Origin of the sequence: Sphingomonas sp. SORGH_AS_0879 (assembly GCF_030819175.1) — a bacterium.
GTDB lineage: Bacteria > Pseudomonadota > Alphaproteobacteria > Sphingomonadales > Sphingomonadaceae > Sphingomonas.
Map to the genome: position 1 here is coordinate 574,879 of NZ_JAUTBJ010000002.1, position 458,110 is coordinate 1,032,988.

The following is a 458,110-nucleotide window of genomic DNA, read 5'->3' on the forward strand; positions in this document are numbered from 1 at the left end:
CGACCGCGCCCGATGGCGCGCGCTTCCGGTTGGCCCGCGACGTCCAGCATGGCTGGATGCTGCTGCGCAACGGTCATCCGGGGCATACCGATGGCCGCTCGACGGGTGACGGGTGGGAGCCGCAATATAGCTTCACCACGGATCAGGTCTGGGACGCGGATCTGAGCATGGGCAATCACTGGACCGCGACCGCCGAGGACAGCCGGTTCCGCCAGGCCAATATCGTCAGTATCATCCTGCCGCACGGCTTCGCCTCGCTGACCGACCGGCATTATCGCCGCCGGGTCGGCCAGGACGAGACCAGCGCGACGCTGAGCGACCCGCGCGTCTATCGGATGCGGATGAGCCTGATGTTCGGCATCGACCTGACCGCCGACGAGACGGCCAGCCTGTTCGCGGACTGACCCAAGCGGCCCGTTATCTTCGCCATGTCTGCGGCGAAGCGGGCCGCCTTCCCCCGATCGATCAGAATCGGAAGCGCACCCCCGCCGACAACAGGCTCGCCTCCCAGCGGATGTCTCGCGGATAGCGCGGGTCCTTCACATAGCTGTGGTACGGCGTGCGCAGCAAATTCGTCGCGTCCACCGTCAGCGTGATATTGTCGTTCAGATTGTAGCTGGCCGACAGGTCCAGCCGCCCGACCCCGCCCGAATAGACGGTGGTGTAGACGCCCGGCGCACCGAAGCCGTCCACATTGGCGCTGCGGTAGTTATAGGCCAGCCGCACGCTCGTCGGCCCCAGTTCGTACAGGCCGATGACGTTGAAGCTGTACTTGGACACGCCGGGCAGGGTGTTGCGCCCGCCGGCGAAATTGGCGGCGGAGGGCAGGACCTGCTCACCGTCGATATAGGTGAAGTTGGCCTGAGCCCCGAGCCCACGCAATGCGCCGGGCAGGAAGTCGAAGAAGGTGGTGCCCGCCACCTCGATCCCCTTGATCGTGCCCGACCCCGCATTGGACGGGCGATAGACCAGGATGTCGCCGAACGGCGCGACATTGACGATCTGCGGCAGAGAATTGATGAAGCCGTTGATCTTGCGATAGAATCCCGCGACCGACACCGATCCCGTCCGCGAGAAATAATATTCCAGCGAGGCGTCGTAATTGTCCGACCGGATCGGTTGCAGGTTCGGGTTGCCGCCATTGCCGGTGTAGGAAATGTTACCCCCGACGGTGCCCTGCGACACGGTCAGCGTCGGGTTGATCTGGTTGAAACCGGGCCGCGACAGCGCCTGGGTCCGCGACAGGCGCAGCTTCAGCCGGTCGGTGAAGTGCAACTGCGCGCTGATATTGGGCAGGATGTCGGTATATTGCGTCGAGGAGTTGATCGGGACCAGCACGGTGCCGCCATCGGCGGTCGGCAACTGGTTGGTACCGTTCAGCTTGTTGCGCGTCAGGATCACCCGCGCGCCGATCACGCCGTCGACCGGGATGCCGATGTTGAAGGCGTAATTGACCTGCGCATAGGTGGTATAGACCTGCTCGCGTGCCTGGAAGGCGTTGAGCGGGTTGAGATTGGGCAGTTCGGGGGCCCAGGCGGCGCGCGTGCCCGCATCCGCCCCGGCCCGGACCAGCGCGTCGCGGATATAGCCCCGCACATCGTTCAACCGGTCATTGAACAGGAAGGCGTTGGGCGCGTACCAGGACCGGAACTGCTGCACGTCATCCCCGTGGAAGCCCGGCTCGACCAGCCCACCCTGCGACACGGTCGGCACCCGGTTGATCGGGTCCCTCAGGCTGGCCAGCGAGGCATAGCGATCGCCATAGACCGAGCTGGCGTTGCGATCGCCGTAACGCAGGCCGAACAGGAATTTGGGAAAGATCGACGAACCGGTATCGAGCGCGACATTACCCTGCCACTGCCACTGGCTGCCCACCGCGCGGCTGCGATTCTCGATCAGGCCGCGCATGTAGAAGCTGTCGGGATTGGTGAAGTCGACGCCGCTGGGCGTGAAGTTCACGCTGCCCTGATCGTTCAGCTTGACCGCCAGTGACAGCGGCGTCGCGACCTGGGTCTGGAACTGGCCCCAATTGTTGTTCGTGGTCGAGCGCGTATAGGCGAGGTCGGTGGTGAAGACGGCGTTGCCGGTTTCCCACTTGGCGCCCAGCGCGCCCTGATAGGTGTCGGTGCGGCTGGTGCCGAATTCCTTGCTGGGCCCGTTGACCAGCCCCAGGTCCACGTCGAACGATTCGAGCGTCGTGCCGTCCTGGGTCAGCACCGCGTTGCGGATCGTCGGCGGGTTGCCGCCATTGGGGTTGGACTGGATGGGCACGCCGAAAAAGTCGTTGGCGTTGCGGTTGCGATAGCCCTGATACAGGCCGTCGGCATAGATCATCAAATTGTCGGCGGGCTTCCACTGAAGTGAGCCGTTGACCGAGGGCCGCTGGCGGGTGCCGCGTCCGTAGAACAGGCCGATATCCTGCGGGAAAGTGAAGTTGCGGCCGACCGAGGCGGGCAGGACCGCTTGCGCGGCGGGGACATTGTCCTGAAAGCCCTGATAGCGGACCGAGTTCAGGAAGCGGGTCTGGGTGAAGGAGGCGTTGATGAGCGCGCCGATCTCCCCAATCCCGGTCTGCCACCGGTCGCTGACCAGCAGGCTGCCGATCGGGTCCACTTTGCGCGATTCCGAATTATAGACACCGCGCGCCGCGCCCGCGAGCTGGAAGCCCTTGAAGTCGAAGGGGCGGCGCAGGCCCACGTCGATCAGGCCCGCGATGCCGCCTTCCAGATTGTCGGCGGTCGTCGCCTTATAGACCTCGACCCGCGACAGCGCCTGGGCGGGGAAGTCCTGGATCGACACCGAGCGACCATCGGCGGTGAAGATCTCACGCCCCTGCACCGTCGTCTGCACATTGGGCAGGCCGCGGATCAGCACGCCATTAGCCTCGTCGGCATAGCGGGTGACCTGCACGCCGGTGACGCGCGCGATCGCCTCGGCGGCGTTGTTGTCGGGGAATTTGCCGATATCCTCGGCGACCAGTGCATCGACGATCGCGTCCGAGTTGCGCTTGATGTTCTGCGCGTTGCTCAGACTCTGGCGAATGCCCGTGACGATGATGTCGGCGCTGCCCGGTGCCGTCTGCTCGGCGGGCTGCGCCTGATCCTGCGCGGGTTCGGCCTGGGGCGCTTGGCTTTGGGCGGTCGCGGGGGTGGCCAGCGCCAGGGTGGCGAGAATGGATGCCGAGGCCAAAAGGCCACCGATCGATGCGTGCTTCATAAACCCCTCCTTTGATCTTTTCTGACGGAAACGTTTTCGGTCGTGGTCGGATTCAGGGTGCGCCGTGTTCGGCTTCACCTCGAATCGGGGCGTTCAGGGCATGGGCGAGACAGTGATCCGGTCGATATTCGGCGCGAAGCGCGATCGGAGCAGGACGCCGGGCCAGGTCTTGGACGCATAGGTGCGGCCGTCCCAATCGGGCTGTTCCTCGCCCGCGATGCGGATGCTGTTGGTCCCGGCGCGCAGGGTGACGGGCACCGTCATCTCCCACCAGTTGTTGGCGTGGAAGCTGTTGGGGAAGGTCGCCAGGATCGGTTTGGCCCCGTTGATCGAGATGCGCGCGATCCGGGCGAGCGGGTCGGGATTGTAATGCGTCGCCTTGGACTGTTCGTCATTGGAGAATCGGACGGTCAGTGCATAGCTGCCCGCCTTGTCGGCGACGACATTGGGGAAGGTCAGGGTGTTGCGGTTGCCCGGCGCGCCGCCGATGTCGAACACCGCACGTCCACCGCTGGCCAGCGATGCCGCGCCGATCCGTGCGGTTCCGGCGACTTGCGCGGCCTCCGCCTCATAGCGACGGGGGGCGTCGGGGGCGGTGTCGCGGGTGACGTCCAGGCCGCGCAGACGTGCCGCGCCGGTCACTTCGACCTTGTTGATCCCGCCGAGCAGGAACGCCTCGCCCCCGGTCAGAGGCCGGTCGTTGACGCGGATCTGCACGGCGCCGCTGGCGTCAGCGGTGAGTTTCGCCACTTCGTCCTGCGCGCCGTAAACCCAGAAGGTCGCGGTATCGCCGGCCACCATCGCGTCGCGTACATCGTAGCGGACCGTGGCGGCGGCGGGATCGGCGGCGGTCAGGGTGATGCGGTCGACCAGTGCGTTGCCCCGCGTGGCGCGCGTGCCGCCCAGGCTACGCGTCGCCAGTGTCAGGACATGTTTGCCGCGCGTCAGGGTGACCACCGTATCGACATGGTCGAGCACCGAGGGCTTGTAGCCCAGCGGCAGGAACAGCTCGGTCTCGCCCGTCTTCTGCCCGTCGATCCGCAGGAAGACGTTGGTCGCCCCCTGATCGGTGACGAGCGGGTCCTTGTTGAAGGTGCTCGCGAGCACGCGCAAATCGTACCGCCCGGTGCGCGGAACCTCGACCGCGAAGTCGAGCGCGGCGTCGGCGCCGGTCTTGAACCCCTCGACCGAATAGCCGCCCGAGGTGTGGAAGCGGTCGACATGATCCGGCGAGCCCTCCGGTCCGCGTACCGCCAGGCCCTGGCCCCGCCGCGTCGCCTTCTCCGCTTCGTAATCCTGTCGCCAGGGCAGGGCGACGGCGGGGGCCTGCGTCCCTTCCGCCGGGGTGAGCAGCAGCTCATAGGCCGCTTCTTCGCGCAGCGGGGGCAGATTGTCCTGGCCGAAGGTCAGCGCGATCTGGCCGTCCTTCACCGGCAATACCCGCTCCACCATCGTGACCGGCGGAGCGGAATCGCCCAACTGTCCGGTCCAGCCGATCTCGCGCACGCGCACCCGGACCTCGGGGCCGAACGCGGCGGGAACGCGGGCGAGCGCGATCGTCGCGTCGCCGCTCTTGCCGCCGAACAACAGGCGCATCTGCCGCCGCCTGGGGTCGAGCGTCGCCACTCCTTGCAGCGTATAGCTCTGGTCGGGATGCGGCGGGGTGACGGCCAGCGTATGGCCGCTCATCGTCGCATAGGCGTTGAGCAGCCACCATTGCCCGTTGCCGCGATTGGCCTGCACGGCGGAGTCGCTGAGATTCCCGTCGATATTCCAATAGGCGATGTCGGCATCGACCTTGGAATCCTCGATCGCCGCCACCCACTGCACCATCTGGCCGGGGACCGAAGTGTGGTAGTTATAGGCATATTCGTTGATGTTGATGGGCAGGTGGCGGCCCTGCCATTTGGTGCCAGCGAACAGCCGATCCTCCCACTCGCGATACTTGCGCACGCTGGTCCGCACCGCCGCCGGGTTGCTGAGTTCGTGCCAGGTCACCACGTCGGGCATGGTGTCCGCCGCGATGGCGTGGCGCAGAAAGCCTTCGACCTCCGGAAACAGGATGCTGGTGTTCGGCCCCGCGATCCGCGCGCCGGGCAGTTCCTGGCGGATCATCCGCACCGCCCGGTCCCAGGCGTCGTTGAAGGCGGTCGGGTCCTTCTGCCACTTCACGCCGTTGCAGCTCTTGGGACCGTCGGCGAACATGTTGCCGTCGGGCTCGTTATAGGGGACGAAGACGATCCGGTCGCGATAGCGCTTGGCCATGCCCTTCACCTGGCGGACCTGGGCGCGCAACTGCTCGATGTAGTGCGCGACCGATTGCGCGCAGTCGCCGGTCTTCCAGTTGTACGGGAATTCGCGGTTGATATCGGTCATGTAGATATAGGTGTCGCCGCCCGACGCATCGGTCAGCAGGGTCGAGACCTCCAGCGCGTCGGCGCCGGGATGCTGCGGCCCGTCCTGCGCCTTGGTCGAGACGGTGCGAAGCCCGATCCCCTCGACCAGATTGGGATGCGGCAGCCGCGCATCGTACAGGCCATAGAGCGTCCCCGACGCGCCGCCATGGAACGCGCCCGTATCGCTGGCCAGATCGACGGTCAGCCGCTCCTGTGCGGAGGCGGCGATGGCGGTGGAACCGAGCAGCGTGGCGAACAACAGGCGAAGGGGCGAGGACATGGGGCGGGCTTTCGGCTGGAAGGTCATGCGGGGCGCTCGGCGGTCATGCGCGCGATCGTGGCGCGGTTCAGGATCAGGCGGGCGGCGGTTGCGGCGAGTGCGAGGTGCATCAGGCCGGGGATGATCGTCGACAGCGCGCGGATGCCGGTCAGCGACAGTGGCGTCTGGTTGCCCGCCCCCGCCTTGTACGACACGATGACCAGCACGCCGCTGATCAACACCCCCGCCAGCGCCCAGGCGAGTTTGACGAAGAACTGGTTGAAGGCGAAGCTCATGCCCGAGGAGCGCATCCCCAGCTTCCACTCGCCATATTGGTCGGCCAACTGGATCAGGGTGAAGTGCAGCGGCAGGGTGCAGCCCAGCACGATGCAGCACAGGCCGACCAGCACCAGCCAGAGCATCGGATAGCCGCCCGGCACGAAGAAGGCGGCGAAATGCCCCGCAACCAGGATCAGGTTCACCCAGACATAGACGGTCTTCACGTCGAACCGCCGAGTGAAGAAGGGCACGATCACCGAACCCATGAACCCGCCCGCCGTCGCGATGCCGAAGAACAGCGCCTGATAGGTGGTGTCGCCGCCCAGCACATAGGTGATGAAATAGAGCGCCGCGCCGCCCTTGGTATTGAAGATGCCGATCAGCAGCAGCGTCATGACGAAGGTCAGGCGCAACTGGTCGTTCTTCAACGTGGTGGCGATGGCGACCTTCAACGGTACTTCGGCACTGTCGGCGGCGACCACCCGCTCACGCACGAACAGGAAGCAGATCAGGAACATCACCACGGCGGCCAGGCTGAGGATCGCCACTCCGTCGCGATAGCCGCGCGCGATGTCGGTGCCCCCCAACTGGCGGACCATGATCGGCAGTCCGACCGAAACGCAGAAGGAGGCGATGGCGACCAGCGCGAAACGCACCGACTGGCACGCCACGCCCTCGCGCGCGCTGTCGGTCATGCGGGTGATCAGCGCGCAATAGGGGACGTTGTTGAGCGAGTAGGAGAAGGCGAGCAGGAAATAGGTGACGGCCGCATAGGCGACCTTGCCGTCATAGCCGAGGTCGGGGGACTGGAAGGTCAGGAAACAGGCCAGGCCCACGGGGATCGCGGTCCACAGCAGATAGGGGCGGAACCGGCCCCAGCGGGTCGAGGTGCGGTCGGCCATGATGCCGATCAGGGGATCGGACACCGCGTCGAAGATGCGCAGCGACAGGAACAGGATGCCGACGATCCCCGGCGCCAGGCCGAAGACGTCGGTATAATAGAAGGTCAGGAAATTGGCGATCAGCCCGGTGACGATCGTGCCCCCCGCATCGCCGAGGCCGTAGCAGAGCTTTTCGACGAACGGGATCGACGCCGCCTGACCGTCGGTCGGCTGCGGTTCCATCGCCCTTATGGCGTGGTCGGCGATCGATGCTGCCATTATCCTGTCCCTTATTCCCGGTTCGCCTTTTGACGATCCCGTCTTGTCATGTCCCGCGATCAGTTCCGCGCGTCGAAAGCATCCGCCACACCCGCACCGTCGCGCAGGAAGACGGGTATTCGCTCGACCGGGGCGGTGCAGGCGATGTCGACGCCGCCCTCGATCCGCTCACCGGTCCAGGCGTCGCGCCAGAGGCCGTGGGGCAGATAGACGCTCCGTTCCGTCACGCCCGCCGCGGTCACCGGCGCGACCAGAATGTCGGGGCCGAACATATATTGATCGTCCACCGCCCAGGCGCGCGGATCGTCGGGATAGTCATAGAATATCGGCCGCATCAGCGGATCGCCGCTCTCATGCGCCGCCCGCATCAGCGACGCGACATAGGGTCGCAACCGCTCGCGCAGGGCGGCATAGTCGCGCAGGATCGCGAACACCGGCTCGCCGAAGCTCCATAGCTCGTTGCCCGCGCCCGTGTCGCACTGGGCGACGCCGTCGCGGAACGGCTCGGCGGGCGGGGTGATCGGATCGCGGTGACCGTGCATCCGCAGGATCGGCGTGAACACCGCCCATTGGAACCAGCGGATCATCAGCTCGTGGAAGGCGGGATCCCCGACATTGCCGCCATGGAAGCCGCCGATATCGGTGGTCCACCAGGGAATCCCCGCCATTGCCATGTTGAGCCCGGCGCTCAGCTGGTTGCGCATCGCCTCGAACGAGGAATGGATGTCCCCCGACCAGACCAGCGCGCCGTAACGCTGGCTGCCCGCCCAGGCGCAGCGGACCAGGCTGACGATCTCCGTCTCGCCCTCGGCGCGGAGCCCGTCGTGAAAAGCCTGGGCGTAATGGAGCGGATAGGCGTTGCCGACCTCTAGCACACTGCCCGCATGATAACGGTAATTGTCGAAATCATAGGCGCTGTATTCGGGCTCGGCCTCGTCCAGCCAGAACAGCGCGACGCCCTTGTCGCGGTAGTTGCGCTTCGTGGTCTGCCACAGGAAATCGCGCGCGCCGGGATGGGTCACGTCGATGAAACGGGTATTGCCGAGGAATTCCTGCTGCACGTCGAGCCCGCGCATCGCGCGCACCAGATAGCCCTTCTCCGCCATCGTGGCATAGTTTTCCGAACGGTGATCGACCGTTGGCCAGACCGAGACGAGCAACTCGGTCCCCATCGCCTTCAACTCGGCGGTCATCGCGGCGGGATCGGGCCATTCGCGCTCGTCGAAGCGCCAGTCGCCCTGCACCGGCCAGTGGAAGAAGTCGGCGACGATCACCGCCAGCGGAATGCCGCGCGCATGATAGTCGCGCGCGACCGCCAGCAATTCGTCCTGCGTGCGGTAGCGCAGCTTGCTCTGCCACAGGCCCAGCGCATAGTCGGGCATCATCGGCACGGTGCCGGTGACGGCGGCATAGTTGCGCAGGATCTCGGCCGGAGCGTCGGCGGCGGTGATCCAGTAATCCACCTCGCGCGCCGCCCGCGCGGTCCAAGTCGCGCCATTGGCGGCGAAATGCACCTCGCCCACGGCGGGGATGTTCCACAACAGGCCATAGCCATGGCTCGACACGACGAAGGGCACGCTCGCCTGCGAATTGCGCTGCGCCAGTTCCAGGGTGCAGCCCGCCAGATCCAGATTGGGCTGCTGGTACTGGCCCATGCCGTACAGCCGCTCGCCCGGCTTCGCCTCGAACCGGACGGTGATCCGCGCCTCGTCGCCGGGCAGCGATTTGAACTCGCGCCCCGACAGGCCGAGCGCGCTGATCGTGCGGACCTCCTTTGTGCCGACCGTCCAATATTGGCTGATCGTGTCGCGCTGCCGCCACTTTTCCTCCAGCAGCACCTCGCCCCGTGCATTCAGGAAGCGGACACGGCCCTGAAGATCGACTTCGGCGGTGATGCGGCCATGGGTGATGCGGGCGGTGCCGCCATCGCGAGTGACGACCGGCGCGGACGGCGTCGTATCCCTGGGGGCGTCGAGCAGTGCGCCGGCCCGCGCACCCCGATCGGGAAAGGACGATGCCCGCAGCCTCAGGCCATCGGGGCCATGTGCCTCGATGCGCAGCCAGTTGCCGTCATAGGCCCAGCCGATGGCACGAGTCTCCAGAACGAGCGTGTCCAAGCCCTATTTCCTCTCAACGCCATTCTGCGATGGCCGTAAACGTTTACGGATAATCGCTCCGACAAATGGCGCTGTCAATGCCCCTGTGCGAGTGGGCTTGAAACTCGCTCTTCTGCAAGTGTGCAAACGGCCTCCCAGATCAATGCCTCTTGTGCCGATCGCGCCACACCGCGATCACGGGCGCATGGACATACGCGAGCTCGCCCATCATCTCGGCCTGTCGATCGGCACGGTGTCGCGCGCATTGAACGACCGCAAGGACGTCAGCCCCGCGACGCGGCAGCGGGTGGTCGAGGCCGCGCGGGCCTTCGGCTATATCCCCAACCAGTCGGGCCGGACGTTGCGCAGCGGGCGGACGGGGACGGTCGGTTTCATGCTGACGCTGGAGCATGACAGCGCGATTCACGGCGACCCGTTCTTCATGGCGCTGCTGGAGGGGTTGCAGAACGGGCTGGGCGAACATGACCTCGATCTGGTCGTGCTGCTGGCGCGCAAGGGGGAGGACGGGCTGACCTTCCTGCGGCGGCATGTGTCGCGTCGCACGGTCGATGGCTGGGTGCTGTCGGGAACGCAGCATGACGATCCCCGGATCGCCTTCCTGCTGGACCAGGCCATCCCCTTCGTCGCGCTGGGGCGGACCGACACCGCGCGCGATTACGCCTGGATCGACCTGGATTTCGAAGGGGTGGTGAGCGAGGCGATGGCGCTGCTGATCGGGGCGGGGCATCGCCGCATCGGGCTGGTCGCGCCGCCCGCGACGATCAACAACAGCCATATCGTCGTGCAGCGCTATCGCGACGCGCTGGCGCAGGCGGGGATCGGCTTCGACCCCGCGCTGGTCCATCATGGCGAGACGGATGAGAGCGACGGCGAAGCGACCGCCAGAGAGTTGATGGCGCTCGCCGACCGCCCGACCGCACTGCTGCTGATGGGCGAGACCGCGCCGGTCGGGGCGTATCGCGCGTTGCGTCGGCTGGGGCTGGAGCCGGGGCGCGACGTGGCGGTGATCGGTCTGCGCGACAATCCCGCCTGCCGCGCGCTGTCGCCGGACCTGACCTGCTTCTCGCTGGAACTGGGCGATCTGGGCCTGGCGCTGGCCCAGGCGCTGGTCGCGATGCTGCCGGAACATCGGGGCGTCGATGACCCGCCCGTCCGGATGCTGTGGAAGATGGCACTCCGCCTGGGGCAAAGCCACCTGACGCGTGGCCAAGCGCCGATCCCGATAGCCTGACGGGGAAAGAGACTGTCCGACAAATAAATCCTGCTTCGCAAGGGACGGCCGGGGGCTCATATCGGCGGTTTTGCTATCCTCCACCGTGCTGAAGTCTTGAACGGGGAGGATCGGAACCGGTTTTTGGCCACCGGCAAATATATGTTGCGCCCGCCACCCGAGCATGGCTACCCATGGGAAAAATAGAATTAGTCGGAGAAGATCGATGCGCCCATGCTGCCATGCCCCGTCGCGTCGCGACGTCCTTGCGACTGCCAGCATCGGCGCGCTGGCGACTGGATGGGGGGCGGTGATGCCCGCCGTCGCCTGGGCGCAGGCCAAGGCGATCAGCGCCGCACCCGCCACGATGGTCCAGCCCTTCGACATGGCCGATGTGACGCTGGCGGACAGTCCCTTCCTCCATGCGCAGAAGATGACCGAGGCGTATCTGATGCGCCTGCAACCCGATCGGCTGCTCGCCAATTTCCGCACCAATGCCGGTCTGAAGCCCAAGGCGCCCGTCTATGGCGGCTGGGAATCGGAGCCGATGTGGGACGAGATCAACTGCCATGGCCATACGCTGGGCCATTATCTGTCCGCCTGCGCGCTGGCTTACCGCGCGACCAAGGACAAGCGCTATCGCCAGCGGATCGACTATATCGCGAATGAACTGGCCGCGTGCCAGAAGGCGGCGGGTACCGGCCTGGTCTGCGCCTTCCCCAAGGGCCCCGCGCTGGTCGCCGCGCATCTGCGGGGTGAGCCGATCACCGGTGTGCCCTGGTATACGCTGCACAAGGTCTATGCGGGGCTCCGCGACTCGGTACTGCTGGCGGATAGCGCGCCGTCGCGCGCGGTGCTGATCCGGCTGGCCGATTGGGGCGTGGTGGCGACTCGGCCGCTGTCGGACGAACAGTTCGAGGCGATGCTGCAAACCGAATATGGCGGCATGAACGAGGTCTATGCCGACCTGTATTTCATGACCGGCAACGAGGATTATCGGGCGCTGTCCCGGCGTTTCTCGCAAAAGGCGGTGATGAACCCGCTGGTCAAGGGGCAGGATCATCTCGACGGGATGCACGCCAACACGCAAATCCCCAAGATCATCGGTTTCCAGCGTGTGTTCGAGGCGACCGGCGACGACCAGTATCGGAATGCGGCGGCGTTCTTCTGGCGGACGGTGGCGCATACCCGCGCCTTCGCGACCGGCGGCCATGGCGATGGCGAGCATTTCTTCGCCATGGCCGATTTCGACAAGCATGTGTTCTCGGCCAAGGGCTCGGAAACCTGCTGCCAGCACAACATGCTGAAGCTGACCCGCGCCTTGTTCCTGCACGATCCGCGCGCCGAATATGCCGATTATTACGAACGCACGCTCTACAACGGCATCCTCGCCTCGCAGGACCCGGATTCGGGGATGGCGACCTATTTCCAGGGCGCGCGGCCGGGGTACATGAAGCTCTATCACACCCCCGAAGACAGTTTCTGGTGCTGCACCGGCACGGGGATGGAAAATCATGTGAAGTATCGCGACTCGATCTACTTCCATGACGATCGCGCGCTCTATGTGAACCTGTTCATCCCCTCCAGCGTGACCTGGGCCGACAAGGGCGCTGTGCTGACCCAGGCGACCCGTTTTCCGGAGGCGGGGAACACCGAGTTCCGCTGGAAGCTGCGCCAGCCGACCGAGCTGACGCTGAAACTGCGCCACCCGAAATGGAGCCGGGCCGCGACCCTGCTGGTCAACGGGGCCGAGGTCCAGCGCTCGGACAAACCGGGCAGCTATGCCGAGGTGACCCGGACGTGGAAGAGCGGCGACACGGTCGAATGGCGGATGGTCATGGAACCCGGTGTCGAAAGCGCCCCGGCCGCGCCGGACATCGTCGCCTTCACCTATGGCCCGCTGGTGCTGGCGGGCGCGCTGGGCCGTGAAGGGCTGGCGCCGGGCGCGGACATCATCGTCAACGAGCGCAAATATGGCGAATATAACGACACGCCCTTCCAGGCGCCGACCCTGTCGGGTGAGCCAGAGCAACTGACGAAGACGATCACGGCGACGGGCAAGCCATTGGAGTTCACCATCCCGGCGGCGGACGGACAGCCGGTGCGGCTGATCCCGTACCACCGGATCGCGCATGAACGCTATGCGACCTATTGGAAGCTCGCCTGATCGTCCGCACCGTCGCCCCGGCGAAAGCTGGGGCCTCTGGCGAGTGGAAGACCGATAGCGGCGAAAAATCCCAGCCTTCGCTGGGATGACGGTTGATAGGACAAGCCGCCCCGATCTTCGCCGGGGTGGTGCGGTTGAGTTGACGTCGGAGCATGGTGGGCGATGACGGGCTCGAACCGCCGACATTCTCGGTGTAAACGAGACGCTCTACCAACTGAGCTAATCGCCCCCTTGGGGTAAGCCCCGCCTAATGCCGATGCGTTTTGCGTCTGGCAAGCCGCTTTTGCTGTCCAAACCCATTTGGTTCGTTTGTTGGATACAAACCCGCCTGCCATCGGTACATAACGGGAACATCGAGGGCGGGTACGACCGGGGGAGCGGTCGGGACCGGCTCGATGCTTCGAGGGGAGCGGGGATGGCCGGAACGGGGGAGGGCGCGCGGTGGACGCAGGCGCGGCGACGGCAATTCCTGGAGGCGCTGGCGGTCAGCGCCGATGCGGGGGTGGCGGCTCGGGCGGTGGGAGAGACGCTCGGGGCCGTCCTTTCGCTCAGGCGGCGCGACCGGGCCTTTGGCGAGGCCTGGGACCAGGCGATCGGGGCGGCCCATGCGCTGGTCGAGGAGGGGCTGCTGCGCCGGATGCTCGCCCTGTTGGCGGCCGGGGACGGGGAGGGAGGCGGAGAGGCCGGTGCGGGGACCACCGGCCTCTCCATCACCCCGCCGCTCCACGCGACCGAGGTGCAACTCTATTTGAAGCTGCTCGCACGCCGCGATGCGCTGGCCCAGGCGGGTGACTCGGGCAACGAGGCGGCGCGGGCGAGCGCGGCGGAAACCGATGCGGCGCTGGAACGCGCGCTTGATGGACTGGCGCGGCGGCGGTTGAAGGGGATGGCGTGATGGCGAGGGAGGATGCGGCGACGCGGCTCGCCACGCTGGCGATGCTGGAACCGGCGGCGCGCGAACAGGCGCTGGCCGCTTTGACCCCGGCGCAGAAGCGCGAGCTGGTCGAGCGATGGGAATTATGGGCGCATGACGGACAGGTCGCGCCGCCGGGCGACTGGCGCGTGTGGCTGATCCGGGCGGGGCGCGGGTTCGGCAAGACCCGCGCCGGAGCGGAATGGGTGAGCGCGCTGGCCCGCGAGAATCCGGGGGCGCGGATCGCACTGATGGGCGCGACCCTGCGCGATGTCGAGCGGGTGATGGTGCGCGGCGAGAGCGGGCTGCTGGCGGTGGCGCGCAAAGGGGAGACGCCCAAATGGATCGGCAGTCTGGGGCAGGTGCATTTCGCGTCGGGTGCGATCGGCTTCGCCTATTCGGCGGCGGCGCCCGAGGCGTTGCGAGGCCCGCAGCATCATGCCGCCTGGTGCGACGAATTGGGCAAGTGGAAGGGGGAGGCCGGGTGGGACAATCTGATGATGACGCTCCGGCTGGGGGACTTCCCCCGCGTGCTGGTCACGACCACGCCGCGCGCGACGCCCTTGATGCGCAAGGTCATGGCGCTGCCCGATTGCGTCGAGACGATCGGACGGACCAGCGACAATGCGCATCTGCCCGACAGCTTCCAGGAGGCGATGCTGGCGCAATATGGCGACACGCGGCTGGGGCGGCAGGAACTGGACGGCGAGATGGTCGACGACCGCGAGGGGGCCTTGTGGACCCGCGCGCTGCTCGACCGGCAGCGGGCCAAGACGGTGCCCGCGCTCGACCGGGTGGTGGTCGGCGTCGATCCGCCCGCGACCAGCAGCGGCGATGCCTGCGGGATCGTCGCGGTCGGCCTGGGGCGCGACGGCCATGGCTATGTGCTGGAGGATGCCAGCGAGGCGGGGCTGTCGCCCGAGGGCTGGGCGGCGCGGGTGGCGGGGTGTGCCAGGCGCAACCGCGCGGACCGGGTGGTGGCCGAGCGCAACCAGGGCGGCGACATGGTGGAAAGCGTGCTGCGGCTCGCCGATCCGACCCTGCCGGTGCATCTGGTCTATGCCTCGATCGGCAAGGCGGCGCGGGCGGAGCCGGTGTCGTTCCTCTATGCACAAGGGCGGGTGTGGCATTCGCGCGGCTTCCCGGCGCTGGAGGACGAACTGTGCGGGCTGGGCGTGGCGGGGGCCTATGAGGGGCCGGGCCGTTCGCCCGACCGGGCGGATGCCTTGGTCTGGGCGCTGACCGAACTGATGCTGTCGGGGCGGGGGCCGCCGGGGATACGGAATTTGTGAGGGCAATCCTCCCCGGCACGGGGAGGGGGACCGCCGCAGAGCGGTGGTGGAGGGGGATCGCCGCTGGGGACGTCCTGTGTGGAAGCCCCCCTCCGTCAGCGCTGCGCGCTGCCACCTCCCCGTGCCGGGGAGGAGCATAGAGGAGATTCGATCATGAGGATGTTCGGTCGCAAGACCGGGCGGGGGGCCGCGCGTCCTTTGCTCGGGCTGGGTTTGGCGCGTTCGGGGGTGCCGCTGACGGGGGCGGCGCAGTCCTATGAAAGCCAGGTGCGCGAGGGCTATCTGCGCAACCCCGTGGCGCAACGCGCGGTGCGCATGGTCGCGGGCGGACTGGCGGAAGCACCGCTCAGCGCCTCGCATCCCGAACTGGTCGCGCTGGTCGCGGCACGGAGCGAAGGGCAGGCGCTGCTGGAGACGGTGGCGACGCATCTGCTGCTGCACGGCAATGCCTATGTGCAAATCCTGCGCGATGCGGAGGGGGAGGTCGCCGAACTATTCGCGCTGCGGCCCGAGCGGGTGACGATGGAACTGGACGCGAGCGGCTGGCCCGCCGCCTTCCTCTACCGCGCGGGCGGACGGGTGACGACATTGCCGGTCGATCCGGTGCGCCCGCAGGTCGTGCACCTGAAAAGCTGCCATCCGCTCGACGATCATTATGGGCTGGGCTGTCTGGGCGCGGCGGCGGGGGCGATCGCGATCCACAATGCGGCGGCGGCGTGGAACCGGGCGCTGCTCGACAATGCGGCGCGGCCTTCGGGGGCGCTGGTCTATGATCCGGGTGACGGCTCGACCCTGACCCCCGACCAGTTCGAGCGTTTGCGCGCTGAGATGGAGGGTTTTGCCGGAAGCGGCAATGCCGGCCGTCCGCTGCTGCTCGAAGGCGGGCTCAAGTGGCAGGCGATGAGCCTGACCCCGGCGGAACTGGACTTCATCGCCGCCAAATCCTCGGCGGCGCGGGAGATCGCATTGGCCTTTGGGGTGCCGCCGATGCTGCTCGGCCTGCCGGGTGACAATACCTATGCCAATTACCGTGAAGCGAACCGCGCGCTGTGGCGACAGGCGATCCTGCCGCTGGCCGGCGCGATCCTGAGCGGCCTTTCGCAGGGGCTGGCGGGCTGGTTCGAGGGGGCGAGCCTGTCGGTCGATGTGAACCGCGTCACCGCGCTGGCCGAGGAGCGCCAGATGCTGTGGCAGATGGCGGCGGGGGCCGACTTCCTCGATCCGGCGGAGAAGCGCCAGATGGTCGGCTTGTCATGAGCGGCGACGTTCTGGCGCGGCTGCTGGCGCAGGCGGCGGATAGTGGTGCCGATCTCGTGACCTTGCGCGCGGTGGCGGAGGAAGCGGGGGAACTCGGTGCGACGCGCGCGCTGACCCGGCTGGGCCTGTCGGACGCGGATGCGGCGGGCGATGTCGCGGAATTGCGCGAACTGCTTTCGGCATGGCGCGAGGCCAAGTCGTCGGTGTGGAAGAGCGCGGTCGGCTGGGTGACCCGGTTGCTGGGCGCATTGCTGCTGGCGGGGATCGCGATGCGGCTGGGGATGGAGGACTGGCTGAAATGAGCCTGAGCTTCACCGGCTATGCCGCGATCTGGGACCGGATGGACCGGGCGGGCGACGTCATGCGGCGCGGGGCCTTTGCGGGTGCGCCTCTGGTGCCGCTGCTCTGGCAGCACCGGGGGGAGCCGATGGGCCGCATCACCACACTGGCCGAGGACGATAGCGGCCTCGCGGTCGAGGGGGTGGTCGAGGACCCGGCGCTCGCCGCTTTGGTCCGCTCGGGCGCGGTGGCGGGGCTGTCGGTCGGATACCGGCCGCGCGTCGTCCATCAGGGGGCCGCCCGCGCGATCCTGTCGGCCGAGCTTCTCGAAATCAGCCTGGTGACGGTGCCGATGCAGCCGCTCGCCCGCGTGATTCACATTTTGACCAAGGGGGATTGATATGGACGTGATCGTAAGACCCGTGCTGGACGGCGCGGCGAGCAAGACCGATGGCGCGTTCGGCGGCTATGTGCGCAGCGGCACGACCGTCGAGTTGAAGGCCTTTACCGGCACCACCGGCGACAGCGGCGGCTTCGCCGTCCCGCGTGAGATCGACGCGACCATCGCCTCGGTGCTGAGGAACGTCTCGCCGATCCGCGGCATCGCCAATGTGGTGAGCGTGGGGTCGGCGGGCTATCGCAAGCTGGTGACCACCGGCGGCACGCCCTCGGGCTGGGCGAGCGAGACGGCGGCGCGGCCCGAAACGGCGACGCCCAGCTTCGTCGAACTCGCGCCGCCGATGGGCGAACTCTACGCCAATCCGTCGGCCAGCCAGGCGATGCTGGACGATGCGGCCTTCGATGTGGAGGGCTGGCTCGCGGGTGAGATCGCGACCGAATTCGCGCGGGCCGAGGGGCAGGCCTTCGTCAATGGGTCGGGCGTCAACCGGCCCAAGGGGTTCCTGGCCAACGCCATCTCGACCGCCAAGGACGGCGCGCGCCCGTTCGGCACGCTGCAATATCTGGCGACCGGCGCGACGGGGGCGTTCGGGGCGAAGCCGGAGGAGCGGCTGCTCGATTTGGTCCAGAGTCTGCGCGCGCCGTATCGCCAGGGCGCGTGCTTCGTGATGAATGCGGCGACGTCGGCCAGCATCCGCAAGATGAAGACGACGGACGGCCAGTTCCTCTGGGCACCCGGCCTGGCGGCGGGGCAGCCCGCCAACCTGCTCGGCTATCCGGTGATCGAGGCGGAGGACATGCCCGACATCGCGGACAATGCCTGCGCCATCGCCTTCGGCAATTTCCAGGCGGGCTATCTGATCACCGAGCGCGCGGAAACCGCGATCCTGCGCGATCCGTACAGCAACAAGCCGTTCGTGACCTTCTACGCCACGCGGCGAGTCGGCGGCTGTGTCAGCGACTCGGAGGCGATCAAGCTGATGAAGTTCGCGACGAACTAAATCGCTGAAAAATCGGGGCAGCCGGCAGGAGGCTGCCCCGTAGTTCAGGGAGGATGCCGAACCCGGCCGGGGGAAGGACCGGGCCGACATCGCCGATGCCCAAGGGGGAGGCGGGCAGCGGCTGGCCGAGTCTCTGCTCCTCAACTGTGACGCCCGTGTGTCGGACCTGTCGCAACTTGTATCGGTGAAGGAGAATTCATGATGAGCGGGACGATGGACCCCATGCCCGCAGCGACGGTCACGGCGGCGGCGGGTGCGGCCCGTGCGCTGTTGCGGCTGGAGGAGGGCAATGAGGCCGCGCTGCTCGAACGGATCGCGGGCGTGGCGCTTGGGCTGGCCGAATCCTTTTGCGGGCAGGTGCTGATTCAGCGGATCGTCGAGGAACGCTTGCCGGGTGCGCCGGAGTGGCAGTCGCTGTCGGCGACACCGGTGGTCGCGATCCTGTCCGGCGGCGAAGGCGAGATCGACCGCGACGGACGCGGCTGGATCCGGGCGGGGGAGGCCGTGGTGGTGCGCTATCGCGCCGGGCTCGCCGTCGGCTGGGCGGCGCTGCCTCCGGAGATCGCGCACGGGGTGGTGATCATGAGCGCGCATCTGTTCGACAATCGCGATGCCGCCGCCGTGCCGCCCGCCGCTGTGGCCGCGCTGTGGCGACCCTGGCGGCGGATGCGGCTCGACAGCCCGAGGCGGGCATGACCGCGCGGGAGGCCTTTCGGGCCGGGCTGATGAGCGCCCTGCACCCGGTGTTGCAACCGCTGGCGGTGAGCCTGTTCGACGCCGTGCCCGTCCGGGCCAGCGTGCCGCAGGCGGTGCTGGGCGAGCCGACCGACACCGACTGGAGCGCGGCGGGGATCGAGGGGCACGAACTCCGCGTCACCCTGACCCTGGTCGATGAGGGCGAGCGGCCTCTTCGACTGCGCAGGGCGATGCAGGCGGTGGAAGGATGCGTGCTTTCGGATGCGCTGGCCGATGGCTGGCGGGTGGCGAGGTGGACCGTGATGGCGACCCGCATGGCGAAGACGGGCGCGCGCTGGACGGCGAGCGTCGAGTGGCGCGCCCGGCTGTGGCGCGTGGGGCAATAGGGAGCAAACGGACATGGCAATCGAAAAGGGAAGCGCCTTTCTGCTCAAGATCGGCGACGGGGCGGAGCCGCCCGCCTTCGCCACGATGGCGGGGCTGCGCACGACGCAACTGTCGATCAATGGCGAGACGGTGGTGGTGACCAACAAGGATTCGGGCGGCTGGCGCGAATTGCTGTCGGGCGCGGGCGTGCGGCATGTCAGCGTCGCTGGCGCGGGCGTCTTCACCGGATCGGCGGCGGAGGCACGGATGCGCGGCCATGCGCTGGCGGGGACGATCGAGAGCTATCGGTTGAGCTTCGAGAGCGGCGGGTCGATGACCGGGCGGTTCCTGGTGTCGCGGCTGGATTACAGCGGCGATTTCGGGGGCGAGCGGACCTATACGCTGGCCCTGGAAAGTTCCGGCCCGGTGGTGGCGGCATGAGCGTGGGCGCGAACCCGGTGCGGGGCGAGGCTCCGTTGCGCGTCGGCGGTGCGGAACTGGTCGTGCGACCCAGCTTCCAGGCGCTGGTCGCGGCGGAGGGCGAACTGGGCCCGCTGTTCGAACTGGTCGAGCGGGCGGGCGAGGGCAAGCTGTCGCTGGGCGAGGCGGCGACGCTGATCTGGCATTGCCTGCGCGAGGTGCCCGATGTAGCCGGTCAAAAATTTCGGCCAATAAATCGGCAAATCGGCCAATAATTCACCGGGCGGCGGCTTGAACCTGTTCGTGGAGCCGGTCGCTCTGCTCGATCGCGGCGGTTCGCAGGCGCTGTAATTCGGCCCGGTCCGCGTCGCTGACCAGCGCCTTGAAACCCTCGTACAACTTCATTGCAGCGGGCGTTGCAGCGCCCACGATCTCGATCGCCTTGAGGATCGTCGCGAGGTCCATGGTCAGCATCCCTCCCGGTTGAGCAGCACGCGAATTGCGCCCCGCGCGGTGGCGACGTCGCTGGCCACCGTCGCATCCCGCCGGTCCGCAGCGGCCCGCGCCACCGTGACCGCGCGGTGCGCCTTGTCGTCCAGGACAGCGATGCAACGGCGCTGGGCGGCGTCGAGCTGGCCGGAATGGAGCGCGGTCAGCGCGCCGATCGCGACCGCCTGATAGGCCAGCTCGACCGACAGCGCGGCCTGTTCGGCCAGCCGGTGGTCGTCCCGGTCGGTCGCGCAGCCGGGAAGCATCCCGATCGCCGCGACCGCGCCGATCGCCACCACGCCCGGCACGAGGAACGACAGCCTTTCGACCGCGCCCTTCACCGGACACCCCGCAAGCGCTCGACCGACTTCGCCAGTCCATAGCCCGACGCCAGCGTCCCGATCAGCACGACGATGTCGGTCGGGATGCCCGCCAGAAAGGCGGTGGAGGCGGCGACCATCGCGGCGGCGGCGCGGGGCGATACCATCGCGACCAGCCCCACCGACGCGGCCCCGGCGGTGGGGATCGCCATCAACGCGCCGACGCACAGCGGACGGATGGAGCGGGCCAGCGCCGTCATCCAGGCGGGTGCGCCGGGGCCCAGGTCGAGCATGTCCAGCCCGCCCGGCACCTCGACCCCCAGGCGAAGGCCATCGGCCATGGCCGGGTCGAACGCGATCGCGGGCGGCAGGCCCGCCGCATCGTGGGTGCCCGTCTCGAACGGCGAAGGGGAGCCATTGTCGCGCAGCGGCGGGGTCATGCGGCTTTCCTGAAAGGGGCGAGGATGGGGAACCAGACGCGCCGGGCCCAGCCCAGCACGAAATCTTCATTGGCGGCGCGCAACTCGGCCAGTTCGATGTAGCGCGCGCCCTGAAGCGCGTTGAGATAGGCCAGCGTCGCATCGCGCCCCACCACGCCCCGGCGGGCGATCAGCGCGCGCAACGCCGACGCGGTGGCGGGCCCGGCGCTGCCGTCGACCTTCAGGTCGGGATAATCCCGCCCTTGCCGGTTCAGGGCGTTCAGCACGCGCTGGAGGAAGGTCACCGCGACGCCGACGCCCATGTTGACGGCGGTGTCGAACAGCTCGGCGGCGATCGCCCGGTCGACCGCCGCGATCCAGTCCAGGCCGATGCGATCCCAGTAGAGGCGGCGATAGATGGACAGCGCCCGCGCCTTGGGCAGGTCGGCCATCGCGCCGGTATAGCCATCGGCCCGCGCCACCGCCTCGGTGATGCCCCATTGGGTCGCGCCGCCCCGGTCGGAGGGGTGGTCGCTGAAACCGCCCTCGATGCCCAGCGTGTGGGCGGCGGCCTCTTCAAAGGGGGAAAGGACGGTCATCGCTGATCCCTTGCCACGACCGCGCGGCGCGGACTGGGGGCGCTGGCGCATCAGGCCCAGTCGCCGATCGCCATGGGCAGCTTGGAGGTGCCGTCCGCCTGGCGCTCGAACGTCTCCAGCTTGGGGAAGCGCCCCCAATGGATGCGCTCGTTCAGGCCCTCGGTCCCCGCCTCGTCCTCGATCGCGAGGAAATCGCCGGTCGTGCCCAGGTCGAGTTGCATCGCATAGAGCCGGTCGCGCATCGGATCGGGCAGGTCCACCATCGTCCAGGCAAAGCCGCCCGCCACCGCGCCGGGCTCGCCGCCGAAGCCGCCGGACGACAGCCGCTCCGACCGGCCCGTATCGACCAGCGGGCGACCGGAGCCGTGCTCGAACGCCGTCCGCATCGCCAGCCCGACGACCGCGATCCCCGCGCGGATCGGGGCGGCGGCGGCGACCTTGAGCTGGAGATAGCGGGTCGTGACCGGAGCGGGCAGGACGCACAGGCCATGCCGCAGGACCGGCGCGCGGCGATAGCTGTGCGCGAAGACGCCCGCGACAGCCGCTCCGTCCAGGCCCGGCACGACCGAGAAGCCGTCCGTCGCCGCCGCCGTGGTGAAGCCCAGCACGATCCGGTCGACGGCCTGCGCGCTGCCCAGGTCCAGGACGATGGTCGCCTGTGCGGCGGCGGCGGCAAAGGCTTCGCGCGGCGACGGGGTGGCGAGGTTGCCCAGCCCGGCCCCGCCGGACGACCGGCCCTGGTCGACCGTGAAGGCCAGCGGTTGAACGATCGACAGCATCAGGCCCCCAGGCGTTTCAGGACGGTCAGCGCCGTCGTGTTGTTGTCCAGTTCGCGCGCCTCGATCACGAAGACGAGGTCGCCGGGCTTATAGTCGAGCCGGGTGCAGTCGGCGGCGATGCAGCGCCCTTGCAGGTCGGCCCGCGCGCCGGTCACGATCGCGACGTCCTCGACCATCGGAAAGGCATAGAAGGCCGCCAGCCGCGCGCCCTCCGCCTGCGCGCCCGCCTCGGTGGCGAAGGGGCTGGCCGACGTGATCGTCCGCCCCTTGGGCCAGCGGGCGGCGGAGGCGGTCGCCACCGGCAATTCGCGCTGTTCGGCCTTGAGCTGGGCGGCATAGCCCGCCGCTACGTCGGTCATCGTCGGTCTCCGGTCATGCCGCCTGGCTCACAAAGGCCCGCGTCGTGCGCAACTCCGTCTCGCCGGGCGGCAAGGCGGCGGTGCGAATGTCGAGCAACTGGGCGACGCCGCTTGCCCGGTTGAACTGCACCCGCCCACTGGTCGGGCGGTCGACGAAGATGGCGACGTCCGCGTTGCGAATGTCGTTGTCGTTGGCGACGAAGTCCTTGCGATATTGCTGCCGGGCGATGCGTCCGTCGAGCGTCAGGGTCGTAGTGCCGTTGCCCGACGAAGAGATGCCGCGACGGCACCCGACGATGGTGTTGCCGTAAATGTGCAGGCTGACGACGTCATTATCTTCGCCCGGCCCGATGCCCCAGCTATAGGGATAGAGGTCGGCCTGCTCGCAGTAGTTCCACCTCACGAGCCCGCTCGCCATGACGGCGATGCAGAAATTGTGCCCCCGGACCCGGTTGCCCTCGATCAGGCACGTCTCCGAGCGCACCACGATAGCGCCCTTACCGCCGCCGGTATAGGCCGCGACGCGGTTGGCGCGGACAATCGCATGGGCAGGGTTGCGCACATAGAGATGGGTGTTGCGGCCGATCTGGATACAGTCGGCTTGCGCACCCTCGGGCGGGGGGATGTCGCAGCCGATGACGGCGACGATCCCGCCGATGCCCTCGATATAGATGGCGTCGCCCGCCGCCTTGCCGATATTGTCGTGGACATAACAACGCTCGATCCACACGTCGTCGGCGTTGGCGGCGGTGGGGAACGCGATTTCGCTGAAGGGCTTGTTGCGGATTTCGACCACGTCACCGACGCTCGCGGTGCCGGTCAACGTGAACGATATGCCGTTCTGGCTGAAGGCCACGCCGCCGCTCGCCGTCCCGGCCAGCAACGTGCCGTCAGGCCGCCGCACCCGCCAGCGCGTCGCCGATCCTGTCCCGCCGGTCGTGCATTCGATCCGAACGATGCCGGTCAGCACCGCCTCGCTGATCGCGTAGGACTGTACCTCCACGCCGGACGGCGCTGACACCAGCACCGACTCCGCCTTGCGGGTATTGCCGCGTATCGCGATGCCGATCGAATTATTGTCGGTGCGGGAGCCGTTGCCCGACACCTCGCAGTCGACCAGCATGATGCCGTAGCCGCCATAGGCGTTGACGCCGCGCTGCGTCGCGCCGGTCAGGTGCAGCCCCATGACCCGCCAGTCGCTCGCGCCGTTCTCATCCACGGCGAACAACTGGCCGATGCCGACCTTGGGCGCGGCTCCGTTGCCATATGCGCGGTATGTGCAGCGGTTGCCGGGCCGCAGCGTCTCCGACCACGATCCGCCCCGTTCCAGGAAGAAATGGGTGCCCGGCCAGAACTGCGTTCCGTCGGCCGTCTTGGCGAGCGTCTTCCAGGCGGTTTGCGGCGTCCGCCCGTCGTTGCTGTCGTCGCCCCTCGGGCTGACGTAGCGGCGGGTTTCGCCCAGGAAAGCGTCGTTGTCGTTCGCGACCAGCGCCTCAAGATCGTCGTCGCCGACCTCTTCGATGATCTCGATCGACCGTATCCACCCGGACATGGGCAGCGACCCGTCCAGCCGCGCGCCCACCGCCAAGCGATCGAGGCGGGACGGCGGCTCAAGGAACGGCGCATGGGCGGCAAGGCCCGCCGCCGCGATCGTCTGGCCGCGCGTGCCGATCCGGTGCGCGATGCGGACCTTGCCGGGGCCGAAAAGCCGGGGCACGCAGGGCTTCTTGAAGCTGTTCCATTGCGATCCGGTCAGCGCGTGGTCGGTGGTGCGCGCCACCGTCATCACTTCGCCATTCGGGTTGCCGAGCTGCATGAACGTGCGCTCGATATTGTTCTGCGCCGCGATCTCCGCCTCGACGACGATCGTATGCGGCCGATCGAACAGGTTGCGCCCGCGCACCTCCAGAAAGTCGTCGCCACGCGCGGCGGGCTGGCCGAGCGTGATGATGGGGCTGGTGATGACGTCCGTTTCGACTTGGGCGAGAATGACGCGGACCCGGCCGCCCGCCCGCACCACAAGGCGGCCCTGTCCACCCGTGGCGGTGGCCGTATGCACGCGGCCTATCCGGGTCCATGATCCGCCGAAGAAGTCGGGCGTCGAACCGCCGCCGCCCGTGACGGTCAGATAGCAGGCCCCGGTGATGCATTTGGCGTAGACGCTCGATGCCACCTGCGCGCCCGCCCCCGCGCTGAAGAACGGAATGGCAAAGTCGGTCGTCGTGCTGGGATTGTAGAACTCGACGACATTGCCGTTCATGTCGCCGCTATCCAGCAACGCCTTGAAAATATACTCGCTGCCGTCAGGCGTGCGGGCAAACCGGAGGCTGTCGGTATCGTCGACAAGGGCCGCTGACGCGCCACTCGGTCGGCTGTTGAGCAGCGTCCACCCGCTAATGTCGATCGGCGCGGCGTTGCGCATGGACACCATGTTCCTGGCCGCCGGTTCGCGCAGGAAACCGAAGCCGGGGATGATCCGGGGTTGCCCGGCGGCGGCGACATATAACGCGCCGGACAGTGCCGCCGACACGCCGCCCGGCCCCGAAATTGCGATTTCCTTCATCGACATGACGGACGTGAACGAGGCGTTGTTCGCCTGATAGTCGCCCGTGACGAAGTTGGCGCGCAGCGGGATGCGCGCCTTTCGGTTCTGAAGGATCATTCGTAATGCCCCTTGAGATAGCCCTTCAGGCCCTGTGCGCCCGAGCCCTCCAACTCGACATCCCAGGTCACCAGCGCGTCGTCGGGGATCCGTGGCGTCGCGATGACGGGTTGCGGGGTGCCCTCCGCCTTGCTCGATAGCTGGCCGGGCAGGATGCGCACCGGCGACGACAGAATGGACGCGCCATTGACCCGGACGTTCATCCGCAGGCCATAGGTCTGCGACGGGGACACATCCGCCGCGTCCACGGACACCCGGATTTCCGACAGGATCAGGGCACGCGGCGCGCGCTGCGGCGACAGGCCCGTGGCGACCCGGACCATCTCACGGGTGGCGTAGCACTCGAATAGCCAGTCGAACGGCTGGCCGGTCGGCATCCGCGCCGCGACGCCCGCCGGTGACAAGGCAAGGTTGGACTGCCCCGACAGATTGCGGATCGGGTAGAGGCCGTCCTCGCCCGGCCCGCCGGTCGCCGTGCCGGTCGACCAGTCGTGCACGTCCTGGAGCGTGTCGTTCGCCCGCGCGATGAAGCTGACGATCTGGGCCGAAAGTTCGGGCTCCATCACTCCGGCTCCGTCATGCCGAAGCCGTCGACCAGCGGGTCCACCTCTTCATAGGTCTCACCGGGGGCAAGCTGGGCCGCGATATCCTCGCGGGGGCACAGGACCTTGCGCAGGCGCGCGCCGTCCGGGCCGAAGATCACGATCAGGACCATCATGCTTTTATCTCTTCGACGTAGAAATTGGACCCGGCTTCCATGAAGCCCTGGTCGTTGCCGCCGCCATAGGCGACGAAATCAATCCAGAAGCTGTGCGCGCCGACCGGTAGACCGGCAAAGGCGCGGCCATAGTAAAAGGGGCTCCGCACGGAACGGAAACCGTTGATGACGCAGGACGCGACCCAATACCATTTGGTGTCCATGACGGTGTCCACGCCATCGGTGGTCCGCCCGAAGACGAAATAGCCCGCATAGTCCCGGCCTGGTCGGGGTGCCATGTTGCACTCCAGGCGGATGCTGCTGTCGGCGCGCTGCTTGGTGACGCCCAGCGTCAGATTATCGCACCCGCCCGCCATCATTGGCGGGGAGCGCCACGTTGCTCGCCAGCTCGGCGGTGTAGCCGCGTCGGATCGCATAGTCGGCCAGCGCTGGCGTATCGATCGACTTGGCCTTCAGCGTGTCGACCTCGACGTCGTACATGCGGAGCTTGCCGTCCCCATATCGGAAGACCTCGATCGGCTGGCCGCCGCCATTGCGGTCCCAGAGGACGAAGACATCGCTGTAGATGCCGACGACGCTGCCCGCCGGTCCCGCAAGCTGGGAAATCGCACTGACAACGCCGTTCGCCCCCACCGACCACATCGCCAAGGCCGTGCCGGTGGCGGGATCGAGGCGCTGGAGGTTCTTGATGAACAGGTCGTTCTGTTCGGTCTTGATGCCGATCTGCTCGACCATCTCGACCAGCGAACTGCCGTCCGGCGCGCGCGCCAGCCCGTCGATCAACAATTTGTACGCGCCGATATTCCCGGCCAGGTCCGCCGTGTTTCCGGCATTGGTCAGTATGTCGGTGAGGACCTGCTTCGCCAGCTTGCCCCCGACATAACTGCCGTCCGGCTGGCGGACGCCGCCGATCGTCGTCCCCGCCGGGGCCCCGGCGGTCGCGCCGGGTTCCGCCGGTTTCAGCGCCTCGCCCGTCGTCCCGTCCGCATAGACGAGGTCGGACGCCAGCACCGCCGCGCTGATTTCCGCATCGCTGTGGACGCGGTGGTTCTTCTGCCAGCCGACCTTGACGTTCGCGATCGGGGCGTAGCTGGCGCGGCGCTCGACGTCCTCGAACCGGACCGTCTCGACCGGATCGGCAAAGGCGATGGGCCGCAGCCGGATCAGCCGGTCGCCGCCCACGCTCCAGGCCAACGAGGCGCGAAGGGTCAGCCGGTCGAGCATCTTGGCGGGCGTCTCCCCCGCTTCCGAGACGTGCAGCCCGGCGGGGTGCGGGCGGATCGCGATCGCATCGGCCAGCCCGGCGATCGCGGGGCCCTCCGCCGCCGCCGCGATCCGCGCAGCGATTTCCGGCACCGTCTCGACATAGCCGTCGCCGATCTCGCCGCGCAGGTCGGCGGTCAGGGTGGAGGGCTGGGTCCAGAATTTCACGCACGCGATGGAGGGGGCGACGACGCACCCGCCGTCCGGCACGCTGGCCGCCTTCAGCGCGTCGAGCGTGGCGGCGATCGACCCGGCCCAGGCGACCTCCACGCGCACCACCCCGCGCCCCTTTTCCTTGACCACGTCGAACGCCGCCAGCGGACGGGCGGGGTCGCCGAACTCGTAGATGTTCCAGGCGGCGAGCAGCAGCCGCCCCTCGACATTCCAGCACCGGCCCCAGCTCCGCCGCTTGATCCGGCCCTTCGCCGCCGCGTCGCCCTCGATGCCGCCGGTCCCGGCGAAGCTGTCCTTCGCCAGCGGCTCGCCCAGGCGGCCCGCCATGTCCGACAGGGTAAAGACGAACCGCCCGTTGCCGTAGGAATAGCCCGCGACCGTGCCGACCAGCATCGGCGTCCAGACGGGCTCGCCCGCGCCGTCGTCGCCCACCGACACGGTGATCGGCGCATCGGCCCAGACCAGCCCGGCGATCAGCGCACGGGTCGACGCCATGGCGGGCGCGAAGCCGACCGCCGAGCCTTGCGCGATCGCGCCGCCGGTAAAGCCGTCCTTGTCGAAGCCCAGCGCCGACTGGATGCGCGGCGGGCTGACCACGCCCGCGCGCCAGTCGGCCAGCCCCTTGAAAAGATAATGCGACCGCCCGCCGCCCGCGAGGCGGACGTCCACCGGGGCTCCGGTCGCGTCGGTCGGGCGGGCCTCGACGATGACCGTCTTCATCAGCGATAATCCCGTTCGAGCAGCGACAGGTCGGGCTCGACCGAGCGCGATCCGTCCTTGCCCTGGGCGATCAGGACGCGGAGCAGGGCGTTGGTCTCCTCGGTCGCGGCGACGACCTGCCCGGTCAGCGCGTTGCCGGTCTGGATCGCGGCGGTCTGCGCGGCCTGGACGCCCGCCGCGCTGTTCACGCGGTTGGTCTCCACCGCGATCAGCGAGCGCGCCGCCTCGTCCGCCGCGTTCCTGTCCGCCGCCAGCTCCGCCCCGCTGCCGAAGCTGTCCTTCGTCGTCGCCAGCAACTGGCGGTAAAGCTGCGCGACCCGGTCCGCCGCGCCGTCCTTGCCCGCCTCGGCATCGGCGCGCGCGGCGGCGATATCCTTGAGCAGCGCGTCGCGGCGATCGACTGCCGATCCCTCGAACAGGTCGCCGGAGGTCAGGCTTTCCAGCAGGTCCTTCAGGCTGCCGACCCGCGATTTCAGCGTGTCTTCGAGCAGCTTGGACCGTTCCTCGGCGTTCAGCTTCTCGACCTGGAGCAGGTCGAGACCATAGGCCTTGGCGATGCGCACCCGGTCCGCCGCCGTCCGGTCGAAACTGTCGAACACCGATTTGAGCTGGCCGGTCAGCCCGCCCAGCCGCTTCTCCAGGTCGGTGACCTTCACCGCCTCGGCGACCGCGCGGTCGAGCGTGCCGGGGCGTTGCAACGCCTTTGCAACCGCCGGGGACACGCCCTGGATCGCACCGTCCGCCAGCGCGTCGCGGATCGCGATCTCGATCGCCGCCGACTCGTCCGTGCCGTTGTAGAGCAGGCCGGAGCCGGGATGCTTGGCATCGACGCGCGAGCTGCCCGATCCGTCGACGCGGTAATAATCCTCGCGCTTGCCGATCGAGACGTTGAAGCTGCCCACGTCCGCGCCCAGGGCGTCGGCGATCCGCTGGATACCGGACTGAACGTTCTTGGCGGTGCCCGACAGCGCGTCGCGGATCTTCTCGTCGCCGCCCAGCTCGGCCGAGCCGTCGACCGAGCGGATCGTGGCGCGCCCGGACTTCACGCCCTCGAACAGCTTGCCGATGATCCCGCCCGCCACGCCCAGCACGGCCCCGGCACCCGGAATGCCGGTCAGCCCGCCGATCGCGCCCCCGATCGCGCTGCCGGTCGCGTTGGTCTTGATCCCGACGAGGTTGGCGAAGGACGAGGCGGCCTGCCCCTCGAACGCGCCCGCCAGCCCCTTGCCCGCGAACTTGCCCAGCGACTTGCCGATCTTCGACGCGGTGTCGTCATTGGTGAACAGCCCGGTGATCTTCGTCGCGACCCCGCCGATCGCGCCCTCGAACAATTCCTGCGGGCTGGAGGTGCGGCGGCGCGGCGCGGTGACCGTCACGTCGCCGCTGCCCCCGGCGGGCTGGTCGGCGGGCGCCTTGGCCCCCGGCTGGGGCGCGCCCTTCTGCACCGCCCCCGCCGCGCCGTTGGCGGCACGGGTCAGCGTCTCCAGCGCGGTGCTGGCCTGCCCGGTTCGCGCGGTGACGATATCGACCGCGTCCGCCATGCGCACGGACGCGTCCTCGACCACGCGGGTCCCGGTCGCCTGATCCTCCAGCGACTGGAACATGTCGCCGAACCAGTCATCGACCAGCTTTTCCGCCGAGACGCGGGCGAAGGATTGCAGGATGCGCTCGGGCAGCTTGTCCAGCCCGGAGTCGCCCGAAATCGTCGCGGTCAGCAGGCCTCGGATATCGGCGATCCCGGCCAGATAGATGCGCTGGCGCTGGAGCATCCGGTCGAGCTGGCGTTCCTGCGCGGTCAGCGCCTGGGTGGCGGCGAGGACCGCTTCCTTCTGCTCCTCGTTCAGCGGGCCGCGCTGGCGTTCCAGTTGCTGGATCACGCGCAGCGCCTCGGCCTGGTCGTGGTGGCCCGACAGCAATTCCTGGCCGACCTCGAACGCCTGGCGCTGCCCCTCGACGAAATCGGCGATCGGGCGGTTCAGCCCCTCCGCGACGACCAGCCTGGCTTCCTTGGCCTGGGCGATCGTCGTCTCGAACTGGGGCGGCTTCTTTCGCTCCAGGTCGTCCATGATATCGTCGAGCTGGCGGAGCGCGGCATTGGCCTGCCGGACGGCGGGCGGCGTCCGGTCGAACTGGTCCATGATTCCGGCGACCCGCGCGGCGGCGTCGCGCCCGAACTCGTCGCGCGCCTCGGTCGACTTGGGCTTCTCCGGCTTCTTGTCGCGCCCCTCGCGCCGCAGCGCGCCCGCCAGTTGCTTGTCGTCCAGCGACTTGTCGATCAGGTCGGCGATCTGCTCCTTCGCGGTCGACGACGTGCGGTCGATGATCGCCTTCTGGAATTCCTCGCGCGATACCTTCAGGCCGGTGAAGTCGAGTTTTTCCGTCGCGCGAAGCACCGCTTCCGGCGTGACCCGCCCGGCATCGAGGTCGGAGACGACCGAGCGCAGGTTGCGGGCATTCTGCTGCGCGCGATCCGAGCCGACAATGGCCCCCGCGACATGCCCGGCGGGCCCGTTGCCCTCCAGCGCGCCGCGCAGCCGACCCTCCGCCGAAATGCCATCGACATTGCCGAACGCCTCGCGCGCGCTGGCCCGCGCCTGCGCCGCCTCGCCGCGCAGGTTGATCGCGGTCAGCCGGGCGTTGAGGATCAGCAGCTCGTTCTGTTTCTTCAGCTTGCCGGTGGTCAGGTCGAACATGCCGCCCAGCACGCTCTGCGCCTCGGCCAGTCCGTCCGCGCCCAGCTTGGCGGCCTCGGCGGCCTCCTCCGCCTTGAACAGCTCGGCGACGAAGGGCAGCAGCACCGCCGTCGCGACGGTGATGCCGATGCCCCAGGGCCCGGTCAGGAACGCGCCGACCTTGCCCGCCGTGCCGCCCATTTCGGACATGGCATAGCCGAGCTGGCCGATCTGCTGGCTGAAGGCGGTGATCGGATTGGCACCGCTGGCGATCTGCAACCCGAAGTCGCCGACCTGCTGGCCCGCATTCCGCAGGCCGAAGGCATGGCGGCGAGTCTCCGCTTCGGCTTCCGCCGTGCGGCGGGCGGCTTCGCGCTGGGCCTGGGCGAGCTTGATCGCGGCGATCGCGGCGGCGGCTTCCTCGCGCTCGGTTTCGTTGGTCGCGCCCGCCAGCCGGGCTTCCGCCGCCGCCAGCTCGGTCGCCTCGCGCCCGGCCTGGGCGCGCGACTGGGTCTGGCGACCGGTCGCGGCGGTCTGGCTGTCGGTCGCGTCGGTCAGGGTTTCGGCGGCGCTGGCCTGCTGGCGGGTGGCGTCGGACGCGTCGGCGGCGCTGTCCGCCTGGGCGCGCGTCGCCCGGGCGGTGGCGGTCGCCTCCGACGACACCCGCTCGAGCGCCTGGGCAAGCTGACCGGTGTCCGCCGCGCCCGCCTGCGACTGGGTCGCCAGCGCGGTCGTGGCGGTGTGCGCAGCGGTCGATGCCTGGGTGCTGTCGCGAAGGCTTTGCGCATAAGCCGCTTCCGCCGCCTGGGCACGCTGGCGCGCCTGGGCCAGCTCGGCGGTGGCGGTCGCCAGTTCGCGGTCGTTGCCCGCGCTACCACCGCCGCCCGGCGACAGGGTGATCGTCGGATTGTCCGGGGTCAGCTCGATCCGTCCGCGCGCCTTGCCGACGCGGGTTTCCGCCGCCGCCACCGCCTCGCGCGCGGCGTCGCGCTCCGCCCGCGCCAGCTCGACGGTCGCACGCGCGGCGTCCGCCGCCTGGGACGCGGTCCTGGCCTGGGCGCGGGTGACGCGGTCCGCCGCCGCCGCCAGTTCGTCCGCGCCCGATGCCGCCGCGCGCGAGCGGTCGGTCAACTGGCCCAGCGCCGCCGCCGCCTGGCGCGCCGAGCCGCCCGCGCTGGTCGAGGACCGGGCGGTCGCCTCCAGCGCCGCCGAAGCCTCCCGGCCCGTCGATCCGATCCCGGCGGCGCGCGACGCCTCGCCGATGGCGGTGACCAGCGCGCGGGCCTGCACCGCCGCACCCTCCGCCGCCGTGCCGATCCCGGCGATCGCGGCGGCGCTTTCCCTGGCGGTGCCGACAAGGCCGGAGCCATCGGCCTTCAGCCGGACAGAGACGATCAGGTCGCGATTCATTTACGCCAGCGCGGTCAGGGCCGCGCGCTCCATCATTTGCAGGTCAAGGAACAGGTCGGGCGAGACGGCGATCGACAGCATGTCGGCGGTCGGGCGGACGGCGGCGTAATCCAGCCCCAGCCGCCCGCCCATCGCATGGAAGCGCCACTGGCTGGTCAGCGCCATGAACAGCGTGACCACATCCACCTCGTCCGGGCCGATTTCGACCGTGTCGTCGCGCCGACCGGCGGCACGGCGCGCCTCGATCGCGGCGATCGCGGCGGCGGCGCTGCTGGTTGCCGCATCGTCCGCCGGTTTCCCGCCGCCGCGACCCCTGGCCCACAGGCTCGCGACGGCCTTCAGTTTCCCGCGCGGGCCTTGGGCTGACCGGCGAGGCAGGCACGGAAGGCGTCGAAGATGTGGATGAACATGCCGCCCTCGTTCATCAGGCTGCGCAGGTTGGGCGCGACCAGCGGCTTGCGCTTGCCCTCCCCGTCCAGGTCGGTCGCCCAGCCTTCGGGCACGTCGAAGGGAAGCGGGTCGCCATTCTCGGCATGGACGCCGCGCCAGTCGGTCGCGATCTGGGCGACCAGTTCGGTGTAAAGCTGCGCCTGGTCGACGCCCGGTTCGTCCTCCAGGCCCCGGACGCGGACGACCTCGGCGACGAAGGCGGCGGCGGCATCGACCTTGAGCAGGCGGAACCGCATCTCGATCGAGAATTCGACGACCGAGCCGTCCTCCATCACGCAGGGGAAGGTGACGGGCGACCATGCGCGGGGCTGCTTGACGATGCGATAGATGGGCTGGGTCATGTCACTTCGCCGTGATGATGAGGTCGTCGGGCGTGGTGCCGACATTCATGCGGCCCGTGATCGCGATCATCAGGACGTTGTTCTCGTCCGACAGCTCGATATCGGTGATCTGGAGGTGATCCGACTTGAACTGGATGATGTTGCCCGCGACGAGGCCGTGATCGAGCTGCACGGGGATTTCATCGCCCTTGCGCAGGCGACCGAAATAATCCTTGGCGCCGATCGTCGGGCACTCGGCCAGCACGCGGCAGGTCAGGCCGTGATTGCCCCGGTTGATGTAGTTCACGCCGACGAGGTTGCGCGGGGTGATCTCCGCATTCGCCTCGCCCGTGAAGCTGCGCAGGTTGACCGCATAGCTGTCGAGCAGGAAGTCGGTGTTCGCGGTGTTGATCTCGACCGGGTCCTTCCACTGGTCGAACGCCACGGTGCCGGGGGCCGCGTCGACGATCGCGTTCGCCGCCGGGAGCAGCGCGGTCATGTCGAGCTTGATGAACGGATAGGCCCCGGCGGTGAAATCCCAGCCGAAGGTCCCGCGTCCGCCCAGGCCGACGCGCTTCTGGTTGCCGTGCCAGTGATAGGCCGTCGCCGACGACAGGACCGCGCCGATCGGGGCGAACCGCTGCACCGCGCTGGTGTTGGCGGTCAGGACGGGGGCGGCCATGCCGCACGCCTCCAGATGCTCCATCCAGGCGGGGGCGGTCCCCGCCGCGCCGGAGCCCGCCAGCTCCAGCTCATAGCTGTAGGTCTGGCGTTCGTTGGACGGCGCATCCTTGGAGCTGCCGCGCACCGGGCGATCCAGGTTGCGCTGGATACGGTCGACGACGACCGGCTTGGCGGCGAAGTTGCGGGTCAGCGCCGCGTTGACCGCACCCGTGGGCGCGGCATCGGTGCCGTAGGTGGCCTCTTTCTTGAAGAAGAGGACTTTGGTGGCGTCGACCATGGTCAGCCCTTCGCGGTGTCGGGGTTGGCGTCGGCGGACCCGGCATCGCCCTGGGCGGCGGGTTCGGCGGCAGGCTGGTCGGCGGACTCGGCGAGCGCGGGATCGGGCTTGCCGTCCAGCGCGGCGAGGCGTGCGGGCCCCGACAGGGGCAGGCCCCACCGGTCGAGCGTCCGCCCGGCCTCATCGACCGGGCGGGGTTGGGTGGCTTTCGCCTGGGAGGATTTCGGCGCGGCGGCCATCGGTCAGCGATCCTTGCGAGATTGTGCCGATGACCAAACCGGATTTCACGCGCGCGCGCGGCTTGCGTTGGTGCCCCCGTATGTAAAAGTCTATTTGACCGAAAGCGCTATGGTCTCCCTCAGGCCTGACCGCCCTGCTTCATGAGAAAAAACTTGAAGTAAGCGGTAATGTACTTGGCGGAGAAAGCCTCCTGTCGGCAGCTTTCGCAAACAGATTCAGCCAACGATCCTGAAAATTTCCTTCATCCTCGCTGTCGATTACGATAGGCCCATGAGCGACCTGATGCTTCCCCATTACCTGTGAGATCGCTAAACTGAAATCCCTTTCAAAAGGATTCAAATAGAACGGCTGATCTGAATGGCCGCGGTGCGAAAATATTTCATGGAATGAAATTTCACGCCAGCGGTATTCCGCATCCGTGTCAGTCTTGCAGTAAACCAAGCTTACACTGAAGACGTACAGTCCAGGATCATAGTTAGTGGCAAAGCCTCGGTCGGCTCGCAGAGTGAGGTATGCGTTTGTGACGATATCCCAACCATGGCCGTAGGTGTCGACCGGCGGGGGGGCTGCAACACCGAAATGAGGGCGAGGCGCTTCAAAAGATAATGTGGCAGGCCCCAGGGTGATATAACTCGACCCTCGCTTCACCGTATCCGCTTCAATCTCGATCGTGTCGAAAAGCCTCTTGATAATCGCCGAAATTTCTCCTTGCGCTTCCGTCAACATGCTCGTTCGAGCTTCGATCGCGGCTTGTCTCGCCGTACGGTCTGCCTCCGCAGCCGCTTCCTCCAGAGATACGGCATGACCGGCGGCAGCAAGTGCGGCCCTTGAAGCGGACGGTGCGGCAGATTGCACAGACGTGATTACGCTAGCGCATCTTTCAAGGGATGGCCTAGATCCAGGGGATTTTCGCAACATCGTCGCTACGAAGCCCGCTAGTCTAGTGTCGTTTCCAGGTATCGTCGGCGCGGCACGATTCAGATGGGCTTCTTGGACGTCGTCTCTGTCCCCTATGAAGGGAGGTTGCCCCGCGAGCATCGCATAAATGATACAACCAAGGGCGTATATATCAGTAGAGTTTGTCGGCCTCTCGCCTCTGAATTGCTCAGGGGCCGCATAAGCTGGTGTCAGCGATGTACGAAGACTCTCTAGCGACGTTGCATCTTCCACGAATTTTGCGATGCCAAAATCCGCAATCTTCCACCGACCGTTATGCCAAAGGACATTCCCTGGCTTCAGATCCCGATGAACGATATGTTTAACCTCCAACAAGCCAGATATTATATCATGGGCAGCGCGCTTAACTTCATCGAGTTCGAGGGGTCCGTCCCTTTGGAGTTTTTGCTGTAGACTGAGCTCACAGATTGGCATGACCAAAAAGTATCGATCACTGTCCGCATCTTGGCCAAAATCTAAAATTGGAACGATATGATCGTGAGACTTCCCTGCTAAATCTGCTCCGATCTTTAGTTCGCGATGAGAAGCTGCACCCGCTGATAGCTTCAATCGCTTCACTGCGACGTCTTGGCCGCCGCCATTGCCGCGAAACACCTCGCCGAATCCCCCAGGTGGGCCTAGCGGGTCTGTGTCATCGAATGTCCACTCACCATGCTCAAGGCGGATAGTCTGCATCATCAACCCCTTAACCTAGAAGGCAGATGTAAGATGCAATTTAAGCTTTGCGCAACCGATACGCACACCGCAATCGAATCTCCCACGTCACGCTGCCAGCGCTGACATTCGCCAGTCGCCCGCCGACATAGTCGACCGGGCCGGACGCGTCGGGATGGGTCCAGCCGACGACCAACTCGATCACGCGGTCCTCCGCCGTCTTCAGCTCGTCGGAGACCTGTCCCTGGCCGATCCGGGCCGCGACGGTGACGAGGACGGAGAAGTCGAACGTCACCCGCTGGTCGCGCTTGCCGGACAGGCTATTCGGTTCGGCGGCGTCGCTGGCGGGTACGACGAACAGGGCGGGGAGCGCGCGGGGCAGGTCCGACTGGGCGGGCGCCTCCAGCACGCCCTCCACCGATTTGAACCCCGTGCGTAGCGCCGCGACGATGGGATTGAGGGTCAGCATCAGGCGGCTCCGAAGCCCAGGTGACGCGCCAGCGCGCCGATCGTGTAATCCGCGTTCACATCGTTGAAACCGAGATACGAACGCCGGGGGATGATGACCTTCGCAACGATGCGGCCACCGAAGGACAGGGCCTTCTTCTCGCGCGGGCGGATCTCGCCGCCGGTCTGGTGGATCAGCGCGTACACGCCCGCACCCCCCGATCGCTCCGGCCCGGCGGCGGCGAAGTCGGGGCCCCAGTCCTCGGCGATCGAATTGCCCAGGTCGCCGGACAGGGTCAGTGTCTTGCCGCCATGCTCGATCACGCGGCGCGACGGCGTCCACTTCCTGCCGGTCGGGTCGGTCTCGGTCTCGAACCGTTCGCGCGTGGTGTCGGCGAGGTGCCCGGCAATGTCCTTCATGGCGATGGTCATGTCCGCGCCCGCCGCCGCCATCCGGTTCATCGCGGCGGTGACGTCCTCCCGGATCGTGAAGGCGATATCCACCATCAATAGCCGTCCAGGCCGTCCGGATAGGCGCGGCGACCGGGGGCGATGACGATCGGCGTGTCGCTGGCCGTCTCGATCGGCGCGGCGGCGGCGGGAAGGCCGAGCGTCGCCTTGCCGTCCTGGATGCGGACGAGAAGCGCCATCGCCGCCTTGGCCTGGTCCGCGATCCCCTCCGGCGCGCCGCGCGGGTAGAGCCGGGCACGGGCGAGGTCGCCCACCGCCATTTCGAGGATGCGCGGCACCGTCGCCAGCGGCAGGGCGTAGCGGCTGGCGATATGCGACTCGGCGATCGCCTGGGCATCGACCAGCGCGCCGACCAGCAGGTCGCGATCGATCCGGCCGGAACCGTCCAGGTCGGTCATCCGCACCACCTCGTCCAGGGTGAAGCGCTTGACGAACGCCGCGATCGGCAACCAGCCCGCGCCGCCGTCCGGCGTCGCCCAGCTCGATTCGAGGACGACGACCTCGATCTCGCTCTCCAGCGTCTGGCCGCCCAGGTCGTCGGCGCGGACCGTGACGGCATAGCGTTCGCCGTCGCCGCCGCCCGACAGCGCCAGCGTGACCACCCCGCCGGAGACGGTGGCGCTGGCGACGAGCGCGGGCGCGCCGGGCACGAGGCCCCGTGCGGTAACGGTCACGGCGCGGATCGCGGCGATCGAAGCGTTGCCGGAAAAGGCGACAGCCGGGCGAAGTGTCTCGCCCGGCTGCTTGGTGATCGTGGCGATCATGCCGCCGCACGCTTCGCCTCGATGGCGGCGATGATCTGCTGGACGGTCGGATCCTGCGGCAGCTCGACCTGTTCCTTCTCCGCCAGTTCGAGCAGTTCGGGCTTGCGCAGCTTGGACAGGGGGACCGTCTGGGCGTCGTCGGCGGGCGGCGGGTTCTGCGAACCGCCGCTGGCCGTGGCGGCGGCCTGTTCGCGAAGCTGGATCGTCTCGGCGAAGACCGGATCGTCCAGGATCGCCTCGCTGGCGAGCAGGCCGTCGAACGCCTCTTCCTCGTCGCGATCGTCCATGTCGAAGCGGATCGGCGTGTCGGGCGCGTATTCCTCGCCCTTGAAGATGACGGTCCGCGCGACTTTGTAGGGGTAGCTCATGATGGTTCCGGGGTTGGGCGCGGGCGGACGCGGTGCCGCCCGCGCCGGGGGATCAGTTCGCCGAGAAGGCGTTCTCGAAGAAATAGCCCGCCTGGGCGGCGATCACGCGTTCCTTGACGCTCTCGCCGACCAGAACCGCGGTGCCGCCGCGCAGGCCCATTTCGCCCGGCTTCAGCTCGCGCTGCGACGCCACGCGGTCGCCCCAGGTGAAGGTGCCCGCAAAGGTCGGCGTCTCGCGCGACAGCACCGGCGCCTTGTAGGTCAGCGCCAGATGGTTGCCCCACAGCCGCGAAATCTGCGCGGCCTGGCCCTTGCGCGCCTGGTTGCCGAACGCCTGGCCGACGACCACCTCGTTGACCTCGAACAGCTCGGCGACTTCCTGGCGGGTGACGAGGCCGCCGCCGTTCGTGCCGCGAATGGCCTTGATGACGCCCGCGTTGCGGCGGAACTTGGTCCAGCCGCGCTGGCCGAAGGTCATCTGGTTGGGGCGGAGCAGCGGCTTGTCGAGCGCGTCCGAAATCAGCGTGACCGCATCCGTGTTCGGATTGTCCAGCGCGTCGGTCGTCGCCAGCGTGACGCGCAGGTTCGGGTCATAGGTCGCCGGGTTGAAGATGATCGACGCCGCGCGGATCTCGCGCCGGATCTCGATCAGTTCGGAGGTCAGCGCCGATGCGTTGCCCAGCGGGTCGTACCGCTCGTCCGCGTTGTTGACGTCGGCCTGGGGAACGGGCGACTCCAGGCCGTGATCCTCGGTCACGTCGGGGATTTCGACGCCGTCCATCGTGACCTGGTTCGCCTGGCTGCGGCGACCGATCAGGGTTTCGGGCGTGTTGAAGAACGTGTCGATGCCATACTGCATGAACGTGAAGTTCTGTTTCCCCACGGTGATGCGGGGCAGCACGATATCGGCGATGTAGCTCTGGTTCTTGTAGGCGATGGCGATCGCGGTGAGGTCGGGATCGATCGGATAGGGCGACTGGGCCATGGGTAAGCGTCCTGAAAGCGTCGTGAAGGCGGGTTGAAAGGGGCGGGATCAGCCGGTGATGAAGCCGGGCGCGGGGCGATAGGCGACCACGTCGCCCAGCACGCCGGTCGCCAGCGAGAAGCCGATGATGCGGACGCGCACCCCGGCGGCGGGCGCGGCCTCGACCGCGCGGCCCTGGGCATCGGACGTGATCGGTCGACCGCGCCCGACATTGCCGCCCAGCCGCACCTCGGGCAGTCCGCCCAGCGCCGCGTCGAACCGCTCGCCCTGGACGGCGGCCAGTTCGGTGCTGGTCGCGATCAGGTCGTCGGTGGGACCGGCGGCGGGGAGCAACGTCTGGTCGTCGGCCCCGAATTTGAGGATGAGATACGGGGCGATGGCCGCTCCGGCGCGAAAATTCTTGGTCAGTCCGTCCGTGCGGCCAGCCATGGTCGTTAGCTCCTGTCGTTAAGTCGGGATGGGTCCGCGCGGTCAGGCGTCGGGATGGGCTTTGACGTGACGCACCGCCGCCTGGATGGTGATCGGCTTGCCCGCCTTGGCCTGGGCATCGGCATAGGCGCGGGCGCGGCGGGCGATCTCGTCGGGCCTGGCCGCGTCGGCGGGCTTGCGATCGCGGGGCGCGGCCTCGCCCAGGGCGATGACCGGCTGCGCGCCGTCGAACAGCGACATGAAGGCGGCGACCGGGGTCATCTGGTTGGCGTCGCCCTCGCCGAACGACACGGGCTGGCTGGCGTCGAGCAGGTCGAGCAGGCCGACCACCTTGTCGCGACCGGCGGGGGCCAGCTTCACGTCGGCGATCAGCCCCTCGGCAAAGGCGACATGGGTGGCGTGGCGATCGGCCCTTTCGCGCTGGGCCCGTTCGGCCTCGCGCTGGGCCTGCTCCTCCTCGCGGGCCCTGATCGCATTCTCGCGATCGTCCAGCGCGGCGGCGCGCTCGGCGAAGGCGACCGCCTCCGTCGTGGTGTCAGTCATGGTGTCCTCGTCGTCGATGGAAAGGGTCACGACGCCCGCCGGAGCGTCGGAAAAGGCGACCGTCCCCAGGCCCTTGATCGCCGGGGCCGCGCCGCCCAGGAAACCCACATGCTGGAGATACCAGCGGCCCGGCTTGGGATTGGCGGGGCTCGACGGCGGATAGAGCTGGGGGGAAATCTTGCGGTAATGCCCGGCCTGGACGGCCTCGGCGAAGGCGGGCGCGACTTCGGACGGGTGGGCGACCAGAACGCCGTCCTCCATCGCCAGCCTGCCGACCCAGCCAAAGGCGGGCGCATCGATCTTCGGATGCCCGACGACCAGCGGCGCGGGATCGCTCTGCGCGTCATAGGAGGCGATCAGCTCGTCCAGGTCGGACTGGGCGAAGGTGACCTTCGTACCGTGGATATCGGTGAAGGTGCCGGGACGCAGGATCTTGATCGGGGGCGGTGCCATGCCCGCCGACATAAGCGGCGCGCGGTGCCGGGGCGGCTTGCGCCAGCGCCCCCCGAACCACGTATTTCTCTAGAGGATTGTCGGCTGCCGCTGGGGCACGAGGGGATCAGCCGTTCGCGGCTTCAGTGAGGCCGGGCCGGTGCACCACTATGCACGGCCCGGCCTGGGATCAATCCTGAAGTCGCTGGAGCGACACCTGCAACCTGACGCCTGGGGCCTGGGGCGCTGTGCCGGTGAGTGTCGCATTGTCGCCACTCACCGAGCCTTCGAGGTGAATATCAACCTCGTCCACCCCAAACACCGAAGCCATTCCCGGCACCGACGTATGCTTATAGGAACGTACATCGGCGGTTATGCGACCATTGCTCTCATGATAGGTGCCGACATAGGCCATCATGCTGTCGCCGCCGCGCAATTGTCCATTATGGAAATACCCCACTCCAGCACCCCCACCAAACGGCGTGACAAATCGAATTGCGTACAAACCAGATTCAAATGCCATGAATTCCTCCCGTTCAGGTGGCTCGTCGATGCTGCGAGCCAGCGGAATCTAATTGGGCAAAATCGCCTTACAACCGGCCCTGAAAGATACTATCGATTGCAGTAGAGAGTTCTTCGGCCGGCCAATATTCCCATTTTGGGAAACTTACTCGATAAATTGATGTGAGCGCTTCGACCGTGCTTTCCATTGGTCATATCGGTGCGGCGGGTCGCGCTGGATCGCCGCCGCCGCGTCCAGGTAGATGAGCCGGTCGTCCGGGCATCGGCGCGCGTTCCGGCTCATGATCGCATCGCGCAGCGCCTCGCGCCGGGTCGCCCGCCATGGCCAGCAATTGTCGAAGACCCGCAAACGCCAGCGGGGATTCTCGTCGGTCGGGTAGAGCAGAGGATCGAGGGCCACCTCCCCCAAGGCCGCCCGCGCGCTCATGCCCGGCCCCATTCCAGGGCGGCGGTCTCCAGCATGTCGATCGCGTCGGCGTCGGCACCCTTCGTCTTCAGATAGGCCCGCACGCCCGCCGGATCGGCCTCCAGCGGGAAAGCACGATCCCGGCGCGCCTGAAATGCAAACAGCCCCACCCAGTCCTCGCGTTGATGCTGGGCGACCAGCCACAGTCCGAAATTCTGTTTCAATGTTCCGACTCCCATAAGAACAGAACATGAACATGGATCAAGTCGGGTCGGGTTGTCCAGATGGCGGATGCGTCCCGCGACGACATATGCCGTGTACAGGCTGTACAGGCCCCTACAGCCGCGATCCGGCCTGGGCGCGACCCATGGAAGGGGCGAAGCGTCGAGCGCCCCTCCTGCCGGTCATATTCGGAAGCGGTGCAGCGACCTGGGCAGGCCGGGTCAGAGCAGGCCGAGCCAGCGGGCCAGCGCCAGCGCCGGACGGGTCGCCCAGGCGAACACCAGCACGGCCAGCGACAGGATGATCCACAGCCGTTCGAGCTTCACCGACATAGCCGCTCCACCATGCCACCATCGTCCCAGTCGCGTCGATAGCGCGCCTGCCTGGCCTGCAACTGCCAGCACGACAAATCGCCGCGAGCCCCCGCCACCGTCGCCAGCGTCCGACCGTAGCGATCCAGCCCGACGCGCCGGATGCGGAACGGTGGCCGCAATGCCTCGGACAGCGACGCCTTGGAGGCGAAGGGATTGCCCCGGACGCAGCGCCGTCCCTTGCGGCAATGCCCCGGCATTTCCGGCGCGTCGATCGCGAGCAGCCGAATCCGCTCCCGCCCGCATCGCAGCGTGTCGCCATCGACGGCGATCGGCGTGCAGGTGAGCGCCTGGGCCGCCATCGCGGCGATCAGAGACAGCATGAATATTTCGGGCGGGACTGCCGGGGCCGCTTCTGAAGGTCGGCCAGCGTGTCCAGCGCCTTGCCCGTGACGGTCGTCGCCTGCTCATGCAGTGCCTTCGCGCTTTCCAATTTGCCTTCGACCAGGCGGAAGGCGCAAATCTGCTGGCGCGGCGGCGTCTCGCCCGCGAGCTGATAGGTCAGCACCATCCGCCGCAGGGCGAGCTTGCCCGCCTCCGCCTTCATGTCGTCGAGCAGGTCCCGCAACCGCTCCGCCTCGCCCAGGCCATGGACCGACGCCGAAGCCCCGGCCTGCTCCCGATACGCCGCCGGGGTCAGCGCGGGGGTGTCTTCCCGCGTGACGTCCAGGCGGCGGAAGTCCTGCCCGGCGGGAAGGTTGGCGCGGACATGGGCTTCGCAGGCGGCGAGGTCGGGTTGCTCATCAAAGAACAACGTCGACGAAGCTATCGCGGCGCCCCCACCGATCACCATACTTGCCAGCAAGGCGGTAAGCTTGCCGTTCATCCGCCTTTGCCCGCGACGATCGCGGCGACGATCGATGCCATCGACGTGGCAGGGGGGCCGTCATCGTTTGCAGACTGCGACGAGATTGGTTGGAACAGCGCGCCCAGCACGATCGGACGCTCCGCGTCCGATGCAGCCCCTTCCTTAATAAGACCTAGATACGTCGAGGTCATGGCCGAACGCCCGCTAGCATCGGTCGCAAGCCGCTGCTCGGATGAGTATCGGCGGACAAGTATACGCATGAGCCAGAAAAACATCGTCAGCCAAAAGAGCGTAGTTGCTCCGGCGAATATCAACTCGAAATGCAGCGTGGGTCTGATACCCGCCTGCGCAAGAGCCGAAGCTTTTTCTGCGCTTCCCGGAACGGCATCCGCCAGCATGGATCGCGCGCTACCGAACGCGTAGTGAGATACAAAGGGTGTCGCGATTGTTCCGGCTATTCCGAGGGCAATGGAAGCAATTGCATATCCCTTAGCAGATTTCTCATGAAGCAACTTTCGCTCACCCCAAAGCTCTGCGGGCTGCGCAATCCTGATATATTCCATCTGTGATTTTCGCCAATCGTCGAGAGCCTGGCTTGCATCCTGTACGATGGTGTTCGCCTTTGAGGATAAGGCATCCAGAGATTCAGTCGACGTGTTAAAATGATCTCCCAAACTTGCTTGCAATTCAATCTTATGGGCATTCACGTCAGCAGTCGCGGAATCGATCGTCGCGGACAATGTTTTGACCGCGCTCGCGGATGTAGCCAAACCAGACGCGGCAGCGGCGCTTAGCTTTTCCAGTTCACCCATTGCCGAGGCAAATCGTTGACGCAATCCGTCAAGCTGGCTCTGAATGTCCTTCACATCATTTCTGACGGCCATCGGAACAGGGTTGAACGAAGTCATCCTCTGTCGATAAATTTCTATTCCGACGATCACATCGAGTTTGCCCCAGTTCAAATCCTGAACGGGAATGTCTGCGGCGTATGCGGCCCCTTCCAACGCGTCGACGCCATGCTCAAGGAAGATGTGGTAGAGCGCCTCTCCAGATGGAGACCCCATCGTTACTATCCCTGCCTCGGCATGAAGATCACCAGGCAGACCCTGAGCTAATAGAGCATTGTTTCCAACGACGCTCGCCAATCTGTCCCAAGCGTCACGGATCGCCCTTATCGCTGAAGATGCAGTCGCTTCGCCATGCCCGCTTAGCATGACATCGATCGCATCCCGTTCCCGATAAACCCAAGCAATAGCTTCGACCTGGTCAACAAATGACTGAATGCCGCCCTTTTCCAAAGCGATATGGACTTTGAACATCGACCCCCCAAGCACATCAGTTAGATGGTTCCCCGAACCGATCTTATTGATGCTTACAACATCTTACTCGCCCACACCGCACGTCCGACCACCTCGAACCGCTCGTCGATCCCCGGTTCGTGCAGGTCGATTTCGACCGGATCATATAGCGGGTTCCGGCTCATCAGCCGGACGATGCGGCCATCGACCTGGATGTGCTTGATGACCAGCAGGTCATCCAGGCGAACGACGAACAGCCCTTCGCGCAGCCGTGACTGGTCGAGGTCGACCGCGACGAGGTCGCCGTCCGATAGCTCCGGTTCCTGGCTGGAGCCCGACACCTCGACCATGACGAGCTGGCCGACGCCCTTCAGGTTCGCCTCCATCCAGTCCCGCGAGAATGTCCAATGATAGATGGGCGGCGGTAGTCGATCGATCAGCCGTCCCGCACCGGCGGCGACCTGGACGTCATGCACCGGCACCTGGACGAAGCCCTCCGAGGCCTTGGCCGTGACGGTCGCGACCGTCTGCGCGATCTTCGGCTGGGCAAAGGACGTGCCCCCGAACGCCGACGCCAGCAATTTGGGCAACCCGTCAGCGGGCAGAAGCCCGGCCAGCCTCTCCAGCTCCGAAATCGTCGGCTCCCGCGCGCCTGCGACGGTCCTCTGCCACGTGGCGATCGACACGCCCGCCGCCTCCGCTGCCTCCTGCTGGCTGCGCCCCTTCAGCATCTCAAGGAGCATCTGCGCCGCTGCCTCAGACCAGGGCATGGGCGCACCTATCAATTATGATGTCTGTTGACATCAAATATGATGGATTTAATGGTGTGTTCACACCAAATCTGAGGTCGTCGCACGTCAAATGCTGCAAGACTGGCATCCTGAAGACATCAAAGCTGCTGTACGGCGGCGTGGTCGCACGCTGTCGTCAGTGGCTCGTGATGCGGGGATCAAGGAGGACGCCTTGCGGCGGGCGCTCGTCGTGCCACGTCGCGCCGCAGAAGCGGCGATTGCGGCGGAACTCGACGAACACCCCAAGGTCATTTGGCCCACCCGATACAATGAGGACGGCTCACGCAAACGGCCGCAACCTGTCGATAACTACCGGACGGAAGCCCGCTTTCGCAAGCCGCACGGCATGTCCCGGACCGAGACCCGCGCATGACGTTGCTGGGTCGCGAATATTTGTCCGCGCAGGAGATCGCGTCGCTGGAGCTGGAGGGGCTGCCGACCAACCGGACGGCGGTCGCCAACCGGGCCAGCCGGGGCGAGTGGCGCTGGATCAGTCGGCAGGGCGTCGGCGGCGGTCGCCTGTTCGCCGTCGCCGACCTGCCCGAGGCGGCGCGGCGCGATTATGCCGACCGCACCGCCGCCCAGCCGGTCGCCGGGCAGCGCGGACGGCCCAAGGGCTCGGACTTCTTCACCCGCAACCCCGACGCCGCCGATGCGGTCGAGGCATGGATCGCCGAGCGCGACCTGTCGGCGACCGGGGTCCTGGAGCTGCTGACCGCGCGGTTCGATCCGGTGCCGTCGATCCGCACCGTCCGCCGCTTCATATCCAAGCTGGAGGCGACCAAGCCCGCGTTGCTGGCCAGCGTCCGCGATCCCGACCTGTACAAGAGCAAGTACCGCATCGCCCTGGGCCGCGCCGATGCCAGCGTGTCCTACGCCCATCAGATTTGGGAGATCGACACCACCAAGGCGGACGTCATGACCAAGGAGGGCCGCAAGTCGATCCTGGGCATCGTCGACGTCTGGTCGCGCCGCACCTTCTATCTGGTCGTCGACAGCGAATCCGCCCAGTCGGTCCGCCGGACGCTGGTCGCCGCGATGACCGCCTGGGGCGTCATGCCCGAAGTGCTGCGGACCGATCAGGGCTCCGGCTACATCAACGCCACCATCCGCTCGGCCTGCGAACTGATCGGCATCGTCCATGATCCGGTCCCGCCCGCATCGGGTGACAAGAAGCCGTTCGTCGAGCGCATGTTCGGCACCTTCACCCGCGAGCGCGCCGAACTGCTGGGCGGCTATATCGGCCACAATGTCGCCGAGGCCCAGCGGCTGCGCGCCCGTGCCCGCAAGGAAACCAAGCGTCCGGTCATCGTCCCCGAACTGACGGCGGACGAGTTGCAGGCGATCATCAACAACTGGCTGGACGGCGTCTATCACGTCCGGACGCATTCCAGCCTGGGCGCGTCGCCGATGGCGCGGTGGACCAACTCGCCGCGATCGGCGCGGGGAGCCCCCGACGAAGGCGCGCTCAAGCTGCTGCTGTCGGCGCTGGTCGGGACCGCGCAGGTCACGAAACGCGGCATCACCTGGAAGAAGGGCCGCTACTGGACGCCGCCGCTCGCCGCGCATGTCGGCCGCACGGTGACGATCCGCCGGGACGAGGACGATCTGGGCGCGCTGTTCGTGTTCGACGAGGACAACCGGTATATCGGGACCGCCGTCAATGCCGAGCGGTCCGGCCTGTCCGAACGCGACTTCGCGGTCGAGGCGCGGCGCGATCAGGCCAAGCTCATCAACGCCCAGCGCGCCGAGCTGCGCGAGAAGCGGCGGCGATTCTCGTTCGAGAATGCGCGCAACGCGGTGCTTCGCCGCGACGCCGAGCAGGCGGGCAAGCTGGTCGCGTTGCCGGTCCGGACGGTCGAGCATCAGACGCCGACCCTCGCCAGCATCGCCGATGCGCCCGCCGTCCTGCCCAGCAGCAGCGCCATCGATGCCGCCGAGATGCGCTATCCCGGCCCCGCCGCCCGGCCCCCGCGCAGTTTCGAGGATCGCATGGCCGAGGCCGACCGCGTCCTGGCCGACCACGATGCCGGTCAGGCGGTCGATCCGGACGCCCTCTCGCGCGCCCGCATCTTCACCCAGTCCACCGAATACCGCGCTCACAAATTGCTGACCGCCGACTTCACCGCGCGGCGCAATCCGCCCGCCGCATCATCCCTCAAGGAGAGTTCGCTTTGACCAACATCCATGAACCCGCCCAGCTCACCAACATGCGCCTGGGCCTTGCGACCATGATGCGCTGTCAGGAGGCGCCGCAGGGGAGTCCGCGCCTGGGGCTGCTGTACGGCCCGTCCGGCTATGGCAAGTCGGTCGCCGCCGCGACGATCGCCGCCCGGTTCAACGCGGCCTATGTCGTCGCCCGCTCGACCTGGACGCAAAAGTCGATGCTGCGCGCGATCGCCCAGGATCTGGGCATCACGCGGCTGGGCCGCACCGCCGACGAACTGCTGGATCAGGTGATCGAGCAGCTTCTGGTCGCACCGCAGCCGGTCATCGTCGACGAAACCGACTATGTCGTTCACCGCAAGAACGTCGAGATCATCCGCGACATTCACGACCATGGCGGAGTGCCCGTCATGCTGATCGGGGAGGAAGCGCTCCCCGCCAAGCTCAAGGACTGGGAGCGGTTCGACAATCGCGTCCTGGTCGCCACGCCCCGCCCAGCCGTCCAGCCTCGCCGACGCCTGCCTGCTGCGCGACTATTACTGCCCGCGCGTCCAGGTGGCGGACGACCTGGTCGACGCGATCGTCCGCGCGACCAAGGGCGTGACGCGCCGGATCGTGACCAACCTCCAGGAGGTCCAGTCCCAGGCCATGTCCAACGGCATGACCGCGATCGACCGCGCGACCTGGGGCCACCGTCCGTTCTCGACCGGCGACATTCCCATCCGGAAGGCGTCGTGAAGCTGCTGACCACGAAGGGCACGCCCCGGGTCCGATTGCAGGTTGCCGGTCCGCTCTGGTCCGCCCTGCGATCCGCGATCACGCCGCCCAGCATCCCCGAGCTGCTGGCCGCGTGCCCCGGCTCCTACGACACGGTCCATACGGCTTTGAAGCGCTGGCAGGATCGCGGCGCGATCATCCGGTGTGCGGACAAGCCGCTGCGCTTTCGGCTCAAGGACCGATCCCTCGACACGCCCCCGGATGGACGGAGCGAAATGGCGAAGACCAATATCCGCGAACGCAGCGCCCGCCAGCGCATCTGGACCGCGATGCGCGTCCTGAAGACGTTCGACGCGCCTACCCTGCAAATGACGACGAATGCCTCGCCACGGGCCGTCGCCACCTTCATCGACCAGCTTCAGCGGGCCAAGTACGTCCAGATGGTGGAACGCGGCTTCCGCCAGACGGGACGGACCAGCGTGTATCGCCTCGCCCGCAACACGGGGCCCAAATGCCCGACCACCACCCGCCCGGACGGCAAGATGGTCATCCTCGACAACAACAATGGTCGCCGGGTCGATATTTCGCCGGGGGCCGTCTCGCTCCGGAAAAAGTCGACGACCGTCAATTCGGGCGGGGGGGTAGGGTAACCATGTTCGTTAACCACTCCAACCGCGACAAGGCGCTCGCCGCCTGGACGCCGGAGCCGCCCGCCTGGGTGGTGGTCCTGGCGGACGCCTGCGACCGGACCAACCAGCGCGACGTCGCCGCCCAGCTCGGCAAGTCCGCCGGTTATGTCAGCCGCCTCATCAACCGCAGCTATGCCGGATCGTATCCGGAGGCCGAACAGCTCGTCCGCGCGACGCTGTCCGCCGAGGAAGTGATCTGCCCGCTTTACGGCCAGATGCCGCTGAAGACGTGCCTGCGAAATCGCCGCCGGGAACGGTCCGCCAACTGGCTCCACGTCCAGTTCGCCCGGACCTGCCCGACCTGCCCCAACAACACCGACCATCCCCACGCACAGGAGGATTGAATGACGCTTGCAACCGACCTGCAAAACCTCGTTTCCGATGTGTCCGCCGCGATCGCCGCGAACAAGCCGCTGGGCCGCGCCGATCTGGAGATCATGCGCCGCAACCTGTCCGCCCTGGCGGACGAGGCGCGCCGCACCGACACGTCCCAGACCGTCGCCGGGCTGGTCCTGCGCGACCTGTTCGAGGGGATCGAGAAGAAAGCCGCCGACCTGGGCAGGCTCGCCACGCATCAGCGCCACCGCCTGACCGGCGAAGTCGCCCGCATGGTGGAGGAACACGCATGAGCGTCCTTCACCGCCGCATCGACGCGCCGATGGCGGGAAGCCCGATCATCGTCGCGCCCGTCGCCGTCTCGCCCGATCCCCAGGACACGACCGGGATCGGCGTCCGCATCGTGACCATGCCGGGCGTCGGGCTAGTCATCGGCGTCACCGTCGTCTGCCCCACGGGCACGATGATGGTCACGCTGGACGAAGACCACGCCACCGCCTTTGCGATGGAGCTGACCGTTGCCCAGCTTCTCCACGCGCAGGCGCTCGACCGGGGGGCGGAGCGATCCCATGGATAGGACCATCCGCATGGTGCCGATGCGCGGCTTCACCGCCGCCATCGCCCAGGACCGGGCCGCGCCCCAGGCCGGGCAGGTCGGGGGGATCGCGGTCGGCTTCGACGGGGTCGGCGACGAGGCGATCGTCTCGCTGTCGCTGCGGCATAGCGACGGGACGATGCTGGTCGCCTCGCTGTCGGTCGCCGGGGTGAACCGGCTGCTGGGGCTGGTCGCCGACGCGATGAGCGCGCCCGATCCCCGGGCGGTTCGGGGGACGCTGCAATGACCGCCGCGCCGGATCGCCAGCTCGGCGAGATCCTCGCCGCCGCCGCGATCGCCACGGGGCACAGCGTCGACGACATGCTGCGCCAGTGCCGCACCAAGCCGCTGGTCCTGGCGCGGCAGGCGGCCATCCTGGCGATGCGCGAGGCGACGGGCGCATCGCTACCCGCGATCGGGCGGGTCATGCGGCGCGGCCATCCCGCCATCCACACCGCGCTGCGCCGGGCCGAGGCGCGGTGCGAACTCCATCCCGACTTTCGCGCGCTGGTCGACCGGCTGCGCGCCTTCGGAGACACGTCCGATGACTGACCCGCTGGGCCGCGTCACGCTGGCCGAATGTCCGCCGGGCCCGTTCCTGTTCGACGGGACGCTGGGCTTCAAGACCGAATACCGCGCGATGGTGGCGGACACCTCGCCCGGCGGCTCCAAGCCGGGGGTGCGGTTCACCACCAGCCGCTGGCCCGACGCCTATTGCCTGTCCACCGGCGAGGCGTTCTGGGGCGGCACCACCCGGCACCGCGACCGCGCCGCGCTGCTCGTCCTGCCCGTCACGCTGGCCGATGACGCGGTGCGACCGGCCCGTGGCGGGGTGGTGCTGTACCATGGTCCCGCGACCATCTGTCCGGGGTGCGGCGGCACGTCCTGGCTGGTCGGGCGCTGCTCGGCGGAATGCGGGCGCTGCCGGACCGCGCTCGATCTGGCGTCCCCCGGTCATGCCGAGGTGCGCGCATGACCGTCGATCCGATGACCGCGCGTCGCCGCGCCATCTTCGCCGCCGCCCGCGACGCCGGGCTGGACGAGGACGATCGCCGCGCGGTGCAGCTCCGCGTCACCGGCAAGCCGTCGCTGACCGGCATGACCCTGACCGACATGGACAAGGTGCTGACCGCGATCCGGGGCAACGGCGCGGCGCGCTCGGCGCGCCCGGTCGGCTCGACCCGCGCGCATGTCGGCAAGATCTGGGCACTGTGGTGGTCGCTCTACTGGCTGCGCGCGGTCGAATGCCCCGAGGAAAAGGCGCTCAACGCCTGGGTGAAGCGCCAGACCGGGGTGGATGCGGTCCGCTTCCTCGACCACAAGGCGGCGATCGCGGTGATCGAGGCGATGAAGGCGTGGGCCGCGCGCGAAGGCGTCGAATGGAGTTCGCCGCCCTGCGCCCAGGCGGACCGCCGCGCCGTCCTCGACGCGATCTGGGCCAAGCTGCTGGTCGTCAACCGGGTGGAGGGCCGGACCGCCGACGCTTTCCTGCGCCAGCGGCTGAACCTGCCCGCCGCCCGCTGGACCGACCGCCAGACCGACGAGGCGATCAAGCTGCTGGGCCGGATGCTGCGCGGGGGGGACGGCAATGGCTGACGATCTGCCCCGGCTGGACGACCTGCCCATCCCGGACGACGCCAAGCCGGGTCGCGGGTGGACGCCCTTCATGCTGGAAATGGCCGCGCATATCGGCGCGACCAACACGCTGCGGCTCGTCGACCATTTCGGCGGGCAGAAAATCTATGTCCCGATCGCGGTGGAGAAGAGCCCCTTCGCGGACGTGCTGCCGACCGAGACGGTCGAGACGCTGGCACGGGTCTATGGCCGGGAAAAGGTGGAGTTTCCGACCGCGCGCGAAGCGCTGTTCCGGGCGCGCGGCGCGCCGGTCATCGCGGCGGTCCGCGAGAAGCGGCTGGCGCGCAACGATGCGGCGCGCATCCTGCGCACATCGGCCCGCTATATTTCGCAGCTCGCCAATGATACGGACGACGAACCCGACGGTCGCGTCTTCGTGCTGCGACGTCCGGTCGACACGCGGCAACTGGAGATGTTTCCGGACCCTGCTGCGCCAGCGCCCCCCGACTGAAAACCCCGATTGTGTCACGCCGTCCCCGATTACGCCAACGGGGACCGACGCGTGTTTTGGATGGAATATGTCAGGGTCATTTGGCCCATCGCGTCGACGCTGACGCCAATCTTGATCGGACTGGCCGTCTTCTGGCTGCGCAACCAGTTCGCGCTGAAGACCGAATTGAGCCAGTTGGGGGCGCGGCTCGACGCCAAATGCGCGCTGATCGACGGCAAGCTGATCGATCATGCGCAACGACTGACGCTGGTCGAACTCGAATGCAAATCGCCGCCGACGCGCCATGAATTGCAGACCGAACTGGCGTCGATGCGCGAGCGCATGGGCAGCCTGGAGGGCGGGATCGGCTCGATCCAGCGCCAGCTCGGCACCACCAACGACTATCTCCAGGCGCTGCTGGAGCAGGGGCTGCGCAAATGATGACGCCACCCCGCGCCGCCGTCGTCCGCCGTGCCATCCTCGACCTGCTGGAGGAGATCGGCGGCGAGCATAACGACGACGAACTCCACCTGCTGCTCATCGGCCTGGGCCATCGCATCGCCCGTGCCGACGTCGCCGACTCGCTGACCTGGCTTGCCGCCGCCGAACTCGTCCGGGCCGAGCGGCTGGGGCCGTTCGTCGTCGCGCGCATCCTGTCCGCCGGGCGCGACGTCGCCAGCGGCCTGAGCGTGGTCGAGGGCATCCACCGCCACAAAACGGGTGAGTGATGGCTGGCCGCTCCTCCCTCAAGAGCCTGCCGCCGAGCGTCCTGGATGCCGTGCACGACGCGATCGGGCGCGGCCAGACGATCGACGATATCTGCGAGCTGCTGCGCGATCTGGGAACCGAGCGGTCGCGCTCGGCGGTGGGGCGCTATGCCAAGGATTTCGCCGAGCTGGCGAAGCAGCAACGCCGCCTCCAGACCATTTCCCAGGCGTTCGGCAAGGAGTTCGGATCGTCCGACGACCATCAGGTCCGGATGATGAACCAGCTCATGACCAGCGTCATGATGCGCGCGATCCTGCCGATCGCCAGCGCCGACGAGGACGCGCCCGCCGAGGATGACGAGGACGGCGGCAAGCCGGATATCCTGGCGCTGTCGCGGCTGGCGAAGGCGGTCAAGGACGTGACCAGCTCGTCCAAGATCGACATCGAGCGCGAGTCGAAGATTCGCGAGGAGGAGGCGCGCCGGACCCGCGAACGCGCGGCGGCGGAGGCGACCGAGGCGGGCCGCGCGGCGGGCGCCAGCGAGGCGACCCTGGCCGCGATCCGCACCCGCATCCTTGGGTTCGCGGCGTGACGACCGCCGTCCTGCTGCCCTATCAGGTCGAAGCGATCGAACTCAGCCGTGCGAACCCGCTGTTCGCGTCGGAAAAGTCGCGACGCACCGGCCTGACCTATGGCTTCGCCGCCGACGCGGTGCTGACCGCATCGCCTGCCGAGCGGCCCCAGAACGTCTATTACCTGGCCTACAACAAGGACATGACGCGCGAATTCATCGGCTATTGCGCCGATTTCGCCAAGGCGTTCAACGAGGCCGCGACCCAGTCGGACGAGTTTCTGTTCGACGACGGGTCGGAACGCGGCATCCTGTCGCTGCGCATCGATTTCCCGTCCGGCAAGTCGATTGTCGCGCTGTCCTCCAAGCCGCGCTCGCTGCGCGGTATGCAGGGCGTCGTCATCATCGACGAAGCCGCGTTCCACGACGATTTCTGGGGCGTGCTGAAGGCCGCGCTCGCGCTGCTCATGTGGGGCGGGCGGGTGATCGTCATCTCGACGCACGACGGCGCGGACAATCCCTTCAACGAACTGATCGAACAGATCAACGCTGGGAAACGCGCAGGCGTCGTGCAGCGGGTCACGCTCGCCCGCGCCCTGGCGGAGGGGCTGTACAAGCGCATCTGCCAGCGGACCGGCAAGACGTGGAGTCCGGAGGCCGAGGCCGCCTGGGAAGCCGAGCTGCGCAAGACCTATCAGGACGGCGCGGACGAGGAACTGGACGTCATCCCGGCCAAGGGGTCGGGCATCTACCTGCCCGCCGCGACGATCGACGCGTGCATGACGCCCGAACACCGCGTCGTCCGCCTGACCCTGGGCAAGGAATGGGACACGGCGGGCGGGCTGCTGGTCGCCGCCGACAGCGCCGATGCGCCGATCGGCGACAATCTGCGCGCCGAGGTCCGCGCCTGGCGCGAAGCCTGGCTGGCGGAATGGATCGAGCGCGAACTCGCGCCGGTCGTCGCGCTGTTCGATCCGCATCGCCCCAGCTTCTGGGGGCAGGACTTCGCCCGGACCAACGACCTTTCGACCATCGCGGCGGGGCAGGAGGATGCGGCCTGCGTCCTCCAGAACCGGCTGGGGCTGGAGATGCGCAACGTGCCGTTCTGGGCCCAGTTCGCCATCCTCTGCTGGCTTTGCGACGCGCTGCCGCTCTGGGCGGCGGGCAAGATGGACGCGCGCGGCAACGGCCAGCAACTTGCCGAGGACATGCAGGAGAAGTTCGGCGCGGACCGGATCGAGGCGGTCATGGCGACCGAGGCGGTCTATCTCGCCCGGATGCCGCGCATGAAGGCGCGGTTCGAGGACCGGACGATCGCGATCCCGCGCGACGAGGGCGTCAAGGACGACCTGCGGCAGGTCAAGATGGTGCGCGGCGTGCCCCGGATCGTCGACCGCGTCGCCAGCAAGGAGGACGGCGCGAAGGGCAAGCGCCACGGCGACTATGCGATCGCGGTCATGAATCTGGTCGGCGCGGCGGACGAGGACGTCCAGCCGGTCGACACCCATGCCGCAGGCCAGCCCCGGTCGATGGGCGGCGATTACGAGAACACGGAAACCGGCTTCGGCACGGTCCGGCGACGCGACGACTTCGGTCGGGCGGGGGATTGGTGATGGCGAAGAAGAACAAGCGCGGCGGCGGCAAGGCGGTCGCCCTTCCGGCGGACCTGTCGATGGAAATCGCCTCGACCGGCGACGGGCGCGATATCACGCGGCCATTCGTCCAGGAACTGCAACAGCCGCGCGACCCCAAGCTGTGGGGTGCGACCGACTGGGGCGTGTACGAGCGCATCCGCAAGGACGATCAGGTCAAGTCCTGCATGGAACAGCGCATCCGTGCCGTGGTCAGCCGGGAATGGGACGTGCTGCCCGGCGACGAGGAGGATGCGCGCTCGGTCGAGGCCGCCCAGGCGTTCAAGGAGACGCTGGAGCGGGTCGGCTGGGACCTCGTCACCGAAAAGATGCTGTGGGCCAGCTTCTACGGCATCTCGGTCGCCGAGCTGAACTGGGGTGCGCTGGACGGCCTGCTGGATTGGGTGCCGGGCGAGAAATGCCGCGCCATCCATGTCCGCCATGCCCGCCGGTTCCGGTTCGACAGGAACGACCGGTTGCGCCTGCTGACCCGCGCCGCGCCGCAGGGCGAGCCGGTGCCCGACCGCAAATTCTGGGTCGTCCGCGCGGGCGGCACCGACGACGATCAGGTTTATGGCGAGGGGCTGGCGGAATGGCTCTACTGGCCGACGCTGTTCAAGCGGAACGGCGTCCGCTTCTGGAATATCTTCCTCGACAAATTCTCGGTGCCGACCGCCAAGGGCACCTATCCGCGCGGGTCGACCGCCAAGGACATCGACAAGCTGCTGGCGGCGATCCAGGCGATCGCCAACGACAGCGGCTTCGCGATCCCGGCGGGGATGGACGTCGAGCTGCTGACGCTCGCCCAGTCGGGCGCGGATTTCGCCGCCGTCTGCCGGTACATGGACGGCTGCATCGCCAAGATCATCCTGTCCCAGACGATGACCACCGACAACGGATCGAGCCGCGCCCAGGGCGAGGTTCATGCCGACGTCAAGCTGGAGGTGGTGAAGGCCGACGCGGACATGCTGTCGGACAGCTTCAACGCGGGCCCTGCGCGCTGGTGGACCGACCTGAATTACGGGCCCGACGTCGCCAGCCCGATGCTGGTCCGCATCGTCGCCGAGGAAGACGACCTGAAGGCGGCGGCGGACACCGACAAGACGCTGGCCGAGCTGGGCTGGGTCCGCACCGACGAGTCGTTCAAGGACCGCTATGGCGATGGCTATGTCCGCAAGGCGGAGACCGCGCCGGTCGACCGGGGTGGGACGGCTCCCGTACCCGGCGCGCCCCCCGCCGCCAATGACGACGCGGTGCCCGTCGACCCGGCGGTCGCCCTGGCCGAACCCGCCATTCGCGCCGATCGCGACGATATCGACGATGCGGTCGACGCGATCATGGCGGACGAGGGCTGGACCGGCGACGCCGCTGCGATGATCGCGCCGCTGGTCGCGCGGCTCCGGGCGGCGGGCTCGGTCGAGGACGCGATCGCGATGCTGGAAAGCGCCGCCGCCGACCGCGCCGCCGAGCGCCTGGCCGAACGGGTCGCCCGCGCCAGCTTCGCCGCGCGCGTCCAGGCGCTGACCGGTTCGGAGGCGCATTGATGGCCGACGAGATGGACATCGCCGTCGCGGTGGGGACGCGCGAACTCGAACGCCTGATCGCCAATGCGCGCCAGCCGGTGCCGGTCGGCGTGGCTGGGGAATGCCGCGAATGCGGGTGGACCTCGCCCCGACTGGTCGGCGGTCGGTGCGCGCCGTGCCGGGACGGGCGCTGACCATGGCCGCCCGCTGGGATCGCGACGTGCTGCCGCACATTCCGCCCAAGGACCGCTGCCCGTGCGAGGCGTGCGCGGCGAAGCGGCGGGCCCGCTGGGCGCGGCTGTCCGACGCCCAGCGCCGCGCGTTGCTGGCCGTCCACCCGACCTCGCCCCGGCACGTCCCCGACGTGCTGCGGACGGGGGTGCGCTGGCGGACCATTGCAACGCTGTTGCAACGGCATCGCGACCGGCCTGCCCTGATCGAGCAACTGGGCCTGAAGACTTGGTCGCTCAACGCCGAGTCGATGCCCTTCCTGCGCCTGTCGCAGGCGGGGGCGGACCTGCTGGATACGGTGCAGCCGTGACGCGCCGTCCAGCGCCCCGCCGCCAGCGCCAGCCGGACGACGGTGAAATCGCAGCCGCCTGGGTCCGGCGCGGCATGAGGGATTTGGACGACACCTATCCGTCCGAGGAACGCCGCCCCCTGGGTTGGATCGCTCCCAGCCGCGACCGGCCGCCGCCCGAATGCCCGCGCGCCATGGTCCGGTACTGGCTGACCGGCTGGGACCTGCGCGCCGCCGTGCGCCAGCGCTGGGACGACCAGCTCGACCAGATGAAGGTCCAGCTCGACAAGGCGAAGGCCTTTCTGGACCGGGATTGGAAGCCGGGAACGCTCAAGCGGTCGGATGCGCTGGCGCTGCGCTTCTACTCGCTGGCGACCGACGATGTCGGCCCCGATTACGCCTGGCGCTGGTTCCAGGACCGCCTCGCCGACGCCCGCGACGAGTATCGCGAAGCCCAGGCCGAGGGCCGGTTGTGAAGCGCAACCCCGGCTTCTGCCCATCCGAGGCGATCGGAAAACGCGTCACCGGCACGCTGCGCAACGGCGAGCGCTTCGGCCACCCCGGCGGCTGGGCGGCGGATGGCCGCGCCGGTTGCCGCTGGTCGCTGACCGGCCAGCCTCACGACATCGAATTTTATGAGGTTTTGGCGTGAAGATTTCGAAGTTTCCGAAGATCCACACAAAGCTGATCTCCTATAGATATGACATCATCGGGCAATGTCGCCAATTGGTGAACTATAAACGCGAGATTGATGACGAAATGCTTGAAATCGCGCTCACTGCGTTCAACATTTTTTCTTACTGCAATGATACTTGGTCGTTTTGGCGGATAGAAGCTGTAAACGTCTTTGAAGACCTGGGAGCTTGTCAAAAATTCACGTCGGTTATCGTCTGTGAGGCCGTTTATGCTAATCAGCCTCTTTACGGAGCCGATATGGGTGTCAATCGCATCCAGCACCGGTTGCTGCTCTTCCAAGGCAGATATGCGACGCTTTCTTCCTTCAACATAAAGTGCGCCCCAAACCGCACCGGCTGCACCGACGAGAGCACCTTCAAAGCTCAAGATGTCGCCCGCTTCGACATTGCCCAGAAAGATGGCAACCGAGATCGACACGGCGCTCAGGATAGCCAGTGCCGTAACGCCAATAATTCCGTCGCGCAGCGTAATCATCCATTTTCTCTCGCTTTGAGCCTGTCTGTATGACGGGCGTGCCACCGCTCCGCGCCACCATCAACCTGCCCGCCGACGACACCGTCGCGGCGTTCGAGGCGCGGGACACGCTGCGCCCGACCGTACACTGGACGGAGATGTGGCAGGCCGATCACGCCCGCGCCTTCACCGTCGCCAAGGTGGCGAACCTCGACCTGCTGGCGACCATCCGCCAGTCGCTGGACACCGTCATGCGCGACGGCGGCACGCTGGAGCAATGGAAGGCGGGCCTCATCCCCGAGCTGAAGAAGGCCGGGTGGTGGGGGATGGTCGAGGACAAGGCCGTCACCGGCACCGACGATCCCGTCTTCGTCGGCGGGCGTCGCCTGCGCACCATCTACGACACGAACCTGCGGGTCAGCCGCGCGGCTGGGCGATGGAAGCGCATCCAGGAGATGAAGGATGTCCGACCGTACCTCATGTACGTGTCGATCGGCGACAACCGGACGCGCCCGCTGCATCGGCGCTGGGGCGGCAACGATCCGGCCTTTCCAGTCCGCATCATCCTGCCCGTCGACCATCCCGCCTGGGCGATCTTCTATCCGCCCAACGACTGGCGATGCCGCTGCTCGGTCCGCCAGCTTTCGCAGGCCGACATGGACCGGCTGGGCTACCGCGTCACCACCGAGGCCGAGCTGGTCCGCATCGGGTGGATGACCGCCGATGGGCAGGTCGGGGGGCGGCTGCGCACCTTCTGGCGCAAGGGGGCCGACAAGCCGGAGGCCGTGCCGGTCGGGATCGGGCCCGGCTTTGCCTACAACCCCGGCGCGTTCGGGATGCAGGCCGTCGCCGAAAAGGCGACCCGGTCGCTGGAGGCGATGGCCCCGATCGATCCGAAGGCGGCACGCGCGGTACTGACCGACCTGGTCAAAAGCGACGCCTTTCTGGAGACGCTGTCGGAGCCGGGCGGCGTCTTTCCAGTCATGGTCCTGGACGACGCGGCCCGCGCGGTGCTGGGGGCGAAGAACCATGTCGTGGTGCTGTCGAGCGACAGCTACGCCAAGCAGCTCGGCCAGACGGCGCGCAGTGCCGGGCACACCGACCTGGTCGTGGTCGATTACCGCAAGCTGCCCGAAATCGGCTCCGCGCCGGACCATGTGATACATGATCGGGATCAGCATGTCGTTCTGTGGAAGCTGGACGACGACCGATATTTGCGCGCCGTGGTGAAGGTCACGTCGTCGCGCGACGAAATGTATCTTCAGAGTTTCCGCATCGGCGACGCCAAGCACCTGGCGCGCGAGATTGGCGCGGGGACCCGCATCGGCGGTGCCGCCATCGTCGACGACAAGCCGGTGGCAAGCGGCCCCGAAATGGCCGCGACCACGGCGCTGGCCCGGCTGGGCCCCGATGCCACGCGCAAGGACGGTCGCTCGGCGATCCAGGCGTTGATCGAGGCGGCCAAGGCCGACCTGCCCGCCACCCAGGCCGCGCTCGAAGCGTTCGTCACGTCCGACCGTTTCGCGGCGGTGGTCGAGCGGATGGGCGAAGCGCCCGCGCTGGCGCTGGCGGACGATCTGCGGCGTCTACTCGGGGCGCAGCAGGGGATCGTTCGTATTTCCCGCGATCATCTGCCAGCGATCGTCGGCGATATCGGGGATTTGAGCCTTTTCGCGGATACGCCCGACCGAATCCTGCGCGACGGAGACGACGCGTTGCTGGTCCGCACGGTCGGGGATCGGACCGTTGTTCTGCGGCTTCGCCCGAAGACCAGCCTGCTCCAGATTATCGCGCTGCGCGTGTTGCAGGGCGAGGAACTGGCCGCAATTCTGGACCTGCCGATATGGTAGGGAGGGTGCGTCGCGCGGCGAGGTCTGACATTCCCTCGCAAGCGATCCCGGATTGCTCCGGTCCTACGGCCGCCAGTTTCACCGTGTCACGCGCGACGCTCCTCCTATTTAGGCGCGCCAGCGCCCCCCGACAAGTCGCCGCGATGCGCCCATCATCGCCGCCGTCACCACGCCAAGGAGCTGTTCCCATGTCACCCCGTCGCATCGGCGTCCTGCTGGCCGCCATGCTCCTCCCGCCGACCGCCGTCCTCGCCCAGTCGACCAAACCGATCGCCGCGCCCGGTGCCTCGACGCCGCAAACGGCCATCGCCTTCGGCGGGATCGGTGAGAAGGCGATGCCGGTCACGCCCGCGACACCGCTCCCCGTTGGCGGGGTGCGCGAGGCGTTCCAGCTTGTCAGCGCGAACACCCCCAGCATCCCGGTCAAGCTCTATGGCGGCGATTACATCCTGTCGCAGCTCTGCGGCACCTACGGCACGTTCAAGCTGGAGGTGCTGGGCGCGGACGGGCTGACCTGGCTGCCGCTCGTCACCAAGACGGCATCGGATAGTGGATCGGGCACGGGCGTCGCGCTCGGCTCGTTCGCGATGGTCCGTGGTTCGGTCAATGGAACCAGCGGCTGCTACGCCAGCCTGTCGCGGGTGCCCGCGTAATGGTGCGCTTCCTCGATCGCATCGCGCTGGGCCCTGGACAGGTGCCGGGCTTCGTACCGCCGCAACCGGTCGTCCGTCCGGCCAGTTATCCCAAGGCTGGCGACCTGGTGTTCGGCCTGTCGCCCTATCGAACGGTTGGAAACAGCACCACGACACTGGCCTATGCGCCAGCATCGGGCGCGCTGAATGAGGTTTCCGACAACTTCATGACCGCCCAGCCCGCCGGGCATCGCTTCGTCTATCTGAACTTCGGGTTCAATTCGGCAGACAGCGGGGGGCCGACCGCATTGGAAACCCCGCCGGGCAATTCCAACACGATCGATGGGTCCGTGACGTTCACGGCGGCCAATGGCGGCGGGACGCGCGTGGCGGGGACGTTCGGCGGGGCGGCCTCGATCGTCATGCCGGACGGCGGCTTCGCCATCGAGGACGCCCGCCCCGCATTCGGCGGCGGCTGGCACCGGGTCAGCCTGACCACTCCGGGCGGGCGGCAAGCGTCCGACCGGTTGGAACGCCGATGCGAACTTTGGCGAGTATCGACGGCGCGGCACTGCCTATGCGGCCAGCAACATGGCCGGGGGCCAGATAACGGGCAGTACGCCCGATAGCAGTCGGGGCTACAAGCCGCATGGGGTGTTGGTGCCGTTCAACGGCTCGATGCCATCCGTGCTCCTGATCGGCGATTCGATCACCCAGCAAAACGACATACGGCCCGACGCGCGCCAGCTTGTCGGGGGCATCGTCAAGGGACTGGGCGATCCCTCCGGGCCGGGATCGTTCGGCGTCGCGAACTTCGGCCACCACGGCGCATCCATGGAAGATTTCATGGACGTGACGCCGGGCAGCAACCGCTTCAGCCAGCGCTATGCCCTGTTCGCCGCCATCCGCGATATGAACGGCGGGCGCTGGCCGTTCACGCACATCTGGTCGCAGGGCCTGCGGAACGACTTTTCGGGTATCCCCAGCCCGACCAACCCCGCCGATGCCTTGGTGCTTATGAAGGCGCGGGCACAGGCGTGGTGGGATTTCCTGGCGGCGACCTTCCCCGGTATTCCCATTATCCAATCCACGGTCAGCGCGCGGGTCACGTCATCGAGCGCGACCAATTACGCGACCTTGGACGGGCAGGAGCCGCGACCGTACACGGCGGGCGTCGCGCTGGAGGATTTCAACGAGTGGTTGGTGACGACCGTGCCCGCGCCGCTGGCGATGGTGGTCGACCTGCGCGAAGGCCAGCGCGAGCTGCGCCCCGATGTGCAGTTCGCCGGGCAGGCTCCGGTATGGGCGCGGCTCGCGTTCGTGAAGGCGGGCGGCGGCAAGCTGGCGACCGCGCTGGCGGCGGGTGTGGCCACCTCGACCGTCAAGATTACCGCCACTACGCCCCCGGCGGTAGGCAGCATGGCCTATTTCGAGCCGGGCACGTCCGCTGTCGAGATGAAGGGCAATATCTCGACCGTGACAGACAACGGCGATGGCACGTTTACCCTGACGCTTTCGCCGAGCATCACGCCCAGTTCGACTCATGCGGTCGGATCGGCCTTCGCCACGTCGCCGACAGCCGATGGCACCCACCCCGAAAGCGTGGTGCACGATATCTGGGCCGCGATGATCCGACCGCTCAAGCCGCTGATCGCAGCCCTGTGAGGGGGTTTTTGCCAGAAGAAGGAACTGTCACATTGGGCCATTCATAAGGGTTGAACGGTCGTTTCAAGCCCTTTCAGGCCCGAAAACTGTCACGCCCGTGACACTTCGGCTCCGAACCCCTCGAAAGCCCAGATTTCAGCCATTCTCATCCCAAATTATCCCAGGATGGCCCGCCCAATCCCACCATTCCAAGATGTGACAGTTCCTGATCCCCTACACCCGAGGGGCTGAGCCGCGAGCAGTTGGGCGAGGCGCTGGTCGAATTGGGGCTGGCGGCGCTGGCGCCGGTGCTGCGGCAATTGCTGCGCCAGATATTGGGCGGGCGGTGACCTTCGCCGAGGAGGCGGGGCGGCTGGCGGGGATGGCGGGGGCAGTGCTGGGCTGGTCGCCCGACCGCTTCTGGCGCGCCACCCCGGCCGAGATCCACGGCGTCGTGACGGCGATGGCGGGGCGGCCCGAGGGCGATCCGCCTTCGCCCGCCACGCTCGCCCGGTTGCGGGAGATGTATCCGGATGGATGAACAGGAAATCGCACCCCGCATCGACATGCGGGGCTTCGCCGCCGATATGGCCGCGATGCGCGGCGAATTGTCGCAAGGGCTGGGCGACGCCGCCGAACGGGGGGCGCGCAGCGTCGAGGGGGCGCTGCTCCGTGCCGCCCGGACCGGCAGGTTCGGCTTCGAGGAATTGAAGGCGACCGCGCTGACGGCACTGGATTCGATCGCGCGCGCCGCCTTGCGGGAGGGCGTGGCGGCGGCCGGTGGCGGGGAAGGGCTGGTGCGGCTGATCGGCGGATTGCTGGCGGGATCGCCGGGGCGTGCGACCGGCGGGCCGGTATCGCCCGACCGCCCCTATCTGGTCGGCGAACGCGGGCCGGAATTGTTCGTGCCCACCAGTAGCGGGCGGGTGGAGACGCTGAGCCCCGGTGGGGCCCCACGCGACGTGCGGGTGGCGATCACGATCAACGCCGCGCCGGGCGAGGCGGGGGGCGTGCTGCAACGCTCCAGCCGACAGGTGGCGCGGGCGGTCCGGGCGGCGCTGGCGGAGGACTGAGGGCGGGGATGCCCCTCCACCACGCCCTTCGGGCGCGGTCCCCCTCCCCATCGGAGATGGGGAGGATTTGGAAACGCCATTCCGCCCCAAGCTCGGCTTGGGGAGGGGAACCGCCGGGCGTCAGGCCGGTGGTGGAGGGGCAGGAGCCTCGACATCTGGGAGACGAACTCCATGCAATATTGCCTGCACAGCGAACGCCGGGACCAGCGGAGCGATACGCTGTCGCGCTTCGACCCGCGTTACTGGACGGTCGATTTTCCGCGCCCGATGATGGCGGCGGTGGTGGCGACCGCGCCCGATGCCTTGCGGGTCGATACGGTTTTCTACCGGACCGACGATCTGGCGGGCCTCATCTGGGAATCGGCGGACCGGCACGACCACCCATTGCTCCGCTATGAGACGGGGCGCGACTATCGCGAGTGCCGGTTGCGGTTCCGCTGGCGCTCGGGCGGGATGAAGCCGCTGGATGCGGTGCACGGCCCGACGCTGACCATCGAGGGGCGAGATGCGGACGGCAAGGCGCGCGCCTGGTATGTCCGGCTGTGGAATTATGCGACCGGGACGCCCGAGGATGCGGAGATCGTCATCGACTTCGCGAATCTGACGGGCGGGTTCAACTTCCCCGAGGATCGCGATCCGGTCTGGGCGGGGGATGTCGACCGGATGTTCGTTTCGCTGGTTGCGCCCGGCTATGACGCGCATGCGGGATTTCTGGCCCAGCCGCAGGAAGGCTGGGTCGAGATGACCGGCATCGCCTGCGACGGACCGGGATCGGTGATCGGCGTCGGGGCGGCGGTGTTGCCCGAACAGGGGTTCGCAATCGCGAGCGGCTATGACGACAGCTATCACCTGACGCCGCAGCGTTTGCTGCGCAACATGCTGCACCTCGGCTATCGCGGAGACATCATCCATTATGTCGGCATGAGCCATTATTTCCGGCTCGAGCGACTGGGTGACGGCCTGTATGTCAGCCTGGCGGGCGGGGTGATGAACGCGGCATGCGCGGCATGGCATCGCGGCTTTGCGGCGGAGGCCAAGGCGCTGGGCCAAGACCTGATCTGGTCGCTCTCCTACGAGCTGTTCGATGCGCATTGCTGGAACGACTGGAAACAGCGTTCGGCGGACGGCGGCCCCGCGCTGACCGGCTGGTCGCCGCCTTCGACGCTGCTCAGCCCGGCGCATGCGGGCGCGATGGCCTATCTGCGGGCGGTGGCGCAGGCGTTTCTGGCGATCGGTCAGGCGGCGGGGCTGGCGCCGAAATTCCAGGTCGGGGAGCCCTGGTGGTGGGTGCGGCCGTCGGATGGTGCGCCGTGCCTGTACGATGCGGCGGCGGTGGCGGCCTTCGCGCCGGTGCCGATGGCAAGCATGACGGGGCCGAAAAGCCAGGCGCAGCGCGACACGCTCGACCGGGCGGGGGCGTGTCTGGCGGCCTCGACGGCGGCGCTTTGTGCGGCGGCGAAAGCGGCGGCACCGGGCTGCGTCACCCATTTGCTCACCTATCTGCCGACCGTGCTCGACCCGCTCGCGCCCGAGGCTAGCCGCGCCAACATGCCGGTCGGCTGGGCGAGCCCGGCCTTCGATGTGTTGCAGCTGGAGGATTATGACTGGGTGACGGCGGGCGACACCGCCTCGACCCGCAAGGGCGTGGCGCTGGCCGAGGCGCGGCTCGGCTATCCGCCGGGGCGGCAGCATTATCTGTCGGGCTTCGTGTTGCGTGCCGACCAGCGGGCGCAATGGGGCCGGATCGCCGAAGCCGCGCGGACGGCGCGTGACCGGGGCGTCGCCGCGACCTTCCTGTGGGCGATCCCCCAGGTGATGCGCGACGGCTTCGTCTGTTGGGAAGGGGAGGATGATATGCAGGCTTTCGACGATGTGCTCTTTCCCCTGGCACTGGGGCGCGAGGCGGAGGTGACGCCCGGTTTCTCCACCGCGATCCTGACCGGCGCGGGCGGGCGAGAGGCGCGCAATGCCTCATGGGCGGAGGCGCGGACGACCTATGATGTCGGACCCGGCATCCGTTCGGCGGAGGACGTCGCCCGGCTGCTGGCCTTCTTCCGGGCGCGAATGGGACCGGCACGGGGCTTTCGCCTGCGCGATCCGTTCGACAGCACCGGCACCGAGGAGCGCGTCGGCACCGGCGACGGCACCACGCGCCGGTTCGCGCTGGTCCGTCACTATGACGATCAGGTGCGGCGGATCACCCGCCCGCTGGCGGGTAGCGTCTCGGTGAAGGTGGCGGGTGCGGGTGTGACGGATTTCGTCGTCGAGCCGGGCGGCTGGCTGCTGCTCGACACCGCGCCCGCGCCAGGCACGGCGATCACCGCCAGCTTCACCTTCGACGTGCCCGTCCGCTTTGCCGAGGATCGGTTGAGCGCGACGCTGGCCGGGTTCCGGGCGGGGGCGGTGCCCTCGGTCCCGCTGGTCGAGGTGCGGGAGGCATGAGCGCCGACACGGTCACGACATGGGTGCTGTGCTGGCGGATCGACCGGCGCGACGGGGTGACGATCGGGCTGACCGGGCATGACCATGACCTGTGGATCGATGAACTCCGCTACCGCGCCGCGCCCGGCCTGGTGCCGAGTGCGATCCTGCGCGGCGATGGGCTGGACCCCGATCTGATGGACGCCTCGGGCGCGCTGACCAGTGCCGCGATCGCCGAGCGCGACCTGCTGGCCGGTCGCTGGGACGGGGCGAGCGTGGCGGCGTTCGCGGTCGACTGGACCGGCGAGGCCGCACCCGTGCCGCTGGGGCAGGGCGTGATCGGCGCGGTGCAACTGGGCGAGGGGGGCTTCACCGCCGAACTGCGCGGCATGGGCGCGCTGCTCGACCAGCCGGTGGCGGAGGAAACCTCGCCCGACTGCCGCGCCTCGCTGGGCGACCGGCGGTGCCGGGTGGCGATGGCGGGGCGGCGGCGCTTCGCGCGCGTCGCGGCCTGGGATGGCGAGGTGATGCTGACCCTCGACACCGCCGAGCCGGTCGCCAATGCCTATGGCCAGGGACGGCTGATCTGGCTCGGCGGAGCCAATACCGGGCTGGAGAGCGCAGTCGCGCGGTCGGAGGGGAACCGGCTGTGGCTCTCCGCCACGCCCGCCTTCGCCATCGAGGGCACGCCGCTGATCGAACTGGTCGAGGGGTGCGACAAGCGGCTGGAGACCTGTTTGTCGCGCTTTGCCAATGCTGTGAATTTCCGGGGCGAGCCGTTCCTGCCCGGCATCGACCTGCTTACCCGCTATCCCGGCGCATGAGTGGCGTGGAGGCGGCGGCGCGGGCGCTGGTCGGCGTGCGGTTCCGGCTGCACGGGCGCGATCCGGTGCATGGCCTCGACTGTGTCGGGCTGGTCGCGGCGGCGACCGGGCGGGATGCGCCGACCGGCTATGGCTGGCGGAGCGGTGACGCGGGGCCGGTGTCGGCGCTGCTCGATGCGCAGTTCCCGCGGGGAGAGGACGCGCCGGGCGCGGTGATGCTGCTGCGTGCCGGGCCGGGACAACTGCACTTGGCGATCCGGGTGAGCGACGGGATCGTCCATGCCGATGCCGGGCTTCGCCGCGTCGCCTGGCGACCGGGCGCGCCGCCCTGGCCGGTGCTGGGATATTGGAAGGGGGAGGGGTAATGGCGACCTTGGTGTTGGGCACGGTGGGCCGTGCGCTGCTGGGGCCGGTGGGCGGCGCGATCGGCGCGCTGATCGGCAACCGGGTGGATCATGCCGTGCTGGGCTCGCCCCGGCGACAGGGGCCGCGCCTGGCCGAGCTGTCGGTGCAGACCTCCAGCTATGGCACGCAGGTGCCCGCCATCTTCGGCACGATGCGCGTGGCGGGCCCCGTCATCTGGGCGACCGATCTGGTCGAGTCGCGCGGCATCTCCGGTGGGGGCAAGGGGCGGCCGAGCACGGAAAGCTACAGCTATTCCGCCAATTTCGCGGTCGCTTTGTCGGGGCGGACGATCCGGCGCGTCGGGCGCATCTGGGCCGATGGACGCCTGCTGCGCGGGGAAGCGGGCGACTTCAAGGTCGCGACCGGCTTTCGCCTCCACACGGGTACCGAGGACCAGCCGGTCGATCCGCTGATCGCCTCGGTCGAGGGCGCGCGTGCCTCGGCCTTTCGGGGGATCGCCTATGCGGTGTTCGAGGGGCTGGCGCTGGCCGAGTTCGGCAACCGGATCCCCCAACTCACCTTCGAGGTGGAGGCGGATGCGGCGTCCCTGTCCTGCGGCACGATCGCGCAGGCCCTCTCGCCATGGGTGCGGGCGGGCGATGACGGCACGATGGTCGGCGGCTTTGCGGCGAGCGGGGGGAAGCGTGCGCGCGGTGCTGGCGATGCTCGCCGATATGAGCGGCGGTCAGTGGGTGGCGGAAGGGCGCGGCCTGCGCCTCGCGGTGCCCGACCCCGCCGCCGTCCCGACCCTCATCCAAGATGAGGGGATGGGCGCCGACGGACCGGGCCGCCGCGGCCAGCGCGAGGTGGCGGCGGAGGCGATCCTCCCGGCGAGCGTCACCGTCGCCCATTATGATCCGGCGCGCGACTATCAGATCGGGATGCAGCGCGCGCGCCGCCCCGGCGGGGTGCGCGACGAGCGACTGGATCTGGCCGCCGTGCTCGATGCCGCCACGGCGCGGACGCTGGCCGAGGATCGGCTGGCACGCAAACGGGCCGAGCGGGTGCGGCGGACCGTCACGCTCGGCCCCGATGCGCTGGCCATCGCGCCCGGCGGTCTCGTCACCATCGTGGGAGAGGCGGGACGCTGGCGCGTGGTCGAGGCGGCGTGGGAGGCCATGGCCGTGCGGCTGACCTGCGTGCCGGTGGGGCATGTCGGGCCGATGCTGGCGGCGTCGCCGGGGCGGATCGCGCGGGCGACGGACCTGACCATCGGGGCGACGCGGCTGATCGCCTTTGAAGCGCCGCCGCTGACCGACGACCTGCTGTCCGCCCCGCGCCTGACCGTCATCGCGGCGGGCGGGCCGGGATGGCGGCAGGCGAACCTGGCCTATAGCCTGGACGACGGGGCAAGCTGGACCGCGATCGGCACCACCGCGCTGCCGGGCGTGATCGGAAGCGTGACGGCGGTGACGCCGGGCGGTGGCACCACATCGTTGATCGACCGGCGCGGGGCGTTCGTGGTCACGGTGGCGGAGGATCTGGCCGATGCCGATGCGGCGGCGATCGAGGCGGGGGCCAATCTCGCCTGGATCGGCGGCGAGCTGATCCAGTTCGCGCGGGCCGAGCCGCTGGGCGACCGGCGCTGGCGATTGCGCGAGTTGCGGCGTGGCCTGCGCGGGACCGAGGCGATGATCGGGCAGGCGGTGGCGGGAATGCCCTTCGCGCTGATCGCGGCGGAGGCGGTACGGACCATCGACGTGCCGATGACCGCGCTGGGCGGTCGTGTCCGCTTCCTGGCCCATGGCGTGGCGGACGGCACCGAGGGTGTGCAGGCGGTGGCGGAGGTCACTGGTCGTTCGATCCTGCCGCCCGCCCCCATCGGATTATGGAGCCGCCGGAATGCGGACGGCCACGTCACCCTGGGCTGGACCCGGCGAAGTCGGCTCGGCTGGCGCTGGCTCGACCGGGTCGATGCGCCGCTGGGCGAGGAGGCGGAGCGCTATCGCGTGACCCTGGGCGACCGGGAGGCGATCGTGACCGCCCCCGGCTGGACCGGCATGGCGAGCGTGGGGGAGCGGGTGACGGTGCGGCAATTGGGGACCTGGGGCGCGTCGGCGCCGCTGGTCGGATTCGTGGGAGAGAATTGAAATGACCGGAGAAACACCGCGCTGGACGCTGCCGCTGCTGACCGCGGGGCAGGCGCAGAAGGAAATCACCCATAACGAGGCGCTGACCCTGCTGGACATGGTGGTGCAACCCTGTGTCGAGGCGGTGGGCCTCGACACCCCGCCCGACGCGCCCGTGCCGGGCCAGGCCTGGGTGGTCGGCGACCAGCCGGTGGCGGCGTGGAAGGACCGTGCCGCGATGCTGGCCGGATGGACCGAGGGCGGGTGGCGATTTCTCCCGCCGCGCCAGGGGCTTTCGGTGTGGAACAAGGCCGAACAATGCCGATCCGATTGGGACGGGACGGCATGGCGGACGGGGCGCGTCGTCGCGCGCGAATTGACCGTGAACGGTAAAAAAGTTTTGGGCGCGCAACAATCCGCCATCGTCCAACCGGATGGAGGGCAAGTCATTGATATAGAGGCACGTTATGCGCTGAACGCGGTCATCTCGGCGCTGCGGAGCCATGGATTGATCGCCTCGGACTGACGAAATTCCTGTGCCTTTAATGCCACAGTGCCGGGCTTTTGTTTGCTTGCGTGGAAACCAACACGTCGATAGTGGGTTTGCGCTGTCCGTAGTGACAACCAAGAAAGGGGACTATGATGCGGAAGCTTGCCATTGTTCTGGCACTCGCCTCCACCGCTCTGGCTTCGCCTGCCCTCGCCCGCGACAAGTCGTGGTACGTCGGCATCGAAGGCGGCGGGATGATCGTCGAGGACATCGATTATGATGTCACCGGCACGCGCACCGGTGTGGCCACCGTCGACCATGACTATGGTTATGATGTTGACGCCGTGATGGGTTACGACTTCGGTGGTTTCCGTCTGGAAACCGAAGTCGGCTATCGCCGCGCGACCGTCGACGGCTTCAGCTCGACCACGCTGACCAACACCGGCATCGGTGCGGGCACGGTTGCGGCTGGTAACTACGACTATGCCGGTGGTTCCACCTCGGCGCTCAGCTTCATGCTGAACGGCTTGCTGGACTTCGGTGCCGATGACGGCATCCAGGGCTTCGTCGGTGGCGGCGTCGGCGTCGCGCGCGTCAAGGCGAACTACGCCCTGAACAACCGCGCCGACTTCCTGAACGACTCGGACACCGTGTTCGCGTGGCAGGCTCTGGCGGGCATCCGTGCGCCGCTGACCGACCACATCGACGCGACGCTGAAGTATCGCTTCTTCAACGCCGAGAACGTCAAGCTGGTCGACGTCGCGAACAACACGTTCGACGGCCGTTTCCGTTCGCACTCGATCCTGGGTGGCGTGGCGTACAACTTCGGCGAACCGGCAGCTCCGCCGCCCCCGCCGCCGCCCCCGCCGCCCCCGCCGCCTCCTCCCCCGCCGCCCCCGCCGCCGGCTCCGGAGCCCGTGCAGTGCTCGCCGGGTCCGTTCATCGTGTTCTTCGAATGGGACAAGTCGGACGTCACCCCGGAAGCAGCGTCGATCCTCGACAATGCGATCACCCAGTACCAGAGCTGCGGCAATGCCCGCGTGATGGTTGCGGGCTACACCGACACGTCGGGTACGCCGCGCTACAACCAGGGTCTGTCGCAGCGTCGTGCCGACGCGGTGAAGGCGTACATGACGTCGCGTTCGATCCCGGACGGCACGATCACGACCGAGGCGTTCGGCGAGCAGCGCGACAAGCTGCGCGTTCAGACCGCGGACGGCGTCCGCGAGGTCCAGAACCGTCGCGTCGAAATCACCTACGGTCCGGGCGCTGGCCAATAAGCCACGCTCAGCCAAGGCTGATGACGAAAGAGGGAGGTCGGCGAAAGCCGGCCTCCCTTTTTTCTTTGGGGCCATATGTGGTGGTCACCCGTCATGCGGCGCTACGCCCGCATGCTTGATCGGTTTCGATAGCGTTGCAGGAACCCATGCCGAATTCGGCGAGGTCGGTCCTGCGCAAACCTTCCGCAAGATCGTTCGCCCGCCGCAACGAGCCGTTATCCCCGCCGCCCTGACGCCAATACCCGCTCAATAGCGACGGATTCACACTTTCTTGGTATCTGTCCACTATGGACAGGGATTGGATGTGAAAGGAATCTCATGGCGCGGGCGGGCCCGGATTATAAAAGCCGGGAGGCGCGCCGACAGGTTCTGATCCCCTGCCGCATCAAGTCCGTGCGGGGCTGGGGCGATGCGTGCATTCACAATGTCTCGTCGCGCGGCATGATGCTGGCGAGCGACGACCCCTTGCAGGCGGGCGAATATGTCGACATCCGTCGCGGCCGTCAGGTCGTGATCGGCCGCGTCATCTGGCGGCGGGACCGCTTCTCCGGCATCCGGACCCAGGATAGGATCAGCGCCGACGCGCTGGTCAACGAACCGCGTCTGGAGGGCAAGCCCGCCGCGCTCGCATCCGGCGGCGATCGTCGCGACGCACCGCATCGCATGGTCAGCGAAATCGACGCCGCGCGCCGTATGGAGCGAAGCCGCTCCATATCCAGCGCGCTGCAATTCGGCGCGCTCTGCCTGTTCGGTCTGGCCGCCGCCGCGACGATTGCGGTCCAGGTCGGGCATATGCTCGCCGCGCCCAGCGTCCGGATTCAGCAGGCGCTGGCCGACGCAGCGAATCTTCCCCGCTGACCCCCGGGTTCAGCCCTGATCCGGTTCCGCGAGCGCGGCGACCAGCCAATCGGGGCGCAAGGCGTCACCCAGCGACTCGACCCGGCGATGCTCGACCATCAACCCCAGCGCGGGATAGGTGGCGCGGGTCCGGTCTCCACTTTCTCCCAGTGGCGCGACGACCAGCCGCCGATTGACCTTCGACCGATGGTGCATCCGCGCCGTATTCTCCTGCCCGACATAGCAGCCCTTGGTGAAGCTGACGCCGTTCAGCTCGCGCGCATTGCACTCCAGCCATAGCGTCTCGCCCGAGCCCAGTTCGCCCACGCCTTCCGTCACGCCCAGCGACAGGCGATGCGCGGTCCACCCGCTCGCCGCCTCGCCCGCCGGGGCCAGCCAGCGCTTGCCCAGCGCCGCCAGCCGGGGGTCGGCGGGGCGGCCGGGGGCATCCAGGCTCCAATGCACCGCCAGATCGTGGACCGGCGTGATGGTGATCGCCCGTCGCAACCGATAGATGGTCAGCCGCCGGGCAAGGGCGTCGGCCTGATCGGCTTCCGCATCGATCAGTACCGCCTCGCCATCGGCCCAGAGGAAGAAGTCGAACAACGCCTTGCCCTGCGGTGTCAGCAGTCCGGCCCAACGGGGAGCATCCGGCTCCAGCCCCAGCACATCCTGGGTCAGCAGCCCTTGCAGAAATCCACGCACATCCTCGCCGCCTACGCGGATCAGGCGGCGGTCGGCCAGGGTCGTGCCGGGCGTGCTTCCGGAGGCGGTCGTCGGGGTGGTATCGCTCATGCGGGCAAGGTAGGAAGGCGCGACCATTCGCGAAAGGCCCGTTCGTCATGACCTTCGATCTGCTTCTCTCCGGCGGCACCGTTCACACGCCCGGCGGCCCGGTCCGCGCCGATGTCGGCGTTCGCGACGGCCGGATCGTGGAGATCGGCGCGTTCGGGGGTGCCCATGGCGGCGATGCGGGTCGGGTGATCGACTGTACCGGGCTGGACATCCTGCCCGGCGTGATCGACAGCCAGGTTCACTTCCGCGAACCCGGCCTGATGCACAAGGAAGACCTGGCCAGCGGCAGCCGCGCGGCGGTGATGGGTGGCGTCACCGCCGTCTTCGAAATGCCCAATACCAAGCCGAACACGGACTCGGCCGACGCGATCACCGACAAGCTGACCCGCGCCAGGACCATGTATTGCGACCATGCCTTTTATGTCGGCGCGACCAACCACAATGCCCGCGACCTGGCCGAACTGGAGCGGATGCCCGGCACGGCGGGGGTGAAGATCTTCATGGGCGCGTCGACCGGCGACCTCTTGGTGTCGGAGGATGCGCGGCTGGCCGAGGTGCTCGCCTCGGGCCATCGCCGCGTCGCGATCCATGCCGAGGACGAGGACCGGATGAACGCGCGCACGGGTGAGCGGGTGGAGGGCGATCCCTCCTCGCATCCCGTCTGGCGCGATGACGAGAGTGCGTTGCTCGCCACTCGCCGCATCCTGCGCCTGGCGCGCGAGGCCAAGCGCCGCATCCACATCCTGCACGTCACCACCCCGGCCGAACTGGAATATATCGCGCAGCACAAGGACATCGCGACCTGCGAGGTGACGCCGCAGCATCTGACCCTGGCGGGCGAGGAGGCCTATCCGCGTCTCGGCACGCTGGCGCAGATGAACCCGCCGATCCGATCGGGCGCGCATCGCGACGGGCTGTGGCATTGGCTCAACCAGGGCGTGCCCGACGTGATCGGCTCGGATCACGCGCCGCACACGCTGGAGGAAAAGGCCAAGCCCTATCCGGGCAGCCCCAGCGGCATGCCGGGCGTGCAGACCCTGCTGCCGCTGCTGCTCGATCATGCCGCCCATGGCCGACTGTCGCTCCAGCGGGTGATCGAGCTGACCAGCGCGGGGGCGCAGCGCATCTTTGGCATCGTCGGCAAGGGGCGGATCGTGGCGGGCTATGACGCCGACTTCACCATCGTCGACCTGAAGAAGCGCTGGACGATCGAGGACCGGTGGCTTCAGTCGAAGTGCGGCTGGTCGCCCTTCACCGGCATGGAACTGACCGGCAAGCCGATCGGCACCATCGTGCGCGGCCAGGTGGCGATGTGGGAAGACCAGTTGGCCGACGCGCCGACCGGTCAGCCGATCCGCTTCGAAGCGGTCGACTTCGGATGACGGCCCTGCGGTGGGTGCGGGATATCCGGGTCTATTGCCCGGTCGCGCCCGCCCCGCTCTCTGCGCTGATGGCGGGCGATCCGGGTGCGGTGGAGCGGGACGAAACCGCCGCCGCGCTGCTGACGATCCTGCGCACGCCGCCGCTCGGCGATTTCGGGCGGTATCGCGAGGTGGTGGAACTGGCGCTGGGTTATGAGGGCTTCCGGCCGGGCGAGGGCGCGGTGCCTGCACTTGGGGCGGTGGGTGAGGCGAGTTGGTCGCCCACCGTCATCCTGACCGCGATGTACGATGCGGCGGCCGATGTGGATGCGCTGGCGGAGCAGCTACTGGCCGCGCATCCCTGGGACGTGCCGGTGATCGCGGTGGGTGAGCCTTATCGGTTACTGGTACGGGGATAGGGCAGGGTGTAGGCTTCGACTTCGCTCAGCCTGAACGGCTGTGGGAGAGGTCGAGCGCGCAACCCCACCCCCGTTCAGCCTGAGCGAAGTCGAAGGCCAAGGGAAACCCTCATCCCTAGGCCGAAATCAGAACGGCAACCACCGCGCCTTATGGGTGAAGTTCATATACCCCACATTCACCCCCGCGCGCCAGCCGACGCCCAGTCGCACCGGGATCAGCACGACATTGCCGCGCCGCAAATAGGTCGCGGCGAACCCGCCGACGAAATAGAGCCGCCCCTCGGCCGCCGGAAAGCGGTGGAACAGTTCCTCGGTGTCGTAGAGATTATAGACCAGCACGAACACCTTGTTCGCATCGCCGCCGATGTCGAAACCCAGGGACGGTCCGGTCCAATAGACCGGCATCTGCCCTTCGACCTTGTGGGTCATGATCCCCGAGCCGTAGCGCAGCCCGACCACGAACGCGCCCGACGCCTCGCGCCCGGCGATATAGGCGTTGGGGCGACCCTGTTCGCGCAGGATCCGCTCGATCATCCCCGCCAGCCCTTCCGCACCCTTGCCGAACACGCCTTCACCCGCCGCGAGCAGATCGTCGCGCTCGAACGTGTCGGCGGCCTGGGTCGTCTGCGTCGCGCGGGTTTCCGGCGTGGTCGCGGGCGGCGTGGCGGTGACGGGGGGCTGCTGCTGCACCGGTGGAGCGGACGGGGCGGGCGCGTCGTCCTGCGTGGGCGTACTGCGCGGGGCGGGGCGCGAGGGCTGGGTGCCGAGGTCGCTGTCGATGCCCTGATTCGGGTCGATGGTGCGGACCTGTGCGGCGACGGGCGCGGCGGTGACCATGGATAGGCCGCCCAGCACCGACAGACCCAGACAGACGAAACGCATGACTTCAAACTCCCCCGGCGAACCGATGAGCCAGGTTAACCAGCCCGCGCCTTGCAGTGCAATGAATGACGGAAAGGCCTCTAGTCGATTTTCCTGATAAAATCCCCTCCAGACCCGGTTGATTGCCTCCCCCGGCCCCGCTATAGCCGCACCTCGCCGCAACCGGAGACGTGGGTGAGTGGCTGAAACCAACGCTTTGCTAAAGCGTCGTACGGGAAACCGTACCGAGGGTTCGAATCCCTCCGTCTCCGCCAGCCGCTGTTTTTTCGAGCGCCCCTAAGCGCCTTCTACGCGCAGCTTTCCACAGCATTTCAGAGCGTTAGCCAACTCGATCCGCTTTCTAGCGCCTTCGAGAACCTTCGTCATATTTGTCGACTTTGAGCCAAATCAGGGGTTAAAACAGGGGTCGAACAAAGCATGAACAAGGGCGTCGAACAGCAATGGGAAAGCTCAGCGCGAAGCGGATCAAAGGTCTGACCGAAAAGGGGCGGTACGGGGACGGGGACAACTTGTACCTCTGTGTTGGGAGTGGCGGGCGCAAGTCTTGGGCGTTGCTCTACACGATCTCCGGTCAGAACCGTCAGATGGGCCTTGGCCCGCTCGATGACGAATTTGGACTTACGGAGGCGCGCGACCGCGCCGCTGAACTCCGCCGGATGATCCGCCGGGGCGTCGATCCACTGGCCGAGAAGCATGCAGAGCGGGCGAAGGCAGCGCCGACCGTCGTTACCTTCCGCGAGGTCGCTGAGGACTGCATCGCGGCCCTCCTGCCGGGGTGGACGAACGGTAAGAGCGAAGGCCAATGGCGGCAGTCGCTGACGGCATACGCCTATCCCGTCATGGGCAATATGGACGTAGCCGCGATCACGACCGACGAAGTGTATCGGGTGTTGGAGCCGATTTGGGCAACAAAACCGGAGACGGCGGGCCGGGTGCGCGCTCGCATCGAGAAGGTGTTGGATCGGGCAACCGCTCGCAAGCTCCGCACCGGCGACAATCCCGCCCGTCTTAAGGGCAACCTCGACCACCTGTTGGATTCCTCTGCGAAACGGCTGGCAATGAGGATGGTTGAGTGATTCACTGTGCGGGCAGGAGGGCATGGTGATGGTCGAGCAGCGATCGCTGGTGGAAGCGTTGATGGATCCGCGCTTGGGATCGAATGCGAAGCTGTCGGGGATCGAGCGGCTGATCGACTGGAGCCGGCTGGAGCCGCTGGTGTCGCCGCTGCGGCAGGGTCGGACGGGTCGACCGCCCTATGCGCCGCTGGCGATGGTCAAGGCGCTGTATCTGCAGGCGTTGTATGATCTGTCGGACCCCGGGCTGGAGGAGGCGCTGCTCGACCGGCTGTCGTTCCGGCGGTTCTGCGGCTTTGCGCTGGATGGCGGCACGCCGGACGAGACGACGCTGTGCCGGTTTCGCGCGGCTGCGGCGGCGGGGGACGTGCTGGAGCGCTGCTTTGCCGAGATCAACCGGCAGCTGGATGCGCAGGGGCTGGTGCTGCGGCGGGGGACGATCCTTGATGCCTCGGTGGTCAAGGCGACCCGCAAGCCCCCGCGCGGGGACGGGATCGCGCCGGGTGATCCGCACCCCCAGGAGCCGGGTGCCGACTGGACGCGCAAGGACGGCAAGCCGGTGTTCGGCTACCGCTTCCATATCGGCATGGACGAGGGCTCGGGCCTGATCCGCAAGCTGGCCTTCACCTCGGCCAGGGTCCAGGATGTCGAACGGGCCGACGCGCTGGTCTGCGGCGACGAAGGCGCGGTCTATGCCGACCGGGCCTATGAGGGCCAGGCGCGTCGCAAGGCCCTGAAGGCGGCCGGGATCAAGGATCGCATCATGCATCGCCGGCACCGCTACATGCCAAAGCTGCCGCGCTGGCAGGCCCGGCGCAACCACCTCATCGCCAGACGGCGCGCCCCTGTCGAGGCGGTCTTCAGCGCCATGAAGCGCCTCTACGGCAAGGCGCGCACCAGATGCCTGTCGATCGAGCGGAACGCCGCAGACTTCCTCGCCTTTGCCACCATCTACAATCTCAGACGCGCCGCCATCCTTGCCGCTGGCTGAGCCGGAGCGATCCTGCCCCTCCAAACCGGCCAGCCAAAGCTGACCAAGGCCCGTACCGGATCCCTGCAGCGAAAGCCTCGCCCAGATCCTCTGTCACAAATGAGCCGTTTCGCAGAGGAATCCTGTTGGCGAAGCAATCGAAGGTGAAGCGGGTGAAGTCGCACGCCGCGCTGCCATATGCCGAAGTGTCGAGCTTCATGGCCGAGGTGCGGAAGCGGGAGGGTGTCGCCGCCCGTGCTTTTGAGTTCGCCATCCTGACCGCCGCCCGCACGAACGAGGCGCTGGGCGCGACGTGGAGCGAAATTGACCTCGACGCCGCTGTGTGGACGATCCCCGCCGACCGTATGAAGGCCCGCCGCGACCATCGAGTGCCGTTGAGCGATGCGGCGGTTGCGCTCCTGCGCTCGATGCCGCGCGATCAGGGCAGCGACTTCGTGTTCATCAGTCCGATGGCGAAGGGCAAGCCGCTCAGCAACATGGCCTTGCTCGCCACCCTCAAGCGCATGGATCGCACCGACCTGACCGCCCACGGCTTTCGGTCCACGTTCCGCGACTGGGCGGCTGAGACGACGGCATACCCCGACGCCGTGGTTGAGATGGCCCTCGCCCACGCGATCAGCAATGCAGTGGAGGCGGCATACCGACGGGGCGACTTGTTCGAGAAGCGCAAGCGGTTGATGGCCGATTGGGCTGGGTACTGCGAATCAGGCAGCCAGCGAACGGCGGAAGTGGTGCCGATCCGCGCTTGAAAGCGCAGCCGTCCTCACGGGAAAAATGATAAGCCGCTGTAATTGCACAAAAGAAAAATAACTAACTGTAGGAAAGCCGACGCACACCCTTATCGTTCGGGATGAGCTTCTAGAGGCTTCCCGGACCTCCAAGGGAGGTTTCGACTGATGACTGCCAAGTACGTTTTGTCCCCCGCCGAACTGCGCGAGCAGCTTGGCCTATCGCGCAATGCCATTGAACGGCTGATCGAGAACGGCGACTTGAAGCCGCCCATTCTTCTGTCGCCCCGCCGCAAAGCGCACCTGACGAGCGACGTGGAAGCGTTCCTCGCTTCCCGCGCCGCTCTGCGCGACGCCAGCGACAATCCCGCCCACCCCTGCGCCTGAGCGCAGACGATGGACGATGATTTTGACTTCGGCCCGCCGGGGCCGGTCGTCGTGCTCGACCGCGCCGCCGACACATGGGCCGTATTCTTCGATCCGCCCATGCCGGACGGGGAACGGCGGGTCACGTTCGCAGACAAGAACACCGCTTGGGGCGAAGCGATGACCCGTTGCGCCGAACATCGGTTCGGTTTTCGCGATGATGCAAACCCCGCGACAGGCAATCGGAATGCCGCTCTCAAGTAATCGGTCGAATTATTACTTTCGACTGAAGGGAGTGCACTCGAAGAATAAGCCTCGAAACGAGGAGGTATATATGCAGACCCAGTTCACCAGCCCTTACGTCCACAAGAAGATTATTCCCGCTCTCAATCGCGACTGGGATCGCAAGCAGGCGCAGGATGACAAGTCCACCAAGGCGCTGGGCTTCGCTCCTACCGCCGATCATCCACGCTGGTCTTTCGATCAGATCGCGGCGGCGGAGTTCTATCTCAGCCAACGCGACAAGGGCCACAAGCGCGAAATGGCGGGCCGATTGGCGACCCGGCTGCATCACGCGATGCAGGAACACCCGACCGCCGACCAGTTCACCGTCGTCACGCTCGCCAACGGCTCCACCTCGATCCACCCGACCGCCGACCTCGACCTCTCCACCGGCTTCGTGTCGGGCGGCTGCGTCGAGACGGCACTGATGATCGAGGTGCGGGGTCTGCGGGAAAAGGTGGCGCGGGCAATTGAGGAAGCCGCATCCGTCGTCGGCACCGAAGAATGAACGCGCTCGCGATGCTGCTCGCGACGGTCGGGCTGGCGGTGAGTCTCGCTGCCCTCGACCGCGCGCGATTGCCGGAGGGCCGCGATGCTCGTCCCTGAAAACGAAGCGACCCCCGCCGACCGAACGGCGGGGGCCACCCCAGAGGTAACTATGAAGCCCGATTCTTCTGCCGAAGATGCACGTCAGACGAAAGCTGACGGCTCTTGGTCAGCCGACGATCCTGACCGGCCATTCTATGATCGCACGACCAAGGTGGTCGACATTTTCGACTACCACCATGAAGGCGGTCGATACTCCTGCTCCAAGATTAAGGGGCTGCGAAGTGACGGTGAGAAGGTCTTTCTCACCGGTCGGCTTCGCGGCGGCAATGATCTTCAAATCGAGAAGCAGGAATGGCCCGATCAGTTTTATCGTTTCGAGGGCCTGACCGATTACATGAAGGGCAAGGGTGATGAACCCGACTTGCCGTTCCGGTTGCATGATCTGACTCGCGAGAAAGCGGCGCGCCCGGATGAGCCGATCATCGTGCTCGAAGGCGAGAAGGACGCGAACACAGCGTGGGCGCAGGGGTTCATAGCCACTTCTAATCCAGACGGCGCGATGAAGTGGCGCGATCATTTCAACACGCATTTTGAGGGCCGTCACGTCGTTGTCGTCGCAGACAATGACGAAAAGGGACGGAAGCACGCCACCGCCGTTGCGCGATCTTTGGTGCCGGTCGCGGCCTCTGTGAAGATCATCGACCTTCCAGGCTTAGGGAGAAATGGCGACTTCACCGACTGGATCGAAGCAGGCAACGACCGTGACAAATTCCAAGCCCTGATCGCCGCGACGCGGGCGGAGCGTGACTTTGCGCGGGATGACGACCGCAAGCCGCTCAATATTCCCAGCAACGTGCGTCTGTCGCTCAAGCTGATGGGAACCGCCGTCCGGTACAATAACTTCGCTGACAGGTATGAAGTTGAGGGGCTGGCTGGTTTCGGTTCGCTACTAGACGACGCCGCACTCAACCGGATGCGACTGCAAGCGGAGGAACGCTACCGGCTCGCTGTAGGCAAAGATCGCTGGCACGACATCGTGACCGATACCGCCCGCCGCCGGTCTTATCACCCCGTGCGCGACATGCTCGACGGCTTGATATGGGACGGCGTTGACCGGCTCGATGAGTGGCTGGTGACGTATGCCGGGGCCGAGGACAGCGAGTATGTGCGGGCTGTTGGCGCTATCTGCCTCATCGCGGGCGTCCGCCGGGTCCGCGTGCCGGGGTGCAAGTTCGATGAGATGCTGGTCCTTGAAGGCGAGCAGGGCGGAAACAAAAGCAGCGGCCTAGCCACGCTGGCGGGCCGCGAGGACTGGTTTGCCGACGACCTCCCGCTGGACGCCGATAGCAAGGTGTTGATGGAGCGAACGGCGGGCCGGTGGATCGTTGAGCTTGCCGAGTTGAAGGGCTTGAGACGCGGTGCTGTCGAGCACGTCAAGTCGATGCTTAGCCGCCAAGTCGATAAGGCGCGTCTCGCTTACGGGCGCATGACGACGGAACAGCCGCGCCAGTGCGTGTTCTTCGGCACCACCAACGACGGCCAGTATCTCCGCGACATGACCGGCAATCGGCGGTTCTGGCCTGTAGCGGTCAAGCGGTTCGATCTGGCGGCGCTGCGCCGGGATCGAGACCAACTTTGGGCGGAGGCAGCGGCGAGGGAAGCCGCTGGTGCGAGCATTCGCCTGCCGGAAGAATTGTGGGCGGTGGCCGGGGCGCATCAAGCAGGCCGTGAGATCGGTGACCCATTCCACGATCTTCTGTCCGAACGTCTAGACGGCTGGGAGGGCAAGGTTCGCGCCAACGACGTGTGGGAAGCCTTGGGCTTGGGGGAGGTCGGGCGCCGGACGCAGGACGATAATGTGCGCCTCAGCGCCGCCATGCAGAAGCTCGGTTGGCGGCGTCCCAAATCGAAGGTTCGCTTCGATGGGCGTCCGCAACTCGCATGGGTGAAGGGCGGCGATTGTGATGGTGTCGGGGCTTTCGATGAGGTGCCGCGCGCAGTGGTGCTTGGTCTGGACGCGCATGGCGACGACGGGAGGCCGATGTGACGGGCTTCCGAACCTCCCCGAACCCCGCCCGAACCTCCCAGGGGGGGGCGCCGTATCCTCAGCTTTTCTGTGGGTTTCGTTGGGGCGAACCCCCCGAACCCCCTCTTTCTCTAGAAGTAGAAACGAGAGGGGAAGCGGACGGGGAAAGACGGCCCCCGCGACCCCTCTACCGGAAAACCCCGGTTCGGGGAGGTTCGGGGGGTTCGCCCCAAAGGAACCCCGCAGAAAAGCTGGGGAAATCGCGAACCCCCTCCCTCCCGCGACAGGGGTTCGCCCCGCCCCTCCAGGGGGTTCGCCTTCCCCGCCTGAACCGAACGGACGGAATATCATGAGTGAACAGCAGTATATCCGCGACGCCTCGACCAACTATCTCCCGGCGCTGGTCGAACCGACCCATAGCTCCCGCCGTGAGCAGGTGCGCTGGCGCGTTCGCCACCTCAACCTGTCCGCCCTCGACCGCGAGACGCGGCAGGATGCGGCGGCAGACCCCGGCATCGAGTGGGACCCGACCGAGCGCCAGTACCGCATACGGCGGCGCGGGAAGGCCGGAGCGCAGTGCGCCAGCGCCGTCCAGTCCGACCCTAGCGCCATCCCCGCCGCCAGCCCTCCTGCATCGTCCCCGGCGGGCGTCGGGAGCGCCCTGGCGGGAGGGGGCCAGAAAAGTTCGGACGCCTCCAGCCTTACGACCGGCGCCAACCAGTAACGCATATACTAACACCCAAAGTGGAGGACACCCGATGAGTATCAATGTGAAGAACCCACGGCGTCAACGTGCTGATAGCGCAGAAGCGGCAGTTAAAGACATGCTTAATGGCGAGCGTATCATCACGCCGCCTGCCGATTACTTCCTGACCAGCCCCGAACTCACCATCTTCAATGAGGTGATTGCCGAGTTGCCGAAGGGCGAATGGACCGATCACATGATCCGCATCGCCGCTGACCTAACGCGCATGATTGCCGACGCGCGGGCCGAAGCCGATGCGATCCGCCGTGAGGGCAGCGTTGTGGAAGGTGCCAGCGGCGGGCCGATCCGCAATCCCCGGTGCGCGGAACTTGCGTCGCTGCGGGCCTGCATCGCGACCACCCGCCGCTCCCTCGCCATCCACAGCCGCGCCAAGGACGGCATGGACACTGGCGGCCTCGCCCGTCGTCGCGAGCTACAGCGCGGCAACGAGGCATTCCCGCTCGATGACGACGACGAAGGCCTGCTGGCGCGCCCGCCCGCTGACTTCGACTTCAATGGGGTGCATTGATATGACCAGGAGCGAAACCGCCAGCATCGACAAGATCGAACGCTGCCGCCGGGTGAACCGGCTCGCCGCCTCTAAGTACGCCGAGCAAGGCGTTGCCCCCGACGACATCGCCATAGCTGCCGCCTACAGCGCCGTGGACCTCGCTCAGCACAACGTGGGCGACCCCGCCGCCGCTATCGCCTGGGTGCGTCGCGCCCTCGACGTAATGGAAGCGGGCCTCCCCCTCACCGTGGAGACGATGCAATGATCGACCACCCTGCCTATGCCGCCGCAACGCCCGAAGTGCGCGCCGCCGCGCTCGCGCTGTTGGACGAAATCAGCGAACCACTTCACCCTCACGCTCTGGAGCGCCGATTTCAGGACGAAGGGCTGACGCGCGGACAAGCCCGGAAGGCGAAGCACGCACTAGGCCGCGTCAATGTAATTGCGCTGGTCCCCCGGTGAGTGGCGGGCGACCAAGGCGACCGGCGCTAGAGGCGCGGCTGGTTCGCGAGGCGGTGGCGGACATGGATCCATCCGCGCCTCGCGAACCGTTGGCCCGCGATCTGGCCGCCCGCGTCGTGCAGCACCTTCGTAATCACGCTGCCGCTGCCTCTGAACCGGCAATGGCTGCGATGGGCGAGTTGGGCCGTGCCGTACTTCTGTCCCCTGCGCTCGCGCTCGCCACGGACCCGACCATCGACACACTCGCCCTGTTCACCGATGCGCGCGTCAAGTCCCTCCGCGACAGGAACGGCTGGCCGCGAACCGCCGACCAAGAAACGCGAGACGTGGAAGCTGCCTTCACGCAGGTAGAAGGCAAGCTGTTCGCCCGCTATCTCAAAATCATGCGCGCCTAATTATTTCCGGTCACTGGACCTTATCCAGTACTTTCCAAACCGGCTGGCCGAAAGTCCCTCCGTTATCAGGAGGAACTATTATGCGAACCAACAACCTTCCCATCGCGATGATCCGCACCGGCGGTCGCGTCATGGCCAGCGCGCTTCCGACCCGCATCCCGGTCGCGATGCTCCGTGTCAGCGGCAGCGGCATGGGCGTCCGCGCCGATGGCAACCGCAGCCCGGAAGCGATCTTCGCGGACATTCAGGCGACGCTTCGCGACGGCTTCACCCAGCGCGATCAGCAGATCACCAATCTGGCCGACGCAATGTCCTCGATCCAGAACCAGATCAACGCTGGCGGCCACATCGTGTTCGGCGGCTCGCAGTCGTCGTGGGGCGATCAGGTCGTCAACTCGGAAGCCCTGAGCGGCCTTCGCAACGCGGCGGGCAAGGCTCGCGCGCAGATCGACCTCACGCCCTCGAACGCAATCACCAGCGTCCCCGGCAGCGGCGGCGCGCTGATCGCGCCGGATCGGGCGGACGCGGTGGCGATGCCCCGCCGCCGCCTCACCATCCGCGACCTGCTGGGGCGCGGCACGACCGGCTCGAACATGATTGAGTATCCGCGTCAGGTGGTTCGCGAGATCAACGCGGCCACGGTCGCGGAAATGGCGCTCAAGCCGGAAAGCCAGTTCGGCTGGGAACTCGCGCAGGCGAAGGTCCAGACGATCGCGCATTGGGTGGGCGCGTCGCGGCAGGTGCTGGACGACGGCGGGCAGCTTCGCACCCTGATCGACGGTGAACTGCGCTATGGGCTGGCGCTGCGCGAGGAAATGCAGCTGCTGCTCGGTGACGGTGCGGGGACGAACCTGCTGGGCCTGATCCCGCAGGCGACCGCTTACGACGCGACCGGGGAAGCCGCTGGAGCCTCCAAGTTCGATGTCGTCCTCAACGCTATCGCCCAGGCGGAGCGGGCCGACCTCCCGGCGACCGGCATCGTCGTCAACTCAACCGACTGGCTCCGCTTGCAGGGGCTGAAGGGCAGCGAGGGCCGCTACATCGGCTCCGGTCCGATGGGCACGGCGATGGCGACCGCGTGGGGCCTCGATGTTGCCCCCTCCGCTTCGATGCCGGCGGGCAAGTTCCTTGTCGGCAACTTCGCCAACAGCGCGACCGTGTACGACCGGATGACGCCGGTGGTCCTGCTCTCGACGGAGGACCGGGACAACTTCGTCCGCAACGCCGTCACCATTCTCGCTGAGGAGCGGATTGCGCTGGCCGTGCGCCAGCCGCGCGCCCTGATCTACGGCGATTATTCGGGGGCGCAGGGCTGATGGGCGAGAAGGTCACAACCGCCGTCGTGACCGGTGAGCCGGTGCCGGAAAGCGCATATGACGTCGCGCTTCTCGGCACCCCCTCGCTCGTCACCCTCAAGCACGACACGGAAGGCGAACGGATGAAGCTCCGCATCCTCCGGGCTTGCGGGCAGTGGGTCGAAGGCGACGAACCAGAGGTCAATGCCGAGTACGGGCGGCAACTGATCGGCAACGGCTTGGCTGAGGAGGTCAAACCGAAGGCTGGAAAGCCTGCACCCGCGCCTACGGGCAATGGGCAGGCGTGACGGATACCATCATCTTTCTCACCCATAAGCTACCCCGGCGCGAAGGTCTCACCCCCTCCGCGCCGGGGCCGACGATCAACATTCGTATCGTTCGGGAGTGTGGGCGCTGGCGAGCCGGTCAGACCGGCGCGATCAATGCCGACTATGGCCGTCAACTCATCCGCAACGGCTTGGCCGAGGAGGTCGGGCCGAAGGTCGGGAAGCCCGCACCGACCGGACAACGGGTCCGCGCGAGCGTGTAAGGGCAGGCGTTCGCGCGGTGGGCGGCGGGGTTGAGCGAGGCTCCTCCGTCGCCCCTTCCATTCGCAGAGTCGGCGGGTTAACAATATCACAAACGCGATGTGGGAAGCCACCACGCGCATTGATGGGGCGATAGGTGGCCGAGAAGCCGGACGACATTCAGCTAAAATTCGACGGCGAGCCAGTGAAGCGGCTTGACGGCGCTCCTGCTGACGCGGTCATCGCCTCGCTGCAAGCCCTCCAACGCATGGTTTACATTATTGGAATGCGCTCGGAAGGGCGAAACCTAAGTGAGCGGCTTAAGCCGACGGCGAAGGTAAAGCGCGATTACGCGATCGTTTGTCGCGCACCGAAGTATGGCAGTCACATCCAGCCCTTCAATGTCGCTTCCCAAGCTGGCGCATTCACTCCTGCCGCCGTCGCCGCACGTGAGAAACTGCTGAAGACACTAAAGGCGTTCGACAGCGGAGAAGAGGAAAAGGTCGAACTTGCGCTTCCGAATGCGCGCGAGCGTTGGTTTATGGCGAAAGCGGCGCTCGGATTATTGCCGCCCGAAGACAGCGGCCTTGAGGTCACTGTTCGTGCTGGATCACGAGGACCATTCAACTTTAAAGCTGATCGCGCGCGTGCCCTGCTTGCGAAGTATGATACAGCCGAGCCACCGGAGGTGGACGAAGAAGTTGTGGCGGGCAAGTTGCAGGCGATCGACTTCGCGCGAACCATTCTGACGGTCAAGCCGAGCCACGATCCTGCTATTCGCCTGGACTACCCGCTGCCGCTTGAAGATTGGTTGAAAGCGAATGTAAGGAAGCGCCTCCGTTTCACGGGGTGCCCGAAGATCAATCAGAAGGGCGATGTAAGCTCTTTCAAGCAGATTGATACGGTTACAGAGCTTGAGCCCAGCCTGCCTCCTATCGAGGAGTTCAAGGCGGATGACTATGTAATCAGGGCCAACCGCCCACTCTCTATACCGGTCACGGTCGAGTGGGATGAGCGTCTCTTCATATTCCAAGATCGATCGATTGGCGTGGATGCTTTTGCCACCTCTTACGGTGATCTTCGGAAAAGTGTTCTTGATGAACTGAACGTCTTATGGCGCAATTACGCGCTTGCTGAAGATGATGAGCTTGATGATGAGGCTCGCGCAGTGAAGGCGAATTTGCTGACTCGCTTTAAGGTAGCCGCCGGGTGACGAGGGATCGCGACGTCATTGATGCTGCGCTACAGCGCAAGGGCTTCCAAAAAGATAATGGTGACCACAATTATTATATATATTGGAACTTGGCGGGCAAAAAGACCATGAAGAAGACAAAAATGAGTCATGGTTCGTCGCATAAAACAATTGGTGACCCGCTGCTCGGTAAAATGGCAAAGCAGGTTGGGCTGACGAAGAAGTCTTTTCTGGAGTTGGTCGATTGCACTTTAGATCAGGCGGGGTATGAAAAAGTTGCGATCGCCAATCCATAGCTCGATGAACGCATAATCTTTGCATTTAGGCGGAGCATAGCCATAAGCGGTTATCGGCAGGGTGGGTTTCAGGAAATGGGTTAGCCTTGCCTTCGGCGGGGTGACTGCTGTTGCTTTCATCATTTTTACGAAGGCTGTTGAAGAGTTTGCAGCGGCTAGGGGCTGGGACAAGTTCTTGGTATCCGGCTGGGGGATAGTGTCGCGCCTAGGGTTATCCGACGTGGTTGCCTTCTCGTTCTTCGGGTTGGGAGGAGCTACCCTAGCCTTATGGACAGAATTTTGGTTCAGAGGGCGCAGAGAAGCCCGCGATGCGCTAGACAAGATCGCCTTATTTTCGAGAGCAGACCTGACATTTCCAAGAGTGCTGATGGCGAATTGTCTGTCTCGCTAGGTGAATCCTCAGAAAACGTCGCCTACTACGCCTGGTATGTGAATAACGGCGGGACGATGCGGAATGAGGCTGTCCTTGTCTTCATCGAGTTTGAAAAGCAGATACCCGCACCTCAAGTTCTAGCACATTCAAAACTAGAGGGGCAGTGGAGCGAGTTCGCAACCACCGATCGCTTTACATTCGTCCAGCTGAAAGGTTGGCCAGAGGGCGAGGTCGTCGTACAGTCAGTTGACTCGAAGGCTCTTGGCTTGGACCACCGCTATGAGCTTCAGGTATGGCGCTCATACTCACCGGCAGATTAAAGCTCGTCTATATCAGGGGTCGAAACAGGGGTCGCGCCCGCCGCACTCCCTAGAACCCCAACTTTTCTGTGCCCGTTAGATACCCTCCGTCTCCGCCATTGCCGTGCTGCAAAATTAGCCACCGGCATCCCGCCTCCGCGGCGGCCTTCCTGGACATCGCCAAAGCCCGGCAAGCGCCGCCCGCTGGCCTTCACACCCCCGTGGCTCGCGGCGCCGTGCACGGCACATTGTCGGCGGTCCAGTCGATTTCGTCGGGCGTGGGGACTTTCTCGCCCTTGCCGATGTCCGCTTTTTTTCCGGTCGGGGTGTAGGTGATATAGCCCTTGCTGTTGTCGAAGGCGGCGATGCGGGCATTGTCGCGTTCGGCGGTGGCGACGTCGATTTCCGTCTGTTCGGTGCGCGAGCCGCGGATCATGCGGATCGTGCCGTCGCGCATCTCCCAGGCGCGGTAATAATCATGGCCGAACAGCCGCTGGTCGAAGCTGGCCGTCGCCGACCATTGCCGGGCCTCCGTCCCGCCGGGCAGGCGGATGCTGGTGGCGTAGCAGTCATAGCTGGGCTTGGTGTAGAAGGGCACGTCCTTGCGCGCATCGGCGCCCCGACTGCGCCGGTCGGGCGGGCTGAAGCCGCCGCCGGGCAGCGCCAGCGATCTGGTCCCGTCCGTGCCATTTTCCCAATCGACGTTGCCGGTGCCCTTGATGGTCAGGATGCTCGCCTGGGCCTTCTGGTCGTAGTGCCATGTGACGCTGTCGATCGCCTGCCAGAATTCGCCGACCGCGTTCTGGCGCAGCGTGTCGAGCAGTTGTGCCGGGGTGATGGCGGAGAATTGCATCTGCTGCTGCAATCCCTCCACCCCGCGCGTGATGGTGGTGGAGGTCAGCGTGGCGGGCTTGTCGAACCCGGCGCGCGCGTCGATCTCGGTCAGCGTGATCTCGTCAGGCACCTTGGCCATATGCCGGTCCAGCTTCTCCAGGCCATGGCCCGTGGCCGTCAGCGGCAGCACCCATTGTACCGGAAAGACCGGCCGCGCGGCGGGCGTCGCCACGGCGGGCAAGGTGCCGTCCAGCCAATAGCTCTGGCCGTCGATATGCGCACGGACCAGCACATGGTCGAACAGGCCGGGATTGGGCAGATGCTGGTCGAAGCCGTCGTCGCCGCCGCTGGAATTGACGATCACCGGCTCCGCCTCGATCCCCATGTCGCGGAGCAGGGCGAGCAGCAGCGCCGTCTTGCCCTTGCAGTCGCCATAGCGGCGCTGCCACGTCTCGTCGGCGCCGGCCGGGGTCAGGTTGCCGCCGTTCAGCCCGACATAGATGTAGCGAACATTCTGCTGGACCAGCTTCAGCGCGGCCGCCGCCCGGTCGAGCGGCTTGGGATTTGCGGCGGCGATACGGGCGACCTCGGCCTTGAGCGGGGAGGCGGCGGGCAGGGTCGATGCCTTGACGTAGAGCGGCGCGAAATGGCGCGACACCGACTCCCAGTCGGCGAAGTCGCTATATTCCGCGATCCGTTGCCACTGGTAGCGCGGCGGCGCGTCCTTGGGCGGGGTCAGGGTCGGCGGATTGTCGAAGCGGAGGTCGAGGGCCGTGTCGCTCCATTGGGCCGCCGAGGCCAGGTCGGGCGTCATCCTGACGTTGGGCTTGTGCCCGGCGTCCCAGCTCAGGCCGACATGATAGCGGCCCGGTGCCGGGCTGGCGGCCAGCGCCAGCAGCCCGGAGGCCTTGTTGCCCATCACCGGGTCCTTGGAAAAGCTGGTCCATTCGATCTCCAGCTCGTCGCCGACGCGCAGGTCGGGGACGCGCAGCACGGCGGTCAGCATGCCGTCGAGCTTGGCCTCCTCCAGCTTGTCCTCGCGGCGCAGGATTTCGAACGCGGCGGTCTTGAGCACGTCGATGGTCTGGCCGTCGCGGATGACGGTGATGCCATGGACGATCGGCGGCCCGGCGGCCGGATCCCAGGCCAGCGAGACATTGCCGATCTGAAGCGCATTGGATTGCAGGATCTTGACGCGGTAGCCCAGATATTGGGCCTGCCCCTTGTCGTCGAGATGCGCCTCGACATCCTGGCGGCGGATGAAGACCGGGCCGCCGGCATCCGCGGGGACGGCCAGGGGTTCGGACCGGGTGGCCCAGGCGGGCAGGGGCCCGCGCCGGACCCGGTCGGCCTGTCCTTGCGCCGTTCCGACCGCCAGCATCGACACCAGCGCCATCGCCATCATCCGCACCGTCATCCCCCCCCAATCCCGTCATCGGCCCCGGGCGGCATAGTGACAGAAGCTTCGCCCGGTTCAAGCCGGGGCCGGTGCTTGCCCGGTCGCGGCGGAACGTGCATCGACGGACGCATTGCCGCAGAGCGACCGACCATGAGGAGTCCCGATGCCCGTCACCGATATCGCCACCCGCGTCTATAATCACGGCTGGCGGCTGGACCCGGTCGTGCGCAGCCTGCTCGACACCGATTTCTACAAGCTGCTGATGCTTCAGATGATCCGGCAGCTTCATCCGGAGGTCCATGCGACCTTCTCGCTGATCAACCGCAGCACGTCGGTCCGGCTGGCCGAGGTGATCGACGAGCGGGAATTGCGCGAGCAACTGGACCACGCCCGCACGCTCCGCTTCACCAAGAAGGAGCTGATCTGGCTGGCGGGCAACAGCTTTTACGGCAAGCAGCGGATGTTCAAGCCCGAGTTCATCGACTGGCTGGCCCGCTTCCAACTGCCCGATTACGAGCTGCGCACGGTCGACGGCCAGTTCGAGCTGCATTTCGACGGCCCTTGGGCACAGACGACGATGTGGGAAATTCCCGCGCTCGCCATCGTCAACGAGCTCCGCTCGCGCGCCGCGCTGAAGGGCAAGGGGCGGTTCGAGCTCGACATCCTCTATGCCCGCGCCAAGGCCAAGCTGTGGGACAAGGTGGAACGGTTGCGCGAATTGCCCGACCTTGTCCTCTCCGACTTCGGGACGCGGCGGCGGCACGGTTTCCTGTGGCAGCGCTGGTGCGTCGAGGCACTGAAGGAAGGGCTGGGCGATCGCTTCATCGGCTCGTCCAACGTGCTGCTGGCGATGGACAACGACCTGGAGGCGATCGGCACCAACGCGCATGAACTGCCCATGGTGATGGCCGCGCTGGCCCCCGACGATGCCGGGGTGGCGGCGGCGCCTTACCGCGTGCTGGAGGAGTGGCAGGCGCTGTATGACGGCAATCTGCGCATCGCCCTGCCCGATGCGTTCGGGACCAGCGCCTTCCTGCGCAACGCCCCCGACTGGCTGGCGGACTGGACCGGCTTCCGCCCCGATTCGATGCCGCCGATCGAAGGGGGCGAGCAGATCATCGCCTGGTGGAAGCAGCTTGGCCGCGACCCGAAGACCAAGCTGCTGATCTTTTCCGACGGCATGGATGTGGACAGCATCGAGGCGACCTATCGCCATTTCCATGGCCGGGTGCGGATGAGCTTCGGCTGGGGCACCAACCTGACCAACGACTTCCGGGGATGCGATCCGGCGGGCGAGGCGGGGCTGGAGCCGATCTCGCTGGTCGCCAAGGTCATCAGCGCGGACGGGCGACCGGCGGTCAAACTGTCCGACAACCCCGCCAAGGCGACCGGCCGGCCGGACGAGATCGAACGCTATCTGCGGATATTCGGGCAGGAAGGGCGCCACGCGTCTGCGGTCACCGTGTAGGCCGATACGATCCTCCCCGGCACGGGGAGGGGGACCGCCGCGAAGCGGTGGTGGAGGGCGCGCGCCGCTAGGGACATCTTATGAGGAAACCCCTCCGGCAGGGCTACACCCTGCCCCTTCCCTGTGCTGGGGAGGATCGTATCGACTTTGGTCTATGATGGTGGTGCCCCGTGGCGGCGCATGGTAACTTCATGAAATGGCGGGACGACATCGCCTGGCCGGATCAAGGGAGAAGACCATGCGCAACGCCGATCGTCGGACCATCATCGCGGGGTTGGGAGCGGGGCTCGCTTTGGCGGCGGGCAATGCCTGTGCCGCGCCGCGCGGACGCAAGATCGGTTATGCGATCGTCGGGCTGGGCAGCTATGCCGAACTGATCATGTCCAAATTCGCGGAATGCGATCAATCGCGGCTGGTCGCGCTGGTCAGCGGGACGCCCGAAAAGCTGAAGCGCTTCGGCGAGAAATACGGCATCCCCGAAAGCCATCGCTACAGCTATCAGACGTTCGACCGCATCCGCGACAATCCGGATATCGACGTCGTCTATGTGATCCTGCCCAATTCCCTGCACGCGGAATATACGGTGCGCGCCGCGCAGGCTGGCAAGCATGTGATGTGCGAAAAGCCGATGGCGGTGTCGGTGGCCGAGTGCCGCACGATGATCGAGGCGTGCCGCAAGGCAGGGCGCAAGCTGATGATCGGCTATCGCTCGCGGTTCGAGCCGCACAACCGGTTGGCGATCGATCTGGCGCAGAAGGGTTTCGTCGGGCCGACGCGGATCATCACCGCCGACCACGGCTTCAACGCGCGGCCCAACCAGTGGCGGCTCGACCGGGCGCTGTCGGGCGGCGGGTCGCTGATGGATATCGGCATCTACAGCCTCAACGCCGTCCGCTATCTGACCGGAGAGGAACCGGTGGAGGTCAGCGCGATCGAGGCGACCGACCGCAACGACCCGCGCTTCCGCACCGTCGAGGACCGGATCAGCTTCCTGCTGCGCTTCCCCTCGGGGATCGAGACGACCTGCGTGTCGAGCTACAGCTCCAACCACAATATGTACCGCGTGACCGGGACCGAGGGCTGGATCGAACTGGAGCCCGCCACCTCCTACGAGGGGCAGAAGATGTGGATTCGTCGCGACGGTCGTACCGAGGAGCGACAGGTCCCGGCAGGCAAGGGCCAGCATGCCGGGCAACTCGATCACCTGGCCGAGTGCATCCTGAACGACACCAAGCCCCTGGTGGCGGGCGAGGAAGGGCTGGCGGACATGAAGGTGATCGAGGCGATCTACCGCTCCGCGCGGGAGGGGCGGCGGATCGCCATCGCCTGATCCCGGTCATGCCTCCAGGGGGCGCCCCGATGAACCACCATGTCGTCGCCATCGTCCCCGCCGACGATCTGGATGCCAGCACCGCCTTTTACCGGCTGCTGGGTTTCGAGGTGGCGGCCGATTTCGGCGGCTATCGCATCCTGGAGGACGGGCAGGGCTGGCACCTGCATCTGAACCACATGCCGGGCTGGCCGCCACGGGTGGAGGACAACCCCTTCGGCCTCTATCTCTATGTCGAGGATGTCGATGCGGTCGCCGACCGGGTGCGCGACCGCATCATCGAGCGGGGTGCCCCGCACGCCAAACCCTGAGGCACCTATGAATTCGCGGTGAGCGATCCCAGCGGGGTGCTGGTGCGGATCGGCCACATCATCCGCTGACGCCGCCGGGAGGCTGTTCGGATACGCGCCCGCAGCGCGCTCGCAAACGGCCCCTCAGTGCAGCTTGGCGATCGACAGCCCGTCTTCCTTCGCGCGCGCCTTTACCGACTCCTCGCTCCGGGTCAGCGCCTTGGCGATCGCCTTCAGCGCCATGCCCTTCTTGGCAAGCGTATGGAGTTTCTGAATTTCGTCGGTCCGCCAGGGCTGGCGGTGTCTTTCAAAACGTTCGGCCATCTCGCTGATATAGGCCGATGCCGCCCCGCTTACCATGACCCATGGAGGGCCTGAGCGGCGCATGATGACTCGCTTACAAATGCGTCATGCGGTGCGACTCCGCTTGCCTTCGTATCGCGGTGCAGCGAAGCAGGACGTCACCGGGAGACTATATATCATGCGAGTATGTCCATGCGTCTTTATGCCCTGCTCTGCTGTGTCGCCTCGTCCGCAATAGCCGTTCCGGCGCTCGCCCAGACGCGCGGCGTCCCCACGCCCGATACCGACCAGACGCAGGCGAGCGGTGACACCAGCGATATCGTCGTCACCGCCAAGCGGCTCGACAATGCCCGCGCGCATATCCAGCCGAGCCTGGGCGCGTCGAATTACGAGATCACCAGCGACACGATCAAGGCGCTGCCCGGCGGCGAGAACCAGCAGTTCAACCAGATCCTGCTTCAGGCCCCCGGCGTGGTGCAGGACGGCTTTGGCCAGTTCCATGTCCGCGACGACCATAACGGCCTGCAATATCGCATCAATGGCACCATCCTGCCCGAAGGGCTGGCGGTGTTCGGCCAGACCCTGTCGCCGCGCCTGGTAGACAAGGTCAACATCCTGACCGGCGCGCTTCCCGCCCAATATGGCCTTCGCACGGCGGGGGTGATCGACATCACCACCAAGAGCGGGCTGTTCGACAATGGCGGCACCGCGTCCCTCTATGGCGGCAGCCATAACACCATCCAGCCCAGCCTGACCTATGGCGGCTCGACGGGCAGCACCAACTATTTCGTTTCGGGCGATTACCGGCATAGCGGGCTGGGCATCGAGAGCGTCGATGGCCGCTCCAACCCGGTGCATGACGATACTGACCAGTATCAGGCCTTCACCTATATCGACCATATCCTGGACGATCAGAACCGGGTGTCGTTCGTCGGCGGTTATTCCAACCAGTGGTTCCAGATCCCCAACCCGGTCGGCCAGCAGCCCAGCGGCACCTGGACCGTCGGCGGGCAGAGCGCCTTTCCCAGCGAGACGCTGAACGAGACGCAGTTAGAGAAGACGGGCTTCGGCCAGATCGCCTTCCTCCACGATGCCGAACCGCTGACCGTGCAGGCGTCGCTGTTCGCGCGCTATTCCTCTCTGCGCTACCGCCCCGACGTGCTGGGCGAGTTGCTGTATAATGGCCAGGCGCAACAGGCGTACAAGCAGGACTTCGCGATCGGCGGACAGGTCGATGCGGTCTATCATGTCGGCGCCGCCCATACGTTGCGCGGCGGCTTGCTGGTGACGCGGGACCGTTCGACCAGCGATACCACGACCAGCGTCTTGCCCGTCGATGCGAACGGCAACCAGGCGGGCGAGCCGATCGCGATCGTCGACAATGGCGGCAAGACCGCGACCAGCTTCAGCGCCTATCTTCAGGACGAATGGAAGCTGCTGCCCCGGCTGACGCTCAACTATGGCGCGCGCTACGATCTCTATAACGGCTATCGGCGCGAGGGGCAGTTGTCGCCGCGCGTCAATCTCGTTTGGCAGCCCGGCGATACCTATACGCTGCATGCGGGCTATTCGCGCTATTTCGTGCCGCCGCCCTTCGAACTGGTCGGCAGCACCAGCATCGCCAAGTTCGTCGGCACCAGCGCCTATCCGGCCGTCACCGACAACACCGTGCCTTTCGCCGAGCGGCAGGATTATTTCGACGCCGGGTTCCAGGCGAAGCTCAGCCGTTACTTCACCTATGGCATCGACGCCTATTATCGCATCTCGAAGAACCTGATCGATGAAGGGCAGTTCGGCGCGCCGATCATCCTGACCCCGTTCAACTATTCCCAGGGACGCATCGGCGGGATCGAGGCGAATATGAGCTATGCGCGCGGCGGCCTGCTCGCCTATGCCAATTTCGCGGCGGCCAAGGCCAAGGGGCGCAACATCGTCTCCAGCCAGTTCAGCTTCGGCCAGGACGATCTCGACTATATCGCACGGCATTATATCTATCTGGATCACGACCAGACATTCACCGGATCGGCGGGCCTGTCCTATGCCTTTGCGGAAGGGACAAAGCTGGGCGGCAGCATGATCTATGGCTCGGGCTTGCGGCGGGACGACGACGTCAATTCCATCCCCAACGGCGCGAAGCTGTCACCCTATGCGCAATTCAACCTGACCGCGAGCCAGCATCTGGCGGGGCCGAATCTCGATATCCGCTTCGACGTGATCAACCTGCTGGACCATAAGTACGAAATCCGCGACGGAACCGGCGTGGGTGTCGGTGCGCCGCAATTCGGACCGCGTCGCGGCTTTTTCGTCGGCCTGTCCAAGGCGTTCTGATGAGGTGAAGTTCTCCCCTGTGGGGGTGTTGCTAAAGTCGGCCTTTCACGCCCCCTTCATGCCCCACCCCGGCGAAAGCCGGGGCCGGTTGGGACAGGATGGGAGCGGCCATTGCCACGGCTTGCGCCTCTCGCCTATCGGGCGACGGACGACGGGGCCGGTGCGGCCCGCAGGGGAATGATTAGCCGATGGTGACGCTGGCAACGGGCACGACCTGGGCGATTGCGGGGCTGTCCACCGCGGGCGTCATCGCGCGGCCGATGCGCTGGCCCGAATGGATCTGGGCGGTGGCGGGGGCGGTGGTGCTGATCGTCCTCGGCCTGATGCCCTGGCAAGAGGCCGGGCAGGCGGTCGGCAAGGGGCTCGACGTCTATCTCTTTCTGATCGGCATGATGCTGCTGAGCGAGACGGCGCGCGAGCATGGCGCGTTCGACTGGATCGCCGCCACCGCCGTCAACATGGCGGGGCGGTCACGGGCCCGGCTGTTCGCGCTGGTCTATGCGACCGGCGTGATCGTCACGGCCTTCATGTCCAACGACGCGACCGCCGTGGTGCTGACTCCCGCCGTGTTCGTCGCGGCGAAAAAGGCCAAGGCCGATCCGCTGCCCCTGCTCTTCGCCTGTGCCCTGATCGCCAATGCGGCGAGCTTCGTGCTGCCCATTTCCAACCCGGCGAACCTGGTCCTGTACGGGGGGCATATGCCGCCATTGGGGGCGTGGATGAAGGCGTTCGCGCTGCCCTCCATCGCGTCGATCGTCGTGACCTATGCGGTGCTGCGTTTCACCCAGCGTGAGCGGATCGCGGGGACGTGCGAGGCCGATGTGGTCCGCGATACGCTGACCACCGGCGGCAGGCTGGCGATCGCGGGGATCGTGCTGACCGCACTGCTGCTCCTCGTCGTGTCGGCGCTCGACGCCGAACTGGGCCTGCCGACCGCGCTGGCGGGGATCGCGACGGCGGTGATCGTATCGCTGCTGGCGGGACGGTCGCCGCTCGGGCTCGCGCGGCATGTGTCCTGGGGCGTGCTGCCGCTGGTCGCGGGGCTGTTCGTGCTGGTCGAGGCGCTCGACCGGACCGGCGTGATCGCCTGGGTGGCGCGCGGGCTGCGGGACATGCTGATCGATCCGACGCGCGCGGCGGCGGTGTCGGGGACGGTGCTGGCCTTTGTTAGCAACGCGATGAACAACCTGCCCGCCGGGCTGATCGCCAGCAGCGCGATTGCGCAGGCGCAGCCGCCGCAGATCGTCACCGACGCGCTGCTGATCGGGGTGGACCTGGGGCCCAACCTGTCGGTGACGGGCTCGCTGGCGACGATATTGTGGCTCCAGGCGATCCGGCGCGAGGGCGAGGATGTGAGCTTCCTCGCCTTCCTGAAGGTGGGGGCGGTGGCAATGCCGCTGGCATTGCTGGCGGCGCTGGGGATGCGGTTGGCGATCGGGTGAATTAATCCCAACCTCCGTTCGCACTGAGCGACGTCGAAGTGCACGCGGGACGCTTTCCCTTGGCCTTCGACTTCGCTCAGGTTGAACGGCGGTGGGGCATTACAGCGCCGCCAGATCGATCGCCCCGTCCTTGTCCAGCCACTGCCCCGCTTCCGGCATCGGATATTTCAGCCCGGTGGCGCAGTTGAACAGCACCACCCGCTCATCCTCATCGACCAGATTGTCGCGCACCGCCTGGTTATACGCCGCCAGCGTCGCCCCGCCCTCGGGACAGAGCAGCAGCCCGTCGCGCCGGGCGCAATCGTCCACCGCCTTCAGGATGGCGGGGTCGCCCACCGCCAGCGCGGCGCCTCCCGACTCCCGCACTGCGCGCAGGATCAGGAAGTCGCCGACCGCTTTCGGCACCCGAATCCCCGCCGCCACGGTCGCGGCATCTTCCCAGCGTTCGGCATGCTCCTCGCCCGCCTCATAGGCGCGGACGATGGGCGCGCAGCCGCTCGCCTGCACCGCATACATGCGCGGGCGCTTGGGACCGATCCAGCCGAGCCGCTCCATCTCGTCGAAAGCCTTCCACATGCCGATCAGGCCGGTGCCCCCGCCGGTGGGATAGAAGATCGCATCGGGCAGTTCCCATCCCAGTTGCGCGGCCAGTTCGAGGCCCATCGTCTTCTTCCCCTCGATCCGATAGGGCTCCTTCAGCGTCGAGAAGTCGAACCAGCGCCCCTCGACCGCACCGCGCCCGACGATCGCGCCGCATTCGTCGATCTGGCCGTTGACCCGCCAGACGCGCGCGCCTTGCGCGGCGATCTCGCGGACATTCACTTCCGGGGTTTCCTCCGGGCAGAGGATCACCGTCTCGATCCCGCAGCGGGCGGCATAGGCGGCCAGCGCCGCGCCCGCATTGCCGTTGGTCGGCATGGCGATCCGGGTGACGCCCAGTTCGCGCGCCATCGCGACCGCCATGACCAGCCCGCGCGCCTTGAACGAGCCCGTGGGCAGTCGCCCCTCATCCTTGACCAGCACCGATGCGCCGCCGGACCGCGGAATCGGGATCAGCGGCGTCTCGATCTCGCCCAGCGATACGATGCTTGTCGTGTGCCGCACGGGCAGGAGTTCGCGCCAGCGCCACAGGTCCGTCTCACGCGCGGCGATGGCCTCGCGCGACACCGCCCGACCCAGCGCCTCCAGGTCGTAGCGGACAAGCAGCGGTCGCCCCGCGCGGGACAGGCCGTGGAGTTGGTCCGCCTCGTACCGTTTGCCGGTCAGCGAGCATTCCAGATGGGTCACGAAGGTCGGGCGGTCTTCGGTCAGGTTGCGATTCATGACCCCAGCCTATCGGCCGAAACCGCCCGACGCCAGACGCTTAGCCCGGTGTCGCCGCAGACCCGGCGAGCAGCCCTCCGTCGATGGTGAATTCCGAGCCGGTGATGTACGTCGCCTCGTCCGAGGCCAGCATGACCGCGATGGCCGCGACCTCGTCCGGTTCGCCGAAGCGCTTGAGCGGCGTGTCGGCGACCAGCGCCGCCATCTTCGCCGCCCGGTCGGGGCCGCCGCCCAGCATGGGTTCCCATATCGGGGTCAGGATCGCCGCCGGGTGGATCGAGTTGCAACGGATCTTCCACCCCTGTTGCGCGGCATAGAGCGCGACCGTCTTGCTATGGTTGCGGATCGCCGCCTTGGACGAGGCATAGGCCGCTGCCCCCGGTATCCCGACCAGCCCCGAGCGCGACGAGATGTTGATGATCGAACCCGTGCCCGCCGCCTTCATCGCGCCGATGGCATAGCGACAGCCGAGGAACGTGCCGTCGAGATTGACCCGGTGCACCGCGCGCCAATCCGCCAGGCTGGCATGTTCGGGGTCGTGGGGGACGAAGCCATACTCGAACCCGGTGATCCCGGCATTGTTGACCACCACATCGGCGGTGGGCACGGCCCCGGCCAGTCGTGCCCAGTCGGCTTCCTCCGCGACGTCGAGCGGCTCGAAGCGGCAGCCGAGCGTATCGGCGGCGGCCTGTCCGGCTTGTCGATCGCGGTCGGTCAGGATGACGGTCGCGCCTTCCGCATGAACGCGCCGGGCGATGGCGTGGCCGATCCCACGCGCGGCGCCGGTGACGACGCACGTCTTGTTTGGCAAGCGTGGCATGAATTCTCTCGAAATGAAGGGCAGGGGGGCGGGTCTTGCCGCCTCGTTGAAACCTGTGCCGCCTTAGCGGTGCCGCTGGATCATTTCGAAAACTCCCGATATTGGGCTGGGGGCTTTTACCATGGCTCGGTCCTTCGATCACCCTTTTTTGTTCGCGCGGAGGCGCGGAGACGCGGAGGTGTCTCGCCCAGCCGCAGGCTGCCTCCATTCACAACAGATCGGCTTTGTCTTCCGATCGAGAGGATGGGGGACGGCGCGGCACGTCCAGACACCTCCGCGTCTGCGCGTCTCCGCGCGAAACTTACCTTGCCGCCATCCCCGCCATCTGCCGGTCATGCGCCCGCGACAGGGTCAGCACCGCCGTCACCGCCCCGATCAGGCACATCAGCATGTCCCATTGCGTGTCCCACGGATCGCCCTGCGTCCCCAGAAACTCGTCCGCCCCCTGGCCCAGCGCCATGGCCGCGCCGAACTCGATCAGTTCATAGGTCGCGCTGACCGCCAGGCAGCAGGCAACGACCAAGGCGGTCAGCAAGCCGCCCCGGACCAGTCCCCCGCGCCGGATCAGCGCTTCACGAAACACGATGGCGGGTACGAAGCCTTGCGCGAAATGGCCCAGCCGGTCGTAGGGGTTGCGCGCCAGATGCAGCCAGTCCTGTACCCAATATCCGGCGGGCACCCGCGCATAGCTATATGCTCCGCCCAGCATCAGGATCAGCCCGTGCGCCCCGATCAGCAACAGCGCCAGCCCGGTCAGCGGAAAGCGCCGCCGCGCTGCCCATAACAACGGCAGCAGGATCAGCACCGGCGCGACCTCCATCCACCAGGTCGCCCGGTCGAAGGGGCGCAGGCCCGATACGACCAGTCCGGCCATCCAGATCGCGCTCAACAGCGCCAGTCGCATCGTTCCCCGCTCCATGCCGCCAGGATAACGACGGCCCGCCCCCTCGCAAGCCGATTGCCGCCGCCGCGCCGGAATGCGAAGGACGGCGCGCAGCAGAGAAAGGCCCGCCATGATCATACGCAGCGACGAGTGTCAGGATGTCGAAGTGCCCGGATCGGGCACGATGCGCATGCACCTGTTCCGCCCCGCGATCGAGGGGCGCTTTCCCGGCATCCTGCTGTTTTCCGAAATCTATCAGGTGACGGCCCCGATCCGGCGGCTGGCGGCGATGTTGGCGGGGCAGGGTTATGTCGTCGCGGTGCCCGAGGTCTATCATGAATATGAACCGGCGGGAACGGTGCTCGCCTATGACAAGCCGGGGACGGACCGGGGCAACGACCTGAAATTCACCAAGCCGGTGGCGGCCTATGACGCGGATGCGGCGGCGGGGCTGGGCGCGCTGGCGGCGCATCCGGCGTCCAACGGGCGGCTGGGGACGTTCGGCGTGTGCCTGGGCGGGCATCTCGCCTATCGCGCCGCGCTCGACCCGCGCGTGTCGGCGGCGGCCTGCTTCTACGCCACCGATATCCATTCGGGCACGCTGGGCGAGGGACGTGACGACGACAGCCTGGCCCGGATGGACGAGTTGAAGGCGGAGGCGATGTTCGTCTGGGGGCGGCAGGACCCGCATGTCCCCTATGCCGGGCGAGAGGCGATCCGCGCGCGGCTGGAGGAAGTCGGGGCCTCCTATGAATGGCATGAGGTGGCGGGCCAGCACGCCTTTCTGCGCGACGAGGGGCCGCGATACGATCCCGCGCTGTTCCTTCAGGCGATGAACTGGACATTGGCCTTGTACGCCCGCGCGCTGCGATAGGGTCCGGCCTCCGGCGGGCGGCCCGCCGGATTCTTGACGCAAGCTAAGATGTTTGCCGAAGTTTAACGAATCCTGGCCATAATGGGCAGGAAAGAAACTTGCCCGGCCATGCCTTTTCTCCCCTTACCGCGCCGCCGTTTAGGCCACCGAACGTCGATCCTTGCCGATCGACGGGGGGCGGCGATCGTCGAATTCGCGCTGGTCGCGACCCCGTTCATCGCGCTGTTGCTGGCGATCCTCCAGACCAGCCTGGCCTATCTGGCGCAGGAAACGCTGGAAAGCGCGGTCGAGGTGGCGGCGCGCGGTGTCGTCACCGGCCAGACCCAGGCCAGCGATATCCAGGGCAGCGGCACGGGCATGACCAAGGCGCAGCTTGCCGAGCGTTTCCGCAAGAACGGATGCGCCGCGCTGCCCTCATTCATGTCGTGCTCGCGGCTGTATGTCGATGTGAGGAGCGCGACGACCGGCGCCGGGCTGGGTAGCAATGCCATGACCCTGACCTTCGATGCCAAGGGAAAGCCGACCAACAGCTTTTCCTATGACCTGGGCGCGCAAGGGTCGCTGGTGATGATCCGTTTCATCTATCTCTGGCCGATGCAGATTGCCCCGACCGCCGACCTGAAGGCGCGGGGGACGGGCCAGACGGTCCTGATGGCGACCTCTGTCTCCAAGTCGGAGGCCTATACGTGATCCGCCGGGGGGTGCGATGCGTTGCCGCGCTGGGCGACAGGCAGGGGGTCGCGATGATCGAATTCGCGCTGACCCTGCCGGTGATGCTGATCCTCTATCTGGGCGGAGTTCAGCTTCAGGACGGCATCGCCTGCAACCGCAAGGTGACGATCGCCACCCGTGCGGCCGGCGACCTGATCTCGCAGAACACCACCGGCACGATCTCGGCGAGCGAAGTGGACGACGACCTGCAACTGGCGACCCAGGTGCTGCTGCCCTATGCCGCCAGCGCGGCGACGATCCGCGTGACGGAGATCGCCATCGCCAACGGCCAGGCGACGGTGAAATGGAGCAGGGGGCTCAACACCACCCGCTACAATCCCGGCAGCCGGATCACCGTGCCGAACGAAATGCTCGCTTATTCCTCATCCTATCTGCTTTTCGCCGAAGTCACCTATGCCTACACCCCGCCCAGTTCCTTCGGGGCGATCGGGCCGCTGACACTGAAGGATTCGCTCTACATGATCCCGCGCAACACCGACCAGATCGACTGCACGGATTGTCAGTGACGCTCACCCATCTCCGCTCGCGCCGGGCGCTGCTGCGCCATCGGGGTGGCAACGTCATGATGATGTTCGCGCTGGCCTTGCCGATCCTGACATGCTCGATCGGGATGGGCGTCGATTATGCCCGTGCGATGAAGGCGCAGACCAAGCTCAACGCCATCGCCGACGCCGCTGCGCTTCTGGCCGTCAGCAACAGTGCGATGCGGGCGGATGACAGCTATGCCGCCAATATCGCCCGCAATTTCTTCAACCTGCAAGCCGCTGACCTGATAAAGTCGAGCGGCATCACCCTGTCCAATGTGACGATCCAGGCCCCGACCGACGCCAATGGACGCCGTACCGCGACGGTCAGCTATAGCGGGGTGTCGAACAACGTCTTCGCCCGCATATTGGGTATCGACGGCCTGACCGTTACGGGCAAGTCGGCGACGACCAACGCCGTTGCGCCCGATATCGATTTCTACATGCTGCTCGACGTGTCGGGCTCGATGGCGCTGCCGACGACGAGCGCCGGTCTGGCGAAGGTCGCGGCAAGCAACGGCAGGGGCTGCAAGTTCGCCTGCCATTCGACCAATGACCTGACCGGCATCGATGCCAATGGGAAGATGACCGACCTGTATGGCGTCGCCAAATCCTATGGATTGTCGCTGCGCATCGACGACGAAGGAACGGCTGTTTCCAAGCTGACGACGAATGCGACCAACACGTCCAGCAAGAACGGCGCGAACTATCGCATCACGATCGCATCCTTCCGGGGGCGCGGCGGATATTCGATCCTACAGCCCAAGACCGGGAATATGAAACTGGCCGCGACCAAGACGGCCAATCTCATGCCATCGCTTTTCTACAGCAACCTTTGTCCGACACAGGCCTGCCAATCGACCGAAGTCGGTTTCAACGACCAGGATACGGGCAGCAGCGATGCGATGGATCGGATGAATGCGACCATCGATGATCCGGGCAACGGCATCGGAAAGGACGCGCCTCAGGCCGTGCTGTTGAATGCGGGACGAACAGCGACCCGATGATCCGGGCAACGGCATCGGAAAGGACGCGCCTCAGGCCGTGCTGTTCATCATCACCGATGGAATGCGGGACGAACAGCGACCCGGGGGCGCTCCCGAGGTCGCTTTCGATACCGCCAAATGCGACATGATCAAGAATCGCAATGTACGGATCGCGATCCTCTATACCGAATATCTGCCGGACTCCATGGACGGGGACAGGTGGTCGCAGGACAATGTGAAGCCGCGCCTGTACAAGGTCGAACCCGCGCTGAAGGCCTGCGCCTCGTCGGGCCTCTACACCAAGGTCACGACCGATCAGGACATCTACACCGCGCTCGATGCGCTGTTCCAGAACGCCGTGGCGACCGCGCGCATCACCGGATGACGCGCGGCGCGCGGGGGATCAGCCCGCCAGCGCCTCCACCTGTTCGGCCAGTTCCAGCCAGCGCATCTCGGCCGCGTCCTTTTCTTGCCGCGCCTTTTCGATCGCCTTCATCAGCCGGTCGAAGCCCGCCGGGTCCTTGGCATAGAGATCGGGGTCGGCCAGCTTCGCCTCGTCGCGCGCGATTCCCGCCTCCAGTTCCTCGATCCGCTTGGGCAGCAGCTCGTAATCGCGCTGGTCCTTGTAGCTGAGCTTGGTCCTGGCCTGTGCGGGGGCGGGGGGCGTCGGGGCGGTCCTGGCCGGGGCCTTCTTCGCCTCGGACGGCTGCTTGCGCTTCGCGACCCAGTCGGCATAGCCACCCGCCACCACATCCACCGTGCCCGACCCGTCGAGCCCCAAAGTCACCGTTACCGTGCGGTCGAGGAAGTCGCGGTCGTGGCTGACGATCAGCACGGTGCCGTCATAATCGCCGATCACCTCCTGAAGCAGATCGAGCGTCTCCAGGTCGAGATCGTTGGTCGGCTCGTCCAGCACCAACAGGTTGGATTCGCGCGCGAATTCCCGTGCCAGCAACAACCGCGACCGCTCGCCGCCCGACAATGTCCCGATCTTCGCCTCGGCCAGCGAGGGGTCGAACAGGAACTCCTTGAGATAGCCATGGATATGCTTGCGCGTGCCCCGCACGTCGATCCAGTCGCCGCCATCCGCCAGCACCTCGCGCACCCGCTTTTCGGGGGCCATCAATTTGCGCTGCTGGTCGATGATGACGCCGTCCAGCGTCTTGGCGAGGAAGACGCTGCCCTCGTCGGGCTGGATCTCGCCGGTCAGCAGCTTGAGCAACGTCGTCTTGCCCGCCCCGTTCGCACCGACCAGTCCGATCCGGTCGCCGCGCGTGACCTTCAGGCTCAGATCCTTGATGATCGTCCGGTCGCCGTAACGCTTGGTGACATGCTCGGCCTTGATGACCTCCTTGGTCTTCACATCGTCCGAGGCGATGCCGAGTTTGGCGGCCCCCTGCGGACCGATCATCGCGGCGCGGCTGGCGCGCATCTGGTGCAGCTTTTCCAGCCGTCCCTGGTTGCGCTTGCGCCGCGCGGTGACGCCGCGGTGGAGCCAATGCTCCTCGATCTTGAGCTTCGCGTCGAGCTTTTCGGCGGCGCGCTGTTCCTCGGCATAGACCTGCTCGGTCCAGGCGTCGAAGCCGCCGAACCCGACCTCGTTGCGCCGCATCTGTCCGCGATCAAGCCACAAGGTCGATTTGGTCAGCCGGGTCAGGAAGGTCCGGTCATGGCTGATGACGACGAACGCGCCGGTGAAGCGCTTCAACCAGTCCTCCAGCCATTCGATGGCGGCGAGGTCCAGATGGTTGGTCGGCTCGTCGAGCAGCAGCACGTCGGGGTTCATGGCGAGGGCGCGGACGATCGCGGCGCGCCTTTTCTCGCCGCCGCTGGCGGTCGAAGCATCGCGGGTCAGGTCGATGCCCAACTGTCCGGCGATGGCCTCCGCCTCGTAACTTTCCGGCGCGCCCTCGCCCGACAGGACATAGTCCATCAGGGTGGCACAGCCGGTCAGGTCGGGGTCCTGTTCCAGATAGACGACATGCGTGCCCGGCACGATCATCCGTCGCCCCTCGTCGGAATCGATGATCCCGGCGATCAGCTTGAGCAGGGTCGACTTGCCCGCCCCGTTGCGCCCGATCAGCGCCAGCCGGTCGCGCGGACCGATATGGATGTCGAGATGCCGGAAGAGCCAGCCCGAGCCTTGTACGAGGCCCAGGTCTTCATAGGAAAGAACGGGTGCTGCCATGATGATATGGCAGTTAGGGGCGGATGGGGAACCCGGCAAGCGGTCCATGCGCTGTCCGGGGCCTGCATGATCCATTCAGAGGCTGTTCAACGGTTGACCGCTATGCCAATTTCATGTCGATGACCGTCCTTCTGGCTCTGCTTGCCGTACCGATGGGTTCGCCGCCGATGATCGAGCCCCCGATGGGAATGGCCCCCGATCAGCGTCGCGGCGACCAGATGCGTGCGTTCCAGGCGCGCAAGGAAGGCAATCTGTCGCTGCGGGAAATCGAACAGCGCGTCGTGCCCACCATGCGCGATTCGCAATATATCGGTTTCGACTATGATGCGGGGGCACAGATTTACACGCTGAAGTTCCTGCGCAATGGGACGGTCATCTGGGTGGAAGTGGATGGCCGCACCGGCAAGATCATCGGGCGGACCGATGGCTGAACGCCGCCGCTTTCGTCGAAGGGGAATAGGAGTTTTGCGATGCGCGTTCTGATCGTCGAGGACGAGCCCAATCTCGGCCAGCAGTTGAAGGCCACGCTGGAGGGCGCGGGCTATGCCATCGACCTGGCCACCGATGGCGAGGAGGGGCATTTCCTGGGCTCGACCGAAAGCTATGACGCGATCGTCCTCGACCTCGGCCTGCCCGAGATCGACGGGCTGACCGTACTCGACCGCTGGCGCAAGGAGGGCAAGACCACGCCCGTCCTGGTCCTGACCGCGCGCGATAGCTGGTCGGACAAGGTGGCGGGGCTGGACGCGGGCGCGGACGATTATGTCGCCAAGCCGTTCCAGACCGAGGAACTGATCGCCCGCCTGCGCGCGCTGATCCGGCGCGCGAGCGGCAACGCCTCGTCCGAACTGACCGCCGGTGACGTGCGGCTCGACACCCGTTCGGGCAAGGTCACGCGCGCCGGGGAGCCGGTGAAGCTGACCGCGCAGGAATATAAGCTGCTCAGCTATCTGCTCCATCACAAGGGCAAGGTGGTCAGCCGGACCGAGTTGATCGAGCATATCTACGACCAGGATTTCGACCGCGATTCGAACACGATCGAGGTGTTCGTGACGCGCATCCGCAAGAAGCTGGGCCAGGATGTGATCACCACCATCCGGGGCCTGGGCTATAGCCTGGACGATCCGGCGGCGGGCGCCGCGGCGGAACCGGCGGCCTGATCCGGATAACATCGTGAAGGAAGGCCAGACCACGCGCCCGACGCTGCGCACGGGGTCGCTGTCGCGTCGCATGATCCTGATCGCCGCGGGGTGGATCATGGTCCTGCTGGCGGGCGGCGGCTTCGCGCTCGACCGGGTGCTGGTGTCGGCGGTCACCCAGAATTTCGACGACCGCCAGGCCTATGTGCTGAAGTCGCTGCTGGTGTCCGCCGGAATCGATTCGCAGGGCGAGGTATGGTTCAACCGGGAGCCCGCCGATCAGGGGTTTCTGGAGCCTGGCTCCGGCATCTACTGGCAGGTGTCCGGCAAGGGCTATGATCCCTTCCCGTCGCGGTCGCTCTGGGACCGGCGGCTCGCTTATGGCCCGGCGCGCAACGACGACGACATCCACGTCTATACCAGCACCCAGTTTCCGGAAGAAAAGCTGCGCATCGTCGAACGCGACGTCAAGCTGCCCGGATCGGATGTCCGCTGGCGCTTTCAGGTGGCACAGCGGACGACCGAATTGGACGCCCAGGTCGGGGCGCTGCGCCGCATCCTGATCCGCAGCTTCGCGCTGCTGGGCGTCGGCCTGCTCCTGATGGCGGCGATGCAGACATTCTACGGCCTCTACCCCTTGCGCCGGGTGCGCGAGGAGATCGCGGCGATGCGCGCCGGGCGGGCGAACCGCATTTCCGACGCCATGCCCAATGAAGTCGCGCCGATGGTCGAGGAGTTGAACGCGCTCATCGAGCATAATGAGAAACAGGCCGAGGAGGCGCGGCGCCATGCGGGCAACCTCGCCCATGCGCTCAAGACCCCGCTGACCGTCATCATGAACGCCGCGACCGCGCGCGCCGACGACCTGTCCGAGACCGTCATCCGCGAGGCGCGGACGATGCGGCGGCAGGTCGACCATCATCTCGCCCGTGCCCGCGCGGTCGGGCGGCGTGGGTCCGCGCACAGCCGGGCGGAGGTCTGGCCCAGCCTGGAATCGGTCGAGCGCGCGGTGGGCCGCCTCTATCGCCATGTCCGCATCGACATCGACGGCCCCAAGGACCTGGCGGTTCATGTCGAGCGGCAGGATCTGGACGAGATGCTGGGCAATCTGGTCGAGAACGCGGCCAAATATGGCGGCGGCAGCGTCTTCGTGACGGTCGGCGCGCAGGCCGGGTTCGTCGAAATCCTGGTTGAGGACGACGGCACCGGCATCCCGGAGAGCGAACGGGTGCGCATCTTCGATCGCGGCGTGCGGCTCGACACCGGCAAGCCGGGTACCGGCCTGGGCCTCGCCATCGTGCGCGACGTGGCGGAGATTTACGGCGGTACGGTTTCGCTGGAGGAGAGCGAGGATCTGGGCGGGCTCCTGGTGCGGCTCCGGCTACCAGCGGCGGTGGGGTAGGGGTTTTCCGGCTTTTTGGTTCACGCGAAGCCGCGATGACGCGAAGAGAGAAGAAGAAGGATGGTTCGCGCGGAGGCGCGGAGAACGCGGAGGTGTCGTACCCGGTGGCACCGCCACCCCTTCATCCTCACCGGCTTGCAAGGCAGGTTTGAGCGTGCCGCTCGGCACACCCCCTCCGCGTTCTCCGCGCCTCCGCGCGAACAAATTTCCTTCGCGTCATCGCGGCTTCGCGCGAAATTCCAAGATCAAGCCACCACCCTCTCCAGCGCATCCATCGCCTGCGCCGCGATCCCGATCGACCGCTTGCGCGCCGCATGGTCGAAGATCGCACTCACCACCATCACCTCATCGACCTTGGTCCGCTCGACAAAGGCGGCCACTTGGCGCTCCACCGTCTCGGGCGAGCCGATCGCCGAGCAGGACAGGACGGACCCGAGGATCGCCGAACCCTGCACGCCCAGGCTTTCGCGATAGCCGGGGACGGGTGGGGGCAGCTTGCCGGGGCGGCCGGTGCGTAAGCCGACGAAGGCCTGCTGCTGCGAACTCGCCAGCAATTCCGCCTCTTCGTCCGTGTCGGCGGCGAAGACGTTGAAGCCCGCCATCGCATAGGGCTTGTCCAGCACCGCCGAGGGGCGGAAGTCGCGGCGATAGATGGCCAGCGCGTCGTCGAGCGCATCGGGCGCGAAGTGCGAGGCGAAGGCATAGGGCAGGCCCAGCGCGGCGGCGAGTTGTGCGCCATACAGGCTCGACCCCAATATCCACATCTGGGGCTTCGCGCCTGCACCCGGCGTCGCGACGATGCCGGTCTGGCCGTCATCGGCGAAATAGCTTTGCAACTCCATCACGTCGCGGGGAAAGGCGTTGGGATCGCTGTCGAGCGTCCGACGCATGGCGCGCGCGACGCGCTGATCCGATCCCGGCGCGCGGCCCAGCCCCAAATCGATCCGGCCCGGAAACAACGCGTCGAGCGTCCCGAACTGCTCGGCGATGGTCAGCGGCGCGTGGTTGGGCAGCATGATGCCACCCGCGCCGATGCGGATCCTGCTCGTCGCCGCGCCGACATGCGCCAGCACCACGGCGGTCGCGGCGGAGGCGATGCCCGCCATGCCGTGATGCTCGGCGGTCCAATAGCGGTGGAAGCCGACCGCCTCCGCATGGGCCGCGAGGTCGGCGGCGTTGGCCAGCGCCTGCGCCACGGTGCCGCCCTCGACGACGGGCACCAGATCGAGCAAGGAATAACGTGTCATTCGGGCAAGATGGGGATGGCGGACCCTCCCCGCCAGCCAAGTCCGCATATCAGAAGGTCAAGCCATACTTCATCGCCATCCCCCGCTCGGGCGGCAGCGCGGCGATATGGCCGGGATCGCGTCGCCAGAAGAGATGCGTCGACACTTGCCCCGCGCCCAGCGGCACCGCATGCCGCGCCTCGACCAGCAATTCGCGCCCCGTCGGGGCCAGCGACAGGCGGTTGGTGGTCCAGCCATCGACCTGCCCCCCGGCATAATCCCAATGCGACGGCAACCGCAGGTCCAGCCCGCCCGCCATCACCCGCAAGGGCTGGGACAGGCGAAGGTCGATCCGGTCGCCGCCGAACAGTCCCCGCTTGCCCGCCTCGACCGACCAGGAGCGGCTGGCGAGCATTCCGCCGCCCAGCCCGCCCTCCGCGCGGGTCCAGCCGCCGCGCCAGCGGGTGGCGAGCGTCCAGCCGCCTTCGTCGCTCCACCGCGCGGCGGCGTCGGCGAACCAACTGACCCCGTGTGCCTGTCCCAGCGCGCCACCGAACCAGCCGCCCAGCACGGTCGAGCGCTCCGCCAGCCGGGTCATGCCCAGCATCATCGCGACCGGGCCGACAGGGCGGTCGATCGAGAGACTCGTCTGGTCGTAACCGGGCGGGGCCATAGCGGGCGCGGGGGCGGCGAAGCGACCATTTTCCGCCATCATGCTGATGCCCCATGCGCCCAGCCGATGATGCAGCGCCGCCGACGCGCGCGGCGCCCGGTCGATGCCGAAGCCGGGATCGGTCAGCAGAAAGGCCGCACCCGACTGCCCCGCCCAGCCGGAAACCAGCGCCTCGCCGCTGCTGGCGAGGCCGAACCCGATCATGGTGCGCGGGCCGAGCGTCTGCGTCACGCTGCCCGCGACGATCCGGCGCACCGGGCCGGTCGCGTCGGCGGGGACGATGGCGCGCAACCGGGCCTCGCCGGGCATCGTGATCGCACTGGTCATGGCGATCGACCGGGCGCCGTCGCTGACCGCCGCCCCCTCGATCCGGCCGAGCAGGGCGGGGGCGAGCAGCGCGCGCGGGCTGGCCTGTGCGACGGTGGCGGACAGATCGACCCGATAGGCGCGGGCATAACCGTCCAGCGCGACGAGGTTCAGCCCCTGCACCCGCGCATCGCCCATGGCGGGGGACAGGCGCGCATTGACGCTCATCGACACGGCGGCGGTGCCGCCCGCCACGCTCATTCCGCCGACCGGCTGGAAGGCGGCGGTCAGGTCCAGCGTGCCGCGACCATAGATGCCGTCGGTCCCGCTGCCCCCCGCCTCGCGCGCGGTGCGGAGCAGCAGGTCGGCGATCTGCGCGCCGGTCAGGTTGGGAAAGGCCTGCGCCAGCAGCGCCGCCGCCCCGGTGATCTGCGGCGCGGCGAAGGAGGTGCCCGACCAGAGCAGCCGCGTGCCGGTGGCATCCGGGGCTTCCACCCGCTCGCCCAGCGCGGTCAGGTAATGCGCCGCCGATTGGCCGGCCCGGTTGCTGAAGGAGGAGATGGTGCCGCTCTGTCCGACCGAACCGGCGATGATGATCTGGCCGCGCGCCACCGCCGCATTGTTGGCGATCTGTGCCAGCAGGGTCGGGTCGGACTCGCCGTCATTTCCGGCGGCGATGACGATCACCATCCCGGCGGCGGTCGCCCGCCCGATCGCCTCGAGCAGGGCCGAGGGCGGCGTCTCGTTGGAGCCGAGCGAGATGTTGACCACCCGCGCCCCCGCCGTCCGCGCGACGTCCAGCCCGCGCGCGATCGAGGTGGAGGAGAAGGAGCATTTGCCGCCCAGCCCGCCATCGGTGCCGGTGCTCGTCCCGCAACTGCCCGGTTCATCGGCGCGCAGGACCAGGATGGTGGAATCGAACGCCACGCCCTGTGCCCGGTCGCCGCCGCGTCCCCCGGCGGCGGTGAAGGTGACGGCGGTGCCATGCCCGTCCTCGTCCCCGGTCCCTCGCGTCCCCGCCAGATCGGTGGAGGCGGCGGCGACACGCCCCGCGAACAGTCCGGTGCGCGTATCCAGCCCCGAATCGATCACGCCCAGCGTCACGCCCGCGCCGGTCGCGCCGCGCTGATAGGCGGCGAGCGCGTTCATCGACACCGCGCCATTGGTCGCGCGATAGCCCGCCGTGTCGTAATTCTGCGTTGGTGCGGGCGCCGGAGTCGTGGTGGGTGTCGGTGTGGGCGGGACGGTCGGCGGCGGCGGCGGGGTCGATTGCACGCCACCGCCGCCGCCGCACGCCGACAGCATCGCCCCCATGGCGCAGGCCATGCCCCCTATCGCCACGCCGCGCGCCGCACCGATCCTCGACATGATCCCCCTCGGCTTCGCGCCTTTGGCTTATTCTCGTTGTCATAAAGCGGGTTGCGCCAGGCGCGAAGGAGAAGTTTGCGTGTCGATCGCAGAATGATCGTCGCCGTTCGCCACCCACGGCTTGCGACCCCGCGGCCTCGCGCCTAAACGCTGGCCGATGCTGCCAGCCCTTGCCCATATCGACGCTTGGATCTTCGATCTGGACAATACGCTCTATCCGGCGAGCGCCAATCTGTTCCAGCATATCGACCGGCGGATGACCGCCTTTGTCGGCGACCTGCTGGGGTTGGAGCCTGCCGAGGCGTTTCGCGTGCAGAAGGACTATTTCCACGCGCATGGCACCACGCTGGCGGGGCTGATGGCCGAGCATGACGTCGATCCCGCCGCCTTTCTGGACTATGTCCACGATATCGAGATGGACGTGCTGGAGGCGGACGCCCCGCTCGCCGCCGCGATCGCCAGGCTGCCGGGGCGCAAGCTGGTCTTCACCAATGGCGACAAGCCCTATGCGCTCAAGGTGCTCGACCGGCTGGGGCTGGGCGGGCAGTTCGAGGCGGTGCATGACATTCACGCCATGGGCCTGATCCCCAAGCCGCAGCCCTCGGCCTATGCGGGCCTGTGCGCGGCGTTCGACATCGATCCCACCCGCGCCATCTTCTTCGAGGATATGGCGCGCAACCTGATCCCCGCCAAGGCGATCGGGATGACGACCGTGTGGGTCGACAACGGGTCTGAACAGGGGGGCTCTGAACAGGGGTCCGGGGCCCCCCGCGAGCATATCGATTACACCGTCCACGCGCTGACGCCGTGGCTGACCAGCATATTGGAGGAATGACCATGAGCCAGGACCTGGCCGCCACCATCGACGCCGCCTGGGAGAACCGGGCCGAACTGGACTTCGCGACGCAGGGCGAGGCGCGCATCGCCGTCGATCGCGCGCTGGCGCTGCTCGACCGGGGCGAGGCGCGGGTGGCCGAGCCCGACGGGAATGGCGGCTGGACCGTCAACCAGTGGCTGAAAAAGGCGGTGCTGCTGTCTTTCCGGCTGAACGACAATGTGCTGATCGACAATGGTCCGGGCGCGGGGCACTGGTTCGACAAGGTGCCGTCGAAGTTCAGCGGCTGGTCGGAGGCGGACTTCCGCGCCGCCGGGTTCCGCGCGGTGCCGGGCTCGGTCGTGCGGCGCGGCGCGCATGTCGCGAAGGGCGCGATCCTGATGCCCAGCTTCGTGAATATCGGCGCCTATGTCGGTGAGGGCACGATGGTCGATACCTGGGCGACCGTGGGCAGTTGCGCGCAGATCGGCAAGAACGTGCACCTCTCCGGCGGCGCGGGCATCGGCGGCGTGCTGGAGCCGTTGCAGGCGGGGCCCGTCATCATCGAGGACGGCGCGTTCATTGGCGCACGCGCCGAAGTCGCCGAGGGCGTGCGCGTCGGCGAGGGCGCGGTGCTGTCCATGGGTGTCTATCTGGGCGCGTCGACCAAGATCATCGACCGCGAGACGGGCGAGGTCTTCCGGGGCCATGTGCCGCCCTATTCGGTGGTGGTGCCCGGCACGACCCCGTCGGTGGACGGCAAGCCGGGGCTGTATTGCGCGGTGATCGTCAAGCGCGTGGATGCGCAGACGCGGTCGAAGACCAGCATCAACGACCTGTTGCGGGATTGATCCTTGGCACGCCCCTCCCGCAGGCGAGTTTCAGGTCGGTCATGCCCCCGGCATGACCTAAACGATGCGGGGCATCGTTTACCTGAAACTGGGATGGGGGAGGGCAAGCCACGGGCGATAGGCTCGGTGAGACACCCTGCCCTCCCCAAACCCCTCCCGTTTACGGGAGGGGCTTAAGGTTCACGCGAAGCCGCGAAGTCGCGAAGAAGAATGAGGTTCGCGCGGAGGCGCGGAGAACGCAGAGGTGTCGTACCCGGCGGCAGCCGTAATCCTGCCCCCCGGCCTATAGAAAAAATAGGACGTTTGCCAAACGCGATACCCCTCCGCGTCCTCCGCGCCTCCGCGCGAACAAAAATCTCTTCTGCTTCGCGACTTCGCGGCTTCGCGTGAACCAAAACTACAACCCCACCCGTTTGGCCAGCCACCGCGCCGCCGTCTCCGGGCTTTCCTTCGCCGCATCGTCGCGATCGACCCGGTAGTTCGCCTCACGCATCGCCTCTACGGGAATGCGGTTCAGCATCGGCCGCAACGCCTCCACGAACCCCGCATCCCCTGCCCGGTCCTTCGCCACCAGCAGCACCGCGTCATAGCCCGGAATGGCCCGTTTCGGATCGCTCAGCACCGTTAGCCGATCCGCCGCGATCCGCCCGTCCGAGGAAAAGGCCGAGATCACCCCCGCCCGCCCGCTCGACAGCGCGCGGTACATGAAGGTCGGGCTATACGGCGTCATGCTCGCGAACCGCAGGCCATAGGCATCGCGCACCGCGGCCCATTCGGGTCGGTCGAGAAACTCCAGGTCGCTGCCCAGCTTCAGCCCCGGCGCAACCCTCGCCAGATCAGCCAGCGACCGCACGCCCAGCCGCCGCGCCGATGGGGCCTTCATCGCAAAGGCATAGGCATTCTCGAATCCCAGCGGCCCCAGCATCGCCACGTCGCGCGTCGCCGCCCAGTCCTTCAGCGCGTTCAGCATCGCCCCGCGCGGCGGCGAATCATGCCGGTGCATCGCGGTGGTCCACAGCGTGCCCGCATAATCGATATAGACATCGACCCGGCCCGCCGCCGTCGCCTCGAACGCCACCGCCGAGCCCAGCCCGTCGCGATAGCTGACCGCATAACCCGCCCGCGTCAGCCGGTCGCCGATCAGACGCGCCAGGATATATTGCTCGGAAAAACTCTTCGCCCCGATCACCACCTCGCGTCGCGGCTCGCCCCCGCGCGGCCAGAGCGGCTGGGTCGCCAGCGCGCAGCCCAGCACCAGCGCGACCAGCCCACCGATCCACAGGGCTTTCTGCCGCCTCGCCAGTCCGCGCTCGATCAGCCCGATCAGCGCATCGACCGCCAGCGCCAGGGCGGCCGCCGCGATGCATCCGGCCAGCACCAGCGCCCAGGCCTGGGTCTGGAGCCCGGCGAAGATCAGATCCCCCAATGACGGTTGCCCCACCGTGGTCGACAGCGTGGCGGCTCCGATCGTCCAGACGGCGGCGGTACGGATGCCCGCCGCCAGCATGGGGGCGACCAGGGGAGCCTCGACCAGCCGCAGCTTCTGCCCGCGCGTCATCCCTACCGCGTCGGCCGCCTGCAACACCGCCGGGTCCAGGCCGAGCAGCCCCGTCACCCCGTTCCGCAGGATCGGCAGCAGCGCATAGAGGGTCAGCGCCAGCAGCGAAGGCAGGAAGCCCAGCGTCGGTATCCCCCCGCCGACCAGTCCCGACAGGCTGAGCAGCACCGGATAGAAGAGCGCGAGCAGCGCCAGCGCGGGAATGGTCTGAACCAGGCTTGCCAGCCCCAGCGCGATTCGTGACAGGCCGGGCCGCCGCGCGCAGGCGAAGGCCAGCGGCACCGCGATCAGGATCCCCAGCAGCAGCGCCACCATGCTGACCAGCACATGCTGGGCGAGCAGCGGCGGCACGCGGGTGAGGGCGTCGGAAAAGGCGCTCATCGGGCCAGCGCCGCCAGCCGTTCGGCCTGATGCCGGGGAACCGCCATCAGCGCCTGCGCGGCCTCGCCGACTTCCCCCGCGACCAGTTGCGCCGGGCTGGCATCGGCGACGATCCGCCCCCGCTCCATCACCAGCACCCGGTCCGCGGTCAGCAGCGCCTCCGCCATGTCATGGGTGACCAGCAAGGTCGTCAGCCCCAATCGCTGGTGAAGCGCCACCAGCCGCCCCGCCACCGCGTCGCGCGTCACCGGATCGAGCGCGCCCAGCGCTTCGTCGAGCAGCAGGATCGGCGGCTCGGTCGCCAGTGCGCGGGCGATGGCGACCCGCTGACGCTGGCCGCCGGACAGTGCGTCGGGCATGCGATCGGCCAGATCGCGGGGCAGTTCGACCAGATCGAGTACCTCCCCCACCCGGTCGCCGACCGCACGCCCGGCCAGCCGCAGTCCGATCGCGACATTGGCCGCCACCGTCATATGCGGGAACAGGCCATGGTGTTGAAAGACATAGCCGATCCGGCGACGCCATTCGTGCGGCGACTCGGCGGTGACGTCGCGACCATCGACACGTACCCGGCCGCTGTCGGGCGTCTCCAGCCGGTTGATCGTGCGGAGCAGCGTCGACTTGCCCGAGCCCGATGCGCCGACCAGCGCGACGAACGATCCGCGCGCGATGGTCAGCGATACGCCGTCGACCGCCGCGACCGTGCCATAGCGGCGGGACAGGTTCTCCAGCGCGATCATCGGGTCGGGCATGGCGGGCGATCATGGGGATGCAACATGAATCGGTCAAACGCCGCAGTCGGCCTTTCCGCCGCAAGCGCCGGCGCTTTCGGGCTATTCCTGCGTCACGCGGCGCGGTAAGGCGTGTAAAACATGTTCAACGCACAAGTCCGCGTCAGGAGACTTATGAGCCAGATCGATCAGCAGAGCGCCAGCCATGTCCTCGACCGAGTCCTCGTCCTCGAAATGGTGCGGGTGACCGAGGCGGCGGCGATCGCGGCCTCGACGCTGGTCGGGCGCGGGGACGAGAAGGCGGCGGATGCGGCGGCGGTCGAGGCAATGCGTGCCGCGCTCAACGAACTCGACATGGACGGCACCGTGGTCATCGGAGAGGGCGAGCGCGACGAGGCGCCGATGCTGTTCATCGGCGAGAAGGTCGGCACCGGCCAGGGCCCGGAGATCGACATCGCGCTCGACCCGCTGGAGGGCACGACCATCTGCGCCAAGGCGGGGCCGAACAGCCTGGCGGTGCTGGCGATCGCGGAGAAGGGGCATCTGCTCAACGCGCCCGACGTCTATATGGACAAGATCGCGGTCGGCCCCGGCTATCCGGCGGGCGTGATCGACCTCGACCGCAGCCCCAGCGACAATATCCGCGCCATCGCCGAGGCCAAGGGCGTGAAGCCGGGCGACGTCACGGTGTGCGTGCTCGACCGGCCCCGGCATGAGGGGCTGATCGCCGAATTGCGCTCGCTGGGTTGCGGCGTGGTGCTGATCGGTGACGGCGACGTGGCGGGGGTGATCGCGACCACCGATCCGGAGACGACGATCGACGCCTATATGGGATCGGGCGGTGCGCCCGAGGGCGTGCTGGCCTGCGCCGCGCTGCGTTGCGTCGGCGGGCAGTTCAAGGGGCGGCTGCTGTTCCGCAACGACGCGGAGCGGTCGCGGGCCTATAAATGGGGCGTGACCGACCTCGACAAGCAATATGACCTGACCGAACTGGCGCGCGGCGACTGCATCTTCGCGGCGACCGGGGTGACCGACGGCTCGCTGCTGGCGGGAGTGAAGCGCCATGCGAAGGTGATGACGACCGAGAGCGTCGTCATGCGTGCCTCGTCGGGCACGGTCCGCTGGGTGAAGGGACAGCATCGCCTTTGATCGTTGGCAGGCGATGGTCTTTTCGAGGAACGGACCGGGTAAGGCGGAATCTGCCTTTGGATGAGAGATCTCCGCCATGCCTCCTGCTCTAGCTGCCGCCCTGTTGCTTCTCGCCGCACTGGCCGGGATATGGTGGTTCCAGAAAGGCGATCTGGGCGAATATCGGCGGTTCAAGGCGCTGGGCGACGGCCATTCGCGGCGGATGCGGTTCCGGTTGTGGCTGGCGCGGGCGGCGCTGGCCTTTTTGGTGCCGGTGCCGGCCGGGCTGGCGCTGCTCGGACGGATCGATGCGTTGGTGGTGATGCCCGGTGAATTCGTGGGGCTGGCGGGGGCGATGCCGCCGATCTTCGACGGCGATGCGATGCGCCCGATGCTGATCGGCGGTGCGGTCGGCGGGCTGGTGGCGGGTGCGGTGCTGGCGCGGATGCGCAAGCGGCGGCCGCTGGGCGATGTCTCCGCGCTGTTGCCGCGCGACCGGCGCGAGTTGAAATATACCGCAGCGCTCAGCGTCATGGCGGGGGTGAGCGAGGAGGCGTTCTTTCGCCTCTATCTGCCCTTGCTGATCGCACTCGTGACGGGGCAGGTTTGGATCGGCTTCGCCGCGTCGCTGGTGCTGTTCGGGGCGATGCACCGCTATCAGGGCTGGACGGGGATCATCGCGACGACGGCGCTGGGGGCGGTGATGACCGGGCTGTATCTGATGACCGGAAGCTTGTGGGTGGCGATGCTGGTCCATGGGCTGGTGGACCTGAACGGGCTGGTCGTGACGCCGCTATTGGGTGGGACGTTAGGCAAAAGTCCTCCCCGTTAACGGGGAGGGGGACCAGCCGCAGGCTGGTGGAGGGGGATCGCCGTTGGCCTATCCCGTGTGGAAGCCCCCCTCCGTCAGGGCTTCGCCCTGCCACCTCCCCGTGCCGGGGAGGATCGTCAGTTCTTCAGCCGCCACCCGGTGCGGAAGATCCATCCGATCCACGCCAGACACACCAGCAGGAACAACCCCGTCACCCCCAGGCTGACCCCCGGAGCCACGTCCGATGTCCCGAAAAAGGTCCAGCGGAAGCCGTTGATCAGATACACGACCGGGTTGAACAGCGTCACCGTCCGCCACGGCTCGGGCAGGATTTTGACCGAATAGAACGCCCCGCCCAGAAAGGTCAGCGGCGTGACGATCAGGAGCGGGATGACCTGCAACTGCTCGAATCCGCGCGCCCAGATGCCGATGGCGAAGCCGAACAGCGAGAAGGTCGCCGCCACCAGCAGCAGGTAGAAGAGCATCGCGACCGGGTGCAGGATGCTGAGGTCCACGAACAGATAGGCGGTGGCCAGGATCACCAGCCCGATCACCATCGACTTGCTCGCCGCCGCACCGACATAGCCGAGTACCGTCTCGATCGGCGACAAGGGCGCGGACAGGATCTCGTACATGGTCCCGGTGAATTTGGGCATGTAGATGCCGAGGCTCGCATTCAGGATGCTCTCCGAGAAAATGGAGAGCAGCATCAGCCCCGGCACGATGAACGCGCCGTACGGCACGCCCGACACCTGGTTCATCGCCGATCCGATCGCGGTGCCGAACACCACGAAATAGAGCGTCGTGGTGATGACCGGCACCATCAGGCTGGTCCACACGGTCCGCCGGAACCGCGCCATTTCGAAGCGATAGATCGCCCATATGCCATGCAGGTTCATGCCCGAGTCCCCTCGACCAGATCGACGAAGATATCCTCCAGCGAGGATTTATAGGTTTCCAGATCGTGGAAGCCGATCCCCAACTCGCCCAGCTTGCGCAACAGCGAGGGGATGCCGGTATGCTCGGCGCGGGCATCGAAGATGTAGCGCAGCCTTTTGCCCTCATCCTCCAGCGCCAGGTTCCATTCGGCCAGTTCCGCCGGGATCACCGCCATCGGCTCGGCGAGGGTCAGCACCATTTCGCGCTTGCCAAGCTTCTTCATCATCTCCGCCTTCTCCTCGACCAGGAGGAGTTGGCCCTTGGCGATCACGCCCACCCGGTCGGCCATTTCCTCGGCCTCCTCGATATAATGGGTGGTCAGGATGATGGTGACGCCGCGCTCCCGCAAGCGGTGGACCAGCTTCCACATGTCGCGGCGCAATTCGACATCGACGCCCGCCGTCGGTTCGTCGAGGAAGAGCAAATCGGGTTCGTGGGCCAGCGCCTTGGCGATCAGCACCCGGCGCTTCATGCCGCCGGACAATTCCATCAGCTTGGCATGGCGCTTGTCCCATAGCGACAGGTCGCGCAGCACCTGTTCGACATAGGCCGGATCGGGCGCGCGGCCGAACAGGCCCCGGCTGAAATTCACCGTGTCGATGACCCGCTCGAACATGTCGACCGACAGTTCCTGCGGCACCAGCCCGATCTTTCGCCGCGCGCCCTTATAGTCGCGCAGGGCGTCATGGCCATCGACCCGGATCGCGCCCGCCGACGGGGTCACGATCCCGCAGACGATCGAGATGAGCGTCGTCTTGCCCGCCCCATTGGGGCCGAGCAGCGCGAAAATCTCGCCGCGCCGGATGGTCAGGTCGACCGGCTGGAGCGCGGTGACCCCGCTCTTATAGGTCTTGGTCACGCCCTCGACGGACAGGATCGGGTCGGTCATGCGGCAGTTCCCCGTTGGAAGACCGCCGCCTTATCAAGTGTTTCGTGCAGCGGCGATGGCCTTTTGCAACTCTTCGACCGGCAGCGCGCCCGACAATATGCGATTGCCGACGATCCAACTCGGCGTGCCGGTCAGGCCCAGCCGCCCCGCGGCTTCCAGATTGCGCGCGATCTCGGCATCCGCCTGGGGCTGGAACGCCGCCATCCGGCTCGCATCGACCCCGGCCTTGGCGGCGGCGGCGGCGATGGTCGCGTCACTGACCGGCCCGCCCGCATAAAGGGCATCGTGGAAGGCGGCGAACTTGCCCTGCGATGCGGCGAGCAGGCTCATCCGCGCCGCCGCCTTGCTCGACGGGGCGAGGATCGGCAGTTCGCGATAGACGATGCGCAGCTTCGGGTCGGCCTGGGTCAGTTGCTTGAGCAAAGGCAGGCTGGCCCGGCAATAGCCGCAATTATAGTCGTAGAACTCGACCAGCGTGACATCGCCTTTCGGATTGCCGGTAAAGGCATTGCCGAACGGCTTGGTCAGGTCGCCGCCGATCGCCGCCACCGCCTTGCCTTGCTCGCGGTCCTGAAGCCGCTGCATCGCCTCCGGGATCACTTCCGGATGGTCGAGCAGATAGGCGCGGACGCTGTCGCCCGATGCGCCGCCATGCGCGATCAGCGGCGCCAGGGCCAGCGCGGTGCCGCCGCCGACCAGACCACCCACGACCGCGACGGCGGCCAAAGTCTTCACGCTCATCGGCGACGCTTCTTCTTGGTGCTGGCGGCGGCGTCGGCAGAGGTCATGGCGATATCCTGCGCCCGAATCCATTCGGACGTGTTGGGGGTGAGATTGGCGAGCGCATAGCGGGCGCTCTGGATGGCGGTGCGCGTGTCACCCATCATGCTCGCCCGTTCGGCGGTGGCGAGCGCGGCGCGCGGCGTGTCGCCCATCTGTTCATAGGCAGTGCCCAACTGCACCCAGGCGAAGGGATTGTCCTCGTCGCGCTGGACCGCGACCTTCAGCACCTTCACCGCCTCGGGCAGGTTGCGCTTGTCCTCGGTCGCGATCAGCGCATGGCCGAAGGTGGTGGCGATCAGCGCGTTCTGGCCCGATCCCATGGTCGCGGCGCGCAAGGGGGCCAGCGCCTCTTGCGGCTTGCCCGATTCCAGCAGGATCTGCCCCTGGATTTCCTGGAAATAGGGGTCATGGGGATCCTTGGCGATCAGCGCATCGGCCTCCGCCTCGGCTTTGTCGGGATAGGCGGCCTTGTGATAGGCATAGGCGCGGGCGTAATGGGCATAGACCGACTGGTCGCTGTCGGGATATTTCTGAAGCGTCGTCTCGGGCGGCGAGACATAGCCGAACAGCTTGGCCTTCACCCGCAGGAAGCGTTCCTGCAATTTGGGATCGACCGGCGTGTTCCAGGCGGGCGAGGCCTTCAGATCGTCGGTCAGCGCCTGGATACGGGTGGACGACAGCGGGTGGGTCTGCGCGAAGGGATCGATGTTGACGTAACCATAGCGATATTGCTGGTTCTGCAACTTCTTGAAGAAGCTGAGCATCCCCTTGCCGGTCACGCCCGATGTGGTGAGGTAGCGGGCGCCCGCCGCGTCCGCCGCCGATTCCTGGTTGCGGCTGAACGCCAGCACCTGGCCCATCGCGGCCTGCTGCCCCGCCGCCATGACGCCCATGCCTGCCGCGCCCCCGCCCATCGCGACCGCGGCCAGGCCCAGCACCATCGACAGAAGCTGCATCTTCATCGCGGGCTTCATCGCCTGTTCGCTCAGGATCACATGGCCGTCGGCGATATGGCCCAGCTCGTGCGCGACGACGCCCTGCACCTCGTTCACATTGTCCGCCGCCTGAAGCAGCCCCGAATGGACATAGACGATCTGCCCGCCCGCCACGAAGGCGTTGATCGAATCGTCGTTGATCAAGACGATCTTCACGTCGCGCGGGGAAAGGCCGGCGGCCTTGATCATCGGCGCGGACATGTCGGCGAACAGTGATTCGGTCTCGGCATCGCGAAGGATCGACTGCGCGGCGGCGGGTTGCGCCCAGAGCAGGATCGTGGCGGTGAAGGCGGCGATCAGTCGCTTCATGCTTCCTCTATCGCCGGGTCGGCTTCGGGACACAACCGGCTTTGCAGCCTGGGATGCGATGGACCGGCCTTGCCATTGGCTGGCTGAACGCGCGGCGAACGAAAGGGTGGCGGGGCGAAGGCGGGACTTTCCTTCAACAAAGGAAAGTACCCCCGCCCATCCCAGAGCTAATCGACATTCCTGCCATTTCCTCTTCCCTCGCCCCTGGATAGGGGAGAGGGTTAGCGGAGCTTGCCAGCCTGCTGGCTAGCGCAGCTTGGGTGAGGGGTCGAGTGAGCCAAAGGCTCGCGCGCTCTTCGAGCGCAGCGCCCGCACCCAGCTCCGACTAAGCCTTTGCTTTCGCAAAGACCAAGTCCTCTCCCCCTCTATGTGGGGCGAGGGAGAAGAAGGGCGTATCTGAATGCCGATCCGGCCCAACGAAAAACGCCCTCCTTCCGCTGGGGAAGGAGGGCGTTTCGCGTTGACGCTATGGGCGATCAGGCGCCGAAGGTGCGCTGCCACCAGCCGCGGCGCGGGGCTTCGCTGGTGGAGCCTTCTGCCTCCGCCGGTTCGGCCGCCGGAGCGGGTTCCGCCTCGACCGTGGGCGCTTCTTCCGTCATCGGCTCGGCGACTGCCTTGGGCGCGGGCTTCTTGCGGACGCGCTTGGGCTTGGCCGGGGCTTCCGCTTCGGCTTCGGCCACGGGTGCGGCTTCTTCGGCGACCGGCTCGGCGGCTGCCTTGGGCGCGGCCTTCTTGCGGACGCGCTTGGGCTTGGCGGGGGCTTCCGCCTCGGCCTCGACCAGCGGCGCGGCTGGCTCGGCCACCGGAGCTTCCACCGGCGTCTCGACCGCCTCGGTCACGACCGGAGCGGCCTTGCGAGCGCGCGGGCGGCGGCGGGTCTTGGGAGCGTCGGTCGCTTCCGCCTCGGCCACCGCGAGCGGCGTCGTCACCGGCGCGGCATCGCCCGCCTCGATCGGCTCCTCGATGGACAGCGGGGCTTCGACGGCGTCATCGTCGCCATCCACCTCGGTCGAAGCCTCACCGGCTTCCACCGCACCACCGTCCTGGCGGCGACCGCCACGACGACCGCGACGGCCACGGCGACGGCGGCCACCTTCGCGGGGTTCGCCCGCTTCGGCCTCACTCGCCTCGACCGGCTCGGCGGCGTCTTCCTCGCCTTCGTCTGTCTCGTCGGGTTCGGCGTCCTCGCCGCTCTCGGCCTCCTCGCCCTCTACGGCGTCCTCGGCCCCGCCACGGTTGCGACGACCACGACGACGGCGACGGCGCTTGCGGCCACCGCCTTCGCCCTCTTCACGCGGCTCGCGAGGCGCGGCGGCTTCGGTCGATTCCTCCTCGACCTCTTCCTCTTCTTCCTCCTCGACCTCGTCGATCAGATCGTCCTCATCCTCCTCGACGGGCAGGAGCGTGTCGATCTTGGGCGCATAGGCAGGCGGCGGGCCCGAGGCCTCGACCGTCATGCGCGCCCCCTCTTCCTCGCGGTCCGGGAGGATTTCGACCGTCACGCCATAGCGATCCTCGATCTCGGCGATATCGGCGCGCTTGCGGTTGAGGACATAGATGGCCGCTTCCTGGCTGGCACGCAGCGTCAGGATCGAGCCGCGACCGCGCGCGGCCTCGTCCTCGATCAGACGCAGCGCCGACAGGCCCGACGACGAGGCGGTGCGGACCAGGCCGGTGCCCTCGCAATGCGGGCAGGGGCGGGTGCTCGCCTCCAGCACGCCGGTGCGCAGCCGCTGGCGGCTCATTTCCATCAGCCCGAAGGACGAGATACGGCCGACCTGGATGCGGGCGCGATCGTTCTTCAACGCCTCCTTCATCGCCTTCTCGACCTTCCGGACATTGGAGTTGTTGTCCATGTCGATGAAGTCGATGACGACGAGGCCCGCCATGTCGCGCAGACGCAACTGGCGCGCGATCTCCTGCGCGGCTTCCAGATTGGTCGCGGTCGCCGTCTGCTCGATATTATGCTCGCGGGTCGACCTCCCCGAGTTGATGTCGATCGACACCAGAGCCTCGGTCGGGTTGATGACGAGGTAGCCGCCCGACTTCAACTGCACGACCGGATTGTACATCGCGGCAAGCTGGTCCTCGACATGCGCGCGCTGGAACAGCGGGACCGCATCGGCATATTGCTTCACCCGGCGGGCATGGGCGGGCATGAGCAGCCGCATGAAGTCCTTCGCCTGGCGATAGCCTTCCTCGCCCTCGACGATCACTTCCTCGATCTCGCGATTATAGATGTCGCGGATCGCGCGCTTGATCAGATCGCTGTCGCCATAGATCAGTGCGGGGGCCGAGGAGTGCAGCGTCTTTTCGCGAATCCCGTCCCACAGGCGCGCCAGATAGTCGAAGTCGCGCTTGATCTCGGTCTTGGTGCGCTGAAGGCCCGCCGTGCGGACGATGCAGCCCATGGTCGAGGGCAAGGCCATGTCCGCCATGATCGACTTCAACCGCTTGCGATCGGCGGCGTTGGAAATCTTCCGGCTGATCCCGCCGCCATGCGACGTGTTGGGCATCAGTACGCAGTAACGGCCGGCCAGCGACAGGTACGTGGTCAGCGCCGCGCCCTTGTTGCCGCGCTCTTCCTTGACGATCTGGACCAGCAGCACCTGGCGGCGATGGATGACGTCCTGGATCTTGTAGCGACGGCGCAGATTCTGGCGACGCTGGCGCAGAGCCTCGACCTGGTCGTCGTTGACGGTCGACTTCTTCGGGCGCGGGGCGGCGTCGCCATCCTCGTCGTCGTGATGGTCGTCGGCGTGGTCGTCATAGCCTTCGCCGTCATGATCCTCGTCATCCTCGGCGTCGAGTTCGGCGCGCAGCGCGGCCTCTTCGGCGGCATGCTCGGCCTCTTCGCGGAGCAGGGCCTCGCGATCCTCCTTGGGGATCTGGTAATAGTCGGGGTGGATTTCCGAAAAGGCCAGGAAGCCGTGACGGTTGCCGCCGTAATCGACGAACGCCGCCTGCAACGACGGTTCGACCCGGGTCACCTTGGCGAGGTAGATATTGCCCTTGAGCTGCTTGCGCTCGGCCGATTCGAAGTCGAATTCCTCGATCCGGTTACCCTTGACGACGGCCACGCGGGTTTCTTCCCGGTGGCGTGCGTCGATCAGCATACGCGTGGTCATTATGAAGTCTCCACGCGCGCGTCGGGCCCTGTGGCAGCCGTCGCGCGCGGTAAATAGGGGCGGCGGCGCGGGGCGCCGGTCCGCTGGAAAGAACGGATGTCGTGTCGGCCACAGCCGCAGCACCGGCAACGGGGCCGGTGCGGACCCACGACACCGCGATCCCACCGGCAAAGGCCGGTCGGTCTGCGGGGTGGATCATATGCGTCATGCGAGCGTCAACCTGGTTGGTCCGGGCGCGAAAAACTCTCGCCGTCCCGAGCCTTTGGGAGATGGCCCCGTCCCGATCGTTTGGGAGAGGTGATCGAGGCCGGGGTCCGCCGGATAGCTAGCATCATCGGAACGTTTGCGCAACAGGCGGAAATCTGCCGATTTCGGCGGCAGAAAAATGCCGAATTGCCGGTTAACCAATAGTTGAAAGGCCCTCGACAGGGGCCGTCGCCTAGACCCGCCATGTCGATCCCCGGATCGCCAAAAAGGGTTTGAGGTGATGGCTTTTCGCTGGACCAGCGGCAGGCGGGCGCGGCATGTACGCCGGGTCGTGTTGATGCTGTTCGCTTTTCTGTTCGGGCTCCTCGCGCCTGGCGGCGCCTGGGCCGCCACGGTTCAGAAGATCATCGTGCGCGGCGCGCAGGTGATCATCCGATTCGATTCGCCGGTGAAGCGCGCGCGCAGTGTCATGCTGGGCGAGCAGCGTCGCGTGGCGATCGACGTGACCGGCGCGACGCCCGGCGCGGCGACGATCCGCGACGGCGCGGTGCGCAGCCTGAGCCAGCGCCGAATCGCACCCGGCATCACCCGCCTGACCTTCGAACTGGCGCAGGATGCGGTGATCTTCGACGGCGGGTTCGACGATGACGGACGGCAATTGTCGCTGACGCTCAAGCCGCTGAACAAGGGCTTCACCCAGGCGAGTTTCGCGGGCGGGCTCGACTTCTTCCCGTTCCATTTCCAGCGCAAGCCCGCCTACACCCTGACCGTCCCGGTGCCGAGCCCGTCGCGCAACCTGCCCCTGCCGCGCGTGCGGGGCGCGGACAATCGCCCGCTGGTGGTGATCGATGCGGGGCATGGCGGGGTCGATCCCGGCGCGATCAACCCGCAGACCGGCCTGCGCGAAAAGGACCTGACGCTCGCCATCGCCAAGGCGATTCGCGACACGCTGGTCGCCAGCGGGCGGGTCCGCGCCGCGCTGACCCGCGAGGACGACCGCTATATTCTCCACCGCGAGCGTTACGGCATCGCGCGGCGGCTCCATGCCGACCTGTTCATCTCGATCCATTGCGACAGCGCGGGCGCGGGCGAGGCGCGCGGGGCCACCGCCTATACCCTGTCCGACGTCGCCTCCGACAAGGAAGCCGCGCGGCTGGCCGCGCGCGAGAACAAGGCGGACGTGATCGCGGGCGTCGACCTGGGCGGGAACAGCGACGTCTCCTCGATCCTGATCGACCTGACCCAGCGCGAGACGATGAACGCCTCGGCCAGCTTCGCCCGTCTGCTGGGCCGTGAGGCGAAGCCGCTGATCCCGGTCAAGCCGACCTTCCACCGCATGGCCTCGCTGATGGTGCTGAAGGCCCCCGACATGCCGTCGATCCTGTTCGAGACGGGCTATATCTCGAACATGCAGGACGCGGCGTTCCTCGACAGCAAGGACGGACAGGACCGGATAGCCAAGGCGGTATTGCAGGCCGTGGAGGTGCACTTCGCGCGGCGGATGGCGGCGCGGTAGGGTGGGGGCGACCTCTCCCGTTTCTGCGTCTCCATTGGGGAGCGAGAAGGTGCAATCGGGAACGGATTTCGGGAAAGTCGCGCTGCGATCGGCTTGCGGAGTGACCTGCAAAGTTCAATCCTTCCACTGAGCCTTTCCAATCGGGAACAGGCGGCGGTGTAGCGCCTGATCTAATCTCTCTCGACCATTCCAAACGGCAGACGTACTGTGGGCCGACTATTAGAGAGAAGGGGGCCGTCTGTGGGGGCATGGGGCGCGTTGATTATGAGCTTCTTCGGAGCGGTTTTCGCTTCGTTGACGCTATATTGGCAGTGGCACTTGTCCGGGGTCGCTCTGGCGCTGCCCTTCTTGGTGTTCATCCTGATCGGTTTCGCCGCAAGCTATGTGATCCGTACCCCCGGCGAGGGCATCAAGCCGTCGCCAAAGGAAGAACGAGCCATCATGTGGAGTAGCATCGGCGAAGGCGTCGGCCTTTTCCTTGCCGCCAACATCGTCATGAACCTAGATCGGCCTGATCTTCTGTTGCCATCGATGGCGCTGGTCGTTGGCCTGCATTTTCTGCCAATCGCTTTCGCTGCTGGCTTTCGCCCGTTCTATGTTCTTGGGACGGCGCTGGTTGTTGCAGCGATTATGGGCTTCTTCGTGGGAGCCCCTACAGGCGGTGAGGTGGCCGGGTTTATGGCTGCTGGTGCGCTCTGGCTTGCGTCCGGTATCGCAGTTCGACGCGACTGGGTGGCAAAGGGGCGAACGGCAGCGACAATCTGACCATTTCCTGCTTTACCATCCTCTTGGGACCGGCCCAGTATCGTGGAGTGCCGGAAGGGCAACGCATCTGGTCCCCTCCGCCCGATCGGCGTAAAGGCATGTCGATGATCCGCGTCTGTGCCCTTTACCGTTTCGCGCCTTTCCCCGACCCCGTCGCGCTCCGCGAACCGCTTCTCACCGTCGCCGAGGCGAACGGCATTCGTGGGACACTCCTTCTCGCGGGCGAGGGGATCAACGGGACGATCGCGGGGAGCCATGACGGGGTCGAGGCGGTACTGGACCATATTCGCACGCTGCCCGGTTGCGCCGATCTCGACTATAAGGACTCGACCGCCGAGACGATGCCCTTCCACCGGATGAAAGTGCGGGTAAAGCGGGAGATCGTGTCGATGGGCGTGGAGGGCATCGATCCGACCCGCGAGGTCGGCACCTATGTCTCGGGCGAGGAATGGAACGCGCTGATCGCCGACCCGGATACGCTGTTGATCGACACGCGCAACGATTATGAGGTGGCGATCGGCACGTTCGACGGGGCGGTCGATCCGGGGACGAAGAGTTTCCGCGACTTCCCCGCCTGGTTCCGCGAACATCGCGACGAACTGATGGCGGGCAAGTCGAAGGTCGCGATGTTCTGCACCGGCGGCATACGCTGCGAAAAGGCGACCGCGTTCCTGAAGGCCGAGGGGGTGGAGGATGTCTTCCACCTCGACGGCGGCATATTGAAATATCTGGAGACGATGCCCGAGGCGGAGAGCCGCTGGAACGGCGAGTGCTTCGTCTTCGATGCGCGTGTCGCGGTCGGGCATGGGCTGGCGCAGGGCAGTCACGGGCTGTGCCATGGCTGCCGGATGCCGGTCGGGCCCGAGGACATGGCCTCGCCGCTCTATGTCGAGGGGGTGAGTTGCCCCGCCTGCCACGGCACGCGCGACGCGGAGCGGCTGGCGGCCTATGCCGAGCGGCACCGGCAGGAGGCGCTGGCGGCGGCGCGCGGGGTCGCGCATGTCGGCGCGCGTTATGACACGCCGGGCGCGCCGGGCGACGAACCGCTCCGCCCCTGACGGCAAGCGGGTGGCAAGCGTGGCCGAACCTGCTACACGAGCCCGCGCAAAGCCATGGCCGTCGACTCCTCCCCCCCCACCGATCCGTCCGAAGGTCCGCGCCGACGCCTGTGGAGCCGTTGGTGGGTGAAGGCGCTCGCCGCGCTGGCGCTGCTGGCGGCGATCGGGGCGGGCGTGTTCTGGTTCGTGTTCATGCGCGACCTTCCCTCGGTCGATGCGCTCAAGGCCTATGAGCCGCCGCTGCCCACCCATGTCCGGGGGATCGATGGTGCGCCGATCCAGTCCTATGCCCGCGAACGCCGGGTGGAATTGTCGTTCAACGAATATCCGCCGCTGCTGATCCGCTCTTTCCTGGCGGCGGAGGACAAGAGCTTCTTCGAGCATGGCGGCGTCGATTATCCGGGGCTGGCGGGCGCGGTCATCGACTATGCCAGGAAATGGGGCACCGGGCGGCGTGCGCGGGGCGGGTCGACCATCACGCAGCAGGTCGCCAAGAACCTGTTGATCGGCAATGCCTATTCCCCGACGCGCAAGGTGCGCGAGGCGATCCTGGCCTATAAGATCGAGGATACGCTGACCAAGCCGCAGATCCTCGAACTCTATCTCAACCAGATCGCGCTCGGGCGGAACGCCTTTGGGGTAGAGGCGGCGGCGCATGCCTATTTCGACAAGGAATTGAACGATCTGACCTTGGGTCAGATGGCCTATCTGGCGGTGCTGCCCAAGGGGCCGTCCAATTACGATCCGGTCCGCCATCCCGACCGGGCGCTGGAACGGCGCGCCTATGTCCTGCGCGAGATGCTGCGCAACAATTTCATCACCCGCGCGCAATATCAGGCGGCCATGGTCGAGCCCCTGGGCACGGTGCTGCGCCGCACCCCCAAATATGCGCAGGTCGGCGGCTATTTCGTGGAAGAAGTCCGCCGTCAGTTGATCAAACTCTACGGCGAAAAGGCGGAGAGCGGGCCGCATAGCGTCTATGACGGCGGCCTGTGGGTGCGGACCTCGCTCGACACGCGGCTCCAGGACCTGGCGACCGAGGCGCTGCGCGACGGGCTGGTCCGGTTCGAGGGCGGGCGTGGCTGGTCCGGGCCGATCCGGCACGAGGATATCGGCGGCGACAATTGGCAGCAGGCGCTGCTCAACACCAATATCGGGCTCGACTATCGCGACTGGCGGGCGGGGATCGTCACCGCCAAGGATTCGGGTGAGGCCATGATCGGCTTCGCCAATGGCCGCACCGGCACGCTTCCGCGCTCGGGCGCGCAGATGCCGCGCCGGGGCAGCGCCGCGACCGCGTTCAGCGCGCTCAAGGTCGGCGATATCGTCGCGGTCGCGCCGGAAGGCAGCGGCTTCGGCCTGCGTTCGGTGCCGCGCATCTCTGGCGGGTTCGTGGTCGAGGAACCGGCGACCGGCCGCGTGCTGGCGATGCAGGGCGGGTTCGACGCGCGGCTCCAGGCGTTCAACCGCGCCACCCAGGCCCAGCGCCAGCCGGGCTCGACGATCAAGCCGATCGTCTATTCCGCCGCGCTCGACCATGGCATGACCCCCGCCTCGATCATCGTCGATGGGCCGTTCTGCGTCGACCAGGGGGCGGGGCTGGGCACCAAATGCTTCCGCAACTTCGGCAATTCGGCGGGCGCCGGGCCGCACACCATGCGCTGGGGCATCGAGCAGTCGCGCAACCTGATGACCGTGCGGACGGCGTCGACCGTCGGCATGAAGAATGTCGTGGCGACGATCAAGCAGATGGGGATCGGCGATTTTCCGCCCTATCTCGCCTATGCGCTGGGCGCGGGCGAGACGACGGTGGCGCAGATGGTCAACGCCTATGCCATCCTCGCCAATAACGGGCGCGGCGGCGATCCCACGCTGATCGACTTCGTGCAGGACCGGCACGGCAAGGTGATCCTGCCGGAGAATTGGCGCGCCTGCGACCGGTGCAACGCGGCGGACTATGACGGCAAGCCGATGCCGCGCCCGATCTCGCGCCAGCGCCAGGTGCTCGACGCGATGACCGCCTATCAGATGGTGCATATCACCGAGGGCGTGATCCAGCGCGGCACCGCGACGGCCTTGCGCGACCTGAACCGCCCGATGTTCGGCAAGACCGGCACCAACAACGGCCCGACCGATGTGTGGTTCGTCGGCGGCACCCCGCAGTTCGTCGGCGGGCTCTATATCGGCTATGACCATCCGCGCTCGCTGGGCGGCTATGCCCAGGGTGGCACGATCGCGGTGCCGATCTTCCGCCAGTTCGCCGAAAAGGCCTATGAGGGGTTGGAGAAGCTGCCCTTCCGCGCGTCGCCGGGCATTCGCATGGTCCGCATCGACCGGGCGAGCGGACGACCGGTCTATGGCACCTTCCCGACCGGTGACGATCCCAAGCCCGCCGTGATCTGGGAGGCGTTCAAACCCGAGAGCGAGCCGCGCCGCCGCGCCCGCCGCAATGCCGAGGCGGCGAGCCAGGCCCCCGCGACCCCCGCCGGTCCGGCGACCCCCGCGCCGCCGCGCGACAGCGATTTCTTGCAAAGGGAAGGCGGAATCTACTAGCCCGCTTCCCATATTCGCCTTTTCCCGTTCCCCTGGGCGCGGGAGAGGCGACCGATTCGGAGAATATTCATGCGCGCTGAAGCGCAGGCTCATGTCGATACGATCAATGACGCTCTGGCGCTGCTGCGCCGCTTCCTCGACTGGGACCGCGCGCTGCGCCGCCTGGACGAGTTGAACGCGCGCGTCGAGGACCAGGCGCTGTGGAACGACCCCAAACAGGCGCAGGCGGTGATGCGCGAGCGTCGTCGCCTGGACGAAGCCATCACCGCCACCCGCGCCATCGAGAACGAACTTTCGGGCACGGTCGAGCTGATCGAGCTGGCGGAGATGGAGGGCGACGAGGAACTGGAGACGGAAGCCGTCACCAGCCTGGGCGAACTCGCCAAGCGGGCCGAGGCCGACAAGGTCAAGGCGCTGCTGGCGGGTGAAGCCGACGCCAATGACAGCTATATCGAGATCAACGCGGGCGCGGGCGGCACCGAGAGCCAGGACTGGGCCGGGATGCTCCAGCGCATGTATACGCGCTGGGCCGAGCGGCACGGCATGAAGGTCGAACTGATCGACTTCCATGCGGGCGAACAGGCCGGGATCAAGTCGGCGACTCTGCTGGTCAAGGGCGAGAACGCCTATGGTTATGCCAAGACCGAGTCGGGCGTGCACCGGCTGGTGCGGATCAGCCCGTACGACTCCGCCGCGCGCCGCCACACCAGCTTTTCGAGCGTGTGGGTCTATCCGGTGATCGACGACAATATCGAGGTCGAGATCAACGAGAGCGAGTTGCGCATCGACACCTACCGCGCGTCGGGCGCGGGTGGTCAGCACATCAACACGACCGACTCGGCGGTGCGCATCACCCACTTGCCGACCGGCATCGTCGTGCAGTGCCAGAACCAGCGCTCGCAGCACAAGAACAAGGCCGAGGCCTATAACCAGCTTCGCGCCCGCCTGTACGAACGCGAATTGGCCGAGCGCGAGGCGGTGGCCAATGCGCAGAACGCGACCAAGACCGATATCGGTTGGGGCCACCAGATCCGGTCCTACGTGCTTCAGCCCTATCAGCTGGTGAAGGATCTTCGGACAGGGGTCACCTCGACCGCGCCGGGCGACGTGCTCGACGGCGATCTCGATTCCTTCATGGCGGCGGCACTGTCGCAGCGGGTGACTGGTGAAGCCGTCGCCGTGGAAGACGTCGAGTAAGATGTCGAAGCGGGGGTCCATGCTGGCGGCGGCGCTGCTCATCGCGCTGGGGGGCGCGGTGACGGCGTGCGATGGCTCCAAGCCGCTCATTCCGCACAAGGACGAGGAGGAACGGCCCGGCCCCTTCCCGGCGGCGGATCGCCCGGTGGCCGATGTCGTGTCGTCGCGCTGGTCGAACGAGGACGCCCGCGATCGCTTGCGCGAGGCGGATCAGGTCATGGACCGGGCGAAGATCCGCCCTGGCATGACGGTGGCCGATATCGGCGCGGGCGAGGGCTATTACACCGTCCGCCTGGCGCAGCGCGTCGGCAAGACCGGCCGCGTGCTGGCGGAGGACATCGTCGCCGCCTGGCGCGACCAGCTGGCCGAGCGCGTTTCGCGCGAGCGGCTGGACAATGTCAGCGTCCGGCTGGGCGAACCCGCCGATCCCAAGCTGCCGCCCAACAGCTTCGACCGCGTGATGATGGTCCATATGTATCACGAGATCGAACAGCCCTATGAATTCCTGTGGCGGCTGTTCCCGGCGCTGAAGCGCGACGGTCTGGTGGTGGTCGTCGATGCCAATCGCCGCACCAAGGCGCACGGCACCCCGCCCGCGCTGCTCAAATGCGAGTTCGAGGCGGTGGGCTTCACCCAGGTCTCGATCGAAAACATGCCCTCGGCGGGCGGCTATCTGGCGACCTTCCGGGCGACCGGACCCCGGCCGGAACCCGGCGCGATCCGCCCCTGTCGCATGCAGGGCGACTGACGCCGTCAAAACGTCGTCGTCAGGGTGACAGATTTGCAACCTGACAGCTTTGTCATGCATTGATCCGGTATCGGAACCGCAGGGTGCCGATAGGCCACCGGCCAGCATGGGTCGGGGCTCCGTAGAAGGAGATGATGATGAACACGCTTATGATCGCCGGACTGCTACTCGGTGGGGTGGCGGCGTCCGACGGCGCGCTCGAACACCGGGTGCGGATCGACCATCATTCGGGGCCGGTCGCGGTCCGTTACAGCGCCGATGTCGGCGTGACCCATAAGCAGATCGGTGCGGTGACCACCGGCGGGCGTCCCTCGACGTTGCGGTGCCAGTGGAGCGCGAACGTGACCGTCCACCGCGAGGCGCGGGCGGATAGCGGCGCGACCCTGATGCGCAGCGCGAGCCGTGATGGTGTGATCGAGGGCAGCCGTCCCGGCTGGTGCAGCGCCAACCGCACCGCGATTGCGCAGGAAGTGGCCAGGCGGCAGGAATCGGTCCGCGATCACCTTCAGGCGGTCGCACAGGAGGACCATGGCTTGCTGCGCGCCGAGATGGACCGCCTCCATGCCGAGACGCGCGCTGGATGACGATCGACATGAAGACCATATGGGCCGCCATCGTCACGGTGGCTCCGGTGCTGGCCGCGACGCCCGCCATCGCACAACAACGCTCCAGCATCGGGGTGGAGTTGAACAGCGACGAGAATCGTCGCGGCCTGAGTTGGAGCGGGGGGCGGGTTTCGCCCTCCGCCGATATCTTCGCGACCAGCGGCCCGTTCGAGGCGAGCGGGCGGATCGTGTCTTTGCGCGAATCGGATCGGCATGGCGGCGCGGGCGTGGTCGGGGACCTGATGCTGGGCGCCAGTACGACGCTGGGCCTGGTCACGGTACGCGGGCGGGTGACCGGTCATCTGTTCGGCGGAGCGGGCTTCGACGCCGATTATGTCGAGATGGGTGGATCGGCGGCCTATACGCTGGGTCCGCTGAACGTCGAGGCGGGCGCGGACTATGCGCCGTCACAGGACGCGATCGGCGGCGACAATCTCTATCTCCATGCCGGGGCGCAGGCGGGGATTCCCGGCACGCCCTGGACCCTGCTGGCGGGAATCGGGCATTCCTCGGGCAGCACCGACAACGGTTTCCGCGCCGCCCGGCTGCGTCCCGGTGGCGATTATAGCGACTGGCGCCTGGGCGTCGAGCATGTGACGGGGCCGGTGACCTTGGGCCTGGATTATGTCGGCACCGACGTGTCGGAGCGGACCTCTTCCGCCTTTTCCCCTGGCCGATGCGCGGCATTCGGGCGATCGGATCGTCGGTCGGGTACGGTTGGGTTTTTAGGACGGATCGAAGCTCCATTCGGTTCCTTGTCCCCCCCTCTTCCCTTGAAGAGGGGCAAGAGGATTGTCCTGATTGGCGCGACGGCGTCACACCAGTCCCTGTTCGCGCAGGCTGACGATCCCGGCGCGGGTGACGATCAGGTGATCGAGCAGCGCCACGTCCAGTGCGGCCAGCCCCTGGGACAGGCGGCGGGTCATCGCCAGGTCGGCGGCGCTGGGGCGGGCATCGCCATCGGGATGGTTGTGCGCGATCAGCACCGCCCGCGCCGCCAGCAACAGGACGTCGCGCGTGATCCGGGCGATGGGCATCGTCACCCGGTCTTCCCGGCCCCAGGCATGACGCAATCCCAATATGGTTCGTTGCGGACATAAAAAGGCGACTCCGATCGCCTCCTGCCGACCGACAGCCAGGCCGGCGAACAGTTGAAACGCATCCTCAAGGGTTTGAATTCGACGCGGACGGGTGGGAACGAGCGGCATGGGTCGGTCTGCCTCGCGGCGCGCGTCCGGGCATCTTCGTCCCGCTCCGATCCGGTGCGGCTTGGCGGCGGGGCCCTGTGGCGCTAGGCCGGGACCATGCGGCAATATCTCGACCTCATGGACCGGGTGCTGACCCAGGGCGTCCGGCAGATGGACCGGACCGGCACGGGCACCCTTTCGGTTTTCGGACACCAGATGCGGTTCGATCTGGCCAGGGGCTTTCCCGTCCTGACCACCAAGAAGCTCCATCTGCGCTCGATCATCGTCGAGCTGCTGTGGTTCCTGCGCGGGGACACCAATGTCCGCTGGTTGCAGGAGCGTAAGGTCAGCATCTGGGACGAATGGGCCGACGAGGCGGGCGATCTGGGGCCCGTCTATGGCAAGCAGTGGCGCGACTGGGCGACGTCGGACGGTCGCCATATCGACCAGATCGCCGAGCTGGTGGAGCAGATCCGCACCCAGCCCGCCTCGCGCCGTCAGATCGTGTCGGCCTGGAACCCCGGCGACCTGCACGCCATGGCGCTGGCCCCCTGTCATTGCCTGTTCCAGACCCATGTCGCGAATGGCCGATTGTCGCTGCAACTCTATCAGCGGTCGGCGGATATCTTCCTTGGGGTGCCATTCAATATCGCGTCCTATGCCTTGCTGACGCATATGCTTGCACAACAATGCAATTTGGAGGCTGGCGAGTTCATCTGGACCGGCGGCGACTGCCATCTCTACCTGAACCATCTGGACCAGGCGCGGACGCAGCTGGCGCGCGAACCCGGCGCGCTGCCCCGGCTGGAAATCCTGCGCCGCCCCGACGCGATCGACGGCTATGAGCCCGAGGATTTCGTGCTCCACGATTATGTCGCGCAGCCGCATATCAAGGCGGCGGTGGCGATATGATCACGCTGGTCCTGGCGCGCGCGCGCAACGGCGTGATCGGGCGCGACGGCCACTTGCCCTGGCACCTCCCCGCCGACCTCAAGCGGTTCAAGGCGCTGACCATGGGCCAGCCGATGATCATGGGCCGCAAGACCTTCGAGAGCTTTCCGTCCCCGCTGCCGGGGCGGCGTCACATCGTGCTGACCCGCGACCCGAACTGGTCGGCGACGGGGGCGGAGGTCGCGCACGGGGTCGCGGAGGCGTTGGCGCTGGCGGGCGAGGGTGCGGTCTCGGTGATCGGCGGTGCGGAAATTTTCGAACTGTTCCGCGACCTTGCCGATCGGGTCGAGTTGACCGAGATAGATATGGATGCCGAAGGCGAGACGATCGTCGCACCCTTCATCGGTTGGCGCGAAGTTAACAGAAAGCATTATCCTGCCTTGGACGGTCGCCCGGCTTATTCCTTTGTGACGCTGGCCAAGTGACAGAAGAAATGGTCGGTAAAGATCGGTTAATAACATTGTGAAAATTTTGTTCGCCGCCCATCTTCATTTGCGATCGGAAGGCTCGTAAAGGTCGGGCTTGAGAGAAGGATTGCGACTGCGATGGCGCGGTGCGGTCGAAGCGAAGGTGGGGCGCCACGCGATGATCATGGATTGGGAGAGCGAAGGTCAGAACCGGCCCGATATCGATCCTCCCGGATTGTTCGACGCCAGCCGCGAGGCGTTGCTGTTCCTCGATCACCATCGGCTGACCCGCACGACGAACAGCTATGCGCTGGCGCTTCAGACCGTGCTGCATCCCTATGGCCCGTTGGGACAGGACGTGGCGCGCCGCACCGATGGCGGCGTCCGCCTGACCGAGGAGGATGTCGGCGAACTCATGCCGCTGGTCCGCGAGCATGAGGCGATCGGACCGGCGGCCGATCGTGCGCAACTGGAACGCGACCTCAGCGACCATGCCGAGGCGCTCGACTCGCTGACCAGCGACGCGCGCCAGATCACCAGCGACTTCACCAGCGACGTCGCCGCCCTGTCGCACGCCCATCGGCACGGCAGGACCCTGGGCAACGACCTGGGCCCCGATTCGGGCGCGATCGCGCTGCTGCTCGAACAGTTGATCGCACGTATCTCGAAGACCGAACGCGACCTGGAGGAATTGTCGGGCAGCATCGCCGCCTTGCGCAGCCGGATCGAATCGGTGCCGCAGAATGACGATATCGACCAGCTGACCGGGGTGATGAGCCGGACCGGCGCGCGCACCCTGATCGACGGGCTGGCCAGCGATTCGCATGGCTATGTCGTCGCGGCGTGCAGCCTGGACGATCTGGAGGGGATCAACGAACGCTATGGTCGGTCGGTCGCCGACAATGTCCTGCGCGCCTTCGTCGCGACGCTTCGCCAGGTGGCGGAAGGGGCGGAGATCATCCGCTGGCAGGGCAATTTGTTCGTCGTCGTGCTGCGCGGTCGCCCGCTGTCGATGGTGGCGGGGATGATGGAGGACGCGCGCGCGGCGATGCAGGCGCGGACCCTGCGCCTGCGGGGATCGGGCGAGCCGATCGGCGTGGTGACCATGTCCGCCGGGGTCGCGGTCGGGATCGGCGTGCCGATGCAGGAGGCGTTCGACCGGGCCGACGCGTTGCGCATGGTGGCGAGCGAGGGCATCGGCAATCGCGTGATGTCGCGCGCCTAGCCAATTCGGTGCGGCCTGTTATAGCGCCCGCCCATGCAGCGAGTTGATGGCGCGGGTCCGATCCCGGCGCATCTGGCGGGCGGGATCGTCGCGCTGGGCAATTTCGACGGATTTCACCTCGGTCATCAGGCGGTGGTCGGTGCCGCGGTCGCGCGTGCGCGAGCGGAGGGACGGCCCGCGCTGGTCGCGACCTTCGATCCGCATCCGATCCGCTATTTCCGGCCCGACGCGGCGCCCTTTCGCCTGACCACGCTCGACCAGCGCGAGCGGCTGTTCGCGGCGGCGGGTGTCGATGCGATGCTGGTGTTCCGCTTCGACCCCGAACTGGCGGCGCTGTCGGCGGAGGATTTCGTCGAGCAGCGGCTGCTCGCCGCATTGCGTGTCGGCGGGGTGGTGACGGGCGAGGACTTCACCTTCGGCCAGGCGCGGAGCGGCGACGTGAACGCCTTGCGCGCCTGGGGCATCGCACGCGGCTTTTCCACCGATGCCGTCGCGCCGGTCATGCTGGACGGGGAGACGATATCCTCGAGTCGCATCCGCACCGCGCTGGTCGCCGGACAGCCGCGCGAGGCTGCGCGCCTGCTGACCCGGCCCTTCACCATCGAGGGGGTGGTCCAGCATGGCGACAAGCTGGGCCGCACCATCGGCTATCCGACCGCCAATCTGGACATGGGACAGTATCTGCGCCCCGCTTACGGCATCTATGCGGTGCGCGGGCGGCTGGCCGATGGGCGGGTGCTGAACGGTGCCGCCAATCTGGGCATCCGGCCCAGCTTCGATCCGCCCAAGGAATTGCTGGAGCCGTATTTCTTCGACTTCACCGGTGACCTGTACGGTCAGGGCCTATCGGTCGAGCTGATCGAATATCTGCGGCCCGAGGCGAAGTTCGATTCGCTCGACGCGCTGGTCGCGCAGATGGATGCGGATTGCGCCCGCGCGCGCGCTCTGCTCGCCACGCATAATCCGGCATGACGCGGTAATTCAAACCCGCTAAGGGCGTGTCCCTTATGACCGACGCGCCCGATTACCGCGACACCGTCTTCCTGCCGAAGACCGATTTCCCCATGAAGGCGGGGCTTGCCGCCAAGGAACCGGCGATTCTGGATCGCTGGGCCCGGATGGGGCTGTACGACCGCCTCCGCCGCGAGCGGGCCGGGCGCGAGCGGTTCATTCTGCATGACGGCCCTCCTTACGCGAATGGCGACATTCATATGGGCCATGCCCTCAACAAGGTGCTGAAGGACATCATCGTCCGTTCGCAGACCCTGTTGGGCAAGGACGCGCCCTATGTCCCCGGCTGGGACTGTCACGGCCTGCCGATCGAGTGGAAGGTCGAGGAGGCGTATCGCGCCAAGAAGCTGAACAAGGACGAGGTGCCCGTCGCGCAGTTCCGCGCCGAGTGCCGTGCCTATGCCGACACCTGGGTCGGCACGCAAAAGGCGCAGTTCGAGCGGCTGGGCGTGATGGGCGACTGGGCCAATCCGTACCTGACCATGACCTATGACGCCGAGGCGGTGATCGCGGGCGAACTGCTCAAGTTCGCCGAGTCGGGCCAGCTCTATCGCGGGGCCAAGCCGGTCATGTGGTCGCCGGTCGAAAAGACCGCGCTGGCCGAGGCGGAGGTCGAATATGAGGACATCGTCTCCACCCAGATCGATGTCGGGTTCGAGGTGGCAAGCTGCCCCGAATATCCCGATCTGGTCGGCGCGCTGGCGGTCATCTGGACCACGACGCCCTGGACGATTCCGGTCAACCAGGCGCTGAGCTATGGCGAGGCGATCGACTATCTGCATTTCGAAAGCGCGGGGCGTCGCTATCTGGTCGCCGAGCCGCTGCTGCCCGCCTTCGCCAAGCGGACCGGCATCGCGGTGGAGACTTCCATCGGTCTGGTGAAGGGCCCGGCGCTGGAGGGCGCGACCGCCAGACATCCGATGCACGCGCTGGGCGGCTTCTTCGCCAAGCCCCGGCCCTTCCTGGCGGGCGACTTCGTCACGACCGAGGCGGGTACGGGTCTGGTCCATATGGCCCCCGATCATGGCGAGGACGACTTCCTGCTGTGCAAGGCCAACGGCATCGACCCGGTCTTCGCGGTGCAGGGCGACGGCACCTATCGCCCCGACTGGGCGTGGCTGGGCGGCCAGGGGAGCGTCATCAACAAGAAGTTCGTGTCCGCCGAGGGGCCGATCTGTTCGGACCTGCGGGGCGTCGGCGCTTTGCTGTCCGCCTCGGACGATTTCCAGCACAGCTATCCGCATAGCTGGCGGTCGAAGGCGAAGGTCATCTTCCGCGCCACGCCGCAATGGTTCATCCCGATGGACCGTGCCGATGCGACGCTGGTGCCCGACATGGCTATGGCGACCGTCGACCCGATCTCGGGCGTGACACCGCTCCTCACCGTGCCGCTGGGCAATGGCGCGACGCTGCGCCAGACCGCACTCGACGCGATCGAGCGGACCCGCTGGGTGCCCGAGCGTAGCCGCAACCGTATCCGTTCGATGGTCGAGGGGCGTCCCGACTGGGTCATCAGCCGCCAGCGCGCCTGGGGCGTGCCGATCGCGCTCTATGTGAACCGCCAGACCGGCGAATATCTGAACGACAAGGCGGTCAACGCCCGCATCCTCGACGCCTTCCGGGCGGGCGGGGCGGATGCGTGGTTCACCGCCGATCATCAGGCGCTGCTGGGTGCCGACTATAATCTGGCCGATTACGAGCCGGTCAACGACATTCTCGACGTGTGGTTCGACTCCGGCTCGACCCATGCCTTCGTGATCGAGGCGCGCTATGGCGAAGGCACGCGCGCGAACCTGTATCTCGAGGGCTCGGACCAGCATCGCGGCTGGTTCCAGTCGTCGCTGCTCGAATCCTGCGGCACGCGGGGCCGGGCACCCTATGATGCCGTCCTGACCCACGGCTTCGCGCTCGACGGCCAGGGGCGCAAAATGTCCAAGTCGCTGGGCAATGTCGTCGATCCGCTCAAGATCATCGGCGAGTCGGGGGCGGATATCCTGCGCATCTGGACCGCCTCGACCGATTATTTCGAGGATGTCCGCATCGGCAAGGAGGTGCTGGCCACCGCCTCGGACAGCTATCGCAAGCTGCGCAACACCTTCCGCTATCTGCTCGGCGCGCTCGACGGGTTCGCGGAAGAGGAGCGTATCTCGTTCGACGCGATGCCCGAACTGGAGCGCTACGTGCTGGCGCGCCTGACCGCGCTCGACACCGAGTTGCGCCGCGCGGCGGATGCGTATGAGTTCAACCGCTATCTGCGCGCGCTGACCGATTTCGCGAATGAGGATCTGTCGGCCTTCTTCTTCGATATCCGCAAGGACTCGCTCTATTGCGACGCCGCGACCGATCCCAAGCGTCGCAGCTATCGCACCGTGCTCGACATCCTGTTCCACGCGCTGGTTCGTTACGCGGCGCCGATCCTGTGCTTCACCGCCGAGGAAGTGTGGCAGTCGCGCTTCCCCTCGGAGGATGGCTCGGTCCATCTGCTCGAATGGCCGGAACTGCCGCAGCTTGGCGAGGACGAGGCGCTGATGGCGCGCTGGACCGAGATCCGGGGCCTTCGCGCCCAAGTGACCGAGGCGATCGAGCCGTTGCGCCGCGAAAAGACCGTGCGCTCGTCCAACGAGGCCGAGGTGACGGTGCCGTCGCTGCCGCTCGAACCCCATGCGCTGGCCGAGGCGTTCATCGTCGCGGACGTGAGCTTGGCGGACACGGTCGCCGTGACGCGGACCCGGCATCACAAATGCGGTCGCTGCTGGCGGCATCTGCCCGATGTGGCGGTGGATGGCGAATTGTGCGGGCGTTGCGCCGAGGTGGTCGCGCATGGGTAAGTTCCCCCGGCTGGGGCTGGTGACGGCGTTCGCGCTGTTCCTGCTCGATCAGGTCATCAAATGGGCGATCACCGGGCCGCTGGCCTTGCGCACGCTGGGCGATGTCCGTGAGATCGTGAGCATCTTCAACCTGCGCTTCGTGCCCAATTACGGCATTTCGCTCGGCCTGCTGACCGCCGATAGCAATGCCTCGCGCTGGGCCTTGGTCGCGATGACCGGGGCGATCGCGCTGGCGGTCGGCTTCTGGATGACGCGCGAGCGCAATCCGGTGGATCAGGTCGCGCTGGGCTGTGTGCTCGGCGGGGCGCTGGGCAATATCATCGATCGGGTGCGGTTCGGTTATGTCGTCGACTTCGCCGATCTGCACTTCGGCGAGTGGCGGCCCTTTTTGGTCTTCAATGTCGCCGATGCAGCGATTACGATAGGCGTTCTGGTTCTGCTGGCGCGCGCGCTTCTCGTGCGCGACCGGCCCGCTCCCGTGGAGAAGAGCAATGCGTAAGTTGGTGCCCGTCATCGCAGGTCTGTCCTGCGCCGCGTTGCTGACGGGATGTGGGGGCCGGGCGTGGCCTGGACCGGGCGCGGCCCGACGAATTCGCCGTCGCGCGCCAGCCCTCGCTGATCATCCCGCCCGACTTCGCACTGGTCCCGCCCCAGCCGGGTGCCGCCCCCGTCCAGGCGCGCAGCGGCCAGCAGCAGACGCTCGACGCGCTGTTCGGCGGTCAGGCGGCGCGCAGCCAGTCGGAATATGGGCTGGTGCAGAATGCCGGTGCGGATACGGCCGATGCCGGCATCCGCTCCTCGGTCGGCGACCCCGGCACCAATGTCGTCGACAAGGGCGCGACCACCCGCGACATCGTCGCCGCGCCCGAAGGCGACGGCCAGGACGCGCGCGCCGCGACCAACTGATCCCGATCGAATTTGGAAAAGGGGCCGGGGCGCACAGGCTTCCCGGCCCCTTTTTCATGGTCAATAGGCGGGCGGTGCCGTGCCGTCGGCATCGCCGGGGGGCATATTCTCCGGCCCCATCACGAACTTTACCCGGTCGACACAGCCGACATGGCCCTGGGGTGAGGGGGCGAAGCGGGCGCTACGCAGCACCGCCATCGCCTGATCGCCGAATTCGCTCGAGGGTTCGGCGGCGACCACCTTCATATTGCCCAACTCGCCCCAGGTCGCGACGTCGTAGCTGACGACCGCCCAACCCTCGATCGAGCGCCGCCGCCACGGCTCGGGGAAGCGCAACTGGGGCGGATTGGCCCAGCCATGCTGGTCGGGACAGGTGCTCCCATCGACCTTCGCGTCATGCAACGCTGGCGGCATGGCGGGGGCCTCCATCTTTATCGGCGCTCGGTGGAAGGGATAGAAGCAACCGGTCCGCGCGCCCTTGGTGAAGCGCGACGCGCGGATGGCGGCCAGCGACGCCTTGTCGAGCGCGGCATTGCCCGTGCCGCTGAAAACACGGGGGCGGAGGGGCTTGCCGCGTGCATCCAGGTCATAGGCGATCATCGACCAGCTCTGGACGCCGGGTGTCGCAGGAAGCGCCCGGAAATCGGGCAAGTGACGGATCAGCGGCTGGGGATAGGGCATGTCGAAGCAACTGCCCGCCGCGCTCCGTATCCGGTCCCACCCCTCTTTGGGCAACGGGCCGCTGGTCGAATGGATGGTATAGGACATGAGTTCGACCACATCCGCCTGGCCCAGCTTGCTGCCCCACCGGGCGAAGGTGACGGTGCAACCCTGTTGCGGCGCGCCGGAGGCGAAGCGACTGGCCGCCAAGGCGGGGGCGGTATCCTCGGCAAAGGCGACGAAGCCCGGCGCATCACGGGTGATCGATACCGGCCGCCCCGTCGCATCGATGGCGAATCGATAGGTGACCCGGTCCGGCGAGGTCGGCGTTCCCCAGCTCAGCACATTCCAGGGGCGGCGGATCGGCTGTCCGGGGACCGGATCGGCTCCGCAGCGAACCTCACCGGGCGTCCAGCCGATGAGAGAGCGATCGGTCGGCGGGGGCGGGACCGTGGCCTGGCCGGGAAGGGCCGACAGCGTGGCGGCGATCATCGCGGCGATGGCGGGGACGGTTACGATCGGGCCTGTGGTTCGGGGCATGGCGGGTGCTTCACTCCCTCGACGATCCGCCGATCTCCGGTCCGGGCGATCCCTCGCGCCCCAGTTCGGGTCGGGCTCGCGCAGCTTATGGAGGAAATCGCCCCACAGCCAGTCCCATATGGAAAAGGGCGGCACCGTTGCCGGCGCCACCCTTTCACCCCCCGATGGATTTTCGGATCAGAAGGCCGCGGTCAGCGAGAAGACCACCGTCGCATCCGAGATCGAGGCGCCCCCCGGCGTCTGATATTGCGAGAAGTTCGGCTGGATATAGGCCGCCTTCGACTTGGTGATGTCGGTGTCGATGTACGAGACGTTGAAGGTCAGGTTCTTGTACGCGGCGACATCGGCACCCAGCGACCAGTCCCAATAGCTGCCGGTGGGCGACAGGCTGGTGCCGTTGGGGCCCAGGCCCGGATTGCCCTTGGAATAGCCGATATGCGCCTTGGCGGTGATCGGCGTGCTGGGAATGCCGACCGCGCCGTCGCCGGTCAGATAGACGTTATCCCAGCGCTGGCCCCGGCTGTACGAGGTGTTGGAGAAGTTGCCGAGCGAGGTCTGCTTGGGCGCGTAATAGGCGCCGGCGGTCAGTGTCGCGGGACCCGCGGTGCCCGACAGGCGGCCGAAGAATTCGACCACGTCGGTTTCCGACGCGCCGCCCGGATAGGTGTACCAGGTCACGCCCGCGTCGACGGTCGCGGTGCCGTAGCTGTGCTTGTACCCGGCAATGCCGTCCAGCTCCATATTGGCGCCGCCGAACGTGCCCCAGCCCGCCAGATTGGAGGCGAAGGTGCCGATATAGAAGCCGCTTTCATGCGCGATGGTCAGCGCGGCCTGGACGGAGGCGTTCTTGTTGGTCTGCGACACGCCGCGAAGGCGATAGTCGGTCAGGATCGCGGCGCTGCCGCTGACCGTGATGGGCGAGGGCGGTGCGGTTTCGGTGCCGCTGTCCTGCGCCAAGGCGGGCGTCGCGGCAACCAGCGAGAGGCCGCCAAGGAGGATCGTGGAGAAGCGCATCGTTTCCCTTTCAAACGGAAATTCGATGTTCTCACCTGCAAGCTCGCATCGGTGCGGCCTCTGTATGTCGGGCGAACCCGGCGGACCGTCTGCCGTAGCGATGTCTGAAATATTGGCAGGCGGTGGTGCACCGCACAAGCATAATCTATCGCATGGCGACATTCATCGCACAGGATGTTGCGCAAATAACACAGATTAAGAGCCTAAATTTTCGTGCCGTTCGCCCATCGGCAAGGATCGGATATGAATGTCGCGCTGTGGATAAGGCAGGCCGACGCCATGTTCTTTAAACAGGAACCACAGGCGGTTGAGGACATCGGAGCGAACATTGCCGACGCCGCTTTCGGGGTCGCTGATCCAGGCCAGGATTTCATGCTGGAGCGCATGATCGCCGAAGCCCATCAACCAGACGCTGGGCTTGGGGCTTTTGAGCACGCGCGGCGATTCGTGCGCGGCGCGCAGCATCAGTTCCTGCGCCAGTTTCAGGTCGCTGTCATAGGCGATGGACACGGGGATCCGGACGCGGACGTTGCGGTCGGAATAGGACCAGTTCTCCACCTCCTGCGTCATCAGATTTTCGTTCGGGATCAGATGCTCCTTGCCGTCGCGGGTGATGATCGAGACGGCGCGCACCCCGATCTTGTTGACCCAGCCGATCTCGTTCTGGAGCGCGATCACGTCGCCCGGCTTGATCGATCGGTCCATCAACAGGATGATCCCGGCGATCAGATTGCCGATCGTCTTCTGCAACCCGAAACCGATCGCCAGGCCGAAGCCGCCCGAGAACAGCGCCAGGCTGGTCAGGTCGATTTCCAGCAGGTCGGTCGCGAAGAAAAAGGCGATGACGACGATGCCGATGCTGGCGAGCTTCTGCGCCAGCAGCTTCTGGGTCGGGTCCAACCCGCGCGCATGGCCGATCCACTGCTCGGTGATGCGCGTGACGGCGCGGGTGACGGCCAGGATCGCGACGATGGTGACCAGCATCGTCACCAGCAGCATTACCGAGAAGCGCCGCGACCCGACGGTGAAGCCGATCTGCTCGGCCAACCGCGTCACCGGCTCCAGCCCGCCGATTTCGCGGCTGAACAGCGCGACGAAACAGACGATGGCGAAGACCCAGGCCAGCCAGCGCGGCAGGTTGAGCCCGCGCAGCAACTGGAACCCCGCCCGCGCCACCGACGCGCCCAGCGCCAGCCCGATCGGCACCCCCGCCAAAGACCCCCAGGGCCAGATCGCGCCCAGCGTCATCAGCAGGAAGGCGGCGGCGACATGCCGGGTGATCGCGCAGATACGGGCCTGGATCGCCTCGCCATGGGCGATGGCGAAGCGCTGGATCAGCGCGGCGACATGTGGTCCGACCTTGCGCCCCGCCACCACGCCGCCCGCCAGCATCGCCAGCGTCAGGGCGGCGGCGACCCCGGCCTCGATGGCCTCGGCGCGGGTCGGCAGTTCGATGCCGCTCGCCTGAAGCCATTCGAACAGCGTCATCCGCGCGCCGCCCGGAAGCGGTCCAGGCCCCGGTCGAGATCGGCGATCAGGTCGTCCACATCCTCCAGCCCGATCTGCAACCGGATCAGCGGCCCGGCGAAGTCGCGCCTGGTGACGCTGCGATAACGATGCGGATCGGCGGGGATGGCGAGGCTCTCATAGCCGCCCCAACTGAACCCCAGCCCGAAATGGGCGAGCCCGTCGAGCATCGCGGTGCGCGCCGCATCATTGCCGCCGTCGAGGACGAAGGCGAACAGCCCGCTCGAGCCCAGGAAATCGCGCGCGAACACGTCATGGCCGGGGCAGGAGGGCAAAGCGGGGTGAAGCACCTGCGCCACGCCCGGTTGTTCGGCGAGCCACCGGGCGATGGTCAGCGCGCTCGCCTGATGCTGGGCCAGCCGCACGCCCATGGTGCGCAGGCCCCGGCTGCCCAGATAGGCGTCGTCGGGGCTGGCGACCTGCCCAAGCTGGAAACTGGTATCCCGAAGCGCCGCCCAATGCGACGGCGCGGCGGTGACGGACCCCAGCATCGCGTCCGAATGGCCGACCACATATTTGGTGCAGGCCAGCACGGTCAGGTCGATGCCCTTTTCGATCGCCGGGAAGAACAGCGGCGTCGCCCAGGTATTGTCGAGGATCGTCGTGATTCCGCGCGCCTTGGCCACCGCGACGATGGCGGGAACGTCCTGCACCTCGAAGCTGAGCGAGCCGGGGCTTTCGAGGAAGATCGCGCGTGTGGCCGGGCCGATCAGCTCGGCGATCCTGGCGCCGACCAGCGGGTCGTAGAATCGCGTCGTGATCCCCATCCGCGCCAGCAACCCGGTGGCGAGCCCGCGGGTCGGGTCATAGGCGCTGTCGACCAGCAGCAGTTCGTCCCCCGGCGACAGGACCGACAGCAAGGCCGCCGCGATCGCCGCGACACCCGAGGGGTAGAGGAAGGTCGCCTCCGCCCCCGGCTCCAGACTGGTCAGCGCATCGGCGAGCGACCATTGGGTGGGGAGACCCTTGCGGCCATAGAACAGCTTTTCATGCAGGTTGCCCGCGCCGGTGGCGCGCATATGCGCGACATTGTCGTAGAGCACCGTCGAGCCGCGCCAGACGGGGACGTTGACCACGCCCTTGGTCCATTCGGCGCGGCGGCCCGCCTGGACCAGACGGGTGGCGGGCTTGATGGGCAGATCGTCGTCGGTCATCGCGTTCAAACGTCTTTCGCCTTGGGGGTGCTGGGGTCGGAGCCCCATTCGGTCCAGCTTCCGTCATAGACGGGCATCATCCCGCCGATCCGCTCCGCGCCAAAGGCGAGGACGCAGGCGGTGATGCCGGAGCCGCAGGTGGCGACCATCGGCCTGGTCGGGTCGACCCCGGCGGCGGCGAAGGCCTGCGCGATGGCGGCGGGGCTTTTCCAGCGACCGTCACCCTCGAACAGTCTGGAATAGGGCAGGTTGCGGGCACCGGGGATATGGCCGGGCTCGACGCCGGGGCGTGGTTCGGGCTCGGACCCGGCGAAACGGCCGGGGGAGCGGGCGTCGACGATCTGCGCATCGCCCGCCTCGACCTGGCTACGCACTTCGCGAAGGCTGCGGACGCGGGCAAGGTCGGCATGGGCGACGAACAGGCCTGGTGTTTCGGTCGCGCCAGCGGGGCCGACCATGACGGGATGCCCCGCCGCCGTCCAAGCCTCCAGCCCGCCGTCGAGCAGCGCCACCGACTTCGCGCCGAACAGGCTCAGCAGCCACCAGACGCGTGCGGAACTGTGCAGAGGGGAGCGATCATACAGGACGATCCGGTCGGCATGGCCGACGCCCGCTTCGCTCATCGCATGGGCGAAGGCGTCCGGCTGGGGCAGGGTCATCGGCAGGTCGCTGTCGGGATCGGCGAGTTTGCCCAGTGCCAGGAAGCGCGCACCGGGAATATGCCCGTCCTCATATCCCCGCCGGGCTTTCGCGTCGCCGGGATCGTCCAGGAAATAGGTGACGTCGAGGATGCGCACATCGGCTTCGCCTGCGATGGCGGCAAGGTCTTGCGGGGTTAGGAGTGGCGGCATCGGGGCTCCCCTTGATCGATCGCCCGTACCTAGGCGCGTTCAGGGCAGGGTCGCAAGCATGGGCGCGGTAAGCCGCTCCCGCAGGCGGGAGGGGAGCGGCTAGGGGCGAAGTCGAAGGCCAAGGGGATCACTATCCCCGATCCAACGCCTCCAAAAACCCCGCCGCCTGCACCCGGATCGCCTGCCGGTCCTCCTCCGCCATCCGGTTCCAGTTCCGATAGGGCATCGCCATTCGGGGATTCTCGCCGAACCGCTCCTCATGCCGCGCCAGGAAATCCCAATAGAGCGCGTTGAACGGACAGGCGTCCTCGCCCACCCGCTGCTTCACGTCATATCGGCAAGCCCCGCAATAATCCGACATGCGGTTGATGTACGCGCCGGACGACACATAGGGCTTGGACGCGATGATGCCGCCATCGGCGAACTGGCTCATGCCGATGACATTGGGCAGCTCGACCCATTCATAGGCGTCGATATAGATTTCCAGATACCAGCGATGCACCTCCGCCGGGTCGGCACCGATCAGGATGGCGAAGTTGCCGGTCACCATCAGCCGCTGGATATGATGTGCGTGCGCGGTGTCGAGCGTCTGGCCCAAGGCCTCGGCCATGCAGTGCATGTCGGTCTCTCCGGTCCAGTAGAAGCCGGGCAGCGGCCGCTTCGCGCGCAGGACATTGCGGTCCACATAATCCGGCCCGACATGCCAGTAGAGCCCACGCACATATTCGCGCCAGCCGATGATCTGGCGGATATAGCCCTCGACCGAATTGAGGCTGGCGTTGCCGTCCTCATATTCCGCCTCGGCCATGCGACAAAGGTCCAGCGGATCGAGCAGCCCCGAATTGATATAGGGCGACAGGACCGAGTGCCATAGCTGGTGCTGCCCGGTCAGCATCGCATCCTGATAGTCGCCGAATTGGGGCAGGGCATGCGCCATGAACGCCTCGGCCTGTGCCTGCGCCTCCTTGGCGGTGACGGCATAGGCGAAGCCGTCGAGCGAGCCGGGGTGATTGTCGAACCGCGCGGCAACGAGCGTCAGCACGTCGCGGGTGATCCGGTCGGGCGCGAACGTCAGCGGCTCAGGCGGTGTTTCCTTCTTCGGCGCGGGCTTGCGATTGTCGGCGTCGTAATTCCATTTGCCGCCCTCGGGCTTGTCGCCCTTCATCAACAGCCCGGTCTTGCGCCGCATCAGGCGGTAGAAATACTCCATGCGCAGTTCGTTGCGGTCCTTCGCCCAATTCTCGAACTCGGCCTGGGACGCGATGAAGCGGGTGTCGGGGCGGATATCGACGGGGATGCCGAACATCGTTTCCCATGCGTCCAGCATGGCGGCGACGCGCCATTCGCCGGCCTGGGTAACGACGATGCGTTCGGGGTCGTGGCGTTCGACCGCACGCGCGACTTCGCCGGTGAAGCTGCCCGCATTGTCCGGATCGTCCAGCGTGACATAGTCGACCTGCCAGCCCGCCTTTTTCAGCGCCTCGGCATGGTGGCGCATGGCCGACAGGATATAGGCGATCTTGGCCTTGTGATGGCGCACGTACGATGTCTCGTCCGCCACCTCCATCATCAGCAGCACGGTGCGTTTGGGGTCCGCGCCCTCCAGGCTGGACAGATTCATCGACAATTGGTCGCCCAGAATCGGGATCAGCGTTGGCGCTTTGGGCATGGCTGTCCTACATGGCCTTTCATGAAGCATCTCGGCCAGACCAGCGCGCTGCCCGCTTCCCCGGAAGAGGCGGTGCTCGATTATGTTCCCAACCCCCGTCCGGGGCGTACCTATCTGATCCGGTTCGCGGCACCCGAGTTCACCTCGCTCTGCCCGGTGACCGGCCAGCCCGACTTCGCGCATCTGGTGATCGACTATGTGCCCGGCGAGACGATCGTCGAGTCGAAGTCGCTGAAGCTGTTCCTGGGCAGCTTCCGCAATCATGCGGGGTTCCATGAGGATTGCACGGTGGGCATCGGCGAGCGTCTGTTCGAGGAGATGAAGCCGGTCTGGTTGCGCATCGGCGGATATTGGTATCCGCGCGGCGGCATTCCGATCGACGTGTTCTGGCAATCCTCCGCCCCGCCCGCCGATCTGTGGCTGCCCGACCAGGGTGTGGCGGGGTATCGCGGCCGGGGTTGAGCAAGTCCCGCCGAGATGTCCCGTCAATCCCGGTTTGAAACATCGACAATATTTGAAGCACTGTCTCGCGTCCTGTAACTATGCCCGGCAATTGGCATCGATCCGATGATCGATGGAGGCGGGGCAGTGAAGAAGATATTCAAGTATTTCACAGTCTTGGTGTCTGTGTTGATCGGGTTGGGGGCTGCGGGTGCGGCCAATGCCAACCCCACCATTCTCATCAATGACTCGAACGGCAACCTCATCTCCTATGACACGGTGACGAAGGGCAGCACGGTGATCAGCAACACCGGTCGCGTGATGTTCGATATCGCGTTGAGTTCCGGCGGCGATCTGCTCGGCGTGAATGGCGGGACGCTCTTCAAGATTTCGCCGACTTCCGGCGCGACCACGGTGCTGGGTTCGCTCGGCGGCTTCGTGAACGGCCTGGTTTTCGGCGCCGACGGGACGCTGTTCGGCTCGGGCAGCGACGCTCTCTACAAGATCGATCCGACCAACGGCCAGACGAGCCTTGTCGGCGCGATGGGCATCCAATCGGCGGGCGATCTCGCCTTCTTCAAGGGTCAATTGTACCTCGCCAGCAATCTCGGGCTTGCGACGGTCGATACGATCACCGGCGCGGCCCGCCTGATCGGCGGGACCACGGACGTGTTCGGATTGGCGTCCACGGCCGACGGGTTGTTCGGCGTGAAGGACAATAATATCCTCAGCATCGATCCGACCACGGGCGTCGGCGTCAGTGTCGCGACGTTCGCGGGCGGCACCGGCTATGGCGCTGGCTCCGTGCCCGTCTCGAACCCGACCGCCGTGCCGGAACCTGCGACCTGGGCGATGCTGCTGCTGGGCCTGGCGCTGGTCGGCTATGTCCTGCGTCGGCGCGGCGGTGCGCCGACCATGACGATCGCCTGAGCCTCCCATCCGCCGCATTGGGGCGGTGGCAGCGAATGGGCCGGCCGCGCATCGTGCGGCCGGTCGTTTTTTTGGGTTTTTCGAGATTCCGACCCGCAAGCACATGGCAACGGCTTCCCGGATAGGGAAGGCGGGCCGGAATCTCGGCTCGATGACCTCCGCACGGTCGGAGGCGATAGGAAGAACGGAGTCGGTGCGCGTGAGACATCTGCTTTTGAAGGCCGCGGCTCTGGCGATGGTGGCGTTGTCAGGTTGCCAATCCAAGCCCGAGGGCCAGACGGTGGCCAAGGTCGACGGACAGGGCATTACCACCCAGGCGCTGGACGCCGAACTGACGGATGCGCCGCCGAACGTCGACCGGCTGCGCGTATCGCAAGACGATCCTCCCACAACTGGTCGATCGCGCCCTGCTGGCGGAGTCCGCGCGGGAAATGGGCCTCGACAAGTCCCCCGAATTCGCAGCGCAGCGGGAGCGTCAGGAGCAGAAGCTGCTGGTCGAGATGCTGGCGAAAAAGCTTGCCGACACCGTGGCGGCGCCGACCGTCCGGGCGACCGACCGCTATATCGCCGCCCATCCCTTCGAATTCGCGCAGCGTCAGAAATTCTACGTCGACCAGATCCGCTTCGCGCAACCGGCCAGCACCCAGGCGTTATTGTCGCTTGGTCAGTTCAGGACGCTGGATGCGCTGGCCGATGGGCTGAGCCGGAGCGCGATACCCTTTACCCGCGATCACGTCCTGATCGACACCGCCTTTCTGGATCCGGCCATCGCGAGCCAGGTCGCCAAACAGCCTTTGGTCGATCCTATCTTGTTGCCCTATAAGAGATTCTATACCGCGAACGCCATTATCCAGCGTCTGCCGACGCCGGTGAGTGGCGATGTGGCGCGTGGGCTTGCGGCGGAGATTCTGCGGCGCAAGTCGATTGCCGACGCCATGGGACAGACGCTGCAAAAGGCCCGCAAGGACGCCGCCATCACTTATCAGCCGGGCTATACGCCGGACGGCAGGTCCTCCACTGCCAGCAAGGCGATCCAGGATGCGACCGAGCATAGGTCCGACGCAGCAACCGCAACCTCTGGCGTGCCCCACTGACCCCCGGAGCGCCGAGTGGAGGCACGATGTTGTTCGGACCCGGATACGGGGTCATCGGGCATCGTGCCGACCATTTCAGACCCGGCGACTCCACCACCGGCCCCGCCCTGGCGTCGACCGGTCCCGTTCCAAAGTTGCAGTGCAGCGAAAATGTAACACGCGCTGCAACCATCGTGCCGACCGCGTGTTAACCGTGTACGAGAGGGGAAGTGCGGGTCGCCGCCAACCCTCGCGCCTGCAAGGACAAGCGAAATGGTGGATGCGAACGGAACCGTGATCGAACGATTGGCGCTGATCGGAAACTTTCTGCCCCGGCAATGTGGGCTCGCCACCTTCACCACCGACGTCTATTCCGCGCTTCGCGACCGATTTCCCGAACTCTCGGTCGATGTCTATGCGATGGACGACCACCCCGGACGCTATGCCTATCCCCCTGCGGTGACCGCCGCCATCCCTCAGAACGATCGCGGCGCCTATATCGACATGGCACGCCGCATCGATGCCAGCGGGGCGCAGGCCATCTGGGTCCAGCATGAATATGGCATCTATGGTGGCGCGGCGGGCGAGCATCTGTTGGCGCTGCTCGATCGCACCACCCTGCCGGTGATCGCGACGCTGCATACCATTCTCGAAAAGCCTTCCGCCGACGAGCGCCGGGTGATGGAGGGGCTGCTCCGTCGCTGTGCCAAGATCATCGTCATGGCTGACAAGGGCCGTGATATCCTCCAGCGCGTCTATGGCGCGGATCCGCGACAGATCGCGATGATCCCGCACGGCGTGCCCGACCGCGCCCTGATGTCGCCCGAGGCGCTGAAGCCGCGTTTCGGCTGGGAAGGGCGCAAGGTCGTGCTGACCTTCGGCCTGCTCGCGCCCAACAAGGGGATCGAGACGATTATCGAGGCGTTGCCCGCCGTCGCCGCGCATCACCCGGAACTGCTCTATGTCGTGCTGGGCGCGACCCATCCCAACCTGATCGCGCATGAGGGCGAGGCGTATCGCGACCGGCTGAAGGCGCTGGCCGCAGCGCGGGGCGTGTCGGACAATGTCGCGTTCGTCGATGCGTTCGTCGAGCATGACGAACTACTCGATTACCTTCAGGCGGCGGATATCTACGCCACCCCCTATTCCAACCCCGCCCAGATCACGAGCGGGACGCTGTCCTATGCGATCGGCGTGGGCAAGGCGGTGATCTCCACCCCTTATGTCCATGCGACCGAGATCCTGGCCGACGAGCATGGCGTGCTGGTGCCCTTCGGCGATGTCGGTGCCTTCGCCCGCGAAATCGACCGGTTGCTGAGCGACCAGGCGGCGCGCGATCATCTGTCGAGCCGCGCCTATGCGCGCGGCCGCACGATGATCTGGCCGCGTCTGGCGGAAGGCGCGATCAAGCTGATCGGCACCGCGATCACCACCCGCCCGCGGCGGATCGCGACGGGCACGTCGGGCGCGTCCAGCGCGATCAAGCCACTTGCCCCCGATCTGTCCGCTGTGGAGCGGATGAGTGATTCGACCGGCATGTTGCAGCACGCCATCTATTCGGTGCCCGACCGTCGCCACGGATATTGCATCGACGACAATGCCCGCGCGCTGATCTTCATGACGCAGGCGCCGGATATAGATCCTGTCACGCGTGACAAGTGGACGACCATCTACGCCTCGTTCCTGCAATATGCCTGGAACCCGGAGGCGCGGCGCTATCGCAACTTCATGCGCTTCGACCGGAGCTGGTGCGAGGATGTGGGATCGGAGGACTCCAACGGTCGCACCCTTTGGGCGCTGGGCGTGACCGCGCGCGACGCGCAACCGCCCAAGCATCGCGATTGGGCGCAGATGTGGTTCGACGCCACCGCATCGCTGGCGCTGGACCTGGGTTCGTTGCGCGCGCAGGCCTTTGCGATGCTCGGGGCCGCCGCGATGCTGGAGGCGCGACCGGGGCACCAGTTGGCGCGCTCGATCCTGGAGAAGATGCCCGACCTGCACCTCGCCCTGCTCGAAGAGGCGCGGCGGCCCGAATGGCAGTGGTTCGAGATCGTGCTCGCCTATGACAATGCCCGCGTGCCCCAGGCGCTGATCGAGGCGGGGCGTGCGCTGGGGCGGCAGGACCTGATCGATTGCGGCATTTCCACGCTCGACTGGATCGTCGGCAAGCAGACCTCGCCCGAGGGCCGCTTCCGCGCGGTGGGCAGCGAGAGTTTCGGCCGTCCCTATGCAGAGCCGCTGCAATTCGATCAGCAGCCGCTGGAGGCGCAGGCGACGGTGGAGGCGTGCCATTCGGCCTATCTCGCGACCCACGACCCGCGGTGGATCGCGGAGGGCGAGCGGGCCTATGGCTGGTTCCTGGGCATGAACGACCTCGACCTGCCGCTGGCCACCGCAAGTGACGGTGGTTGTTTCGACGGACTGATGCCGACCGGGCTCAACCGCAACCAGGGCGCCGAATCGATCCTGGCGCTGCAACTGGCCAATTGCGCTATCGCAAGCCTTTGCCAATCCGCCTCATCCATGGCAGGAGCCGATCGTCACATCGCCTGATGCGCTGTCGCATGGGGGGATGGGATGAGCGTTTTTTGTAAGATGGCGAGACGGTAGCGCGATGGATCTGTTCAACCACCGGCTGCGGCTTCATGCCGATCCTTCGCGCGTCGTGGTGCGGCCCTTCCATATCGCATGGGGCGGCGGCAACGGCGCACCGCCCAGCCGGACCGAACGGCTGGTCGGCGAAGTGCTGGCGATGACGCCGCAGGAGGCGCGCGACCAGTTGGAAACCGTGCTGAAGGATTTCGAAGCACGGCACTGGCAGACGCGACGCGTCTTCATGACCCGCTACGACCAGATCGAGGATCTGTTGAAGCTCGACGGGGCGAAGATCAGCGACGAGAAGCGGCAGTTGATCGGCGCCTATTTCTGCCACGAATACAGCTATGCCGCCGCCGCGCTGATGAACCCCTCGGCGGTGCCGCATTTCGACCAGACCGGCATCCAGCCGGGGTCGCAGCGTATCCTGATGTCGATGCGCGCGGTGGGTGAGGGGCATATTTCCTCGGTCGCCTTCCGCGAAGGCATCATCAACGACCAGAACCAGCTTCGCCTCGCGCCCGAGCCGCCCTTCGCCACCGCCACCGACGTGCATGGCTGGGGCGAGGAACATGCGCCGAGCGGCCCGATCACCGTCCACCGCCACCGCGATTCGACCCTGTCGGGCACGGTCATCTTCCCGATCACCCGCGCCCAGTCCAAGGGGCTGGAGGATATGCGCATCGTCCAGTTCACGCATGACGACGGCGCGGTGGAATGGATCGGCACCTACACCGCCTATGACGGCTCGGGCATCCAGTCGGAACTGATGCGCACCCGCGACTTCCGCGCGTTCGACCTGGTGCCGATGACGGGCTCGGCCGCGCGCAACAAGGGCATGGCGCTGTTCCCGCGCAAGGTCGGCGGGCAGTATATGATGATCGGGCGGCAGGACGGCGAGAATCTGTTCCTGCTCAAGTCGGACTCGCTGACGCACTGGGACGAAGGGGCGAAGATCCTGACCCCCGTCTATCCGTGGGAGCTGGTGCAGATCGGCAATTGCGGCCCGCCCATCGAGACGGACGAGGGCTGGCTGCTGCTGACGCACGGTGTCGGCGCGATGCGCAAATATTCGATCGGCGCCGCGCTGCTCGACAAGGACGATCCGTCCAAGGTGCTCGGTCGGACGAAGCAGCCGATCCTGGCCGCCAAGGATCAGGATCGCGAAGGCTATGTGCCCAATGTCGTCTATTCCTGCGGCGCGATCCGCCACGGCGATTCGCTGTTCCTGCCTTACGGCATCGCGGACAGCTCGATCGGCTTCGCCTTCGTGAAGATCAGCGAGTTGCTGGCGGCAATGTGATCACCTGGCGGCGCGTGTTGCGATACAGCGCCGCCACGATCCCCAGGAACACCAGCGTCCCCCCGACCAGCGCCGGGGTCGCGAACCCGTCTCCGACCAGCGCCAGCGGCGCGTCCGAGTTGGTCAGGTAGACGATCCCCGCAAAGCCCACGCCCCACAGGCTTTCGCCCACGATCATGCCGGTCGCCGCCAGCACGCCCAGCCGCTCGGCGGCTTCGGGATTGCCGCTGCGGCGGGCCCAGCGGTCATAGACATGGCCGATCGCCGCCCCCAGCACGACCGGCAGGGTCGCCGTCATCGGCAGATAGATACCCAGCCCCACGCCCAGCGGCGGCAGGCGAATCCAGCCGAGCTTGCCCAGCACCTCGTCCGCCACGATCACGCCGACACCGACCAGCGCCCCGATGCCGATCATCCCCCAGTTGAGGTCGCCACCCAGCACCCCCTTGGCCAGCGCCGAGATCAACGCCGCCTGCGGGGCGGACAGGGCGTTCGGGCCAGCCCCCGGCGTGCCGGCGAAACCCAGCGTCGCGTTGAGCAGGTCGAGCACCGGCGGGATCACCAGGCTGCCGAAGACGACGCCGATGACCAAAGCCACCTGCTGCTTCCACGGCGTCGCGCCGACCAGTTCGCCGGTCTTCAGATCCTGCAGATTGTCGTTGGAGATGGTCGCCACGCCGAACACGATGCCGGTGACGATCAGGGCATAGGCGACCAGCGCCTGCGCCGTATCGGGCGAGGTGCCGCGCCCGAACAGTCCGACCAGCAACAGCGCGGCGGCGAGGACGGACAGGATGCCGATCCCGGACACCGGGCTGTTCGACGCGCCGATCAACCCCGCCATGTAACCGCAGACGGCGGCGATCACGAGGCCGATGAGCAGGATGAACAACAGCGCTCCGCCGATCAACGCGAAGCCCGACGCCGCCAGCGGCCCACCCGCGATCACCGACCAGAGCAGCCCGGCGATCGGCACCAGCGTCGCCAGCGCGACCGCCGCGACGATCCCGATCGGCAGGTCACGCTCGCCCACCGCCAGCACCGCGCCGTCCCGCTTGGCCGAGGCGGCGGCGAGCGAAGAGCGGATGCCGCCGATCACCGGCCCGATGATCTTGAGGAGCGTCCAGATCGCCGCCACGCCGATCACGCCCGCGCCCAGGAAGCGTACGTCGCGACTGAACACGCCGCCCGCCCATTCGGCGACCGGCCCCGCCACGGGGGCCATCGCGGTCAGGATGGGCAGCGCCACCCACCAGCCGATCGCGATCCCGACCAGCATGGCGAGGCCGACCGACAGGCCGACCAGATGCCCGACCCCGACCAGGGCGAAGGACAGCCCGCCGGCAATCCCCGTCGCCCCCGCGCCGGTTCGGAAGAAGATCGCCGCTTCCGATACGGCCAGCTTGGTCTGGGTGAGCACCGCAAAGCCCGCCGAGGCGAGCGCGTTGACGACGATCAGGCGCAGGCCGGTCGCGCTCTCCGCCTCGCCCTCACGGCTGCCTGCACCGACCTTCAACACCTCGGCGGCGGCGCGCCCTTCGGGATAGGGGAGGTCGGTGTCGACCACCAGTGCGCGGCGCAGCGGCACCGAGAACATCACCCCCAATATGCCCCCGGTCGCGGTGATCCCGGCGGTCAGCAGATAGGGGAAACCCTGCCACCAGCCGATCATGACCAGGCCGGGCAGCACGAAGATGATCGCCGCCAGCGTCCCCGCCGCCGAGGCGACGGTCTGGACGATGTTGTTCTCCAGCACCGAACTGTTGGGCAGATAGCGCAGGATCGCCATCGAGATGACCGCCGCCGGGATCGACGTGGCGAAGGTCAGCCCGACCTTGAGCCCCAGATAGACGTTGGCAGCGGTGAACAACAGGGTGATGATCCCGCCCAGTGCGATCCCGCGAAGGGTGAGTTCGGCGATCGGCGGGGTGGTGGCGGTCGGAGTACGGCTCATGCCCGCAGATGTGGCAGAGTGCGGCGCGCTCGCCTAGCGTTTCCGTATGCGGGTGAGCGGGGAACGTGCGCTTCGACTTCGCTCAGCGCGAACGGGCAAGGTATCTTCCTCCCCCACCTCCGTTCGGCCTGAGCGAAGTCGAAGGCCACGGGATCTGTCTGCCTCCATCACGCCACCCCGTCGAAGGCCGGGGCCCCGTTGCAGTGCATTATCGATGGCGGGATACCGAAGCCACGCGCTCATCTTACCGCATTCTTCCAACTTGGTGGCACTTGGATCCCGGTTTTCGCCAAGCGCGCGCGATGGCTTGGAAAAACCCAATCCCGTGGCCTTGGACTTTGCTCAGGCTGAACGGAGGAGGGAAATTACCCCCGGAACAGGTTCCCCAGCACCCCCCGCACCACGGCGCCGACGATCCCGCCGCCAGCGCCGTTCGACCGCCGCCGCGAGCCGCCGCCGAATACCTGCTTGCCGATCTCGTTCGCCACCTGTCGCCCGATCGAGGAACTGGCCGATCGCGCCGCGCTGGTCGCCATCTTGGCCCAGGGCGAGTTCGCCGCCTCGCGCTGTTTCGCGATCCGCGCGCGTTCGGCGTCCTTCGCCGCCCTGGCATCGGCCTTGGCTTGTTGCGCCGCCTGTTTGTCCGCTTCGGTCGCCGCCTTGGCTTCGGCCGCAGCGGCGGCGGCTTCCTGCGTCTTGGCGGCGAGCAGTTCCTCCGCCGACTCGCGGTCGATCGCCTGATCGTATTTCGCGCCGACCGCATCGGTTTCGACCAGGACCTTGCGCTCCTCCGGCGTCGCAGGCCCGACCCGGCTGCGGGGTGGCGCGATCATCGTGCGCTCGACCGGCGAGGGGGAACCGTCGGGCTGGAGCAGCGAGACCAAAGCCTCGCCGACCTTCAACTCGGTGATCGCGCTCGCCACGTCGACGCCGGGATTGGCCCGGAAGGTTTCCGCCGCCGAGCGCACCGCCGCCTGATCGCGCGGGGTGAAGGCGCGCAGGGCGTGCTGCACCCGGTTGCCCAGTTGCCCGGCGATCTTGTCGGGCACGTCGATCGGGTTCTGGGTGATGAAATAGACGCCGACGCCCTTGGACCGGATCAGCCGCACGACGCGCTCGATCGTGTCGACCAGCGCGGGTGCGGCATCGTCGAACAGCAGATGCGCTTCATCGAAGAAGAAGACGAGCTTCGGCTTGTCCGGGTCGCCGATCTCGGGAAGTTGCTCGAACAGTTCGGACAACAGCCAGAGGAGGAAGGTGGCGTAGAGCTTGGGGCTCGCCATCAACTGGTCGGCGGCCAGGATGTTGACGACGCCGCGCCCCGAATCATCGGTGGCGATCAGGTCGGCCAGTTCGAGCGCGGGTTCGCCGAAGAAATGCACGGCACCTTGCGTGCGCAACTGGAGCAACGCGCGCTGGATCGCGCCGACCGACTGTTTGGACACATTGCCATAGGTGGTGGTGAGTTCCTCGGCCCGCGCGGCGCATTCGGCCAGCATCGCCTGGAGATCGTCCAGGTCGAGGAGCAGCAATCCTTCCTTGTCCGCGAGATGGAAGGCGATGGTCAGCACCCCCTCCTGCGTCTCGTTCAGCCCCATCATCCGCGCGAGGAGCAGCGGCCCCATCTCTGACACGGTGGCGCGGACCGGATGGCCTTGCGTTCCGAACAGGTCCCAATATTGCACCGGTGCGGCCTCATAGGCCCAGTCAGTCAGCCCCAGTTCAGCGGCACGCGCGGCGAAGGCGGCATGGGTCTTGCCCAGCGCCGATCCGGCCATGCCCAGCCCGGACAGGTCGCCCTTCACGTCCGCGACGAAGCTGGGCACCCCGGCGCGAGAGAAACCCTCGACCATCGTCTGGAGCGTCACCGTCTTGCCGGTGCCGGTCGCGCCCGCGATCAGGCCGTGCCGGTTTGCGCGCTTGAGGTCGATCGTCTGCGGCTTGCCGCCGCCCATGCCGATGAAGATGCCGTCCATGCCCGCATCTTATCGCGGTGTTGGGCGACGGGAATAGGAAAAGGCCGCCGCATCATCGAGATGCGACGGCCTTTTCTTCCGTCTTCCCCTGGTGAGGGAGGAAAAAGACGGGTGTTACTTGATGCGCAGCGGGATCAGGGCGCCCGCGATGCGACCGCGCGTGATCTGGGCCAGCACCTGCGGACGACCCGCCGACTTGGCCTCGGTCACGATCCGCTGGATGTCGGCGGCGCTGCGGATGGCGGTGCCGTTGATCGCGGTGATGACATCACCGCGCTTCAGCTTGGACGCCGCATCGCTCGACGGATCGACCGCCGCGATCACCACGCCTTGAGTCGTCGGATCGACGTTGATCGCGCGGGCGATCGCGGGGGTCAGCGCCTGCACCGACAGGCCCAGCCCGCCGCCCGCCGTGGGGGCGGCCTGCGCGTCGTCGTCATTGTCGGGGAAGGCGTCCGAACCATCGCCCATCGTCGCGCGCAGTTCGTCGTTCGACGGACGGGTCGCGGCGGTCGCGGTCAGCGACATCGGCTTGCCACCGCGCAACACGTCGAGCTGGACACGACCACCCGGCGGGACATTGGCGATCAGATAGGACAGGGTCTGCTCGGGCGTCACCGCCTGGCCGTTGACCTTGGTGACCACGTCGAAGGCCTTCAGGCCGGCCTTGGCGGCGGGACCGTCCGGCTCGACCTTGGCGATGATCTCGCCCTGGCCCTTGGGCACGCCCAGCGAGGCCGCGACATCGTCATTGACCGGGCCGCCGATCTGCACGCCCAGATAGCCGCGCTCGATCTTCTGGCCCTTCATCAGCCGGTCGATGATCGGCTTGGCGTCCTCCGCCGGGATGGCGAAGCCGATGCCGATATTGCCGCCCGACTGCGAATAGATCTGGCTGTTGATGCCGATGACGTTGCCGTTCATGTCGAACATCGGGCCGCCCGAATTGCCCTGGTTGATCGCGGCGTCGGTCTGGATGAAGCGGTCGTTCGCGCCGCCCTGGCCGGTCACGCGGTGCACGGCCGAGACGATACCGGCGGTCACGGTGCTCGACAGGCCGAAGGGCTGGCCGATCGCCAGCACCCAGTCGCCGGGCCGCGCCCGCGACGAATCGCCGAAGCGAACGAAGGGCAGGTTCTTGCCGTCGATCTTCAGGACCGCGAGGTCCGAGGTTTCATCGCGACCCACGACCTTGGCGGTATATTCCTTGCGGTCGTTGAGCGTAACGGTGATCGAATCGACCGACGCCCCCGCCGCGCCCGGCGCGATCACATGGTTGTTGGTGACGATGTACCCGTCGGGCGAGATCAGGAAGCCCGAACCCAGCGACGCGCCCTCGCGCTTCTGCGGCTGCGGTCCGCCCTGGCCGCCGAACTGGCCGAAAAAGCCCTCGAACGGCGTACCGGCGAACGGGTTCGCCTGCTGCTTCACGGTGATCGACTGTTTGGTGGAGATGTTGACGACGGCGGGCTGGAGCTTGGCGACCATGTCGGCAAAGCTCATCGGCGCACCGGCGCGGGGCGCGACGGCCTGGATCGCGCCCGGCTCGTTCTGCGCGACCTGCGCGGTGCCCGGCTGGAGGGCCAGGGTCGCGGTCGCACCACCGAGGAGGAGCGCACTGGTAATGGCGTAGGCGTAGCGCACTGGGCTAAGGTCCTCTCAATGAAGAAAATTCAGTTTGACCGTGGCCTATATGTCACGATTTTGCTGAACAACGCTTGAATATGAACAGGTCGAAAGGTGTATAAATCCTTATCGACCCGGCGCGGTGAATTCCTTCAGATAGCTGTTCTCGGGCGACAGAATGATCTGGGTGTTGCCATGTTCCTGCGTGCTGCCGTCCGCGCCGAAGGTATGGCGATAGGACTGCATGGCGCGGTAGAAATCATAGAAACCCGCATCCTTGCCAAAGGCTTGGGCATAGATTTGCGCGGCCTGCGCATCGGCGTCGGCGCGGACGATCTGCGCCTGCTTTTGCCCCTGCGCGGCGATGGTGATCGCCTCCTGCTGACGCGCGGTCTGCATCCGGGCGAGCGCGCTTTCCAGCGGGGTGCCCGGTGGCAATTCGGCCTCCTTGATCCGGACATCGACGATCTGCACGCCATACTGCCGGGCGATTCGGTCGAGTCGCACCTGGATCGCGTCCATCACCTGGCCGCGCTCCGGGCTGAGCAATTCGGTCGAGCGGCGCTTGCCCAGTTCGTTGCGCAGCGCCGAGCCGAAGATCGGGCGAAGCTGGTTGACGACGCCGTCGACGGTGCCCGCCGTCGCCAGCATCCGGCGCGGATCGACCACGCGGAAGCGTGCGAAGGCATCGACATTCATACGCAGCTGGTCGGTCGACAGGACCTGGGTCTTTTCCAGATCGAGATCGAGCACGCGCTTGTCGACCCAGACGATCCGGTCGACGAACGGAATGCGTGCGATCAGTCCAGCACCGCTCGCCCCCAGTTCCTCGTTTGGGCGATAGCCGTTGACGATCCGCCGCGGCTGTTCGAAGCGATAGATGACCGCCTGCTTGGTTTCGGGCACGATGGCGAAGGTCGCCGCCGCGACGATCACCGCGACCAGCAGGGCGACACCCAGCACGATCGGGTTGCGAAGGGTCAGGCCGTTCACTGGCCACCTCCCTGGGTGGTGGGGGTGGGCGTCGCGACTTCGGGCGGCGGCGGTGTCGGCCGCGCTTTGGACAGCGGCAGATAGGGGACGACGCCCGGTGCCTCGACGATGGTCTTGTCGGACTTGGCCAGCACGGCCTCCATGGTCTCGTAATACATGCGGCGGCGGGTCACTTCGGGGGCGAGGCGATATTGCTCGTACATCTTGTCGAACTGCGCCGCCTCACCCTGGGCGCGCGCGATCACCTGCTGCGCATAGGAGCGGGCCTGGTTCACATCGGCAACCGCACGCTGCTGCGCCGCCGTCACCTTGTTGAAGTCGTCGACGATCTGCTGCGGCGGGGCGGCCTGCTTGATCGCCACGCCCTGGATACGAACGCCCGAGCGATACTCGTTCAGGATCGCCTGGGTCATCTCCTGCACCCGCTGCTCGATATTGGTACGCCCCGAACCCAGCGCTTGGTCCAGCGTCGTCTCCGCGATCACCGCGCGCATCGCGCTTTCGGCGGCGGCGCGGACGGTTTCCTGCGGCTGGGCGAGGCGGAAGGCGTAGTCGCGCGGATTGGCGATGTCCCAACGCACCGAATAGGTCAGGTCGATGATGTTCTGGTCCCCGGTCAGGACCAGATTCGCGTCCGAGCCTTCGGGGAAATTCTCGGTACGGATTTTCTGCACGTCCAGCACGCGGACGCTGGCGATGGGAGCGGGGGCCGTGAACTGGATGCCCGGTTCCAATATGCCGGTATAGCGGCCGAAATAGGTGACGACGCCGCGTTGCTGCGGGCCGATCGGGTGGATCGAGGTATAGAGCACCCAGATGCCGAACAGGATCGCCGCGCCGATCGCCCAGAGCGTCCGGCCACCGGGCGCGCCCGGAATGCCGCCGAAGCCGCCCCCCGTGCCGCCGGGGCCTTCGCCCGGACCACCACCGCCGGCGCCGCGCGCCTTGCGGATGAATTCATCCAGCGCGGTGGGCTTGCCCGGTGCCTTGCGGCCACCCGGCGGCACCGCCCAGGGGTTGCGGGGGCCACCATCGGAGTCCTCGCCGGACCCGCCCCAGGGGCCCTTCGGCGTTTCGGCGGCTAGATTGGGGGGGCGTTGAAACCGGCCCGTCAGCTTTCTCATGCTCATCGTTATAGGAACGGTTCGCCGACAAAAACAGTGCCAAGCCGCGTATCGCATCCTATCTGGCGGCCATGAGCATCATCGAGACGGTAAAGGCGGCGGTGGCCGCGGTGGCGGGCAAGCGCGCGAATGTGCGGATGGAGGGCGCGCGGGCGGGCGTCGTCCTCGACACCACGGGGCTCGACGGCGCGGGCCGACAGGCGCTGGAGGAAGAGGTGAAGGCCGCCGCGATCCAGTCGGGGGCCGAGGACGTCCGCGTCGTCCTGACCGCCGAGAAGCGTGAGCGCCGGATCATCGCGGTCGCCAGCGGCAAGGGCGGGGTGGGCAAGTCCACCCTGTCCGCCAATCTCGCCATCGCGCTGGCGCGGGGGGGGATCAGGACCGGGCTGGTCGATGCCGATATCTATGGTCCGTCGCAGCCGCGCCTGATGGCCGCCGAGGGGGTGAAGCCGGTCGCGCAGGACGGCAAGCTGCAACCCGTGCCCACGCCCTATGGCGTGTCGTTGCTCTCGATGGGGCAGCTGGTCGAGCCGGACAAGGCGATCGCCTGGCGCGGGCCGATGGCGGCGGGGGCGCTCAGCCAGCTGGTCGATGGCGACTGGGGCGCGACCGAATTGCTGGTGCTCGACCTGCCGCCCGGCACCGGCGACGTGCAGCTGACCATGGTGCAGAAGCATCGCCCGGCGGGCGCGGTGATCGTCTCGACCCCGCAGGACCTGGCGCTGATCGACGCGCGCCGGGCGATCGACCTGTTCACCAAGGCGGGCGTGCCGATCATCGGGCTGGTCGAGAATATGGCGGGTTATTGCTGCCCCCATTGCGGCGAATATTCCGACCCGTTCGGATCGGGCGGGGCCGAGGCGGCGGCGGCGGAGCTGGGGATTCCGTTCCTGGGCCGGGTGCCGCTGACCATCGCGATTCGCATGGCGTCCGATGCGGGACAGCCGCCGGCGGCGGGGGAGGGGGACATGACCTTCGCACCATTGGCGAAGTCGGTGGCGGACTGGCTCTCGCGCGGATGAAACCGGCGGATCGTCGGGGCGTTGGAGCGGGATAGACCGCCCGCACCCCGTCGATCCGACAGGCCGAAGGGGCGGTCCGCCAAGGGGACCGTCCATGCCGCTCACCGATGATGAGGATATCCGCGCTCTGTTGCAGGAGGCGCGTACCATCGCGCTGGTCGGCGCCTCGGATCGCCCCGACCGGCCCTCTTACGGCGTGATGAAGCGCCTTCAGGATCACGGATATCGCGTGATCCCGGTCAACCCGCAGATCACCGGCGAGCATGTGCATGGCGAGTTCGTCTTCCGCGACCTGGGCCAATTGGGCGACCCCATCGACATCGTCGACATCTTCCGCCGCTCCGACGCGGTCGGGCCCATCGTGGACGAGGCGATCGCGGTCGGGGCCAAGGCGGTCTGGATGCAGCTTGGCGTCGTCAACGAGGAGGCCGCCGCGCGGGCGGAAGCCGCCGGGCTGAAGGTCGTGATGAACCGCTGCCCCGCGATCGAACTGCCCCGGCTGGGTGTGGAGCCGGTCGGCCAGGACTGAAACCATAACAAAGGGGAGAATGGCGATGGTGCCGATCCTATTGATGCTGGCCGGTCCGCAAGGACATGCCGGCCATGCGATGACCCTGCCCCGACTGACGCCCGCCTGCGCCACGGGGGCCTGTCCGGGCACGGCGAAGCCTTCACCCTATCGCCTGGCGCAGGATCACGGCACGCCGATCGATTCCAAGGCGCGGGCCTTCGCCAATGACGGCACGTACTGTGCCGTGGTCGGCGACAAATATTGCCGCAGCAAGCCGCGCACGCTGTTCCGCACCCAGATCGACTGACGCCCTAAAAATGACATAAGCGTAACGATGCTGACGGGCGTATCGTGGAACCGGGCATGATGCCCCGCGCCTGATCGAGATGGTCCGGGCGAACGCGATGCCGGGAGGTGTCATGGTGGCGATGACGATGGCGATGCTGGTGATGGCGGCGCCGGTTCAGGATGGAGCGCCACCGGCGGTCCCGTCGGTCGAGGCGATCATGGCGAAGACGCGCGAAGCGAGCGGGGTCCAGAAGCGCTGCGTCTACGACCCTAACGGGACCGACATCACCGTCTGCGGTCGCCGTAATGCCGATCGCTTCCGCATGCCCTTCGAAATCCCGCCGGAGCCCGGCGATCCGCGCCATGAAGGGGTGATGGATGAACGGACCAGGCTGCTCGCGCGCTCCAATTCGGTCAAGAGTATGTCGCCCTTTCTGGTCGGCGGTGGTCATGTCGGGGTCACGCTGGATACGAACCCCCGTGGCGGCGGCGGGCCGACGCTGCGCAAGCCTGCGCCATGACGCGAAGGAGGAACGGCCGATGATCGCCTTGTTGCTGATTGCCCTTCAGGCGAGCCAGGCCGCCCCGCCGCCGGTCGCCCCGGGCACGGAGCGTTTTTCGATCCTGGCGCGCGATCCCTGCCCGCCTTCGGCAGGCACCAGGGAGGATGTGATCGTCTGCGGGCGGCGGCAGGCCGACGACCGTATCCCAGACGTGCCGGGTGAGATACCGGCCGGCCCCATCCCCTCCAATCCGGAACGGACCGGGATCGGTGCGTTGCGGGCGTCGGGCACGCCCTGCGCGGCCAGCCAATGGGGATGTCAGACCGGGGTGAACATCCTGGGTCCCGCGATGCTGCTCGCCAACGAGGCGCGGATCGGGATCAGCAAGCTGGTCGACAAATCCCGCAACAAGAGCAACCGCGTTCCCATCGCGCTCGATGGACCGGGGCCGCAGGGGCATCTGGAACCCTGATATCGCGTCCCCATTCCTCCCCGGCACGGGGAGGTGGCAGGCCGAAGGCCTGGCGGAAGGGGGGCTTCCCCACAGGACATGGCTGGCCGCACGCCCCCTCCACCATGCTTCGCATGGTCCCCCTCCCCGTGCCGGGGAGGAGCGAGAAGCACTCTATTCCTCCCCAAGCTCGGTTGGGGAGGGGAGGATCGGGTGGTCAGGCCCCGGCCTGTCGCCGCGCGCGTGCCCGCGCCGAGGGCGGCGGGGTGAACCAGTCGGTCAGGGTCAGGCCAGTCTGCGCCATCGCTCGCAATACGACCTGCCCCGCCGCGCGCGCATCGCTCAGCGCGTCATGGTGGCGATGCTCCAGGTCCAAGAAACTCGCCAGCGTGTTGAGCTTGTGGTTCGGCAATTCGGGCCAGGCCCGCCGCGCGATCGTCACGCTGTCCAGCCAGCGCGCGGCGATCGGGGGCAGGGCGTCGCGCTCGCACGCGCGGCCCAGTGCGCCCTTGTCGAACCCCGAATGCGCCACCGTCACCCGCCCGCCCAGATGCGCGGCCAGTTCGGGATGGAGATGCGCGAAGGTCGGCTTGCCCAGCACATGCTCCGCCGTGATGCCGTGGATGCCGATGTTGAAATGGCTGAACTCGTCGCACGGGTCGACCAGCGTTTCATAGGCCAGCACCTCGACGCCCGCCGCATAGCCGACGATGCCGATCTGGCAGATGCTGCTGGTACGCTGGCACGCGGTTTCGACGTCGATGACCACGAAATCGGGGGAGATCATCCCGCCACTTTAGCGCCCTATCGCCATTCGAGCAATAAAAGGTCGCCCCATGGCTCGACAGCGACCGTTTCTATCCGCTACCCGCCGGGGCTCTACGAACGCTCGGGATACAGGAAGACGATATGGGCGACGCATTGCGGGTGGCTGTGGCGGGACTCGGCACGGTGGGGGGCGGCGTCATTCGCCTGCTCGACGCGAACCGTGACCTGATTACCCGGCGCGCCGGTCGCCCGATCGAGATCGTCGCCGTGTCCGCGCGTGACCGGACCAAGGACCGGGGCGTGGACTTGTCGCGCTTCGAATGGGTCGACGATACCGCCGCGCTCGCCTCGCACCCCGATGCCGATGTGGTGGTCGAACTGATCGGCGGATCGGACGGCCCCGCGCTGACGCTCGCGCGGACCGCGCTCGATGCCGGGCGCGGGTTCGTCACCGCCAACAAGGCGATGCTGGCGCATCACGGCCTGGAACTGGCGCGGAAGGCGGAAGCGTCCAGCGCGGCGCTGAAGTTCGAGGCGGCGGTGGCGGGCGGCATCCCGGTCATCAAGGGGCTTCGCGAAGGTGCGGCGGCCAACGCGATCGCGCGGGTCTATGGCATCCTCAACGGCACCTGCAATTTCATCCTGTCCAAGATGGAAGCGGAAGGCCGCGACTTCGCCGAGGTGCTCGCCGAGGCCCAGGCGCTGGGTTATGCCGAGGCGGACCCCAGCTTCGACATCGACGGGGTGGACGCGGCGCACAAGCTGTCCATCCTGGCCGCCATCGCCTTCGGGACGCAGCCCGCCTTCGATGACGTCGCGATCGGCGGCGTGCGGCATGTGCTGGCCGCCGACATCGCGCAGGCGGCGTCGCTCGGCTATCGCGTGCGTCTGGTCGGCGTGGCGGAGGAGGGGGCGAACGGCCTGTTCCAGCGGGTGCATCCGCATCTGGTGCCGCTCGACCACCCGCTGGCGCATGTCACCGGATCGACCAATGCCGTGGTGGCGGAGGGCAATTTCGTCGGCCGCTTGCTGTTCCAGGGCGCGGGGGCGGGCGACGGCCCGACCGCCAGCGCGGTGGTCGCCGACCTGATCGACATCGCGCGCGGCGAATATGGCGCGTCCTTCGCCATGCCCGCGCACGAACTGACCCCCGCCGCCAAGGCCGATAGCGGCGAGCGGCGCGGGCGGGCTTATTTGCGCTTCACCGTGCAGGACAAGGTCGGCGTCCTGGCCGAGATCGCCGCCGCGATGCGCGATGCGGGGGTTTCGATCGAGAGCCTGATCCAGCGCGGCGAAGCGGCCGATGGTGGGGTGATGATCGCGATCGTGACGCATGAAGGGCCGGAGCGCGCGGTGGCCCAGGCGCTGGAGCGGTTGCGCGGGAGCCAGAGCCTGGTCGGGCAGCCGCTGTTGATGCATATTCTGGGGTGATATCCCCGAACCGTCGCCCCAGCGCAGGCTGGGGCCTTTGGCGATGACGGCATTTCCTCGCCAGAGATCCCGGCCTGCGCCGGGATGACGGTGTGAAGGCTATTTCTTGATCAACCCGATCTCCACCAGCCGCTCGAACAGATAGTCATGCGCGGTGATCGGCTCCGGATAGCGATCCGGGTGCCCCTCGCTCACCGTCCCGGGCAGCGTCTCGATCAGGAAATCGGGGGCCGGGTGCAGGAAGAAGGGCATCGAGTAACGCGAAAAGCCGCGCCGCTCGACCGGCGGGTTGACCACGCGGTGGGTGGTCGAGGGCAGGACATGGTTGGTCAGCCGCTGGAGCATGTCGCCGACATTGACCACCATCGCCCCCTCGGGCGGGCGGATCGCCAGCCACTCGCCCGAATCGCGGTCGAGCAGTTCCAGCCCCGCCTCCTCGGCACCGAGCAACAGGGTGATGAGGTTGATATCCTCATGCGCGCCAGCCCGGACGCCCTCCGCATCCGCCGGGATCGGCGGATAATGGAGCAGGCGCAGCACCGAATTGCCGTCCTTCACCGCCGGGTCGAACCAGTGCGGGTCGAGTTTCAGATGGCGCGCGATGGCGGAGAGCAGCCGGTCCCCCGCCTTGTCGAACGCCGAGAAGAGCGCGATGAAATCCTCGCGGAACCCCTCAGGGCGTTCGGGCCAGATATTGGCGGGCATCCGGTCGGCATAGGCATGCCCCTCGGGCAGTTCGCGGCCGACATGCCAGAATTCCTTCAGGTCGACGACCTTGGCGTCCTTGGCGATCTCGGTCTTGAACGGGGTATAGCCGCGCGCGCCGCCGCCGCCGGGGACGTGATAGCCGCGCTTCTCCGCTTCGGGCAGCTCGAACAGCGCCTTGGTCTGCGCCCAGGCGCGGTCGATCAGGTCGGCGGGCACGCCGTGATCCGCGACGATAGCGAAACCGAACCGCTCGAACGAGCCGCCCAGCGCGGCGGCAAAGCCCTCGGGATCGCGGTCCTGATCGACGAGGCTGAGCGTCGGAACCTCGGCGGAGCGGGTGTCGGTCATCGTGATATGTCCAGAAAATCTAACAGGCTGGCATCACTATAACGCGCCCGAGCCGTCCGAACAGGCCGAGTTATCCGCCCAGCGTGATCGTCCCGGTCGATCGGTCGCCGCCCGCCGGACGCAGGTCGAGGCGGAAGGGCTTTTCCTCCGCCGTCTTGCCGACCAGCGCGCCGCCCTGATCGGTGAGCGTGAAGTCGGCGTCGCCCATCTTCTCCTGGAACCAGCCGCGCACGGTCGCCGGGTCGGCGGGGCTGTCGAAGGTCATGGTGAACGCCTTGTCACGGCCATTGCCGACATCGACGTTGCGGATCGTCGATCCCGGATAGAGGTGGACGCCGTTCAGCTCGAAATTATCCGCCTCCAGCGAGACCTTGGGCAGCTTGAACGCGCCCTGAAAGCCCGGCAGCGCCAGCTTCACCTCGCCCGACTTGCCATCGACCGAGGCCAGTGTCTCGCCATCCGAGCTGTTCACGGTGATCGACGTGCCCTGACTCGGTCGATCGCATGCCGACAGGGCCAGTGCCGCGACAAGCGGGAGCGACACGGTAATGCGGTACGGGGTGATCATGGCGGCAAACTCCCTTGCGTGCCCTGTTGATCCAATACAGCGAGTTGTACCCTGTGGGGTCCACAAGCTGTCGACGTGCTGAACGTCGCAGGGCGTGTGATGACAGCCACCGGGCCTCGGGCCGCTTTCCCGGTTTCCCTTCGGACCAATTCCCCCTAAGGGACAGCCATCATGTCCGAACCCCGTTCCGCTGCTCCGGCGGCGTCCGTCGTGGCCGAGCCGCCCGGCGCGCCGATCGGCTTTGTCGAATTCGTCCTCCTGATCGCGGCGCTGATGGCGCTGACCGCGCTCGGCATCGATTCGATGCTGCCGGCGCTGCCCGCCATGGGCGAGAGCCTGAATGCGTCGCCCGCCGCCCGCCCGTTCGTCGTCACCGCCTTCCTGATCGGGTTCGGCGTGGCGCAACTGGTGCACGGACCGCTCGCCGATCGCTATGGGCGGCGGCGGGTGCTGATCGTCGCGCTGGTCATCTATGTCATCGCCAATGGCGCGGCGGCGGTGGCGGGCAGCTTCACGCTGTTGCTGGTCGCGCGCGTCTGTGCGGGCGCGGCGATCGCGGCGACGCGGGTCGCGACGGTGGCGCTGGTCCGCGACTGCTATCATGGCCGCGCCATGGCGCAGGTCATGTCGATCGCCTTCATGGTGTTCATGATCGTCCCGATCCTCGCGCCTGCCTTCGGCGAACTGGTGCTGCTGTTCGGCAATTGGCGGCTGATCTTCTGGACGATCGCGGGGCTGGCGGGGCTGGTGCTGGCCTGGTTCTCCATCCGGATGCCCGAGACGCTGGCGCCCGAGGCGCGGCAGCCCATCTCGTTACCGCGCATCCTGGGCGGCTGGCGTGAGACGCTGAGCGACCGGCTGTCGCTGGGCTATACGCTGGCGGCGACCGCGCTGATGGCGGCGCTCTATGGCTATCTCAACTCGGTCCAGCCGATCATGGCGGTGACGTTCGGGCGGGAAAAGCTGCTCGCGCTGATCTTCGCCACCACCTCGGTCACGATGGCGGCGGCGAACCTGCTCAACTCGCGCATCGTCATGCGGCTGGGCACGCGGGTCATCAGCCACAGCGCGGTGACGATCCTGATCCTCGTGTCGGCGATCCATCTGGGCATCGCGCAATTCTGGGGTGAGTCGCTGATCGTCTTCGCCGTGCTCCAGGCGATTACCATGGCGTGTTTCGGTCTGGCGACCTCCAACTTCTCCTCCATGGCGATGGAGAATATGGGGCGGATCGCCGGAACCGCGTCCAGCGTGCAGGGCTTCACCAGCGTCACGATCGGTTCGCTGATCGGCGCGGGGATCGGCCAGGCGTTCGATACGACAACCCGCCCGCTGATCCTGGGCTTTCTGATCGCCGGATGCGTGGCCTTCGCGATGGTGTTCCTGACCGAGCGCGGGCGCATGTTCCGCCCCACCTGAACCCGCTCCGCTCGGGAACCGCCCGGCCCACCGCACCGTTCCTCATCTGAAACCAAGCAGAGGAGGCGAGCATGGGCGGACATCAGGTTCCCAGCCAGGGACCCGGCGACGATGGCTGGGACGAGGAAGGCTATGACGAGAGCCAGCGTGCCGAAATCCTGGAGGCGACGCGCAACGGCCCGACGGACGGCGTGCTGCTGACCGATATCGCACCCGATCTGGGCGACGATACGGTGGAGGACGAACCGATCGACGAAATCGACATGGATTCGGAGGAGGTCGGCGAAAGCGACGCCTCGGTCGACATGGATGCCGAGGATATCGACGAAGACGATCTCCAGGAGGATTTCGAGGACGAGACCGTCGCCGACGGCGATATCGACGAGGCCGACGACGCCGCGCTTCGGCCATGACGCGGTTGCCCGTGGCGCTGGCGGCGGGCGGGATCGTGCTGGTCGGCTGCTCGACCATGCCCGATCCCCGCGCCGCGATGCCGCCGATGATCTCCACCACCTTTCAGTGCGAGAATGGCAGCCGCTTCTGGGCGCGGTTCGATAACCGCGACGACAGCGCGTTGTTGCGTCTCGACGGCGATCTGGAGGTGCGGATGGCCGGACAGCCGGTCGCATCCGGCATCCATTATGCGGGCTTCGGCCATGACCTTCGCGGCAAGGGGGGTGAGGTTGTTTTGACACGGCCCACCGGTGACTCCCTGCGCTGCACCGCGTTTCGCTGAAGCGGGGGCGACAAAAGAGGCGGAAAAATGGCGGAAAACCGCGATCGCCCCATTCCGCCCCCATTTGGTTCATCTAAGTGACAGGAACTGTGACTTTCATGGCACAGCTTGTCGGAAGGCGACTGAAATTCGCGTTTCCCGTGCAACTCCTGGCGCAATTGCCGGTTAAGCGGGCCTGGGCTGAGCGGTTCGATCCGCCGCCCCACATAGAATAAGAGAAGGGTATCTCGTATGCGTAAGCTTTCCCTCGTCGCCGCTGCGGCGGCTGCGTTCGTCGCCGTGCCTGCCATGGCGCAGGACATGAACACCACCAGCGACACGTCGGCACCGGCCGCCGACACCGCGACCGCTCCCGACGGCACCCGCGCCTTCGGTATCGAGCCGTACGTCGCGATCATGGGTGGTTGGGAGCAGTTCGATCGCCAGTCGGTCGCCGGCATCCCCGCGCAGCCCAAGGGCTATAACCTGGACGGCGCGCTGGTCGAGGGCATCGTCGGTGCCAACATCCCGCTGGGCCCCGTGTTCGTCGGTGCCGAGGGCTCGGTCGCCAAGGGCGTGTCGGGTGACATCGACTGGCAGTATGGCGCCTATGGCCGCGCGGGCTTCCGCGCCGGTGAGAGCGGCCTGTTCTACGGCAAGGTCGGTTATCGCTGGAACAACTTCCACAACTTCGCGCCGGGCGTCGCTGGCGACCTGAAGCGCGACTATCACGGCACCGTGTATGGCGTCGGCGCGGAAGTCGGCCCCAAGGATATCGGTCTGGGCGGCCTGACCGGCAATTCGGGTCTGCGCCTCCGCATGGAAGTTTCGACCTTCGACGACGCGCATTCGTTCCGCCCGATGGCGGGTGTCGTCGCACACTTCTGATCCCTCTCGGATCCAGTTGGCTTAAGGGGACGGGGTTCGGCAGCGATGCCGAGCCCCGTTTTCCTGTGCGCGATGGCTCCCCATATCCATGGGGATGGTCGGACGGGTGAAGCGAAAGGCGGGGCTGATGGCCGCCGCGGAACGGGTCGAGGCGCTCGCGGTGCCGGTCTGCGCGCTGTGCGAAAGGCCTTTGGGGGTGAAGGTGGAATGGCACCACCCCGTGCCCAAGAGCGAGGGCGGGCGAGAGACGGTGCCGGTGCATCCCATCTGTCACCGCACGATCCATGCGACGCTGTCCAACGCGGAACTGGCACGGGCTTATGCGGACTTCGCGGTGCTGCGGGCGCATCCGGACATGGTGCGGTTTCTGAAGTGGATTGCGGGGAAACCGGCGGACTTCCATGCGCCGACGCGGGCGGCGCGGTGATTTTGTTTCACGCGAAGCCGCGATGACGCGAAGATTTTTGTTCGCGCGGAGGCGTGGAGGCTTTTGGGTTCGCGCAGAGGCGCGGAGGGCGCGGAGCAGACGCGCGGCTGGCCTTCACCCGCATCCACCCCTTCCGTTCAGCCTGAGCGCAGTCGAAGGCCAAGGGCATCCCCTTGCCCCAAGGCATTTTCGGGCCAGAGGCCCAAGCAGTTACTTGAAAGCGCTTCGCGCTCGGGGATGCGTTTATCAGAGGTCATCGCGTGGCCTTCGACTACGCTCAGGCTGAACGGCGCGGGGGAATGCACCCGCCATGATCTACTTCTCTGCGGCCTCTGCGCGAACCCGGAAATCTCCGCGTCTCCGCGCCTCCGCGCGAACAAAAAAGGGCGGACCGAAGCCCGCCCTCTCGCGGATCACTCCGCCGCGACGCCCGCGGCGGAGAACATGTCGCCGGTCTCGGTCGGCTCCTCGTTCGCCGCCTTGGCGGTCTTGGCCTTCTGGCGGGTGTCGAAGGCGTCCCACACGTCGTTCCACTGGCCGCGCGTCGCCGCCTTGGAATATTCGGTCGCCCGCGTCTCGAAGAAGTTGGCATGCTCCACGCCGTTGAGCAGCGGGGTCAGCCAGGGCAGGGGATGCTCGTCGATCATGTAGATCGGCTTCAGCCCCAACTGGCCCAGACGCCAGTCGGCGATGTAGCGGATATACTTCTTGATCTCCTTGGGCTTCATGCCCTCGACCGGGCCCATTTCAAAGGCGAGGTCGATGAAATTGTCCTCCAGGCGGATCGTTGTCTGGCACACATCGGCGATGTCGTCCTTGACCGCCTTGGTCAGGCACTGGCGCTCCTTGCAGAAGGCGTGGAACATGCGGATGATGCCCTCGCAGTGCAGGCTCTCGTCGCGCACCGACCAGCTGACGATCTGGCCCATGCCCTTCATCTTGTTGAAGCGCGGGAAGTTCATCAGCATCGCGAAGCTGGCGAACAACTGAACGCCCTCGGTGAAGCCGCCGAACATGGCCAGCGTGCGGGCAATGTCCTCGTCGCTGTCGACGCCGAAATTCTGCATGTAATCATGCTTGTCCTTCATCTCGGCATATTCGAGGAAGGCGCCATATTCGCTCTCGGGCATGCCGATCGTGTCGAGCAGATGGCTGTACGCCGCGATATGCACCGTCTCCATGTTGGAGAAGGCGGTCAGCATCATCTTGATCTCGGTCGGCTTGAACACCCGACCATATTTCTCGTGATAGCAGTCCTGCACCTCGACGTCCGCCTGGGTGAAGAAGCGGAAGATCTGGGTCAGCAGGTTGCGCTCGTGATCGGTCAGCTTCTGCGCCCAGTCGCGGCAGTCCTCGCCCAGCGGCACCTCTTCGGGCAGCCAGTGGAGCTGTTGCTGGCGCTTCCAGAACTCGAATGCCCAGGGATATTCGAAGGGCTTATACTGCTTGGAGGCTTGGAGAAGAGGCATCGGGGTTACTCCGGATACGAATGAGGTGAAGAGGGTGAAGGCCGGTTCAGCCGCTGCTCGCCCAAGAGCGCAGAGCGGTCGCGAAACCCGCGAGAATGATCCCGCCCATGGCGAACATGGTGCCCGCGATCAGCCGGGCATAGCGACCCTGGTCCGACCGGGGGCGGCGGAGTTGCAGCAGCAGCGTTGCGCCGATCCCGCCCAGTGCCGCCGCCACCGCGTACATGATGAACGCCGATGTCATGCGACCAATTCCGGCTTGGCGCGTTCCGAAACCGAACCCAACACAGGAGACTCAAGATGGTCGATGTCAGCCAGATCAAGGAACATGCGGAAGTCATCGGTGCGGACGGCGTCCATGTCGGCACCGTCGACCATGTCGATGGCGACCGCATCAAGCTGACCAAGAACGACAGCCCCCAGACGGAAGGCGGGCAGGGCGCCAAGCATCATTACCTGCCGATCGGCCTGGTCGCCGAGATCGAGGGCGACAAGGTCCGCCTGTCGGCCACCGCACAGAACGCCGTCGACCAGTTCGAAGAGGCGGAGTGATTTCCCAATCCCTCTCCCCTTGTGGGAGAGGGAGGGGCCCGCGGCCATAGGCCGTGGGAGGGTGAGGGGGCCGTCCATCACGGGCGGCCCTTTTGCTTGTGCGCGGCCCATGTGCCGATCGCCGCCACGACGCCGTCGAGCTTGTCCATCACATCGGCATTGGCGAAGCGGATCACGTCATAGCCTTCGTGTTCGAGGAAGCGGGTGCGCTCGGCATCGCGCTCCAGCTTCGTGGCATGCTCGTCGCCGTCGATCTCGATGATCAGTCGTGCTGCGTGCGAGCAGAAATCGACGTGGTACGGACCCATGGGAACCTGTCGGCGAAACTTCATGGACGGCAACGCTTCGCGCAACGCGCGCCATAGTCGGCGTTCGGGTTCGCCGGCATTCTGGCGCAATTCACGCGAGCGGGTGACGGTAGCAGCGGGAAGGCGTTGTCGCTTGGTCAGGCCTTGGGCGTTGCCCCTCACCCTTCCCACGACCTTCGGCCGTGGGCCCCTTCCCTCTCCCACAAGGGGAGAGGGACGTTTGGGGGCGTGAGAGTCCATGACTTCACCTTCCCGTCAGGCTGTTACCTCACTGACACGCCAGGCATTCGTCATAATCGGTGGTCTCACCGATCTCGAACTTGGGCGCGCTGATCGTGTTGTCGGCTTCGACCCCGCCGCTCCCTGCGAAACCGGCGCGCTGCACCGACTTCGACCGGAGATAATAGAGCGACTTGATGCCCAGTTCCCAGGCGCGGAAGTGGAGCATCAGCAGGTCCCACTTTTCCACATCCGCCGGGATGAACAGGTTCAGCGACTGCGCCTGGTCGATATAGGGCGTCCGGTCCCCCGCCAGTTCGAGCAGCCAGCGCTGGTCGATCTCGAACGAGGTCTTGAACGTGTCCTTCTCTTCCGGGCTCAGGAAGTCGAGATGCTGGACCGAGCCGCCATGCTCCAGGATCGAGTTCCAGACCGCGTCCGAATTCTTCGCCTTCTCGATCAGCAGCTTTTCGAGATAGGGGTTCTTGACGACGAACGACCCCGACAGCGTCTTGTGGGTATAGATGTTCGCCGGGATCGGCTCAATGCACGCGCTGGTGCCGCCGCAGATGATGCTGATCGACGCGGTCGGCGCGATCGCCATCTTGCAGCTGAAACGCTCCATCACGCCGACATCCGCCGCATCGGGGCAGGGCCCGCGCTCGACGGCCAGGGTCATTGACGCCTGGTTCACCTGCGCGTTGATGTGCTTGAACATGCGCAGGTTCCAGGATTTGGCCATCGCACCCTCGAAGGGGATGCCGCGCGCCTGGAGGAAGCTGTGGAAGCCCATGACGCCCAGGCCGACCGAACGCTCGCGACCCGCCGAATAGGCGGCACGCTCCATGCCCGGCTCGTGGCGGTCGATATAGTCCTGGAGGACATTGTCGAGGAAGCGCATCACGTCCTCGATAAAGCCCTTGTCGTCCTTCCACTCGTCCCAGGTTTCCAGGTTGAGCGACGACAGGCAGCACACCGCCGTGCGGTCCTTGCCCTTATGGTCCATGCCGGTCGGCAGGGTGATTTCCGAACACAGGTTCGAGGTCGAAACCTTCAGGCCCAGCTCGCGGTGATGCTTGGGCATGTTCCTGTTCACATGGTCGGCGAAGACGATGTACGGCTCGCCGGTCGCCAGGCGGGTCTCGACCAGCTTCTGGAACAGCGCGCGCGCATCCACCGTGGCGCGGACCTCGCCGGTTTTCGGGCTCTTGAGATGCCATTCGGCGCCGTCGCGCACCGCTTCCATGAAGGCGTCGGGGATCAGCACGCCGTGATGGAGGTTCAGCGCCTTGCGGTTGAAGTCGCCGCTGGGTTTCCGGATTTCCAGGAACTCCTCGATCTCGGGGTGCGAGATGTCGAGATAGCAGGCCGCCGAACCGCGACGCAGGCTACCCTGGCTGATCGCCAGCGTCAGCGAGTCCATCACGCGGACGAAGGGGATGATGCCGCTGGTCTTGCCGTTCAGGCCGACCGGCTCGCCGATGCCGCGCACCTGGCCCCAATAGGTGCCGATGCCGCCGCCGCGCGACGCCAGCCAGACATTCTCGTTCCAGGTGGTGACGATGCCGTCCAGGCTGTCGGGCACCGAGTTGAGATAGCAGGAAATCGGCAGGCCGCGACCCGTGCCGCCGTTCGACAGCACCGGCGTGGCGGGCATGAACCACAGCTTCGAGATATAGTCGTACAGCCGCTGCGCATGTTCGGCATTGTCGGCATAGGCAGAGGCCACGCGCACGAACAGGTCCTGATAGCTTTCACCGGGCAGGAGGTAGCGGTCGTTGAGCGTTTCCTTGCCGAAATCGGTCAGCCGCGCGTCGCGGGCATGATCGACCTCGACCGGATAGGGTTGCGGGCGCACCGACTTGGTATCGGCGGGCGTCGGGGCGGGGGTGCTGGCCTGAGCCGTGTCCGCCGCCATTTTTTCGAGCATATCAGTCGTCATGTCGCTATCCCGGCTATCCCTGAAATCCATCATCGATGCCGCTCCCTTGTTCTGGTCCCGTTCGGGTCGTCGGCATGGCCCCGGCACGACGCGCAGGCGTCGCGGCAGCATGGGCAGGACGGTTCCCAAGGTCCCGATTCCGGGCTTGGTTTCCATTCCTCGTCATGCCTGTCGGGCATGACCCCTACTACCAGTGCTTGGGGCCGTTCCCGGCCTCTTCCACAATCCATAGTGGAAAATCCCGGCGAGCACCGCAAGAGGTTAAAGCCTGGCGAGGGGGTTGGTTGCGACGAATGGCGGTGCGGATCGGCAGCGCGAAAGCCGCGACGCATGGATTGCTGCGGGGTTCGCGAAGCGCAAGCCCCCAAAAAAATTTTTCGGCGTTCGGGATCAGCCGAGCGACAGCAGGAACATCGCGATCAGGCCGATCAGCGCGACCATCATTTGCGGGGGGCGCAGCCGCGCGAAATGAAGCGGCGCCCCGCCCCAGCGCGCGATCCAGGGATCGGTCAGCGCGATCGAGGCATAGCCCAGGATCAACAGTGCGAACCCCGTCGGCGGCCCCGCGATCAGCGCGACCAACCCCAGCGAGAATCGCAGAATCATCGTCAACATCTGCGAGAGATGCGGGCCACCGGGCGTGAAGAAGCTGAGCCCGCGCACGACCCCCGCCAGGAAGACGAGGATCGCCGCTCCCCAGATCTGCCCGATCAGCAGCGCCAGCGGCACCCGCGTCCAAGCGGCCAGCGCGGCGATCGGCAGGACCAGCGCCGGGCCATAGCCGAAGATCAGGCTGAGCGCGGGCGTGCGGGGCGAGGCGGCTTCGGGTGTCGGCGCGGGCGACATGGGTGACGTCATGGGGCGCGAACGTACGGGGGGATGTTCCTATCCCGCTTATCCCCGACCGATCCTCAGCGCGTCCGGCATCGCATCGGCTCCTTTACGCCATATGGCGATGTGGTTCCTCGGCTTCGGGGGGTTCCAGCCAGGGGTGATCCTCGGGCAGGGGGGATGCGAAGGCGATACCGACCCGGCCTTCGCGTTCCCAGCGGATATAGCCCCGCAAGGGCTTGTCCGTGCCCAGGCGCACTCCTACCGCCGCTCCGCCCACGATATAGGCGGGGGGAAGCCCCTCGACCATCGTACCGGTGGTCGACAGGTCGCGGATCCGAACGTCGATCGTCGCGCTGCCCGACAGGATCTGGGCGGTCCGCAGGATCTTGATACGCGGGGAGCGATTGGACTTGAGCCCGACCGGCTCGGCGCGACCGCCCCGTTCCCCCAGCATCCGGTGAACCTCGGACACGGTGGTGGGCCTGCCATAGACATAGCCCTGGATATGGCTGCACCCCAGGTCGCGGATCAACGCGATCTCGTCCTGAATCTCGACCCCCTCGGCGGTCGTCTCCATGCCCAGCGTGTCGGCCAGGGTCACGATCGCCCGGATGATCGCCGCATTGCGGCTGCCGGTCCGGATCGCGCCGCGCACGAAGGACTGGTCGATCTTGATCTTGTCGAACGGCGCATGGCGCAGATAGCCGAGCGAGGAATAGCCCGTGCCGAAATCGTCGAGCGCCAGCCGGATGCCCAGCGCCTTGAGCGCGGCAAACTGGCGTTGCGACTCCTGGTCGTCGTTCAGGAACACGCTCTCGGTGATCTCCAGCTCCAGCCGCGACGGCGTGAGCCCCGACTGCGCCAGCGCCTGGGCGACGAGCGCCGGCAGATGCGGCTTGGCGAACTGGATCGACGAGACGTTGACCGCGACCCGCGCCGGCAGCGGCCAGCCCGCCGCCTCGGTACAGGCGGTGCGCAACACCCATTCGCCGATCTGCTCGATCAGCCCGCATTCCTCCGCCACGGGCACGAATTGCACGGGCGAGATGTCGCCTTGCGTCGGGTGGTTCCAGCGCAGCAGCGCCTCATAGCCGACGATCTGCGAATCGCGGGTCGACACGATGGGCTGATAGGCGAGTTGGAACTGGCCCTGCGAGATGGCGATGCGCAGGTCCTCCTCCATCCGCTTGCGGCTGCGTGCGCCCTCCAGCATCGCTTCGGCATAGAAGCGATGGACGCCGCGCCCGTCGCCCTTGGCGGCGTAGAGCCCCAGATCGGCGTTGCGGATCAGCGTCTGCGAATCCGCGCCGTCATGGGGGGCGATCGCGATGCCGATCGAACAGCCGATCGTCACCTCGTTGCCCTGGATCTCATAGGGGTGGGAGAGGGTCGCGATGATCTCGCTGGCGAGCGAGGCCAGGCGGTCGCGTGCATCGATGCCGGGCAGCAGGATCTGGAACTCGTCGCCGCCCAGCCGTCCGACCAGCCCGACATCGCCGACCACCTGCTCCAGCCGCCGCGCGACCTGTTGCAGCAACAGGTCGCCCGCCTGATGGCCCAGCGTGTCGTTGACCGCCTTGAAGCGGTCCAGGTCCATCAGGAACAGCGCGGTCGGGCGATAGGGGCTGAGCGATTGCTTCAGCGTCTTGTCGAGCGACAGCTTCATCCGCTGGCGATTGGCCAGCCCGGTCAGGCTGTCGAACAGGGCGAGGCGGGTGATTTCCGCCTCCGACCGGCGCTTCTCTGTCAGGTCGGAGCCCGAGCCGATGAAACCCCGGAACCGCCCGATGCCGTCGATGATCGGACGGCCCGAGATCGACCACCAGCGTTCGGCCTCGGGGCCGTCGGCCACCGTGCAGACCGTATAGTCGGAAAAGCTGGTGCGCGACGCCATGTGGAACGACAGGGTCCGCTCGGTCCCCGGTGCGGAGGGGTCCATCTGGAAGATCTCGGTCAGCATCCGCCCCGTGGAATCCAGACCCGATGCGCGCAGATCCTCGGCGACTTTCCGGGACAGATAGGTCAGCCGTCCCCGCCGATCGGTTTCCCAGAACCAGCCGGTGCCATGTTCCTCGAACTCGGCGATCATCTTGACCGCCTGTTTCCCCTGGCCGAATTCCTGCGCCCTGACGCTGGCGGTATCATAATCCAGCCGGCCCATGCGCCACGCCTTGACGACGAGCAGCAACATGGCCGGCCCGACCCCCGCCAGGACCGGCAGGACCGATATGCCCCAGGCGATCGCCGCGACCGGCGCCAGGAAGGCGAAGCCGAAGGAATAGCCGAGCATCGCCGCCCGCACCGGATGCAGCATCGCCGCCGTCACCCACATCGTGCAGGCGAGCGCCAGCGCCGAGCCCCATCCGCTGGGCCCATGATGCGCCCGCGCGACGATGAAGAGCAGCGGGCCGGTCGCCAAGGCGAGGACCAGGCTCAACAGGCCGAGCCACCGCTTCATCTGGTAAAGCGGCTTTTGTCGTGAAACGCCGTGATAAAGAAAAATCCCGATCGCCAGCGCGACGAACAAGATAACGCCGCACGCCGCCGTCTTCTCGATCAACAACGCGCGCGAATCACCCAGAGAACTGAAGCCGAGTATCACGGCCATCGCGATCAGATTCTGCAGAATGGCCAATGGCCATGTCCGGCACAAAGTCTTCAACCGATTGATATGCGACGCGATCAGCAGCTCGTCATTGTCCTCGACAAGACCGATCAGGGCCAGCAGCGGTATTCGGTCGGTGGTCACGGACGACATGCGCGGTTTGCGATCCCAGGGATTTGGGACCGCTCCTGCCATGATTGACGTTAAGAATGATTGAAGCCGCCCTCAGCGGGCGTGCCGGACCTCATGTCGACATTGCACAGCGCGTCCGGCTGTCGCAAAAGGCGGCGCATGACGACCCTGATCCGCGACACCGACCTGATCGAGAGCGTGGCCGACGCGCTCCAGTTCATCAGCTATTACCACCCGATGGATTATATCCGCGCGCTCGGGCAAGCCTATGAGGCCGAGAAGAGCCCGGCGGCGAAGGACGCGATTGCGCAGATCCTGACCAACAGCCGGATGTGCGCGGAGGGGCATCGCCCGATCTGCCAGGATACCGGCATCGTCACCGTCTTCGTCAAATGGGGCCAGGATTGCCGCCTGTCGGGCGACCGTTCGCTGCAGGAAGTCGTCGATGAGGGCGTGCGCCGCGCCTATCTCCACCCCGAAAACAAGCTGCGCGCCTCGATCCTCGCCGACCCCGCCTTCACCCGCCGCAATACCAAGGACAACACGCCGTCGGTCCTGCATGTCGAGATGGTGCCGGGTAACAAGGTCACCGTCGACGTCGCGGCCAAGGGCGGCGGGTCGGAGAACAAGTCCAAGTTCAAGATGATGAACCCGTCCGACTCGATCGTCGATTGGGTGCTGGAGATGGTGCCGCAAATGGGTGCCGGCTGGTGCCCGCCGGGGATGCTCGGCATCGGCATCGGCGGCACGGCGGAGAAGGCGGTGCTGCTCGCCAAGGAATCGCTGATGGGCGCGATCGACATGGGGCAGTTGAAGGAACGCGGACCCCGCAACGATATCGAGGCATTGCGCATCGAGCTGTTCGACAAGGTCAATGCGTTGGGCATCGGCGCGCAGGGGCTGGGTGGGCTGTCCACCATCCTCGACGTCAAGATCCTCGACTGGCCGACCCACGCCGCGTCTAAGCCGGTCGCGATGATCCCCAATTGCGCCGCGACCCGTCACGCACACTTCACGCTGGACGGCTCCGGCCCGGTCTATCTGGAAGCGCCCAAGCTGGAGGAATGGCCCAAGGTCGACTGGAAGCCGGACTTGCAGGCGGCCAAGCGGGTCGACCTCAACACGCTGACGCCTGAAGAGGTGAAGAGCTGGAAGCATGGCGACCGGCTGCTCCTCAACGGCAAGATGCTGACCGGCCGTGACGCCGCGCACAAGCGGATCAAGGACATGCTCGACCGCGGCGAAGAGCTGCCGGTGGAGTTCAAGGGGCGGGTGATCTATTATGTCGGCCCGGTCGATCCGGTCGGCGAGGAAGTGGTCGGCCCGGCGGGCCCCACCACCGCGACCCGCATGGACAAGTTCACCCGCATGATGCTCGACCAGGGCCTGCTGGCGATGGTCGGCAAAGCCGAGCGCGGACCCGCCGCCACGGACGCGATCCGCGAACACCAGTCCGCCTATCTGATGGCCGTCGGCGGCGCGGCGTACCTCGTCGCGCGCGCGATCAAGGGATCGAAGGTCGTCGGTTTCGAGGATCTGGGCATGGAGGCGATCTACGAATTCGACGTGGAGAATTTCCCCGTCACCGTCGCGGTCGATGCCGAGGGCCAGAACGTCCACACCCTGGCCCCGCTGGTGTGGCGCGAGAAGATCGCCAAGGAAGGCCTGCTGACCCCGGCCTGAGGTCAAAATCCTCCCCATCTCCGATGGGGAGGGGGACCATGCGAAGCATGGTGGAGGGGCAGACCTTGCGGTCAGTCGATCGGGTCTTCATCCCTGACCCACCGCACCGTCCAACTGGCATGGGCGGTGGGCATCGCCGAGAAGACGGTCATCAATAGAAACCCGGTCCCCACCATCGCCTCCGACAGCCTGGCCATGTCCCAGCGCGCCCAATTCGCCACTGCCGCAAGCAGGATCAGGCTGAGGGGCGCGGTCGCGGATACCAGCATATAGGTGAACGCGATCGATCCAGCCCGTGCCGCTTGGTCCCATTCGTCGACCCGCTCCATCGCGCCGAAGGGCTTGAGGGGCCCGAGCAGTCTCATAAAATTGCCGATCGAGAGCCCGACAATGAGAATGATCAGGCCGAGCGCAGCGCGTCGCGGTGATCCGAGTACCATGATATAGCCCGCCAGCGCCAGGATCAGCGAGAATGTGGCGGGACCGCGCAAAGGCCGACGTCGGGGCCTGCCCTCTGCGAAGGCGGGAATGCCGGTCCAGCGGGCCATCGCGTCAAGCCGTTCGAAAAGCCGTTGGTTCGTCACAGCACCTCGTCCTCCCGATCGGGCATGGGAACCATGAACTCGGCGAAGGTGGCGGGCAGGCTGATGCCGATGACCAGCAGCGTGATGAGCCACCCGGTCCATTGCATCGGTTCGGTCGGCACCGGCCAGCCGAGGCCGGGGGCGGTGATCATCCAGCTTATGAGCAAGGCGATCAGGCCGATATAGGTGGCGAAGGCGCGCGCGGTGGCGCGCAGCAGCGCGGCATGCTCGAACTCGTCATAGACGGTCAGCCCTCGTCCGCTCGCCCAACTGTCGCGCGCAAAGGGCGAGAAGGAGATGAAGAAGCCGGGAAGCGCCATCAGGAAGAAAGGCGGGTGATCGCCCCGCGCGAGTATCACGCTCGCCAGTGCGATCACCGTCGATCCCGCCAGTCCCCACCGCACCCAATAGCGTCGCGGTCGCTGCTTCATGCTGGCGGCATACCATTTGCGAAAGTCGTATCCGTCGCGATAGCCGGTCATGCAGCGTCCTCCTGATCGGGGAAGGGAATGGCGAATTCGGCGAGCATCGCCGGCAGGTTGCTGGCGACGATCAGAAGCGCCGCGACCCATGTCGCCCAGTCCCAGAATCCATCCGGCATCGGCCAGTGATAGCGGCTCGCCACGGCGCACCATGCCATGGCCAGAACCGCAAGGGTGCTGATCGCGGCATAGGCACGGCGATGCGCCTGCATCAGCGCTTGCCTTTCGAACTCGTCATAGTCGCGACCGCGACCTCTTGCGAAGGGTGAGCGACCGGAGGCCACGCTGAGGCCGGCAACGAACATCGGTGCGATGCCTTCGCCTATATCGAACCGGACCTGGACGATGGCCAGGGCGAGCGTAAGGGCGATGATCGCCAGCAGTGTCCAGCGCAGCGAATGGCTGCGATAAGGTCTGCTCCATCCGGGCGGCGCTTCCCCCGGCGCGTAGCGGCCGGTCCAGCGACGGCTGTCATAATCCATCAGGCGTCTCCATCCCGGCGCAGTGCGTCGGTGAGCGAGGGAAAGGGCGAGAGCGAGAAGACCAGTTCGACCGGCGCGTCGAAATAGGCGGCGATCTTCAGGCCCAGTTCCAGGCTGGGTTTATAGTCGCCGCGTTCGAGATAGCCGATCGTCTGCGGATTGACGCCGACCGCCTCCGCCAGCTCGCGCCGCGACACGCTGCGGTCGTTGCGGAACAGGGCGATCCGATTGTGCATATAGGTACGCTATACGAGATGTTGTGTTTACACAACGATTCGTTTTTTGGGATGTGTGCTTGTGGGAAATCATCCCTCCCCATCTCCGATGGGAAGGAGGACCATACGAAGCATGGTGGAGGGGCGGGCAACGTCAGCGACGGGACCATGCCCCTCCACCACCGGGCTGGCACCCGGCGGTCCCGCTCCCCAAGCTCGCTTGGGGAGGAATGGGTTAGTTTTTGTAGAGGGCGTTCAGGCGCTCGCCGTACACCTCGCGTAATACGTGGCGGCGGATTTTCAGCGACGGGGTCAGTTGCTGGTTCTCGATCGCGAAGGGTTCGTCGGCGATGATGAAGCGGCGGATGCGTTCGCTCACCGACAGGTCGCGATTGACCCGGTCGATCGCCGCCGAGATGGCCCCGCGGAAATCGAGATCGTCGTCCAGCGCGGCGCGGTTGCAGCCGGTGCCGGATTTGGCGCACCATTCGGCGGTCCATTCCGCGTCGGGCACGATCAGCGCGACCATATAGGGCCGCCGGTCGCCCGCGATCATCGCCTGGCCGATCTCGGGCTGGAGGGTCAGCATCCCCTCGACCTTCTGGGGGGCGACATTCTCGCCCTTGTCGTTGATGATCAGGTCCTTCTTGCGGTCGGTGATGCGCAGGCGTCCCGCCGCGTCGAACTCGCCGATATCGCCGGTGTGCAGCCAGCCGTCCTTCAACACCCGGTCGGTCTCGACCGGATTGCGCCAATAGCCGTGCATGACCAGCTCGCCGCGCACCAGGATTTCGCCGTCCTCGGCGATCCGCACCTCGGTATCCGCCAGCGGCGGGCCGACCGTCTCCATCCGCACGCCCGCGCGGGGGCGGTTGCAGGCGATGACGGGGGCGGCCTCGGTCTGGCCATAGCCTTGCAGCAGGGTCAGGCCGATCGAGTGGAAGAACAGCCCGATCTCGGGATTGAGCGGCGCGCCGCCCGACACCATCGCCTTCAACCGGCCGCCGAAGCGCTTGGCGATCTTGGGCTTGAACAGCATGTTGACCGCCAGTTGTGCCGGACGATCGATCAGCCGGAGCTTGCCGTCATAGCTGCGTGCGCCCAGCGCCAGCGCCTGGTCGAGCAGCCGCGCGCCCAGGCCGCCTTTCTTCTCGATCGCCTTGGCGATGCGGGTGTGCAGCACCTCGAACAGGCGGGGCACGACGAACATGATCGTCGGGCGCACCTCCTCGATATTGGCGGCGAGCTTGTCGAGCCCCTCGGCATAGTAGATCTGCCCGCCCAGCGAGATGGGGAAATGCTGCCCCCCGGTATGCTCATAAGCGTGGGAGAGGGGGAGGAAGGACAGGAACACCTCATCGTCCCAGCCGAAATCCTCGGCGATGACGGCGCTGCACCCGGCGCAATTGTGCAGGATCGCGCCGTGATGCTGCATCACCCCGCGCGGCGCGCCGCCGGTGCCCGAGGTATAGATGATGCAGGCCAGATCCTCGCGGGTGAAGTCGGCCCGCGCGGCGGCCTCCGCCGGATCGGTCGGATGCTCGGCGATCATCGCATCATATTGGCGGCAGTCGATCTGGCTCGGCCCCAGGCGAAGCGCCTCGAGGCCGATCACCGTCTGGACATGGTTGGAGCGTAGCGCGGCGGGCATCAGCGTCGTCGCCAGCTTCTGAGTCGAGACGATGATCGCGCGCGCGCCCGAATTCTCGATGATATGCGCGTGATCGCGCTCGGTATTGGTGGTGTAGGTCGGCACCGTGACACAGCCCGCCGCCATGATGGCGAGGTCGGCGATGCACCATTCGGGGCGGTTCTCCGACACCAGCATCACCCGGTCCCCGTGTTGCAGGCCCGTCGCCTTCAGCGCCATCGACAGGCTGGCGACCTGCCGAGCCGTCTCCGCCCAACTGATCGAGCGCCATTCGCCCGCGTCCTTGCGCCACAGGAAGGGCGCGTCGCCCTTCTCGGCGGCGCGGGTGAAGAACATGGTGACGAGATTGGGGAAATATTCCAGCGTGCGCATATGCCTCTCCCACCGGCCCGTATCGCGTCCGTAAACGCGCGATCGGGCTCTTTGTATGCTTGTCGGGTTCGTGTGCTTATTCCGGCGGGCGACCGGGTTTGTCGCCGACCCGCTGGATCTCGGTCGTGCGGCCGGTCACGTCGATCGCGACGCCTTCGCTGCGCGGATCGGCGGCCCCGACCCAGCGGCCGTCGACGCGCTCGATCGCATTGGCCTTGAGGCCCAGCGGCGCGACCGTGACCGTCTCGCCCAGCGCTTGCAGGCCGGGCACCAGTGCCTCCAGCGCGGTGCCCTTTTCGACCGTCGCGACCTTATAGGGTGCGAAGAGCAACCCTTGCGCGATCGCGTCCTGCGCGCTCAGCTTCCAGTCGATGACGCCGATGATCGCCTTGGCGACCTGCGCGATGATGGTCGAGCCGCCCGCCGCGCCGATCGCGAGGCGGACCTGGCCGTCGGGGCCATAGACGATGGTCGGCGACATGGAACTGCGCGGACGCTTGCCGCCCTCGACCCGGTTGGCGACCAGATCGCCGTCCTTGACCGGCACGATGTCGAAATCGGTCAGCTCGTTGTTGAGCATCGTGCCGTCGACCGACAGGCCGGAGCCGAACGACCCTTCGACCGTGGTCGTGACCTCGACGACATTGCCCGCATCGTCCACGGTCACCAGATCGGTGGTGCCCGGCACCTCGCTGACCGGGGCGCGGACGCGCGGCGGCGCGCCGGGGGGCGTTCCGGGCGAAACCGACGCCATGGTCCGGTCGGGCGAGATCAAGGCGGACCGGCTGGCGATATAGGCCGGGTCGAACAGACCCTTCAGCGGCACTCGGACATAATCGGGATCGCCCAGATACATGTCGCGGTCCGCATAGGCGAGGCGCGAAGCCTCGGCGAACAGATGCCAGGCGACGGGCGAATCCTTGCCCAGCTTGCCCATGTCGAAGCGTTCGAGCAGTTTCAGGATCGACAACATGGTCGATCCGCCGCCCGAGGACGGGGCCATGCTGCAAATCCGATAGCCGCGATAGCTGGCACAGAGCGGCGGACGCGGCTTGGCGGCATAGGAGGCCAGGTCGCCGGTGGTCATCTTCGACGGATTGCGCGCCGCCGTGTTGACCGTAGTGACCAGCTTCTGCGCCTGCGGTCCGACATAGAAATAATCGGGGCCGAGCCTGGCGATCCGCTCCAGCAGCGCGGCCTGTTCCGGGTTGCGGACGATGCTGCCGAGCGGAAGTACCTGGCCGTCCGGTCCGGTCAGCCGTGCGCGGCTGGGGGCGTCGACATGGTCGCCATAGCGGGTCAGCGCGGTCTGGAGGCGCGGGGTCAGCGCGAAACCGTCGCGGGCCAGCCGGATCGCGGGCTGAAACAGCCGGGCCCAGGGCAGCTTGCCGCCCTTGGCATGCGCCAGCGCCATGCCCCGCAACGCGCCGGGCACGCCGACGCTGCGCCCGCCGGGCACGGCCTCGGAATGGCTGAGCGGGCGGCCGTCCGGGCCGTAGAACCATTGCGGCGTGGCGGCCATCGGCGCGGCTTCGCGCGCGTCGATGGTGGTGGTGCCGCGCGCGTCATGGCGGACCCAATAGCTGCCGCCGCCGATGCCGGAGCTTTGCGGCTCGACCACGTTCAGCGCCAGCATGGTCGCGATCGCGGCGTCGGTGGCGCTGCCCCCGGCGCGCAATATCTCCACCCCGGCGGCGGCGGCGCGGGGGTCGGCGGCGCTGACCATCCCTGTGGCCGGGGCTTTCGGGGCGGGCTGGCGCGCCTCGACGGGCGTGGCGAAGGGCAGCGCGAGCGCCGCGACGGACAGGAGCCAGTGCTTCATGGCCGCGATCCTAGCGGCAAGGCCCGCCCCGCGCCAAGCCGTAACGTCAGGCTCCGACCGCCTCCGCCACGTTCGCGAATCCGTCGCGGGCGAGCAGCGTGTCGAGATCGGCCAGGATGCGCGCCGCCAGACCGGGCCCTTCATAGACCAGCGCCGAATAGAGTTGCACCAGGCTCGCCCCCGTCCGGATGCGGGCATAGGCCTCCGCCCCGCTATCGATCCCGCCCGCCGCGATCAGCGTCATGGCAGCCCCGGTGGCTTGTCGGAAATCGGCCAGCCGGGCTCGGGCGAGCCGGGCGAGGGGGCGACCCGACAGTCCGCCGGTTTCGGCGGCGTTGGCGCTTCTCACATCGGGGCGGGTGATGGTGGTGTTGCCGATGATGATCGCATCCAGCCGATGGTCGATCGCGGCGCGCGAAATCTCATCGATCTGAGCGGGTTCGAGGTCGGGCGCGACCTTCAGGAACAGCGGCACCGAGCCCGCCGCCTCCCGCGACGCCGCCAGCAACTCGGTCAGCGCCGGGCCATGTTGCAGATCGCGCAGGCCCGGCGTGTTGGGGCTGGAAATGTTGATCGTGACATAATCGGCGATCGGCGCGGCGTGGGTCACGCCGTGGCGATAGTCGGCGATCCGGTCGGCGGCGTCCTTGTTCGCACCGACATTGATGCCCAGCACACCTTTACGCTTCGCCGCCTTCGCCCGCGCCAGCCCCGCGTCCAGCCCGCCATTGTTGAAGCCATAGCGGTTGACGACGCCCTTGTCCTCGACCAGCCGGAACAGGCGGGGCTTGGGATTGCCGGGCTGGGGTTTGGGGGTCAGCGTGCCGATCTCGACCATGCCGAAGCCCAGGCCGAAAAAGCCGTCGATCGCCTCGCCATTCTTGTCCACGCCCGCCGCCAGCCCCAGCGGATTGGCGAAGTCGATCCCCGCCACGCGTGTCGCCAGACGCGGATAGCGCGCCGGATCGACCCCCAGCGGCGCCCCCAGCGACCCCCAGCGCGACAGCATCGCCACCGTCAGACCATGGGCGCGTTCGGCATCGAGGGCGAAGAGGAGCGGGTGGTAAAAGGCCATGTCGGGCCGGTTAGCGGATTGCGCGGGGAGGGGAAAGGTGTGGGAGCGGCCCGCTTCTTACTCCCCTCCCATCTTCACTACTCCCCCTCCCGCAGGCGGGAGGGGGTTGGGGGGAGGGGAGGGTGTCTCACCGAGACTGTCGCCCGTGGCGTTCCCTCCCCCATCCCCTCCCGCTTGCGGGAGGGGAGTGCCCGGATCGGCTGGCGTGCACCTTTTCACCCGAATTTCTCCAAGGAACGCTATGACATAACATGGGTTTGTGGAGGCCTATAGGGAGAGCCCCGATGAAGACCCCCGTGCCATTCACCCCGCAGATCGAAGACGTGAAGCCAGAGGAAGGCGAAACCGTCGAGCAGATTAAGCAGTCCTTCGCGCATATCCTTGACACCACGTCGAAGGATTATGGCCACGGCGTCCGCGCGGTCCATGCCAAGGCGCACGGCATCATCCGGGGCACGCTGACCGTTCATGACGGCCTTCCGCCCGAACTGGCGCAGGGGCTGTTCGCGCGGGGCGGCGACTATGAGGCGGTGGCGCGCATCTCGACCAATCCGGGCGACATATTGGACGACGCGATCGGCCTGCCGCGCGGGCTGGCGCTCAAGGTCATCGGGGTCGAGGGCGAGCGGCTGCCCGGCTCGGAGGGCGATGCGACCCAGGATTTCGTGATGGCCAACGCGCCGGTCTTCACCGCGCCGACCGCCGACGCCTTCGCCAAGAATCTGAAGATGCTGGCCACCACCACCGACAAGGCGGAAGGGGGCAAGAAGCTGCTCTCGGGCATCCTTCGCGGGATCGAGGCGACGCTGGAGACGGTCGGGATCGAGAGCCCGACGCTCCAGACGCTGGGCGGGGCGAAGCAGGTCCATCCGCTGGGCGAGACCTATTACAGCCAGACGCCGTTCCGCTATGGCGACCATGTCGCCAAATTCGCCCTCTTCCCCGTCAGCCCCGCCCTGACCCAGTTAACCGGCGACACGGTGGACACCCACGACCGGCCCGATGCGCTGCGCGAGGTGGTGCGCGAAGTGATGATCGAGCAGGGCGGCCAGTGGGAACTCCGCGTCCAGCTCAACCGCGATCTGGAATCCATGCCGATCGAGGACGCCACCGCCGAATGGAGCGAGGAGGACAGTCCCTATGTCACCGTCGCGACCTTCGCCGCCGAACCGCAGATCAGTTGGCAGAATGGCGAGACCAAGGCGATCGACGACGCACTGTCCTACAGCATCTGGCACGGCCTCGCCGCGCATCAGCCGCTGGGCAATGTCAACCGGGCGCGCAAGGACACCTATCGCTTCTCGGCGGACTATCGCGGTCGGGTGAATGGCTGTCCGATGCATGAGCCGCGCGAACTGGCCGAGTTGCCGTGATGATGGCCCAAGGGCTAGGACTGGCGGCATGATCCGTCTGTTTCATGTCAGCGACGTGCATTTCGGTGCCGAAGACCCCGCCGCCCTCGCCTGGTTCGCCGAGCGGGTGGCGGAGGAAAAGCCCGATGCGGTCATCATGACCGGCGACCTGACCATGCGCGCGACCAAGCGCGAGTTTCAGGCGGGCGGGGAATGGCTGCGATCGCTGGGCGTGCCGGTGACGGTCGAGGTCGGCAATCACGACATCCCCTATTATTGGGACCCGTTCCGGCGGTTCTTCGCGCCCTATCAGCGCTATGCGGCGGTCGAGCGGATGATCGAGAAACCGCTCGACCTGCCCGGCGTGACGGTGGTGCCGCTCAAGACCACCGCACGCGCCCAGTGGCGGTGGAACTGGTCCAAGGGGCGGGTCAGCCTCGGTTCGCTCCGCCGTGCGCTCGCGCTGATCGAGCAGGCGCCCAAGGATCATTTGATCCTGGTCGCCGCGCACCACCCGCTGATCGAGGGCGGGACCAAGGGCACGGCCAAGACCCGCAACGGCGACGAAGCGCTGACCCAACTCGCGGCGGCGGGTGCCCATGCGGTGCTGAGCGGGCATGTCCATGACCCGTTCGATGTGCCGGTCGATCGCAATGGCTGGATCATCCGGATGATCGGTGCGGGCACCCTGTCCAAGCGCACCCGCAAGACCCCGCCCGCCTTCAACGAGATCCGTGTCGAGGGGCTGGCGTTCGAGACGCTGGTCCGCCGCTTCGGCGAAACCGCGCCGCATGTCATCACCGAGGATATGCGGACGGGGTGATCGGTTTGGGTTTGGTTTGGGCGGGGTGCGGCCTTCGACTTCGCTCAGGCTGAACGGGGTTTGGTATAGTTCTCAGCGACTATGTCCGGGTTCAGAAGGCACCGGCTCTACCGGCGTTGACGTAATCGCTTCCCAACCTCCGTTCAGCCTGAGCGAAGTCGAAGGCCACGACCACGCGCATCGTGTGGATCATAAAGATGTTCGCGCGGAGGCGCGGAGAACGCGGAGGTGTCGGGCTGGTGGCGCGGTCACCCTACCGATCACAGGTCGATAGCAACAGGACATAGATGCGGCGTGCAAGACAGTTCCGCGTCCTCCACGCCTCCGCGCCAACCATCCTGAGTTTCGCCGACCGCCTTCCGAAACCGGGCTCCGCCTCGGGTCCGCTTACCCCTTCATCACATGCGGGCGCGCGGCGACCTGGTCGAACATCCGGCCCGGCTGGTCGAGCCAGATCGGCGACAACTTGGTCGAGTCGACGCGCTCCAGCCCGACCGCATAGGCGCAGCGTGAGACGCCCCAGTCGGTATGCGCCGCGGCGGCGAGGACGGGGACGAACATCGGGCGACCGGCGGCGTCGATCACATGGATCGCCTCGCGCGGCAACGCCGTGACGCCGCGCACGGTACGGCTCTCGCCCGCCCCCAGCGCGAAGGGCGGGACGATCGGGCGCCCCTGGGGCTGACGGGCCAGTTCGATCAGTTGCGCGTCGAGCCCGGCATGGGCGCTCAGCAGCCGAAGATCGACCGCGACCCGCCCGATCGGGGTCGCGCCGGTATTATGCACCGTCACTTCCGCCTCGATCGTCGCCGACAGCATGTTCAGCCCGACGCGCAAGGGACGCGCCTCGACCGCCAGGAAGCTCGGCTCGGGCGGCAGGGCGGGAGCGGCGGCGGGTTGGGCCGGGGCCGGTTGAGGCGCGCGAGGGACGGCGGGGCGTTCGTCCACCGGCTCGGCGGGCGGCGGCACCGGGGCGATGGTCGGCGCGGGCAGCGCCTGCGGGCGACGGCTGCGACGACCCAGCCACAGGCCAATGGCGAGCGCGGCGAGCCCCGTACCGATCAGCAGCGGCCAGAAGGGCAGGTCGCGCTCCGCCTCGCCGCTTTCCGGTGCGGCGGTGCCGGGGGCGGCGATCGCCGGGCTTGTCGTCTGGGCGTTGGTGATCGTCATCCCCTCGGCACCCGCATCGGGCCGGTTGGCCATCGTCGCATCGGGCGAGGTTTCGGGATCGGGCAGGCGGGTCGCGGGCGGCTCGGGCGACGGGGTGGGGGCGGGCGTCTCGACCGGGAGTGGCGTGGCGGCGGGGGCCGGGGTCGCGCGCGGCGTGGGCCGGGGGGTGGGCGTGGCACGCGGGGTCGGCGTCGGCGTGGCTTCGAGCGCGCGCTGGCTCGGCAGGACGAGGCGCGGCGTCGCCGGGGTCGGAACCGGCGTTGGCACGGCTTGTGGGGTGGTCGTGCGCGGGCTCAGGCTGAACCCGTCCAGGCCGCTCGTCGAGGGGCGGGGAGCGGCATCACCATCCTGGGGCGCGGTCTGGGCGAGGGCGGGCCCGGCCAGCATCGGAGCGAGCACCGGCGCCAGCGTCAGGGCAAGGAGGCGCGCGATGCGACGCGGCCCGGACGATGTCATGAAAGGCATTCCTCGTGGTAACTATAATCTTCACCGACCGTTCGGGCCACCGGCCCGACCGCTAAGCCGTGCCCGGTAGGACCGGCGGATGCAACCCCTTGTGTACCGGCATATGCGGCCAATATATGGCAGAGCGGGTTGGCGCGGGAACTTTCCCCGCAGGGCTGCGTGTCCCGGTTTGACACCGGGGGGTATCGCCCCTATATCGCGACCATCCACCACAATCTTCGGGAAATGATGCGCCTTCGCGCAGCGTGTCGGTCGAATGGGAGATTGCTGGTTTAGCAGACGCCGGATGCCGCCGCACATCGATGCGAGCGGCCTTTCGGCGTCTGTCGTTGCGTCTCGCCCGGAGGCATCCGGGCAGTGATTTACGGCTGACGAGGCAGACAGACCCATGGCAACCAAGGCGATCGACAGCGGCTCCGCCCCCCGCAAGGGCGATGGCGGCACCGCCAAGCGGCGTATCCGCAAGGTGTTCGGCGACATCCACGAAGTGGTGCAGATGCCGAACCTGATCGAGGTTCAGCGCGAAAGCTACGAACAGTTCCTGCGCTCCGACAAGTCCACGGGCCATGTCTCGGGCCTGGAAAAGACGCTGCGCAGCGTCTTCCCGATCCAGGATTTCGCCGGCACCGCCTATCTCGACTTCGACGATTACGTCCTCGAGGACCCGAAGTTCGACGTGGAAGAATGCCGCCAGCGGGGCATCACCTATGCCGCGCCGATGCGCGTCACGCTGCGCCTGACCGCGTTCGAGGTCGATCCCGATACCGAAGCCAAGTCGGTCATCGATATCAAGGAGCAGGACGTCTACATGGGCGACATGCCCCTGATGACGGAGAACGGCACCTTCTTCATCAACGGCACCGAGCGCGTCATCGTCAGCCAGATGCACCGTTCGCCGGGCGTGTTGTTCGACCATGATCGCGGCAAGACCCATGCCTCGGGCAAATATCTCTTCGCCGCGCGCGTGATCCCCTATCGCGGCTCGTGGCTGGACTTCGAGTTCGACGCCAAGGACATCGTCAACGTCCGTATCGACCGCAAGCGCAAGCTGCCGGTGACGGCGCTGCTCTATGCGCTGGGCATGAACTCGGAAGAGATCCTCAACTATTTCTACAACCGCCTGACCTTCGTTCGCGGCGACGGCGGCTGGAAGATCCCGTTCCAGGCCGAGAACTGGCGCGGCGCCAAGCCGATGTTCGACATCGTCGATGCGAACTCGGGCGAGGTCGTGTTCCCCGCCGGTCAGAAGATTTCGCCCCGCGCCGCCAACAAGGCGGCCAAGGACGGCCTGACCCAGCTGCTGATCCCGACCGAGGAAATCTTCGGCCGTTACTCGGCCTATGACCTGATCAACGAGCAGACCGGCGAGATCTATGTCGAGGCCGGTGACGAGATCAGCGCCGAGAATCTCGAAGCGCTGGACAAGGCGGGCGTCGACACGATCGAGCTGCTCGACATCGACCATGTCGCCACGGGTCCGTGGATCCGCAACACGCTGAAGGCCGACAAGGCCGAAGAGCGCGAGCAGGCGCTGTCCGACATCTATCGCGTCATGCGCCCCGGCGAGCCGCCGACGCTGGAGACGGCGGAAGCGCTGTTCGCAGGGCTGTTCTTCGATCCCGATCGCTACGACCTGTCGGCCGTTGGTCGCGTCAAGCTGAACATGCGTCTCGACCTTGACTGCCCGGACACGGTGACGACGCTGCGCACCGAGGACATCCTGGCGGTGGTCAAGACGCTGGTCGACCTGAAGGACGGCAAGGGCGAGATCGACGATATCGACAATCTCGGCAACCGCCGCGTGCGTTCGGTGGGCGAGCTGCTGGAGAACCAGTATCGCGTCGGCCTGCTGCGCATGGAGCGTGCGGTCAAGGAGCGCATGTCGTCGGTCGACGTGTCGACGGTGATGCCGAACGACCTGATCAACGCCAAGCCTGCGGTCGCCGCGGTGCGTGAGTTCTTCGGTTCGTCGCAGCTGTCGCAGTTCATGGACCAGACCAACCCGCTGTCCGAAGTGACGCACAAGCGTCGCGTCTCGGCGCTCGGGCCGGGCGGTCTGACGCGTGAGCGTGCGGGCTTCGAAGTCCGCGACGTTCACCCGACGCACTATGGCCGCATCTGCCCGATCGAAACGCCGGAAGGCCCGAACATCGGTCTGATCAACTCGCTGTCGACCTTCGCCCGCGTCAACAAGTATGGCTTCATCGAGACGCCGTACCGCAAGGTGATCGACGGCCGCGTGACCGACGAGGTCGTGTACCTGTCGGCGATGGAGGAGCAGAAGCACACCGTCGCCCAGGCTTCGGCCGCGACGGATGCGGACAACCGCTTCACCGAGGATCTGGTCTCGGCGCGTCAGGCGGGCGAGTTCCTGATGGCGCTGCCCGATCAGATCACCCTGATGGACGTGTCGCCGAAGCAGCTCGTCTCGGTCGCCGCCTCGCTCATTCCGTTCCTGGAAAACGACGACGCCAACCGCGCGCTCATGGGCTCGAACATGCAGCGCCAGGCCGTGCCGCTGGTGAAGGCGGAAGCGCCTTTCGTCGGCACCGGCATGGAAGAGACGGTGGCCCGCGACTCGGGTGCGGCGATCGCGGCGAAGCGCGCCGGTATCGTCGACCAGGTCGATGCGTCGCGCATCGTGGTGCGCGCGACCGGAGAGGTCGATGCGGGCAAGTCGGGCGTCGACATCTACACGCTGATGAAGTTCCAGCGCTCGAACCAGTCGACCTGCATCAACCAGCGTCCGCTGGTGAAGGTGGGCGACGTCGTGCGGGCGGGCGACGTGATCGCCGACGGCCCCTCGACCGAGTTCGGCGAGCTGGCGCTGGGCCGCAACGCGCTCGTCGCGTTCATGCCCTGGAACGGCTACAACTATGAGGACTCGATCCTCATCTCCGAGCGGATCGTGAAGGACGACGTGTTCACGTCGATCCATATCGACGAGTTCGAAGTCATGGCGCGCGACACCAAGCTCGGGCCGGAAGACATCACCCGCGACATTCCGAACGTGGGTGAAGAGGCGCTGCGCAACCTCGACGAGGCGGGCATCGTCTATGTCGGGGCCGAGGTGGAGCCGGGCGACATCCTGGTCGGCAAGATCACGCCCAAGGGCGAATCGCCGATGACGCCGGAGGAAAAGCTTCTCCGCGCGATCTTCGGCGAAAAGGCCAGCGACGTGCGCGACACCTCGCTGCGCCTGCCGCCGGGCGTGGCCGGTACGATCGTCGATGTGCGCGTCTTCAATCGTCACGGCATCGACAAGGACGAGCGCGCGATGGCGATCGAGCGCGAGGAGATCGAGCGTCTGAAGAAGGACGCCGACGACGAGCGCACGATCCTCAACCGGGCGACCTGGAGCCGCCTGCGCGAGATGCTGCTCGACCAGACCGCCACCGCCGCGCCCAAGGGCGTGAAGAAGGGCATCGTCATCGACGCCGAGGTGCTGGAATCGGTCGATCGTCATGAATGGTGGAAGTTCGCCGTCGCCGACGACGCGCGCCAGAGCGATCTGGAAGCGGTCAAGGCGCAGTATGACGAAGCCGCCAAGCGGATCACGGACAAGTTCCATGACCGTCGCGACAAGCTGGAGCGTGGTGACGAGCTGCCGCCGGGCGTGCTGAAGATGGTCAAGGTCTTCGTGGCGGTGAAGCGCAAGCTGCAGCCGGGCGACAAGATGGCCGGCCGTCACGGCAACAAGGGCGTGATCAGCCGCATCCTGCCGCAGGAGGACATGCCCTTCCTCGCGGACGGTACGCCGGTCGATCTCGTGCTGAACCCGCTGGGCGTGCCGTCGCGCATGAACGTCGGTCAGATCTTCGAGACCCACCTGGGCTGGGCGGCGCGCAACCTGGGTATGCAGGTCGCGGCGCAGCTGGAGGATTGGCGCGAAGCCAATCCCGACGCCAAGGCGGGCGCGGTGCCGGAAGCGGTGAAGGCACGGCTCGTGGAAATCTACGGCGATCACTATGCCGAAGACATCCAGAACCGTGACGACGAGGAAGTGGCCGAGCTGGTCCAGAACATCCGCACCGGCGTGCCGATGGGGACCCCGGTGTTCGACGGCGCGCGCGAGAGCGACGTGTCGGAGATGCTGGAGCTGGCGGGCCTGCACACCTCGGGCCAGTCGGACCTGTTCGACGGGCGCACCGGCGATCAGTTCGACCGCAAGGTGACCGTGGGCATCATCTACATGCTGAAGCTGCACCACCTGGTCGACGACAAGATCCACGCGCGTTCGATCGGGCCGTACAGCCTCGTCACCCAGCAGCCGCTGGGTGGTAAGGCGCAGTTCGGTGGCCAGCGCTTCGGTGAGATGGAAGTGTGGGCGCTGCAAGCTTATGGCGCGGCGTACACGCTCCAGGAAATGCTGACGGTGAAGTCGGACGACGTGGTCGGCCGCACCAAGGTCTACGAAGCGATCGTCAAGGGCGACGACACCTTCGAGGCGGGCATTCCGGAGAGCTTCAACGTGCTGGTCAAAGAAATGCGCTCGCTGGGTCTCAACGTCGACCTCAAGTCGATGGAAGACGCCCAGGACGACGGTCTGGCCGAGGCGGCGGAGTAAGAAACGGAGCCGGTGGGGCCACCCGCCCCGCCGGCGCCTTCTCGCTCGCCCGATGAATTTTCCCTCCCTGTGAGGAAAGCAAAATGAACGAACTGACCAACTTCGCCAATCCGGTGGCCAAGCCGGAAACCTTCGACCAGATTCAGATCGGCATCGCGTCGCCCGACAAGATCCGTTCCTGGTCGTTCGGCGAGATCAAGAAGCCCGAGACGATCAACTATCGCACGTTCAAGCCGGAACGTGACGGCCTGTTCTGCGCGCGCATCTTCGGTCCGATCAAGGATTACGAATGCTTGTGCGGCAAGTACAAGCGCATGAAGTACAAGGGCATCGTCTGCGAAAAGTGCGGTGTCGAAGTCACGGTGTCGAAGGTCCGCCGCGAGCGGATGGGCCATATCGAACTGGCCGCCCCCGTCGCGCATATCTGGTTCCTGAAATCGCTGCCGTCGCGCATCGGTCTGCTCCTCGACATGCAGCTCAAGCAGCTCGAGCGCGTGCTGTACTTCGAAGCCTATATCGTCATCGAGCCGGGCCTGACCCCGCTGGAGAAGTATCAGCTTCTCACCGAGGACGAACTGCTCGACGCGCAGGATGAATATGGCGAGGACGCCTTCTCCGCCGGTATCGGCGCCGAGGCGGTCCGCATCATGCTCGAGAGCCTCGACCTCGAGGGCGAGCGCGTGCAGCTTCTGGAAGAGCTGGCGACGACCAAGTCGGAGCTGAAGCCCAAGAAGATCATCAAGCGCCTGAAGGTCGTCGAGAGCTTCATCGAATCGGGCAACCGTCCCGAATGGATGATCCTCGAAGTCATCCCGGTCATCCCGCCCGAGCTGCGCCCGCTGGTGCCGCTGGACGGTGGCCGCTTCGCGACCTCGGACCTGAACGACCTGTATCGCCGCGTCATCAACCGCAACAACCGCCTGAAGCGCCTGATGGAGCTGCGTGCGCCGGACATCATCGTCCGCAACGAAAAGCGCATGTTGCAGGAAGCGGTCGACGCGCTGTTCGACAACGGCCGTCGCGGCCGCACGATCACGGGCGCCAACAAGCGTCCGCTGAAGTCGCTGTCCGACATGCTGAAGGGCAAGCAGGGCCGCTTCCGTCAGAACCTGCTCGGCAAGCGCGTCGATTATTCGGGCCGTTCGGTCATCGTGACCGGTCCGGAGCTGAAGCTGCACCAGTGCGGCCTGCCGAAGAAGATGGCGCTCGAGCTGTTCAAGCCGTTCATCTATGCCCGTCTGGACGCCAAGGGTCTGTCGATGACCCTGAAGCAGGCCAAGAAGTGGGTCGAGAAGGAGCGCAAGGAAGTCTGGGACATCCTGGACGAGGTGATCCGCGAGCACCCGGTCATGCTGAACCGCGCGCCGACGCTTCACCGTCTGGGCATCCAGGCGTTCGAGCCGGTGCTGATCGAGGGCAAGGCGATCCAGCTTCACCCGCTGGTCTGCTCGGCGTTCAACGCCGACTTCGACGGCGACCAGATGGCCGTTCACGTTCCGCTGTCGCTGGAAGCGCAGTTGGAAGCGCGCGTCCTGATGATGTCGACCAACAACATCCTGTCGCCCGCGAACGGCAAGCCGATCATCGTGCCGTCGCAGGACATGGTGCTGGGCCTCTATTACCTCTCGCTCGAAAAGCAGAAGGAACCGGGCGAGGGCATGATGCTGGCGGACATGGAGGAGGTCCATCAGGCCCTCTTCGCCGGTGCCGTCACGCTGCACACCAAGATCATCAGCCGCGTTCCGCAGACCGACGAGCAGGGCAACCAGTATCTCAAGCGCTATGAGACCACGCCAGGTCGCATGCTGCTGGGCGAGTGCCTGCCGAAGAGCCACAAGGTGCCCTTCGACATCGTCAACCGCGTCCTGACCAAGAAGGACGTCGGCGAGGTGATCGACGAGGTCTATCGTCACACCGGCCAGAAGGAGACCGTGCTGTTCGCCGACGCGATCATGGCGCTGGGCTTCCGTCACGCGTTCCGCGCGGGCATCTCGTTCGGCAAGGACGACATGATCATCGCGCCGGACAAGGATCGCCTGGTCGACGAGACGCGCGAGCAGGTGAAGGACTTCGAGCAGCAATATCAGGACGGCCTGATCACGCAGCAGGAGAAGTATAACAAGGTGATCGACGCCTGGAGCCGTTGCGGCGATCAGGTCGCGAACTCGATGATGAACGAGATCAAGGCGGTCCGGCATTACGAGGACGGCCCGATGGAAGGCCGTGAAAAGCCGATCAACTCGATCTACATGATGGCCCACTCGGGCGCCCGTGGTAGCCCCGCGCAGATCAAGCAGCTTGCGGGTATGCGCGGCCTGATGGCCAAGCCGTCGGGCGAGATCATCGAGACGCCGATCATCTCGAACTTCAAGGAAGGTCTGACCGTTCTTGAATATTTCAACTCGACCCACGGCGCGCGTAAGGGCCTGGCCGACACGGCATTGAAGACGGCGAACTCGGGGTATCTGACCCGCCGTCTGGTGGACGTGTCGCAGGACTGCGTCATCATCGAAGAGGATTGCGGCACGACCCGCGCCCTGGAGATGAAGGCGATCGTGCAGGGCGGCTCGACCATCGCGTCGCTCGGCGAGCGTATCCTGGGCCGCACCACGGCGGAGGACATCGTCAACGCCAAGACCGGCGAAGTCATCATCGCATCGGGCGTGCTGCTCGACGAGCCGATGGTGGCAAAGATCGAGGCGGCGAACACCCAGTCGGTCAAGATCCGCAGCCCGCTGGTCTGCGAATCGAAGATCGGCGTCTGCGGCAAATGCTATGGCCGTGACCTCGCCCGCGGTACGCCGGTGAACATCGGCGAAGCGGTCGGCGTCATCGCGGCGCAGTCGATCGGTGAGCCGGGCACCCAGTTGACCATGCGTACCTTCCACATCGGTGGCGCGGCGCAGTTGAACGAGCAGTCGAACCTGGAAGCGGCGGTGGACGGTGTCGTCCAGTTCCGCGACCTTCGCCTGATCACCGACCAGCGTGGCCGTCGCGTGGTGCTGAGCCGTTCGGGCGAAATCGCGATCGTCGACATGGACGGCCGCGAACTGTCGGTCGACCGTATCCCCTATGGTGCCTATGTCCTGTTCGACGATGGTCACATCGTGTCGAAGGGCGACCGGATGGCCGAGTGGGATCCGTTCACCATGCCGGTGATCACCGAAAACCCCGGTACGGTGAAGTTCCAGGACCTCATCGAGGGTAAGACCCTGACCGAGCAGGTCGACGAAGCCACGGGTATCGCCCAGCGCGTCGTGACCGAATATCGCGCCTCGACCAAGTCGAAGGAGGATCTGCGTCCGCGCATGACCCTGCTCGACGACAATTCGGGCGAAGCCGGTCGCTACATGCTGGCGCCGGGCGCGACGCTCTCGGTCGAGGACGGGGCGCAGGTCCAAGGCGGTGACGTTCTGGCCCGTGTTGCCCGCGAGTCGGCCAAGACCCGCGACATCACCGGCGGTCTGCCGCGCGTCGCCGAACTGTTCGAGGCGCGCGTTCCCAAGGACTCGGCGATCATCGCCAAGGTTTCGGGCCGCGTCGTGTTCGGCAAGGACTACAAGGCGAAGCGCAAGATCGGCATCCAGCCTGAGGATGGCGGCGAGGTCGTCGAGTATCTGGTCCCGAAGTCGAAGGTGATCGACGTTCAGGAAGGCGATTACGTCAAGCGTGGCGACAACCTGATCGGCGGCTCGCCCGATCCGCACGACATTCTGGAAACGATGGGCGTGGAGCCGCTGGCCGAATATCTGGTCAGCGAAATCCAGGAAGTCTATCGACTCCAGGGCGTGAAGATCAACGACAAGCACATCGAGACGATCGTTCGTCAGATGCTGCAAAAGGTCGAGATCACCGACGGCGGCGACACCACGCTGCTGAAGGGCGAGCAGGTCGATCGCGAGGAAATGGACGCGATCAACGACAAGCTCGAGCCGAACCAGGCGCGTGCGCAGGGCAAGCCCGTCCTGCTCGGCATCACCAAGGCGTCGCTGCAAACCCGCAGCTTCATCTCGGCGGCGTCGTTCCAGGAAACCACCCGCGTCCTCACCGAGGCGGCGGTCCAGGGCAAGCAGGACACGCTGATGGGCCTGAAGGAGAATGTCATCGTCGGCCGCCTGATCCCGGCGGGCACCGGTGCGGGCATGAACCGCCTGCGCGTGGCGGCCTCCAGCCGCGATGCGGCGCTCCGGGCGCAGCAGCGCAAGCTGGCCGAGGCGATCATCGCCCCGGTCAGCGCCGCCGAAGAGCGGGCCGCCGAACAGGCGCGTTCGGCGCGTGACGCGGGCGGCACCGGCAACGATCCGCTGGCCGAGGTCGCCCCCTCGGGCCACGGCACGGACGCCGATGCCGGTGAGTATCTGAACGACTGATCCGGCTAACGGATTGAAATCGAAAGGGCCGCCGTCCGGGCAACCGGGCGGCGGCTTTTTACTGGCACCGATCAACGCTTGAGGATTGACGCCGCCGGTCCCGCATGGCGGAGAAAGTGTTGCGACGAAAACGACGGATTTGCGCCGAATGGAGGGTGCGTGAGGCCGTTGCGCGGGAACCGAAACGCCCTCCCAACCATATACGAATATTGGAGAAGATCCCGGACGCGCGCGGGTTATTGGCGTGCCGATGGGACCCCGGAGACCTGAAATGACGTCCCCCGAGATTGACGAAGACTATTTCTACCAACGTGCTGAAACAGAACTAGAATTGGCCCAGAAGGCGACCCATCCGGCAGCGGTCCGGGCGCATTACATCATCGCCAACCATTATCTGGACCGGGCGTATAGCCAGCCCGATGCGGGCGCGGCGGTCGAGGCGGCGGAGTAGCCGAACGGGCGCCAGGCCCGACCCGATGGGAGAATATCGCAGCCGCCTCGGCCATCATGGCCGGGGCGGTTCGTCATGTCGGGTGGGTGGAGCCGGAAGGGCTTCCTCCCCTTCTTCCCTGTAGGGGGAGTGGCTCACACGGACTCGGTCGAAGCTGACCGGGCGCTGGCCGGAAGGGATGGCAGTTCGAGGGGCAGGCGATAGGCCCGGATCGGAATGACCGCTCGACAGGGAGGTGAGGCGGATTTACGCGGCACCGATGCACCGTGAACGATCCGCTCTCCCGTCCGCGACCTGTCCGGCTTCCTATCCCGCCGGACAAAGCCCGGGCGGTCGTGGACGGGCCATCGCGGCGCTGTGGCTGGTCTATGTCGTCGCCATGGCCATCGTCTTCCGCGTGCCGATCGCCAGTGGTTTCGACCTGGGTTTCGGCGACCGGGCGGACGGGCTGATCGAGATGACCATCCTCGAACATTGGCGCAATGTCTGGTCGGGCGTGTCGCCGTGGAACGGCGGATTCTACTTCCATCCCTATGGCGGGACACTGGGCTATAACGATGGCTATTTCCTCTATGGCCTATCCTATTCCTTCTGGCGGCTGTTCGCCGATCCCTTTCATGCCGACACGCTGAACATCCTGACCTTCAAGACGGTCGGATTTTTCGGGGCCTATGCGCTGGTAACGCGGTCGCTGGGCTGGGGCCGTGGGGCGGGGCTGTTCGTCGCGCTGTCCTTCACCATCGCGAGCAACATCGCGCTTCAGGCGGTCCATGCGCAGTTACAGAGCGTCGCCTTGCTGCCGATCGCGATGATGCTGGCCATCGCATGCGTTCGGGCCGAGGCGATGGGGCGGCACACCCGCGCGCGCCTGTCGGCGGTGGCGCTGGCCGCGCTGATCGCGGCGTGGCTGATGACATCCTATTATATGGCTTGGTTCACGATCTTCTCGGCCTGTCTGTTCCTGCTGTGCCGGGCGGTGCTGGGGGATCAGGCACAGCCCACCGCGACGATCGCGCTGGTCCGTCGTCATGCCGGGACCATCGCCTGCGGCCTCGGCAGCTTCGCGGTGCTGATCCTGCCCTTCCTGACCGTCTATCTGCCCAAGCTGCGCGAGACGGGGGGCGAGGGCTATTTCGAGATGCTGGGCTATCTCATCACGCCGGTCATCGACATGGTGAATGTCGGGCCGGACAATTACCTTTGGGGTTGGATGTTTCGTCCGTTGCTGGCGCTGGTGCATCAAGTGCTGCCCGACGATCCGGCGCTGCCGGGGCGGGTGCTGCGCGGCGAGCATGAGGTCGGGTTCCCGCCGATCTTCTGCATCCTGTTGATCGTCACGGCATGGCGTATCCTGCGTCGCCGTCCGGTCGGGGAGGGGGCGACCGTGTCGGTCGAATGGCGCGCCTTCACGCTGGCGATGATCGTCGGCTGGGCGCTGACGCTGCAATTCTGGATCTTCTCGCCGTGGAACCTGGTCTTCTATCTGGTGCCGGGGGCCAAGGGTTTGCGGGTCGTGTCGCGCTATCAGCTTTGGCTGACCCTGCCGTTCCTGCTGATCGTCGTCTATGCTTGGCGTGCGCGGATGGCGGCCTTGCTGCGAAGCAAGCCCTGGTGGGGCGTCGCGATCGTCACGCTGCTACTGGCCGAGAATCTGAGCGCGGAAACCGCCGCGCCGCTCAGCCGTCGCGAACAGCGCGCCGCGCTGGACGCGATTCCGCCGCCGCCTGCGGACTGCCGCGTCTTCTATGTGGTGGCATCGCGCGCGGGGGAGCCGCTCTACGTCAATGCCGAACTGAATGCCCTCTATCCGCACAATGTCGATGCGATGTTCCTGGCCGAACAATGGCGGGTGCCGACGATCAACGGCTTTTCGACCTTCAACCCGCCCGACTGGCATTTCGCCGATCCGCTGGCGGGGGATTATGAGGCACGGGTGAAGCGCTATGTCGCGCGGCACGGACTGCGTCAGGTCTGCCGCCTCGACATGCGGCAGGCCCGGCCCTGGTCACGCTAGGGCGGGGCGATCAGCCGACCGGTCGCGCGCCTTCGTCCGGTGCGGCGCGGCCCCGATGGATCGAGGGAAGCTCGGCCAGTGTCAATCGCCGGTCATGGTTCAGGTCCAGCAGCGCAAAGCGCTTGTCCGCCGCCGCGACGAATTCCTGTGCAGACACACCGCGATTGAAGTTGCTGTCCGCCGAAGCGACCGGTTCGGGTATGCCGAGATAGCTGAAGCGCCCGGCGCCCTGGCGACCCAACAAGCTGGCCGCCGCGCGCCCGTCGGGCTGATCGCCGCCGCCGCCGCGTCCGCTGCCCATGCCGCCGCCGCCTCGGCGTCCGCCGCCCACTCCGCCGCGTCCGCCGCCGCCACGGCCACCGGCCATGCGCGCAACCCCGCCGCCCGGCCCGGCCACGCGCAGTTCGGGAAACAGCTCGGTCTCATACCATTGCAGATCGTCGGAATCGATTTCGCCGTCCTTGCCGCGATCCAGTACCGCGAAGAAGCGCAGGGCATCCGCCTCGAACTCGGCGGGGGTCAGCGCGCCGTCGCCATTCGTATCGGCACCGGCGAACCAGCGCCGCTCGCCATCGGGGCCATGAAAGGGCTCGCCCATCGGGCTGGCGAACAGCGGGCCGCGACTGCCGGGGTGCCCTCCGCCGGGAAAGCCGCCATGGCGTCCATCGTCCGGCGGGCCCCTGTGCGGCCGATCGGCGGCGCATCCGGCCAGGACGCAACATGGGGCGAGGATCGCTGCACGCATGATCGAGGGCTTTCCGATGCTGTTCGGCCGGTCGGTGAGCCGGGCAAGCGCGTCGCCCGGGCCGGAGGGATCAGCGACGGACCCAGCGGCAGATCTTGACGCGCTTACCGTGCTTCTTTTCGATCTTGCAGACGTGCTTCTTGCCGTGATGCGGGCCGCGCTGCGCCGCGACGGGAGCCGAAACCAGCATGGCGGCGGCTAGCGCGGCCGCGATCGAGGCGATCGTTCTGGAACGGGTCATATCGCTATCCTGACATGGCTGTGGGAGGGGAGGAGAGGCATCCCTAGCCGTCAGGTATCTGAAAAGTTTGATCGAGTTGTCGCGAAGTGTCGCAACCGCGACCATGGCGCACGCGCAAAAGAAAAGGGCGACCCCCGCGAAGGGGCCGCCCTTATCCTTGGCTCGACAAGCGAACGGGTGCGGCAGGTTGCCCTGCCGCAGTCCGATTACTTGAGCTCGACGGTCGCGCCGGCTTCTTCGAGCTGCTTCTTGATCTTCTCGGCCTCGTCCTTGGCAATGCCTTCCTTGACGGGCTTCGGAGCGCCTTCGACCAGCGCCTTGGCTTCGGTCAGGCCCAGGCCGGTGATCGCGCGGACTTCCTTGATGACGTTGATCTTCTTGCCACCGTCGCCGGTGAGGATCACGTCGAATTCGGTCTTCTCTTCAGCGGCCGGAGCGGCAGCGCCGCCAGCGGCAGGAGCCGCGGCAACGGCAGCGGCGGCCGAGACGCCCCACTTCTCTTCGAGCAGCTTCGAAAGCTCAGCGGCTTCGAGGACGGTCAGCTCGCTCAGCTGGTCAACCAGCGCGTTCAGGTCTGCCATGTTCTTATCTCCAATACGGGCCGGGTAAAATGGCCCGAGTGTGTCAGTTCAAATCGTCGTGTACGCCCGAAGATCAGGCGGCTTCCTTGTCCTTGTCGGCATAAGCCGCGAGGACGCGGGCGATCTGCGCCGCGGGAGCCTGGGTGATGGTGGCCAGCTTCGTCGCCGGAGCGACGATGAGACCAACCAGCTTCGCCCGGAGCTCGTCCAGCGAGGGCAGAGTCGCCAGCGCCTGCACGCCTGCGACATCAAGGACGTTCGCACCCATCGATCCGCCGACGATCTCGAACTTGTCGGTCGTCTTGGCGAATTCCACGGCCACCTTGGCGGCGGCCACGGGATCGATCGAGCTGGCGATGCCGACGGGACCCGTCAGCATGTCAGCGACACCGGCATAGTCGGTGCCCTGGGCTGCGATCTTGGCAAGCCGGTTCTTCGAGACCTTGTAGGACGCGCCGGCTTCCCGCATCTTCGTGCGCAGGGCCGTCGACTGGGCGACGGTCATGCCGAGGTTGCGGGTGATGACCACCACGCCGACCTCGTTGAAGTTACGGTTCAGTTCGGCGACGGCCTGGGTCTTTTGATCGCGATCCATGCCATTCTCCATGGTTGGAACGACCGCGAACGGTCATCCCGGTTGCTTGACCGGGGGGTGTGACCACCCCTCGGGGTGTCCAGCGATGGGGAATGGGCAACCGACGCGTGAGAAACGCGGGGCAGACCGGGCGGGACCAGCAAGCTGGAGCGACCGGCAAAATCCTTTTCCCCGTCTCGGCAGGAGATTAAGCCAGGGCATATTCCCCGGCACCTGCTGTCTTGGACGGAATCCGAACAGGCGAACCTGTCTGGATGCGGGGGTGCGCTTAGGCGGATCGGCGCGGGGAGTCAAGCGATGCGACGGGATGAAGGTGATGTCATCCTTGAGTCATCCCTGCGTCACCGACATGACGCGGAAATGAAGCCGGGATGACTTGGATGGTCGGCAAACGGCGGCGCGTGAGACCGCGCCTTCCCCGCGCGGTGCCCCGGGGGATCTGCCATGTCGGATATGAACAGCCTGGTCGCCTATGACGATGGCGACATCGATACCAACCGTTCGACCAACACCCATATGAGCGACCTGATCGCCACCCGCCTGTCGCGTCGCCAGACGTTGCGCCACGGCGTGTCGGCGATGACGACCGCGCTGTTCGGCGGCGCGTTGCTGGCGGGTTGCGACGACGAGAATCCGCAAGCGGTCACCGCCACGGCGGCGGGCAGCACCGCCAGCGTTGCGGCGGGCCGCCCCGTCACGCTGACCGGCACGGTGGGCAGCGGGAAGGTGGCGAACGTCAACTGGAGCCAGACGGCGGGGCCGTCGGTCACGCTGACCAACGCCAACCAGCTGGTCGCCTCGTTCCGCGCGCCCGCCGTGGCGACCGCGACGCAGCTCGCCTTCAAGCTGGAAATCACGAGCCGCGACGGGCTGGTCACGAACAACAGCGTGACGGTCACCGTGACGCCGATCACGCTCGACTTCACCGCCGTACCGCACAGCCTGGCCGATGTGGTGACGGTACCGTCCGGCTATAGCGTGACCGTGCTGTACCGGCTGGGCGATCCGATCGCCTCGGGCGTGGCGGCCGCCGCCAATAACGGTACCGACACCAATTTCGCACAGCGCGCGGGCGACCATCATGACGGCATGAGCTATTTCGGGCTTGCCGCCAGCGGTTCGACCCCCGATCCGACGAACAGCACGCGCGGTCTCCTCGTCCTGAACCACGAGAACATCACCCAGCTTTACCTCCACGCCAACGGCCCAACGCCCGCTCCGCGCCCCGAAGCCGAGGCGATCAAGGAGATCGAGTGCCACGGCGTCTCGGTGATTGAGGTCACCCGCACGAACGGCACCTGGTCCTACGTCCAGGGCTCGGCGCTCAACCGTCGCATCACCCCCAACACGCCCATGGCGTTCAGCGGCCCGGTCAAGGGCAATACGTGGTTGAAGACCGCCTATTCGACCAATGGCACCGGCGGGCGGGGCACGATCAACAACTGCGCCAACGGCACCATGGCGTGGAACACATACCTGACCAACGAGGAGAATTGGGCGGGCTATTTCCGTCGTCTCAGCGGGGACGCGGCGGTGCGGGCCACCACCAATCCCAAGCAGAATGTCTCGCTGGCCCGCTATGGCATCAGCGAGCCGCGTAACGGCAACTACAACTGGGCGACCGCGACCCCGTCCGATGCGTCGAGCACCGTCTTCCGCCGCTGGAACGCGACCGCCGATGCGGCGCTCGCCGCCGATGGCACGGCGGACTTCCGCCATGAGCCGTTCCAGTTCGGCTGGGTGGTCGAGATCGACCCGTTCAATCCCGCCTCGACCCCGCGCAAGCGCACCGCGCTGGGCCGCATGAATCATGAGGGTTGCCAGAGCGGCCGGATGATCGCGGGTGTCCGCCCCGCCTTCTATATGGGTGACGATGCGCAGAACGAATATATCTACAAATTCGTCTCGGCGACGCCGTGGAGCGCCGCGGACGCGACCGCCAGCGACCGTCTGGCGGTGGGCGACAAATATCTCGATACCGGCACGCTCTATGTCGCCAGGTTCAACGCGGACGGCACCGGCCAGTGGATGCCGCTGGTGTTCGGGCAGAACGGGCTGACCTCGGCCAACGCGACCTATCCCTTCGCCGATCAGGCCGATGTCCTGATCAATACCCGCCTCGCCGCCGACGCGCTGGGCGCGACCAAGATGGACCGGCCCGAATGGACCGCCGTCAATCCGGCGACCGGCGAGATGTATTGCACGTTGACCAACAACGCCTCGCGCAAGCCGGTCGCCTCGGGCAGCCAGAGCGGCGTCGATGCGGCCAATCCGCGCGCCTATGTCGATGCGCCCTCCACCTCGGTCGGCAACCGCAACGGCCATATCGTGCGCCTCCGCGAGACGGGCGACACGACCGAGGCGACCAGCTTCACCTGGGACGTCTATGCCTTCGGTGCGGGTGCGGACCTCGACCCGACGAACATCAACCTGTCGGGGCTGGACGCGACCAACGACTTCTCCTCGCCCGACGGCCTGTGGTTCAGCCTGCCGAGCAATGTCGCCGGGCAGCAGACGCCGGTGATGTGGATCCAGACCGACGACGGCGCCTTTACCGACGTCACCAACTGCATGATGCTGGCGGCAATTCCGGGCCGGGTCGGCGATGGCGGCACGCGCTCGGTGACGAGCAGTGCGGGCGGCGCTTCGGCGACCGTCACCACCCGGATCGGCAAGGCGCCCGGCGTGACGCTGAAGCGCTTCCTGGTCGGGCCGAAGCAGTGCGAGATCACCGGCATCCACTCGACCCCGGACGGCACCTCGGTCTTCGTCAACATCCAGCATCCGGGCGAGGACGCGACCAATCCAAGCGCGCCGACCAGCAACTGGCCCGACAGCCAGACGGGTTCGGCGGCGGCGACGATCCGCCCGCGCTCGGCCACCATCGTCATCACCAAGAATGACGGCGGCGTGGTCGCGATCTGATCGACTGGCCGCATATCGAGCCCATCGGGGGCGGGAAGGCGATTGCCTTCCCGCCCCCTTTGTCGTTTGAAGGGCCCGCGAAAGAGGGGACAGGCATGACGACCACACGGCGCGAGATCATGGTCGGGGCGGCGGCGATCGGGCTGGGGAGTGCTATCGGACCCGCACTGGCGCAGGGGCCGGGCAGCGACCGGCTGATCGCGGGCACCTATGCCAATGAGGGCGGCAAGGGGCTGTACCCGATCGCGAATGGTCGGGTGGGGCAGCCGGTGGTGGGGATCGTCAACGCCTCTTTCGGCGTCGGCAACGGCCCGGGCGGCGCCTTCTACGTCTTGCGCGAACAGGCCGAGGGGCAGGTTGCCGCTTATGGTCCCGGCTGGCGCTTGCGGGGCGGGGCGTCCACCGGCGGCGCGGACCCCTGTCATGCCGCGCTCGACCGCAGATCGGCCTGTCTGGCGGTCGCCAATTATTCCAGCGGTTCGGTCGCCTTCTACCGGCTCGACCGGCGGACCGGCGCGCCGGGCGAGCCGCAGCTTTTCCAGCATCATGGGAACGGCCCCAATACCGACCGCCAGGCGGGCCCGCACGCGCATTGGGTGGGGTTCAGCCCCGACCGCCACTGGCTGCATTCGGTCGATCTGGGGGCGGATGCGATCTTCGCCTATCGCTTCGATCCCGCCGCGCGCACGCTGGCCGAGCCGGTCCTCGCCTGGCAGGCCCCGGCGGGGGCGGGGCCGCGCCATATGGTCCGCCACCCGACCTTGCCGCGTGCCTATGTCGCCTGCGAGTTGCAGACCAGGTTGTTCGTGCTCGACGTTCAGGAGGATGGCCGGTTCCGCACGGCGGGCGAACGGGCGCTCGTGCCCGAAGGGGGGCCTGCCTCCTATGCCGCGCATATCGCGATCGATCGGGCGGGGCGGACGCTGTACGTCTCCAATCGCGGGGCCAACAGCATCACCGTCTTCGCGTTGGATGCAAGGGGAGAGCCCAAGGCGGTGCAGCATGTCCCGACCGGAGGCGACTGGCCGCGCTTCTTCCTGCTGCGCGAGGGGCGGGGGGAGATGCTGGTCGCGAACGAGCGGTCGGGAACGGTCGTGGCGTTCCGGATCGGGTCGGACGGTCGTCTGACCGCGACAGGGCGGAGCATCGCCATTCCCGGCGTGGTGTTCCTGGCCGAGGTTTGATCAGGCAACGCCGTCATCTTGCCGCTCCCCGCCCGCAGGCGGTAGGGGATGGGGGAGGGCGGGACGTCTCGCCAAGGCCATCGCTCGTGGCATAGCCCCCACCCCAACACCCCTGCCGCGAGGAGGGGCTCAAGACCAAGTTCGTCTGCTGCAACCGCAAGCCATTGTCCGTGGAGATCGGGCAAGCTGCTCGCTAAAGCGCGTTTTCCTTTCCCCAACCCCAAAAGCCACCATGCACCTCTTCCAACCCCTGCTTGCCGGAGCCACCTTGCCCGGTCGTCTCATCGCCTGTGTCGGGGCGATGATCGGCATCGCGCTGACCATCATCGTGTGCCGTGGACTGCCGCCGCTGGGCCCCGACCTGCCGATCATCGTCGCGCCGCTGGGGGCGTCCGCCGTGCTGGTCTTCGCCGTGCCCGCCAGTCCACTGGCGCAGCCCTGGTCGGTGGTCGGCGGCAATGTCCTGTCGACACTGGTCGGGGTGGCGATGTTCCAGGCCATCTCCTCGCTGCCGCTGGCGGCGGGGTGTGCGGTCGGGGGCGCGATCCTGGTCATGTCGCTGGCGCGCTGCCTGCATCCGCCCGGCGGGGCGGCGGCGCTGACCGCGGTGATCGGCAGCCAGGGAATCCATGCGGCGGGCTTCGCCTTCGCCTTTGCGCCGGTGGCGATCAACTCGATCGCGCTGGTGGCGCTGGGCATGTTCTTCCACCGCGCGACCGGACGCAGCTATCCGCATGAACCGGCGGTGATCCCGCCCACGCCTGTCGCCTTGATCCAGCCCGAGGATGTCGACGCCGCGCTGGAGGACATGCACGACAGTTTCGATATCGCGCGCGAAGATCTCGACATGCTCTTCGCCCATGCCGAGCGTCATGCGCGGGCCAGGGTTGGGAGCGCGCGGGGCGGGTGAGGGGCGTGGCCTTCGACTTCGCTCAGGCTGAACGGAGTGAGGAGCTATATCCCATCCCCCGCCCCCACCCTCCGTTCACGCTGAGCGAAGTCGAAGCGCACGCCCCCACAGTGATCAGGCATAAGAAAAAGGCCCGCCCCTCACGCCGAGGGACGGGCCTTTCCCATCAACCGGTCACACCGATCAGCGATACTTGCCGCTGAACGAGATGCCGATGATGCGCGGTTCGTTGAAGACCGCCGCCATATAGTTCTCGATCACGCCCTTCAGGTTCTTCTCGTTCGTGATGTTGCGGGCGAAGACCGACAGGCTCCAGTCGTCGTTCGGCGCGGAATAGCCGATGCTCAGGCCGCCCTCGAAATTGCCGTTCGAGGTGAACTCCTTGGTCCGGTACAGGACGAAGTTCGTATAGCCCTGGATATTCCAGTCGGTCGAAATGAACGCCTTGCCCTGGTTCGCCAGCGGGATGTCGTACTTGGCGGCGACGTTGACGTTATATTCCGGCGCGTTGGGCAGCGGGTTGCCGTTGATCTGCGCGAAATAGGCGTTGGCCCCGAACACCGTGCGGGTGACGAACGGGTCGAGCACGGTGCACACCTGCACCCCGTTCAGGCCGCAGGTCTGGGCGAAGACACGCTTGTCGCGGATTTCCGAATGCAACAGGCTGACGCCCGCCGACAGCGCCAGGTTGCGCACCGGCAGCCACTGCGCATCGGCCTCCAGGCCGTAGGCGACCGCCTTGTCGGCGTTGAACAGCACGCCGTTGCCGTCCGAGTCGTTGCCGTTCAACTGGATACCCTTCACGCGATAGGCGAAGGCGGCGGCGTTCAGGCGCAGCGTGTTGTCGAACAGCTTCGACTTGAAGCCGGTCTCGAACGACAGGTTGGTTTCCGAATTGGCGGTGGTGAAGTCCGAGTTGAACACCGCCGAGCGGCCCTGGATGGTCGGGCCACGGAAGCCCTGCGCGGCGCGGACATAGACGTTCAGGTTCGGATTGACCTCATAGAGCGCGGACAGATCCCAACTGGGCTGGGTGTCGGACAGGCGCACGTCGCGGCGACCACGATAGGTCGAGACACCGGCGGCGCTGTCGGCGGTGCGCAGCAGCCGGGTCCGCTTGGTGTCCTCGCTGATGCGGCCACCGGCGGTCAGGGTCAGGCGATCGGTCGCCTGATAGCTGACCTGACCGAACACGCCCCACGAGGTGTTGACGTCGTGCAGGCGGACCCAGTTGTTCGGGTTGGCCCCGATCAGGAAGGCACGCTGGTAGAAGTCGGTGATGTCGCGGCTGTCGAAATAGATGCCGCCGACCTGCCACTTGAACGGGCCGCTGCCGGTCGAGGCGAGGCGGACTTCCTGCGTCCACTGGTCGAGCCCGCGCACCTGACCCTGGCTGAGTCCATAGCCGTTGGGCACGCGGTTCACCGGGAAATTCGCCGCCGCGCCGCCATCGGTGTCGCCCTTGCTGAACCCGGCGGTGGTTTCATAGGCGGTGATCGAGGTCAGTTCGGCAGGCCCCAGATCCCAGGCGGCGCGCAGGGAGGTGCCTTGCGTGTCGTACGACTGGGGATTGTTCCGGCCTTCGTCATAGGCCACCCGGTCGCGCGGCTCGGCCGACACGTCGCGCGAACCCTTCTGGATCGCCCCGCGATGGAACAGCGTCGAGGTGCCGTCATACCAGCGGGCATGGCCCGACAGGTTGAACGACAGCGTGTCGGTCGGCGTGAAGAGAAGCTGGAGCCGCACGTCGCGCTCGGTAAAGCCGCCCATGGCGTCCTTCTTCGGGGTCAGCGTGCCGTCCAGGCTGGTACCCGAATAGACATTGTCCACCCAGTTGTCGCGATGCTGCACCAAGGCCGACAGGCGGAAGGCCAGCACGTCGCGGATCAGCGGACCGCCGACACCGGCGTCCATGCTGATCGTGTTGTAGCTGCCGATCGAGGCGGTGGCGCGGCTCTGGAAGCTCTGCGTCGGCTTGATCGTGTCGAACTTGATGATGCCCGCGGTCGTGTTGCGACCGAACAGCGAGCCCTGAGGGCCCCGCAGCACTTCGACCTGATCGACGTCGAACACCGGGTTCGACTTCAGCACGACATGCTCCAGCACGACATCGTCCTGGATGATCGACACCGGCTGCGACGCGCCGAGATAGAAGTCGATATTGCCCAGGCCGCGAATATAGAAGCGCGGGAAGATGCGGCCCGTCGTCGTCTCGGCATAAAGGCCGGGCACGCGGCCCGACAGAGCGAGGATGTCCTCGCCGCCCTGCTGGAAGGCGCGGATGTCCTGGCCGCTGACCACGCCGACCGACACCGGCACGCGGTTCAGATTTTCCGAACGACGCTCGGCGGTGACGACGATCTCGCCCAGGCCTTCCTGCGGTGCCGCCTGATCCCCGGTCGCGGCGGCGGTGCCCGCGCCCTGATCGGCGGCCTGTGCGATGGCCGGTACGGCCGCCAGCGTTCCCCACGCGGCGCCCAGCAGCGCCGCGGTCTTGATAACCGACTTCATAATATTCCCCAGCTCCGGCAGGCGGTACGTGCCGCCCGACTAATTGCTAATCTCCCGGTAAGGCGGGCGGTTAGAGGCGCATTATGGCGCTTGCGTGACAGAGGTGATGCACCAAAGGCACAATCGACCGGGAAAACTGGCCTGACGGGAAACGGTCCGCCGACGATGCGAGGTGAAACGGAGATCCGTCATGCCCCCGCCGTTCCGAGGCGAACCCGGTCGCGAACGAAGCCGGACGGAAATCACGCGACATGCTCGCGGGATAGGATCTCCTGATACCGATCGTCGATCGCACTGCCCCGCCACGCGACCGTTCTGCCGTGACGGGACTGTCACATTGTTGTAACCCGGTTTTGCTTGACGTGGGGTCCGGGTCTGGTCAGGGGGGCGGCGTTCGTGCAGTCTTCGGTTCATGGCCTTTTTCACGGTCCGGCGCGCTGCCGTGGCCCCAAAAGGCCATGGGTGAAGAACGCGCGGTATCGGATCACTATCGGGGTTTGCCGACTGATGTTCGCCTGGTTCCAACGCCTCCTGCCGAAGACGGGAAATTTCTTCGAACTGTTCGAGGCGCAAGCCGCGACGATCCTGGCGGGGGCCGAGGCCACCGTTCGGCTGTTCGACGCGGCGGGCAGCACCGCCGACGAGATCGCCGTGATCGCCGCGCGCGAGCATGACGCCGATGAGATCACGCGCGACGTGCTGACCTCGGTCCGTTCGACCTTCCTGACGCCCTTCGACCGTGCCTCGATCACCTCGCTGATCGGGTCGATGGACGACACGATCGACGAGATGAATGCGGCGGCCACCGCGATCGGCCTGTACCGGCTGACCAGCTTCGCGCCCGAAATGCGCGAAATGGCGGCGGTTGCGGTCGAGGCGGCCAAGCTGACCGTCGAGGCGATGCCGCTGATGCGCGATGTCGCGCGCAACGGCGACCGGCTCCACGCGCTGACCGAGGAACTGGTCCGGCTGGAGGGCCGCGCCGACGATATCCATGCGGCGGGCCTGAAGCGCACGCTGGACGAATGCGGCGAGCGCGACACGCTGCGCTTCGTCATCCATAAGGAAGTGTACAAGCATCTGGAGCGCATCCTCGACGCGTTCGAGGATGTCGCCGACGAGATCGACGGCATCGTCATCGATCACGCCTGAGGCGCGGATCATGCACGAACTCGCCTTTCCGCTGCTGGTCGGCCTGATCCTGGTCGCGCTGGCCTTCGATTATCTCAACGGGCTGCATGACGCGGCCAATTCGATCGCGACGGTGGTGGCGACCCGGCTGTTGTCGCCGGTCGCGGCGGTCCTGTTCGCGGCCTTCTTCAATTTCGCCGCCTATTTCCTGACCGTCGCCTTTCCCAGCCTGCACAAGGTGGCGGAGACGATCGGCAAGGGCCTGATCGACCAGAGCATCGTGACCCCCGCCGTCATCTTCGGCGCGCTGGGCGGGGCGATGGCGTGGAACGTCATCACCTGGCTGCGCGGCATCCCCTCCTCGAGCAGCCATGCGCTGGTCGGCGGGCTGGTCGGCGCGGGCGTGGCGCATGCGGGCATGGGCGCGGTGCAATGGGCGGGGCTGAACAAGACGCTGCTCGCCATCGTGCTGTCGCCGATGCTGGGCATGATGCTGGCCATGCTGGTCATGCTGCTGAGCAGTTGGGCGATGCGCCGGTCGACCGCGGGGCAGGCGGAGCGCAGTTTCCGCGCGATGCACCTCGTCTCTTCGGCGGCCTATTCGCTCAGCCACGGCCTGAACGATGCGCAGAAGACGATGGGGATCATCACCGTCCTCCTCTATTCGACCGGCCGCCTGTCGGGCCCGTTCGAGGTGCCGCACTGGGTCGCCATCTGTTGCTACATTGCGATCGCGCTGGGCACGATGACCGGCGGCTGGCGGATCATCGAGACGATGGGCACCCGCATCACCAAGCTGTCGCAGCATCAGGGATTCAGCGCCTCGACGGCGGGCTCGATCGTCATCTTCTGCGCCTCGGCCCTGGGGATCCCGGTATCGACCACGCACACCATCACCGGCTCGATCATCGGCGCGGGCGTGGCGCGGCGTGCGTCCGCCGTGCGCTGGGGCGTGGCGGGGAATGTGGTGATCGCCTGGATCATCACCATCCCGGCCTCCGCCGTGATGGGGGCCGGGTTCTATATGCTGACCCGGTTGTTCTGATCGAAGAGGGGAGGGCGAGGGCTCTCCCCTTTTTCGTTGGAGCTTTCCCCCTCCGCTAAGGATAGGCTTCGCCGCTCGAAGGCCCGATTCTTCATGGTCCACCCCGGCGGAGGCCGGGGTCCAGTTGCGGTGCGCTGTCTAGAGCGGGCTGCCTATGCCTCCCACGCATCGGCGTACCACGCCGCCAAAGACGTGGCATTGGGGCCCCGGCCTCCGCCGGGGTGGGTGGGGCGAAACGAGAAGACAACCGTCTCCCACGCTCCCTGCGAACCGAAATCCCTTGGCCTTCGACTTCGCTCAGGCGGAACGGAGGGCGGGGCGGGCCTTATACTGACCTACCCCGCAACCCTCACGACCCCGTGACCGGCCCTCCGGCCGCCTGGAACAGCGCCACCGTATCCGTCATCCGCGCCGCCTTGGCCTGGATCAACTGCGACCGGGCCTGCGCGTCCGTCGCGGTCGCGTTGAGCAGTTGCAGCGTGCCCACATCGCCCAGCGCCAGTTGCCGCCGCGCGAAGGTCAGCGCCTGGCCCGCCGCGTTGCTCGCCCGCTGGGCCGCATCCAGGGCCTGCGCATCGGTGGACAGGCCGGTCAGCGAGTCCGCGACATTGCCGAACGCCTGGAGCACCGCCGATCGATACTGGGCCTTGGCCCCCTCCAGCGCGGCCTCCGCCGCCTTTTGCTGGTGACGCAGCGCATTGGCGTGGAACAGCGGCTGGGTGATCCCGCCAAGCAGGGCCCAGAAGGGATTGCCGCTCTTGAACATGTCGCCGAAATTCTGTGCCGACCCGCCCGCATTGGCCGAAAGCTGGATGCTGGGCAGCCGCGCCGCGATGGCGGCCCCGACATCGGCCCCGGCGCCCTGCAACTGGGCTTCGGCCGCCAGTATGTCGGGACGGCGATGGACCAGTTCCGACGGCACGATGGCGGGCAATTCCGTCGGCAGGGTCAGTTGCGACAATTCGGGAAGCGGTGGCAGGGCCGATCCCGCCGGACGCCCGATCAGCGTGGCGATGACGGTGCGCTGCGCCGCTTCGGCCCGGACCAGCGGGGGCAGGGCCCCTTCGGCGGTGGCGAGTGCCGCCTGTTGCGTCGACACGTCCGACGCGCCGACCGCACCGAGCCGCTGACGCTGTTGCAGCGCGGACAGGATGTCGCGGTTGACCTGAACCGCCGTTTGGGCGGCGGCGACCTGTTCGGCCAGGCTCGCCCGTTCGATCAGCGCGGTGACGAGGTTCGCCGCCACCGTCATCCGGGCCGCGTCAAGCTGGTGCCGCTCCACCTCGGCGCGCGCGACGGCGGAACGGACCTGCGCCCGGTTGCCGCCGAACGCATCGACGTCATAGGAGACGCTGACCTGCGCGGTGTGCAGCGTGTAAAGCTGCTGGTTGGCATCGGCGACGGCGGGGGACAGCGCGTTGGACACGCGGGTCCGCTGCGCCTGATAGCTCAGCCCGCCCTGGGGGAAGAGCAGCGAGCCGCGCGTCGCCCGCGCCTGCTCCCGCGCCTGACGCAGCGAGGCTTCCGCCACTGCCACGTCGTTATTGTGCGCCAATGCCTCCGCCACCAGCGCGTCGAGTTGCGCATTGCCGAAGGCGTGCCACCATTCGGGCGCGACCTGCGCCGACACCGTCTGCGCCGGGCCGGCCGCGGGGGCGATCACTGGCGCCGGGTTCATCGGCGGCAGGCCGGCATGGGCATCGAGGTCGTGCGGGCCGACCGCACAGGCGGAGACGCACGCCAGCAGCGGCAGGGTCAGGAAACGCTTCATGCCGTGGCTCCCGTTTCGGCCTGGTCGTCGTGGAAATGGTCGGCCTTCTTCTTGCGCTGCGACAGCGGCACACGGACCGAATAGCGGCTGATCAGCACCGGCAGGACCAGCAGGATCAGCACCGGGGCCAGCGTCATGCCGCCGACCACGACCAGCGCCAGCGGCTTCTGCACCTGGCTGCCGATCCCGTGCGACAGGGCGGCGGGCAGCAGGCCGATCGCGGCGACCAGACAGGTCATGACCACGGGGCGCAGGCTGTTCTTGACGGTGGTGGCCAGCGCATTCTCACGCGGCGCGCCTTCGTCGATGGCGTTGTTGAAGGTGGTGACGACCAGGATCCCGTCCATCACCGCAATGCCGAACAAGGCCACGAAGCCGATCGCCGCCGAGATGCTGAACGCCGTGCCGGTCAGGGCCAGCGCCAGCACGCCGCCCACGATCGCCATCGGGATCGCGGAGAAGGCGAGCAGGCTGTCCCGCATCGAGCCGAAATTGGCATAGAGCAGCAGCAGGATGAGCACGAGGCTGATCGGAACCACGATCTCCAGCCGGGCGATGGCGTTCTTCAGATTGTCCAGTTCGCCCGCCCATTCCAGATGATAGCCTGGCGGCAGATGGACATTCTGGTTGATCCGCGACCGCGCCTCCTCGACCGCGCTGCCCAGATCGCGCCCACGCACCGAGAATTTGATCGGCACGTAACGTTCCTGGTGCTCGCGATAGATGAAGGACGCACCGGTGGTCAGCTTGACGTTCGCCACCTCGGACAGCGGCACCTGGATGGTCCCGTTGCCGTCGGGCGAGGGCGCGCCGATCGTGATGTTGCGCACCGATTCCAGCGAGTCGCGCTGGGTCGGCTGCAACCGCACGATGATCGGGAAGTGGCGGTCCGTGCCCGGCTCGTACAGGTCGGCGGGCGACTGGCCACCGATGGCGGCGGCGACGGTCGCGTTGATGTCGTCGGGCGTCAGGCCATAGCGCGCGGCCCTGGCGCGATCGACATCGATCCGGACGGTCGGCTGGCCCAGGATTTCGAACACGCCGAGATCCTCGATGCCCTTCACCTTGGCCATCTGCGCCTTGATCTGGTTGGCCAGCTTTTCCAGCGTGACGAGGTCGGGGCCGAACAGCTTGATCGAATTGGCGCCCTTCACGCCCGAGGCGGCTTCCTCGACATTGTCCTCGATGATCTGCGAAAAAGAGAAGTCTACGCCCGGATATTGCTTGGCGAGTTTGCCCGACAACTCCTCGATCAGCTTCTCCTTGGTCATGCCGCTCGGCCAGGTGTCGAACGGCTTCAGCGGCACGAAGAACTCGATGTTGAAGAAGCCGGTCGCGTCGGTGCCGTCGTCCGGGCGGCCATGGGCGGAGAGGACCGCGTTGGTTTCCGGGTAGGTGGCGATGATCTTGCGCACCTCGTTGGTCACCTTCTCGCCCGCCTCCAGGCTGATCGAGGAGGGGAGGGTGGCGCGGATGTACATGTTTCCTTCTTCGAGATGCGGCAGGAACTCGATACCGAGCGACCGCACGCCCACGAATGCCAGGCCCAGCATCAACACCGCGCCGCCGATCGTCACGATCTTGTTGCGCAGCGCGAAGGATGCGGCGGGTTCATAGACGCGGCGCAGCTTGCCGACGATGAAGGTCTCGGTCTCGGCCAGCTTGTCCGGCAGCAGCAGCGTCGACAGCACCGGCGCGACGGTGAAGGTCGCGAGCAGGCCGCCGCTGATCGCATAGGCATAGGTCTTGGCCATCGGGCCAAAGATATGCCCCTCCACCCCGGTCAGGGTGAACAGCGGCAGGAAGCTGGCGATGATGATCGCGGCGGCGAAGAAGATGCCGCGGCTGACCTCGGACGACGCGCCCAGCACCGCGCCGAAGCGGCTGGCCATGGTATAGCGCCCCTGGCCGTTCTCCACCGCCGCCGAACGCTCGACCATGTGGCGGAAGATATTCTCCACCATGATGACGCAGGCATCGACCACCAGGCCGAAGTCGAGCGCACCGACCGACAACAGGTTCGCACTCTCCCCCTGCAACACCAGGATCAGGATCGCGAAGGCCAGCGCGAAGGGGATGGTCGCCGCCACGATGATCGCCGAGCGCAGATTGCCGAGGAACAGCCATTGCAGCGCGAAGATCAGCAGGATGCCGACCACCATGTTTTCCATGACGGTGTGGATGGTCAGGTTGATCAGGTCGGAACGGTCATAGATCCGCTCCAGATGGACGCCGGGGGGCAGGACGCCGCTGTCGTTGATATTGGCGACCTCGGCCTGGACGGCCTTGATCGTCGGCATGGACTGGGCGCCGCGCTGCATCAGGACGATGCCCTGCACGATGTCGTCGTCATTGTTGTAGCCGGCGATGCCCATGCGCGGCGCGTTGCCGACCTTCACGGTCGCGACGTCCTTGATGAGCACGGGCGCGCCGCCCGCCTCGCCGACCAGCACGTTCTGAATGGCGTCGGGCGACTGGATCAGGCCGATCCCGCGCACGATCGCGGCCTGTTCGCCGAAGTTGATCGTCTGGCCGCCGACATTGCCGTCGCTCTTGGACAAGGCCGCCAGCACCTGTGCCACCGTCACGCCGTGGGCGTTCAGCCGGTTCTGGTCGATGACCACGTCATAGGCGCGCAAGCGACCGCCCCAGCCGGTCACGTCGATCACGCCCGGAATCCGCTTGAACCGGCGCTGGAGCACCCAGTCCTGCAGCGTCTTCAGGTCCATCACCGAATAGCCCTTGGGCGCGGCGATGCGATAGCGATAGATCTCGCCCACCGGCGAGGTCGGCGACAGCGTTGGCTGCGCGCCACCGGCCAGCGGCGGCAGCTGCGACAGGCGGTTGATGACCTGCTGGCGCGCCTGTTCGTTGGTATAGTCGTAGGTGAACTGGATCTTGATGTCCGACAGGCCGAACAGGCTGATCGCGCGGATCGCGGTCAGGTGCGGGATGCCCGCCATCTGGACCTCGATCGGGATGGTGACGTTACGCTCCATCTCCTCGGCCGACAGGCCTTGGGTCTGGGTGATGACCTCGACCATCGGTGGAACCGGGTCGGGATAGGCCTCGATGTTGAGGTTGATGAAGCCGATGACGCCAGCGACGATCATCGCGATGAACAGGCCGACGATCAGCAATCGCTGACGCAGCGCGAAGTCGACGATGCGGTTCATTATTCGCCGATCCCCGCTTCGTTGACGAAGAGCGCGCCCGAGGTGACGATCTTCTCGCCCGGCTTCAGGCCCGATGTGATGGTGACCAGGCCATTGGAGGATTCCCCGGTCGTCACGTCGCGCGCGACCAGCAGGCCGTCGGGGCGCATGATCCAGACGCGCGCAGCGTCGCCTTCATGGATGACGGCGGCGGCGGGGACGCGGATCGCTTCGCCCGCATTCCGATGCTTGATCGCGAAGCTGGCGAACATTTGGGGCTTCAGCGCCTTGTCGGGGTTGGGGATCGAGGCGCGCACCGGCAGGCGATGGGTCTGCGGATCGAGCGCGGCGCCGACCAGATCGATCGTCGCGTGGAAGACGCGGCCCGGCAGCGCGGGCGTCGTCACCTCGACGGGATCGCCGACGCGGACATTCTCGGCATCGCTCTCGGCCACCTGCGCGACCAGCCAGACGCGCGAGGGGTCGGTGATGGTCATCACCGGCTTGTCGCCGCCCTGCGAGACATATTGCCCGGCCGCGACATCGCGCGAGGCGATGACGCCGCTGATCGGCGCGTGCAGCGTGGTGATGTCGTGGATGCCGGAGACTTCGCCGACATTCTCCAGCCGGTTGATCTCACCCTGCGACTTGCCGAGGATCGCCAGCTTGTCGCGCGCGGCGCCGAGCGAGGCGGCGGCGGTGCGGGCGCTCGCCTGCGCGGCGGCGAGGTCGGCCCTGGCCTGCTGATAATCCTTCAGCGCGCCGCCGGCGGTTTCATAGATCTGCTGCTGGCGGTCGGCATTGCGCTGCGCCGCGACGAGTTGCGCCTGCGCGTTCTGATAGGCGGCACGGGCCGAGAACAGGCCCGACCGCGCATCGACGAAATCGCTGGTCTTGATGAGGAGCAGCGGCTGGCCCTGGCGCACCACCTGACCCGCATCGGCCAGCACGCGCACCACCTGCCCCGCATAGGGCATCAGCACCGGGGTCGAGCGGGTGCCATCGACGGTGATCGCCCCCGTCGCCATCGTCTGGTCGCCCGACGCGCCCAGCCCGACGCGCATGGTCGGCATCGCGTCCAACTGGTCTTTCGACAGGCGCAGCGTGCCCGGCGGCGGCGGGGGCGGCGGCATCTCTTCCTTATGGGTCAGCTTGCCGATGACCGTAATCAGGATCAGCACGCCCACCAGCACGGCGGCGGCGATCCCCACCCAGCGCCATTGCTGCGCGGAGGAAAGTCGACGGGTTTCGGGTAGCGTTTCGTCGGCAGGGTTGGCGTGCATCGGCTTCTTTCGGCGCGAGAGGCTGGGATATTGGCGCCGGGCGATAGGGGGTGTGCCCTGACGCACCCCTTACGGAAATCTTACGAGACGTTCATGAATGGTGGTGCCGATCCGGGCATGTCCGGCGGGATGGACATGATCCGCAGGGGGAATGGAACCGCGAAACGCGATGACCATGTTGTCATCGAAGGGGAACAAGTCACCCCGTTCGTCGTTGAAATGCAACGCTTCAACAGGAGGGGGATCATCATGGCCAGTCATATGCCGCCACCGCGGATTTCGGACCTTCCGCGCGAAGAGCGCCTGGACGCCCTTTATCGCCGCTTCGCCGACGATCGGGCCCGTTACATGGAAATGCGCACGCGTCGTCCCGGTCTGTTGCACCGGTTGCTGCACATGATCTGATCCCCTGGCGAGCCCGGCGCGAACGGGCTCCCAATGCCTCGCCTCAGCGCGGGAAGGGGCGCTTTCCGACCATGGCCTTGCGCAAGCGTATCGCCTTGGGGCGGAACCGACGTTCCAGGCGCATGTCGCTATAGCCGATCGCCAGGGACAGGATGACCAGCGACGACAGCGCCGATATGGTCAACCAGATTTCCACGAGCGCCCCGGCCATGCTTTCTTCCCAGACTGGAGCCGTCCCAACGCCGTGACGGGGAATCCGATCCGGCGCACCCTGGACTTTCCCGGACGACGATGGGAGTGGCGGCAGCAATTCCGGCTGCTATGACGTGAAACCATGATCCGATCCGACCGACGCTTCTGGCCCCTCGCCACCGGTCTGGCGTTGCTGGCGGGTTATGTGGACGCGATCGGTTTCCAGCATCTGGGCGGCTATTTCGTTTCCTTCATGAGCGGGAACGGCACCATGCTGGCCGTGCACATCGTGTCGGCGGAGGGGCGGCCTTCGGGGGCCGTCTCAATCCTTGCCCTGCTGCTCGGCCTGTTCGTCGGTGGCGTGATGATCGGCACGCTGATCCGGCTGGCCTCGCCCCGTTATGGGCAGGTCGCGGTCCTGATGTTGGTCGCGATGCTTCTGGCGGTGGCGGCAGGGGGCGGGGGATGGCCCGCGCTGGCGATGGTCGTGGCGATGGGGGCGCTCAACGCGACGTTCGAGCGTGATGGAGAGGTCAGCATCGGCGTCACCTATATGACAGGAACGCTGGTCAAGATCGGGCAGCATCTGGCGCGGATGATCGCGGGGCGCGGTCGTTGGGCGTGGGTGCCCTATCTGGCGCTATGGGCCGGGTTCCTGCTGGGGGCGGGACTGGGGGCGTGGCTGTTTCCCTGGTGCGGCATGGTCGCCCTGGCGGCGGCTTCGGGCGCGGCGCTGATCGGTGCGGGGGCATCATGGTGGCTCCACAGGGCACCCTGACGCGGGAGCGGAGGCTTGGCCGCTTTTGTTCGGACGCGACTTGGATTTCACGCGAGAGCAATATAATTACAAGCCCAAGAGTCGGGCATCAGACCCGCGACAGGAGAGTGTATGCGCGTGATCGACCATGTGGTCGCCGGTGGACAGCCCGCGACCGATAGTGCCACCGCCCGGCCCGAGGGTCGTCTGGGCGACGTCTTCGACCCCAATAGCGGCCAGGTGCAGGCCCGCGTGCTGCTGGGCGATGCCGCGTTGCTGGAGCGTGCCGTCGCCGCCGCGCAAGCCGCGCAGCCCGGCTGGGCCGCGACCAATCCGCAGCGCCGGGCGCGCGTCATGTTCCGCTTCAAGGAACTGGTCGAGCAGAATATGGACGCACTCGCGCATCTGCTCTCCTCCGAACATGGCAAGGTGATCGCCGACGCGAAGGGCGACATCCAGCGCGGGCTGGAGGTGATCGAGTTCGCCTGCGGTATCCCCCACGCATTGAAGGGCGAATATACGCAAGGGGCGGGGCCGGGCATCGACGTCTATTCGATGCGCATGCCGCTGGGCATCGGGGCGGGGATCACGCCGTTCAACTTCCCGGCGATGATCCCGATGTGGATGTTCGGTGTCGCCATCGCCTGCGGCAACGCCTTCATCCTGAAGCCGTCGGAACGTGATCCCTCGGTGCCGGTGCGCCTCGCCGAACTGATGCGCGAGGCGGGGGCGCCCGAGGGCATCCTCCAGGTCGTCCACGGCGACAAGGCGATGGTCGATGCGATCCTCGACCATCCGGCGATCAGCGCGGTCAGCTTCGTCGGGTCTTCCGACATCGCGCATTATGTCTATCGGCGCGGAGTCGAGGCGGGCAAGCGCGTCCAGGCGATGGGCGGGGCCAAGAATCACGGCATCGTCATGCCCGATGCCGATCTGGATCAGGTGGTCGCCGACCTGTCGGGCGCGGCCTTCGGCTCGGCGGGGGAGCGGTGCATGGCGCTGCCCGTGGTGGTGCCGGTGGGGGACAAGACGGCGGACGCCTTGCGCGAGAAGCTGATCCCCGCGATCGACGCTTTGCGGGTCGGCGTGTCGACCGATGCGCAGGCGCATTACGGCCCCGTGGTCAACGCCGCGCACAAACGCCGCGTGGAGGACTGGATCCAGACCGGCGTCGACGAGGGCGCGGAACTGGTCGTGGACGGGCGCGGCTTCCAGTTGCAGGGTTATGAGGACGGCTTCTTCATCGGCCCGTCGCTGTTCGATCGGGTGACGCCCGCCATGCAAAGCTATCGGGAGGAAATCTTCGGCCCCGTCCTGCAAATCGTCCGCGCTCCCGATTTCGAGACGGCCGTGCGCCTGCCCAGCGAGCACCAATATGGCAACGGCGTCGCGATCTTTACCCGTAACGGCCATGCCGCGCGGGAGTTCGCTGCAAGGGTCGAGGTGGGGATGGTCGGCATCAACGTGCCGATCCCGGTGCCGGTGGCCTATCATACGTTCGGCGGCTGGAAGCGTTCGGCCTTTGGTGACGTGAACCAGCACGGCATGGAGGGCGTCCGCTTCTGGACCAAGGTGAAGACGGTGACGCAGCGCTGGCCCGATGGCTCGGCCGATGGCGGGAACGCGTTCGTAATCCCGACCATGGCGTAACAGCACGCCCCTCCCGAAATCGGGAGGGGATGGGGGAGGGCAGGCCACAAGCGATGGTCTCGATGAGACTCCATGCCCTCCCCAAACCCCTCCCGCCTGCGGGAGGGGCTTAAAGAAGCGAGAGATTTCGATGACCCAATTCGACCTGACCGACGAACAGCGCGAAATCCAGGATCTGGCGCGCCGCTTCACCGCCGACCGCATCACCCCCTTCGCGGCGGAGTGGGACGAGAAGCACATCTTCCCCCGCGACACGATCAAGGAAGCGGCGGACCTCGGCTTCGCCGCCATCTACGTCTCGGAGGAATCGGGCGGCATCGCGCTCGGGCGGCTGGAGGCGGCGCTGATCATGGAGGCGATGGCCTATGGCTGTCCCTCGACCAGCGCGTTCATCTCGATCCACAATATGGCGTCGTGGATGATCGACCGCTTCGGCGACGCGGACGTGAAGGGCCGCTATCTGCCCGACCTCGTGACCATGGAACGGATGGCGAGCTATTGCCTGACCGAGCCGGGTTCGGGGTCCGACGCGGCCGCGCTCAAGACCCGTGCGGTCCTCGATGGCGACCATTATGTCGTCTCCGGCTCCAAGCAGTTCATCTCGGGCGGCGGCGAGAATGAGGTGTACGTCACCATGGTCCGCACCGGCGAGGAGGGGCCGAAGGGCATTTCCTGCCTGGTGATCGACAAGGACATGCCCGGCGTCTCCTTCGGTGCGAACGAGCGCAAGCTGGGCTGGCACTCGCAGCCGACGCGGCAGGTGATGTTCGATCAGGTTCGCGTTCCGGTCGCCAACCGGCTGGGCGCGGAGGGCGAGGGATTCCGTATCGCGATGATGGGGCTGGACGGCGGGCGGCTGAACATCGGGGCCTGCTCGCTGGGCGGTGCGCAGCGCTGTCTGGACGAGGCGGTCGCTTATGTGAAGGACCGCCGCCAGTTCGGCAAGGCGATCGCCGAATTCCAGAACACCCAGTTCACCCTGGCCGACATGGCGACCGAATTGGAGGCGGCGCGCGCTTTGCTCTACCTTGCCGCCGCCAAGGTGACCGACAATGCGCCCGACAAGACCCGCTTCGCCGCCATGGCGAAAAGGCTCGCGACCGATACCGGATCGTCGGTGGTCGACCGGGCGCTGCAACTCCATGGGGGGTATGGCTATCTGATGGACTATCCCATCGAGCGCTTCTGGCGCGACCTGCGGGTCCATTCGATCCTGGAGGGGACGAACCAGGTGATGCGGATGATCGTTGGGCGCGATTTGTTGAAAGCGTGAATCCGTCGCCCCAGCGCAGGCTGGGGCCTTTCTCCACAGGCGTCGCGTTCTTGAGAGAGATCCCAGCCTCCGCTGGGATGACGGTAGGGAAGAAGAAGGTAAAAGGATCGCATGACCCAGGATCTGATCGTCACCCGCCAAGGCCCGGTCGGGCGACTGCGGCTCAACCGGCCCAAGGCGATCCATGCGCTGACCCGCGACATGTGCGAGGGCGTGCTCATCGCGCTGGAGGACTGGCGCGCAGACCTTTCGGTCGAGGCGATCATCATCGACCATGCCGAGGGGCGCGGCTTTTGCGCGGGCGGCGATATCCGCCTGCTGGCGACAAGCGGTGCGGGCGATGGCGAGGCGGCACGGGGCTTCTTCCATGCCGAATACCGGATGAACCACCGTCTGTTCACCTATGCCAGGCCGATCGTCGCCTTCATGGACGGCATCACCATGGGCGGCGGCGTCGGCATTGCCGCTCCCGCCCGCTTCCGCGTCGCCACCGAGAATACCCGCTTCGCCATGCCGGAGACGGGCATCGGCCTGTTCCCCGATGTCGGCGGCGGCCGGTATCTTTCGCGGCTGCCGGGGCGGATGGGCGAGTTTCTGGCGCTGACCGGGCACCGTCTCGATGGGGCGGAGGCGCACGCGCTGGGCCTTGCCAGCCATTATCTCCCATCGTCCGCGCTGGAGGAGGCCAAGGTCGCGATCGTCGCCGCGCCGCAAGAGATCGCCGCCGCGCTCGATCGGCTCTCCACGCCTGCGCCGACCGCGAAGATCATGGCCCATGCCGCGGAGATCGACCGGCTCTTCGCCGCCGACACGCTGGAGGAGATACTGGCCGCGCTGGCGGCTGACGGCGGCGAATGGGCGACGCAGCAACTGGGGGTCCTTCGCACCAAGTCGCCGCAGGCCTGCAAGGTTTCGCTCCGACTGCTGCGCGAGGGCAGGCTGACCACCGACTTCGCCGAGGAGATGGCTCGCGAATATGGCGTCGCCTCCCATGTCGTGCAGCGGCCCGATTTCGTCGAGGGTGTCCGCGCGCTGATAGTCGACAAGGACAATGCGCCCCGCTGGAACCCGGCGACCCCGGAAGGCGTCACCGACACGATGATCGACCATATCTTCGCCCCCCTCCCCGATGGGCAGGCCTGGACACCCGACGACCGCTGAGAAGGACGCAGCATGACCGACCATAACACCCTGATCGTCGAGCGCCGCGAGGCGGTGACCCTGGTGACGCTCAACCGGCCCCAGGCGCTGAACGCGCTCAATGCCGAATTGCTGTCCGAACTGCTGGACGTGATGCGCGCCTATGACGCCGATCCGGACCAGCGCTGCGCCGTCATCACCGGCAGCCCCAAGGCGTTCGCGGCGGGCGCGGACATCAAGGAAATGCAGGAGATGGACTTCGCCGCCATGTACGGGCGAAATCACTTCTCCGGCTGGGACGAGTTCACCCGTACCCGCAAGCCGATCATCGCGGCGGTCGCGGGCTATGCGCTGGGCGGCGGGTGCGAACTGGCGATGATGTGCGACTTCATCCTCGCCGCCGACACCGCCAGGTTCGGCCAGCCCGAGATCAAGCTGGGCGTGACGCCGGGCATGGGCGGATCGCAGCGGCTCGCCCATGCGGTCGGCAAGGCCAAGGCGATGGAGATGTGCCTGACCGGCCGGATGATGGACGCCGAGTGAAGCCGAGCGCGCCGGGCTGGTGGCGCGCATCGTCCCCGCTGCCGATCTGGTCGAGGAAGCGCTCAAGACCGCGGCGACCATCGCGGGGCTCGCCCCGATCGCGGTCCGCGCGAACAAGGAAATGGTCAACGCCGCCTTCGACATGGGGCTGGCCCAGGGCGTGCAGTTCGAGCGGCGGCTGTTCCACGGCCTGTTCGGCTCGGCCGATCAAAAGGAAGGCATGGCGGCATTCGTGGAGAAGCGCAGCCCCAACTGGACAGGGCAGTGAGTCCCACGCCCCTCCCGTAAACGAGTTTCAGGTCGGTCATGCCCCCGGCATGACCTAAACGATGCGGGGCATCGTTTACCTGAAACTGGGATGGGGGAGAGCAGGAAGTCTCACCGAGACCATCGCCTGTGGCCTTGCCCTCCCCCAGCCCCTCCCGCCTGGGGGAGGGGGGAAGAAAAAGAAAATGTAGGAGAGAGCATCATGGCGCGGATCGCCTTTATCGGCCTGGGCAATATGGGCGGCGGGATGGCCGCCAATCTGGCGAAGGCGGGGCATGACGTCCGCGCCTTCGACCTGTCGGCGGACGCGCTGGCGGCGGCGGAAGCGGCAGGGTGCCTGGCCGTCGACAGCGCCGTCGCGGCTATGGAAGGCGTGGAGGCGGTCGTCACCATGCTGCCCGCCGGAACCCATGTCGAGCGCGTCTATGCCGATGCCGTCTTCACCGCCGCGCCGCCCTCCGCGATCCTGATCGACTGCTCGACCATCGACGTCGCCACCGCGCGCCGGGTGGCGGAGGCGGCGCAGGCCAAGGGCATGATGGCGGTCGACGCCCCCGTCTCGGGCGGGATCGCGGCGGCCCGGGCGGGCTCGCTGACCTTCATGGTCGGTGGCGCCAGGCAAGCGTTCGACCGCGCCGAGCCTTTCCTGTCGGCCATGGGCCAGGCGGTGATCCATGCCGGAGGCAATGGCGCGGGGCAGGCGGCCAAGATCTGCAACAACATGCTGCTCGGCGCGACGATGATCGCCACTTGCGAGGCGTTCGTGCTGGCCGAGAAGCTGGGGCTGGAGGCGCAGACCTTCTACGACATCGCCTCGGTATCCTCGGGGCAGAGTTGGTCGATGACCAAATATTGCCCGGTCCCCGGTGTCGGGCCGGAGACGCCCGCCGATCACGACTATCAGGGCGGCTTCGCGGCGGCACTGATGCTGAAGGATCTGAAGCTGGCGATGGAGGCCGCACGCGATGCGGGCGCAACTACGCCGATGGGCGCGCGCGCGGCGGAACTCTATGCGGCGTTCGTGGGCGAGGGGCAGCCACAGGTCGATTTCTCGGGCATCATCCGCACCCTGCGATAACCCAACCCCCGTTCGGCCTGAGCGAAGTCGAAGGCCACGCTATGCCCTCGCCACAAGCCTGTGGCGCGGGGATTCCCTTGGCCTTCGACTTCGCTCAGGCTGAACGGAGGGGGGGATGATGGGAAAAACCCGACCCGCCTTTTCCCGCCCCGCAATGCGGCCTAAAGCCCGGCGGGTGATGGACATAGCCGCTCCCCTCCGCCTGCGTGTCGACCGTGACGCGCTTCGATCCAACTGGCAGGCGCTCGACCGTTGGAGCGGTGCGGCGGCATGCGGTGCGGCGGTGAAGGCCAATGGCTATGGCCTGGGGGCATCGCTGGTCGCCGAGACGCTGGCGGGCGCGGGGTGTCGCGATTTCTTCGTCGCCAACTGGGCCGAGGCGCTGGCGCTGGCGCCGCTGGGGCTGACCGTGTCGGTCCTCCATGGCCTGCGGGCCGAGGATGTGGCGGCGGCGCGTGCGGGCGTGGCGCGGCCCGTGCTCAACAGTCCCGAACAGGTCGCGCGCTGGCGCGAGAGTGGCGGTGGCCCGTGCGACGTGATGGTCGATACCGGCATCAACCGCCTCGGCGTTTCGATGGAGGCGGTGCGCGACGGTCTGCTCGACAGGCTGGAGATCGAGACACTGCTCAGCCATCTGGCCTGCGCCGACGAAGATGTGGCGATGAACGCGCGGCAGCAGGGTGCGTTCGCCAGCCTGAGGGGCCGCACTCCCGCGCGACGCATGAGCCTCGCCAATTCGGCGGGAATCGGGCTGGGGGCCGACTATCATTTCGATCTGACCCGCCCCGGCCTGGCGCTTTACGGCGGCATACCCCGTCCCGACATGGCGGGGCCCCTGCGGCAGGTGGGCTTTCCGGAAGCGCAGATCCTGCAACGCCGCCGCGTGCCCGCCGGGGAGACGGTCGGCTACAACGCCACCTGGACCGCACCCGCCGATACCGAGGTCGCGATCCTGAACCTGGGCTATGCCGATGGCTATCGCCGCGCGCTGTCGGGCGTGGGGGCCGCGATGGTCGACGGCGCGACCCTGCCCGTGCTGGGCCGGGTGTCGATGGATCTGCTCGCTGTCGATGTCAGCGCCCGCCCCGACCTGCGCGAGGGCGACTGGCTGGCCATGGCCTATGACCTGGCCCAGGCGTCCGCCGTGTCGGGCGTGTCGCAATATGAGTTGCTGACCGGCCTGGGACAGCGTTTCGCGCGAGGGTAAGAAAAAGGGGCCGCCTTTTCATGAGGCGACCCCAAGTTGGTGGGTAATTGCTGCGTATCTTAGAAGCGGGCTTCCACGCCCGCGTACAGGAAGCGACCGATGTTCGGATAGATCGCGTCGTTGCCGGTGGGGGTGTTGGCGATGCCCGTCAGTTCATAGGGCGGCAGTTGGTTGGTGATGTTGTCCACGCCCAGATAAAGGCGGAACTTTTCCGTCGCGTTCACCCCGATCCGCGCGTCATGATAGACGATCGGGCTGTAATAGACGAAGGGGCGGGCATCCGGGTTGAGTGCTGGGCGACCCTGAGACGCGAAGAAGGTCTCGTAGACCAGCCCCGACACGATCTGCCGACCGACATAGCGTGCGGTATAGCCGAAATCGATCAGGCCGACCTTGCCGTTCAGGTTGAAACGGGCCTGCCACTTAGGATCGCCCAGCATGCTGTCCTGACGGTCATACCGATCCGGCTCGGCGATATAGACATAGTTCAGGCGGTTGAAGATGTAGCTGACCGTCAGATTGGCGTTCAGCGAGGCGTTCTCGCTGAACCGCTTGGCATATTGCACGTCGACGTCCAGCCCGTTGGTCTTCAGCGCGGCGAAGTTGAACGGCTGGTTGATGAAGCTGACGCCGTTGCCGGACCGGTCGAAGATGAACTGCGACTGGTCGATGGTCCGCCCGGTCTGGCCCAGGAAGGTGTTGTTCTGGACCGGATCGCTCGACTGGCGACGGAAGACCGCCGCGCAGAACGGGTTGTCGATGCCGTTGGTGTCGTCATAGCAGCGGTTGACGATCTGCTGGCCGGTCAGGCCCGAGATCACGTTCTTCACCCGGATGTTATAGTAATCGACCTTGAGGGTCAGACCCGGCACCTGCTGGGGCTGATAGACCATGCCTACAGTGAAGCTGTTGCCGACTTCCGGGGTCAGGCCGATATTGCCCTGGTTGATACCCGGAATGTTCGAGGGCGACTGGTTGGTCCAGGGGCGGACCAGCTGGGCGCCCGTCGTCGGGTCGGTGAAGCTGATCGTCGTGGGAATGCCCGCCGCGGCGCAGTTGCGGGCGCGGTTGGGGTTCGACGTGATGTTGTTGCCGGCATTGGTGCCGCCCGGCTGATCGCAGGGATCGTTGATCGTCGCGAAGGTCTGGGAGGACGACGCATAGAGATTGCTCAGATTCGGTGCCCGCACCGAGCGGGAGAAGCTGCCCCGGAAGCGCAGGTCGCGGACAGGCGACCAGATCAGACCCGCATTCCATGCCCAGACCGAACCGGTGGTGCCGCCATAGTCGGACACGCGACCCGCACCCTCGACCGTCAGTTCCTGAAGGAACGGGATGTTGGCCAGCAGGGGCAGGCGGAGTTCGCCATAGGCTTCCTTGATGTTGACGGCGGGCGGATCGAACGTCGCCGCCGGATTCAGGAAGGTCGCGCCCGAAGCGGTGATCGCGTCCTGGCCGGAGAAGGCATCTTCGCGGCGATATTCACCGCCGAACGAGAAATAGACCGGACCGCCCGGCAGGTTGAAGAACGAACCCGTATTGCCCGAGATGAAGGCCGTCGCGTTGATCTGCTCCGCCCATTGATTGCGGGTGGAGGTGTGCATGATGTAGTCGATCGCACGCGGGTCGGCCGCGTTCTGGCCGAACAGGTTCAACGGTACGCAGCCCGGCGCGGCGTTGCTGTTGGTGGCGTTGACGGCGCAGATCACCCGGGCACCCTGCGCATTCAGGACATAGTTGGAACCCGCATAACCGGCGGGCGCCACCACTGCGTTGACCGCGTTGCGATAATTGTCCAGCAGGACGTTACCGCCGGTGCGGTAGAAGTTTTCGGTCCGACCATAATTGCCGGCGACTTCGTAGTACAGGTCGCCCGACGAGGTGATGTCGCCGCGTACGCCGATGACGCCGCGATAGGTGCGGCGGGTGTGGAATTCGGCGCGCGTGCCCAGATCGTTGTTGAAGCGGTTGAGCGTGAAGCTCGTCGCGCCGGGGGCCAGGATCGTTCCCAGCGTCGCGCGCGCGGCGGGCGTCAGGAAGGGATTGCTGATGCTGAACGTGCTGCTCAGCGTGCCGCCGGTGAAGCTGGGCTGGGTCGACTGTTGCGTTGCCTTGACGTTGGCAAAGCTGAACTCGACGAAGGGCTTGAACGCGGGCGAGATATCGCCGTTGAGCAGGATGTTGGCCAGGAAGCGGTCGAGGCCGGGCATCAGCATCGCGCCTTCCAGGCCCGAGGCGGTCCCACCGAACAGGACGCCGCCGCCGATCGCACGATTGTCGACCAGGCCCGTGGTGGACGGCGAATCGCGAAGCAGCGAGCCGTCGGGCTGGAACAGATAGTTATAGGCGATCGGGCTGCCGGTCGGGGAATTCTGACCGGTGCAGATGGCGGCACGCTGCGCCGCATTGGCGGCCGTCGCCGTGCCGGGGCAGGTGGTCACGACCGTGCCGCCGATCGAGCGATTGCCGAATACGCTGCCGCGCGGAACGAATGTCGTGTTGGGGATGCCGTCGAAATTGCGGTTCGGCGCCGTCGTGATCTGCGAATTGATGAAGGCGGGCGTGCCGCCATAGGCGCCGAGATAGGGACGCTGGGCGAAGAAGACGGGGTTGCTCTTCGAATATTCCGCCGAAACCGTCAGGTTGAAGCGCCCTTCGGCGAAGTTCGCGCCGGTGATGCCGCTGACCAGATAGGTACCCCGGTCGCCATAGCTGGTGACGCCGCCCTGTGCGCGAAGGCGGGTGCCCTCGAAGTCGCGCTTCAACTTGAAGTTGACGACACCCGAAATCGCGTCCGAGCCATAAACGGCCGACTGACCGCCGGTGACGATATCGACGCCTTCCAGCAGGTCGAACGGAATGGTGTTGATGTCGGGCGTATAGGAGCCGGGGACGGCGGTCACGACGCGACGGCCGTTGACCAGCGTCAGCGTGCGCGCCGTACCCAGACCGCGCAGATCGAGCAGGTTGATGCCCGCCGTGCCGATCGACCCGGTCGAATTCGCCTGGCTGAAGGTGCTGCGGAGCTGTGGCAACTGGCTGATCGCGTCACCCAGCGAGATGTCGCCGCGCGTGCCGAGCAATTCCGCCGCGTTGATCGATTCGACCGGAATGGCGGCGTCGAACTTGTTGGTCAGGCGGATACGCGATCCGGTGACGACGACATCGCCGCCGCCCGAGCGGTTGCCCGGCGTCGCGGCGTCGGACGTGGTGTCGGCATCCTCTTCCTGAACCTCCGGCGCGGTGGTCGAGGTGGTGCTGGTCTGCGCGAGCGCCGCCACTGGGAAAAGCACCAGGGTGCTGGCGAGCGCGGACGCTCCCAGCAGGGTACGCATCTTCATTCTGTTTTACCCCTTAAGTGCGGATCATTCCGTCCGCTGCCCTCAGGGAAAGAAATTATTCGATCAAAAACAAGGTCATAGCTGCGAGCGGGTGACTATTGTGAATATCATGTGACATGTATGTGACAGGTTTGTCACTTATGTTCGGAAAGCCGGTAAGTCACGAAATTATCATGAACTTTTCAAGCCGAATACGCACCGTGGCATTTTTGCGGTCGACGGTGGATTGAGGCGCGTCGGTGCATCCTTCGACACGATGCGAAAACAGGGGAATCGGATCGACGGAATCGGCGATCCGTGTCGTTACCGAGGGGATATGAAAAAGGGGGCGTGACGGCTCCGTCACACCCCCTGCATGGGCTTTGGTTGGGAAAAGGTCCGGGTCAGCGCTCGACGCACATGGCGATGCCCATGCCGCCGCCGATGCACAGCGTCGCCAGGCCCTTCTTTGCGTCGCGCTTCTCCATTTCGTAGATCAGAGTCGTCAGAACCCGCGCACCGCTGGCGCCGATCGGGTGGCCCAGCGCGATCGCGCCGCCATTGACGTTGACCTTGTCGGGGTCGAAGCCCAGTTCCTTGCCGACCGACAGCGCCTGCGCCGCAAAGGCCTCGTTCGCCTCGATCAGGTCGAGGTCGCCGACGGTCCAGCCCGCCTTTTCCAACGCACGCTTGGTGGCGGGGACCGGGCCGATGCCCATCACCGACGGATCGACGCCTGCCGAGGCCCAGCTCTTGATCGTGGCGAGGATGGGGGTGCCGCGCTTCTCGGCTTCCTCGCGGCTCATCAGGACGAGCGCGGCGGCACCGTCGTTCAGGCCGGAGGCGTTGGCGGCGGTCACCGTGCCGTCCTTCTTGAAGGCCGGGCGGACGCCCGACACGCTCTCGATGGTCGCCCCGGCGCGGATATATTCGTCGTCGGCGACCACTGTCTCGCCCTTGCGGGTCTTGAGGGTGACGGGCGCGATCTCGTCCTTGAAGCGGCCTTCGCCCCGCGCCTTCTCGGCCAGGTTCTGCGAGCGGACCGCGAACCGGTCCTGGTCTTCGCGGGTCACCTGATATTGCTCGGCGAGATTCTCGGCGGTGATGCCCATGTGATAGCCCGCAAAGGCGTCGGTCAGGCCGTCATTCACCATGGTGTCGACCATGGTCAGCGGACCCATCTTGGTGCCGCCGCGCATCGTCTGGGCATGGGGCGACAGCGACATGGACTCCTGCCCGCCCGCGACCACGATGGTCGCATCGCCATTGGCGATCGCCTGAAGCCCCAGCGCCACGGCGCGCAGGCCCGATCCGCAGACCTGGTTGACGCCGTAAGCGGGGACTTCCTTGGGGATGCCCGCCGCCATCGACGCCTGACGCGCGGGGTTTTGCCCCTGCGCGGCGGTCAGCACCTGGCCGAGGATCACCTCGGACACGTCCTCGCCCTTGATACCCGCCTGTTCGAGCGCGGCGGTGATCGCCACCCGGCCCAGTTCATGCGCGGGGGTGGCGGCGAATGCGCCCAGGAAGCTGCCCACGGGGGTGCGCTTGGCGGCGGTAATGACGATCTCGGTCATGAAGGCTCCTCTCGACTTTCTCTCTATCTAGGCGCGGGCAGCGCGGCGATCCAGTCGGCCAATGGCTGCCATAGCTGTTCTTCCGCGCGTCCCCCGACGACCATGCCGACATGGCCCGTGCCGCCGGCCCGTCGGTCGGCCAGTCCGATCGCGGTGGCGGCGGGGACGATCCGGTCGCCGGTGGCGACGAATTCGACGCTAGGGGCGTCGCATTGCGATGGTGTGACGATATCGCCCGCCACGCGCCATTGTCCCTGGCCGGGACGATCCAGCGCGATCAATTCCTCGAACAATTCGCGCCCAAAGGCGTGGGGCAGGGGGGCGCCCTGATTGGCCCAATCCTCCAGCCGGATGAAGCGGCGCGCCGCCTCGCTGCGCGGATCGAGATCGGCGAAGGCCGCATATTTGGCGATGGTCCGCGCGGGATCGAGTTGCCAGAAGCCCGCCTGCAACGCCTCCATGGGAACGAGGCCCAGAGCCTCGGAGGTCGGCTTGATCGCGGCCCATATCGCGGTCATCGCGGCGCGTGCCTCCTCGCCATAGCCGGTGAAATGCCAGGGCGCGGCGATGGCGGCCAGTCCCGCCACCTCGCTCCGCGCCGCCGCCGCCATGGCGAGCGTGCCGCCCAGGCAATAGCCGACCAGCACCGGCGGTTCGGGGAAGGTGGCGATCAGCGGCAGCAGGAAATGCTCGACATGGCCCGCCACATCGACGTCGCGATCCTTCGCGCCGGGCGTGCCCCAGTCGATCAGCCAGGGGTGGAAGCCCCGTCCGCGAAGCCAGCGGATCAGCGAGCGGTCGCGAGACAGGTCGAGGATCGATGGCGGGTTGATCAGCGAGGGGATGAACAGGACAGGACGGCCTTCTCCGCCCGCATCCCGCAATTTCACCCGCCCGCGCCGTCGCCGCACCGGCAGGGCGCGCATCGGTCGCTCGCGCTTCGCCGCCTGGAATCGCCGCAAGCCCTCCATGGCGCGTTGCACCAATTCCGGGTTCGCCGTGGCCTCGCTGCGCAACATCGCCAGGAACAGGGGCAAAGGGCGCGGTCCGTGTTGCGATGCGAAATCCATGGCGTTAGGCTGCACCAAAATCATGACAGGAAAGGCGGGGGTCGATGAAGAAGCAGGCGGCGGACGGCATTGTGATCGTCAAGAAATATGCGAACCGGCGGCTCTACAACACCGAAACCTCCTCCTACATCACGCTTGATCATCTGGCGGCGATGATCCGGGCGGGGCGCGACTTCAAGGTGGTCGATGCCAAGACCGACGAAGACATCACCCATAATGTCCTCACGCAAATCATCATGGAAGAGGAAAGCCGCGGTGAGACGATGCTGCCGGTCAATTTCCTGCGCCAGTTGATCTCGATGTACGGCGACTCGATGCAGGCGATGGTGCCCGGCTATCTGGAGGCGTCGATGGACAGCTTCCGCCGCAACCAGGAACAGTTCAAGTCGGCGGTCGAGGGGGCCTTCGCCAACACGCCCTTCGCCGATCTCGCCAAGCGCAACCTGGCGATGTTCGAGGCGGCGACCCAGGGGTTCAAGCCCGGTGCGGCGGGGCCGGCTCCCGCTGCGGCTCCTGCGGCGGGCAAGGATGCGGAGATGGCCGCGCTGAAGGCCGAACTCGCGGCGCTCAAGGACAAGATCGAGAAGCTGGGCGAGTAATCGATCCTCCCCGGCACGGGGAGGGGGACCGTCGCGAAGCGGCGGTGGAGGGGGCTTGCCGCGAGGAAGGTCCTGTGTGGAAGCCCCCCTCCGTCAGGGCTTGCGCCCTGCCACCTCCCCGTGCCGGGGAGGATCGTGAGCCGCAATGGTCGAGCGCGGCCTCCGACTTCGCTCAGGCCGAACGGCCGCAACAGGTCTCCATTGAACCCGCGCACCCCCACCTCCATATCGCCGCGCATGAGCGGGAATGAACACGCCATGCCGACCTGGCATGGCACGACGATTTGCTCGGTCCGTCGCGGCGGCCGGGTGGTGGTGGCCGGGGACGGTCAGGTTTCGATGGGCCAGACGGTCATGAAGCCCAATGCGCGCAAAGTCCGGCGGCTGGGCGACGGCTCGGTCATCGGCGGCTTTGCAGGCGCGACGGCGGATGCCTTCACCCTGTTCGAGCGGCTGGAGGCCAAGCTGGAGCGGCATAACGGCCAGTTGCTGCGCGCGGCGGTCGAACTCGCCAAGGACTGGCGGACCGACAAGTTCCTCCGCAACCTGGAGGCGATGATGATCGTCGCCGACAAGGACGTGACGCTGATCCTGACCGGGAATGGCGACGTGCTGGAGCCGGAGAACGGCATCTGTGCGATCGGCTCGGGCGGCAATTACGCGCTCGCGGCGGCGCGGGCACTGGTCGATTACGAACAGGATGCCGAGACGATCGCGCGCAAGGCGATGGCGATCGCCGCCGATGTCTGTGTCTACACCAATGATCGCGTCACGCTCGAAGCCGTCGACGGCGCGCAGTAACTTCCCAGAAATCCGAAAGCTCCCATGAACGACCAGCTGACCCCGAAGGCGATCGTCGCCGCGCTCGACGCGCATATCATCGGCCAGGCCGACGCCAAGCGCGCCGTGGCCGTCGCGATGCGCAACCGCTGGCGTCGCCAGCGTCTCGGCGCGGATTTGCGCGACGAGGTGACGCCCAAGAACATCCTGATGATCGGCCCCACCGGCTGCGGCAAGACCGAGATCAGCCGCCGTCTGGCCAAGCTGGCCGATGCGCCCTTCGTCAAGGTGGAGGCGACCAAGTTCACCGAGGTCGGCTATGTCGGCCGCGATGTCGAGCAGATCGCGCGCGACCTGGTCGAAGAGGCGATCCGGCTGGAGAAGGAACGCCGCCGCGTCGCGGTGAAGGACAAGGCGGAAGAGGCGGCGATGAACCGCCTGCTCGACGCACTTGTGGGCAAGGATTCGAGCCAGGCGACGCGCGAGGCCTTTCGCCAGCGCTTCCGTGACGGCCATCTCGACCAGACCGAGATCGAGATCGAACTGGAACAGGCTCCGGCCATGCCGTTCGAGATCCCCGGTGCCGCGCCGCAGATGATCAACCTGTCGGAAATGATGGGCAAGGCGTTCGGCGGCGGCCAGCCGCTCAAGCGCCGCAAGCTGACCGTCTCGGCCGCCTGGACCAAGCTGGTCGAGGAGGAGGCGGACAAGCGGCTCGACCAGGACGAGGTCAGCCGCGCGGCGCTGGCCGATGCCGAGGCGAATGGGATCGTCTTCCTCGACGAGATCGACAAGATCGCGGTGTCGGACGTGCGCGGCGGCTCGGTCAGCCGAGAGGGTGTGCAGCGAGACCTGTTGCCGCTGATCGAGGGCACGACGGTTTCGACGAAGTATGGCCCGATGAAGACCGACCATATCCTGTTCATCGCATCCGGCGCCTTCCATGTCGCCAAGCCGTCAGACCTGTTGCCCGAACTTCAGGGGCGTCTGCCGATCCGGGTCGAATTGAAGGCGCTGACCGAGGCGGATTTCGTCGCCATCCTGTCCGACACCAAGGCGTCGTTGCCCGCCCAGTATAAGGCGCTGATCGGCACCGAGGGCGTCGACATTTCCTTCACCGAGGACGGCATCGCCGCCATCGCCCGCATCGCCGCCGAGGTGAACGGGCAGGTCGAGAATATCGGCGCGCGGCGGCTCCAGACGGTGATGGAGAAACTGCTGGAGGAGGTCAGCTTCGAGGCGGAGGATCGCCAGGGCACGACGCTGACCGTGGATGCGGCCTATGTGGACAAGCAATTGTCGGCGGTGGCGCGGAATACGGACTTGAGTCGGTTCGTCTTGTGATCGGGGTGGGGGCTCGGTGAGACCCCCGAGCCCTCCCCCATCCCCTCCCGCCTGCGGGAGGGGCGTGCCCCGTTCGAGACGGCGGAATTGAAGCGTAACCGTTGGTCCTTGCCGCTCCCCTCCCGCGGGCGGGAGGGGATGGGGGAGGGAAGGCCCCAAGCCACGCGGCTTGAGACACCCCCCTATTTCCTCCCCCGCTCATAGGGCACGAACCCGTCGAAGAAGCACCATTGCGACGGAATCGACATCCCCTGTTGCAGCACCTGGAACCGGTCGTTGCGACAGATCTGCGATCCCCAGCGCTCGACGATCAGCGTGTTGAAGGGGCGCAAGCCCGGGCACTGGCCGCGCACCTTGGCCTTCCACATGCGCTTTCCGCCCGGATTGATGACGATGCTGTTGTCGTCATAGATGGACGGCCCCGTCATGGTGACGCTGGTGTCGACGCATTGCGCGGGCGGTCCGGCGGTTCGTCCGGCAAAGGGGTCCGACTTGGCCGCCGTCAGGCCGAGCGCCAGTACCGCGACGGTGGCGAAACGCGCGCGCATCACCGCTCCTTTCGATAGGGGACGAACGCCCCGAAGCTGCAACTGCCGGTGAAGAAGCCCGAGGTGCGGTCCACCGTCTGGGCGATGTCACCCGAGCAGAGTTGTCCCGTGGTCGTCCGCGTGACGAGGATGTCGTTGCGTGACCGCTGTCCGATCCCCTCGCAACCGCCAGCCGTCTGGCTGACGAATTTCAGGCGCGGGCTGATCGTATAGACGATGGTCGGGCCATAGGCGTTGACCTGGCGCGTGGTATATTGGCCGATGCATTGGGTCGGCTTGCCGGGCGTCAGGCCGCGCAAGGCGGCGGCGAGATCGGCCCGGTTGGTCGCGGCGGCCTGTTCGATCCGCGCCTGTTGCGCCGGGGTGGGCGTGCACCCGGCGATTGCCGCGGCCATGGTCGTCAGGGGGAGCAGGGTTCGGAAACGCATCTTTCAGCCTCCATCACAAAAACCCCCGTAGCAATGACTTAACCCTTGAACGCGTCCTTGGCTGCACGCCGCTCGGCCAGTTCGGCGGCATCGACCGAACGGAGGAAGGGGTTGGTCGCCCGCTCCAGCGCGATGGTCGTCGGAATGGTCGGCTCGCCCTGTTCGCGCATCGCCGTCACCTCGACCAGCCGTTCGGCAACGGCATCGTTGTCGGGTTCCGCCACCGCCGCGAACCGGGCGTTGGACAGGGTATATTCGTGGCCGCAATAGACTCGCGTGTCGCCGGGCAGCGCGGCGAAGCGGCGCATATTGGCATGCATCTGCTCCGCCGTCCCCTCGAACAGCCGACCGCAGCCCATGGCGAACAGCGTGTCGCCGGTGAAGATCACCGCCCGGTCGTCGAAGTGAAAGGCGATATGCCCTGCCGTATGCCCCGGCACCGACCAGATGGTCGCGCGCGCGTCACCGATGGCGATGTCGTCTCCCTCGGCCAGCAGCGTGTCGAGCCCGGCGATCTTCGCCGCCTCCGCCGCCGGGCCCGCCACCCGCGCGCCCTGCGCCTGCAACGCCTGCGCCCCGCCGACATGATCGGGGTGCCAATGGGTCAGCCAGACCTGCTCGATGGTCCAGCCGCGCGCCGACGCGGCGGCGGCGACCGGCGCGGCCTCGCCCGGATCGAGCGCGACGATGCGGCCCGCATCGTGGATCAGCCAGGCGTAATTGTCGCTGAGGACGGGGACTCGGACGATTTCCATGGAAGCTCTCTTACCAGCTTCCGACGTTCGGCATCGAGGCCCAAGGTTCGGCGGAGGGCAGGGCACCGTCCTGCAACAGTTCGATCGAGATGCCGTCGGGCGTCTTGACGAAGGCCATATGCCCGTCGCGTGGCGGCCGGTTGATCGTCACGCCCGCGTCCATCAGGCGCTGGCACGTCTCGTAGATATTGTCGACGCGGTAGGCGAGATGGCCGAAATTCCGCCCGCCGGTATAGATTTCCGGGTCCCAATTATGGGTCAGCTCGACCTCGGCACGGCCCTCGTCCCCCGGCGCGGCCAGGAAGATCAGCGAGAAGCGCCCCGCCTCGTTATCGATGCGGCGCACCTCCTTCAGGCCCAGCAGTTCGAAGAAGCGGATGCTGGCGTCGAGGTCGCTGACGCGGATCATGGTGTGAAGGTAACGCATGGAAGCTCCTGCCTGTGACGCGATGGTCATTCTAATCCGTCGGGGGCCGGGCGGCTTTGACGTGCGATAAGGATCAGCGTGACGGAAATTGCGACAGCGCCTTGGCGGTTTCGGCGCGGATCGGACTGTCCGGCGGGGCGAGCCGGGCGGCCTCGCTCCACGCCTTGCGCGCGGTCGCTTCGTCCCCAGCGGTGGCGGCGATATTGCCCGCCTCCAACTGGACATTGGGGTCGTCGGCGGAGCGGGCCAGCGCCTGGGCGATGTCCTTCTGCGCGCGCGGCAGATCCTTCATCCGCCGCGCCAGCGTCGCCGACAACAGCCAGGCGAGCGGATCGGCGGGGGCGTTGACCAGCGCCGCGTCCAGATCGACCCGCGCCGCCACGGGCTGTCCCGCTGCGACCAGCGCCCGCGCACGGTCGAGCTGTGCCTCACCCCGCGCGAAGCCGGTCAGGTCGCCCGAGGCGAGCGCCGCATCCAGCGCGGCGCGGGCCTTCGCCGCATCGCCCGCCGCCAGAAAGGCGTTGCCCGCCTGCGACCAGTAATTGGCGGCGCGTATGTCATGCGCGGTTTCGGCGGCGCGCGCCGCCTGTTCGAAGGCGCTGGCCGCCGCCGCCCATTGCCGCTCGGTCGTGTAGGCGAGGCCCAGGCATTGCTGCGCGAAATAGCCGCCGCCCGCCAGCGTCCAACTGCTCGCCTCCATCCGCGCGGTGGCAGGGCTCCGCTCGGCCATGACGACGCAGTGCTGATAGCGCGCCTCGCGCGGGTCGGCGGGCAGCGCGGCGGATGGCGGCGGCGGTGTCTTGGCGGCGGGCTTGGGGGACGCCTGAACGGCGGCGGCGAGTGCGAGGGGGAACAGGATCATAGCGGGCTCGACACTTCTTCGACGGCGCGGATCAGCAGCGCGATGTCGCCGTCGCGCGACAGGCGGTGGTCGCCATCCTTGATCAACAGAGTCTGCACGTCGGCTGAACGGAAAAGCTGCGCCAGATGGGTGGTGCGGTGCCACGGCACATCGGGGTCGGCCATGCCCTGGAGCAGCCGGACCGGCCCGTCGAAGGCGATCGGGCCGAAGGTCAGGCGGTTGGCCTCCCCCGACGACCAGAAACGGCGGGTATAGACGGTGGGGGCGGGACCATAAGGATTGGGACGCTCCAGCCGACCGTTCTGGAGCAGCGTCATCTTCTCCTCTGTCGAAAAGCCCCAGTCGGTGAAGTCGGGTGCGGGCGCGATCCCGACCAGCGCCTTGACCTGGTCGGGCCGCGCCTTGGCGCCGAGCAGCATCAGCCAGCCGCCCATCGACGATCCGACCAGCACGGCGGGGCCCTTCACCACATCGTCGAGCATGGCGAGGACATCGTCGCGCCAGTCGGCCAGCGCCTGATCCTCGAACGCCCCCTCCGACTGGCCGCACCCGCCATAATCGAAGCGCAGGAACGCGCGGCCCTGTGCGCGTGCCCATGCCTCCAGCGCCAATGCCTTCGACCCCTGCATGTCCGAGGCATAGCCGGGCAGGAAGACGATCGCGGGGCCGGTGCCCTCGCTCCAGTGATAGGCGAGATTGGGGCGGGGGGCGGTAGCGGTGTCGGTCATGCGGAGGATTTAGGGTCTGGGCGGGAGGATGGAAAGCGCCACTCCTAACCTCCGTTCAGCCTGAGCGAAGTCGAAGGCCAAGGGGAGCGCGTTGGAAAAGGGGATTTGGGCGGAGGTCCGGGGCGTGGCCTTCGACTTCGCTCAGGCCGAACGGACGGTGGATGCGTCGCGCGGCGAGGACTGCCAGTCCCTCGCAAGCGATCCCGAATTTCTCCGGTCCTACGGCCGCCAGTTTCACCGTGTCACGCGCGACGCGCAACTATGGTAGGTTCGTTCCACACGCGCCGCAAGTGAGTAACCGGGCATGGCCTTGGTGGCGGGAGATAGGGGCGCGGATCGAGGCAAATTCCTCCCCAAGCTCGCTTGGGGAGGGGGACCGCTCGCGCCAGCGAGTGGTGGAGGGGCATTCCCCCTCAGATCACATATTCCACGCTCTTCGTCTGCGCCTGCGCCGCCTGAACCTTGCGCCGCTTGGCGACCATCTCGGCGTGGAGCCGCGCCACCGTATCGCTGCCGGTCGTGGTGCACAGCCCCGGCACGACCGCGTGGACCAGCGCGCCCAGCCCGCCGATGATCATGATCCCACCGAACCGCGCGGCGACGCCGAAATGCTGGAGATAGCTTTCGCCGACGCTTTCGGGGTGTTCGGTAAACAGGCGGCGGAACATGATCGACGATCTCCTATGGCCGTTCGCATCGATCCTATCATGACGATGGGGATTGGCCAAATCAGCCTCGCGACGGGCTGACGAAAATCTCCTCGATCGGGCGTTCGAACAGTTCGGCGATCTTGAAGGCGAGGGGCAGCGAAGGGTCGTAGCGGCCCGTCTCGATCGCGTTGACGCTCTGGCGGCTGACCTCCAGCCGCTCGGCCAGGTCCTGCTGGCTCCAGCCGCGCTCGGCGCGCAAGGTGCGAAGATGGTTGTTCATTCCGTGCGGCCCTCGACGAACCGGTTGACGCAACTGCCCAGGCCCAGTCCCCCGAACCACAGGATCGGCCAGGCATAGCCGACGAGATGCGGGAGCAGATCGAACCCCTCCAGAAAGCCCCACAGTGTCGCTCCCGTCATCGAAAGGCCGGTGGCGATCAGCGACTGCCGGACCAGCAGCATCCGCAGATACTCGTCCCGCTCCTCGGTCATGTACAGGCCGATCGCGACGAAGAAACCGATGACCGGCAAGGCGGGCAACACCCCGATAAGATAGGCCGCCGCACCGCCAACCATATGGCGGTTCAGCAGATATACCGCCGAGAATAGCAGGGCCGCATAGAGGATCGCGAGCAGGATGACCCGACGCTGATAACGACGTGTTGCGGACGACAAAGCCATGACGAACCTCCTTCGGATGTGAAGGAGGCTTTACATGGAAAGCTCGCTTTACGTTAAGCGTCCTTTACGTGGAGGCCAGCCGCTCCACCATGTCCTGCGCCAGCAGGCTGAGCGTATCGTCGCGCGCGCCCATCACCACGATGCGGTCGCCCGCCCGCGCCTCGGCGATCAGCGCTTCCGCTGCCGCCGCACGGTCGGCAATGTGGCGGGCGTCGACTCCGCGATCGCGCAGGTCGGCAATGATGTCGGCGCTGGTCACCTCGCGCGCGACGGTCCCGCCGAAATAGGCGGGGTCGGGCATCGCCAGCACGTCGACGGGCTTCATTCGCGCGGCGATGCTGTCGACCAGTTCGCGGCGCATGACCTTCAACGGGCCATAGCCATGCGGCTGGAACAGAATCAGCAAGCGTCCCGGAAAGGCGTGGAGCGTGTCGAGCGTCGCGGCGATCTTGTCGGGGTTGTGGCCGAAATCGTCGATGACGGTGACGCCGTTCGCCTCGCCGACCTTCTCGAACCGCCGCTTCAGGCCGGTGAACCGCTCGACCGCGCGGATCGCGTCGATCAGCGGCACGCCCGCCGCCATGCTGGCGCCGATGGCGGCCAGCGCGTTGGAGACATTGTGGCGGCCTGGCACCGACAGGCGGACCCGATAGCCCGCGCCGCCGGTCACCAGGTCGAACCGGATCGCGAAGGGCTCGGGCTTCAGCGCTTCGGCGACCAGATCGGCCGCCCCCCCGACCGCGAAGGTCGTCAGGTTGGGCAGGTCCGCCAGCAACGCCGCCGTCTCGGCATCGCCGGCATTGGCGACGACGTGGCGCGCGCGCTTGGCGAATCCGCCGAACAGGTCGCGCAATTCTTCCAGCGACTTATGGTCCAGGCTGACATTGTTCAGCACCGCGATGGCGGGGTCATAGAGTGCGATCGAGCCGTCGCTTTCGTCCACCTCGCTGACGAACGCCTCGCCATCGCCGACGAGCGCGCTGGCGAAGGGGCTGTCGGGCGACACGAAGTCCTTCATCACCGCGCCGTTCATCGCGGTCGGATCGCGCCCGGTTTCATGCAGGATGAAGGCGATCATGCCGGTGACGGTCGACTTGCCGCTGGTCCCCGCCACGCCGATGGGCAGGCGGCTTTCGTTGAACAGGTCGGCCAGCATCCGTGCGCGGGTGGCGCGGGGGCAGCCCAGCCGATTGGCGACGACGATGTCGGGCACCGTCTCTTCCACCGCCGCCGAGGCGATGACCAGCTGGTCGGGCGAGGTCACCCCCGATCCGTCCTGCGGAAACAACGCGATCCCGGCGGCGCGCAGCGCATCGAACTTGGCCGCGACCCGCCCCTGGTCGAGCCCCCTGTCGGAGCCCGCCACCGTCCATCCACGCGCGCGCAGGATCATCGCGAGGGGCATCATCCCCGATCCGCCGATGCCCACCAGAAAACAGGAATTGCCGTTGGTCATGGCGCCACGCTATCGGCGAGTTGGTGGTGCAGGGCAATGCCCGGCCGGATGGGCAGCCCCAAATCGGCAGTGAAGGGACGCGCTGAAATGAAGATCGGAATCCTCGCCCCGGCCAGCATCGGCAACCCCGCCGCCGAAGCGCCGGTCGGCGCCTTCGCCGCCATCGCCTATCCGCAGGTCGACCTGATCTTTCACCCGCAATGCTATGAGCAGGACGGGCATTTCGCGGGGTCCGACGAACGCCGCGCCTCGGCCTTCCTGGAATTCGCCAATGATCCGGGGATCGATGCGATCTGGTTCCTGCGGGGCGGCTATGGATCGAACCGAATCCTGTCGCGGGTCATGCCGAACCTCAACGCGGCGGCGGGGCACAAGACCTATATCGGCTATTCCGATCTCGGCTTCGTGCTGGCCGCGCTCTACGCCCGGCGGATCGGGCGGCCCGTGCACGGGCCGATGGCGAGCGATATCCGGCGCCAGCAGGGCGACGTCACGGTGGCGCGCTCGCTCGGCTGGCTGGTCAGCGGCGACCGGCAGGGGCTGGAGCCCGGACTCGACGGACGTCCGGCGGCGGCGTTCAACCTGTCGATCCTGCACGCATTGATCGGCACGCCCTGGCTGCCCGACCTGACCGACCATGTCCTGATCGTCGAGGAGGTGTCGGAGCATCTCTATGCGGTCGATCGGATGCTGTTCACCATGGCCAACGCCACCCAGTTGAAGGGCGTGGCGGGCGTAAGGCTGGGCGCGGTCAGCAATGTCCAGCCCAACGAACCCGAATGGGGCGAGACGCTGGAATATATGATCCAGCGCTGGTGCGGCGAGATGGGCGTGCCCTATCTGGGGCGTGCGCGGATCGGACACACACAGGACAATCATGTGGTGCCGTTCGGGATCGTGTGAGGACGAAGGGAAAGGCCATGAACAAACCGTTATTCGCCATCATGTTGGGCCTGTCGGCGACGGGCGCACTGGCGCAAACCGTGCCGCCGCGCCAGATTCTCATCTCCGCCCTGGGCACGGTGCGCACACCACCCGACCGGGTGACGGTTGGCTATATGGTGCGCGGCGAGGGCACGACCTCGGACGAGGCGACCGCCAAGCTGCGCGACCAGGCCGAGGCCATTCGCGCCGGAGCGCAAGGATTGCTGCGGGGAGCGGCGGAGGTCCGCGCGTCGCAGTTCGACATCGCGCCGGTCCGTTCACGCGAATGCAATGCCAATTCCTATGGGCCACCGCAGCTGTCGACCGGACCCTGCGCGATCCTGGGCTATGTCGCATCCATGCCCGTCACGGTCACCACGCCGCGTGTCGCCGATGCAGGTACGCTGGTCGGCCTGATCGGACGGCTGGGCGGCTTGCAGGCCAGCATCGCGCGCTATTGGCTGAGCGACGACACGATTGCCCGGCAAAAGGCCATGCGCGCGGCGCTACTCAACGCCAAGGCGCAGGCGACGCTGATTGCCGAGGGGGCGGGCGGCAAGCTCGGTGCGCTGATCCGGGTCCAGGACAGCGGCTATCGTGAGGTTCCGATCGAGATGGTGTCGGTGGATGCCGCGACAGCCTATCCGCCCGCGCCGCCTGCTCCGCCTGCGCCACCTGCTCCGATCCGGGTCGACCTGGCGCCACAGCCGATCGAGACGAATGTGCGGTTGATGGCGGCTTACGCAATCGATCAATGATCGCGCCCCAGGGTGCGTGATGTCGCTCGAACATGGCGTGTCCCTGGCGGTGCTTGAAGCGGTATCTCCTCTGATACGGATAATGATGTGGGTGAACCCACGCGGCATTCCCGCCGCTTCGCTCCATAAACCAGATCATTTTTGTGTGTTTATGCAGAATAATATTGTTGGCGTGCTTTCCGAAACTTGACGGGCCGTACCATCGTCTGTCGCCAGGGGGTGCACATAGGAGAGGTGTCATGGCAGACAGCAATGGCGGCGGCGGTCGCGAGAACAATCCGGGCAACTTCGCCAATGACCGCGAAAAGGCCTCCGAAGCCGGGCGCAAGGGCGGCCAGGAAAGCGGCGGGAACTTCAAGAACGATTCCGAACGCGCGGCGGAAGCCGGTTCCAAGGGCGGTCAGGCCAGCCATAGCGGCGGTCGCTGACCGACAGGGGCGGCGGCGGTAACGGACCGGCGCCGCCCTTTTCTTTCGGCACGGCAGCTTGCGTTAACCATTTGCGCCTAGGGCAAGTGGATGGAAATGCGTAAAATCTGTACCGGATGCCGTGATGGTGTCGATTTCGATATCCCGTTCGCGATGGCGTTTCAGCCGATCGTGGATACGACCACCGGTCTGCCCTTCGCCTATGAGGCGCTGATCCGGGGGCTGGAGGGAGAGGGCGCATACAGCGTTCTGTCGCAGGTGACCGAGGCCAATCGCTATTCCTTCGACCAGGCGTGCCGGGTCAAGGCGATCGAGACCGCGATGGCGGCGGGGATCATGGGGGGTGACGCGCGGCTGTCGATCAACTTCCTGCCCAATGCGGTCTATTCGCCGATGGCCTGTATCCAGTTGACCCTGCGCACCGCCCAGGCCCAGGGCCTGCCGGTCGACCGGCTGATCTTCGAGTTCACCGAGAATGAGCAGATGGGCTCGCCCGAGCATGTCGCCGGGATCATCGACACCTATAAGCAGATCGGCTTCTCCGTCGCGATCGACGATTTCGGTTCGGGCCATTCGGGGCTGGACCGGTTCGTTCGCTTCCACCCCGACGGAGGTCAAGCTCGACATGGAACTGGTCCGCGACATCGACACCGATCCTCGCCGCCGTGCCATCGTCCGCGCCATGGTGGGCATGTGCGCGGAACTCGACACGCTGCTGATCGCGGAGGGGATCGAAACCGCCGCCGAGGCCGCGACCCTGAACGAACTGGGCGTGCGCTATCATCAGGGTTACTGGTATGCCCGTCCCGCGCTGGGGACGCTGCCGAGGGTGCAGGGGCGCGCCTGAGCCACCCCATATACGCCGCGCGGATTCTTCCCTATAGAGCCCCGCGCGTCCGGTTCCGCGGGCGCATCACCCTATAGCTATCGAAGAGAGTATCCATGTCCGCGATGTTCCGTATCACGCTGCCCGACGGTTCCGTCCGTGAGGTCGCGCCCGGAACTACTCCCGCGGACATCGCCGCCGCGATCGGACCGGGCTTGGCCAAGGCCGCGATCGCCGCGCGCGTCGATGGCGAGTTGCGCGACATCATGCGCCCGTTCGAGGGCGACTCCGCACTCGCGCTGGTGACCGCGAAGGACGAGGCCGACGCGCTCGAACTCGCGCGCCACGATTATGCGCATGTGCTGGCCGAGGCGGTGCAGGCGCTGTTCCCCGGCACGCAGATCACCTTCGGCCCGTCGACCGACGACGGCTTCTATTACGACTTCGCGCCCAAGGACCGGCCCTTCACCGAAGAGGACCTGCCCGCGATCGAGGCCGAGATGCGCAGGATCATCGCGCGCGACGAGCCGCTGATCCGCGAGGTCTGGACCCGCGAGCAACTGATCGAGCGTTGGAAGCAGCAGGGCGAGAGCTTCAAGGCCGAGTGGGCCGCCGAACTGCCCGATACCGAGGAACTGACCGTCTACCGGGCGGGCAAGGGCGAGGATGCCTGGCTCGACATGTGCCGGGGGCCGCATCTGGCCTCGACCGGCAAGCTCGATCCCAATGCCTTCAAGCTGACCCGCGTGTCGGGCGCGTACTGGCGCGGCGACCAGAACAACGCGATGCTCAGCCGCATCTACGGCACCGGCTGGCTGAACAAGAAGCAGCTTGCCGAACATCTGACGCGCCTGGAGGAGGCCGCCAAGCGCGACCATCGCAAGCTGGGCAACGAGATGGACCTGTTCCACCTCCAGCAGGAGGCGCATGGCTCTGTCTTCTGGCACCCCAAGGGCTATCGCATCTGGCGCGAGCTGGAGGCCTATATGCGTCGCGCGATCGACGGCACCGGCTATCGCGAGGTGAAGACCCCGCAGGTGATGGACGCGCGCCAGTGGGAGCAGTCCGGGCACTGGGGCAAGTATCGCGAGAATATGTTCGTCATCCCCGACGAGGTGCCGAACACCGAGGACGAAGGCCCGCTGGTGTCGGACGATGCGCAGTGGATGGCGCTGAAGCCGATGAACTGCCCGGCGCACGTCCTGATCTTCCGCCAGGGGATCAAGTCGTACCGCGACCTGCCGCTGCGCCTCTATGAGAATGGCTGCTGCCACCGCAACGAGCCGCATGGTGCGCTGCACGGCCTGATGCGTGTGCGCCAGTTCACCCAGGACGACGCGCATATCTTCTGCCGCGAGGACCAGATCGTCGAGGAAGTCCGCGCCTTTTGCGAACTGGCGGACCGGATCTACAAGGATTTCGGCTTCACCTATTCGATCAAGCTGGCGCTGCGTCCCGAAAAGCGCTTCGGCACCGAAGAGATGTGGGACATGGCCGAGACCGAGCTGCGCGACGCGGTCGTGCGCGCGGGGCTGGCCACCGAGCAATATGGCTGGGAAGAACTGCCGGGCGAGGGGGCTTTCTATGCGCCCAAGCTGGAATGGCACCTGACCGACGCGATCGGCCGCACCTGGCAGGTCGGCACCATCCAGTCGGACCGGGTTCTGCCCGAGCGACTCGATGCGTCGTACATCGGCGAGGATGGCGAGCGGCACCGCCCGATCATGCTCCACCGCGCGATCTTCGGCTCTTATGAGCGGTTCATCGGCATCCTGATCGAACATTATGCGGGCCGCTTCCCCGTCTGGCTCGCGCCGGTGCAGGCGGTGGTCGCGACCATCGTGTCCGACGCGGATGGCTATGCGGAAGAGGCGGCAGCCAAGCTGGCGGCGGCGGGCATCCGGGTCGAAACCGACCTGCGCAACGAGAAGATCAACTACAAGGTGCGCGAGCACTCGGTCGCCAAGGTTCCCGTGCTGCTGGTCGTCGGCAAGCGCGAGGCCGAGGAAGGCAAGGTCGCCGTCCGTCGTCTGGGCAGCCAGGCACAGGAGGTGATGACGCTGGACGAGGCCATCGCGATGCTGCGCGAGGAAGCGACTCCGCCCGATCTGCGCGGCTGAACCACCGAATATCGAATCGAAGGGCGAGGCGTTTGTCTCGCCCTTTCAAATTGACGCCCGATCGCTTATATTGCGAGGGTAATTGCCACAGGAGAAATACCCATACGTCCTCCCATGATGCGCCGTCCGATGCAGGCGCCGCCGATGAACGGTCCCCGATTCAACGAGTGGATCCAAAGCCCCAAGGTTCGCGTCATCGACCATGAGGGCGAGAATCTCGGCGTGATGTACACGCGCGAAGCGATGGCCCAGGCCCAGGAACTGGGGCTCGATCTGGTCGAGGTGTCGCCCAACGCCGACCCGCCCGTCGCCAAGTTCCTCGACGTCGGCAAGTATAAGTACGAGGCGCAGAAAAAGGCGAACCTCGCCCGCAAGTCGCAGAAGACGCAGGAGATCAAGGAGATCAAGATGCGTCCGAACATCGACGACCATGATTACGACACCAAGATGAAGAAGGTGGTCGAATTCATCGGCGAGGGCGACAAGGTGAAGGTCACCATGCGCTTCCGCGGTCGCGAGCTGAGCCATGGCCAGCTTGGCATGAACGTGCTCCAACGTGTCGCCGAACAGGTGGCCGAGGTCGCCAAGGTCGAAGCCTATCCGCGCATGGAAGGCCGCCAGATGCTGATGGTGCTCGCGCCGAAGTGAGCCTGGTCGACTCGGGGGTGTGAACCTCCGGGTGATGGCTTTGAAAGACCCCGGAGTCCTTTGGGCTGCCGGGGTTTTTCTTTGGTTGGCGCGGAGGACGCGGAGATCGTGTTCGCGCGAAGTCGCGAGGGCGCGAAGAGGATTTGCCCTTCGTCGCCGCCGTTCAACTTGAGCGAAATCGGCACGACCATCCGCCCGCTCTATGGTCCTTCTTTTCCAGAAGGGCAGGGGAGGATTGGGGGGGCGCTGACGAAAGCAGAACCGTCCCGCGTTTCGCACCACCCCGGCGAAGGCCGGGGGCCAGCAGCGATTCAGGCGCGATGTCGTGGATGCGCCATGGCATATCACTTAGGGCAGAGGAACTGGACCCCGGCCTTCGCCGGGGTGGTAAGGATAGGGCGGGTTCAGGCGCTATGCGCGATCCCCTGTCTCGGCGTCCTCTGCGCCTCCGCGCCAACCCAGAGCCCGTTCGCACTGAGCGAAGTCGAAGTGCATGCCCGAACTTCTGCCGCGAGCGTTATCCCGTGGCCTTCGACTTCGCTCAGGCTGAACGGAAGTGGGGCAATGGCGCCCTAAGCCGCAATCTCCAACGCTTCCCCCGCCGCCGCGCCCAGCAACCGTTTCTCCAACGTCTTCAACCGCCCGCCATTGGTGATCTGGTCGCCGGTCAGGTCGGTCAGGTAGAAGACGTCGACCGCGCGCTCGCCATAGGTCGCGACATGCGCCGAATGGATCGTCACCTTCGACTGGAACAGCGCATGGGCGAGCTGGTTGAGCAATGCCGGGCGGTCGCGGGCATGGACCTCGACCACGGTGAAGCGGTTCGATGCGCGGTTGTCGATCAACACATTGGGCGCGATCGGAAAGGCGTCGGCGCGCGGGCGGATCGAGGGCTTGGCGACCAGCCGGTCGGCCAGCTTGTTGCGATTGGCCAGCGCATCCTCGATCGCGCGACGCAGGCGGCTGAGCTGACCCGGATCGTCGAAGGGGCGGCCCAACGGGTCCTGCACCAGGAAATTGTCGATCGCCATGCCGTCGCGCGTCGTGTGGATGCGCGCATCGATGATGTTGCCGCCCGCGACATGGATCGCCCCCGCGATGCGGTAGAACAGCCCCGGGTGGTCGGCGGCGTAGATGGACACCAGCGTCGCGCCACGCTCGGCATAGACCTGCGCGTCGATCGACAATTGCGCATCGCCCGCCGCCGCCATCTGCCGTGCGTTATGGAGGAGCACATCCTCGGGCTCGGCGATCCAATAGGCCTCGGGCAGGCGGCGGACATGCGCGGCTATCTGCGCCTCGGGCCAGCCCAGCGCTTCGCCCAGCCGCGCTTGCTTGGCCGCGATCCGCTCGGTCCGCCCGCGCTGCTTGTGGCCCAGGCGAAGCACCTCCTCGGCGGCTTCGTACAGGTCGGAGAGCAGCTGGCGCTTCCACCCGTTCCAGGTGCCGGGGCCGACCGCGCGGATATCGACGATGGTCAGGACCAGCAGCAGGCGAAGCCGCTCCGGGCTCTGCACCGTCTCGCAGAAATCGAGGATCGTCTTGAAATCCGACAGGTCGCGCTTGAACGCGGTCGCGGACATGAGGAGGTGCCAGCGGACCAGCCAGGCCACCGTCTCGGTCTCCGCGTCGGTCAGCCCCAGGCGCGGGCAGAGCCGTTCGGCGACTTCCGCCCCCAGGATCGAATGGTCGCCGCCGCGCCCCTTGGCGATATCGTGCAGCAGTACCGCGACATAGAGGACGCGCCGCGACACGATCTGGCCGATGATCGCCGAGGCGACGGGGTGCTCCTCGACCATATCCTGCCGCTCGATCCGGGCGAGCAGGCCGAGCGCGCGGATGGTGTGCTCATCGACCGTATAATGGTGATACATGTCGAACTGCATCTGCGCGACGACGCGGCCGAAATCGGGCACGAAGCGGCCGAACACCCCCGCCTCGTTCATCCAGCGCAACACCAGCTCGGGATCGTGGCGGCTGGTCAGCACGTCGAGGAACAGGGCATTGGCGCGGGGATCGCGGCGCACGTCATCGGCCAGCTTGGCATCGCGCGACGCCGCTCGCATCGCCAGCGGATGGACTTCCAGTTCGTACCGGTCGGCGAGCTGGAAGATCTCGATCAGCCGGACCGGGTCTTCCTGAAAAAAGTCGTCGCGCGGCAGCGCCAGCCGCCCGCGATCGAGCACGAAGCCGTTCAACCGGCGCGGTCGCCTGCGGATCGTGGGCAGGCCGAAGCGATGGCCGCGCGCCGCGAACCGCTCGTCCAGATGCGCCAGGAACGCACCCGTCAGCGCGCCGACCGTCTTCACCTGAAGGAAATAGAGCTGCATGAACCGCTCGACCTTGGCCTTGCCGGGCCGGTCGGAGAAGCGCATCCGCTCGGCGATCTGGCGCTGCACGTCGAAGGTCAGCCGGTCCTCCGCGCGCCCCGTGATGGTGTGGAGGTGACAGCGCACCGCCCACAGGAAATTGTCGGCGCGGTGGAACTGGCGATATTCCTCGCGGGTGAACAGGCCCCGTTCGATCAGGTCGGCGGCGCGGTCCACGTCATAGACGTACTTGCCGATCCAGAAGAGCGCGTGCAGGTCGCGAAGCCCGCCCTTGCCCTCCTTGACATTGGGTTCGACGACATAGCGGGTGTCGCCCATCTTGCGGTGGCGCAGGTCGCGCTCGGCCAGCTTGTCGGCAATGAATTGGCGGTGCGAATCGGTTTGGATCTCCGCCTTGAAGCGGCGGGATGCCTCGTCATACAGAGCCTGATCGCCGCAGAGGAACCGCCCCTCGAGCAGCGCGGTGCGCACCGTCACGTCGGCGCGCGCCTGCCGGATCATCTCGTCGATCGATCGGCTGGAATGGCCGACCTTCAACCCCAGATCCCAGAGCGAATAGAGCATCGATTCGATGACCTGCTCGGCATGGGGCGTCTGCTTGAAGGGGGTGAGGAAGCCGATATCGACGTCCGAATAGGGCGCCATTTCGCCCCGGCCATAGCCACCCACCGCGATCAGGGTCAGCCGCTCGCCCGCCGTGGGGTTGCTGAGCGGGTAGAGCGTCTCGGTGGTGAAATCGAACAGCACCTTCAGCACCTGATCGGTCAGATAGGCCTGTGCCGCCGCCGCCTCCAGCCCGCGCGAGGGATGGACCGAAAGCCGCCGCGCCACCTCCTGCCGCCCGGCGTCGAGCGCGGCGCGAAGGATCGGCGTGACCCGCGTCCGCCCCTCCGGCCCGGTGATGCCGAGCGCGGCGACCTGTTCGGCGAGCGCCCGGCGATCGACGATGGCGCGGCGGTTGGGGAGGGATTCGAAACGGCTGTGCATGGGGAATGTCATAGGGGCTTGGGATGAACAAATGGAGAGGGGAAAGCCCCTCCACCACGCCCTTCGGGCTCGGTCCCCCTCCCCAAGCACAGCTTGGGGAGGAATGGCGTATCCCAAATCCTCCCCAAGCTGTGCTTGGGGAGGGGGACCATGCGCAGCATGGTGGAGGGGCAGGGCCCTGCGCTTTCCGCCGACCAAGATTCCGATGCTTGGGCCCCACGCCCGACCATGATACCGAGCCCGAATGGCCGACCATCACGACATTCCCGCCCTGATCGCCGACATGGGCCGCCGCGCCCGCACCGCCGCGAAGGTGCTCGCCCGGATGCCGACCGAGGCCAAGGCCGAAGCGCTGCGTGCCGGAGGGCGGGCGATCCGCGACGCGATCCCGGCGGTGCTGGAGGCCAATGCGCGCGACGTGACGGCGGGTGAGGCCAATGGTCTGTCGTCCGCGATGCTCGACCGGCTCCGCCTGAACGACGCACGGATCGCGGGCATCGTCGAAGGGATCGAGGCGGTGGCGGGGCTGCCCGATCCCGTCGGCGACCGGATCGACGAGCGCACCCGGCCCAATGGCCTGAAATTGTCGCGCGTCCGTGTGCCGGTGGGGGTGATCGGCATCGTCTATGAAAGCCGCCCCAACGTCACCGTCGATGCCGCCGGTTTGTGCGCGATGGCGGGCAATGCCGCGATCCTGCGCGGGGGCTCGGAGGCGGTGCACAGCAACCGTGCGCTGCATGCCGCCTTCGTCGCGGGCTGGACGGCGGCGGGCGGTCCGGCGGACGCGGTGCAACTCGTCCCCACCACCGACCGGGCGGCCGTGGGCGCGATGCTGGCGGCGGAGGGGCTGATCGACCTGCTGATCCCGCGCGGCGGCAAGAGCCTGGTCGCGCGCGTGCAGGCCGAGGCGAAGGTGCCGGTGCTCGCGCATCTCGACGGGATCAACCATGTCTATGTCGATGGCTCGGCCGATCACGAGATGGCCCGGCGCGTCGTGCGCGATGCCAAGATGCGACGCACCGGCGTTTGCGGCGCGATGGAGACGCTGCTGATCGACCGGGCCTATTGCCATGCCGCCGAACTGGTCGCGACGCTGGTGGACGCCGGATGCACGGTGCGCGGCGACGACGCGGTGCGGGAGATCGTGCCGGGGCTCGTCGCCGCGACGGCTGAGGACTGGGATACCGAATATCTCGACGCGATCGCCAGCGTGGCACTGGTCGATGGGGTGGACGGCGCGATGGCGCATATCGCCGCGCATGGATCGCACCATACCGACGCGATCGTCGCGCAGGATGACGCCGTCGCCGAACGCTTTCTGGCGCAAGTCGACAGCGCGATCGTGCTGTGGAACGCCTCCACCCAGTTCGCCGATGGTGGCGAGTTCGGGCTGGGCGCGGAGATCGGCATCGCGACGGGGCGACTCCACGCGCGCGGCCCGGTCGCGCTGGAGGGGCTGACCACCTATAAATGGGTCGGGCGGGGCACGGGGCAGATCAGAGGGTGAGGATCGGCCTGCTCGGCGGGTCGTTCAATCCCGCGCATCGCGGCCATCGCCGCATCACCCTGGACGCGATCCGGGCGCTTGGCCTCGACGAAATGTGGTGGCTGGTGTCGCCGGGCAACCCGTTGAAGCAGGGCGCCAGCGACATGGCGCCCTTCGCGGCGCGGCTGGCATCGGCGGAGCGGATGGCGCGCCGGGCACCGATCCGGGCGAGCGCGATCGAGCGGGACCTGCACACCCGCTACACGCTGGATACGGTGCGCGCGATCACCCGGCGCTATCCCGGCCATGACTTCATCTGGTTGATGGGCGAGGATAATCTGGAGCAATTTCATAGGTGGCGCGGATGGCGATCGATTGCGCGCGCGATCCCGATTGCGGTTATCGGCCGTCCGGGGTACAATGCCGCCGCCCACGCGACACCCGCGCTGGGCTGGTTCAGACGTTTCCAGAGGCGTCCGGGCCAGGCGAAGAACTGGACGATGTGGAGTTTGCCGGCCTTCGTGCTGTTGCGCTTCCGCCCCGACCCGACTTCCGCCACGGGCCTTCGGGCCCGCGATCCGGACTGGTTTCGGCATATGGGCCGGAACGTCCCCTGAACAGGAGCTCACTTGGCCACTTCCCCGCAATCGCCGCGTCCGTCCGATCCTGCCGAGGTGGAGGCGCTGCACCGCCTCATTCTCGCCTCGCTCGACGACGACCAGGCGGTGGAGACGATTTCGATCCCGCTCGCGGGCAAGTCGTCGATCGCAGATTTCATGGTGATCGCCAGCGGTCGCTCGACCCGGCAGGTCGCCTCGATGGCGATGAAGCTCGCCGAGAAGATCAAGGCCGAGTTCGGCCGCTCGGTGCGGATCGAAGGCCTGCCGACCGCCGACTGGGTGCTGATCGACGCGAATGACGTGATCGTCCACCTGTTCCGGCCCGAGGTCCGCACCTTCTACAATCTGGAGCGCATGTGGGCCTTTGGCGATGCGCCGACCCCGCCCGCGAGTCCCGCCGACCGCCAACTCTGACGCTTTAGGGTCCGCCCGTGCTGCTGCATATCGTCGCGCGCGGGCGGATCGGCCGTTCGCCCGAGGCCGAGCTGGTCGATCGCTATATCAAGCGGATCGGCTGGCCGACCAAGGTCACCGAACTCCCCGACACAGGGGGGAAGGTCCCGCCGCTGGAAGGACAGGCGCGCCTGGTCCTGATGGACGAGAAGGGCGAGAATCTCTCCTCGATGGATTTCGCGCGTCGGCTGGAGCGCTGGCGCGACGATGGCGTGCGCGAGTGCCGGTTCATGATCGGCGCGGCGGACGGGTTCGAGGATGCCGACCGGGCCCGCGCCGACCTGCTCATCTCCTATGGCCGCGCGACCTGGCCGCACATGATGGCGCGCGCGATGCTGGCCGAGCAACTGTTCCGCGCGACCAGCATCCTCGCCAACCATCCCTATCACCGCGAGGGATAGGCGTGTGAAGCGGCGTCATGGCGTGCTGGCGCTGGCGGCCCTGGCGCTGCTCGGCGCGACCGACATCGCCGCCGACCAGCGCCGCCTGGCCGATGCGCGCGCGGGCGCGGCGGCGGCACAGGCACGGGCGGCGGCGCTGGAGCGACAGGCCGGGGCCGAGCGCGATGCCGCCGCCATCGCCCAGGCCAGGGAGCGGGCCATGGCGGCGCGCGTCGCGGCGGCGGAGGCGGAGGTGACGGCGGCGCGCGCGCGGGTCGATCTGGTCGCCGGTTTGCTGGCCCAGCAACGGGCGCGGCTGGCGCAGTCGCAGGCCCCGCTCGCGCATCTGCTGGCGGCGATGCAGAGCATGGCGGCCAGGCCCCCGGTCGCGGCGGTGGCGCAACCGGGCTCGATCGCCGATCTGGCGCATGTCCGCGCCGTCTTCGCCACCGTATCGCCGGTCATCGCCGCGCGGTCGGCGGCGGTTCGCACCGAACTGGCCGCGACCCGCCGCGTCCGCGCGCAGGTGGTCGTGGCGGCGCGGGCGCTGGCCGCCACGACCACCAGGCTGGAGGCCGAACGCCAGACGCTGGCCCGGCTGGAGGAGCGTCATCGTGGTCGTGCCGATGCGCTGGTGCAGGTGGCGGTCGACGAATCCAACCGCGCGCTGGCACTGGGCGAAGCGGCGCGCGACATTGTCGACCGCATGGCCGAACGCGGCGAGGCCCATGCGACGGCGGGCGAATTGCTGGCGCTTCCGGGGCCGCTCTCACGCCCGCTTGCGCCCGGCGTCATCGGCCCGGCCATCGCGCCCGGCACCTATCGCCTGCCGGTGCGAGGCAAGGTCGCGGGCGGCTTCGGCGAGATTTCGGACTCGGGCGTCCGTGCGCGCGGCATCACGCTGGCGACCGTCCCCTATGCGCCCGTCGTCGCACCTGCGGGCGGCGAGGTCCGCTATGCGGGGGCGTTCCGGGGCTATGGCGGGATCGTCATCGTCAACCATGGCGCAGGGTGGACCAGCCTGGTCACGGGCCTGGGCGGCATCGCGGTCAAGCCGGGCCAGCGCGTCGCGGCGGGCACGGTGCTCGGCCGTGCGGGGCGGGGGCGGACCGGTTGGGAGCCGCGCGTGACGGTGGAGTTGCGGCGTGACGGGCGACCGATGGACATAGCGGCGATCCTGGGGTGAGGGCACGCAAGGGCTTTGCTTGCTCCCCGATCCATTGCGCCGTTCGCGTCATCGACGTTGCCGTTCTTGCAGCGCGATCTTTCCCATTTTCCCGTCCCCAAACGGCCGTTTTGGGAAGGCGTGATCGGGAACAGGTTTTGGGAAAGCGAAGCCCGTAATGTCCATCAGCATGAACGGCGCAACCGGATCTTGTCACTGGTTCCCAATCGGGAAGCCGTTTGCAGTTCACACCTATTTGTGAAACAACATGTCATGCAAACCTGCGGCTATAAGCATCGACGTTCATTGATCGGTCTATTGACCTGTGTGGTTATGCTGTCAGCTTGTAGTGCGGGACCGCATCACGCGCCGGTTTCAGGTGGCAACTCAATGATGTTTTTTCCACAACGGAACGGTTCTGTTGGCGCAGTCCTAATTAACACTGGCACCGTGTCCGGAAATAAAGTGAGAAAGGAGGGCGAACTAGAGCCCTCCAATACGGTCACCAACCAGCCATGCCGGGATGTTACGGGCGGAACAGGCGGGGCGCACCTTATAAAACAAGATTGCCCTCAACTGCAATCAGATATTCGGGAAAGTATCGCCACCATTGTTCGCAATGAACGGGTGACTGGTGGTGCCTGTCCTAGCGGAATGGCCCATTTACGCAGTGGCGGAAACGCGGATCTTTCGAAGGACTATGTGTGCACGCCAAACGCTGGCGCTACTAATTCAAGAAAATGAGTTTAGTTGGTGAGGATTGCTACTCATTGAGGATAGTCAGCTAATTCCCAAAATCCGATCCCTTCGGAAATGGCCCCTCCTCCGGCATCGTCGTTGCTCCCCACTCTCGACGCGAACCCCACCCCCGCTCAGCCCTGGTTCAGCACGGTTGCGCTTTGATTGCTCCCGGCTTGCCGCTACACAGGCGGTTCGCTTTTCTGGTCCAGGACCCTCGATGCCCCGTACGCTGCCGAAACGTCCGCTTCTGACTGCTACTGCCATTGTCGGCGCGCTGGCCATGGTGCCGATCACCACCTCCGCGATGGCGGCGGTGGACAGCTCGACGGTCCGCCAGTTCGACCGGTTCCTCGACGTCTATAACCGGATCAAGGCCGATTATGTCGACAAGGTCGATGACGACACGCTGATCAAGGGCGCGATCCAGGGAATGCTGGCGGCGCTCGACCCGCATAGCAGCTATGTCGACGCGCTCGATTTCGACAATCTGAAGATCCAGACCGAGGGCAATTATGGCGGTCTGGGCCTGACCGTCTCGATGGAGGACGGCGCGATCAAGGTCATCGCGCCGCAGGAGGATACCCCGGCGGGCCGTGCGGGGGTGAAATCGGGCGACTATATCACCCATATCGACGGCAAGCTGATCTATGGCCAGTCGCTGGACGAGGCGATCGGCCAGATGCGGGGCAAGCCGGGCACCAAGATCAACCTGACCATCGTGCGTCCCGGCCGCGACAAGCCGATCGAGCTGACCCTGGTACGCGAGGTCATCGTCCAGCGCCCGGTCAAGTGGGAGGTGAAGGGCGATGTCGGCTATATCAACATCAACACCTTCTCCGAAAATACCGGCGCGGACACGCGCGCGGCGATCATGGCGATCGACAAGGCGCTGGGGCATCGGCCGCTGGGCTATGTCGTCGACCTGCGTGACAATGGCGGCGGGTTGCTGACCCAGGCGATCGCGGTCAGCGACGCCTTCCTCGATCACGGCGAGATCGTGTCGCAGCGCGGACGCGAAAAGTCGGATATCGAGCGCTATTATGCCAAGCCCGGCGACGACGCGCATGGCCTGCCGGTGATCGTGCTGACCAATTCGGGCACCGCCTCGGCGTCGGAGATCGTCGCGGGCGCGCTCCAGGATCATCACCGCGCGCTGGTGATGGGCGAGCGCAGCTTCGGCAAGGGGTCGGTCCAGACGCTGCTGCCGCTGGGGCCGGAGACGGCGCTCCGCCTGACCACCGCGCGCTACTACACCCCCTCGGGCCGGTCGGTGCAGGAGGGCGGGATCGAGCCGGACATCAAGGTGCCGCAGATTTCCGACCCCGATTACAAGACGCGTCCCGTCTTCCGCGAGGGCCGATCTGCGCCGCCACCTGATCAACGAGGTGAAGGCCGATAACGCGATCCTGGAAGAGGATACCAAGGACGATCCGCGCTTCGCGATGACACCCGAAGCGTTGAAGAAGCAGGGGGTCGAGGACTTCCAGCTTTATTATGCGCTGAAGACCGTCGCGCGGCTGGGCGGACCAGACCAGGTCGCCGCCGCCACCAAGCCGCCGGTGAAGTGACGATGAGCACCCCCCGCACCCGCAACGAGACACGGGCGAACCTGATCGCCTTCTTCCTGCCGCTGGCGCTGCTCGCCGGGGCTTGGGGCAGCCAGGTGTTCGGCGGCCTCTACCCCTGCGAGATGTGCCATTGGCAGCGCTGGCCGCATTACGCCGCGCTGGTGCCCGCACTTGCCGCCTTCTTCGTGGCCCAGCGCAGCATCCGGGGATCGCTTGTCATCCTTGCCGCGTTGTTGATCGCGGTATCGGGGGCGATCGGTGTCGCCCATGCCGGGGTCGAATATGGCTGGTGGCAGGGCTTTACCGCCTGCACCTCGACGGTGAACCTGGATGGGTTGAGCGCGACCGACCGGCTGAATGCGATCATGCATGCGCCGGTCATCCGCTGCGACGTGGCGCAATGGACCCTGGGCGGGATTTCGCTGGCCGGGTTCAACGCGCTCCTGTCGCTGGGCGGCGCGGCGGCGATCCTGGTGTTGATGAGGAAGGCACGATGAGCCAGCTTCGCTGGATGCCGGGCGACCGGCGCGAACCGATGAAGGCGATGGTCCGGGTGGACCAGGCCGGGGAATATGGCGCGACCCGCATCTATGCGGGGCAATTGGCGGTGCTGGGCGACCGGCACCCCTTCGCCCGCGCCATCCACCACATGGCCGAGCAGGAGGAGCGTCACCGCGCCTTTTTCGACCGGATGATCGCTGAGCGCCGGGTTCGCCCGACGCTGTTCCAGCCCTTCTGGGACAAGGCGGGTTTCGCGCTGGGTGCGATCACGGCGGCCATCAGCCCCAAGGCGGCGATGGCCTGCACCGCGGCGGTCGAGACCGAGATCGACAAACATTACCAGGCGCAGCTCGACGAACTGGGCGACAGCGACGCCGAATTGTCGAACGCGATCGCCGATTTCCAGGCCGAGGAACTGGAGCATCGCGACCATGCGCTGGGCGCGGGCGCGGAGGAGGCGATCGCCTATCCGGTGCTGTATGGATTGATCCGGGCAGGCTGCAAGGTCGCGATCGCCGCGGCCAAGCGGGTCTGACGTCGGACGAGCGGGAGAGAGAGGATGTTCCACCGTTCATGGCGCTGGGCAGCGCTGACGAGCTTGGCGATGGTTGAGGCGGGCGGTCCCGTCATGGCGCAGCAGGTCGCGGCACCGGGCGCGATCAAGGCCAAGCCGATCGAAGGACCGGGCGAGGTATCCCGCAACGCGCCGGTCAACGGCGTGCTGACCCTGTTCGGCAACGAACGCTGCCCGACCGACACCAATGGCAACGAGATCGTCGTCTGCGTTCGCCGCAGCGCCGAGGAGCAGTTCCGCGTTCCCAAGGAGCTTCGCGAGCTTCAGGTGACGCCCGAGAATGAAAGCTGGGCCGCGCGCGCGACCGGTACGCTCAACGAGGGGACCGGTGTGAACAGCATCGGCAGTTGCTCGGCGGTCGGCGCGGGCGGCGCGACGGGCTGCTTCGTCCAGCGCGCGCGGGAGAATCGCGCGGTCAACGCCCAGCGCAAGCGGGACGAGGAACCGCAGAATCCTTGATCGCGTCCTCCCCGGAATGGGGAGGGGCATGAGAGGGGGATTTCCGCGAGGGTGACCTGTGCGGAATCCCCCCTTCACCATGCTGCGCATGGTCCCACTCCCCTTACAGGGAGGAATGGTGCTTGTTGATAGGGCGAGACGTGCGCTTCGACTTCGCTCAGCGTGAACGGGGGTTGGGATACCCTCCCACCCTCCGTTCGGCCTGAGCGAAGTCCAAGGCCATGGGTCAGGCCGCCTCCGCCTGCACCCGCGGGCTCTGCGCGATACGGTCGTGCGCGATTCCACGCGCGGCATGGTGCGGGGTCAGCCCGGCACGCTCGGCCTGGGCGAGCACGGTCTTCATCCGTGCGCCGATCGCCAGGACGCGACGGCGGACCTCCGGCTTGCGCCAGCCCAGATACTCGCCCGCGACATTGACGATCCCGCCCGCATTGACGAGGAAGTCGGGCGCGTAGAGCACGTCGCGTTCGGCCAGGCGTTCCGCCATGCCGTCATCGACCAGTTGGTTGTTGGCCGCGCCGCACACCACGCTGGCCTTCAGTTCCGCAACGCTCCTGGCATTCAGGACACCGCCGAGCGCACAAGGCGCCAGCACATCGACCCTCGCCGACAGCAGCGCGCGGCTGCTCATCACCATCGCACCGAACCGGTCGGCGGCGCGCGCCGCGACCTCGCTGCGCGGTTCGGCGACGACCAGCTTGGCTCCCGCCTCGTGCAGCAATTCGCACAGGGCATAGCCGACATGGCCCAGCCCCTGCACCGCCACGGTCACGTCGGACAGCTCCGCCCCCAGCCGGTGGCTGACGGCGACCTGCATCGCCTGCATCACGCCCAGCGCGGTCCAGGGCGACGGATCGCCACCCGGCTGCGCGCCCTTGGCGGGAAGTCCGGCGACATGGCGGGTCTGAGTGGCGACCTCGCTCATGTCGGTGACGCTGGTGCCGACATCCTCGGCGGTGACATAGCGGCCCTTGAGCGCGGCGACTTGCCGGCCGAAGGTCCGGAACAGCGCGGCCCGGTCGAACGGTCCATCGGGCAGGCAGATCACCGCCTTCCCCCCGCCAAAGGGCAGTTCGGCCAGCGCGTTCTTGAGCGCCATGCCCTCGGCCAGCCGCAGCGCGTCCAGCGTGGCGGTGTGGTGATCGGGATAACGCCACAACCGACACCCGCCCGCCGCCGGTCCCAGGGTGGTCGAATGGAGCGCGATGATCCCCCGCGCGCCGCTTTCCCGGTCATAGAATGTCACCACCTCTTCGGGCGGCAGATCCTGGTGATGTTGGGCGGTGAACGACATGCGGTGATCCCTGAATGGTCTGACGAGGGGAGTGATAGCGCAGGATGCGAGGCGAAACTGGCCGCATTGCATGGACGAATGCGCTATTTTCGATTGAATATACCTATAAATAAGACATAAACGGATAATCATGCCGCATAATCTCGATGTCTGGGAACGGCGTATCCTCGCTCTGCTTCAGGAGGATGCCAGTCTGTCCACCGCCGCCATCGCCGAAGCGGTGGGTCTGTCCGCCTCGCCCTGCTGGCGGCGGATTGACCGGCTGGAACGCGACGGGATCATCAAGCGGCGGGTGGCACTGGTCGACCGTGCCAAGGTCGGGCTCAAGGCGCAGATCTTCGCGCAGGTGAAGCTGAATGCCCATGGCCGCGCCAATCTCGACGAATTCGCCGCCGCGATCCGGGACATCCCCGAGGTAATGGAGTGTCACGTCCTGATGGGCTCGGTCGACTTCATGCTGCGTATCGTCGCGGCGGACATCGAATCCTATGAGCGGTTGTTCTTCGAGCGGCTGTCGAACCTGCCGGGCGTGCAGGAAATCAACTCGACCGTCGCGCTGTCGGAAATCAAATCGACCAGCGCACTGCCCATTCCGGCGGGATAGGTCCGATCATTCCTCCCCTTGCGGGGGAGGAAAGGGGGCGATAGCGGCGGCGCAGCGAGAGGAAGGCGATGATAAGGGGCAAGGGCTTGAGCGGCATCCGGATCGGCCTCTTCCTGCTGGTCTGGTTCTCGGGGAGCTGGTTCGGGTCTTGGGAGCTGAACCCCAACAACGCCACCCGATTGTTCGCCACGGTGCGCATGGTGGAGAACGGCACCGCGACGATCGACCCGATGGCGCCGCTGACGATCGACAAGGCGCAGTTCGGGGACCATGTCTATCTCGACAAGGCGCCGGGCATGACCCTGATGGCATTGCCCGCCGTGGCGATGGTCGATGCGATCACCGGCGACCGGGCGGACCGGCATCCGATGTCGGCGGGGGACGAAGGCTTTGTCCGTTATCTTCGGTTGCGGACGCGGGTCGCTTCAGCGCTGGGCTCGGCGCTGCTGACCGCGATCGCGGCGGTCCTGTTGTTCGACCTGGGCCGCCGCGTGACGGGGCAGGCGGGCGCGGGGCTGTTCGCGGCGCTGGGCTATGCACTGGGGACGCCGATCTGGGGCTATGCGACGACCCTGCTCGGTCATGCCAGCGTCGCGGCGCTGTTCGTCATCGCGCTGGCCGCCATCGCGCGCGGCGGAGGGCGATGGCTGGCGGTGGCGGGGCTCGCTCTGGGCTGGGCCGTGGTGGTCGAGTATCAGGCGGTGCTGGCGGGATCGCTGATCGGGCTATGGGCGCTATGGCGTGATCGCCGTGACCCCATGGTGCTATGGCCGTTGATCGCGGGGGGACTGATCGGGCTGCTGCCGCTGTTCGCCTATAATCTCTTTGCATTCGGGACGCTGTTCCGAATCGGCTATTCGGGCGTGGTCGGGTTCGAGGGGATGAACCGGGGGCTGTTCGGCCTGACCGCCCCCGATCCGCGCGTGCTGTTGGCGATATTGGCGGGGCCGACGCGCGGGCTGATCTGGGTCGCGCCGATCCTGGTCCTGGCACCCTTCGGACTGTGGCGGCTGGGGGAGGAGCGGGAGACGCGCGGGTTGGCGTTGACGGCGGGCGGGGTGGCGCTGGTCGCGCTGCTGGTCAATGCCGCCTATGTCTATTGGGAGGGCGGCAATGCGACGGGCCCGCGCCATGCCATGCCGCTGGCGGGGGTGGCGGCGCTGGGCCTCTCGCCCTTCTGGGCAGCGACACGGTCGTTCTGGCTGCGCGGGGTGAATGTCGCGTTCCTGCTGGTGTCGATCGGCATCAACCTGACCATCGCGGCGGCGGAAATCTTCGCGCCGCCGCCGTTCCGCTGGGCTTGGTGGGACGCGGTGATCCAGCAGCATTTCCGCTTCGGCGACCTCCGCACCGTCGCGTCCGAATGGTGGGGATGGACCCCGTGGAACGGCCTGGCACTCTGGGCCCTGATCGCCGTCCCCTTGTCGCTGTGGCTGGTTCAGTCCTGCGCGCGCTTGAGCCCGCGCACCCGGTGCCAGACATAAAGGCCGATCAGCACGACCAGCACGATCCCGATCGCCAGATCGGCGCGGTGAAAAAAGGCTTTCACGCGCGGGTCCGAATCCCATTTCTCCCCCAATTCGCGCCCGACGATGGCGAGGACCAGGCAGAAGGGCCAACTGCCGATGAAGGTATAGAGGTGGAAGGGGACCAGTCTCATCCGCGCCACCCCCGCCGGAAAGGCGATGAAGGTGCGGATGACGGGCAGCAGCCGCCCGATCAGCACCGCGATCGAACCATAGCGCGCGAAGAACCGGTCGGCCGCATCCAGTTCGCCGGGCCCGATCAGCAGATATTTGCCCCAACGTTCCGCCACAGGGCGTCCGCCGCGCTTGCCGATCTCATAGGCGACGATCGAGCCGAGGTTGCACCCCAGCGCCCCCGCCGTCGCGGCGAGGTAGAGGTTGAACTGTCCGGTCGACACCAGATAGCCCGCGAACGGCATGATGATTTCGGAGGGCAGCGGGATGCAGGCGCTCTCGATCGCCATCAGCAGCATGATGCCCAGATAGCCACCGGTGGAAATCACCCAGATGGCGAAGCTCGCCAGCGCGGAAAGAATATGCTCGACCATGGGGCCAGCGACTTGCGCGATCGGGGGGCGGGGGTCAATCGGAACCGGCGCGCGCATCGGTCGGTTTGGGACGCCATGACCATGCTGACCCTGAACGACGGCCGGTCCATGCCCCGAATGGGGCTGGGCACCTATCAGATTCCCGATTCGCAGGTCGCGCTGGTGGTGCGGCGCGGGCTGGATACCGGATACGGGCTGGTCGACACCGCCGCCATCTATGGCAATGAGCGGGGAGTGGGCGACGGTCTGCGCGACGCCGATGTCTTCCTGACCACCAAGCTGTGGAACGACCGCCACCGTGATGCCGAAGCGGCGCTGGACGAGAGCCTGGCGCTGTTGGGCGTCGAGGCGGTAGACCTGTATCTGATCCACTGGCCGGTGCCTGCCGAGGACGCCTATGTCGAGGCGTGGCGGAGCCTGATCGGCTTGCGCGAGGTGGGCAAGGCGACGTCGATCGGCGTATCGAACTTTCTCCCCGAGCATCTCGACCGGATCATCGAGGCGACGGGCGTGGCGCCCGCCGTCAACCAGATCGAACTCCACCCCCGTTTCCAGCAGCGCGAGGCGCGCGCCTATCACGAGGCCAAGGGCATCGTCACCCAAAGCTGGAGCCCGTTGGGGCGGGGTGGCGATCTGCTGCAACTCCCCGAGATCGTTCGGATCGCGGAGAAGCATGGCCGTTCGACGGCGCAGGTGGTGCTCGCCTGGCATCTGGCGCATGGCCTGTCGGTGATCCCTAAAGCGGCGGATGCGGCGCACATGGCGGACAATTTCGCGGCGAGCGAACTGACGCTGGACGACGAGGATATCGCCGCGATCGATGCGCTGGACGATGCGGACGGGCGCATCGGGCCTGATCCCAGGGAAATGTAAGGGCGCTCAGGCCCCCCGCAAATATCCGGTCCGCTCCACGAAGCCGCGAATGGCGGACGCATCGTCATAGGGCAGCTCGATCAGCGTCCTGATCGCCGCCCGCTTATCCTTCGCGGCGTCATAATGGCGGCGCGCGATCCGATAGCCGACGAAATAGCCCAAGTCGCTGACACCGAAGGGATTGGCGGCGCTGTTCCACAGCCAGTTGTCGTAATCGTTGCCGCCCATCTCGATCACGAAACGCGCCTTGATCGCCGCCTCGTGCGATGGGCCATATCTATAGACCGGCAGGGCGGGCTTGCGACCGGTGATCAGTTCGGCGACCAGTTCCGCCACGCCTTCGCGCAGCGATTGCTGGAGCAAATTACCCTGCGTCTCCTGCTGCTGCGTATGGACATATTCGTGGATATTGTTCTGCGCATTGTTGGCGAAGGGGCGCGATCGGAAAAATGTGCCCAGCCGGGTCCGCAGCGGCTCGGGCAGTTCGGATACGTCGACGCTTTCATCCCCCAGCCCCAGTTCCGCGCCGATCAGCACCTTGTCGCCGACCGTCGTGCCGCCGGTGCGCAGCACTCCGATGGCATAAGTGATGGTGGCGGGGCGGAGTTGGGGATAGAGGCGGCGGAACCGCTCCACATCGCCATTCAGTGTCGTCGTGGCGTCGGCCGACCGTGCGGTCAGGGGACGGACCGAGGCCCAGAATTTGGGCCATTTGGCGATGGCGTCGACATATTCCTGCGCCGTGTAGCGTCGCGCCGCCATCAGCGCGTGAAGGCCGGGTGTGCCTGGATCGACGTAGAGCGTCTGGATCAGCCGCAGCCGATCGGCGGGAGTGGCGGCGTTGATCGCATCGAATGCGCGCCAGAAACGGGCGATATCCGTATCGACCACCGGTGTCGTCCGAACGGAGGATCGCACTATCGAAGGCGGCTTCTGCTGCGCTCGAGCGGGCGTGGCGAATAGGACCAGAAGTCCCGTCAGGACCATGCCGGTCCATCGAAAGTCCATCGCCATGTTTCCACCCCCGTCATTCCGCTTATGTCACGGTCTGGACGAAAATGGGGCCATATCCAAGCCGTGTCGTTAGCCCAAAGCTTCCGCCGCCAGCTTCAAATCCTCGACGAACCGCGCATATTCCACCTTCTTCGCCTCCGGATCGGGCAGGCGGAGCAGATAGCTTGGGTGCACGGTAATAAAGGCCATGCCGCCATCGGGCAGGGTCAACGCTTTGCCCCGCGCGTGCGCGATGGTCATCACCTTGCCGAACAGCGAGCGCGCCGCCGTCGCGCCCAGCGCCACCGTCACCTGCGGCTGGACCAGCAGCCGTTCCTGCTCCACCCACCAGCGACAGGCCTGGATCTCGCCCGCATTGGGGGAACTGTGGATGCGGCGCTTGCCGCGCGGCTCGAACTTGAAATGCTTGACCGCGTTGGTGACATAGGCCCGCGCGCGGTCGATCCCGGCCTCCGCCACCGCGCGGTCGAAGACCTGGCCGGCGGGCCCGACAAAGGGATGGCCCGCCAGATCCTCCTGATCGCCAGGCTGCTCGCCGACGAACATCAGCGGCGCGTCGACCGGGCCTTCGCCGAACACCGTCTGGGTGGCGGGCGCGTGGAGCGGGCAGCGGGTGCAGCCCATCGCCTCGTCCCGCAACGCCGCCCAGGCGCCTTGCGCATTGCCGCCGCGGCCCGTCCGCACATCCGTTCTGGCGGTGTCGATCATGCCCGTCTCCCGCGCCTGCGCTCCTGCGATCAGTGCTGAGACCAACGCGGTTTCCGGCATGTTTTTCCAGTATTTGCGCGGCATCTCCTTGAGCATCGCGCCGATCTTCACGCGCGCGGGGTTGAAGATGCTGGCATAATAGGTCTTCCACACCGCCTCGGTCGGATCGCCCTCCGGCGCGTCCGCCCGGGTCGCGCCGGGGCCCTCGGACAGCGTCTTGCCGTCCCAGTGCAGCGACACCTCGGGCGTCAGGATCGACCAGCGCATCGTGGTGAAGCGGTTGACGAAAAAGGCCGCATTGGCGCGCACGATATGATGTTCGGGCTCGAACCAGGCGACATAGCGTAAGCCCTCGTCATCCTCGGTTTCGCGAAAACGGAGAAAGGCACGCATCTTGTGGATGTCGCGTCGCACCGCCTTGGCCAGTCGATCGAGCCGGCGGACCAGTGGGTCGGCCTGATCCTCGATCAATCTGGGCTGGCGGCGCAACCGGTCGAGCGCGGTGTGGAGCAGCGCGAAACGCTGCGGGTCGTCGGACAGGATGACGCTGCGCGCGAGGTCGAGGAAACCGCGCGACACGGAGAAGCGCGGGGCGTCTGTGGCCGGGGCCTTTTCCGCCACCGCGCCGAACAGGTCGCCGGCCTGTTCGCCGACCTGCCACACCACCTGATCGGGCGGCACGCTGTCGGCGATCAGCCCCCGTGCGGCGTCGCGCCAGGCGTCGAAGTCGTCGGGGGCGGGGAGGGTGACGATTCGCATGGGTTAGTGGCGGTGAGCGGCAATCGCCCACCGATCCTCCCCGGTACGGGGAGGTGGCAGGCCGCAGGCCTGACGGAGGGGGGGCTCCCCATAGGTCGTCCTTTGCGGCTCTCCCCCTCCACCATGCTTTGCATGGTTCCCCTCCCCGTGCCGGGGAGGATCAAGGTCATCGGATATCAATCGCGATCGTCCCCGCCGGGCGGGTTGGCCTTGGCCTCCTTCGCCTCGATGGGTTTGCGCGTCTCATAGATTTCGGCGAGCTTCTGTTCGGTCGCGTCGTCGAGTTCCTTTTCGGCGGCGGGGAACATCTCTTCCTCCTCCTCGTCGATATGATGCTCATAGCGATGACGCATGTGGAAGAATTTCGATTCCCATTCGTCCGAGGCGAAGTCGAGGTCCATCATCTCGCCCAGCAGATCGTCGATCTCCTTATGCTCGGACACCGAATGGCGGGCGTCGTCGCGCAGTTCGGGTTCGCCCAGCATCGTGGCGTAGAGCGATTCCTCCTCGGCGGCGGCGTGGCTCTGGATCTCGATGCGGAACGCCTCGAACAGCTTCTTGCGCTTGGCCCCGTCGCCCTTGAGTTCGGCGAGTTGTTTCAGCATCTCGCGCTGCTTGTCGTGATCGCGCTTCAGATCGGCATAAATGTCGGCGGTCGCCATCGCACTATCTCCTTCGCGAAGCCCAACGGCGAAGCGCGGTGCTCGTTTCACCCGCGAATCACTCTCACTCAGGCGAAGAGTTCGAGTTGCGTGTCCTTCGGTTTGACCAGCGGTTTCAGGTCCGCCCGCTCGGCCAGCGCGACCGGCCGCCAGTCCTCCGCGATCAGGAAAGGGCGCAGCTTGGCGATCGACACGGTCAGCCGTCCCACATCCTCCAGCCGCAGCCGCCGCCATTTGCGGCTGGCGATGATCCGGTCCACCGCCTTCACCCCCAGGCCGGGCACGCGCAGCAGCATCTCGCGCGGGGCGCGGTTCACATCGACCGGGAAATGCTGCCGGAATTTCAGCGCCCAGGCGAGCTTGGGATCGATGTCGAGCGGCAGCATCCCCGTCGCCTCATCGGCGGCGGCGGCGACTTCGCGCGGTTGATAATCGTAGAAGCGCATCAGCCAGTCGGACTGATACAGCCGATGCTCGCGCATCAGCGGCGGGCGTTGCAGCGGCAGCACGGCCGAGGCGTCGGGGATCGGGCTGAACGCCGAATAATAGACGCGGCGAAGGCGGAAGCGGTCATAGAGCGTCGCCGCGCGTCCGACGATATCGCGGTCGGTCGCGGCGTCGGCGCCGACGATCATCTGGGTCGACTGGCCTGCGGGGGCGAAGCCGGGGGCGGATTTGTACTTCTTGGCAGCATCCTGCCGGTCGTCGATCGCGGTCTTCACCTCGGCCATCGCGCCTTCGATCCGGGCCGCATCCTTTTCGGGAGCGAGCCGCTTCAACCCGCCGACCGTCGGCAGTTCGACATTGATCGACACGCGGTCGGCATGAACCCCGGCCAGCCGGACCAGTTCGGGATCGGCGTCGGGGATGGTCTTCAGATGGATATAGCCGCGAAAGCCATGATCCTCGCGCAAGCTTCGCGCCACCTCGACGATCTGCTCCATCGTGTAGTTGGAGGACTTGATGATACCCGAGGAGAGGAACAGACCCTCGATATAATTGCGCCGGTAAAAGGCGAGGGTGAGGTTCACCACCTCGTGCGCGGTGAAGCGCGCGCGGCGGACGTTGGAGGATTTGCGGTTGATGCAATAATGGCAGTCGAAGATGCAGCTGTTGGTGAGCAATATCTTCAAGAGCGAGATGCAGCGGCCGTCGGGCGCATAGGCGTGGCAAATGCCCATCCCCTCGGTCGAACCGATCCCCTTGCCATCGCGGCTGTCGCGTTTCGACGTGCCCGAGGACGCGCAGGAGGCGTCATATTTGGCGGCGTCCGCAAGGATCGCCAGCTTCTCACGAGTGTCGAGTTGCGCCATTTGTTCGATATACGTTCTCACGGGGCGCGGAACAAGGCGCAGGCCGCCGGTCATCGTTCGTACAGCCCGGCTGGTCCACGCATAGGGCGCATGGAGGGAGTTGGACGATGCGGAAGGTGATGATCGCGCTGGCGCTGTTGGGTATGGCCGGACCGGTGACGGCGCAGGTCGCGACGATCCGGACGAAGACGGCGGATTATGAGTTCACCTATCGCTATCCCGCCGCCGTGGCCCGGATTCCGGCCCTGAAGCGCGGACTCGACGCCGAGGCCACCACCATTCGCCGGAACACCGCGCGTGATGCGGCGTCGGATCGGCGCGAGGCCAAGGCGTCCGGTTTCCCCTTCCGCCCCTATTCCTATGAAAAGACTTGGAAGCTGGTGACGGAGACGCCCCGGTTCCTCAGCCTGTCGAGCGACAGCTACAACTATACCGGCGGCGCGCATGGGCAGCCCGCCTCTTCGGCGCTGCTCTGGGACAAGGCGGCGGGGCGGCGGCTGGAGACCCAATCGGTCTTCGTCTCGTCGGCCGCGCTGCAAGCCGCGACCCGCACCGATTACTGCGCCCGGCTGAAGGCCGAACAGATGCGGCGCAACCAGGGGGATCTGTCGTCGATGAACGCCTGCCCGCCGCTCAAGGACCTGACCCTGCTGCTGGGATCGCGCAATGGCCGGGCGATCGACCGGATCGGCCTGATCGCCGACCCTTATGTCGCGGGCTCCTATGCCGAGGGGAGCTATGAGGTGACGCTGCCGGTGACGCGGGCGATCCTGGCGGCGGTGAAGCCCGCCTATCGCGCGGGCTTTGCGCCGGGGCGGTGAACCCGGCGGCCTTGCCACCCGCCGCGATCGCGATACGGTTGCGGGGTGGTGGCAAGGAGGACCCGGTGGAAATCAGACAGGACGACCCGAACGCACCCTATGTCGTCGATCTGCTGGCGCTGCACTTACGCGAATTGCAGGGGGCGATGGAGGGATATGCCTTCGCGCTGGACGCATCGGGCCTGTCGGCGCCGACGGTGACCTTCTGGACGGCGTGGGAGGGGGAGGCGCTGCTCGGCTTCGGCGCGCTGAAGCAACTCGACCCGCGCCATGGCGAGGTGAAGTCGATGCGCGCCGCACCGGAGGCGCGTGGGAAGGGCGTGGGACGCGCGATGCTCACTCATATCATCGGCGAGGCTCGGGCGCGGGGCTATGACCGCCTCAGCCTGGAAACCGGAACCGCGCCGCTCCATGCGCCCGCCGTCTCGCTGTATCGCAGCGCGGGGTTCGTGCCGTGCGAGGCGTTCGCGGACTATGCGCCCAGCCCGCATAACCAGTTTTTCGCGCTCGATCTGCGGGCGCGCTGACAGGGAGAGCGGGATGAGCGACATGGTGTCGGGAAACTGCCATTGCGGGGCGGTCCGATTCGAGGCGAGGCTGACCGCCGGGTTCGACACGGTCCGACGCTGTACCTGTTCCTATTGCCGGATGCGCGGAGCGGTCGTCGTCTCCGCCGAAATGGGCGGCGTCACCATCCTTCAGGGGGCGGACAGGCTGACCAGCTATCGGTTCAACACGCGGCAAGCGGAGCATTTCTTCTGCTCGGTGTGCGGCATCTATACCCATCATCAGCGGCGATCGAATCCCGATCAATATGGCGTCAACGTTGCCTGTCTGGAGGGGGTATCGCCCTTCGACTTCGCCGAGGTTCCGGTCAATGACGGGGTGAACCACCCCAGCGACACTCACCAACCGGCGCGGCTGGCCGGGGTGCTTCGCTTCGTCCGGGACAAACCCGCATAGGGGTGGCGGGCTTGTGAGGAGGAGATGCGGCTGAACGAGGTGGCCGTATGACATGGAATCGACCTGAGCCGAGCCCCTCCCCTTCAGGGGAGGGGTTGGGGTGGGGCATCACCCCCGGGCCCCTGCGTTTGTGGAAGCGCCCCACCCCCGGCCCCTCCCCTGAAGGGGAGGGGTGGATCAACCTGATGTCATCCCGCTCTAAGCGAAGCCGCCAACCTTTTTGCGCGCAGAGGCGCGGAGGACGCAGAGAAAATATGATCCTGCGGTAGCGGGCCTCACGGAATCATCGGGGGGCAAAAGTGGACTGGTGTCCGCCTCGGGCACGACAACTCTGCGTCCTCCGCGCCTCCGCGCGAACATATTCTTCGCGTCCCGCTCCAACTTCAACCCTGACGCCGACCACGCCCTTTGGTCATCGGGTCGGGTTTCTTGGGCGGTACCCAGCCTTCGGGGCGCTCTGGCCGGGACTGGCTGGTGCCCAGACCCATTGCGCCGGGTTGTTGTCGGGTCAGGCCGCTGGTGTCGACCGCCATATCCTCCGCCCCGCCGCGCAACAGGTTGATCTGGTCGCGCAGCACCCGCGCTTCCTCGAAGTCGAGGCGTTCGGCGGCGGCCTCCATCCGGTGGCGCAGTTCTTCGATAGTCGGACCGGTCATGCCGGAACAACGCTTCAGGCGGCGATGCGTGCCGCCTCGGTCTGTGCGATCCAGCCGCCGCCCAGCACCCGGTCGCCGTCATACAGCACCGCCGCCTGGCCGGGCGACACGCCATATTCGGGCGCTTCGAAGACCAGCCGATCGCCGACCATGCGGGCGGGCACGGGCTTCGCCATCGAGCGGACCTTGGCGAAGAGCGGGCCATCGAGCGGACCCAGCACGTTCATGGCCGTAAGCCGCGCCGCCTCGACCGCCAGCGCGGTGCGCGGGCCGACGACGACGCGCTTCGTGTCGGGCTCCAGCCGGACGACATAGAGCGGCTCGGGGCTGCCCCCGATCTCCAGACCGCGCCGCTGGCCGACCGTATAGTGGATCAGTCCGCGATGCTCGCCCAGCTTTGCCCCCGTCAGATCGACGATGTCACCGCGCGTATCGGCCTCGGGGCGCAGCTTGCGGACGAGGCTTGCATAGTCGCCATCGGGGACGAAGCAGATATCCTGGCTGTCGGGCTTGGCCGCGACGCCCAGTCCCAGTTCGGCGGCGATCTCGCGCACGCGGGACTTGGGCAGCGCGCCGAGCGGGAAGCGCAGGAAGTCCAACTGCTCCTGCGTCGTCGCGAACAGGAAATAGCTCTGGTCGCGCGCGGGATCGGCCCCGCGATGCAGTTCCGCGCCCCCTTGGCCCTCGACGCGGCGGACATAATGGCCGGTCGCCAGACAGTCCGCGCCCAGATCGCGGGCGAGCTTCAGCAGGTCGGTGAACTTCGGGCCCATATTGCACTGGACGCAGGGGATGGGGGTGCGCCCGGCGAGATATTCGTCGGCGAAGCGGTCGACCACCTGGGTCCGGAAACTGTCTTCGTGATCGAAGACATAATGCGCGATGCCGAGGCGATCGCACACCGCGCGCGCGTCGCGAATGTCCCGCCCGGCGCAGCACGCCCCCGCGCGGCCCACCGCCTCGCCATGGTCATAGAGTTGCAGGGTGACGCCGATGGTTTCGGCCCCCGTGGCATGGGCGAGCGCGGCCACGACCGAACTGTCGACGCCGCCCGACATGGCCACCACGATCCGCCGCGCCCGGGGATCGCCCCCAAGCTGAAAATCCACCATCTGCTCCATGCGCGCGCCATACGCCTTTCGCGCGCGGCTTGCAAAGCGAGCGGCCTGCTTGCGAAGAAAAGCGGAAAATGTCCCCGCCCTTTACCCGACTTTCATATCCGTCCGATAACAGGGTGGTTCACGATCGGGATGGATTGCGCTTTTGGACCTGAGCTTCAACCGCTTTGACCGGGATGCCGAACTGACGGTGCTGCCGCCCGATCTGGCGGTGTTGATGGTTGGTGCGACGGCTCGGCAGGCTGCCAGCCGGACGGCGGCGGTGCAGGCGGGATTCGTTCGCGGCACGGCGGACCCCGTGCTGTTCGCGCCGCTCGACGGCGCGTTCAACGGCCCCATGGCACGTTATCTGGCCCGGTGGAACAAGAGTGAATAAAGCATTAACCTTTCGACTTTAGGTGATGTTCAAGCGCGTGTGTCAGGGTCGCCGTTACAGACGACATGGGGTAGGGAGCCCCGGTGAGGTTGTATGATGATCGAGAATCAGAAGATCCGTCCTGCGAAAGTGATCGGGCCGCTCGGCGAACCGCTGACCCTCGAATCGCTCCCGCCGCCCAGCACGACCCGTTGGGTGGTCCGTCGCAAGGCGGAAGTGGTCGCGGCGGTGAACGGCGGTCTCCTCTCGGTCGACGAAGTCTGCGATCGCTATGGCCTGACGGTGGAGGAATTCGCCGGGTGGCAGCGCGCGATCGACCGGTCGGGCATGCCGGGCCTGCGCGTCACCCGCATCCAGCATTATCGCTCGCTCTACGAGCGTCAGCAGAAATACTGAGGGCGAAAATAAAAACGATCGCATCGTTGACCATGTGAAAACGCTTCATCGAATTGATGGTACGGGCACGGAACAATAACCGCCATTCGCACGTCTTCCCCCCGTGTCCCGCTCGCGGGCCCAACGGAGGGAAAGACAATGGGTATTATCCTGTGGCTTATCATCGGTGGTGTCATCGGCTGGCTGGCCAGCATCATCATGCGTACTGACGCCCAGCAGGGCATCTTCCTGAACATCGTCGTCGGCATCGTCGGCGCGTTCATCGGCGGCCTGATCTTCTCGGGTGGTTCGATCAACAACGCGGGTCTGACGCTGACCTCGTTCCTCGTTTCGCTGCTGGGTGCCGTCATCCTGCTGGCGATCGTGAACCTCGTTCGTCGCGGTCGGGTGCGCTAAGCGCTTATTCGCTCCGAGCGGAATCAAAAGGGCCGTCCGGGAAACCGGGCGGCCCTTTTTCGTATATCGGGTATGGGCGATGCCCCCTCCGCCACGCGAGCGAAGGAGGCGGGTCGGATCAGTTCAGCAGGAAGCGGACCGAGACATTGACCGTCACGTCCCGCTCGCCCGGCGCGATGCTGGTCTTGGCCATGGCGTCTGCGGCCATCGCGCGCGCCATCATCATGGGCCGCTCCGGCCCGCCCGCATCCGCGCCGTTCTCGGTGATCGACACGATCCGGGCGACGCGCATTCCTGCCGCCTTGGCATAAAGCTCGGCCCTCGCGCGGGCCTTGGCGACGGCATCGGTACGCGCTTCGTCCAGCGCGGCATCGGGCTTGTCGATCGACAGGTTGGGGCCGTCGATCTGGTTGGCGCCCTGCGCCACCAGCGCGTCCAGCACCGTGCCGGACTTGGCGATGTCGCGGAACCGGATGCTCAGCGTGTTGGTCGCCTGGTATCCCGTGATGGTCGGCGGGACATTCTCGCCATAGCGATATTGCGGCTGAAGCTGGACAGTCGCGGTCTGGATGTCGCGGTCGGCGACGCCGGCCCGCTTCACCGCCGCCAGCACGCGTGCCATGCGCTGCGCATTGTCGCTCAGCGCCGCGGCGGCGGTCGCGCCCTGGCTGACCACGCCTGCGCGGATCGTCGCCAGATCGGGCACCCGCGTCGTGCGCCCCTCCGCCGAGATGTCCAGGATCGTACCCGCCGCCGGAACCAGCGGCTCGACCGTGGTCGGGGCAGGCACTGACTGGGCGGCGACGCCCGACGCTATCGCGAGCGGGGCCAAGGCGACGGAAAACAGGAATAATTTCATCATCAACTCCCTTTGATGCTGGCAAGGCCTTTGGCCGACCGCGCCGAAACGTGCGATGAACGCGCCCGGCGCATCTTAGAGCCGCCTTAATTCTCCCATACGCAAAGTCGCTTGAGTGCAGTGATGTATTTCTATAATACAGCGGCGAATAGGCGCATCTGAGGCGTGGCCACGACATGACGATGCGGATCGGGGATCGATGACGAACATGAATTACGAAACGGGGGCGATCGGGGGCGGCAGCCATATGGCACTGGAAGGACCCGCGCCCGCACGGCGGCGCTGGATTCCGGTGGTCGTGGTGCTCATCCTCGTGGCGCTGGCGGGCTGGTATCTGCTCGGCGGCAAGAAGCATGATTCGGCCCCCGGTGCCTCCAGCGGGACGCAGGTGCCCAACATCACCGTCGTGGTTCCGGGGCAGCAGGCGGTCAGCCGCATCGTCTCCGCCACGGGTACGCTGGCCGCGCGGCGCGAAATGCCGGTCGGCGTCGCGGGCGAGGGGGGGATGATCACCCGCGTGCTGGTCGAGCCGGGGCAGTGGGTCCGCGCGGGCCAGGTGCTGGCGACCGTCGATCGCTCGGTCCAGACCCAGACCGCCTCCGCGTTGAACGCCCAGGTCGCGGTGGCGCAGTCGGACCAGCAGATCGCACAGGCCGAACTGGACCGTGCGCAGCAACTGGTCGATCGCGGTTTCATCTCCAAGGCCGATCTGCAACGGCGCGAGGCGACCCGCAACGCCGCCGCCGCGCGTGTCCGTGCGGCGCAAGCGTCGTACAAGGAAGCGCAGGCGCGCAACGGTCGCCTCGACATCCGCGCGCCGGCCGAAGGGCTGATCCTGACCCGCGCCGCCGAGCCGGGCCAGATCGTCAGCTCGGGCTCGGGCGTGCTGTTCCGCATGGCGATGGGCGGGCAGATGGAGCTTCGCGCGCAGCTCGCCGAATCGGACCTGGTCGGCCTGACCGTCGGTTCGCCCGCTACCGTCACCCCGGTCGGCGGCGACAAGAGCTTCAAGGGCGAGGTGTGGCAGGTGTCGCCGGTCATCGATCCGCAGACCCGCCAGGGCATCGCGCGGATCGCGCTGTCCTACAGCCCCGAACTGCGTCCCGGCGGCTTCGCCTCGGCGACGATCCGCGGCGGCGCGGGCCGCGCGCCCCTGCTGCCCGACTCGGCGATCCAGAGCGACGACAAGGGCAGTTTCGTGTATATCGTCGGCTCCGACAACAAGGTCGCGCGCCGCAACATCAAGATCGGTCAGGTATCGGACGATGGCGTGACCATTGCCTCGGGCCTGAACGGCAACGAGCGGGTGGTGCGGTCGGCGGGTGGCTTCCTGGCGGTCGGCCAGCTCGTCCATCCGATCCTCGGCGGCCCGGAGGCCAAGTGACATGAGTTTCCGCAACATCTCGGCCTGGGCGATCCGGAACCCGGTTCCGCCTATCGTCCTGTTCGTCGCGCTGACGCTGGCGGGGATCGTCAGCTTCATGCGGATGGACGTGAACAACGACCCCGACATCGACTTCCCGATCGTCGTGGTCGTGGTCAGCCAGCCGGGTGCGGCACCGACCGAACTGGAGACCCAGGTCACCCAGCGGGTCGAGGCGGCGTTGCGGAACTTGCAGGGCGTCGACCAGATCACCTCGACCGTGACCGAGGGCCAGTCGCAAACGCTGGTCCAGCTCGATATCGGCACCCCGATCGACCGTGCGGTCAGCGATGCGCGCGACGCGATCACTCAGATCCGCTCGATGCTGCCCGACGGCATCCTGGAGCCGCAGGTGATCCGCGTCGATTCGACCGACAACGACCTGGCCAGCTATTCGGCGGTGGCGTCCAACATGACGCCCGAACAGCTCAGCTGGTATATCGACAACAACGTCACCAAGGAGCTGTTGTCGGTCCCCGGCTTGTCCAAGGTCATCCGCAACGGCGGCGTGACGCGCGAGATCCGCGTGATCCTAGACCCCCTGAAATTGCAGGCGCAGGGGCTGACCGCCAGCGAGGTCAACGCCCAGCTGCGCATGACCAACCTGAATGCGGCGGGCGGCCGCGCCGAGATCGCGGGCACCGAACAGGCGGTCCGCGTGCTGGGCAATGCGCGCAACGCCTATGACCTGGGCCAGACCCAGATCAACGTGCGCGGCGGGCGCACCGTGCGGCTGGCCGACATCGCCACGGTCCGCGATCTCTATGCCGAGCAGCGTTCGCAGGCGGCGGTCGACGGGCGGCAGGTCATCAGCTTCGACTTTCAACGCGCCAAGGGCGCCTCGGACGTCAGCGTCTATAACGGCGCGGTCGAGAAGCTGAAGGCGCTGGAAAAGCGCAACCCCGAGGTCAAGTTCGTCCTCCGCTCCAACAGCGTCAAATATACCGAGCAGCAATATGAAAGCGCCATCCATGCGATGATCGAGGGCGCGGTGCTGGCGGTGATCGTCGTGTTCCTGTTCCTGCGCGACTGGCGTGCGACGGTGATCTCGGCGCTGGCTATTCCGTTGTCGGCGATCCCGACCTTCTGGGTCATGGACCTGATGAACTTCACGCTCAACCAGATGACGCTGCTGGCGCTCAGCCTGGTGGCGGGCGTGCTGGTCGACGATGCGATCGTGGAGATCGAGAATATCGTGCGCCACATGCGCATGGGCAAATCCGCCTATCAGGCGTCGATCGACGCGGCGGACGAGATCGGCCTCGCCGTGCTGGGCACCACCATGGCGATCGTCGCGGTGTTCCTGCCCGTGTCGATCATGCCGGGCGTGCCGGGCCAGTATTTCAAAAATTTCGGCCTGACCGTCGTCGTCTCGGTGCTGATGAGCCTGGCGGTGGCGCGGATGATCACGCCGATGATCGCGGCCTATTTCCTGAAGTCCGCAGGCCATGCCAGCCATGGCGAGGGCAGGCTGATGGACATCTATATGGCGACGCTGCGCTGGTCGCTGCGTTATGACCGACCGACCGAGGGCACGCGGCGCGGGGTGGTGCGGCGCTTTTTCGGGCGGTTCCGCGACCATCGCCTGTGGGTGATCGGTATCGGCGTGATGGCCTTCGTCCTGACCGTCGTGATGTTCGCGGTCATTCCCAAGACCTTCCAGCCGCCGCAGGACAATGACCAGGCGGTCGCCAAGATCGAGATGGTGCCCGGCACCACGCTGGCCCAGACCGATCAGGTCGTGAAGAAGGTCGCGCAATTCCTGCGCAAGCAGCCGGACGTCGAATCGGTCTATTCGCGCACCAGCGTCGGCAATGGCCGCGTGGTGGCGACGTTGAAGGAGGATCGCTCGATGAAGAGCACCGACTTCGAACGCTCGCTGGCCCCCGAACTGGCGGCGATCCCCGATGCGCGCGTGTCCTTCCAGTCGCAATTCGGCTGGGGTTCGAGCGGACGTGACCTGACCATCACGCTGGGCGGTGATGATCCGGCGGTGCTGCGTGATACCGCCAACAAGATCGTCGAGCAGATGGGGACCGTCCCGGGCCTCGTCGCGCCGCGCATCGTCGGCAATCTCGACCGGCCCGAAATCGTGATCCGCCCGCGCCTCGACCTCGCGGCCAATCTGGGCGTGACGACGCAGGCGTTGTCGAGCGCGATCCGCATCGCGACCCTGGGCGATATCGACCAGAATTCGGCCCGCTTCTCGCTGTCGGATCGCCAGGTGCCGATCCGCGTGGCGCTGGACCAGAATGCCCGGGCACGGATGTCGACCATCCAGAACCTGCCGGTGCAGACCCAGACCGGCGGCTCTGTGCCGCTCAGCGTCGTCGCCGATATCGGGCTGGGCGCGGGGCCGACCCAGATCGACCGCGTCAACCAGCGGCGTCAGGTCACGGTCGGGGCCGACCTGGCCAAGGGCGTAATCAGCGGCGACGCGATGAAGAAGGTCCACGACCTGCCGATCATGAAGAATCTGCCGATGGGGGTCAGCGAAATGGTGCTGGGCCAGGCCAAGATGCAGAACGAGATGATGACCAACTTCTTCACGGCGATCATCTCCGCCATCTTCATGGTCTTCGCGGTGCTGGTGCTGCTTTATCGCCGCTTCCTGCCGCCCTTCGTCAACATGGCCTCGCTGCTGCTGGCGCCCCTGGGCGGGTTGCTGGCGCTGCACTTCACCGGCAATCCGCTGTCGCTGCCGGTCTATATCGGGTTGCTGATGCTGCTCGGCATCGTCGCCAAGAACTCGATCCTGCTGATCGACTTCGCGCTGGAAGAGATCGCCAAGGGCGTGCCGGTGCGCGACGCGGTGCTGGACGCAGGGCACAAGCGCGCCCAGCCGATCGTGATGACCACGGTCGCGATGGTCGCGGGCATGATCCCGACCGCCTTGTCGCTGGGCGGTGACGGATCGTGGCGCAGCCCGATGGGCGTGACGGTGATCGGCGGCCTCGCCATGTCGACCATCCTCACCCTGTTGATCGTGCCCGCCGCGTTCAGCCTGGCCGTCGGGGTCGAGCGCTGGATCGGTCCGCGTCTGGGCAAGCGGTTGCTGACCTACAAGCCCGGCGACGAAACGGGCGGCGGGCCGGTGATCGAAGGCCCCACGGGCGGCCCCGCGCTGCCGCCCGCGACCGGCAAGCTGGGCTATGGTCCGGCGGAATAAGTCCTCCCCGGAACGGGGAGGGGGACCATCCGAAGGCTGGTGGAGGGGGAACGCTGCACGGGGCGACCTGTGTGGAAGCCCCCCCCTGTCTGATGGGATGGTGGTATGAAGGTGATTGCGGAAGGGAGCCCGTCCCCCCCGAGGGTCTGGAGCCCGATAGGGAGCAAGGGTCCCTTCCGCTTGGTCATCAACCTGAACAGTTGCTTGGGACAGCTGATCCCGTACGACATGGACAGGAGCCTATACCATGCCACAGCCCGTTGTCGGCTGCGACCTCTCGCGCGCCTTTATCGATATCTGCCAACTGCCGTCGGGAAAAACCGGCCGGATCGCCAATACGCCGGATGACATCGGCGTCTGGCTGGACACGCTCGACCATGATGTCCGTGTCGTCTTCGAGGCCACCAGCGGCTGCGACGGCGAGTTGATCGGGGCGCTGGCAACGCGCGGCCATCCTTTCTCACGCGTCAATCCACGCCAGGCGCGCGAGTTCGCCCGCGCCACCGGCACACTCGCAAAGACCGACCGGGTCGATGCCCGCGTGCTGGCGCAGATGGGCGCGGCGCTCGACCTGCCAGCTACGATACCGCTCAGTCCCGCCCGCTCACGGCTTGCCCCGTCAGCGCTTCGCGCTGCCACCTCCCGGTGTCGGGGACGATCATTCACGCCGTTTCGTTACGCTCGGGAAAGATTCCACTTGAACAAAGCCGCCGTTCGCGAATTGTCCTGAACGATGGAAGTCGCGACGCGATTGGGGGGTAGCCAACCCGTTCCGGCCGCCCTGCGGAAAATGCGGGCGGTTGCGACGGGGTTGTTGCTGTCGATGGCGGCCCTGTACCTGATCGCGCGCGCGCTGCAGCCGGTTCACCCCGCCTGGGGTTTCGTCCGCTCCTTCGCCGAGGCGGCGATGGTCGGTGGCCTGGCGGACTGGTTCGCGGTCACCGCGCTATTCCGCCATCCGCTTGGCCTGCCCATTCCGCACACCGCGATCGTGCCGCGTAACAAGGACCGGATCGGCGACACGCTCGCCAATTTCCTGCGCACCAATTTTCTGATCCCCCGCGTCGTCGCGCGGCGGATGCACCGGCTGGACGTGGCGGGCGCCGCCGGGCGCTGGCTGGCGCAACCGCCGCAGGAGGGCGGGCGGATCCGCCGCGGCGCCTCCAAGCTGTTCGCCGAGATGCTGACCGCCTTCGACCCCCAACGGCTGGGCGGCATGGTGAAGGCGGGAATCGGATCGCGGTTGCGCGCGACCGAAGTGTCGCCGATCCTGGGCCAGTTGATGAAGGCGAGCATCGCCGAGGGGCGGCATCTGCCGCTGCTCGATTCGGTGCTGCGCTGGGCGGCCAGCGCGCTGGAGGCGAACGAGCCGATCGTGCGGGCGATGGTTCATGAGCGGGCGGGCGCGATCCTGCGCTGGACCGGGCTGGACGAGACGCTGGCCGACAAGCTGATCGACGGTCTCCATAAGCTGCTCGACGATGTCGCTGAGGATCGCGAGCATCCGTTGCGCCTGAAGATCGAGGAAGGGCTCGATCGCCTGGCCTGGGACCTGCAATATGATCCCGACACGCGCGCGCGGGTGGAGGCGATGAAGAACGACCTGGTCGCCAATCCGGCGATGCAGCGCTGGCTCGACGGCCTGTGGGAACAGGCGCGCGAGGCGTTGCTGCGCATGGCGCGCGATCCGCAGGCGGTGACCGCCGGCAAGCTGGGCGAGACATTGCGCCAATTGGGCCAGACGCTTCAGAACGATCCCCGGCTGGCGGCGACGATCAACCGCTTCGTGCGCCGCGCGGTGGTCGGCGTCGCGGCTGATTATGGCGACGGCATCGTCCGGCTGGTGTCGGAGACGGTGCGCGGATGGGACGCCGACACCGTCACCTCGCGGCTGGAGAACGCGGTCGGGCGCGACCTGCAGTATATCCGGATCAACGGGACATTGGTCGGCGGCAGCGTCGGACTGGTCCTCCACGCCGTGGACAGGTTGCTTTGAAAACGTCACGTAAAGGTCTAATTATCGGCCGGGGGCGATTCGTCGTGCGAAGGAAGCGCCTTGTCGATACCTCCGCTTTCCCTCAAAGAGGCAGGTGATGAACGCCAAGGCCGATTATCAGCTGGACCCGGCGAACGGTGGCGCAATGCGCTTTACCGGCAGCCTGTCGCTGGCGACGCTGGGCGACTTGCCGGAGCGGCTCGACCGCGAGGATGCAGCCGTCGAACGACTCGATCTGTCGCAGGTGGATCGGATCGACACGGTCGGCGCCTGGCTGATTCACCGCTTCGCCGCGCGCAACGATGCACAGATCGACGGGCTGGACGAGGATCAGCGCCATCTGATGGCGAAGGTGGTCGAGGCGGATCAGCCGGTGGCGATGCGGCCCAGGGCGATCAGCCCCTTTTCGCGCGTCGCGGGGGAAGTGGGTGACGCGGTCATCGCCGCGTTCAAGACATTGTACGGTCTGCTGGGCTTCATGGGCGCGACCGTGCTGGCCGCGCTGGCGGTGATCCGCCATCCCCGCCGTTTCCGTTTCAACGCGGTGGTGCATGAGTTCGAGACGGTCGGCGTGACCGCGCTGGCGATCGTCGGGCTGATGAGCTTCCTGATCGGCATCGTCATCGCGCAACAGGGCGCGGTGCAGCTTCGCCAGTTCGGCGCGGAGGTGTTCACGATCAACCTGGTCGGTCGCCTGACCCTGCGCGAACTTGGCGTCCTTATGACCGCGATCATGGTGGCGGGCCGCTCGGGCTCGGCCTTCGCGGCACAGATCGGCACGATGAAGCTGACCGAGGAGATCGACGCGATGCGGGTCATCGGCGTGTCGCCGATGGAGGCGCTGGTGCTGCCGCGCACGCTGGCGGCGGTCACGCTGATGCCGCTGCTCGGCTTCTATTCCTCGCTGATCGCGATGATCGGCGGTTGTTTCCTGGCGGCAGTGTCGCTGGGCATCCCGCCGGTCACCTTCATCGCGCGCATTCGTGAGGTGGTGCCGATCACCGACCTCTATGTCGGGCTCATCAAGGCCCCCGTCTTCGGCGCGATCATCGCGATCGCGGGCTGTTTCCAGGGGATGCAGGTCAAGTCCGATGCCGAGCAGGTCGGACTGCGCACCACGGCGGCGGTGGTGCAGGCGATCTTCCTGGTTATCGTGCTCGACGCCTTCTTCGCGGTCTTCTTCACCTGGATCGGATGGGATTGATGGCCGAACGGGACGAGCATCTGATCCAGGTCCGGGGCCTGCGCAACAGCTTTGGCGAGCAGGTGATTCACGACGGGCTCGACCTGGACGTGCGCAAGGGCGAAATTTTGGGCGTGGTCGGCGGATCGGGCACCGGCAAGTCGGTGCTGATGCGCACGATCATCGGCCTCCAGACCCCCGATGCGGGCGACATCACCGTGTTCGGCGAACCGACCATCGGCCGGGAGGCGACCGAGGCGGTGGATGTCCGCAAGCGCTGGGGCGTATTGTTCCAGGGCGGTGCGCTGTTCTCGACGCTGACGGTGGCCGAGAATGTCGCGGTGCCGTTGCGGGAGTTCTATCGCGACCTGCCCCAGGCGTTGATGGACGAGATCGCGTCCTACAAGGTGGTGATGACCGGCCTGCCCGCCGATGCCGGGCCCAAATACCCGGCAGAGCTGTCGGGCGGCATGAAGAAGCGCGCGGGGCTCGCCCGGGCGCTGGCGCTCGACCCCGAATTGCTGTTCCTCGACGAACCGACCGCGGGTCTCGACCCGATCGGCGCGGCGGCGTTCGACCAGTTGATCGCCTCGCTCCAGAAGACATTGGGGCTGACCGTCTTCCTCATCACCCATGACCTCGATACGCTTTATGCGATCTGCGACCGGGTGGCGGTGCTGGCGGACAAGAAGGTCATCGCGGTCGGCACGATCGACGAGTTGATCGCGCTCGATCACCCGTGGATCGAAGAATATTTCAAGGGGCCGCGCGGCCGCGCCGCCGTCGCCGCGAAGGACGAGGTGGCCGACATGGCCCCGCGTTCGGCGGACAGCGAAGCCGCGCGCCACCCCACCGAAGTCGAAGCCCACTCCACCGGCCAGCATAGCCAGGGGAGCGAGGCCGATGCCCATGCGAGAGGCGAAGCAGGGACACGCTGATGGAAACCCGTTCGAACCACGTCCTTGTCGGCTCCGTCGTGCTGATCCTGCTCGCGGTGCTGGCGATCTTCACCGTCTGGATCGCCCGGTTGGGCGGTACGTCGGAGAAGGAATATGACATCTTCTTCCGCCAGTCGGTGGACGGCTTGGCCAAGGGCTCGGCGGTCACCTATTCGGGCGTACCCTCGGGCCAGGTGAAGGAAATCGCGCTGTGGCGGCCCGATCCGCAATTCGTGCGCGTGCGCGTCTCGGTCAACGAGCAGACGCCGATCCTGCAAGGGACGACCGCGTCGATCTCGGCCAGCTTTACCGGCACCAGCACCATCTCGCTGGACGGCGCGCGCAAGGGGGCGCCGCCGATCGCCTGTCCGACGCCCGAGAACAAGACCGTCTGCCCCTATGACGTGCCGGTCATCCCGACCAAGCAGGGCGGCATCGGCGCGATCCTGAACTCCGCGCCGCAGTTGCTGGAGCGGCTGTCGACCCTGACCGAGCGGCTGACCGGGCTGCTCTCGGATCGCAACCAGGCATCGATCGCGGGTATTCTGGACAACACCAACCGCCTGACCGACGCGCTCGCCGATCGCGGGCCGGAGATCGCCGCGACGCTGGCGCAGACCCGCGTGGCGATCCAGCAGGCGGGCGACGCGGCCCAGTCGATCGGGCAACTGGCCGCGACGACCAACGGCCTGCTCGCCGAAGACGTCAAGCCGACCATGGCCAATCTGAACAAGGCGATCGCCTCGGCCCAGCAGAGCGCCGACACGCTCAATTCGGCGATCGGCGATGCGCGGCCGGGGCTTCAGACCTTCTCCAAGCAGACCGTGCCCGAGGTGGATCGTCTGGTGAAGGATCTGCGCGTGATGACCCAGTCGCTGTCGGCGGTCGCCGAAAAGGTCGACCAGCAGGGCGCCGGGTCGCTGATCGGGCAGCAGAAGCTGCCGGACTATAAGGGCAAGTGAGGAAGCCGATGAGGACCGTCATGAAGACTCCGCTGATCGTTCTGATGGCATCGCTTCCGCTGGCGGGCTGCATCAGCTTCGGGGCCAAGCCGCCGCCCTCCTTGCTGACCTTGCAAGCCCAGTCCGCGCCGGTCGTCGGCCAGACGCAGGACTCCGAGCCGGGCAAGTCGATCACCATCCAGGTGCCGTCCTCGCCGCAGGAACTGGCGACCGCGCGTGTGCCGGTGCAGGAGAATGCGACCAGCATCGCCTATGTGAAGGACGCGCAATGGGCCGAGCCGCCGACGCGGCTGTTCGCCCGGCTGATGGCGGACACGCTGACCGCGCGGGCGGGCCGGGTGGTGCTGTCGGCGCGGGAATCGATCGGCGATCCGGGCGATCGTCTGGGCGGCGAATTGCGACAGTTCGGCATGGACGCCACCCGGCGCGAGGCCGTGGTGATGTTCGACGCCGCGCTGCAACGCGACGGCCAGACGAGCATCGAGAAGCGCCGCTTCGAAGCGCGCGTTCCGGTGGGCAAGATCGACGCGGAAAGTGTCGGCCCCGCGTTGAACCAGGCGGCGAACCAGGTGGCGCAGCAAGTGTCCGACTGGGTGGGGCGGTAACACCCTGATCCTCCCCGGCACGGGGAGGGGGACCATGCGAAACATGGTGGAGGGGATCGCCGCAAAGGATGCCCCTTGAGGAAGCCCCCCTCCGTCAGACCTGCGGTCTGCCACCTCCCCGTGCGGGGAGGATTTGCCTGACGCTGGAAAAACCTGCGCCGCCACATGACGGCGATTTCCCGCATCCGTCACACTTTGCGACATAAACGCACTGGACGGGGCCGTAAGGGCGGGGCAGGTTCGCGCCCATGAAGCCTCGCGCCCGCGTCCTTCTCCTGGCCACAGCCGCCTTGTCCGGCTGTACGGTCGGCCCCGATTACCGTCCCGCCGCTCCCCAAGAGCTGGGGGTGCCCGCCAATTGGTCGGTGCCCGCCGCCAATGCGCAGGCGCAGGACCTGACCCGCTGGTGGCGGTCGTTCGACGATCCGCTGCTCGCCGAACTGGTCGAGCAGGCGGTGGTCGCCAATACCGATGTGGTGCAGGCCGTCGCCCGGCTGCGACAGGCGCGCGAAAGCCTGATCCAGAGCCGCGCCTCGCTGCTGCCCACCGTCTCGGGTTCGACCGGATATCAGCGGAACGAGAATCTGGCGGGCGGCGGGCGCAGCTTCACTTTGCCCGACGGCACCGTGGTCGATACCGGCGGGGGCGGCAGCAACAGCTTCACCGTGGGTCTGTCGGCCAGCTATCAGCTCGGCCTGTTCGGCGAGGTCCGCCGTACCGTCGAGGCGACCCGTGCGACCTATGAGGGCGCGGGGTTCAGCTATGCCGCGACGCTGCTGACCGTCGAGAGCGAATTGGCGCGCAATTACATGCTGGCGCGCGCCTATCAGGCACAGCTTGCCAATGCGCGGTCCAGCCTGGCGCTCCAGGACGACAATCTGGAGATCGCCGGTTTCCGCGTGCAGGCGGGCCTTGTCTCCTCGCTCGACGCCGAACAGGCGCGCGGCCAGCGGGCGCAGACCGCCGCGACCATCCCGTCGATCGAACAGCAATATAATGCCGCCGTCTCGCGGCTGGGCGTGCTGACCGCACAGGCGCCGGGCGCGCTCAAGACCCGGCTGGAGGCGGTGCGGCCCATCCCCAACGGCCCGGCGGTGATCGGCGTCGGCATCCCGGCGGACGTGCTGCGGCGTCGCCCCGATGTCCGCGCCGCCGAACGCAATCTGGCCGCGGCCACCGCGCGGATCGGCGTGGCGCAGGCGGCGCTTTATCCGGCACTTGCCATATCGGGGAATATCAACACGGCGGCGACCAGCCTGGGCTCGCTGGGCGATGCGATCACCGGCAGCCTGTTCGCCGGGCTGACCCAGGCGATCTTCAACGGTGGTCGTCTGCGTTCGCAGGTCAGGAACGCGCAGGCGCTCGCCGATCAGAGCTATGCCGCCTATCAGGGCACCGTCCTGCTCGCGCTGGAGGACGTCGAGAACGCCATCGTCGCGCTCAACACCGCGCGCGAGCGGGAACGGCAATTCGCCATCCAGCTTGACGCCGCGCGCAACTCGGCGGTGCTGGCGCGCAGCCAGTATCGCTCGGGCCTGACCGATTTCACCACCCTGTCGCAACAGGAGGCCGCGCTGCTCAGCGCGCAGAACGGGCTGGTACAGGCTCGCTCCGACGCCGCCACCGCGCAGGTCGCGCTGTTCGCCGCGCTGGGCGGCGGATGGGACGACACCCATATTCCTGAAGCGCCATCGCGCGCGACAACCCCGGACACCCGCTGATGGCCGACCAGACTCTCGACGATTTCCTGGGCGTGAAGCCACAGCCGCGCTGGCGCAAATGGGTGCAATGGGGCGTGGTGATCGTTGGCGTGGTGCTGCTCGCGCTCCTGCTGAAAAACTGTTTCGGCGGATCGAACGAGGCGGGCTATGCGACCGCGCCGGTGACGCGCGGAAACCTGACCGTCACCGTCTCGGCGACCGGCAAGCTGGCCCCCACGACCCAGGTGACGGTCGGCTCGCAGCTTTCGGGGCTGGTCACCAGGGTGGTGGTCGATGTGAACGACCGGGTGAAGGCGGGCGAGGCGCTGGCACTGATCGACCCCGAACAGATTGACGACCAGATCCGTGCGGGCCAGGCGACACTGGCCGCGAACCAGGCCCAGGTGGCGCAGGCGCGTGCGACCGTGGCCGAGGCGCAGGCGCAACTCGCGCGGCTGGAACAGGTCTATAAACTGTCCAACGGCCGCGTCCCCTCGGCCACCGAATTGCAGACGGGGCGCGCCGATGCGCAGCGTGCGGTCGCCGCGCTCCGCGTCGCGGAGGCCAATGTCGCCGCCGCCCGAGCGCAGCTCGCCCAGTCGCAGACCCAGCGCCAGCGCGCGATCATCCGCTCGCCGGTGTCGGGCGTCGTGCTCGCACGCCAGGTCGATCCGGGCCAGACGGTCGCGGCGTCGTTCAACACGCCGACCCTGTTCGTCATCGCCGAAGACCTGACCCAGATGAAGCTGGAGGTCGCGATCGACGAGGCCGATGTCGGCGAGGTGAAGGTGGGGCAAAAGGCGAATTTCACCGTCGATGCCTTTCCGGGGCGGACCTTCCCCGCGACGATCACCCGCGTCGATCTGGGGTCGAACCTGACGGTCAGCGCGGCGACCTCTTCGACCTCATCGACCGCGAGCAGCACCTCGACCACGGGGCAGGTGGTCAGCTACGCCGCCGACCTGACCGTGGCGAACCCCGATCTGCAATTGCGTCCCGGCATGACCGCGACCGCCGATATCGTGACGTCCGACAAGCGGGGCGTCATGCTGATCCCCAACGCCGCGCTTCGCTTCCAGCCTTCGGACGGCGCGGGGCAGGGGGGCGGCGGCATTGCCGGTTCGCTGACCTTCCGCCCTCGTCGCGACCGGGCGGCGCGGACCGCGACGGTGCAGCGCGGGGCGACCCAGACCGTCTATGTGCGGGGGAATGACGGCAAGCCGCAGGCGGTGCAGATCGTTACCGGCGACACCAACGGATCGACGACCGAGGTTCTGTCGGGCGGCCTCAAGCCCGGTATGCAGGTCATCACCGGACAGCTCGCGGCGGGGCAGAGTGCACCCGCCGGCGGTGGGCAGCGCCGTCAGGGCGGCGGGGGCGGCGGTGGCCGCTGACCTCCCCCTGATCAGCCTGCGCGGCGTCACCAAGACCTATGGCAGCGGTGCCACCCAGTTTCAGGCGCTGAAAGGTGTCGATCTGGACATCGCCGCCGGTGACTTCGTTGCGGTGATGGGCCCTTCGGGGTCGGGCAAGTCGACGACGATGAACATCCTGGGCTGTCTCGATGTGCCGAGCGGGGGCAATTTCCTGTTCCGTGGCCATGCCGTCGAGACGCTGGACCGCGACCAGCGCGCGATGCTGCGGCGGCGCTATCTGGGCTTCGTGTTCCAGGGGTTCAACCTCCTGTCGCGCACCACCGCGCTGGAGAATGTCGAACTGCCTTTGCTCTATCGCGGCGAGGACAAGAAGACGCGGCGCGAGCTGGGCATGGCGGCGCTGGAGAAGGTCGGGCTCGACAAATGGTGGGACCATACCCCCGCCGAACTGTCGGGCGGGCAGCAGCAGCGCGTGGCGATCGCGCGCGCCATCGTGACCAGCCCCGACGTGCTGCTCGCCGACGAGCCGACCGGCAATCTCGATTCCGAACGCTCGGTGGAGATCATGGAATTGCTCACCGGGCTGAACCGGGACAGCGGCATCACCGTGTTGATGGTCACGCATGAGCCCGACATGGCGGCGTTCGCGCGCACCGTCATCCACTTCAAGGACGGGCTGGTCGATCGGATCGAAGCGCAGCACCGGCCGGGCGTCGTGCCGGACATGGCCCCGTTCGACAGGGATGGGCACTGATGTTCGGCACCACGCTCATCCTCGCGATCCGCTCGATCAGGCGGCATGTGCTGCGCTCGTTCCTGACGACTCTGGGCATCATCATCGGCGTCGGCGCGGTCGTGACCATGGTGACGTTGGGCAAGGCGACGACGGCGGCGGTTCAGCAGTCCATATCGTCGCTGGGCACCAACATCCTCCAGGTGCGCCCCGGCCAGGGCTTTGGGCGTGGCGGCGGCGGCCCGCGCCCGCCCGACTTCAAGCCCGAGGACGTCTCGGCCATCGCCGACCAGATCGCGGGCGTGACGGCGGTCGCCCCGCAGGCGCAGACCACCGCGACCGCCATCTATGAGGGTGCCAACTGGTCGACCACGGTGACGGGCACGACGCTCGCCTATTTCACCGTCCAGCCTTGGCCGCTGGCATCGGGGCGGCTCTGGACCCCGGCGGAGGAAGCGTCGGGCAAGGCGGTGTGCATCATCGGCAATACCGTCCGCAAGAACCTGTTCCCCAGCACCGACGCGGTCGGCAAGCGCTTCCGCATCGGCGCGATCAGTTGCGACGTGGTCGGTGTGCTGACTACGCGCGGGCAGGGGGGCTTTGGCGATCAGGACGATGTCGTCCTCATGCCGATCAAGGCGGTGCAGCGCCGCTTCACCGGCAGCCGCGACATCCGCCTGATGCTGGTCGGCGTCGACCAGGCCTATCAGACCAGCGCGGTCCAGGCCTCGCTCACCGACCTTCTGCGTGAGCGGCGCAACATCACCGGCGGCAAGGAAGACGACTTCAACATCTTCGACACCAAACAGATCAGCGACACGCTGACCAGCACGACGACGATGCTGACCCGGATCGTCGCGGCGGTGGCGGCGATCAGCCTGGTGGTGGGCGGGATCGGCATCATGAACATCATGCTGGTGTCCGTCACCGAGCGGACGCGCGAGATCGGCATCCGTCTGGCGATCGGCGCGGTGGCGCGCGAAGTGCTGATGCAGTTCCTGGTCGAGGCGGTGGTGCTGTCCTGCCTGGGCGGGATCATCGGGCTGATCCTGGCGCAGGCGATCATCGCGCTGCTGGTGCCGGTGATGCAGGTCCCCTGGACCTTCGACCTGCAGATCAACGTCATCGCCTTCGCCATCTCGGCGGTGATCGGGGTGGTGTTCGGTTATTTCCCGGCGCGGCGGGCGGCGGCGCTCAATCCGATCGATGCGCTTCGGCACGAGTGATGGTGCGCTCCGGCGCATGGACCAGCTGACGCAGCCGTTCCAGATCCTCGGGCGTGTCGATGTCGATCAGTTCGGCGGGGGCGGTCACGACATGCCGTCCGCCTGCGACCAGCTTGCGTCCACCCTCATCACCCTTCAGCTGCAGCAGGGCCTCGAACCGGCCCGACCCGAACACGCCGGGCGGAGTGGGGTGTTCGCCATTGCTCGACACCACGACGGCGTCGGGGCCCTCAAAGGCGTCGAACAACCGATAGATATGCGCGGCGGTCACGCGCGGCATGTCGGCCAGCGCGATCAGGATCGCCTTGGGATCGGTCTTCATCGCCTCGCGCACGCCCAGGTGCAGCGAATGCGACATGCCCTCGCCGACATCGTCATTGTGGATCACGCGATAGCCGCGCGACGCGAAGTCGAGCTGGCATCCGTCGGTCACGACAATGCGGTCGGCAAAGGCTATGCTTTCCAACGCGGTGGTGACGTGGAAACCGACCGGCTTGCCGAGGAACTCGGCCTCCAGCTTGTTTGCCATCCCGAAGCGGCTCGACTGCCCCGCCGCGAGCAGGACCAGCACCACATCCTCAGCGTCGATCATGAAAGGCTCCTATCATCGCCGCCGCGATCGACAGGGCGATCTCGGACGGGCCGATCGCACCGATGTCCAGGCCGACAGGGCCATCGATCCGGTCGATCGCTGACAGGGAAACGCCCATCGCCGCCAGACGCTCCCGCCGCGCCGCATGGCTGCGCCGACTGCCCAAAGCGCCGACATAGGCGGTGTCATGCGAGAGCGCGGCGATGAGCGCCGGGTCGTCGATCTTGATGTCATGGCTGAGCGTCACGACGGCGGTGGCGGGGCCGGGGGCATAGGCGGCCACCGCCTCGTCCGGCCAGCGATCGTCGAGCGTGACGCCGGGGAAGCGCTCCTCGGTCAGGAAGCGGGCGCGCGGATCGATGACGGTGGTGGCGATGCCCAGCGTTTGCGCCAGTTGCGCCAGGCTCTGCGCGATCTGCACCGCGCCGACGATCAGCAACCGGCGCGGCGGGTCGTAGCGATTGGCGAACACCTCCCCCGTCTCGATCGGGCGCAAGTCCGAATGGCCGGTCGCAAGGTCGGTGATGACGGTGAGCGACCGGCCATTCTTGCGCGCCTCGGCGATCCGGTCGAACAACTCCGGGTCGAAGCCCTGGGCCGAGACCGGCTGCACCATCACCGCGATCTCGCCGCCGCAGGGCAGTCCGACTTTCCAGGCGGATGCATCCGCGACGCCGTAGCGCTTCACCTGCGCGGGGGCACCGGCGATCACCTCGGCGGCGGTGTGGAGGATGTCGTTCTCGACGCAACCGCCCGACACCGACCCCTCGAACCGGCCATCGGCATGGACCAGCATATGGCTGCCACGCGGACGTGGGGCCGAGCCCCAGGTCGACACCACCGTCGCGATCGCCATCGGCTCGCCCCGCCATTCGCGGGCGGCGGCGAGGACGCTGTCATTCTCGCTCATCAAAGCGCCGGGAGATGATCGAGAAGCTTGTCGAGCGTCACCGGCATATCCCGCACCCGGATGCCGGTGGCGTTGTAGATCGCGTTGACCACCGCCGGGGCCGCGCCGGAGATGCCCAGTTCGCCGATCCCCTTGGCGTGGATCGGGTTGGCGTGGATGTCCCGCTCGTCGAGGAAATGGACTTCCTGCTGGGGTACGTCGGCGTTCACCGGGACATGATATTCGGCAAGGTCATGGTTGACCAGCTTGCCGGTGCGCGGATCGTGGATCAGTTCCTCGGTCAGCGCGGTGCCGATGCCGAAGGTCATGCCGCCCAGGCATTGCGAGCGCGCGGTCTTGGCATTGAGTACCCGCCCCGCCGCGAACACGCCCAGCATCCGCCGCACGCGCACCTCGCCGGTGACGACATTGACGCCGACCTCGGCGAAATGCGCGCCGTAGCTGGCCTGGTTGAACTGCTTCTCCTGCGCGCCCGGCTTGATCTCGCCGATCGCGGACAGGCCGTCCTCGCCGACCAGTTCGGTCAGGGGCACCGAACGATTGTCGCCGATCGCCATGCCGTCCTTCAGCGTCAGGTCTTCGGCTTTCACGCCCATCGCCTTGGCCAGCTTCTCACGCACCCGCTCGGCCGCCAGATACACCGCCGAACCCGCCGAGGCCGCGCCCCAGGATCCGCCCGAGCCGGCGGCGGGGGGATCGTTGGTGTCGCCCAGCGCCATCGTCACCTTCTCGACCGGCAGGCCCAGGATTTCGGCGGCGATCTGCGCCATGATCGTATAGCTGCCCGTGCCGATATCGGTCATCGCGGAGGAGACGGTCGCGCTGCCGTCGGGATGGAGTTCGACCTTGGCGGCGGACTGCTGCAACTGGTTGGAACGGCAGGCGGCGGCGACGCCCATGCCGATCAGCCAGTCGCCCTCGCGCCGCTGGCCCGGACCCTGGCGCTTGTCCCAGCCGAAATGCTTCGCGCCTTCCTCCAGCGAACGGGTCAGGTTGCGCGACGAATAGGGGACGTTGAGTTCCGGGTCCTGCTGCGGATCATTGACCTTGCGAAGGTCGATTGGGTCCATGCCGATCGCCTCGGCCAGTTCGTCCATCGCGCATTCCATGCCGACCATGCCGACCGCCTCGCCCGGCGCGCGCATCGAGCCCGACAGCGTCCAGTTCAACCGGACCACGTCATGGTTGATCCGCCGATTCTCGCCGCCATAGAGAAAGTGGGTGCCGATCCCGACAGGCTCGAAGAAGTCCTCGTCCGGGAGGTTCGAGGTGATCGACTCGTGGCCCAGCGCGACGATCCGGCCGCCCGCTTCGGCGCCCAGCCGCATCCGCTGTTCGGTGTTGGAGCGGCGGACCGTGGCGTCGAACACCTGCTGGCGCAGCATCACCGCCTTGACCGGGCGGTTCAGTCGCTTGGCCGCGATGGCGGCGGCGACGCTCTCCGGCGCGATACCCAGCTTGGCCCCGAAGCCACCGCCGATATAGCGCGCAATGATCCGCACCTTGGACGACGATACCCCCAGCGCCTTGGCCAGTTGCTGCGCATCCGAGGTCGGCATCTGGTATGCGCCGTACAGGGTCAGCGCGCCGTCTTCCCACACCGCGATCGAGGCATGGGGCTCCATCGCGGCGGAGTTCTGGCTGGGGGTGGTGTAGGTGACGTCGACCTTCACCGCCGCGCCCTCGAACGCCTGGTCGAAATCGCCCTGGTCGTAATGGCCCTTGATAAGGCCATCGGGGGCTGGCTCGGCCTCGGCCTTGTTCGCCTCATAGTCGAAGATGCCTTCAAGGGGTTCGTATTCGACCTTGAGCCGCTTGGCGGCGTCGCGCGCGACCTCGAAACTCTCGGCAACGACGATCGCGACGATCTCGCCGAAATAGTCGACGGTGCGCACGCCTTGCGTCGGGGCTTCTGTCTCGCCGCCCTGCTGCGAGTTGCGGATGAAGCTGTCATAATCGGTGATGACGTCGATCACGCCGGGGATCGCCTTGACCGCGTCGGCGTGGATCGCCTTGATCTTGCCATGGCCGAAATTCGCGCCGACCAGCACGCCGTGCGCGATATTCTCGATGGCATATTCGGCGGCATAGGTGGCGGTGCCCGTCACCTTTTTCGGGCCGTCCACCCGGTCGAGCGGTTTGGAAATCACCCCCTGCACGCCGGTGTCGAGCAGGCTGTCGGGGTGCGGCTGATTCATGGTCAGCGTGTTCGTGTCGTCCTTGCCGAATCCGAACATGGGATCAGCCCTCCTGAGTCAGTTCGCGGAGCGTCGCGATCAGCGTGCGGCGCGTCAGCGGAATCTTGAAGTCGTTCGAGCCATAGCGTTTTGCGTCGGCCAGCAGCGCATTGGCGGCGGCGTTGAACGCCGTGTCGCTGGGGGCCTGCCCGACCAGCGCCTGCTCCACCGCCTCATTCCGCCACGGCATGGGGCCGAGCCCGCCAAATGCCAGTCGGGCCGAGGCGATCCGGCCATCCTCGACCGCGACGATTCCGGCAATCGACACGAGCGCAAAGGCGTAGGAGGCGCGGTCGCGGACCTTGCGATAGGTCTGCCTGCCCCTGGGCGCGGGCGGCAGTTCGACATGGGTGATGAGTTCGCCGCGCTCCAGGACGTTCTCGATCTCCGGCGTGGCGCCCGGCAGGCGATAGAATTCGCCGATCGCGATCCGGCGGCGGTCGCCGTCCGGCTTCCGGGTGACGATGACCGCGTCCAGCGCGCGCATCGCGACGGCCATGTCGCTGGGGTGCGTCGCGATGCACTGGTCCGAGGTGCCGAGAATCGCGAGGATGCGGTTCTCACCCCCGATCGCCGAACAGCCGCTTCCCGGATCGCGCTTGTTACAGGGGGTGGCGGGGTCGTAGAAATAATAGCAGCGGGTCCGCTGGAGCAGATTGCCGCCGGTCGACGCCTTGTTGCGCAACTGCCCCGAAGCCCCCGCCAGCAGCGCGCGCGACAGCACCGGATAACGCTGGATCACGCGAGCATCCGCAGCGAGGTCGCTATTGGGCACCAGCGCGCCGATGGTCAAGCCGCCATCCTCGCGCGCCTCGATCTCCCCAAGATCCAGGCGGCTGATATCGACCAGCGTGTCGGGCGTCTCGACCTGCAATTTCATCAGGTCGAGCAGGTTGGTGCCGCCCGCGATGAATCGCGCGCCCGGCACCGCGCCGTCGCGGGTGGCGGTGGCGAGCGAGTCGGCGCGGGCATAGTCGAACGGTTTCATGCCGCGATCTCCCGGCCCACATCCTCATTGGGATTGTGGTCGCCTTGCCCCGCCACTTCGCGGATCGCGTCGACGATGTTGGGATAGGCGGCACAGCGGCACAGATTGCCGCTCATCCGCTCGGATATTTCCGCCTCGGTCAGCTCGGCATGGCCAAGGTCTTCGGTGACATGGCTGGGCCAGCCCTTCGCCATTTCGGCCAGCATGCCCACCGCCGAGCAGATCTGCCCCGGCGTGCAATAACCGCACTGGAATCCGTCATGCCGGACGAACGCGTCCTGCAAGGGGTGAAGGTTTCCCGGCTGGCCCAACCCCTCGATCGTCGTGATCTCGTCATCCTGATGCATCACCGCCAGCGTCAGGCAGCTATTCACCCGCCGCCCGTTGACCAGCATGGTGCACGCGCCGCACTGTCCATGATCGCACCCCTTTTTGGAGCCGGTCAGCCCCAGATGTTCGCGACACAGATCGAGCAGCGAGGTGCGGACATCGACCTCGATGTCATGCGATTGACCATTGATTGTGAAATGCATCGGGGCATCCCCTTGGGATTACTGTCGGATGAACAAACGTCATGAATCACTTGCGTTTCCCGTTGCGAACCACTCTCATTGCCGTTGCGCTGCTCGTCGGGCAGGGTGAGGCCATGTCCGCCGACCTGTCCAAACCGCTGTCGCCCCCCATCGTCATCGCGCATCGCGGGGCGAGCGGGGAGCGTCCCGAACACACGCTGGCCGCCTATGACCTGGCGATCCGTGAGGGGGCCGATGTGATCGAGCCCGATCTGGTGCCGACCAGCGACGGCCATCTGGTCGCCCGGCATGAAAACGAGATTTCGGGCACCACCGACGTCGCCGCCCATCCCGAATTCGCGGACCGCAAGACGACCAAGACGATCGACGGCCAGAGCGAAACCGGCTGGTTCACCGAGGACTTCACGCTGGCCGAATTGAAGACGCTGCGTGCCCGCGAACGCCTGCCCCAGCTTCGCTCGACCGCCTATGACGGGCGGTTCTCGATCCCGACGCTGGAGGAGATCATCGCGCTCGCCAAGCAGCGGTCGACGGAGACGGGGCGCATCATCGCCATCTATCCCGAAACCAAGCACCCGACCTATTTCGCCTCGATCGGCAAGGGCACCGATGCGCCGCTGGTCGCCGCGCTGACCAAGGCGGGCTGGACCACGGCGGAGGCGCCGGTCTTCATCCAGTCGTTCGAGGTGAACAATCTCCGGCATCTGAAGACGATGACCGGCATCCGCCTCATCCAGCTCGTCGCCGCCGAGGATGGCCCGGCGGACAAGGCCGCGCCCAGCTATGCCGCGATGATGACGCCGGAGGGGCAAAAAAAGGTCGCGACCTATGCCTGGGGCATCGGGCCGGACAAGGCGATGCTGTGGAACGGCGATGCACCGACGAGGCTGGTGACGGACGCCCATGCGGCGGGTCTGCGCGTCCATCCCTGGACCTATCGTGCGGAGAATCAGTTCGTGCGTCCCGCCTTTCGCCGGGGCAGCGATCCCAAGGCGCAGGGCGATGTCGCGGGCGAAATCCGCGCCGCGCTGGGCCAGGGTATCGACGGATTCTTCACCGATTTCCCGCAAATCGGGGTAGAAACGCGCAACGCCGTCGTGCGTACCCGCTGAAAGACCCTGTATCCATGCGTAACCTCGTCCTGAAACTCGCCGCCCTGACCCTGCCGCTTGGCCTTGGAGGCTGTGTGAAGACGGTCGCCAGCGTGGTGAAGGCACCGTTCCAGGCGGCGGGGCAGGTGGTAGACTGGACGACGACCAGCCAGGACGAGGCCGATCGCAACTACGGCCGCAAGATGCGCAAGAAGGAAGCGCAGGAGGGGCGCGAGCGGCGCGACTATGAGAAGCAATGCCGCAAGCACCCGGAACAGTGCCAGGGCCAGCAAGGCTATGACGGCTATCGCGCCGCCAATGACTGATCGCTGACGGGCGGCCATCCGGCCAGGATGGTCGCCACCGCCGTCAGCACCTGCGGCCGGTGCTGAACCCATAAATGGCTGGATCGGACCTCGATCGCCGGGACCGAGTCGTCGCGGCAGATGAGGCCGGACACCAGCCCGTCGCTTCGGCTCCAGATCGCGGCGGCGGGGCAGGGGAGCGGGCCCGCGATCGCTGCCGATCGGGCAATGACGGTGGGATCGTCCACCGACTCGCCGGTCAGCCGCTCGAACACGCGCCAGACATTGGTGGCGCGGGGTGGCCCGGCATAGGGCGAGGAAATGGTGATGACGCCCGCGACCAGATCGGGCCGGGCCTGCGCCACCATCCGTGCCATGATCCCGCCCAGGCTGATGCCGATCAGCGTGACCGGCCCTTGCCCCGCCAGCGACTCGACCCGCGCGATCAATTGCTCGGCCTGTGGCCCCACGCTGCGCACGCCACGGTTGCGGCCCAGCCCCCAGCCATGGACGCGGTATCCCTTGGCGGTCAGATAGCGGCGCAACACGATGTTGGACGCATCGCTGTTGGACAGGCCGGGCAATATCATCACCGTCCGTCCATCGCCACGCGGCGCGGAGGCCAGGTCTGCCCGGTGGCGCCACCAGGTCGCGCCCATCCACAGCGCGCGGGGCAGTTCCGCGGCCCAGAGCGCTTTCGACGGCGGTGGGATCACAGCCATGTCATCACCGTCACGGGGAAGGGCGTCCACCACCCCATCCGCACCCCCGCCGCCGCCAGCGCGTCGCCGGTCCAGTTGTTACAGGTATGGGCGACGCTGTACCGCCCGTTCGCCTCGTAAAAGGCGTCATATACGTCATAGCCGGGATAATGCCGCCCGCCGCGTCGCCAACGCGATTGGATGAAAGCGACCATATGGCGATAGGCCACCGGGGACAGGCGGATCATCCGCACATCGTCGCCGTTCGCGCGGGGGAGCGGCAGATGATCGACATGGATCAGCGTCCGGTCGCTGCCCAGCGCAGCGCGCAGGATCGTGCCCGGCCTGACGTCGCGCCAGTGCGGCGTCTCGCGAAAGAAACCCGCCTCGCCCCAGCCGATCGCCAGATAGGGAAAGCCCGCATAGCGCGGGTCGCGCAAGTCCTGTGGTTTCGCCCAGTCGCGCCAGTCCATGCCCGCCGCCTGTTTGGGCACGATGATCGCGGTGTGGATCGCGCTCGCCTCGACGAAGATGGTGACGGCATCGGGACCGGCGGCGGGCTGCGCGACGGTCTTGCGCGGGATCGCACCCAGCGCCAGCCCCGCCGCGACATAGACAAACACCACCGCGCCGATCGCGACCGCGACGCCCCTTGCGACGCGCCCCAGCCGTCGCCACGATATGGTTTCATTTGTCACCATCATCATGATAGGCTCCGCTTATGGCACAGGATACCCATGTTCTCGCCGCCCCGCCCGAAGGCGCCGGAGCCGACTGGACCATCCCGCAAGGGTGGGAGCATTACACCGCGGAGGAACATGCGACCTGGGATACGCTGTTCGCGCGCCAATCCCAATTGCTGCCGGGCCGCGCGTCGGAAGCGTATCTGCGCGGGCTGAACGTTCTCAAGCTGTCGCGGCCGGGCATTCCCGATTTCGAGGAACTGTCCGACCGGCTGATGAAACTGACCGGGTGGCAGGTGGTCGCGGTGCCGGGGCTGGTGCCGGACGATGTGTTCTTCGACCATATGGCCAATCGCCGCTTCGTCGCGGGCAATTTCATCCGGCGGCCGGATCAGCTCGATTATCTCCAGGAGCCGGACGTCTTCCACGACGTGTTCGGCCATGTGCCGATGCTCGCCGATCCGGTCTTCGCCGATTACCTCGCCGCCTATGGCCGGGGCGGGCAGCGGGCGCTGGGGATGGATGCGCTCAAATATCTCGGGCGGCTCTATTGGTATACGGTCGAGTTCGGGCTGGTGCGTGAGGGGGGCGACTTGCGGATTTACGGCGCGGGGATCGTGTCGAGCTATTCGGAAAGCCGCTTCGCGCTGGAGGATCCCAGCCCCAACCGCATCGGCTTCGACCTCGCTCGGGTAATGCGGACAGAGTATCGGATCGACGACTTCCAGCAGAATTATTTCGTGATTCCGAGTTACGAGGAATTGCTGCGGACGACGCTGGAGACGGACTTCGCGCCGCTTTACGACGCGATCAGGGGGATGCCCGATATTCCCGTGGCGGAGATCGTGGATGGCGACGCGGTACTGACCCACGGGACTCAGGCTTATGCCCGAGCGAAGGCCGCGTCCCAACCCCGTCGCCCCAGCGAAGGCTGGGGCCTTTCTCGATAGGGAATGCGGGTGGCCGGAGATCCCAGCCTTCGCTGGGATGACGGGAGCGGGATGGCGGGATGACGGAACCTTATGCCGCACTCCCGGTTCGCGCATCATGCATGACCAACCCAACAACGCAGTGAATTACCCGCTGCTCGCCCAGCCCCATATCCAGCTTTACGGTACGGTGGACGAGGTGATGTACGCCGGTTTCAAGGACCAGCTCGCCGCCGCGCCATCGGAGGGCCCGCTGGTGGTGTCAATCACCACATTGGGCGGCGACCCGGAGATGGCGCGGGCGATGGGCGACTCGATCCGCCTGCTGCGCGATCATAGCGGCCGCGAGACGCTGTTCCTGGGCAAGGTCGCCGTCTATTCGGCGGGGGCGACCTTCATGTCGGCCTTTCCGGTCGAGTATCGCTTCCTGACGCGCGGCACCCGGTTGATGCTCCACGAACGCCAGATGTCGGGCTCGATCGACCTGTCCGGCCCGCTGACCAATCTGCCGGTCGTGCTCAAGGCCAAGCTGCACGAGATCGAGCAGTCGGTGCTGATCCAGGAGGAAGGCTTCCGCGCCATCGTCAACGGGTCGAAGGTGACCTTCGAGACGCTCCAGGAAAAGGCGCGCAGCAACTGGTATATCGACGCCGAGGAGGCACGCGATCTGGGCCTCGTGCTTGATGTGATCTGAGGCAGCGCCTAAATCGGTCAAGACATTTGCGACAAGCGCCCCTGTCATGTATCGGCGGGGGCGATCCTTTGCCGACATGCCTGTCGGCCCATCCAGCGGGTTTGTGACCATGGCCGAATTTGCCCTGCCGAAGAACAGCGTCATCAAGAAGGGCGAAACGCATAAGCCGACCACCTCGGGCCGCATCAAGAAGTTCAAGGTCTATCGCTACGACCCCGATTCGGGCCAGAATCCGCGCTACGACACGTTCGAGGTCGATCTGGACGAGTGCGGCCCGATGGTGCTCGACGCGCTCATCAAGATGAAGGCCGAGCAGGACAGTTCGCTGACCTTCCGCCGTTCGTGCCGCGAGGGCATTTGCGGATCGTGCGCGATGAATATCGACGGGCGCAACGGCCTGGCCTGCACCACCGCGATCGAGGATGTGAAGGGCACGGTTCAGATCACGCCCTTGCCGCACATGGATGTGGTCAAGGATCTGGTCCCCGACTTCACCCATTTCTACGCGCAATATGCCTCGATCAAGCCATGGCTCCAGACCGTGTCGCCCGCCCCCTCGGGCAAGGAGCGGCTCCAGTCGCCGGACGACCGCGCGAAGCTGGACGGTCTGTACGAGTGCATCCTGTGCGCCTGCTGCTCGACCTCGTGCCCCAGCTATTGGTGGAACAGCGACAAGTTCCTGGGACCGGCGATCCTGCTCCAGGCCTATCGCTGGCTGGCCGACAGCCGCGACGAGATGACCGGCGAGCGTCTGGACGAACTGGAAGACCCCTTCCGCCTGTATCGCTGCCACACGATCATGAACTGCGCGAATGTCTGCCCCAAGGGGCTGAACCCGGCCAAGGCGATCGCCGAGATCAAGAAGATGGAAGCCGAGCGGATCATCTGATCCCCCTCCGTCGCCCCAGCGCAGGCTGGGGCCTCTCTTGATGGAGGGACGGCGGCCAAAGATCCCAGCCTTCGCTGGGATGACGATTTGAAGAAGGGGGTCGGAAACGGCCCCCTTTTCTTATTCCTCCCCAAGCTGTGCTTGGGGAGGGGGACCATCGCGCCAGCGATGGTGGAGGGGCGGTATCCCCAACGAAGCGGTGACACCCCTCCGTCAGCCCTACGGGCTGCCACCTCCCCTTGCAGGGGAGGAATGGGGTTGACGTCGGACAGGGCAGGGCAGACATCGCCTCCAACATGCCCGATATCCTGAACGCCTATCACCGCCTGGTCGCCGCCGAAGAGCTTCGCCCCGATCCCGAACAGGCCGCCGCCGCCGCGCGCCTCGAGCAACTGGCGACAGAACTCGAAACCCCGCGAAAGACCGGCTTTCTCGCCCGCCTGACCGGCAAGGCCGCGCCCGCGCCCAAGGGCGTCTATCTCTGGGGGGATGTCGGGCGCGGCAAGTCGATGCTGATGGACCTGTTCTTCGACCATGTCGCGGTCGAGGCCAAGCGCCGCGTCCATTTCGCCGAGTTCATGCTGGAGGTTCACGCCCGCATCGCCACCGAGCGCGCCAAGCAGGCGGGCGACCCGATCGCCCCCGTCGCCGCCGCGCTGGCCGAGGAAGTGCGGCTGCTGGCCTTCGACGAGATGATGGTGACCAACAGCCCCGACGCGATGATCCTGTCGCGGCTGTTCACCGCGCTGATCGAGGCGGGGGTGACCATCGTCACCACCTCCAACCGCCCGCCCAGGGACCTCTACAAGAACGGGCTGAACCGCGAGCATTTCCTGCCCTTCATCGCGCTGATCGAGGCGCGGCTGGACGTGCTGGCGCTGAACGGCCCGACCGATTACCGTCGCGACCGGCTGGGGCGGCTCGACACCTGGCTGGTGCCCAATGGACCCAAGGCGACGATGACGCTGTCGGCGGCGTTCTTCCGCCTGACCGACTATCCGGTCGAGGATGCCGCGCATGTGCCGTCCGAGGATATGAAGGTCGGCGGCCGGGTGCTGCATGTGCCCAAGGCGCTGAAGGGCGTGGCGGTCTTCTCGTTCAAGCGGCTGTGCGGCGAGGCGCGGGGAGCGGCCGACTATCTGGCGGTCGCGCGGCGTTTCCACACCGTCATCCTGGTCGGCATCCCCAAGCTGGGGCCGGAGAATCGCAACGAGGCGGCGCGCTTCGTCCAGCTTATCGACGCGCTCTACGAGCATAAGGTCAAGCTGCTCGCCGCAGCGGACGCGCAGCCTGGCGAACTCTATGAAACCGGCGATGGTCGGTTCGAGTTCGAACGCACGATCAGCCGCCTGGAAGAGATGCGCTCCGAAGACTATCTGGCGCAAGGCCATGGCTCGGACGAAGGGCCGACGACGCCTTAATGCACTTGCGAACCATTATCGTTTAAAATCTTAAACTCTGTGGATTAACGGTTGCCCCCACGCCGATATGGGCGTAGGCCGCGTGACCAATCACGCACGTCCACTACGGAGTAGGATTGGAATGGCTCGCAAGAAGATCGCGCTGATCGGCGCCGGTAACATCGGCGGTACGCTGGCGCACCTCGCCGCGCTCAAGGGGCTGGGCGATATCGTCCTGTTCGACGTCGTCGAGGGCGTGCCCCAGGGCAAGGCGCTCGACCTGTCTCAGTGCGGCCCGGTCGAAGGCTTCGACGCGAATATCAAGGGCTCCAACGATTACGCCGATATCGCGGGCGCCGATGTGATCATCGTCACCGCCGGTGTCGCGCGCAAGCCCGGCATGAGCCGTGACGACCTGCTCGGCATCAACCTGAAGGTGATGAAGGCGGTCGGCGAGGGTATCGCCGCCAACGCGCCCGACGCCTTCGTGATCTGCATCACCAACCCGCTCGACGCGATGGTCTGGGCGCTGCGCGAATTCTCGGGTCTGCCGGCGAACAAGGTCGTCGGCATGGCGGGCGTGCTCGACTCGGCGCGCTTCTCGCACTTCCTCGCCGAGGAATTCGGCGTGTCGGTGAAGGACGTGAACACCTTCGTGCTCGGCGGCCACGGCGACACGATGGTCCCGGTCCTGGAATATTCGACCGTCAGCGGCATTCCGGTCAGCGACCTGATCGAAATGGGCTTCTCTACCAAGGAAAAGGTCGACGAAATCATCAAGCGCACCCGTGGCGGCGGCGGCGAGATCGTCGCCCTGCTCAAGACCGGCTCGGCTTACTATGCGCCCGCCACCAGCGGCATCGCGATGGCCGAGGCGTATCTCTACGACCAGAAGCGCATCCTGCCGGCCGCCGCGCACCTGTCGGGTGAATATGGCATCGACAACCTCTATGTCGGCGTGCCCGTCGTGATCGGCGCCGGTGGCGTCGAGAAGGTCGTCGAGGTCAAGCTGTCGGACGAGGCGAAGGCCAATCTTCAGGTGTCGGTCGACGCGGTCAAGGAACTGCTCGTCGCCTGCAAGGGCATCGACGGGTCGCTGGCGTAATCCCCTTGATTGTGCCCCGGCGGAGGCCGGGGCCCAGTTGGGGAGGTATTCGAGATGGAGCGACCGGGCTATGTCTATATCATGGCCAGCGATCGCAACGGGACGATCTATCTCGGTGTGACCAGCAACCTGGCCCAGCGCGTGCTTCAGCATCGCGAAGGGGTGGTTGATGGGTTCACGCGAAAACATCGCTGTCATCGCCTCGTCTGGTTCGAGGCGCATGAGAGCATCGAATCAGCACGGCAGCGCGAGCTGCGGATGAAAGAATGGAAGCGGGCCTGGAAGCTGCGGGAAATCGAAGGGCTCAATCCCGACTGGGATGATCTTTACGACCGGATCGCACTGCCATGATCGTTTCCCCAACTGGGCCCCGGCCTTCGCCGGGGAACAAGAGGAAGAGAAGTTAGATGAGCATCCTCGTCAACAAGAACACCAAGGTCATCACCCAGGGCATGACGGGTGAAACCGGCACGTTCCACACCCAGCAGGCGCTGGCGTACGGCACGCAGATGGTCGGCGGCGTGACGCCGGGCAAGGGCGGCACCGAGCATATCGGCCTGCCGGTCTTCAACACCGTCGCCGAAGCCAAGTCGAAGACGGGCGCGGACGCGTCGGTCATCTACGTGCCGCCGCCCTTCGCGGCCGACTCGATCCTGGAAGCGATCGACGCGGAGATTCCGCTGATCGTCGCGATCACCGAGGGCATTCCGGTCCTCGACATGGTCAAGGTCAAGCGCGCCTTGTCGGGTTCCAAGTCGCGCCTGATCGGCCCGAACTGCCCGGGCGTGCTGACGCCGGGCGAGTGCAAGATCGGCATCATGCCGGGTTCGATCTTCAAGAAGGGCTCGGTCGGCGTCGTGTCGCGCTCGGGAACCCTGACCTATGAAGCGGTGTTCCAGACCTCGAACGCTGGCCTGGGTCAGACGACCGCGGTCGGTATCGGCGGCGATCCCGTCAACGGCACCAACTTCATCGACGTGCTGGAGCTGTTCCTGGCCGACGACGAAACCCAGTCGATCATCATGATCGGCGAAATCGGTGGCTCGGCGGAAGAAGAAGCCGCGCAGTTCCTCCGCGACGAGGCCAAGCGCGGCCGCTCGAAGCCGATGGCGGGCTTCATCGCGGGCCGTACGGCTCCTCCGGGCCGTCGCATGGGCCATGCCGGCGCGATCGTGTCGGGCGGCCAGGGCGGCGCCGAGGACAAGATCGCGGCGATGGAAGCGGCCGGGATCAAGGTCGCGGCCAGCCCGTCGGAGCTCGGCTCGACCCTGTTGTCGGTGCTGAACAAGTAAGGCGTATCGCGTCACCCCGGCACAACCGCCGGGGTCCGTGGCGGCAGGCGGGCCGCTCGCGGCTGCGGACCCCAGGCGGATGTGCCGGGGTGGCGATCATGAAGAAGACGGGCGGTCGAGGAAGCGTCTCATGGGCTACGAAGGCCAGGAATTCAGCGACATCGCGGCGGGCGTCAGCCCCGCCTTCATCGAAACGCTCTACGCCAAGTATCAGGCCGACCAGTCGTCGGTCGATGCGGGCTGGCGGACCTTCTTCGAGGGTCTGGAGCAGGGCGTGGGCGCCCCCAGCTGGCAGAACAAGCGCTGGCCGCTGACCTCGACCGACGATCTGACGGCGGGTCTCGACCCGACCCAGATGGAACCGGCCCCCAAGCCCGCCAAGGGTGGGAAGCCCGCTCCGGCAGCCGCCGCCGCGGCCCCCTCGACTGCCGACATCGTCAAGGCGGCGGGTGACGCGATCCGCGCCCAGCTGCTGATTCGCACCTATCGCGTGCGCGGCCACCTTGCGGCGAATCTCGACCCGCTGGGCCTGTCGGGCCTGCGCGAGCTGCCGGAAGATCTGAAGACCGAATATCACGGCTTCACCGACGCCGATATCGACCGCAAGGTCTACCTCGGCGGCACGATGGGCTTCGAATGGGCGACCGTTCGCGAGCTGGTCGACACGCTGCGCAAGAATTACTGCGGCAATATCGGCCTCGAATATATGCACATCGCGGACGTGGAGGAACGCCGCTTCCTCCAGGACCGGATGGAAGGTCAGGACAAGGCGATCGACTTCACCGTCGATGGCAAGAAGGCGATCCTGAACAAGGTCATCGAGGCCGAGCAGTGGGAAAAATTCCTCGGCAAGAAATATGTCGGCACCAAGCGCTTCGGCCTGGACGGCGGCGAGTCGATGATCCCCGCGCTCGAATCGGTCATCAAATATGGCGGCCAGATGGGCGTGCGCGAGATCGTGTTCGGCATGGCGCATCGCGGCCGCCTGAACGTGCTGGCCAATGTCATGGCCAAGCCGTTGCGCGTGATCTTCCACGAATTCGCCGGTGGTTCGGCCAACCCCGATGATATCGGCGGTTCGGGCGACGTGAAGTATCACCTCGGCACCTCGACCGACCGTGAGTTCGACGGCCACAAGGTCCATATGTCGCTGGTCGCCAACCCCTCGCACCTCGAGGCGGTGAACCCGGTCGTGCTGGGCAAGACCCGCGCGATCCAGACGATCGCCGACGACCTGACCGATCACTCGGCCTCGGTGCCGGTGCTGATCCATGGCGATGCGGCGTTTGCGGGTCAGGGCATCGTCTGGGAATGCCTCGGCTTCTCAGGGATTCGCGGCTATAACACCGGCGGCTGCATCCACTTCATCATCAACAACCAGGTGGGCTTCACCACCAGCCCGCAATTCGCGCGCTCCTCGCCCTATCCGTCCGACGTGGCCAAGGGCGTCCAGGCGCCCGTTTTCCACGTCAATGGCGACGATCCCGAGGCGGTGACCTTCGCCACCAAGATGGCGATCGAGTTCCGCCAGAAGTTCCATCGCGACATCGTGATCGACATGTGGTGCTATCGTCGCTTCGGTCACAACGAGGGCGACGAGCCGGGCTTCACCCAGCCGCTGATGTACAACAAGATCCGCTCGCACCCCGGTGTCAGCGAAATCTACTCGAAGCGCCTCGTGTCCGAGGGCGTGGTCGATCAGGCCTGGGTCGACGAGAATATCAAGCAATACACCACCCGCTGCGAAGGCGAGTTCGAAGCGGGCGCGAGCTACAAGCCCAACAAGGCCGACTGGTTCGCCGGTCGCTGGTCGGGCCTGTCCGCGCCCAAGGAAAGCGATCAGGGCCGCCGCAATGTGGAGACCGGCCTCGACAAGAAGCTGTTCGACGCGATCGGCCGGACGCTGACCACGATCCCCGAAGGCTTGCAGGTTCACAAGACGCTGAACCGCGTGCTCGACGCCAAGCGTCAGATGTTCACGACCGGCGAGAATTTCGACTGGGCGACCGGCGAGGCCTTGGCCTTCGGCTCGCTGCTGTCGGAAGGCTATGGCGTGCGTCTGTCCGGCCAGGATTCGGGTCGCGGCACCTTCTCGCAGCGTCACGCGGTCTGGGTCGACCAGACCGACGAGCACAAATATGTGCCGCTGAAGACCGTCGAGCATGGCAGCTTCGAGGTGCTGGACAGCCCGCTGTCGGAATATGGCGTGCTGGGCTTCGAATATGGCTATGCGCTGGCCGATCCGAAGACGCTGGTGCTGTGGGAGGCGCAGTTCGGCGACTTCGTCAACGGCGCGCAGATCATGATCGACCAGTTCATCACGAGCGGCGAGTCCAAGTGGCTTCGCGCCAACGGCCTCGTGATGCTGCTGCCGCATGGCTATGAAGGGCAGGGGCCGGAGCACTCCTCCGCGCGTCCCGAGCGCTTCCTCCAGTCCTGCGCCAACGACAATATCCAGGTTGCGAACTGCACCACCCCGGCCAACTATTTCCACCTGTTGCGCCGCCAGATGCACCGCAATTTCCGCAAGCCCCTGATCGTCTTCACGCCCAAGTCGCTGCTGCGCCACAAGCTGGCGGTGTCCAACGCCGAGGACTTCCAGGGCGAGAGCCACTTCCGTCGTCTGTTGTCGGATACCAACGGTGCCGCCGACGAAGCGACGACGCGGCTGGTCCTGTGCACCGGCAAGGTCGCCTATGACCTGATCGAGGCGCGCGACGCGGCGGGCGACACCACGACCCAGATCGTGCGGGTCGAGCAGCTCTATCCGTTCCCCAGCGACGCGCTGGCCAAGCGGATCGCGCGGATGCCGAACCTGCAGGACGTGGTCTGGGCGCAGGAAGAGCCGAAGAACAACGGCTACTGGTTCTTCGTCGAGCCGCTGATCGAGGAGGCGCTGGCCGAGGCCGGGGCTTCGGTGAAGCGCGCCCGTTATGCGGGTCGCACGGCGGCGGCGTCGCCCGCCACCGGCCTGATGAAGCGCCACACCGCCGAGCAGGGTGCGCTGGTCGCCGATGCGCTGGGCCATAATGTCCGTGAGGAAATCCGCCGGACGCGCGCCGAGGGCAGCAACACCACCGCCAAGCCGACCACGGCGGCTGTGGACTGACTTACCGAGTTCCCCGGTTCGTGACCGAGCCGGGGAGGGATGAAATCTGGCGCGGGCGCTTTGCCCGCCCGCGTAAGAGCCCCGGTCTATGGACCGGGCGGAGGAAATGGAAATGGCGACTGAAGTTCTGGTCCCGGTACTGGGCGAATCGATCTCCGAAGCGACGCTGGGCGAATGGCTGAAGCAGCCGGGTGACGTGGTGGCGGTCGACGAGCCGATCGCGAGCCTGGAGACCGACAAGGTCTCGGTCGAAGTGCCCTCGCCGGTGGCGGGTGTCATGGGTGAGCATGCCGTCAAGGTCGGCGACACGGTGCAGGTCGGCGCGCTGCTGGCGACCGTCGAGGCCGGTGGCTCGGCTCCGGCCAAGACCGAAGCGGCGACCCCGGCCGTGACCGCAGCCCCGGCTGCTGCCACTCCGGCTCCCGCCGCTGCGCCTGCCGCTGACGAGTCGAGCGACTCGCCCGCCGCGCTTTCGCCGTCGGTGCGTCGTGCGGTGCTCGAGCACGGCCTCGACCCCGCGACGATCAAGGGCACCGGCAAGGACGGCCGCATCACCAAGGAAGATGTCGCCGCCGCCGCCGCCAACAAGTCGAGCGCACCGGCTCCGGCCGCCGCTGCTCCGGCCGCTGCCCCCGCCGGTTCGGCGCGCAAGGAAGAGCGCGTGAAGATGACGCGCCTGCGTCAGACGATCGCCAAGCGCCTGAAGGAAGCGCAGAACACCGCCGCGATGCTGACGACGTTCAACGACGTCGACATGACCGCGGTGATCGAGGCACGCGCCAAGTATAAGGACCTGTTCGAAAAGAAGCACGGCGTCCGCCTGGGCTTCATGGGCTTCTTCGTGAAGGCCGCGACCATGGCGCTGAAGGACATTCCGTCGGTCAACGCTTCGATCGAGGGCGATGAGATCGTCTATCATGATTATGCCGACATCTCGGTCGCCGTCTCGGCCCCGAACGGCCTGGTCGTGCCGGTCATCCGCGATGCACAGGACCTGACGGTCGCGGGCATCGAGAAGACGATCGGCGATTTCGGCAAGCGCGCCAAGGACGGCACGCTCAAGATGGACGAGATGAAGGGCGGCACCTTCACCATCTCGAACGGCGGCGTGTTCGGCTCGCTGATGTCGACCCCGATCATCAACCCGCCCCAGTCGGCGGTGCTGGGCCTCCACCGTATCGAGGAGCGTCCGGTCGTCGTCGACGGCCAGATCGTCATCCGCCCGATGATGTACCTGGCGCTGTCCTACGACCACCGCATCATCGACGGTCGCGAGGCGGTGACCTTCCTCGTCGCGCTGAAGAACGCGATCCAGGATCCGACCCGCATCCTGATCGACCTCTGATCGTTTCGTGATCCATACGGACCCTCGCAATCGCGGGGGTCCGTTCCTACTGTTTGAAGGCGGGCATGCCCGCAGGCTGGACCCCGAACGCCGGGGAACGGGAGAGACAAATGGCTGAGTATGACTATGACGTCCTGGTGATCGGCGCTGGCCCCGGCGGCTATGTCGCGGCGATCCGCGCGGCGCAGCTTGGGCTGAAGACCGCGTGCGCCGAAGCGCGCGAGACGCTGGGCGGAACCTGCCTCAATGTCGGCTGCATCCCGTCAAAGGCCTTGCTCCACGCATCGGAATTGTTCGAGGAAGCCAGCCATGGCACCTTCGCCAAATTCGGCGTCGAGATCGAGGGCGCGAAGCTCAACCTCGACCAGATGCACGCCGAAAAGACCAAGGCGGTCGGCGAGCTGACCGGCGGCATCGAATATCTCTTCAAGAAGAACAAGGTCACCTGGCTCAAGGGCAAGGCCGCGTTCCAGGATGCCAGCACCGTCAAGGTCGGCGACCAGACTGTCACCGCGCGCGACATCGTGATCGCGACCGGCTCGGTCGTGACCCCGCTGCCGGGTGTCGCAATCGACCAGAAGGTCGTGGTCGACTCGACCGGCGCGCTGGCGCTGCCCAAGGTGCCGGAGCATCTGGTCGTCATCGGCGGCGGCGTGATCGGGCTGGAGCTGGGCTCGGTCTGGCGTCGTCTGGGCGCCAAGGTCACGGTCGTCGAATATCTCGACCAGATCCTCCCCGGCTTCGACGGCGAGGTCCGCAAGGAATCGGCGAAGCTGTTCAAGAAGCAGGGCATGGAACTGAAGACCTCGACCAAGGTGACCGGCGTCACCGTCGAGGGCGACCGCGCGACCGTGTCGGTCGAACCGGCGGCTGGCGGTGCGGCGGAAACGCTGTCGGCCGATGCCGTGCTGGTCGCCATCGGCCGCAAGCCCAACACCGACGGGCTCAACCTGGAAGCCGCCGGCGTGAAGCTGAATGGCCGTGGCCAGGTCGAGATCGACCATGACTTCGCGACCAATGTCGATGGCATCTGGGCGATCGGCGACGTGGCCCCCGGCCTGATGCTCGCGCACAAGGCCGAGGACGAGGGCGTTGCGGTAGCCGAGAACATCGCCGGGCAGACCGGCATCGTGAACCACGACGTCATCCCCAGCGTCGTCTACACCATGCCCGAGATCGCCGGTGTCGGCCTGTCGGAGGAAGCCGCCAAGGAAAAGGGCGAAGTGAAGGTCGGCAAGTTCCCCTTCATGGCGAACAGCCGCGCCAAGACCAACCGCGACACCGATGGCTTCGTAAAGGTGATCGCCGACGCCAAGACCGACCGCGTGCTGGGCGTGTGGATCATCTCTTCGCTCGCAGGCACGATGATCGCCCAGGCCGCACAGGCGATGGAGTTCGGCGCGACGTCGGAAGACATCGCCTATACCTGCCACGCGCACCCGACCCATGCCGAGGCGCTGAAGGAAGCCGCCATGGCGGTACAGGGCAAGCCGATCCACATCTGATCGGGCATACTTCGGAACGTGGAAGGGGCGGGCATCGCAGGATGCTCGCCCCTTTCGTTATGGAATGCCTAAGGTCAGGGTTGCCAGAGCATCGATGGCCTTTGAAACTCCCATGTCGGGCCCGTGACCGCAAAGCCACAACGACAGGCCGTCACAAACCGGTCATTACGCTGTCGCCACGGTGTCACGCACCGGCCCCATGCGCCCGCCTCATTGGGTTAACAATGCCATTGGGGTCAAAATCATGGTGAAGTATCTGATCGGTGTCGCGACGGTCGCGCTGATCGCGCCCGGCGTCGCGGCGCAGACCCTGCCGGCGCAGGCCGCCGTGACCGGCAGCGCCGATCCGATCGCCGCCGATCCGACCGCTGCTCCCGCCGACGACCAGGCGGGCAGTTCGGGCGATGTCGTCGTGCTGGGCTTCGGCCAGAGCCGTCAGGTCCAGACGATTACCGCCGCCGACCTCGACCGGCTGACGCCCGGCACCTCGCCGCTCAAGGCGATCTCCAAGCTGCCCGGCGTCAATTTCCAGGCGTCCGATCCGTTCGGCGCCTATGAATGGTCGACCCGCATCTCGCTCCGCGGCTTCAACCAGAACCAGTTGGGCTTCACCCTCGACGGCGTGCCGCTGGGCGATATGAGCTATGGCCCGACCAACGGCCTGCATATCAGCCGCGCGATCATTTCCGAGAATATCGCCTCGACCAGCGTGGCGCAGGGCGCGGGTGCGCTCGGCACCGCCTCGACCAGCAATCTGGGCGGCACCATCCAGTTCACCAGCCGCGCGCCGTCCGAAACCGCCGGGATCGCCGCGTCGGGCACCTATGGCAGCAACGACACGATCCGCGCCTTCGTCCGCGCCGATAGCGGCGATCTGGGCGGCGGGCTGAAGGGCTATCTCAGCTATGCCTATCTCACCACCGACAAGTGGAAGGGGTTCGGCAGCCAGCGCCAGCATCAGGCCAATGCCAAGATCGTCAAGGACTTCGGCGATCGTGGTTCGATCACCGGCTTCTTCAACTTCTCGGATCGCCGCGAGAACGACTATCAGGACCTCAGCCTCGATATTATCAAGCGTCGCGGATTTTATAACGACAATATTAGCAACGATTATCCGCTCGCCATCCTCTACGCCAAGCAGGCGACCAACGGCGCGGCGGCGGCGGCCTATGCGGCGCGGAACAATGGTTCGCTGACCGGCTTCACCGCGCCCTATGCCGGGGTGGCCATCGGTCTGCCCACGGGCATCACGCTGGACGACGGCTATTATGACGCCGCGGGGCTTCGTCGCGACTATCTGGGCGGGATCACCTTCGACGCCAAGCTGACCGACAGCCTGTCGCTGACCTCGACCAGCTATTATCATCGCAACAAGGGGCAGGGGTCGTGGATCACCCCCTATACCCCGACCCAACTCGGCGCGCCCAATGCCGATGGCACGCCGATCACCAATCCCGCGCCGCTGACCTTCCGCACGACCGAATACAGCCTGGACCGCGCCGGGACCATCGCCAAGCTGGCGCTGACCACCGGTGCGAACAAGCTGGAACTGACCGGCTGGTATGAGAGCAACACGCTGCATCAGGCGCGTCGCCTCTATGGCATGACCGACACCGCGACGCCCAACCGCAACGCGCTGGATTTCCAGAGCAATCCCATGTCGACGACGTGGAACGGCAAGTACGATACCGAGACGCTGCAATATTCGGTCGGCGACACGCTCGATATCGGCCAGCTGACCATCAACGGCGGCTGGAAGGGGATGCGGGTGCGCAACCAGGCCAATGTGCTGGCGGGCTCGCTGGCGCGCGGTCGGATCAAGAGCCAGGACTGGTTCCTGCCGCAGATCGGCGCGGTGCTGCACCTGGGCAACCAGGCGGAGGTCTTTGCCAGCTATACCGAGAATATGCGCGCCTTCATCGCCGCTGCGACCGCGCCGCCCTTCTCGATCAGCCAGGTCGCGTTCAATGCGGTGGCGAACACCGTGCGTCCCGAAAAGTCGAAGACGGCGGAAGGCGGCGTCCGCTATCGCACCGGCGGACTGCAACTGTCGGCGGTCGGCTATTATATCGACTTCTCCGACCGTCTGTTGACCTATTCGATCGGCACCGCGATCCAGGGCATTCCGCCGACGCTGAACAATGTCGGCGGCGTGGAAAGCTATGGCGCGGAGGTTTCGGCCTTTTACCGCCTGACCCCGGCCTTCTCGGCGCTGGCCAGCTATTCCTACAATGATGCCACCTATCAGCAGACGGTGCGCGACGGTTCGGGCAATCTGCTGGCCGAGAAGGGGCGGTACGTCGTCGACACGCCGCAGAACATGGTGAAGGGCGAGCTGGTCTATGACGATAGCCGGTTCTTCGGCCGGGTCGGCGCGGATTATATGTCGAAGCGCTATTTCACCTATCTGAACGACCAGTCGGTCGAGAGCCGGGTGTTGGTCGACGCCAGCATCGGCTATCGCTTCCCGGCGGAATGGGGCGGCTTCTCGATCGAGGGCAGCGTGACCAACCTGACCGACAAGAAGTATATCTCGACCATCGGCACGAACGGCTTCCAGGCCAGCGGCGACAACCAGACGTTGCTGGCGGGCGCGCCGCGCCAGTGGTTCGTGACGCTGAAGAAGGGGTTCTGAGCCAAACCCTATCCGTATGACGCTCCCCTCCCGCAAGCGGGAGGGGATGGGGGAGGGCTGGAAGTCTCGCCGAGCCCGTCGCTTGCGGCTCTTGCCCCTCCCCAACCCAGTTTCAGGTAAACGATGCCCTGCATCGTTTAGGTCATGCCGGGGGCATGACCGACCTGAAACTCCCTGCCGGGAGAGGGGCTCTTTACACCGCCCAGGCTCCGATATCCGGCTGCTCCCCGATCAACGCCAACCCGTGCGCGATCGAGGTCAACTCGCCCCCGGTCGCGATCTTCCCGCCGCCGAACCGCGTCTCGAACATCCGCCGGATCGCGGGCATCAGAGAGGTGCCGCCGGTCAGGAACACCCGGTCGATCGCGCCTGCCTCGGTCCCGGCGGCGGTGAGCGCCCGGTCCACCGCCTGCTCGATCCGCGCCAGGTCGGGGGCGATCCACGCTTCGAAATCGGCGCGGGTCACGTCCGCCTCGATCGACAGGCCGCCGCCCTCGAACCGGAACCGGGCTTCCGCCGCGGCGGACAGATCGCGCTTCACCCGACCGACCGCATCATAGAGCCGGTATCCCTGTTCCTCCTCGATGATCGCGATCATCCGCCCGATCGCGTCGGGGTCGAGCGCGGCGCGGCGGAGTTTTTCGAGTTCGGCCAGCGTCTTGCGATTGCGCATCAACGCCAGGCGCGACCAGTCGGCGAAATCGGCGAAGAACCCCCGCGGGATCTCCAACACCTTGTCGAACGAGCGATATTGCCCGCCCGCCCCCAGCAACGGCAGGACCAGATGGTCGATCAGCCGTTGGTCGAACCGGTCGCCCGCGATGCCGACACCGGCATGGCCGAGCGGTTCGCAGCGACGCTCGGCACCCGGCGCGGCGATGCGCACGACCGAAAAGTCGCTGGTTCCGCCGCCGAAATCGGCGACCAGCACGGTCGCCGGCTCGGTGATACGCGACGCATAGCTGAACGCCGCGCCCAGCGGTTCGTAGACATAATGGATTTCCACCCCCAACCGCGCGAACATCGCGTCATAGCGTTGGCGGGCGAGTGCCTCGTCGGGCCGGTGCCCGGCATATTCGACCGGTCGCCCGACGACGATCCGCGCCGCGCGTCCGTCGAGCACCCCGCCGCTGCGCGCCGCCATCCGGTCGAGAAACGCGCGGCCCAGTTCCTCGAAGCGATAGCGTTTGTCGAACACGGTCGCGTGCTCGAACACCGGTGAGGCGGCGACCGACTTGAACGACTGGATGAACCGGCTGCCGCCCGGAAATTCCAGATATTCGGCGATCGCCCAAGGGCCCGCCTCGACCTCGATACCGTCCCCCTCCCAGAAGCACAGGGCCGAACGGAAGACGGGATCGGTGCCGTTCGGGCCCGTCAGCGGCACGAGGTGCGATGTGCCTGTATCGGCCCGCGCGATGACCGAGTTGGTGGTGCCGAAGTCGATGCCGAGGATGGTGTGCGGGGTGTCGGTCATGCGGCGTCCGCTACACGAAGTGCGCGGCGGGGGGAGATTTTTTGTTCGCGCGGAGGCGCGGAGAGTTCGGATGCCGGGTCGGCTCATCGGCTTTTATCGGGCGGGAGGCAGGTTCACGCGAAGCCGCGATGACGCGAAGAGGGCAGCGCCAACTCCGAACGTCTTCGCGCCTTCGCGTGAATCTGTCTCCCGCCCGAGAGCGTATTCATCCGCGCGGCAAATCTAGACCGCTCCGCGCCTCCGCGTCTCCGCGCGAAAATCATTATTGCGCGGCGTTCGGCGGCACCAGATCCGGCCACCGCTCCAGCATCGCTGCCGTCACGCCGTTGGTCCAGCCGAAGCCATCCTGCGTCGGATATTCCCCGCCGCCGCCGGGCCGCCGTTCCTCGACATCATATTTTTCCAGCAGCTTGCCCGTCTCGGCATAGGTGCGCGCGACGGTGGCGATCCAGCGGCGGGCGATGTCCTTGGCCAGCGCCCGTTCGCCATATCGTCCCAGCCCCTCCACCGCGACCCATTGCAGCGGTGCCCAGCCATTGGGCGAATCCCATTGCTGGCCCGTGCGGATACCGGTGGTGCGCAGGCCCCCTTCGCCGATCAGCGTCGCGCGGGTGGTCACGGTGACCGCACGGGCCTGTTCGGCGCTGGCATGCCCGGCGAACAGCGGGAACAGGGAGGCGGCGGTCCGGCTGTTCGTGGGACGGCGCGTGACACGGTCCCAATCGGCGTAGCGCTTCTCCCCCGCGACCCAGAGATAGCGATCGATCGCCGCCTTCCGCCGCGCCGCCATGTCCATGAACCGATTGGCAGTCGCGGTGTCCCCCGTCGCTATCGCGCGCGCGGCGATCCGGGTTTCGGCGACCCATAACAGGCTGTTGAGATCGACGGGCACGATATCGGTGGTGCGGATCGTCTCCAGCCGCATCGGATCGGCCAGCCAGCGCGAGCTGAAGTCCCAGCCGGATTCCGCCGCCGCCCGCAGGTCGCGCTGGACCACGCCAGCGGCTCGGGGGGCGGCCTTGACAGCGGTCTCGCGATCCTCGCGCCAGCTTTCGTCGCGGGGCGTGTCGCGCGCGTCCCAATAGCGGTTGAGCAGGCTGCCATCGGGCATCCGCACGACATGGGCGCACGCTCCACCCGCGTCCAGGCAGGTCGCGCCCGCCATCCAATAGTCATGCTCGCGGATCAGTGCCGCCAGCCGCCGCTTCGCCAGCACCGGATCGTGATTATCCGACAGGTCCATCATCAGCGCCAGAAAGGGCGGCTGCGAACGGCTGAGATAATAGGTGCGCGTGCCGTTGGGGATATGGCCGTAACGCTCGACCAGATCGACGAAATCGGCGAGCATCGCCTCGATCAGCGGGGCCTGCCCATCGGCCTTCAGGCCCAACATGGTGAAATAGCTGTCCCAGTAATAAATCTCCTGGAAGCGGTCGCCGGGCACGACATAGCCATGGTCGAGCCCCAGTGCCGACGATCCCGCGACCGGCGCGAAGGGCGCGCGGCCCAGCACCGGCCACAGTTCGCGGATGCGATCGCGTAAGGGCGGCCGGGCCTGCTGCTCACCGCGCACCGAGAAGTGGCGGCGGACGAAGGCAGTCAGCGCCGCCTTGTCCATCGGCTTCTCACGGGCATAGGCGGCCATGATCGTGTCGGGCTTTTCGCGCGGAACCGCGTCGGCGAAGGTCTTGCCATCGGGAAATACGCGCGCCTCCTGCACCGCCACGAACAGGGGACCGTAAACATCGGCGGGCGAGGGCGGCATCGCCTGCGCCTGGAGCAGCAGCGCGAGCATGGGGAGCAGCGTCAGGGGGCGGGTCCGGGCGGGGCGGTGGGTCATCGGTCGCGTCTCTCCTGTTCAACCTTGTCGTGCGGCACGCGGCAGCAGGACGGTGGCGGACAATCCGCCGCCCGCCGCCTCGGCCAGGATCAGTCCGCCGCCATGCAGTTCGGCCAGTTCGCGGACGATCGACAGGCCGAAGCCATGCCCGTCCCCCCGCTCGTCCAGCCGGGCCCCGGCCTGGGTGGCGCGAAGGCGATCCTCCTCGGCAATGCCCGGCCCATCATCGACCACGCGCAGCAGGATCTGTCGCCCCTCGGTCGCGGCGGCGATCGTCACCCGCGACCGGGCGTGGCGGGCGGCATTGTCGACCAGATTGCCCGCCACTTCATCCAGATCCTGCGCATCCATCGCCACCGTCAGATCGGCGGCGATGTCCGTGGTCACGGCGATGCCCCGGTCGGCATGGAGGCGACCGATCGCATGGGCCAGGTCGTCCATCGCGGGGGCCAGGGGCGTGGCGGCGCGCGTCGCCCCCATCTGCGCACGGGCGCGGGCGAGGTGATGGCGGATGGTCGCATCGATCCGCGCCACCTGTGCCGCGCGGGGTGGGTCGTTCGCCAGATCGAGCGCCAGCGTCGCCACCGGGGTCTTGAGCGCATGGGCCAGATTGGCCGCCGCCGTTCGCGCCGCCGCCAGATTGCGCTCGGTATCGACGGTCAGCGCGTTGAGCTCGACCGCCAGGGGTTGCAACTCGGCGGGCTGGTCCTCCTCGACGCGGGTCCGCTCGCCGCTACGGATCGCGGCGACCTCGTCGCGCAACCGGCGCAAGGGGCGCAGGCCGAGGCGTAGCTGAATCAGGCTCGCCGCCGCCAGCAACACACCCAGTCCCGCCAGCATCGCGAGCAGCGGGATCAGCGCGGCGCGGATCGGTCGCGCGACGACCGAGCGCGGGGCCGCGACGGTGATCGTCACCGGTCCTCGCGTCGAGGGGATCGTCACCTGTCGCGCATGGACGCGGACGCCCTGTTCGGTCCGCCCCTCGGCGGGACGGGGGGCGGCGACGGTTTCGGCGGGCGGGACGGCCTCACCCGGTGCGGGCGGCGGCGGTGCGGCGAGGGGTGGAAAATCCCCCGACCCCAAAATCCCGGCGGGCCCCGCGATCCGCCAGCGCCAACCGGGTTCGGGCTCCAGCAAGCCCCGGCGCGAGGCGATCCGGTCACGGTCCACCCGCCCTTGCGGATCGACGGCGGCAGCGAGCACCGCGATCTCCGAGTCCAGCCGCTGGTCCAGCCCGCGCGTCACGATCCCCTCCAGCGCGCGGGTCAGCCCCCATCCGGCGAGCAGCAGCGCGAACAGGATCGCAACGCCGGAGATCAGGATCATCCGGCCATGGATCGACCGTGGCAGCTTCAACTCGCATCCCCGGCGGTCAGGCGATAACCCATGCCGCGGACCGTCTCGATCAGGTCCGCGCCGATCTTCTTGCGCAGCCGCCCGACGATCACCTCCAGACTGTTGGAATCGACATCGGCATCGCCCTCATAGACCCGCTCCAGCAATTCCAGCCGGGGGATGACCGCCTCCTTGCGCAGCATCAGCGCGGACAGCACGCGCCATTCGAAGGCGGTCAGCTTCAGCGGCAGGCCGTCCAGCTCGAACTGTCCGGTCTGGCTGTCGAAGGAAAGGGGGCCGCAGGTCAGGCGCGGCTGGGCATGGCCCGCCGCGCGGCGGACCAGTGCGCGCAGCCGCATGACCAGTTCCTCGACGCGGAAGGGCTTGGTCAGGTAATCGTCCGCGCCCGCCTTGAACCCCGCGACCTTGTCCGACCAGCCGTCGCGCGCGGTCAGGATCAGCACGGGCAGGGCGCGGCCCGCCTCGCGCCATTGCCGCAGCAGCGTCATGCCGTCACCATCGGGCAGCCCCAGGTCGAGCACGGCGGCATCATAGATTTCGGTATCGCCCGCATGGCCCGCGTCCACGCCGCTGGCGAACAGGTCGACCGCGCAATTCTCCGCCCGCAACGCACGCGCGATGGCGGGGCCCAGCGCGGCATCATCCTCGACCAGCAATATCCGCATGACGCTGATGTCTTCCCCCTGATGGCCTGCGTGCCGCCCGCTATCCTCGCACAGCTTAAACCCAATCTGAACCGCGCGGTTCAGCGGGCATCGGGCCGAATCACCTAAAAGCGGGGCATCAACCAAGGAGCCTCAGACCATGTCTCGATGGAATGTTTCGAATTTCCGCCCTAAGGGCAAAGCCCCGCTGGCCGCCGCCGCCGCCGTCCTGGTCGCCCTGGGCGCGGGGGGCGGTGCCGCCGCGGTTTCGATGACCCGGCCGAGCGTCGCCATGGCCCCCGCCACCCCGACGCCGATCGCCAGGCTGTCCTCGACCAGCGGTATCGTCACCGCCAAGGGGCGCGTCGCCGAAGTGTTCGGCGACCGGTTCGTGGTGCAGGACGGCACGGGCCGCGCGATGGTCGCCGGGTCGCGCGATGTGGTGCCCTCGGTCGGCAGCAATGTGATGGTGCAGGGCCGGTTCGACGACGGGATCATGCACGCGCAATATCTGGTCGATCCCAATGGGTCGGTCGTGCCGGTCGGCCCGCCGCCGCCCCCGCCGGGCGGTCCGCGTGGTCCCGGTGGCCCGCGTGGCGACGGCCCGCCGCCTCCGCCACCCGGCGGTCCCGGCGCTCCCCCGCCGCCTCCGCCGGGCGGCTGCGCGCCGGGTGCGGTGCCTCCGCCCCCGCCGCCGGTGAACGGTGTCGCGCCGCAGGGTGCCCCCGTACCGCCGCCCCCGCCGCCCGCCGGAGCTCCGGCTCCCGCCCCCACGGGTGCGGTTCGTCCGGCGGCGGTGACCGGGGTTTGATGAAGGCGCCCTCCGGCTTCGGGCCGGGGGCGTTTTCGTGTTTGGCGAGCGGGTGGGGCGTGGCCTTCGACGTCGCTCAGGCTGAACGGGGGTAGTAGAGGTCCCTTCCTCCGCTCCGTTCAGCCTGAGCGAAGTCGAAGGCCAAGGGAATCCCTCTCCACAAGGAACATTCCCCACTTCCACCCTTTAGGCCCCCATGCGCTGGCTTCGATCGCTCGACATTCCGGCCGAATGGCTGTGGCTTCAACATGTGCTGGTCATCGCGACGGCGATCCTGATCGCGGTGGTGGTGCACAGCATCGCGATGCGGATCGCGGGCCACGCCGCGCGGCGCACCGCCAGCCAGAGCGACGACCTCGTCCTCGCCCATATCCGCCAGCCGCTGCGCTGGGTCGCCATCGCCATCGCGGTCAGCTTCGCGATGCGGCTGGTGCCGATGTCGAGCGATGGGCGCGATATCTGGCGACAGGTGCTCGGCTTCGGGGTGCCGGCACTTCTCGGCTGGCTGGCGGTGTCGGCGCTGCGCGCGTTGCAGGGCGTCGTCTATCTCCGCGCCGATATCAGCGTGGAGGATAATTTGCGCGCCCGGCGGAAGCGGACGCGGGCACAGATATTGGGGCGGATCGGCATCTTCCTGATCGTGTTCCTGACCGTCTGCCTGATGCTGCTGAGCGTGCCGGGCATCCGCACCATCGGCGTGACCCTGATGGCCTCGGCGGGTATCGCCGGTCTGGTCGTCGGTGCCGCCGCACAGCCCGCGCTCAAGAACCTGATCGCGGGCGTGCAGATGGCCTTTACCGAGCCGATCCGGCTCGACGACGTGGTCATCATCGATAACGAATGGGGGCGGATCGAACAGATCCACCTGACCTTCGTGGTCGTGCGCATCTGGGACGAGCGGCGGCTGGTCGTGCCGGTCGCCAAGTTCCTGGAGAACAGCTTCCAGAACTGGACGCGCGAAACCAGCCAGTTGCTGGGATCGGTCTTCTGGTATCTCGATCCGGCGGCGGACATTCCCCGGCTGCGCGAGAAGATGGGCGAACTGGTCGAGGCGAGCAAGCGCTGGGACCGGCGCTTCTTCAACATGCAGGTGACGGACGTGAAGCCGGATTCGATCGAAGTGCGCGGATTGATGACCGCGCGCGATGCGGCGATCGCGTTCGACCTGCGGTGCGAGATTCGCGAGGGGCTGCTGGACTATATCCGGCGGGAAATGCCCGAGGCGCTGCCCCGGCGGCGGTTGGAGCATCTGGGGCAGGGCGTGCCGGGGGCATAACCGTCATCCCAGCGCAGGCTGGGATCTTTCATGGCTATCCGCTCCATCGTGTGAGGCCCCAGCCTGCGCTGGGGCGACGGTTGTTCTACGTGGCCGCAGCCTCGATCGCCTTGGCTTCGTCCTTCACGCCGTCCCCGCGCAGCGCGGACAGGAACAGTTCGCACCACCAGAAGACATCCTCGCGCCGCACATTGTCGATCAGGCTCGTCCACCGCCGGATGCGCTCGTCGCGCGGCATGGTCAGCGCCTGGACGATCGCGTCGGACATTTCCTCGGCGCTGTAGGGGTTGATCAGCACCGCGTCCTTCAACTGCTCGGCCGCGCCCGCAAAGCGCGACAGGATCAGCACGCCGGGGTCTTCGGGGTCCTGGGCCGCGACATATTCCTTGGCGACCAGGTTCATCCCGTCGCGAAGCGGGGTCACCAGTCCGATCCGGGCGGCACGATAGATGCCCGCCAGCACCGGGCGGGGAAACCCCTTGTTGACATAGCGGATCGGCACCCAGTCGATATCGGCATATTCGCCGTTGATCCGCCCCGACAGCGAATCGAGATTGGCGCGAATCTCCTGATAGGTGTTGACCTTCTCGCGGCTGGGCGGTGCGATCTGGAGCATATAGACCAGCGCCCGCCGCTCGGGATTCTGCGCCAGGAAGCGTTCGTAACCCAGGAAGCGCTCGGCCAGCCCCTTGGAATAATCCAGCCGGTCGACCCCGACGATCAGGCTGCGACCGGTCGCCGACATATACATGCGTTCGCGCGCGAAGCGGGCATCGTGGCCGCTGGCGGCTTCCTCGAACTCCTTGGTCTCGATGCCGATCGGCGCGCGGATCGCCTGGATGGTCTTGCCGTTCCACGTCACTTCGCCATTTTCGCCGAGCGTCCCGCCCAGTTCCTTGGTCACATAGTCGCGGAAGCTGTCCAGCCAGTCCTCGGTATGGAATCCCACCACGTCATAGGCGAAGAGCGACTCGACCAGCTTGCGATGGCTGGGCAGCGACATCAGCAGCCGCACCGGCGGCCACGGAATGTGGAGGAAGAAGCCGATCCGGTTCTTGAACCCGCGCTGGCGCAGGTAGCGGCCGAGCGGGATCAGGTGATAGTCATGCACCCAGACCAGATCGTCGGGCTCGATCAGCGGCTGTACCGTCTCGGCAAAGCGTTCGTTGACGCGGGCATAGCCGGAGTCGAAATCGCGCTCGAACTCGGTCAGATCGATGCGATAGTGGAAGAGCGGCCACAGCGTCCGGTTGGCATAGCCGTTATAATATTCGTCGATATCCTGCTCTTCCAGGTCGATGGTGGCGGTCGTCACGCCACCACCCTGCTGGAAGTTGATATGGCCGCTGAACTCTTGCGTGGTTTCCCCCGACCAGCCGAACCAGATGCCGCCCTGTTCGCGCAGCGCGGCCAGAAGTGCGACCGCCAGCCCGCCCTGATTTCCGCCCGGCCCGGTGGTGGGCGGCTGGACCCGGTTCGAGATGACGATCAGGCGACTCATCGCACGGCACTCCATGGTTTACTCAGCAGGACGGCGCAGTTGATCAGGCCGACCAGCGAATAGGTTTGCGGGTAATTCCCCCACAGCTCGCCCGTATTCGGGTCGATGTCCTCGGACAGAAGCCCGGCGGGGGTGCAGCGCGCCACCATCTCCTCGAACAGCGCGCGGGCGTCCTCATGACGCCCGGTGACATACAACGCCTCGATCAGCCAGAAGGTGCAGACGTTGAAAGCGGTATGCGGCAGGCCGAAGTCATCCTCGGTCGCATAGCGCAGCATGTGGCTGCCCCGGCGCAATCCCTTTTCCACCGCATCGAGCGTCGAGCGGAAACGGGGATCGTCGGGCGACAGGAAGCGCAGGTCGAGCAACTGGATGATGCTGGCGTCGAGATCGTCGCCGCCGAAGGTCGCCGACATGCGCTGCGTCTCGGGGCGCCACGCGGCCTGCTCGATCGTCTCGCGCATCAGGTCGGCACGCTCCTGCCAGAAGCCGCGCCGCTCCTCCAGCCCCAGCGCCTGTGCCGCATTGGCCAGCCGGTCGCACGCCGCCCAGCACATGGCGGCGGAATAGGTATGGACATGGCTCTTGGTGCGCAACTCCCACAGGCCGGCATCGGGCTGGTCGTACTTGGCCCAGGCGCGTTCGCCGACCCGCTCCAGCGAGTGGAAATCCTCAACCCCCGACATGCGGAACAGGCGCGTGTCGAAAAAGGCCTGCACGTCGGACAGCACGATCTGGCCGTAAGCGTCGTGCTGGATCTGCTCATAGGCCTGGTTGCCGACACGCACCGGTCCCATCGCGCGATAGCCGGGCAGCTTGTCCTCGATCCGCTCGACCAGGGTCGCTTCGCCGCCGACGCCGTAGAGCGGCTGGATATGCCCGCCCCGCGCGGCATCGACGATGTTGCGGAGATACTCCAGATACCCCTCCAGCACGTCGAGCGCGCCCAGCCGGTTGAGCGCCTGCACCGTGTAATAGGCGTCCCTGATCCAGCAGTAGCGATAGTCCCAGTTGCGCCCCGAATCGGCATGTTCGGGCAGCGAGGTGGTCAGCGCCGCGACGATCGCGCCAGTTTCTTCATGCTGGCAGAGTTTGAGGGTGATGGCGGCGCGGATGACGACGGCCTGCCACTCGACGGGTGTGGCGAGGCCGCGCACCCAGTGATGCCATTCGTGGGTGGTGCGCTCCAACATCGCGCGGCACGCCTCGCTCAACACACCCGCAAAGCTTTCGTCCGGGCCCAGGAACATGTGAATCGGGCGTTCCAGCCGGAACCATTGCTCGGCGGCGATATGGCCGACGGGCGCGTCGGTGGTCAGGCGCAGCGTCTGCTGCGTCATCAGATAACGGATATGGTTGGAACCCTGGGTCCGATCGGTCGGGCTGCCCCAATCGGTCGCGACGCGAAGCGCGATGCGGATGCGGGGCGAGCCGATCGGCCGGACGATCCGCACATAGCTGGTCGGGCGATAGACGCGGCCCTCGCGCGAGAAGCGGGGACAGAAATCGGTGACCTCGATGCCGTTGCCGCGATCGTCCATATGGGTGGTCACAAGGATCGGGGTGTTGCGCAGATAGCCTTGCGTGGTCGAGACGCGGTCCTCCAGCTCGATCGACCAATAGCCCGTCTCCGGCTCGCCATCGCCCAGCAGCGCGCAAAAGGCCGGATCGCCATCGACGCGCGGCACGCAGCCCCAGACGAAGCGCCCGGTCGAGTCGATCAGCGCCGAAACCTGGCAATTGCCGATCGGCCAGAGGTTCATGTCCTGTTGCATTATTCGGCATTCTCCAGCGCTTGGGCGAGCCATTCATGGACGGCGGGGACATCGGGCAGGCGGTATCGGGCGGCGGTTTCGCGCATCGGGCCGACCAGCACCCCCGCGCCGCCAAGCGCCGCGGCGGCGGCAAAGCCATCCTCGTCGGTCACGTCGTCACCGAAGAAAATGGGCACGGTGCCGCGCATCGCGGGCGTTTCCATCAGCGTCTCGATCGCCTGGCCCTTGTCGCCGGGCAGGCGAACCTCGACCATCATCTTGCCGGGTTGCAGGGTCAGGCCATGCCGCTCGGCGATGGCGGCGGCTTCGCGCAGGGCCAGGGGCTCGGCCTCGGGCTTGCGGCGGTAATGGAGCCCCGCGCCGAAGCTCTTGGTTTCGAAATACAGGCCGTTGTCCTCGGCGACGCGGCGCATCTCCTCGGTCGCTATGGCCAGATGGTCGGGCTTTTCGGGCTGGCTGTGGCCGTCCTCCGGGGAACGGCGCTCGGCACCATGGCTGCCCGCCAGCGTGAAATGCTGCGCCTGCGGGCCGAACAGCGCATCGATCTGCGCGATCGAGCGGCCGCTGACGATGGCGAGGCGACCCGGCATATGCGCGGCCAGCGCGTCCAGCCGGTCGGCCAGTTCGCGACTGACATGCACCCCCTCGGGATTGTCGGCGAGTTCCACCAGCGTGCCATCGAAGTCCAGGAACAGGCTGTCGGCAAGGGACAGGCGAGGCGGGGGCGGGGCGAGGTCGGCCAGCATGGACGATAGCATAGCGGATGCGGACATGCCGAGTGAACCCATCCCCGCCGCTCGCGTTCCGCTGCACTGCCGAAATGATTATGGAAGGGGGGCTGGGCACACCCCCTCCCGCAGGCGGGAGGGGGATGGGGGGAGGGCCTCTCCACGAGCGGCGTCGCCTGTGGCTTTCCCTCCCCCGACCCCTCCCGCTTGCGGGAGGGGAGGAAGAAGAGGGCGGCGTTGATGTCGATCCAGGCACTCGCGGCCAAGCACGCCCCCTCCCGCAGGCGGGAAGGGGATGGGGGGAGGGCCTCTCCACGAGCGGCGTCGCCTGTGGCTTTCCCTCCCCCGACCCCTCCCGCTTGCGGGAGGGGAGGAAGAAGAGGGCGGCGTTGATGTCGATCCAGGCACTCGCGGCCAAGCACGCCCCCTCCCGCAGGCGGGAAGGGGATGGGGGGAGGGGCCTCTCCACGGGTGGTGTCGCCTGTGGCTTTTCCCTCCCCCGGCCCCTCCCGCTTGCGGGAGGGGAGGAAGAAGAGGGCGGCGTTGATGTCGATCCAGGCACTCGCGGCCAAGCACGCCCCCTCCCGCAGGCGGGAGGGGGATGGGGGGAGGGCCTCTCCACGAGCGGCGTCGCCTGTGGCTTCCCCTCCCCCGACCCCTCCCGCTTGCGGGAGGGGAGGAAGAAGAGGGCGGCGTTGATGTCGATCCAGGCACTCGCGGCCAAGCACGCCCCCTCCCGCAGGCGGGAGGGGGATGGGGGGGGCCTCTCCACGAGCGGCGTCGCCTGTGGCGCTCCCTCCCCCGGCCCCTCCCGCTTGCGGGAGGGGAGGAAGAAGAGGGCGGCGTTGATGTCGATCCAGTCACTCGCGGCCAAGCGCACCCCCTCCCGCAGGCGGGAGGGGGATGGGGGGAGGGGCCTCTCCATGAGCGGCGTCGCCTGTGGCTTTCCCTCCCCCAACCCCTCCCGCTTGCGGGAGGGGCGAAGAAGTGAACAGACAGGAAAAAGGGCCGGCGATCGCTCGCCAGCCCCTCTTTTCCGAACCGTCAAACCGGGTCTTTAGTACACCCGCTTCTTCGGCTTGATATACTCGATATCGTCGGTCAGCGTATAGTCGTGCACCGGGCGATAGTCGATCGCGACCCCGCCGCCCTTGCCGCCCCAGCCGTCGAACGTCGCCACCGTGTGCTTCATCCAGTTGGTGTCGTCGCGATCGGGGAAGTCCTCGTTCACATGCGCGCCGCGGCTTTCCTTGCGGTTCAGCGCCGATTCCATCGTCACGACGGCCTGGCTGATGAGGTTGTCCAGCTCCAGAGTCTCGACCAGATCGGTGTTCCAGATCAGCGAGCGATCCTTGATGCCGATGTCCTTCATCCGGTCATAGGTGGCGCGGATCATCTGGCGGCCTTCGGTCAGCAACTCATCGGTGCGGAACACGGCGCAGTGGCGCTGCATCGTCTTCTGCATCTCGCTGCGCACCGAGGCAGTGGTCGCGCTGCCAGCGGCGTTGCGGAAATGGTCCAGGCGACCCAGCGCCAGCTCTTCCGAACCCTTGGGCAGCGGCGCGTGCGGCGTGCCGGGCTTCAGCGTGTCCTTGATGCGCAGGCCGGTCGCGCGACCGAACACCACAAGGTCGATCAGCGAGTTGGAGCCGAGGCGGTTCGCGCCGTGCACCGACACGCAGGCCGCTTCGCCGACCGCGAACAGGCCCGGGACGACCGAATCCGGGTTGCCGTCCTTCAGACGGACGACTTCGCCGTGATAGTTGGTCGGAATGCCGCCCATATTATAGTGGACGGTCGGCGTGACGGGCAGCGGCTGGCGGGTCAGGTCGACACCGGCGAAGATCTTGCCGGTCTCGGTGATGCCGGGCAGGCGCTCGGCCAGCACCTTCGGGTCGATATGGTCGAGATGGAGGTAGATATGATCCCCCTCCTTGCCGACGCCGCGCCCTTCGCGGATTTCCATCGCCATCGAGCGCGACACGACGTCGCGGCTGGCGAGATCCTTGGCCGAGGGGGCATAACGCTCCATGAAGCGCTCGCCCTCGGAGTTGGTCAGGTAGCCACCCTCGCCGCGCGCACCCTCGGTGATGAGGACGCCCGCGCCGTAGATGCCGGTCGGGTGGAACTGCACGAACTCCATGTCCTGAAGCGGCAGGCCCGCACGCAGCACCATGCCGCCGCCGTCACCCGTGCAGGTGTGCGCCGAGGTGGCCGAGAAATAGCAGCGGCCATAGCCGCCGGTCGCCAGCACGACATTGTGCGCGCGGAAACGGTGGATCGAGCCGTCTTCCATGCACAAGGCGATCACGCCACGGCAATTGCCCTGCTCGTCCATGATGAGGTCGAGCGCGAAATATTCGATGAAGAAGTCCGCGTCGTACTTCAACGACTGCTGGTACAGCGCGTGCAGCATGGCGTGGCCGGTGCGGTCGGCGGCGGCGCAGGTGCGCTGCGCGGGCGGGCCTTCGCCCATATTCTGCATCATGCCGCCGAACGGGCGCTGATAGATCTTGCCCTCTTCGGTGCGGCTGAACGGCACGCCCGCGTGCTCCAGTTCGTACACGGCGGCGGGCGCCTCGCGGCACAGATATTCGATCGCGTCCTGGTCGCCCAGCCAGTCCGACCCCTTGACGGTGTCGTACATGTGCCAGGTCCAGTGGTCCGGACCCATATTGCCGAGCGACGCGGCGATGCCGCCTTGGGCGGCCACGGTGTGGCTGCGCGTCGGGAACACCTTGGTGATGCAGGCGGTCTTCAGACCCGCCTCGGCGATGCCCATGGTGGCGCGCAGGCCCGAGCCGCCCGCACCCACGACGACGGCGTCATAGGTATGGTCGATGATCTTGTAAGCGGCAGCGGACATTATGCAGCGGCTCCGAAGGCGATCTTGAGGATCGAGAAAATGGCGATGGCGGCGATCGTGAAGACGAACAGGTTCATGACGACGAGCAGCGCGACCCGGTTCTGGTCCTGCTCATAATCCTCGATCACGACCTGGAGCCCCAGGCGCATATGATAGAAGATCGAGGCGACGAGCATTGCCATCGGGATGGCGGCCCAGGGATTGGCCAGCCACAGATGCACCGAGGCATAGTCGAAGGACGGCTGGCGCAGGATCGAAATCAGCAGCCAGACGACCAGCAGGAAGTTGGAGCCCGCCGTCAGGCGCTGGTTCAACCAGTGATGGGTGCCCGACTTGGCCGAGCCCAGGCCGCGCACGCGGCCGATCGCGGTTCCGGAACGCATCACTTGATCCCCAGATAGAGCCAGAAGGCCACCGTCATCACGACGGCGAAGACGATGGTGGCTTGCGCCTGACGCTTGTTCGACTTCAGCTCGAAGCCCGCGCCGACATCCATGAACAGGTGGCGGATACCGTTGGCCATGTGCTGGAACAGGCAGGCGGTCAGGCCGATGCCGACGACATAGCCGATGATGTTCAGCCTGCCCGACTCGACGGTGAAGACGTCGCGGAACGTCGCATAGCTTTCCGGCCCCGCGGCGACGGCCGCCAGGAACCAGACGAGAAGCGCCGCACCCACGGTCGCCATGCCCGTGCCGGTGGCGCGGTGCAGGATGGAGACCAGCATGTTGGGACCCCATTTCCAGATCTGGAGATGGGGCGAAAGCGGGCGTGCGGTGTTGCGGGCGGCCAAGGGCAGATCCTCGAACAATCTTAAGGTCGGGCTGGTTTGCGGATATGCCTATGGTGAAGACGCCGACAGGATGCAAGTCGCGAGAGTCCGTTTGGAGATGCGCGGCGGGCGGGTTCCGCGCGGCATTCCCCCGCTTTCCATGGAGAATGCTTCGTGAGAGGCCGAACTGGGAAGCGCACCGCCCGCACCGGAAAAACGCTCCTATAATACCCCCTTAACCCTTTTCGCCCACCATGGTCGGGAAAGATTCGAAGCATTTCGAATGGGGGAACCACGTCTTGGACTTCGACCTGCCATCGCCCACGGTCATCACGGCGAATATCGACCTCGACGCACGGGTCCGTGCCTTTGATGGCGGGGATCGCTCGCTCGTCCGCCTCGCCGCCGAACTCTGGCCGGTGATCGAGCCTCGGGCCGACGAGGTGACCGATGCTTATTGGAACCACTGGCGCCTCGCCAATCCGGGGCGTCCGGAATGGTCGCCGCTGGATCGCGAACGGCAGAAGACGGCGGGGCGCGCCTATCTGCGCAACCGCTTCTGCGATCTCGCCGGTCGGGAATGGGTCGAGTCGCTGGGCCGTGCGGTCGCCTCCGCCTATGCCGCCGAGGTGCCGCCGATGGAAGTGCTCGCCATGTCCTGTTCGAGCGACCGGGCGGTGTTGAAGATCGTGATGGAGGAAATGCCCGCCGACGATCCCCGCCGCACCGTGGCGATCGATACGCTGCTGCGCCTCTATGGCATGGAGACCGAACTGACCGTCGAACTGTTCGCGGGCTTTGCGGGCTGGTGCGCCGAGCGTCAGCGCGAGCGGCTGGCGGGCGATTTCCGCAACGGTATCGCGGCGGTGGTGGAAACCGCCTCGGTCGGGGGACAGGATTTGCGGCGGCAGGCGCAGGACGCCTCGCTGTCGACGCGCGGGATGCTGGGCAAGTCGAGCGAGGTCGCCGCCGCCGCCGAACAATCCGCCGTCGCGATGCGCGAGGCGGCACAGACCGCCGCCGGCCTGATCCGCGCGATCGAGGATGCGCGGACCGAGGTCGATCAGGCCGCCGATGTCGCCAACCGCGCCGCCGACCAGGCGGGGCAGGCGGTCGGCATGTCCGAAATGCTGTCCGATCACGCCAAGTCGATCGAATCGATCTTGGGCCTGATCCGCGACATCGCCGGGCAGACCAACCTCCTCGCGCTCAACGCCACCATCGAGGCGGCGCGCGCCGGGGATGCGGGACGCGGCTTCGCGGTCGTCGCGCAGGAGGTGAAGAGCCTCGCCAGCCAGACCGCGCGCGCCACCGACGACATCGCCACCAAGATCGCCGCCATCCAGGCTGCGACCCGCTCGACGGTCGAGACCAACGCCTCGATCAAGGCGACGGTCAACGAGGTCCAGGCCTCCGCCGAGCGCATTCGCCATGCGATGGAGGCGCAGGCGCAGACCGTCACGGCGATCACCGCCGCGGTGGACGAAACCGCGCTGGCGGCCGATTCGATGTCGCACACCATCGCCGCGATCCGCCAGGACACCGAACATGTCGCGCAGGAGATCGACCGGGTCGGGCGCGGTTTCGACGATCTCGACACGCAACTGGGCGAGTTGAAGACCAGCGCCACCCAGTTCGTCGCCCGCGTCGCCGCCTGAACCGGGATTTATTGCTGCCGTGTAAGGTGGCGTCACCGGTGATTGGTGTACGCCTATGTTCCCCCGCGCAGGCGGGGGCCCAGTATTCTATTGGCAAGCGGTGGTCCTGCTCCACACTGGCCCCCCGCCTGCGCGGGGGAACAGCCCTTCGCCGAGCAATCTGGAAGGGGCGTTGCTAGGGCGTCAGCTCTGACGGAGGGGTGTCCCCGCTATCGAGAGGGCGATCCCGGAGAACATGCAAGCCCGTTGACGCGCTCGCCTGCGCCCGGCACGGGCGGGGGATGACGACGATATTGGTAACGGGAAGCAGCCGCGGCATCGGTGCGGCGACCGCCACGGCGCTGGGCGAACTGCCGAATGTCCGCGTGCTGGGCCATGGCACCAGAAGCGGCATCGCCGCCGACCTGTCGCAGCCGCAGGAACCCGCGCGCCTCTGGGCGGCGGCGTTGGCCGAGGCAGGCGGTGCGATCGACATGCTGGTCAACAATGCCGGCATCTTCGAGGCGAGCCCGCTCGACGCCGCTGACTGGTCGAAAAGCTGGGCGCGGACCATGCAGGTCAACCTGACCGCGTCCGCCGAACTTTGCCGTCTGGCCGTCTTGCATTGGCAGGAGCGGGGCGTGGGCGGCCGGATCGTCAACATCGCCAGCCGCGCCGCCTATCGCGGCGACTCGCCCGCGCACTGGCATTATGCCGCGTCCAAGGGCGGCATGGTCGCGATGACCAAGACGATCGCGCGGGGCTATGCCGCGCAAGGGATTCTCGCCTTCGCGGTCTGCCCCGGTTTCACCATGACCGGCATGGCCGACGATTATCTGGCCAGCCGGGGCGGTGACAAGCTGCTCGCCGATATTCCGCTCGGCCGCGTCGCCTCTCCGGAGGAGGTCGCTGCGACCGTCCGTTTCCTGTGCACCGACGCGCCGCCCTCGATGACGGGCGCGGTCCTCGACGTGAATGGAGCCAGCTATGTCCGCTGATAGCTGGAAGCTGACGCTGCCCTGCACCCGCGACGAGGCGGAGTCGATCGATGCCGCCGACGATCTGGCGATCGACGCGGTCATCATGACCACCGAGGAAGTGGAGGACGACCGCGAACATTGGCGGCTCGACGCCTATTTCGAGGTGGAGCCCGATGCGGCGACCATCGAAGCGATCCGCGCTTTGGTGCCGAGCGCGGGCGACCATCCCGCGACGGTCGAGCATGTGCCCGCGCAGGACTGGGTGACGATGAGCCAGGCGGGGTTGGCGCCGCTCTCGGTCGGGCGGTTCTTCGTCCACACCGGCGACGAGGCGGTGCCCGAGGGTAAGCGCGGCTTCCATATCCCGGCGGGCCGCGCCTTCGGCACCGGGCATCATGAGACGACCAGCGGCTGCCTCGCCATGCTCGATGCGATGGCGGGAGGGATGGTCGCGAATGCGATCGACGTGGGCACCGGCACCGGGCTGCTCGCCTTTGCGGTGCGTCATCTCTGGCCGAGCGCGAAGGTGGTGGCGACCGATATCGACCCCGTCGCGATCGACGTGACCGCCGACAATGCTGCGATCAATGGCGTCGATGGCGTGGAATTGATCGTCGCGGATGGGGCGCTCGCCGATCCGATCATGGCGGGCGCGCCTTACGACCTGGTCATCGCCAATATCCTGGCCGGACCGCTGATCTCGATGGCGCCCGAACTGGCGGCGATTGCCGGGCCGGAGGCGACGTTGGTGCTGGCGGGCCTGTTGGAGACGCAGCGCGCCGATGTCGTCGCGGCCTATGAAGCGTGCGGCTGTACGCTGGAAACGGTGGACCGGCGCGGCGACTGGAGCGTGCTCCGCCTGCGCGCAGGGGCGGAGCGATTCGTACCGAACGGGCCGTTCGATCCCAAAGGCCGGGACGGCTGGGCATTAGATATCTGATTTTTTCAATGCCTGCCTTCCTTCCGCCTTCTCCCGCTCGCGGGAGGGGGAACGCGCTTGGCTGCCTTCCCCTTACGAAAACGTAAGTCTGCCGATTGCCATGCGCCCCGCGTCTCAGGCATAGACCCCTGAAAGACAAAAGAGGATGAGGTCATGGCATCGACGATGGTCGAACTGGAACGCCGCCGCGCCGCCGCGCGTGCCGGTGGCGGCGAGAAGCGCATCGCCGCGCAGCACGCCAAGGGCAAGCTGACCGCGCGCGAGCGGCTCGACGTGCTGCTGGACGAGGGCAGCTTCGAGGAACTCGACATGTTCGTCGAACATAACTGCGTGGACTTCGGCATGACCGAGCAGGTGGTGCCCGGCGACGGCGTGGTGACCGGCTCGGGCACGATCAACGGGCGGCTGGTGTTCGTGTTCAGCCAGGACTTCACCGTCTTCGGCGGCTCGCTGTCCGAGCGACACGCGCAGAAGATCTGCAAGATCATGGACATGGCGATGAAGGTCGGCGCGCCGGTGATCGGCCTGAACGATTCGGGCGGCGCGCGCATCCAGGAGGGCGTGGCATCGCTCGGCGGCTATGCCGAGGTGTTTCAGCGCAATGTGCTGGCATCGGGCGTGGTGCCGCAGCTTTCGCTCATCATGGGCCCGTGCGCGGGCGGCGCGGTGTACTCGCCCGCCATGACCGACTTCATCTTCATGGTGAAGGATAGCAGCTACATGTTCGTCACCGGCCCCGATGTGGTGAAGACGGTGACCAACGAGGTCGTCACCCAGGAAGCCCTGGGCGGCGCGGTTACCCACACCACCAAGACCGGCGTGGCCGACGTGGCGTTCGAGGACGATATCGAGGCGCTTTTAGCGGCGCGCGACTTCATCGACTTCCTGCCCGCCAACAATCGGGAGGGCGTGCCCGAGCGGCCGACCGCCGACGCCTGGGACAGACAAGAGGAAAGCCTCGACACGCTGATCCCGGCCAGCGCCAACCAGCCCTATGACATGCACGAGCTGATCGCAAAGGTGGTGGACGAGGGCGATTTCTTCGAGGTGCAGCCCGCGCACGGGGCCAACATCATCACCGGCTTCGGCCGGATCGAGGGGCGCACGGTCGGCTTCGTCGCCAACCAGCCGATGGTGCTGGCGGGGGTGCTCGACATCAATGCCAGCCGCAAAGCCGCAAGGTTCGTGCGCTTCTGCGATGCGTTCGAAATCCCGATCGTCACCTTTGTCGACGTCCCCGGCTTCCTGCCCGGCACCGCGCAGGAGCATAACGGCATCATCAAGCATGGCGCGAAACTGCTCTTCGCCTATGCCGAGGCGACGGTGCCCAAGATCACCGTCATCACCCGCAAGGCTTATGGCGGGGCATACGACGTGATGGCGTCCAAGCACCTGCGCGGTGACCTCAACTATGCCTGGCCCACCGCCGAGATCGCGGTGATGGGGGCCAAGGGCGCGGTCGAGATCATCTTCCGGGGCCGCACGCCCGAGGAGATCGCCGAGCGCACCGCCGAATATGAGGCGCGCTTCGCCAACCCGTTCGTCGCGGCCTCCAAGGGGTTCGTGGACGAGGTGATCCAGCCGCACTCGACCCGCAGGCGGATCGCGCTGGGGCTTCGCAAGCTGCGGAACAAGGACCTGGCGAACCCGTGGAAGAAGCATGACAACTTGCCGCTCTGAGCGCGAAGCCGAAGCGATGGCGCGATTGGCTGAATTGAAGAATGTCGGTGCCAAAAGCGCCGCCTGGATGATCGAGATAGGCGTGGATACGCCCGGGCGGCTCGCCGAACTGGGTGCGGTCGAGACCTATCGACTCATGAAGGCCGCGCATCCGCGTGAAGTGAGTCTCTGTGCGGTGTGGGCGTTGCAGGGCGCCATTGACGGGATCGCGTCGCATCACCTGCATCCCGACATCAAGCAGGCATTGAAGGATGCCGTTAAGGAGCGCGCATGACCCTGGGCCGCCTCAACCATATCGGCATCGCCACGCCCTCGATCGAAAAGACGGTCGAAACCTATCGCCATCTGCTCGGCGCGGAGGCGATCGGCGAGCCGTTCGACCTGCCCCCGCAGGGCGTGCGGGTGTGCTTCATCGACGCGCCCAACAGCCAGATCGAACTGATCCAGCCGCTCGACGAAACCTCCCCCATCGCCAACTTCCTCAGGAAGAACCCGGCGGGCGGGCAGCATCATCTCTGTTTCGAGGTCGCCGACATGGCCGCCGCCGTCGCGGAATTGCAGGCCAAGGGTGCGACGCTGCTGGGCCAGCCGCGCATCGGCGCGCATGGCACGCCGGTCGTCTTCCTTCATCCGCGCGACATGGGCGGGGTGCTGGTCGAACTGATGGAAACGCCGGGGGAAGCGCATTGAGCGAGCCGATGCTGCTGGCCGAGCGCCGGGGCGATGTGTTGGTGCTGACGCTCAACCGCCCCGACCGCCTCAATGCCGCGCCGCCCGAACTGTTCGACAGGATCGGGCAGGCGCTCGCCGATCGGGGGGATGCACGAGCGGTTCTGCTGATCGGCGCGGGGAAGGCCTTTTGCTCGGGCGCGGATATTTCCGGGGGCGATATCGGCCCGGACACCGTTCACCGTGCGCTGGTCGATCACTTCAATCCCCTGTTCCTGGCGCTGGCCGACCTGCCCATCCCCGTGATCAGTGCCGTCCGGGGCGCAGCGGCGGGGATCGGGTGCAGCCTGGCGCTGGCCGCCGATTTCTGCGTGGCGAGCGAGAAGGCCTATTTCCTCCACGCCTTCGTCAATATCGGCATGGTCCCCGATGGCGGAGCGAGTTGGATGCTGCCCCGCCTGATCGGCCGTGCCCGCGCCGCCGAGATGATGATGCTGGGCGAGCGGGTGGGGGCGACACGTGCGCTCGACTGGGGCATGATCCACAAGGTCGTCGCCGACGAGGCGCTGGAAGCCGAAGCCTTTGCGCTGGCCGGGCGGCTGGCGGCGGGGCCGAGCGTCGCGTTGGGGCTGATGCGCCGCGCGCTTCATGCCGGGTTCGACAGCGACTACGCCACCGCGCTGGCCCGCGAGGCCGGGGACCAGCGCATGGCGTGCGCCACCCAGGATGGCGAGGAAGGCGGCCGCGCCTTTTTCGAAAAGCGTCCGCCGCGTTTCCTGGGGTGTTAGGATGCTTGCGCGAGCATGATGATTTCGCTTCAATGAAACAAAATAAGTAAACCGCGTAACGATTGGATGAGGAGTGGCCGATGGCCGAACGCCCTGACATGTCCGACTGGGAAGCCCTTGCCGCCCGCGAGGTGAAGGGGCGTGACCTGTCATGGGCGACGCCGGAGGGGATCGTGGTGAAGCCGCTCTATACGGCGGCGGATGTGGCGGTGGACCCGGGGTTGCCGGGCTTCGCGCCGTTCACGCGCGGCGTGCGGGCGAGCATGTATGCGGGGCGGCCCTGGACGATCCGGCAATATGCGGGTTTTTCCACCGCCGAGGAATCGAACGCCTTCTACCGCCGCAATCTGGCGGCGGGGCAGAAGGGGCTGTCGGTCGCCTTCGATCTGGCGACGCACCGGGGCTATGACAGCGACCATCCGCGCGTGACGGGTGACGTGGGCAAGGCGGGTGTCGCGATCGACACGGTCGAGGATATGAAGATCCTGTTCGACGGCATCCCCCTGGATGCCATGTCGGTCAGCATGACGATGAACGGCGCGGTGATCCCGGTGCTGGCCTTCTTCATCGTCGCGGCCGAGGAACAGGGCGTTCACCGGTCGAAGCTGGAAGGGACCATCCAGAACGACATCCTCAAGGAGTTCATGGTCCGCAACACGTACATCTACCCGCCCGAACCTTCGATGCGGATCATCTCGGACATCTTTGCCTATACCAGCGCCGAGATGCCCAAGTTCAACAGCATCTCGATCAGCGGCTATCACATGCAGGAGGCGGGGGCGACGCAGCTCCAGGAGCTGGCCTTCACCATCGCCGACGGCATGGAATATGTGAAATATGGCGTGGCGTCGGGCCTCGACATCGACAGGTTCGCAGGGAGGCTGTCCTTCTTCTTCGCGATCGGCATGAACTTCTTCATGGAGGTCGCCAAGCTGCGCGCCGCGCGGGTGCTCTGGCACCGGGCGATGACGCAACTGGGCGCGAAGGACGAGCGCTCCAAGATGCTGCGCACCCATTGCCAGACCTCGGGCGTGTCGCTGACCGAGCAGGACCCGTATAACAACGTCATCCGCACCACGATCGAGGCGATGGCGGCGATGCTGGGGGGCACCCAGTCGCTCCACACCAATGCGCTGGACGAAGCGATCGCGCTGCCCACCGACTTCTCCGCCCGGATCGCGCGCAACACCCAGATCGTGTTGCAGGAGGAAACGGGGATGACACGCGTCGTCGATCCGTTGGGTGGCAGTTACTATGTCGAAAGCCTGACCCAGTCGCTGGTCGACGGCGCCTGGGAGTTGATCGAGCGGATCGAGGCCGAGGGTGGCATGGCCAAGGCGGTCGCGGCGGGCTGGCCCAAGGCGATGATCGAGGAAGCGTCCACCGCGCGCGCCGCCAGGGTCGACCGGGGCGAGGATGTCATCGTCGGCGTCAACACATACCGGCTGGCCGACGAAGCGCCGGTCGAGATCCTCGACATCGACAATCATGCGGTGCGCGAGGCCCAGGTGGCGCGGATCGCTCGGGTCAAGGCCGCGCGCGACGAAGTGAAATGCCAGGCCGCGCTGGATGCGTTGCGCCAAGCCGCGAAAATTCCTCCCCAAGCTATGCTTGGGGAGGGGGACCAGCCGCAGGCTGGTGGAGGGGCGGGACGGACCGGCCATGCCCCCCCACCACGCCCTGCGGGCGCGGTCCCCCTCCCCGAGCAAGCTCAGGGAGGATTGGGGAACAACCTGCTCGCGCTCGCCGTGGAGGCGGCGCGGGCGCGGGCGACCCTGGGCGAGATTTCCGCCGCACTGGAGGATGTGTTCGGCCGCTACGGCACCCAGCCGACCCCGGTGTCGGGCGTCTATGGCGGCGCTTATGCCGAGGACGAACGCTGGGCCCGCCTGATCCGGGGCGTCGAGGCGGTCGAACGCCGTCTGGGCCGCAAGCCCCGGCTGTTCGTCGCCAAGATGGGACAGGACGGGCATGACCGGGGCGCGAACCTCGTCTCCTCGATGTTCGGCGATCTGGGGTTCGAGGTGGTGGCGGGCGCACTGTTCCAGACGCCCGAGGAGGCCGCCCAACTCGCACTGACTCGCGATGTCGACGTGGTCGGCGCCTCCAGCCTGGCCGCCGGGCACAAGACGCTGATCCCCGAGCTGATCGGGCATCTGCGCGACGCGGGCCGCGCCGATATCAAGGTCATCGCGGGTGGCGTTATTCCGGCGCAGGACTATCAGGCGCTCTACGATGCCGGGGTTCAGGCGATTTTCGGCCCCGGCACCAACCTTGTGAAGGCGGCCGAGGATGTGCTGAGGTTGCTGGGCCATAATATGCCGCCCGAGACGGGCGAATGACAGGACAAGACGTGATGACGACGACCACCGCGCTCCGCCCCGAGGCGACAAGCTTGCGCACCGACTGGACCCGCGCCGAGATCGCCGCGCTGTTCGACCTGCCCTTCACCGAGTTGCTGTTCCGCGCGGCCGAGGTGCACCGTGCGCATCATGCGGCGGACGAGGTGCAGTTGTGCACGCTGTGCTCGATCAAGACCGGCGGCTGCCCCGAAGATTGCGGGTACTGCTCGCAAAGCGCTTCGGCGGAAAGCGACGTGAAGGCCGAGAAGCTGATGGACGTGCAGGCGGTGCTGGCCGCCGCCGCCGAGGCGAAGGCGGCGGGCTCGCAGCGCTTCTGCATGGGCGCGGCGTGGCGGTCGCCGAAGGAGCGCGACATGGACAAGGTCGTCGCCATGGTCGAGGGCGTGAAGGCCATGGGGCTGGAGACCTGCATGACGCTGGGCATGCTCGACGCCCCCCAGGCGCAGCGGCTGGCCGAGGCGGGCCTCGACTATTACAACCATAACATCGACACCTCGCCCGAGAATTACGCCAACGTCATCACGACGCGCTGCTTCGAGGACCGGCTGGAGACGCTGTCGAATGTGCGCGATGCGGGCATCTCGGTGTGCTGCGGCGGCATCGTCGGCATGGGCGAGACGCGGGGAGACCGGGTCGGCTTCGTCCATGCGCTCGCCACCCTGCCGCGCCATCCCGAAAGCGTACCGGTCAACGCGCTGGTGCCGGTCAAGGGCACGGTGTTGGGCGACATGCTCGCCGACACGCCGCTGGCGCGGATCGACGATATCGAGTTCGTCCGCACCGTCGCGGTCGCGCGCATCACCATGCCAATGAGCATGGTCCGCCTGTCGGCGGGCCGCGAGAGCATGTCGGCGGCGACGCAGGCCTTGTGCTTCCTGGCGGGCGCGAACTCGATCTTCACCGGCGACAAGCTGCTGACCGCAGGCAATGCGGGCGACGATGCGGACGCCGCGCTGTTCGCCAAGCTGGGCCTGAAGCCGATGGAAGGTGCCGAGCCGATGCGGGTCGCGGCGGAGTGAACCCCTTGCCCCTCACCGTGACCACCCCGGCGAAGGCCGGGGTCCAGTTGCGGTGAGCTACGGGGCCGCTCCTGGACCCCGGCCTTAGCCGGGGTGGGGCTTCCCCGATAGCATTCGACACGGACCAACGACATAAAAGGAGAGGTATCCCCGTGTTCCAAAAAATCCTGATCGCCAATCGCGGGGAAATCGCGTGCCGGGTGATCCGCACCGCCCGCGCGATGGGCATCGCCACGGTCGCGGTCTATTCGGACGCCGATGCCAGCGCGCCACATGTGCGGCTGGCAGACGAAGCGGTCCGCCTCGGCCCCGCGCCCGCCGCCGAAAGCTATCTCAAGGCCGAACTGATCCTCGCCGCCGCGAAAGCCACCGGCGCGGATGCGATCCATCCGGGTTATGGATTCCTGTCCGAGCGTGAGAGCTTCGCCAAGGCCTGTGCCGAGGCGGGCGTCGCCTTCATCGGCCCACCGCCGAACGCCATCGCCGCGATGGGCGACAAGATCGAATCCAAGAAGCTGGCCAAGGCCGCCGGGGTCAATGTCGTCCCCGGCTATCTGGGCGAGATCGCCGATACCGAGGAAGCGGTGCGCATCGCCAGTGAGATCGGCTTCCCCGTCATGATGAAGGCCAGCGCGGGTGGCGGCGGCAAGGGGATGCGGCTCGCCTGGTCCGAAGCGGACGTGCGCGAGGGCTTCGAGGCGACCAAGCGCGAAGGCCTGGCCAGCTTCGGCGACGACCGCGTCTTCATCGAGAAGTTCATCGAAAGTCCCCGCCATATCGAGATTCAGGTGCTGGGCGACCAGCATGGCAACATCGTCTATCTCGGCGAGCGCGAATGCTCGGTCCAGCGCCGCCACCAGAAGGTGGTCGAAGAGGCCCCGTCGCCCTTCGTCACCCCCGAGATGCGCCGCGCCATGGGCGAGCAGGCGGTCGCGCTGGCCCGTGCGGTCGGCTATTATTCGGCGGGCACGGTCGAGTTGATCGTGTCGGGGGCGGATACGACCGGCAAGAGCTTCTACTTTCTCGAGATGAACACGCGGCTCCAGGTCGAGCATCCCGTGACCGAGGAAATTACCGGCCTCGATCTGGTCGAGCAGATGATCCGCGTGGCCGCCGGAGAGCCGCTGTCCTTCACGCAGGACGAGGTGACGCTGACCGGCTGGGCGATCGAGAACCGGGTCTATGCCGAGGACCCGTATCGCGGCTTCCTGCCCTCGACGGGGCGGCTGGTCCGTTACAACCCGCCTGCCGAGGAACGGGACGACGCCATCCGCGTCCGCGTCGATGACGGCGTCGCGGAGGGTGGCGAGGTCAGCATGTTCTACGATCCCATGATCGCCAAGCTGGTCACCTGGGCCCCGACCCGCGAAGCCGCGATCGATGCCCAGATCGCGGCGCTCGACGCGTTCGAGATCGCCGGGCCGGGGACGAACATCGACTTCGTCTCCGCACTGATGCAGCATCCGCGTTTCCGCTCCGGCGCGCTGTCGACCGGCTTCATCGCCGAGGAATATCCCGAAGGCTTCCACGGCGCGCCCGCCTCCGACGAACTGACCCGCACGCTCGCCGCCGTCGCTGCCTTCACCGCTACCGCCGAGGCAGACCGGGCACGCCGGATCGATGGCCAACTCGGCCACCGGCTGCAACCGCCCGCCGACTGGACGGTACGGATCGGCGGGGCGGACCACCAGGTCAACGTGTCGACCGACGGCCTCATCGTCGATGGGGCGGCTCTGGACCTCGCCATCGCCTATACGCCGGGCGACCGGATGATCGCGGTCGAGGACGAGGCGGGCGAAACGCTCCATGTCCGCATCGCCAGGACCCGCACCGGCTTCCGCCTGACCACGCGCGGCGCCAGCCACACCGTCCGCGTCCTGCCCGCCCGCGCGGCGGCCTACGCAAAGCACCTGATCGAGAAGGTCCCGCCCGACCTGTCGAAATTCCTGATCGCGCCGATGCCGGGCCTGCTCGTCCGCCTCGACGTCGCCGAGGGCGACAAGGTAGAGGCAGGCCAGCCGCTGGCCGTCGTCGAGGCCATGAAGATGGAAAACATCCTCCGCGCCGCCAAGACCGGCACCGTCAAGACCATCACTGCCAAAACCGGCGACAGCCTGGCGGTCGATGCGGTGATCCTCGAACTGGAGTAACCGCCGACACCCTCACCCTTCCCGCGCTACGTGCCTCCCTCCCTATCCCGAGGGGAGAGGGAAGGGGCCCGCCCGCGACAGCGGATGGGAAGGGTGAGGGTGATTATTGGAGCGACATCCGAGCGAGCGCCAATATCCGCTCCGCCTCCGCCAGATGGAGACGCTCCACCATCTGACCGTCCAAGCGGATCGCGCCCAGCGCCGCCTGGGCCGGATCGGCGAAGGCCGCGACGACTCGCTGCGCCCAGGCGATCTCTCCCTCGGTCGGTCCGAAAGCCGCATTGGTCGCCGCGATCTGGTTCGGGTGGATCAGCGTCTTGCCGCCGAAGCCCAGCCTGCGCCCTTCGGCGCATTCCGCCGCCAGTCTGTCGGGCGCGTCGAGGGCGTTGCAGACTCCGTCCAGCGCGATCAGTCCCGCTGCCCGTGCGGCGACGACGATCTGAACCCGGAGCGGCAGCAACGCCTCGGGCGCGGGCGGGGAAGGCAGGCGCATTTCCTTGGCAAGGTCGTTGGTGCCCGCGACCAGCGCGGTCAGGCCCAATTCCCCGGCGGCTCCGGCAATCGCGCCAAGCGACAGGATCCCGCAGCACGTCTCGATCATCGCCCAGAGCGGGATGGCCGGACCCAGGGCCGTTCGTGCGGTGGCGAGCGTCGCGACGTCGTCCACCTTGGGGATCAGTACCGCCGCCGGTCGTGCGGTCGCGAGGGCGGCCAGATCGTTCGCCGCCCAATCCGTATCGAGTCCGTTGGTCCGCACGACCAGCATCCGCTCGCCGAACCCGCCCTCGCGCACCGCCGCCACCGCCGCGTCCCGCGCGGCGTCTTTGGCGGCGGGGGCGACCGCATCCTCCAGGTCGAGGATCACCGAATCGCTGTCGACCGTGCGGGCCTTGGCGATGGCACGAGGGTTAGAGGCGGGGAGGAACAGGGCGCTACGCACGGTCATGCCCCGATCATAGACGCGCGCGGTCGCCCGCGTCACGCCCGCCCTTGGGAAATCCCCGCGCCGATGCCATAGAGAGGGGAACGAAGGGGGATATCGGGATGACGGTCGCATTGTTGTTACTGGGACTGACGGCATTGCTGCGCCTGTGCCCGGATGTGCCGATCAGTCGATGGCTGTCGCGCGTCATGGTAGAGGCACCCGCGCGCCGTCTCAACCGGATCAGCCCGGCGCAATGGGGCGTGATGATTGCCGGAGCGGCGGTGATCGGCCTCGCCATCTGGTTCGAGATCGACGAGATTCGGATGCTGGCCATGGCGGGCGGGTCGGCTGGCGATCTGGTGATGATGGCCTCGGCGATCGAATGGGGCGGGGTGGTCGAATTGAGTATGGCGGCGATCCTGTCCTCGTCGATGCTGGCGCGGTGGCCCGTCGTTCGGCGGATGGTCGCGCGGCGATCCGCACGGCGTGCTGTCAGGGCGCACCGTGTCCGCCACCCGGCCAATGACTCCGGCGACAGCGAGGGGCGACGTCTCGCCGCCTGAGTGACGCTGACGGGCAAGGAACGAAAGCACCGGCCCGCCGTTCACCGCCGGAATGCCCCGTGAGCCGCGCCTAGCCCAGATTTTCGCGCGTTTCGCGTGTCTTGGCACGTGTGCGCTGTTGTCGGCCTGCGAGCCGGGCATACTGGACCCCGCAGGGCCGATCGCGGCAGGCGAGCGGAGCATCTTCTGCAATTCGCTGGCGGTGATGCTGGCGATCGTCGTGCCGGTGATCGTGCTGGCCTTCGCCTTTAGTTGGTGGTTCCGCGCGAGCAACACCCGCGCAAAGCATCTGCCCGAATGGGCCTATTCCGGGCGGTTGGAACTGTTGGTCTGGTCGATCCCGGCGCTGGCGATCATGTTCCTGGGCGGCATCGCCTGGATCGGCAGCCATGACCTCGATCCGCCCAAGCCGATCGCCTCCAAGGCGCGGACGATGACGGTCGAGGTCGTCGCGACCGACTGGAAATGGCTGTTCCTCTACCCCGAACAGGGGATCGCGACGATCAACCGGCTGGTCGTGCCGGTGGGCACGCCGGTGAGGTTCCGCATCACCTCGGCAGGCGTCATGAACAGCTTCTTCGTGCCGCGACTGGGCAGCCAGATCTACGCCATGTCGGGCATGGACTCGACGCTCCACCTGCGCGCCGACAAGGCCGGACGGTATCGCGGGCTGTCGGCGCATTATAGCGGGGAGGGCTTTGCCGATATGGACTTCTTCGTCGATGCGGTGCCGCAAGCGAGCTTCGACCGCTTCGTCGCGACCGCCAGGGCCGGGAAGGGCAAGACGCTCGACTGGGCCGAGTTCGTCGCGATGGCGCGGCCCAGCCGCAATGTCCGCCCCGCCAGCTATCCCCGGCTCCAGCCCGGCCTTTACGACCAGATCGTGATGCGGAACGGCGCACCCGAGGGTGAGAAAGCCAAGGACGGGCGCGAGCAATGAGTTTTACCGGCAAGCTCGGCTGGGACTCGATCCCGTTCCACGAACCTTTGCCGCTGGTGTCGGCGGCGGTCATCGGGGCGTTGCTGCTGGGTGTCCTCGTCTGGGTCTGGCGACGCGGGCATCTGCCCTATCTCTGGAATGAGTGGATCACCAGCGTCGATCACAAGCGGATCGGCGTGATGTATTGCCTGCTGGCGGGCGTGATGCTGTTGCGCGGTTTTTCCGACGCGTTGCTGATGCGGTCGCAACAGGCGATCGCCTATGGTAACGAAGGCTATCTGCCGCCCGATCATTACGACCAGATATTCTCGGCGCATGGCACGATCATGATCTTCTTCGTGGCGATGCCGTTCATGATCGGGCTGATGAACTTCGTCGTGCCGCTGCAACTGGGCGTGCGCGACGTGGCCTTTCCGACGCTCAATTCGGTCAGCTTCTGGCTGACGTGCAGCGGCGCGCTGCTCATCAACATGAGCCTGGTCATCGGCGAGTTCGCCAAGACCGGCTGGCTGGTCTATCCGCCGCTGTCGGAGTTGCGCTTCTCGCCGGGTGTCGGCGTCGATTATTATCTCTGGGCGCTCCAGATATCGGGGATGGGGACACTGCTTTCCGGCGTCAACCTCGTCACTACCATCCTGAAGATGCGCGCGCCGGGCATGGGCTATAGCCGGATGCCGATGTTCACCTGGACCTCGCTGGCGTCCAACCTGCTGATCGTCGCGGCCTTTCCGGTGTTGACCGCGTGTTTGGCGATGCTGATCCTCGACCGCTATCTCGGTTTTCATTTCTTTACGGCCGATGCGGGTGGCAACCAGATGATGTTCGTCAACCTCATCTGGGCCTGGGGCCACCCGGAAGTCTATATCCTGATCCTGCCCGCCTTCGGCATCTTTTCCGAGATCATCTCGACCTTCTCGTCCAAGCCCTTGTTCGGATACCGCTCGATGGTCATCGCGACCATGGTGATCTGCATCCTGTCCTTCATGGTCTGGTTGCACCATTTCTTCACCATGGGGGCCGGGGCCGATGTGAACGGCTTTTTCGGCATCACCACGATGATCATCGCGGTGCCGACGGGGGTGAAGGTCTTCAACTGGCTGTTCACCCTCTATGGCGGGCGCATCCGCTTCACCTCGATGATGCTGTGGTCGATCGGGTTCATCGTGACCTTCGTGATCGGCGGCATGACCGGGGTGATGCTCGCGGTGCCCCCCGCCGATTTCGTGCTGCACAACTCGTTGTTCCTGGTCGCGCATTTCCACAACGTCATCATCGGCGGTGTGCTGTTCGGGGCGTTCGCCGGCTTCACCTTCTGGTTTCCCAAGATGTTCGGCTTCACGCTGGACGAGACCTGGGGCAAGCGCGCCTTCTGGCTGTGGATCAGCGGCTTCTACCTCGCCTTCATGCCGCTATACGTGCTGGGCCTGATGGGCATGACGCGGCGGATGCAGCATTATGATGTGCCCGGCTGGCATCCCTGGCTGATCGCCGCCGGACTGGGCGCGCTCCTGATCCTGGCCGGGATCGGGTGTCAGGTCATGATGCTCTATGTCTCGATCCGCACCCGCAAGGACCGCATCGACGAGAGCGGCGATCCCTGGGACGGTCGCACGCTGGAATGGATCACCACCTCGCCGCCGCCCGCCTTCAACTTCGCGGTGCTGCCCGATGTGAAGGGCGAGGAAGCCTATTGGGGCATCAAGGCGCGCGCGCGGGAGAACCGGGCCCTGTCCGACCGCCCCGATTACGAACCCATCGAGATGCCCCGCAACTCACCGACCGGGGTGGTCAGCGCCTTTTTCGCGACCGTCATGGGCTTTGCGCTGATCTGGCATATCTGGTGGCTGGTCGTGCTGGGCTTTTTCGGCGCATGGGGGACGTTCGTGGTCTTCGCCTGGCGCGACAAGGCGGAGTATGAAATCCCGGTCGAAGAGGTCGAACGGCTGGACCAGGCGCGCCGTCGCAGCAAGGCGACCCTGCTCGACCTGCCCGAAGAGGCGCTGTCATGAGCCAGGCCGCGCAGACGCACGATCCCAACAAGCTGGGCCGCGCCGCCGAGCCCAACCCGGACGGCCCCGCGCCCAAGCGGGTGGTGGTGTCCTATGGCTTCTGGATATTCCTGCTGTCGGACTTCATCCTGTTCGCCTGTTTCTTCGCCGGCTATGCGGTGTTGAAGGACGCGACGGCGGGCGGTCCTTCGGGCAAGGACTTGTTCGAGCTGGAGCTGGTCGAGACGGAGACGGTGCTGCTGCTCCTCTCCAGCTTCGCCTGCGGCATGGCGGGGATCGCGACGCTGGCGCGCGACATGCGCTGGTTCCAGATCGCGATGGCGGCGACCGGCTTGCTGGGCGCGGGATTCCTGGCGCTGGAGGCCTATGAGTTCCTGCACCTGATCGGCGAAGGCCATGGGCCGGGGCGTAGCGCCTTCCTGTCGGCCTTCTTCGCACTGGTCGGGTGCCATGGGCTGCACGTCATGCTGGGGCTGCTCTGGCTGACGACGATGATGGCGCAGGCTTGGGCCAAGGGGTTTCGCGAGGATATCCTGCGCCGCATCCTGTGCTTCAGCCTGTTCTGGCATGCGCTCGACATCATCTGGGTGGCGCTGTTCACGATGGTCTATCTGATGGGAGTGCGCGGATGAGCGAGCGGCCCGACGAGGAAATGGCCCGCGACGAAACCGCGCCGGGCGAACAGAGCGAGAAGGACTCGATCGTCGGTGGCGTGCGCAGCTATGTCGTCGGCCTGGTCGCGGCGGCGATCCTGACGACAGCGTCCTTCGCGCTGGTGCAATTCGACATCGTCTGGGGCCCCGCCGTGCCCGCCGCTTTGGTCGCGCTGGCGATCGGGCAGATGGGGGTGCATCTGGTGTTCTTCCTCCACATCACCACGGGGCCGGATAACAGCAACAATGTGCTGGCGCTGTTGTTCGGGGTGCTGATCGTGGCGCTGGTGCTGCTGGGGTCGATCTGGATCATGGGGCATCTGAACCATAATCTGATGGGATCGATGGCGACGCCTTAGCTCTGGATCACGGTGCCCCGGATGGCGAAGACACCACGTGCTCGGCCAAAGCGGAGGGTCAGGCTTTGGTCGCCGAGCGGCAGGTGCAAGGCGAAGCCGTCGCCGTCCCAATCACCCGGCGTCATCGGATCGCCGGAGAGGGTGCGCCATTCGGCATCGGCCAGCCAGTCCGTCCAGTCGATCGGCGTATCCCGGCGGAACTGGCTGAGCCGCGCGACGAAATCTTCCAGCGCGTCGTCGCGGTTTTCCCAGTCGAGCCATGTCGTGTCGTTATCCTGCGCATAGCCGTTGTTGTTGCCTTGCTGGCTGCGGCCGAACTCGTCGCCTGCGGTCAGCATCGGGGTGCCGCGCGACAGGAACAGCGTGGCGAGCATCGCGCGGACCGAGGCATGGCGCGCGGCCAGGATAGCGGGATCGTCGGTCGGTCCCTCGACACCATGGTTCCACGACACTTCGTCGCCATGCCCGTCGCGATTGTCCTCGCCATTGGCGTGGTTGTGTCGCTCGGCATAGGCGGTCAGGTCGGCCAGGGTGAAGCCGTCATGCGCTGCGACGAAATTGACCGAGCGGCTGGTGGCGCTGGCGAATATATCCGCCGAGCCCGCGATCCGGGTCGCCAGATCGCCCGCCCGCCCGTCACCGCGCCAGAAGCGGCGCACCTGGTCGCGATATTTGTCGTTCCATTCCAGCCAATGGTCGGGAAATTGCCCGAGCCGATAGCCGCCGGGGCCGATGTCCCAGGGTTCGGCGATCATGATGCGGCTTGAGAGGATCGGGTCGGCGGCGATCTCGGCGAAGATGGGGGCGCGGGCGTCGAAACCCGGTCCACGTGCGAGCACCGGCGCCAGGTCGAAGCGGAAGCCGTCCACCCCCGCCCGCGCGAAATGGCGCAAGGCATCGAGGATCATCGCGCGCACGGCCGGGCGGCTGGCGTCGAGCGTGTTGCCCGTGCCCGCATCGTTGATCAGCGTGCCGTCGGGCGTGCGGGCATAGACGTCCGGGTCGAGCCCGCGAAAGGACAGCGTGCCGCCCTGCACATCGCTCTCCCCCATATGGTTGAAGACCAGGTCGAGGATCGCGCCGATCCCCGCCTCGCGAAGCGCCGCGACAGTGGCGACCAGTTCGGCGACCCCACCCGGCACCCGCTCCGGGCAGATCGCCATCGGCACGACCGGGTTGTAACCCCAGGCGTTGCGTAAGCCGAGCGGCGGCAGATGGCGTTCGTCGATGGCGGCGGTGATCGGCATCAGCTCGACGGCAGCCACACCCAGCTTGCGCAGATGATCCAGCACGGCGGGATGGGCGAGTGCCGCCAATGTGCCGCGCTGTTCGGGCGGGATGGCGGGGTGGCGCATGGTGAAACCGCGCACATTGAGTTCGTAGATCAGCCTGCCCGGCCGGAACAGCGGCGGGGCCGGGGTGTCGGTCAGTGGGGTGACGATACGGGCGCGGGGTATGATGTCGGCCGTGTCTTCGCCATAGGCGACCAGACGCCGAGACTGGACGAAGGGGCGGTCGAGTTCTAGCGCATAAGGGTCGACCAGCAGTTTGGCGGGGTCGAACCACAGGTTGCGCGCCGGGTCGTATTCGCCATGGGCGCGATAGCCGTAGAGAGGGGCGGGGTCGGTGACGGTAGCGGTCCACACATCGCCGTCGCGGGTCATGGGGATTCGGCGTTCGTCCGAGCCATCGAACAGGCAAAGCTCCACTCGCCCGACGGTCGAGCGCACCGCGAAGCGGGTGCCGCCGGAGACGGGAGTGGCGCCGAGAGATGGGGGGTGATTCGTCATGGCGCGATCACCCTAACCTACTCTGACCACCCCGGCGAAGGCCGGGGTCCAGTTGGGGCGGCTTCTCGGGCGTTTCACGCGCTTGGTGGCATCTGGACCCCGGCCTTCGCCGGGGTGGAAGGGGACGGAGCCTCTCCCCCACGCCGATCACGTCACCACATCGGGTTCGGTGCGCCCGGTATGCTGGGTGATGCCCGCGATCTCGTCCGCCGCCGCGATGATGTCGGCGAGCATTTCGGGCGTCTCGCGGTCGAGTTCGTCCGCCGCGTAACGCTCCAGATAGACGCGCAGCGTCGCGCCGCTGGTGCCGGTGCCAGACAGGCGGAATACGACACGGCTGCCGCCCACGAACAGCACGCGGATGCCCTGGTTGCGGCTGACCGACTGGTCGGTGGGGTCGGTATAGGCGAAGTCGTCCGCCGTCTCGACCGTCAGCCCGCCGAACGTCTCGCCCGGCAGGGTCGCCAGCTTCCCACGAAGATCGGCCATCAGCGCATCGGCCCGCTCGCTCTCGACGCCCTCATAGTCGTGGCGCGCATAGTAATTGCGGCCATAGGTCGCCCAGTGATCGCGCGCGATGGCGTCGACCGACTTGCCCGCGGCGGCGAGGATGTTGAGCCAGAGCAGCACCGCCCATAGCCCGTCCTTCTCGCGCACATGGTCCGAACCCGTGCCCGCGCTTTCCTCGCCGCAGATCGTCGCCATCCCGGCGTCGAGCAGATTGCCGAAGAACTTCCACCCCGTAGGCGTTTCATAGGCCGGGATGCCCAACTTCTCGGCCACCCGGTCGGCGGCGGCGCTGGTCGGCATCGAGCGGGCGATGCCCTTCAGGCCACCGGCATAAGCGGGCGCGAGATGCGCATTGGCCGCCAGCATCGCCAGGCTGTCCGACGGCGTGATGAAGCGCCCGCGTCCGATGATCAGGTTGCGGTCGCCGTCCCCGTCCGAGGCCGCGCCGAAATCGGGCGCGTCGGGGGCCATCATCCGGTCGTACAACGCCTTGGCATGGACCAGATTGGGGTCCGGATGATGCCCGCCGAAATCGGGGAGCGGGGTGCCGTTCTTCACGGTGCCCGGCGCGAAGCCCAGCCGGTTCTCCAGAATCTCGGTCGCGTAAGGGCCGGTGACGGCGCTCATCGCGTCGAACGACATGGTGAAGCCGCCCTCGACCGCACGTCGGATCGCGGCGAAGTCGAACAGGCTCTCCATCAGCGTGGCGTAGTCGGCGACGGAGTCGATCACCTCGACGGTCATGCCGCCTACCGTCACCTCGCCCAGCGTATCGAGGTCGATATCGTCGGCCTCGACGGTCAGCCAGCGGCTGATCGACTTGGTGTTGGCATGGATGGCGTCGGTCACCTTCTCGGGCGCGGGGCCGCCATTGGAGATGTTGTACTTGATGCCGAAGTCCTCATCCGGCCCGCCCGGATTGTGGCTGGCCGACAGCACCAGGCCGCCGAGCGCTTTCCGCTGGCGGATCACGTTGCTGGCGGCGGGCGTCGACAGGATGCCGCCTTGGCCGACCACGACGCGGGCGAAGCCGTTCGCCGCCGCCATGCGGATCGCGACCTGGATCACCTCGCGGTTCAGGAAGCGGCCGTCGCCGCCGATCACCAGCGTCTTGCCGGTCTTCTCATCGCCCAGCGCATCGAACACCGACTGGATGAAATTCTCGGCATAGTTGGGCTGCTGAAAGACCCGGACCTTCTTGCGCAGGCCGGAGGTGCCCGGCTTCTGGTCCAGATAGGGCTGCGTTGCGACCGTCTTGATCATTTGTCCCCCAGAACGGATCGGTAAAGTTCGGCATAGTGGCGGCCGCTATGGTGCCAGCTATAGTCGGCGTTCATGCCATTGATCTGCATGGTCCGCCATTGGTCTTGATCGGCGTAAAGTCTCATAGCGCGACGCAGCACCGCGACGATATTGTCGGCGGTGACATGGTCGAATTGCAGGCCGGTCGGAACGCCCATGGCCAGCGCCGCTTCATTGGCGTCGATGATCGTATCGGCCAGCCCCCCGGTCCGCGCGACCACAGGCACGCAGCCATAGGCCAGGCCGTATAGCTGGGTCAGCCCGCACGGCTCGAACCGCGAGGGGATCAGGATCGCGTCGCACCCGCCCTGAAGCAGATGCGAGACCGGCTCGTCATAGCCGATTCGCACCGCCACGTGCCCCGGATGGCGAAGCGCGGCGGTGGCGAAGGCGATCTCCAGCGCCGGGTCGCCGGTGCCCAGCACCACCAGCCGCCCACCCAGGGCCACGAGATCGTCCACCACCTCGACCAGCACATCCATGCCCTTTTGCCAGGTCAGGCGGCTGATGACGGTGAAGATCGGGCTGTCATCCTCGTCCAGTCCGAACGCTTTCTCCACCGCGCGCTTGTTGGCGATGCGGTCGTCCAGCGTCTCGACGGTGAAGGGGGCGGGCAGGGCGGCGTCGGACTCGGGGCTCCAGATGGCCGGGTCGATGCCGTTGACGATGCCGCTGACGCATTCGGCGCGGGCGGCGATCAGCCCTTCCAGGCCCATGCCATACTGCGCCCGGTGGATTTCCTCGGCATAGGTCGGGCTGACCGTGGTGATCGCGTCGGCGGTGCGCAGGCCCGCCTTCAGATAGCCGACCTGGCCATAATATTCGACGCCGTCGACCGACCATGCCTCGGGCGGCAGGCCGAGATCGGGGAAGTGGTGCGCCGCGAACGAGCCCTGGAAGGCGATATTGTGGATGGTGACGATGCTCTTGGCGACCTTGCCGGGGCCGGGCGCGTAATGCAGGAAGGCGGGGGCCAGTGCGGCCTGCCAGTCATGCGCGTGGAGCAGGTCGAAATCGTAACCCGGCACCGCACCCGAGGCGAGGTCCGCGCCCGCCCGCGCCAGCACCGCGAAGCGCCGCCAATTGTCGGGCCAGTCGTTGCCGGCGGTATCGACATAGGGAAGCCCCTCACGCTCCCAAAGCTGTGGCGCGTCGATCACCAGCAGCCGGTGCGTCCCGATCATCGCCTCGCGCAGCCACGCCTCGGTGCCGATGATGTGGGGGAAGTGATGGACGCGGGGCGCATCGTCGCCGATCGCGCGCATCACCTTGGGGAAGCCGGGGATCAGCGTGGTGACGGCGATATCGTGGGGGCTGAGCGCCTCGGGCAGGGCGCCCACGACATCGGCCAGCCCCCCGGTCTTGATGAGCGGAAAGGCTTCGGAGGCGACGGACAGGACGGAGAGGGTCATGATGGCTTTCAGTGGGCCAGACGATCGATCATCGGCTGGGTGATCAGGCATATACCCTTGTCGGTCCGCCGGAAACGATGCGCGTCGAGCACGGGATCGTCGCCGACGACCAGCCCGTCGGGAATCTTGACGCCGCGATCCAGGATCACCCGCCGCAACCGCGCGCCGCGCCCGATATGGCAGAAGGGCAGGACCACCGCCTCGTCCAGCATCGCGAAGCTGTGGGTGCGGACCCCGGTCGAGAGCAGCGAACGATGGATGGAGGAGCCCGACACGATACAGTCGCCCGCGACCAGGCTGGCCACCGCCGATCCGCGCCGTCCGTCCACGTCATGGACGAACTTGGCCGGGGGCGTGATCTCGGCATAGGTCCAGAGCGGCCAGCTTCGGTCGTAGAGGTCGAGTTGCGGCACCACATCGGTCAGGTCCAGGCTCGCCTCCCAATAGGCATCGACGGTGCCGACATCGCGCCAATAGGCCCCCGGTTCGTCATGCGAGCGGACGCAGGAGGCGGAGAAGCGATGCGCCTGCGCTTTGCCGTGCTGGACCAGATAGGGGATGATGTCCTTGCCAAAATCGCGCGACGAACCGGGCGTTTGCGCATCGCGGCGCAACTGTTCGAACAGGAAGGACGTGCGGAAGACATAGATGCCCAGCGACGCCAGCGCCACGTCCGGATTGCCGGGGATGGAGGGCGGATCGGCGGGCTTTTCGACGAAATCGACGATTCGGTCGGTTTCATCGACATGCATGACGCCGAACGCGCTCGCCTCGGCGCGGGTTACCTCCAGACAGGCGACGGTGACGTCGGCGCCACTGTCGCAATGCTGCTGGAGCATCAGTTCATAGTCCATCTTGTAGACATGGTCGCCCGCCAGGATGACCATGAATTCGGGCGCATAGCTTTCGATGATGTCGATATTCTGAAAGACGGCGTCGGCGGTGCCCTCATACCATTGGAATTCGCTGATCCGCTGGCTGGCGGGGAGGATGTCGAAGCTCTCGTTGCGTTCGTCGCGCAGGAAGTTCCAGCCGCGCTGGAGATGGCGGATCAGCGAGTGCGCCTTGTACTGGGTCGCCACGCCGATCCGCCGAATGCCGGAATTGATCGCGTTGGACAAAGCGAAGTCGATGATCCGCGCCTTGCCGCCGAAATAGACGGCGGGCTTGGCGCGGGTGTCGGTCATCTCCATCAGGCGACTGCCCCGGCCGCCCGCCAGCACATAGGCCATGGCATCGCGCGCCAGCGGTTGTCCGCGCCTCAGGTCCATCGTCCGTCTCCCGTCCATCTGTTGGTATCGCAACGCGCATTCCGGGCGTTCGTGTTCGTATAAAGCTATGAACCTGGATCAGCCATCGAAGCGCAGGATGACGGTGGCCAGCGGCGGCAGCGTGACCCAGGCCGCGCCGTCACTCGCATCCACGCCGCCCATATTGCCGAGGCCCGAACCCCAATATTGGCTGGCATCCGAATTCAGCACCTCGGTCCATCGCCCGTCATGCGGCAGCGGCAGGCGATAGGGCGCGCGCGCCACCGGCGTCATGTTGGCGATGACCGCGACCGGCTTTTCGCCCGGTGCCTTGCGCAGCCAGGCGAAGACCGAATGCGCGCTGTCGTCCGCGACCAGCCATTCGAACCCCTCGCGCTCGCAATCGCGGGCATGGAGCGCGGGCGTGTCGCGATAGAGATGGTTGAGGTCGCGAACCAGCGAGCGGACGCCCTCATGCGCATGGCTGCACCGCAAATGCCAGTCGAGCGGGCGATCCTCCGACCATTCCTCGCGCTGGGCGAATTCCTGGCCCATGAACAGCAGCTTCTTGCCCGGATAGGCCCACATAAAGGCGTAATAGGCGCGCAGATTCGCGAATTTCTGCCAGTCGTCGCCCGCCATCTTGGTCAGCAGGCTGCCCTTGCCGTGCACCACCTCGTCATGGCTGAGCGGCAGGACGAAATTCTCGTCGAAGGCGTAATGCAGCCCGAACAGGATCTCGCCATGATGGTGCCGCCGATGCACGGGTTCACGCCCCATATATTGGAGCGTGTCGTGCATGAAGCCCATGTTCCACTTGAACCCGAAGCCCAGCCCGCCGTCATGCGCGGGCGCCGAGACGCCAGGCCAGGCCGTGGATTCCTCGGCGACGGTGAAGACGCCGGGATGCTGGCCGTATACCTGCCGGTTGACCTGGCGGAGGAACTCGACCGCTTCCCAATTCTCGCGCCCGCCCTGTTCGTTGGGCACCCACTCGCCGTCCTTGCGGCTGTAATCGCGGTAGAGCATCGAGGCGACCGCATCCACGCGTAGCCCGTCGATATGATAACGCTCGGGCCAGAACAGCGCGTTGTTGACCAGGAAGCTCGCCACCTCGCGCCGCCCGAAATTATAGATGGCGGTGTTCCAGTCGGGGTGGAAACCCTGACGCGGGTCCTCGTGCTCGTAAAGCGCGGTGCCGTCGAAATGCGCCAGCCCATGCGCGTCGGTGGGGAAGTGGGCGGGCACCCAGTCGAGGATCACGCCCACGCCGGCCCGATGTGCGCCATCCACGAAGCGGGCGAACCCTTCCACATCGCCGAACCGCGCGGACGGCGCGTAGAGCCCCGTCGTCTGATAGCCCCAACTCGGGTCATAGGGATGTTCGGAGATGGGCAGGAATTCGATATGGGTGAAGCCCATCTCGACCACATAGGGGATCAGCCGCCCGGCCAGCACGTCCCAGCTTAGATACCAGCCATTCTCGTCGCGGTCCCAAGACCCGGCATGAACCTCGTAGATGCTGATCGGCACGCGGCGCGGGTCGATCCTGGACCAATGCTCGCGATGGGGGGCGTCCTTCCAGACATGCTGGGGCGGGGCGGTCGTCACCGAGGCGGTCTTGGGGCGAAGCTCGGCGGCGAAGGCGAAGGGGTCGGCCTTCATCGGCTGTTCCGCGCCATGCGGGCCGGTGATCGCGAACTTGTAGGCGCGGCCCTCGCCGATATCGGGGATGAAGATTTCCCACACCCCGACATCCAGCCGCCGCCGCATCACATGGCGGCCGGGATTCCAGTCGTTGAAGTCGCCGACGACCGCCACCCGCTCGGCATTGGGGGCCCAGACCGCGAAGTGCACACCGGCAACGCCCTGATGCTCGATCAGATGCGCGCCCATCTTGTCGTACAGGCGGAAGTGATTGCCCTCGCCCATCAGGAAATCGTCCAGCGGGCCGAGCACGGGGCCGAAGCTATAGGGATCGGTGATCCACCATTCCGCACCGTGGCCCTTGGCGCGATATCTGACCGGCTGGGGCTCGCCCGACACCGCGCCTTCGAACAGTCCGCGCGGATCGACCTGCTTCAGATCGCCCAGGGCCTTGCCGGTCAGGTCATGCGCGGTCACCTCCTCCGCCCCCGGCACCAGGGCGCGGAGAAACGTGCCGTCTGGCCCCTGATGGGGCCCCAGCAACGCGAAGGGATCGGCGTTGCGGCCTTCGATCAGGGCATCCAGAGCGGCACGGGGAGGTTTCACATCACGTTCCAGATTTCCTCGGCATATTGCCGGATGGTGCGATCGGAGGAGAACCATCCGACTTTCGCGACATTGTGGATGGCCGAGGTCGCCCAGCCCGCCTGGTCCTGCCAGCGGGTGTCGACCTGACGCTGTGCGGCGGCATAGGCGTCGAAGTCGGCGGCGACCATGAACCAGTCGCCATCGTACAGCCCGCCCATCAGCCCGGCATAACGGCCGGGATCGTCGGGCGAGAACACGCCCGAGGCGATGGCGGAGACGGCCTGGCGCAGTTCCGGACTGTTCTCGATCGCCTCGCGCGGGTTATAGCCGTCGCGGCGCTTGGCCGCGACCTCGTCGGCGGTCAGGCCGAAGATGACGATGTGATCGTCACCGACATGCTCCTTGATTTCGACATTGGCACCGTCGAGCGTGCCGATGGTCAGCGCGCCGTTCAGCGCGAACTTCATGTTGCCGGTGCCCGACGCTTCCATGCCCGCGGTCGAAATCTGTTCCGACAGGTCGGCGGCGGGAATGATCTTCTCCGCCAGGCTGACATTGTAGTTGGGGATGAAGCCGACCTTCAGCAGATGGCCGACGCTGGGGTCCGAATTGACCCGGCGGGCGACGTCATTGGCCAGTTTGATGACCAGCTTGGCATTGTGATAGCTCGACGCCGCTTTCCCCGCGAACAGCTTGACGCGCGGGGTCCAGTCGCGTTCGGGATGGCTGCGAATCTGGTCGTAGAGCGCCACCGTCTCGATGATGTTGAGCAACTGGCGCTTATATTCGTGGATGCGTTTGATCTGGACGTCGAACAGCGCATCGGGGTCCACGCGCAGCCCGCTCGATTCCCGGAGATAATTTGCCAGCCCCACTTTGTTGGAACGTTTGATTCCGAGGAAGCGTTCCCGGAAATTCGCGTCCTGTGCGAATTCCGTGAGCGCTATCAGCCTCTCGGCGTCGTCTTCGAAGCCAGGGCCGATCGCCTCGCGGATCAGAGCGGTGAGTTGCGGATTGCATTGCTGCAACCAGCGGCGCGGGGTGATGCCGTTGGTCTTGTTGTTGATCCGCGTCGGATAAAGGCGATGGAGGTCGGCGAAGACGGTCTGCTTCATCAATTCGGTGTGTAGCGCGGCGACACCGTTGACGCTGTGGCTGCCCGCAAAGGCCAGGTTCGCCATGCGCACCCGCCGCTCGCCGCCCTCGTCGATCAGGCTGATCGCGGCGATGGCGCGGTCGTCGATCCCCTCGACCGCGCGGGCCTCGCGCAGCAGCTTGGCGTTGATCGCGTAGATCAGCTGCATGTGTCGCGGCAGCAACCGCTCGAACAGGTGCAGCGGCCAGCTTTCCAGCGCCTCGGGCAGCAGCGTGTGATTGGTATAGCCGAAGGTGCGCCGCGTGATGTCCCACGCCTCGTCGAAGCCCAGATCGTGCTGATCGACCAGCAGCCGCATCAACTCCGCCACCGAGACGGCGGGGTGGGTGTCGTTGAGCTGGATCGCCGCCTTGTCGGGCAGGGTGCGGATATCGTGGAAATACTGAATATGCCGCCGGACGATGTCCTGGAGCGAGGCGGAGGAGAAGAAATATTCCTGTCGCAGCCGCAGTTCCTGACCCGCTGGCGAACTGTCGGAAGGATAGAGGACGCGGACCAGCGTCTCCGCCGCCATCTGCCCGGCCAAGGCGCCGGTATAGTCGCCTGCGTTGAACCGATCGAGCCGGATCGGGTCGATCGCCTGCGCGGTCCATAGGCGTAGCGTGTTGACCCGCTTGCCGCGCCAGCCGACCACGGGGGTATCGACGGCGATGGCCTCGATCGCCTCGGCGGGCTTCCAGTGGACCGCACCCGTCTCGGTCCCGATCACCTCGCCGCCGAAGCCGACGAAATAGGCGCTCTCGCGCCGCTCGAATTCCCAGGGGTTGCCATGGCTCAGCCAGGTTTCGGGGAGTTCCACCTGCCAGCCGTCATCGATCCGCTGGCGGAACATGCCGTTCACATAGCGGATGCCATAGCCGTAAGCGGGCAGGTCGAGGCTGGCGAGGCTCTCCATGAAACAGGCCGCCAGCCGCCCCAGGCCGCCATTGCCCAGTGCCGCGTCGGGTTCGATCTCCTCCAGCGCGGCCAGATCGACGCCCAGCGTCTGGAGCGCGCCCGCCACCTGCGCCATCACGCCCAGATTGGACAGCGCGTCGCGCAGCAGCCGCCCGATCAGGAACTCCAGGCTGAGATAATAGACCCGCTTGGCCCCCGCCGCATGGGCTTCGCGGGTCGAGGCCATCCAGCGTTCGATGATGTCGTTGCGGACGGTCAGGATGGTCGCGGCCAGCCAGTCGTGCGGCCGCGCATTGGCGGCATCCTTGCCGATCCGGTGCACCAATGTGTCGACGATCGCGTCGGCCAGCGGTCCGGTGTCGTCGACATGCAGGGTGGTGATGGTGGTCGTCATTGATTCGGGCGTCCCTGTCGGTCCAGTCCCGCCCAGCTTAGCTGCGCTACAAGTGAAGTCACGCGGCATTCCCTCGCAACTGCGAAAGAGATCAGCCCGTCGTCAGCCCCCACAACAGGGTCAGGTTCAGGGCGATGATGATCGCCGCAATGATCCAGGCCAGGATGCGCAGCCAGACCGGGCTGGCGAAGGGCCCCATCATCCCCCTGTCCGCCGTGAAGCGGACCAGCGGCACCACCGCGAAGGGGAGTTGCAGGCTGAGGATCACCTGGCTGAGCACCAGCAGCCTGGTCGCGCCCGTCTGTCCGCTCGCGCCCACGACCAGCACGGCGGGAATGATCGCCAGCCCGCGCGTGATGAGCCGCCGCAGCCAGGGGGCGAGCCGCAGGTCGAGGAAGCCCTCCATCACGATCTGCCCGGCCAGCGTCCCCGTCACCGTCGAATTCTGGCCCGAGGCGAGCAGCGCCACGCCGAACACCACGCTCGCCGCGCCCGCGCCGAGCATCGGGGCGAGCAGGCGGTACGCCTGGTCGATCTCCGCCACATCGGTCCGCCCCGCGACGTGGAAGGTGGCCGCCGCGACGATCAGGATCGCGGCGTTGATGAAGAAGGCGAAGAACAGCGCCACCGTGCTGTCGATCGTCGCCATGTTGATGGCGTCGCGCTTGCCCTCGGGCGTGAGGCCATAGGCGCGGGTCTGCACCACCGAGGAGTGGAGGTAGAGATTATGCGGCATCACCGTCGCGCCGAGAATGCCGATCGCGATGTAGAGCATCGCCGGGTCGGTCACGATGCGGGTGGAGGGAATGAAACCCGCCATCACCGACCCCGGATCGGGGCGCGAGGCGATCAACTCGTAGAGGAAGCAGCCGCCGATGATGAGGAGGAGCGCGATGATGAACGCCTCCACCTTGCGGAACCCGTAACGCTGGAGCGCGAGGATCAGGAAGACGTCGAGGCCGGTGATCAGCACGCCCCAGACCAGCGGCAGGTCGAACAGCAATTGCAGCGCGATGGCTGTGCCCAGCACCTCGGCCAGATCGCAGGCGATGATCGCGATCTCGCAGAGTAGCCACAGGATGCGCGAGACGGGCTTGGAGTAAGCCGCGCGGCATGCCTGCGCCAGGTCCAGCCCGGCGGCGATGCCCAGCCGCGCCGACAGCGCCTGAAGGATCATCGCCATGATGTTCGACAAGAGGATGACCGAGAGGAGGGCATAGCCATAGGCCGATCCGCCCGCGATATCGGTCGCCCAGTTGCCCGGATCCATATAGCCGACCGCGACTAGATAGCCCGGCCCGGCAAAGGCGAACAACCGTCGCAGGAAGGAGGCTCCCTCCGGGATGGCGATCGAACGATGGCTTTCGGCAAGCGAGCGGGTGGCGGGCGTGGCTACGGTCATCGACCTTGAGATGTGACGGAAATGCGCCAACGCGACAACCCGGCAAAGCGTTGCGGCAGATCAAGCCGGGGTCGTCATCCCGGCACGGGCCGGAATCTCTTCGATAGGTGGTTACGGTCGCTAAAGGCCCCAGCCTGCGCTGGGGCGACGGTATAGAGCGCCCCCCTTCTCCTGTAGGGGATCGTTGCGAAACCTATCGCGCCATCCCGGCCTTCGCCGGGGTGGCGGACAGGGGGAACGGAAGGGTGACTTTCGCAACGATCCCCTGAAGGGGAGGGGCTATCCCCAGGGACCACCCCATGTCGTCATGGTCTAGCCCGCGCTGCCTACCACCGCACAGGCCAGCGCCATCAGCAGCCCGGCGAACCGGTTCGACCGGAACCGGTGCAGTGCGCCCGCGCCGTCGTCGGGCTGCAACGTCGCAACCTGCCAGGCCAGATGCACCGCGACCGGCACCAGCGCGGCGACCGCCAGCGGATCGGGCCGCACCAGCCAGATCGCGCCCGACCAGCACAGCACCGCCGCGACATAGAAGGTCCCCACACCCGGCTTCACATAGGCCCCCATGCGCAATGCCGAGGAACGGACCCCGATCAGCGCATCGTCCTCGCGGTCCTGAAGCGCATAGATGGTGTCGTATCCGATCACCCAGGCGATGGACCCGGCATAGAGCAGCCAGAGCGGCGTCGAGAGTTCCCCGGCCACCTCCGCCCAGCCGACCAGTGCCGCCCAACTGAACACCATGCCCAGCCACGCCTGCGGCCACCAGGTGATCCGCTTCATGAAGGGATAGGCGGCGACCGGCGCCAGGCTGGCCACCGCGACGATCGCGGCGAGGGGCCGCAACTGCACCAGCACGACCAGCCCGATCAGGCACAGCACGCCCAGCCAGATCGCCGCCAGCTTCACCGACACAAGCCCCGAAGGGATCGGCCGCGCTCGCGTCCGCGCCACCTTGGCATCCAGATCGCGATCGACGATGTCGTTGAAGACGCAGCCCGCGCCCCGCATCGCGATCGACCCAAGCAGGAACCACGGCACCAGCGGCCAACGCTGCGGCAGTCCGCCCGCCAGCGCGATCGCCCAGACGCCGGGCCAGAAGAGCAACCACCAGCCGATCGGCCGGTCGAACCTGGCCAGCAATGCGAGCCCCCGCCACCGGGGCGGCAGCCGCCCGACCAGCCCCTTATGCTCGCTATCGGGTACGATCTCGATGGTCATGCTCCCGCGCCTATGGACGTCCCCCGTGGCGCGCAAGTGCGTTCGCACCTATCTTCACGCCGTGACCTCCTGTCCCGTCTCCATCCCATGATCGGCCTGTCGGTCGCGGTCGGCCGTTTCGTCGAGGCGCTGTTCTGGGCGATCCTGCGTGTGGCGGGGATGGTCGGCGGGCTGGTGCTGCTCGCGGCGCTGGGGCTGATGATCCTCTGGTGGCTGATCCGGCGGCGTTAGGCGGCCAGCATCGCCAGTTGCGATCGAATCACGTCCAGATTGTGCTGCGCCAGATGGCTGCCGCGACCGGCGACGCTGCCCTCCAGTTGCGGACGCTCGCCGATGGCGAGGCAACGTTCCCAGGCGCCCTCGGCCAGCGGCAGCCAGTGGTCGAGCGCGCGGGCCGGTTCGGCCAGCGCCAGGTCGAGCAACAGGTCGCCCAATATGAAGAAATAATCGGGTGACTCCGGCCAGTTGGCAAACTCGCCGTCCGCCAGTGCCAGGGCCTCGTCCGGCCGTCCGGCCTTGGCCAGGAATGGGATGGCGGTGATGACCAGTTCGTGCCGCCAGTTCGCGGTCGGCGCGGTGGCCGCCAGCGCGCGGGCGTAATAGTCGCAGCCGGCGGGGATATCGCCGCGCATCTGCGAATCCTTGCCCAACTGGTAAAGGAGATAGGCGTCGTCGGGGCGTTCGGCGAAATCCTCGAGCAGCAACTGGTGGTTGCGGTCCTTCTTCCGCTCGATCTGCGCGGCGCGATAGCCATCATGCCCGATGTCGAGCGCGATCCGGTGGCGGGGCAGGGGAGAGGCGATCTGTTCGTGGACGCGCCCTTCGTAGAAGACGCCGCGCGGCACCAGCCGCGTTACCCAGCTTCGCGACGCCGTGTCCGCCCCTTCCGCCTCGTTATGGATGCACGGGCACCCCAGCCGATCGGGCGCGGCGGCGCACCATTGGCGAATGATCGCGCCGCCGCCCGCGATCCACTCATCGGCATCGAGGATCAGGTTCCAATCCGCATCGGCCAGCATCAGCGCATGGTTGCGGGCGACCGCGAAACTGTCGGGCCAGTCGAGATGATGGACCTCCGCCCCCAGCCCCTCCGCGATGGCGACGGTATCGTCGGTCGATCCGGTGTCGAGCACGACCATCCGGTCGACCCAGGGCGCCACGCTGGTCAGGCAGCGGGCGATGCTGCGCGCTTCGTCGCGGACGATCAGCACGGCGGCGATGTCGGTCGTGGTCCGTGCCATGGGCGCGACTTTCCCTCTCGGCCATGGCCGGATGCGATGGCGTCGCGCCGTTAAAGCGCATCGGGGTAAGGAAAGTCTGAACGCGCCCTATTTCGCCAGCCGTCCATCCTCGAGCGCCGCCATGTCGAACGGGAAGAGCAGGTCGGGGTCGGGCAGTTTGACGTCCGTCGCGATCTCGGGTGGGGCGATGCGGTGGAGGATGTGGCGGATGATCGCGATCCGCGCGTCCTTCTTGTCGTCGGCACGGACGATATGCCACGGCGCGAAGGGGGTGTGGGTGCGGGTCAGCATCGTGTCGCGCGCCGCCGAATAGTCCGCCCATTTGGCCTGCGCGACCTTGTCCATGTCGGACACCTTCAGCGCCTTCAGCGGATCGGTGCGCCGCGCCTCCAGCCGTTTCTCCTGTTCGTCCTTGGAGATGTCGAGCCAGATCTTGACCAGCTTGATGCCGCTTTCGACCAGCATCCGTTCGAAATCGGGGGCGTCGCGGAGGAACGCCTCCTGCTCGGTGGCGGTGGAGAAGCCCATCACCACCTCCACGCCCGCGCGGTTGTACCAGCTTCGGTTGAAGATCACGATCTCGCCCGCCGCAGGCAGATGGGTGGCGTAGCGCTGGAAATACCATTGCGTCCGCTCGCGATCGGATGGCTTGGGCAAAGCGACGATGCGGGTGGCGCGGACCGAGAGATGCTCGGTGATTCGCTTGATCGTCCCGTCCTTGCCCGCCCCGTCGCGCCCTTCCAGCACGATGACGACGCGTTCGTCGGTGTCCGCCATCGCCATCTGGGTGCGGACCAGCGCCAGTTGGAGTGCTTCCAGTTCCTCGTGATAGTGTTTCGCCATCGTCACCTCCTTGGGGGAAGAAACACCCGAAACCGCAAAAGTGGCAAGCGCCGCGCGACCCGTGTAAGCGAAGCCGATGCCCGCTACCCCCGCCTGGCCGCCCCAATCCACGCCCCGCCTGTTCGTCGAGCACATGCTGGCCGAGGGACCGATCCGCATCGACGGCCCCGCCGCGCATTATCTGGTGTCGGTGATGCGCACCCGGGTCGGCGATCCGGTCAAGCTGTTCGACGACCCGCACCGGGGAATGGCTGGGCGTCGCGGCGTCGGTCGGCAAGCGTGACCTGACACTCGATGTGACCGAGCGGCTTCGCGAGCGCGAGGCGGTGCCCGACCTGTGGCTATGCGCCGCGCCGCTGAAGAAGGGGCGGGTCGACTGGCTGGCGGAAAAGGCGTGCGAACTCGGCGTCGCGCGGCTGGTGCCGGTCGTCACCCGCCGCACCGTGGTCGACAAGCCCAATACCGAGCGTCTGCGCGCGCACATGATCGAGGCGGCCGAGCAATGCGGCCGTACCGCCCTGCCGGAAGTGGCCGAACCGGTGAAACTGCCCGCGCTGCTCCGCGACTGGCCGGAGGGGCGGGCGCTGTTCTTCGCCGACGAGACCGGGGGCGTCCCCGCGCTGGAGGCGATGCGCGCGCATAAAGGTCCGGCGGCGATCCTGATCGGGCCGGAGGGCGGCTTCGACGCTGAGGAGCGCGAGGCGATTCGGGCGCACCCGTCCGCCATCGGCATCGGCCTGGGCCCGCGCATCCTGCGCGCCGATACGGCGGCGGCGGCGGCGGTGTCGCTATGGATGGCGGCGGCGGGCGACTGGTGTTGATTCACCCTATGGCGTCGCCGCGCGCGCCCGCGTAAGGCGCGGTTCATGAGCACCAAGACCGCGAGCACCGCCAAGGGCGCCATCATCGAGTCCCGCGACCAGTTGATCGCCAGCTTCGCACGCGGGGAAAAGCCCCGCGACCGCTGGCGGATCGGAACCGAGCATGAGAAATTCGTCTATGCGCTGGGCGACCATCATGCGCCCTCCTATGACGAGGCCTCGGGCATTCGCGCGCTGCTTGGCGAGTTGGAGCAATATGGCTGGGAGCCGGTGCTGGAGGGCGGCAACGTCATCGCACTGAACGGTGCGGACGGCTCGATCAGCCTGGAGCCCGCCGGCCAGTTCGAACTGTCCGGCGCGCCGCTCGACAATCTGCACCAGACCTGTGCCGAGACGGGTCGCCATCTGCAACAGGTGAAGGCGGCGGGCGAGAAGCTGGGCCTGGGCTTCCTCGGTCTCGGCATGTGGCCCGACAAGACCCGCGCCGAACTGCCGATCATGCCCAAGGGCCGCTATGCGATCATGCTGCGCCACATGCCGCGCGTCGGCTCACTGGGGCTCGACATGATGCTGCGCACCTCGACCATCCAGGTGAATCTGGATTATGCGTCCGAGGCCGACATGGTGAAGAAGTTCCGGGTCGGCCTGGCGCTCCAGCCGCTGGCGACCGCTTTGTTCGCCAACTCGCCCTTCACGGAAGGCAAGCCTAACGGCATGCTATCCTTCCGCAGCCATATCTGGTCGGACACCGACCCCGCGCGCACCGGCATGCTGCCCTTCGTGTTCGAGGACGGGTTCGGTTACGAGCGCTATGCCGACTATGCGCTCGATGTGCCGATGTATTTCGTCTATCGCGACGGCAAGTATATCGACGCGGCGGGCCTGTCGTTCCGTGACTTCCTGAAGGGCGAGCTGTCGGTCCTGCCGGGCGAGTTGCCGACGATCGAGGACTGGAACGACCATCTGTCGACCGCCTTTCCCGAGGTGCGGCTCAAGACCTTCCTGGAGATGCGCGGCGCCGATGGTGGCCCGTGGAACCGCATCTGCGCGCTGCCCGCGCTCTGGGTCGGGCTGCTCTATGACGACGCGGCGCTGGATGCGGCCTGGGATCTGGTCAAGGGCTGGTCGCTGACCGAGCGGCAGGCGCTGCGGGACGCGGTGCCCGAACTGGCGCTCGACGCGCCGCTGCCGGGTGGCGGGCGGTTGCGCGATATCGCGGGCGAGGTGCTCGACATCGCCCATGCGGGGCTTGCCGCACGTGGGCGGCTGAACGGGGCGGGGGATAACGAAACCGGCTTCCTCGACCCGCTGCGCGAGATCGTCCGCTCGGGCAAGGTGCCCGCGCAAGGGTTGCTCGATCGGTATAACGGCGAATGGGGTGCGGATATTGCGCGGGTCTACGGGGAAGCGAGCTTCTGAGGTTTTCCCGTAGGCTTCGACTTCGCTCAGCCTGAACGGATGTTGAATTAATCCCCCACCGCCGTTCAGCCTGAGCGAAGTCGAAGGCCAAGGGCCGCTAGCGCCCCATCACCCACGCAAAGAAGCGCGGCACCAACCCGTACCGCGCCATCCACTCCGAATAGTCCCGATAGGCCGGATCGACGGACAAATGCCGTTCCTCGGTCCTGGCCCGCCAGTAATAGACACCGTTGACTGCCCCCAACAGGATGGTGGCGCGCGCCGCATCCACCCATGTCCCGGTCGACAGGATCGGGATGGTTGCGATCCACCAGAAGATGTTCTTCGACAGATAGGCCGGATGTCGCGACACCGCATAGGGCCCGTGGGTCAGGATGCCCCGGTGGGTCAGGTTGGAAAAGCGGATGCCGAACGCCACGGTCGACCAGGCATAGACGGCCGTCAGCCCGACCAGGACCGTTCCGATCGCGGCCAGCACGACGGGATGCCCCGCGAACCAGTAACTCCACTCCGCCGTGCCTGGTCGATAGTCGAGCGGCCCGCCATTGGTCATCAGGATGGTCGGCGGGTAACAGATCAGCGCCGCTGCCCACGCCGCCGCATAGGGATTGGCCGAGCGGATATGCGCATCGAGCGGCCGCAGGGTCAGCATATATCCGACCGTGGCGAAGGCGACGTCGATCAGGAACATCAGCGTGATCAGCCAGTTGGCCAGCGCCACCGGATCGTGCAGCACCACGGACAGGTCGCCACGCACGAACATCCCGAACCCGCCCGGCACCACCCCCAGCATGAAGGGCAGGAAGAACGCCTTCACCGCCCACGCCCGCAGATGGGCATGGATCGCCTCCGCCTCCACCCCCGGCTGCCCGGTCAGCCACGCCCCCAGCATCCAAGCGCCGTCCCTGGGCTCCACCAGCCGCCGGTCGAGCCACAACACATAAGGAATGGACAGCAGGAACAACGCCGGCGCGGCCCAGGCCAGGCAGTTCATCGCGAACAGGAAAATGCCCTGCCAATAGAAGCGCCCCGTTGCGAAGATCAGCGCGATCCCGCCGAAGGTCGCCCATAGCCCGGCCAGCTTGGTCAGGCTGATGTCCAGAGTCTCGCGATACGGACGCGGATGCTCCCAGTCGATGCCGGTCGAGGGACGGCGATGCACTTGGTCGACCAGGACCGACCAGAGCAGCATCGGCACCCCGGCGCACAGCAGATGGAACAGCGCCGCATAAGGCCCGTCCAGATGCCGCCACCGCGCTAAGGCGATCCACGCGACCGATCCGACCAGCCCCGCCAGCCCGACGCCATGGCTGACGGCGGAGGCGGGGCGCGGCGGGCGGGCTGACGGAGAGGACGGATCGGCCATGGAATGCGAGGGCTTAGCCTATTTCGGTAAGCAAGGCGTTAGGGGCGATCACAATCCTCCCCGCACGGGGAGGATCATGAACTACTCCGCCGCCAATATTCCCCGAATCTCCTCCTCGCTGATCCCGAACGCGCCCGCCAATCCGCCCAGCGACGCACCGCGCTTGGCGAGTTCGCGAATCCGCCCTTCGTCGACCAGCGTCGCATAGCCGCGCGTGTCGCGTTGTTCGCGCACCACGTCCTTGCGGCCCGACGTCCGGTGGCGCTTGGCGGCGGCGGCGTGGGGGTCCTTGGCGGCGGCGGCCATCTCGGCCTCGCGGCGGGCGGTGCGTTCGGCCTCCCGCGCGGCGATGTCGCGCTCACGATTCGCCGCGCGGGCCTCCAGCCGACTGGCCATCAGCGATTCGCGCTCGCCGGCGCGCGCCTCGCGCGCCTTCGCCCGCGCGGCGGCGCGTTCTTCCAGACTGTCATTGGTACGGATGCGCAAACCGCCTTTGGCGGGCGTCACGCCCCAGCTGTCATCGACCAAGTCCGGCTCCCTCCCGATACAAGGCGGTCGTCTATAGCGGCGGGGTCATGCGCGACCAGAGGGATTGATCGTGGAGGCGAGGCAACCGGTGGACAATCCGCTGGTTATTGATCCAGACTAGAAAATGGGAGGATGCGATGAACCCGATGCTCGACCCCGACCTGATCGAATATATGGACGACCAGACCCTGCTCGCCGCCTTTACCATGGCCACGGGCGCGGGCGACCGCGAGGACATCGCCGCGATCGGCGCCGAAATGGCCCGTCGCCATCTGGCACCGCCCGCGCCGCTTGCCGGTCTGACGGGCCGGGGCGGGATCAGGTCGGGACCCTTGACCGTCTGATCGCCTTTGCGGTCGCTTATCGCCGGATATACCGGAAATACCACATTTTAGGGTTATATAAGCTTGAGTGTGGCGGTTTTCTGACGTTTTTGGCCTTGCGGTGATCGGCATGGTTAGCCTTTGGCAATCACCGGGTAATCACGGGACGCTGTTTGGGTACATCGCCCGTCATTTATCTCATCCGGTTTTGCCGCGGGCAAATCCGTGTAAATCCTGACAGGGTTGGTGTTCACCACCGAGGATTCGCGTGAGGGCTTATGAAAGTGACGCTGGCGATGACACGGCGGCAAATTGAGGTGTCGCGATTTGGGCCTTGGTGGAAGCCATGGGATCGCCGGGGTACTCTCCGCATAGAGGACATAACAGGTCTGCATGAGCTTACGCCAGGATTGGCGCGCAGGCTTAGCGACTATGATCTTCACTTGATGCCTAGGGTTCGGACAAATGACAGCGTTCTCCATACGGTGATCGCTGCGGAACTGCGCCGCCGTGAGGGGAGTACAGCGCGCTGGGCGTTGGGGGTTTCCATCCTATCCCTCTTGGTTGCCTGCGTCGCGGTCGCACTCAATCGGAAATAGCTGCCATGAATCAGCCGCCAGACTCAGCAGGAGCCATTCGCGCCCTCGACCCCGCCAATGGCTTCGATGCCGCCGCAGAACATGCCTTCGCACGTGCGCGCTATGAGTACCTTATAACCCGGCGTGATCAGATGTACGACCGGCTTCGGTTTGGAGCAATGGCGCTGAATGGTGCAACGCTGGCCGGATTGATGGCCGCGATGGGTGGTGACGGAAAGGGCGCAGTGTGGGTGGGGCTGACAAATAGAGTAGCGGTGTGGTCAGCAGCGGCGTTCGTGCTTGGGTTGGTATGCGCGGGGATCGCTGCACTTATCGCTTCCAATAAATATACGACCGAATCAGGCGACGCCTTTGTTCGCTACGTGACTGCAAAGCGACTGGCGGCTACCTATGAGGCGTCGGACTGGAATTCTGCTGGCACGGCGATGGATGAGCACCACAAGTCGCCCCTTGTGGACTTTCAATATTCGATGGCGGCCATCGCTTTTCAAAACGCTGCTTATGCGTGCTGGCTCGGCGGCATTTGCCTGCCATTTTTTACCAAGCTATTGATCTGACTGGTCGAGGCGCCCCGTCAACTGCACCTGGTCATCCGACAGCTGTGCGGGTGTTAAGGCCGTCGAGGGGTCTTTGCCTGAGGTAGTCACTGCCTTCCTCGCCATTTTGCCGCGAACAAGCGCCCCGTTGGCTTGGTGGTGCTTTTCGCTAGCAGAGGCTGTCCCGCATTGACAGGTCGGAACCTATCACTATGATAGGCGTCATGACGTTGCATAGTCGAGCAGTGGTCCAATTCATTCTGCCGTTTGACGGCTTGCGAGATCGAGTCCGTAACGTGGCTGCCGCTGGCAAAGTGTACATCATGCCGCGCGCCATGCAGGCGATGAGGAACGCGAACGTTAACGACGTCATCATGACCCGGGCGCTGAAGCGATGCGAACTGCTTAGCCATGCGAAGCGGGGAAATACGATGGGAGAATGGGTATGTATCGCCGGATTCAATGCGAGGGGCTTCCGCCAGGGCGGCGCCGTCACGCTGACGCTGAGTGAGGGGAGGATTTTCGTCGAGGATATTTCTTGGGATCCACAGCCATGAACACGGACCTTTTTTGCATCAGCGGCGGTAAGGCCGCTGCCGAGCCCCGCCTCTATGAGGCGTGCGGGCTTGATAACATTTGGCTGGTCGATGGTTTCGAGGTCGTCGAGCGAGGCGGCGAAGAATGCATTCTGCCGGAGGACGCTGAAGGCTTGCACAAGGCCATCGCGCTCCATCTCGCCATGTATCGGAAAGCCCTTTCGGGCCGCGACATTCGGTTCATGCGGCATGCCATTGATCTGACCCAGGCGGAGCTTGGCCACAGTTTAGGCGTGCAGAGTCAGACGGTAGCACGATGGGAGAAAAACCAGGTGCCAATTCCCGGGCCAGAGGAGCGCCTTTTGCGGATTACGGCAATCTTGGCTGCCTCTGATCCAAACAAATTCGCGGAGTTGATCCGTGAAATGCCGAAAAACCTTGAAGAAGGTGATGAGGGGCCAGAGCGGCCGGTGCGCTTCACGCATCGGCAACGCTGGACCGAAGCTCACCGGGAGGCGGCTTAAAGAATAAAGGGGTCCGAGCGCCAACTCGAACCCCTTCACCCTTTTCCTGTTCAGAACCGGCCCCTGTGCAGGTGCGCGATCCAGTCTCAGGCCTTGCAGCTCGTGCGATAGCACAACGAGATTCTGGACGCAAAGATCATCGGGCCACTACCCTGAAAGGGTATCGTTATGGCGACCATGATTCCGCCGCCGGGCAAGCGCCTGGTGTTTCGGCCGTGGATTACGACCAAGGACGGCACGCGGCTCTACGCCCGCCAGTTTGGCAAGCGCGCTTTCCCGATCTGGATCGACGTTTGACCTGAACTCCCGGCTGGGCTTTCCAGCCGGGGGATTTTGGGGCGCCGAAGCGAACCCCCAATCTTTGTAAAAAGGAAGTTGCAATGAAGATCGGACGCAACGCTACGACTGGGCGCTTTATCACTGTTGCAAAGGCCCGTGCCAATAAGACGGGCGCAGTTGTTGAAACGATCAAGCGCTCGCCTGCAAAGCGGAAGAAGTGACATAAGGCGCCCCGTTATTGAAGCGGGGCGCCTTATGATTCAATTGACCACCATCGCCTCGACGATCGCCTGCATAAGCACATGACGCGGCACCGGAACCCCGACCGACACATAGCCAGGATTCTGCGCTGACCGCGTCCCGTAGAGGTTGATCCACTTGCGCCCATGCTGCCGCCAGGCGCGCTGTAACGGTACGACGGGCAGCAGCAGGCACAGCCCGGCCGGGGCATAGGCGTACCCGATAAAGTCGGCCGCCAAGGGTTTCTGAATCCACCCCGGCACCCGGCGCGCTTCGTCCGACCATCGCTCCAGCAGGACGTCAGGCCAATCGTGGATGCGCACCTTCTCGTCGACCGTGTACGTCCGCCCGCACGACAGGGTGAGCAGCCGATCTATCCCGCCCCGCTGCGCCCATCCGTCTTCACGCACAGCCACGGCTGACACCATCGTCGGGAATGACGTGACCCCGGTCTTTCATCCAGCGGCAACCAGAGACCGACCGTGGTTTTCGCGCATAAGCGCAGGTGAAGCAACGGGCGGGGTTAACCCCGCCCGTTGCTGTTCGAGCCCGGCAGCGAAGGCTGCCGGAGTGGCGTAGCCGAGCGAGGAGTGCGGACGCTCGTTGTTGTAGTCGTCGACCCAGCGGGCCAGAATCGAGCGGGCCTGACCGATGGTGAAGAACAGCGTCTCGTTGAGCAGCTCGTCGCGCATGCGACCGTTAAAGCTCTCGACGAACCCGTTCTGCGTGGGCTTGCCCGGCGCGATGTAATGCCACTCGATGCGGGCATCGCCGGACCAGGCGAGCACCGCGTTCGACGTCAGTTCGGTCCCGTTGTCGCTGACGATCATCTTCGGCCTGCCACGCTCGGCGATCAGATCGGCCAGCTCGCGCACGACCCGCCGGCCCGAGATCGACGTGTCCACCACCGCCCGAAGGCATTCGCGCGTGACGTCATCGACGATGTTGAGCACGCGGAACCGACGGCCGGTCACGAGCTGGTCGTGGACGAAGTCCAGACTCCAGCGCTGGTTGGGAAGCGCCAGCACTGACGCGGGCGCACGGCTGCCTGTGGCGCGCCTTCGTCCCTTCCGGCGCCTGACCGTCAAACCCTCCTCACGATAGAGCCGCTGGGTCTTCTTGCGGTTGATCGTGATGCCGTCCCGGCGCAGCAGGATGTGCAGACGCCGATAGCCGAACCGTCGGCGTTGCTGCGCCAGCTCGCGCAGCCGCGACCGCAGGTCGCCATCATCCGCCCGGCACGAGCGATACCGCATGCTCGTGCGGTCTGCCCCAACGACCGTGCATGCCCGCCGCTCGCTCATCCCCAGCGTCGCCTGGAGATGCGCGACCGCTTGCCGCTTCGCGGCGGGCGTCACCACTTTTTTGACAGCAGGTCTTTCAACCCCGCATTGTCCAGCATCGTGTCCGCCAGTAGCCGTTTGAGCCGGGCGTTCTCCTCTTCGAGCGACCGCAGGCGCTTTGCGTCGGACACCTCCAGGCCGCCGAACTTCGCCTTCCACGCATAGTAAGTCGCGCTCGACATCCCGTGCTTGCGGCACAGCTCCGTCACCACCGCACCCGCCTCGGCCTCCTTCAGGATGCCGATGATCTGCTCTTCCGAAAACTGCTTCCGCTTCATTCCGTCCGTCCCTTTAAGGAGACGGTCTCTACTTCCAGTTGGATGAAGAAACGGGGGTCACGTCAGTCGCAAGCTACGTCCCAAGTTACGTTCCAATTTGACTTGTCGATCTCGCGTATTCCGCCTTTAGAGTTTATGTGGCAATAGGTGAAATTGTTGCTCATTCCGAGTCGATACAAGATCCAGAAAATATGCAGCTGTCTATCGGATAGCTCTGATTCCCTTCCCTTCCATCTTAGCCGTAAATCATCGGCTTGCAGCCACTGATCTCGCGTCAGATTGATTTGAGGCTCACTAGGGATAGAAAGCACGCGACGGACGATCGAGGATCCAAAATTGTACAGGCGCTTGTCGATGATCCGATCGCCGTCTGGGCCGTACACGGCATCACATGGCGGCAAATGCACGATGCGCTCGTCAAATTTTGACTCCTCGCCGGTCCACGTTTTCACAGCCGAAAAGAAATGACGCCCTATGATCTCGAAGACATCCGGGATTCGTAGGTATCCAGGCGGCACGATGGTCGTGGAAAAGGCTATTTCGTTCCAGTAGGTCACGTGCGCGCCTCCCAGCGCATCCGCATAATGGAAGGGGCGGCAGGCTGGGCGGGAACCAGCCGTTCGGGAGCTACCCTAGCCGCCCCAGCATCACGCCTGCCTTTCAGCGAGCGCAATCACGTTGGTTTCGTCTGTCTCGGTCAGAACCTGTTGAATATGCGTTGCCCAGGCGTCGAGCGCGGTCCGTTTCTCGTCGGTCCATTCATGACGCTGGTACACACCAGCAACGCCGGATCTTGCACCGGACAGGTGATTCAGCACGGCCTCGGTCACCTCGAAGCGGATGCCCAGCCGCTGGAACCCGGTCGCCAGGGTACGGCGCAGGTCGTGCAGCCGCCAGCCGGGGATCGGTTCGCCACCGTCCTTGGCCAGCAGCGCGTCGATCTTTTCCTTGCCCTTGGAATGGGCTGTGAACGCCTTGTCGGCCTTCGTCGTGAACACCAGCCCCTTGCGCGGCCATTTGTCCCCCTTGGCCATCTTGTCGATCGTCTCGACTGCCAGTCGGCTGAGCGGCACGCTGTGGGGTTCGGCATTTTTCGTGCGCTCGCCTGGAATGCGCCACAGGGCCTTCGCGCGGTCTAGCTCTGTCCACGCCATGCCAGTCACTTCCTCGCGGCGCTGGCCGGTGACGATCAACAGGCGGATGATCGGCCCGAAGCAGCGATGGCAACCGGGAGCCGCAAGCCAGACGCGGCGCAGTTCGTCGTCGGACAGGACGCGATCCCGCGCCTTCACTGGCGGCGGCGTCTCCATGCCCTCCATCGGCGATATGGAAATGTCGCCACGCCAGATCGCCCATTTGAACAGGCGCCGGAGGATCGCGAACACATTGCGGCGTCCGGCCTGCTGATCGGCTGGCATGGCGTCGAACACCATGACGATGTCCGCGCGCGTGATGAGGGGCAGGGCCTTCTTGGCCAGCACCGGCTTCACATGGATGCGCAGCGACCGCTCGACGAGGGCGCGCCAGCCATCACCCTTGCACGACTTCAGGAAGCTATCGGCATAGGCGCTGAACGCCAGGTCGACCGCTTCCCGGCGGCGCTTCTTTTCCGCCTCGGCCGGATCGATGCCCTGTGCGATCAGGACCGACAGCCGTTCCGCCTCGGTGCGTGCTGTGGTGGGCGTCCAGGGCGATCCATGGCCGCCGATCGTGAAGCGCTGGGTCTTCGCCTCGCGCCCGCCCATCCGGTATTGCAGGACATAGGACAGCGCCCCGGCCGGGGTGATCTTCACCCCGAACCCCTTCAGGTCTTCATCCCACAGGAAGGCGGCCGACGGCCCCGGACGGAGCGCGTCGATCGTCCTTTTATTGACCTTTCCCGTCGGCATTTCGTGCCCCGCCAGCAATCACCTGGCAATCACCGTAGCGGGAAGTGGGGGGAACATCAAGGAAACGCCGGGATGAGGGTACGAGAGGGGAGGGGGTGAACGAAGCTGGAACAGGAGGGCCTAGCGCCGGATATACCTGAAATACCACACCTCATGTCCCTGGCGCCGCGCCTTGCGTTCGTAGCGGGTTTCGGGCCAGTCGGCGGGGCGGGTCAGGAAGTCGGTCGGCGTGCGCGCCTGCCAGGCAAAGTCTTCCCGCGCGTTCATGATCATCATCGACCAGTGGCAATAGGTCGGATCGTCGGTGCCGAGGCGGAACTCGCCACCCGATTTCAGCTTGCGCGCGATGGTGTCGAGCGGGCCGTGGTTCATCATCCGCCGCTTGGCATGGCGCGCCTTGGGCCAGGGATCGGGATGGAGCAGATAGACCCGCTCCAGGCTGGCATCGGGCAGCCGCTCGATCACCTCCAGCGCGTCGCCCATGTGCAGGCGGACATTGCTCAACTCGCGGTCGCGGATATGGCCGAGCGCGCCGACCACGCCGTTCAGGAACGGCTCGCAGCCGATGAAGCCGGTGCCGGGCGCGGCTTCCGCCTGGCCGGCCAGATGCTCGCCCGCGCCGAAGCCGATCTCGACCTGTAGCGGGCGGTCGTCGCCGAACAGCCGTTTGGCGTCGAGCGGCCCGTCCTCGGGCACGCTGAGGCCGGGCAGCATCTCCTCGACCAGCGCGGCCTGGCCCTGGCGCAGCTTGTGGCCCTGTCGCCGACCATAAAGGCGGCGGATCGTCGTCGGATCGTTCATCGCCGGGCCCTTAGCGCGGGGAGGGAGGGGAGCCAAGGCCGGGCTCGCTCGTTGGCGGGGCACGATGGAACAGAATGAAGGCGCGTCTGGGGGCACGGCGCAAAAGGCGGCCGATGCCAAGGATCTTCACCGTGCCGTGCGCGAGGCGGGGGAGAGTGAACTCGACCGTCCGGCGGGCGCGCTGTTCTGGTCCGGGCTGGCGGCGGGGATCGCGATCCACAGTTCGTTGATCGCCGAGGGGGCGCTCCATGCCGGACTGCCCGATGCGCCGTGGCGCGGACTGGTCGCGTCCTTCGGCTATCCGGTCGGCTTTCTGGTCGTGATCCTGGGGCGGATGCAGTTGTTCACCGAAAGCACCATCACCGCGATGCTGCCGCTGGTGACCAGGCCATCGGGCTGGGCCTTGCGGCGGACGTTGCGGCTTTGGGGGATCGTGCTGCTCGCCAATCTGATCGGCACCGCGCTGGCGGCGGCGATGGTCGCGGGCGGGGCGCTGGGCAATGCCGAGATTCGCGAGGCGATGCTATCGGTGTCGGCGCGCATTCTGGAACTGGGCGGGTGGGAAACGTTCGTGAATGCGATCCCCGCCGGGTTCCTGATCGCAGTCGTCGCGTGGATATTGCCCAATGGCCGGACCCAGGCCTTCTGGATCATCCTGGCGATCACCTATGTCATCGCCATCGCCGGGTTCAGCCATTCGATCGTCGGCGCGGACGAGACCTTCCTCCTGCTGTTCACCGGACAGGTCACGCTGGAGCGGGCGCTGTTCGGGCTGCTGATGCCTGCGATCCTCGGCAACCTGATCGGCGGGGCGGGGCTGTTCACCCTGCTCGCGCATGGTCAGGTTCAGGGCGAAACGCGGGATTAGGGGGATGACATGGAGTTGATCCTGGCCGAGCCCCTCTCCTTCAGGGGATCGTGGCAAAACCCGCCAGACCATCCCGGCGAAGGCCGGGATCCCGTTGGGGGAGGCGTTGGTAAGCCGCTCCCATCGCGACGTCACCGGACCCCGGCCTTCGCCGGGGTGGTGCGTGAAAAGGACAGGACGCTGATCTTTCGCAACGATCCCCTGTAGGGGGGATCAACTCCATATCGATCCGGCTTTAAAAAACGAAAAAGGGGAGCCGGAGCCCCCCTTTTCCTTTTGCCGATGATGATCGGATCAGGCGACGGCGGCCTTGATCCGGTCGACTAGGTCGGTCTTTTCCCAAGTGAACAGCGCGCCTTCCGCCTCGCGGCCGAAGTGACCATAAGCGGCGGTCTTCGAATAGATCGGCGCGTTGAGCTTCAGATGTTCGCGAATGCCCTTGGGCGTCAGGCGGACCAGCTTGGGCAGCGCAGCCTCCAGCTTGGCTTCCTCGACGGTGCCGGTGCCGTGCAGGTCGACATAGACCGACAGCGGCTCGGCAACGCCGATCGCATAGGAAAGCTGGATGGTGCAGCGCTTGGCCAGGCCCGCCGCGACGACGTTCTTGGCGAGGTAGCGCGCGACATAGGCGGCCGAGCGATCGACCTTGGTCGGGTCCTTGCCGCTGAACGCGCCGCCGCCATGCGGAGCCGCACCACCATAGGTGTCGACGATGATCTTGCGACCGGTCAGGCCGGCATCACCATCCGGGCCGCCGATTTCGAACAGGCCGGTCGGGTTGACGTAGATCTGCTTGTCGTCCGGCAGCCAGCCTTCGGGCAGGATGTCGGTCAGGACCGACTTCACATAGTCGCGAAGCTTGGCCTGGCCCGCTTCGTTCGACAACTCAGCCGAATGCTGGGTCGACACGACGATCGCGGTCGCGCCGACGGGCACGCCGTTCTCATAGCGCAGGGTGACCTGGCTCTTGGCGTCGGGCTCCAGAAAGGGGGCCGCGCCGGAATGGCGGTCGGCCGCCATCTTTTCCAGGATCTTGTGGCTGTAATAAAGGGTGGCGGGCATCAGGCCGGGGGTCTCGTCGGTCGCGTAACCGAACATGATGCCCTGGTCGCCCGCGCCTTCGTCCTTGTTGCCGCTCTCGTCCACGCCCATCGCGATGTGCGCCGACTGAGCGTGCAGGTTGTTCGAGAAGTCGAAGGTCTGCCAGTGGAAGCCCGACTGCTCGTAACCGATCCGCTTGACGGTATCGCGCACGGTCTGCTCGATCTCCTCCAGCGCGCCTTCGGCCCACTGGTCGTTCTCGAACACGCCCTTGCAGCGGATTTCACCCGCCAGCACGACCTTGTTGGTGGTGGTCAGCGTTTCGCACGCGATGCGTGCTTCGGAGTCCTTGGACAGGAACAGGTCGACGATGGCGTCGCTGATCTGGTCGGCGACCTTGTCGGGGTGACCTTCGGAAACCGATTCCGAGGTGAAGATGTACGAGTTCCGCATTCCCGTCCTCATAAGGATATAAAGATAGCTTTATATGTCCTCTAGCGACCGCGACGGCGGATGGCAACGGCGATCGCGGCCAGCGCCATGGCGATGGCCAGCGCCATGATATTGCCGATCCGGGAGAAGAGGGTAGGGGCCAGCGCGACGGGCAGGGGGGCTTCGGCGGCCCCGGCGGTCAGATGCGGGACGGTGGCGACCAGCCGGCCATCGGCGGCGATGATCGCGGAAATGCCGTTGGGCGTCGCGCGCAGGATCGGCAGCCCTTCCTCGATCGCGCGCATCCGTGCCTGCGCTAGATGCTGGGGCGGGCCCCAGCGCCCGAACCACGCGTCGTTGGAAGGGTTGAACAGCAGGCGCGGACGATGCGCCCGGTCGACCACCTGGCCCGAGAAGATGATCTCATAGCAAAGCTGCACCCCGACCGGTCCGAAGCCGGGTATGCGCAGATTGCGCGGGCCGGGCCCCGCGCTGAAATCCATGTCGCCGGGGACCAGGCGCGCCAGGCCCAGCGGCTTGAGCAGCCACGGCATGGGCAGATATTCGCCATAAGGCACGAGATGCGCCTTGTCGTAGCGGCCGATGATCCGCGCTTGCGACGAGATGGCGAACACGCTGTTGGCGGCGCTGGTCACCTGGCGACGATCCGGCGAGAAGTTCAGCGCGGTGCCGCCGACCAGCGCGGTATCGCGCGGCCCCAGAACGCTGGCGATCCGGCGGCGATCCCAGAATGGCGGCGCATAGTTGAACCCGAAATAGGCCCAGTCGGGATAGCCGTCCTCGATCATGTCGCGCACCACGCCCTCTGGCCACAGGACCAGACGGGGGCGGGCGCCGGGACGGCCCGACAGCGCGATCAGCCGTTCGAGCAGGATCGGCCCGTCGCTCTCGCCCCGCTGATCCTGCGCGACATTGGGCTGGACGACCCGCACCAGCGGCGCGTCGGGTGCGGGATCGGGCGCGCGGGTGAGGGGGGCGGACAGCGCGGCGATCCCGCAGGCCGGGACCATCACCGCCGCCAGATGCCAGCGTCGCAGCATCGCCAGCCAGATCGCGCCCGCCAGCACCACCGTCAGCCCCGACAGCGCATAGGTGCCGACAAGCGCGCTGACCCGCGCCACGCCGATCACCGGAAGCCAGACGACCGACAGCGGGTCCCAGGCATAGCCGGTGAACAGCCGCGCTCGCAGATATTCGGTGGCGATCCACGCGGCCCCGAAGATCAGCACATAAGCCGCATCGGGGGCGGCATCGCGGCGCTTCCCGCGAAATCGCCATGCCACGCCCGCCGCCGCCATGGGGAAGATCGCCAGATACAGCGCCAGCCCGACCGCCGCGAAATAGCCGAGTACCGGCGGCATCTTGTCCTGAAAGTCGAAGGCGTGCTGGAACCAGTTGTTGTTGACGGTGAAATGCCCGACGCCGAACGCCCATCCCCGCCACAGCGCGCCCCGGATGTTCGGCGCATCCTGCACGAGCGCCAGCAGGACGATCAGCCCCGCGATGGACAGCGGCCACAGGTCGAGCGGCGCGAAGCCGCAGGCGGCGACGGCCCCGGCGATCAGGGCGATAAGAGCGGGATAGCGGGTCACGGGCGCAGGATATGGCGCGTGGCTGTGACAGGAGCAATGCGGGATGTGCGGCTATGCCCCTTCCACCATGCTGTCCGTGGTCCCCCAAGCACAGCTTGGGGAGGATTTGTGCAGCCCATTCCTCCCCAAGCTGTGCTTGGGGAGGGGGACCGCCCGGCAAAGCCGGGTGGTGGAGGGGCATAGCTGCAAGAGGTGGAAAAACCCGCCCCCAGACCCTAGCTTCTCCTCATGACCCTACGCCCCTTCCATCTCGCCTTCCCGGTCCACGATCTGGCCGCCGCCCGACACTTCTATGGCGAGGTATTGGGCTGCCCCGAAGGGCGATCCAGCGACCATTGGATCGACTTCGACCTGTTCGGCCACCAGATCGTCGCGCATCTCGACCCCGCCGCGAAGCCCGTCGCGGTGGAGAATGCGGTCGATGGTCATCAGGTGCCCGTCCCCCATTTTGGCGTGGTCCTCACCATGCCCGACTGGGACAAGCTGGCCGCGCGGGTGGAGGCGGCGGGCATCGCCTTCGGCATCGCGCCCTATGTTCGCTTCAAGGGGCAGCCCGGCGAGCAGGCGACGATGTTCTTCCGCGACCCCAGCGGCAATGCCCTGGAGTTCAAGGCCTTTGCCGATGATTCGATGCTGTTCGCCACGGAGATGACCGCATGAGCGCGCCCATCTCCCTCGATATCCCGCACCAGCTCGGCAAGGCGGGGGTGCGCGAACGGCTGGACGGCGGCATCGGCAAGATCGGCAAGCTGATTCCCGGCGGCGCCACGGTCGAGCATCGCTGGGACGGCGATAAGATGCACTTCACCGTCGGGGCCATGGGCCAGTCGATCGGTGCGCAGGCGACCGTCTATGAGGACAAGGTTCATGCGGTGGTGAACCTGCCCGCCTTCCTGTCGCTCTTTTCCAGCCAGTTGGAGGCGGTGATCCGGTCGGAGGCGCCGAAGCTGTTGAAGTAAGGGCGTGTCCTACGCCCGCTAAGGGGGAAAAGGGGGGTATATGGCGATTCACACCTGGTGGCTCTTCGTCGGGGCGGTCTTTCTGGTGTCCGGGACGCCCGGCCCGAATATGCTGCACATCATGACCCGCTCGGTCGATATGGGGTTGCGGCGCAGCGTCGCCGCCATGGCCGGGTGCCTGAGCGCGGTGGTGATCGTCCTCGCCGCTTCGGCTGCGGGCCTCACCACCCTGTTGCTGGCATTGCCGGGGGCGTTCGAGGTGATCCGCTATGCGGGCGTCGCCTATCTGCTGTTCCTGGGCGTCAAGGCGTGGCGGGCGAATGTCGCACCCGTCGATGTCGGTGACGCGCCGATCGTGCCGAGTCTGTCGCGGCTGGCGGTGTTTCGCGGCGGCTTTCTGATCGGGATCAGCAATCCCAAGCTGATCCTGTTCGCGGTCGCCTTCCTGCCGCAGTTCATCAATCCCGCCAGGGCGCAGGTGCCGCAGTTCGCGATCCTAGTCGCGACCTTCGCGGTGATCGAGGCATTCTGGTACGTCGTCTATGCGTTCGGCGGGCGTTCGCTGTCGCGCTATATGAGCAGGCCGATGGTGAAGCGGGCGTTCAACCGGGTGACCGGCGTCATCTTCATGGGCTTCGGCCTGGCGCTCCTGAAGGCGAAGCCCGCCTGAGCGGGTCAGGGGGCGAGCAGGATCCTCGCCCCCGAAGCCTGCCGCCGCGTCACCGGGCGGCGCTGACCTTCCACACCACGTTGCCGACATCGTCCGCGACGAGCAGCCCGCCCGTCTTGTCGACGATTACGCCCACGGGCCGTCCCTGTGCCTCGCCCTTGGCGTTGAGGAAGTCGCCGACCACCTCGACCGGCTTGGCATTGGCGACGGGGAAGTTGTTCGCGCCGAACGGTACGAACACCACCTTGTAGCCCGAGGCGGGCTTGCGATTCCAAGAGCCATGCTCGCCGATAAAGACCCCCTTGGCGAACCGGTCGCCCAGCCTGGCCCCCTTCGAGAAGGTCAGGCCCAGCGCCGCGACGTGCGGCCCCAGCGCATAGTCGGGACGCTTCACATATTGCTGGAGCGCGGGGTTGGCGGGCTCGACCCGCGTGTCGGGATAGCCGCCCCAATAATACCAGGGCCAGCCGAAATGGTCGCCGAATTCGACCTGGGTCAGATAGTCGGGCGCCAGGTCGGAGCCCAGCATGTCGCGCTCGTTGACCACGGTCCACAGCCGGCCGTTGCCCGGATTGATGGCCATGCCGTTCGGGTTGCGCAGCCCCGCCGCATAGATCCGCCAATTCTTGTCCTTGGGCCAAACCTGGAGGATGGCGGCACGGTATTTTTCGGCGTCCATGCCGTTCTCGGCGATGTTGCTCGACGATCCGACCGAGACGAACAGCGTCTGCCCGTCACCCGACGCGATCACGTTGCGCGCCCAGTGATTGCCCGCCGGATTGAGCGGCACGACCTTTTCGGGCCTGGCGGTGATCTTCGTCTCTCCCTCGCGATAGGGCACGCGGACCAGCGCGTCGGTGTCGGCGATGTAGAGTTGCCCGTCGAACAGCACCATGCCGAAGGGCGAGTTGAGCCCGGTCATGAACGGCGTCTTCACGTCCGCCACGCCGTCGCCATCGGTATCGCGGAGCAAGGTGATGCGGTTGGCCGACGGCACCGCCGCACCCGCGCGCCCGAGGAAGAAGTTCATCACCCGCTGCACCAGCCCGGCGCTGGGGCGGGGCGGCGAGTTCGTCTCGGCGACCAGCACGTCGCCATTGGGCAGTTCGTACAGCCAGCGCGGATGGTCGAACCCGGTGGCGAAGGACCGAATGGTCAGGCCCTGCGCCACGCTCGGCTTCGCGCCGTTCGTCCAGCCCACGGGTTTGGCGATGTTGACGGTCGGAATGACCTGCTCGCGCGGGGCCTGGATCGTCGGTTGGCGTCCGGCGACCTGATCGACGCTCAACCGCGCCCGATCGGGCCAGGCGAGCCAGGCGAAGACGGCGACACCGACCAGAACGAAAATGGCCAGCAGGATCAGGACATGTTTGCGCATGGCGCGAAACTAGGCCGATGCCGGCGTGGGGGGAAGGGGGCCCTGCGCAAATCTCGCACTGGCACCGAAACGATATTTCCGACATTCTGCGGACGGCGTGGGCAAGGCTTGGGAGGGCATGACATGCGCATGGGGATATGGAGCCGGGGGATCGCGATCCTTTCGTTGGTGGTGGCAGCAACTCCGGGGGCGGCGCAGGATCGCGACACGCCCAAGGGATCGCCGGGGCGGGATGTCGTCGTTCAGGGCGAGAGGCTGCCGAGCACCCAGGCCCCGCCGCCACCGGGCATCACGGTGCAGAGCGACCGGATCGTCAACCGCACGCTCGATGAAAAGGCGCAGATGTTCGTCCGCTGTGCGCCCTTCTTCCCGCCCAAGGTCCTGCGTCGCGCGATCGATGGTCAGCCCAACAGGCCGACGACCCTGCTCGCGATGGACAGCTTCATCCGTGCCAATCAGGCCTGCTGGCCCGACATGCCGTCACCGCCCTTGCCTCCGCCGCCCGATCTGGCGAGTTGCTGGCAGGTCTATACCGTCACGGGCCTGCCGGTGTGCCGCAGCAATTATGACCGTGGCGCGGTGTTGGAAGCGGCGATCGCGCGATTCGCCCCTGACGCTGCCCTGACGGCGCAGGAGGTCGACGATCCGGCGGCGATCGCCCGACTGGAGGCGCGGGAGAAGCAGCGGTTGCTCTTCGCCTATCCGGACGAAAAAATCCGGGCGCAGGTCACGCAATGCCTGGTTCGTGCGGAGCCGGAGGAAACCACACGGATGGTGCGTGCGCATGGCGATGCGGCGTTACAGACCCAATATGTCTATCGCATCCTCGACCGGGCCAGACATTGCCTGGGCAATCCCAAGCGGATCGAGGTCGAGCCGCTGTTTTTCCGTTACGCGCTGACCGACGCCTTTTATCGCTGGATCGTGGCGGTGCGCGACGTGGACTCGCTGCTTCCTGCCGCCTGACCATGGCGGCCGCCGGTGCCACAGGGGAGCGCACCGGCGGCCTTCGATGGCGCGAATGTCAGGGAGGTTATTCACGCCATCGATTCTTGAAACTGGCAAGTCCTCGTGCCCGCTTCGCTCTGGAGGGATTTACGATGCTCCAAGGCGACGCCTATGCACTGGCACGCTTCATATCGCGCGTCGTTCACTCACGCTAACGCATCGGAATGGCTAGTGTGATCGAGCGAGTGATTTGCCATCGGCGCTTGTCGATCGAGCCGGATGACATCGACCCGACCCGAGCCCCTTCCCGGAAGGAGAGGGGTGGATCAGCCTGATATCATCGCGCTCTGAACCGTTCGCACCATATCATATCGGTCCAGCCCCGGACCGTAACCATCGACCGTGACGCGCTCCGTCTGGAAGCCCAAGCGGGCGTAGAAGCCTTCGCTGTGCTGGCTGGTGTCGAGGTGCACTTGGGCGACGCCCGGCATCTCCGCCGCAGCGTGCAGCCGGGCCTGCGTCAGAAGGCGACCCAGACCCTGGCGGTGGAGGCCGTTCTCCACCATGCCCCAGCACAGATGCGCGGTGCTGGCGTCCGTCCCCAAGGCAAAGCCGCCACAGGCAACGATATGCCCGTCCCGCTCGATGACCTGAAACGCCCATTCCGCCGCGTGGCGTTCGAGGAAACGCACGAAATCCGCCCGCTCCGACGGCGCGAAGAAACCGGGCGTGTTGCCGTCGAACAGCGCCAGGCACGCATCCCGGTCCGCCGCCCGATAGGCGCGGATAAGGTCCTCCGACATGGTTTCGGTCACTCGACTTCAGACGCCACCGCCGGATGCAGGCGCAGGCGATGGATGCGGCGTTCGTCCGCTTCGGTCACCTCGATCCGCCAGCCGCTGGGATGGTCGATACAGGTGCCGGTCGGGGGAACCTGACCCGCCAGCACGGCGGTCAGGCCGCCCAGCGTGTCGACATCGTCCTCGGCCTCTTCGAGCGCGGGATCGACCGCGCGGCCGACTTCTTCCAGGCTGACCCGCGCATCCGCATCCCAGGCCCCGCCGTCGAGCGGCACCAGCAACGCTTGCGGCGCGTCGTCATGCTCGTCCTCGATCTCGCCGACGATTTCCTCGATCAGATCCTCGATGGTGACGAGGCCCTCGGTGCCCGAATATTCGTCCAGCACCACCGCCAGATGCACCCGCTTCTGGCGCATATCGGCGAGCAGATCGAGCGCGCCGCGCGACATGGGGACATAGAGCGGATCGCGGATCAGCCCGGAAATCGTCTCAGGGTGCGCGGCCCCGGTCGCCAGGATGTTGAAGACATCCTTGATATGGACCATGCCGATGATCGAATCGAGCGTCTCGCGATAGACGGGCAGGCGGCTATGCCCCGCCTCGGCGAAGATCTGGACCAGATGGTCGAAGGTCGTCCGCTCCTCGACCGCGATGATGTCGGCACGGGGCACGCCCACGTCACCGGCATCGCGCTCGCCGAAATGCAGGAGGTTGCGGACCATCTGCCGCTCCAGCGGGGTCAGGTCGCCCTTGGCGTCGGGGCCCGGATCGCCCTCATGCCGGTCGATCGCGTCTTCCAGCTGGTCGCGCAGGGATTCTTCGTGCTCGCCGCCGAAGATCAGGCTTTTCAGCCCGCGCCATATACTGGATTCGTTGGAGTCACCGTTGCCGGTGCTGCTACTGGGGCCGTCGGCCATCGGGGGGTGTCAGTCCTCGCGTACGTGATAGGGGTCGTCGATGCCGAGGCTGGCCAGCGCGTCGCGTTCGATCGCTTCCATCGCCTCCGCCTCGTCATCGTTCATATGGTCATAGCCTAGCAGATGCAGAACGCCATGCACCAGAAGATGAGTCGCATGCGTTTCGGTCGCGATGCCACGCTCGGCGGCCTCCGCGACGCAGACGCCATGGGCCAGCACGATGTCGCCCAGCAACACCTCGCCATCGTCCGAATTCTGCGTCACCGTCTCGATCAGGTCGGGCTGGACCATGGGGAAGGACAGGACGTTGGTCGGCTTGTCCTTCTGCCGATATTGGCGGTTCAGCGCATGGACCTCGTCATCGCTGGTCAGCCGGACCGAAATCTCGATGGTCGCGGGCGTGGTCAGCAGCGGCCCATGCGGCGTCCGCTCGATCGCGGCGCGCGCGGCGCGGGTGGCAAGCGCGGTCCACTGGTCTTCGTCCCCGGACCAGGGCTCTTCATGGATCAGCGCAATCTCGATCATCGGAGCCTTTCCGGAAATAGGGTGCGGACGAGGTGAAAATCGCCGCCCCCTAACAACAGTTCCACCGTTACGCCATCGAAAGCAGGGTCAGGCGTTGGGCCCCTCATAGGCATCGACGATCCGGCCGACGATCGGGTGGCGGACCACGTCGGCGGCGGTGAAGCGGCTCATCGCGATACCCTCCACGCCCTCCAGTCGGCGGACCGCGTCGGCCAGGCCGGACGCCGCGACGCCGCCGGGCAGGTCGACCTGGTTCGGATCGCCGCAGATGACCATGCGGCTGTTCTGGCCGAAGCGGGTCAGGAACATCTTCATCTGCGCGGGCGTGGTGTTCTGCGCCTCGTCGAGGATGACGAAGGCATCGGCCAGCGTCCGGCCGCGCATGAAGGCGATCGGCGCGATCTCGATCTCGCCGCTGGCGATGCGCCGTTCCACCTGCTCGGCGGGGAGGCAGTCATAGAGCGCGTCGTAGAGCGGGCGGAGATAGGGATCGACCTTCTCCTTCATGTCGCCGGGCAGGAAGCCCAGCCGCTCGCCCGCCTCGACCGCCGGGCGCGACAGGATCAGCCGCTGGACCGAGCCGGTGATGAGCTGCGCCACCGCCTGCGCCACCGCGACATAGGTCTTGCCGGTGCCCGCCGGCCCGAGCGCGAAGATCATGTCGTTCGACACGAGCTGCTTCATATAATGCGCCTGGGCCGGGGTGCGCGGGACGATCGTCTTCTTGCGCGTGCGGATCATGATCGGCGGGGCGGAGGTACGTTCCGCGCTCAGGATACCGTCGAGCGTCGGTTCGGACGCCATCGCGATCAAGGCGTCGACCAGGCCGGTGTCCACCTCTTCCCCACGCTGGATACGGGAATAAAGGTCGTTCAGCACGTCGCGGGCCAGGCCGACCTGCTCGGCGGTTCCCTCCAGCCCCACCCGGTTGCCGCGTGCGGTGATGTAGACGCCCAGTCGATTTTCCAACGCGACCAGATTGCGGTCATATTGGCCGAATAGCTGCGCCAGCACTTGCGGCTTGTCGAAGCTGAGTTCCGCCCGGCTGCGTTCACCGGCCTGGGCGGGGAGGGGCTTGCGGCTCATGCGGTCCTTTCACCGTCTGTGGTTGCCACCAAGATGGGGGCGACGGGATCGGAACGCCAGCGAAATTGCATGACATAGGTGTGACGGCGGGAGGTTTTTGGCGCGCGGAGGCGCAGAGGGCGCAGAGAAGAAGAGCCCACCCTCGCGATCGGGAGACCTTCTTCTACCTCCGCGCTCTCTGCGCCTCTGCGCGATCAAAGGAAAATGGTTCACGCGAAGCCGCGAAGGCGCAAAGATGGTACGCCCGGCTGCGCACTGTGTCCATCAGCCTCCGGTCGCCTCAAAGTCTTCCGGCTGCGATGACGAGATGCATCATCCGCAAATGCAGCGCCTTTGCGCCTTCGCGTGAACAAAATCTTTGGCGTGGGCTTCGACTTCGCTCAGCCTGAACGGAGGAAAGGAAGGGGCTTACGCCGCCTCGCGGATCTTTGCCTGTCCGGTCAGCGAGTTGGGACCGGCCGCGACCAGTTCCACCTCGACGAGATCGCCGATCCGGTGGTCGCCGATCAGATGGACCGACTGGAGCCAGGGGGACTTGCCCAGCATCTGGCCGGGCAGCTTGCCGCGCCGTTCGATCAACACGGTGCAGGTCCGGCCGACGCTGGCGGCGTTGAACGCGTGCTGGTCGCGGTTGAGCGCCGCTTGCAGGCGCTGGAGTCGGTCGTCCATCACCTCCGCCGGAACCTGGTCCGCCATGGTCGCCGCCGGGGTGCCGGGGCGGGGGGAATATTTGAAGCTGAACGCCTGGGCATGACCCATCGCATCGACCAGGCTCAGCGTGTGGGCGAACTCCGCCTCGGTTTCGCCGGGGAAGCCGACGATGAAATCGCCCGACAGCGCGATGTCGGGCCGCACCGCCCGAACGCGGTCGATCAGCCGCATATAGCTGTCGCGACTATGCTGGCGGTTCATCGCCTTCAGGATGCGGTCATTGCCCGACTGGACCGGCAGATGCAGGAAGGGCATCAGGCTCTCGACATCGCGGTGCGCGTCGATCAGCCCTTGCGTCATGTCGTTGGGGTGGCTGGTGGTATAGCGGATGCGGTGCAGCCCCGGAATCCGGTCCAACTCGCGGATCAGGCCGTGCAGGCCGCGATTGTCCGCATCGTTCCAGGCGTTGACGTTCTGGCCCAGCAGCGTGATCTCACGCGCGCCCGCATCGACCAGCGCCTTGGCCTCGTCGACGATCGCCGCGAAGGGACGGCTGACCTCCGCGCCGCGCGTATAGGGCACCACGCAATAGGTGCAGAATTTGTCGCAGCCTTCCTGCACCGTCAGAAAGGCGGACGGGTTCACCTTGCGACGACCGGGCAGGTGGCCGAACTTCGACTCGACCGGCATGTCCGTGTCGAGCGCCGCCTCGCCCGCCGCCGCCTTGGCGACGAGTGCGGGCAGGTTGTGATAGGCCTGCGGTCCGACGACCACGTCCACCTTGGCGCGACGGACGATCTCCGCGCCCTCGGCCTGCGCGACGCAGCCCGCGACCGCGATCATCGGCTTGCGGCCCTGTTCGCCCGCGTCCTTCCGAAGACGCCCGATGTCCGAATAGACCTTCTCGGTCGCCTTTTCGCGGATGTGGCAGGTGTTGAGCACGACCAGATCGGCGGCGGCGGCGTCGTCGGTCGCGGACAGGCCTTGCGCGGCCATCAATTCGGCCATGCGCTCGCCGTCATAGACGTTCATCTGACAGCCGAAGGACTTGACGTGAAAGGTCTTGGGGGATGCGGGCATGACGCGCCCCTTATCGCAAATCGGGCCGCGTCGCCAGCACCCGGCAATCCGTCGTCCCGCGCGTCAGGACGCGGCGATCCGCGCGCGTGCCTCCGCCGCCATGGCCTTGCGGTCGGGAAAGTCGGCGGGGTCGAAGGGGGCGAGATAGTGGAGCGTCACCGTGAACCGCCCCGCGCGGCGCAGGACCCGTTTGGCATGGGCATCCCCCGCATCCTCGCCCAGCCACGCCAGATCGGCGGCCGCCGCGCCATAGTCGATCCGCACCGGCTGCACCCGGATGCAGGGGACCGGCGGGACGAGCGCGGCGAACAGGGCGGGCTTGAAGGGCAGGAGCGACAGATCGTCGCCGGTCGTGCCCTCGGGAAAGATCGCCAAGGGCTGTCCCTCGGTCAGCGCCGCGCGGATCGTCGCGACCTGATCGCCGACGCCCAGCCGGTCGCCGCGCGCGACGAAGAGGGTGCGGTTGAGGCTCGCCAGCCAGCCGATCAGCGGCAGGCTCGCCACCTCCGCCTTGGCGACGAAGCGTGCGCCCGACGTGCCCGCCAGCAGAAGAATATCGAACCAGCTCAGGTGGTTGGCCGCGATTGCCGCATCGCGGGTCAGCGGCTGGCCGACCACCCGGATATCCGCGCCCAGAATGACGGCCACCCGCCGCAGGAACCGGCGCGGCCAGGGCGAGTCCCGCCCCAGCGCCCGCCACGCGCCGTGCAGCGCCAGCGCGACCAGCAAGGTGCCGATAATGCAAGAAAGGCGACCTGCTGCGCGCAGGCCGCCTTTACGGTCGCGCGTCGATCGAGGCGGCGACCGCCGCCATCAGTTCTTGCGGTCGAGGCTGACGCCGTAAAGCTCCATCCGGTGATCGACCAGGCGGAAGCCCAGCTTTTCGGCGATCGCCTTTTGCAGTTGCTCCAGTTCGGGGTCGACGAACTCGATCACCCGGCCCGTCTCGACATCGATCAGATGGTCGTGATGTGCTTCGGGCGAGGGTTCGTAGCGGGCGCGGCCGTCGCCGAAATCGTGGCGGTCGAGGATGCCCGCCTCTTCGAACAGGCGGACCGTGCGGTACACCGTCGCGATCGAGATGCCCGGATCGATCTTGGCGGCGCGCTCATAGACCTTTTCCACATCGGGATGGTCCTCCGCTTCCGACAGGACGCGGGCGATCACGCGGCGCTGTTCGGTGATGCGCAGTCCTTTTTGTGCGCACAGCGCTTCGAGATCGATTTTGCGGGCCATGGTAACGTGTAACTCCTCGGGCTGATCCCCTCTCTACGCGCAAAGCACTATTGCGAAAAGGGATAGCGACTCGCAATAACCCGGAAACTGTGATCGGGTCAGCCGATGGCTCGGGAATAGGTGTGGGCGTCGTAATGCCGCCCGTCCGCGCCCTTGTAATAATTGCGCCGTTCGCCGCATTTCTCAAAGCCGTGCGCGGTATAGAACAGCACGGCCGGATTGTTCGACCGGACCTCCAGATGCAGCGTGACCACCCCGCGCGCGGCGCAGTCGGCGACGACCATGCGGACCAGCGCGCTGGCGATGCCGCTGCGGCGGTGATCGGGCGCGACGCCGAGCAGCAGCAATTCCGCCTCGTCCATCACCGAGCGGGTCAGTGCGAAGCCCACCGCGTCGCCGCCCGCTTCCGCGATCAGCAGGTGAATGCCCGGCATGGCCATCACGCCGAGCAATTGCGCGCGGGTCCACGCCTCTCCCCATTGCGGGTCGAAGGCGGCGGCCATGACCTGTTCGACGACCCCGGCATCACGCGCATCGCCGCCGCGCAGTGTCAGGCTGAGGCTGGCCATCAGGCGGCGAGCCCCGGCGGCGTGATCCCGCCGGGCAGCTTGGCGTCGGGCGCGCGGCCATAGACGGGGCGGGGGGGCAGGTCGGTCAGGGCGGCGGGCAGGCGCCACGCCTCCGCCGCATTGGGCAACGCCTCGACCACGGGCAGGTCGGCTTGCAGCGCGGTCAGCCAGCGCACACCGTTGCCCACCGCCGTCCGCCCGTCGAGCGCTGCCAGCGCCGCATCGGGCTTCATCGACGCGAAGAGGGAGAGCGGGGTCAGGTCACGCGCGAAAGCCTGTACGAAGACCTCGCCATGTCCGCCCTCCAGCACGACCGAGACACTCTCGTCCGGCGAGTCCGCGAAAAAGGCGGCGGCGACCAGCGCCAGCGAATTGTAGCCCGACGCGCTCGCCCCCCAACCCAGTGCCAGCCCGCGCGCGGCGGCGATGCCCACGCGGATGCCGGTGAAGCTGCCGGGGCCGCAATCGACCAGGATGCGCTCTGCCCGTCCGCCATCCGGCAGGGCGGCGATCATCGGCACCAGCTTTTCGGCATGGCCGCGCCCGACCACGTCATGCGCGCGGGCGATCACCCGGTCGCCGTCGAGCAGGGCGACCGAGCAGGCGGCGGTGGCGGTGTCGATGACCAGCGTGCGCAAGGTGCGGCTCACGGAGGCGGCTCAGACGATTCGGTTGGCTTGTTCGAACGCCAGGCGCGGATTGCGCGGGTGAAGCGTGCTGCGGTCGCCATAGCCGATGGTCGCGATGAAGTTGGACCGCACGCCCGGCTGATCGGCGAAGAAGGCCTTGTCCACCGCACCCTGATCGAAGCCCGACATCGCGCCGGTATCCAGCCCCAGCGCCCGTGCCGCGAGGATCAGATAGGCCCCCTGGAGCGAACTGTTGCGGAAGGCCGAGGCCTCGCGCAATTCGGTATTGCCGTCGAACCAGCTCCTGGCATCGACATGCGGGAATAGCTGCGGCAGATATTCGTGGAAGTTCACGTCCATGCCGATGATGACCGTGGCGGGGGCGGCGCGAATCTTCTCCGCATTGCTGCCGGAGGCGCAATCGGCCAGCTTGTCCTTGGCCTCCTGGCTCAGGCACCAGACCAGCCGCGCGGGGCTCTGGTTGGTCGAGGTCGGGGGCATCTTCATCAGGTCCCAAAGCGCCCGAATCTCGTCCTCGCCCACGGGCTTGTCGAGATAATGGTTGAAGGTGCGCCCCTCGCGGAACAGCCGGTCCAGGCTGGCGTCGTCGATCGGGTTCATCAGACGGCCCTCACTTCGGTGACTTCGGGGACGTAGTGGCGGAGCAACTGCTCGATCCCGTTCTTCAACGTCGCGGTGGACGAGGGGCAACCGGCGCATGCGCCCTGCATCTTGAGAAAGACCTTGCCCTTGTCGAAGCCGCGATAGACGATATCGCCGCCGTCATTGGCGACCGCAGGCCGCACGCGCGTGTCGATCAGTTCGCGGATTTGCGCGACGATGTCGGCGTCCTCGGGATCGTCGGCAAAGGCTTCTTCCTCCACCGGCACCGCGAAGTCCGCCGCGCCCTGCTTGAACAGCGGCATCTGCGCCGAGAAATGGTCGAGCAGGATGCCCAGCACATCGGGCTTCACGTCCGACCAGTCGACGCCCGGCGCGATCGTCACCGACACGAAGTCGCGACCGAAGAACACGCCGGTCACGTCGCCCAGATTGAAGATCGCCTCGGCCAGCGGGCTGGCACCGGCTTCCTCGGGGGAGGCGAAGTCGCGCGTCCCGCTGTCCATCACCTTGCGGCCGGGCAGGAATTTCAGCGTCGCCGGGTTGGGCGTGGGTTCGGTCTCGATCAGCATGGCCCCCATGTGGCGCGGGCGGCGGCGGGGATCAAGCGGGACACGGGAAAGGATGCGTTTCCAGCGCGCAACCTGGGGCTGGGCGGTTCGGCTAGATCCTCCCCGCATCGGGGAGGATCGGATCAGATCCGCTCCCGCAACAGCCGCAGCACCGCCCCCGCCACCCATTGCCCCGGCCGTCGCAGCGGGCGGGCGAAGCGGATGCGCAGGACGATCCGCTGCCCTTCGGCGTCATTGTGGATCTCGTGATCGAAACTGTCGTCGAAGATCAGCGTCTCGCCCTCCGCCCAGCGGAGGATGCGATCGCGCACGCGCATCCGGGCCCCGCCGTCGCGCGGCACGACCAGTCCGAGGTGACAGGTGATCAGCCCCTTGGTCGCGCCGCGCCGCGTCGGGATATGCGCATTGGGCGCGAGCGAGGCGAAGGCGGCGTCGTACAGGCCGGGGATCGCCCGAAGCGCCGCGAGGGTGCGCGGGCACCCCGGCGCGCGAATGGCCACCGCCCCGCCATCCTGCCAGAGCGGCATCAGGCCGGAGGGCGCCATCGCCACCGCCTCGGCGCGAATCGCGGCCCATTCGCGGCGCAGCCCGGCGGTCCAGGCGAAGTCGCGAACGTCGAGAACGGGATCGGTGGAGGCCAGCGACTGGGACGCGATCAGCCCGTCGAACAGGCGGCCGAACCGGTGGAGCATCGCGCCGCCGGTCGGGGCGGGGACGGGCGGACCTGCGACGGGTTCGGCGGCGGGTGGCGGGACCAGAGACGCGATACGCTCGACCCGGTCCGAATCGCGCTGAAATCGCCGGGCGGCGGGCATCGGTCCATCGCCATCGGTTTCGCCCGATTCATGCCATATTGTGTCCGACGCCCGACGCCGGGCACCGGCATTCATCGACTTGGTCATCACGTTCCGTACATCCCCGGCCTGCCCCCGCATCCGGGCCTTTGACGGGCCCTTGTCATGCGGGATCAGTGACATCGCCCTAAGCGCATAGTGCGCCCAAATGATGGCGCGGCGGCTGGTGGCGCGGCGCGATCAAGGCGCTTTGGGGCGATTTAGGGGCGGCTGGCGAAGCGGCGGGCCACGGGTTAAGAGGGGGAATGGCGTTTCCGTCCCGCGCAATGCGCTGTCTTGCCCTGCCGGTCCTTCTCGGACTGGCGCTTCCCGTCATCGGTCAGGCTCCCCGGACCGACCGGCCCCAGGACCCATCGGTCCCGCAGGGGATGCCGGTCCCCGCCACCGTGGCGACCGCACCCCAGCCGCAGACGGCGCGCGATCCGCTCGCCCCGTTGCCGCCGATACCGGGCGTCGACCAGAGCCCGTGGCTCTACAAGGATTCCGACCTGCCGCAGGACAAGGCATGGAAGTTCGGTACCCTGCCGAACGGTCTGCGCTATGCCGTGCGGCGCAACGGCGTGCCGCCGGGGCAGGTGGCGGTCCGGGTGCGGATCGATGCCGGTTCACTCAACGAAAGCGATTCGGAGCGCGGCTTCGCGCATCTGATCGAGCATCTGTCCTTCCGCGGGTCGCAGCATGTGCCCGATGGCGAAGCCAAGCGCATCTGGCAGCGGCTGGGCGCGACCTTCGGCTCGGACTCCAACGCCTCCACCACGCCGACCCAGACCGTCTATCAACTCGATCTGCCCGGCGCGACCGAGCAGGGGCTGGACGAAAGCCTGAAGATCCTGGCAGGCATGATGTCCGCCCCCTACATGACCAGCGAGGCATTGAATGCCGAGCGGCCCGTCGTCCTGGCCGAGCGGCGCGAGCAGCCCGGCCCGCAGGTCCGCTATTCGGACAAGCTGCGCGAAACCTTCTTCGCCGGACAACCGCTCGCCGAGCGCTCGCCGATCGGCCAGCTCAAGACGCTGGAGGCCGCGACGCCCGACAGCGTGCGCGCTTTCCACGACCGCTGGTATCGCCCTGAAAATACGGTGGTGATCATCTCGGGCGATCTCGACCCGCTGCTGTTCGCGCGGCTGGTCGCCAGGAATTTCGGCGACTGGCAGGGCGTCGGCCCCAAGCCGCCCGCCCCCGATTTCGGCAGCCCCAAGGCGGATGCCGCCGTCGCGGGCGCGCTGGTCGAACCGGCGATGCCGCCGGTGGTGGCGATGGCGGTGCTGCGTCCCTGGAAATATCAGGACGATACCGCGATCTTCAACCAGAAGCGGATGGTCGACATGGTCGCCGCGCGCCTCATCAGCCGCCGTCTGGAAGATCGCGCGCGGGCGGGGGGCAGCTTCCTTCAGGCCAGCGTCGCGCTGGACGATGTGTCGCGCTCGGCCAATGTGACCACCGTCAACGTCATACCGATCGGCGACAATTGGGAAGCCGCGCTGAAGGACGTGCGCGCGGTCATCGCCTCCGCCATGGCGACCAAGCCGACGCAAGGAGAGATCGACCGCGAACTCGCCGATTACGATGCGATCCTGCGCACCCAGGTCGACACCGCGCGGGTGGAGGCGGGGGCCAAGCAGGCCGACGACATGGTCGGCGCGCTCGACATCCGCGAAACCGTGACCGCGCCGGAGACGAGCTATCAGATCCTGCGCCAGGCGATCGACAAGAAGATGTTCACGCCGGACTCGGTGCTCGCCTCCACCCGGAAGATATTCCAGGGCACGGCGACCCGCGCGCTGGTGAACACCCGCACGCCGGAGCCGGATGCGGTCGCACGCCTGACCGCCGCGTTGAAGGCCGATGTCCGTCCGCTGGCCGAGCATCGCCGTCGCCAGGGCAATATCAGCTTCGCACAGCTTCCCAGGCTGGGCACGCCCGGCAAGGTCGTGTCGCGCGAGAAGATCGACCAGCTGGGGTTGGAGAAGGTCACCTTCGCCAATGGCACGCGGTTGCTGCTGCTGGCCAATGACGGGGAGACGGGGCGCGTCTATCTGCGCGCGCGGTTCGGGCGCGGATACAATGCGCTTCCGGCCGACCGGGAAAGCGCCGCCTGGGCCGCCGATCTCGCGCTGGTCGCGGGCGGTATCGGCAAGTTCGACCAGGGCGATCTCGACCGGCTGACCGCCGGGCGGACCATGGGGATGGACTTCGATATCGATGACGATGCCTTTGCCTTCAACGCGCTGTCCTCGCCCGGCGATTATGCCGATAATCTGAAGCTGATGGCGGCCAAGCTGGTTGCGCCGCGCTGGGACCCCGCGCCGGTCAACCGGGCCAAGGCGGCGATGCTGGCGGGTTATGACGGGTTCGACGCCTCGCCCGACGGGGTGTTGGGCCGTGATCTGGAACGGCTGCTGCGCGATGGCGATCCGCGCTGGGGCACCCCGCCGCGCTCGGCAATCCGGGCGACCACGCCCGAAAGCTTCAAGGCGCTCTGGGCCCCGCTGCTCGCCACGGGGCCGATCGAGGTGTCGGTCTTCGGCGACGTGAAGCCGGACGAGGCGATCGCGGCGGTGGCGAACAGCTTCGGCGCGATCCCGGCGCGACCCGCGGCCGCGGGTCCGGTGCCGCCGGTCCGCTTCCCCGCGCATGTCGCCACCCCGGTGGTGCGCACCCATACTGGCCCCGCCGACCAGGCGGCGGCGGTGATCGCCTGGCCGACCGGCGGCGGATCGGCGGACGACCGTATCCGCAACCGGCTGGACGTGTTGGCGCAGGTCTTTTCCGACCGGCTGATGGACCAGCTCCGTTCGAAGGCAGGCGCGAGCTACAGCCCGCAGGTCGCCAGCCAATGGCCGGTCGGCCTGCCCAGTGGCGGGCGGATGATCGCGATCGGCATGGTCGCGCCCGACAAGGTCGACTTCTTCCTGACCACCGCGCGCGCCATCGCCGCCGACCTGGCCGCCAACCCGATCGGCGCGGACGAGTTGCAACGGATCAAGCGGCCCATGGCGCAGCGCCTGGCGCGCATGGCGTCGGGCAACCAGTTCTGGATGCAGCGTCTGGCCGGGGCGGCCTATGACCCGCAACGGGTCGAGGCGACCAAGCGGCTGGCGCAGGATTTCGTCTCGATCGGTCCGGCGGATTTGCAGGCGGTCGCGGCGCGCTTCCTGCGGCCCGATACGGACTGGTCGGTGAAGGTGGTGCCCAAGGCCAAATGATCCTCCCCGGCACGGGGAGGGGGACCAGTCGCAGGCTGGTGGAGGGGGCGTGCCGCAAGGGGCGTCCTGTGGGGAAGCCCCCCTCCGTCAGGCCTTCGGCTGCCACCTCCCCGTGCCGGGGAGGAACCAGGTGTTCGGCCGCACGTTTCCGCCCTGAACGACCTTTGTGCGCCGCAAAATCCGCGCCGCCCTTTCGCTCGCGCCGCATTTCGGCTATGGGCCCCGGCGACATACCCTCCGAACAAGAGAAATTTGCATGAGCCTCCGCAACGTGGCGATCATCGCGCACGTCGACCATGGCAAGACGACCCTGGTTGATCAGCTGTTCCGCCAGTCGGGCACCTTCCGCGACAACCAGCGTGTCGAAGAACGCGCGATGGACTCCAACGACCTGGAAAAGGAGCGCGGGATCACCATTCTCGCCAAGCCGACCTCGGTCGACTGGACTCCGCCGGGCAGCGACGAGTCGATCCGCATCAACATCGTCGACACCCCCGGACACGCCGACTTCGGCGGCGAGGTGGAGCGCATCCTGTCGATGGTCGACGGCGTCGTCCTGCTGGTCGATTCGTCGGAAGGCGCGATGCCGCAGACGAAGTTCGTGACCGGCAAGGCGCTGGCGCTGGGCCTGAAGCCGATCGTCGTCGTCAACAAGGTCGACCGCGCCGACGCGCGTATCCAGGAAGTGCTGGACGAAGTGTTCGACCTGTTCGTCTCGCTCGACGCGAATGACGAGCAGTTGGACTTCCCGGTCCTCTACGCCTCGGGCCGCAACGGCTATGCCTCGACCGACATGGACGCGCGCGAAGGCACGCTGATCCCGATGTTCGAGACGATCGTGAACCATGTTCCGGCCCCGAAGGTCGAGGTCGAGGACGTGCCCTTCACCTTCCTGGTGACGCTGCTCGACCGCGACAACTTCCTCGGCCGTATCCTGACCGGCCGCGTCAACTCGGGCACGGTCAAGCTGAACCAGGCGATCCACGCGCTCGACGCCGATGGCAATGTCATCGAAACCGGCCGCGCGTCGAAGATCCTGTCGTTCCGCGGCCTGGACCGCGTGCCGGTCGAGGAAGCCAAGGCGGGCGACATCATCTCGTTGGCCGGTCTGGCGGTCGCCACCGTGGCGAACACCATCGCCGATACCAGCGTGACCGTGCCGCTCCAGGCGCAGCCGATCGATCCGCCGACGCTGTCGATGCGCTTCGCGGTCAACGACTCGCCGATGGCGGGCCGTGAGGGCACCAAGGTGACCAGCCGCATGATCCGCGACCGCCTGATGCGCGAAGCGGAATCGAACGTCGCGGTGAAGGTCACCGAGAGCGACGACCGCGACAGCTTCGAGGTCGCCGGTCGCGGCGAACTCCAGCTTGGCGTTCTGATCGAGACGATGCGCCGCGAAGGCTTCGAGCTGGGCATCAGCCGCCCGCGCGTGCTGTTCGGCGAGGACGAGGACGGCAAGAAGACCGAGCCGTACGAAACCGTCATCATCGACGTGGACGAGGAATATTCGGGCACGGTCGTCGAGAAGATGAACCTGCGCAAGGCCGAGATGACCGACATGCGTCCCTCGGGCGGTGGCAAGACCCGCATCACCTTCTCCGCGCCGTCGCGCGGCATGATCGGTTACCACGGCGAGTTCCTGTCGGACACGCGCGGCACCGGCATCATGAACCGCCTGTTCGAGCGTTACGGCCCGCACAAGGGCAAGATCGAAGGCCGCAAGAACGGCGTCCTGATCTCGAACGGCGCGGGCGAAGCGCAGGGCTATGCACTGGGTCCGCTCGAAGAGCGCGGCATCCTGTTCGTCGGCCACGGCGAAGCGCTGTACGAAGGCATGATCATCGGCGAGAACGCCAAGACGGATGACCTCGAGGTCAACCCGATGAAGGCGAAGCAGTTGACCAACTTCCGCGCAAGCGGCGGCAAGGACGACGCGATCCGCCTGACCCCGCCGAAGAAGATGACGCTGGAGCAGGCTATCGCCTATATCGACGACGACGAAATGGTCGAAGTGACCCCGAAGTCGATCCGTCTGCGCAAGCGCTATCTCGACCCGAACGAGCGCAAGCGCGCGGCTCGCTCGAAGGCGGCGTAATCAGGGAAGGGCCGGGCGGAAACGTCCGGCCCGTTTTCGTTGGGCGGGGCGACGAACCTGACGCTTGTTCACGACAAAGCCCGCCATCTCGCGACGACGGGCTCTGCCAAGCTTTCAAGACGCCAGGGCCTTACCCCTGCTCGGCTTCCTTGCGGGCGCGCTCTTCATAGAAGTTGCGCACCACGTCCCACGCTTCCTCGGCGGTTTCGACATAGGTGAAGATGCCCAGGTCGCGCTCGGACACCACGCCCTCCTCGACCAGCGCCTCGAAATCGATCACCCGTTCCCAGAAGGCGCGTCCGAAGAGAAGCACCGGGATAGGCTGAATCTTCCCCGTCTGGATCAGGGTCAGCAGTTCGAACAATTCGTCGAACGTGCCGAACCCGCCTGGAAACGCCGCCAGCGCACGCGCGTGCAGCAGGAAGTGCATCTTGCGCAGCGCGAAATAGTGGAACTGCAACGACAGCGAGGGCGTGACATAGGGATTGGGCGCCTGCTCGTGCGGCAGGACGATGTTGAGCCCCACCGACTCGGCCCCGACGTCATGCGCGCCGCGATTGGCCGCCTCCATGATCGAAGGGCCGCCGCCCGAGCACACCACGAACTGCCGCATCCCGCGATCGTCGCGGGGCAGGCGGCTGGTGATCTGGGCCAGTTCGCGCGCGATGTCGTAATATTTGCTCTTGGCGACGAGATTCTCGGCGATCCGCCGCGACTTGTCGTCATGCGCCAGTTCGAGCAGCGCCTTGGCCTTGGCAGGCTCCGGGATACGCGCCGAGCCGTAGAAGACGAAGGTCGAGGCGATCTTGGCCTCTTCGAGCAGCAACTGCGCCTTCAGCAATTCCAACTGGAAACGGACGGGCCGAAGGTCTTCGCGCAGCAGGAAGTCCATGTCCTGAAAGGCCAGCGTATAGGCGGGGCTTTCGGTCTGGGGCGTCGAGACGATCGTCTTGGCGCTTTCGGCGTCCTGGCTGGCATTGGGGAAGACGCGGTTCGGAACTTGGGTTTTATCGGTCATTTTGGATGATGTAGGGGATCGGCTGCCCCCGCGCTACCGGCAAAAGCGCGCCTTATCATCCTCCAGATGCAGGTGGTTGCGATGCGCGGCATTGTAATCGGGGGTCAGCACCGTGCCGAAGCGCCGACAGGCCGATGCGCGGATCGTCGTCCAGAATTGCCGGATTTGCGGATCGGGCGAATTCCAGTCGTTCAGCAACGTGATCCGCCGCCCGTCCTTCAGCACGAAGCCGCCGACATCCACCGCATTGGCCAGCGCATGGCCCGAGCGTCGGTCGCCCATCCGCGCGGTGCCGACGATGTTGCGGCAGGCATAGCTGCCCATCCCCTCGACCTTCACCAGTTGCGAGCCGAGGATCTGCCATGCGGCGGGGGCGACGGCGTTGCGCACCCATCCGGCAAAGGCGCGGGCATTGCCGCACCGCATCGCGGTGATGCCGGTGACGGGCACGCCGATATCGGTCAGTTGCACGGTGCCGTACAAGCCGCAGCCGGGCCCCAGTTCCTTGTCGGGCAATCGGCGATAATCGACGCCCTCGCGCCGAAGATCGGCCTCGCACTGTGCGGTCTCACGGATCGGCGGGCGGTAAGGTTCGGGGCGCGTGGCCTGCTGGACGGGTCGGTCGGTGCGACCACAGGCCGCGAGAAGGACCAGGGCGCAAAGAGAGGTATAGCTACGGGCTCGCACCGCCGTCTTGTGCCTTCGACGACGGAGTCGCTGCAACCGATTAGCGGCGAAGCGTGCCGACCCGCATTCGGAAGGGAGGCTCGCTTACAATATCGCGTCGCTTCAACGCCCTGGAACGCCGTGGTCCGGAATTATTCTGTCGCCGGGGCGATTGTGGTTGTCACAATCGATCCGCATCGCTAGGGCCGTCGACGGGCCACGCGGTCCCAACGCCGCGCGTGCTCTCTGTGAGGAGAGTCTTAAATGACTGATACGACTGCCGCCGACGCCACTCTTGCGCCGGCGAAGCCCGCCAACCAAACCGGCGCGCCCCTATTTTTCCAGCGGTCCCTGCGCCAAGCCTCCCGGTTGGGACGCGGCCAAGCTCGCGACGGACAGCCTTGGCCGTTCGCATCGCTCGAAGCTGGGCAAGCAGCGGTTGCAATATTGCATCGACCTGATGCGCCAATTGCTCAAGCTCCCCGACACCCATCGCATCGGCATCGTCCCCGGCTCCGACACCGGCGCGTTCGAAATGGCGATGTGGACGATGCTGGGCGCGCGCCCTGTCACCACGTTGGCTTGGGAAAGCTTCGGCGAGGGCTGGGTGACCGACGCGGTCAAGCAGTTGAAGCTCGACCCCACCGTCCTGCGCGCCGATTACGGCCAGATCGCGGACCTGGATGCGGTCGACTGGTCGAACGACGTGCTCTTCACCTGGAACGGCACCACCAGCGGCGTGCGCGTGCCGAACGGCGACTGGATCGCCGACGACCGCGAGGGCCTGTCCTTCGCCGATGCGACCAGCGCGGTGTTCGCCTATGACCTGCCTTGGGACAGGATCGATGTCGCGACCTTTTCGTGGCAGAAGGTGCTGGGCGGTGAGGGCGCGCACGGCGTCCTGATCCTGGGTCCGCGCGCGGTCGAGCGTCTCGAAACCTACACCCCCGCCTGGCCGCTGCCCAAGGTGTTCCGCCTGGTGTCGAAGGGCAAGCTGGCCGAAGGCGTGTTCAAGGGCGAGACGATCAACACGCCGTCTATGCTGGCCGTCGAGGACGCGATCTTCGCGCTCGAATGGGGCGAGGCGCTGGGTGGTGCGGAGGCGCTGGTCAAGCGTTCGGACGCCAATGCGGCGGCGCTGAACAGGATCGTCGAGGAGCGCGACTGGCTCGGCCATCTGGCGGCCGATCCGGCGATCCGCTCGACCACCAGTGTCTGCCTGACGGTCGAGGGTGCGGACGAGGCGCTCATCAAGAAGATGGCCTCGCTGCTCGAAGCCGAAGGTGCCGCCTATGACGTGGCGGGCTATCGCGACGCGCCTGCGGGTCTGCGCATCTGGTGCGGGGCCACGGTCGAGACCGCCGATATCGAGGCGCTCGGCCCCTGGCTCGACTGGGCCTACGCGACCGCCAAGGCGGCCTGAATTCTTTACGTCGCCCCAGCAAAGGCTGGGGCCTCTCTCCCAAATCGTGCCCTTCGTGGCACCAGGCCCCACTGCGCTGGGGTGACGAGGTGAACCATGCCCAAAGTTCTCATCAGCGACAAAATGGATCCCAAGGCCGCCCAGATCTTCCGCGAGCGCGGGGTCGAGGTGGACGAGATCACCGGCAAGACGCCCGAAGAGTTGAAGGCGATCATCGGCCAATATGACGGCCTGGCGATTCGCAGTTCGACCAAGGTCACCAAGGACATCCTGGAGCACGCGACCAATTTGAAGGTCGTTGGCCGCGCCGGGATCGGCGTCGATAACGTCGATATCCCCGCCGCCAGCGCCAAGGGCGTGGTGGTCATGAATACGCCGTTCGGCAACTCGATCACGACCGCCGAACACGCCATCGCGCTGATGTTCGCGCTCGCCCGCCAGTTGCCCGAGGCCGATGCCTCGACCCAGGCGGGCAAGTGGGAGAAGAACCGCTTCATGGGCGTCGAACTGACGTCGAAGACGCTGGGCCTGATCGGTGCGGGCAATATCGGCTCGATCGTCGCCGACCGCGCGCTGGGCCTGCGGATGAAGGTCGTCGCCTTCGATCCCTTCCTGACGCCCGAGCGTGCGCTGGAAATGGGCGTGGAGAAGGTGACGCTGGACGAACTGCTCGCCCGTGCCGACTTCATCACGCTGCATACGCCTTTGACCGACCAGACCCGCAACATCCTGTCGGCGGAGAATCTCGCCAAGACGAAGAAGGGCGTGCGCATCATCAACTGCGCGCGTGGCGGCCTGATCGACGAGGATGCGCTGAAGGCGGGGCTCGATTCGGGCCATATCGCGGGCGCGGCGCTCGACGTGTTCAAGGTGGAGCCGGCCAAGGAAAGCCCGCTGTTCGGCACGCCCAACTTCATCTCGACGCCGCACCTGGGCGCGTCGACCACCGAGGCGCAGGTCAATGTCGCGATCCAGGTGGCCGAGCAACTGGCCGATTACCTCGTGTCGGGCGGCGTCACCAACGCGCTCAACATGCCGAGCCTGTCGGCCGAGGAAGCGCCCAAGTTGAGGCCGTACATGGCGCTGGCCGAAAAGCTGGGCTCGCTGGTGGGCCAGCTCACCACGGGCGCGATCGCACGCATCTCGGTGCATACCGAGGGCGCGGCGGCCGACCTCAACGCCAAGCCGATGGTCAGCGCGGTGCTGGCCGGTTTCCTGCGCAACCAGATCGATACGGTCAACATGGTCAACGCGCCGCTGCTCGCCCGCGACCGCGGCGTCGAGGTGCGCGAGGTGCGGACCGAGCGGGAGGGCGATTACCACACGCTGATCCGTGTGTCGGTGAAGACGGCGGACGGCGAGCGCTCGGTCGCGGGCACGCTGTTCGGCGATCAGGCCCCGCGCCTGGTCGAACTGTTCGGCATCAAGGTCGAGGCCGATCTGGCCGGGCCGATGCTCTATGTCGTCAACGAGGACGCACCGGGCTTTATCGGTCGTCTGGGCACTACGCTGGGCGAGGCGGGCGTCAATATCGGCACCTTCCACCTCGGCCGTCGTTCGGCGGGCGGCGAGGCGGTGCTGCTGCTCTCGGTCGACGAGGCGGTGGATGCGGACCTGCTGGGCAAGGTCAAGGCGCTGCCGGGCGTGAAGACCGCGATGGGTCTGGGGTTCTAAATCCTAAAAGCCCTCTCCCCTCCGGGGAGTTCGAGGTCGGCCATGCCCCCGGCATGGCCTGAACATCGCGGGGCGATGTTCACCTCGAACTGGTTGGGTGAGGGGCGGGGCCGGGCGATAGCGTCTCGCCAAGCCTCGACCCCTCACCCCGGCCCTCTCCCCAGTGGGGAGAGGGAGTGGTACGTTCTTCCCCAAAGGATTCCTCTGCGAAACGGCTGGCAATGAGGATGGTTGAGTGATTCACTGTGCGGGCAGGAGGGCATGGTGATGGTCGAGCAGCGATCGCTGGTGGAAGCGTTGATGGATCCGCGCTTGGGATCGAATGCGAAGCTGTCGGGGATCGAGCGGCTGATCGACTGGAGCCGGCTGGAGCCGCTGGTGTCGCCGCTGCGGCAGGGTCGGACGGGTCGACCGCCCTATGCGCCGCTGGCGATGGTCAAGGCGCTGTATCTGCAGGCGTTGTATGATCTGTCGGACCCCGGGCTGGAGGAGGCGCTGCTCGACCGGCTGTCGTTCCGGCGGTTCTGCGGCTTTGCGCTGGATGGCGGCACGCCGGACGAGACGACGCTGTGCCGGTTTCGCGCGGCTGCGGCGGCGGGGGACGTGCTGGAGCGCTGCTTTGCCGAGATCAACCGGCAGCTGGATGCGCAGGGGCTGGTGCTGCGGCGGGGGACGATCCTTGATGCCTCGGTGGTCAAGGCGACCCGCAAGCCCCCGCGCGGGGACGGGATCGCGCCGGGTGATCCGCACCCCCAGGAGCCGGGTGCCGACTGGACGCGCAAGGACGGCAAGCCGGTGTTCGGCTACCGCTTCCATATCGGCATGGACGAGGGCTCGGGCCTGATCCGCAAGCTGGCCTTCACCTCGGCCAGGGTCCAGGATGTCGAACGGGCCGACGCGCTGGTCTGCGGCGACGAAGGCGCGGTCTATGCCGACCGGGCCTATGAGGGCCAGGCGCGTCGCAAGGCCCTGAAGGCGGCCGGGATCAAGGATCGCATCATGCATCGCCGGCACCGCTACATGCCAAAGCTGCCGCGCTGGCAGGCCCGGCGCAACCACCTCATCGCCAGACGGCGCGCCCCTGTCGAGGCGGTCTTCAGCGCCATGAAGCGCCTCTACGGCAAGGCGCGCACCAGATGCCTGTCGATCGAGCGGAACGCCGCAGACTTCCTCGCCTTTGCCACCATCTACAATCTCAGACGCGCCGCCATCCTTGCCGCTGGCTGAGCCGGGGCGATCCTGCCCCTCCAAACCGGCCAGCCAAAGCTGACCAAGGCCCGTACCGGATCCCTGCAGCGAAAGCCTCGCCCAGATCCTCTGTCACAAATGAGCCGTTTCGCAGAGGAATCCCCAAAGGGGGAGCCATTCACATGCAGACCGATCCGGTCCTTCTCGACCGCGCACGCGCCATGCGCCGGAGCATGACAGAACCGGAAAAGCGCCTCTGGCTGATCCTGCGCGACCGCCAGCTCCACGGCATCAAGTTCAGCCGCCAAGTCCCGATCGGCCCCTATATCGCCGACTTCGTCGCCCGCAGCCACAAGCTGGTCATAGAGGTTGACGGCGATACGCATAGCGACCAATCACGCGACGCCCACCGCACCGTCTGGTTGCAGAGCCAAGGCTATGCGGTGATCCGCTTCCCCAATGCGGATGTCATGACCAACCCCGACGGCGTGGCGTACACGCTGATGAACAGGCTTACCCGATGACCGCGCTCCTTCCCGAAGGCTATCATGACCGTCTTCCCCCCTATGCCGATGCCGCCGCGTCGGTCGAGGCGCGGGTGCTGGAGGCGGCGCGGCTGCATGGTTATGAACGCGCCGATCCGCCCTCGATCGAGTTTGCCGAGGCGCTGGGCTCGCGGTTGAAGGCGGGGGGCTTGCATGACGCGGTGCGCTTCGTCGATCCGGTGTCGCAGCGCACGCTCGCCATCCGGCCGGACCTGACCGCACAGGTGGCGCGGATCGCCGCCACCCGCATGGGGCACCACCCGCGCCCGGTGCGGCTGTCCTATGCGGGCACCGTCGTCCGCCTGCGCGGCTCCGAACTCGCGCCCGCGCGCGAGTGGCGGCAGATCGGGGCGGAGCTGATCGGGCTGGACTCGACGGCGGCCGCCACCGAAGTGGTGCGCGTGGCGGTCGAGGCTTTGCTCGCCGCTGGCACGACCGGCATTTCGATCGACTTCACGCTGCCCGATCTGGTCGACCTGCTCGCCGCCGGGCCTCTGCCGGTCGCGGGGGATCAGGTGGCGGCGCTTCGCGATCGGCTTGACGCCAAGGATGCGGGCGGGGTCGCGGCGATCGCGCCGGAGTACCTTCCGCTGGTCGAGGCCGCCGGGCCGTTCGCGACCGCAATGGAGCGGCTGCGCGCCTTCGACACGCAAGGCGTGCTGGCCAGCCGTCTCGACGCGCTGGAGGCGATCGCCGCCGCGCTGGGCGAGGGGGTGTCGATGACCCTTGACCCGACCGAGCGGCATGGGTTCGAATTTCAGAGCTGGCTGGGCTTCTCGCTGTTTGTGGCGGGTCCGCCGCGCGAAGTGGGACGCGGCGGCACATATACCATCTTCCACGAGGACGGGACCGAGGAGAAGGCGACGGGCTTCTCGCTCTACGCCGACGCGATCGTCGCCACCGCCCCGCCGACCGAGCGGCGGCGGCTGTTCCTGCCCTTCGGCACCGAGCCCGCGACGGGCGCATCGCTCCGCGCACAGGGATGGGTGACGGTGCAGGCGCTGGAGGAAGCCGACACGCCCGAGGCGCAGCTGTGCACCCATATCCTCGACAAAGGCGAGCCGCGCGCCATCGCCGGTTGACATACGGGGCCACAGCCCGCTAGGCGCGCCCCGCACATCATTGGAAACCCCCTCGCGCCGAGTCCTGTCGAAGGGCGCATGGGGTCCGTCCGGCAGGCGGAGCATAGCATCCATGGCAAATGTAGCAGTCATCGGCGCGCAATGGGGCGACGAAGGCAAGGGCAAGATCGTCGACTGGCTGGCCGAGCGCGCCGACATGGTCGTGCGCTACCAGGGCGGGCATAATGCCGGTCACACTTTGGTCGTCGGCGAGAATGTCTACAAGCTGTCGCTTCTCCCCTCGGGCATCGTGCGCGGCACCCCCAGCGTCATCGGCAACGGCGTCGTCCTCGACCCCTGGGCGCTGAAGGCGGAGATCGAGCGGCTGGGCGAACAGGGCGTTCACGCCAGCCCCGAGACGCTGCGCATCGCCGACAACTGCCCGTTGATCCTGCCCATCCACCGCGACCTGGACGGCCTGCGCGAGGATGCGAGCGGCGCGGGCAAGATCGGCACGACGCGGCGCGGCATCGGCCCGGCCTATGAGGATAAGGTCGGCCGTCGCGCGATCCGCGTGTGCGATCTGGCGCATCTCGACGATCTGGGTCCGCAGCTCGACCGCCTCTGCGCGCATCACGACGCGCTGCGTGCCGGGTTCGGCGAGCCGCCGGTCGATCGCGAGCGGCTGCTCGCCGATCTGCGCGAGATCGCCGATTTCGTCCTGCCCTTCGCCAAGCCGGTATGGCGCGATCTCAACGAGGCGCGCGCTGCTGGCAAGCGCATCCTGTTCGAGGGCGCGCAGGGCGTGCTGCTCGACATCGACCATGGCACCTATCCCTTCGTCACCTCGTCCAACACCATCGCGGGTGCGGCGGCGGGCGGTTCGGGGCTGGGGCCGTCGGGCGTCGGTTTCGTGCTGGGCATCGCCAAGGCGTACACCACCCGCGTCGGCTCCGGCCCGTTTCCGACCGAATTGGAGGACGAGACCGGCCAGCGGCTGGGCGAGCGCGGGCATGAGTTCGGCACCGTCACGGGGCGCAAGCGCCGCTGCGGCTGGTTCGACTCGGTGCTGGTGCGCCAGTCGGCGGCGGTCGGCGGCATCACCGGCATCGCACTGACCAAGATCGACGTGCTCGACGGGTTCGACGAAGTGAAGATCTGCGTCGGCTACAAGCTGGGCGACCAGACGCTCGATTATTACCCGACCCATGCGGCGGACCAGGCCAAGGTCGTGCCGGTCTATGAGACGATGGAAGGCTGGCAGGAATCGACCGCAGGCGCGCGGAGTTGGGCCGATCTGCCCGCTCAGGCGATCAAGTATATCCGGCGGATCGAGGAGTTGATCTGCTGCCCCGTGGCGCTGGTGTCGACCAGCCCGGAGCGTGAGGATACGATCCTGGTTCGCGATCCCTTTGCGGATTGATTGGCGAGGCCCCGGCGAGAGTCGGGGCCTTTTTGGTTGAGGGTTTCCCTTGGCCCACCCCCATGAAAAACCCGGCCGCTTTCGCGACCGGGCCTTTCCCGTAGTGGCAATCCCGAAAGGGATCAGCGCAGACCGCCGCTGCTGCCCGGCGGAGTGGTGGTGCCGCCGGTCGTGCCGGTGCCCACCGAACCGCTGGTCGTAGGGTCGCTGCCCAGCGTGCCGCTGCCCGTGGTCGTCGACGAACCGGTCGCGTCCGGAACGGTCGAGGGAGTGTTGACCGTGCTGTCCGGGGTGGTCGTCCGGCTGCGATTCTTCGAACGCGTCGTCGAACGGGTGGTGCTGTCCGGGGTGGTCGTCATCGTGTCACCCGGCTGCCCCATGGTCTGGCCAGGGGTCTGGCCCGGCATGGTCTGCCCAGGCATCGTCTGGTCCGGCATGGTTCCGGTCGTGCCGCCCGACACCTGCGCGAAGCCGGCAGCGGGGATCAAAAGGGCACCGGCGGCGATTACATGCATGTAACGCATTGATTCTCTCCTGCTTTTTTGTCTCGTATTGGTTAACGAGGCAGGAGAACGTCCGTTCCTTCAGTTAACCACATTGGCCGCGATGAAGCAACGCCTGATCGGCTAAAACCAGCGCGACCATCGCTTCGACGACCGGAACGCCACGAATCCCCACACATGGATCATGACGGCCCTTGGTGGCGATCTGCGTTTCCTCGCCGGTGCGGGTGACGGTGTCGACCGGCGTCAGGATCGAACTGGTCGGCTTGAACGCGACGCGCATCGTGACCGGCTGGCCCGTGGCGATCCCGCCCGCGATCCCGCCCGCATGATTGGCCAGGAAGCGCGGGCCACCATTGCCGGCGCGCATCGGATCGGCATTCTGCTCGCCGGTCAGCGCGGCTGCTGCGAATCCGTCGCCAATCTCGAACCCCTTGACCGCATTGATGCTCATGCAGGCCGAGGCGAGTTCGCTGTCCAACTTGGCATAGAGTGGCGCACCCCAGCCCGCAGGGACGCCCGTCGCCTCGCACGCCACGACCGCGCCGACCGAGGAACCGGACTTGCGCGCCCCGTCCACGATAGCCTCCCAACGCTGCGCGGCGGCGGCATCGGGGCAGAAGAACGGGTTGGCGTCGATCTGCGCGTCGTCGAACGCGGCATAGTCGATCCGGTCGCCGCCGATCGACTCGACCCAGGCGCGGATGCGGACCTGCGGGATCACCGCCCGCGCGACCGCACCCGCCGCGACCCGCGCCGCCGTCTCGCGTGCCGAGGAGCGTCCCCCGCCGCGATAGTCGCGGAACCCGTACTTCGCGTCATAGGCATAATCGGCATGGCCCGGGCGATAGGCGAGCGCGACGTTGCTATAGTCCTTGGACCGCTGGTCGACATTCTCGATCATCAGGCTGATCGGGGTGCCGGTGGTCTTCCCCTCGAACACGCCGGACAGGATGCGGACCTGGTCGGGTTCGCGCCGCTGGGTGGTGAAGCGGCTGGTGCCCGGACGGCGCTTGTCGAGCCAGGGCTGGATGTCCTCCTCCGACAGCGCGATCCCCGGCGGACACCCATCGACCACCGCGCCCAGCGCGGGGCCATGGCTCTCCCCCCAGGTGGTGAAGCGGAACAGGCGGCCGAAGGTATTGAAGCTCACGCAACGTCTCCAAGCCGGGCAAAGGCCGGTGCATGGGTGGCGGCCCCGCGCACGCCGCAGGGGATCAGCCCGCCTTGCAGGGGGGCCGCCAGGAAATAGTCGCCCGCATAGGGGCTGTCGAAGCCGCGCGCCACATCGGCGGCGAAACCGAACCGACCATAGAAGGCGGGGTCGCCCAGCGCGAAGCAGAGCACGACGCCTTCCTGTTCCAGCCGTTCGAGCCCGGCGGCGACCAGCGCCTCGCCGACACCCTGATGCCGCCAGTCGCGCGCGACGGCGATGGGGGCGAGGGCGACCGCGTTGATCGGCTTGCCACCGATCTCGACGGCCATGCGGCTGAACGCGATCGCGCCGATCAGGCTGTCCGAGGCTTCGTCGATGGCGACCAGCATCAGCACCATGTCGCCCTCGACGCACAGGTCGCGGACCAGCGCGGCTTCGGCGGGGGCGGGGAAGCTGGCGACGAGCAAGCCGTCGAGTGCGGCAACATCCTCTCCGCGTGCGGGACGGATGGTGATGGCGGCGGAAGGCTGGTCGGACATGGGTTCGTCTTTAGCGTCGCCGGGGCGCAAGGCGCGATAGATAATGTTGGCTGCCTATTCCTCCCCTGGAAGGGGAGGTGGCAGGGCGAAGCCCTGACGGAGGGGTGTCGGCGTTGGCGATGGCGGGACATCCTCGCCATCGTCCATGCCCCTCCACCATGCTTCGCATGGTCCCCCTCCCCAAGCGGAGCCTGGGGAGGATTGGGGTTTACGCCAGCGCGATGTCCGGTGCGTCCTCGGCCTTCATGCCGATGACGTTGTACCCGGCGTCGACATGGTGGATCTCACCCGTGACGCCCGACGACAGGTCGGACAGCATATAGAGGCCCGCGCCGCCGACATCCTCGATCGTCACGGTACGGCGCAGCGGCGAGTTCAGTTCGTTCCACTTGAGGATATAGTTGAAGTCGCCGATGCCGCGCGCCGCCAGCGTCTGGATGGGCCCCGCCGAGATGGCGTTGATGCGGATATTCTCGGGCCCCAGATCGACCGCGAGATACTTCACGCTGGTCTCCAGTGCCGCCTTGGCCACGCCCATGACGTTGTAATGCGGGATGACCTTTTCCGCGCCATAATAGGTCAGCGTCAGGATCGACCCACCCTCGGGCATCATCTCCCGTGCGCGCTTGGCCACCGCGACCAGCGAATAGGCCGAGATGTTCATGGTCATCAGGAAATTGTCGAGCGTGGTGTCGTAATAGCGCCCGCGAAGCTGCGACTTGTCCGAAAAGCCGATGGCATGGACGACGAAGTCGATCGTCGGCCATTCCTTCTTCAGATCGTCGAACAGCGTGTCGAGCGACTCCATCTCGGACACGTCGCAGTCGAACAGGCGCGCCACGCCGAGTTGTTCGGCCAGCGGGCGGACCCGCTTTTCCATCGCCGCGCCCTGATACGAAAAGGCGAGCTCCGCGCCCGCCTCCGAAAGCTGCTTGGCGATGCCCCAGGCCAGCGATTTGTCATTGGCCAGGCCCATGATGAGCCCCCGCTTGCCTGCCATCAATCCGTTCACGCCGTTACCGCTCCTGCCGGTTCACTTCCATCAATCCCCCTCTCTAGCGCCGTTTCCGGTGGTTCCGCCAGTGCCGCGTTCAAATGGGCCCCGAAAACCAGGCCAAGGCCGATCAGATAGAAGAACAGCAGCATGACGACGACGCCTGCCAGGCTGCCATAGGTCAGGTCGTAACCGCCCAGTTGCGACAGCACCATGGGCAGCAGCGCGGTCATGCTGACCCACCACGCGGCGGTGAACAGCGCGCCGGGCCATTTGGGGCAGTCGCTCTCGCGATATTTGCCCGGCGTCACCGAATAGAAGAGCATGTAGAGCGCTCCGAACATCACCGCGCCGGGAATGAAGCGCGACAGGCCGACCCAGCCCGCGATATCCTGTGCGAAGGGAACGAGGCGATAGATGAACTGCTCGGCGGCGGTCAGGATACCCGCGACCAGGAAGGACAGCAGCGCGATCACCACCGAGGCGACGATGACCAGCGTCGAGGACAGACGCGATTTCCAGAACGCCGCCGTCGCCTTCACGCCATAGGCGCGGTGGAAGATGTCGCGGATCGTCTCGATGAACCCGCCGACCGTCCACAGGCCGACCAAGCCACCCAGCCACAGCAGCGATCCGGTTCGCGCCGCCAGCACATCGGCGATCGGCTTGCGCAACAAGTTGCTGACATCGGGGGGCAGGACGTGGAGAAAGCTTTCCACCGCATGCTGCGTCTCGTTGCTCTGTCCGAACAGAGACAGCAGCGCGGCGGTGGTGATGAAGAAGGGGAACAGCGTCATCAACGCCAGATAAGCGAGGTTCCCGGCATGGATGAACCCGTCGTTGAATACGCCCAGGCTGGTTCGTTTGAGTACCTCGAAGGCATAGGAGCCCGGCCGCACCTTGGCGATCTGCCGGTCCAGCCGCTGGCGGGCCTTGCCCTGATGATGTGCACGTTCTTCGGGGGTCAGGCCATTCGCATCGTTCATGGAAGGATCAGACGCCCATGGCGGCCCTCGGGTTCCTGCCGTCCTTCCATTCGGTGGCGAAGCGTTGCAGCTCTGCATCATCCGCCGGAATGTCGATGACCAGCGTGATCAACTGGTCGCCGCGCCCGCCGTCCTTCTTGTGGAACCCCTTGCCCTTCAGGCGCAGCGTCTTGCCGGAGGTCGTTCCCTTGGGCACCGTCAGCATGACGGGACGCTCGACCGTGGGGGCCTTCACCTGCCCCCCCAGCACCGCCTCGGCCAGCGAGAGGGGCAGGTCCAGACGGACATCGTCGCCGTCGCGGGTGAAGAAGGGATGGGAACTGACCTCGATCGTGACGATCGCGTCGCCCGCGCCGCCGGGACCGGGCTCTCCCTTGCCCGCCAGGCGCATCTGGGTGCCGGTCTCGACACCGGCGGGCAGCTTCAGGTCGATGGTCTTGCCGTCGCCCAGCGTCACCCGCTGCGGGCTGAGCGTCGCGGCGTCGACGAACGGCACTTTCAGGGCATAGGCGATGTTGCCGCCTTTCGGCGCGGAACGGCCCCGGCCGCCAAAGCCGCCGAACCCGCCCGAAAATCCGCCGCGCCCCGCACCGCCGAACATCCCCTCGAAGATATCCGACATGTCGGCACCCTCGCCGCCGAAATCGAATTGCTGACGAAAGCCGCCGCCGCCCGCACCCGGACGTCCGCCGGCGCCGCCGCCATAGCCGAAGGGCGAGGTCGGATTGCCGTCGCCGTCGATCTCGCCTCGGTCGAACCGGGCGCGCTTGTCCTTGTCGTTCAGCAGGTCATAGGCGTTGGTGACCTGGCTGAACTTCTCCGCCGCCTTGGGATTGTCCGTGTTGCGGTCGGGATGCAGTTCCTTCGCCAGCTTGCGATAGGCTTTCTTGATATCGGCTTCGCTGGCCGTGCGGCTTACGCCCAGCGTCTGATATGGATCGGCCACTCTTGTCCCCGTTGACAGTGTATTACCGATCTATGTGGGGCAGTCCGCGCCGGAGCGCAATCCATCCCCCGTGCGTTGCAGCATGACAAGGAGACGGATCATGACCCAGCCGATGCAGGCGACAGGCAATGGCGGCAAGAAGGGTGCCCCCGATGGGGTATCCGATGCCCCCGGCAAACATGGCGGCGAAAGCCAGGGCGGCGGTTACGAAGGCGTGCCCGACCGCGAAGGCGACTTCCACGGCGGCCAGAGCGGCGCGGCCTATCATGGCAAGGGCGGCCACCCGGACCCGGACAAGGACAATCCCAATGCGGTGACGGAGGAGGGGTAAGCCCCAACCCTGCGTCCCGGCGGGTGCAAGGTCGAAGTCACGGGGTGAGCCGCGCGGCGAGGCAGCGGGGCGTGCACTTCGACTTCGCTCAGTGCGAACGGAGGCGGGATCGCGAGCGGTGTGGGAAGCTTATCCCTTGGCGCAGGATTCTCGCAACAATAGCCCCAACCCCCCGTTCAGCCTGAGCGAAGTCGAAGGCCACGGGATGACGCTCGCGGCAAGGTGGCGAGCGTGCAATTCAACTTCGCTCAGGACGAACGGCGGTAGGATTACGAGTGGAGTGGGGATCGCGTAACCGGCCCTCTACCTCGCCACCAATTCCTCCACCGGCGCGACGTCGACGCTGACATCCATCTTTTGCGCGCCGGAACCCAGCACCACGCCGTCGACCGGCGCGATCTCGGCATAGTCGCGACCGACCGCGACGATGATATGGTCGCCCGCCATCCAGATGCCGTTGGTCGGATCGACCCCGACCCAGCCCCGGACCGGCCCGCACCAGATCAGCACCCAGGCATGGGTCGCGTCCGCGCCGACCAGCCGCGCCTGCCCCGGCGGCGGCAGGGTGCGGATATAGCCCGAGGCATAGGCCGCCGGAATACCCGCCGCGCGCAAGCCCGTGATCATGATCTGCGCGAAGTCCTGGCACACGCCGCGCCGCTGGCGAAAGGCGTCCGCCGGGGGCGTGTCGACCAAAGTCGCGGCGGGGTCGAAAGCGAATTCGCGTTGGATGCGACCCGCCAGCGCAAACCCTGCCTCCAGCGCGCCGCGCTCCGGCGAGAGGTCGGCGGCGCACCACTCGGCGATGGCGGGGTCGAGCGGGATCAGCGGCGAGGGGAAGATGTAATTGGCCGGGCCCGCCGCCGACAGGTCGCGGCTGGACCGGGCGAGCGCCGATATCTCCGCCAGGGTCGGATCGTCGGGGGAGGGCATGGGCACCGGACGATCCACCAGCATCCGCGCGCGGCTCTCGATGGTCAGGCTGCGCACCGGGCGATCCACCACCAGGCGGGTGACATGCGCCAGCCCGGCCTCGGCATGGGCCGCGCGGGTGCGCCCGACCGGCTCGACGATCAGGTCATAGCTTTCCAGCGTCTGGCCCGGCCAGTCGATCGGCTTCAACCGCAAATTGCACCGCGCATATTTGACCTGCGCGCCGTAATCGAAGCGGGTGATGTGGCGGATGTCGTAGATCATGCGAGCGTCAATCCGCCAGCGCGCAGAGGCTCGGCCCCTTGCAGGAAATACCGCCGCGCAATGGCTTCGGACAACAGGCCCAGCCGCCGCTCGACATCGCCCAGCGTATCGGCGTCGAGATGACGGGCGTCGGCCGTCTCGATCGCGGCGCGGATCGCGATCGCCTGCGCCTGTTGCGGCTCGGCCATGTCGTCGTCGGACAGGACGGGCAGGCGCGCCAGGCAGTCGGCGATGCGCGCAGTCTGATAGGCGAGCGCGCGGGGATTGTTGGGATCGAGCGCGACCAGATCGACCACCGCGACGCGCGCCAGCCCGGTCGGATAACGCTGGCGATAGCTGATCTGGCTGTTGGCGAGATCGAGCAGGGTGGACAGGTCGTCCGCCGAAGCCCCGGCCATGCCGAACAACCGGGTCGCACGTGCGACTGCGACGGCGCGCTCGATCCGGCGACCGAGATCGTGGAAGCGCCACGCGGTGGTGCGCACCATATGCTCGGCGGACAGCCCGGCGATGGCGGCATAGCGGCGTTGCAGCGAGCCCGCCCGGTCGAGCATCCCGACATGGCTGGGGAAGGGCGCCTCCAGCAGCCGGACCATGTCGGCGGACAGGCGATCGCGCGACCCCTCGCTGATCCCGCGCGCCAGGCGGTTGATCCGCGCGACCGAGTGCCAGCCCTCATCTTCCATCGCGGTCCGCGCAAACTGGGTCAGCGCGGCACGGTGCAGGCTGTCGGGATGCGGCGCCGCGCCCGCGCCGGTGATGAGGCCGACCAGCCGCCCGACCGTCCGCGTGTCGAGCGCCGCGCCGCCATCCACATCGATCGAATTGCCCAGCATCACCCGGATCGCCGCCAGCAGCGCCTCGCCGCGCTCCAGATAGCGGCCCAGCCAATAGAAATTGTCCGCCACCCGGCTGGGCAGCGTGCCCGGATTGCGCCGGACATGCAGCGAGTCGGGCGCGGCGAGCAGCGACATCGGCGCGACCGGCTCGGGTCCATGGATGCAGACATCGGCGGACCATAACCCTTCGCCGATCATCGCGGCGGTCGCCTCCGGATGGTCGCCGATCCGCCCGAAACCACCGGGCAGGACGGTCCACTTCCCCTCGCCATCGCGCGCCGCGAAGACGCGCAAGGTGAAGGGGCGCGGCTCCAGCCGGTCGTCGATGACGACGGGCATGGTCGACAGGCGTACCATCTCCTGCCCGACATAATCCTGGGGTCGCTTGGCCATGTCGGCGATCAGCGCGGCGCGCCCTTCGGCGGACAGGCTGGCCCCGGTCTGCGCTCCGTCCGGCAGGCCCAGCGGTCGGGGGCCGAAGGCGGGGGCGATCAGCATCTGGTCGAGATGTTCGGCGACATGCGCGGCCTGGGCCGGTCCGCCGCACCACCAGGTCGCGATGGTGGGCAGCGTCAGCGGCTCGCCCAGTATCTGCCCGGCGAGCGCCGGCAGGAAGGCGGAGAAGGCGGGGCTCTCCAGCACGCCCGCCCCCGGTGCATTGGCGATCACCACCTGTCCCTCGACATAGGCGTCGATCAGGCCGGGCACCCCGATCTGCGAATGGCTGTCGAAGGCCAGCGGGTCGAGCATCCGGGGATCGAGCCGCCGCCACAGCGCGTCGATCCGCTTCAGCCCCGCGACGGTGCGGACATAGACCTGTCCCTCGATCGCGGCGAGGTCCGCACCCTCGACCAGCAATAGGCCCAGATAGCGCGCCAGATGCGCCTGCTCGGGATAGCTCGGGTTGAAGCGACCGGGCGTCAGCAGCCCGATGCGCGGATCGGCGCGGCGGCATTGCGCGGCGAGCCCGGCGCGGAAGGCGGCGAAGAAGGGCGCGTGCCGCTGCACGTTCAACCGGCTCTGCAATCCGCCCAGCGTCCGGCTGACCGCCAGCCGGTTCTCCAGCGCATAGCCCGCCCCCGCCGGATTGCGCAGGTGATCGGCCAGCACCCGCCACTCGCCATCGGGCCCGCGCGCCAGGTCGAAGGCGACGAAGCTCAGATGATGGCCGCCCGGCGGCGTCACACCGACCATGGGCCGCAGGAAATAGGGGCTGCCGGTCGCCAGCGCGGCGGGGATATGGCCCTGGCGGACCAGATCGCCGGGGCCGTACAGATCGGCCAGGATCGCCTCCAGCAGGGTGGCGCGCTGCTTCACCCCCGCCTCGATCCCCGCCCATTCGCGTGTGTCGATCAGCAGGGGGACGGGGGAGACGGGCCAGGGCCGTTCGTCGGTCTCGCCGATGATGCGAAAGCCGGTGCCGATATCCGCCGCGTGCCGCTGCACCCGTTCGCGCGCATGGGCCAGGTTGCTGGCGACGGCGGCCAGTTCCTCCAGCATCGCGGTCCAGGCGGGATCGCTCGACCCGGCCAGCACGTCCGCCCGTCCGGCGGCGGCGCGATAGGCGGCGATCCAGGCGGCGGCCTGCGCGGGGCTGTCCTCGGAGGGGTCCATTGGGGGCGGAAAATCGCCGCATCGGCGCAAGGTTGCAACAGGTGATTGCCAAGACGCTGGATATAGATCGCGAAATCACCGTTGCCCGTCGGGGCGGATGCGCGATCCAGCGTTTCCGTTCGCGACATTGGTTTTCGGCAGGCACAGGCGTATGGACGCGCGCATGGCTGACGATCCCTTTGCCCTGTTCGATCTCTGGTTCGCCGAAGCGCGGGCGAGTGAACTCAATGATTCCAACGCGATGGCGCTGGCGACGGTCGATGCGACCGGACAGCCCTCGGTGCGGATGGTTCTGCTGAAGGGGCATGACCCGCGCGGATTCGTGTTCTACACCAACCGCGAGAGCCGCAAGGCCCAGGATCTGGGCGAGGGCAGCAAGGCCGCGCTGCTGTTCCACTGGAAGTCGCTGCGCCGCCAGATTCGGATCGAGGGGCCCGTCACCCGTGTCTCCGACGCCGAGTCGGATGCCTATTTCGCCAGCCGACACCGCGACTCGCAACTCGGCGCCTGGGCCTCGGACCAGTCGCGTCCGCTCGACCGCCGCGAGACGTTCGAGGGGCGGTTCGAGGAGATGCGCGCGCGGTTCGACGGCGGGGACGTGCCGCGCCCGCCGCATTGGGGCGGCTACCGCGTCACCCCGCAGCGGATCGAGTTCTGGCTCGACCGCGAACACCGGCTGCATGAGCGCCTCGTCTTCACCCGCACCGGCGAAACTGGCTGGGACGAAGGATTGCTGTTCCCGTGACGCAGGACGAACGCAAGACGGTCATCCCGCTGGCGACCAAGGCGGCGCTGGCCAGCGTCGCGATGGCGCTGTTCCTGCTGGCGTTGAAGGGCTTTGCCGCGTGGCGGACGGGATCGGTCGCGATGCTGGGGTCGCTGGCCGATACCGCGCTCGATCTGCTCGCGAGCCTGGTGACGCTCTATGGCGTGCGGCTGGCGGCGACTCCGGCGGACCATGACCATCGTTTCGGCCATGGCAAGGCGGAGGCGCTGGCGGCGCTGTTCCAGGTGGCGCTGATCACCGCCTCGGCGGCGGGCATCGCTTGGCGCGCGGTGATGGCGCTGGGCGCGGACAATCCGACCAGCGACGCCGAGTTCGGCATCGGCGTGTCGGTGCTCGCGATCCTGGCGACGATGGTCCTGCTCGCCTATCAACGCAGCGTCATCCGCCGTACCGGGTCGGTCGCGATCCTGGCCGACAATGTCCATTACCAGTCGGACGTGCTGCTCAACGGGTCGGTGATCGTCGCGATGGTGCTCGACCAGTATTTCGGCTGGCACGGCGCGGACCCGATCTTCGGCATCGCCATCGCATTGTGGCTGGCCTGGGGCGCGTTCCAGGCGTCCTCGACCGCGATCGACCAGTTGATGGACAAGGAATGGCCCGACGATCAGCGCGCGGCTTTCCTCGACGTCGCCGCGCGCCAGCCGGGCTTGAAGGGTATCCACGACTTCCGCACCCGCCGTTCGGGCAGTCACGACTTCGCGCAATTCCATATGGAGGTTGCGCGCGACCTGACCGTCGGCGCCGCGCATGACATCGTGGAAGGCGTCGAGCGGGCACTTCGCCGCGCCTTCCCCAAGGTCGAGGTGCTGATCCATCTCGATCCCGAGGGCCATGTCGACACCGACAATCCGCTGGTCGAGGCGGATGTGACCCCGCACTGGTTCGGCAAGCGCGTCTATTGATGCGGATTCCCTTCACCCAGGTCGACGCCTTTGCCGAGGCGGCGTTCGGGGGTAACCCCGCAGCGGTGATGATGCTGTCCGGCTGGGCAGACGATGCGACCCTGTTGGCGATCGCGCGGGAGAACAACCTGTCGGAGACGGCCTTCCTGGTCGCGAGCGACGGGGACGAGGCGGATTTCGAGCTGCGCTGGTTCACGCCGGGTGACGAGGTGGAGATGTGCGGCCATGCCACGCTGGCGAGCGGGCATGTCGTGCTGTCGTCCGATACGACGCGGCAACGGGTACGCTTCGCGACGCGCCATGCGGGGGTGCTCGAGGTCGCGCGGGATGGGATGGGCTACAGCCTGACCCTGCCGGAGCGTGCGCCGTCGCCGGAGGCGCTGCCGGGCGTGGTGGAGGCGCTGGACGTGGACGGCGTGCTCGAGACGCTGCTTCACCCGGCGGGCTATGCGGTCGTCGTGGTGGATGATGCGGCGACGGTTCGGGCGTGCAGGCCGGACTTTGCCGCGCTGGCGAAGGCGGGGCGCTATGTCGTGATCCTGACCGCGCGGGGTGGGGAGGGCGAGGCGGACGTCGTCAGCCGCGTGTTCGTGCCCGCCTTCGCGATCGACGAGGACCCGGTGACGGGCTCGGCCCATGCGGTGTTGACGCCTTATTGGACCGTCAAGCTGGGGTGTGACGCCTTCGTGGCCGAACAGGCGAGCGCGCGGGGCGGGCGGTTGCGGTGCCGGATGGAGAGCGACCGCGTCGTGCTCGGCGGTGGATGCGTCACGGTGATCGAGGGTGTGTTCCTGCTGCCCTGAGGGATTCCCTTGGCCTTCGACTTCGCTCAGGCTGAACGGGGGTGAGGGGCGTGTGGCCTCCCCAAAGTATTGCACAACCCCGGCGAAGGCCGGGGCCCAGGTTCCGCCACGCCCTTAGCGCGCCGAGCGATGCGTGGGAGGCCAATGCACCTCGCCCCCTATAGCGCACCACCGCTGGACCCCGGCCTTCGCCGGGGTGGTCGGTCAAGGGGCGCGCGAAACGCTATTCCGCCGCCAGCAACGTCTCCGCCGCCTGCAAATCCACCGAGACCAATCGGCTGACCCCGCGTTCGATCATCGTCACGCCGAACAGCCGGTGCATCCGGCTCATCGTCACGGCATTGTGGGTGACGATCAGATACCGCGTGTCCGTCTCGCGCGCCATGCGCTCCAGCAATCCGCAGAAGCGGTCGATATTGGCATCGTCCAGCGGCGCATCCACCTCGTCCAGCACGCAGATCGGCGCGGGATTGGTCAGGAACAGACCGAAGATCAGCGCCACCGCCGTCAGCGCCTGCTCGCCCCCCGACAACAGGGTCAGCGACTGGAGCCTCTTGCCCGGCGGTTGCGCCATGATCTCCAGCCCCGCCTCCAGCGGATCGTCCGAATCGACCAGCGCCAGATGCGCGGAGCCCCCGTCGAACAGCGTCGCGAACAGCGTCTGGAAATGCCCGTTCACCGCCTCGAACGCCGCGAGCAGTCGTTGCCGCCCCTCGCGATTGAGCAACCCGATCGAGCCGCGCAATCGCGCCACCGCCTGCACCAGATCCTCGCGCTCGGCGGCATTGGCCGCGCCGCTCGCCTCCAACTCGGCCAGTTCCTGTTCGGCGACCAGATTGACCGGCCCGATCCGCTCGCGATCGGCGGACAGCTTGTCATGGGTCGCCGCCTCGGCCTCCGGCGAGCCGACACTGCCGCCATCGAAAGCCAGTCTCTCCGGCAGGACGGGCGCGGGGCAGGCGAAGCGCTCGCCCGACAGGCGGCCCAGTTCGATCCGGCGCTGATCGTGATTCTCCACCCGCGCCAGCGCCCCCGCGCGCATCTCTCGCGCCGTCGACAGCAGGGCATTGGCCTGAGCATGGGCGGCTTCGGCACCGCGCTGGTCGCGTTCGGCATCGGCCTCCTCCGCCTGGGTCCGCTCCGCCTCGGTCCGGGCGACGTCATGTGCGGCGGCGAGCGCGACGATCTCTTCGGCCAGTCGCTGGGGGCGATCGGCCAGCGCCGCCGCGTCGCGCTCCAGCGTCGCGGCGCGTGCGTCCATCTCGGCGATCCGCCCCGCCGCCTGCCCCGCGCGCTGGTTCCAGCCTTCCGCCTCCGTCCGTGCCGCCGTCAGCCGGTCGCGGGTCTGCGCCAGGCTGCGCTCCAGCGTGGTCCGCTCCGACCGGGCCAGCGCAACCGCCGACCGCGCGAGCTGCGTCTCGCTCTGGAGGCGCGCCGTCTCCGCCGCGCTCGCCGAACCATCGGGCAGGGCGGCGAGTATCGCCTCGGCCCGTTCGCACTCCCCTTGTGCCTCGTCCGTCTCGGCGGTGATCCGCTCGGCACGGGCGAGGAGGTCGGTCCGTTGCGCGGACAGCCGCTCGATCACCGACTGGGCGCGATCCTCGGCGCGTTGGGCATCGCGCAGGCTGGCATCGGCCCGGGTCTGGAGCGTCCGCGCGCTGATGGCGTCGGCGCGGGCCCGGGCGATGCGGTCTTCGATCGCGGTCCGCGCCTCGGTCGCGGCCTGCACCGCCGCTTCCGCCGCCGGGCGCTCGGCTTGGAGCGCGGTCAGCCGGTTGCGCCGCTCCATCCGCTCGGCGGCCGCCGCACCGCCGCCTTCGCCGACATAGCCGTCCCACCGCCGCAGCCGCCCCTCGCGCGTGACCAGCCCCTGCCCGACCGCCAACGCCTGCCCCAAGTCGGAGTCGCCCAAAAAGATCTGCGACAGCCGCCGGGCCAGCGCCGGGGGTGCCGCAATGCGCTCGCCCAGCGGTTGCGTCCCGACCGGCGCGGGGGGATCGTCCGCCGTGATGGGTGAGCCATGCCAGTCGGCGAGCGGCGTCTCCAGTTCGTCCCCCAACGCCGCCGCCAGCGCGCGCTCGAAGCCCGGTTCGGCCTGCACCTCGTCCAGCAACCGGTCGCCGCCCTTGCGCTGGGTCGCGCGGGTCAGCGCGGCCACCTCCGCCTCCAGCGCGGCGAGCGCGGCGATGGCCTGCGCACGCGCCGTCTCCGCCGCATCGCGCTCGGCAGTGGCGGCGCGTTCGGTCTCTTCGGCCAGGTTCAGCGCGGCCCGCGCCTGCTCGGCGTCCGCCCGCGCGGTGGCCTGGGTCGTGATGGCGGCTTGGCGGACGGCCTCCTGTTCCGCCATATCGGGCAGCGCGTCGATGGCGGAGGCGACACCCCGCGCATCGCGTTCCGCCCGGGCATGGCGGCCCTGCGCGGCGGTCAGCGCGGCTTCGGCGATCCGGCGTTCGGCGGCCTCGGCGGCTTGGGCGGACAGCGCGTGGGCCAGCGCCACCTCGGCATCGCGGTTCTTCGTTTCCGCTTCGGCCAGCAGCGCGTCGAGCCGGGGCATCGCCTGCACCGCATGGGCGATGCGCGCGTCCAGATCCTCGCACTCCTCGCCCAGCCGCTGGATCGCGGCGGCGGCGTCATGCGCCAGCGCATCCTCGCGCGCCCGGTCCTCATCAATGCGGGTACGCGCGGCGGCCAGTTCCTCGATCCGGCGTTGCAGACCGTGGCGGCGGTCGCGCGCACGGGACAGGGCATGGCCCGCTTCGCTCAGCGCATCGCGTGCGGTCAGAGAGGCGGCCCGCGCCGTGGCGGCCCGCGCGACCGCCTGCTCCTGCGCCTTGGCGGCGGCGCGTTCGGCGGCGGTGGCGTCGGTCACCTGGCGCTCGGCGGCCTCGGCCTCGGTCTTGGCGAGGGTCGCCGCCGCCGCCGCGTCGCGCCAGCGGGCGAAGATCATCCGCGCCTCGGCCACCCGGATCTGGTCGGAAATCAGGCGATAGCGCTCCGCCGCGCGCGCCTGTCGCCGCAGGGTCGCGATGCGCGCATCCTGATCGGCGATGGCTTCGTCCAGCCGGGTGAGGTTCGCCTCGGTCGCGCGCAGCTTCCCCTCTGCGTCGCGGCGGCGGACGTGCAGTCCGGCGATCCCGGCGGCTTCCTCCAGCATCGCGCGGCGTTCGGCGGGCTTGGCGGCGATGACCGCGCCGATCCGGTTCTGGCTGACCAGCGCGGGCGAGTGCGCCCCGGTCGCGGCATCGGCGAAGAGCAGCGCGACGTCCTTGGCCCGCACATCGCGTCCGTCGATGCGATAGGCCGAGCCCGCCCCGCGCTCGATCCGGCGGACGATCTCGGTCTCGTCGCCGTCGCGCTCGGCCAGGATGGTGACCTCGGCAAAGTCGCGGGGCGGCCGGGTGGCGGTGCCCGCGAAGATGACATCCTCCATGCCAGCGCCGCGCATCGACCGCGCGCTATTTTCGCCCATCGTCCAGCGCAGCGCTTCGAGCAGGTTCGACTTGCCGCAGCCATTGGGCCCGACAACACCGGTCAGCCCCGGCTCGATGACCAGATCGGCCGGATCGACGAAGCTCTTGAAACCCGAAATGCGAAGCCGCTTGATCTGCACGGACCCGGTTGCCGTCCCCCGACGTCGATGGTGGTTATCGATAGCGTATGGGGACGCGTTGTCGAGGGGGCGTGGTATCCGGGTTGGGCGACGGATCGGCTTTCGCTCATCCCCAAAGGTGGCGCTGCCTTTTCGCGGGCCGTTCCCCATCGGGAGCGACTTCCGCACTCCCATGCGCCGGCTGAGCATGGCAGTAGGGATTATCGATGGGAGGGACTCATGACGTTCACGATAGACCCCATAGGGTATGTGCGGGGTGGTCGGGCCGATCCAATTGACGACGATTGGGGAAGCAGCCGAACCACGATCGAGTTGGACGCGGCAAAAGTCGAGGCTGACGCGCTGGCGGGGCTGGATGCGTTTAGCCATGCCGAGATCATCTTCTTGTTCGACCGGGTACCTGAACAGAAGATAGAGCGAGGCGCGCGCCACCCAAGAGGTCGCGAAGATTGGCCGTTGACCGGCATTCTCGCGCAACGGGGCAAGAACCGTCCCAATCGCCTCGGTGTGACTGTCTGCCATGTGTTGAGTGTTGAAGGTTTGCAACTGGCCGTCGAGGGGCTGGACGCGATCGACGGAACGCCTGTGATCGACATCAAGCCGGTCATGCGCGAGTTCCTGCCTCGTGGTGAGGTTCGACAGCCAGAATGGGTGTCCGAACTGATGGCGGCCTATTGGTAGCCTCAATTCCGTTTTCCGATCGCCATCGGAAACCCCGACCATCTTGGCCGTTCGTGATCGGACAGCCATAGCATCGCCGTCAGGCGACATGCCTCCGGAGCGCCCCCGTGCTGACCATCGAAGCCATCGATCACATCGTCTTCAACGTCCGCGACGTGGAGGTGTCGGCCGAATGGTACGGCCGCGTTCTCGGCATGAAGCGGGTCGACGCCCGGTCTGACGGAGGTGAGCAGCGCACGAGCGTGGCGTTCGGGGGCAACAAGATCAACCTGCGTCCGATCGATGCGTCGCAGGAGGATTGGTTCACCGGCAAGGCGCCATCGGTCGGGGGGCAGGACCTGTGCTTCCTGACCGATCGTTCGCCGGAGGAGGTCGTCGCGCATTTCCGGTCCTGCGACGTGGAGGTCGAGTCAGGCCCGGTGACGAAGAGCGGCGCGCGGGGGCCGATTTGCTCGGTCTATGTCCGCGACCCGGACGGCAATCTGGTCGAGGTTTCGTCATACCCGTCATAGCTTGCCGCTAAGGCGGTTTCATCCGAACCGCGCCAACCCGAACGGCGTCACCGGCACCGCCGTCTCGCCTCCATCCAGCATCGCGGCCACCAACTCACCCGTGATCGGGGCGAGCGTCAGGCCGAGATGGTTGTGCCCAAAGGCATAGGATAGCCCCCGCGCCCCCGCGACCCGCCCGATCGCGGGCAGGTAGTCCGGCAGGGTTGGCCGCGCGCCCATCCAGGGCTGGGCGTCCTCGCCGATCGGCAGGCCGAGCGCGGCGATGTGGTGACGCAGGCGGTTCCACTTGGCGGGGTCGGGCGCGGCGTCGGCCCGGGCGAACTCGACGATGCTGGCGGCGCGCAGGCCCCCGGCAAAGCGGGTGACGATCATCGAGCGGTCCTCGAACACCACCGGGGGCAGATCGGCGGGCCAGTCCACGTCGGGCCCGGTCTGGAGGTGATAGCCGCGCTCGGCGATGATCGGGGCCTTCAGGCCGAAGGGGTGAAGGAGCGCCGCGCTTGCCACGCCCGCCGCCACCACGATCTGATCGGCGGACAGGCTGCGGTCGTCGCTCAGGCGGATTTCGCCGTCCCCGACCGCCTTGACGCGAGCGACGATGCGGGTGCCGCCATCGGTCAGGAAGCGGGCGGTCGCCGTTTCCGCCAGTCGCGTCGGGTCGGCGATCTGGCCGCTGCCCTCGAAGCGGATGCCGCCCGCGATGGGACTGCGGATACGGGCGCGCCAGTCCTGCAACTCCGCCTCGGTCAGCGGATGAAAGCGCGCGGTGCCGGTGTCCGCCGCCCGCCAGTTCGCCAGCCCCCGCGCGGCACTTTCCGGGTTTTCCCACAGCACGACATGGCCGTGCGGGCGCAGCAACTCGGGCGCGCCGAGGGCCTCGACATGCCGCTCCCAGGCGGGCATGGCCTGTGCCAGCAATCCCGCCAGCGCCCGATGCGCGCGCTCGTACCGGGCGGGGCGGGCGGCCTTCAGCAGGCGCAGCGAGAAGGGCAGCCAGGTCGCGATCTCACGCGGGGGCAGGGCCAGTGCGCCGCCGCGAAAGAACAGTCGCTTGGCAAAGCCGCGCACCATGGCGGGCGAGGCGATCGGCTCGGCCTGTTCGGTCGCGATATGGCCCGCATTGCCCCAGGAGGCGGCTCGCGGCGTTTCCTCCGCCTCGATCAGCGTCACGGTCCAGCCCTTGCGCTGGAGCGCCAGCGCGGTGGTCGTCCCCACCACGCCGCCGCCGACAACGATGACGGTGCGATGATCCGAGGGCGACATGCTATTTTCCGGCTTGGGCATGAGCCTCGTCATATCGTATACGGATTTCCTAGCAAGGGAATCCCGATGACGTCACCGACCATCCGCCACACCTTTTTCTGCATCGACGGCCATACGGCGGGCAATCCCGTCCGGCTGGTGGCGGGCGGCGCGCCGCTGTTGCGTGGGGCCAGCATGGCGGAGCGGCGGCTGGACTTCCTGGCGCGGTTCGACTGGATCCGCACCGGCCTGTGCTTCGAGCCGCGCGGGCATGACATGATGTCCGGCGGCTTCCTCTATCCGCCGTGCGAGCCGGACAGCGACGCCGCGATCCTGTTCATCGAGACGAGCGGCTGCCTGCCCATGTGCGGGCACGGTACGATCGGGATGATTACCTTCGGGCTGGAACACGGCCTGATCACCCCGCGCGAACCGGGCAAGCTGAAGGTCGAGGTGCCCGCAGGCACCATCCATATCGAATATGAGAAGGAGGGCGCGAAGGTCACGGCGGTGCGTATCCGCAACGTCCCCGCCTATCTGGCGGCGGAAGGGATCGAAATCGACGTGCCGGGCTTTGGCCCGCTGACGCTGGATGTGGCCTATGGCGGCAACTACTATGCCATCATCGAGCCGCAGGGGGCCTATACCGGCCTCGACGATCTGGGGGCGTCGAAGCTGGTGGAACTCAGCCGCACGATCCGCGAGCTGGTGCGCGCGAAGTTCGAGCCGGTGCACCCGCTCGAACCCTCCATCCGGGGGGTCAGCCACGTGCTATGGGCGGACAAGCCCTCGGCGGAGGATGCCGATGGGCGCAATGCGGTCTTCTATGGCGAGCGGGCGATCGACCGTTCCCCGTGCGGCACCGGCACCTCGGCGCGGTTGGCCCATCTGGCGGCGAAGGGGCGGCTGAAGGTCGGCGACCGCTTCGTCCATGAAAGCTATATCCGCAGCCGCTTCATCGGCCGGGTCGAGGAAGCGACGGAACTGGGTGGCCAGGCGGCGATCGTGCCGTCGATCCAGGGCTCGGCGATTGCCACGGGGTTCAACACGATCTGGATCGACCGCGAGGACCCGTTCTGGGCGGGGTTCACCGTGGTTTGAAGGGACTGGTCACGCGAAGTCGCGAAGTCGCGAAGGGTAATAGGGTTCGCGCGGAGACGCGGAGGGGCAGGACTCGCCGCGTCAGCCGCCCTACCTGTATTCCTCCCCTGCAAGGCATGGTGGAGGGGTGTCTCCGGTTGTGAGTGTGACCCAACTCTCCCGCCGGGACACCCCTCCGTCAGGCCTCCAGCCTGCCACCTCCCCTTGCAGGGGAGGAATGGGATGAATAGCGGTCCGTTGACGATTCCAAAGCGCGGCCGCGAGGGCCGTCATCTCCGCGCCTCCGCGTCTCCGCGCGAGCAAAACGCCTTCGCGTCATCGCGGCTTCGCGCGAACCTGCCCCGGCCTTCACCGGGGCGATCCTTCACCCCAGATCGTCGATCGCGGGCTGGGGCTCGGTGAACCAGGCGGCACCCGTCTCCGTCACGTAGAAATGGTCCTCCAGCCGCACGCCGAAGCGCTCCGGCACCACGATCATCGGCTCGTTCGAAAAGCACATGCCCGGCGTCAGCGGGGTCTTGTCCCCGCGCACCAGATAGGCCGGCTCGTGGATCGACAGGCCGATGCCGTGCCCGGTGCGGTGGGGCAGGCCGGGCAGGCGATAGTCGGGGCCCAGGCCCGCCCGCTCCAACACCGTGCGGGCGGCATAATCCACCGCCTCGCACGGCTCGCCCGGACGCACGGCGGCGAAGGCGGCGGCTTGCGCTTCCTTCTCGATATCCCAGATGCGGCGAACCTCGTCGCCGACCTCGCCGAACGCATAGGTGCGCGTAATGTCGCTGTGATAGCCGTCGATCAGCGTCCCGGTATCGACCAGCACCACATCGCCCTCGCGCAGCACATCGTCCTGCGGCAGGCCATGCGGAAAGGCGGTCGAGCGCCCGAACTGCACGGCGCAGAAATAATTGCCGGTCGACGCGCCCAGCGTGCGGTGCGCCTGGTCGATGAAGCGGATCACTTCGGACGCGCGAATGCCCTCATGCAGGATGCGGGCGGCGCGGCGATGGACCTCCAGCGTCATGTCCATCGCCTGTTGCATCAGCGCGATCTCGGCGGGCGACTTGATCGAGCGACAGCCATCGACCACCGGCGCGCCGCTGACCAGCGCCACACCCGGTGCGGCCTCGCGGATGCGGTCGACGAACAGGAAGGCCAGCGCCGGGTCGATCGCCAGCGTCTTCGCGCCGTTCAGCGCATCGGCGACCAGCGCGGAGGGGCTTTCATCCTCTTCCCACAGGCGGATATCGGTGGCGGGGATGCTCAGGCTCGCCTCGAACGAGCCCAATTCAAACGCCGGGCAGATGAAGATCGGATCGCCCTTGACCGGCAGCAGCATCGCCACCAGTCGTTCGGTCGCACCCCAGGCGACGCCGGTGAAGTAGCGGAGGCTCGCGCCCGCGCCGATCAGGATGGCGTCGCCCCCCATCCGTGCCGTCAGTTCGCGCGCGCGGTCCATCCGCCAGGCGCGCTCATCGGCGGTGATGACGGGCGCGGGGTTCGCCCAAGGCGACAGGCTCGCCAGTTCGCGCTCCGCCGTCGATCCGCCGATCATGCCTGCCATGCTACTCACTCCGTTTCGTATACGGTTTCGCGTGTAGCGTGGGTTGGCACGGGATGCCAGTCGGAGCGACGGCATTCCCAATTCCCACCCTCCGTTCGTGCTGAGCGAAGTCGAAGCACACGCCCCGCCGCGAAGCTATAGCGTGGCCTTCGACTGCGCTCAGGCTGAACGGGCGTTGGGGACAGGGTACTTACCCCCCATACATCGCCATCGCATCCCGCCGGAACGCGGCACCGCTGTCCGACCGGCTGTAGAACATGTGCCCGCCCGGATAGACGTTCAACTGCACCCGCTGCGCCACGCCATAGCTGGGCATCTGGTCGACGATCAGCCGCGACGCGAAATAGGGGCAGGACAGGTCGTCCCAGCCATGGACGATCATCACCTTCATCTTCGGATCGTTGGCGATCGCCTTGCGCAGGTCGGTGACGGGCGCATCCTCGGGCTTGCCGCGATCCCAGGCGCTGTTCACCTCATAGGACAGGGCATGATAGCGGGCGTCGGTCTTCCAGCCCACTTCACGCGTGACGAAATCGACCATCGCGCTCGTCGTCGGCGCGATCAGCGAGTCGAGCAGCGGGTCGTTGGACCGCTGCTGCGACGACCAGGGGAAGGGGTCGAAGGCGGTGACATTGGAGTCGTAGATGCTGCCGATGGTCGAATCGTTGCGGTGGATTTCGCGCAGGTAGGTCCGCGTATCGACCCGTCCGCCCAGCTTGCGGACCAGCACCGGGTCGAGCCCGGTCAGTTCGGTGACGCGGCTCACCAGCCGCTCGACCGCCTGGGTGTCCGACCGCCCGCGCATCAGGTCACGCAGGTAATCGCCGCGCGCATAGGCCTCGACCCCCGCCATCGCCTCGGGAGTCAGCTTGCCCTGCCGCTCCAGTTGCGCCGCCGCCATCGAGGGCAGATCGATCATCCAGGGCAAGGGCGACAAGGCGGTCGCGTCATCGCCCGAGGCGGGGTCGAGATAGGGCGACACCATCACGATGCCGTTGACGCCCACCCCGATCTGCGATTGCAGTTCATAGGCGATACGCGGTGCCCGGTATCCGCCATAGCTTTCGCCCATGACATATTTGGGCGAGCGCAACCGCCCTTCCTTGACCAGCCAGTCATAGACGACCTTGGACAGATATTTGATGTCCGGGTCGTTGGCGTAGAAGGCCTTCTTGGTCTCTGCCTCGTCCACCAGGCTGCGGCTGAAGCCGGTGCCGATCGGATCGATGAAGACCAGGTCGGTAAAGTCCAGCCAGCTATTGGCATTGTCGGTGGTGACCGGCGAGTCGGACGGCGCATCGCCCTGTGCGCCGAACTGGACATGCTTCGGCCCCACCGCGCCGAGATTCAGATAGACCGAGGCTGCACCGGGGCCGCCGTTGAACGCGAAGGTGACGGGCCGCCGGACATCGCCGCCGGGCACGGTATAGGCGGTATAGACGACCTGCCCGATCTCCTTGCCCTTGTCGTCGCGTACCGCGATCTTGCCGATGGTCGCCTTGTAGCTGATCAGCTTGCCGCCGATCCGTGCGGTCTGGCTGATCGTCTTGTCGTCGGGCAGGGGCGGGCGCCTGGCGTCGTCGTCCTTCTTCTCTGTCGTCGTCTTGGTTTCGGTCTTCTCGGCCTTTTGCGCGGTGGCCGGGGCGGCGGCAGTGGCGGCGAGCAGCAACAGCGCGGACAGGTGCAGGGTCTTCGACAAGATGGAACGTCTCCACGAGCAATATGTGATACTATATCACATGAAGCGTCCGGGACGTGCAATCCCCGCGCTCCGCCGGGGATCATGGGCGATTGTCGCACGTTACCGCAAGCCTCGGCTCTCGAAATACACCGCACCGCAACCTATCTCGCCTCTGGCATTTCTCCCGGAACAGAAGTAGAACCCGCCCTATGCTGACCAAGATTTCCGTCCGCGGCGCGCGCGAGCATAATCTCAAGGATGTCGATATCGACATTCCCCGTGACACGCTGACGGTCATCACCGGCCTGTCGGGGTCGGGCAAGTCCAGCCTCGCCTTCGACACCATCTATGCCGAGGGGCAGCGGCGCTATGTCGAATCGCTGTCCGCCTATGCGCGCCAGTTCCTGGAGATGATGCAGAAGCCGGACGTCGACCATATCGAGGGACTGTCGCCGGCCATCTCGATCGAGCAGAAGACGACCAGCCGCAATCCACGCTCGACCGTGGCGACCGTCACCGAAATCTACGACTATATGCGCCTGCTCTGGGCGCGGGTCGGCATTCCCTATAGCCCCGCGACCGGCGAGCCGATCGCCGCGCAGACGGTCAGCCAGATGGTCGACCGGGTGATGACGCTGCCCGAGGGGACGCGCCTGTACCTGCTCGCCCCCGTGGTGCGCGGGCGCAAGGGCGAATATCGCAAGGAAATGGCCGAGTGGCAGAAGGCGGGCTTCACCCGCGTTCGTATCGACGGCCAGCTCCATGAGATCGATGAAGCCCCCGCGCTGGACAAGAAGTTCAAGCATGACATCGAGGTGGTGGTCGATCGCCTGGTGGTGCGCGAGGATATCGCCACGCGCCTGGCCGACAGTTTCGAAACCGCGCTCAAGCTGGCGGACGGCCTCGCCTATGTCGATCCCGCCGATCCGGTCGAGCCCGCGACGCCCAAGTCCGTCGTGCTGGGCAACAATGCCCCCGATGGCCGAATCGTCTTCTCCGAAAAGTTCGCCTGCCCGATCAGCGGCTTCACCATTTCGGAGATCGAGCCGCGCCTCTTCTCGTTCAACGCGCCGCAGGGGGCGTGTCCGGCCTGTGACGGGCTGGGCGAGAAGCTGATCTTCGACGAGGATCTGGTCGTCCCCAATCACGAACTGTCGATCAAGAAGGGCGCGGTGGTGCCCTGGGCCAAGTCCAACCCGCCCAGCCCCTATTATATGCAAGTGCTGGGCAGCCTGGCGCGCGAGTTCGGCTTTTCGCTGGAGACGCCGTGGAAGGATCTGGACGAGAAGGTCCGTGACGCGATCCTGTACGGGACGAAGGGCAAGGCGGTCACGCTGACCTTCATCGACGGCAAGAAGTCCTATGACGTTAAGAAGCCGTTCGAGGGCGTGATCGGCAATCTCAACCGCCGGATGCTCCAGACCGAGAGCGCCTGGATGCGCGAGGAACTGGCCAACTATCAGTCGTCGCAACCCTGCGAAGTCTGTCACGGCGCGCGCCTGAAGCCCGAGGCGCTGGCGGTCAAGATCGCGATGCAGGACATCAGCTATGCCACCCGCCTGTCGGTGGTCGATGCGCTGGCCTTCTTCACCGGCCTGCCCGAACATCTGACCGACCAGCAGCGGGCCATCGCGCAGCCGATCCTGAAGGAGATCGTCGAGCGGCTGGGCTTCCTCAACAATGTCGGGCTGGATTACCTGAACCTCGACCGGACCAGCGGCACGCTGTCGGGTGGCGAGAGCCAGCGCATCCGCCTGGCGTCGCAGATCGGCTCGGGGCTGTCGGGCGTGCTCTACGTGCTGGACGAGCCATCCATCGGGCTTCACCAGCGCGACAACGACATGCTGCTGGCGACTCTGCGGCGGTTGCGCGACCTGGGCAACACCGTGCTGGTGGTCGAGCATGACGAGGATGCGATCCGCACCGCCGACTATGTCATCGACATGGGGCCGGGCGCGGGCGTGCATGGCGGCCAGATCGTCGCGCATGGCACGCTCAAGCAGTTGCTCAAGTCCAAGACCAGCGTGACCGCCGACTACCTGAACGGCACGCGCGAGATCGCGGTCCCGGCCAAGCGGCGCAAGGGTTCGGGCAAGAAGCTGACCGTGCACAAGGCGACCGCCAACAATTTGCAAGGCGTGACGGCGAGCATCCCGCTGGGCACCTTCACCTGCATCACCGGCGTCTCGGGCTCGGGCAAGTCGAGCTTCACCATCGACACGCTCTATGCCGCCGCCGCGCGCACGCTGAACGGCGCACGCATCCTGGCGGGCAAGCATGAGAAGATCACCGGGCTGGAGCATCTCGACAAGGTGATCGATATCGACCAGTCGCCGATCGGCCGCACCCCGCGTTCCAACCCGGCGACCTATACGGGTGCGTTCACGCAAATCCGCGACTGGTTCGCGGGGCTGCCCGAGGCGCAGGCGCGCGGCTACAAGCCCGGCCGGTTCAGCTTCAACGTCAAGGGCGGCCGGTGCGAGGCGTGCCAGGGCGACGGTGTGCTCAAGATCGAGATGCACTTCCTTCCGGATGTCTATGTGACCTGCGACGTGTGCCACGGCGCGCGCTACAATCGCGAGACGCTGGAGGTGAAGTTCAAGGGCCACTCGATCGCCGATGTGCTCGACATGACGGTCGAGGATGCGGCCGAGTTCTTCCAGGCGGTGCCGCCGATCCGCGACAAGATGGCGATGCTGGTCGAGGTGGGGCTCGGCTATGTCAAGGTCGGGCAGCAGGCGACGACCCTGTCGGGCGGCGAGGCGCAACGGGTGAAGCTGGCCAAGGAATTGTCGCGCCGGGCGACGGGCAACACGCTCTACATCCTCGACGAGCCGACCACGGGCCTGCATTTCGAGGATGTGCGCAAACTGCTCGAAGTGCTCCATGCGCTGGTCGAACAGGGCAATACGGTGGTGGTGATCGAGCATAATCTCGATGTCATCAAGACCGCCGACTGGCTGATCGACCTCGGCCCCGAAGGCGGCGTCAAGGGGGGCGAGATCGTCGCCGTCGGCACGCCCGAAGTCGTCGCGGCGGAACCGCGCAGCTTCACCGGCAAATACCTCAAGCCCCTGCTCGACAAGGGACAGGCGCAGGCGGCTGAGTAAATCCTCCCCGGTACGGGGAGGGGGACCGCCGCGAAGCGGTGGTGGAGGGGGCTCTCCGCAAAGGACGTCCTACGTGGAAGCCCCCCCCTCCGTCAGGCCTTCGGCCTGCCACCTCCCCGTGTCGGGGGGGATTGGGGTGCGTTCTGGCGGATCCCCTTGGCCTTCGACTTCGCTCAGGTTGAACGGAGGTAGGGGGGAATTGGCAGGGGCTTAGCCACCTACCCCGTTCGTACTGAGCGGAGTCGAAGTGCACGCCCCATCTCGACCAACACCTCCCCAACACATCGCAACTTTTCCGTGCTCGAAACGATTGTCCCGCATCATTCATAAGGGAGGATGCGATGCGTGCACTGACACTCGGCCTGGTGGCGGCCGCGACCCTGGTTTCGGGCTGCTCGACCTATGGCGGCGGCGGTTATGGCGGGCCGCGCTACGCCTATGACTATAACCGTCCCGACCCTGCTTATGGCGGCTATTATGCCGACCGCTATTATGTCGACAACCAGCGCTATCGCGAACGGCGGTTGGGCCGCAACGACCGCGTCTATGTCGGTCAGGACGGGCGCTATTATTGCCGCCGCAATGACGGCACCACCGGCCTGATCGTCGGCGGCATCGCAGGCGGCGCGCTGGGCGCGGCGATCACCTCGGGCGGATCGCAGACGCTGGGCACGCTGCTCGGCGCCGCCGGCGGCGCGCTGGCCGGCCGGGCCATCGAGCGGAACAATGTCCGCTGCCGCTGACAATGACGCCGTGTCCGCATAGCCGGACGAGAAGGCCGTTCCCGACGCCCTCTCCTTGGGGGAGGGGGCGTATCGGAAAGTCGGGCGACCCCGCGCGGTCGATGCGAAGATGAACGAAGCGTCACGGGTTGCGACACTTGGTGACATAATCGTCAGGTCTCTGGGACAGCTTTGCGATCATCCCTCCCCATAGAGGGGATCGGGCCGGTATTCGCCCGCTTTGTAATAGGAGTAACGTCATGAAGGCCATGATCCTCGCAGGCTTGGGGTTCGCCACGATCGCGGTTCCGTCGGTCGCCGATGCGCAGCGCTGGACCCCGATCGCCCAGCGGCAGGGCCAGCTTCAGTCGCGGATCGATCAGGGCATCCGCTCGGGCGCGCTGAACCGGCGCGAGGCGGTGCGTCTGCGCACGCAGTTGCATGATCTGAGCCAGCTCGAATATCGCTATCGCCGGTCGGGTGGCGGGCTGAGCGCGCCGGAGCGCAACGACCTCGACCGTCGCTATGCAGTGCTGACCCGTCAGGTCCGGTTCGAGAAGAACGACCGCAACTATCGTCGCTGATCGGTGACGGGGGCTGCGCCGGGCATTGCCGGGCGCGGTCCGTCCGGCCGTTCGATCGGACGGCCGCTGTCCTTCCACTTGTCGAGTATCTCGCCCGACCGGGCCAGCCGCTCGCTGATGACCGCGCCGCTCGCCGATACCGGCGGTGGCGCGTTCCGCGTGTCGCGCGGGGCGGGGGCCGCAGCGGGGCTGGCGGAGGCGGTCGGCAGTGGGGGAACGGGCAAGGCATTGGCGACCGGCATCTCGCTCGCGGCCGCAGGTGTCCCGCCCGCCACCGGCAGGCTGGGCAGCACCTCCCCGCCACGATAGGTCCGATTCATCGCCGCCGCCGTGCCCCAATATCCCTTCCAGCGATGGAACAGGTGCGCGCCGACCATATCGGTCATCACCATTGCCCGGTTCCAGGGCGGGGCGACCGCGAAAGTGTGATAATGGGTGGCGAGCCCGACCGGGGCGAAGACGCCGCCCGACAAGGCCGCTGCCGCGATCCGCGCCGCCCGCGCCCAGCCGGACACGGCCGGGGCACGCGCCAGGGCACCGTCGCAGACGAAGCTGAACTGGCAATGCGCCCGCTCCACCCCCTGATAGACGACGCCGCAGACCGTGCCCGGAAAGGCGGGATGGCGGGCTCGGTTCAGCACGACCTGGGCCACTGCGCGCTGGCCGTCGATGCTTTCGCCATTGGCTTCGTAATAGATGGCGGCGGTCAGGCACTGCATCGCGCGCGCGCGATCGATCGCGTTGGCCGGGCCCCAGAGGAAAGGACGGGCAGCGGAGACGCCGCTGTCGGTCAGAACCGCGCCCGGCGGAATGGCCAAGGCGGGCAGGGCGACCGTGCCCGTACTGCCGTCGACCGCGGGAAGGGCATCGGCGGCGTGGGCTGCCGGAGCGGCTGGTGCCGGGGCGGGAGAGCGCGACCCCGCCGCCACCGTTCGCGACGCGGACCGTCGCCACGCCCCCTGCGCCGCCAGCATCAGGCCGAAGGTCAGCATCAGGCCGAGCAATGCCAGCCAGACCTGCACCATTCGCCTTACCGTCTGCCTCGCCACCCGCAACGCGTGGATTTCCTTGCCGAACCTGAACCGTCCGGCCCGCTATAGCTGAGAATATTAAGGATTTCGCATAGCGTCGCGCACGTCATCGCCCTGCCGTTCGCACGTCGCTAGGGGCGACCGACATTCATTCCATTCCTCCCCTCGAAGGATTCCTCTGCGAAATTCATCCATCACCAACCCGGCGAAGGCCGGGGTCCAGTGACGTCACGATGGGAGCGACTTGCCAACGCCTTCCCAACTGGATTCCGGCCTTCAACGGGTTGGTCTGGCGGGTTTTGCAACGATCCCCTTCCAGGATTCCTCTGCGAAACGTCTGGCAATGAGGATGGTTGAGTGATTCACTGTGCGGGCAGGAGGGCATGGTGATGGTCGAGCAGCGATCGCTGGTGGAAGCGTTGATGGATCCGCGCTTGGGATCGAATGCGAAGCTGTCGGGGATCGAGCGGCTGATCGACTGGAGCCGGCTGGAGCCGCTGGTGTCGCCGCTGCGGCAGGGTCGGACGGGTCGACCGCCCTATGCGCCGCTGGCGATGGTCAAGGCGCTGTATCTACAGGCGTTGTATGATCTGTCGGACCCCGGGCTGGAGGAGGCGCTGCTCGACCGGCTGTCGTTCCGGCGGTTCTGCGGCTTTGCGCTGGATGGCGGCACGCCGGACGAGACGACGCTGTGCCGGTTGACGTGACCCCGGTCTTTCATCCAGCGGCAACCAGAGACCGACCGTGGTTTTCGCGCATAAGCGCAGGTGAAGCAACGGGCGGGGTTAACCCCGCCCGTTGCTGTTCGAGCCCGGCAGCGAAGGCTGCCGGAGTGGCGTAGCCGAGCGAGGAGTGCGGACGCTCGTTGTTGTAGTCGTCGACCCAGCGGGCCAGAATCGAGCGGGCCTGACCGATGGTGAAGAACAGCGTCTCGTTGAGCAGCTCGTCGCGCATGCGACCGTTAAAGCTCTCGACGAACCCGTTCTGCGTGGGCTTGCCCGGCGCGATGTAATGCCACTCGATGCGGGCATCGCCGGACCAGGCGAGCACCGCGTTCGACGTCAGTTCGGTCCCGTTGTCGCTGACGATCATCTTCGGCCTGCCACGCTCGGCGATCAGATCGGCCAGCTCGCGCACGACCCGCCGGCCCGAGATCGACGTGTCCACCACCGCCCGAAGGCATTCGCGCGTGACGTCATCGACGATGTTGAGCACGCGGAACCGACGGCCGGTCACGAGCTGGTCGTGGACGAAGTCCAGACTCCAGCGCTGGTTGGGAAGCGCCAGCACTGACGCGGGCGCACGGCTGCCTGTGGCGCGCCTTCGTCCCTTCCGGCGCCTGACCGTCAAACCCTCCTCACGATAGAGCCGCTGGGTCTTCTTGCGGTTGATCGTGATGCCGTCCCGGCGCAGCAGGATGTGCAGACGCCGATAGCCGAACCGTCGGCGTTGCTGCGCCAGCTCGCGCAGCCGCGACCGCAGGTCGCCATCATCCGCCCGGCACGAGCGATACCGCATGCTCGTGCGGTCTGCCCCAACGACCGTGCATGCCCGCCGCTCGCTCATCCCCAGCGTCGCCTGGAGATGCGCGACCGCTTGCCGCTTCGCGGCGGGCGTCACCACTTTTTTGACAGCAGGTCTTTCAACCCCGCATTGTCCAGCATCGTGTCCGCCAGTAGCCGTTTGAGCCGGGCGTTCTCCTCTTCGAGCGACCGCAGGCGCTTTGCGTCGGACACCTCCAGGCCGCCGAACTTCGCCTTCCACGCATAGTAAGTCGCGCTCGACATCCCGTGCTTGCGGCACAGCTCCGTCACCACCGCACCCGCCTCGGCCTCCTTCAGGATGCCGATGATCTGCTCTTCCGAAAACTGCTTCCGCTTCATTCCGTCCGTCCCTTTAAGGAGACGGTCTCTACTTCCAGTTGGATGAAGAAACGGGGGTCACGTCACGTCACGTCTTCGCGCGCGAGGCGGTAGGACAGTCGCATGCGATCACCCTGACCTCGATGGCCAGCGACGTTCCTGCCAGGATGCCGTTGAGACGGGTGACTTGGTCTCTGGCGTTCGATGACCAGATCGTGCGGGATGACCTATTCGCCTGGATCGCGGCCAGGGTCGATCAGTGGGACCATTGGGGGCGCATGGCCTATCGGCGGGGCGGGAATGCGTTCATACAGCATTTGCTCGGGCTGGTCGTAGCGTCCAGGTCATCGCAGACATAGGCGATGCTTGGGCCAGCTGGCGAGGTAGCATCAATGCGCTGGCGCCTCGTCATGGGTACCGTCCCGTCATCCGAAGCCTTGCTGATCGGTCGTCCTGTCCGATCAGCAAGGCTTTTCGCTATGTTCATCGGTGCTGTCGCCGGGAGCGCCTCGCGTGAGATGTGCTGCTGCGGTCGTCTCGTCGACACCGTAGAGCCGCATCCACCAGTCGATCACGTCTCCGCCGGTACCGCATGAAAAACAGTAAAAGCGCCCGTTGTAGACGTAGAGGCCACGAGTCGGATCCGGGTGGAAAGCGCATGAGCCCCGCAGCCCTGCCTGCGTCGTCTCCAATTCGACCGTTTGCGCCACCAATTGTACCAAGGGGCTTTGCACTCGGGCTAATCGCCGATGGTCAGAAAGGTGCGACATGACGGTATGATGGTCGATCGCTGGCCTCCGTCAAGTGGTCATCCTTGTACGAAAGGTTGGGGGACGTTCGGCCTTTCGGGTGTCTAGGCAACAACGCGGTATCGAGTAGAGCGTCACGACGTATTTGGGTCTTATGAGCAACGCTGGCTAGCGCCTCGCGGTCGGGAGATTTGAACCAAAAGTCCATCCTCCAAGGAAATGGACACAGAAATGGCGCGCCCGAGGTGAAAGCGATGGGCACTCAGATCATTGGGAAATTCGGGTGGCGAGGGCGGCTTGACGGCATTTTTTCACCCGAGTATGAGTCGATAGAGCTTTGGTGACGAGGCATCGATAACCCTCGCTCGTTACCATGCCTGGTCTCAAATTCAGGACGGCCCAGTTTGGGACTTACCTGCCATTGACGGATGGTCAGTCGAATGCCGGGTTTGGCTCAAACCGGACGAAGCTCACCGGCCTCAGTTGGCCGAGATGTCGGACTGTCTGGACCAGCAGGTTCCAGCCGGAAAACTGGAAAGCCGACATTCAGATGCCTTGATGTCGGTTGCATAGCCCAACTCTGCGCACTTTCACCAGTAGATCGCCACAACCTCCACATCCAGCATGCGTGACTTTTTCGGTTCCAGTAAGACCGGGATAGTCGTAACCTCCTTCGCTTTAGAAACAGATATGTCCGGGAAAAATGGAAGCTTCATGGCCTTTCGCGATCGCTCACGAGCGTCGAAATCGATCTGTGGACTTACGTTCTGGCCGGTAAGCTCTTCAATCAGCGCCTTTACCTGAGCAAATGCAAGTCGTTGCCCTTCCGCAGTATCTGGATAGAATACAATCTGCGAAATTCGTTCGTCAATACTTTCTAATACTACATCTGTTATTTTATCGTCAATCTCAGATAGAAGTATATCCTTATATTTCCCAATTGCGAAAATGAGCTGCGAGTGCGACGGGTCGGGACTCTGTTTTGATGCATTTTCAGAAGATGCCATCATCGCCATCTTACTGGACTCCTCTATCTGGGCCGCCAAATCCGGAACGAAATCCCGGAAAATGTCCGCAGCCTTGATAGGATTCCATTCAGTCTGAAGTCCAGCTTTAGAAAGTCGACACAGCACTGTGAACTCATTATTCGCGAACAGCACCCTCCGAATGTCTTTCCAATAGGCAGAATGCTCGGTCACACCGACGACCTTGAGTGGAATGGAATCCAGTCCCAGATGGTCTACGACCATATTCTTCACAATATACTCGTCAGTTCCATCGATTACTACCGAATATCCAGATGCAATACCGTCAATAGGAACTAGGCCAGCTAGCAACCTATTTATAATCTTGTTAGCATTTTTTGCGTTATACAAATCAGAAAATTTCACATTCTCGATAAATAGGGCCGGGCTCTCGTCAAACATATCCGAAAATTCAGCAATCATCGTACTCATCTGGAAAATCCATGACGCTGATAACTGGACGTGAAACTCTACAAGGTCCCCTCTGTTGAGTTCCGAGGCCTTAAATGCTGAATATGTATGGGGATCGGAAAATAGGTCATCCAATTTTTCGGGCAACTCGCCCTTATTGTTAGGTTGTATTTTCCTTAGATTTTTCAACATGTGCAATTCGCGGAATAGTGATTGCGCATTTGCCTTGCGAACCGTCTGAATGGCACTGCTGTTGGTGCTCTGGAGCCTAGAAGTAACTTCTGCGGATGCGCCAGGTATTGGCTTTGCGGAAATCTTTCCGCCGATCTCAGCAAGAAGGGCCGCTTCCGATTTGGCTGTTATATTGTCCGTTATCTCGCCCTTCTGTGACGCCAGAAGGCTTGCTAGGCTTATTTCATCGAGATAGATGAACTCGCGCAGCGGAGCTTTGTCGTCACTGCGGGTCTGCAATACCCGGGTAGAGCGCAAACGGATGTAGGGAAATCTTGAGCTGAAAGCGAGCCTACCTAATACCATTTTATTTATCCCGTTCCGGACGACGTGCTACGCGTTCATAGGCTTGAGCGATGTCTTCGCCAGCGACCCGGCTTCGCTGGTCAGATGCTGCAATGAGGGCAGCCTCGGTCCAGATCGCGGTTAGGCGTGCTGCGGACCAGTTATGCGTTCGCAAAGCCACATCGAAGATCGGCAGGTCGCCATCACATTGAATGCGGCGCATCCCCACGCGCATGATTTCTAGCCGATCAATTATACCGGGCAAGCCGAACTCAATTTCCCAATCAAACCTACCCGGTCGGGTCAATGCCGGATCCAATGAATCTACGCGGTTTGTTGCAGCAATCACGATAGTGGTGCTTTCGCGATTGCTGAAGCCGTCCATAAGCGTGAGCAGTTGCGCGACCAGTTTTCGAGAAGATTCATTGCTGTTACCGGATCGGGCTTCCGCAATACTGTCGATCTCGTCAAAGAATATGATCGATCGACCTGACTTGGATTTTTCGGCATGCTCGAAGATCTTTCGGAGCATCCCTTCCGAATCACCCACCCATTTGCTCACGATGGCCGGGCCGCTAATGCTGTAGAAATCGGCATTGGCCTGATTCGCGATGATGCGCGCAAGGTGGGTTTTCCCGGTCCCGGGCAAACCTGTAAACAGAACTCCCTTCACGGGGCGCGCGCCAATACGTTTTAGCTCGTCGTGGCGGTTTAGTTGCGTATTGATCAGATCTTTTGCCCTAGATACGACATGGTCGTAACCGCCAAAATCATCAAATGAAAGACCGCCCACGTCCGGCTTTACCAAAAACGATGACGCGGAGATTTCGGGACCGTCGAAATTAGGCCGTACTCGCATTGGTTTTTTCGACAAGATTCGCCGTATGTCCGAGGATCCGTCTATTTCGACGGTAAAATTTTCCGAGACTGGAATGCCTTGGGAATTACCTAACGTCAGCAGAGCGCTGCCTGATCTGGCCCCCGTTTCACCGGACGGGTTCAAGCGGTTGCAGAAACCAGTGCGCGATGCTCGCGCGGCGAACGCATTTTGAGCCCTGAATGGGGGTGGTTGTCGTTGTAGTCCTCGATCCATCCGGCAAGCGATGTCAACGCGGTGAGTGCGTCCGGCAGCGGCGAGACGCGGACGTAATCCCGTTTGAGGGTATGGACGAAGGCCTCCGAGATGCCGTTGGACTGCGGGCTGCGGACGGGGGTGAAGCAGGGTTTGAGGCCCAGCTGCCGGGCAAAGGTCCGTGTTTCGCAGGCGGTATAGGCCGAACCGTTGTCCGACAGCATCTCGACCGGTGTCGCCGCGCGCATGGTGCCGAAGCGGGTTTCCACGGCTTCCAGCATGATGTCGCGCACGTCCGAGCCGCTGATGCCGGCATTGGCAACCGCGCGCCACGAGATGATCTCGCGGTCATGGGCGTCGATGATGAAGGCACCGCGCACGACCTCACCGTTCCAGCAGGTGAACTCGAAGCCGTCGGAGCACCAGCGCAGGTTCGAGCGGATCGTCACTACGACGCCGTCATGCCCATAGTCGGCTCGCTCGGCGTAGCGCCGCGCCAGCAGCAGGCGGTCCGCCGCCATGATGCGGTAGACGCGCTTGTGGTTGACCGGCGCAAGTCCTTCGGCGCGCCGCTGCCGATTGAGGACCGCCGCGATGCGGCGGTAGCCGTATGTTGGCCGTTGCGCGGCGATCTGGCGAATGCAGGGCAGCAGATCCGTGTCGTCGGCCTTGGCGTACGGCCCGCGCGTCCTGGTGGTTCCCGTCAGGCGGTCGTACACCGTCGAACGCCCGACCCCGAGCGTGCTGGCGACCAGGCTCACCGGATAGTCTCCGGCAGCGGCGAGTGCATGAGCAAGCTCGCTTTTTTTGGGCGCGAGCGCTCCAGCGCCTCCTTCAGTATCTCGACCTCCAGCGTCTTGCGCCCGAGCTGGCGCTCCAGTTCGCGGATGCGGGTTTCCATCTCGCGGACCTGCCGGTTGCTGGTCACGTCGTCGTCGCCGGCAACTGCAACGCTCCCGCCTTCCAGCATCAGCCGCCGCCAACGGTACAGCAGGTTCGGCGCCACGCCGTTGCGGCGCGCCACCACCGATATGCTCTCCCGACCATCGAGCGTCTCCTCGACGATCCTCAGCTTCTCGGGCGTGCTCCAGTGACGGCGACGACCGCCGTCGGTGATGATCTCGGACACGGACATAAGCCTATGCTCAGGGGATAGCCCCAAGCCTCCTTCCTAGGCTCAAATCCGTCCGGTCGAAATGGGGGCCAGTTCACTGCCCGATTCGCCAAGTACAGTCCCGTCCTCAAGCACGTCACGGACAACAGATGTCAGGAAGGATGTAGGCCACAGCTCATTGGGCACAACCCTCCAGTCGTTTCCATCGCTGAGAATGACATCGTTCTTGTGAAGGGTGCCTTCAGCCAAGCCTGTTATGCGAGACGTGCGGCCGTCAAACAAACGAAGATAAACGGTTCCGGATAAGTCATCGACGTGGATGACCTTCATCAGATCGCCTTTGAGAATCCCGTTGCCATCGTCAATATCATCGCTCATCGCGATGATATTAAGCATAAACCACTGCCCAGACCAAGTGCGCGTGCAGCGCATATCCGCACACAATCGGCGACGCGAGCGGTCGCTTGAGCAGCGCGGAACCTTTCTCGTCCAGTTCGTAGCGTGACCAAGCGGATGTCGCCGTTTTAGCTGCCCTTTATAGGCTACAAAGTAAGGTGGTCCGGCCACCTGACAGTTTAAGGGCTGAGCCAACCTGTACCTGCGATGTTTCGGTGGGATGGCGCAACCCGAAGCGAGAAGTCCATGCGCGTGCAGCTGTTTCACGGCGACGTAGTGGTCTGGGGTGGCCCTGCTCGTCAGACGTTCCGTGGTGTGGATACGCTGCGCGGCAACGGTAGTCCGGCAGGCGAATTTCGCTATAACCTTACTTTTCCTGAGGTTAGCTGAACGGCGGCTCGGCCGGACCCGGACGTTGGCCACGTTGTCAGCGAACGGCTTGAATTGTGAAGGGTTTCGGGCGCTTGCGTACGAAAGCCTCCAATGCAGGAACCCGCGGGCCCCATGCGGTGGTCTATGGGTAAATGGGTTTTGGAATGGTTCTGGCGGGTAAGCGCTGCCGATCCAGAGGTGTCGCTGCTGGCCCGATTGACGTGATTTCGTGCGGTGTCAGATTGCAGGTGGCGTTGGTTTTGCTGCCCGGTGTGCCTCGCGCCCGGCGCAATTCCGGGATGGGCATGTGGCGGGCCACCGGCCAGGACACCATGGGCGTGACCGTCATGCAGGATGGGCCATGCCGGGTCATGGCGCATGTCTCCGGGCGGGTGGCGCTGGCTGCGGCGGCGCGCGGGGCTGGCACCAGCGGGCGAAGGTCTCGATGATGGTCATGTGCCCGCCGCAGCACGGGCATGGCGGGCGATGGTCGGGCGGCTCGTCGGCTTCGGCCTCTGCCTCCTTGATCGGCGCGGCGATGCCCAGCAGCTTGCGGGCGAGCGCCATGGCATCCTTGTGCGTCGAACTGGCGAGCAGGCCGTAATGCCGGATGCGATGGAAGCCGCGTGGCAGGACGTGGATCAGGAAGCGGCGGATGAACTCGTCGGTCGCCAACGTCATGGCCTGCTGGCGGTCGGCACCATCGCGGCGATAGTCTTTATACCGGAAGGTGACGCCGCCCTTGTCGAAGGCGACAAGCCGCTGGTTCGAGATGGCAACACGGTGGGTGTAGCGCGCCAGATAGGCCAGCACCGCCTGCGGCCCGGCAAAGGGTGGCTTGGCGTAGACCACCCAGCGCTTCTTCCGGACGGGCGAGAGATGTCGCAGCAAGGCTTTGCGTGTCGCCAGGCCCGCCAGGGTGTTGAAGAAGGCCAGCTTGCCGGCATCGAACAATGCCAGGAGACGCGAGAGGAACAGTCGGCGGAACAAGGCACCCAGCACACGCACCGGTAGCAGGAAGGCCGGACGCGACGAGATCCAGCGCGTGCCGTCCAGCGCGATGCCACCGCCGGGCACGATCATGTGCACATGCGGGTGGTGGGTCAGCGCCGAGCCCCATGTGTGCAGCACGGCGGTGATGCCGACCCGGGAGTGTCAGGAATTTCGTGTGCGGGCGGGCGGATGAACATTACGCCGCCATGGCCTTGATGAAGCGTTCGCCGAAGATGACGGCGAACTGTGCCTTTGCCATGGTCCACTCACGTGGCGGCATTCTCCACTCTTTCTCCGAGCGGTTCAAGATCAGGTAGAGCAGCTTGGTGGCGGCCTCGTCACTGGGGAAATGCCCGCGGGCGCGCACGGCCCGGCGCAGCTTCGAGTTCAAGGCCTCTATGGAATTCGTGGTATAGATGATCCGCCGGACCTCGTCGGGAAAGGCGAAGAAGGGGATGACCTCGGCCCAGGCGCGCCGCCAGCTCTGGCCGATGGCGGGATAGCGGGTGCCCCAGGGCCCCGCCTCGAATGCCGTCAGGGCCTGTTCGGCCGCCTCGGCGCTGGGCGCGCGGTAGAATCCTTCAGCGCGGTCGCCAGGCCCTTGCGGTCCTTCCAGGAGACGAAGTCCATGGAATTGCGCAGCAGGTGGACGATGCAGGTTTGAACCACGGCGTCGGGAAACACGGCGGTGATCGCCTCGGGAAAACCTTTCAGGCCATCGACGACAGCGAGCAGGATGTCCTCGGTGCCGCGGTTCCTGAGCTCGTTCATCACCCTGAGCCAGAATTTTGCGCCCTCGTTCTGCTCCAGCCACAGGCCCAGCACCTCCTTGGCACCATCGGCACGGACGCCGAGCGCGATGTGGATCGCCTTGTTGCGCACCATGCCCTCGTCGCGGATCTTCACCCGCAAGGCGTCGAAAAAGACGAGCGGGTAGACCGGATCCAGCGGCCGCTGCTGCCAGATCGCCACCTCGTCGAGTACGGCGTCGGTTACCGTCGAGATCAGATCGGGCGACACAGCCTGCCCCGGCGAAGGCCGGGGTCGATGCCGTACAGATCGTGCAGGTGCCCCGTGATCTCCCGGGTGCTCATACCGCGCGCGTACATCGACACGATCTTTTCATCGAAACCTGGAAAGCGCCGCTGGTATTTGGCGATCAGCTGCGGGTCGAAGCTGGCTTGCCGGTCGCGCGGTACGTCGATCGCCAACTTACCGGTATCGGTCGTGATCGTCTTCCGACCGTAACCGTTGCGGCTGTTGCCCGCGCCATCTTCACCGGCGAGGTGATGATCCATCTCGGCATTCAACGCGCGCTCGGTCAGCGCCTTCTTCAGCGCGTCGAGCAGGCCACCCTGCGCCAAAGCGGTGCCCGCGTCACCCCCGGCCAGCAACTGATCCAGTAACTCGTTCGGTATGGCAGGCTCTTTGCGTCGGGACATATCGGGTCTCCTTCTTCCCCTTTATGCCCGCCCGCACACGAAATTCCTGACACTCCCTGCCGACCCGCGCGCCGAGGTGTTTCGGATCGGCCGCGATGGTCCGCAGCGTGTCGGCCCGCCGCGCGGAACAGCAGGTCATAGACCACCGCCTTGTTCTGCCAGGCGATGGCGGCAATCTCCGCGGGCACGGTGAACACGACGTGGAAATAGCCGACCGGCAACAGATCGGCCTCGCGCGCGGCCAGCCAGGTCCGCGCGGCCGCGCCCTGGCACTTGGGACAATGCCGGTTGCGGCAGGAGTTGTAGGCGATCCGCCAGTGCCCGCAGTCGTCGCAGGCCTCGACGTGACCGCCAAGGGCAGCGGTGCGGCAATTCTCGATCGCCGTCATGACCTTGAGCTGGCCAAGGCTCAGATGCCCGGCATGGGCCGCCCGATAGGCGGGCCCGGCGCCGCGGAAGATATCGGCGACCTCGAGCGAGGTGCGCACCGGTTCAACCGGGAGGTGCCCTGCCTTCCATCACGGCAACGATCTGGTCGAGCGGGCTGGCCACCGCCCGCATGGTCTTGCTCGAGACCTGAGTGTAGATGCCGGTCGTGTTGATGTTCACGTGTCCCAGCAAGACCTGGATGACCCGAATATCGACGCCCTGCTCAAGCAGGTGGGTGGCGAACGAATGGCGCAATGTGTGCGGGCTTACCCGCTTGTGGATCTCTGCGCGCCCCGCCGATTCCTGCACGACCCGGTGCAACTGGCGAGCCGAGACCGGATCCGTGCCGCTGCGGCCGGGGAACAGCCAGCCATGGGGCAACATCACCCCGCGCCGCTTGCCTTCGCGCCACCATTGACGGAGCAGGTCCAGCAGGTGTGGTGAAAGCATGGCATTGCGATCCTTGCGCCCCTTGCCCTGCTCGACGCGGATGATCATGCGCTCGCTGTCGATGTCATCGACCTTGAGGTGGGCGACCTCCGAGACCCGCAGGCCCGCACCATAGGCCACGCTGAGGGCCGCTTTGTATTTGATGCCTGGCGCCGCCTCGAGCAGCCGCGCGGTCTCCTCGACGCTCAAGACCACCCGCAATTTGGGCGCGTAATGCAGGACAACAAGCCCCAGCGCCATCTCCGGTCGCCTGAGGGTGATGCCGAACAAGAAACGCAGTGCCGATACGGCCCCATTGATGGTCGCGGGACCAACGGCGCGTTCATGCTGATCCAGCTGAAAGCGCCGGAGGTCTTCAACCGTAGCGGTATCGGGAGGCTGGCCGAGAAATGCGGCAAAGCGCCGAACGTGGCGGACATAGTCCTTCTGCGTGTGCTCCCCAAGACCACGCATCTTCATATCCTGCAGCATACGCTGGCGGAGCGAAGTGTTCGGGGTGGCGATAGTAGCAGCATCCATGGCGAGTTCCTTTCCGTTGAAGGAACCCGCATGGTCGGACGGCCACATCTCCCCGCCCAAAGCCTTTGAAATACTACCCTACGTCACCCCAAGCGACCCTCCCGCGCAGCGGGTTCGTGCTCTGGTCGAAAGTGGACGGGCTGGCGGTCGATTGAACGCTGTCGTCCAATCGACCACCAACGATGTGACAGTCCTGTCAGCGTTGATGGTACGCACACTTTATACGCCGACAAGGCTGATGACGCCTCACGCCGCCGCCCGCACCACCTCCGTCGGTATCGCGTCGGCGTAGCTGCCCCCGGCGGGGATGAAGAGGGAGCCGTGCAATTCGATGCCGCGGATCTGATCCGCGGCTTCCCGCCAGCGCCGGTGCGCGCGTTCGATGCCGCGTTTGATCCGGCTACGGGACGGCAGCGGCGACGCGGTCAAGATGGCGCGTGGCCCGACCGACCAGCGATGCGTGTCGCCGAGCAGTTCGATGACCCCGTCGTCGCTGGCGAGGTAGGGCTGCACATCGGCGTGCCAGTCAACAAGGATGTTGCCGCGGGTGGCGAGCGAGATGCCGACCGGCCCGTCGGCGATGGGCAGGTCGAATTGCACGAGGACGAAGTCTCGGTTCGTCTGTTCGACGATGGCGGCGATCTCCAGCGCCTCGGCGAAGTTCTTGCGCCCGCCCGAGGCATAGGCGATCGGATTGCCGATGGGCGCATATTGCGGATAGCCCATGGCGAGGCGCAGGCCGGCGGTCCAGGCCTGCATCGTGTCCATCGATTCGATGACGCTCATATCGTTGATCCTTCTTTCTTTTCCGCCCCTTCGAAGAGGCCATCATCACGGCTCAGTTGCAGGCCGAGGCTCCCAGGGTTTCCAGTTTGCGGGCTTCCGCCGCGAAGGACGCGGCGAGCAGGTCGTCGGCGTGGCGCTGCCAGTCGGTGGCGTAGGGCCGGTGCGCGCAGTGCTCGGCCATAAACGTGGTCAGCCGCCGCGTTGCCTCCAATACGGAGGCGGTGCCGCCGCTCAGATGGCGCCAGCGCATCAGCAGTGCCGCGGTCGTCCACACATCGCCCTCGCAGACCGAGCGGACCGCCGACCATTTACCCTGCTGCATCAGTTGAGAGACGAGGTTCGGCCGACAGGTTAGTTTGACTGGCATGCCGAGGCGGGCGGCGACCTCGGCAAGGTGCGCTGGTGCCGCCCCGCCGCACATTTCGCTGCAAAGGTCAACGTGCCCCGAGGCATCGCGGCGCCATGGTGACAACAACCCGGTCAGGCTCGCCGGCAGCCGCAGCCCCGCGTCGATCGCCCCGATCAGGATCTGCGGCAGGTCGGAATGGAATCCGCCCCAGGTCACGAGTTGGACGTGGCCAAGCTGTTCCATGTCGGCGAAGAAGGCCTTCAGGACAGCGGCTTCGTCCTGTTCCGGCAGGCCGCGCGTTTCCAGCCGCACCGGGCGCAGGCCGTCTTCCGCCTCGGTCATCACCAGCCAACTCAGCGTCGTGATCCGATGGCAAGGCCAGCGCGGCGTCACACGCGGGTCGGTGCGCAGTTCGCGCGGCGACAGGTGCGCGGCATCGGCGGGGAGGAAACGTTCGGCGGACTGATAGCGCGCGTGCGCTTCATGGTCATAGGCGAGTTCGGCATCGAGGACGACGACGAAGCGCGGCGTGTTGCTCTTCCAGAGCGAGGTCAGGTCGTGGTGCATGGTGGTTCTCCGGCGGGCGCTCGCGCGCGCGCATGTTGGTTTGGGGGAAGGTCAGCGGGTGGCGGGCTGATCGGCGCGCCAGCGAGCGAGGGCGCGGAGTGCGGCTTGTGCGGGGTGGTCGGCGTCGTCGAAATCGCCGAATAGTCGTGCCCAGCACTGCCAGCCTGCGATCGCCTCGCCGACCAGTTCGACCGCGGTGGTCGCCGGGTCCGGGAGCAGCGCGGTCGGCGTGGCCGCGTCGCATTCGTCGACGGGAGTGCCGGGGCGGCAGATGCACGGCATGAGATGCGCGCGTGCCTGATGCATATGCCACGTGTACCCGCGCGGCATGTCGCGCCACCGCCCGGCTGTGTCGCTAGCGGCGGTGATGAGGCGCGGATGGCGCGCCAGATCGGCGAGCGTCAGCAGTCGGTGGGGGACGCGGCCCCAATTGTCCCAGCTTATTGCAGCGCCGGTCGCGGGGATGCGCTGCTCCAGCCAATCGAGCAGATCGCGGGGCGTATCGCCTTCGCCGAGACACCGGGCGTCGCTGGTGAAACGGTAGCCACCGTCGTCCGGCGTGACGGTAAGGACGCCGATGCCGCAGAGGATGCGGGCATCCGGTCGGTGGCGGGCGGTGGGACAGGCGCCGATGGTGCGCACGGCAAGCGCGATCGACGCGGGCGCGAAGCCACGCTCCTCGATCGACAGATCAATGAGAGACATAGTTTTTCCTGGAGATTGACCGCGATGCGGCGGGTTTCGATCAGTCGGCGGTGGACAGCAGGTCCGCGACATGGAGCCGGGTGGCGGCGTAATCAGCTTCGCCCAGCCATTCGGCGAAGTGGCTGCTGATGGCCGCAGCGATGCTGCGACCGACCGGATTCACCTTAGCGAGACGGCGTATGACCAGCCGGAACGTAGCGATTACGTCGACCTGTGCGTCCTGCTCGATCTCGCCGATGTCGGACCGCACCCAGTCAGCGAAGCGGCGGTTCGGATCGACCGGCGCACACAGTATCTGCGAATGGCCACAGGCTTGCTGAAGGGTCAGCAGCCCATCGCCGACACTGGCCGACAGATCGAGCAGATATTGCCGGCCGCAGCCCGCCAGCGCGCGGAGGGCGGGCGACCATTCGGCGCCGGGCAGCCGATCGAGCAGGGCTATCGCGTCCTTCAGGCGGTAGCCGGTGATCGTCGCGCCATCGGTGGTCAGCTTCTGGTCGAGCCAAGCCAGCAGCGCGTCGGCGGGGTCCGATGGTCGCAGGACGTAGCTGTCGAGCGAGAAGTGGACCGTCGGACCTTGCAGGCGGGCGGTCAGGGCCGCCGCGCCGATGGGTATTTGCCGATCGAGGCCGAGCCGATGGCCGACGTCGAGGGCGGCGACGTTCACGGTGGTGATGATAGGTGTGGGAAGCATATGCGGTGTGCTCCAGGCGCGCGTCCTCGCCCCCATGCCGCGCGAAGCGGCTGGGGCGAGGACATGCGGACGGTGAGGATGACCGGCAGGGCCGATCGACGACGAAAATTCTGACCGAGGGCCAAGCCGGCGGATGCTGACCCTGTTTTTCCCTTCTTTCAGAACCTTCGCATCACCTGCTCGTTAGAATCAGCGCCAACGGCGCCCTTTTCCATGCCGCTGGCATGGTTGCGCCCTTCGGACTGTCGCAATCTGTTAAGGATTGGCCTATAGCCTCAGGCGGTTCGCGGATTTTGTCCGTGAACCGGGGCGTCGAAACCCCGTAGCGAAGCCGGTCGCAAGACCAACAAAACGGTCGCAAAGCTCTTTGTGACCGGGTGGCGGACGCGTATGTCCAGGCCACCCGGCTAAAGGCGCCCGCGCCTGTTCGCTACAGGTTTCGAACATCCGGTCTCCAGAGGGCCGGCACCCCGCCATTTCACGGGGTGCCGCCGGCTGGCCGGCGCGCATCCCCATCGGGGGATGAAGATGGTTGGAATACGGGGGATCAGAGCAGCGTCGGTGAGCATGCTGGCGTTGACGATCGCCGCCTGCGGGGGTGGCGGCGGGATCAACAGTGCGGGGAGCGTGGTGACGCCACCACCAACCGGCGGCGCGACGCCGACGCCCAGCCCATCGCCGACGCCAAGTCCGACACCGTCGCCGAGCCCGACACCGAGCCCCACGCCAACGCCGTCTCCGACGCCGTCACCTACGCCCACGCCGACACCAGCTCCCACGCCAACACCGACACCAACGCCAACCCCGCCCGTCTATTCGGCGCCGGTGCCGCCGCCGACGGGATATGTGATTACCCCTTCGGACAAGCAGCCGATCCGCTCGGTCAACGACACGCCCGAGTTTCGCCGCAACTACGGCGCCAACGAGTTTATGAACGCGCTCTACGCGCTCGACAGCGGGCACACCGGTCAGGGTGTCAGTGTGGCGGTGGTCGACGACGGCGTGATGAACGTGAACGGCGAACTCGACGGCCGCATCGACCAGACGCTGTCGAAGGACTTCGGCTATGTCGTAGCCGCCGACGGCACGCGGACCAAGCGGAGTGAGCTGGGCAGTGCGGTGTCCGACCACGGCACGGCGGTCGCCAACATTATCGCGGCACGCGTCAACGGCAACGCGACTGTTGGTTATGCCCCGTCCGCCACGATCGTCGCGTTGCGGGTCGCCGACTGGGACGAGAAAACGCAAGGGGAGATCCTGTCGCACACCGACGAGGCGATCCGCTATGCGGCGGACAAGGGCATCAAGATCGTCAGCAGTTCGCTGGTGGGCGGTAGCGCGGGCTGGACCTCGGCGACTGAGCGGCTGGCAGAAACAGGCGGCCTGCTCGTCAACTCTACCGGCAATTTCGGCGGTGCCGATCCGTACAATGCGCAGTGGATCACCGCCGACAATCGCAAGGCGGTGCTGTTCGTCGGCGCGCTCAGCCCGGCACTGAACAAGTACGAGATCGAGGCCTATTCCAATAAGGCGGGCACGATGAAGGACCGCACCGTCGTCGCGGTCGGCTCCAATGTCACGACGCTGGTCGATGGCACGGTCGGTGTCTTCTCCGGCACCAGCTCGGCGGCGCCGGTGGTGGCAGGACTCGCCGCCGACATCCTGTCGAAGTGGCCGCAGCTGAGCGGTCAACAGGCGGGTGACGTCATCCTCCAGACCGCCAAAGACATCGGTGCGCCGGGACCGGACGAGGTGTTCGGCATGGGGCTGATCGACTTTCAGGCAGCGCTGTCGCCGGTCAATCCAACGCTGTCGAACGGCTCGACGCAGACCAGCATCGCCAAGTCGGTGATGGTAGTGCCGGGTGCCGTCGGCACGGCTGCGATCCAGACCGCGCTGTCGCATGTCACGGTGCTCGACGCCTTCGGCCGCGACTTCACCGGCTCGATCGCCGCGCTCGTCGTCCAGCCGCAGGTCATGGCGGACCGCCGGATCGAACGGCGCGTCCGGCAGATGGGGCGGCAGGCAAGCCTGTCGTTCGGCGGCTTCAGCGGCACCATGGGCTATACCAGCGTCCGCTTCGGCCCCGGCCAGGATCAGGTCCGGTCCGCAGCGACGGCGGGGACCTTCGGCTACACCGACGGGAAGACCGGGGTGCGTGCGGCGTGGAACGGTGCCGACATGCTGCAGGCCGATGTCATGGGGCTGGCGCCCTTCGCCGATGGCGTGCTCGCCTATGTCCCGCAGGCCGGGACCAGCCTCGGCGTCGACCGGGCAGTCGGTGGCGGGCGGCTCGGGCTGACCATGGCGGCGGGACGCACCGCCGGCAGCGCCGCGCGGGCGATGACGCTGGGCTGGAGCCGTGGCGACCTCTCCTTACGCGCCTCGTTCATCGACGAGGACGGCACGCTGATGGGCATGCCGACCGGCGCCGGTGCGCTGCGGCTGGGACGCGGCGCCCGAACGGTGATGGTCGAGGTGCACCACCGGATCGGCGTGACCGATGGCTGGACGCTGGAGGGATACGGCTCGCTGGGCGTCACCCGGTTGAAGATCGACGCCGCTTCGCTCGTCACCGGTGCCACCCCGATCCTCGGCAGCCGGATCGGTGTGCAGGCGACCGGCGCGGTGCCCGGCGGCCTGCTGACGCTCGGGATCGCGCAGCCGCTCGCCATCGAGGCGGGCGCGGCGGAGCTGACCCTCGGGACGGGCTACGACCTTGCCAGCCGCTCGGTCCTGTACGGCGTCACCCGCGCCAGCCTAGCAGGGCAACGCCGCGTCCAGCTCACCGCCGGCTACGTCACCCGCACCGCAATGCCGCTGCGCCTCGGCGTCATGCACGACGTCACCGACGGCTCCGTCGCCGCGCTCGTCGGCTGGCACACCGGCTTCTGATCCGATCGATATCACAGGGAGAGAACCACATGCGTTTGACCATCGCGCTCGTCATCGGGCTGGCCGCCGTGCCCGCCACTGCGCAGCGACCACCGATCACCAAGCTGCTCGACAAGATCCCATCCGTCTTCGGCAGTGGGCCAAAGCAACCCGCCATTACCCTGCCGGCCACACCCGTCATTCTCGGCTTGACGCGTGCCGCCGATCGCAGCGTTGCCGGTGATCCGGTGACCTTCGATCTCGGCGGCTTCCGCCTCGGCATGAGCGAGGCGGAGGTGACCGCCGTCATCGCGTCGCGGAAGCTGACGAACCGGGGCGTGACCCGCTATGTCGACTTCGAGAGTCAGGTCCGCAGCCTCATCAACATCCGTGGAGGCGTTGGCGGCGTGGAAACCCGGCGCGGTGTGCTCGGTGAGGCGACGCTCCAGGATGATGCTGGCGGGCGCTATATGTTGAAGACGCTGGTCTGGCCGGACGGGGCGCATCTGTCGTCGATCGTGTACCTCGCGCCGCAAGGAACGGCGGCAGCGGAATGGCGCCGGATGCTGGTCGAGAAGTGGGGGCGCCCGCGCGAAGAGCAGCCGGGGGACACGTTCGGCGCGCGCTGGGGCGGCGGGACAAGTGCTTTCCGGGCCGCTGCGAACCTCGGCCCTCGTGGCGGGACCGTGGAGATCGCGCAGCCAGAAGGCTCAAGCCAGCAGCCGGGCAAACTGGTCGAGCAGGCCACCGACGCCTTCATCGCCGCTCGTGCCAGGAAGCCGTCGCTGTGATGCGCGCTGCAATGAGGATGTCGTTGATGAATCGCTTCGTTATCCTGGCGATCGGCTGCGTCAGCGTGGGTGCCTGCTCGAAGACCGAAAAGCCTGAGGATGTCGCCCGCGCGTTCATCGTCGACAATGCGGCCGGGCGAGGTGCCGAGGTGCTGGAGCGGATTGACCCCGCTGTTCGCCCTCTCGCGGGGATGATGGTGGCGGCCGCGCCCAAGACGGCCACATCCGGTCCACCGCCTCATGGCGGCATCAAGACGGTAGAAGTGCTCGACACCAAGACCGTCGATCCCGATCATGCTATCGTTGAGACGGTATCGCATTTCGGTGACGGCACCGAGGTGAGACGGACCGCGAATCTGCGCCGTGTCGATGGCAAGTGGTACATCACCATGTGATGGACCGCTCAGCGTGACATCGTGCCCGGATCATCGATGATCGGCGTCCGGCGTGTCGTCCCACCTCCGTTACCATCCGCATGACGCGGAGAGGTTTCGGGAGATGCGGGCGGCGCGGCGGGTTGAACGCCGTTTCTCGACGATGGCGGCGGGCTGTTTGATGCCGGCGCATTCTGCACCCCGGTTTGCCGCGCTTCCCCCGTCGGCGTGTCGGTCATCGTCAACACCGGCTTCGCTGCGGTCACAACGTCGGTCCCCCTCCGCTCGGCGAGCATCCCAAGGATGCGTTGAACCTTGTCATCGTGCCGCCATGCCTCGATCAGTTCCCGCATGACGGCCGGGGCGGCCGGGACCAGCGACCAGCCCGCATCGCTCCGCACCAACTGATCGGGGTGCGCTACGGCATAGCTCACGATCATGCCGTGTTCGCCGAGTTGCTGTGCCGCGATATCTTCGAGCTGGCGCTGCACCCGTTCGGTTTGAACATCGTCGTCACGCAGGCCGAAGGTCGCCAGTGTCTGCGCATCGACCTGTCGGCGACCATCGATGGTCGGCACAAGACGGCGTTCCCGTTCGATCGTATCCAGCATCGCGGTGGTCCGGTCGGCACGGTCGTCGTGCCGGATGCGTTCGAGGAGGGCGCGGCGCAGATCATCGTCGCCGATACCGACCGCCATCACCGTGTCACGCTCGCGCGGAGGCAGGACGGACCAGTCGGGTTCGATCCGCTTGCCGTTCCGGCGATAGGGGCGCGGTCCTGTGTCGCGCAGGATGCGGCAGGCTTCCTCGACCAGTGTACGTCGAGCGGCTTCGGCGGCGCGTTCGGCTTCCACGCGTTTCGCCGCTGCGTCCGCGGCCTTGCGTTGTTTGGCTGCACGCTGCTGGTCAAGACGATGACGCTCGCGCAGGGCGCGGCCGAGATCATCGTGCGGCAGGCTTTGGATCATTTGACGTGCCGCCATGGGCATGGCGGACAGATCGAGGATCAGGCGGTTGTGCTCCCGCCGATAGGGCGTCGGTTCGGCGGTGAGGATCAGGCGGCGAGCCTGTTCATGCGCATGTTGCCGGTCACGCGCGACGAGGCGCTGGTGGATCGCTGCGGCTGCGGCGCGCTGTTCGGTTAGTTTCCGATGCAGCACCGCCGACGTGGTCCGGCCTGCCACGATCGTCGCGATACGCCGGGACTGCATCAGCGCGGTCCGGGACGGTATGATCGGTGCCGGTACTGCGCCGATCCGCTCCGCGACCGTTCGAGCCGTGACCGCCAATGTCATCGCCGTGTTCCGCACCGCAGGCGACGGCCGATGCACGACCCGTCGCTGCTGGATACGGCGCAGGATCGCCTGGGCGTGATCGCGGACCTTCAGGACGGTTTGTGGAGCCACGGGCCGAACGACAGCTTTTGTCCGGCGGACCCGTTCGATCATCTCGCGGGCTGACCTCGCGATCACCGTCACGTGAGCGGTGATCGCACGGGCGTTGGCTCGCAGGCCAGCCACCTGTATGTGCCGTTCAAGCAGCCCTGTCAGGCGTTCATGGGCCTGGACCTCCCGTTCAACCAGCGCCTTCTCGACTGCAAGTTCGTTGCTCTCGGCGATGGCTGCGTTGCGGGCGATGGTATGGACATGCTCGCCGCGTTCATGCGCCGCCATCGCCGCAGCACCGACATGCGCCTGCCGCTGGGCGTCGATCCCGCGCTCCTTGTACGTCTGATGGGTGAAACGCTCCGGTCGCCCGGCCGAACGGCAGGCACGGTTCATGTGCGCGGCGGCCAGCGCGCGCATCAGCTTCAGCCCGTCCGGGTCGGTCAGGCCGTTCACCTTCTCCTGCGCGATCGACCATTCATGGTCGCCGGTGCGCTCGCACGGGCGCAGCGAGAAGCAGATGTGCGCGTGAAAGTTGCGCTGATCGCCCTTGGCATCCGGCGTGTGGATCGCAGCGACCCACGGCAGGCCGAGTCGGCCGAAAGTCCGCTCACAAAATTGCTCGACCAGCGCGCGGCGCTCGACCGCGGTCAGGTCATGCGGCAGATTCCAGATGATGCGATGCTGGACGATCGCATTGGCGCGATAGCCTTCCTCGACCGCCTCCAGCGCGCGCCAGCCTGCCGCGATCTCCTGCGCGTCCTTGCCCATGTTCGACATCGGCACGGAATCGATCGCGTCATCGCCGATCCGCTCGAGCGCGTCCTCGCGCAGGATATAGAGCGCGTGATCGGCGGGCAGGCCCGCACGCCATGTCTTCGATTTGAAGCCCACGTAGCGAATGCGGAAATACAAGGAGACGCGGCCGCGTTCGTCGATCATCGGCACCTGGTAGGTGCGGATGGCGCGCTTCGACACGCCGGTGAGCATCGCCATCTTGCGGGACGGTGTTGTGCTGCCCGATTCGTGGCTGTCGGCCCGGGCCATGCGGACGCGCAGCGGGTGCCCCCAGGCATGCGACAGTTCCTGATCGAGCAGCCGGTTGACTGCCACCTGTTCACGCGCTGCGTCAGCGCGCCGACGCTGGCGCAGCGCCGCGACGCGGCGGAAGGCGGCGGCGACCGTACGCTCCGCCGCCTGTATACGGCGCTCCGTCCGCCCGCCGTCCATGAGCAGGCGGAAAACACGCGCGTCCGCCCGCGCCCATATCCCTTCCTCGGTCTCCAGCAGCATTGCGCGCCCTCGATCGTGACGCCGCAGGCTGGGGGGTGGGATCAGGAGCGGATGCGCCGTTGACCGGGGTCAACATTTCTTTCGCATCCCACCCCCCAATCCCTTCCTCGACTGCGGCCTTTCGCTTCGTAGGGACCGCTGCTCACCGCCGTTGCGGGGGGCGCTCCATTTGATCGATGCGGAACCGCGCGCCGAACGCGGGTTCCGGTCCGGCGTTGCGACCGGCGGTCAATCGCACACCCACGCATCCATCTTCAGCGAAAGTGGAGCGCCCCCCGCAACGACCGGAATCGGAGGTCCGTATCGTCAGCCCGTCCATCACGGACGAGGAGAAGACCCATGGAATATGACGCCATCGAAGCCCGCCGCCGCCGCGAATATGAGGCGGCCATCGCGGTAGAACGCCGGGCTGAGGAACGGCTGGCCGAGATCAAGCGAAGGGCGCGTAACGCCAAGGGGCGATTATTGTCGACCACGCGATCGGAGCAGTGGCACCGCATGGCCCTCGCGTGGCTCGAACGCGATGCGGGATACACGGGCGAAATGGCGGCGGCACGCGTCTGGCTGCGCCACCAGCCGCTCGACGCTTATATCGAGCTGGTCGCACCCTTCGCCGCCGCGATGCCGGGCGCCACGATCATCGCGGCCGAGGTTGCGGCGGTCCGTGCCCATCTCGACGAGTGGACGAAGCGCGGCGAGGCGCTGCTGCTCGATCGCGCCAGCCGCGCCTATGCGGAGGACGTCGCGGGCTTTCGCGTCTGGCAGCGTGATCATCCGGACAGCAATGCATGGCGGCGCAAGGCGATGACGAAATCGCAGGGATTCCTGATCGGACGGATGGTGGCCGCGCTCGATCTCGAGCCGCCCGCCCGGATGAATCGCGGTGAGGCGCACGACTGGATCGAACGGCATGGCGGAAATCCACGGCTCGCCGGCCCGCCGGTCGATCCCGATACCCCGCACGGGCCGCCGCCCGCCTCGGTCGACGTCGCAGCCGCGTCGACCGGCCAGGTGATCAGCGCAACCGATCGAACCTTGCTCGACGACACGAGCACCGTGGGGAACGCGGCATGACCGACATCCTCGACGAAATCCGCTCGGTCGTCGTCGGCGACCGCGTCGAGCGCTTTCAGGGTTACGACGCGCTGGCGCGTCGTGCCGAAGGCCTGATCGGCCGGATGCAGCAGATCGAAAGCGCGCTGGGTGCGAACCCGCGCGACGCGGAAGAGGAGTGGCACGATCTGGCGACCGCCGCCGAAGCGCTCGTCGCCATCACGGCGGCGCAGGAAGCGTGGCTTGCGGATTACGACGCGGCGTTGGCCCGCACGGTCGAGCAAGCGCGCGGCGACCTACGATCCCTCAACATCCAGCAAGGTAACGTGAACGCAGGAGACGATTCATGAGCATCATCGATGAAATCGCCGCAGCGGTCGCGCAAGCCGACCTTGACGACGGCATCGATCCGTCGGTCGGTCTGCGGCGCGGCTGGGATTATTGGATGCCGGGCCAGCCGCTGAGCGATGGCTGCGGCATCGCCCGCACGCCCCATCGTCTCCCGATCGATATGACGTCGCTGCCAGAAGGCGCGGTCGCGATCATCGACGGTACCATGACCGTGGCGCGCCTCAGCGGATCGGTCTGGCGGCAGATCATGGTCCGCCCGCGTGAGTCTGGTGCGGGTGAAGGCCAAGACGTATTTGCCGTCAGCAGCATGGCCGCGCATTGTCGACGTGCCGAGCATCTCGTCACGCTGGTCGGTCATTCGCCCCGCGATCTGGCGATCTATCTCGACGACCTGCGGCTGCGCGACCGTGCAGTCTTCGATCGGGTGATCGCCAAGGATCTCAAGGGGGCGGTCGCGCTGCGTCGTGCGATCGTCGATGATCCGTGGCCGGATCGTGTGCGGGGGCTGTGGGAAAAGCCCGAGGCGGATTATCTCCCGCCCTTCCTCGTCGCGGTCCTCTACGGCGAACTGGCCCGCCTAGCCATGAATCATGCCGGGCTGCTCGTCATGGCCTTCGACGCGGGCATCGAGCTTTCGACCCGTCGCCTTGTGCCGCGCATACCGCTGGCGGCCGGTCCCCATCAGCCGGCCGCCGTCAGGCGGGGCATCGAGATGCTGCCCTTTCAATCGATCGCCCTGGGCGCGCCGGGGACCATCCTGCAGCGCGGCGATGCCGAAGCCGCAGCGGCCTGGGCCAAGATGTGCGCGGCGAGCCTGTCGGTGACGGCCAAGGAACGGGAGGGTCTCGATATCGCGCCCGCCACGCCCAAGCAGGCCAAGGCGATCGCCCGCAATGTCGAGGCTAGCCCCGCCTTCTGGCTGGAACA

General features: G+C 66.7%; 429 protein-coding genes, 2 tRNA genes and 10 pseudogenes (2 of these 441 running past the window's edge). 246 read left to right on the forward strand and 195 right to left on the reverse strand.

All coding sequences use genetic code 11. From position 1 onward, the window contains the following. Positions 1-404, forward strand: the 3' portion of a protein-coding gene (locus QE379_RS03365; protein WP_306997826.1) for an arylamine N-acetyltransferase. It extends 415 nt beyond the left edge of the window; only the last 404 of its 819 coding nucleotides appear in the window; its start codon lies beyond the left edge, outside the window; its stop codon occupies positions 402-404. 61 nt (positions 405-465) lie between these two features. On the opposite strand, the gene QE379_RS03370 is transcribed toward QE379_RS03365, so the two are convergent. The 4 genes from QE379_RS03370 to QE379_RS03385 all read right to left on the reverse strand — a co-directional run bounded on the left by QE379_RS03370 (position 466) and on the right by QE379_RS03385 (position 9,427). Then, complete coding sequence (locus QE379_RS03370) at positions 466-3,216, reverse strand: TonB-dependent receptor (protein ID WP_306997828.1); 2,751 nt, start codon at positions 3,214-3,216, stop codon at positions 466-468. A 93-nt stretch (positions 3,217-3,309) separates the two neighbouring features. After that, positions 3,310-5,892, reverse strand: a complete 2,583-nt coding sequence (locus QE379_RS03375) for a cellulosome protein (protein ID WP_306997830.1) — start codon at positions 5,890-5,892, stop codon at positions 3,310-3,312. A gap of 23 nt (positions 5,893-5,915) precedes the next feature. After that, positions 5,916-7,310, reverse strand: coding sequence for an MFS transporter (locus QE379_RS03380; RefSeq protein ID WP_306997833.1), 1,395 nt, complete (start codon positions 7,308-7,310; stop codon positions 5,916-5,918). A gap of 59 nt (positions 7,311-7,369) precedes the next feature. Then, entirely contained in the window at positions 7,370-9,427 is a 2,058-nt protein-coding gene (locus tag QE379_RS03385; RefSeq protein WP_306997835.1) for a glycoside hydrolase family 31 protein, read from the reverse strand. Positions 9,428-9,611: 184 nt separating this feature from the next. Between QE379_RS03385 and QE379_RS03390 the strand changes: the two genes are divergently transcribed. Beyond that, complete coding sequence (locus tag QE379_RS03390) at positions 9,612-10,658, forward strand: substrate-binding domain-containing protein (RefSeq protein WP_306997836.1); 1,047 nt, start codon at positions 9,612-9,614, stop codon at positions 10,656-10,658. 205 nt (positions 10,659-10,863) lie between these two features. Beyond that, positions 10,864-12,804, forward strand: coding sequence for a beta-L-arabinofuranosidase domain-containing protein (locus QE379_RS03395; RefSeq protein WP_373461712.1), 1,941 nt, complete (start codon positions 10,864-10,866; stop codon positions 12,802-12,804). Between the two features lie 153 nt (positions 12,805-12,957). On the opposite strand, the gene QE379_RS03400 is transcribed toward QE379_RS03395, so the two are convergent. Continuing rightward, positions 12,958-13,033 (reverse strand) — tRNA-Val (locus tag QE379_RS03400). Positions 13,034-13,219: 186 nt separating this feature from the next. On the opposite strand from QE379_RS03400, the gene QE379_RS03405 reads away from it, so the two are divergent. The 10 genes from QE379_RS03405 to QE379_RS03450 all read left to right on the forward strand — a co-directional run bounded on the left by QE379_RS03405 (position 13,220) and on the right by QE379_RS03450 (position 19,702). Further along, complete coding sequence (locus QE379_RS03405) at positions 13,220-13,699, forward strand: hypothetical protein (protein WP_306997840.1); 480 nt, start codon at positions 13,220-13,222, stop codon at positions 13,697-13,699. Further along, positions 13,699-15,009 carry a DNA-packaging protein gene (locus QE379_RS03410; protein WP_307003065.1) on the forward strand — a complete coding sequence of 437 codons (1,311 nt, stop codon included), beginning with the start codon at positions 13,699-13,701 and terminating at the stop codon, positions 15,007-15,009. Before QE379_RS03405 ends, QE379_RS03410 begins: the two co-directional genes overlap by 1 nt. 153 nt (positions 15,010-15,162) lie before the next feature. After that, a complete protein-coding gene (locus QE379_RS03415) occupies positions 15,163-16,266 on the forward strand; it encodes a phage portal protein (protein WP_306997842.1) in 1,104 nt (367 codons plus the stop codon). Further along, positions 16,263-16,568: a DUF6127 family protein gene (locus QE379_RS03420; protein ID WP_306997843.1), complete on the forward strand. Its 306-nt coding sequence runs from the start codon at positions 16,263-16,265 to the stop codon at positions 16,566-16,568. The genes QE379_RS03415 and QE379_RS03420 overlap by 4 nt, the downstream gene beginning before the upstream one ends. Then, the gene (locus QE379_RS03425) at positions 16,565-16,945 is read left to right on the forward strand and encodes an HK97 family phage prohead protease (protein ID WP_306997845.1); all 381 of its coding nucleotides are present in this window, start codon (positions 16,565-16,567) and stop codon (positions 16,943-16,945) included. Before QE379_RS03420 ends, QE379_RS03425 begins: the two co-directional genes overlap by 4 nt. 1 nt (position 16,946) lies before the next feature. Then, positions 16,947-17,945 (forward strand): phage major capsid protein, encoded by a 999-nt coding sequence (locus QE379_RS03430; protein WP_306997848.1) that lies wholly within the window; start codon positions 16,947-16,949, stop codon positions 17,943-17,945. A 198-nt stretch (positions 17,946-18,143) separates the two neighbouring features. Continuing rightward, complete coding sequence (locus QE379_RS03435) at positions 18,144-18,641, forward strand: hypothetical protein (RefSeq protein WP_306997850.1); 498 nt, start codon at positions 18,144-18,146, stop codon at positions 18,639-18,641. Further along, a complete protein-coding gene (locus QE379_RS03440; RefSeq protein WP_306997852.1) occupies positions 18,638-19,027 on the forward strand; it encodes a DUF3168 domain-containing protein in 390 nt (129 codons plus the stop codon). Before QE379_RS03435 ends, QE379_RS03440 begins: the two co-directional genes overlap by 4 nt. A gap of 13 nt (positions 19,028-19,040) precedes the next feature. Beyond that, positions 19,041-19,448 (forward strand): phage major tail protein, TP901-1 family, encoded by a 408-nt coding sequence (locus QE379_RS03445; protein WP_306997854.1) that lies wholly within the window; start codon positions 19,041-19,043, stop codon positions 19,446-19,448. After that, positions 19,445-19,702 (forward strand): gene transfer agent family protein, encoded by a 258-nt coding sequence (locus QE379_RS03450; protein WP_306997855.1) that lies wholly within the window; start codon positions 19,445-19,447, stop codon positions 19,700-19,702. Before QE379_RS03445 ends, QE379_RS03450 begins: the two co-directional genes overlap by 4 nt. 1 nt (position 19,703) lies before the next feature. Here QE379_RS03450 and QE379_RS03455 read toward each other — a convergent pair whose 3' ends face one another. The 31 genes from QE379_RS03455 to QE379_RS03605 form a co-directional block, all read right to left on the reverse strand. Then, positions 19,704-19,892: a hypothetical protein gene (locus QE379_RS03455; RefSeq protein WP_306997857.1), complete on the reverse strand. Its 189-nt coding sequence runs from the start codon at positions 19,890-19,892 to the stop codon at positions 19,704-19,706. Positions 19,893-19,894: 2 nt separating this feature from the next. After that, on the reverse strand, positions 19,895-20,257 hold the full coding sequence (locus tag QE379_RS03460) for a hypothetical protein (RefSeq protein ID WP_306997859.1): 363 nt from the start codon (positions 20,255-20,257) through the stop codon (positions 19,895-19,897). After that, positions 20,254-20,676 carry a hypothetical protein gene (locus tag QE379_RS03465; RefSeq protein WP_306997861.1) on the reverse strand — a complete coding sequence of 141 codons (423 nt, stop codon included), beginning with the start codon at positions 20,674-20,676 and terminating at the stop codon, positions 20,254-20,256. The genes QE379_RS03460 and QE379_RS03465 overlap by 4 nt, the downstream gene beginning before the upstream one ends. Further along, entirely contained in the window at positions 20,673-21,254 is a 582-nt protein-coding gene (locus tag QE379_RS03470) for a glycoside hydrolase family 108 protein (protein ID WP_306997863.1), read from the reverse strand. Before QE379_RS03470 ends, QE379_RS03465 begins: the two co-directional genes overlap by 4 nt. A 50-nt stretch (positions 21,255-21,304) precedes the next feature. Then, positions 21,305-22,033 carry a hypothetical protein gene (locus QE379_RS03475; RefSeq protein WP_306997865.1) on the reverse strand — a complete coding sequence of 243 codons (729 nt, stop codon included), beginning with the start codon at positions 22,031-22,033 and terminating at the stop codon, positions 21,305-21,307. Beyond that, positions 22,033-22,392, reverse strand: coding sequence for a hypothetical protein (locus tag QE379_RS03480; protein WP_306997866.1), 360 nt, complete (start codon positions 22,390-22,392; stop codon positions 22,033-22,035). Before QE379_RS03480 ends, QE379_RS03475 begins: the two co-directional genes overlap by 1 nt. Before the next feature lie 13 nt (positions 22,393-22,405). After that, the gene (locus QE379_RS03485; protein WP_306997868.1) at positions 22,406-25,054 is read right to left on the reverse strand and encodes a hypothetical protein; all 2,649 of its coding nucleotides are present in this window, start codon (positions 25,052-25,054) and stop codon (positions 22,406-22,408) included. Continuing rightward, a complete protein-coding gene (locus QE379_RS03490) occupies positions 25,051-25,617 on the reverse strand; it encodes a hypothetical protein (RefSeq protein ID WP_306997870.1) in 567 nt (188 codons plus the stop codon). The genes QE379_RS03485 and QE379_RS03490 overlap by 4 nt, the downstream gene beginning before the upstream one ends. Further along, positions 25,617-25,772 carry a hypothetical protein gene (locus tag QE379_RS03495; RefSeq protein ID WP_306997872.1) on the reverse strand — a complete coding sequence of 52 codons (156 nt, stop codon included), beginning with the start codon at positions 25,770-25,772 and terminating at the stop codon, positions 25,617-25,619. The genes QE379_RS03490 and QE379_RS03495 overlap by 1 nt, the downstream gene beginning before the upstream one ends. Then, positions 25,769-26,131, reverse strand: a complete 363-nt coding sequence (locus QE379_RS03500; protein ID WP_306997874.1) for a hypothetical protein — start codon at positions 26,129-26,131, stop codon at positions 25,769-25,771. Before QE379_RS03500 ends, QE379_RS03495 begins: the two co-directional genes overlap by 4 nt. After that, positions 26,109-27,929: a hypothetical protein gene (locus QE379_RS03505; RefSeq protein ID WP_306997876.1), complete on the reverse strand. Its 1,821-nt coding sequence runs from the start codon at positions 27,927-27,929 to the stop codon at positions 26,109-26,111. The genes QE379_RS03500 and QE379_RS03505 overlap by 23 nt, the downstream gene beginning before the upstream one ends. Beyond that, positions 27,929-32,011 carry a hypothetical protein gene (locus QE379_RS03510; protein ID WP_306997878.1) on the reverse strand — a complete coding sequence of 1,361 codons (4,083 nt, stop codon included), beginning with the start codon at positions 32,009-32,011 and terminating at the stop codon, positions 27,929-27,931. The genes QE379_RS03505 and QE379_RS03510 overlap by 1 nt, the downstream gene beginning before the upstream one ends. Continuing rightward, a complete protein-coding gene (locus QE379_RS03515) occupies positions 32,012-32,389 on the reverse strand; it encodes a DUF1799 domain-containing protein (protein ID WP_307003067.1) in 378 nt (125 codons plus the stop codon). Further along, entirely contained in the window at positions 32,350-32,802 is a 453-nt protein-coding gene (locus tag QE379_RS03520; protein ID WP_306997880.1) for a histidine kinase, read from the reverse strand. The genes QE379_RS03515 and QE379_RS03520 overlap by 40 nt, the downstream gene beginning before the upstream one ends. Position 32,803: 1 nt before the next feature. Beyond that, positions 32,804-33,742 carry a phage tail tube protein gene (locus tag QE379_RS03525; protein WP_306997881.1) on the reverse strand — a complete coding sequence of 313 codons (939 nt, stop codon included), beginning with the start codon at positions 33,740-33,742 and terminating at the stop codon, positions 32,804-32,806. A gap of 2 nt (positions 33,743-33,744) precedes the next feature. Continuing rightward, the gene (locus tag QE379_RS03530; RefSeq protein ID WP_306997883.1) at positions 33,745-33,981 is read right to left on the reverse strand and encodes a hypothetical protein; all 237 of its coding nucleotides are present in this window, start codon (positions 33,979-33,981) and stop codon (positions 33,745-33,747) included. A gap of 139 nt (positions 33,982-34,120) precedes the next feature. Next, positions 34,121-35,617 (reverse strand): serine/threonine-protein kinase, encoded by a 1,497-nt coding sequence (locus QE379_RS03535; RefSeq protein ID WP_306997885.1) that lies wholly within the window; start codon positions 35,615-35,617, stop codon positions 34,121-34,123. Positions 35,618-35,654: 37 nt separating this feature from the next. Beyond that, on the reverse strand, positions 35,655-36,062 hold the full coding sequence (locus QE379_RS03540; protein ID WP_306997887.1) for a hypothetical protein: 408 nt from the start codon (positions 36,060-36,062) through the stop codon (positions 35,655-35,657). Continuing rightward, entirely contained in the window at positions 36,062-36,547 is a 486-nt protein-coding gene (locus QE379_RS03545; protein WP_306997888.1) for a phage virion morphogenesis protein, read from the reverse strand. Before QE379_RS03545 ends, QE379_RS03540 begins: the two co-directional genes overlap by 1 nt. Beyond that, positions 36,547-37,275, reverse strand: coding sequence for a DUF1320 domain-containing protein (locus QE379_RS03550; protein ID WP_306997892.1), 729 nt, complete (start codon positions 37,273-37,275; stop codon positions 36,547-36,549). Before QE379_RS03550 ends, QE379_RS03545 begins: the two co-directional genes overlap by 1 nt. Then, a complete protein-coding gene (locus QE379_RS03555; RefSeq protein WP_306997894.1) occupies positions 37,272-37,643 on the reverse strand; it encodes a hypothetical protein in 372 nt (123 codons plus the stop codon). The genes QE379_RS03550 and QE379_RS03555 overlap by 4 nt, the downstream gene beginning before the upstream one ends. A 52-nt stretch (positions 37,644-37,695) precedes the next feature. Further along, a complete protein-coding gene (locus QE379_RS03560; RefSeq protein WP_306997896.1) occupies positions 37,696-38,628 on the reverse strand; it encodes a capsid protein in 933 nt (310 codons plus the stop codon). 48 nt (positions 38,629-38,676) lie between these two features. Then, on the reverse strand, positions 38,677-39,057 hold the full coding sequence (locus QE379_RS03565; protein WP_306997898.1) for a hypothetical protein: 381 nt from the start codon (positions 39,055-39,057) through the stop codon (positions 38,677-38,679). A gap of 42 nt (positions 39,058-39,099) precedes the next feature. Next, the gene (locus QE379_RS03570; protein WP_306997899.1) at positions 39,100-40,053 is read right to left on the reverse strand and encodes a hypothetical protein; all 954 of its coding nucleotides are present in this window, start codon (positions 40,051-40,053) and stop codon (positions 39,100-39,102) included. Between the two features lie 169 nt (positions 40,054-40,222). Next, positions 40,223-40,555, reverse strand: coding sequence for a GrlR family regulatory protein (locus tag QE379_RS03575; protein ID WP_306997901.1), 333 nt, complete (start codon positions 40,553-40,555; stop codon positions 40,223-40,225). A 144-nt stretch (positions 40,556-40,699) separates the two neighbouring features. Further along, positions 40,700-40,981 (reverse strand): hypothetical protein, encoded by a 282-nt coding sequence (locus QE379_RS03580; RefSeq protein ID WP_306997903.1) that lies wholly within the window; start codon positions 40,979-40,981, stop codon positions 40,700-40,702. After that, positions 40,978-41,184, reverse strand: a complete 207-nt coding sequence (locus tag QE379_RS03585; protein WP_306997905.1) for a hypothetical protein — start codon at positions 41,182-41,184, stop codon at positions 40,978-40,980. The genes QE379_RS03580 and QE379_RS03585 overlap by 4 nt, the downstream gene beginning before the upstream one ends. Positions 41,185-41,504: 320 nt before the next feature. Continuing rightward, on the reverse strand, positions 41,505-41,876 hold the full coding sequence (locus tag QE379_RS03590) for a thermonuclease family protein (RefSeq protein WP_306997907.1): 372 nt from the start codon (positions 41,874-41,876) through the stop codon (positions 41,505-41,507). Further along, positions 41,864-42,379, reverse strand: coding sequence for a hypothetical protein (locus tag QE379_RS03595; protein WP_306997911.1), 516 nt, complete (start codon positions 42,377-42,379; stop codon positions 41,864-41,866). The genes QE379_RS03590 and QE379_RS03595 overlap by 13 nt, the downstream gene beginning before the upstream one ends. After that, positions 42,376-43,680 carry a hypothetical protein gene (locus tag QE379_RS03600; RefSeq protein ID WP_306997913.1) on the reverse strand — a complete coding sequence of 435 codons (1,305 nt, stop codon included), beginning with the start codon at positions 43,678-43,680 and terminating at the stop codon, positions 42,376-42,378. Before QE379_RS03600 ends, QE379_RS03595 begins: the two co-directional genes overlap by 4 nt. A 53-nt stretch (positions 43,681-43,733) precedes the next feature. After that, entirely contained in the window at positions 43,734-44,429 is a 696-nt protein-coding gene (locus tag QE379_RS03605) for a LexA family transcriptional regulator (RefSeq protein ID WP_306997915.1), read from the reverse strand. Between the two features lie 91 nt (positions 44,430-44,520). Here QE379_RS03605 and QE379_RS03610 point away from each other — a divergent pair, with 91 nt between their 5' ends. From QE379_RS03610 to QE379_RS03705, 20 genes are all read left to right on the forward strand, one after another. Next, positions 44,521-44,823 carry a helix-turn-helix domain-containing protein gene (locus QE379_RS03610; RefSeq protein ID WP_306997917.1) on the forward strand — a complete coding sequence of 101 codons (303 nt, stop codon included), beginning with the start codon at positions 44,521-44,523 and terminating at the stop codon, positions 44,821-44,823. Next, positions 44,820-46,628, forward strand: a complete 1,809-nt coding sequence (locus QE379_RS03615) for a Mu transposase C-terminal domain-containing protein (RefSeq protein WP_306997919.1) — start codon at positions 44,820-44,822, stop codon at positions 46,626-46,628. Before QE379_RS03610 ends, QE379_RS03615 begins: the two co-directional genes overlap by 4 nt. Next, the gene (locus tag QE379_RS03620; RefSeq protein WP_306997921.1) at positions 46,625-47,983 is read left to right on the forward strand and encodes an AAA family ATPase; all 1,359 of its coding nucleotides are present in this window, start codon (positions 46,625-46,627) and stop codon (positions 47,981-47,983) included. Before QE379_RS03615 ends, QE379_RS03620 begins: the two co-directional genes overlap by 4 nt. A 2-nt stretch (positions 47,984-47,985) precedes the next feature. Continuing rightward, the gene (locus QE379_RS03625; protein WP_306997923.1) at positions 47,986-48,366 is read left to right on the forward strand and encodes a hypothetical protein; all 381 of its coding nucleotides are present in this window, start codon (positions 47,986-47,988) and stop codon (positions 48,364-48,366) included. Beyond that, complete coding sequence (locus QE379_RS03630) at positions 48,367-48,651, forward strand: hypothetical protein (protein WP_306997925.1); 285 nt, start codon at positions 48,367-48,369, stop codon at positions 48,649-48,651. It abuts the gene before it with no gap. Continuing rightward, a complete protein-coding gene (locus QE379_RS03635; protein ID WP_306997927.1) occupies positions 48,648-48,935 on the forward strand; it encodes a hypothetical protein in 288 nt (95 codons plus the stop codon). The genes QE379_RS03630 and QE379_RS03635 overlap by 4 nt, the downstream gene beginning before the upstream one ends. Next, entirely contained in the window at positions 48,928-49,200 is a 273-nt protein-coding gene (locus tag QE379_RS03640) for a hypothetical protein (RefSeq protein ID WP_306997928.1), read from the forward strand. The genes QE379_RS03635 and QE379_RS03640 overlap by 8 nt, the downstream gene beginning before the upstream one ends. Then, positions 49,197-49,505 carry a helix-turn-helix domain-containing protein gene (locus QE379_RS03645; protein ID WP_306997931.1) on the forward strand — a complete coding sequence of 103 codons (309 nt, stop codon included), beginning with the start codon at positions 49,197-49,199 and terminating at the stop codon, positions 49,503-49,505. Before QE379_RS03640 ends, QE379_RS03645 begins: the two co-directional genes overlap by 4 nt. After that, positions 49,498-49,929: a hypothetical protein gene (locus tag QE379_RS03650; RefSeq protein ID WP_306997934.1), complete on the forward strand. Its 432-nt coding sequence runs from the start codon at positions 49,498-49,500 to the stop codon at positions 49,927-49,929. Before QE379_RS03645 ends, QE379_RS03650 begins: the two co-directional genes overlap by 8 nt. After that, the gene (locus tag QE379_RS03655; protein ID WP_306997936.1) at positions 49,926-50,549 is read left to right on the forward strand and encodes a regulatory protein GemA; all 624 of its coding nucleotides are present in this window, start codon (positions 49,926-49,928) and stop codon (positions 50,547-50,549) included. The genes QE379_RS03650 and QE379_RS03655 overlap by 4 nt, the downstream gene beginning before the upstream one ends. Further along, complete coding sequence (locus QE379_RS03660; RefSeq protein WP_306997938.1) at positions 50,542-51,039, forward strand: hypothetical protein; 498 nt, start codon at positions 50,542-50,544, stop codon at positions 51,037-51,039. The genes QE379_RS03655 and QE379_RS03660 overlap by 8 nt, the downstream gene beginning before the upstream one ends. Positions 51,040-51,150: 111 nt before the next feature. Next, positions 51,151-51,459: a hypothetical protein gene (locus QE379_RS03665; protein ID WP_306997940.1), complete on the forward strand. Its 309-nt coding sequence runs from the start codon at positions 51,151-51,153 to the stop codon at positions 51,457-51,459. Further along, positions 51,456-51,746, forward strand: coding sequence for a hypothetical protein (locus QE379_RS03670; protein ID WP_306997942.1), 291 nt, complete (start codon positions 51,456-51,458; stop codon positions 51,744-51,746). Before QE379_RS03665 ends, QE379_RS03670 begins: the two co-directional genes overlap by 4 nt. Further along, positions 51,746-52,318, forward strand: coding sequence for a phage protein Gp27 family protein (locus tag QE379_RS03675; protein WP_306997944.1), 573 nt, complete (start codon positions 51,746-51,748; stop codon positions 52,316-52,318). Before QE379_RS03670 ends, QE379_RS03675 begins: the two co-directional genes overlap by 1 nt. Further along, entirely contained in the window at positions 52,315-53,910 is a 1,596-nt protein-coding gene (locus QE379_RS03680; protein WP_306997946.1) for a terminase large subunit domain-containing protein, read from the forward strand. Before QE379_RS03675 ends, QE379_RS03680 begins: the two co-directional genes overlap by 4 nt. Beyond that, on the forward strand, positions 53,910-55,472 hold the full coding sequence (locus QE379_RS03685; protein WP_306997948.1) for a DUF935 domain-containing protein: 1,563 nt from the start codon (positions 53,910-53,912) through the stop codon (positions 55,470-55,472). Before QE379_RS03680 ends, QE379_RS03685 begins: the two co-directional genes overlap by 1 nt. Further along, complete coding sequence (locus tag QE379_RS03690) at positions 55,472-55,645, forward strand: conjugal transfer protein TraR (RefSeq protein WP_306997950.1); 174 nt, start codon at positions 55,472-55,474, stop codon at positions 55,643-55,645. Before QE379_RS03685 ends, QE379_RS03690 begins: the two co-directional genes overlap by 1 nt. Before the next feature lie 2 nt (positions 55,646-55,647). Beyond that, complete coding sequence (locus tag QE379_RS03695; RefSeq protein WP_306997952.1) at positions 55,648-55,992, forward strand: hypothetical protein; 345 nt, start codon at positions 55,648-55,650, stop codon at positions 55,990-55,992. A 74-nt stretch (positions 55,993-56,066) separates the two neighbouring features. Continuing rightward, on the forward strand, positions 56,067-56,447 hold the full coding sequence (locus QE379_RS03700) for a hypothetical protein (protein WP_306997955.1): 381 nt from the start codon (positions 56,067-56,069) through the stop codon (positions 56,445-56,447). Beyond that, the gene (locus QE379_RS03705) at positions 56,444-56,623 is read left to right on the forward strand and encodes a hypothetical protein (protein WP_306997957.1); all 180 of its coding nucleotides are present in this window, start codon (positions 56,444-56,446) and stop codon (positions 56,621-56,623) included. The genes QE379_RS03700 and QE379_RS03705 overlap by 4 nt, the downstream gene beginning before the upstream one ends. Here the strand turns inward: QE379_RS03705 and QE379_RS03710 are convergent. Beyond that, positions 56,605-57,141 carry a hypothetical protein gene (locus tag QE379_RS03710; RefSeq protein ID WP_306997959.1) on the reverse strand — a complete coding sequence of 179 codons (537 nt, stop codon included), beginning with the start codon at positions 57,139-57,141 and terminating at the stop codon, positions 56,605-56,607. The two genes, QE379_RS03705 and QE379_RS03710, sit on opposite strands and share 19 nt — an antisense overlap. 38 nt (positions 57,142-57,179) lie before the next feature. Here QE379_RS03710 and QE379_RS03715 point away from each other — a divergent pair, with 38 nt between their 5' ends. From QE379_RS03715 to QE379_RS03785, 14 genes are all read left to right on the forward strand, one after another. Then, on the forward strand, positions 57,180-58,970 hold the full coding sequence (locus QE379_RS03715) for a phage minor head protein (protein ID WP_306997962.1): 1,791 nt from the start codon (positions 57,180-57,182) through the stop codon (positions 58,968-58,970). Positions 58,971-59,158: 188 nt separating this feature from the next. Beyond that, positions 59,159-59,623: a hypothetical protein gene (locus QE379_RS03720; RefSeq protein WP_306997964.1), complete on the forward strand. Its 465-nt coding sequence runs from the start codon at positions 59,159-59,161 to the stop codon at positions 59,621-59,623. After that, on the forward strand, positions 59,623-60,231 hold the full coding sequence (locus QE379_RS03725; protein WP_306997966.1) for a hypothetical protein: 609 nt from the start codon (positions 59,623-59,625) through the stop codon (positions 60,229-60,231). Before QE379_RS03720 ends, QE379_RS03725 begins: the two co-directional genes overlap by 1 nt. Before the next feature lie 49 nt (positions 60,232-60,280). Then, positions 60,281-61,267, forward strand: coding sequence for a hypothetical protein (locus QE379_RS03730; RefSeq protein WP_306997968.1), 987 nt, complete (start codon positions 60,281-60,283; stop codon positions 61,265-61,267). Positions 61,268-61,592: 325 nt separating this feature from the next. Continuing rightward, positions 61,593-61,787: a phage tail assembly chaperone gene (locus QE379_RS03740; RefSeq protein ID WP_306997970.1), complete on the forward strand. Its 195-nt coding sequence runs from the start codon at positions 61,593-61,595 to the stop codon at positions 61,785-61,787. After that, positions 61,780-62,319, forward strand: a complete 540-nt coding sequence (locus QE379_RS03745; protein ID WP_306997972.1) for a tail tape measure protein — start codon at positions 61,780-61,782, stop codon at positions 62,317-62,319. The genes QE379_RS03740 and QE379_RS03745 overlap by 8 nt, the downstream gene beginning before the upstream one ends. A gap of 171 nt (positions 62,320-62,490) precedes the next feature. After that, complete coding sequence (locus QE379_RS03750; RefSeq protein WP_306997974.1) at positions 62,491-64,761, forward strand: DUF2460 domain-containing protein; 2,271 nt, start codon at positions 62,491-62,493, stop codon at positions 64,759-64,761. Beyond that, entirely contained in the window at positions 64,758-65,564 is an 807-nt protein-coding gene (locus QE379_RS03755; RefSeq protein WP_306997976.1) for a DUF2163 domain-containing protein, read from the forward strand. Before QE379_RS03750 ends, QE379_RS03755 begins: the two co-directional genes overlap by 4 nt. Beyond that, positions 65,561-65,929 carry a peptidoglycan endopeptidase gene (locus QE379_RS03760; RefSeq protein ID WP_306997978.1) on the forward strand — a complete coding sequence of 123 codons (369 nt, stop codon included), beginning with the start codon at positions 65,561-65,563 and terminating at the stop codon, positions 65,927-65,929. The genes QE379_RS03755 and QE379_RS03760 overlap by 4 nt, the downstream gene beginning before the upstream one ends. Then, positions 65,929-66,732 carry a hypothetical protein gene (locus QE379_RS03765; RefSeq protein ID WP_306997980.1) on the forward strand — a complete coding sequence of 268 codons (804 nt, stop codon included), beginning with the start codon at positions 65,929-65,931 and terminating at the stop codon, positions 66,730-66,732. The genes QE379_RS03760 and QE379_RS03765 overlap by 1 nt, the downstream gene beginning before the upstream one ends. After that, on the forward strand, positions 66,644-68,059 hold the full coding sequence (locus tag QE379_RS03770; RefSeq protein ID WP_306997982.1) for a phage tail protein: 1,416 nt from the start codon (positions 66,644-66,646) through the stop codon (positions 68,057-68,059). Before QE379_RS03765 ends, QE379_RS03770 begins: the two co-directional genes overlap by 89 nt. Position 68,060: 1 nt before the next feature. Continuing rightward, entirely contained in the window at positions 68,061-68,564 is a 504-nt protein-coding gene (locus tag QE379_RS03775; protein ID WP_306997984.1) for a DUF2793 domain-containing protein, read from the forward strand. A 116-nt stretch (positions 68,565-68,680) separates the two neighbouring features. Then, positions 68,681-69,808, forward strand: a complete 1,128-nt coding sequence (locus QE379_RS03780; protein ID WP_307003069.1) for an OmpA family protein — start codon at positions 68,681-68,683, stop codon at positions 69,806-69,808. Positions 69,809-70,126: 318 nt separating this feature from the next. Continuing rightward, a complete protein-coding gene (locus tag QE379_RS03785) occupies positions 70,127-70,666 on the forward strand; it encodes a PilZ domain-containing protein (RefSeq protein WP_306997986.1) in 540 nt (179 codons plus the stop codon). 9 nt (positions 70,667-70,675) lie between these two features. Here QE379_RS03785 and QE379_RS03790 read toward each other — a convergent pair whose 3' ends face one another. Continuing rightward, positions 70,676-71,440, reverse strand: a complete 765-nt coding sequence (locus QE379_RS03790) for a folate-binding protein YgfZ (protein ID WP_306997989.1) — start codon at positions 71,438-71,440, stop codon at positions 70,676-70,678. Between the two features lie 47 nt (positions 71,441-71,487). Between QE379_RS03790 and QE379_RS03795 the strand changes: the two genes are divergently transcribed. Then, positions 71,488-72,822 (forward strand): dihydroorotase, encoded by a 1,335-nt coding sequence (locus QE379_RS03795; protein WP_306997991.1) that lies wholly within the window; start codon positions 71,488-71,490, stop codon positions 72,820-72,822. 14 nt (positions 72,823-72,836) lie between these two features. Next, positions 72,837-73,220, forward strand: coding sequence for a hypothetical protein (locus tag QE379_RS03800; protein WP_306997993.1), 384 nt, complete (start codon positions 72,837-72,839; stop codon positions 73,218-73,220). Positions 73,221-73,346: 126 nt separating this feature from the next. Here QE379_RS03800 and QE379_RS03805 read toward each other — a convergent pair whose 3' ends face one another. Next, positions 73,347-74,102, reverse strand: a complete 756-nt coding sequence (locus tag QE379_RS03805; RefSeq protein ID WP_306997995.1) for an EipA family protein — start codon at positions 74,100-74,102, stop codon at positions 73,347-73,349. A gap of 164 nt (positions 74,103-74,266) precedes the next feature. Between QE379_RS03805 and QE379_RS03810 the strand changes: the two genes are divergently transcribed. The 18 genes from QE379_RS03810 to QE379_RS03895 all read left to right on the forward strand — a co-directional run bounded on the left by QE379_RS03810 (position 74,267) and on the right by QE379_RS03895 (position 85,540). Next, positions 74,267-74,356, forward strand: a tRNA-Ser gene (locus tag QE379_RS03810). A 186-nt stretch (positions 74,357-74,542) separates the two neighbouring features. Beyond that, positions 74,543-75,178, forward strand: a complete 636-nt coding sequence (locus QE379_RS03815; protein WP_306997997.1) for an integrase arm-type DNA-binding domain-containing protein — start codon at positions 74,543-74,545, stop codon at positions 75,176-75,178. Then, positions 75,171-76,166, forward strand: a complete 996-nt coding sequence (locus QE379_RS03820) for an IS5 family transposase (protein ID WP_306997743.1) — start codon at positions 75,171-75,173, stop codon at positions 76,164-76,166. The genes QE379_RS03815 and QE379_RS03820 overlap by 8 nt, the downstream gene beginning before the upstream one ends. A 125-nt stretch (positions 76,167-76,291) precedes the next feature. After that, positions 76,292-76,915, forward strand: a complete 624-nt coding sequence (locus tag QE379_RS03825) for a site-specific integrase (protein WP_306997999.1) — start codon at positions 76,292-76,294, stop codon at positions 76,913-76,915. Positions 76,916-77,062: 147 nt separating this feature from the next. After that, the gene (locus QE379_RS03830; protein WP_306998002.1) at positions 77,063-77,281 is read left to right on the forward strand and encodes an AlpA family transcriptional regulator; all 219 of its coding nucleotides are present in this window, start codon (positions 77,063-77,065) and stop codon (positions 77,279-77,281) included. Between the two features lie 9 nt (positions 77,282-77,290). Then, positions 77,291-77,524, forward strand: coding sequence for a hypothetical protein (locus QE379_RS03835; protein WP_179510047.1), 234 nt, complete (start codon positions 77,291-77,293; stop codon positions 77,522-77,524). A gap of 70 nt (positions 77,525-77,594) precedes the next feature. Next, positions 77,595-78,050, forward strand: coding sequence for a hypothetical protein (locus QE379_RS03840; RefSeq protein WP_306998004.1), 456 nt, complete (start codon positions 77,595-77,597; stop codon positions 78,048-78,050). Between the two features lie 150 nt (positions 78,051-78,200). Beyond that, positions 78,201-80,138 (forward strand): VapE domain-containing protein, encoded by a 1,938-nt coding sequence (locus QE379_RS03845; protein ID WP_306998006.1) that lies wholly within the window; start codon positions 78,201-78,203, stop codon positions 80,136-80,138. 328 nt (positions 80,139-80,466) lie between these two features. Continuing rightward, complete coding sequence (locus QE379_RS03850) at positions 80,467-80,841, forward strand: hypothetical protein (RefSeq protein WP_306998008.1); 375 nt, start codon at positions 80,467-80,469, stop codon at positions 80,839-80,841. A 34-nt stretch (positions 80,842-80,875) separates the two neighbouring features. After that, positions 80,876-81,391: a hypothetical protein gene (locus QE379_RS03855; protein WP_306998010.1), complete on the forward strand. Its 516-nt coding sequence runs from the start codon at positions 80,876-80,878 to the stop codon at positions 81,389-81,391. A 1-nt stretch (position 81,392) separates the two neighbouring features. Further along, positions 81,393-81,638: a hypothetical protein gene (locus QE379_RS03860; protein ID WP_306998012.1), complete on the forward strand. Its 246-nt coding sequence runs from the start codon at positions 81,393-81,395 to the stop codon at positions 81,636-81,638. Further along, positions 81,635-81,835: a hypothetical protein gene (locus QE379_RS03865; protein ID WP_306998014.1), complete on the forward strand. Its 201-nt coding sequence runs from the start codon at positions 81,635-81,637 to the stop codon at positions 81,833-81,835. The genes QE379_RS03860 and QE379_RS03865 overlap by 4 nt, the downstream gene beginning before the upstream one ends. 89 nt (positions 81,836-81,924) lie before the next feature. Further along, positions 81,925-82,230, forward strand: coding sequence for a hypothetical protein (locus QE379_RS03870; RefSeq protein ID WP_306998016.1), 306 nt, complete (start codon positions 81,925-81,927; stop codon positions 82,228-82,230). An 80-nt stretch (positions 82,231-82,310) separates the two neighbouring features. After that, on the forward strand, positions 82,311-83,546 hold the full coding sequence (locus tag QE379_RS03875) for a phage major capsid protein (RefSeq protein WP_306998019.1): 1,236 nt from the start codon (positions 82,311-82,313) through the stop codon (positions 83,544-83,546). Beyond that, entirely contained in the window at positions 83,546-83,833 is a 288-nt protein-coding gene (locus QE379_RS03880; protein ID WP_306998021.1) for a hypothetical protein, read from the forward strand. Before QE379_RS03875 ends, QE379_RS03880 begins: the two co-directional genes overlap by 1 nt. Then, positions 83,830-84,075 (forward strand): hypothetical protein, encoded by a 246-nt coding sequence (locus QE379_RS03885; protein WP_306998023.1) that lies wholly within the window; start codon positions 83,830-83,832, stop codon positions 84,073-84,075. The genes QE379_RS03880 and QE379_RS03885 overlap by 4 nt, the downstream gene beginning before the upstream one ends. A 134-nt stretch (positions 84,076-84,209) precedes the next feature. Further along, positions 84,210-85,265, forward strand: coding sequence for a hypothetical protein (locus QE379_RS03890; protein ID WP_306998026.1), 1,056 nt, complete (start codon positions 84,210-84,212; stop codon positions 85,263-85,265). Next, a complete protein-coding gene (locus QE379_RS03895) occupies positions 85,262-85,540 on the forward strand; it encodes a hypothetical protein (RefSeq protein WP_306998028.1) in 279 nt (92 codons plus the stop codon). The genes QE379_RS03890 and QE379_RS03895 overlap by 4 nt, the downstream gene beginning before the upstream one ends. Positions 85,541-86,423: 883 nt before the next feature. Here the strand turns inward: QE379_RS03895 and QE379_RS03900 are convergent. After that, on the reverse strand, positions 86,424-88,463 hold the full coding sequence (locus tag QE379_RS03900; protein ID WP_306998030.1) for a DUF3857 domain-containing transglutaminase family protein: 2,040 nt from the start codon (positions 88,461-88,463) through the stop codon (positions 86,424-86,426). 145 nt (positions 88,464-88,608) lie between these two features. Between QE379_RS03900 and pncB the strand changes: the two genes are divergently transcribed. The 3 genes from pncB (at position 88,609) to QE379_RS03915 (ending at position 91,554) form a co-directional block, all read left to right on the forward strand. Next, entirely contained in the window at positions 88,609-89,913 is a 1,305-nt protein-coding gene (gene pncB, locus QE379_RS03905; protein ID WP_306998032.1) for a nicotinate phosphoribosyltransferase, read from the forward strand. A gap of 238 nt (positions 89,914-90,151) precedes the next feature. After that, entirely contained in the window at positions 90,152-91,243 is a 1,092-nt protein-coding gene (locus tag QE379_RS03910; protein WP_306998034.1) for a Gfo/Idh/MocA family protein, read from the forward strand. Positions 91,244-91,272: 29 nt separating this feature from the next. After that, positions 91,273-91,554: a VOC family protein gene (locus QE379_RS03915; protein ID WP_306998035.1), complete on the forward strand. Its 282-nt coding sequence runs from the start codon at positions 91,273-91,275 to the stop codon at positions 91,552-91,554. Positions 91,555-91,677: 123 nt separating this feature from the next. Here the strand turns inward: QE379_RS03915 and QE379_RS03920 are convergent, their stop codons facing one another. Beyond that, complete coding sequence (locus tag QE379_RS03920) at positions 91,678-91,857, reverse strand: hypothetical protein (protein WP_267433756.1); 180 nt, start codon at positions 91,855-91,857, stop codon at positions 91,678-91,680. Positions 91,858-92,028: 171 nt separating this feature from the next. On the opposite strand from QE379_RS03920, the gene QE379_RS03925 reads away from it, so the two are divergent. Further along, on the forward strand, positions 92,029-94,164 hold the full coding sequence (locus QE379_RS03925; RefSeq protein WP_307003072.1) for a TonB-dependent receptor: 2,136 nt from the start codon (positions 92,029-92,031) through the stop codon (positions 94,162-94,164). A 191-nt stretch (positions 94,165-94,355) separates the two neighbouring features. After that, complete coding sequence (locus QE379_RS03930) at positions 94,356-95,606, forward strand: arsenic transporter (protein ID WP_307003074.1); 1,251 nt, start codon at positions 94,356-94,358, stop codon at positions 95,604-95,606. 99 nt (positions 95,607-95,705) lie between these two features. On the opposite strand, the gene QE379_RS03935 is transcribed toward QE379_RS03930, so the two are convergent. The 3 genes from QE379_RS03935 to QE379_RS03945 form a co-directional block, all read right to left on the reverse strand. Then, on the reverse strand, positions 95,706-96,929 hold the full coding sequence (locus QE379_RS03935) for a threonine synthase (RefSeq protein WP_306998037.1): 1,224 nt from the start codon (positions 96,927-96,929) through the stop codon (positions 95,706-95,708). 40 nt (positions 96,930-96,969) lie between these two features. Beyond that, a complete protein-coding gene (locus QE379_RS03940) occupies positions 96,970-97,749 on the reverse strand; it encodes an SDR family oxidoreductase (RefSeq protein ID WP_306998039.1) in 780 nt (259 codons plus the stop codon). A 301-nt stretch (positions 97,750-98,050) separates the two neighbouring features. Beyond that, entirely contained in the window at positions 98,051-98,764 is a 714-nt protein-coding gene (locus QE379_RS03945; RefSeq protein WP_306998041.1) for a DUF2238 domain-containing protein, read from the reverse strand. On the opposite strand from QE379_RS03945, the gene QE379_RS03950 reads away from it, so the two are divergent. The 5 genes from QE379_RS03950 to QE379_RS03970 all read left to right on the forward strand — a co-directional run bounded on the left by QE379_RS03950 (position 98,763) and on the right by QE379_RS03970 (position 102,133). Beyond that, positions 98,763-99,506: a dienelactone hydrolase family protein gene (locus tag QE379_RS03950; RefSeq protein ID WP_306998044.1), complete on the forward strand. Its 744-nt coding sequence runs from the start codon at positions 98,763-98,765 to the stop codon at positions 99,504-99,506. The two genes, QE379_RS03945 and QE379_RS03950, sit on opposite strands and share 2 nt — an antisense overlap. Positions 99,507-99,614: 108 nt before the next feature. Further along, positions 99,615-100,196, forward strand: coding sequence for a TadE/TadG family type IV pilus assembly protein (locus QE379_RS03955; protein ID WP_306998046.1), 582 nt, complete (start codon positions 99,615-99,617; stop codon positions 100,194-100,196). Further along, the gene (locus QE379_RS03960) at positions 100,193-100,744 is read left to right on the forward strand and encodes a TadE/TadG family type IV pilus assembly protein (RefSeq protein ID WP_306998048.1); all 552 of its coding nucleotides are present in this window, start codon (positions 100,193-100,195) and stop codon (positions 100,742-100,744) included. Before QE379_RS03955 ends, QE379_RS03960 begins: the two co-directional genes overlap by 4 nt. Beyond that, positions 100,741-101,769, forward strand: a complete 1,029-nt coding sequence (locus QE379_RS03965) for a TadE/TadG family type IV pilus assembly protein (protein ID WP_306998050.1) — start codon at positions 100,741-100,743, stop codon at positions 101,767-101,769. Before QE379_RS03960 ends, QE379_RS03965 begins: the two co-directional genes overlap by 4 nt. After that, complete coding sequence (locus QE379_RS03970; protein WP_306998052.1) at positions 101,744-102,133, forward strand: hypothetical protein; 390 nt, start codon at positions 101,744-101,746, stop codon at positions 102,131-102,133. Before QE379_RS03965 ends, QE379_RS03970 begins: the two co-directional genes overlap by 26 nt. 18 nt (positions 102,134-102,151) lie before the next feature. Here QE379_RS03970 and QE379_RS03975 read toward each other — a convergent pair whose 3' ends face one another. Beyond that, a complete protein-coding gene (locus tag QE379_RS03975) occupies positions 102,152-103,936 on the reverse strand; it encodes an ABC-F family ATP-binding cassette domain-containing protein (RefSeq protein ID WP_306998054.1) in 1,785 nt (594 codons plus the stop codon). 119 nt (positions 103,937-104,055) lie between these two features. Here QE379_RS03975 and QE379_RS03980 point away from each other — a divergent pair, with 119 nt between their 5' ends. The 3 genes from QE379_RS03980 (at position 104,056) to QE379_RS03990 (ending at position 106,477) form a co-directional block, all read left to right on the forward strand. Beyond that, positions 104,056-104,367 (forward strand): hypothetical protein, encoded by a 312-nt coding sequence (locus QE379_RS03980; RefSeq protein WP_373461717.1) that lies wholly within the window; start codon positions 104,056-104,058, stop codon positions 104,365-104,367. Positions 104,368-104,406: 39 nt separating this feature from the next. Next, entirely contained in the window at positions 104,407-105,096 is a 690-nt protein-coding gene (locus QE379_RS03985) for a response regulator transcription factor (RefSeq protein WP_306998058.1), read from the forward strand. A gap of 70 nt (positions 105,097-105,166) precedes the next feature. Continuing rightward, the gene (locus tag QE379_RS03990; RefSeq protein ID WP_267433838.1) at positions 105,167-106,477 is read left to right on the forward strand and encodes a HAMP domain-containing sensor histidine kinase; all 1,311 of its coding nucleotides are present in this window, start codon (positions 105,167-105,169) and stop codon (positions 106,475-106,477) included. 245 nt (positions 106,478-106,722) lie between these two features. Here QE379_RS03990 and QE379_RS03995 read toward each other — a convergent pair whose 3' ends face one another. Together QE379_RS03995 and QE379_RS04000 are read right to left on the reverse strand one after the other, a co-directional pair. Further along, positions 106,723-107,724 carry an LLM class flavin-dependent oxidoreductase gene (locus tag QE379_RS03995; protein ID WP_306998061.1) on the reverse strand — a complete coding sequence of 334 codons (1,002 nt, stop codon included), beginning with the start codon at positions 107,722-107,724 and terminating at the stop codon, positions 106,723-106,725. Between the two features lie 49 nt (positions 107,725-107,773). Beyond that, complete coding sequence (locus QE379_RS04000) at positions 107,774-110,050, reverse strand: S8 family peptidase (protein ID WP_306998063.1); 2,277 nt, start codon at positions 110,048-110,050, stop codon at positions 107,774-107,776. Positions 110,051-110,207: 157 nt separating this feature from the next. Here QE379_RS04000 and QE379_RS04005 point away from each other — a divergent pair, with 157 nt between their 5' ends. Next, complete coding sequence (locus QE379_RS04005; RefSeq protein WP_306998065.1) at positions 110,208-110,885, forward strand: pyrimidine 5'-nucleotidase; 678 nt, start codon at positions 110,208-110,210, stop codon at positions 110,883-110,885. Between the two features lie 2 nt (positions 110,886-110,887). Then, positions 110,888-111,715: a 2,3,4,5-tetrahydropyridine-2,6-dicarboxylate N-succinyltransferase gene (gene dapD, locus QE379_RS04010; protein ID WP_306998067.1), complete on the forward strand. Its 828-nt coding sequence runs from the start codon at positions 110,888-110,890 to the stop codon at positions 111,713-111,715. Positions 111,716-112,112: 397 nt separating this feature from the next. Here the strand turns inward: dapD and QE379_RS04015 are convergent, their stop codons facing one another. Beyond that, positions 112,113-113,654: a glycine betaine ABC transporter substrate-binding protein gene (locus QE379_RS04015; protein ID WP_306998069.1), complete on the reverse strand. Its 1,542-nt coding sequence runs from the start codon at positions 113,652-113,654 to the stop codon at positions 112,113-112,115. Beyond that, complete coding sequence (locus QE379_RS04020; protein WP_306998071.1) at positions 113,651-114,406, reverse strand: ABC transporter ATP-binding protein; 756 nt, start codon at positions 114,404-114,406, stop codon at positions 113,651-113,653. Before QE379_RS04020 ends, QE379_RS04015 begins: the two co-directional genes overlap by 4 nt. A gap of 153 nt (positions 114,407-114,559) precedes the next feature. Between QE379_RS04020 and glpX the strand changes: the two genes are divergently transcribed. After that, complete coding sequence (gene glpX, locus QE379_RS04025; protein WP_306998073.1) at positions 114,560-115,534, forward strand: class II fructose-bisphosphatase; 975 nt, start codon at positions 114,560-114,562, stop codon at positions 115,532-115,534. Between the two features lie 76 nt (positions 115,535-115,610). Continuing rightward, on the forward strand, positions 115,611-116,345 hold the full coding sequence (locus QE379_RS04030; RefSeq protein ID WP_306998075.1) for a CPBP family intramembrane glutamic endopeptidase: 735 nt from the start codon (positions 115,611-115,613) through the stop codon (positions 116,343-116,345). A 116-nt stretch (positions 116,346-116,461) separates the two neighbouring features. On the opposite strand, the gene QE379_RS04035 is transcribed toward QE379_RS04030, so the two are convergent. The 5 genes from QE379_RS04035 to QE379_RS04055 all read right to left on the reverse strand — a co-directional run bounded on the left by QE379_RS04035 (position 116,462) and on the right by QE379_RS04055 (position 123,367). Continuing rightward, the gene (locus QE379_RS04035) at positions 116,462-117,223 is read right to left on the reverse strand and encodes an ABC transporter permease (RefSeq protein ID WP_306998077.1); all 762 of its coding nucleotides are present in this window, start codon (positions 117,221-117,223) and stop codon (positions 116,462-116,464) included. Next, on the reverse strand, positions 117,220-118,152 hold the full coding sequence (locus tag QE379_RS04040) for an ABC transporter ATP-binding protein (protein WP_306998079.1): 933 nt from the start codon (positions 118,150-118,152) through the stop codon (positions 117,220-117,222). The genes QE379_RS04035 and QE379_RS04040 overlap by 4 nt, the downstream gene beginning before the upstream one ends. A gap of 33 nt (positions 118,153-118,185) precedes the next feature. Then, the gene (locus QE379_RS04045) at positions 118,186-118,893 is read right to left on the reverse strand and encodes a DsbA family protein (protein WP_306998081.1); all 708 of its coding nucleotides are present in this window, start codon (positions 118,891-118,893) and stop codon (positions 118,186-118,188) included. Continuing rightward, positions 118,890-120,239 carry a M48 family metalloprotease gene (locus QE379_RS04050; protein ID WP_306998083.1) on the reverse strand — a complete coding sequence of 450 codons (1,350 nt, stop codon included), beginning with the start codon at positions 120,237-120,239 and terminating at the stop codon, positions 118,890-118,892. The genes QE379_RS04045 and QE379_RS04050 overlap by 4 nt, the downstream gene beginning before the upstream one ends. Positions 120,240-120,715: 476 nt before the next feature. Next, positions 120,716-123,367, reverse strand: a complete 2,652-nt coding sequence (locus QE379_RS04055; protein WP_306998085.1) for a ribonuclease E/G — start codon at positions 123,365-123,367, stop codon at positions 120,716-120,718. A gap of 487 nt (positions 123,368-123,854) precedes the next feature. Here QE379_RS04055 and QE379_RS04060 point away from each other — a divergent pair, with 487 nt between their 5' ends. The 8 genes and pseudogenes from QE379_RS04060 to QE379_RS19565 form a co-directional block, all read left to right on the forward strand. After that, positions 123,855-125,090: an N-acetylmuramoyl-L-alanine amidase gene (locus tag QE379_RS04060; protein WP_306998088.1), complete on the forward strand. Its 1,236-nt coding sequence runs from the start codon at positions 123,855-123,857 to the stop codon at positions 125,088-125,090. A 264-nt stretch (positions 125,091-125,354) separates the two neighbouring features. After that, complete coding sequence (locus QE379_RS04065) at positions 125,355-125,855, forward strand: hypothetical protein (protein ID WP_306998090.1); 501 nt, start codon at positions 125,355-125,357, stop codon at positions 125,853-125,855. Positions 125,856-125,959: 104 nt separating this feature from the next. Beyond that, entirely contained in the window at positions 125,960-126,913 is a 954-nt protein-coding gene (locus QE379_RS04070) for a rhodanese-related sulfurtransferase (RefSeq protein WP_307003076.1), read from the forward strand. 54 nt (positions 126,914-126,967) lie between these two features. Beyond that, a complete protein-coding gene (locus QE379_RS04075; protein ID WP_306998092.1) occupies positions 126,968-129,466 on the forward strand; it encodes a penicillin-binding protein 1A in 2,499 nt (832 codons plus the stop codon). A gap of 69 nt (positions 129,467-129,535) precedes the next feature. Further along, positions 129,536-130,663 (forward strand): peptide chain release factor 2, encoded by a 1,128-nt coding sequence (prfB, locus tag QE379_RS04080; protein WP_306998094.1) that lies wholly within the window; start codon positions 129,536-129,538, stop codon positions 130,661-130,663. Position 130,664: 1 nt separating this feature from the next. After that, positions 130,665-131,411 (forward strand): class I SAM-dependent methyltransferase, encoded by a 747-nt coding sequence (locus QE379_RS04085; protein ID WP_306998096.1) that lies wholly within the window; start codon positions 130,665-130,667, stop codon positions 131,409-131,411. 137 nt (positions 131,412-131,548) lie between these two features. Continuing rightward, positions 131,549-131,995: a hypothetical protein gene (locus QE379_RS04090; protein WP_306998098.1), complete on the forward strand. Its 447-nt coding sequence runs from the start codon at positions 131,549-131,551 to the stop codon at positions 131,993-131,995. Positions 131,996-132,003: 8 nt separating this feature from the next. Next, positions 132,004-132,609, forward strand: a pseudogene (locus QE379_RS19565) (TorF family putative porin); the annotation flags it as partial. Between the two features lie 222 nt (positions 132,610-132,831). Here QE379_RS19565 and QE379_RS19570 read toward each other — a convergent pair. After that, entirely contained in the window at positions 132,832-133,224 is a 393-nt protein-coding gene (locus QE379_RS19570; RefSeq protein WP_341504640.1) for a JAB domain-containing protein, read from the reverse strand. A 96-nt stretch (positions 133,225-133,320) separates the two neighbouring features. Between QE379_RS19570 and QE379_RS04100 the strand changes: the two genes are divergently transcribed. The 7 genes and pseudogenes from QE379_RS04100 (at position 133,321) to QE379_RS04130 (ending at position 140,531) form a co-directional block, all read left to right on the forward strand. Continuing rightward, complete coding sequence (locus tag QE379_RS04100; RefSeq protein ID WP_306998102.1) at positions 133,321-134,115, forward strand: thymidylate synthase; 795 nt, start codon at positions 133,321-133,323, stop codon at positions 134,113-134,115. After that, positions 134,112-134,579, forward strand: a complete 468-nt coding sequence (locus tag QE379_RS04105) for a dihydrofolate reductase (protein WP_306998104.1) — start codon at positions 134,112-134,114, stop codon at positions 134,577-134,579. Before QE379_RS04100 ends, QE379_RS04105 begins: the two co-directional genes overlap by 4 nt. Before the next feature lie 160 nt (positions 134,580-134,739). Beyond that, positions 134,740-135,786, forward strand: a complete 1,047-nt coding sequence (locus QE379_RS04110) for a diguanylate cyclase domain-containing protein (RefSeq protein WP_306998107.1) — start codon at positions 134,740-134,742, stop codon at positions 135,784-135,786. Positions 135,787-135,819: 33 nt separating this feature from the next. Further along, positions 135,820-136,758 (forward strand): bifunctional riboflavin kinase/FAD synthetase, encoded by a 939-nt coding sequence (locus QE379_RS04115; protein WP_306998109.1) that lies wholly within the window; start codon positions 135,820-135,822, stop codon positions 136,756-136,758. A gap of 35 nt (positions 136,759-136,793) precedes the next feature. After that, positions 136,794-139,625: an isoleucine--tRNA ligase gene (gene ileS, locus QE379_RS04120; protein ID WP_306998112.1), complete on the forward strand. Its 2,832-nt coding sequence runs from the start codon at positions 136,794-136,796 to the stop codon at positions 139,623-139,625. Continuing rightward, entirely contained in the window at positions 139,618-140,124 is a 507-nt protein-coding gene (gene lspA / locus QE379_RS04125) for a signal peptidase II (protein WP_306998114.1), read from the forward strand. The genes ileS and lspA overlap by 8 nt, the downstream gene beginning before the upstream one ends. Continuing rightward, positions 140,117-140,531: pseudogene (locus QE379_RS04130) on the forward strand (DUF3035 domain-containing protein). Before lspA ends, QE379_RS04130 begins: the two are co-directional and overlap by 8 nt. Positions 140,532-140,591: 60 nt before the next feature. Here the strand turns inward: QE379_RS04130 and QE379_RS04135 are convergent. The 6 genes from QE379_RS04135 to QE379_RS04160 all read right to left on the reverse strand — a co-directional run bounded on the left by QE379_RS04135 (position 140,592) and on the right by QE379_RS04160 (position 147,946). Continuing rightward, a complete protein-coding gene (locus QE379_RS04135; RefSeq protein ID WP_306998116.1) occupies positions 140,592-141,731 on the reverse strand; it encodes a TonB family protein in 1,140 nt (379 codons plus the stop codon). A gap of 177 nt (positions 141,732-141,908) precedes the next feature. Continuing rightward, on the reverse strand, positions 141,909-142,745 hold the full coding sequence (locus tag QE379_RS04140) for a TorF family putative porin (protein WP_306998118.1): 837 nt from the start codon (positions 142,743-142,745) through the stop codon (positions 141,909-141,911). A gap of 195 nt (positions 142,746-142,940) precedes the next feature. Next, complete coding sequence (locus QE379_RS04145) at positions 142,941-144,233, reverse strand: mechanosensitive ion channel family protein (protein WP_306998120.1); 1,293 nt, start codon at positions 144,231-144,233, stop codon at positions 142,941-142,943. Continuing rightward, the gene (metC, locus tag QE379_RS04150; RefSeq protein ID WP_306998123.1) at positions 144,230-145,426 is read right to left on the reverse strand and encodes a cystathionine beta-lyase; all 1,197 of its coding nucleotides are present in this window, start codon (positions 145,424-145,426) and stop codon (positions 144,230-144,232) included. The genes QE379_RS04145 and metC overlap by 4 nt, the downstream gene beginning before the upstream one ends. A gap of 5 nt (positions 145,427-145,431) precedes the next feature. Continuing rightward, positions 145,432-146,277 (reverse strand): sulfurtransferase, encoded by an 846-nt coding sequence (locus QE379_RS04155; RefSeq protein ID WP_306998125.1) that lies wholly within the window; start codon positions 146,275-146,277, stop codon positions 145,432-145,434. A 130-nt stretch (positions 146,278-146,407) separates the two neighbouring features. After that, complete coding sequence (locus QE379_RS04160) at positions 146,408-147,946, reverse strand: cryptochrome/photolyase family protein (protein ID WP_306998127.1); 1,539 nt, start codon at positions 147,944-147,946, stop codon at positions 146,408-146,410. 21 nt (positions 147,947-147,967) lie between these two features. On the opposite strand from QE379_RS04160, the gene queF reads away from it, so the two are divergent. The 5 genes from queF to QE379_RS04185 all read left to right on the forward strand — a co-directional run bounded on the left by queF (position 147,968) and on the right by QE379_RS04185 (position 154,288). Further along, positions 147,968-148,408, forward strand: a complete 441-nt coding sequence (gene queF, locus QE379_RS04165; protein ID WP_007403692.1) for a preQ(1) synthase — start codon at positions 147,968-147,970, stop codon at positions 148,406-148,408. A 159-nt stretch (positions 148,409-148,567) separates the two neighbouring features. Further along, on the forward strand, positions 148,568-149,317 hold the full coding sequence (locus QE379_RS04170; RefSeq protein WP_306998129.1) for a PEPxxWA-CTERM sorting domain-containing protein: 750 nt from the start codon (positions 148,568-148,570) through the stop codon (positions 149,315-149,317). A 338-nt stretch (positions 149,318-149,655) separates the two neighbouring features. Next, positions 149,656-150,411 (forward strand): hypothetical protein, encoded by a 756-nt coding sequence (locus QE379_RS04175; protein ID WP_306998131.1) that lies wholly within the window; start codon positions 149,656-149,658, stop codon positions 150,409-150,411. Between the two features lie 252 nt (positions 150,412-150,663). After that, entirely contained in the window at positions 150,664-152,943 is a 2,280-nt protein-coding gene (locus QE379_RS04180; RefSeq protein WP_306998132.1) for a glycosyltransferase family 4 protein, read from the forward strand. Between the two features lie 61 nt (positions 152,944-153,004). Beyond that, positions 153,005-154,288 (forward strand): glycoside hydrolase family 130 protein, encoded by a 1,284-nt coding sequence (locus tag QE379_RS04185; protein WP_306998134.1) that lies wholly within the window; start codon positions 153,005-153,007, stop codon positions 154,286-154,288. On the opposite strand, the gene QE379_RS04190 is transcribed toward QE379_RS04185, so the two are convergent. From QE379_RS04190 to hflK, 5 genes are all read right to left on the reverse strand, one after another. Continuing rightward, positions 154,263-156,242: an OPT family oligopeptide transporter gene (locus tag QE379_RS04190; protein ID WP_306998136.1), complete on the reverse strand. Its 1,980-nt coding sequence runs from the start codon at positions 156,240-156,242 to the stop codon at positions 154,263-154,265. The genes QE379_RS04185 and QE379_RS04190 overlap by 26 nt on opposite strands. Before the next feature lie 365 nt (positions 156,243-156,607). After that, complete coding sequence (locus QE379_RS04195; protein ID WP_306998138.1) at positions 156,608-158,218, reverse strand: helicase HerA-like domain-containing protein; 1,611 nt, start codon at positions 158,216-158,218, stop codon at positions 156,608-156,610. Between the two features lie 114 nt (positions 158,219-158,332). Further along, positions 158,333-159,862: a Do family serine endopeptidase gene (locus tag QE379_RS04200; protein ID WP_306998140.1), complete on the reverse strand. Its 1,530-nt coding sequence runs from the start codon at positions 159,860-159,862 to the stop codon at positions 158,333-158,335. Positions 159,863-159,970: 108 nt separating this feature from the next. Continuing rightward, the gene (gene hflC, locus QE379_RS04205; protein ID WP_267435437.1) at positions 159,971-160,837 is read right to left on the reverse strand and encodes a protease modulator HflC; all 867 of its coding nucleotides are present in this window, start codon (positions 160,835-160,837) and stop codon (positions 159,971-159,973) included. Beyond that, positions 160,834-161,961: a protease modulator HflK gene (gene hflK, locus QE379_RS04210; RefSeq protein ID WP_306998143.1), complete on the reverse strand. Its 1,128-nt coding sequence runs from the start codon at positions 161,959-161,961 to the stop codon at positions 160,834-160,836. Before hflK ends, hflC begins: the two co-directional genes overlap by 4 nt. A gap of 71 nt (positions 161,962-162,032) precedes the next feature. Between hflK and QE379_RS04215 the strand changes: the two genes are divergently transcribed. The 5 genes from QE379_RS04215 to QE379_RS04235 all read left to right on the forward strand — a co-directional run bounded on the left by QE379_RS04215 (position 162,033) and on the right by QE379_RS04235 (position 164,757). Continuing rightward, positions 162,033-162,983, forward strand: a complete 951-nt coding sequence (locus QE379_RS04215; RefSeq protein ID WP_306998145.1) for an Mrp/NBP35 family ATP-binding protein — start codon at positions 162,033-162,035, stop codon at positions 162,981-162,983. A gap of 94 nt (positions 162,984-163,077) precedes the next feature. Further along, positions 163,078-163,512, forward strand: a complete 435-nt coding sequence (locus tag QE379_RS04220; protein ID WP_306998147.1) for a CoA-binding protein — start codon at positions 163,078-163,080, stop codon at positions 163,510-163,512. A 25-nt stretch (positions 163,513-163,537) separates the two neighbouring features. Then, positions 163,538-163,801, forward strand: coding sequence for a hypothetical protein (locus tag QE379_RS04225; RefSeq protein WP_306998148.1), 264 nt, complete (start codon positions 163,538-163,540; stop codon positions 163,799-163,801). Positions 163,802-163,913: 112 nt separating this feature from the next. After that, a complete protein-coding gene (locus QE379_RS04230) occupies positions 163,914-164,303 on the forward strand; it encodes a hypothetical protein (protein WP_306998150.1) in 390 nt (129 codons plus the stop codon). 19 nt (positions 164,304-164,322) lie between these two features. After that, complete coding sequence (locus tag QE379_RS04235) at positions 164,323-164,757, forward strand: hypothetical protein (RefSeq protein WP_306998151.1); 435 nt, start codon at positions 164,323-164,325, stop codon at positions 164,755-164,757. A gap of 196 nt (positions 164,758-164,953) precedes the next feature. Here QE379_RS04235 and QE379_RS04240 read toward each other — a convergent pair whose 3' ends face one another. Then, positions 164,954-165,505, reverse strand: a complete 552-nt coding sequence (locus QE379_RS04240) for a 3'-5' exonuclease (RefSeq protein WP_306998153.1) — start codon at positions 165,503-165,505, stop codon at positions 164,954-164,956. A gap of 140 nt (positions 165,506-165,645) precedes the next feature. On the opposite strand from QE379_RS04240, the gene QE379_RS04245 reads away from it, so the two are divergent. Beyond that, a complete protein-coding gene (locus QE379_RS04245; RefSeq protein ID WP_306998155.1) occupies positions 165,646-166,935 on the forward strand; it encodes a homoserine dehydrogenase in 1,290 nt (429 codons plus the stop codon). Between the two features lie 99 nt (positions 166,936-167,034). Here QE379_RS04245 and QE379_RS04250 read toward each other — a convergent pair whose 3' ends face one another. Both QE379_RS04250 and QE379_RS04255 read right to left on the reverse strand, forming a co-directional pair. Next, on the reverse strand, positions 167,035-167,991 hold the full coding sequence (locus QE379_RS04250; protein ID WP_306998159.1) for an isopenicillin N synthase family oxygenase: 957 nt from the start codon (positions 167,989-167,991) through the stop codon (positions 167,035-167,037). A 70-nt stretch (positions 167,992-168,061) separates the two neighbouring features. After that, positions 168,062-168,559, reverse strand: a complete 498-nt coding sequence (locus QE379_RS04255) for a hypothetical protein (protein WP_306998161.1) — start codon at positions 168,557-168,559, stop codon at positions 168,062-168,064. 171 nt (positions 168,560-168,730) lie between these two features. On the opposite strand from QE379_RS04255, the gene QE379_RS04260 reads away from it, so the two are divergent. From QE379_RS04260 to QE379_RS04280, 5 genes are all read left to right on the forward strand, one after another. Then, positions 168,731-169,978 carry a multidrug effflux MFS transporter gene (locus tag QE379_RS04260; protein ID WP_306998163.1) on the forward strand — a complete coding sequence of 416 codons (1,248 nt, stop codon included), beginning with the start codon at positions 168,731-168,733 and terminating at the stop codon, positions 169,976-169,978. 71 nt (positions 169,979-170,049) lie between these two features. After that, entirely contained in the window at positions 170,050-170,391 is a 342-nt protein-coding gene (locus QE379_RS04265; protein WP_306998165.1) for a DNA primase, read from the forward strand. Further along, complete coding sequence (locus tag QE379_RS04270; protein ID WP_306998167.1) at positions 170,388-170,714, forward strand: MliC family protein; 327 nt, start codon at positions 170,388-170,390, stop codon at positions 170,712-170,714. The genes QE379_RS04265 and QE379_RS04270 overlap by 4 nt, the downstream gene beginning before the upstream one ends. 231 nt (positions 170,715-170,945) lie before the next feature. Further along, positions 170,946-171,581: an outer membrane protein gene (locus QE379_RS04275; protein ID WP_306998169.1), complete on the forward strand. Its 636-nt coding sequence runs from the start codon at positions 170,946-170,948 to the stop codon at positions 171,579-171,581. A 127-nt stretch (positions 171,582-171,708) separates the two neighbouring features. Further along, a complete protein-coding gene (locus tag QE379_RS04280) occupies positions 171,709-172,008 on the forward strand; it encodes an HNH endonuclease (RefSeq protein WP_306998171.1) in 300 nt (99 codons plus the stop codon). Between the two features lie 413 nt (positions 172,009-172,421). Here QE379_RS04280 and QE379_RS04285 read toward each other — a convergent pair whose 3' ends face one another. Next, positions 172,422-173,477: a ribonucleotide-diphosphate reductase subunit beta gene (locus QE379_RS04285; protein ID WP_306998173.1), complete on the reverse strand. Its 1,056-nt coding sequence runs from the start codon at positions 173,475-173,477 to the stop codon at positions 172,422-172,424. A gap of 46 nt (positions 173,478-173,523) precedes the next feature. Then, positions 173,524-173,721 carry a hypothetical protein gene (locus QE379_RS04290; protein WP_306998175.1) on the reverse strand — a complete coding sequence of 66 codons (198 nt, stop codon included), beginning with the start codon at positions 173,719-173,721 and terminating at the stop codon, positions 173,524-173,526. A 56-nt stretch (positions 173,722-173,777) separates the two neighbouring features. Here QE379_RS04290 and QE379_RS04295 point away from each other — a divergent pair, with 56 nt between their 5' ends. Beyond that, complete coding sequence (locus QE379_RS04295) at positions 173,778-174,029, forward strand: DUF2171 domain-containing protein (protein WP_306998178.1); 252 nt, start codon at positions 173,778-173,780, stop codon at positions 174,027-174,029. Positions 174,030-174,106: 77 nt separating this feature from the next. Here QE379_RS04295 and QE379_RS04300 read toward each other — a convergent pair whose 3' ends face one another. The 4 genes from QE379_RS04300 to QE379_RS04315 form a co-directional block, all read right to left on the reverse strand. Beyond that, positions 174,107-174,382, reverse strand: coding sequence for an endonuclease domain-containing protein (locus tag QE379_RS04300; protein ID WP_306998179.1), 276 nt, complete (start codon positions 174,380-174,382; stop codon positions 174,107-174,109). Between the two features lie 223 nt (positions 174,383-174,605). Further along, positions 174,606-176,528 carry a ribonucleoside-diphosphate reductase subunit alpha gene (locus QE379_RS04305; RefSeq protein ID WP_373461840.1) on the reverse strand — a complete coding sequence of 641 codons (1,923 nt, stop codon included), beginning with the start codon at positions 176,526-176,528 and terminating at the stop codon, positions 174,606-174,608. 360 nt (positions 176,529-176,888) lie between these two features. Beyond that, entirely contained in the window at positions 176,889-177,344 is a 456-nt protein-coding gene (locus QE379_RS04310) for a DUF3429 domain-containing protein (protein ID WP_306998181.1), read from the reverse strand. Between the two features lie 94 nt (positions 177,345-177,438). Then, positions 177,439-180,081, reverse strand: coding sequence for a bifunctional diguanylate cyclase/phosphodiesterase (locus QE379_RS04315; protein WP_306998183.1), 2,643 nt, complete (start codon positions 180,079-180,081; stop codon positions 177,439-177,441). 147 nt (positions 180,082-180,228) lie between these two features. Between QE379_RS04315 and QE379_RS04320 the strand changes: the two genes are divergently transcribed. After that, positions 180,229-181,752: a fumarate hydratase gene (locus tag QE379_RS04320; protein ID WP_306998185.1), complete on the forward strand. Its 1,524-nt coding sequence runs from the start codon at positions 180,229-180,231 to the stop codon at positions 181,750-181,752. 71 nt (positions 181,753-181,823) lie between these two features. Here the strand turns inward: QE379_RS04320 and QE379_RS04325 are convergent, their stop codons facing one another. The 7 genes from QE379_RS04325 to QE379_RS04355 all read right to left on the reverse strand — a co-directional run bounded on the left by QE379_RS04325 (position 181,824) and on the right by QE379_RS04355 (position 188,435). Next, positions 181,824-182,336: a hypothetical protein gene (locus tag QE379_RS04325; protein WP_306998187.1), complete on the reverse strand. Its 513-nt coding sequence runs from the start codon at positions 182,334-182,336 to the stop codon at positions 181,824-181,826. Then, positions 182,333-182,818: a hypothetical protein gene (locus QE379_RS04330; RefSeq protein ID WP_306998189.1), complete on the reverse strand. Its 486-nt coding sequence runs from the start codon at positions 182,816-182,818 to the stop codon at positions 182,333-182,335. Before QE379_RS04330 ends, QE379_RS04325 begins: the two co-directional genes overlap by 4 nt. Beyond that, a complete protein-coding gene (locus QE379_RS04335; protein WP_306998191.1) occupies positions 182,815-183,300 on the reverse strand; it encodes a hypothetical protein in 486 nt (161 codons plus the stop codon). Before QE379_RS04335 ends, QE379_RS04330 begins: the two co-directional genes overlap by 4 nt. Then, positions 183,300-183,536, reverse strand: coding sequence for a helix-turn-helix transcriptional regulator (locus QE379_RS04340; RefSeq protein ID WP_306998193.1), 237 nt, complete (start codon positions 183,534-183,536; stop codon positions 183,300-183,302). The genes QE379_RS04335 and QE379_RS04340 overlap by 1 nt, the downstream gene beginning before the upstream one ends. A 214-nt stretch (positions 183,537-183,750) precedes the next feature. Then, positions 183,751-185,538, reverse strand: coding sequence for a long-chain fatty acid--CoA ligase (locus tag QE379_RS04345; RefSeq protein ID WP_306998195.1), 1,788 nt, complete (start codon positions 185,536-185,538; stop codon positions 183,751-183,753). Positions 185,539-185,614: 76 nt separating this feature from the next. After that, complete coding sequence (gene ggt / locus QE379_RS04350; RefSeq protein ID WP_306998197.1) at positions 185,615-187,360, reverse strand: gamma-glutamyltransferase; 1,746 nt, start codon at positions 187,358-187,360, stop codon at positions 185,615-185,617. Between the two features lie 46 nt (positions 187,361-187,406). Next, positions 187,407-188,435, reverse strand: coding sequence for a quinone-dependent dihydroorotate dehydrogenase (locus QE379_RS04355; RefSeq protein WP_306998199.1), 1,029 nt, complete (start codon positions 188,433-188,435; stop codon positions 187,407-187,409). A 284-nt stretch (positions 188,436-188,719) separates the two neighbouring features. Here QE379_RS04355 and QE379_RS04360 point away from each other — a divergent pair, with 284 nt between their 5' ends. Together QE379_RS04360 and QE379_RS04365 are read left to right on the forward strand one after the other, a co-directional pair. Next, positions 188,720-189,808 (forward strand): catalase family protein, encoded by a 1,089-nt coding sequence (locus QE379_RS04360; RefSeq protein ID WP_306998202.1) that lies wholly within the window; start codon positions 188,720-188,722, stop codon positions 189,806-189,808. A gap of 28 nt (positions 189,809-189,836) precedes the next feature. Next, positions 189,837-190,610: a metallophosphoesterase gene (locus QE379_RS04365; protein WP_306998204.1), complete on the forward strand. Its 774-nt coding sequence runs from the start codon at positions 189,837-189,839 to the stop codon at positions 190,608-190,610. Between the two features lie 387 nt (positions 190,611-190,997). Here the strand turns inward: QE379_RS04365 and QE379_RS04370 are convergent, their stop codons facing one another. Beyond that, positions 190,998-192,236: a hypothetical protein gene (locus tag QE379_RS04370; RefSeq protein WP_306998207.1), complete on the reverse strand. Its 1,239-nt coding sequence runs from the start codon at positions 192,234-192,236 to the stop codon at positions 190,998-191,000. Between the two features lie 397 nt (positions 192,237-192,633). Between QE379_RS04370 and rpoB the strand changes: the two genes are divergently transcribed. The 4 genes from rpoB to QE379_RS04390 all read left to right on the forward strand — a co-directional run bounded on the left by rpoB (position 192,634) and on the right by QE379_RS04390 (position 203,647). After that, positions 192,634-196,812 carry a DNA-directed RNA polymerase subunit beta gene (gene rpoB, locus QE379_RS04375; protein ID WP_306998211.1) on the forward strand — a complete coding sequence of 1,393 codons (4,179 nt, stop codon included), beginning with the start codon at positions 192,634-192,636 and terminating at the stop codon, positions 196,810-196,812. Between the two features lie 83 nt (positions 196,813-196,895). Further along, positions 196,896-201,182: a DNA-directed RNA polymerase subunit beta' gene (gene rpoC / locus QE379_RS04380; RefSeq protein WP_306998214.1), complete on the forward strand. Its 4,287-nt coding sequence runs from the start codon at positions 196,896-196,898 to the stop codon at positions 201,180-201,182. A 271-nt stretch (positions 201,183-201,453) separates the two neighbouring features. After that, entirely contained in the window at positions 201,454-201,633 is a 180-nt protein-coding gene (locus QE379_RS04385; protein ID WP_306998216.1) for a hypothetical protein, read from the forward strand. A 235-nt stretch (positions 201,634-201,868) separates the two neighbouring features. Then, entirely contained in the window at positions 201,869-203,647 is a 1,779-nt protein-coding gene (locus tag QE379_RS04390) for a hypothetical protein (RefSeq protein ID WP_306998217.1), read from the forward strand. Between the two features lie 10 nt (positions 203,648-203,657). Here QE379_RS04390 and QE379_RS04395 read toward each other — a convergent pair whose 3' ends face one another. From QE379_RS04395 to rplJ, 4 genes are all read right to left on the reverse strand, one after another. Continuing rightward, a complete protein-coding gene (locus QE379_RS04395) occupies positions 203,658-204,392 on the reverse strand; it encodes an EF-hand domain-containing protein (RefSeq protein ID WP_306998219.1) in 735 nt (244 codons plus the stop codon). A gap of 70 nt (positions 204,393-204,462) precedes the next feature. Next, positions 204,463-204,633 carry a hypothetical protein gene (locus QE379_RS04400; protein WP_306998222.1) on the reverse strand — a complete coding sequence of 57 codons (171 nt, stop codon included), beginning with the start codon at positions 204,631-204,633 and terminating at the stop codon, positions 204,463-204,465. A 206-nt stretch (positions 204,634-204,839) separates the two neighbouring features. Beyond that, positions 204,840-205,214 (reverse strand): 50S ribosomal protein L7/L12, encoded by a 375-nt coding sequence (gene rplL / locus QE379_RS04405; RefSeq protein WP_076711360.1) that lies wholly within the window; start codon positions 205,212-205,214, stop codon positions 204,840-204,842. Between the two features lie 73 nt (positions 205,215-205,287). Continuing rightward, positions 205,288-205,809, reverse strand: a complete 522-nt coding sequence (gene rplJ / locus QE379_RS04410) for a 50S ribosomal protein L10 (RefSeq protein WP_306998224.1) — start codon at positions 205,807-205,809, stop codon at positions 205,288-205,290. 444 nt (positions 205,810-206,253) lie between these two features. Here rplJ and QE379_RS04415 point away from each other — a divergent pair, with 444 nt between their 5' ends. From QE379_RS04415 to QE379_RS04425, 3 genes are all read left to right on the forward strand, one after another. After that, complete coding sequence (locus tag QE379_RS04415; protein WP_306998225.1) at positions 206,254-208,734, forward strand: PhoX family phosphatase; 2,481 nt, start codon at positions 206,254-206,256, stop codon at positions 208,732-208,734. A gap of 95 nt (positions 208,735-208,829) precedes the next feature. After that, positions 208,830-209,918, forward strand: a complete 1,089-nt coding sequence (locus tag QE379_RS04420; protein ID WP_306998227.1) for a lactonase family protein — start codon at positions 208,830-208,832, stop codon at positions 209,916-209,918. 232 nt (positions 209,919-210,150) lie between these two features. After that, positions 210,151-210,828: an HPP family protein gene (locus QE379_RS04425; RefSeq protein WP_306998229.1), complete on the forward strand. Its 678-nt coding sequence runs from the start codon at positions 210,151-210,153 to the stop codon at positions 210,826-210,828. Positions 210,829-211,011: 183 nt separating this feature from the next. On the opposite strand, the gene QE379_RS04430 is transcribed toward QE379_RS04425, so the two are convergent. Further along, positions 211,012-213,339, reverse strand: coding sequence for a TonB-dependent receptor (locus QE379_RS04430; protein WP_306998231.1), 2,328 nt, complete (start codon positions 213,337-213,339; stop codon positions 211,012-211,014). Between the two features lie 507 nt (positions 213,340-213,846). Between QE379_RS04430 and QE379_RS04435 the strand changes: the two genes are divergently transcribed. Then, on the forward strand, positions 213,847-214,491 hold the full coding sequence (locus tag QE379_RS04435; RefSeq protein ID WP_306998234.1) for a DUF47 domain-containing protein: 645 nt from the start codon (positions 213,847-213,849) through the stop codon (positions 214,489-214,491). A 10-nt stretch (positions 214,492-214,501) separates the two neighbouring features. Beyond that, positions 214,502-215,515, forward strand: coding sequence for an inorganic phosphate transporter (locus QE379_RS04440; protein WP_306998236.1), 1,014 nt, complete (start codon positions 214,502-214,504; stop codon positions 215,513-215,515). Between the two features lie 349 nt (positions 215,516-215,864). Here the strand turns inward: QE379_RS04440 and QE379_RS04445 are convergent, their stop codons facing one another. From QE379_RS04445 to QE379_RS04455, 3 genes are read right to left on the reverse strand one after another with little or no spacing between them, the layout of a single operon-like run. Continuing rightward, a complete protein-coding gene (locus QE379_RS04445) occupies positions 215,865-217,286 on the reverse strand; it encodes an efflux transporter outer membrane subunit (protein ID WP_306998238.1) in 1,422 nt (473 codons plus the stop codon). Continuing rightward, positions 217,283-220,462, reverse strand: coding sequence for an efflux RND transporter permease subunit (locus tag QE379_RS04450; protein ID WP_306998240.1), 3,180 nt, complete (start codon positions 220,460-220,462; stop codon positions 217,283-217,285). The genes QE379_RS04445 and QE379_RS04450 overlap by 4 nt, the downstream gene beginning before the upstream one ends. Next, a complete protein-coding gene (locus tag QE379_RS04455) occupies positions 220,462-221,724 on the reverse strand; it encodes an efflux RND transporter periplasmic adaptor subunit (RefSeq protein ID WP_306998242.1) in 1,263 nt (420 codons plus the stop codon). Before QE379_RS04455 ends, QE379_RS04450 begins: the two co-directional genes overlap by 1 nt. A 93-nt stretch (positions 221,725-221,817) precedes the next feature. Between QE379_RS04455 and QE379_RS04460 the strand changes: the two genes are divergently transcribed. After that, entirely contained in the window at positions 221,818-222,129 is a 312-nt protein-coding gene (locus QE379_RS04460; RefSeq protein ID WP_306998244.1) for a hypothetical protein, read from the forward strand. Between the two features lie 43 nt (positions 222,130-222,172). Here the strand turns inward: QE379_RS04460 and QE379_RS04465 are convergent, their stop codons facing one another. Continuing rightward, entirely contained in the window at positions 222,173-222,340 is a 168-nt protein-coding gene (locus tag QE379_RS04465) for a hypothetical protein (RefSeq protein WP_306998246.1), read from the reverse strand. A gap of 123 nt (positions 222,341-222,463) precedes the next feature. Here QE379_RS04465 and QE379_RS04470 point away from each other — a divergent pair, with 123 nt between their 5' ends. From QE379_RS04470 to alr, 7 genes and pseudogenes are all read left to right on the forward strand, one after another. Next, on the forward strand, positions 222,464-223,099 hold the full coding sequence (locus QE379_RS04470) for a YoaK family protein (protein WP_306998249.1): 636 nt from the start codon (positions 222,464-222,466) through the stop codon (positions 223,097-223,099). A gap of 111 nt (positions 223,100-223,210) precedes the next feature. Next, a complete protein-coding gene (locus QE379_RS04475) occupies positions 223,211-224,728 on the forward strand; it encodes a CoA-acylating methylmalonate-semialdehyde dehydrogenase (protein ID WP_306998251.1) in 1,518 nt (505 codons plus the stop codon). Positions 224,729-224,858: 130 nt separating this feature from the next. Further along, positions 224,859-226,001 (forward strand): acyl-CoA dehydrogenase family protein, encoded by a 1,143-nt coding sequence (locus QE379_RS04480; protein ID WP_306998254.1) that lies wholly within the window; start codon positions 224,859-224,861, stop codon positions 225,999-226,001. A 111-nt stretch (positions 226,002-226,112) separates the two neighbouring features. Continuing rightward, positions 226,113-227,162, forward strand: coding sequence for an enoyl-CoA hydratase/isomerase family protein (locus QE379_RS04485; protein ID WP_306998256.1), 1,050 nt, complete (start codon positions 226,113-226,115; stop codon positions 227,160-227,162). A 12-nt stretch (positions 227,163-227,174) separates the two neighbouring features. Beyond that, a pseudogene (locus tag QE379_RS04490) lies at positions 227,175-227,952 on the forward strand (enoyl-CoA hydratase). A 201-nt stretch (positions 227,953-228,153) separates the two neighbouring features. Next, positions 228,154-229,029, forward strand: a complete 876-nt coding sequence (mmsB, locus tag QE379_RS04495; protein ID WP_306998257.1) for a 3-hydroxyisobutyrate dehydrogenase — start codon at positions 228,154-228,156, stop codon at positions 229,027-229,029. 178 nt (positions 229,030-229,207) lie between these two features. Then, positions 229,208-230,236, forward strand: coding sequence for an alanine racemase (alr, locus tag QE379_RS04500; protein WP_307003079.1), 1,029 nt, complete (start codon positions 229,208-229,210; stop codon positions 230,234-230,236). Between the two features lie 59 nt (positions 230,237-230,295). On the opposite strand, the gene QE379_RS04505 is transcribed toward alr, so the two are convergent. From QE379_RS04505 to QE379_RS04515, 3 genes are all read right to left on the reverse strand, one after another. Then, positions 230,296-233,577: a TonB-dependent receptor domain-containing protein gene (locus QE379_RS04505; RefSeq protein ID WP_306998259.1), complete on the reverse strand. Its 3,282-nt coding sequence runs from the start codon at positions 233,575-233,577 to the stop codon at positions 230,296-230,298. A gap of 383 nt (positions 233,578-233,960) precedes the next feature. Beyond that, entirely contained in the window at positions 233,961-235,133 is a 1,173-nt protein-coding gene (locus QE379_RS04510; RefSeq protein WP_306998261.1) for an acetyl-CoA C-acetyltransferase, read from the reverse strand. 23 nt (positions 235,134-235,156) lie between these two features. Further along, a complete protein-coding gene (locus tag QE379_RS04515) occupies positions 235,157-236,152 on the reverse strand; it encodes an alpha/beta fold hydrolase (protein ID WP_306998263.1) in 996 nt (331 codons plus the stop codon). Between the two features lie 95 nt (positions 236,153-236,247). On the opposite strand from QE379_RS04515, the gene phaR reads away from it, so the two are divergent. The 3 genes from phaR to hslU all read left to right on the forward strand — a co-directional run bounded on the left by phaR (position 236,248) and on the right by hslU (position 238,926). After that, positions 236,248-236,802 carry a polyhydroxyalkanoate synthesis repressor PhaR gene (phaR, locus tag QE379_RS04520; protein ID WP_306998264.1) on the forward strand — a complete coding sequence of 185 codons (555 nt, stop codon included), beginning with the start codon at positions 236,248-236,250 and terminating at the stop codon, positions 236,800-236,802. 258 nt (positions 236,803-237,060) lie between these two features. Next, on the forward strand, positions 237,061-237,603 hold the full coding sequence (hslV, locus tag QE379_RS04525; RefSeq protein WP_307003080.1) for an ATP-dependent protease subunit HslV: 543 nt from the start codon (positions 237,061-237,063) through the stop codon (positions 237,601-237,603). Between the two features lie 24 nt (positions 237,604-237,627). Then, on the forward strand, positions 237,628-238,926 hold the full coding sequence (gene hslU, locus QE379_RS04530) for an ATP-dependent protease ATPase subunit HslU (RefSeq protein ID WP_306998266.1): 1,299 nt from the start codon (positions 237,628-237,630) through the stop codon (positions 238,924-238,926). A gap of 182 nt (positions 238,927-239,108) precedes the next feature. Here the strand turns inward: hslU and QE379_RS04535 are convergent, their stop codons facing one another. The 10 genes from QE379_RS04535 to murC all read right to left on the reverse strand — a co-directional run bounded on the left by QE379_RS04535 (position 239,109) and on the right by murC (position 245,461). Next, entirely contained in the window at positions 239,109-239,474 is a 366-nt protein-coding gene (locus QE379_RS04535; RefSeq protein ID WP_306998269.1) for a DUF6491 family protein, read from the reverse strand. Beyond that, entirely contained in the window at positions 239,474-239,902 is a 429-nt protein-coding gene (locus QE379_RS04540) for a hypothetical protein (protein WP_306998271.1), read from the reverse strand. The genes QE379_RS04535 and QE379_RS04540 overlap by 1 nt, the downstream gene beginning before the upstream one ends. Before the next feature lie 38 nt (positions 239,903-239,940). Beyond that, positions 239,941-240,657: a hydroxyacylglutathione hydrolase gene (gloB, locus tag QE379_RS04545; RefSeq protein ID WP_306998273.1), complete on the reverse strand. Its 717-nt coding sequence runs from the start codon at positions 240,655-240,657 to the stop codon at positions 239,941-239,943. 10 nt (positions 240,658-240,667) lie between these two features. Then, positions 240,668-241,084, reverse strand: a complete 417-nt coding sequence (locus QE379_RS04550; RefSeq protein WP_306998277.1) for a VOC family protein — start codon at positions 241,082-241,084, stop codon at positions 240,668-240,670. Between the two features lie 73 nt (positions 241,085-241,157). Next, positions 241,158-241,946, reverse strand: a complete 789-nt coding sequence (locus tag QE379_RS04555; RefSeq protein ID WP_306998279.1) for a tetratricopeptide repeat protein — start codon at positions 241,944-241,946, stop codon at positions 241,158-241,160. Then, complete coding sequence (locus QE379_RS04560) at positions 241,943-242,674, reverse strand: S9 family peptidase (protein ID WP_306998281.1); 732 nt, start codon at positions 242,672-242,674, stop codon at positions 241,943-241,945. Before QE379_RS04560 ends, QE379_RS04555 begins: the two co-directional genes overlap by 4 nt. 413 nt (positions 242,675-243,087) lie before the next feature. Beyond that, positions 243,088-243,342: a DUF6356 family protein gene (locus QE379_RS04565; RefSeq protein ID WP_306998283.1), complete on the reverse strand. Its 255-nt coding sequence runs from the start codon at positions 243,340-243,342 to the stop codon at positions 243,088-243,090. Positions 243,343-243,403: 61 nt separating this feature from the next. Then, the gene (locus QE379_RS04570) at positions 243,404-243,604 is read right to left on the reverse strand and encodes a helix-turn-helix transcriptional regulator (RefSeq protein WP_306998285.1); all 201 of its coding nucleotides are present in this window, start codon (positions 243,602-243,604) and stop codon (positions 243,404-243,406) included. Next, entirely contained in the window at positions 243,601-244,005 is a 405-nt protein-coding gene (locus QE379_RS04575) for a hypothetical protein (RefSeq protein ID WP_306998287.1), read from the reverse strand. Before QE379_RS04575 ends, QE379_RS04570 begins: the two co-directional genes overlap by 4 nt. Positions 244,006-244,069: 64 nt before the next feature. Further along, positions 244,070-245,461, reverse strand: a complete 1,392-nt coding sequence (murC, locus tag QE379_RS04580) for a UDP-N-acetylmuramate--L-alanine ligase (RefSeq protein ID WP_306998290.1) — start codon at positions 245,459-245,461, stop codon at positions 244,070-244,072. Positions 245,462-245,548: 87 nt separating this feature from the next. On the opposite strand from murC, the gene QE379_RS04585 reads away from it, so the two are divergent. From QE379_RS04585 to infC, 7 genes and pseudogenes are all read left to right on the forward strand, one after another. Beyond that, positions 245,549-246,364, forward strand: coding sequence for an LD-carboxypeptidase (locus tag QE379_RS04585; protein WP_306998292.1), 816 nt, complete (start codon positions 245,549-245,551; stop codon positions 246,362-246,364). Between the two features lie 17 nt (positions 246,365-246,381). Further along, positions 246,382-247,143, forward strand: coding sequence for an SIMPL domain-containing protein (locus QE379_RS04590; protein ID WP_306998293.1), 762 nt, complete (start codon positions 246,382-246,384; stop codon positions 247,141-247,143). A 19-nt stretch (positions 247,144-247,162) separates the two neighbouring features. Further along, complete coding sequence (locus QE379_RS04595) at positions 247,163-247,333, forward strand: hypothetical protein (protein WP_306998296.1); 171 nt, start codon at positions 247,163-247,165, stop codon at positions 247,331-247,333. 49 nt (positions 247,334-247,382) lie between these two features. Next, positions 247,383-247,571, forward strand: a complete 189-nt coding sequence (locus QE379_RS04600; RefSeq protein ID WP_306998298.1) for a general stress protein — start codon at positions 247,383-247,385, stop codon at positions 247,569-247,571. Between the two features lie 96 nt (positions 247,572-247,667). After that, positions 247,668-248,418 (forward strand): annotated as a pseudogene (locus QE379_RS04605) (EAL domain-containing protein). Positions 248,419-248,513: 95 nt separating this feature from the next. After that, positions 248,514-250,517 carry a threonine--tRNA ligase gene (thrS, locus tag QE379_RS04610; RefSeq protein WP_306998300.1) on the forward strand — a complete coding sequence of 668 codons (2,004 nt, stop codon included), beginning with the start codon at positions 248,514-248,516 and terminating at the stop codon, positions 250,515-250,517. A 114-nt stretch (positions 250,518-250,631) separates the two neighbouring features. After that, complete coding sequence (infC, locus tag QE379_RS04615; protein ID WP_037569087.1) at positions 250,632-251,165, forward strand: translation initiation factor IF-3; 534 nt, start codon at positions 250,632-250,634, stop codon at positions 251,163-251,165. 572 nt (positions 251,166-251,737) lie between these two features. On the opposite strand, the gene QE379_RS04620 is transcribed toward infC, so the two are convergent. Further along, positions 251,738-254,482, reverse strand: coding sequence for a [protein-PII] uridylyltransferase (locus QE379_RS04620; protein ID WP_306998303.1), 2,745 nt, complete (start codon positions 254,480-254,482; stop codon positions 251,738-251,740). Between the two features lie 244 nt (positions 254,483-254,726). Between QE379_RS04620 and QE379_RS04625 the strand changes: the two genes are divergently transcribed. The 10 genes and pseudogenes from QE379_RS04625 to QE379_RS04670 all read left to right on the forward strand — a co-directional run bounded on the left by QE379_RS04625 (position 254,727) and on the right by QE379_RS04670 (position 262,429). Then, positions 254,727-255,989, forward strand: coding sequence for a glutamate-5-semialdehyde dehydrogenase (locus QE379_RS04625; protein WP_306998305.1), 1,263 nt, complete (start codon positions 254,727-254,729; stop codon positions 255,987-255,989). Beyond that, a complete protein-coding gene (locus QE379_RS04630; RefSeq protein WP_306998307.1) occupies positions 255,986-256,585 on the forward strand; it encodes a nicotinate-nucleotide adenylyltransferase in 600 nt (199 codons plus the stop codon). Before QE379_RS04625 ends, QE379_RS04630 begins: the two co-directional genes overlap by 4 nt. Before the next feature lie 12 nt (positions 256,586-256,597). Next, positions 256,598-257,002, forward strand: coding sequence for a ribosome silencing factor (rsfS, locus tag QE379_RS04635; protein ID WP_230482605.1), 405 nt, complete (start codon positions 256,598-256,600; stop codon positions 257,000-257,002). A 17-nt stretch (positions 257,003-257,019) separates the two neighbouring features. Next, the gene (locus QE379_RS04640) at positions 257,020-257,442 is read left to right on the forward strand and encodes a 23S rRNA (pseudouridine(1915)-N(3))-methyltransferase RlmH (protein WP_042483928.1); all 423 of its coding nucleotides are present in this window, start codon (positions 257,020-257,022) and stop codon (positions 257,440-257,442) included. A gap of 4 nt (positions 257,443-257,446) precedes the next feature. Continuing rightward, positions 257,447-258,607, forward strand: coding sequence for a murein hydrolase activator EnvC (locus QE379_RS04645; protein ID WP_306998310.1), 1,161 nt, complete (start codon positions 257,447-257,449; stop codon positions 258,605-258,607). A gap of 66 nt (positions 258,608-258,673) precedes the next feature. Further along, positions 258,674-259,330 (forward strand): hypothetical protein, encoded by a 657-nt coding sequence (locus tag QE379_RS04650; RefSeq protein WP_306998312.1) that lies wholly within the window; start codon positions 258,674-258,676, stop codon positions 259,328-259,330. A gap of 277 nt (positions 259,331-259,607) precedes the next feature. After that, positions 259,608-260,895, forward strand: a pseudogene (locus QE379_RS04655) (S41 family peptidase). 2 nt (positions 260,896-260,897) lie between these two features. After that, positions 260,898-261,392 (forward strand): disulfide bond formation protein B, encoded by a 495-nt coding sequence (locus QE379_RS04660; protein WP_306998314.1) that lies wholly within the window; start codon positions 260,898-260,900, stop codon positions 261,390-261,392. Then, complete coding sequence (locus QE379_RS04665; protein ID WP_306998316.1) at positions 261,389-261,931, forward strand: demethoxyubiquinone hydroxylase family protein; 543 nt, start codon at positions 261,389-261,391, stop codon at positions 261,929-261,931. The genes QE379_RS04660 and QE379_RS04665 overlap by 4 nt, the downstream gene beginning before the upstream one ends. Before the next feature lie 24 nt (positions 261,932-261,955). Beyond that, positions 261,956-262,429: a hypothetical protein gene (locus QE379_RS04670; RefSeq protein WP_306998318.1), complete on the forward strand. Its 474-nt coding sequence runs from the start codon at positions 261,956-261,958 to the stop codon at positions 262,427-262,429. 226 nt (positions 262,430-262,655) lie between these two features. Here QE379_RS04670 and QE379_RS04675 read toward each other — a convergent pair whose 3' ends face one another. Beyond that, positions 262,656-263,723: a Glu/Leu/Phe/Val dehydrogenase gene (locus QE379_RS04675; RefSeq protein ID WP_306998320.1), complete on the reverse strand. Its 1,068-nt coding sequence runs from the start codon at positions 263,721-263,723 to the stop codon at positions 262,656-262,658. 130 nt (positions 263,724-263,853) lie between these two features. On the opposite strand from QE379_RS04675, the gene QE379_RS04680 reads away from it, so the two are divergent. Then, positions 263,854-264,327: an Lrp/AsnC family transcriptional regulator gene (locus tag QE379_RS04680; RefSeq protein WP_306998322.1), complete on the forward strand. Its 474-nt coding sequence runs from the start codon at positions 263,854-263,856 to the stop codon at positions 264,325-264,327. A gap of 86 nt (positions 264,328-264,413) precedes the next feature. Continuing rightward, positions 264,414-265,811, forward strand: a complete 1,398-nt coding sequence (locus QE379_RS04685) for a glycosyltransferase family 39 protein (protein WP_306998324.1) — start codon at positions 264,414-264,416, stop codon at positions 265,809-265,811. Here the strand turns inward: QE379_RS04685 and QE379_RS04690 are convergent. Then, entirely contained in the window at positions 265,766-266,401 is a 636-nt protein-coding gene (locus QE379_RS04690; protein WP_306998327.1) for a DedA family protein, read from the reverse strand. The genes QE379_RS04685 and QE379_RS04690 overlap by 46 nt on opposite strands. A 75-nt stretch (positions 266,402-266,476) precedes the next feature. Here QE379_RS04690 and QE379_RS04695 point away from each other — a divergent pair, with 75 nt between their 5' ends. Continuing rightward, entirely contained in the window at positions 266,477-267,274 is a 798-nt protein-coding gene (locus tag QE379_RS04695; protein WP_306998329.1) for an aldo/keto reductase, read from the forward strand. Positions 267,275-267,280: 6 nt separating this feature from the next. Here QE379_RS04695 and QE379_RS04700 read toward each other — a convergent pair whose 3' ends face one another. The 4 genes from QE379_RS04700 to QE379_RS04715 all read right to left on the reverse strand — a co-directional run bounded on the left by QE379_RS04700 (position 267,281) and on the right by QE379_RS04715 (position 271,730). Then, a complete protein-coding gene (locus tag QE379_RS04700) occupies positions 267,281-268,165 on the reverse strand; it encodes a hypothetical protein (protein WP_306998331.1) in 885 nt (294 codons plus the stop codon). Positions 268,166-268,357: 192 nt separating this feature from the next. Then, the gene (locus QE379_RS04705; protein ID WP_306998333.1) at positions 268,358-269,755 is read right to left on the reverse strand and encodes a UdgX family uracil-DNA binding protein; all 1,398 of its coding nucleotides are present in this window, start codon (positions 269,753-269,755) and stop codon (positions 268,358-268,360) included. A 176-nt stretch (positions 269,756-269,931) separates the two neighbouring features. Next, a complete protein-coding gene (locus QE379_RS04710; protein WP_306998334.1) occupies positions 269,932-270,417 on the reverse strand; it encodes a hemerythrin domain-containing protein in 486 nt (161 codons plus the stop codon). A gap of 68 nt (positions 270,418-270,485) precedes the next feature. Further along, positions 270,486-271,730 carry a putative DNA modification/repair radical SAM protein gene (locus QE379_RS04715; RefSeq protein ID WP_307003082.1) on the reverse strand — a complete coding sequence of 415 codons (1,245 nt, stop codon included), beginning with the start codon at positions 271,728-271,730 and terminating at the stop codon, positions 270,486-270,488. 107 nt (positions 271,731-271,837) lie between these two features. Between QE379_RS04715 and QE379_RS04720 the strand changes: the two genes are divergently transcribed. From QE379_RS04720 to QE379_RS04730, 3 genes are all read left to right on the forward strand, one after another. Beyond that, on the forward strand, positions 271,838-272,551 hold the full coding sequence (locus QE379_RS04720) for a DUF4163 domain-containing protein (RefSeq protein ID WP_306998336.1): 714 nt from the start codon (positions 271,838-271,840) through the stop codon (positions 272,549-272,551). Positions 272,552-272,616: 65 nt separating this feature from the next. Further along, entirely contained in the window at positions 272,617-273,078 is a 462-nt protein-coding gene (locus QE379_RS04725) for a GNAT family N-acetyltransferase (protein ID WP_306998338.1), read from the forward strand. A gap of 13 nt (positions 273,079-273,091) precedes the next feature. Further along, positions 273,092-273,514 (forward strand): GFA family protein, encoded by a 423-nt coding sequence (locus tag QE379_RS04730; RefSeq protein WP_306998340.1) that lies wholly within the window; start codon positions 273,092-273,094, stop codon positions 273,512-273,514. Positions 273,515-273,897: 383 nt separating this feature from the next. On the opposite strand, the gene QE379_RS04735 is transcribed toward QE379_RS04730, so the two are convergent. Continuing rightward, entirely contained in the window at positions 273,898-274,170 is a 273-nt protein-coding gene (locus QE379_RS04735) for a UvrB/UvrC motif-containing protein (RefSeq protein ID WP_306998342.1), read from the reverse strand. 14 nt (positions 274,171-274,184) lie between these two features. Continuing rightward, the gene (gene mnmA, locus QE379_RS04740; RefSeq protein ID WP_306998344.1) at positions 274,185-275,282 is read right to left on the reverse strand and encodes a tRNA 2-thiouridine(34) synthase MnmA; all 1,098 of its coding nucleotides are present in this window, start codon (positions 275,280-275,282) and stop codon (positions 274,185-274,187) included. Positions 275,283-275,433: 151 nt separating this feature from the next. On the opposite strand from mnmA, the gene QE379_RS04745 reads away from it, so the two are divergent. The 3 genes from QE379_RS04745 to QE379_RS04755 all read left to right on the forward strand — a co-directional run bounded on the left by QE379_RS04745 (position 275,434) and on the right by QE379_RS04755 (position 276,456). Further along, a complete protein-coding gene (locus QE379_RS04745) occupies positions 275,434-275,664 on the forward strand; it encodes a hypothetical protein (protein WP_306998347.1) in 231 nt (76 codons plus the stop codon). A 96-nt stretch (positions 275,665-275,760) separates the two neighbouring features. Next, complete coding sequence (locus tag QE379_RS04750; protein ID WP_267434254.1) at positions 275,761-276,060, forward strand: DUF1153 domain-containing protein; 300 nt, start codon at positions 275,761-275,763, stop codon at positions 276,058-276,060. A 138-nt stretch (positions 276,061-276,198) separates the two neighbouring features. Next, the gene (locus QE379_RS04755) at positions 276,199-276,456 is read left to right on the forward strand and encodes a GlsB/YeaQ/YmgE family stress response membrane protein (protein ID WP_267434219.1); all 258 of its coding nucleotides are present in this window, start codon (positions 276,199-276,201) and stop codon (positions 276,454-276,456) included. A gap of 118 nt (positions 276,457-276,574) precedes the next feature. Here the strand turns inward: QE379_RS04755 and QE379_RS04760 are convergent, their stop codons facing one another. Continuing rightward, positions 276,575-277,318 (reverse strand): SIMPL domain-containing protein, encoded by a 744-nt coding sequence (locus tag QE379_RS04760; RefSeq protein WP_306998350.1) that lies wholly within the window; start codon positions 277,316-277,318, stop codon positions 276,575-276,577. A gap of 205 nt (positions 277,319-277,523) precedes the next feature. Here QE379_RS04760 and QE379_RS04765 point away from each other — a divergent pair, with 205 nt between their 5' ends. The 12 genes from QE379_RS04765 to QE379_RS04820 all read left to right on the forward strand — a co-directional run bounded on the left by QE379_RS04765 (position 277,524) and on the right by QE379_RS04820 (position 292,626). Further along, positions 277,524-278,699, forward strand: coding sequence for an efflux RND transporter periplasmic adaptor subunit (locus QE379_RS04765; RefSeq protein ID WP_307003085.1), 1,176 nt, complete (start codon positions 277,524-277,526; stop codon positions 278,697-278,699). A 1-nt stretch (position 278,700) separates the two neighbouring features. Beyond that, entirely contained in the window at positions 278,701-281,907 is a 3,207-nt protein-coding gene (locus QE379_RS04770) for an efflux RND transporter permease subunit (protein ID WP_306998353.1), read from the forward strand. A 247-nt stretch (positions 281,908-282,154) separates the two neighbouring features. Continuing rightward, positions 282,155-282,637, forward strand: coding sequence for a transposase (locus QE379_RS04775; RefSeq protein ID WP_306998355.1), 483 nt, complete (start codon positions 282,155-282,157; stop codon positions 282,635-282,637). Between the two features lie 60 nt (positions 282,638-282,697). Next, positions 282,698-283,903 (forward strand): DUF445 domain-containing protein, encoded by a 1,206-nt coding sequence (locus QE379_RS04780; RefSeq protein ID WP_306998357.1) that lies wholly within the window; start codon positions 282,698-282,700, stop codon positions 283,901-283,903. 97 nt (positions 283,904-284,000) lie between these two features. Beyond that, positions 284,001-285,107 carry an ABC transporter permease gene (locus QE379_RS04785; RefSeq protein WP_306998359.1) on the forward strand — a complete coding sequence of 369 codons (1,107 nt, stop codon included), beginning with the start codon at positions 284,001-284,003 and terminating at the stop codon, positions 285,105-285,107. Then, positions 285,107-286,024, forward strand: coding sequence for an ABC transporter ATP-binding protein (locus tag QE379_RS04790; protein ID WP_306998361.1), 918 nt, complete (start codon positions 285,107-285,109; stop codon positions 286,022-286,024). The genes QE379_RS04785 and QE379_RS04790 overlap by 1 nt, the downstream gene beginning before the upstream one ends. After that, on the forward strand, positions 286,024-286,986 hold the full coding sequence (locus tag QE379_RS04795; RefSeq protein ID WP_306998363.1) for an MlaD family protein: 963 nt from the start codon (positions 286,024-286,026) through the stop codon (positions 286,984-286,986). Before QE379_RS04790 ends, QE379_RS04795 begins: the two co-directional genes overlap by 1 nt. Positions 286,987-287,006: 20 nt before the next feature. Continuing rightward, entirely contained in the window at positions 287,007-287,591 is a 585-nt protein-coding gene (locus QE379_RS04800; protein WP_306998365.1) for an ABC-type transport auxiliary lipoprotein family protein, read from the forward strand. A 248-nt stretch (positions 287,592-287,839) separates the two neighbouring features. After that, a complete protein-coding gene (locus QE379_RS04805) occupies positions 287,840-289,312 on the forward strand; it encodes an efflux transporter outer membrane subunit (RefSeq protein WP_306998367.1) in 1,473 nt (490 codons plus the stop codon). Next, positions 289,312-290,685, forward strand: a complete 1,374-nt coding sequence (locus tag QE379_RS04810) for an efflux RND transporter periplasmic adaptor subunit (RefSeq protein WP_306998369.1) — start codon at positions 289,312-289,314, stop codon at positions 290,683-290,685. The genes QE379_RS04805 and QE379_RS04810 overlap by 1 nt, the downstream gene beginning before the upstream one ends. Beyond that, positions 290,675-291,421: an ABC transporter ATP-binding protein gene (locus QE379_RS04815; RefSeq protein WP_306998371.1), complete on the forward strand. Its 747-nt coding sequence runs from the start codon at positions 290,675-290,677 to the stop codon at positions 291,419-291,421. Before QE379_RS04810 ends, QE379_RS04815 begins: the two co-directional genes overlap by 11 nt. Continuing rightward, positions 291,421-292,626 (forward strand): ABC transporter permease, encoded by a 1,206-nt coding sequence (locus QE379_RS04820; protein ID WP_306998373.1) that lies wholly within the window; start codon positions 291,421-291,423, stop codon positions 292,624-292,626. Before QE379_RS04815 ends, QE379_RS04820 begins: the two co-directional genes overlap by 1 nt. Here the strand turns inward: QE379_RS04820 and QE379_RS04825 are convergent. From QE379_RS04825 to QE379_RS04845, 5 genes are read right to left on the reverse strand one after another with little or no spacing between them, the layout of a single operon-like run. Further along, positions 292,595-293,218, reverse strand: coding sequence for a nucleotidyltransferase family protein (locus tag QE379_RS04825; RefSeq protein ID WP_306998375.1), 624 nt, complete (start codon positions 293,216-293,218; stop codon positions 292,595-292,597). The genes QE379_RS04820 and QE379_RS04825 overlap by 32 nt on opposite strands. Beyond that, positions 293,205-294,128 carry an XdhC family protein gene (locus QE379_RS04830; protein ID WP_306998376.1) on the reverse strand — a complete coding sequence of 308 codons (924 nt, stop codon included), beginning with the start codon at positions 294,126-294,128 and terminating at the stop codon, positions 293,205-293,207. The genes QE379_RS04825 and QE379_RS04830 overlap by 14 nt, the downstream gene beginning before the upstream one ends. Then, positions 294,128-296,365 carry a xanthine dehydrogenase family protein molybdopterin-binding subunit gene (locus QE379_RS04835; protein WP_306998378.1) on the reverse strand — a complete coding sequence of 746 codons (2,238 nt, stop codon included), beginning with the start codon at positions 296,363-296,365 and terminating at the stop codon, positions 294,128-294,130. The genes QE379_RS04830 and QE379_RS04835 overlap by 1 nt, the downstream gene beginning before the upstream one ends. Positions 296,366-296,369: 4 nt before the next feature. Next, positions 296,370-297,353: a xanthine dehydrogenase family protein subunit M gene (locus tag QE379_RS04840; RefSeq protein WP_306998380.1), complete on the reverse strand. Its 984-nt coding sequence runs from the start codon at positions 297,351-297,353 to the stop codon at positions 296,370-296,372. Continuing rightward, the gene (locus tag QE379_RS04845; RefSeq protein WP_306998382.1) at positions 297,350-297,886 is read right to left on the reverse strand and encodes a 2Fe-2S iron-sulfur cluster-binding protein; all 537 of its coding nucleotides are present in this window, start codon (positions 297,884-297,886) and stop codon (positions 297,350-297,352) included. The genes QE379_RS04840 and QE379_RS04845 overlap by 4 nt, the downstream gene beginning before the upstream one ends. Before the next feature lie 113 nt (positions 297,887-297,999). Here QE379_RS04845 and QE379_RS04850 point away from each other — a divergent pair, with 113 nt between their 5' ends. Next, complete coding sequence (locus tag QE379_RS04850) at positions 298,000-298,998, forward strand: glycerophosphodiester phosphodiesterase (protein WP_307003087.1); 999 nt, start codon at positions 298,000-298,002, stop codon at positions 298,996-298,998. A 14-nt stretch (positions 298,999-299,012) separates the two neighbouring features. Next, positions 299,013-299,303, forward strand: coding sequence for a hypothetical protein (locus tag QE379_RS04855; protein WP_306998384.1), 291 nt, complete (start codon positions 299,013-299,015; stop codon positions 299,301-299,303). Here QE379_RS04855 and QE379_RS04860 read toward each other — a convergent pair. Together QE379_RS04860 and QE379_RS04865 are read right to left on the reverse strand one after the other, a co-directional pair. Continuing rightward, on the reverse strand, positions 299,282-300,004 hold the full coding sequence (locus QE379_RS04860; RefSeq protein ID WP_306998386.1) for a triacylglycerol lipase: 723 nt from the start codon (positions 300,002-300,004) through the stop codon (positions 299,282-299,284). The genes QE379_RS04855 and QE379_RS04860 overlap by 22 nt on opposite strands. Then, positions 299,995-300,690: a TIGR02117 family protein gene (locus QE379_RS04865; RefSeq protein WP_306998388.1), complete on the reverse strand. Its 696-nt coding sequence runs from the start codon at positions 300,688-300,690 to the stop codon at positions 299,995-299,997. The genes QE379_RS04860 and QE379_RS04865 overlap by 10 nt, the downstream gene beginning before the upstream one ends. Positions 300,691-300,704: 14 nt before the next feature. On the opposite strand from QE379_RS04865, the gene phhA reads away from it, so the two are divergent. The 11 genes from phhA (at position 300,705) to QE379_RS04920 (ending at position 315,569) form a co-directional block, all read left to right on the forward strand. Then, entirely contained in the window at positions 300,705-301,616 is a 912-nt protein-coding gene (gene phhA / locus QE379_RS04870) for a phenylalanine 4-monooxygenase (RefSeq protein WP_306998390.1), read from the forward strand. Between the two features lie 97 nt (positions 301,617-301,713). Then, the gene (locus QE379_RS04875; RefSeq protein WP_306998392.1) at positions 301,714-302,289 is read left to right on the forward strand and encodes a ClpP family protease; all 576 of its coding nucleotides are present in this window, start codon (positions 301,714-301,716) and stop codon (positions 302,287-302,289) included. Between the two features lie 109 nt (positions 302,290-302,398). Beyond that, on the forward strand, positions 302,399-303,178 hold the full coding sequence (locus QE379_RS04880; protein WP_306998394.1) for a succinate dehydrogenase iron-sulfur subunit: 780 nt from the start codon (positions 302,399-302,401) through the stop codon (positions 303,176-303,178). 296 nt (positions 303,179-303,474) lie between these two features. Continuing rightward, positions 303,475-304,599 (forward strand): cell division protein ZapE, encoded by a 1,125-nt coding sequence (gene zapE, locus QE379_RS04885; protein ID WP_306998396.1) that lies wholly within the window; start codon positions 303,475-303,477, stop codon positions 304,597-304,599. A 121-nt stretch (positions 304,600-304,720) separates the two neighbouring features. Continuing rightward, on the forward strand, positions 304,721-305,683 hold the full coding sequence (gene mdh, locus QE379_RS04890) for a malate dehydrogenase (RefSeq protein WP_219020808.1): 963 nt from the start codon (positions 304,721-304,723) through the stop codon (positions 305,681-305,683). Between the two features lie 54 nt (positions 305,684-305,737). Next, a complete protein-coding gene (locus QE379_RS04895) occupies positions 305,738-306,034 on the forward strand; it encodes a GIY-YIG nuclease family protein (protein WP_306998398.1) in 297 nt (98 codons plus the stop codon). A gap of 56 nt (positions 306,035-306,090) precedes the next feature. Then, positions 306,091-306,975: a succinate--CoA ligase subunit alpha gene (gene sucD / locus QE379_RS04900; protein WP_042484035.1), complete on the forward strand. Its 885-nt coding sequence runs from the start codon at positions 306,091-306,093 to the stop codon at positions 306,973-306,975. Positions 306,976-307,105: 130 nt separating this feature from the next. Beyond that, on the forward strand, positions 307,106-310,084 hold the full coding sequence (locus QE379_RS04905; protein WP_306998401.1) for a 2-oxoglutarate dehydrogenase E1 component: 2,979 nt from the start codon (positions 307,106-307,108) through the stop codon (positions 310,082-310,084). 112 nt (positions 310,085-310,196) lie between these two features. Then, positions 310,197-311,429, forward strand: coding sequence for a 2-oxoglutarate dehydrogenase complex dihydrolipoyllysine-residue succinyltransferase (odhB, locus tag QE379_RS04910; protein WP_306998403.1), 1,233 nt, complete (start codon positions 310,197-310,199; stop codon positions 311,427-311,429). Between the two features lie 110 nt (positions 311,430-311,539). Further along, positions 311,540-312,934, forward strand: a complete 1,395-nt coding sequence (gene lpdA, locus QE379_RS04915; RefSeq protein ID WP_306998405.1) for a dihydrolipoyl dehydrogenase — start codon at positions 311,540-311,542, stop codon at positions 312,932-312,934. 244 nt (positions 312,935-313,178) lie between these two features. After that, a complete protein-coding gene (locus QE379_RS04920) occupies positions 313,179-315,569 on the forward strand; it encodes a TonB-dependent receptor (protein ID WP_306998407.1) in 2,391 nt (796 codons plus the stop codon). 193 nt (positions 315,570-315,762) lie between these two features. Here QE379_RS04920 and QE379_RS04925 read toward each other — a convergent pair whose 3' ends face one another. The 4 genes from QE379_RS04925 to QE379_RS04940 all read right to left on the reverse strand — a co-directional run bounded on the left by QE379_RS04925 (position 315,763) and on the right by QE379_RS04940 (position 320,907). Further along, complete coding sequence (locus QE379_RS04925) at positions 315,763-317,046, reverse strand: Hsp70 family protein (RefSeq protein WP_306998409.1); 1,284 nt, start codon at positions 317,044-317,046, stop codon at positions 315,763-315,765. A 262-nt stretch (positions 317,047-317,308) separates the two neighbouring features. Next, complete coding sequence (gene treF, locus QE379_RS04930; RefSeq protein ID WP_373461725.1) at positions 317,309-318,886, reverse strand: alpha,alpha-trehalase TreF; 1,578 nt, start codon at positions 318,884-318,886, stop codon at positions 317,309-317,311. An 18-nt stretch (positions 318,887-318,904) separates the two neighbouring features. Beyond that, positions 318,905-320,242, reverse strand: a complete 1,338-nt coding sequence (locus QE379_RS04935) for an ATP-binding protein (protein ID WP_306998411.1) — start codon at positions 320,240-320,242, stop codon at positions 318,905-318,907. Next, positions 320,239-320,907, reverse strand: a complete 669-nt coding sequence (locus QE379_RS04940) for a response regulator transcription factor (RefSeq protein ID WP_306998414.1) — start codon at positions 320,905-320,907, stop codon at positions 320,239-320,241. The genes QE379_RS04935 and QE379_RS04940 overlap by 4 nt, the downstream gene beginning before the upstream one ends. 139 nt (positions 320,908-321,046) lie before the next feature. Here QE379_RS04940 and QE379_RS04945 point away from each other — a divergent pair, with 139 nt between their 5' ends. After that, positions 321,047-321,697 (forward strand): hypothetical protein, encoded by a 651-nt coding sequence (locus QE379_RS04945; RefSeq protein WP_306998416.1) that lies wholly within the window; start codon positions 321,047-321,049, stop codon positions 321,695-321,697. A gap of 196 nt (positions 321,698-321,893) precedes the next feature. After that, complete coding sequence (locus QE379_RS04950) at positions 321,894-322,973, forward strand: mechanosensitive ion channel family protein (RefSeq protein WP_306998419.1); 1,080 nt, start codon at positions 321,894-321,896, stop codon at positions 322,971-322,973. Between the two features lie 85 nt (positions 322,974-323,058). Here QE379_RS04950 and QE379_RS04955 read toward each other — a convergent pair whose 3' ends face one another. From QE379_RS04955 to sdhC, 6 genes are all read right to left on the reverse strand, one after another. Next, complete coding sequence (locus QE379_RS04955) at positions 323,059-324,474, reverse strand: trehalose-6-phosphate synthase (protein ID WP_306998421.1); 1,416 nt, start codon at positions 324,472-324,474, stop codon at positions 323,059-323,061. Further along, complete coding sequence (locus QE379_RS04960) at positions 324,471-326,237, reverse strand: glycoside hydrolase family 15 protein (protein ID WP_373461726.1); 1,767 nt, start codon at positions 326,235-326,237, stop codon at positions 324,471-324,473. Before QE379_RS04960 ends, QE379_RS04955 begins: the two co-directional genes overlap by 4 nt. An 11-nt stretch (positions 326,238-326,248) precedes the next feature. Continuing rightward, complete coding sequence (gene otsB / locus QE379_RS04965; protein ID WP_306998425.1) at positions 326,249-326,995, reverse strand: trehalose-phosphatase; 747 nt, start codon at positions 326,993-326,995, stop codon at positions 326,249-326,251. A gap of 1,039 nt (positions 326,996-328,034) precedes the next feature. Beyond that, positions 328,035-329,843 carry a succinate dehydrogenase flavoprotein subunit gene (gene sdhA / locus QE379_RS04970; RefSeq protein WP_306998427.1) on the reverse strand — a complete coding sequence of 603 codons (1,809 nt, stop codon included), beginning with the start codon at positions 329,841-329,843 and terminating at the stop codon, positions 328,035-328,037. Beyond that, positions 329,843-330,226, reverse strand: coding sequence for a succinate dehydrogenase, hydrophobic membrane anchor protein (sdhD, locus tag QE379_RS04975; RefSeq protein WP_306998429.1), 384 nt, complete (start codon positions 330,224-330,226; stop codon positions 329,843-329,845). Before sdhD ends, sdhA begins: the two co-directional genes overlap by 1 nt. After that, positions 330,226-330,570, reverse strand: a complete 345-nt coding sequence (gene sdhC / locus QE379_RS04980) for a succinate dehydrogenase, cytochrome b556 subunit (protein ID WP_306998431.1) — start codon at positions 330,568-330,570, stop codon at positions 330,226-330,228. Before sdhC ends, sdhD begins: the two co-directional genes overlap by 1 nt. A 299-nt stretch (positions 330,571-330,869) precedes the next feature. On the opposite strand from sdhC, the gene QE379_RS04985 reads away from it, so the two are divergent. From QE379_RS04985 to QE379_RS05030, 10 genes are all read left to right on the forward strand, one after another. Then, the gene (locus QE379_RS04985; RefSeq protein ID WP_306998433.1) at positions 330,870-332,273 is read left to right on the forward strand and encodes a methyl-accepting chemotaxis protein; all 1,404 of its coding nucleotides are present in this window, start codon (positions 330,870-330,872) and stop codon (positions 332,271-332,273) included. A gap of 281 nt (positions 332,274-332,554) precedes the next feature. Then, positions 332,555-333,250: an SDR family NAD(P)-dependent oxidoreductase gene (locus tag QE379_RS04990; protein WP_306998435.1), complete on the forward strand. Its 696-nt coding sequence runs from the start codon at positions 332,555-332,557 to the stop codon at positions 333,248-333,250. Continuing rightward, a complete protein-coding gene (locus QE379_RS04995) occupies positions 333,240-334,172 on the forward strand; it encodes a 50S ribosomal protein L11 methyltransferase (protein ID WP_306998437.1) in 933 nt (310 codons plus the stop codon). Before QE379_RS04990 ends, QE379_RS04995 begins: the two co-directional genes overlap by 11 nt. Positions 334,173-334,325: 153 nt before the next feature. Further along, positions 334,326-335,852, forward strand: a complete 1,527-nt coding sequence (locus QE379_RS05000; RefSeq protein WP_306998439.1) for an acyl-CoA carboxylase subunit beta — start codon at positions 334,326-334,328, stop codon at positions 335,850-335,852. Further along, complete coding sequence (locus tag QE379_RS05005; protein ID WP_306998441.1) at positions 335,833-336,126, forward strand: TfoX/Sxy family DNA transformation protein; 294 nt, start codon at positions 335,833-335,835, stop codon at positions 336,124-336,126. Before QE379_RS05000 ends, QE379_RS05005 begins: the two co-directional genes overlap by 20 nt. After that, entirely contained in the window at positions 336,123-336,542 is a 420-nt protein-coding gene (gene mce / locus QE379_RS05010) for a methylmalonyl-CoA epimerase (protein WP_306998443.1), read from the forward strand. The genes QE379_RS05005 and mce overlap by 4 nt, the downstream gene beginning before the upstream one ends. Before the next feature lie 8 nt (positions 336,543-336,550). Beyond that, positions 336,551-337,309, forward strand: coding sequence for an enoyl-CoA hydratase-related protein (locus QE379_RS05015; protein WP_373461841.1), 759 nt, complete (start codon positions 336,551-336,553; stop codon positions 337,307-337,309). An 80-nt stretch (positions 337,310-337,389) separates the two neighbouring features. After that, a complete protein-coding gene (gene scpA / locus QE379_RS05020) occupies positions 337,390-339,651 on the forward strand; it encodes a methylmalonyl-CoA mutase (RefSeq protein WP_306998447.1) in 2,262 nt (753 codons plus the stop codon). 14 nt (positions 339,652-339,665) lie between these two features. Further along, positions 339,666-340,691: a biotin synthase BioB gene (bioB, locus tag QE379_RS05025; RefSeq protein WP_306998449.1), complete on the forward strand. Its 1,026-nt coding sequence runs from the start codon at positions 339,666-339,668 to the stop codon at positions 340,689-340,691. A gap of 152 nt (positions 340,692-340,843) precedes the next feature. Next, on the forward strand, positions 340,844-342,841 hold the full coding sequence (locus QE379_RS05030; RefSeq protein WP_306998451.1) for an acetyl/propionyl/methylcrotonyl-CoA carboxylase subunit alpha: 1,998 nt from the start codon (positions 340,844-340,846) through the stop codon (positions 342,839-342,841). A 103-nt stretch (positions 342,842-342,944) separates the two neighbouring features. Here the strand turns inward: QE379_RS05030 and QE379_RS05035 are convergent, their stop codons facing one another. Beyond that, entirely contained in the window at positions 342,945-343,787 is an 843-nt protein-coding gene (locus tag QE379_RS05035) for a CoA ester lyase (protein WP_307003091.1), read from the reverse strand. A gap of 98 nt (positions 343,788-343,885) precedes the next feature. Between QE379_RS05035 and QE379_RS05040 the strand changes: the two genes are divergently transcribed. Genes QE379_RS05040 through cyoD form a run of 5 tightly spaced genes read left to right on the forward strand, consistent with a single transcriptional unit; the run spans position 343,886 to position 348,290 of the window. Next, positions 343,886-344,329 carry a hypothetical protein gene (locus QE379_RS05040; protein WP_306998453.1) on the forward strand — a complete coding sequence of 148 codons (444 nt, stop codon included), beginning with the start codon at positions 343,886-343,888 and terminating at the stop codon, positions 344,327-344,329. Positions 344,330-344,381: 52 nt separating this feature from the next. Beyond that, positions 344,382-345,269 carry a ubiquinol oxidase subunit II gene (gene cyoA, locus QE379_RS05045; protein WP_306998455.1) on the forward strand — a complete coding sequence of 296 codons (888 nt, stop codon included), beginning with the start codon at positions 344,382-344,384 and terminating at the stop codon, positions 345,267-345,269. Next, entirely contained in the window at positions 345,266-347,278 is a 2,013-nt protein-coding gene (cyoB, locus tag QE379_RS05050; RefSeq protein ID WP_306998457.1) for a cytochrome o ubiquinol oxidase subunit I, read from the forward strand. Before cyoA ends, cyoB begins: the two co-directional genes overlap by 4 nt. Next, complete coding sequence (locus QE379_RS05055; RefSeq protein WP_306998459.1) at positions 347,275-347,910, forward strand: cytochrome (ubi)quinol oxidase subunit III; 636 nt, start codon at positions 347,275-347,277, stop codon at positions 347,908-347,910. The genes cyoB and QE379_RS05055 overlap by 4 nt, the downstream gene beginning before the upstream one ends. Beyond that, positions 347,907-348,290 carry a cytochrome o ubiquinol oxidase subunit IV gene (cyoD, locus tag QE379_RS05060; protein WP_306998461.1) on the forward strand — a complete coding sequence of 128 codons (384 nt, stop codon included), beginning with the start codon at positions 347,907-347,909 and terminating at the stop codon, positions 348,288-348,290. Before QE379_RS05055 ends, cyoD begins: the two co-directional genes overlap by 4 nt. On the opposite strand, the gene glgX is transcribed toward cyoD, so the two are convergent. The 8 genes from glgX to ubiA form a co-directional block, all read right to left on the reverse strand. After that, a complete protein-coding gene (gene glgX / locus QE379_RS05065; protein WP_306998463.1) occupies positions 348,287-350,080 on the reverse strand; it encodes a glycogen debranching protein GlgX in 1,794 nt (597 codons plus the stop codon). The two genes, cyoD and glgX, sit on opposite strands and share 4 nt — an antisense overlap. Positions 350,081-350,227: 147 nt before the next feature. Further along, positions 350,228-351,853 (reverse strand): alpha-D-glucose phosphate-specific phosphoglucomutase, encoded by a 1,626-nt coding sequence (locus QE379_RS05070; RefSeq protein ID WP_306998465.1) that lies wholly within the window; start codon positions 351,851-351,853, stop codon positions 350,228-350,230. Continuing rightward, positions 351,850-353,304: a glycogen synthase GlgA gene (gene glgA, locus QE379_RS05075; protein ID WP_306998467.1), complete on the reverse strand. Its 1,455-nt coding sequence runs from the start codon at positions 353,302-353,304 to the stop codon at positions 351,850-351,852. Before glgA ends, QE379_RS05070 begins: the two co-directional genes overlap by 4 nt. An 8-nt stretch (positions 353,305-353,312) precedes the next feature. Continuing rightward, complete coding sequence (gene glgC, locus QE379_RS05080) at positions 353,313-354,575, reverse strand: glucose-1-phosphate adenylyltransferase (protein ID WP_306998469.1); 1,263 nt, start codon at positions 354,573-354,575, stop codon at positions 353,313-353,315. Between the two features lie 78 nt (positions 354,576-354,653). Continuing rightward, positions 354,654-356,807, reverse strand: a complete 2,154-nt coding sequence (gene glgB, locus QE379_RS05085; protein WP_306998471.1) for a 1,4-alpha-glucan branching protein GlgB — start codon at positions 356,805-356,807, stop codon at positions 354,654-354,656. Continuing rightward, complete coding sequence (locus QE379_RS05090) at positions 356,804-359,236, reverse strand: glycogen/starch/alpha-glucan phosphorylase (RefSeq protein WP_306998473.1); 2,433 nt, start codon at positions 359,234-359,236, stop codon at positions 356,804-356,806. The genes glgB and QE379_RS05090 overlap by 4 nt, the downstream gene beginning before the upstream one ends. A 91-nt stretch (positions 359,237-359,327) precedes the next feature. Next, entirely contained in the window at positions 359,328-360,638 is a 1,311-nt protein-coding gene (locus QE379_RS05095) for an Nramp family divalent metal transporter (protein ID WP_306998475.1), read from the reverse strand. A gap of 312 nt (positions 360,639-360,950) precedes the next feature. Continuing rightward, positions 360,951-361,859, reverse strand: a complete 909-nt coding sequence (gene ubiA / locus QE379_RS05100) for a 4-hydroxybenzoate octaprenyltransferase (protein WP_306998477.1) — start codon at positions 361,857-361,859, stop codon at positions 360,951-360,953. Between the two features lie 87 nt (positions 361,860-361,946). Here ubiA and QE379_RS05105 point away from each other — a divergent pair, with 87 nt between their 5' ends. Beyond that, positions 361,947-362,090, forward strand: coding sequence for a hypothetical protein (locus QE379_RS05105; RefSeq protein ID WP_306998480.1), 144 nt, complete (start codon positions 361,947-361,949; stop codon positions 362,088-362,090). On the opposite strand, the gene QE379_RS05110 is transcribed toward QE379_RS05105, so the two are convergent. Together QE379_RS05110 and ppk2 are read right to left on the reverse strand one after the other, a co-directional pair. Further along, the gene (locus QE379_RS05110; protein ID WP_306998482.1) at positions 362,087-363,100 is read right to left on the reverse strand and encodes a glycosyltransferase family 2 protein; all 1,014 of its coding nucleotides are present in this window, start codon (positions 363,098-363,100) and stop codon (positions 362,087-362,089) included. The genes QE379_RS05105 and QE379_RS05110 overlap by 4 nt on opposite strands. Positions 363,101-363,187: 87 nt before the next feature. Continuing rightward, positions 363,188-363,943, reverse strand: a complete 756-nt coding sequence (gene ppk2 / locus QE379_RS05115; RefSeq protein ID WP_306998484.1) for a polyphosphate kinase 2 — start codon at positions 363,941-363,943, stop codon at positions 363,188-363,190. A 76-nt stretch (positions 363,944-364,019) separates the two neighbouring features. Between ppk2 and QE379_RS05120 the strand changes: the two are divergent. Both QE379_RS05120 and QE379_RS05125 read left to right on the forward strand, forming a co-directional pair. Continuing rightward, positions 364,020-364,764: pseudogene (locus tag QE379_RS05120) on the forward strand (16S rRNA (uracil(1498)-N(3))-methyltransferase). A gap of 45 nt (positions 364,765-364,809) precedes the next feature. Further along, a complete protein-coding gene (locus tag QE379_RS05125) occupies positions 364,810-366,183 on the forward strand; it encodes a glutamate--cysteine ligase (RefSeq protein WP_306998486.1) in 1,374 nt (457 codons plus the stop codon). A 97-nt stretch (positions 366,184-366,280) separates the two neighbouring features. Here QE379_RS05125 and QE379_RS05130 read toward each other — a convergent pair whose 3' ends face one another. Together QE379_RS05130 and QE379_RS05135 are read right to left on the reverse strand one after the other, a co-directional pair. Beyond that, positions 366,281-367,549, reverse strand: a complete 1,269-nt coding sequence (locus QE379_RS05130; RefSeq protein ID WP_306998487.1) for an isoprenylcysteine carboxylmethyltransferase family protein — start codon at positions 367,547-367,549, stop codon at positions 366,281-366,283. An 81-nt stretch (positions 367,550-367,630) separates the two neighbouring features. Further along, positions 367,631-368,077 carry a hypothetical protein gene (locus tag QE379_RS05135; RefSeq protein ID WP_306998489.1) on the reverse strand — a complete coding sequence of 149 codons (447 nt, stop codon included), beginning with the start codon at positions 368,075-368,077 and terminating at the stop codon, positions 367,631-367,633. A 137-nt stretch (positions 368,078-368,214) separates the two neighbouring features. Between QE379_RS05135 and QE379_RS05140 the strand changes: the two genes are divergently transcribed. From QE379_RS05140 to QE379_RS05160, 5 genes are all read left to right on the forward strand, one after another. Further along, entirely contained in the window at positions 368,215-368,421 is a 207-nt protein-coding gene (locus tag QE379_RS05140) for a hypothetical protein (protein ID WP_306998491.1), read from the forward strand. Between the two features lie 583 nt (positions 368,422-369,004). Further along, a complete protein-coding gene (locus QE379_RS05145; protein WP_306998493.1) occupies positions 369,005-369,556 on the forward strand; it encodes a hypothetical protein in 552 nt (183 codons plus the stop codon). A gap of 203 nt (positions 369,557-369,759) precedes the next feature. Then, entirely contained in the window at positions 369,760-370,092 is a 333-nt protein-coding gene (locus QE379_RS05150; RefSeq protein WP_306998495.1) for a hypothetical protein, read from the forward strand. Further along, positions 370,089-370,595: a hypothetical protein gene (locus tag QE379_RS05155; RefSeq protein WP_306998497.1), complete on the forward strand. Its 507-nt coding sequence runs from the start codon at positions 370,089-370,091 to the stop codon at positions 370,593-370,595. Before QE379_RS05150 ends, QE379_RS05155 begins: the two co-directional genes overlap by 4 nt. Positions 370,596-370,763: 168 nt before the next feature. Next, entirely contained in the window at positions 370,764-370,892 is a 129-nt protein-coding gene (locus tag QE379_RS05160; RefSeq protein ID WP_306998499.1) for a hypothetical protein, read from the forward strand. Positions 370,893-371,134: 242 nt separating this feature from the next. On the opposite strand, the gene QE379_RS05165 is transcribed toward QE379_RS05160, so the two are convergent. From QE379_RS05165 to trmB, 5 genes are all read right to left on the reverse strand, one after another. Then, entirely contained in the window at positions 371,135-371,530 is a 396-nt protein-coding gene (locus QE379_RS05165; RefSeq protein WP_306998501.1) for a hypothetical protein, read from the reverse strand. Between the two features lie 39 nt (positions 371,531-371,569). Then, positions 371,570-372,735, reverse strand: a protein-coding gene (locus tag QE379_RS05170; protein WP_373461696.1) for an IS3 family transposase whose coding sequence is annotated in 2 segments (ribosomal slippage) — positions 371,570-372,474 and positions 372,474-372,735 — 1,167 coding nt in all. Because the reading frame shifts where the segments join, the coding sequence is not laid out codon by codon here. Between the two features lie 62 nt (positions 372,736-372,797). Beyond that, entirely contained in the window at positions 372,798-373,292 is a 495-nt protein-coding gene (locus tag QE379_RS05175) for a hypothetical protein (protein WP_306998503.1), read from the reverse strand. Between the two features lie 90 nt (positions 373,293-373,382). After that, positions 373,383-374,624: a site-specific integrase gene (locus QE379_RS05180; RefSeq protein ID WP_306998505.1), complete on the reverse strand. Its 1,242-nt coding sequence runs from the start codon at positions 374,622-374,624 to the stop codon at positions 373,383-373,385. 120 nt (positions 374,625-374,744) lie between these two features. After that, positions 374,745-375,425 carry a tRNA (guanosine(46)-N7)-methyltransferase TrmB gene (gene trmB, locus QE379_RS05185; RefSeq protein ID WP_306998507.1) on the reverse strand — a complete coding sequence of 227 codons (681 nt, stop codon included), beginning with the start codon at positions 375,423-375,425 and terminating at the stop codon, positions 374,745-374,747. Positions 375,426-375,489: 64 nt separating this feature from the next. On the opposite strand from trmB, the gene QE379_RS05190 reads away from it, so the two are divergent. Beyond that, positions 375,490-376,293: a formate/nitrite transporter family protein gene (locus QE379_RS05190; RefSeq protein ID WP_306998509.1), complete on the forward strand. Its 804-nt coding sequence runs from the start codon at positions 375,490-375,492 to the stop codon at positions 376,291-376,293. A gap of 294 nt (positions 376,294-376,587) precedes the next feature. Here the strand turns inward: QE379_RS05190 and metK are convergent, their stop codons facing one another. Beyond that, positions 376,588-377,787: a methionine adenosyltransferase gene (gene metK, locus QE379_RS05195; RefSeq protein ID WP_306998510.1), complete on the reverse strand. Its 1,200-nt coding sequence runs from the start codon at positions 377,785-377,787 to the stop codon at positions 376,588-376,590. A 41-nt stretch (positions 377,788-377,828) separates the two neighbouring features. Continuing rightward, positions 377,829-379,379 carry an apolipoprotein N-acyltransferase gene (lnt, locus tag QE379_RS05200; RefSeq protein WP_306998511.1) on the reverse strand — a complete coding sequence of 517 codons (1,551 nt, stop codon included), beginning with the start codon at positions 379,377-379,379 and terminating at the stop codon, positions 377,829-377,831. A 228-nt stretch (positions 379,380-379,607) separates the two neighbouring features. Here lnt and QE379_RS05205 point away from each other — a divergent pair, with 228 nt between their 5' ends. From QE379_RS05205 to QE379_RS05215, 3 genes are read left to right on the forward strand one after another with little or no spacing between them, the layout of a single operon-like run. Beyond that, a complete protein-coding gene (locus QE379_RS05205) occupies positions 379,608-380,039 on the forward strand; it encodes a VOC family protein (protein WP_306998513.1) in 432 nt (143 codons plus the stop codon). After that, positions 380,036-380,338: a polyhydroxyalkanoic acid system family protein gene (locus QE379_RS05210; protein ID WP_306998515.1), complete on the forward strand. Its 303-nt coding sequence runs from the start codon at positions 380,036-380,038 to the stop codon at positions 380,336-380,338. The genes QE379_RS05205 and QE379_RS05210 overlap by 4 nt, the downstream gene beginning before the upstream one ends. 40 nt (positions 380,339-380,378) lie before the next feature. After that, the gene (locus QE379_RS05215) at positions 380,379-381,008 is read left to right on the forward strand and encodes a LysE family translocator (protein WP_306998517.1); all 630 of its coding nucleotides are present in this window, start codon (positions 380,379-380,381) and stop codon (positions 381,006-381,008) included. Between the two features lie 49 nt (positions 381,009-381,057). Here the strand turns inward: QE379_RS05215 and QE379_RS05220 are convergent, their stop codons facing one another. Further along, positions 381,058-382,386: a sorbosone dehydrogenase family protein gene (locus QE379_RS05220; RefSeq protein WP_306998519.1), complete on the reverse strand. Its 1,329-nt coding sequence runs from the start codon at positions 382,384-382,386 to the stop codon at positions 381,058-381,060. A gap of 168 nt (positions 382,387-382,554) precedes the next feature. Between QE379_RS05220 and QE379_RS05225 the strand changes: the two genes are divergently transcribed. Next, positions 382,555-383,352 carry a hypothetical protein gene (locus tag QE379_RS05225; protein WP_306998521.1) on the forward strand — a complete coding sequence of 266 codons (798 nt, stop codon included), beginning with the start codon at positions 382,555-382,557 and terminating at the stop codon, positions 383,350-383,352. 308 nt (positions 383,353-383,660) lie between these two features. On the opposite strand, the gene QE379_RS05230 is transcribed toward QE379_RS05225, so the two are convergent. The 12 genes from QE379_RS05230 to QE379_RS05285 all read right to left on the reverse strand — a co-directional run bounded on the left by QE379_RS05230 (position 383,661) and on the right by QE379_RS05285 (position 392,922). Further along, positions 383,661-384,137 carry a GNAT family N-acetyltransferase gene (locus QE379_RS05230; protein WP_306998523.1) on the reverse strand — a complete coding sequence of 159 codons (477 nt, stop codon included), beginning with the start codon at positions 384,135-384,137 and terminating at the stop codon, positions 383,661-383,663. A gap of 8 nt (positions 384,138-384,145) precedes the next feature. Continuing rightward, positions 384,146-385,051: a hemolysin family protein gene (locus tag QE379_RS05235; RefSeq protein WP_306998525.1), complete on the reverse strand. Its 906-nt coding sequence runs from the start codon at positions 385,049-385,051 to the stop codon at positions 384,146-384,148. A 9-nt stretch (positions 385,052-385,060) separates the two neighbouring features. Continuing rightward, on the reverse strand, positions 385,061-385,576 hold the full coding sequence (gene ybeY, locus QE379_RS05240; protein ID WP_306998526.1) for an rRNA maturation RNase YbeY: 516 nt from the start codon (positions 385,574-385,576) through the stop codon (positions 385,061-385,063). An 87-nt stretch (positions 385,577-385,663) separates the two neighbouring features. Further along, complete coding sequence (locus QE379_RS05245; protein ID WP_306998528.1) at positions 385,664-386,662, reverse strand: PhoH family protein; 999 nt, start codon at positions 386,660-386,662, stop codon at positions 385,664-385,666. 408 nt (positions 386,663-387,070) lie between these two features. After that, complete coding sequence (miaB, locus tag QE379_RS05250) at positions 387,071-388,393, reverse strand: tRNA (N6-isopentenyl adenosine(37)-C2)-methylthiotransferase MiaB (protein ID WP_306998530.1); 1,323 nt, start codon at positions 388,391-388,393, stop codon at positions 387,071-387,073. 63 nt (positions 388,394-388,456) lie between these two features. Continuing rightward, entirely contained in the window at positions 388,457-389,122 is a 666-nt protein-coding gene (locus QE379_RS05255) for a 1-acyl-sn-glycerol-3-phosphate acyltransferase (RefSeq protein WP_306998532.1), read from the reverse strand. 84 nt (positions 389,123-389,206) lie between these two features. Further along, entirely contained in the window at positions 389,207-389,629 is a 423-nt protein-coding gene (locus QE379_RS05260) for a Fur family transcriptional regulator (protein ID WP_306998534.1), read from the reverse strand. Between the two features lie 98 nt (positions 389,630-389,727). Next, positions 389,728-390,198, reverse strand: a complete 471-nt coding sequence (locus QE379_RS05265) for a GNAT family N-acetyltransferase (RefSeq protein ID WP_306998536.1) — start codon at positions 390,196-390,198, stop codon at positions 389,728-389,730. Then, complete coding sequence (tsaB, locus tag QE379_RS05270) at positions 390,198-390,836, reverse strand: tRNA (adenosine(37)-N6)-threonylcarbamoyltransferase complex dimerization subunit type 1 TsaB (RefSeq protein ID WP_307003093.1); 639 nt, start codon at positions 390,834-390,836, stop codon at positions 390,198-390,200. The genes QE379_RS05265 and tsaB overlap by 1 nt, the downstream gene beginning before the upstream one ends. A gap of 21 nt (positions 390,837-390,857) precedes the next feature. After that, a complete protein-coding gene (locus QE379_RS05275) occupies positions 390,858-391,448 on the reverse strand; it encodes a malonic semialdehyde reductase (protein ID WP_306998538.1) in 591 nt (196 codons plus the stop codon). Continuing rightward, complete coding sequence (locus QE379_RS05280) at positions 391,448-392,020, reverse strand: NifU family protein (RefSeq protein ID WP_306998540.1); 573 nt, start codon at positions 392,018-392,020, stop codon at positions 391,448-391,450. Before QE379_RS05280 ends, QE379_RS05275 begins: the two co-directional genes overlap by 1 nt. A 122-nt stretch (positions 392,021-392,142) precedes the next feature. Then, positions 392,143-392,922 (reverse strand): aspartyl/asparaginyl beta-hydroxylase domain-containing protein, encoded by a 780-nt coding sequence (locus tag QE379_RS05285; protein WP_306998542.1) that lies wholly within the window; start codon positions 392,920-392,922, stop codon positions 392,143-392,145. 218 nt (positions 392,923-393,140) lie between these two features. Between QE379_RS05285 and QE379_RS05290 the strand changes: the two genes are divergently transcribed. Both QE379_RS05290 and typA read left to right on the forward strand, forming a co-directional pair. Continuing rightward, on the forward strand, positions 393,141-396,080 hold the full coding sequence (locus QE379_RS05290; protein ID WP_306998544.1) for a pitrilysin family protein: 2,940 nt from the start codon (positions 393,141-393,143) through the stop codon (positions 396,078-396,080). Between the two features lie 256 nt (positions 396,081-396,336). Beyond that, positions 396,337-398,178, forward strand: coding sequence for a translational GTPase TypA (gene typA / locus QE379_RS05295; RefSeq protein WP_306998546.1), 1,842 nt, complete (start codon positions 396,337-396,339; stop codon positions 398,176-398,178). 130 nt (positions 398,179-398,308) lie between these two features. Here typA and QE379_RS05300 read toward each other — a convergent pair whose 3' ends face one another. Both QE379_RS05300 and QE379_RS05305 read right to left on the reverse strand, forming a co-directional pair. Next, positions 398,309-399,196 (reverse strand): TIGR00730 family Rossman fold protein, encoded by an 888-nt coding sequence (locus tag QE379_RS05300; RefSeq protein WP_306998548.1) that lies wholly within the window; start codon positions 399,194-399,196, stop codon positions 398,309-398,311. Between the two features lie 33 nt (positions 399,197-399,229). Further along, positions 399,230-399,883 (reverse strand): extensin family protein, encoded by a 654-nt coding sequence (locus QE379_RS05305; RefSeq protein ID WP_306998550.1) that lies wholly within the window; start codon positions 399,881-399,883, stop codon positions 399,230-399,232. 243 nt (positions 399,884-400,126) lie between these two features. Between QE379_RS05305 and QE379_RS05310 the strand changes: the two are divergent. The 6 genes and pseudogenes from QE379_RS05310 (at position 400,127) to QE379_RS05335 (ending at position 407,176) form a co-directional block, all read left to right on the forward strand. Then, positions 400,127-401,285, forward strand: a pseudogene (locus QE379_RS05310) (phosphoserine transaminase). 96 nt (positions 401,286-401,381) lie between these two features. Beyond that, a complete protein-coding gene (gene serA, locus QE379_RS05315; protein ID WP_306998552.1) occupies positions 401,382-402,959 on the forward strand; it encodes a phosphoglycerate dehydrogenase in 1,578 nt (525 codons plus the stop codon). A 231-nt stretch (positions 402,960-403,190) separates the two neighbouring features. Continuing rightward, on the forward strand, positions 403,191-404,186 hold the full coding sequence (locus QE379_RS05320) for an IS5 family transposase (protein WP_306997743.1): 996 nt from the start codon (positions 403,191-403,193) through the stop codon (positions 404,184-404,186). Between the two features lie 143 nt (positions 404,187-404,329). Next, a complete protein-coding gene (locus QE379_RS05325; protein ID WP_306998554.1) occupies positions 404,330-404,671 on the forward strand; it encodes an endonuclease domain-containing protein in 342 nt (113 codons plus the stop codon). After that, on the forward strand, positions 404,668-405,774 hold the full coding sequence (locus QE379_RS05330) for an ATP phosphoribosyltransferase regulatory subunit (RefSeq protein WP_306998556.1): 1,107 nt from the start codon (positions 404,668-404,670) through the stop codon (positions 405,772-405,774). Before QE379_RS05325 ends, QE379_RS05330 begins: the two co-directional genes overlap by 4 nt. 112 nt (positions 405,775-405,886) lie before the next feature. Further along, a complete protein-coding gene (locus QE379_RS05335; protein WP_306998558.1) occupies positions 405,887-407,176 on the forward strand; it encodes an adenylosuccinate synthase in 1,290 nt (429 codons plus the stop codon). Positions 407,177-407,298: 122 nt separating this feature from the next. Here QE379_RS05335 and QE379_RS05340 read toward each other — a convergent pair whose 3' ends face one another. From QE379_RS05340 to QE379_RS05365, 6 genes are all read right to left on the reverse strand, one after another. Continuing rightward, positions 407,299-407,700: a hypothetical protein gene (locus QE379_RS05340; RefSeq protein WP_306998560.1), complete on the reverse strand. Its 402-nt coding sequence runs from the start codon at positions 407,698-407,700 to the stop codon at positions 407,299-407,301. A 64-nt stretch (positions 407,701-407,764) separates the two neighbouring features. Beyond that, positions 407,765-408,832: a chorismate synthase gene (gene aroC, locus QE379_RS05345; RefSeq protein ID WP_306998562.1), complete on the reverse strand. Its 1,068-nt coding sequence runs from the start codon at positions 408,830-408,832 to the stop codon at positions 407,765-407,767. Continuing rightward, the gene (locus QE379_RS05350; protein ID WP_306998564.1) at positions 408,829-409,374 is read right to left on the reverse strand and encodes a GNAT family N-acetyltransferase; all 546 of its coding nucleotides are present in this window, start codon (positions 409,372-409,374) and stop codon (positions 408,829-408,831) included. The genes aroC and QE379_RS05350 overlap by 4 nt, the downstream gene beginning before the upstream one ends. A 208-nt stretch (positions 409,375-409,582) precedes the next feature. Next, positions 409,583-410,374, reverse strand: a complete 792-nt coding sequence (gene fabI, locus QE379_RS05355) for an enoyl-ACP reductase FabI (protein ID WP_307003095.1) — start codon at positions 410,372-410,374, stop codon at positions 409,583-409,585. Positions 410,375-410,382: 8 nt separating this feature from the next. Beyond that, the gene (locus tag QE379_RS05360) at positions 410,383-411,354 is read right to left on the reverse strand and encodes a YihY/virulence factor BrkB family protein (RefSeq protein ID WP_306998566.1); all 972 of its coding nucleotides are present in this window, start codon (positions 411,352-411,354) and stop codon (positions 410,383-410,385) included. Between the two features lie 7 nt (positions 411,355-411,361). After that, a complete protein-coding gene (locus tag QE379_RS05365; protein ID WP_306998568.1) occupies positions 411,362-412,300 on the reverse strand; it encodes a J domain-containing protein in 939 nt (312 codons plus the stop codon). A 100-nt stretch (positions 412,301-412,400) separates the two neighbouring features. Here QE379_RS05365 and QE379_RS05370 point away from each other — a divergent pair, with 100 nt between their 5' ends. Further along, complete coding sequence (locus QE379_RS05370) at positions 412,401-412,631, forward strand: hypothetical protein (protein WP_306998570.1); 231 nt, start codon at positions 412,401-412,403, stop codon at positions 412,629-412,631. A 303-nt stretch (positions 412,632-412,934) separates the two neighbouring features. On the opposite strand, the gene QE379_RS05375 is transcribed toward QE379_RS05370, so the two are convergent. Then, positions 412,935-413,828, reverse strand: coding sequence for a transglutaminase family protein (locus QE379_RS05375; protein ID WP_306998572.1), 894 nt, complete (start codon positions 413,826-413,828; stop codon positions 412,935-412,937). Beyond that, positions 413,825-416,281, reverse strand: a complete 2,457-nt coding sequence (locus QE379_RS05380; RefSeq protein WP_306998574.1) for a circularly permuted type 2 ATP-grasp protein — start codon at positions 416,279-416,281, stop codon at positions 413,825-413,827. The genes QE379_RS05375 and QE379_RS05380 overlap by 4 nt, the downstream gene beginning before the upstream one ends. A 163-nt stretch (positions 416,282-416,444) precedes the next feature. Here QE379_RS05380 and pdxH point away from each other — a divergent pair, with 163 nt between their 5' ends. Genes pdxH through QE379_RS05395 form a run of 3 tightly spaced genes read left to right on the forward strand, consistent with a single transcriptional unit; the run spans position 416,445 to position 418,776 of the window. After that, positions 416,445-417,026, forward strand: coding sequence for a pyridoxamine 5'-phosphate oxidase (gene pdxH / locus QE379_RS05385; protein ID WP_306998576.1), 582 nt, complete (start codon positions 416,445-416,447; stop codon positions 417,024-417,026). Then, positions 417,023-417,973: a cation diffusion facilitator family transporter gene (locus QE379_RS05390; RefSeq protein WP_306998578.1), complete on the forward strand. Its 951-nt coding sequence runs from the start codon at positions 417,023-417,025 to the stop codon at positions 417,971-417,973. The genes pdxH and QE379_RS05390 overlap by 4 nt, the downstream gene beginning before the upstream one ends. Then, positions 417,973-418,776: a PhzF family phenazine biosynthesis protein gene (locus tag QE379_RS05395; protein ID WP_306998579.1), complete on the forward strand. Its 804-nt coding sequence runs from the start codon at positions 417,973-417,975 to the stop codon at positions 418,774-418,776. The genes QE379_RS05390 and QE379_RS05395 overlap by 1 nt, the downstream gene beginning before the upstream one ends. Before the next feature lie 223 nt (positions 418,777-418,999). Here the strand turns inward: QE379_RS05395 and QE379_RS05400 are convergent, their stop codons facing one another. After that, entirely contained in the window at positions 419,000-422,386 is a 3,387-nt protein-coding gene (locus QE379_RS05400) for a chromosome segregation SMC family protein (RefSeq protein ID WP_306998581.1), read from the reverse strand. A gap of 219 nt (positions 422,387-422,605) precedes the next feature. Here QE379_RS05400 and QE379_RS05405 point away from each other — a divergent pair, with 219 nt between their 5' ends. Beyond that, a complete protein-coding gene (locus tag QE379_RS05405) occupies positions 422,606-423,067 on the forward strand; it encodes an SAM-dependent methyltransferase (protein WP_306998583.1) in 462 nt (153 codons plus the stop codon). A gap of 107 nt (positions 423,068-423,174) precedes the next feature. Further along, on the forward strand, positions 423,175-423,579 hold the full coding sequence (locus QE379_RS05410; RefSeq protein WP_306998585.1) for a VOC family protein: 405 nt from the start codon (positions 423,175-423,177) through the stop codon (positions 423,577-423,579). Between the two features lie 18 nt (positions 423,580-423,597). Here QE379_RS05410 and QE379_RS05415 read toward each other — a convergent pair whose 3' ends face one another. Further along, positions 423,598-424,863, reverse strand: coding sequence for an FAD-binding oxidoreductase (locus QE379_RS05415; protein WP_306998587.1), 1,266 nt, complete (start codon positions 424,861-424,863; stop codon positions 423,598-423,600). Positions 424,864-424,908: 45 nt separating this feature from the next. Here QE379_RS05415 and QE379_RS05420 point away from each other — a divergent pair, with 45 nt between their 5' ends. Further along, positions 424,909-425,922 carry a 4-hydroxyproline epimerase gene (locus tag QE379_RS05420; protein ID WP_306998589.1) on the forward strand — a complete coding sequence of 338 codons (1,014 nt, stop codon included), beginning with the start codon at positions 424,909-424,911 and terminating at the stop codon, positions 425,920-425,922. Positions 425,923-426,286: 364 nt separating this feature from the next. On the opposite strand, the gene QE379_RS05425 is transcribed toward QE379_RS05420, so the two are convergent. Both QE379_RS05425 and QE379_RS05430 read right to left on the reverse strand, forming a co-directional pair. Continuing rightward, positions 426,287-427,483, reverse strand: a complete 1,197-nt coding sequence (locus QE379_RS05425) for a Xaa-Pro peptidase family protein (RefSeq protein ID WP_306998591.1) — start codon at positions 427,481-427,483, stop codon at positions 426,287-426,289. A 190-nt stretch (positions 427,484-427,673) separates the two neighbouring features. Next, positions 427,674-429,182: a S10 family peptidase gene (locus QE379_RS05430; RefSeq protein WP_306998593.1), complete on the reverse strand. Its 1,509-nt coding sequence runs from the start codon at positions 429,180-429,182 to the stop codon at positions 427,674-427,676. 191 nt (positions 429,183-429,373) lie between these two features. Between QE379_RS05430 and uvrA the strand changes: the two genes are divergently transcribed. The 3 genes from uvrA (at position 429,374) to QE379_RS05445 (ending at position 433,580) form a co-directional block, all read left to right on the forward strand. Beyond that, positions 429,374-432,274 carry an excinuclease ABC subunit UvrA gene (gene uvrA, locus QE379_RS05435; protein WP_306998595.1) on the forward strand — a complete coding sequence of 967 codons (2,901 nt, stop codon included), beginning with the start codon at positions 429,374-429,376 and terminating at the stop codon, positions 432,272-432,274. Between the two features lie 341 nt (positions 432,275-432,615). After that, positions 432,616-433,017: a glycine zipper 2TM domain-containing protein gene (locus tag QE379_RS05440; RefSeq protein WP_306998597.1), complete on the forward strand. Its 402-nt coding sequence runs from the start codon at positions 432,616-432,618 to the stop codon at positions 433,015-433,017. A 239-nt stretch (positions 433,018-433,256) separates the two neighbouring features. Then, positions 433,257-433,580 (forward strand): hypothetical protein, encoded by a 324-nt coding sequence (locus QE379_RS05445; protein ID WP_306998599.1) that lies wholly within the window; start codon positions 433,257-433,259, stop codon positions 433,578-433,580. Here the strand turns inward: QE379_RS05445 and QE379_RS05450 are convergent. Next, positions 433,568-434,605, reverse strand: coding sequence for a cell wall hydrolase (locus QE379_RS05450; protein ID WP_306998601.1), 1,038 nt, complete (start codon positions 434,603-434,605; stop codon positions 433,568-433,570). The two genes, QE379_RS05445 and QE379_RS05450, sit on opposite strands and share 13 nt — an antisense overlap. Before the next feature lie 359 nt (positions 434,606-434,964). On the opposite strand from QE379_RS05450, the gene QE379_RS05455 reads away from it, so the two are divergent. After that, entirely contained in the window at positions 434,965-435,318 is a 354-nt protein-coding gene (locus QE379_RS05455) for a transposase (RefSeq protein ID WP_306998604.1), read from the forward strand. Positions 435,319-435,328: 10 nt separating this feature from the next. On the opposite strand, the gene QE379_RS05460 is transcribed toward QE379_RS05455, so the two are convergent. The 6 genes from QE379_RS05460 to QE379_RS05480 form a co-directional block, all read right to left on the reverse strand. Then, positions 435,329-436,494 (reverse strand): IS3 family transposase gene (locus QE379_RS05460; protein ID WP_373461696.1). Its coding sequence is split into 2 segments (ribosomal slippage): positions 435,329-436,233 and positions 436,233-436,494, totalling 1,167 coding nucleotides; the frame shifts between segments, so codons are not numbered across the junction. A 440-nt stretch (positions 436,495-436,934) separates the two neighbouring features. Next, a complete protein-coding gene (locus QE379_RS19575; RefSeq protein ID WP_373461730.1) occupies positions 436,935-437,243 on the reverse strand; it encodes a CHC2 zinc finger domain-containing protein in 309 nt (102 codons plus the stop codon). A 569-nt stretch (positions 437,244-437,812) separates the two neighbouring features. Then, the gene (locus QE379_RS05465; RefSeq protein ID WP_306998608.1) at positions 437,813-439,129 is read right to left on the reverse strand and encodes a hypothetical protein; all 1,317 of its coding nucleotides are present in this window, start codon (positions 439,127-439,129) and stop codon (positions 437,813-437,815) included. 67 nt (positions 439,130-439,196) lie between these two features. After that, entirely contained in the window at positions 439,197-439,982 is a 786-nt protein-coding gene (locus tag QE379_RS05470) for a 26S protease regulatory subunit (RefSeq protein ID WP_306998610.1), read from the reverse strand. A gap of 191 nt (positions 439,983-440,173) precedes the next feature. Further along, positions 440,174-441,381 (reverse strand): IS3 family transposase gene (locus tag QE379_RS05475; protein WP_306998613.1). Its coding sequence is split into 2 segments (ribosomal slippage): positions 440,174-441,057 and positions 441,057-441,381, totalling 1,209 coding nucleotides; the frame shifts between segments, so codons are not numbered across the junction. Positions 441,382-441,423: 42 nt separating this feature from the next. Further along, positions 441,424-441,738, reverse strand: coding sequence for a hypothetical protein (locus tag QE379_RS05480; protein WP_306998615.1), 315 nt, complete (start codon positions 441,736-441,738; stop codon positions 441,424-441,426). 225 nt (positions 441,739-441,963) lie between these two features. Here QE379_RS05480 and QE379_RS05485 point away from each other — a divergent pair, with 225 nt between their 5' ends. Next, positions 441,964-442,146 (forward strand): alpha-ketoglutarate-dependent dioxygenase AlkB, encoded by a 183-nt coding sequence (locus QE379_RS05485; protein ID WP_306998617.1) that lies wholly within the window; start codon positions 441,964-441,966, stop codon positions 442,144-442,146. Positions 442,147-442,497: 351 nt separating this feature from the next. Here QE379_RS05485 and QE379_RS05490 read toward each other — a convergent pair. The 8 genes and pseudogenes from QE379_RS05490 to QE379_RS05525 all read right to left on the reverse strand — a co-directional run. After that, a pseudogene (locus QE379_RS05490) lies at positions 442,498-443,280 on the reverse strand (transposase); the annotation flags it as partial. 37 nt (positions 443,281-443,317) lie between these two features. Next, positions 443,318-444,563: pseudogene (locus QE379_RS05495) on the reverse strand (IS256 family transposase). Positions 444,564-444,621: 58 nt separating this feature from the next. After that, positions 444,622-445,051 (reverse strand): annotated as a pseudogene (locus QE379_RS05500) (transposase zinc-binding domain-containing protein); the annotation flags it as partial. 4 nt (positions 445,052-445,055) lie between these two features. After that, positions 445,056-445,961: a site-specific integrase gene (locus QE379_RS05505; protein WP_306998619.1), complete on the reverse strand. Its 906-nt coding sequence runs from the start codon at positions 445,959-445,961 to the stop codon at positions 445,056-445,058. Between the two features lie 246 nt (positions 445,962-446,207). Next, positions 446,208-446,747: a hypothetical protein gene (locus QE379_RS05510; RefSeq protein ID WP_306998622.1), complete on the reverse strand. Its 540-nt coding sequence runs from the start codon at positions 446,745-446,747 to the stop codon at positions 446,208-446,210. Between the two features lie 52 nt (positions 446,748-446,799). Beyond that, positions 446,800-447,663, reverse strand: a complete 864-nt coding sequence (locus tag QE379_RS05515) for a hypothetical protein (protein WP_306998624.1) — start codon at positions 447,661-447,663, stop codon at positions 446,800-446,802. 51 nt (positions 447,664-447,714) lie between these two features. Beyond that, on the reverse strand, positions 447,715-448,368 hold the full coding sequence (locus QE379_RS05520) for a hypothetical protein (RefSeq protein ID WP_306998626.1): 654 nt from the start codon (positions 448,366-448,368) through the stop codon (positions 447,715-447,717). Positions 448,369-448,408: 40 nt separating this feature from the next. Further along, positions 448,409-449,035 (reverse strand): hypothetical protein, encoded by a 627-nt coding sequence (locus tag QE379_RS05525; RefSeq protein WP_306998628.1) that lies wholly within the window; start codon positions 449,033-449,035, stop codon positions 448,409-448,411. A gap of 873 nt (positions 449,036-449,908) precedes the next feature. On the opposite strand from QE379_RS05525, the gene QE379_RS05530 reads away from it, so the two are divergent. Genes QE379_RS05530 through QE379_RS05540 form a run of 3 tightly spaced genes read left to right on the forward strand, consistent with a single transcriptional unit; the run spans position 449,909 to position 453,122 of the window. Beyond that, positions 449,909-451,957, forward strand: coding sequence for a S8 family serine peptidase (locus QE379_RS05530; RefSeq protein ID WP_306998630.1), 2,049 nt, complete (start codon positions 449,909-449,911; stop codon positions 451,955-451,957). A 29-nt stretch (positions 451,958-451,986) separates the two neighbouring features. Beyond that, a complete protein-coding gene (locus tag QE379_RS05535) occupies positions 451,987-452,727 on the forward strand; it encodes a hypothetical protein (RefSeq protein WP_306998632.1) in 741 nt (246 codons plus the stop codon). A 26-nt stretch (positions 452,728-452,753) separates the two neighbouring features. Next, the gene (locus QE379_RS05540) at positions 452,754-453,122 is read left to right on the forward strand and encodes a DUF4878 domain-containing protein (protein ID WP_306998633.1); all 369 of its coding nucleotides are present in this window, start codon (positions 452,754-452,756) and stop codon (positions 453,120-453,122) included. A gap of 8 nt (positions 453,123-453,130) precedes the next feature. Here QE379_RS05540 and QE379_RS05545 read toward each other — a convergent pair whose 3' ends face one another. After that, the gene (locus QE379_RS05545; protein WP_306998635.1) at positions 453,131-455,779 is read right to left on the reverse strand and encodes a MobA/MobL family protein; all 2,649 of its coding nucleotides are present in this window, start codon (positions 455,777-455,779) and stop codon (positions 453,131-453,133) included. Between the two features lie 339 nt (positions 455,780-456,118). Here QE379_RS05545 and QE379_RS05550 point away from each other — a divergent pair, with 339 nt between their 5' ends. The 3 genes in view from QE379_RS05550 to QE379_RS05560 are tightly spaced (each overlapping or abutting the next) and all read left to right on the forward strand, a layout consistent with a single transcriptional unit that may run on beyond the window. Then, positions 456,119-456,853, forward strand: a complete 735-nt coding sequence (locus QE379_RS05550; RefSeq protein ID WP_306998637.1) for a hypothetical protein — start codon at positions 456,119-456,121, stop codon at positions 456,851-456,853. Continuing rightward, positions 456,850-457,182, forward strand: a complete 333-nt coding sequence (locus tag QE379_RS05555; protein ID WP_306998640.1) for a hypothetical protein — start codon at positions 456,850-456,852, stop codon at positions 457,180-457,182. Before QE379_RS05550 ends, QE379_RS05555 begins: the two co-directional genes overlap by 4 nt. Continuing rightward, positions 457,179-458,110: the 5' portion of a hypothetical protein gene (locus tag QE379_RS05560; RefSeq protein WP_306998642.1), read on the forward strand. Its footprint extends 790 nt past the window's final position; only the first 932 of its 1,722 coding nucleotides appear in the window; its start codon is at positions 457,179-457,181; its stop codon lies off the right edge, out of view. Before QE379_RS05555 ends, QE379_RS05560 begins: the two co-directional genes overlap by 4 nt.

Bases quoted from the DNA above. Each gene is read 5' to 3' on its own strand.
- QE379_RS03370 (WP_306997828.1), bottom strand. From the start codon at position 3,216: ATGAAGCACGCATCGATCGGTGGCCTTTTGGCCTCGGCATCCATTCTC.
- QE379_RS03375 (WP_306997830.1), bottom strand. From the start codon at position 5,892: ATGTCCTCGCCCCTTCGCCTGTTGTTCGCCACGCTGCTCGGTTCCACC.
- QE379_RS03380 (WP_306997833.1), bottom strand. From the start codon at position 7,310: ATGGCAGCATCGATCGCCGACCACGCCATAAGGGCGATGGAACCGCAG.
- QE379_RS03390 (WP_306997836.1), top strand. From the start codon at position 9,612: ATGGACATACGCGAGCTCGCCCATCATCTCGGCCTGTCGATCGGCACG.
- QE379_RS03395 (WP_373461712.1), top strand. From the start codon at position 10,864: ATGCGCCCATGCTGCCATGCCCCGTCGCGTCGCGACGTCCTTGCGACT.
- QE379_RS03405 (WP_306997840.1), top strand. From the start codon at position 13,220: ATGGCCGGAACGGGGGAGGGCGCGCGGTGGACGCAGGCGCGGCGACGG.
- QE379_RS03410 (WP_307003065.1), top strand. From the start codon at position 13,699: ATGGCGAGGGAGGATGCGGCGACGCGGCTCGCCACGCTGGCGATGCTG.
- QE379_RS03415 (WP_306997842.1), top strand. From the start codon at position 15,163: ATGAGGATGTTCGGTCGCAAGACCGGGCGGGGGGCCGCGCGTCCTTTG.
- QE379_RS03420 (WP_306997843.1), top strand. From the start codon at position 16,263: ATGAGCGGCGACGTTCTGGCGCGGCTGCTGGCGCAGGCGGCGGATAGT.
- QE379_RS03425 (WP_306997845.1), top strand. From the start codon at position 16,565: ATGAGCCTGAGCTTCACCGGCTATGCCGCGATCTGGGACCGGATGGAC.
- QE379_RS03430 (WP_306997848.1), top strand. From the start codon at position 16,947: ATGGACGTGATCGTAAGACCCGTGCTGGACGGCGCGGCGAGCAAGACC.
- QE379_RS03435 (WP_306997850.1), top strand. From the start codon at position 18,144: ATGATGAGCGGGACGATGGACCCCATGCCCGCAGCGACGGTCACGGCG.
- QE379_RS03440 (WP_306997852.1), top strand. From the start codon at position 18,638: ATGACCGCGCGGGAGGCCTTTCGGGCCGGGCTGATGAGCGCCCTGCAC.
- QE379_RS03445 (WP_306997854.1), top strand. From the start codon at position 19,041: ATGGCAATCGAAAAGGGAAGCGCCTTTCTGCTCAAGATCGGCGACGGG.
- QE379_RS03450 (WP_306997855.1), top strand. From the start codon at position 19,445: ATGAGCGTGGGCGCGAACCCGGTGCGGGGCGAGGCTCCGTTGCGCGTC.
- QE379_RS03455 (WP_306997857.1), bottom strand. From the start codon at position 19,892: ATGGACCTCGCGACGATCCTCAAGGCGATCGAGATCGTGGGCGCTGCA.
- QE379_RS03465 (WP_306997861.1), bottom strand. From the start codon at position 20,676: ATGACCCCGCCGCTGCGCGACAATGGCTCCCCTTCGCCGTTCGAGACG.
- QE379_RS03470 (WP_306997863.1), bottom strand. From the start codon at position 21,254: ATGACCGTCCTTTCCCCCTTTGAAGAGGCCGCCGCCCACACGCTGGGC.
- QE379_RS03475 (WP_306997865.1), bottom strand. From the start codon at position 22,033: ATGCTGTCGATCGTTCAACCGCTGGCCTTCACGGTCGACCAGGGCCGG.
- QE379_RS03480 (WP_306997866.1), bottom strand. From the start codon at position 22,392: ATGACCGACGTAGCGGCGGGCTATGCCGCCCAGCTCAAGGCCGAACAG.
- QE379_RS03485 (WP_306997868.1), bottom strand. From the start codon at position 25,054: ATGATCCTTCAGAACCGAAAGGCGCGCATCCCGCTGCGCGCCAACTTC.
- QE379_RS03490 (WP_306997870.1), bottom strand. From the start codon at position 25,617: ATGGAGCCCGAACTTTCGGCCCAGATCGTCAGCTTCATCGCGCGGGCG.
- QE379_RS03495 (WP_306997872.1), bottom strand. From the start codon at position 25,772: ATGATGGTCCTGATCGTGATCTTCGGCCCGGACGGCGCGCGCCTGCGC.
- QE379_RS03500 (WP_306997874.1), bottom strand. From the start codon at position 26,131: ATGATGGCGGGCGGGTGCGATAATCTGACGCTGGGCGTCACCAAGCAG.
- QE379_RS03505 (WP_306997876.1), bottom strand. From the start codon at position 27,929: ATGAAGACGGTCATCGTCGAGGCCCGCCCGACCGACGCGACCGGAGCC.
- QE379_RS03510 (WP_306997878.1), bottom strand. From the start codon at position 32,011: ATGAATCGCGACCTGATCGTCTCTGTCCGGCTGAAGGCCGATGGCTCC.
- QE379_RS03520 (WP_306997880.1), bottom strand. From the start codon at position 32,802: ATGACCCAGCCCATCTATCGCATCGTCAAGCAGCCCCGCGCATGGTCG.
- QE379_RS03525 (WP_306997881.1), bottom strand. From the start codon at position 33,742: ATGGTCGACGCCACCAAAGTCCTCTTCTTCAAGAAAGAGGCCACCTAC.
- QE379_RS03530 (WP_306997883.1), bottom strand. From the start codon at position 33,981: ATGGCCGCCGCGCCGAAATCCTCCCAGGCGAAAGCCACCCAACCCCGC.
- QE379_RS03535 (WP_306997885.1), bottom strand. From the start codon at position 35,617: ATGATGCAGACTATCCGCCTTGAGCATGGTGAGTGGACATTCGATGAC.
- QE379_RS03540 (WP_306997887.1), bottom strand. From the start codon at position 36,062: ATGCTGACCCTCAATCCCATCGTCGCGGCGCTACGCACGGGGTTCAAA.
- QE379_RS03545 (WP_306997888.1), bottom strand. From the start codon at position 36,547: ATGGTGGATATCGCCTTCACGATCCGGGAGGACGTCACCGCCGCGATG.
- QE379_RS03550 (WP_306997892.1), bottom strand. From the start codon at position 37,275: ATGATCGCCACGATCACCAAGCAGCCGGGCGAGACACTTCGCCCGGCT.
- QE379_RS03555 (WP_306997894.1), bottom strand. From the start codon at position 37,643: ATGAGCTACCCCTACAAAGTCGCGCGGACCGTCATCTTCAAGGGCGAG.
- QE379_RS03560 (WP_306997896.1), bottom strand. From the start codon at position 38,628: ATGGCCCAGTCGCCCTATCCGATCGATCCCGACCTCACCGCGATCGCC.
- QE379_RS03565 (WP_306997898.1), bottom strand. From the start codon at position 39,057: ATGGCTGGCCGCACGGACGGACTGACCAAGAATTTTCGCGCCGGAGCG.
- QE379_RS03570 (WP_306997899.1), bottom strand. From the start codon at position 40,053: ATGGCACCGCCCCCGATCAAGATCCTGCGTCCCGGCACCTTCACCGAT.
- QE379_RS03575 (WP_306997901.1), bottom strand. From the start codon at position 40,555: ATGGCATTTGAATCTGGTTTGTACGCAATTCGATTTGTCACGCCGTTT.
- QE379_RS03580 (WP_306997903.1), bottom strand. From the start codon at position 40,981: ATGAGCGCGCGGGCGGCCTTGGGGGAGGTGGCCCTCGATCCTCTGCTC.
- QE379_RS03590 (WP_306997907.1), bottom strand. From the start codon at position 41,876: ATGCTGTCTCTGATCGCCGCGATGGCGGCCCAGGCGCTCACCTGCACG.
- QE379_RS03595 (WP_306997911.1), bottom strand. From the start codon at position 42,379: ATGAACGGCAAGCTTACCGCCTTGCTGGCAAGTATGGTGATCGGTGGG.
- QE379_RS03600 (WP_306997913.1), bottom strand. From the start codon at position 43,680: ATGTTCAAAGTCCATATCGCTTTGGAAAAGGGCGGCATTCAGTCATTT.
- QE379_RS03605 (WP_306997915.1), bottom strand. From the start codon at position 44,429: ATGCCCTGGTCTGAGGCAGCGGCGCAGATGCTCCTTGAGATGCTGAAG.
- QE379_RS03610 (WP_306997917.1), top strand. From the start codon at position 44,521: ATGCTGCAAGACTGGCATCCTGAAGACATCAAAGCTGCTGTACGGCGG.
- QE379_RS03615 (WP_306997919.1), top strand. From the start codon at position 44,820: ATGACGTTGCTGGGTCGCGAATATTTGTCCGCGCAGGAGATCGCGTCG.
- QE379_RS03625 (WP_306997923.1), top strand. From the start codon at position 47,986: ATGTTCGTTAACCACTCCAACCGCGACAAGGCGCTCGCCGCCTGGACG.
- QE379_RS03630 (WP_306997925.1), top strand. From the start codon at position 48,367: ATGACGCTTGCAACCGACCTGCAAAACCTCGTTTCCGATGTGTCCGCC.
- QE379_RS03635 (WP_306997927.1), top strand. From the start codon at position 48,648: ATGAGCGTCCTTCACCGCCGCATCGACGCGCCGATGGCGGGAAGCCCG.
- QE379_RS03640 (WP_306997928.1), top strand. From the start codon at position 48,928: ATGGATAGGACCATCCGCATGGTGCCGATGCGCGGCTTCACCGCCGCC.
- QE379_RS03645 (WP_306997931.1), top strand. From the start codon at position 49,197: ATGACCGCCGCGCCGGATCGCCAGCTCGGCGAGATCCTCGCCGCCGCC.
- QE379_RS03650 (WP_306997934.1), top strand. From the start codon at position 49,498: ATGACTGACCCGCTGGGCCGCGTCACGCTGGCCGAATGTCCGCCGGGC.
- QE379_RS03655 (WP_306997936.1), top strand. From the start codon at position 49,926: ATGACCGTCGATCCGATGACCGCGCGTCGCCGCGCCATCTTCGCCGCC.
- QE379_RS03660 (WP_306997938.1), top strand. From the start codon at position 50,542: ATGGCTGACGATCTGCCCCGGCTGGACGACCTGCCCATCCCGGACGAC.
- QE379_RS03670 (WP_306997942.1), top strand. From the start codon at position 51,456: ATGATGACGCCACCCCGCGCCGCCGTCGTCCGCCGTGCCATCCTCGAC.
- QE379_RS03675 (WP_306997944.1), top strand. From the start codon at position 51,746: ATGGCTGGCCGCTCCTCCCTCAAGAGCCTGCCGCCGAGCGTCCTGGAT.
- QE379_RS03685 (WP_306997948.1), top strand. From the start codon at position 53,910: ATGGCGAAGAAGAACAAGCGCGGCGGCGGCAAGGCGGTCGCCCTTCCG.
- QE379_RS03690 (WP_306997950.1), top strand. From the start codon at position 55,472: ATGGCCGACGAGATGGACATCGCCGTCGCGGTGGGGACGCGCGAACTC.
- QE379_RS03695 (WP_306997952.1), top strand. From the start codon at position 55,648: ATGGCCGCCCGCTGGGATCGCGACGTGCTGCCGCACATTCCGCCCAAG.
- QE379_RS03700 (WP_306997955.1), top strand. From the start codon at position 56,067: ATGAGGGATTTGGACGACACCTATCCGTCCGAGGAACGCCGCCCCCTG.
- QE379_RS03710 (WP_306997959.1), bottom strand. From the start codon at position 57,141: ATGATTACGCTGCGCGACGGAATTATTGGCGTTACGGCACTGGCTATC.
- QE379_RS03720 (WP_306997964.1), top strand. From the start codon at position 59,159: ATGTCACCCCGTCGCATCGGCGTCCTGCTGGCCGCCATGCTCCTCCCG.
- QE379_RS03725 (WP_306997966.1), top strand. From the start codon at position 59,623: ATGGTGCGCTTCCTCGATCGCATCGCGCTGGGCCCTGGACAGGTGCCG.
- QE379_RS03730 (WP_306997968.1), top strand. From the start codon at position 60,281: ATGCCATCCGTGCTCCTGATCGGCGATTCGATCACCCAGCAAAACGAC.
- QE379_RS03745 (WP_306997972.1), top strand. From the start codon at position 61,780: ATGGATGAACAGGAAATCGCACCCCGCATCGACATGCGGGGCTTCGCC.
- QE379_RS03750 (WP_306997974.1), top strand. From the start codon at position 62,491: ATGCAATATTGCCTGCACAGCGAACGCCGGGACCAGCGGAGCGATACG.
- QE379_RS03755 (WP_306997976.1), top strand. From the start codon at position 64,758: ATGAGCGCCGACACGGTCACGACATGGGTGCTGTGCTGGCGGATCGAC.
- QE379_RS03760 (WP_306997978.1), top strand. From the start codon at position 65,561: ATGAGTGGCGTGGAGGCGGCGGCGCGGGCGCTGGTCGGCGTGCGGTTC.
- QE379_RS03765 (WP_306997980.1), top strand. From the start codon at position 65,929: ATGGCGACCTTGGTGTTGGGCACGGTGGGCCGTGCGCTGCTGGGGCCG.
- QE379_RS03770 (WP_306997982.1), top strand. From the start codon at position 66,644: ATGAGCGGCGGTCAGTGGGTGGCGGAAGGGCGCGGCCTGCGCCTCGCG.
- QE379_RS03775 (WP_306997984.1), top strand. From the start codon at position 68,061: ATGACCGGAGAAACACCGCGCTGGACGCTGCCGCTGCTGACCGCGGGG.
- QE379_RS03780 (WP_307003069.1), top strand. From the start codon at position 68,681: ATGCGGAAGCTTGCCATTGTTCTGGCACTCGCCTCCACCGCTCTGGCT.
- QE379_RS03785 (WP_306997986.1), top strand. From the start codon at position 70,127: ATGGCGCGGGCGGGCCCGGATTATAAAAGCCGGGAGGCGCGCCGACAG.
- QE379_RS03790 (WP_306997989.1), bottom strand. From the start codon at position 71,440: ATGAGCGATACCACCCCGACGACCGCCTCCGGAAGCACGCCCGGCACG.
- QE379_RS03795 (WP_306997991.1), top strand. From the start codon at position 71,488: ATGACCTTCGATCTGCTTCTCTCCGGCGGCACCGTTCACACGCCCGGC.
- QE379_RS03805 (WP_306997995.1), bottom strand. From the start codon at position 74,102: ATGCGTTTCGTCTGTCTGGGTCTGTCGGTGCTGGGCGGCCTATCCATG.
- QE379_RS03815 (WP_306997997.1), top strand. From the start codon at position 74,543: ATGGGAAAGCTCAGCGCGAAGCGGATCAAAGGTCTGACCGAAAAGGGG.
- QE379_RS03830 (WP_306998002.1), top strand. From the start codon at position 77,063: ATGACTGCCAAGTACGTTTTGTCCCCCGCCGAACTGCGCGAGCAGCTT.
- QE379_RS03835 (WP_179510047.1), top strand. From the start codon at position 77,291: ATGGACGATGATTTTGACTTCGGCCCGCCGGGGCCGGTCGTCGTGCTC.
- QE379_RS03840 (WP_306998004.1), top strand. From the start codon at position 77,595: ATGCAGACCCAGTTCACCAGCCCTTACGTCCACAAGAAGATTATTCCC.
- QE379_RS03845 (WP_306998006.1), top strand. From the start codon at position 78,201: ATGAAGCCCGATTCTTCTGCCGAAGATGCACGTCAGACGAAAGCTGAC.
- QE379_RS03850 (WP_306998008.1), top strand. From the start codon at position 80,467: ATGAGTGAACAGCAGTATATCCGCGACGCCTCGACCAACTATCTCCCG.
- QE379_RS03855 (WP_306998010.1), top strand. From the start codon at position 80,876: ATGAGTATCAATGTGAAGAACCCACGGCGTCAACGTGCTGATAGCGCA.
- QE379_RS03860 (WP_306998012.1), top strand. From the start codon at position 81,393: ATGACCAGGAGCGAAACCGCCAGCATCGACAAGATCGAACGCTGCCGC.
- QE379_RS03865 (WP_306998014.1), top strand. From the start codon at position 81,635: ATGATCGACCACCCTGCCTATGCCGCCGCAACGCCCGAAGTGCGCGCC.
- QE379_RS03875 (WP_306998019.1), top strand. From the start codon at position 82,311: ATGCGAACCAACAACCTTCCCATCGCGATGATCCGCACCGGCGGTCGC.
- QE379_RS03880 (WP_306998021.1), top strand. From the start codon at position 83,546: ATGGGCGAGAAGGTCACAACCGCCGTCGTGACCGGTGAGCCGGTGCCG.
- QE379_RS03900 (WP_306998030.1), bottom strand. From the start codon at position 88,463: ATGACGGTGCGGATGATGGCGATGGCGCTGGTGTCGATGCTGGCGGTC.
- pncB (WP_306998032.1), top strand. From the start codon at position 88,609: ATGCCCGTCACCGATATCGCCACCCGCGTCTATAATCACGGCTGGCGG.
- QE379_RS03910 (WP_306998034.1), top strand. From the start codon at position 90,152: ATGCGCAACGCCGATCGTCGGACCATCATCGCGGGGTTGGGAGCGGGG.
- QE379_RS03915 (WP_306998035.1), top strand. From the start codon at position 91,273: ATGAACCACCATGTCGTCGCCATCGTCCCCGCCGACGATCTGGATGCC.
- QE379_RS03920 (WP_267433756.1), bottom strand. From the start codon at position 91,857: ATGGCCGAACGTTTTGAAAGACACCGCCAGCCCTGGCGGACCGACGAA.
- QE379_RS03925 (WP_307003072.1), top strand. From the start codon at position 92,029: ATGCGTCTTTATGCCCTGCTCTGCTGTGTCGCCTCGTCCGCAATAGCC.
- QE379_RS03935 (WP_306998037.1), bottom strand. From the start codon at position 96,929: ATGAATCGCAACCTGACCGAAGACCGCCCGACCTTCGTGACCCATCTG.
- QE379_RS03940 (WP_306998039.1), bottom strand. From the start codon at position 97,749: ATGCCACGCTTGCCAAACAAGACGTGCGTCGTCACCGGCGCCGCGCGT.
- QE379_RS03950 (WP_306998044.1), top strand. From the start codon at position 98,763: ATGATCATACGCAGCGACGAGTGTCAGGATGTCGAAGTGCCCGGATCG.
- QE379_RS03945 (WP_306998041.1), bottom strand. From the start codon at position 98,764: ATGGCGGGCCTTTCTCTGCTGCGCGCCGTCCTTCGCATTCCGGCGCGG.
- QE379_RS03955 (WP_306998046.1), top strand. From the start codon at position 99,615: ATGCCTTTTCTCCCCTTACCGCGCCGCCGTTTAGGCCACCGAACGTCG.
- QE379_RS03970 (WP_306998052.1), top strand. From the start codon at position 101,744: ATGCGGGACGAACAGCGACCCGATGATCCGGGCAACGGCATCGGAAAG.
- QE379_RS03975 (WP_306998054.1), bottom strand. From the start codon at position 103,936: ATGGCAGCACCCGTTCTTTCCTATGAAGACCTGGGCCTCGTACAAGGC.
- QE379_RS03980 (WP_373461717.1), top strand. From the start codon at position 104,056: ATGACCGTCCTTCTGGCTCTGCTTGCCGTACCGATGGGTTCGCCGCCG.
- QE379_RS03985 (WP_306998058.1), top strand. From the start codon at position 104,407: ATGCGCGTTCTGATCGTCGAGGACGAGCCCAATCTCGGCCAGCAGTTG.
- QE379_RS03990 (WP_267433838.1), top strand. From the start codon at position 105,167: ATGATCCTGATCGCCGCGGGGTGGATCATGGTCCTGCTGGCGGGCGGC.
- QE379_RS03995 (WP_306998061.1), bottom strand. From the start codon at position 107,724: ATGACACGTTATTCCTTGCTCGATCTGGTGCCCGTCGTCGAGGGCGGC.
- QE379_RS04000 (WP_306998063.1), bottom strand. From the start codon at position 110,050: ATGTCGAGGATCGGTGCGGCGCGCGGCGTGGCGATAGGGGGCATGGCC.
- QE379_RS04005 (WP_306998065.1), top strand. From the start codon at position 110,208: ATGCTGCCAGCCCTTGCCCATATCGACGCTTGGATCTTCGATCTGGAC.
- dapD (WP_306998067.1), top strand. From the start codon at position 110,888: ATGAGCCAGGACCTGGCCGCCACCATCGACGCCGCCTGGGAGAACCGG.
- QE379_RS04015 (WP_306998069.1), bottom strand. From the start codon at position 113,654: ATGAGCGCCTTTTCCGACGCCCTCACCCGCGTGCCGCCGCTGCTCGCC.
- QE379_RS04020 (WP_306998071.1), bottom strand. From the start codon at position 114,406: ATGCCCGACCCGATGATCGCGCTGGAGAACCTGTCCCGCCGCTATGGC.
- glpX (WP_306998073.1), top strand. From the start codon at position 114,560: ATGAGCCAGATCGATCAGCAGAGCGCCAGCCATGTCCTCGACCGAGTC.
- QE379_RS04030 (WP_306998075.1), top strand. From the start codon at position 115,611: ATGCCTCCTGCTCTAGCTGCCGCCCTGTTGCTTCTCGCCGCACTGGCC.
- QE379_RS04035 (WP_306998077.1), bottom strand. From the start codon at position 117,223: ATGAACCTGCATGGCATATGGGCGATCTATCGCTTCGAAATGGCGCGG.
- QE379_RS04040 (WP_306998079.1), bottom strand. From the start codon at position 118,152: ATGACCGACCCGATCCTGTCCGTCGAGGGCGTGACCAAGACCTATAAG.
- QE379_RS04045 (WP_306998081.1), bottom strand. From the start codon at position 118,893: ATGAGCGTGAAGACTTTGGCCGCCGTCGCGGTCGTGGGTGGTCTGGTC.
- QE379_RS04050 (WP_306998083.1), bottom strand. From the start codon at position 120,239: ATGAAGCGACTGATCGCCGCCTTCACCGCCACGATCCTGCTCTGGGCG.
- QE379_RS04055 (WP_306998085.1), bottom strand. From the start codon at position 123,367: ATGACCACGCGTATGCTGATCGACGCACGCCACCGGGAAGAAACCCGC.
- QE379_RS04060 (WP_306998088.1), top strand. From the start codon at position 123,855: ATGGCTTTTCGCTGGACCAGCGGCAGGCGGGCGCGGCATGTACGCCGG.
- QE379_RS04065 (WP_306998090.1), top strand. From the start codon at position 125,355: ATGAGCTTCTTCGGAGCGGTTTTCGCTTCGTTGACGCTATATTGGCAG.
- QE379_RS04070 (WP_307003076.1), top strand. From the start codon at position 125,960: ATGATCCGCGTCTGTGCCCTTTACCGTTTCGCGCCTTTCCCCGACCCC.
- QE379_RS04075 (WP_306998092.1), top strand. From the start codon at position 126,968: ATGGCCGTCGACTCCTCCCCCCCCACCGATCCGTCCGAAGGTCCGCGC.
- prfB (WP_306998094.1), top strand. From the start codon at position 129,536: ATGCGCGCTGAAGCGCAGGCTCATGTCGATACGATCAATGACGCTCTG.
- QE379_RS04085 (WP_306998096.1), top strand. From the start codon at position 130,665: ATGTCGAAGCGGGGGTCCATGCTGGCGGCGGCGCTGCTCATCGCGCTG.
- QE379_RS04090 (WP_306998098.1), top strand. From the start codon at position 131,549: ATGAACACGCTTATGATCGCCGGACTGCTACTCGGTGGGGTGGCGGCG.
- QE379_RS19570 (WP_341504640.1), bottom strand. From the start codon at position 133,224: ATGCCGCTCGTTCCCACCCGTCCGCGTCGAATTCAAACCCTTGAGGAT.
- QE379_RS04100 (WP_306998102.1), top strand. From the start codon at position 133,321: ATGCGGCAATATCTCGACCTCATGGACCGGGTGCTGACCCAGGGCGTC.
- QE379_RS04105 (WP_306998104.1), top strand. From the start codon at position 134,112: ATGATCACGCTGGTCCTGGCGCGCGCGCGCAACGGCGTGATCGGGCGC.
- QE379_RS04110 (WP_306998107.1), top strand. From the start codon at position 134,740: ATGATCATGGATTGGGAGAGCGAAGGTCAGAACCGGCCCGATATCGAT.
- QE379_RS04115 (WP_306998109.1), top strand. From the start codon at position 135,820: ATGCAGCGAGTTGATGGCGCGGGTCCGATCCCGGCGCATCTGGCGGGC.
- ileS (WP_306998112.1), top strand. From the start codon at position 136,794: ATGACCGACGCGCCCGATTACCGCGACACCGTCTTCCTGCCGAAGACC.
- lspA (WP_306998114.1), top strand. From the start codon at position 139,618: ATGGGTAAGTTCCCCCGGCTGGGGCTGGTGACGGCGTTCGCGCTGTTC.
- QE379_RS04135 (WP_306998116.1), bottom strand. From the start codon at position 141,731: ATGCCCCGAACCACAGGCCCGATCGTAACCGTCCCCGCCATCGCCGCG.
- QE379_RS04140 (WP_306998118.1), bottom strand. From the start codon at position 142,745: ATGCGCTTCTCCACGATCCTCCTTGGCGGCCTCTCGCTGGTTGCCGCG.
- QE379_RS04145 (WP_306998120.1), bottom strand. From the start codon at position 144,233: ATGACGCTGTTCGAATGGCTTCAGGCGAGCGGCATCGAACTGCCGACC.
- metC (WP_306998123.1), bottom strand. From the start codon at position 145,426: ATGACCGACGACGATCTGCCCATCAAGCCCGCCACCCGTCTGGTCCAG.
- QE379_RS04155 (WP_306998125.1), bottom strand. From the start codon at position 146,277: ATGCCGCCACTCCTAACCCCGCAAGACCTTGCCGCCATCGCAGGCGAA.
- QE379_RS04160 (WP_306998127.1), bottom strand. From the start codon at position 147,946: ATGCCCAAAGCGCCAACGCTGATCCCGATTCTGGGCGACCAATTGTCG.
- queF (WP_007403692.1), top strand. From the start codon at position 147,968: ATGAAGCATCTCGGCCAGACCAGCGCGCTGCCCGCTTCCCCGGAAGAG.
- QE379_RS04175 (WP_306998131.1), top strand. From the start codon at position 149,656: ATGCGCCGCCGAACGTCGACCGGCTGCGCGTATCGCAAGACGATCCTC.
- QE379_RS04180 (WP_306998132.1), top strand. From the start codon at position 150,664: ATGGTGGATGCGAACGGAACCGTGATCGAACGATTGGCGCTGATCGGA.
- QE379_RS04185 (WP_306998134.1), top strand. From the start codon at position 153,005: ATGGATCTGTTCAACCACCGGCTGCGGCTTCATGCCGATCCTTCGCGC.
- QE379_RS04190 (WP_306998136.1), bottom strand. From the start codon at position 156,242: ATGAGCCGTACTCCGACCGCCACCACCCCGCCGATCGCCGAACTCACC.
- QE379_RS04195 (WP_306998138.1), bottom strand. From the start codon at position 158,218: ATGGACGGCATCTTCATCGGCATGGGCGGCGGCAAGCCGCAGACGATC.
- hflK (WP_306998143.1), bottom strand. From the start codon at position 161,961: ATGAGAAAGCTGACGGGCCGGTTTCAACGCCCCCCCAATCTAGCCGCC.
- QE379_RS04215 (WP_306998145.1), top strand. From the start codon at position 162,033: ATGAGCATCATCGAGACGGTAAAGGCGGCGGTGGCCGCGGTGGCGGGC.
- QE379_RS04220 (WP_306998147.1), top strand. From the start codon at position 163,078: ATGCCGCTCACCGATGATGAGGATATCCGCGCTCTGTTGCAGGAGGCG.
- QE379_RS04225 (WP_306998148.1), top strand. From the start codon at position 163,538: ATGGTGCCGATCCTATTGATGCTGGCCGGTCCGCAAGGACATGCCGGC.
- QE379_RS04230 (WP_306998150.1), top strand. From the start codon at position 163,914: ATGGTGGCGATGACGATGGCGATGCTGGTGATGGCGGCGCCGGTTCAG.
- QE379_RS04235 (WP_306998151.1), top strand. From the start codon at position 164,323: ATGATCGCCTTGTTGCTGATTGCCCTTCAGGCGAGCCAGGCCGCCCCG.
- QE379_RS04245 (WP_306998155.1), top strand. From the start codon at position 165,646: ATGGGCGACGCATTGCGGGTGGCTGTGGCGGGACTCGGCACGGTGGGG.
- QE379_RS04250 (WP_306998159.1), bottom strand. From the start codon at position 167,991: ATGACCGACACCCGCTCCGCCGAGGTTCCGACGCTCAGCCTCGTCGAT.
- QE379_RS04255 (WP_306998161.1), bottom strand. From the start codon at position 168,559: ATGATCACCCCGTACCGCATTACCGTGTCGCTCCCGCTTGTCGCGGCA.
- QE379_RS04260 (WP_306998163.1), top strand. From the start codon at position 168,731: ATGTCCGAACCCCGTTCCGCTGCTCCGGCGGCGTCCGTCGTGGCCGAG.
- QE379_RS04265 (WP_306998165.1), top strand. From the start codon at position 170,050: ATGGGCGGACATCAGGTTCCCAGCCAGGGACCCGGCGACGATGGCTGG.
- QE379_RS04270 (WP_306998167.1), top strand. From the start codon at position 170,388: ATGACGCGGTTGCCCGTGGCGCTGGCGGCGGGCGGGATCGTGCTGGTC.
- QE379_RS04275 (WP_306998169.1), top strand. From the start codon at position 170,946: ATGCGTAAGCTTTCCCTCGTCGCCGCTGCGGCGGCTGCGTTCGTCGCC.
- QE379_RS04280 (WP_306998171.1), top strand. From the start codon at position 171,709: ATGGCCGCCGCGGAACGGGTCGAGGCGCTCGCGGTGCCGGTCTGCGCG.
- QE379_RS04285 (WP_306998173.1), bottom strand. From the start codon at position 173,477: ATGCCTCTTCTCCAAGCCTCCAAGCAGTATAAGCCCTTCGAATATCCC.
- QE379_RS04290 (WP_306998175.1), bottom strand. From the start codon at position 173,721: ATGACATCGGCGTTCATCATGTACGCGGTGGCGGCGGCACTGGGCGGG.
- QE379_RS04295 (WP_306998178.1), top strand. From the start codon at position 173,778: ATGGTCGATGTCAGCCAGATCAAGGAACATGCGGAAGTCATCGGTGCG.
- QE379_RS04305 (WP_373461840.1), bottom strand. From the start codon at position 176,528: ATGGATTTCAGGGATAGCCGGGATAGCGACATGACGACTGATATGCTC.
- QE379_RS04310 (WP_306998181.1), bottom strand. From the start codon at position 177,344: ATGTCGCCCGCGCCGACACCCGAAGCCGCCTCGCCCCGCACGCCCGCG.
- QE379_RS04320 (WP_306998185.1), top strand. From the start codon at position 180,229: ATGACGACCCTGATCCGCGACACCGACCTGATCGAGAGCGTGGCCGAC.
- QE379_RS04330 (WP_306998189.1), bottom strand. From the start codon at position 182,818: ATGACCGGCTATCGCGACGGATACGACTTTCGCAAATGGTATGCCGCC.
- QE379_RS04335 (WP_306998191.1), bottom strand. From the start codon at position 183,300: ATGGATTATGACAGCCGTCGCTGGACCGGCCGCTACGCGCCGGGGGAA.
- QE379_RS04340 (WP_306998193.1), bottom strand. From the start codon at position 183,536: ATGCACAATCGGATCGCCCTGTTCCGCAACGACCGCAGCGTGTCGCGG.
- QE379_RS04345 (WP_306998195.1), bottom strand. From the start codon at position 185,538: ATGCGCACGCTGGAATATTTCCCCAATCTCGTCACCATGTTCTTCACC.
- ggt (WP_306998197.1), bottom strand. From the start codon at position 187,360: ATGAAGCACTGGCTCCTGTCCGTCGCGGCGCTCGCGCTGCCCTTCGCC.
- QE379_RS04355 (WP_306998199.1), bottom strand. From the start codon at position 188,435: ATGGCCTTTTACCACCCGCTCCTCTTCGCCCTCGATGCCGAACGCGCC.
- QE379_RS04360 (WP_306998202.1), top strand. From the start codon at position 188,720: ATGAAGACCCCCGTGCCATTCACCCCGCAGATCGAAGACGTGAAGCCA.
- QE379_RS04365 (WP_306998204.1), top strand. From the start codon at position 189,837: ATGATCCGTCTGTTTCATGTCAGCGACGTGCATTTCGGTGCCGAAGAC.
- QE379_RS04370 (WP_306998207.1), bottom strand. From the start codon at position 192,236: ATGACATCGTCCGGGCCGCGTCGCATCGCGCGCCTCCTTGCCCTGACG.
- rpoB (WP_306998211.1), top strand. From the start codon at position 192,634: ATGGCAACCAAGGCGATCGACAGCGGCTCCGCCCCCCGCAAGGGCGAT.
- rpoC (WP_306998214.1), top strand. From the start codon at position 196,896: ATGAACGAACTGACCAACTTCGCCAATCCGGTGGCCAAGCCGGAAACC.
- QE379_RS04385 (WP_306998216.1), top strand. From the start codon at position 201,454: ATGACGTCCCCCGAGATTGACGAAGACTATTTCTACCAACGTGCTGAA.
- QE379_RS04395 (WP_306998219.1), bottom strand. From the start codon at position 204,392: ATGCGTGCAGCGATCCTCGCCCCATGTTGCGTCCTGGCCGGATGCGCC.
- QE379_RS04400 (WP_306998222.1), bottom strand. From the start codon at position 204,633: ATGACCCGTTCCAGAACGATCGCCTCGATCGCGGCCGCGCTAGCCGCC.
- rplL (WP_076711360.1), bottom strand. From the start codon at position 205,214: ATGGCAGACCTGAACGCGCTGGTTGACCAGCTGAGCGAGCTGACCGTC.
- rplJ (WP_306998224.1), bottom strand. From the start codon at position 205,809: ATGGATCGCGATCAAAAGACCCAGGCCGTCGCCGAACTGAACCGTAAC.
- QE379_RS04415 (WP_306998225.1), top strand. From the start codon at position 206,254: ATGTCGGATATGAACAGCCTGGTCGCCTATGACGATGGCGACATCGAT.
- QE379_RS04420 (WP_306998227.1), top strand. From the start codon at position 208,830: ATGACGACCACACGGCGCGAGATCATGGTCGGGGCGGCGGCGATCGGG.
- QE379_RS04425 (WP_306998229.1), top strand. From the start codon at position 210,151: ATGCACCTCTTCCAACCCCTGCTTGCCGGAGCCACCTTGCCCGGTCGT.
- QE379_RS04430 (WP_306998231.1), bottom strand. From the start codon at position 213,339: ATGAAGTCGGTTATCAAGACCGCGGCGCTGCTGGGCGCCGCGTGGGGA.
- QE379_RS04435 (WP_306998234.1), top strand. From the start codon at position 213,847: ATGTTCGCCTGGTTCCAACGCCTCCTGCCGAAGACGGGAAATTTCTTC.
- QE379_RS04440 (WP_306998236.1), top strand. From the start codon at position 214,502: ATGCACGAACTCGCCTTTCCGCTGCTGGTCGGCCTGATCCTGGTCGCG.
- QE379_RS04445 (WP_306998238.1), bottom strand. From the start codon at position 217,286: ATGAAGCGTTTCCTGACCCTGCCGCTGCTGGCGTGCGTCTCCGCCTGT.
- QE379_RS04450 (WP_306998240.1), bottom strand. From the start codon at position 220,462: ATGAACCGCATCGTCGACTTCGCGCTGCGTCAGCGATTGCTGATCGTC.
- QE379_RS04455 (WP_306998242.1), bottom strand. From the start codon at position 221,724: ATGCACGCCAACCCTGCCGACGAAACGCTACCCGAAACCCGTCGACTT.
- QE379_RS04460 (WP_306998244.1), top strand. From the start codon at position 221,818: ATGAATGGTGGTGCCGATCCGGGCATGTCCGGCGGGATGGACATGATC.
- QE379_RS04465 (WP_306998246.1), bottom strand. From the start codon at position 222,340: ATGGCCGGGGCGCTCGTGGAAATCTGGTTGACCATATCGGCGCTGTCG.
- QE379_RS04470 (WP_306998249.1), top strand. From the start codon at position 222,464: ATGATCCGATCCGACCGACGCTTCTGGCCCCTCGCCACCGGTCTGGCG.
- QE379_RS04475 (WP_306998251.1), top strand. From the start codon at position 223,211: ATGCGCGTGATCGACCATGTGGTCGCCGGTGGACAGCCCGCGACCGAT.
- QE379_RS04480 (WP_306998254.1), top strand. From the start codon at position 224,859: ATGACCCAATTCGACCTGACCGACGAACAGCGCGAAATCCAGGATCTG.
- QE379_RS04485 (WP_306998256.1), top strand. From the start codon at position 226,113: ATGACCCAGGATCTGATCGTCACCCGCCAAGGCCCGGTCGGGCGACTG.
- mmsB (WP_306998257.1), top strand. From the start codon at position 228,154: ATGGCGCGGATCGCCTTTATCGGCCTGGGCAATATGGGCGGCGGGATG.
- alr (WP_307003079.1), top strand. From the start codon at position 229,208: ATGGACATAGCCGCTCCCCTCCGCCTGCGTGTCGACCGTGACGCGCTT.
- QE379_RS04505 (WP_306998259.1), bottom strand. From the start codon at position 233,577: ATGAAGATGCGTACCCTGCTGGGAGCGTCCGCGCTCGCCAGCACCCTG.
- QE379_RS04510 (WP_306998261.1), bottom strand. From the start codon at position 235,133: ATGACCGAGATCGTCATTACCGCCGCCAAGCGCACCCCCGTGGGCAGC.
- QE379_RS04515 (WP_306998263.1), bottom strand. From the start codon at position 236,152: ATGTTGCGCAGCGAGGCCACGGCGAACCCGGAATTGGTGCAACGCGCC.
- phaR (WP_306998264.1), top strand. From the start codon at position 236,248: ATGAAGAAGCAGGCGGCGGACGGCATTGTGATCGTCAAGAAATATGCG.
- hslV (WP_307003080.1), top strand. From the start codon at position 237,061: ATGCCGACCTGGCATGGCACGACGATTTGCTCGGTCCGTCGCGGCGGC.
- hslU (WP_306998266.1), top strand. From the start codon at position 237,628: ATGAACGACCAGCTGACCCCGAAGGCGATCGTCGCCGCGCTCGACGCG.
- QE379_RS04535 (WP_306998269.1), bottom strand. From the start codon at position 239,474: ATGCGCGCGCGTTTCGCCACCGTCGCGGTACTGGCGCTCGGCCTGACG.
- QE379_RS04540 (WP_306998271.1), bottom strand. From the start codon at position 239,902: ATGCGTTTCCGAACCCTGCTCCCCCTGACGACCATGGCCGCGGCAATC.
- gloB (WP_306998273.1), bottom strand. From the start codon at position 240,657: ATGGAAATCGTCCGAGTCCCCGTCCTCAGCGACAATTACGCCTGGCTG.
- QE379_RS04550 (WP_306998277.1), bottom strand. From the start codon at position 241,084: ATGCGTTACCTTCACACCATGATCCGCGTCAGCGACCTCGACGCCAGC.
- QE379_RS04555 (WP_306998279.1), bottom strand. From the start codon at position 241,946: ATGATCCTGTTCCCCCTCGCACTCGCCGCCGCCGTTCAGGCGTCCCCC.
- QE379_RS04560 (WP_306998281.1), bottom strand. From the start codon at position 242,674: ATGACCGACACCGCTACCGCCCCCCGCCCCAATCTCGCCTATCACTGG.
- QE379_RS04565 (WP_306998283.1), bottom strand. From the start codon at position 243,342: ATGTTCCGCCGCCTGTTTACCGAACACCCCGAAAGCGTCGGCGAAAGC.
- QE379_RS04570 (WP_306998285.1), bottom strand. From the start codon at position 243,604: ATGAACAACCATCTTCGCACCTTGCGCGCCGAGCGCGGCTGGAGCCAG.
- QE379_RS04575 (WP_306998287.1), bottom strand. From the start codon at position 244,005: ATGGCTTTGTCGTCCGCAACACGTCGTTATCAGCGTCGGGTCATCCTG.
- murC (WP_306998290.1), bottom strand. From the start codon at position 245,461: ATGACCAACGGCAATTCCTGTTTTCTGGTGGGCATCGGCGGATCGGGG.
- QE379_RS04585 (WP_306998292.1), top strand. From the start codon at position 245,549: ATGAAGATCGGAATCCTCGCCCCGGCCAGCATCGGCAACCCCGCCGCC.
- QE379_RS04590 (WP_306998293.1), top strand. From the start codon at position 246,382: ATGAACAAACCGTTATTCGCCATCATGTTGGGCCTGTCGGCGACGGGC.
- QE379_RS04595 (WP_306998296.1), top strand. From the start codon at position 247,163: ATGTCGCTCGAACATGGCGTGTCCCTGGCGGTGCTTGAAGCGGTATCT.
- QE379_RS04600 (WP_306998298.1), top strand. From the start codon at position 247,383: ATGGCAGACAGCAATGGCGGCGGCGGTCGCGAGAACAATCCGGGCAAC.
- thrS (WP_306998300.1), top strand. From the start codon at position 248,514: ATGTCCGCGATGTTCCGTATCACGCTGCCCGACGGTTCCGTCCGTGAG.
- infC (WP_037569087.1), top strand. From the start codon at position 250,632: ATGATGCGCCGTCCGATGCAGGCGCCGCCGATGAACGGTCCCCGATTC.
- QE379_RS04620 (WP_306998303.1), bottom strand. From the start codon at position 254,482: ATGCACAGCCGTTTCGAATCCCTCCCCAACCGCCGCGCCATCGTCGAT.
- QE379_RS04625 (WP_306998305.1), top strand. From the start codon at position 254,727: ATGGCCGACCATCACGACATTCCCGCCCTGATCGCCGACATGGGCCGC.
- QE379_RS04660 (WP_306998314.1), top strand. From the start codon at position 260,898: ATGAGCACCCCCCGCACCCGCAACGAGACACGGGCGAACCTGATCGCC.
- QE379_RS04665 (WP_306998316.1), top strand. From the start codon at position 261,389: ATGAGCCAGCTTCGCTGGATGCCGGGCGACCGGCGCGAACCGATGAAG.
- QE379_RS04670 (WP_306998318.1), top strand. From the start codon at position 261,956: ATGTTCCACCGTTCATGGCGCTGGGCAGCGCTGACGAGCTTGGCGATG.
- QE379_RS04675 (WP_306998320.1), bottom strand. From the start codon at position 263,723: ATGTCGTTCACCGCCCAACATCACCAGGATCTGCCGCCCGAAGAGGTG.
- QE379_RS04680 (WP_306998322.1), top strand. From the start codon at position 263,854: ATGCCGCATAATCTCGATGTCTGGGAACGGCGTATCCTCGCTCTGCTT.
- QE379_RS04690 (WP_306998327.1), bottom strand. From the start codon at position 266,401: ATGGTCGAGCATATTCTTTCCGCGCTGGCGAGCTTCGCCATCTGGGTG.
- QE379_RS04695 (WP_306998329.1), top strand. From the start codon at position 266,477: ATGACCATGCTGACCCTGAACGACGGCCGGTCCATGCCCCGAATGGGG.
- QE379_RS04705 (WP_306998333.1), bottom strand. From the start codon at position 269,755: ATGCGAATCGTCACCCTCCCCGCCCCCGACGACTTCGACGCCTGGCGC.
- QE379_RS04710 (WP_306998334.1), bottom strand. From the start codon at position 270,417: ATGGCGACCGCCGACATTTATGCCGATCTGAAGCGCGATCACGACAAG.
- QE379_RS04715 (WP_307003082.1), bottom strand. From the start codon at position 271,730: ATGGCGCAACTCGACACTCGTGAGAAGCTGGCGATCCTTGCGGACGCC.
- QE379_RS04720 (WP_306998336.1), top strand. From the start codon at position 271,838: ATGCGGAAGGTGATGATCGCGCTGGCGCTGTTGGGTATGGCCGGACCG.
- QE379_RS04730 (WP_306998340.1), top strand. From the start codon at position 273,092: ATGAGCGACATGGTGTCGGGAAACTGCCATTGCGGGGCGGTCCGATTC.
- QE379_RS04735 (WP_306998342.1), bottom strand. From the start codon at position 274,170: ATGACCGGTCCGACTATCGAAGAACTGCGCCACCGGATGGAGGCCGCC.
- mnmA (WP_306998344.1), bottom strand. From the start codon at position 275,282: ATGGTGGATTTTCAGCTTGGGGGCGATCCCCGGGCGCGGCGGATCGTG.
- QE379_RS04750 (WP_267434254.1), top strand. From the start codon at position 275,761: ATGATCGAGAATCAGAAGATCCGTCCTGCGAAAGTGATCGGGCCGCTC.
- QE379_RS04755 (WP_267434219.1), top strand. From the start codon at position 276,199: ATGGGTATTATCCTGTGGCTTATCATCGGTGGTGTCATCGGCTGGCTG.
- QE379_RS04760 (WP_306998350.1), bottom strand. From the start codon at position 277,318: ATGATGAAATTATTCCTGTTTTCCGTCGCCTTGGCCCCGCTCGCGATA.
- QE379_RS04765 (WP_307003085.1), top strand. From the start codon at position 277,524: ATGAATTACGAAACGGGGGCGATCGGGGGCGGCAGCCATATGGCACTG.
- QE379_RS04770 (WP_306998353.1), top strand. From the start codon at position 278,701: ATGAGTTTCCGCAACATCTCGGCCTGGGCGATCCGGAACCCGGTTCCG.
- QE379_RS04775 (WP_306998355.1), top strand. From the start codon at position 282,155: ATGCCACAGCCCGTTGTCGGCTGCGACCTCTCGCGCGCCTTTATCGAT.
- QE379_RS04780 (WP_306998357.1), top strand. From the start codon at position 282,698: ATGCGGGCGGTTGCGACGGGGTTGTTGCTGTCGATGGCGGCCCTGTAC.
- QE379_RS04785 (WP_306998359.1), top strand. From the start codon at position 284,001: ATGAACGCCAAGGCCGATTATCAGCTGGACCCGGCGAACGGTGGCGCA.
- QE379_RS04790 (WP_306998361.1), top strand. From the start codon at position 285,107: ATGGCCGAACGGGACGAGCATCTGATCCAGGTCCGGGGCCTGCGCAAC.
- QE379_RS04795 (WP_306998363.1), top strand. From the start codon at position 286,024: ATGGAAACCCGTTCGAACCACGTCCTTGTCGGCTCCGTCGTGCTGATC.
- QE379_RS04800 (WP_306998365.1), top strand. From the start codon at position 287,007: ATGAAGACTCCGCTGATCGTTCTGATGGCATCGCTTCCGCTGGCGGGC.
- QE379_RS04805 (WP_306998367.1), top strand. From the start codon at position 287,840: ATGAAGCCTCGCGCCCGCGTCCTTCTCCTGGCCACAGCCGCCTTGTCC.
- QE379_RS04810 (WP_306998369.1), top strand. From the start codon at position 289,312: ATGGCCGACCAGACTCTCGACGATTTCCTGGGCGTGAAGCCACAGCCG.
- QE379_RS04820 (WP_306998373.1), top strand. From the start codon at position 291,421: ATGTTCGGCACCACGCTCATCCTCGCGATCCGCTCGATCAGGCGGCAT.
- QE379_RS04825 (WP_306998375.1), bottom strand. From the start codon at position 293,218: ATGATCGACGCTGAGGATGTGGTGCTGGTCCTGCTCGCGGCGGGGCAG.
- QE379_RS04830 (WP_306998376.1), bottom strand. From the start codon at position 294,128: ATGAGCGAGAATGACAGCGTCCTCGCCGCCGCCCGCGAATGGCGGGGC.
- QE379_RS04835 (WP_306998378.1), bottom strand. From the start codon at position 296,365: ATGTTCGGATTCGGCAAGGACGACACGAACACGCTGACCATGAATCAG.
- QE379_RS04840 (WP_306998380.1), bottom strand. From the start codon at position 297,353: ATGAAACCGTTCGACTATGCCCGCGCCGACTCGCTCGCCACCGCCACC.
- QE379_RS04845 (WP_306998382.1), bottom strand. From the start codon at position 297,886: ATGCATTTCACAATCAATGGTCAATCGCATGACATCGAGGTCGATGTC.
- QE379_RS04850 (WP_307003087.1), top strand. From the start codon at position 298,000: ATGTCCGCCGACCTGTCCAAACCGCTGTCGCCCCCCATCGTCATCGCG.
- QE379_RS04855 (WP_306998384.1), top strand. From the start codon at position 299,013: ATGCGTAACCTCGTCCTGAAACTCGCCGCCCTGACCCTGCCGCTTGGC.
- QE379_RS04860 (WP_306998386.1), bottom strand. From the start codon at position 300,004: ATGGCTGTGATCCCACCGCCGTCGAAAGCGCTCTGGGCCGCGGAACTG.
- QE379_RS04865 (WP_306998388.1), bottom strand. From the start codon at position 300,690: ATGATGATGGTGACAAATGAAACCATATCGTGGCGACGGCTGGGGCGC.
- phhA (WP_306998390.1), top strand. From the start codon at position 300,705: ATGGCACAGGATACCCATGTTCTCGCCGCCCCGCCCGAAGGCGCCGGA.
- QE379_RS04875 (WP_306998392.1), top strand. From the start codon at position 301,714: ATGCATGACCAACCCAACAACGCAGTGAATTACCCGCTGCTCGCCCAG.
- QE379_RS04880 (WP_306998394.1), top strand. From the start codon at position 302,399: ATGGCCGAATTTGCCCTGCCGAAGAACAGCGTCATCAAGAAGGGCGAA.
- zapE (WP_306998396.1), top strand. From the start codon at position 303,475: ATGCCCGATATCCTGAACGCCTATCACCGCCTGGTCGCCGCCGAAGAG.
- mdh (WP_219020808.1), top strand. From the start codon at position 304,721: ATGGCTCGCAAGAAGATCGCGCTGATCGGCGCCGGTAACATCGGCGGT.
- QE379_RS04895 (WP_306998398.1), top strand. From the start codon at position 305,738: ATGGAGCGACCGGGCTATGTCTATATCATGGCCAGCGATCGCAACGGG.
- sucD (WP_042484035.1), top strand. From the start codon at position 306,091: ATGAGCATCCTCGTCAACAAGAACACCAAGGTCATCACCCAGGGCATG.
- QE379_RS04905 (WP_306998401.1), top strand. From the start codon at position 307,106: ATGGGCTACGAAGGCCAGGAATTCAGCGACATCGCGGCGGGCGTCAGC.
- odhB (WP_306998403.1), top strand. From the start codon at position 310,197: ATGGCGACTGAAGTTCTGGTCCCGGTACTGGGCGAATCGATCTCCGAA.
- lpdA (WP_306998405.1), top strand. From the start codon at position 311,540: ATGGCTGAGTATGACTATGACGTCCTGGTGATCGGCGCTGGCCCCGGC.
- QE379_RS04920 (WP_306998407.1), top strand. From the start codon at position 313,179: ATGGTGAAGTATCTGATCGGTGTCGCGACGGTCGCGCTGATCGCGCCC.
- QE379_RS04925 (WP_306998409.1), bottom strand. From the start codon at position 317,046: ATGACCGACACCCCGCACACCATCCTCGGCATCGACTTCGGCACCACC.
- treF (WP_373461725.1), bottom strand. From the start codon at position 318,886: ATGACCCACCGCCCCGCCCGGACCCGCCCCCTGACGCTGCTCCCCATG.
- QE379_RS04940 (WP_306998414.1), bottom strand. From the start codon at position 320,907: ATGCGGATATTGCTGGTCGAGGATGATGCCGCGCTGGGCCCCGCCATC.
- QE379_RS04945 (WP_306998416.1), top strand. From the start codon at position 321,047: ATGTCTCGATGGAATGTTTCGAATTTCCGCCCTAAGGGCAAAGCCCCG.
- QE379_RS04950 (WP_306998419.1), top strand. From the start codon at position 321,894: ATGCGCTGGCTTCGATCGCTCGACATTCCGGCCGAATGGCTGTGGCTT.
- QE379_RS04955 (WP_306998421.1), bottom strand. From the start codon at position 324,474: ATGAGTCGCCTGATCGTCATCTCGAACCGGGTCCAGCCGCCCACCACC.
- QE379_RS04960 (WP_373461726.1), bottom strand. From the start codon at position 326,237: ATGAACCTCTGGCCGATCGGCAATTGCCAGGTTTCGGCGCTGATCGAC.
- otsB (WP_306998425.1), bottom strand. From the start codon at position 326,995: ATGCTGGCCGACCTCGCCCCGCCCCCGCCTCGCCTGTCCCTTGCCGAC.
- sdhA (WP_306998427.1), bottom strand. From the start codon at position 329,843: ATGTCCGCTGCCGCTTACAAGATCATCGACCATACCTATGACGCCGTC.
- sdhD (WP_306998429.1), bottom strand. From the start codon at position 330,226: ATGCGTTCCGGAACCGCGATCGGCCGCGTGCGCGGCCTGGGCTCGGCC.
- sdhC (WP_306998431.1), bottom strand. From the start codon at position 330,570: ATGCTGGTCTCCATCCTGCACCGCGCCACCGGCACGGGCATGGCGACC.
- QE379_RS04985 (WP_306998433.1), top strand. From the start codon at position 330,870: ATGGTCGGGAAAGATTCGAAGCATTTCGAATGGGGGAACCACGTCTTG.
- QE379_RS04990 (WP_306998435.1), top strand. From the start codon at position 332,555: ATGACGACGATATTGGTAACGGGAAGCAGCCGCGGCATCGGTGCGGCG.
- QE379_RS04995 (WP_306998437.1), top strand. From the start codon at position 333,240: ATGTCCGCTGATAGCTGGAAGCTGACGCTGCCCTGCACCCGCGACGAG.
- QE379_RS05000 (WP_306998439.1), top strand. From the start codon at position 334,326: ATGGCATCGACGATGGTCGAACTGGAACGCCGCCGCGCCGCCGCGCGT.
- QE379_RS05005 (WP_306998441.1), top strand. From the start codon at position 335,833: ATGACAACTTGCCGCTCTGAGCGCGAAGCCGAAGCGATGGCGCGATTG.
- mce (WP_306998443.1), top strand. From the start codon at position 336,123: ATGACCCTGGGCCGCCTCAACCATATCGGCATCGCCACGCCCTCGATC.
- QE379_RS05015 (WP_373461841.1), top strand. From the start codon at position 336,551: ATGCTGCTGGCCGAGCGCCGGGGCGATGTGTTGGTGCTGACGCTCAAC.
- scpA (WP_306998447.1), top strand. From the start codon at position 337,390: ATGGCCGAACGCCCTGACATGTCCGACTGGGAAGCCCTTGCCGCCCGC.
- bioB (WP_306998449.1), top strand. From the start codon at position 339,666: ATGACGACGACCACCGCGCTCCGCCCCGAGGCGACAAGCTTGCGCACC.
- QE379_RS05035 (WP_307003091.1), bottom strand. From the start codon at position 343,787: ATGACCGTGCGTAGCGCCCTGTTCCTCCCCGCCTCTAACCCTCGTGCC.
- QE379_RS05040 (WP_306998453.1), top strand. From the start codon at position 343,886: ATGACGGTCGCATTGTTGTTACTGGGACTGACGGCATTGCTGCGCCTG.
- cyoA (WP_306998455.1), top strand. From the start codon at position 344,382: ATGCCCCGTGAGCCGCGCCTAGCCCAGATTTTCGCGCGTTTCGCGTGT.
- cyoB (WP_306998457.1), top strand. From the start codon at position 345,266: ATGAGTTTTACCGGCAAGCTCGGCTGGGACTCGATCCCGTTCCACGAA.
- QE379_RS05055 (WP_306998459.1), top strand. From the start codon at position 347,275: ATGAGCCAGGCCGCGCAGACGCACGATCCCAACAAGCTGGGCCGCGCC.
- cyoD (WP_306998461.1), top strand. From the start codon at position 347,907: ATGAGCGAGCGGCCCGACGAGGAAATGGCCCGCGACGAAACCGCGCCG.
- glgX (WP_306998463.1), bottom strand. From the start codon at position 350,080: ATGACGAATCACCCCCCATCTCTCGGCGCCACTCCCGTCTCCGGCGGC.
- QE379_RS05070 (WP_306998465.1), bottom strand. From the start codon at position 351,853: ATGATCAAGACGGTCGCAACGCAGCCCTATCTGGACCAGAAGCCGGGC.
- glgA (WP_306998467.1), bottom strand. From the start codon at position 353,304: ATGACCCTCTCCGTCCTGTCCGTCGCCTCCGAAGCCTTTCCGCTCATC.
- glgC (WP_306998469.1), bottom strand. From the start codon at position 354,575: ATGGACCTGAGGCGCGGACAACCGCTGGCGCGCGATGCCATGGCCTAT.
- QE379_RS05090 (WP_306998473.1), bottom strand. From the start codon at position 359,236: ATGACGACCACCATCACCACCCTGCATGTCGACGACACCGGACCGCTG.
- QE379_RS05095 (WP_306998475.1), bottom strand. From the start codon at position 360,638: ATGACCGTAGCCACGCCCGCCACCCGCTCGCTTGCCGAAAGCCATCGT.
- ubiA (WP_306998477.1), bottom strand. From the start codon at position 361,859: ATGACCATCGAGATCGTACCCGATAGCGAGCATAAGGGGCTGGTCGGG.
- QE379_RS05105 (WP_306998480.1), top strand. From the start codon at position 361,947: ATGATCGGCCTGTCGGTCGCGGTCGGCCGTTTCGTCGAGGCGCTGTTC.
- QE379_RS05110 (WP_306998482.1), bottom strand. From the start codon at position 363,100: ATGGCACGGACCACGACCGACATCGCCGCCGTGCTGATCGTCCGCGAC.
- ppk2 (WP_306998484.1), bottom strand. From the start codon at position 363,943: ATGGCGAAACACTATCACGAGGAACTGGAAGCACTCCAACTGGCGCTG.
- QE379_RS05125 (WP_306998486.1), top strand. From the start codon at position 364,810: ATGAGCACCAAGACCGCGAGCACCGCCAAGGGCGCCATCATCGAGTCC.
- QE379_RS05130 (WP_306998487.1), bottom strand. From the start codon at position 367,549: ATGGCCGATCCGTCCTCTCCGTCAGCCCGCCCGCCGCGCCCCGCCTCC.
- QE379_RS05140 (WP_306998491.1), top strand. From the start codon at position 368,215: ATGAACCCGATGCTCGACCCCGACCTGATCGAATATATGGACGACCAG.
- QE379_RS05145 (WP_306998493.1), top strand. From the start codon at position 369,005: ATGAATCAGCCGCCAGACTCAGCAGGAGCCATTCGCGCCCTCGACCCC.
- QE379_RS05150 (WP_306998495.1), top strand. From the start codon at position 369,760: ATGACGTTGCATAGTCGAGCAGTGGTCCAATTCATTCTGCCGTTTGAC.
- QE379_RS05155 (WP_306998497.1), top strand. From the start codon at position 370,089: ATGAACACGGACCTTTTTTGCATCAGCGGCGGTAAGGCCGCTGCCGAG.
- QE379_RS05160 (WP_306998499.1), top strand. From the start codon at position 370,764: ATGGCGACCATGATTCCGCCGCCGGGCAAGCGCCTGGTGTTTCGGCCG.
- QE379_RS05180 (WP_306998505.1), bottom strand. From the start codon at position 374,624: ATGCCGACGGGAAAGGTCAATAAAAGGACGATCGACGCGCTCCGTCCG.
- trmB (WP_306998507.1), bottom strand. From the start codon at position 375,425: ATGAACGATCCGACGACGATCCGCCGCCTTTATGGTCGGCGACAGGGC.
- QE379_RS05190 (WP_306998509.1), top strand. From the start codon at position 375,490: ATGGAACAGAATGAAGGCGCGTCTGGGGGCACGGCGCAAAAGGCGGCC.
- metK (WP_306998510.1), bottom strand. From the start codon at position 377,787: ATGCGGAACTCGTACATCTTCACCTCGGAATCGGTTTCCGAAGGTCAC.
- QE379_RS05205 (WP_306998513.1), top strand. From the start codon at position 379,608: ATGACCCTACGCCCCTTCCATCTCGCCTTCCCGGTCCACGATCTGGCC.
- QE379_RS05210 (WP_306998515.1), top strand. From the start codon at position 380,036: ATGAGCGCGCCCATCTCCCTCGATATCCCGCACCAGCTCGGCAAGGCG.
- QE379_RS05215 (WP_306998517.1), top strand. From the start codon at position 380,379: ATGGCGATTCACACCTGGTGGCTCTTCGTCGGGGCGGTCTTTCTGGTG.
- QE379_RS05220 (WP_306998519.1), bottom strand. From the start codon at position 382,386: ATGCGCAAACATGTCCTGATCCTGCTGGCCATTTTCGTTCTGGTCGGT.
- QE379_RS05230 (WP_306998523.1), bottom strand. From the start codon at position 384,137: ATGTCGGAGGACCTTATCCGCGCCTATCGGGCGGCGGACCGGGATGCG.
- QE379_RS05235 (WP_306998525.1), bottom strand. From the start codon at position 385,051: ATGGCCGACGGCCCCAGTAGCAGCACCGGCAACGGTGACTCCAACGAA.
- ybeY (WP_306998526.1), bottom strand. From the start codon at position 385,576: ATGATCGAGATTGCGCTGATCCATGAAGAGCCCTGGTCCGGGGACGAA.
- QE379_RS05245 (WP_306998528.1), bottom strand. From the start codon at position 386,662: ATGAGCCGCAAGCCCCTCCCCGCCCAGGCCGGTGAACGCAGCCGGGCG.
- miaB (WP_306998530.1), bottom strand. From the start codon at position 388,393: ATGCCCGCATCCCCCAAGACCTTTCACGTCAAGTCCTTCGGCTGTCAG.
- QE379_RS05260 (WP_306998534.1), bottom strand. From the start codon at position 389,629: ATGGCCCGCAAAATCGATCTCGAAGCGCTGTGCGCACAAAAAGGACTG.
- QE379_RS05265 (WP_306998536.1), bottom strand. From the start codon at position 390,198: ATGGCCAGCCTCAGCCTGACACTGCGCGGCGGCGATGCGCGTGATGCC.
- QE379_RS05275 (WP_306998538.1), bottom strand. From the start codon at position 391,448: ATGAACCCGATCGACGACGCCAGCCTGGACCGGCTGTTCCGCGAGGGG.
- QE379_RS05280 (WP_306998540.1), bottom strand. From the start codon at position 392,020: ATGCTGATCGAGACCGAACCCACGCCCAACCCGGCGACGCTGAAATTC.
- QE379_RS05285 (WP_306998542.1), bottom strand. From the start codon at position 392,922: ATGACCAAGTCGATGAATGCCGGTGCCCGGCGTCGGGCGTCGGACACA.
- QE379_RS05290 (WP_306998544.1), top strand. From the start codon at position 393,141: ATGCGCTGTCTTGCCCTGCCGGTCCTTCTCGGACTGGCGCTTCCCGTC.
- typA (WP_306998546.1), top strand. From the start codon at position 396,337: ATGAGCCTCCGCAACGTGGCGATCATCGCGCACGTCGACCATGGCAAG.
- QE379_RS05300 (WP_306998548.1), bottom strand. From the start codon at position 399,196: ATGACCGATAAAACCCAAGTTCCGAACCGCGTCTTCCCCAATGCCAGC.
- serA (WP_306998552.1), top strand. From the start codon at position 401,382: ATGCCCAAAGTTCTCATCAGCGACAAAATGGATCCCAAGGCCGCCCAG.
- QE379_RS05325 (WP_306998554.1), top strand. From the start codon at position 404,330: ATGCAGACCGATCCGGTCCTTCTCGACCGCGCACGCGCCATGCGCCGG.
- QE379_RS05330 (WP_306998556.1), top strand. From the start codon at position 404,668: ATGACCGCGCTCCTTCCCGAAGGCTATCATGACCGTCTTCCCCCCTAT.
- QE379_RS05335 (WP_306998558.1), top strand. From the start codon at position 405,887: ATGGCAAATGTAGCAGTCATCGGCGCGCAATGGGGCGACGAAGGCAAG.
- QE379_RS05340 (WP_306998560.1), bottom strand. From the start codon at position 407,700: ATGCGTTACATGCATGTAATCGCCGCCGGTGCCCTTTTGATCCCCGCT.
- QE379_RS05350 (WP_306998564.1), bottom strand. From the start codon at position 409,374: ATGTCCGACCAGCCTTCCGCCGCCATCACCATCCGTCCCGCACGCGGA.
- fabI (WP_307003095.1), bottom strand. From the start codon at position 410,374: ATGGCAGGCAAGCGGGGGCTCATCATGGGCCTGGCCAATGACAAATCG.
- QE379_RS05360 (WP_306998566.1), bottom strand. From the start codon at position 411,354: ATGAACGATGCGAATGGCCTGACCCCCGAAGAACGTGCACATCATCAG.
- QE379_RS05370 (WP_306998570.1), top strand. From the start codon at position 412,401: ATGACCCAGCCGATGCAGGCGACAGGCAATGGCGGCAAGAAGGGTGCC.
- QE379_RS05375 (WP_306998572.1), bottom strand. From the start codon at position 413,828: ATGATCTACGACATCCGCCACATCACCCGCTTCGATTACGGCGCGCAG.
- QE379_RS05380 (WP_306998574.1), bottom strand. From the start codon at position 416,281: ATGGACCCCTCCGAGGACAGCCCCGCGCAGGCCGCCGCCTGGATCGCC.
- pdxH (WP_306998576.1), top strand. From the start codon at position 416,445: ATGGCTGACGATCCCTTTGCCCTGTTCGATCTCTGGTTCGCCGAAGCG.
- QE379_RS05395 (WP_306998579.1), top strand. From the start codon at position 417,973: ATGCGGATTCCCTTCACCCAGGTCGACGCCTTTGCCGAGGCGGCGTTC.
- QE379_RS05405 (WP_306998583.1), top strand. From the start codon at position 422,606: ATGACGTTCACGATAGACCCCATAGGGTATGTGCGGGGTGGTCGGGCC.
- QE379_RS05415 (WP_306998587.1), bottom strand. From the start codon at position 424,863: ATGCCCAAGCCGGAAAATAGCATGTCGCCCTCGGATCATCGCACCGTC.
- QE379_RS05420 (WP_306998589.1), top strand. From the start codon at position 424,909: ATGACGTCACCGACCATCCGCCACACCTTTTTCTGCATCGACGGCCAT.
- QE379_RS05425 (WP_306998591.1), bottom strand. From the start codon at position 427,483: ATGGCAGGCATGATCGGCGGATCGACGGCGGAGCGCGAACTGGCGAGC.
- uvrA (WP_306998595.1), top strand. From the start codon at position 429,374: ATGCTGACCAAGATTTCCGTCCGCGGCGCGCGCGAGCATAATCTCAAG.
- QE379_RS05440 (WP_306998597.1), top strand. From the start codon at position 432,616: ATGCGTGCACTGACACTCGGCCTGGTGGCGGCCGCGACCCTGGTTTCG.
- QE379_RS05445 (WP_306998599.1), top strand. From the start codon at position 433,257: ATGAAGGCCATGATCCTCGCAGGCTTGGGGTTCGCCACGATCGCGGTT.
- QE379_RS05450 (WP_306998601.1), bottom strand. From the start codon at position 434,605: ATGGTGCAGGTCTGGCTGGCATTGCTCGGCCTGATGCTGACCTTCGGC.
- QE379_RS19575 (WP_373461730.1), bottom strand. From the start codon at position 437,243: ATGTCGCACCTTTCTGACCATCGGCGATTAGCCCGAGTGCAAAGCCCC.
- QE379_RS05480 (WP_306998615.1), bottom strand. From the start codon at position 441,738: ATGAGCGATGATATTGACGATGGCAACGGGATTCTCAAAGGCGATCTG.
- QE379_RS05485 (WP_306998617.1), top strand. From the start codon at position 441,964: ATGTTTCGGTGGGATGGCGCAACCCGAAGCGAGAAGTCCATGCGCGTG.
- QE379_RS05505 (WP_306998619.1), bottom strand. From the start codon at position 445,961: ATGGATGCTGCTACTATCGCCACCCCGAACACTTCGCTCCGCCAGCGT.
- QE379_RS05510 (WP_306998622.1), bottom strand. From the start codon at position 446,747: ATGAGCGTCATCGAATCGATGGACACGATGCAGGCCTGGACCGCCGGC.
- QE379_RS05515 (WP_306998624.1), bottom strand. From the start codon at position 447,663: ATGCACCACGACCTGACCTCGCTCTGGAAGAGCAACACGCCGCGCTTC.
- QE379_RS05520 (WP_306998626.1), bottom strand. From the start codon at position 448,368: ATGTCTCTCATTGATCTGTCGATCGAGGAGCGTGGCTTCGCGCCCGCG.
- QE379_RS05535 (WP_306998632.1), top strand. From the start codon at position 451,987: ATGCGTTTGACCATCGCGCTCGTCATCGGGCTGGCCGCCGTGCCCGCC.
- QE379_RS05540 (WP_306998633.1), top strand. From the start codon at position 452,754: ATGAATCGCTTCGTTATCCTGGCGATCGGCTGCGTCAGCGTGGGTGCC.
- QE379_RS05545 (WP_306998635.1), bottom strand. From the start codon at position 455,779: ATGCTGCTGGAGACCGAGGAAGGGATATGGGCGCGGGCGGACGCGCGT.
- QE379_RS05550 (WP_306998637.1), top strand. From the start codon at position 456,119: ATGGAATATGACGCCATCGAAGCCCGCCGCCGCCGCGAATATGAGGCG.
- QE379_RS05555 (WP_306998640.1), top strand. From the start codon at position 456,850: ATGACCGACATCCTCGACGAAATCCGCTCGGTCGTCGTCGGCGACCGC.